This window comes from Roseovarius sp. YIN77 (assembly GCF_057219155.1).
This window is the reverse complement of the sequence record NZ_JBXVVI010000001.1, coordinates 343,515-777,805: the sequence shown is the minus strand read 5'-3', so window position 1 is coordinate 777,805 and position 434,291 is coordinate 343,515. Positions and strand designations below refer to the sequence as shown.

409 protein-coding genes, 7 tRNA genes, 2 pseudogenes and 1 riboswitch (1 of these 419 only partly in view) are annotated in these 434,291 nt (G+C 55.1%); of the genes and pseudogenes, 235 read left to right on the top strand and 183 right to left on the bottom strand.

Annotation, left to right across the window (positions count from 1 at the left end):
* The first annotated feature begins 770 nt into the window (after window positions 1-770).
* Together AC2D8P_RS03735 and AC2D8P_RS03730 are read left to right on the top strand one after the other, a co-directional pair.
* Complete coding sequence (locus AC2D8P_RS03735) at window positions 771-2,006, top strand: glycosyltransferase (protein ID WP_484700559.1); 1,236 nt, start codon at window positions 771-773, stop codon at window positions 2,004-2,006.
* Between the two features lie 424 nt (window positions 2,007-2,430).
* Window positions 2,431-4,170, top strand: a complete 1,740-nt coding sequence (locus AC2D8P_RS03730; protein WP_484700557.1) for a hypothetical protein — start codon at window positions 2,431-2,433, stop codon at window positions 4,168-4,170.
* A 161-nt stretch (window positions 4,171-4,331) separates the two neighbouring features.
* Here AC2D8P_RS03730 and AC2D8P_RS03725 read toward each other — a convergent pair whose 3' ends face one another.
* The 10 genes from AC2D8P_RS03725 to AC2D8P_RS03680 form a co-directional block, all read right to left on the bottom strand.
* Window positions 4,332-5,750 (bottom strand): mannose-1-phosphate guanylyltransferase/mannose-6-phosphate isomerase, encoded by a 1,419-nt coding sequence (locus tag AC2D8P_RS03725; RefSeq protein WP_484700605.1) that lies wholly within the window; start codon window positions 5,748-5,750, stop codon window positions 4,332-4,334.
* Between the two features lie 382 nt (window positions 5,751-6,132).
* On the bottom strand, window positions 6,133-7,128 hold the full coding sequence (locus tag AC2D8P_RS03720) for a type II secretion system F family protein (protein WP_484700555.1): 996 nt from the start codon (window positions 7,126-7,128) through the stop codon (window positions 6,133-6,135).
* A 15-nt stretch (window positions 7,129-7,143) separates the two neighbouring features.
* Complete coding sequence (locus AC2D8P_RS03715; protein WP_484700554.1) at window positions 7,144-8,112, bottom strand: type II secretion system F family protein; 969 nt, start codon at window positions 8,110-8,112, stop codon at window positions 7,144-7,146.
* Window positions 8,109-9,497, bottom strand: coding sequence for a TadA family conjugal transfer-associated ATPase (locus AC2D8P_RS03710; RefSeq protein WP_484700552.1), 1,389 nt, complete (start codon window positions 9,495-9,497; stop codon window positions 8,109-8,111). The genes AC2D8P_RS03715 and AC2D8P_RS03710 overlap by 4 nt, the downstream gene beginning before the upstream one ends.
* Window positions 9,498-9,513: 16 nt before the next feature.
* The gene (locus AC2D8P_RS03705) at window positions 9,514-10,716 is read right to left on the bottom strand and encodes a CpaE/TadZ family protein (RefSeq protein WP_484700551.1); all 1,203 of its coding nucleotides are present in this window, start codon (window positions 10,714-10,716) and stop codon (window positions 9,514-9,516) included.
* 20 nt (window positions 10,717-10,736) lie between these two features.
* Window positions 10,737-11,345 (bottom strand): TadE/TadG family type IV pilus assembly protein, encoded by a 609-nt coding sequence (locus AC2D8P_RS03700; protein ID WP_484700550.1) that lies wholly within the window; start codon window positions 11,343-11,345, stop codon window positions 10,737-10,739.
* Window positions 11,346-11,362: 17 nt separating this feature from the next.
* A complete protein-coding gene (locus tag AC2D8P_RS03695) occupies window positions 11,363-11,908 on the bottom strand; it encodes a TadE/TadG family type IV pilus assembly protein (protein ID WP_484700548.1) in 546 nt (181 codons plus the stop codon).
* Between the two features lie 5 nt (window positions 11,909-11,913).
* Window positions 11,914-13,455: a pilus assembly protein TadG-related protein gene (locus tag AC2D8P_RS03690; RefSeq protein WP_484700547.1), complete on the bottom strand. Its 1,542-nt coding sequence runs from the start codon at window positions 13,453-13,455 to the stop codon at window positions 11,914-11,916.
* A gap of 42 nt (window positions 13,456-13,497) precedes the next feature.
* Window positions 13,498-14,307 (bottom strand): Flp pilus assembly protein CpaB, encoded by an 810-nt coding sequence (cpaB, locus tag AC2D8P_RS03685; protein ID WP_484700545.1) that lies wholly within the window; start codon window positions 14,305-14,307, stop codon window positions 13,498-13,500.
* A gap of 86 nt (window positions 14,308-14,393) precedes the next feature.
* The gene (locus AC2D8P_RS03680; protein WP_484700544.1) at window positions 14,394-14,603 is read right to left on the bottom strand and encodes a Flp family type IVb pilin; all 210 of its coding nucleotides are present in this window, start codon (window positions 14,601-14,603) and stop codon (window positions 14,394-14,396) included.
* A gap of 572 nt (window positions 14,604-15,175) precedes the next feature.
* Here AC2D8P_RS03680 and AC2D8P_RS03675 point away from each other — a divergent pair.
* Entirely contained in the window at window positions 15,176-16,012 is an 837-nt protein-coding gene (locus AC2D8P_RS03675) for a LuxR C-terminal-related transcriptional regulator (RefSeq protein ID WP_484700542.1), read from the top strand.
* 14 nt (window positions 16,013-16,026) lie between these two features.
* Here AC2D8P_RS03675 and AC2D8P_RS03670 read toward each other — a convergent pair whose 3' ends face one another.
* Complete coding sequence (locus tag AC2D8P_RS03670) at window positions 16,027-16,542, bottom strand: DUF2478 domain-containing protein (protein ID WP_484700540.1); 516 nt, start codon at window positions 16,540-16,542, stop codon at window positions 16,027-16,029.
* A gap of 63 nt (window positions 16,543-16,605) precedes the next feature.
* Here AC2D8P_RS03670 and AC2D8P_RS03665 point away from each other — a divergent pair, with 63 nt between their 5' ends.
* The 4 genes from AC2D8P_RS03665 to AC2D8P_RS03650 are packed head-to-tail and all read left to right on the top strand — an operon-like array spanning window position 16,606 to window position 19,861.
* Complete coding sequence (locus tag AC2D8P_RS03665) at window positions 16,606-17,472, top strand: formate dehydrogenase accessory sulfurtransferase FdhD (protein ID WP_484700539.1); 867 nt, start codon at window positions 16,606-16,608, stop codon at window positions 17,470-17,472.
* Complete coding sequence (gene mobA, locus AC2D8P_RS03660) at window positions 17,472-18,083, top strand: molybdenum cofactor guanylyltransferase MobA (RefSeq protein WP_484700537.1); 612 nt, start codon at window positions 17,472-17,474, stop codon at window positions 18,081-18,083. Before AC2D8P_RS03665 ends, mobA begins: the two co-directional genes overlap by 1 nt.
* Window positions 18,080-18,574: a molybdopterin-guanine dinucleotide biosynthesis protein B gene (mobB, locus tag AC2D8P_RS03655; protein ID WP_484700536.1), complete on the top strand. Its 495-nt coding sequence runs from the start codon at window positions 18,080-18,082 to the stop codon at window positions 18,572-18,574. Before mobA ends, mobB begins: the two co-directional genes overlap by 4 nt.
* Before the next feature lie 3 nt (window positions 18,575-18,577).
* Window positions 18,578-19,861 carry a molybdopterin-binding protein gene (locus tag AC2D8P_RS03650; RefSeq protein ID WP_484700534.1) on the top strand — a complete coding sequence of 428 codons (1,284 nt, stop codon included), beginning with the start codon at window positions 18,578-18,580 and terminating at the stop codon, window positions 19,859-19,861.
* On the opposite strand, the gene AC2D8P_RS03645 is transcribed toward AC2D8P_RS03650, so the two are convergent.
* Window positions 19,858-20,091 carry a sulfurtransferase TusA family protein gene (locus AC2D8P_RS03645; RefSeq protein ID WP_484700603.1) on the bottom strand — a complete coding sequence of 78 codons (234 nt, stop codon included), beginning with the start codon at window positions 20,089-20,091 and terminating at the stop codon, window positions 19,858-19,860. The genes AC2D8P_RS03650 and AC2D8P_RS03645 overlap by 4 nt on opposite strands.
* Window positions 20,092-20,274: 183 nt before the next feature.
* On the opposite strand from AC2D8P_RS03645, the gene AC2D8P_RS03640 reads away from it, so the two are divergent.
* From AC2D8P_RS03640 to AC2D8P_RS03630, 3 genes are all read left to right on the top strand, one after another.
* Window positions 20,275-21,960, top strand: coding sequence for an NAD(P)H-dependent oxidoreductase subunit E (locus tag AC2D8P_RS03640; protein ID WP_484700532.1), 1,686 nt, complete (start codon window positions 20,275-20,277; stop codon window positions 21,958-21,960).
* Window positions 21,961-21,964: 4 nt separating this feature from the next.
* The gene (gene fdhF / locus AC2D8P_RS03635; RefSeq protein ID WP_484700530.1) at window positions 21,965-24,742 is read left to right on the top strand and encodes a formate dehydrogenase subunit alpha; all 2,778 of its coding nucleotides are present in this window, start codon (window positions 21,965-21,967) and stop codon (window positions 24,740-24,742) included.
* A gap of 301 nt (window positions 24,743-25,043) precedes the next feature.
* Entirely contained in the window at window positions 25,044-25,946 is a 903-nt protein-coding gene (locus tag AC2D8P_RS03630; RefSeq protein ID WP_484700528.1) for a cation diffusion facilitator family transporter, read from the top strand.
* A 13-nt stretch (window positions 25,947-25,959) separates the two neighbouring features.
* Here AC2D8P_RS03630 and AC2D8P_RS03625 read toward each other — a convergent pair whose 3' ends face one another.
* On the bottom strand, window positions 25,960-26,814 hold the full coding sequence (locus tag AC2D8P_RS03625; protein ID WP_484700526.1) for a LysR family transcriptional regulator: 855 nt from the start codon (window positions 26,812-26,814) through the stop codon (window positions 25,960-25,962).
* A gap of 139 nt (window positions 26,815-26,953) precedes the next feature.
* On the opposite strand from AC2D8P_RS03625, the gene tmpB reads away from it, so the two are divergent.
* The 6 genes from tmpB (at window position 26,954) to AC2D8P_RS03595 (ending at window position 34,728) form a co-directional block, all read left to right on the top strand.
* A complete protein-coding gene (gene tmpB / locus AC2D8P_RS03620) occupies window positions 26,954-27,550 on the top strand; it encodes a (R)-1-hydroxy-2-trimethylaminoethylphosphonate oxygenase (RefSeq protein ID WP_484700524.1) in 597 nt (198 codons plus the stop codon).
* Window positions 27,547-28,215 (top strand): ureidoglycolate lyase, encoded by a 669-nt coding sequence (locus tag AC2D8P_RS03615; protein WP_484700523.1) that lies wholly within the window; start codon window positions 27,547-27,549, stop codon window positions 28,213-28,215. Before tmpB ends, AC2D8P_RS03615 begins: the two co-directional genes overlap by 4 nt.
* A 244-nt stretch (window positions 28,216-28,459) precedes the next feature.
* Window positions 28,460-29,431, top strand: a complete 972-nt coding sequence (locus AC2D8P_RS03610) for a carbon-nitrogen hydrolase family protein (protein ID WP_484700521.1) — start codon at window positions 28,460-28,462, stop codon at window positions 29,429-29,431.
* Between the two features lie 74 nt (window positions 29,432-29,505).
* Window positions 29,506-32,235, top strand: coding sequence for an aminotransferase class I/II-fold pyridoxal phosphate-dependent enzyme (locus AC2D8P_RS03605; protein ID WP_484700519.1), 2,730 nt, complete (start codon window positions 29,506-29,508; stop codon window positions 32,233-32,235).
* Between the two features lie 12 nt (window positions 32,236-32,247).
* Complete coding sequence (locus AC2D8P_RS03600; protein WP_484700517.1) at window positions 32,248-33,708, top strand: biotin carboxylase; 1,461 nt, start codon at window positions 32,248-32,250, stop codon at window positions 33,706-33,708.
* Between the two features lie 30 nt (window positions 33,709-33,738).
* Entirely contained in the window at window positions 33,739-34,728 is a 990-nt protein-coding gene (locus AC2D8P_RS03595) for a C45 family autoproteolytic acyltransferase/hydrolase (protein WP_484700516.1), read from the top strand.
* 36 nt (window positions 34,729-34,764) lie between these two features.
* Here the strand turns inward: AC2D8P_RS03595 and AC2D8P_RS03590 are convergent, their stop codons facing one another.
* Both AC2D8P_RS03590 and AC2D8P_RS03585 read right to left on the bottom strand, forming a co-directional pair.
* Entirely contained in the window at window positions 34,765-36,213 is a 1,449-nt protein-coding gene (locus AC2D8P_RS03590) for an NAD-dependent succinate-semialdehyde dehydrogenase (RefSeq protein WP_484700514.1), read from the bottom strand.
* Window positions 36,213-37,493, bottom strand: a complete 1,281-nt coding sequence (locus AC2D8P_RS03585) for a 4-aminobutyrate--2-oxoglutarate transaminase (RefSeq protein ID WP_484700512.1) — start codon at window positions 37,491-37,493, stop codon at window positions 36,213-36,215. The genes AC2D8P_RS03590 and AC2D8P_RS03585 overlap by 1 nt, the downstream gene beginning before the upstream one ends.
* 156 nt (window positions 37,494-37,649) lie before the next feature.
* Between AC2D8P_RS03585 and AC2D8P_RS03580 the strand changes: the two genes are divergently transcribed.
* Window positions 37,650-38,216, top strand: a complete 567-nt coding sequence (locus AC2D8P_RS03580; protein ID WP_484700510.1) for a cupin domain-containing protein — start codon at window positions 37,650-37,652, stop codon at window positions 38,214-38,216.
* Window positions 38,217-38,272: 56 nt separating this feature from the next.
* Window positions 38,273-38,968 carry a cysteate racemase gene (gene cuyB / locus AC2D8P_RS03575; protein ID WP_484700508.1) on the top strand — a complete coding sequence of 232 codons (696 nt, stop codon included), beginning with the start codon at window positions 38,273-38,275 and terminating at the stop codon, window positions 38,966-38,968.
* A gap of 88 nt (window positions 38,969-39,056) precedes the next feature.
* Here cuyB and AC2D8P_RS03570 read toward each other — a convergent pair whose 3' ends face one another.
* From AC2D8P_RS03570 to AC2D8P_RS03550, 5 genes are all read right to left on the bottom strand, one after another.
* Window positions 39,057-40,193: a LysM peptidoglycan-binding domain-containing protein gene (locus AC2D8P_RS03570; RefSeq protein WP_484700506.1), complete on the bottom strand. Its 1,137-nt coding sequence runs from the start codon at window positions 40,191-40,193 to the stop codon at window positions 39,057-39,059.
* A 108-nt stretch (window positions 40,194-40,301) separates the two neighbouring features.
* On the bottom strand, window positions 40,302-41,366 hold the full coding sequence (locus AC2D8P_RS03565) for a LysM peptidoglycan-binding domain-containing protein (RefSeq protein WP_484700504.1): 1,065 nt from the start codon (window positions 41,364-41,366) through the stop codon (window positions 40,302-40,304).
* 63 nt (window positions 41,367-41,429) lie between these two features.
* Window positions 41,430-42,194 (bottom strand): PP2C family protein-serine/threonine phosphatase, encoded by a 765-nt coding sequence (locus AC2D8P_RS03560; RefSeq protein ID WP_484700502.1) that lies wholly within the window; start codon window positions 42,192-42,194, stop codon window positions 41,430-41,432.
* Window positions 42,195-42,213: 19 nt separating this feature from the next.
* A complete protein-coding gene (locus tag AC2D8P_RS03555) occupies window positions 42,214-43,188 on the bottom strand; it encodes an FHA domain-containing protein (protein ID WP_484700500.1) in 975 nt (324 codons plus the stop codon).
* 83 nt (window positions 43,189-43,271) lie between these two features.
* Window positions 43,272-45,653 (bottom strand): protein kinase domain-containing protein, encoded by a 2,382-nt coding sequence (locus AC2D8P_RS03550; protein WP_484700498.1) that lies wholly within the window; start codon window positions 45,651-45,653, stop codon window positions 43,272-43,274.
* A gap of 751 nt (window positions 45,654-46,404) precedes the next feature.
* On the opposite strand from AC2D8P_RS03550, the gene AC2D8P_RS03545 reads away from it, so the two are divergent.
* From AC2D8P_RS03545 to AC2D8P_RS03520, 6 genes are all read left to right on the top strand, one after another.
* Complete coding sequence (locus AC2D8P_RS03545; protein WP_484700497.1) at window positions 46,405-46,584, top strand: hypothetical protein; 180 nt, start codon at window positions 46,405-46,407, stop codon at window positions 46,582-46,584.
* Entirely contained in the window at window positions 46,584-48,608 is a 2,025-nt protein-coding gene (locus AC2D8P_RS03540) for a GTP-binding protein (protein ID WP_484700496.1), read from the top strand. Before AC2D8P_RS03545 ends, AC2D8P_RS03540 begins: the two co-directional genes overlap by 1 nt.
* 11 nt (window positions 48,609-48,619) lie before the next feature.
* Entirely contained in the window at window positions 48,620-49,957 is a 1,338-nt protein-coding gene (locus AC2D8P_RS03535) for a dynamin family protein (RefSeq protein WP_484700495.1), read from the top strand.
* A gap of 139 nt (window positions 49,958-50,096) precedes the next feature.
* Window positions 50,097-50,477, top strand: a complete 381-nt coding sequence (locus AC2D8P_RS03530; RefSeq protein WP_484700493.1) for a hypothetical protein — start codon at window positions 50,097-50,099, stop codon at window positions 50,475-50,477.
* Between the two features lie 12 nt (window positions 50,478-50,489).
* The gene (locus AC2D8P_RS03525) at window positions 50,490-51,278 is read left to right on the top strand and encodes a hypothetical protein (RefSeq protein WP_484700491.1); all 789 of its coding nucleotides are present in this window, start codon (window positions 50,490-50,492) and stop codon (window positions 51,276-51,278) included.
* A gap of 39 nt (window positions 51,279-51,317) precedes the next feature.
* Complete coding sequence (locus AC2D8P_RS03520) at window positions 51,318-52,628, top strand: hypothetical protein (RefSeq protein WP_484700489.1); 1,311 nt, start codon at window positions 51,318-51,320, stop codon at window positions 52,626-52,628.
* Window positions 52,629-52,692: 64 nt separating this feature from the next.
* On the opposite strand, the gene AC2D8P_RS03515 is transcribed toward AC2D8P_RS03520, so the two are convergent.
* Both AC2D8P_RS03515 and AC2D8P_RS03510 read right to left on the bottom strand, forming a co-directional pair.
* Window positions 52,693-52,941 (bottom strand): hypothetical protein, encoded by a 249-nt coding sequence (locus AC2D8P_RS03515; RefSeq protein ID WP_484700487.1) that lies wholly within the window; start codon window positions 52,939-52,941, stop codon window positions 52,693-52,695.
* Between the two features lie 378 nt (window positions 52,942-53,319).
* On the bottom strand, window positions 53,320-54,228 hold the full coding sequence (locus AC2D8P_RS03510; RefSeq protein WP_484700485.1) for a LysR substrate-binding domain-containing protein: 909 nt from the start codon (window positions 54,226-54,228) through the stop codon (window positions 53,320-53,322).
* 92 nt (window positions 54,229-54,320) lie between these two features.
* Between AC2D8P_RS03510 and AC2D8P_RS03505 the strand changes: the two genes are divergently transcribed.
* Window positions 54,321-55,847 carry a trimethylamine methyltransferase family protein gene (locus AC2D8P_RS03505; protein ID WP_484700483.1) on the top strand — a complete coding sequence of 509 codons (1,527 nt, stop codon included), beginning with the start codon at window positions 54,321-54,323 and terminating at the stop codon, window positions 55,845-55,847.
* A gap of 30 nt (window positions 55,848-55,877) precedes the next feature.
* Window positions 55,878-58,355 carry a GcvT family protein gene (locus AC2D8P_RS03500; RefSeq protein ID WP_484700482.1) on the top strand — a complete coding sequence of 826 codons (2,478 nt, stop codon included), beginning with the start codon at window positions 55,878-55,880 and terminating at the stop codon, window positions 58,353-58,355.
* A gap of 58 nt (window positions 58,356-58,413) precedes the next feature.
* Here the strand turns inward: AC2D8P_RS03500 and AC2D8P_RS03495 are convergent, their stop codons facing one another.
* The 4 genes from AC2D8P_RS03495 to AC2D8P_RS03480 form a co-directional block, all read right to left on the bottom strand.
* Complete coding sequence (locus AC2D8P_RS03495; protein WP_484700480.1) at window positions 58,414-59,154, bottom strand: MFS transporter; 741 nt, start codon at window positions 59,152-59,154, stop codon at window positions 58,414-58,416.
* A gap of 18 nt (window positions 59,155-59,172) precedes the next feature.
* On the bottom strand, window positions 59,173-59,646 hold the full coding sequence (locus AC2D8P_RS03490) for an MFS transporter (protein ID WP_484700478.1): 474 nt from the start codon (window positions 59,644-59,646) through the stop codon (window positions 59,173-59,175).
* A gap of 110 nt (window positions 59,647-59,756) precedes the next feature.
* Complete coding sequence (locus AC2D8P_RS03485) at window positions 59,757-60,533, bottom strand: amino acid ABC transporter permease (RefSeq protein ID WP_484700476.1); 777 nt, start codon at window positions 60,531-60,533, stop codon at window positions 59,757-59,759.
* Window positions 60,534-61,280 (bottom strand): amino acid ABC transporter ATP-binding protein, encoded by a 747-nt coding sequence (locus tag AC2D8P_RS03480; protein WP_484700474.1) that lies wholly within the window; start codon window positions 61,278-61,280, stop codon window positions 60,534-60,536.
* A gap of 115 nt (window positions 61,281-61,395) precedes the next feature.
* Between AC2D8P_RS03480 and AC2D8P_RS03475 the strand changes: the two genes are divergently transcribed.
* From AC2D8P_RS03475 to AC2D8P_RS03455, 5 genes are all read left to right on the top strand, one after another.
* Complete coding sequence (locus tag AC2D8P_RS03475) at window positions 61,396-62,169, top strand: transporter substrate-binding domain-containing protein (protein WP_484700602.1); 774 nt, start codon at window positions 61,396-61,398, stop codon at window positions 62,167-62,169.
* Between the two features lie 57 nt (window positions 62,170-62,226).
* Window positions 62,227-63,345 carry an amidohydrolase gene (locus AC2D8P_RS03470; protein ID WP_484700472.1) on the top strand — a complete coding sequence of 373 codons (1,119 nt, stop codon included), beginning with the start codon at window positions 62,227-62,229 and terminating at the stop codon, window positions 63,343-63,345.
* A gap of 84 nt (window positions 63,346-63,429) precedes the next feature.
* Window positions 63,430-64,365, top strand: a complete 936-nt coding sequence (locus AC2D8P_RS03465) for a pirin family protein (protein ID WP_484700470.1) — start codon at window positions 63,430-63,432, stop codon at window positions 64,363-64,365.
* Window positions 64,366-64,482: 117 nt separating this feature from the next.
* Window positions 64,483-64,559: transfer RNA gene (locus AC2D8P_RS03460), tRNA-Asp, on the top strand.
* Between the two features lie 31 nt (window positions 64,560-64,590).
* A tRNA-Asp gene (locus tag AC2D8P_RS03455) sits at window positions 64,591-64,667 on the top strand.
* A 64-nt stretch (window positions 64,668-64,731) separates the two neighbouring features.
* Here AC2D8P_RS03455 and AC2D8P_RS03450 read toward each other — a convergent pair.
* Window positions 64,732-65,613, bottom strand: coding sequence for a DMT family transporter (locus AC2D8P_RS03450; protein WP_484700468.1), 882 nt, complete (start codon window positions 65,611-65,613; stop codon window positions 64,732-64,734).
* Window positions 65,614-65,793: 180 nt separating this feature from the next.
* Window positions 65,794-67,176: a dipeptidase gene (locus AC2D8P_RS03445; RefSeq protein WP_484700466.1), complete on the bottom strand. Its 1,383-nt coding sequence runs from the start codon at window positions 67,174-67,176 to the stop codon at window positions 65,794-65,796.
* A 231-nt stretch (window positions 67,177-67,407) separates the two neighbouring features.
* On the opposite strand from AC2D8P_RS03445, the gene hemA reads away from it, so the two are divergent.
* The 3 genes from hemA (at window position 67,408) to ispG (ending at window position 71,157) form a co-directional block, all read left to right on the top strand.
* Window positions 67,408-68,631, top strand: coding sequence for a 5-aminolevulinate synthase (gene hemA, locus AC2D8P_RS03440; protein WP_484700464.1), 1,224 nt, complete (start codon window positions 67,408-67,410; stop codon window positions 68,629-68,631).
* Window positions 68,632-68,744: 113 nt separating this feature from the next.
* Entirely contained in the window at window positions 68,745-69,938 is a 1,194-nt protein-coding gene (locus AC2D8P_RS03435) for a helix-turn-helix domain-containing protein (RefSeq protein ID WP_484700462.1), read from the top strand.
* Between the two features lie 97 nt (window positions 69,939-70,035).
* A complete protein-coding gene (ispG, locus tag AC2D8P_RS03430) occupies window positions 70,036-71,157 on the top strand; it encodes a flavodoxin-dependent (E)-4-hydroxy-3-methylbut-2-enyl-diphosphate synthase (RefSeq protein WP_484700460.1) in 1,122 nt (373 codons plus the stop codon).
* Between the two features lie 16 nt (window positions 71,158-71,173).
* Here the strand turns inward: ispG and AC2D8P_RS03425 are convergent, their stop codons facing one another.
* The 5 genes from AC2D8P_RS03425 to AC2D8P_RS03405 all read right to left on the bottom strand — a co-directional run bounded on the left by AC2D8P_RS03425 (window position 71,174) and on the right by AC2D8P_RS03405 (window position 76,258).
* On the bottom strand, window positions 71,174-71,923 hold the full coding sequence (locus AC2D8P_RS03425) for a maleate cis-trans isomerase family protein (RefSeq protein ID WP_484700458.1): 750 nt from the start codon (window positions 71,921-71,923) through the stop codon (window positions 71,174-71,176).
* A 10-nt stretch (window positions 71,924-71,933) separates the two neighbouring features.
* On the bottom strand, window positions 71,934-73,100 hold the full coding sequence (locus tag AC2D8P_RS03420) for a M24 family metallopeptidase (RefSeq protein WP_484700456.1): 1,167 nt from the start codon (window positions 73,098-73,100) through the stop codon (window positions 71,934-71,936).
* Entirely contained in the window at window positions 73,093-74,286 is a 1,194-nt protein-coding gene (locus AC2D8P_RS03415) for a diaminopropionate ammonia-lyase (protein ID WP_484700454.1), read from the bottom strand. Before AC2D8P_RS03415 ends, AC2D8P_RS03420 begins: the two co-directional genes overlap by 8 nt.
* 3 nt (window positions 74,287-74,289) lie before the next feature.
* Complete coding sequence (locus tag AC2D8P_RS03410; protein WP_484700452.1) at window positions 74,290-75,435, bottom strand: amidohydrolase; 1,146 nt, start codon at window positions 75,433-75,435, stop codon at window positions 74,290-74,292.
* A 136-nt stretch (window positions 75,436-75,571) separates the two neighbouring features.
* Window positions 75,572-76,258 (bottom strand): GntR family transcriptional regulator, encoded by a 687-nt coding sequence (locus AC2D8P_RS03405; protein WP_484700450.1) that lies wholly within the window; start codon window positions 76,256-76,258, stop codon window positions 75,572-75,574.
* A 104-nt stretch (window positions 76,259-76,362) separates the two neighbouring features.
* Here AC2D8P_RS03405 and AC2D8P_RS03400 point away from each other — a divergent pair, with 104 nt between their 5' ends.
* The 6 genes from AC2D8P_RS03400 (at window position 76,363) to AC2D8P_RS03375 (ending at window position 82,761) form a co-directional block, all read left to right on the top strand.
* Window positions 76,363-76,965 carry an amino acid synthesis family protein gene (locus AC2D8P_RS03400; RefSeq protein WP_484700448.1) on the top strand — a complete coding sequence of 201 codons (603 nt, stop codon included), beginning with the start codon at window positions 76,363-76,365 and terminating at the stop codon, window positions 76,963-76,965.
* Window positions 76,937-77,755, top strand: coding sequence for an alpha/beta fold hydrolase (locus AC2D8P_RS03395; protein ID WP_484700447.1), 819 nt, complete (start codon window positions 76,937-76,939; stop codon window positions 77,753-77,755). The genes AC2D8P_RS03400 and AC2D8P_RS03395 overlap by 29 nt, the downstream gene beginning before the upstream one ends.
* Window positions 77,748-78,665 (top strand): flavin reductase family protein, encoded by a 918-nt coding sequence (locus tag AC2D8P_RS03390; protein WP_484700445.1) that lies wholly within the window; start codon window positions 77,748-77,750, stop codon window positions 78,663-78,665. The genes AC2D8P_RS03395 and AC2D8P_RS03390 overlap by 8 nt, the downstream gene beginning before the upstream one ends.
* 3 nt (window positions 78,666-78,668) lie before the next feature.
* Window positions 78,669-79,706 (top strand): LLM class flavin-dependent oxidoreductase, encoded by a 1,038-nt coding sequence (locus AC2D8P_RS03385; protein WP_484700443.1) that lies wholly within the window; start codon window positions 78,669-78,671, stop codon window positions 79,704-79,706.
* 17 nt (window positions 79,707-79,723) lie between these two features.
* Window positions 79,724-81,187 (top strand): aldehyde dehydrogenase, encoded by a 1,464-nt coding sequence (locus AC2D8P_RS03380; RefSeq protein ID WP_484700441.1) that lies wholly within the window; start codon window positions 79,724-79,726, stop codon window positions 81,185-81,187.
* A 200-nt stretch (window positions 81,188-81,387) separates the two neighbouring features.
* On the top strand, window positions 81,388-82,761 hold the full coding sequence (locus AC2D8P_RS03375; protein ID WP_484700440.1) for an aminotransferase: 1,374 nt from the start codon (window positions 81,388-81,390) through the stop codon (window positions 82,759-82,761).
* 78 nt (window positions 82,762-82,839) lie between these two features.
* Here the strand turns inward: AC2D8P_RS03375 and AC2D8P_RS03370 are convergent, their stop codons facing one another.
* The 8 genes from AC2D8P_RS03370 to AC2D8P_RS03335 all read right to left on the bottom strand — a co-directional run bounded on the left by AC2D8P_RS03370 (window position 82,840) and on the right by AC2D8P_RS03335 (window position 94,003).
* Window positions 82,840-83,379: a DUF2478 domain-containing protein gene (locus AC2D8P_RS03370; protein WP_484700438.1), complete on the bottom strand. Its 540-nt coding sequence runs from the start codon at window positions 83,377-83,379 to the stop codon at window positions 82,840-82,842.
* Window positions 83,380-83,397: 18 nt separating this feature from the next.
* Entirely contained in the window at window positions 83,398-84,219 is an 822-nt protein-coding gene (locus AC2D8P_RS03365) for a peptidylprolyl isomerase (protein WP_484700437.1), read from the bottom strand.
* Window positions 84,216-84,905, bottom strand: coding sequence for a respiratory nitrate reductase subunit gamma (gene narI / locus AC2D8P_RS03360; protein ID WP_484700435.1), 690 nt, complete (start codon window positions 84,903-84,905; stop codon window positions 84,216-84,218). The genes AC2D8P_RS03365 and narI overlap by 4 nt, the downstream gene beginning before the upstream one ends.
* A gap of 12 nt (window positions 84,906-84,917) precedes the next feature.
* Window positions 84,918-85,616: a nitrate reductase molybdenum cofactor assembly chaperone gene (gene narJ, locus AC2D8P_RS03355; protein ID WP_484700433.1), complete on the bottom strand. Its 699-nt coding sequence runs from the start codon at window positions 85,614-85,616 to the stop codon at window positions 84,918-84,920.
* On the bottom strand, window positions 85,616-87,139 hold the full coding sequence (gene narH / locus AC2D8P_RS03350; RefSeq protein WP_484700431.1) for a nitrate reductase subunit beta: 1,524 nt from the start codon (window positions 87,137-87,139) through the stop codon (window positions 85,616-85,618). The genes narJ and narH overlap by 1 nt, the downstream gene beginning before the upstream one ends.
* Window positions 87,136-90,864: a nitrate reductase subunit alpha gene (locus tag AC2D8P_RS03345; RefSeq protein ID WP_484700429.1), complete on the bottom strand. Its 3,729-nt coding sequence runs from the start codon at window positions 90,862-90,864 to the stop codon at window positions 87,136-87,138. The genes narH and AC2D8P_RS03345 overlap by 4 nt, the downstream gene beginning before the upstream one ends.
* Before the next feature lie 62 nt (window positions 90,865-90,926).
* The gene (locus AC2D8P_RS03340; protein WP_484700427.1) at window positions 90,927-92,534 is read right to left on the bottom strand and encodes an MFS transporter; all 1,608 of its coding nucleotides are present in this window, start codon (window positions 92,532-92,534) and stop codon (window positions 90,927-90,929) included.
* A gap of 56 nt (window positions 92,535-92,590) precedes the next feature.
* Window positions 92,591-94,003 carry an MFS transporter gene (locus AC2D8P_RS03335; RefSeq protein WP_484700425.1) on the bottom strand — a complete coding sequence of 471 codons (1,413 nt, stop codon included), beginning with the start codon at window positions 94,001-94,003 and terminating at the stop codon, window positions 92,591-92,593.
* Window positions 94,004-94,259: 256 nt separating this feature from the next.
* On the opposite strand from AC2D8P_RS03335, the gene AC2D8P_RS03330 reads away from it, so the two are divergent.
* Window positions 94,260-94,952: a helix-turn-helix domain-containing protein gene (locus tag AC2D8P_RS03330; RefSeq protein ID WP_484700423.1), complete on the top strand. Its 693-nt coding sequence runs from the start codon at window positions 94,260-94,262 to the stop codon at window positions 94,950-94,952.
* Here the strand turns inward: AC2D8P_RS03330 and hisD (AC2D8P_RS03325) are convergent.
* Complete coding sequence (gene hisD / locus AC2D8P_RS03325; RefSeq protein WP_484700421.1) at window positions 94,949-96,280, bottom strand: histidinol dehydrogenase; 1,332 nt, start codon at window positions 96,278-96,280, stop codon at window positions 94,949-94,951. The two genes, AC2D8P_RS03330 and hisD (AC2D8P_RS03325), sit on opposite strands and share 4 nt — an antisense overlap.
* Before the next feature lie 194 nt (window positions 96,281-96,474).
* Between hisD (AC2D8P_RS03325) and AC2D8P_RS03320 the strand changes: the two genes are divergently transcribed.
* Genes AC2D8P_RS03320 through AC2D8P_RS03310 form a run of 3 tightly spaced genes read left to right on the top strand, consistent with a single transcriptional unit; the run spans window position 96,475 to window position 98,692 of the window.
* The gene (locus AC2D8P_RS03320) at window positions 96,475-97,179 is read left to right on the top strand and encodes an ABC transporter permease (RefSeq protein WP_484700419.1); all 705 of its coding nucleotides are present in this window, start codon (window positions 96,475-96,477) and stop codon (window positions 97,177-97,179) included.
* 5 nt (window positions 97,180-97,184) lie between these two features.
* A complete protein-coding gene (locus AC2D8P_RS03315) occupies window positions 97,185-97,889 on the top strand; it encodes an ATP-binding cassette domain-containing protein (RefSeq protein ID WP_484700601.1) in 705 nt (234 codons plus the stop codon).
* Window positions 97,886-98,692, top strand: a complete 807-nt coding sequence (locus AC2D8P_RS03310; RefSeq protein WP_484700417.1) for an ABC transporter substrate-binding protein — start codon at window positions 97,886-97,888, stop codon at window positions 98,690-98,692. Before AC2D8P_RS03315 ends, AC2D8P_RS03310 begins: the two co-directional genes overlap by 4 nt.
* A 15-nt stretch (window positions 98,693-98,707) precedes the next feature.
* Here the strand turns inward: AC2D8P_RS03310 and AC2D8P_RS03305 are convergent, their stop codons facing one another.
* Genes AC2D8P_RS03305 through rpmH form a run of 4 tightly spaced genes read right to left on the bottom strand, consistent with a single transcriptional unit; the run spans window position 98,708 to window position 100,308 of the window.
* The gene (locus tag AC2D8P_RS03305; RefSeq protein WP_484700415.1) at window positions 98,708-99,502 is read right to left on the bottom strand and encodes a gamma-glutamyl-gamma-aminobutyrate hydrolase family protein; all 795 of its coding nucleotides are present in this window, start codon (window positions 99,500-99,502) and stop codon (window positions 98,708-98,710) included.
* Window positions 99,499-99,738, bottom strand: a complete 240-nt coding sequence (gene yidD, locus AC2D8P_RS03300; RefSeq protein WP_484700413.1) for a membrane protein insertion efficiency factor YidD — start codon at window positions 99,736-99,738, stop codon at window positions 99,499-99,501. Before yidD ends, AC2D8P_RS03305 begins: the two co-directional genes overlap by 4 nt.
* The gene (gene rnpA / locus AC2D8P_RS03295) at window positions 99,735-100,154 is read right to left on the bottom strand and encodes a ribonuclease P protein component (RefSeq protein ID WP_484700411.1); all 420 of its coding nucleotides are present in this window, start codon (window positions 100,152-100,154) and stop codon (window positions 99,735-99,737) included. The genes yidD and rnpA overlap by 4 nt, the downstream gene beginning before the upstream one ends.
* A gap of 19 nt (window positions 100,155-100,173) precedes the next feature.
* Window positions 100,174-100,308: a 50S ribosomal protein L34 gene (gene rpmH / locus AC2D8P_RS03290; protein ID WP_009574071.1), complete on the bottom strand. Its 135-nt coding sequence runs from the start codon at window positions 100,306-100,308 to the stop codon at window positions 100,174-100,176.
* A 286-nt stretch (window positions 100,309-100,594) separates the two neighbouring features.
* On the opposite strand from rpmH, the gene AC2D8P_RS03285 reads away from it, so the two are divergent.
* The 19 genes from AC2D8P_RS03285 (at window position 100,595) to AC2D8P_RS03195 (ending at window position 117,082) form a co-directional block, all read left to right on the top strand.
* Window positions 100,595-101,326: a TVP38/TMEM64 family protein gene (locus AC2D8P_RS03285; RefSeq protein WP_484700409.1), complete on the top strand. Its 732-nt coding sequence runs from the start codon at window positions 100,595-100,597 to the stop codon at window positions 101,324-101,326.
* A gap of 3 nt (window positions 101,327-101,329) precedes the next feature.
* Window positions 101,330-102,748: a dihydrolipoyl dehydrogenase family protein gene (locus AC2D8P_RS03280; RefSeq protein ID WP_484700600.1), complete on the top strand. Its 1,419-nt coding sequence runs from the start codon at window positions 101,330-101,332 to the stop codon at window positions 102,746-102,748.
* Between the two features lie 15 nt (window positions 102,749-102,763).
* Complete coding sequence (locus AC2D8P_RS03275) at window positions 102,764-104,155, top strand: sensor histidine kinase (RefSeq protein ID WP_484700407.1); 1,392 nt, start codon at window positions 102,764-102,766, stop codon at window positions 104,153-104,155.
* Between the two features lie 56 nt (window positions 104,156-104,211).
* Window positions 104,212-104,288: transfer RNA gene (locus AC2D8P_RS03270), tRNA-Arg, on the top strand.
* A gap of 149 nt (window positions 104,289-104,437) precedes the next feature.
* On the top strand, window positions 104,438-105,622 hold the full coding sequence (locus AC2D8P_RS03265; protein ID WP_484700405.1) for a tyrosine-type recombinase/integrase: 1,185 nt from the start codon (window positions 104,438-104,440) through the stop codon (window positions 105,620-105,622).
* Between the two features lie 3 nt (window positions 105,623-105,625).
* Window positions 105,626-106,615, top strand: coding sequence for a hypothetical protein (locus AC2D8P_RS03260; protein ID WP_484700403.1), 990 nt, complete (start codon window positions 105,626-105,628; stop codon window positions 106,613-106,615).
* 110 nt (window positions 106,616-106,725) lie between these two features.
* Entirely contained in the window at window positions 106,726-106,935 is a 210-nt protein-coding gene (locus AC2D8P_RS03255) for a helix-turn-helix transcriptional regulator (RefSeq protein WP_484700401.1), read from the top strand.
* Window positions 106,935-107,126 (top strand): hypothetical protein, encoded by a 192-nt coding sequence (locus AC2D8P_RS03250; RefSeq protein WP_484700400.1) that lies wholly within the window; start codon window positions 106,935-106,937, stop codon window positions 107,124-107,126. Before AC2D8P_RS03255 ends, AC2D8P_RS03250 begins: the two co-directional genes overlap by 1 nt.
* Entirely contained in the window at window positions 107,119-107,448 is a 330-nt protein-coding gene (locus tag AC2D8P_RS03245; RefSeq protein ID WP_484700398.1) for a hypothetical protein, read from the top strand. The genes AC2D8P_RS03250 and AC2D8P_RS03245 overlap by 8 nt, the downstream gene beginning before the upstream one ends.
* A complete protein-coding gene (locus AC2D8P_RS03240; protein ID WP_484700396.1) occupies window positions 107,448-107,969 on the top strand; it encodes a helix-turn-helix domain-containing protein in 522 nt (173 codons plus the stop codon). The genes AC2D8P_RS03245 and AC2D8P_RS03240 overlap by 1 nt, the downstream gene beginning before the upstream one ends.
* Before the next feature lie 42 nt (window positions 107,970-108,011).
* Complete coding sequence (locus AC2D8P_RS03235) at window positions 108,012-108,581, top strand: hypothetical protein (protein WP_484700395.1); 570 nt, start codon at window positions 108,012-108,014, stop codon at window positions 108,579-108,581.
* An 859-nt stretch (window positions 108,582-109,440) separates the two neighbouring features.
* Complete coding sequence (locus AC2D8P_RS03230) at window positions 109,441-111,174, top strand: ABC transporter substrate-binding protein (protein WP_484700393.1); 1,734 nt, start codon at window positions 109,441-109,443, stop codon at window positions 111,172-111,174.
* A 108-nt stretch (window positions 111,175-111,282) separates the two neighbouring features.
* Window positions 111,283-112,347, top strand: coding sequence for an ABC transporter ATP-binding protein (locus AC2D8P_RS03225; RefSeq protein WP_484700392.1), 1,065 nt, complete (start codon window positions 111,283-111,285; stop codon window positions 112,345-112,347).
* Window positions 112,347-113,420 carry an ABC transporter ATP-binding protein gene (locus tag AC2D8P_RS03220; protein ID WP_484700391.1) on the top strand — a complete coding sequence of 358 codons (1,074 nt, stop codon included), beginning with the start codon at window positions 112,347-112,349 and terminating at the stop codon, window positions 113,418-113,420. The genes AC2D8P_RS03225 and AC2D8P_RS03220 overlap by 1 nt, the downstream gene beginning before the upstream one ends.
* Complete coding sequence (locus AC2D8P_RS03215; RefSeq protein WP_484700389.1) at window positions 113,417-114,280, top strand: carbohydrate ABC transporter permease; 864 nt, start codon at window positions 113,417-113,419, stop codon at window positions 114,278-114,280. The genes AC2D8P_RS03220 and AC2D8P_RS03215 overlap by 4 nt, the downstream gene beginning before the upstream one ends.
* Window positions 114,277-115,074: a carbohydrate ABC transporter permease gene (locus AC2D8P_RS03210; RefSeq protein WP_484700387.1), complete on the top strand. Its 798-nt coding sequence runs from the start codon at window positions 114,277-114,279 to the stop codon at window positions 115,072-115,074. Before AC2D8P_RS03215 ends, AC2D8P_RS03210 begins: the two co-directional genes overlap by 4 nt.
* Entirely contained in the window at window positions 115,074-115,475 is a 402-nt protein-coding gene (locus AC2D8P_RS03205; protein ID WP_484700385.1) for a DUF2160 domain-containing protein, read from the top strand. Before AC2D8P_RS03210 ends, AC2D8P_RS03205 begins: the two co-directional genes overlap by 1 nt.
* Window positions 115,476-115,554: 79 nt before the next feature.
* Window positions 115,555-115,950: a BlaI/MecI/CopY family transcriptional regulator gene (locus AC2D8P_RS03200; protein ID WP_484700383.1), complete on the top strand. Its 396-nt coding sequence runs from the start codon at window positions 115,555-115,557 to the stop codon at window positions 115,948-115,950.
* A complete protein-coding gene (locus tag AC2D8P_RS03195; protein ID WP_484700382.1) occupies window positions 115,937-117,082 on the top strand; it encodes a M56 family metallopeptidase in 1,146 nt (381 codons plus the stop codon). The genes AC2D8P_RS03200 and AC2D8P_RS03195 overlap by 14 nt, the downstream gene beginning before the upstream one ends.
* A gap of 269 nt (window positions 117,083-117,351) precedes the next feature.
* On the opposite strand, the gene AC2D8P_RS03190 is transcribed toward AC2D8P_RS03195, so the two are convergent.
* A complete protein-coding gene (locus AC2D8P_RS03190) occupies window positions 117,352-118,278 on the bottom strand; it encodes a carbohydrate kinase family protein (RefSeq protein WP_484700379.1) in 927 nt (308 codons plus the stop codon).
* A 169-nt stretch (window positions 118,279-118,447) separates the two neighbouring features.
* On the opposite strand from AC2D8P_RS03190, the gene AC2D8P_RS03185 reads away from it, so the two are divergent.
* Entirely contained in the window at window positions 118,448-119,134 is a 687-nt protein-coding gene (locus AC2D8P_RS03185; protein ID WP_484700378.1) for a D-lyxose/D-mannose family sugar isomerase, read from the top strand.
* A gap of 9 nt (window positions 119,135-119,143) precedes the next feature.
* On the opposite strand, the gene AC2D8P_RS03180 is transcribed toward AC2D8P_RS03185, so the two are convergent.
* Window positions 119,144-119,788 carry an HAD family hydrolase gene (locus AC2D8P_RS03180; RefSeq protein ID WP_484700376.1) on the bottom strand — a complete coding sequence of 215 codons (645 nt, stop codon included), beginning with the start codon at window positions 119,786-119,788 and terminating at the stop codon, window positions 119,144-119,146.
* Between the two features lie 250 nt (window positions 119,789-120,038).
* Between AC2D8P_RS03180 and AC2D8P_RS03175 the strand changes: the two genes are divergently transcribed.
* The 3 genes from AC2D8P_RS03175 to AC2D8P_RS03165 are packed head-to-tail and all read left to right on the top strand — an operon-like array spanning window position 120,039 to window position 124,357.
* On the top strand, window positions 120,039-121,064 hold the full coding sequence (locus tag AC2D8P_RS03175) for an ABC transporter substrate-binding protein (RefSeq protein WP_484700374.1): 1,026 nt from the start codon (window positions 120,039-120,041) through the stop codon (window positions 121,062-121,064).
* A gap of 12 nt (window positions 121,065-121,076) precedes the next feature.
* The gene (locus tag AC2D8P_RS03170; RefSeq protein ID WP_484700372.1) at window positions 121,077-123,281 is read left to right on the top strand and encodes an ABC transporter permease; all 2,205 of its coding nucleotides are present in this window, start codon (window positions 121,077-121,079) and stop codon (window positions 123,279-123,281) included.
* 2 nt (window positions 123,282-123,283) lie between these two features.
* Window positions 123,284-124,357: an ABC transporter ATP-binding protein gene (locus tag AC2D8P_RS03165; RefSeq protein ID WP_484700370.1), complete on the top strand. Its 1,074-nt coding sequence runs from the start codon at window positions 123,284-123,286 to the stop codon at window positions 124,355-124,357.
* On the opposite strand, the gene AC2D8P_RS03160 is transcribed toward AC2D8P_RS03165, so the two are convergent.
* Both AC2D8P_RS03160 and cuyA read right to left on the bottom strand, forming a co-directional pair.
* Entirely contained in the window at window positions 124,354-125,133 is a 780-nt protein-coding gene (locus AC2D8P_RS03160; RefSeq protein ID WP_484700369.1) for an inositol monophosphatase family protein, read from the bottom strand. The two genes, AC2D8P_RS03165 and AC2D8P_RS03160, sit on opposite strands and share 4 nt — an antisense overlap.
* A 410-nt stretch (window positions 125,134-125,543) precedes the next feature.
* Complete coding sequence (gene cuyA, locus AC2D8P_RS03155; RefSeq protein ID WP_484700367.1) at window positions 125,544-126,560, bottom strand: D-cysteate sulfo-lyase; 1,017 nt, start codon at window positions 126,558-126,560, stop codon at window positions 125,544-125,546.
* A 117-nt stretch (window positions 126,561-126,677) separates the two neighbouring features.
* On the opposite strand from cuyA, the gene AC2D8P_RS03150 reads away from it, so the two are divergent.
* On the top strand, window positions 126,678-127,565 hold the full coding sequence (locus AC2D8P_RS03150; RefSeq protein WP_484700365.1) for a LysR family transcriptional regulator: 888 nt from the start codon (window positions 126,678-126,680) through the stop codon (window positions 127,563-127,565).
* Between the two features lie 27 nt (window positions 127,566-127,592).
* Here the strand turns inward: AC2D8P_RS03150 and AC2D8P_RS03145 are convergent, their stop codons facing one another.
* Window positions 127,593-128,042 carry an Lrp/AsnC family transcriptional regulator gene (locus tag AC2D8P_RS03145; RefSeq protein WP_484700363.1) on the bottom strand — a complete coding sequence of 150 codons (450 nt, stop codon included), beginning with the start codon at window positions 128,040-128,042 and terminating at the stop codon, window positions 127,593-127,595.
* A 534-nt stretch (window positions 128,043-128,576) separates the two neighbouring features.
* Between AC2D8P_RS03145 and AC2D8P_RS03140 the strand changes: the two genes are divergently transcribed.
* The 8 genes from AC2D8P_RS03140 to nadC all read left to right on the top strand — a co-directional run bounded on the left by AC2D8P_RS03140 (window position 128,577) and on the right by nadC (window position 138,606).
* A complete protein-coding gene (locus tag AC2D8P_RS03140; protein ID WP_484700361.1) occupies window positions 128,577-129,668 on the top strand; it encodes an ABC transporter ATP-binding protein in 1,092 nt (363 codons plus the stop codon).
* Between the two features lie 104 nt (window positions 129,669-129,772).
* Entirely contained in the window at window positions 129,773-130,873 is a 1,101-nt protein-coding gene (locus tag AC2D8P_RS03135) for an extracellular solute-binding protein (protein ID WP_484700359.1), read from the top strand.
* 87 nt (window positions 130,874-130,960) lie between these two features.
* A complete protein-coding gene (locus tag AC2D8P_RS03130) occupies window positions 130,961-132,232 on the top strand; it encodes an ABC transporter permease (protein ID WP_484700356.1) in 1,272 nt (423 codons plus the stop codon).
* A gap of 5 nt (window positions 132,233-132,237) precedes the next feature.
* Window positions 132,238-133,422, top strand: a complete 1,185-nt coding sequence (locus AC2D8P_RS03125; RefSeq protein WP_484700354.1) for an ABC transporter permease — start codon at window positions 132,238-132,240, stop codon at window positions 133,420-133,422.
* A 250-nt stretch (window positions 133,423-133,672) separates the two neighbouring features.
* Window positions 133,673-134,881 (top strand): aminopeptidase P family protein, encoded by a 1,209-nt coding sequence (locus AC2D8P_RS03120; RefSeq protein WP_484700598.1) that lies wholly within the window; start codon window positions 133,673-133,675, stop codon window positions 134,879-134,881.
* A gap of 241 nt (window positions 134,882-135,122) precedes the next feature.
* Window positions 135,123-136,172, top strand: coding sequence for a quinolinate synthase NadA (gene nadA, locus AC2D8P_RS03115; protein WP_484700352.1), 1,050 nt, complete (start codon window positions 135,123-135,125; stop codon window positions 136,170-136,172).
* A 53-nt stretch (window positions 136,173-136,225) separates the two neighbouring features.
* The gene (locus AC2D8P_RS03110; RefSeq protein ID WP_484700596.1) at window positions 136,226-137,749 is read left to right on the top strand and encodes an L-aspartate oxidase; all 1,524 of its coding nucleotides are present in this window, start codon (window positions 136,226-136,228) and stop codon (window positions 137,747-137,749) included.
* Window positions 137,746-138,606 carry a carboxylating nicotinate-nucleotide diphosphorylase gene (nadC, locus tag AC2D8P_RS03105; RefSeq protein ID WP_484700351.1) on the top strand — a complete coding sequence of 287 codons (861 nt, stop codon included), beginning with the start codon at window positions 137,746-137,748 and terminating at the stop codon, window positions 138,604-138,606. Before AC2D8P_RS03110 ends, nadC begins: the two co-directional genes overlap by 4 nt.
* 10 nt (window positions 138,607-138,616) lie before the next feature.
* On the opposite strand, the gene AC2D8P_RS03100 is transcribed toward nadC, so the two are convergent.
* From AC2D8P_RS03100 to AC2D8P_RS03090, 3 genes are all read right to left on the bottom strand, one after another.
* On the bottom strand, window positions 138,617-139,387 hold the full coding sequence (locus tag AC2D8P_RS03100; RefSeq protein WP_484700349.1) for a FadR/GntR family transcriptional regulator: 771 nt from the start codon (window positions 139,385-139,387) through the stop codon (window positions 138,617-138,619).
* 99 nt (window positions 139,388-139,486) lie between these two features.
* Complete coding sequence (locus AC2D8P_RS03095; RefSeq protein ID WP_484700347.1) at window positions 139,487-140,149, bottom strand: YiaD family glycine zipper/OmpA-like lipoprotein; 663 nt, start codon at window positions 140,147-140,149, stop codon at window positions 139,487-139,489.
* A 111-nt stretch (window positions 140,150-140,260) separates the two neighbouring features.
* Window positions 140,261-141,097 carry a methylated-DNA--[protein]-cysteine S-methyltransferase gene (locus AC2D8P_RS03090; protein WP_484700345.1) on the bottom strand — a complete coding sequence of 279 codons (837 nt, stop codon included), beginning with the start codon at window positions 141,095-141,097 and terminating at the stop codon, window positions 140,261-140,263.
* A gap of 190 nt (window positions 141,098-141,287) precedes the next feature.
* Here AC2D8P_RS03090 and nth point away from each other — a divergent pair, with 190 nt between their 5' ends.
* The gene (gene nth, locus AC2D8P_RS03085) at window positions 141,288-141,932 is read left to right on the top strand and encodes an endonuclease III (RefSeq protein WP_484700595.1); all 645 of its coding nucleotides are present in this window, start codon (window positions 141,288-141,290) and stop codon (window positions 141,930-141,932) included.
* A complete protein-coding gene (locus AC2D8P_RS03080) occupies window positions 141,929-142,915 on the top strand; it encodes an adenosine kinase (RefSeq protein ID WP_484700344.1) in 987 nt (328 codons plus the stop codon). The genes nth and AC2D8P_RS03080 overlap by 4 nt, the downstream gene beginning before the upstream one ends.
* Before the next feature lie 31 nt (window positions 142,916-142,946).
* Here the strand turns inward: AC2D8P_RS03080 and AC2D8P_RS03075 are convergent, their stop codons facing one another.
* The 3 genes from AC2D8P_RS03075 to AC2D8P_RS03065 form a co-directional block, all read right to left on the bottom strand.
* Window positions 142,947-143,363 (bottom strand): OsmC family protein, encoded by a 417-nt coding sequence (locus tag AC2D8P_RS03075; protein ID WP_484700343.1) that lies wholly within the window; start codon window positions 143,361-143,363, stop codon window positions 142,947-142,949.
* A gap of 90 nt (window positions 143,364-143,453) precedes the next feature.
* Complete coding sequence (locus AC2D8P_RS03070) at window positions 143,454-144,812, bottom strand: family 4 glycosyl hydrolase (RefSeq protein WP_484700341.1); 1,359 nt, start codon at window positions 144,810-144,812, stop codon at window positions 143,454-143,456.
* Window positions 144,813-144,901: 89 nt separating this feature from the next.
* The gene (locus tag AC2D8P_RS03065; RefSeq protein ID WP_484700339.1) at window positions 144,902-145,720 is read right to left on the bottom strand and encodes a sulfotransferase family protein; all 819 of its coding nucleotides are present in this window, start codon (window positions 145,718-145,720) and stop codon (window positions 144,902-144,904) included.
* Between the two features lie 151 nt (window positions 145,721-145,871).
* Here AC2D8P_RS03065 and AC2D8P_RS03060 point away from each other — a divergent pair, with 151 nt between their 5' ends.
* Together AC2D8P_RS03060 and AC2D8P_RS03055 are read left to right on the top strand one after the other, a co-directional pair.
* Entirely contained in the window at window positions 145,872-147,449 is a 1,578-nt protein-coding gene (locus tag AC2D8P_RS03060; protein ID WP_484700336.1) for a DUF5928 domain-containing protein, read from the top strand.
* Between the two features lie 8 nt (window positions 147,450-147,457).
* Window positions 147,458-147,835, top strand: coding sequence for an HIT domain-containing protein (locus tag AC2D8P_RS03055; RefSeq protein ID WP_484700334.1), 378 nt, complete (start codon window positions 147,458-147,460; stop codon window positions 147,833-147,835).
* A 429-nt stretch (window positions 147,836-148,264) separates the two neighbouring features.
* Here the strand turns inward: AC2D8P_RS03055 and AC2D8P_RS03050 are convergent.
* Window positions 148,265-148,798: pseudogene (locus AC2D8P_RS03050) on the bottom strand (ABC transporter ATP-binding protein); the annotation flags it as partial.
* Window positions 148,799-148,895: 97 nt separating this feature from the next.
* On the opposite strand from AC2D8P_RS03050, the gene AC2D8P_RS03045 reads away from it, so the two are divergent.
* From AC2D8P_RS03045 to AC2D8P_RS03035, 3 genes are all read left to right on the top strand, one after another.
* The gene (locus AC2D8P_RS03045; protein ID WP_484700332.1) at window positions 148,896-149,072 is read left to right on the top strand and encodes a zinc-finger domain-containing protein; all 177 of its coding nucleotides are present in this window, start codon (window positions 148,896-148,898) and stop codon (window positions 149,070-149,072) included.
* Between the two features lie 1,001 nt (window positions 149,073-150,073).
* The gene (polA, locus tag AC2D8P_RS03040) at window positions 150,074-152,869 is read left to right on the top strand and encodes a DNA polymerase I (RefSeq protein WP_484700330.1); all 2,796 of its coding nucleotides are present in this window, start codon (window positions 150,074-150,076) and stop codon (window positions 152,867-152,869) included.
* A 166-nt stretch (window positions 152,870-153,035) separates the two neighbouring features.
* Window positions 153,036-153,368 (top strand): GYD domain-containing protein, encoded by a 333-nt coding sequence (locus tag AC2D8P_RS03035; protein WP_484700328.1) that lies wholly within the window; start codon window positions 153,036-153,038, stop codon window positions 153,366-153,368.
* 134 nt (window positions 153,369-153,502) lie between these two features.
* Here the strand turns inward: AC2D8P_RS03035 and AC2D8P_RS03030 are convergent, their stop codons facing one another.
* Window positions 153,503-154,090 (bottom strand): DUF1285 domain-containing protein, encoded by a 588-nt coding sequence (locus AC2D8P_RS03030; protein WP_484700326.1) that lies wholly within the window; start codon window positions 154,088-154,090, stop codon window positions 153,503-153,505.
* 72 nt (window positions 154,091-154,162) lie between these two features.
* Here AC2D8P_RS03030 and AC2D8P_RS03025 point away from each other — a divergent pair, with 72 nt between their 5' ends.
* Genes AC2D8P_RS03025 through AC2D8P_RS03010 form a run of 4 tightly spaced genes read left to right on the top strand, consistent with a single transcriptional unit; the run spans window position 154,163 to window position 160,914 of the window.
* Window positions 154,163-155,182 (top strand): AAA family ATPase, encoded by a 1,020-nt coding sequence (locus tag AC2D8P_RS03025; protein WP_484700324.1) that lies wholly within the window; start codon window positions 154,163-154,165, stop codon window positions 155,180-155,182.
* Complete coding sequence (locus tag AC2D8P_RS03020; RefSeq protein ID WP_484700322.1) at window positions 155,179-156,057, top strand: DUF58 domain-containing protein; 879 nt, start codon at window positions 155,179-155,181, stop codon at window positions 156,055-156,057. Before AC2D8P_RS03025 ends, AC2D8P_RS03020 begins: the two co-directional genes overlap by 4 nt.
* Complete coding sequence (locus AC2D8P_RS03015) at window positions 156,054-158,840, top strand: DUF4159 domain-containing protein (RefSeq protein WP_484700320.1); 2,787 nt, start codon at window positions 156,054-156,056, stop codon at window positions 158,838-158,840. The genes AC2D8P_RS03020 and AC2D8P_RS03015 overlap by 4 nt, the downstream gene beginning before the upstream one ends.
* 1 nt (window position 158,841) lies before the next feature.
* Entirely contained in the window at window positions 158,842-160,914 is a 2,073-nt protein-coding gene (locus AC2D8P_RS03010) for a hypothetical protein (protein WP_484700318.1), read from the top strand.
* 7 nt (window positions 160,915-160,921) lie between these two features.
* Here AC2D8P_RS03010 and AC2D8P_RS03005 read toward each other — a convergent pair whose 3' ends face one another.
* Window positions 160,922-161,278 carry a hypothetical protein gene (locus AC2D8P_RS03005; RefSeq protein ID WP_484700317.1) on the bottom strand — a complete coding sequence of 119 codons (357 nt, stop codon included), beginning with the start codon at window positions 161,276-161,278 and terminating at the stop codon, window positions 160,922-160,924.
* A gap of 122 nt (window positions 161,279-161,400) precedes the next feature.
* Here AC2D8P_RS03005 and AC2D8P_RS03000 point away from each other — a divergent pair, with 122 nt between their 5' ends.
* From AC2D8P_RS03000 to AC2D8P_RS02970, 7 genes are all read left to right on the top strand, one after another.
* Window positions 161,401-162,840 carry an FAD-linked oxidase C-terminal domain-containing protein gene (locus AC2D8P_RS03000; RefSeq protein ID WP_484700315.1) on the top strand — a complete coding sequence of 480 codons (1,440 nt, stop codon included), beginning with the start codon at window positions 161,401-161,403 and terminating at the stop codon, window positions 162,838-162,840.
* 8 nt (window positions 162,841-162,848) lie between these two features.
* Complete coding sequence (locus tag AC2D8P_RS02995) at window positions 162,849-163,946, top strand: FAD-binding protein (protein ID WP_484700313.1); 1,098 nt, start codon at window positions 162,849-162,851, stop codon at window positions 163,944-163,946.
* A gap of 3 nt (window positions 163,947-163,949) precedes the next feature.
* Entirely contained in the window at window positions 163,950-165,239 is a 1,290-nt protein-coding gene (gene glcF / locus AC2D8P_RS02990; protein WP_484700310.1) for a glycolate oxidase subunit GlcF, read from the top strand.
* Window positions 165,240-165,337: 98 nt separating this feature from the next.
* Window positions 165,338-166,153, top strand: a complete 816-nt coding sequence (locus tag AC2D8P_RS02985) for a trypsin-like serine peptidase (RefSeq protein ID WP_484700307.1) — start codon at window positions 165,338-165,340, stop codon at window positions 166,151-166,153.
* 83 nt (window positions 166,154-166,236) lie between these two features.
* Window positions 166,237-166,986, top strand: coding sequence for a trypsin-like serine peptidase (locus AC2D8P_RS02980; protein ID WP_484700305.1), 750 nt, complete (start codon window positions 166,237-166,239; stop codon window positions 166,984-166,986).
* A 127-nt stretch (window positions 166,987-167,113) separates the two neighbouring features.
* Window positions 167,114-167,575, top strand: a complete 462-nt coding sequence (locus AC2D8P_RS02975) for an Hsp20 family protein (protein ID WP_484700303.1) — start codon at window positions 167,114-167,116, stop codon at window positions 167,573-167,575.
* A 131-nt stretch (window positions 167,576-167,706) separates the two neighbouring features.
* On the top strand, window positions 167,707-168,447 hold the full coding sequence (locus AC2D8P_RS02970) for a glutamine amidotransferase (RefSeq protein WP_484700302.1): 741 nt from the start codon (window positions 167,707-167,709) through the stop codon (window positions 168,445-168,447).
* Here the strand turns inward: AC2D8P_RS02970 and AC2D8P_RS02965 are convergent.
* The 4 genes from AC2D8P_RS02965 to AC2D8P_RS02950 all read right to left on the bottom strand — a co-directional run bounded on the left by AC2D8P_RS02965 (window position 168,444) and on the right by AC2D8P_RS02950 (window position 172,882).
* Window positions 168,444-169,106: an SOS response-associated peptidase gene (locus AC2D8P_RS02965; RefSeq protein WP_484700300.1), complete on the bottom strand. Its 663-nt coding sequence runs from the start codon at window positions 169,104-169,106 to the stop codon at window positions 168,444-168,446. The two genes, AC2D8P_RS02970 and AC2D8P_RS02965, sit on opposite strands and share 4 nt — an antisense overlap.
* Before the next feature lie 189 nt (window positions 169,107-169,295).
* A complete protein-coding gene (locus AC2D8P_RS02960) occupies window positions 169,296-171,296 on the bottom strand; it encodes a vWA domain-containing protein (RefSeq protein ID WP_484700298.1) in 2,001 nt (666 codons plus the stop codon).
* Complete coding sequence (locus tag AC2D8P_RS02955) at window positions 171,293-171,832, bottom strand: RNA polymerase sigma factor (RefSeq protein WP_484700297.1); 540 nt, start codon at window positions 171,830-171,832, stop codon at window positions 171,293-171,295. Before AC2D8P_RS02955 ends, AC2D8P_RS02960 begins: the two co-directional genes overlap by 4 nt.
* Before the next feature lie 63 nt (window positions 171,833-171,895).
* Window positions 171,896-172,882: a P1 family peptidase gene (locus AC2D8P_RS02950; RefSeq protein ID WP_484700593.1), complete on the bottom strand. Its 987-nt coding sequence runs from the start codon at window positions 172,880-172,882 to the stop codon at window positions 171,896-171,898.
* Window positions 172,883-172,954: 72 nt separating this feature from the next.
* Between AC2D8P_RS02950 and AC2D8P_RS02945 the strand changes: the two genes are divergently transcribed.
* Both AC2D8P_RS02945 and AC2D8P_RS02940 read left to right on the top strand, forming a co-directional pair.
* Window positions 172,955-173,230 carry a hypothetical protein gene (locus AC2D8P_RS02945; protein ID WP_484700295.1) on the top strand — a complete coding sequence of 92 codons (276 nt, stop codon included), beginning with the start codon at window positions 172,955-172,957 and terminating at the stop codon, window positions 173,228-173,230.
* A 7-nt stretch (window positions 173,231-173,237) separates the two neighbouring features.
* Window positions 173,238-173,912 (top strand): DUF1523 family protein, encoded by a 675-nt coding sequence (locus tag AC2D8P_RS02940; protein WP_484700293.1) that lies wholly within the window; start codon window positions 173,238-173,240, stop codon window positions 173,910-173,912.
* A gap of 83 nt (window positions 173,913-173,995) precedes the next feature.
* On the opposite strand, the gene AC2D8P_RS02935 is transcribed toward AC2D8P_RS02940, so the two are convergent.
* Both AC2D8P_RS02935 and deoC read right to left on the bottom strand, forming a co-directional pair.
* Complete coding sequence (locus tag AC2D8P_RS02935; RefSeq protein ID WP_484700292.1) at window positions 173,996-176,347, bottom strand: aldehyde dehydrogenase family protein; 2,352 nt, start codon at window positions 176,345-176,347, stop codon at window positions 173,996-173,998.
* Window positions 176,348-176,350: 3 nt separating this feature from the next.
* Window positions 176,351-177,355 carry a deoxyribose-phosphate aldolase gene (gene deoC, locus AC2D8P_RS02930; RefSeq protein WP_484700290.1) on the bottom strand — a complete coding sequence of 335 codons (1,005 nt, stop codon included), beginning with the start codon at window positions 177,353-177,355 and terminating at the stop codon, window positions 176,351-176,353.
* Between the two features lie 151 nt (window positions 177,356-177,506).
* Between deoC and rpe the strand changes: the two genes are divergently transcribed.
* Entirely contained in the window at window positions 177,507-178,187 is a 681-nt protein-coding gene (rpe, locus tag AC2D8P_RS02925; RefSeq protein WP_484700289.1) for a ribulose-phosphate 3-epimerase, read from the top strand.
* A gap of 65 nt (window positions 178,188-178,252) precedes the next feature.
* Complete coding sequence (gene tal, locus AC2D8P_RS02920) at window positions 178,253-179,227, top strand: transaldolase (RefSeq protein ID WP_484700287.1); 975 nt, start codon at window positions 178,253-178,255, stop codon at window positions 179,225-179,227.
* 67 nt (window positions 179,228-179,294) lie between these two features.
* Here tal and AC2D8P_RS02915 read toward each other — a convergent pair whose 3' ends face one another.
* Together AC2D8P_RS02915 and AC2D8P_RS02910 are read right to left on the bottom strand one after the other, a co-directional pair.
* Window positions 179,295-181,214 carry an elongation factor G gene (locus AC2D8P_RS02915; protein WP_484700285.1) on the bottom strand — a complete coding sequence of 640 codons (1,920 nt, stop codon included), beginning with the start codon at window positions 181,212-181,214 and terminating at the stop codon, window positions 179,295-179,297.
* A gap of 209 nt (window positions 181,215-181,423) precedes the next feature.
* On the bottom strand, window positions 181,424-182,752 hold the full coding sequence (locus AC2D8P_RS02910; protein WP_484700284.1) for a UDP-glucose dehydrogenase family protein: 1,329 nt from the start codon (window positions 182,750-182,752) through the stop codon (window positions 181,424-181,426).
* 177 nt (window positions 182,753-182,929) lie between these two features.
* Between AC2D8P_RS02910 and AC2D8P_RS02905 the strand changes: the two genes are divergently transcribed.
* Window positions 182,930-183,754 carry a bifunctional allantoicase/(S)-ureidoglycine aminohydrolase gene (locus tag AC2D8P_RS02905; protein WP_484700282.1) on the top strand — a complete coding sequence of 275 codons (825 nt, stop codon included), beginning with the start codon at window positions 182,930-182,932 and terminating at the stop codon, window positions 183,752-183,754.
* Window positions 183,755-183,826: 72 nt separating this feature from the next.
* Here AC2D8P_RS02905 and AC2D8P_RS02900 read toward each other — a convergent pair whose 3' ends face one another.
* From AC2D8P_RS02900 to puuE, 5 genes are all read right to left on the bottom strand, one after another.
* Entirely contained in the window at window positions 183,827-184,336 is a 510-nt protein-coding gene (locus tag AC2D8P_RS02900) for a GNAT family N-acetyltransferase (protein ID WP_484700280.1), read from the bottom strand.
* A gap of 222 nt (window positions 184,337-184,558) precedes the next feature.
* Window positions 184,559-185,419, bottom strand: a complete 861-nt coding sequence (locus AC2D8P_RS02895) for a mechanosensitive ion channel family protein (RefSeq protein ID WP_484700278.1) — start codon at window positions 185,417-185,419, stop codon at window positions 184,559-184,561.
* A 286-nt stretch (window positions 185,420-185,705) separates the two neighbouring features.
* A complete protein-coding gene (locus AC2D8P_RS02890; RefSeq protein WP_484700276.1) occupies window positions 185,706-187,031 on the bottom strand; it encodes a uracil-xanthine permease family protein in 1,326 nt (441 codons plus the stop codon).
* A gap of 54 nt (window positions 187,032-187,085) precedes the next feature.
* Entirely contained in the window at window positions 187,086-187,574 is a 489-nt protein-coding gene (locus AC2D8P_RS02885) for an ureidoglycolate lyase (RefSeq protein ID WP_484700274.1), read from the bottom strand.
* Window position 187,575: 1 nt separating this feature from the next.
* Window positions 187,576-189,000: an allantoinase PuuE gene (gene puuE, locus AC2D8P_RS02880; protein WP_484700272.1), complete on the bottom strand. Its 1,425-nt coding sequence runs from the start codon at window positions 188,998-189,000 to the stop codon at window positions 187,576-187,578.
* Between the two features lie 141 nt (window positions 189,001-189,141).
* Between puuE and uraH the strand changes: the two genes are divergently transcribed.
* Window positions 189,142-189,495, top strand: a complete 354-nt coding sequence (gene uraH, locus AC2D8P_RS02875) for a hydroxyisourate hydrolase (protein WP_484700271.1) — start codon at window positions 189,142-189,144, stop codon at window positions 189,493-189,495.
* Window positions 189,496-189,524: 29 nt separating this feature from the next.
* Here the strand turns inward: uraH and AC2D8P_RS02870 are convergent, their stop codons facing one another.
* On the bottom strand, window positions 189,525-190,439 hold the full coding sequence (locus tag AC2D8P_RS02870) for a LysR family transcriptional regulator (RefSeq protein ID WP_484700270.1): 915 nt from the start codon (window positions 190,437-190,439) through the stop codon (window positions 189,525-189,527).
* 113 nt (window positions 190,440-190,552) lie between these two features.
* Between AC2D8P_RS02870 and AC2D8P_RS02865 the strand changes: the two genes are divergently transcribed.
* From AC2D8P_RS02865 to gcvP, 5 genes are all read left to right on the top strand, one after another.
* Complete coding sequence (locus AC2D8P_RS02865; RefSeq protein WP_484700268.1) at window positions 190,553-191,815, top strand: urate hydroxylase PuuD; 1,263 nt, start codon at window positions 190,553-190,555, stop codon at window positions 191,813-191,815.
* A gap of 81 nt (window positions 191,816-191,896) precedes the next feature.
* Window positions 191,897-192,946, top strand: coding sequence for an AbrB family transcriptional regulator (locus AC2D8P_RS02860; protein WP_484700267.1), 1,050 nt, complete (start codon window positions 191,897-191,899; stop codon window positions 192,944-192,946).
* Window positions 192,947-193,048: 102 nt separating this feature from the next.
* The gene (gene gcvT / locus AC2D8P_RS02855; RefSeq protein WP_484700265.1) at window positions 193,049-194,155 is read left to right on the top strand and encodes a glycine cleavage system aminomethyltransferase GcvT; all 1,107 of its coding nucleotides are present in this window, start codon (window positions 193,049-193,051) and stop codon (window positions 194,153-194,155) included.
* 17 nt (window positions 194,156-194,172) lie between these two features.
* Entirely contained in the window at window positions 194,173-194,538 is a 366-nt protein-coding gene (gcvH, locus tag AC2D8P_RS02850; protein ID WP_484700263.1) for a glycine cleavage system protein GcvH, read from the top strand.
* A 71-nt stretch (window positions 194,539-194,609) separates the two neighbouring features.
* The gene (gene gcvP / locus AC2D8P_RS02845) at window positions 194,610-197,462 is read left to right on the top strand and encodes an aminomethyl-transferring glycine dehydrogenase (RefSeq protein WP_484700261.1); all 2,853 of its coding nucleotides are present in this window, start codon (window positions 194,610-194,612) and stop codon (window positions 197,460-197,462) included.
* A 438-nt stretch (window positions 197,463-197,900) separates the two neighbouring features.
* Here the strand turns inward: gcvP and AC2D8P_RS02840 are convergent, their stop codons facing one another.
* Both AC2D8P_RS02840 and dtd read right to left on the bottom strand, forming a co-directional pair.
* Window positions 197,901-198,140 (bottom strand): hypothetical protein, encoded by a 240-nt coding sequence (locus AC2D8P_RS02840; RefSeq protein WP_484700259.1) that lies wholly within the window; start codon window positions 198,138-198,140, stop codon window positions 197,901-197,903.
* A gap of 95 nt (window positions 198,141-198,235) precedes the next feature.
* Entirely contained in the window at window positions 198,236-198,673 is a 438-nt protein-coding gene (gene dtd / locus AC2D8P_RS02835; protein ID WP_484700592.1) for a D-aminoacyl-tRNA deacylase, read from the bottom strand.
* A gap of 132 nt (window positions 198,674-198,805) precedes the next feature.
* Here dtd and AC2D8P_RS02830 point away from each other — a divergent pair, with 132 nt between their 5' ends.
* The 4 genes from AC2D8P_RS02830 to hemP all read left to right on the top strand — a co-directional run bounded on the left by AC2D8P_RS02830 (window position 198,806) and on the right by hemP (window position 204,703).
* Window positions 198,806-199,222, top strand: coding sequence for an Hsp20/alpha crystallin family protein (locus AC2D8P_RS02830; RefSeq protein WP_484700258.1), 417 nt, complete (start codon window positions 198,806-198,808; stop codon window positions 199,220-199,222).
* A gap of 131 nt (window positions 199,223-199,353) precedes the next feature.
* Window positions 199,354-201,150, top strand: coding sequence for an autotransporter assembly complex protein TamA (locus tag AC2D8P_RS02825; protein WP_484700256.1), 1,797 nt, complete (start codon window positions 199,354-199,356; stop codon window positions 201,148-201,150).
* Window positions 201,150-204,407 carry a translocation/assembly module TamB domain-containing protein gene (locus tag AC2D8P_RS02820; protein ID WP_484700255.1) on the top strand — a complete coding sequence of 1,086 codons (3,258 nt, stop codon included), beginning with the start codon at window positions 201,150-201,152 and terminating at the stop codon, window positions 204,405-204,407. The genes AC2D8P_RS02825 and AC2D8P_RS02820 overlap by 1 nt, the downstream gene beginning before the upstream one ends.
* A gap of 164 nt (window positions 204,408-204,571) precedes the next feature.
* Complete coding sequence (gene hemP / locus AC2D8P_RS02815) at window positions 204,572-204,703, top strand: hemin uptake protein HemP (RefSeq protein ID WP_484700590.1); 132 nt, start codon at window positions 204,572-204,574, stop codon at window positions 204,701-204,703.
* Between the two features lie 7 nt (window positions 204,704-204,710).
* On the opposite strand, the gene AC2D8P_RS02810 is transcribed toward hemP, so the two are convergent.
* The 6 genes from AC2D8P_RS02810 to AC2D8P_RS02785 form a co-directional block, all read right to left on the bottom strand.
* The gene (locus AC2D8P_RS02810) at window positions 204,711-205,958 is read right to left on the bottom strand and encodes an NAD(P)/FAD-dependent oxidoreductase (RefSeq protein WP_484700253.1); all 1,248 of its coding nucleotides are present in this window, start codon (window positions 205,956-205,958) and stop codon (window positions 204,711-204,713) included.
* 169 nt (window positions 205,959-206,127) lie between these two features.
* Window positions 206,128-207,873: a methionine--tRNA ligase gene (metG, locus tag AC2D8P_RS02805; RefSeq protein ID WP_484700251.1), complete on the bottom strand. Its 1,746-nt coding sequence runs from the start codon at window positions 207,871-207,873 to the stop codon at window positions 206,128-206,130.
* Window positions 207,874-207,957: 84 nt separating this feature from the next.
* Window positions 207,958-209,181, bottom strand: a complete 1,224-nt coding sequence (locus AC2D8P_RS02800; RefSeq protein WP_484700249.1) for an MFS transporter — start codon at window positions 209,179-209,181, stop codon at window positions 207,958-207,960.
* A gap of 99 nt (window positions 209,182-209,280) precedes the next feature.
* Window positions 209,281-209,826, bottom strand: a complete 546-nt coding sequence (locus tag AC2D8P_RS02795) for a cytochrome b (protein WP_484700247.1) — start codon at window positions 209,824-209,826, stop codon at window positions 209,281-209,283.
* Window positions 209,826-210,416 carry a YceI family protein gene (locus tag AC2D8P_RS02790; RefSeq protein WP_484700245.1) on the bottom strand — a complete coding sequence of 197 codons (591 nt, stop codon included), beginning with the start codon at window positions 210,414-210,416 and terminating at the stop codon, window positions 209,826-209,828. Before AC2D8P_RS02790 ends, AC2D8P_RS02795 begins: the two co-directional genes overlap by 1 nt.
* Before the next feature lie 35 nt (window positions 210,417-210,451).
* A complete protein-coding gene (locus AC2D8P_RS02785) occupies window positions 210,452-211,072 on the bottom strand; it encodes an ImuA family protein (protein ID WP_484700243.1) in 621 nt (206 codons plus the stop codon).
* A 98-nt stretch (window positions 211,073-211,170) separates the two neighbouring features.
* On the opposite strand from AC2D8P_RS02785, the gene AC2D8P_RS02780 reads away from it, so the two are divergent.
* On the top strand, window positions 211,171-212,214 hold the full coding sequence (locus AC2D8P_RS02780) for an aldo/keto reductase (protein WP_484700242.1): 1,044 nt from the start codon (window positions 211,171-211,173) through the stop codon (window positions 212,212-212,214).
* Between the two features lie 108 nt (window positions 212,215-212,322).
* Entirely contained in the window at window positions 212,323-213,084 is a 762-nt protein-coding gene (locus tag AC2D8P_RS02775; RefSeq protein WP_484700240.1) for an SDR family oxidoreductase, read from the top strand.
* Here AC2D8P_RS02775 and AC2D8P_RS02770 read toward each other — a convergent pair.
* Entirely contained in the window at window positions 213,081-213,944 is an 864-nt protein-coding gene (locus tag AC2D8P_RS02770; RefSeq protein ID WP_484700239.1) for a helix-turn-helix domain-containing protein, read from the bottom strand. The two genes, AC2D8P_RS02775 and AC2D8P_RS02770, sit on opposite strands and share 4 nt — an antisense overlap.
* Before the next feature lie 103 nt (window positions 213,945-214,047).
* On the opposite strand from AC2D8P_RS02770, the gene AC2D8P_RS02765 reads away from it, so the two are divergent.
* From AC2D8P_RS02765 to AC2D8P_RS02755, 3 genes are read left to right on the top strand one after another with little or no spacing between them, the layout of a single operon-like run.
* Window positions 214,048-214,275 (top strand): DUF2061 domain-containing protein, encoded by a 228-nt coding sequence (locus AC2D8P_RS02765; protein WP_484700237.1) that lies wholly within the window; start codon window positions 214,048-214,050, stop codon window positions 214,273-214,275.
* Window positions 214,268-215,176 carry a fatty acid desaturase gene (locus AC2D8P_RS02760; protein WP_484700235.1) on the top strand — a complete coding sequence of 303 codons (909 nt, stop codon included), beginning with the start codon at window positions 214,268-214,270 and terminating at the stop codon, window positions 215,174-215,176. Before AC2D8P_RS02765 ends, AC2D8P_RS02760 begins: the two co-directional genes overlap by 8 nt.
* A gap of 54 nt (window positions 215,177-215,230) precedes the next feature.
* A complete protein-coding gene (locus AC2D8P_RS02755) occupies window positions 215,231-216,139 on the top strand; it encodes a DMT family transporter (RefSeq protein WP_484700233.1) in 909 nt (302 codons plus the stop codon).
* Between the two features lie 3 nt (window positions 216,140-216,142).
* Here AC2D8P_RS02755 and AC2D8P_RS02750 read toward each other — a convergent pair whose 3' ends face one another.
* The gene (locus tag AC2D8P_RS02750) at window positions 216,143-216,853 is read right to left on the bottom strand and encodes an NUDIX hydrolase (protein ID WP_484700230.1); all 711 of its coding nucleotides are present in this window, start codon (window positions 216,851-216,853) and stop codon (window positions 216,143-216,145) included.
* A complete protein-coding gene (locus AC2D8P_RS02745) occupies window positions 216,846-217,193 on the bottom strand; it encodes a DUF983 domain-containing protein (RefSeq protein ID WP_484700589.1) in 348 nt (115 codons plus the stop codon). Before AC2D8P_RS02745 ends, AC2D8P_RS02750 begins: the two co-directional genes overlap by 8 nt.
* 250 nt (window positions 217,194-217,443) lie before the next feature.
* Here AC2D8P_RS02745 and AC2D8P_RS02740 point away from each other — a divergent pair, with 250 nt between their 5' ends.
* From AC2D8P_RS02740 to AC2D8P_RS02725, 4 genes are all read left to right on the top strand, one after another.
* A complete protein-coding gene (locus AC2D8P_RS02740; RefSeq protein ID WP_484700228.1) occupies window positions 217,444-217,905 on the top strand; it encodes an EF-hand domain-containing protein in 462 nt (153 codons plus the stop codon).
* 82 nt (window positions 217,906-217,987) lie between these two features.
* Window positions 217,988-218,581 (top strand): RNA polymerase sigma factor, encoded by a 594-nt coding sequence (locus AC2D8P_RS02735; protein WP_484700587.1) that lies wholly within the window; start codon window positions 217,988-217,990, stop codon window positions 218,579-218,581.
* On the top strand, window positions 218,574-218,951 hold the full coding sequence (locus AC2D8P_RS02730) for a hypothetical protein (RefSeq protein ID WP_484700226.1): 378 nt from the start codon (window positions 218,574-218,576) through the stop codon (window positions 218,949-218,951). The genes AC2D8P_RS02735 and AC2D8P_RS02730 overlap by 8 nt, the downstream gene beginning before the upstream one ends.
* A 1-nt stretch (window position 218,952) precedes the next feature.
* Entirely contained in the window at window positions 218,953-219,429 is a 477-nt protein-coding gene (locus AC2D8P_RS02725; RefSeq protein ID WP_484700223.1) for a periplasmic heavy metal sensor, read from the top strand.
* Here the strand turns inward: AC2D8P_RS02725 and AC2D8P_RS02720 are convergent.
* Window positions 219,350-220,807 carry a diguanylate cyclase gene (locus tag AC2D8P_RS02720; protein WP_484700221.1) on the bottom strand — a complete coding sequence of 486 codons (1,458 nt, stop codon included), beginning with the start codon at window positions 220,805-220,807 and terminating at the stop codon, window positions 219,350-219,352. The genes AC2D8P_RS02725 and AC2D8P_RS02720 overlap by 80 nt on opposite strands.
* 89 nt (window positions 220,808-220,896) lie before the next feature.
* Here AC2D8P_RS02720 and AC2D8P_RS02715 point away from each other — a divergent pair, with 89 nt between their 5' ends.
* Window positions 220,897-221,181 (top strand): DUF3572 domain-containing protein, encoded by a 285-nt coding sequence (locus AC2D8P_RS02715; RefSeq protein WP_484700219.1) that lies wholly within the window; start codon window positions 220,897-220,899, stop codon window positions 221,179-221,181.
* Here AC2D8P_RS02715 and AC2D8P_RS02710 read toward each other — a convergent pair whose 3' ends face one another.
* Complete coding sequence (locus AC2D8P_RS02710; protein WP_484700217.1) at window positions 221,182-221,637, bottom strand: MarR family winged helix-turn-helix transcriptional regulator; 456 nt, start codon at window positions 221,635-221,637, stop codon at window positions 221,182-221,184.
* A gap of 129 nt (window positions 221,638-221,766) precedes the next feature.
* Between AC2D8P_RS02710 and AC2D8P_RS02705 the strand changes: the two genes are divergently transcribed.
* From AC2D8P_RS02705 to AC2D8P_RS02660, 10 genes are all read left to right on the top strand, one after another.
* Window positions 221,767-222,465, top strand: coding sequence for an HAD family hydrolase (locus tag AC2D8P_RS02705; protein ID WP_484700215.1), 699 nt, complete (start codon window positions 221,767-221,769; stop codon window positions 222,463-222,465).
* A 122-nt stretch (window positions 222,466-222,587) separates the two neighbouring features.
* Window positions 222,588-224,144, top strand: coding sequence for a trimethylamine methyltransferase family protein (locus AC2D8P_RS02700; protein ID WP_484700213.1), 1,557 nt, complete (start codon window positions 222,588-222,590; stop codon window positions 224,142-224,144).
* Between the two features lie 70 nt (window positions 224,145-224,214).
* The gene (locus tag AC2D8P_RS02695; RefSeq protein ID WP_484700211.1) at window positions 224,215-226,005 is read left to right on the top strand and encodes a DUF4153 domain-containing protein; all 1,791 of its coding nucleotides are present in this window, start codon (window positions 224,215-224,217) and stop codon (window positions 226,003-226,005) included.
* Between the two features lie 57 nt (window positions 226,006-226,062).
* Window positions 226,063-226,650, top strand: a complete 588-nt coding sequence (locus tag AC2D8P_RS02690) for a heme NO-binding domain-containing protein (RefSeq protein ID WP_484700210.1) — start codon at window positions 226,063-226,065, stop codon at window positions 226,648-226,650.
* Window positions 226,647-227,651: a diguanylate cyclase domain-containing protein gene (locus AC2D8P_RS02685; RefSeq protein WP_484700208.1), complete on the top strand. Its 1,005-nt coding sequence runs from the start codon at window positions 226,647-226,649 to the stop codon at window positions 227,649-227,651. Before AC2D8P_RS02690 ends, AC2D8P_RS02685 begins: the two co-directional genes overlap by 4 nt.
* A 181-nt stretch (window positions 227,652-227,832) precedes the next feature.
* Window positions 227,833-228,456, top strand: a complete 624-nt coding sequence (locus AC2D8P_RS02680; RefSeq protein ID WP_484700207.1) for an ATP-dependent Clp protease proteolytic subunit — start codon at window positions 227,833-227,835, stop codon at window positions 228,454-228,456.
* 137 nt (window positions 228,457-228,593) lie between these two features.
* Entirely contained in the window at window positions 228,594-229,862 is a 1,269-nt protein-coding gene (gene clpX, locus AC2D8P_RS02675) for an ATP-dependent Clp protease ATP-binding subunit ClpX (RefSeq protein WP_484700205.1), read from the top strand.
* 158 nt (window positions 229,863-230,020) lie between these two features.
* Window positions 230,021-230,398, top strand: a complete 378-nt coding sequence (locus AC2D8P_RS02670; protein ID WP_484700203.1) for an NADH:ubiquinone oxidoreductase subunit NDUFA12 — start codon at window positions 230,021-230,023, stop codon at window positions 230,396-230,398.
* Window positions 230,399-230,402: 4 nt separating this feature from the next.
* Window positions 230,403-230,855: an outer membrane lipid asymmetry maintenance protein MlaD gene (mlaD, locus tag AC2D8P_RS02665; RefSeq protein ID WP_484700202.1), complete on the top strand. Its 453-nt coding sequence runs from the start codon at window positions 230,403-230,405 to the stop codon at window positions 230,853-230,855.
* Window positions 230,855-231,211, top strand: coding sequence for a DUF2155 domain-containing protein (locus AC2D8P_RS02660; protein ID WP_484700200.1), 357 nt, complete (start codon window positions 230,855-230,857; stop codon window positions 231,209-231,211). Before mlaD ends, AC2D8P_RS02660 begins: the two co-directional genes overlap by 1 nt.
* Here the strand turns inward: AC2D8P_RS02660 and aat are convergent.
* The 3 genes from aat to accB are packed head-to-tail and all read right to left on the bottom strand — an operon-like array spanning window position 231,175 to window position 233,728.
* Window positions 231,175-231,825, bottom strand: a complete 651-nt coding sequence (aat, locus tag AC2D8P_RS02655) for a leucyl/phenylalanyl-tRNA--protein transferase (RefSeq protein WP_484700199.1) — start codon at window positions 231,823-231,825, stop codon at window positions 231,175-231,177. The two genes, AC2D8P_RS02660 and aat, sit on opposite strands and share 37 nt — an antisense overlap.
* A 51-nt stretch (window positions 231,826-231,876) precedes the next feature.
* On the bottom strand, window positions 231,877-233,226 hold the full coding sequence (accC, locus tag AC2D8P_RS02650; protein WP_484700197.1) for an acetyl-CoA carboxylase biotin carboxylase subunit: 1,350 nt from the start codon (window positions 233,224-233,226) through the stop codon (window positions 231,877-231,879).
* Between the two features lie 13 nt (window positions 233,227-233,239).
* Window positions 233,240-233,728, bottom strand: a complete 489-nt coding sequence (accB, locus tag AC2D8P_RS02645) for an acetyl-CoA carboxylase biotin carboxyl carrier protein (RefSeq protein WP_484700196.1) — start codon at window positions 233,726-233,728, stop codon at window positions 233,240-233,242.
* 210 nt (window positions 233,729-233,938) lie between these two features.
* Here accB and AC2D8P_RS02640 point away from each other — a divergent pair, with 210 nt between their 5' ends.
* The 3 genes from AC2D8P_RS02640 (at window position 233,939) to AC2D8P_RS02630 (ending at window position 238,430) form a co-directional block, all read left to right on the top strand.
* The gene (locus AC2D8P_RS02640; protein WP_484700195.1) at window positions 233,939-235,273 is read left to right on the top strand and encodes an NAD(P)-dependent oxidoreductase; all 1,335 of its coding nucleotides are present in this window, start codon (window positions 233,939-233,941) and stop codon (window positions 235,271-235,273) included.
* Between the two features lie 11 nt (window positions 235,274-235,284).
* Window positions 235,285-236,589 (top strand): NAD-dependent dihydropyrimidine dehydrogenase subunit PreA, encoded by a 1,305-nt coding sequence (preA, locus tag AC2D8P_RS02635; RefSeq protein WP_484700194.1) that lies wholly within the window; start codon window positions 235,285-235,287, stop codon window positions 236,587-236,589.
* A gap of 197 nt (window positions 236,590-236,786) precedes the next feature.
* Window positions 236,787-238,430, top strand: a complete 1,644-nt coding sequence (locus tag AC2D8P_RS02630) for a tetratricopeptide repeat protein (RefSeq protein ID WP_484700192.1) — start codon at window positions 236,787-236,789, stop codon at window positions 238,428-238,430.
* A 2-nt stretch (window positions 238,431-238,432) separates the two neighbouring features.
* Here AC2D8P_RS02630 and AC2D8P_RS02625 read toward each other — a convergent pair whose 3' ends face one another.
* Window positions 238,433-239,104: a helix-turn-helix transcriptional regulator gene (locus tag AC2D8P_RS02625; protein WP_484700191.1), complete on the bottom strand. Its 672-nt coding sequence runs from the start codon at window positions 239,102-239,104 to the stop codon at window positions 238,433-238,435.
* Window positions 239,105-239,204: 100 nt separating this feature from the next.
* Between AC2D8P_RS02625 and AC2D8P_RS02620 the strand changes: the two genes are divergently transcribed.
* Window positions 239,205-240,047 (top strand): DMT family transporter, encoded by an 843-nt coding sequence (locus AC2D8P_RS02620; protein ID WP_484700189.1) that lies wholly within the window; start codon window positions 239,205-239,207, stop codon window positions 240,045-240,047.
* 6 nt (window positions 240,048-240,053) lie between these two features.
* Here the strand turns inward: AC2D8P_RS02620 and AC2D8P_RS02615 are convergent, their stop codons facing one another.
* A complete protein-coding gene (locus AC2D8P_RS02615; RefSeq protein ID WP_484700188.1) occupies window positions 240,054-240,668 on the bottom strand; it encodes a TetR family transcriptional regulator C-terminal domain-containing protein in 615 nt (204 codons plus the stop codon).
* Window positions 240,669-240,839: 171 nt separating this feature from the next.
* Between AC2D8P_RS02615 and AC2D8P_RS02610 the strand changes: the two genes are divergently transcribed.
* From AC2D8P_RS02610 to AC2D8P_RS02580, 7 genes are all read left to right on the top strand, one after another.
* Entirely contained in the window at window positions 240,840-242,090 is a 1,251-nt protein-coding gene (locus AC2D8P_RS02610) for a Zn-dependent hydrolase (protein WP_484700186.1), read from the top strand.
* Between the two features lie 100 nt (window positions 242,091-242,190).
* A complete protein-coding gene (gene hydA / locus AC2D8P_RS02605) occupies window positions 242,191-243,654 on the top strand; it encodes a dihydropyrimidinase (protein ID WP_484700184.1) in 1,464 nt (487 codons plus the stop codon).
* A 16-nt stretch (window positions 243,655-243,670) separates the two neighbouring features.
* Window positions 243,671-244,456, top strand: coding sequence for an ABC transporter ATP-binding protein (locus AC2D8P_RS02600; protein WP_484700183.1), 786 nt, complete (start codon window positions 243,671-243,673; stop codon window positions 244,454-244,456).
* Between the two features lie 77 nt (window positions 244,457-244,533).
* Entirely contained in the window at window positions 244,534-245,400 is an 867-nt protein-coding gene (locus tag AC2D8P_RS02595) for an ABC transporter permease (RefSeq protein ID WP_484700181.1), read from the top strand.
* The gene (locus AC2D8P_RS02590) at window positions 245,397-246,242 is read left to right on the top strand and encodes an ABC transporter permease (RefSeq protein WP_484700180.1); all 846 of its coding nucleotides are present in this window, start codon (window positions 245,397-245,399) and stop codon (window positions 246,240-246,242) included. The genes AC2D8P_RS02595 and AC2D8P_RS02590 overlap by 4 nt, the downstream gene beginning before the upstream one ends.
* A 28-nt stretch (window positions 246,243-246,270) precedes the next feature.
* Window positions 246,271-247,254 (top strand): ABC transporter substrate-binding protein, encoded by a 984-nt coding sequence (locus tag AC2D8P_RS02585; RefSeq protein ID WP_484700178.1) that lies wholly within the window; start codon window positions 246,271-246,273, stop codon window positions 247,252-247,254.
* Window positions 247,255-247,413: 159 nt separating this feature from the next.
* Entirely contained in the window at window positions 247,414-248,052 is a 639-nt protein-coding gene (locus tag AC2D8P_RS02580) for a hypothetical protein (RefSeq protein ID WP_484700176.1), read from the top strand.
* Window positions 248,053-248,125: 73 nt separating this feature from the next.
* Here the strand turns inward: AC2D8P_RS02580 and AC2D8P_RS02575 are convergent, their stop codons facing one another.
* Complete coding sequence (locus AC2D8P_RS02575) at window positions 248,126-248,905, bottom strand: Bax inhibitor-1/YccA family protein (protein ID WP_484700174.1); 780 nt, start codon at window positions 248,903-248,905, stop codon at window positions 248,126-248,128.
* A gap of 131 nt (window positions 248,906-249,036) precedes the next feature.
* On the bottom strand, window positions 249,037-249,258 hold the full coding sequence (locus AC2D8P_RS02570) for a DUF1127 domain-containing protein (protein WP_484700173.1): 222 nt from the start codon (window positions 249,256-249,258) through the stop codon (window positions 249,037-249,039).
* 116 nt (window positions 249,259-249,374) lie between these two features.
* On the opposite strand from AC2D8P_RS02570, the gene AC2D8P_RS02565 reads away from it, so the two are divergent.
* The gene (locus tag AC2D8P_RS02565) at window positions 249,375-250,250 is read left to right on the top strand and encodes a LysR family transcriptional regulator (protein ID WP_484700171.1); all 876 of its coding nucleotides are present in this window, start codon (window positions 249,375-249,377) and stop codon (window positions 250,248-250,250) included.
* A 2-nt stretch (window positions 250,251-250,252) separates the two neighbouring features.
* On the opposite strand, the gene AC2D8P_RS02560 is transcribed toward AC2D8P_RS02565, so the two are convergent.
* A complete protein-coding gene (locus AC2D8P_RS02560) occupies window positions 250,253-251,209 on the bottom strand; it encodes an NADPH:quinone oxidoreductase family protein (protein ID WP_484700169.1) in 957 nt (318 codons plus the stop codon).
* A gap of 316 nt (window positions 251,210-251,525) precedes the next feature.
* On the opposite strand from AC2D8P_RS02560, the gene AC2D8P_RS02555 reads away from it, so the two are divergent.
* The 5 genes from AC2D8P_RS02555 to metZ all read left to right on the top strand — a co-directional run bounded on the left by AC2D8P_RS02555 (window position 251,526) and on the right by metZ (window position 256,181).
* Complete coding sequence (locus AC2D8P_RS02555; protein ID WP_484700167.1) at window positions 251,526-251,897, top strand: helix-turn-helix domain-containing protein; 372 nt, start codon at window positions 251,526-251,528, stop codon at window positions 251,895-251,897.
* 76 nt (window positions 251,898-251,973) lie between these two features.
* Window positions 251,974-252,774 (top strand): histidinol-phosphatase, encoded by an 801-nt coding sequence (gene hisN, locus AC2D8P_RS02550; RefSeq protein WP_484700165.1) that lies wholly within the window; start codon window positions 251,974-251,976, stop codon window positions 252,772-252,774.
* A gap of 114 nt (window positions 252,775-252,888) precedes the next feature.
* The gene (locus tag AC2D8P_RS02545; RefSeq protein ID WP_484700163.1) at window positions 252,889-254,223 is read left to right on the top strand and encodes an 8-oxoguanine deaminase; all 1,335 of its coding nucleotides are present in this window, start codon (window positions 252,889-252,891) and stop codon (window positions 254,221-254,223) included.
* Window positions 254,224-254,310: 87 nt separating this feature from the next.
* Complete coding sequence (locus AC2D8P_RS02540; RefSeq protein ID WP_484700161.1) at window positions 254,311-254,808, top strand: CAP domain-containing protein; 498 nt, start codon at window positions 254,311-254,313, stop codon at window positions 254,806-254,808.
* A 47-nt stretch (window positions 254,809-254,855) separates the two neighbouring features.
* Window positions 254,856-254,934: riboswitch (SAM riboswitch) on the top strand.
* Window positions 254,935-254,999: 65 nt separating this feature from the next.
* Window positions 255,000-256,181, top strand: a complete 1,182-nt coding sequence (gene metZ, locus AC2D8P_RS02535; protein ID WP_484700158.1) for an O-succinylhomoserine sulfhydrylase — start codon at window positions 255,000-255,002, stop codon at window positions 256,179-256,181.
* 5 nt (window positions 256,182-256,186) lie between these two features.
* Here metZ and AC2D8P_RS02530 read toward each other — a convergent pair whose 3' ends face one another.
* Window positions 256,187-257,044: a LysR family transcriptional regulator gene (locus AC2D8P_RS02530; RefSeq protein WP_484700156.1), complete on the bottom strand. Its 858-nt coding sequence runs from the start codon at window positions 257,042-257,044 to the stop codon at window positions 256,187-256,189.
* A 93-nt stretch (window positions 257,045-257,137) separates the two neighbouring features.
* Here AC2D8P_RS02530 and AC2D8P_RS02525 point away from each other — a divergent pair, with 93 nt between their 5' ends.
* Entirely contained in the window at window positions 257,138-257,605 is a 468-nt protein-coding gene (locus tag AC2D8P_RS02525; protein WP_484700154.1) for a c-type cytochrome, read from the top strand.
* 11 nt (window positions 257,606-257,616) lie between these two features.
* Window positions 257,617-258,507, top strand: a complete 891-nt coding sequence (locus AC2D8P_RS02520) for a c-type cytochrome (protein ID WP_484700152.1) — start codon at window positions 257,617-257,619, stop codon at window positions 258,505-258,507.
* A gap of 6 nt (window positions 258,508-258,513) precedes the next feature.
* Here AC2D8P_RS02520 and AC2D8P_RS02515 read toward each other — a convergent pair whose 3' ends face one another.
* Complete coding sequence (locus AC2D8P_RS02515) at window positions 258,514-259,140, bottom strand: DnaJ domain-containing protein (RefSeq protein ID WP_484700150.1); 627 nt, start codon at window positions 259,138-259,140, stop codon at window positions 258,514-258,516.
* Between the two features lie 85 nt (window positions 259,141-259,225).
* Here AC2D8P_RS02515 and AC2D8P_RS02510 point away from each other — a divergent pair, with 85 nt between their 5' ends.
* The gene (locus AC2D8P_RS02510) at window positions 259,226-259,483 is read left to right on the top strand and encodes a BolA family protein (protein ID WP_484700148.1); all 258 of its coding nucleotides are present in this window, start codon (window positions 259,226-259,228) and stop codon (window positions 259,481-259,483) included.
* Window positions 259,484-259,485: 2 nt separating this feature from the next.
* On the opposite strand, the gene AC2D8P_RS02505 is transcribed toward AC2D8P_RS02510, so the two are convergent.
* A complete protein-coding gene (locus tag AC2D8P_RS02505; protein ID WP_484700146.1) occupies window positions 259,486-259,854 on the bottom strand; it encodes a DUF4177 domain-containing protein in 369 nt (122 codons plus the stop codon).
* Between the two features lie 101 nt (window positions 259,855-259,955).
* Window positions 259,956-260,249 carry a DUF1330 domain-containing protein gene (locus tag AC2D8P_RS02500; RefSeq protein WP_484700144.1) on the bottom strand — a complete coding sequence of 98 codons (294 nt, stop codon included), beginning with the start codon at window positions 260,247-260,249 and terminating at the stop codon, window positions 259,956-259,958.
* Between the two features lie 86 nt (window positions 260,250-260,335).
* On the opposite strand from AC2D8P_RS02500, the gene AC2D8P_RS02495 reads away from it, so the two are divergent.
* Window positions 260,336-261,217, top strand: a complete 882-nt coding sequence (locus AC2D8P_RS02495) for a LysR family transcriptional regulator (RefSeq protein ID WP_484700142.1) — start codon at window positions 260,336-260,338, stop codon at window positions 261,215-261,217.
* Window positions 261,218-261,240: 23 nt separating this feature from the next.
* Here the strand turns inward: AC2D8P_RS02495 and AC2D8P_RS02490 are convergent, their stop codons facing one another.
* Window positions 261,241-261,636, bottom strand: a complete 396-nt coding sequence (locus AC2D8P_RS02490; protein ID WP_484700140.1) for a hypothetical protein — start codon at window positions 261,634-261,636, stop codon at window positions 261,241-261,243.
* Window positions 261,637-261,674: 38 nt separating this feature from the next.
* The gene (gatB, locus tag AC2D8P_RS02485; RefSeq protein WP_484700138.1) at window positions 261,675-263,192 is read right to left on the bottom strand and encodes an Asp-tRNA(Asn)/Glu-tRNA(Gln) amidotransferase subunit GatB; all 1,518 of its coding nucleotides are present in this window, start codon (window positions 263,190-263,192) and stop codon (window positions 261,675-261,677) included.
* 184 nt (window positions 263,193-263,376) lie between these two features.
* On the opposite strand from gatB, the gene AC2D8P_RS02480 reads away from it, so the two are divergent.
* The gene (locus tag AC2D8P_RS02480; RefSeq protein ID WP_484700136.1) at window positions 263,377-263,994 is read left to right on the top strand and encodes a lytic transglycosylase domain-containing protein; all 618 of its coding nucleotides are present in this window, start codon (window positions 263,377-263,379) and stop codon (window positions 263,992-263,994) included.
* On the opposite strand, the gene AC2D8P_RS02475 is transcribed toward AC2D8P_RS02480, so the two are convergent.
* The 3 genes from AC2D8P_RS02475 to pepN form a co-directional block, all read right to left on the bottom strand.
* Window positions 263,986-264,546, bottom strand: a complete 561-nt coding sequence (locus tag AC2D8P_RS02475) for an invasion associated locus B family protein (RefSeq protein WP_484700135.1) — start codon at window positions 264,544-264,546, stop codon at window positions 263,986-263,988. The genes AC2D8P_RS02480 and AC2D8P_RS02475 overlap by 9 nt on opposite strands.
* A gap of 23 nt (window positions 264,547-264,569) precedes the next feature.
* A complete protein-coding gene (locus AC2D8P_RS02470) occupies window positions 264,570-265,151 on the bottom strand; it encodes a hypothetical protein (RefSeq protein WP_484700133.1) in 582 nt (193 codons plus the stop codon).
* A 111-nt stretch (window positions 265,152-265,262) separates the two neighbouring features.
* Window positions 265,263-267,806, bottom strand: coding sequence for an aminopeptidase N (gene pepN, locus AC2D8P_RS02465; RefSeq protein ID WP_484700131.1), 2,544 nt, complete (start codon window positions 267,804-267,806; stop codon window positions 265,263-265,265).
* A gap of 198 nt (window positions 267,807-268,004) precedes the next feature.
* On the opposite strand from pepN, the gene folE2 reads away from it, so the two are divergent.
* Window positions 268,005-269,108: a GTP cyclohydrolase FolE2 gene (folE2, locus tag AC2D8P_RS02460; RefSeq protein ID WP_484700128.1), complete on the top strand. Its 1,104-nt coding sequence runs from the start codon at window positions 268,005-268,007 to the stop codon at window positions 269,106-269,108.
* Window positions 269,109-269,171: 63 nt separating this feature from the next.
* Window positions 269,172-270,620, top strand: coding sequence for a TrkH family potassium uptake protein (locus tag AC2D8P_RS02455; RefSeq protein ID WP_484700586.1), 1,449 nt, complete (start codon window positions 269,172-269,174; stop codon window positions 270,618-270,620).
* Window positions 270,621-270,623: 3 nt separating this feature from the next.
* Here AC2D8P_RS02455 and AC2D8P_RS02450 read toward each other — a convergent pair whose 3' ends face one another.
* Window positions 270,624-272,366 (bottom strand): serine protease, encoded by a 1,743-nt coding sequence (locus AC2D8P_RS02450; protein ID WP_484700125.1) that lies wholly within the window; start codon window positions 272,364-272,366, stop codon window positions 270,624-270,626.
* Between the two features lie 142 nt (window positions 272,367-272,508).
* On the opposite strand from AC2D8P_RS02450, the gene AC2D8P_RS02445 reads away from it, so the two are divergent.
* The 8 genes from AC2D8P_RS02445 (at window position 272,509) to glmM (ending at window position 283,269) form a co-directional block, all read left to right on the top strand.
* Window positions 272,509-273,438, top strand: coding sequence for a glycine--tRNA ligase subunit alpha (locus AC2D8P_RS02445; protein ID WP_484700122.1), 930 nt, complete (start codon window positions 272,509-272,511; stop codon window positions 273,436-273,438).
* 11 nt (window positions 273,439-273,449) lie between these two features.
* Window positions 273,450-273,959, top strand: coding sequence for a DUF6446 family protein (locus tag AC2D8P_RS02440; RefSeq protein WP_484700120.1), 510 nt, complete (start codon window positions 273,450-273,452; stop codon window positions 273,957-273,959).
* 2 nt (window positions 273,960-273,961) lie between these two features.
* The gene (gene glyS / locus AC2D8P_RS02435) at window positions 273,962-276,253 is read left to right on the top strand and encodes a glycine--tRNA ligase subunit beta (RefSeq protein ID WP_484700118.1); all 2,292 of its coding nucleotides are present in this window, start codon (window positions 273,962-273,964) and stop codon (window positions 276,251-276,253) included.
* Between the two features lie 152 nt (window positions 276,254-276,405).
* Window positions 276,406-278,958, top strand: coding sequence for a putative PEP-binding protein (locus tag AC2D8P_RS02430; protein WP_484700116.1), 2,553 nt, complete (start codon window positions 276,406-276,408; stop codon window positions 278,956-278,958).
* A gap of 173 nt (window positions 278,959-279,131) precedes the next feature.
* A complete protein-coding gene (locus tag AC2D8P_RS02425; protein ID WP_484700114.1) occupies window positions 279,132-279,824 on the top strand; it encodes a cell wall hydrolase in 693 nt (230 codons plus the stop codon).
* 104 nt (window positions 279,825-279,928) lie between these two features.
* On the top strand, window positions 279,929-280,864 hold the full coding sequence (locus tag AC2D8P_RS02420; RefSeq protein WP_484700112.1) for a dihydroneopterin aldolase: 936 nt from the start codon (window positions 279,929-279,931) through the stop codon (window positions 280,862-280,864).
* A 38-nt stretch (window positions 280,865-280,902) separates the two neighbouring features.
* Window positions 280,903-281,916 (top strand): dihydropteroate synthase, encoded by a 1,014-nt coding sequence (folP, locus tag AC2D8P_RS02415; RefSeq protein WP_484700110.1) that lies wholly within the window; start codon window positions 280,903-280,905, stop codon window positions 281,914-281,916.
* Window positions 281,917-281,919: 3 nt separating this feature from the next.
* A complete protein-coding gene (glmM, locus tag AC2D8P_RS02410) occupies window positions 281,920-283,269 on the top strand; it encodes a phosphoglucosamine mutase (protein ID WP_484700108.1) in 1,350 nt (449 codons plus the stop codon).
* 20 nt (window positions 283,270-283,289) lie between these two features.
* Here glmM and hisD (AC2D8P_RS02405) read toward each other — a convergent pair whose 3' ends face one another.
* Both hisD (AC2D8P_RS02405) and AC2D8P_RS02400 read right to left on the bottom strand, forming a co-directional pair.
* Complete coding sequence (hisD, locus tag AC2D8P_RS02405; RefSeq protein WP_484700106.1) at window positions 283,290-284,555, bottom strand: histidinol dehydrogenase; 1,266 nt, start codon at window positions 284,553-284,555, stop codon at window positions 283,290-283,292.
* 15 nt (window positions 284,556-284,570) lie between these two features.
* The gene (locus AC2D8P_RS02400; protein WP_484700104.1) at window positions 284,571-287,003 is read right to left on the bottom strand and encodes an FAD-dependent oxidoreductase; all 2,433 of its coding nucleotides are present in this window, start codon (window positions 287,001-287,003) and stop codon (window positions 284,571-284,573) included.
* A gap of 187 nt (window positions 287,004-287,190) precedes the next feature.
* On the opposite strand from AC2D8P_RS02400, the gene AC2D8P_RS02395 reads away from it, so the two are divergent.
* The gene (locus AC2D8P_RS02395; RefSeq protein ID WP_484700103.1) at window positions 287,191-288,711 is read left to right on the top strand and encodes a trimethylamine methyltransferase family protein; all 1,521 of its coding nucleotides are present in this window, start codon (window positions 287,191-287,193) and stop codon (window positions 288,709-288,711) included.
* Here AC2D8P_RS02395 and AC2D8P_RS02390 read toward each other — a convergent pair.
* Window positions 288,708-289,700, bottom strand: coding sequence for a LysR family transcriptional regulator (locus AC2D8P_RS02390; protein WP_484700101.1), 993 nt, complete (start codon window positions 289,698-289,700; stop codon window positions 288,708-288,710). The genes AC2D8P_RS02395 and AC2D8P_RS02390 overlap by 4 nt on opposite strands.
* A 464-nt stretch (window positions 289,701-290,164) precedes the next feature.
* Here AC2D8P_RS02390 and AC2D8P_RS02385 point away from each other — a divergent pair, with 464 nt between their 5' ends.
* The 4 genes from AC2D8P_RS02385 (at window position 290,165) to AC2D8P_RS02370 (ending at window position 295,775) form a co-directional block, all read left to right on the top strand.
* The gene (locus AC2D8P_RS02385; protein WP_484700100.1) at window positions 290,165-291,772 is read left to right on the top strand and encodes an ABC transporter substrate-binding protein; all 1,608 of its coding nucleotides are present in this window, start codon (window positions 290,165-290,167) and stop codon (window positions 291,770-291,772) included.
* Window positions 291,773-291,932: 160 nt separating this feature from the next.
* Window positions 291,933-292,889: an ABC transporter permease gene (locus AC2D8P_RS02380; RefSeq protein ID WP_484700099.1), complete on the top strand. Its 957-nt coding sequence runs from the start codon at window positions 291,933-291,935 to the stop codon at window positions 292,887-292,889.
* 11 nt (window positions 292,890-292,900) lie between these two features.
* Entirely contained in the window at window positions 292,901-294,121 is a 1,221-nt protein-coding gene (locus AC2D8P_RS02375) for an ABC transporter permease (protein ID WP_484700097.1), read from the top strand.
* Window position 294,122: 1 nt separating this feature from the next.
* Entirely contained in the window at window positions 294,123-295,775 is a 1,653-nt protein-coding gene (locus AC2D8P_RS02370; RefSeq protein ID WP_484700095.1) for an ABC transporter ATP-binding protein, read from the top strand.
* A gap of 488 nt (window positions 295,776-296,263) precedes the next feature.
* Here the strand turns inward: AC2D8P_RS02370 and glpK are convergent, their stop codons facing one another.
* Window positions 296,264-297,763: a glycerol kinase GlpK gene (gene glpK / locus AC2D8P_RS02365; protein ID WP_484700094.1), complete on the bottom strand. Its 1,500-nt coding sequence runs from the start codon at window positions 297,761-297,763 to the stop codon at window positions 296,264-296,266.
* A 240-nt stretch (window positions 297,764-298,003) separates the two neighbouring features.
* Here glpK and AC2D8P_RS02360 point away from each other — a divergent pair, with 240 nt between their 5' ends.
* Complete coding sequence (locus AC2D8P_RS02360) at window positions 298,004-298,786, top strand: DeoR/GlpR family DNA-binding transcription regulator (protein ID WP_484700092.1); 783 nt, start codon at window positions 298,004-298,006, stop codon at window positions 298,784-298,786.
* Window positions 298,779-300,359: a glycerol-3-phosphate dehydrogenase gene (gene glpD, locus AC2D8P_RS02355; protein WP_484700091.1), complete on the top strand. Its 1,581-nt coding sequence runs from the start codon at window positions 298,779-298,781 to the stop codon at window positions 300,357-300,359. The genes AC2D8P_RS02360 and glpD overlap by 8 nt, the downstream gene beginning before the upstream one ends.
* Before the next feature lie 4 nt (window positions 300,360-300,363).
* Here the strand turns inward: glpD and AC2D8P_RS02350 are convergent, their stop codons facing one another.
* On the bottom strand, window positions 300,364-301,014 hold the full coding sequence (locus AC2D8P_RS02350; RefSeq protein ID WP_484700089.1) for a hypothetical protein: 651 nt from the start codon (window positions 301,012-301,014) through the stop codon (window positions 300,364-300,366).
* A gap of 72 nt (window positions 301,015-301,086) precedes the next feature.
* Entirely contained in the window at window positions 301,087-301,455 is a 369-nt protein-coding gene (locus AC2D8P_RS02345; protein ID WP_484700088.1) for a hypothetical protein, read from the bottom strand.
* Between the two features lie 143 nt (window positions 301,456-301,598).
* Here AC2D8P_RS02345 and AC2D8P_RS02340 point away from each other — a divergent pair, with 143 nt between their 5' ends.
* Window positions 301,599-302,003 carry a universal stress protein gene (locus AC2D8P_RS02340; RefSeq protein WP_484700086.1) on the top strand — a complete coding sequence of 135 codons (405 nt, stop codon included), beginning with the start codon at window positions 301,599-301,601 and terminating at the stop codon, window positions 302,001-302,003.
* Between the two features lie 198 nt (window positions 302,004-302,201).
* Here the strand turns inward: AC2D8P_RS02340 and AC2D8P_RS02335 are convergent, their stop codons facing one another.
* Both AC2D8P_RS02335 and AC2D8P_RS02330 read right to left on the bottom strand, forming a co-directional pair.
* On the bottom strand, window positions 302,202-303,824 hold the full coding sequence (locus tag AC2D8P_RS02335) for an amidohydrolase (RefSeq protein ID WP_484700084.1): 1,623 nt from the start codon (window positions 303,822-303,824) through the stop codon (window positions 302,202-302,204).
* A 77-nt stretch (window positions 303,825-303,901) separates the two neighbouring features.
* Complete coding sequence (locus tag AC2D8P_RS02330) at window positions 303,902-305,497, bottom strand: ABC transporter substrate-binding protein (protein ID WP_484700083.1); 1,596 nt, start codon at window positions 305,495-305,497, stop codon at window positions 303,902-303,904.
* A 363-nt stretch (window positions 305,498-305,860) separates the two neighbouring features.
* On the opposite strand from AC2D8P_RS02330, the gene AC2D8P_RS02325 reads away from it, so the two are divergent.
* Window positions 305,861-306,427, top strand: a complete 567-nt coding sequence (locus AC2D8P_RS02325) for a hypothetical protein (protein WP_484700081.1) — start codon at window positions 305,861-305,863, stop codon at window positions 306,425-306,427.
* A 154-nt stretch (window positions 306,428-306,581) separates the two neighbouring features.
* Here AC2D8P_RS02325 and AC2D8P_RS02320 read toward each other — a convergent pair whose 3' ends face one another.
* Window positions 306,582-307,535, bottom strand: coding sequence for an AraC family transcriptional regulator (locus AC2D8P_RS02320; protein WP_484700080.1), 954 nt, complete (start codon window positions 307,533-307,535; stop codon window positions 306,582-306,584).
* A gap of 139 nt (window positions 307,536-307,674) precedes the next feature.
* Here AC2D8P_RS02320 and AC2D8P_RS02315 point away from each other — a divergent pair, with 139 nt between their 5' ends.
* Both AC2D8P_RS02315 and AC2D8P_RS02310 read left to right on the top strand, forming a co-directional pair.
* Window positions 307,675-308,199, top strand: coding sequence for a DUF4142 domain-containing protein (locus AC2D8P_RS02315; protein WP_484700079.1), 525 nt, complete (start codon window positions 307,675-307,677; stop codon window positions 308,197-308,199).
* Complete coding sequence (locus AC2D8P_RS02310) at window positions 308,199-308,546, top strand: cupredoxin domain-containing protein (RefSeq protein WP_484700077.1); 348 nt, start codon at window positions 308,199-308,201, stop codon at window positions 308,544-308,546. The genes AC2D8P_RS02315 and AC2D8P_RS02310 overlap by 1 nt, the downstream gene beginning before the upstream one ends.
* Before the next feature lie 164 nt (window positions 308,547-308,710).
* Here AC2D8P_RS02310 and AC2D8P_RS02305 read toward each other — a convergent pair.
* The 3 genes from AC2D8P_RS02305 to AC2D8P_RS02295 form a co-directional block, all read right to left on the bottom strand.
* Window positions 308,711-308,787, bottom strand: a tRNA-Arg gene (locus AC2D8P_RS02305).
* Window positions 308,788-308,828: 41 nt separating this feature from the next.
* Window positions 308,829-309,290 carry a GNAT family N-acetyltransferase gene (locus tag AC2D8P_RS02300; RefSeq protein ID WP_484700076.1) on the bottom strand — a complete coding sequence of 154 codons (462 nt, stop codon included), beginning with the start codon at window positions 309,288-309,290 and terminating at the stop codon, window positions 308,829-308,831.
* 2 nt (window positions 309,291-309,292) lie between these two features.
* Window positions 309,293-309,604: an ETC complex I subunit gene (locus AC2D8P_RS02295; RefSeq protein WP_484700074.1), complete on the bottom strand. Its 312-nt coding sequence runs from the start codon at window positions 309,602-309,604 to the stop codon at window positions 309,293-309,295.
* Window positions 309,605-309,751: 147 nt separating this feature from the next.
* Between AC2D8P_RS02295 and uvrB the strand changes: the two genes are divergently transcribed.
* Window positions 309,752-311,914, top strand: coding sequence for an excinuclease ABC subunit UvrB (gene uvrB / locus AC2D8P_RS02290; RefSeq protein WP_484700073.1), 2,163 nt, complete (start codon window positions 309,752-309,754; stop codon window positions 311,912-311,914).
* 260 nt (window positions 311,915-312,174) lie between these two features.
* Window positions 312,175-312,771, top strand: coding sequence for an NAD(P)H-dependent oxidoreductase (locus AC2D8P_RS02285; RefSeq protein ID WP_484700071.1), 597 nt, complete (start codon window positions 312,175-312,177; stop codon window positions 312,769-312,771).
* 50 nt (window positions 312,772-312,821) lie between these two features.
* Here the strand turns inward: AC2D8P_RS02285 and AC2D8P_RS02280 are convergent, their stop codons facing one another.
* Genes AC2D8P_RS02280 through nthA form a run of 3 tightly spaced genes read right to left on the bottom strand, consistent with a single transcriptional unit; the run spans window position 312,822 to window position 314,437 of the window.
* Window positions 312,822-313,154: a nitrile hydratase accessory protein gene (locus tag AC2D8P_RS02280; RefSeq protein ID WP_484700070.1), complete on the bottom strand. Its 333-nt coding sequence runs from the start codon at window positions 313,152-313,154 to the stop codon at window positions 312,822-312,824.
* On the bottom strand, window positions 313,147-313,794 hold the full coding sequence (nthB, locus tag AC2D8P_RS02275) for a nitrile hydratase subunit beta (RefSeq protein ID WP_484700068.1): 648 nt from the start codon (window positions 313,792-313,794) through the stop codon (window positions 313,147-313,149). The genes AC2D8P_RS02280 and nthB overlap by 8 nt, the downstream gene beginning before the upstream one ends.
* 4 nt (window positions 313,795-313,798) lie before the next feature.
* The gene (gene nthA, locus AC2D8P_RS02270; RefSeq protein ID WP_484700067.1) at window positions 313,799-314,437 is read right to left on the bottom strand and encodes a nitrile hydratase subunit alpha; all 639 of its coding nucleotides are present in this window, start codon (window positions 314,435-314,437) and stop codon (window positions 313,799-313,801) included.
* Window positions 314,438-314,566: 129 nt separating this feature from the next.
* On the opposite strand from nthA, the gene AC2D8P_RS02265 reads away from it, so the two are divergent.
* Window positions 314,567-315,169, top strand: a complete 603-nt coding sequence (locus AC2D8P_RS02265; RefSeq protein WP_484700585.1) for a nicotinate-nucleotide adenylyltransferase — start codon at window positions 314,567-314,569, stop codon at window positions 315,167-315,169.
* 37 nt (window positions 315,170-315,206) lie between these two features.
* Window positions 315,207-316,679 carry a D-alanyl-D-alanine carboxypeptidase/D-alanyl-D-alanine endopeptidase gene (gene dacB, locus AC2D8P_RS02260; protein ID WP_484700066.1) on the top strand — a complete coding sequence of 491 codons (1,473 nt, stop codon included), beginning with the start codon at window positions 315,207-315,209 and terminating at the stop codon, window positions 316,677-316,679.
* A 2-nt stretch (window positions 316,680-316,681) separates the two neighbouring features.
* Here the strand turns inward: dacB and AC2D8P_RS02255 are convergent, their stop codons facing one another.
* Window positions 316,682-317,005 carry a hypothetical protein gene (locus AC2D8P_RS02255; RefSeq protein WP_484700065.1) on the bottom strand — a complete coding sequence of 108 codons (324 nt, stop codon included), beginning with the start codon at window positions 317,003-317,005 and terminating at the stop codon, window positions 316,682-316,684.
* A 168-nt stretch (window positions 317,006-317,173) separates the two neighbouring features.
* Between AC2D8P_RS02255 and AC2D8P_RS02250 the strand changes: the two genes are divergently transcribed.
* Both AC2D8P_RS02250 and AC2D8P_RS02245 read left to right on the top strand, forming a co-directional pair.
* On the top strand, window positions 317,174-317,722 hold the full coding sequence (locus AC2D8P_RS02250; protein ID WP_484700063.1) for a dihydrofolate reductase family protein: 549 nt from the start codon (window positions 317,174-317,176) through the stop codon (window positions 317,720-317,722).
* Window positions 317,722-318,273: a TetR/AcrR family transcriptional regulator gene (locus AC2D8P_RS02245; protein WP_484700062.1), complete on the top strand. Its 552-nt coding sequence runs from the start codon at window positions 317,722-317,724 to the stop codon at window positions 318,271-318,273. Before AC2D8P_RS02250 ends, AC2D8P_RS02245 begins: the two co-directional genes overlap by 1 nt.
* Here AC2D8P_RS02245 and mmsB read toward each other — a convergent pair.
* The 5 genes from mmsB to AC2D8P_RS02220 all read right to left on the bottom strand — a co-directional run bounded on the left by mmsB (window position 318,270) and on the right by AC2D8P_RS02220 (window position 322,791).
* On the bottom strand, window positions 318,270-319,142 hold the full coding sequence (mmsB, locus tag AC2D8P_RS02240) for a 3-hydroxyisobutyrate dehydrogenase (RefSeq protein WP_484700060.1): 873 nt from the start codon (window positions 319,140-319,142) through the stop codon (window positions 318,270-318,272). The two genes, AC2D8P_RS02245 and mmsB, sit on opposite strands and share 4 nt — an antisense overlap.
* Complete coding sequence (locus tag AC2D8P_RS02235) at window positions 319,139-320,185, bottom strand: enoyl-CoA hydratase/isomerase family protein (RefSeq protein ID WP_484700058.1); 1,047 nt, start codon at window positions 320,183-320,185, stop codon at window positions 319,139-319,141. The genes mmsB and AC2D8P_RS02235 overlap by 4 nt, the downstream gene beginning before the upstream one ends.
* Complete coding sequence (locus AC2D8P_RS02230; RefSeq protein ID WP_484700057.1) at window positions 320,182-321,327, bottom strand: acyl-CoA dehydrogenase family protein; 1,146 nt, start codon at window positions 321,325-321,327, stop codon at window positions 320,182-320,184. The genes AC2D8P_RS02235 and AC2D8P_RS02230 overlap by 4 nt, the downstream gene beginning before the upstream one ends.
* A 77-nt stretch (window positions 321,328-321,404) precedes the next feature.
* Window positions 321,405-322,538: a carboxylate-amine ligase gene (locus tag AC2D8P_RS02225; protein WP_484700055.1), complete on the bottom strand. Its 1,134-nt coding sequence runs from the start codon at window positions 322,536-322,538 to the stop codon at window positions 321,405-321,407.
* A gap of 67 nt (window positions 322,539-322,605) precedes the next feature.
* Window positions 322,606-322,791 (bottom strand): DUF6324 family protein, encoded by a 186-nt coding sequence (locus AC2D8P_RS02220; protein WP_484700054.1) that lies wholly within the window; start codon window positions 322,789-322,791, stop codon window positions 322,606-322,608.
* A gap of 77 nt (window positions 322,792-322,868) precedes the next feature.
* Here AC2D8P_RS02220 and AC2D8P_RS02215 point away from each other — a divergent pair, with 77 nt between their 5' ends.
* The 3 genes from AC2D8P_RS02215 (at window position 322,869) to AC2D8P_RS02205 (ending at window position 324,423) form a co-directional block, all read left to right on the top strand.
* Entirely contained in the window at window positions 322,869-323,351 is a 483-nt protein-coding gene (locus tag AC2D8P_RS02215) for a GNAT family N-acetyltransferase (RefSeq protein ID WP_484700053.1), read from the top strand.
* 43 nt (window positions 323,352-323,394) lie between these two features.
* Window positions 323,395-323,471, top strand: a tRNA-His gene (locus tag AC2D8P_RS02210).
* A 115-nt stretch (window positions 323,472-323,586) separates the two neighbouring features.
* Window positions 323,587-324,423 (top strand): alkaline phosphatase family protein, encoded by an 837-nt coding sequence (locus AC2D8P_RS02205; RefSeq protein WP_484700052.1) that lies wholly within the window; start codon window positions 323,587-323,589, stop codon window positions 324,421-324,423.
* 8 nt (window positions 324,424-324,431) lie between these two features.
* Here AC2D8P_RS02205 and AC2D8P_RS02200 read toward each other — a convergent pair whose 3' ends face one another.
* The 5 genes from AC2D8P_RS02200 to AC2D8P_RS02180 all read right to left on the bottom strand — a co-directional run bounded on the left by AC2D8P_RS02200 (window position 324,432) and on the right by AC2D8P_RS02180 (window position 328,562).
* Window positions 324,432-325,049: a TetR/AcrR family transcriptional regulator gene (locus tag AC2D8P_RS02200; RefSeq protein WP_484700050.1), complete on the bottom strand. Its 618-nt coding sequence runs from the start codon at window positions 325,047-325,049 to the stop codon at window positions 324,432-324,434.
* Window positions 325,042-325,911, bottom strand: a complete 870-nt coding sequence (gene ppk2 / locus AC2D8P_RS02195; protein ID WP_484700049.1) for a polyphosphate kinase 2 — start codon at window positions 325,909-325,911, stop codon at window positions 325,042-325,044. Before ppk2 ends, AC2D8P_RS02200 begins: the two co-directional genes overlap by 8 nt.
* Window positions 325,912-325,991: 80 nt before the next feature.
* Entirely contained in the window at window positions 325,992-326,909 is a 918-nt protein-coding gene (gene metA, locus AC2D8P_RS02190) for a homoserine O-acetyltransferase MetA (protein ID WP_484700047.1), read from the bottom strand.
* 40 nt (window positions 326,910-326,949) lie between these two features.
* Window positions 326,950-327,810: an ATPase gene (locus AC2D8P_RS02185; protein ID WP_484700046.1), complete on the bottom strand. Its 861-nt coding sequence runs from the start codon at window positions 327,808-327,810 to the stop codon at window positions 326,950-326,952.
* A 110-nt stretch (window positions 327,811-327,920) separates the two neighbouring features.
* A complete protein-coding gene (locus AC2D8P_RS02180; protein WP_484700044.1) occupies window positions 327,921-328,562 on the bottom strand; it encodes a TetR family transcriptional regulator C-terminal domain-containing protein in 642 nt (213 codons plus the stop codon).
* Window positions 328,563-328,706: 144 nt separating this feature from the next.
* On the opposite strand from AC2D8P_RS02180, the gene AC2D8P_RS02175 reads away from it, so the two are divergent.
* The 12 genes from AC2D8P_RS02175 to AC2D8P_RS02120 all read left to right on the top strand — a co-directional run bounded on the left by AC2D8P_RS02175 (window position 328,707) and on the right by AC2D8P_RS02120 (window position 343,037).
* On the top strand, window positions 328,707-329,567 hold the full coding sequence (locus AC2D8P_RS02175) for an ABC transporter permease (RefSeq protein WP_484700043.1): 861 nt from the start codon (window positions 328,707-328,709) through the stop codon (window positions 329,565-329,567).
* On the top strand, window positions 329,564-330,346 hold the full coding sequence (locus AC2D8P_RS02170; protein ID WP_484700042.1) for an ABC transporter permease: 783 nt from the start codon (window positions 329,564-329,566) through the stop codon (window positions 330,344-330,346). The genes AC2D8P_RS02175 and AC2D8P_RS02170 overlap by 4 nt, the downstream gene beginning before the upstream one ends.
* A gap of 4 nt (window positions 330,347-330,350) precedes the next feature.
* Window positions 330,351-331,448: an ABC transporter ATP-binding protein gene (locus AC2D8P_RS02165; protein WP_484700040.1), complete on the top strand. Its 1,098-nt coding sequence runs from the start codon at window positions 330,351-330,353 to the stop codon at window positions 331,446-331,448.
* Window positions 331,449-331,467: 19 nt separating this feature from the next.
* On the top strand, window positions 331,468-332,529 hold the full coding sequence (locus tag AC2D8P_RS02160) for an ABC transporter substrate-binding protein (RefSeq protein WP_484700038.1): 1,062 nt from the start codon (window positions 331,468-331,470) through the stop codon (window positions 332,527-332,529).
* Window positions 332,530-332,592: 63 nt separating this feature from the next.
* Window positions 332,593-334,662: an oxidoreductase gene (locus AC2D8P_RS02155; RefSeq protein ID WP_484700036.1), complete on the top strand. Its 2,070-nt coding sequence runs from the start codon at window positions 332,593-332,595 to the stop codon at window positions 334,660-334,662.
* The gene (locus AC2D8P_RS02150) at window positions 334,659-335,891 is read left to right on the top strand and encodes an aromatic ring-hydroxylating oxygenase subunit alpha (RefSeq protein WP_484700034.1); all 1,233 of its coding nucleotides are present in this window, start codon (window positions 334,659-334,661) and stop codon (window positions 335,889-335,891) included. Before AC2D8P_RS02155 ends, AC2D8P_RS02150 begins: the two co-directional genes overlap by 4 nt.
* A complete protein-coding gene (locus AC2D8P_RS02145) occupies window positions 335,884-337,455 on the top strand; it encodes a trimethylamine methyltransferase family protein (protein WP_484700032.1) in 1,572 nt (523 codons plus the stop codon). The genes AC2D8P_RS02150 and AC2D8P_RS02145 overlap by 8 nt, the downstream gene beginning before the upstream one ends.
* Window positions 337,448-338,800: an aminotransferase gene (locus AC2D8P_RS02140; RefSeq protein ID WP_484700030.1), complete on the top strand. Its 1,353-nt coding sequence runs from the start codon at window positions 337,448-337,450 to the stop codon at window positions 338,798-338,800. Before AC2D8P_RS02145 ends, AC2D8P_RS02140 begins: the two co-directional genes overlap by 8 nt.
* Before the next feature lie 158 nt (window positions 338,801-338,958).
* Window positions 338,959-339,948 carry a hydroxyectoine utilization dehydratase EutB gene (gene eutB, locus AC2D8P_RS02135; protein ID WP_484700028.1) on the top strand — a complete coding sequence of 330 codons (990 nt, stop codon included), beginning with the start codon at window positions 338,959-338,961 and terminating at the stop codon, window positions 339,946-339,948.
* Window positions 339,949-340,941 carry a cyclodeaminase gene (locus tag AC2D8P_RS02130; RefSeq protein ID WP_484700026.1) on the top strand — a complete coding sequence of 331 codons (993 nt, stop codon included), beginning with the start codon at window positions 339,949-339,951 and terminating at the stop codon, window positions 340,939-340,941.
* A gap of 11 nt (window positions 340,942-340,952) precedes the next feature.
* Window positions 340,953-342,140, top strand: coding sequence for an ectoine hydrolase DoeA (doeA, locus tag AC2D8P_RS02125; protein ID WP_484700024.1), 1,188 nt, complete (start codon window positions 340,953-340,955; stop codon window positions 342,138-342,140).
* A gap of 396 nt (window positions 342,141-342,536) precedes the next feature.
* A complete protein-coding gene (locus AC2D8P_RS02120) occupies window positions 342,537-343,037 on the top strand; it encodes a TRAP transporter large permease subunit (protein WP_484700022.1) in 501 nt (166 codons plus the stop codon).
* 217 nt (window positions 343,038-343,254) lie between these two features.
* On the opposite strand, the pseudogene AC2D8P_RS02115 reads toward AC2D8P_RS02120, so the two are convergent.
* The 3 genes and pseudogenes from AC2D8P_RS02115 to AC2D8P_RS02105 all read right to left on the bottom strand — a co-directional run.
* Window positions 343,255-343,398, bottom strand: a pseudogene (locus tag AC2D8P_RS02115) (IS3 family transposase); the annotation flags it as partial.
* A gap of 426 nt (window positions 343,399-343,824) precedes the next feature.
* Window positions 343,825-343,899 (bottom strand) — tRNA-Asn (locus AC2D8P_RS02110).
* A gap of 70 nt (window positions 343,900-343,969) precedes the next feature.
* Window positions 343,970-344,881, bottom strand: coding sequence for an MBL fold metallo-hydrolase (locus AC2D8P_RS02105; RefSeq protein WP_484700020.1), 912 nt, complete (start codon window positions 344,879-344,881; stop codon window positions 343,970-343,972).
* A gap of 70 nt (window positions 344,882-344,951) precedes the next feature.
* Between AC2D8P_RS02105 and AC2D8P_RS02100 the strand changes: the two genes are divergently transcribed.
* Both AC2D8P_RS02100 and AC2D8P_RS02095 read left to right on the top strand, forming a co-directional pair.
* A complete protein-coding gene (locus AC2D8P_RS02100; RefSeq protein WP_484700018.1) occupies window positions 344,952-346,247 on the top strand; it encodes an ATP-binding protein in 1,296 nt (431 codons plus the stop codon).
* A 117-nt stretch (window positions 346,248-346,364) separates the two neighbouring features.
* Window positions 346,365-347,267, top strand: coding sequence for a pirin family protein (locus tag AC2D8P_RS02095; RefSeq protein WP_484700016.1), 903 nt, complete (start codon window positions 346,365-346,367; stop codon window positions 347,265-347,267).
* A gap of 15 nt (window positions 347,268-347,282) precedes the next feature.
* On the opposite strand, the gene AC2D8P_RS02090 is transcribed toward AC2D8P_RS02095, so the two are convergent.
* The 13 genes from AC2D8P_RS02090 to AC2D8P_RS02030 all read right to left on the bottom strand — a co-directional run bounded on the left by AC2D8P_RS02090 (window position 347,283) and on the right by AC2D8P_RS02030 (window position 360,721).
* On the bottom strand, window positions 347,283-347,654 hold the full coding sequence (locus tag AC2D8P_RS02090) for a Na+/H+ antiporter subunit G (RefSeq protein WP_484700014.1): 372 nt from the start codon (window positions 347,652-347,654) through the stop codon (window positions 347,283-347,285).
* A gap of 9 nt (window positions 347,655-347,663) precedes the next feature.
* Window positions 347,664-347,933: a K+/H+ antiporter subunit F gene (locus AC2D8P_RS02085; RefSeq protein WP_484700013.1), complete on the bottom strand. Its 270-nt coding sequence runs from the start codon at window positions 347,931-347,933 to the stop codon at window positions 347,664-347,666.
* Window positions 347,930-348,421 carry a Na+/H+ antiporter subunit E gene (locus AC2D8P_RS02080; protein ID WP_484700584.1) on the bottom strand — a complete coding sequence of 164 codons (492 nt, stop codon included), beginning with the start codon at window positions 348,419-348,421 and terminating at the stop codon, window positions 347,930-347,932. Before AC2D8P_RS02080 ends, AC2D8P_RS02085 begins: the two co-directional genes overlap by 4 nt.
* A gap of 5 nt (window positions 348,422-348,426) precedes the next feature.
* Window positions 348,427-349,965, bottom strand: coding sequence for a monovalent cation/H+ antiporter subunit D (locus AC2D8P_RS02075; protein ID WP_484700012.1), 1,539 nt, complete (start codon window positions 349,963-349,965; stop codon window positions 348,427-348,429).
* Window positions 349,962-350,330, bottom strand: coding sequence for a Na+/H+ antiporter subunit C (locus AC2D8P_RS02070; protein WP_484700011.1), 369 nt, complete (start codon window positions 350,328-350,330; stop codon window positions 349,962-349,964). Before AC2D8P_RS02070 ends, AC2D8P_RS02075 begins: the two co-directional genes overlap by 4 nt.
* Before the next feature lie 3 nt (window positions 350,331-350,333).
* On the bottom strand, window positions 350,334-353,183 hold the full coding sequence (locus tag AC2D8P_RS02065) for a monovalent cation/H+ antiporter subunit A (RefSeq protein WP_484700009.1): 2,850 nt from the start codon (window positions 353,181-353,183) through the stop codon (window positions 350,334-350,336).
* A 110-nt stretch (window positions 353,184-353,293) separates the two neighbouring features.
* Entirely contained in the window at window positions 353,294-354,019 is a 726-nt protein-coding gene (locus tag AC2D8P_RS02060; protein ID WP_484700008.1) for a type 1 glutamine amidotransferase, read from the bottom strand.
* 1 nt (window position 354,020) lies between these two features.
* The gene (locus AC2D8P_RS02055; protein ID WP_484700006.1) at window positions 354,021-355,364 is read right to left on the bottom strand and encodes an NAD(P)/FAD-dependent oxidoreductase; all 1,344 of its coding nucleotides are present in this window, start codon (window positions 355,362-355,364) and stop codon (window positions 354,021-354,023) included.
* Window positions 355,365-355,367: 3 nt separating this feature from the next.
* A complete protein-coding gene (locus AC2D8P_RS02050; protein ID WP_484700004.1) occupies window positions 355,368-356,714 on the bottom strand; it encodes a glutamine synthetase family protein in 1,347 nt (448 codons plus the stop codon).
* Window positions 356,711-357,526 carry an ABC transporter permease gene (locus AC2D8P_RS02045; protein WP_484700002.1) on the bottom strand — a complete coding sequence of 272 codons (816 nt, stop codon included), beginning with the start codon at window positions 357,524-357,526 and terminating at the stop codon, window positions 356,711-356,713. Before AC2D8P_RS02045 ends, AC2D8P_RS02050 begins: the two co-directional genes overlap by 4 nt.
* Window positions 357,523-358,419: an ABC transporter permease subunit gene (locus AC2D8P_RS02040; protein ID WP_484700001.1), complete on the bottom strand. Its 897-nt coding sequence runs from the start codon at window positions 358,417-358,419 to the stop codon at window positions 357,523-357,525. The genes AC2D8P_RS02045 and AC2D8P_RS02040 overlap by 4 nt, the downstream gene beginning before the upstream one ends.
* 10 nt (window positions 358,420-358,429) lie before the next feature.
* On the bottom strand, window positions 358,430-359,569 hold the full coding sequence (locus tag AC2D8P_RS02035) for an ABC transporter ATP-binding protein (protein ID WP_484699999.1): 1,140 nt from the start codon (window positions 359,567-359,569) through the stop codon (window positions 358,430-358,432).
* A 66-nt stretch (window positions 359,570-359,635) separates the two neighbouring features.
* The gene (locus tag AC2D8P_RS02030; protein WP_484699997.1) at window positions 359,636-360,721 is read right to left on the bottom strand and encodes a polyamine ABC transporter substrate-binding protein; all 1,086 of its coding nucleotides are present in this window, start codon (window positions 360,719-360,721) and stop codon (window positions 359,636-359,638) included.
* Window positions 360,722-360,867: 146 nt separating this feature from the next.
* Here AC2D8P_RS02030 and AC2D8P_RS02025 point away from each other — a divergent pair, with 146 nt between their 5' ends.
* From AC2D8P_RS02025 to AC2D8P_RS02010, 4 genes are all read left to right on the top strand, one after another.
* The gene (locus AC2D8P_RS02025; protein ID WP_484699996.1) at window positions 360,868-361,518 is read left to right on the top strand and encodes a GntR family transcriptional regulator; all 651 of its coding nucleotides are present in this window, start codon (window positions 360,868-360,870) and stop codon (window positions 361,516-361,518) included.
* A gap of 105 nt (window positions 361,519-361,623) precedes the next feature.
* Window positions 361,624-363,012: a glutamine synthetase family protein gene (locus AC2D8P_RS02020; RefSeq protein WP_484699994.1), complete on the top strand. Its 1,389-nt coding sequence runs from the start codon at window positions 361,624-361,626 to the stop codon at window positions 363,010-363,012.
* 25 nt (window positions 363,013-363,037) lie between these two features.
* Window positions 363,038-364,435 (top strand): aspartate aminotransferase family protein, encoded by a 1,398-nt coding sequence (locus AC2D8P_RS02015; RefSeq protein ID WP_484699993.1) that lies wholly within the window; start codon window positions 363,038-363,040, stop codon window positions 364,433-364,435.
* Window positions 364,436-364,437: 2 nt separating this feature from the next.
* Window positions 364,438-365,739 (top strand): NAD(P)/FAD-dependent oxidoreductase, encoded by a 1,302-nt coding sequence (locus tag AC2D8P_RS02010; RefSeq protein ID WP_484699992.1) that lies wholly within the window; start codon window positions 364,438-364,440, stop codon window positions 365,737-365,739.
* A 1-nt stretch (window position 365,740) separates the two neighbouring features.
* On the opposite strand, the gene AC2D8P_RS02005 is transcribed toward AC2D8P_RS02010, so the two are convergent.
* The 4 genes from AC2D8P_RS02005 to AC2D8P_RS01990 form a co-directional block, all read right to left on the bottom strand.
* Window positions 365,741-367,174: a protein adenylyltransferase SelO gene (locus AC2D8P_RS02005; RefSeq protein ID WP_484699990.1), complete on the bottom strand. Its 1,434-nt coding sequence runs from the start codon at window positions 367,172-367,174 to the stop codon at window positions 365,741-365,743.
* Between the two features lie 29 nt (window positions 367,175-367,203).
* Window positions 367,204-367,650 carry a GNAT family N-acetyltransferase gene (locus tag AC2D8P_RS02000; protein WP_484699989.1) on the bottom strand — a complete coding sequence of 149 codons (447 nt, stop codon included), beginning with the start codon at window positions 367,648-367,650 and terminating at the stop codon, window positions 367,204-367,206.
* Window positions 367,647-368,591, bottom strand: a complete 945-nt coding sequence (locus tag AC2D8P_RS01995; RefSeq protein ID WP_484699988.1) for a nucleoside hydrolase — start codon at window positions 368,589-368,591, stop codon at window positions 367,647-367,649. The genes AC2D8P_RS02000 and AC2D8P_RS01995 overlap by 4 nt, the downstream gene beginning before the upstream one ends.
* A gap of 247 nt (window positions 368,592-368,838) precedes the next feature.
* On the bottom strand, window positions 368,839-369,294 hold the full coding sequence (locus tag AC2D8P_RS01990) for a MarR family winged helix-turn-helix transcriptional regulator (protein ID WP_484699987.1): 456 nt from the start codon (window positions 369,292-369,294) through the stop codon (window positions 368,839-368,841).
* 109 nt (window positions 369,295-369,403) lie between these two features.
* Between AC2D8P_RS01990 and AC2D8P_RS01985 the strand changes: the two genes are divergently transcribed.
* Together AC2D8P_RS01985 and AC2D8P_RS01980 are read left to right on the top strand one after the other, a co-directional pair.
* Window positions 369,404-369,628 carry a hexameric tyrosine-coordinated heme protein gene (locus tag AC2D8P_RS01985; protein WP_484699985.1) on the top strand — a complete coding sequence of 75 codons (225 nt, stop codon included), beginning with the start codon at window positions 369,404-369,406 and terminating at the stop codon, window positions 369,626-369,628.
* Window positions 369,629-369,914: 286 nt separating this feature from the next.
* On the top strand, window positions 369,915-371,162 hold the full coding sequence (locus AC2D8P_RS01980) for an MFS transporter (protein ID WP_484699984.1): 1,248 nt from the start codon (window positions 369,915-369,917) through the stop codon (window positions 371,160-371,162).
* Window positions 371,163-371,184: 22 nt separating this feature from the next.
* Here AC2D8P_RS01980 and AC2D8P_RS01975 read toward each other — a convergent pair whose 3' ends face one another.
* On the bottom strand, window positions 371,185-371,775 hold the full coding sequence (locus tag AC2D8P_RS01975; protein WP_484699982.1) for an HD domain-containing protein: 591 nt from the start codon (window positions 371,773-371,775) through the stop codon (window positions 371,185-371,187).
* Window positions 371,776-371,870: 95 nt separating this feature from the next.
* Between AC2D8P_RS01975 and AC2D8P_RS01970 the strand changes: the two genes are divergently transcribed.
* On the top strand, window positions 371,871-372,716 hold the full coding sequence (locus AC2D8P_RS01970; protein WP_484699980.1) for a LysR family transcriptional regulator: 846 nt from the start codon (window positions 371,871-371,873) through the stop codon (window positions 372,714-372,716).
* A 4-nt stretch (window positions 372,717-372,720) separates the two neighbouring features.
* Here the strand turns inward: AC2D8P_RS01970 and soxR are convergent, their stop codons facing one another.
* Complete coding sequence (gene soxR, locus AC2D8P_RS01965) at window positions 372,721-373,176, bottom strand: redox-sensitive transcriptional activator SoxR (protein ID WP_484699979.1); 456 nt, start codon at window positions 373,174-373,176, stop codon at window positions 372,721-372,723.
* A gap of 91 nt (window positions 373,177-373,267) precedes the next feature.
* Between soxR and AC2D8P_RS01960 the strand changes: the two genes are divergently transcribed.
* Together AC2D8P_RS01960 and AC2D8P_RS01955 are read left to right on the top strand one after the other, a co-directional pair.
* Complete coding sequence (locus AC2D8P_RS01960) at window positions 373,268-373,651, top strand: VOC family protein (protein WP_484699977.1); 384 nt, start codon at window positions 373,268-373,270, stop codon at window positions 373,649-373,651.
* A 47-nt stretch (window positions 373,652-373,698) separates the two neighbouring features.
* The gene (locus AC2D8P_RS01955) at window positions 373,699-374,124 is read left to right on the top strand and encodes a DUF1801 domain-containing protein (protein WP_484699976.1); all 426 of its coding nucleotides are present in this window, start codon (window positions 373,699-373,701) and stop codon (window positions 374,122-374,124) included.
* Window positions 374,125-374,129: 5 nt separating this feature from the next.
* On the opposite strand, the gene AC2D8P_RS01950 is transcribed toward AC2D8P_RS01955, so the two are convergent.
* From AC2D8P_RS01950 to hpt, 3 genes are all read right to left on the bottom strand, one after another.
* Window positions 374,130-375,071, bottom strand: a complete 942-nt coding sequence (locus tag AC2D8P_RS01950; protein ID WP_484699974.1) for a hypothetical protein — start codon at window positions 375,069-375,071, stop codon at window positions 374,130-374,132.
* A gap of 187 nt (window positions 375,072-375,258) precedes the next feature.
* Complete coding sequence (locus tag AC2D8P_RS01945) at window positions 375,259-376,200, bottom strand: hypothetical protein (protein WP_484699972.1); 942 nt, start codon at window positions 376,198-376,200, stop codon at window positions 375,259-375,261.
* Window positions 376,201-376,379: 179 nt separating this feature from the next.
* A complete protein-coding gene (hpt, locus tag AC2D8P_RS01940) occupies window positions 376,380-376,916 on the bottom strand; it encodes a hypoxanthine phosphoribosyltransferase (protein WP_484699971.1) in 537 nt (178 codons plus the stop codon).
* 152 nt (window positions 376,917-377,068) lie between these two features.
* On the opposite strand from hpt, the gene AC2D8P_RS01935 reads away from it, so the two are divergent.
* On the top strand, window positions 377,069-377,515 hold the full coding sequence (locus tag AC2D8P_RS01935; RefSeq protein WP_484699969.1) for a type II toxin-antitoxin system RatA family toxin: 447 nt from the start codon (window positions 377,069-377,071) through the stop codon (window positions 377,513-377,515).
* 45 nt (window positions 377,516-377,560) lie between these two features.
* Window positions 377,561-378,109: a histidine phosphatase family protein gene (locus AC2D8P_RS01930; protein WP_484699967.1), complete on the top strand. Its 549-nt coding sequence runs from the start codon at window positions 377,561-377,563 to the stop codon at window positions 378,107-378,109.
* A gap of 44 nt (window positions 378,110-378,153) precedes the next feature.
* On the opposite strand, the gene AC2D8P_RS01925 is transcribed toward AC2D8P_RS01930, so the two are convergent.
* The 4 genes from AC2D8P_RS01925 to AC2D8P_RS01910 form a co-directional block, all read right to left on the bottom strand.
* On the bottom strand, window positions 378,154-379,335 hold the full coding sequence (locus AC2D8P_RS01925) for an ammonium transporter (RefSeq protein ID WP_484699965.1): 1,182 nt from the start codon (window positions 379,333-379,335) through the stop codon (window positions 378,154-378,156).
* A 152-nt stretch (window positions 379,336-379,487) separates the two neighbouring features.
* Complete coding sequence (locus tag AC2D8P_RS01920; RefSeq protein ID WP_484699964.1) at window positions 379,488-379,958, bottom strand: CinA family protein; 471 nt, start codon at window positions 379,956-379,958, stop codon at window positions 379,488-379,490.
* Entirely contained in the window at window positions 379,955-380,449 is a 495-nt protein-coding gene (locus AC2D8P_RS01915; protein WP_484699963.1) for a phosphatidylglycerophosphatase A family protein, read from the bottom strand. The genes AC2D8P_RS01920 and AC2D8P_RS01915 overlap by 4 nt, the downstream gene beginning before the upstream one ends.
* A complete protein-coding gene (locus AC2D8P_RS01910) occupies window positions 380,446-381,567 on the bottom strand; it encodes a bifunctional 2-C-methyl-D-erythritol 4-phosphate cytidylyltransferase/2-C-methyl-D-erythritol 2,4-cyclodiphosphate synthase (RefSeq protein WP_484699961.1) in 1,122 nt (373 codons plus the stop codon). The genes AC2D8P_RS01915 and AC2D8P_RS01910 overlap by 4 nt, the downstream gene beginning before the upstream one ends.
* Before the next feature lie 182 nt (window positions 381,568-381,749).
* Here AC2D8P_RS01910 and dusB point away from each other — a divergent pair, with 182 nt between their 5' ends.
* From dusB to hflX, 9 genes are all read left to right on the top strand, one after another.
* Complete coding sequence (gene dusB / locus AC2D8P_RS01905) at window positions 381,750-382,736, top strand: tRNA dihydrouridine synthase DusB (protein WP_484699960.1); 987 nt, start codon at window positions 381,750-381,752, stop codon at window positions 382,734-382,736.
* Window positions 382,736-383,824, top strand: coding sequence for a two-component system sensor histidine kinase NtrB (locus tag AC2D8P_RS01900; protein ID WP_484699958.1), 1,089 nt, complete (start codon window positions 382,736-382,738; stop codon window positions 383,822-383,824). The genes dusB and AC2D8P_RS01900 overlap by 1 nt, the downstream gene beginning before the upstream one ends.
* Window positions 383,824-385,188 (top strand): response regulator, encoded by a 1,365-nt coding sequence (locus tag AC2D8P_RS01895; RefSeq protein WP_484699956.1) that lies wholly within the window; start codon window positions 383,824-383,826, stop codon window positions 385,186-385,188. The genes AC2D8P_RS01900 and AC2D8P_RS01895 overlap by 1 nt, the downstream gene beginning before the upstream one ends.
* Before the next feature lie 98 nt (window positions 385,189-385,286).
* Window positions 385,287-387,560 carry a sensor histidine kinase NtrY-like gene (locus AC2D8P_RS01890; RefSeq protein ID WP_484699954.1) on the top strand — a complete coding sequence of 758 codons (2,274 nt, stop codon included), beginning with the start codon at window positions 385,287-385,289 and terminating at the stop codon, window positions 387,558-387,560.
* Complete coding sequence (gene ntrX / locus AC2D8P_RS01885) at window positions 387,553-388,971, top strand: nitrogen assimilation response regulator NtrX (RefSeq protein WP_484699952.1); 1,419 nt, start codon at window positions 387,553-387,555, stop codon at window positions 388,969-388,971. Before AC2D8P_RS01890 ends, ntrX begins: the two co-directional genes overlap by 8 nt.
* Before the next feature lie 75 nt (window positions 388,972-389,046).
* On the top strand, window positions 389,047-390,423 hold the full coding sequence (gene trkA / locus AC2D8P_RS01880) for a Trk system potassium transporter TrkA (RefSeq protein WP_484699950.1): 1,377 nt from the start codon (window positions 389,047-389,049) through the stop codon (window positions 390,421-390,423).
* A 3-nt stretch (window positions 390,424-390,426) separates the two neighbouring features.
* Window positions 390,427-391,950, top strand: coding sequence for a TrkH family potassium uptake protein (locus tag AC2D8P_RS01875; protein ID WP_484699948.1), 1,524 nt, complete (start codon window positions 390,427-390,429; stop codon window positions 391,948-391,950).
* Window positions 391,951-392,076: 126 nt separating this feature from the next.
* Window positions 392,077-392,316, top strand: a complete 240-nt coding sequence (gene hfq, locus AC2D8P_RS01870; RefSeq protein ID WP_484699946.1) for an RNA chaperone Hfq — start codon at window positions 392,077-392,079, stop codon at window positions 392,314-392,316.
* 2 nt (window positions 392,317-392,318) lie between these two features.
* Window positions 392,319-393,590 (top strand): GTPase HflX, encoded by a 1,272-nt coding sequence (gene hflX / locus AC2D8P_RS01865; protein WP_484700582.1) that lies wholly within the window; start codon window positions 392,319-392,321, stop codon window positions 393,588-393,590.
* A gap of 21 nt (window positions 393,591-393,611) precedes the next feature.
* Here the strand turns inward: hflX and AC2D8P_RS01860 are convergent, their stop codons facing one another.
* From AC2D8P_RS01860 to AC2D8P_RS01835, 6 genes are all read right to left on the bottom strand, one after another.
* Window positions 393,612-394,904: a branched-chain amino acid ABC transporter permease gene (locus tag AC2D8P_RS01860; RefSeq protein ID WP_484700581.1), complete on the bottom strand. Its 1,293-nt coding sequence runs from the start codon at window positions 394,902-394,904 to the stop codon at window positions 393,612-393,614.
* A 2-nt stretch (window positions 394,905-394,906) separates the two neighbouring features.
* A complete protein-coding gene (locus AC2D8P_RS01855; RefSeq protein WP_484699944.1) occupies window positions 394,907-395,917 on the bottom strand; it encodes a branched-chain amino acid ABC transporter permease in 1,011 nt (336 codons plus the stop codon).
* Window positions 395,917-396,408, bottom strand: coding sequence for a hypothetical protein (locus AC2D8P_RS01850; protein ID WP_484699942.1), 492 nt, complete (start codon window positions 396,406-396,408; stop codon window positions 395,917-395,919). The genes AC2D8P_RS01855 and AC2D8P_RS01850 overlap by 1 nt, the downstream gene beginning before the upstream one ends.
* Window positions 396,409-396,413: 5 nt before the next feature.
* Window positions 396,414-397,127, bottom strand: coding sequence for an ABC transporter ATP-binding protein (locus AC2D8P_RS01845; protein ID WP_484699940.1), 714 nt, complete (start codon window positions 397,125-397,127; stop codon window positions 396,414-396,416).
* Window positions 397,120-397,911 (bottom strand): ABC transporter ATP-binding protein, encoded by a 792-nt coding sequence (locus tag AC2D8P_RS01840; RefSeq protein WP_484699938.1) that lies wholly within the window; start codon window positions 397,909-397,911, stop codon window positions 397,120-397,122. Before AC2D8P_RS01840 ends, AC2D8P_RS01845 begins: the two co-directional genes overlap by 8 nt.
* 100 nt (window positions 397,912-398,011) lie before the next feature.
* Entirely contained in the window at window positions 398,012-399,193 is a 1,182-nt protein-coding gene (locus AC2D8P_RS01835; protein ID WP_484699936.1) for an ABC transporter substrate-binding protein, read from the bottom strand.
* 106 nt (window positions 399,194-399,299) lie between these two features.
* Here AC2D8P_RS01835 and AC2D8P_RS01830 point away from each other — a divergent pair, with 106 nt between their 5' ends.
* Window positions 399,300-400,385, top strand: coding sequence for a PQQ-dependent sugar dehydrogenase (locus AC2D8P_RS01830; protein WP_484699934.1), 1,086 nt, complete (start codon window positions 399,300-399,302; stop codon window positions 400,383-400,385).
* On the opposite strand, the gene AC2D8P_RS01825 is transcribed toward AC2D8P_RS01830, so the two are convergent.
* Window positions 400,377-401,381, bottom strand: a complete 1,005-nt coding sequence (locus AC2D8P_RS01825) for a GlxA family transcriptional regulator (RefSeq protein WP_484699932.1) — start codon at window positions 401,379-401,381, stop codon at window positions 400,377-400,379. The two genes, AC2D8P_RS01830 and AC2D8P_RS01825, sit on opposite strands and share 9 nt — an antisense overlap.
* Window positions 401,382-401,558: 177 nt before the next feature.
* On the opposite strand from AC2D8P_RS01825, the gene AC2D8P_RS01820 reads away from it, so the two are divergent.
* Entirely contained in the window at window positions 401,559-402,929 is a 1,371-nt protein-coding gene (locus AC2D8P_RS01820) for a class II 3-deoxy-7-phosphoheptulonate synthase (RefSeq protein ID WP_484699930.1), read from the top strand.
* Window positions 402,930-402,976: 47 nt separating this feature from the next.
* On the opposite strand, the gene AC2D8P_RS01815 is transcribed toward AC2D8P_RS01820, so the two are convergent.
* Window positions 402,977-403,561 carry a PAS domain-containing protein gene (locus AC2D8P_RS01815; protein ID WP_484699928.1) on the bottom strand — a complete coding sequence of 195 codons (585 nt, stop codon included), beginning with the start codon at window positions 403,559-403,561 and terminating at the stop codon, window positions 402,977-402,979.
* Window positions 403,562-403,754: 193 nt separating this feature from the next.
* Here AC2D8P_RS01815 and AC2D8P_RS01810 point away from each other — a divergent pair, with 193 nt between their 5' ends.
* From AC2D8P_RS01810 to AC2D8P_RS01800, 3 genes are read left to right on the top strand one after another with little or no spacing between them, the layout of a single operon-like run.
* Window positions 403,755-404,645 (top strand): YicC/YloC family endoribonuclease, encoded by an 891-nt coding sequence (locus AC2D8P_RS01810; protein ID WP_484699927.1) that lies wholly within the window; start codon window positions 403,755-403,757, stop codon window positions 404,643-404,645.
* 2 nt (window positions 404,646-404,647) lie between these two features.
* Entirely contained in the window at window positions 404,648-405,292 is a 645-nt protein-coding gene (gmk, locus tag AC2D8P_RS01805) for a guanylate kinase (protein WP_484699925.1), read from the top strand.
* Window positions 405,289-405,813, top strand: a complete 525-nt coding sequence (locus tag AC2D8P_RS01800; RefSeq protein ID WP_484699923.1) for a gamma carbonic anhydrase family protein — start codon at window positions 405,289-405,291, stop codon at window positions 405,811-405,813. The genes gmk and AC2D8P_RS01800 overlap by 4 nt, the downstream gene beginning before the upstream one ends.
* Before the next feature lie 3 nt (window positions 405,814-405,816).
* Here the strand turns inward: AC2D8P_RS01800 and AC2D8P_RS01795 are convergent, their stop codons facing one another.
* Entirely contained in the window at window positions 405,817-406,866 is a 1,050-nt protein-coding gene (locus AC2D8P_RS01795) for an ATP-binding protein (RefSeq protein WP_484699921.1), read from the bottom strand.
* A 231-nt stretch (window positions 406,867-407,097) separates the two neighbouring features.
* Here AC2D8P_RS01795 and AC2D8P_RS01790 point away from each other — a divergent pair, with 231 nt between their 5' ends.
* Window positions 407,098-407,466, top strand: coding sequence for a hypothetical protein (locus AC2D8P_RS01790; RefSeq protein WP_484699919.1), 369 nt, complete (start codon window positions 407,098-407,100; stop codon window positions 407,464-407,466).
* A 20-nt stretch (window positions 407,467-407,486) separates the two neighbouring features.
* Here the strand turns inward: AC2D8P_RS01790 and AC2D8P_RS01785 are convergent, their stop codons facing one another.
* Both AC2D8P_RS01785 and AC2D8P_RS01780 read right to left on the bottom strand, forming a co-directional pair.
* Window positions 407,487-408,665 (bottom strand): trans-sulfuration enzyme family protein, encoded by a 1,179-nt coding sequence (locus tag AC2D8P_RS01785; protein WP_484699917.1) that lies wholly within the window; start codon window positions 408,663-408,665, stop codon window positions 407,487-407,489.
* Entirely contained in the window at window positions 408,662-411,676 is a 3,015-nt protein-coding gene (locus tag AC2D8P_RS01780) for an aminotransferase class III-fold pyridoxal phosphate-dependent enzyme (protein ID WP_484699915.1), read from the bottom strand. The genes AC2D8P_RS01785 and AC2D8P_RS01780 overlap by 4 nt, the downstream gene beginning before the upstream one ends.
* Window positions 411,677-411,825: 149 nt before the next feature.
* Between AC2D8P_RS01780 and AC2D8P_RS01775 the strand changes: the two genes are divergently transcribed.
* From AC2D8P_RS01775 to AC2D8P_RS01765, 3 genes are read left to right on the top strand one after another with little or no spacing between them, the layout of a single operon-like run.
* The gene (locus AC2D8P_RS01775; RefSeq protein ID WP_484699913.1) at window positions 411,826-412,947 is read left to right on the top strand and encodes a Ppx/GppA phosphatase family protein; all 1,122 of its coding nucleotides are present in this window, start codon (window positions 411,826-411,828) and stop codon (window positions 412,945-412,947) included.
* 18 nt (window positions 412,948-412,965) lie between these two features.
* On the top strand, window positions 412,966-413,670 hold the full coding sequence (locus AC2D8P_RS01770) for an RlmE family RNA methyltransferase (protein WP_484699912.1): 705 nt from the start codon (window positions 412,966-412,968) through the stop codon (window positions 413,668-413,670).
* Complete coding sequence (locus AC2D8P_RS01765) at window positions 413,667-414,425, top strand: sulfotransferase-like domain-containing protein (protein WP_484699910.1); 759 nt, start codon at window positions 413,667-413,669, stop codon at window positions 414,423-414,425. Before AC2D8P_RS01770 ends, AC2D8P_RS01765 begins: the two co-directional genes overlap by 4 nt.
* On the opposite strand, the gene AC2D8P_RS01760 is transcribed toward AC2D8P_RS01765, so the two are convergent.
* From AC2D8P_RS01760 to AC2D8P_RS01745, 4 genes are read right to left on the bottom strand one after another with little or no spacing between them, the layout of a single operon-like run.
* A complete protein-coding gene (locus AC2D8P_RS01760; RefSeq protein WP_484699908.1) occupies window positions 414,422-415,606 on the bottom strand; it encodes a vWA domain-containing protein in 1,185 nt (394 codons plus the stop codon). The genes AC2D8P_RS01765 and AC2D8P_RS01760 overlap by 4 nt on opposite strands.
* Complete coding sequence (locus AC2D8P_RS01755) at window positions 415,606-415,770, bottom strand: hypothetical protein (protein ID WP_484699906.1); 165 nt, start codon at window positions 415,768-415,770, stop codon at window positions 415,606-415,608. The genes AC2D8P_RS01760 and AC2D8P_RS01755 overlap by 1 nt, the downstream gene beginning before the upstream one ends.
* A gap of 3 nt (window positions 415,771-415,773) precedes the next feature.
* The gene (locus tag AC2D8P_RS01750) at window positions 415,774-417,171 is read right to left on the bottom strand and encodes a DUF2927 domain-containing protein (protein ID WP_484699904.1); all 1,398 of its coding nucleotides are present in this window, start codon (window positions 417,169-417,171) and stop codon (window positions 415,774-415,776) included.
* Between the two features lie 3 nt (window positions 417,172-417,174).
* The gene (locus AC2D8P_RS01745) at window positions 417,175-418,014 is read right to left on the bottom strand and encodes an AAA family ATPase (protein WP_484699902.1); all 840 of its coding nucleotides are present in this window, start codon (window positions 418,012-418,014) and stop codon (window positions 417,175-417,177) included.
* A 187-nt stretch (window positions 418,015-418,201) separates the two neighbouring features.
* Between AC2D8P_RS01745 and dksA the strand changes: the two genes are divergently transcribed.
* Both dksA and AC2D8P_RS01735 read left to right on the top strand, forming a co-directional pair.
* Window positions 418,202-418,624 (top strand): RNA polymerase-binding protein DksA, encoded by a 423-nt coding sequence (dksA, locus tag AC2D8P_RS01740; RefSeq protein WP_484699900.1) that lies wholly within the window; start codon window positions 418,202-418,204, stop codon window positions 418,622-418,624.
* A 73-nt stretch (window positions 418,625-418,697) separates the two neighbouring features.
* Complete coding sequence (locus tag AC2D8P_RS01735) at window positions 418,698-419,897, top strand: FAD-dependent monooxygenase (protein ID WP_484699899.1); 1,200 nt, start codon at window positions 418,698-418,700, stop codon at window positions 419,895-419,897.
* Here AC2D8P_RS01735 and xth read toward each other — a convergent pair.
* Window positions 419,881-420,660 carry an exodeoxyribonuclease III gene (gene xth / locus AC2D8P_RS01730; protein WP_484699897.1) on the bottom strand — a complete coding sequence of 260 codons (780 nt, stop codon included), beginning with the start codon at window positions 420,658-420,660 and terminating at the stop codon, window positions 419,881-419,883. The two genes, AC2D8P_RS01735 and xth, sit on opposite strands and share 17 nt — an antisense overlap.
* 156 nt (window positions 420,661-420,816) lie before the next feature.
* Here xth and AC2D8P_RS01725 point away from each other — a divergent pair, with 156 nt between their 5' ends.
* On the top strand, window positions 420,817-421,722 hold the full coding sequence (locus tag AC2D8P_RS01725) for a Hint domain-containing protein (protein WP_484699896.1): 906 nt from the start codon (window positions 420,817-420,819) through the stop codon (window positions 421,720-421,722).
* Between the two features lie 9 nt (window positions 421,723-421,731).
* On the opposite strand, the gene AC2D8P_RS01720 is transcribed toward AC2D8P_RS01725, so the two are convergent.
* Window positions 421,732-422,058 carry a HesB/IscA family protein gene (locus tag AC2D8P_RS01720; protein ID WP_484700580.1) on the bottom strand — a complete coding sequence of 109 codons (327 nt, stop codon included), beginning with the start codon at window positions 422,056-422,058 and terminating at the stop codon, window positions 421,732-421,734.
* Between the two features lie 85 nt (window positions 422,059-422,143).
* Between AC2D8P_RS01720 and AC2D8P_RS01715 the strand changes: the two genes are divergently transcribed.
* The 8 genes from AC2D8P_RS01715 (at window position 422,144) to AC2D8P_RS01680 (ending at window position 430,019) form a co-directional block, all read left to right on the top strand.
* Entirely contained in the window at window positions 422,144-423,364 is a 1,221-nt protein-coding gene (locus AC2D8P_RS01715) for a deoxyguanosinetriphosphate triphosphohydrolase (protein WP_484699895.1), read from the top strand.
* A 1-nt stretch (window position 423,365) separates the two neighbouring features.
* Window positions 423,366-425,111, top strand: coding sequence for an arginine--tRNA ligase (gene argS, locus AC2D8P_RS01710; RefSeq protein ID WP_484699893.1), 1,746 nt, complete (start codon window positions 423,366-423,368; stop codon window positions 425,109-425,111).
* Between the two features lie 76 nt (window positions 425,112-425,187).
* The gene (locus AC2D8P_RS01705) at window positions 425,188-426,117 is read left to right on the top strand and encodes an SPOR domain-containing protein (RefSeq protein ID WP_484699891.1); all 930 of its coding nucleotides are present in this window, start codon (window positions 425,188-425,190) and stop codon (window positions 426,115-426,117) included.
* Window positions 426,117-427,127: a glycoside hydrolase family 3 N-terminal domain-containing protein gene (locus AC2D8P_RS01700; RefSeq protein ID WP_484699889.1), complete on the top strand. Its 1,011-nt coding sequence runs from the start codon at window positions 426,117-426,119 to the stop codon at window positions 427,125-427,127. The genes AC2D8P_RS01705 and AC2D8P_RS01700 overlap by 1 nt, the downstream gene beginning before the upstream one ends.
* Window positions 427,120-427,932 carry a segregation and condensation protein A gene (locus AC2D8P_RS01695; protein ID WP_484699888.1) on the top strand — a complete coding sequence of 271 codons (813 nt, stop codon included), beginning with the start codon at window positions 427,120-427,122 and terminating at the stop codon, window positions 427,930-427,932. Before AC2D8P_RS01700 ends, AC2D8P_RS01695 begins: the two co-directional genes overlap by 8 nt.
* The gene (gene scpB / locus AC2D8P_RS01690) at window positions 427,922-428,581 is read left to right on the top strand and encodes an SMC-Scp complex subunit ScpB (RefSeq protein ID WP_484699887.1); all 660 of its coding nucleotides are present in this window, start codon (window positions 427,922-427,924) and stop codon (window positions 428,579-428,581) included. Before AC2D8P_RS01695 ends, scpB begins: the two co-directional genes overlap by 11 nt.
* A gap of 9 nt (window positions 428,582-428,590) precedes the next feature.
* Window positions 428,591-428,725: a hypothetical protein gene (locus AC2D8P_RS01685; protein WP_484699885.1), complete on the top strand. Its 135-nt coding sequence runs from the start codon at window positions 428,591-428,593 to the stop codon at window positions 428,723-428,725.
* Window positions 428,726-428,825: 100 nt separating this feature from the next.
* A complete protein-coding gene (locus tag AC2D8P_RS01680; RefSeq protein WP_484699884.1) occupies window positions 428,826-430,019 on the top strand; it encodes an MFS transporter in 1,194 nt (397 codons plus the stop codon).
* On the opposite strand, the gene AC2D8P_RS01675 is transcribed toward AC2D8P_RS01680, so the two are convergent.
* The 6 genes from AC2D8P_RS01675 to plsX all read right to left on the bottom strand — a co-directional run.
* Window positions 430,016-431,110 carry a 2'-deoxycytidine 5'-triphosphate deaminase gene (locus tag AC2D8P_RS01675; protein WP_484699883.1) on the bottom strand — a complete coding sequence of 365 codons (1,095 nt, stop codon included), beginning with the start codon at window positions 431,108-431,110 and terminating at the stop codon, window positions 430,016-430,018. The two genes, AC2D8P_RS01680 and AC2D8P_RS01675, sit on opposite strands and share 4 nt — an antisense overlap.
* A gap of 60 nt (window positions 431,111-431,170) precedes the next feature.
* Window positions 431,171-431,247 (bottom strand) — tRNA-Pro (locus tag AC2D8P_RS01670).
* 62 nt (window positions 431,248-431,309) lie between these two features.
* The gene (locus AC2D8P_RS01665; RefSeq protein ID WP_484699881.1) at window positions 431,310-431,933 is read right to left on the bottom strand and encodes a MerR family transcriptional regulator; all 624 of its coding nucleotides are present in this window, start codon (window positions 431,931-431,933) and stop codon (window positions 431,310-431,312) included.
* A gap of 15 nt (window positions 431,934-431,948) precedes the next feature.
* On the bottom strand, window positions 431,949-432,251 hold the full coding sequence (gene ihfA, locus AC2D8P_RS01660) for an integration host factor subunit alpha (protein WP_484699880.1): 303 nt from the start codon (window positions 432,249-432,251) through the stop codon (window positions 431,949-431,951).
* Between the two features lie 91 nt (window positions 432,252-432,342).
* A complete protein-coding gene (locus AC2D8P_RS01655; RefSeq protein WP_484699879.1) occupies window positions 432,343-433,314 on the bottom strand; it encodes a beta-ketoacyl-ACP synthase III in 972 nt (323 codons plus the stop codon).
* On the bottom strand, window positions 433,311-434,291 hold the 3' portion of the coding sequence (gene plsX, locus AC2D8P_RS01650; protein WP_484699877.1) for a phosphate acyltransferase PlsX. 141 nt of this gene lie beyond the right edge of the window; the window shows 981 of its 1,122 coding nt (coding positions 142-1,122); the start codon falls outside the window, past its right edge; the stop codon is at window positions 433,311-433,313. Before plsX ends, AC2D8P_RS01655 begins: the two co-directional genes overlap by 4 nt.

Here is a 434,291-nt window from a genome sequence, read left to right as displayed (position 1 = left end):
CCGTATCGCCTGCTTCGAGTTCATCGAAGGCTGGTACAACCCCTCTCGCCGACACTCGGCATTGGGGTATAAGTCACCCATCAACTACGAAAGGACCGCCGCTGAAGGGCTGGAATCTCTAAGCCCATAACCGTCCTTCAAACCGGGGGGACTCCAACTCCAACTCCAAAGATGCACTTCGATCATCTCCTCAGAGCAGCATGGAGAGCTTGTGCGCCGCTTTGGACCTGCGCCCTGGTGCAATGGAATTCTTACGCTACTTCCATTCGAATCAGGATCAGTCATTGCCAGTGCAATATAATCCAATACTGTATGATGAGGCTGAGGATTTGTATCGCAAGTTCAGTGATATTGTGGGCTAATTGAGGCACTGTCAGAAGAATTTTAGTTGAAGAGGTCAGAGTGCAGATCTTGCATCCAGCCATAACGAAAATATTGCCGTTTATGTGTCTAGCCCTCAGTTTCGATACCATTGATTTGCGGTTTCTCTAATAAGGTTTCTGGGACTGGCAGGCGCATATTGAGTTCTTCAACAGTTCTCGCGTCTCATTCGGCGATGATATCTTGCCTAATTCCCCAGCTGCATCAGTCCAAACGATGTGAATGGATTGTTTCACGCTTTCAACGGATGAAGTTTGCTTCCTCTGTGATAACTATGATAGTGAATCTCGTAGGCTAGGAGAGTTAGTGAGCCTCGGTATGCGATCGATTGAAACGTATTTTCTTTCGGGTTAAGACAAGAATTCAGAGCGACGAACGGCAGTTAAATCATGCGGATAGACGAAGCCGTCAGCACAGAACGCAGCGTTGATCTGGGTGTTACCGTCGATTTTCTATTTGATGGCGGTGCTGAAGCTGTAGTGAATTTACTTGCTTCAGGTTTTTTCAACACTACAATCTATACGACTATCTATGATCCCAAAAATCTGCCTCGTTATCCGGCTTTAGACAAGGCCAATAAAGAGGGGCGACTTAGATCCAGCTTAGCCCAAGTCCTGCCTTCAGTCCCATCACTGACTAAAATACTAACCCTATACCATTTCTACTGGCTGTATTTCTTTGTGGCCTTTTTTCAACGCACCAAAAAACACGATGCGGTGATCGTATCTAGTTGTGCTCAATCCAAACTTATCCATGTGCCAAAAGGCGTACCTGTAGTAGTGTATGTGCATACTCCAACCCGATGGCTATACCCAGGTCTAGTCACCAAAGAAGATTTGGCCGCTATTCCATGGATACTGCGCGGTGGGATGAAACTGCTCAACGTGTTTCTTAGGCCGCTTGATCAACTAGGCGTTCGAAGATTGAAGCGTCACAATCCGATCTGGCTTTGTAACAGTAGTTATGTGCAAGAAAAGCTGCGTAAATTTTACAATGTTGAGGCACGGGTAGTGTTTCCACCAGTGGATGTGGAGCGGTTTACCACTGTAGATCGAAATCCACGAGAATATTTTCTCTATCACGGGCGCTTGACGTTTCAGAAGCGGGTCGATGTGGCAATTCGGGCCTGTCTTCTGGCACGTAAGCCATTGGTGATTTCAGGTTCAGCTACGGATCCGAAACTACAGCGGAATCTAGAAGAGATAGTTCAAATTGCCGTTGCTAGAGATCCAGATCTTGAAGGGTTGATCACTTTCCTTGGTCGAACAACGGATGATCAACTATGTACCCTGTTTGCAGAGTGTGCCGCTATGCTCTTTCCGCCAAGGGAAGACTTCGGCATTGCTCCGATCGAAGCCATCGCAAGCGGTGTGCCCGTGATTGCTTATCGCGCGGGGGGCGCGTTGGATTATATCCTGCCAGGCATCAACGGTTGTTTTTTTGACACCCAGACCGGTGAGGCGCTTGCCGATGTTTTGAAGACGTTTGACGCGACCAGTTTTGCCCCCCAGACTGTCGCGGACTCGGTCCCAAATATATCAAGCAACCGTTTCTTGCAGGAAATGAAAGAAGCGATTGCTGAAGCGAAGCTTTTCACGTCAGAAATTCGAGAAACGCTAGACTAATTATAGGCGCTATGATGGAGTTATTAGGCAACCGAGAAAATTTTCTAGCATAGGTACATATTTGTCCTTTCGTGTCACAGATAAATTCTGTTCTGGATTTTATGTGTATCGTCGATGAAAGCTCTAGAGCTGAAGAAACAACGATCGGTTGGCAAGGATGCGGCACATTTAGCGTATTGGACTCATACTTGATTTTTTCAATCTGAACTCATTTTACACATGATGAATAACTGCCAATTGCCAAACAAGATAATGCCAATCACCAGCTATTTAAATAAGTAGATTACCAGAAGGTGTTCGTAGGCTGATAGTTCCGACACACACTAAAAAAATATAAGGCAAATTGCGATTAACCTCTGTCTTACCAAGAATAGAAATCGCTAAGTTGTGAATAACCCTGCAACTCGAGGCGATAGATTATATAATGTCAAAGCTATCGAGCCCAGATGCGGAAGCGGCCCGGTCAAACAACTTTCGAAAAATCATTCTGAACCTTTGTTTGTTGGGGGTAATGTTCGGGTTTGGCGTGGTTCTGATCGCTCTGTTCAATGGGTCATCTAACATTTCTCGATATCTGTATGTCTGGGTAGACTTGCCGGGCTTTGCGGCTGTGTTTATTTGTGCCTGGTTGCTTGCAATTTTGGTGTTAATGCCTCCGGTCAGCCGTCAATTGATAAGCTTGTCTCTTACGAAATTGCATCCATTTAAGTTGGCCGGGTGCAGTTTCATATTGTCCATAATAGGCGTGCATTTGATTTATCACGGTTATGCGCTGTCGACGGATGAGTGGATGACGCGACTGCAGGCGGAAATTTTTCTATCGGGTCGGTTAGGGGCGGAGGTTTCTGAAGAGTGGCGCCCTTATGGGCGTGCAATGTATCAGAGTTTTGCCAGCTATGATGCAATGACGGGGCGACTGGCGAGCAACTACCGTCCAGGCATGTCGCTTATTTACAGTCTTTTCGAAATTGTGGGATTAGGCATCTACACTTCGGCATTTTTTAATGCGGGGGCAGTACTTTTGGTCGCCCGGGTGGCAAAGCAAGTCTTTCCAAATCAGGCAGAAGCACCGGTCGTAGCCGCCCTGTTATTGGCGACGTCCCAACAAGCTTTGGCAGCGGCTATGACGAGCTATGCCATGTCGGCACATCTATTTTTTAATCTTCTGTGGCTGACCTTGTTTTTGAATGGTCGCTTCACCAGTCATGTTTTGGCGGCTCTCGTCGGGGTGATCACCGCGTCGCTGCATCAGATTCATTTTCATCTGTTTTTTGCGTTGCCTTTTTTACTCACTCTGCTGCGTCCCTTTCAGTTTCGGGCAATGATAACTTACGGAATGATTTATCTGATCGGACATCTATCTATTCTCGCTTGGGATTGGGTGTCGTTCAACAGCGTGGTCGCTATAGTGAAGAGTGCGGTGCCTGGAGCTGCCCGTCAAGTTCCCGGAATACTCGAGCGGGCCATAGCCATGGCGAAGATTCCTAATGCAGCAGATCTTGCAAATGTTGCCGCTGACTTGGTTCGGATGCTGGCATGGCAAAGTCTGGCGCTGTTGCCGCTGCTATTACTTGGATGGAGGCGGCAGAGGCAAAATCGAATACTTATGCTGCTGATTTGGAGCTTCGTGATCAGTTTAATGCCCTACCCAATACTAATGCCAGATCAAGGCTATGGATGGGGTTATCGGTATTTGCATGGCCTTCTGGGGCATCTGGCATTGTTGGCAATTCCTGGCTGGATCGCATTACGCGAGGATCGGACTGACAAAATCTATCTAAGTTGGGTTACAGCCTGTCTCATCGTTGCTCCGCTGTTGCTAATACCATTTCGGGCAGTGCAAATTGAAAGAGTGGTTACACCCTATGCGCAAGCTACAGCGATGTTGTCGGAAATAAATGGGGATGTAGTGCTTATAAATAGCGATCGTGTTTGGGGCGGTGAGGACATCCCGCGTAATTCACCTATCGCCACAAGCCGACCAATCCTGATGGACGGTCGGGCGCTATCGGCTGAACAAATCAGTACTCTATGTGAAACGTACAATGTTGTTGTTCCAGAGCCGGAAGAATATGCCGCCCTAGGCATCCGATTGATCGAAAGGCACCCAAATTTGAAGTCGGACAGCATAATGGAAAAACAAAAAGCTTTTGAATCATGTTGATAGGTGTGGCAATCGAGCAATCATTCCGGTCTGTAATCCTTTGGCCGGCCCTGCGGTAACCGAATGTCTGAAGCTACATCGACTCAGAAAAGATTATTCAGGGAGCACTAAATTGGCATTTATATCCGCAAGGATTCGTGATGTAGGCGCATTGTGCAAGCTTATTTCTGTCGAGCATAGATATCCTCATATCGGGTAATGTCGTCTTCGCCCAAGTATGTGCCAGTCTGAACTTCGATCAGAATCATCGGAACTTTACCTGGGTTTTCCATACGATGGACTGCGCCGAGTGGAACGTAGACGGATTGGTTTTCGCTGACCAGTTTTACTTCGTCGTCGATTGTAACCTTGACGGTGCCTTTAACCACAATCCAGTGCTCAGCCCGATGGTGGTGGCTTTGCAAGGACAATGCAGCGCCGGGATTGACAACGATTCGTTTCACCTGAAAACGATCGCCAATGGCAAGACTTTCAAACCAGCCCCATGGTCGGTGATCTTTCGGAAACTCGGTCGCTTGTAGGGCGGATTTTGCCTTCAAGGTGGTCACGGCCTGTTTCACGTCTTGTGCTCTGGAGGCATCCGCAACCAGAACTGCATCGGGCATCGCAACAGCGATAATATTTTTGAGGCCAAGGCCGACGACCTCAAGGCTTTCGTCCTCAGAGCGTAGCAGAGTATTATTGCAATCGATGGATGTGACCATCCCCGAGGTAACCACACCGTGGGCGTCCTGCTTTGATTCACGCCACACCGCGTCCCAGTCGCCCAGATCTGACCAACCTGCTGAATAAGGTACGACCGCGAGGTTGTCGGCCCGCTCCATCACGGCATAATCGATCGATATATTTTCGACACCAGCCCATGCCGTTGGGTCCAGTCGTAAAAAACCCAGGTCGGGTTTGCCGTGTTCAACCGCGGCTTTCACCGGGACAATCAGGTCAGATGCAAAGGTGCGGAGTGCCTCCAGAATGGTTTCTACCGAAAATAGGTAAATACCGGCATTCCAAAGGAACTGACCATCGGCCAACATGGCCTCGGCTTGCGCTGCGTCAGGCTTTTCGACAAAGCGCTTGAGCGCCACGGGCGATGTTCCGTTTATCTCTGCAGCCAGTTCGAGGTAGCCATAACCGGTTTCCGCGTGGGTCGGGGATATGCCGAAAGTTACCAGTTGACTAGAAAGGGCGGCTTCGGTTCCAGCTTCGAAGGCAGATCGGAACGCGTGGGGGTCAGGGACAACGTGATCTGAAGGTGCAACCAATATAAGCGCGTCCGGATCGCTCTGTTCTAGCCAGAATGCAGCTGCCAAAATGGCCGGTGCAGTGTTGCGTCCTTCGGGTTCAATCAAGATGGCACCGGGGTCGATGCCAATCTCGGCCAGTTGCTCGGTGACAATGAATCGGAATTGAGAATTAGTCACTATTATGGGGCTAGCAAAACCTTCCCCAGAGAGTCGCTGTGCAGAGGCTTGAAACAGAGATGTGTCGCCAGTAAGCGAAGAAAACTGTTTGGGATAACTCTGGCGACTAAGAGGCCAAAGCCTTGTGCCTGAACCACCGCAAAGAAGGACGGGTGTAATCAATGAGTTTTTCCTCGAGTTGATTTCTAGAAGCTGATTGTTTGTTTTACCTTGGTGGTTCACATAATCTTTGGCCTATTCAAGAAAATAATGTGACATGTTAAAGGGATGGGAAACGGAGTTTACGGTTAACTGATCTTTCATGTTGCTGGCTAAACTTTTGTTTGCCTTGTCCAATTCAACCATTGCTTATGCGATCGCTGATACTAATGATTTTTCTACTCGTTTAATGGAAGTTAGGATGCAAGAAACTTCTGACGCTAATGCGCCAAGTGAATGAAATCCCTATCATCACTATATGATTGTACGCAGCTACCAGGAGAGAAATCTTGGGAACTTCTCCAAAATGCACATTGTTTATTGGAGCAAATACCATCCATTGCATTCAATACTCGGCAAACATCCTGACCCAGCGGATCATTACTGGGCCCAGAGTGATCATCAACATCACCGGCATCGTCATACCTGCAAGAACAGCTGACATCTTCACTGGAAGTTTATTAGCTTTCTCTTGAGCCTTGAGTTCGCGGGTAATGCGCATTTCCCTTGCGTAATTTGTTAACGCATCGGAAACGCTCGTCCCGAATTGCATCGATTGCACAATTACGTTTGCGAACGCTGAAACTTCACTCACGTCGCAACGATTTGCCATATCCAGAAAAGCCTTTTGCCGATCCTTACCTGCTTGTAGTTCAAGTTGTAAAATAGTGAACTCATCGGAGATTTGCGGGGCAACAATTCGCAATTCATGAGCAACGCGTGTCATTGCGGCGTCAAATCCGAGGCCAGCTTCGACCGCAACCGTCAACAGATCCAAAGCATTGGGTAGCGATTGTTCTATAGCCAGCTTTCGTTCATCCAGCTTAGCTTTAAGCCAAAGGGCAGGTGAGAAAAACCCGACCAATGTCAAAAACGTCATGACATAAAATGTCTGAACCCATGACAGGTTGTCGAAATACGATCGCATGACTGCGGGGATGGCGATTTCTTGCGGAAGGAAAACGAGGCCTACAAATATCCCTGGGAGTAGCACCCCCATGACCGTCCTCGCCAAGTAGTAAGTCTGAACAGCGTTTGTCCGACGTATACCAGCTCGGCGCAATCTTTTGGCTATTTCACTGCGCTCCTTGGAAGTTCGTGGGACGAGTGCTCTTAACAGACCATCCGGATCGTTGTCATCGAGCCGAAGAACACTGTAGCCATCTCCGGTGCCGCCTTGGCTGCCTGCTGCACGCATGCGTCTTTGCTCAGTGGTCGGACCCGATAGCATAGAGGAGATACCCAAAACCAGCACCAATACGCCTAAACCCACGCCAGCCAATGCGATGATTTCTATACCAATTCCAGTTTTGTCGATGAATTCTTGAATAAGCTCCGGCATAACTTTGCCCTTTCATCAAAACTTGAAACTGACCATTCGAAACAGGATCAAAGCCTGCAACAGGATCAGCACGAGACTGCCAACGGCCAAGTATATGAACGCTGGATCACCCATGACATCGCCATAAAAGGATGGTGTCAGAAGGTTGACGATCATAATCATGATAAACGGAACGATGGACAAGATAGAGGCGCTGATCCTGCCCTCTGCACTAATCGCCTTGATTTTTTTGCGCATCATCATCCGGTCGCGAATAACCTTAGCCAGCACTCGAAGAACATGCCCCAGGTTGCCACCTGTTCCGTGTTGAATGCCGACACTCACTGCAGTGTAGCGGACATCTTCGACATCTACACGATCAGCAAAATCAGCGAAAGCATCCTTGATGTCATCACCAAAACTAACCTGATCTTGAATCATCCCGAACTCAGAGCCGATTGGATCCGGCATGTCGGTTGCCACACTGCCTACGGTGACGCTTAACGGGTGCCCGACTTCCAATCCTCGGGCCATGAGGTCCAACGCATCAGGCAACTGGGCCGTCAACTTGGCCATCCGTCTTGAACGGATCGAGACAACAATCAAGAATGGCACAAATAATCCGATCATGATCGACATTATCAACGACGTCGAAGGGGGCAGAACCTGAGCCCCGAGAACGAAGAGGAGGAAGGAGAACGCAACGGTTCCGATTAGGAACCTGTAAAACCCAATTCTAAATCCGGCTTGATTTAGTATACGCGAAAAGCGGGCTGAAAACCGTTGATCGCCAAGGGACCGATTAGCCCCCAAAATTGCCGCTTCTATATCTTCTGGTTTTGCACCGCGATTGATCATGCGCATTCGGCGGTTTACAGCCTGATCTTTGCTTTCCTCACGAGACAGAAATTGTCTCAGGCCTTCAAAGACCAACAAACAGCCGACGAAGACCGCAATGTAGAAGAAAAAACTTACTTCCGCACTTTCAAGAAATTCCAGGCTCATGAGTTTATCCGATCACTCTTCAAGATGCCTAAATCGAAGTCGACGCCCGCTGCGAGAAGTTGGTCTGCACATCTTGGACGGATACCTGTCGAGACAAATTCGCCAAGAACCTCGCCGGATTCGCCGCGGCCCTGACGTTTGAAGACGAACAAATCTTGCATCGTGATCACGTCGTTTTCCATCCCGGACAACTCTGAAACGGACATCACGCGGCGGCGGCCGTCGCTCAGACGAGAGAGCTGCACCACGACCTGGATTGCAGATGCGACTTGTGAACGGATGGTTCTGAGCGGCAAGTCCGCGCCCATCATGGTGACCATTTGTTCCACCCGGCCCAGCGCGTCACGGGCGGAGTTGGCGTGCACCGTCGTCATCGAGCCATCATGGCCGGTGTTCATGGCCTGGAGCATATCGAAACACTCGGCGCCGCGCACCTCGCCCACAATGATCCGGTCAGGACGCATACGCAATGCGTTGCGTACCAAGTCACGCTGGGTGACGGCGGCCTTACCCTCGATATTTGGCGGACGAGTTTCCAGGCGAACCACGTGTTCTTGTTGGAGCTGAAGTTCGGCCGCATCTTCGATCGTGACGATCCGGTGATCTGGATCGATATGTGCTGATACCGCGTTCAACATGGTGGTTTTACCCGAGCCTGTACCGCCGGAAATCAGGATGTTCAGGCGGGCCTGAACCAGTGCTTTAAGGAATTTGGATGCGTTTTCTGTCAGGCTGCCCTGTTCGATCAGACGTTCCAAGGTCAGCGGGTTTCGAGAGAACTTCCGAATGGAAAGCGATGGTCCGTCCACCGCACACGGGCGGATGATGGCGTTCACACGGCTTCCGTCCTCTAGGCGGGCGTCGACCCAAGGTTGGCTTTCGTCAATACGGCGGCCAATCCGCGAAACGATCTTGTCGATAATCCGCAGCAGGTGGCGTTCATCATGAAAACGAGCCGTGCTTTTTTCCAGAAGGCCAAAACGTTCGACAAAGACATTTTCATGAGTATTCACCAGAATATCGTTGATGGTCGGGTCGGCCAGAAGGGGTTCGAGTGGCCCCAGACCCATCACTTCGTTGATCAATTCGTCGATCAGTTCTGCAAACGCTTCGGAACGAAGCGGCGTTCCTTCATCGTTCAGGTATTGCGAAACAAACCCGGCAATCTGGCGGCGCAGTTCGGAGCGTTCGACCTTGTCTATGACAGACAGGTTCAAGCGATCGAGCAATTCACCATGCAATCGGCTTTTGAGTTCCAGTCGGGCCAGCATGGCTGCGTCCAGATCCTGCTTTGCATAGGCTTTCACATCCGGTTTTTTAGCGGCGGCGATGGGAACGACTTTGCTGTCTTTGCTCGACTCGCGTTTTTTGAAATCTTTAAACATGTTACCGTTCCTTCACTTAGTGTTTCGCTGTGTCGCGCTGAGCATCGGCGCTTGCCGTGGCTTGGGCAAGTTTGGTCAAAGCGCGTCCGAGAGGAGAGCGAGGCGCGCTCTCTACAACAGGTTGGCCAAGATCGACTGCCTTGCGTGATGATTTGGGATCATCCGGCAGCCAATGGTTAAATTCCTGCTCTAGAACGCTTTCGGCCTCTTTCTGCTGGACCGATTTCATCAGGCGCTTCGTTTCGCGATTTACAATTAAATCAACGGGTAGGCCGATCTGAGCTTCGCGGTAAAAATTCATCAGACGTCTTGTGTGACGAATGCTGGGGATGGATGTGTCGGTGACAATTTGCAAGACACTGGTGCGCTCGATGACAGGTTCTAACCAATCCACCAATGCGCGGGGCAGATCAACGACGATATAGTCGTATTCTTTTTGCAGCTCATCAAAAATGGCCGCAATCATCAATGGACGAACAGACGACAAGGGCACGATGGATGAGGGGGCATTCAACACATCCAACCCGCTCGGATGGGCTTGCATGATATTTTTTAAATATTGGATGTCCGGATCGATATCTTCGCTGACCAACCGTTCAAAACCGCGGTTGTCTTCTAAATCCAGGTGCACACTGGCATTGCCGAATTGCAGATCAAGATCCAAAAGAGCGACCTTAAGTTGCGGCTTGGATTTGAATGTGCCTTTGGTCCCTAAAAGCTTCAGCGCAATATTGACCGCGACCGTTGTGGAACCAATGCCACCACGTGCCTGCGCGACTGAAATCACTCTGCATTCTCTTGAAAAAGCGGGGGAGGTTGGAACAACTTTGCGTTGCTTCGCCAGCAAATCATCGATGACTTCTTTCAGTTCGGTGCTGGTTATAGATAAAGGCAACACATCATCCACGCCGATCTGGCGTAGTTTGCGTGCGTCGCGGATGGACATTTCGCCATCGGATAGCCCTAGGAAAACTGTATCACCCTCATTTTGACCCAGCAGATTTTCTAGAGCGGCCATTTCTTTTTCATCTTCAGGAGCGGCTTCGAACAATACGACATCGTTTCGAAAAGCCAGCTCAATGGCCTTGCCATTTATTTCCTGAAAGCGTGACAGCTCACTATGGATTGCCTCACCAGAGCCGCTGAAGAAATCAGAGACGGCGTCCGTAAACGTTTTGTTTTCTGATACGATCAGTATGGAGTTGTTTTTGTTGTTCATGTCATTCTCCAATTCACTGCTCAGCCACCCGTTCCAAGATTCAGGTCTTCGCCGGGGAGTGTGGTTGTGAAAAGTGGGTAGTCGAAGCTGTTATAGAGCCCCGGATTTATCGCGCCTGCAATCCGCGCAAGCCCGCCTAAGGGTGAGATAAACTGAAAGTTGGGCGCATCTATGTCGACCGTAACGAGGGGGGTGTAAGGACCACCCGAAAAGCCAAGCTCTTTTTTATATTGATATGAAAATGTAACGTTGGCAGGTGTTGTTCCAGGTGGTACCAGACCCCGAATACGGTTCCAGATTTCATTTGCTGTCGCGTTGTTGACGTCCAAAGTGCAAGTTTGGAGGCCGCCGTTAACGCAGGCACCATCAACCGAACATGAAGTGCCAAATCGGAATGGCGGGACGGATGTGCCATCTTTGTCGTGTATATTAGGAACATTAGGACAAGCTGGCGGCCGGACGACTGCGGTGCGCGCGGCCAGCTCTACTGCGTTTTCCGCCATGATTTGTGACAATGCAATGCGGCCAAAATCGAAAATCGCGAAAAGTAGAAAAAACATGAGCGCAACGACAATTGCAAACTCAATTGCCGCCGCGCCATCCTCATCTTTTGCAAAACGATTGACCATCCATGAAACTCTTACACTCATTGACCAAATACCCTTGCCTGATCAATTACAATCGCCGAGCCAATTGAAGGTACGCCGCCGAAGTACTCCCACAGGGGAGCGAGCGGAAAGCGCACAGTCAGGATAGCTGTGACGGTCACAACTGGTGGAATTCCGTTGCGATAGTAATTCGGCAGTGCGCTGCAATCGAGAGTCGGTGTCACAGAATTGACCGTGATGCTGGTGGGGAACACATTCCCGACCGTTGCCTGAGCCCAACGATAATCACGTGACACTATTTCAGTTACTGTGGTTAAATGGGGCTCCCCCAAAGCAACAGGGGTGATAACCTGATTAGGACAGCTGTTAAGAGGCAAAACGCGAGACATGTAGCGGGTTGCATCGCGCACACCTGAAATTGCCATTTGATAGCTCCAGAAGATACGGCCGGATTCAACGATGATCGCAAAAAACAGTATCATTAGCGGGAGCGTGATAATAAACTCCACCAAAACCGCCCCACGCTCGTCGCGCATGAAGCGATACAATGGTTCTAGCTTACCTATGTAACCGTTCATTTGCATTCTTTTTACCTATAGAGTTGGACAAGGTCCCGGAATATTGCCGATGCTCCGCCGCCTCCGGCAGGTCCAGGAAATCCTATAACTTCACCGTAAATATCGAATTTTGGTCCATTTTGACCTTCTTTGTCTTGGGATTCTCCGTTTTCCGCAACCGGTTCAGTCAGAAAAATTTCGACATATTGTTCGACGGGAACATTAGTTGTCGTACCGTTGACTGGGTTAGTTGTGCAGTCAATTCCTGCCGCAACAACAACACGCCGCTTAGGATCAGTTGACATATTGGCAGCAGGTGCACATTCCGGCCGACCATGATCGCCCGCATATGCTGTTTCATCAAGAATAGTATAGCTGTTGACATCTGGATCATTGAGGTTTGTGTTGCCAAGGGCAATCTCTTTCAAATACACGCCATAACGCATCCCAACATATTCGGCTGGTATTGAGTTTGTGAAACCATCCAAAGCTGAAGCATCGCCATGATTAGCCGCAACATATGCTGATTCAGTCCAAATACCATTTCCGAACCGATTGTCGCCCCCGGGACAATCACCGTTTATCATGCATGTGTCCCGAGGTAGAGCCATTGTATCAGAAACGGCTTCGTTACCCTGGATACATGATCCACCATTGCCAGACTTGATCCCTCTGATTGTGTTTGGTGCTGGCGCAAATGCAGGGTGGTTACTTTGACCATTCAGAGTGGACTGATATATGTCAAACCGCACGTTAAATGCGGCGGCCGTAATCCCTTTCTTAACCCCAGGTTCAGTTGTAATACCATTTTGCAGTACACATTCTGTGATATTGTCCTGTGCTGCGATCAAGCAGGCCAGTGTCGGGAGGCCACTTTCGGAGCAAATACCGCTGGCATCTTTGAAATCATTGAGGTCGATGAAGCCAAAATTTCCAGAACCCCACGGGTCCGAACCTTTTTGACCGCTGCTCAACAAAATCATGTCACCCGGATCAGGTCTAGGAGATGGGAGACAGAACATAAGTGGAGTGATGTCACAGGCAGCTTGGGCAAAACCAGCAACGGCTGTCGCCGAAAGTTGTGGGTCACTGTTTCCAGATTCACCAATCAACGCCCAAAGCCCCCTGATCAGGGTAGCACTTACGGTATGAGGCCGAGCGGTCACTTGTACAAGCGATGCGTCTGCGTCGGTCGTCGCGGTATAAGAACCAGGGATTGCTACGGTGTCTTCGGGGGGCAATCCGTTGAGGAATCTTAGGATAAAATCATCCTGATCGAGAGTCGTATCCAAATCGGTCCCGATCCCGTAAGAATTGTAATCAGAAATTAGATTGTTCGCGGCGAATGTCGCGCGTGCTCGAGCGTCAGTACGGCCATCAAGCTCGCCCGCAGCGGCAAGCGCAACTGAATCAACAAATGTCTGTAACTCCGCGTGGGTTCGGCCCATTTTACCAATCATAAAACCGGCCCCGGCAAGACCCAGGACCGCGACCAAGGAGATGACCCAGAGAACTGCTGCTGTTCCTTCTTCGTCTTGGACAAAACGGTTGAAATGACGGGCAGCGGGTTTCATGGGATATCTCTCTCTGTTTAATATGTTGGTTTAGAACGATCTTTACTGGCTTACATTCACTTCCGTCGCATTGACGCCGCGGCGGACCGTGATGGTTTTATTGCGGTTTTTGGTCTCATTGGTTGGCTCTCTGGTGCCAAACAGGTCTTGTAGATCAACCAGATCCAAAACTTCCTGATCAACGGCGTCCACTGTGCGCAGAGTCAGGCTGAGCGTGCCGGCCCGTTGGGCAAGCGCGAGTTTATTACCGTCCTCTGGCGTCACCTCAACGGTAATCGTTCTGGCAACAATAGGTTGCCCCGAGTTCTCTTCGGATTGCTGGTCGACACCAATAATTTTTACATTTTGCAAGAAGGTACCAGCTTTCATACTGCCGCCGATGTTCTGTGTCAGAACAATATCGACGCGGTCGCCGGGGGACACAAAGCCCGCGACCGCTGTCACAGCGTTCACGCTGATTGACATGGCGCGCATGCCTTCAGTTATTTTTTGCACTAGCGAAACACGGCCACCTGGGGCAGAGACTTTTGACGCCAAAATAACTTCGCCTTCGAAAATCTTGTCTTGAACACGACGCTCTTCAGATGCGTTGCCTGTAATCAGCTGGCTTATGTCAGTGAACGCGCCACTCGGAACAGCATCGCGAGGCCAGGGTTGCAGTCGTAGAACTTGAGCGCCAATGGGTTGGCCAAAATCAATGTCGCGCCGTGCGACGACGACGTTAACGGTGGCAGGTTGAATGGAAGCTTCTGCAGCGCCACGCTGTTGGGTCAGGAAGTCTTTGGCAATCAAGACGGACCCCCCCGCCAGAGCGACACCAAGAATGGTGATGAGGAAAGATTTGATGCGCATTGGTGTCTCCTGAAATTTTAAATGTCGGACACTAAAATAGTTTTAGCGGCCGCGTTAACCGTAATGGAAGACGCGGCCGAAACTTATTAATTGCAGGTTACCGCTGAAAGTCCCGCATTAACCACGCCTTGACTCAAATCGGAACAAGTCTTTGTGGTGATCGCATTTGCGTTGTTCCCGATCGCAGTCATAACGGTGATGCCGATTGCGACAACGACCAGCAAAGCCACAACGTATTCGACCATAGCAGCGCCGTCTTCATCTTTTGCAAAGCGAGTAAATAGTTTGGTAATCATTGGGTATTCCCCTCGAGGTTGTTTTACAAATCCGCCAGGTGAAACACTTAGCTGGCAGGACTTCGGCAGGTGATGCCCGAAATCAAAATCAGTTTACGCTGGGTCGTCGGGGAGTGCTTCAAGCAGGTGATGGAGAAATACATCTCATGGTTGTAAATTTACGAGACTGCAACCGTAAATGGGTCAAAACCTGAGGGGAATCGCGATCATTTTCCCGATTCTGGGTGATTCTGGACAAGCATTTGCCGCGAATCGGGGATTCGGATGAAAATCCCGACGATATGCCGAAAACAATGTGGCGGAATTAAGGTAAATGTCGGTAGTCTTGAAACGATACTTACTGACGGGTAGGAATGTTGATGATCCAAGGGCATCGTAGTTAATTGAAAACAAACAATAAAACAAAAAATTGTAGAAAACTTTGCCGTGTTATCGCAGAATCGCATGTGTCTTTTGCGGGAAAAAGGACACAATAGAAGGGTGAGGTGCTTGGCGGATAATTGCCGGGGTTTCACAATAGAGTATTATGGTCAGGTCGAATTTAGCGGCCTAGTGATTAAAAGGTTATCGTGATGCGTTTTGAATCAGGTTTTGAAATTGACTATTCTTCGGGCTTCGGGGCAGTGGCAAATTGGGCCGAAGCACTGCATGGGCATGGCCAACTAACCACAGTGCTGGATCGTTTGCGGGCTGTCAGCAACAACGATGTATCGGTTTTGCTGCGCTTTACGCCTGGAAATCCAGTGGCCAAAAAGATCGCGATTGCGGATCCTTCTGCCAATAGTCTGATATCGCGCAGCCGCGTGACATTCGCCCATGACGTGTTTGGCGATTATCTGGATGTGATGAAAGACGGCGCGTTCATCCTGTATTCTGAATTGGTGCGCGAGGGTGCGATCACCATGTCTGAACAGATTCACACCAACCGGATTTTGTCGCAGAACGCGATCAGCGATATCGGCGTGATCCGGTTGAGCAGTGAAGACAAGCATTCAGACTATCTGGAGTTTTATTCGTCCTCTGAAATTCGTCAGAAGGATGCTGCGTTGCTGACGGCGCTGGGCACCACTTTGGCGTCATCCTGGATGGCGCGCCTGCCGGGAACAGCGCACGAGGCCTATTTGCAGACCCGGGCGAAACCGACCCGTATCTTGCAGCGGGAGAAAGTTGTTGCCGCGTTGGATGCATCAAACCCGCTGGGGTTGACGCGTTGCGAATTTCGGGTTTGTACATTGATCCGCGAAGGTCTGATGGCCAAATCCATTGCCGAGGCGCTGGGCGTAAAGGTTTCGACCGTGCGTTCGCATATGCATTCAATATACCTTAAGGCCGGGGTCGGCGGGCATGTGGAATTGCTGCATATGTTGAAATCCGATCCCGTGGCGGAGCCAGCACGCAAAGCCGGCTAACCAAACGGCAGGCTTTAAGTTGCCTGCGCAGCCTGAACAGCATCAAGGCACCATCGTAAGATGGTGCTTTTTTCTGGGGCAAGCGTTGCGGCGATTTCAGATGAAAAGCTGTGAAAGGCCTCCAGATAGTTCGCATTCACGACCACCAGCACCGGAATATCAGCTGCGAGCGCCGTCCCGATGGCCGGGCGAAAGCCGCGACCGCTGACCTCTTGTTTGCCGAATTTGTTGACGATCAATAAATCCGGCCTGTGTTCCAGCGATGCCTCGACGAGGCCGACAGTGCGTTCCAGCCCCTCTGGGTCAAGCCTGCACCCGGTGGAGCCTGAACCCAACCTTTGACTGATGCCGATCTCTTCCCCACTGTCCAAGAGGCGCAATAGCATATCGCATCTGGTCAGGCCTTCCTGATCGATATTGCATTGGACGGCCCCAGCCAGCCGGATGTTCACGGCCTGAAGCTCTGCCGCCACATCCAGCAGCAATTGATCTGCGACCCCTTGTCCCGGGGCGGTGAAAACTCCCAGCATGTCTGCCCCTTGCGGCTCATTTCGTTTGGCTACATTATTCAGCGGCTGAGGAAACGACAAGCGATGACCCGGATCAAAACCCTGTTCCCCAATCCCGATGATCCTGCCCTGACCCGCCCGGTAACCGGTGTGGACCAGACCGGTGCGCGCGTAGAGCAGCGCGTGGTGGAGGAACGACCCCTGACGATATTCCTGAACAGTCAGGAGATCGTGACAGCAATGACCATCGGTGATCATCCGAATTACTTGGCGCTGGGGTTTTTACGCAATCAGGGCATGTTGTTGGCTGAAGATGTGGTGACCGGTATCGACTATGACGACGATCTGGAGGTGATCGTTGTCAGGACCGAACGTGAAACCAGCTATGAAGAGAAGGTGAAAAAGAAGACCCGCACCTCTGGCTGTGCGGTTGGCACGGTTTTTGGTGACATGATGGAGGGGTTGGACGGTATCACGCTGCCCCCGGCAGAGCTGCGGACAAGTTGGCTGTATTCCTTGAGCAAGCAGATCAACATGATGCCGTCTCTGTATCTGACGGCGGGCGCCATTCACGGCACGGTTTTATGCCGGCAGGAAGAACCGCTGATTTATATGGAGGATGTCGGCCGCCACAATGCTGTGGATAAGGTCGCGGGCTGGATGTTCAGCCATCAGGAAAGCGCCGAGGATAAGATTTTGTACACGACCGGGCGGTTGACGTCAGAAATGGTGATCAAGACCACACAGATGGGCATCCCGATCCTTGTATCGCGGTCGGGCTTCACCGCCTGGGGGGTGGAAATTGCCCGGCAGGTTGGGCTGACCTTGATCGGCCGCCTACGCGGGCAACGGTTTTTGTGCCTGTCGGGGGAGGATCGCCTGATCTGGGATGCGGATCTGTCTGGTGTGGGCGATGAGGATCGCAAGCATCGGCGGAAGGGGGCGGAATAATGGTTCCCGGAGTGATCCTCGCAGGTGGTCGTGCGACCCGTATGGGCGGTGGCGACAAGGGCTTGCGCCAGGTGGCGGGGTGGCGGCTGATTGATCTGGTGATTGAACGGCTGGGGGCCCAGTGCGATGGGCTTGCGCTGAATGCCAATGGTGATCCGGCGCGGTTTGATGATCTGGGCCTGCCGGTTCTGGCCGACAGTTTGCCGGATCATCCGGGGCCTTTGGCCGGGGTGTTGGCCGGTTTGGATTGGGCACATGCCCAAGGGGCTGATCATATTGTGACCGCAGCAGCGGATACGCCGTTTTTTCCGCGTGATCTGGTGGATCGGCTATGGGCGGTTCGGGGCCCATCGGGATTGGCGCTGGCGGCCAGCCTGGATGCGGATGGCAAGCTATGGCGACAGCCGACCTTTGGCCTGTGGCCGGTGGCGTTGCGTGATGACCTGCGGGCGGCCTTGCAATCGGGCCTGCGCAAGATCGTCATGTGGACCGATCAGCATCAGGCCGGATTGGTAGAATTTTCATCAGAGCCCTTTGATCCCTTTTTCAACATCAATACGCCCGCGGATATTGAGGCCGCCGAAGAACTGATCGGGCAGGGGGTGACATGAAAGTTTATGGCGTCACTGGTTGGAAAAACACCGGAAAGACAGGGTTAATGGAACGCCTGGTGACGGAGATCACGGGCCGCGGTTTTCGCGTCTCGACCATCAAACATGCCCATCACGAGGCTGACATTGATCAGCCCGGTCGCGACAGTTATCGTCATCGCGATGCCGGGGCAGAGGAGGTTTTGCTCTCGACCCCGCATCGCTGGGCGTTGATGCACGAGCTGCGCGGGCAGGCTGAGCCGACTTTGCCAGAACTGATTGCGCGGCTCAGCCCGGTTGATCTGGTTTTGATTGAAGGGTTTAAACATGAACCGCATTCCAAGATCGAATGTCATCGGGCAGAGGCAGGGCATGGCCTGATGGCGGGTGAAAATCCAACGATCCGGGCCGTGGCCTCTGACAGTGTGCATCCGAATATGACCTTGCCAGTGTTTGACCTGAATCATACTGCCGCGATTGCCGATTTCATACTGTCAGAGTTGGAAATGTGAACCATGCCAACGGAGCCTGACCCTATGCTGACCCCACCCAGATTGCGCAATGACTGTTTTGCCATGCCGCAAGGGGTGGAATGGATACCGGTCGATACGGCATTGGCGCGGCTGAAGGGCAGCCTCCACCCCGTGACGGGGCAGGAAGAACTACCGGTTCATCAGGCATTGCGCCGGGTTCTGGCCGAGGGATGTATCGCGCGGCGGTCTAACCCACCAGCGGCCAATTCAGCTGTCGATGGCTACGGCTTTGCCCATGCGGCGACGGGCGAGGGCGTACAACGCTTGCGCCTGGTGGATGGACGTGCGGCGGCCGGGCAACCCTTTGCAGGTGAGGTGCCGCATGGTTCTGCTATTCGCATTCTGACCGGGGCGATTGTACCCGCTGGGGTGGATACTGTTGTGCTGGAGGAAGACTGTGCAACCGATGGCGCGACAGTCGCCTTTGACGGGCCGGTCAAACGCGGGGCCAATACGCGTGAAGCGGGGGAGGATGTTGCGGCGGGTCAGCCTGCGCTGCCAACCGGTCATCTAATCCGCCCACCCGATATTGCACTGATGACGGCGTTGGGGATTTCGCATGTTCAGGTCTTTCGGCAATTGCGGGTTGGGGTTTTGTCCACTGGGGACGAGTTGCTGTCCGATCCAGCGGCAGAGGCCGGGCTGCATAACATTTATGATGCCAATCGTCCCATGTTGCTAAGCCTAGTCGAACGTTGGGGGTATCAGCCGGTTGATCTGGGCCATGTGGCTGACGATCCGGCGTTGATTTCTGCCGCGTTGGACAGAGGTGCGGATCAGGCGGATGTGATCCTGACCTCTGGTGGGGCGTCTGCCGGGGATGAGGATCATGTGTCCCGCATCCTGCGGGAGGGTGGTGATTTGTCCAGCTGGCGCATCGCATTAAAACCGGGGCGACCCCTCGCGCTGGCGATGTGGAACGGCGTGCCGGTTGTGGGCTTGCCGGGCAATCCCGTGGCGGCCTTTGTCTGTGCGCTGATCTTTGCCCGACCAGCCATGTCGGTGTTGGCCGGGGCCGGATGGGTGAAACCCGTGGCGTTTGAGGTGCCTGCGGCCTTTTCCAAGAACAAAAAGCCCGGGCGGCGCGAATATCTGCGCGCGCGGCTAGATGATCAGGGCCGGGCGGAGGTATTTGCGTCGGAAGGATCAGGCCGGATCAGCGGCTTGTCCTGGGCGACGGGGCTAGTGGAACTGCCGGATGAGGCGATGGTGGTTGAGCCCAGCACGATGGTGCGATTTCTGCCCTATGAGGGATTTGGGGTTTAGGCAGGTTTTTTGCGAATCAGATAGGCAGTCGCCTGACCCGCGGGTTCCGATCCAATCAACTCATGCCCTGATTCATTGCAGAAATGCGGCACATCAATGCGTGCTGCGGGGTCTGTGGTGATCAAGCGCAATACGTCACCTGCGGCCATGGATTTTAACCGCTTGCGTGCCTTCAGCACGGGCAGAGGGCACAATAGCCCGATTGCGTCTATCTCTTCATCCCAAATCATTTCGAACACGTAGTTCGGCCCGCAGAAGTTGTCCAGCTATGACGATACAGATCACGGTTGCTTCGATAGGAATTCCCTATCGCTTGACGGAATGTTGATATTGACGCGAGATCGTAAAAAGGGGCATCAAGGTTGATATCCTTCGGTGCGGTCGCATTGAATCACCCAGCAAAGGCAAGGCATATGGCATTGGACAATCAATCCGGGGTCTGGAAATCCGGCAAAGGTAAGGGGCGCAGAACGCCCAAGGGTCGTCAGCTTGATGATCAGGCATGGTCAGAAGTGCGCGAATTGCTGGGCGATCGGCCACGTCGTCGTGATCTACTGATCGAATTTCTGCACCTGATCCAAGACAAATACGGCCATCTGTCTGCCCCGCATCTGCGTGCCCTGGCCGAAGAGCTGCGCACTGGTATGGCCGAGATTTGGGAAGTTGCAACTTTTTATGCCCATTTCGATCCGATCCGCGAAGAGGAAACTCCGCCGCCTGATCTGACCATCCGGGTGTGTGACTCCCTGTCTTGCGAACTGGCCGGATCGGAACAGTTGAAGGCCGCACTGGAAGACGGCATGGACCCCGCCAAGATCCGGGTGTTGCGCGCGCCGTGCATGGGCCGTTGTGATACCGCACCGGTGTTGGAAATCGGTCATCGCCATATCGACAATGCCACGCCTGAATTGGTGCAAGAGGTGATTGCCAGCGGTGATTTCCATGCCGAAATTCCCAACTACAAGGATTTTGCCGCTTATGTGGCCGATGGTGGTTATGAGACCCTGAAAGACATTCGCGAAAACGGGAATTTCGAAGAGATTCAGGACAAGCTGTTGTCATCCGGTCTGCGTGGTTTGGGCGGTGCCGGCTTCCCATCAGGTCGCAAATGGGGCTTTGTCAGGGCTGAGGCTGGCCCACGTTATCTGGCCGTCAATGGCGATGAGGGCGAGCCAGGCACGTTCAAGGATCGCTACTACCTAGAGCGGGAGCCACATACATTTTTGGAAGGGATGCTGATTGGCGCCTGGGCGGTAGAGGCAGAAACTTGCTTTATCTACATGCGCGATGAATATCCCGCCGTGCTGCATATTCTGGCCAAAGAGATCGCTGAGTTGGAAAATGCGGGCATCGTGGAACCCGGCTATATTGATCTGCGTCGTGGCGCCGGGGCCTATATCTGTGGCGAAGAAAGCGCGATGATTGAATCGATCGAGGGCAAACGCGGGTTGCCGCGTCACCGTCCGCCTTTTGTGGCGCAGGTAGGGATTTTCAACCGCCCGACCTTGGTGAACAACGTGGAAACGCTCTATTGGGTGACCAAGGTTTGCCGCGAAGGGCCGGAAATCCTGTCATCGGTCGAACATAACGGGCGCAAGGGGCTGCGGTCTTATTCCGTGTCTGGCCGGGTGAAGAACCCCGGTGTGCATCTGTTGCCTGCCGGATCGACCATCACCGATATTATCAAGGCTTGTGGCGGTATGCTGGATGGTCATGCGTTTAAGGCGTATCAGCCCGGCGGCCCGTCCTCTGGCCTGTTGCCTGCGTCGATGTCTGACATCCCGCTGGATTTTGACACGCTGCAACCGCATGGCACCTTTATCGGCTCTGCCGCGGTGGTGGTTCTGTCTGATCATGACAGTGCCAAACAGGCCGCGCTGAACATGCTGCGGTTCTTTGAGGATGAAAGCTGTGGCCAATGTACCCCGTGCCGTGTGGGCTGCGAGAAAGCTGTAAAGCTGATGCAGGCCGACAAATGGGATCAGGGGCTGCTGGAAGAGCTGTGCAGTGCGATGGGCGATGCGTCTATCTGTGGTCTGGGCCAAGCGGCACCAAATCCGATCCGCCTGACAATGAAACACTTCCCGGAAGAGGTGTAAGACTATGAGCGATAAGATTAAATTTATACTCGACGGCAAAGAAGTCGAAGCAAACGCTAATGAAACCATCTGGGAAGTTGCCAATGGTCGGGGTTTGGTGATCCCGCATCTGTGCCACAAACCGGCACCGGGCTATCGCCCTGACGGCAACTGCCGCGCCTGTATGGTGGAGATTGAGGGCGAGCGTACGCTGGCCGCGTCCTGCATCCGCACCCCGTCTGAGGGTATGGTTGTCACCACCGACAGCGCACGGGCCAAGACCGCGCGTAAGCTGGTCGTCGAAATGCTGGTCGCCGACCAGCCCGAACGCGATGTAGCGCATGACAAGTCCTCTCACCTGTGGGACATGGCAGAGGCCAGTGGTGTCTCGGAAAGCCGGTTCCCGAAACTGGAAGAGGGGCGTATTCCGCTGCTGGATGACAGCCACGTTGCGATGAGCGTCAACCTGGATGCCTGTATCCAGTGTGGCCTGTGTGTGCGTGCCTGTCGCGAAGTTCAGGTGAACGACGTGATCGGTATGGCCGGTCGTGGGCATGATGCCTATCCTGTCTTTGACATGGCTGATCCAATGGGCGCGTCTACCTGTGTGGCCTGTGGTGAATGCGTTCAGGCCTGCCCGACCGGGGCCTTGATGCCGTCGACCGTGGTGGATGAGGCGCAAGTTGGTGATAGCGCGGACTACGACTCTGAGGTCGACAGTGTCTGCCCGTTCTGCGGGGTTGGTTGTCAGGTCAGCCTGAAGGTCAAGGACGGCAAGGTCAAATATGTAGAGGGCATCAATGGCCCCGCGAATGAGGGGCGGTTGTGCGTCAAGGGCCGCTTTGGCTTTGACTATATCCACCACCCGCATCGCCTGACCAAACCACTGATCCGGCGCGATGATGCCCCCACCAAGGGGTTGAACGTAGACCCGGGCAATCTGATGACCCATTTCCGCGAAGCGACCTGGGAAGAGGCGTTGGAAAAGGCTGCTGGTGGTATGGCCAATCTGGCCCAGGCCCATGGCGGACGCGCGGTTGCAGGCTTTGGATCGGCCAAATGCACCAACGAAGAAGCCTATTTGTTTCAAAAGCTTATCCGTCAAGCTTTCCGCCACAACAACGTCGATCACTGCACCCGTTTGTGCCATGCGTCCTCTGTTTCGGCACTGATTGAAAACGTGGGATCGGGGGCCGTGACGGCAACGTTCAACGAGATCAAGAACGCCGATGTGGCGATTGTGATCGGGTCAAACCCGATTGAAAACCATCCCGTCGCGGCGACTTACTTCAAGCAGTTCACCAAACGCGGTGGCAAGCTGATTGTGTGTGATCCGCGCGGCGTTGGCCTGCGTCGGTTTGCAACGCATATGCTGCAATTCCGCCCGGGGGCTGATGTGTCGATGCTGAACGCGATCATGCATACGATCGTGGAAGAGGGCCTTTATGATCAGCAATATATCGACGCCTACACGGAAAACTGGGAAGCAGAAAAAGAGCACCTGAAGGACTTCAGTCCCGAAAAGATGAGTGAAATCTGCGGGATAGAGCCTGAGCAACTGCGTCAGGTCGCGCGTGATTTTGCCACGGCCAGGGCAGGGATGATTTTCTGGGGGATGGGTGTGTCGCAGCATATTCATGGCACCGACAATTCGCGCTGCCTGATCAGTCTGGCGCTGATGTGTGGCCATGTGGGGCGTCCGGGAACTGGTTTGCATCCTTTGCGTGGTCAGAACAACGTGCAGGGCGCGTCAGATGCTGGCTTGATCCCGATGTTCCTGCCGGATTATCAGTCAGTGACTGACGACGCCATCCGCGGAAAGTTCAATGATGTTTGGGGGTCTGAGGACTGGTCCAATGAGAAGGGACTGACCGTGACCGAGATCGTCGATGCGATATATGCGGGCGACATCAAGGGGATGTATATTCAGGGTGAAAACCCGGCCATGTCTGATCCTGATGCAGATCACGCGCGGGAAGCTTTTGCCAAGCTTGATCTGATGGTGGTGCAGGATATCTTCCTGACCGAAACCGCGAACTTTGCCGATGTGATTTTGCCGGCCTCGACGCTCTATGAAAAATCCGGCACCGTGTCGAATACCAACCGTCAGGTGCAGATGGTGCGTCCTGCTGTTGCGCCCCCGGGTGAGGCGCGGGAGGATTGGGCGATCACCACTGATATCGCGCAACGTCTGGGTCTTGGTTGGAACTATACGCATCCGTCGCAGATCTTTGGCGAGATGAAGAAGACCATGAAATCGCTGGACAATATCACTTGGGAGCGGTTGGAAAACGAGGCTGTGACCTATCCATCTCTCAGCCCTGAAGACCCGGGTCAGGCGGTTGTGTTTGGCGACGGTTTCCCGCGGCCAGAAGGGCGCGCACGGTTCACACCTGCGGCCGTGATCGCCCCGGATGAGGCCCCGGATGCAGAGTATCCGATGGTCATGACCACCGGTCGTCAGTTGGAACATTGGCACACCGGATCGATGACCCGTCGGTCTATGGTTCTGGATGCGGTGGAGCCGGAGGCGAACTGTTCGTTGAACCCGAAAACCCTGCGCGCCATGGGCGTTGAGCCGGGAGATATGATCCGTCTGACCACGCGTCGTGGATCGATTGAGATCATGGCGCGGGCCGATCGGGCGATTGCCGAGGACATGGTTTTCGTGCCCTTCGCCTATGTAGAAGCGGCGGCAAATATCCTTACAAATCCGGCGATTGACCCTTATGGCAAGATCCCGGAGTTCAAATTTGCGGCTGTGCGGGTTGAACCATTGACGGATGCCGTTGCCGCCGAGTGATCGGCGCGATGGACAGGAATATGACGGGCCGGTGCAGGGGATGCACCGGCCCGTTTTCTATCTGAACCATGCCTGAGATATCCGTTTCTGCAACACGGCTGCATAACGTCGGTATTGCGTCGGTATCGAAATTCTGCCCATTTGTGGTTATCGTTGGCTTCACTTTGGCTACGATACGCCCGCCAGAAGTACCTGAGGACGCATCCGATCGGGCAAGGTTGAGATTAACCCGCGCGCTGTAAGCGCTCCTTAAGATAACAGTGCCACTATACACTGACCGATCGATTGATATTCTGCCCCAATGTCACATGTGCACTTGTCCAATGGCCATACACGGCTCAACCTGTCAGCGGCTTTTGCGGCCGTTTTGGTGGCGTTGGTTCTGGTTGCCCTGAAAGCCTGGGCACTGGCGGCAACCCAGTCTCTGTCAGTGGCTGCAGCGCTGGCCGATAGTGCGCTGGATCTGATGGTATCTGCCGGGGGGCTTGCCGCCATCGCCTATGCGGCGCGGCCCGCGGATGAGGATCACCGGTTTGGGCACAGTTCGGCAGAGGATCTGGCGGCGTTGGGACAGGCGCTGTTTCTGACCGGTGCGGCGCTGGTTCTGGCAGTGGTGTCTGTACAACGTCTGATGGCCAGCGAACCGGCGCAGCTAAAGGATGAGCAAACGGGGATCGTTGTGCTGGCGATATCCATCGTTTTGACGCTGTGTCTGATCCTGTGGCAGCGTCACGTCGCGCGCCGGACCGGCAATCGCGTCGTGGCGGCAGATGCGTTGCATTATGTGGGCGATATGGTGCCCAATCTGGGGGCAATTTTGGCGCTGTGGGTGTCGGCACGCTTTGGCATTTCGGGGATTGATAGCCTGTTTGCATTGATTGCCTCAGTGATGCTGCTCTATGGGGCCTATCGGATTGGTGGCGGCGCGTGGAACGCGCTGATGGACCGCAGCGCTGATGAGGCGCTGATTGCCGAGATTGAACAGATGATTGCAGATTATCCCGGGGTGCTGGGGTTTCATGATCTGCGCACGCGGACCTCTGGCAGTGTTTTGTTCATTGATTTTCATATCGAGGTTGACGGAAGTCAGAGCCTGAACCAGGCCCATGACATCAGTGCCGGGTTAAAACACAGTCTGCGCCAGCGCTATGAACATGCGGATGTATTGATCCACAAGGACCCGTTTCGCGGGGTGGGCCAATAGCGCAAAGCCCCGATCATTTGCTGAACAAATCTGTCAGATCTTTCCACTGTCGCCTGCTGATTGCGTCTTCCTGTGCAAGCATCCATTGCCCCTGACCGGGGATCAATGTGTCCTTAGACACCCGAACCAATTGACCGGATTGTATCTCGGCCCTGCACAAGGGGAGTGATGCCAGCAATACGCCCAACCCGGAACGTGCCGCAGCCAGGGCGCAGGCGAAAGTATCAAATCGCAAACTGGGAACAGGGGTGGTGTGATCACCACTGAAACGTGACCAATCCTGCCAGCCCGGCCGGGGGCCCAGCACGCTGATCCGGGGTAAAACGCGCCAATTGTCGGACTGCGCCAGTAAGTCGGGTGCGGCCAATGGGCTGAGCTCTTCATCAAAGAGACAGAATTTATAGTGGTCTGCGGTGTCGCCGGAACCAAAGCGTACGCGGATATTCGGGCTTTGCAGGGAAGCCTCTGAATTCAGGATCATGGTCTGGAACGTGATGCCGGGCAGGTTTTCAGAACTGTGTTTCAGGCGCTGCGCCAACCACAGTTCAATCATCGAAGCACCTGCGGAGATGGTAATCTTATTCCTGTCGACGCTGAACATGTCATCGGCGCTGTGGCGGATTGTGTCGAGAGCACCTGTTACAAAAGGCAGCCAGGCCTCCCCGTCGATGGTCAGGATAACGCCGCGCGCCTGCCTGAAAAACAGTTCCGAACCCAACCTGCGTTCCAGATTGCCGATCCGTTGGCTGATTGCGGCTTGGGTTAATCCCAATTCATCTGCGGCGGCGGTGAAACTGCCGGTGCGGCCAGCAGATTCATATGCGCGCACCCATTCTAGTGGAAGGTTGAATCGATCCGGCTTAGCCATAAGGAAAATCGCCCCTTAGTATTAAAAAAGCTAAGTTGAAATTATGTCGATTGTTTTAGAGAGTGCAAGTCGTGTGGCAAGCCACAAAACCCGAGAATGATCACGTGCTATACGGCACATAACTTGAAAGTTGCTATCAATGTCCAAGCCTGACTTCACCACACTTCATCGCGACAATATCGTGGCGTTTATCGGGGATATCTTTGATCGCTGCGGGGATGAGGAATATCTGGGTGAACCAGTGACCATGGCCGAGCATATGTTGCAGGGGGCAACTATTGCCGAGCAAAACAAACAACCGGTGGAAATCATCGTTGGGGCACTTTTGCATGATATCGGCCATTTCACCTCTGAATTTGGCACATTCACGATGCTGGATACCGAAGATCGCTATCACGAAGAGGCCGGTGCAGAGGTGTTGTCAGAGTTCTTTCCCAGCGTGATCACCGATTGTGTGCGTTATCACGTGGCGGCAAAGCGGTATCTGTGTGCGACCAAGCCAGAATATTTCAATCGTTTGTCAGAGGCGTCCATCCATTCGCTGAATTTGCAGGGTGGTCCGATGTCAGCAGATGAAGTGGCAGCGTTCGAGAAAAATCCAAACCTGAAACAGATCATTCAGGTGCGATATCTGGATGAGGCGGGAAAGCGCGACGATATGGAGACGCCGGATTACTGGCATTTCGCGCCACTGGTGCAGCAAATGGTTGATCAGCATTTGGGCGCCCAGGCATGAGCGCGCCAGAGTATATTTTCAAAGCCAGCAGCAAGCCGTCCTTGCCCTGGCATGAGGTGCCATTGATCCGGGCGACGGATGAGAACCTGAAAGGCTATGGCTGTCTGGTCGATGATCCTGATGGATTTGAGATCGAGATCACCCGCTGGCCACAGCAGGGTTGGCGCCCGATTGATGAGGGCACCGGTGACGAGGGCGGTTGGGTTGAAGGCACGTTCAAATGTGATTGGCGCGGCGATGTCTTGTACGGGGAAAACGAGGCTGTCAAAGGCCACTATGTTCTGGGCTGGTCGGCTGACCCGCAGCAGGCGCAGACCGAACATCAGACCGCGCCGCGTGATCAGGTGTTGTTGTGGCATATGAATTACCACCCGGATGGCGGGCAGCTGTTTTTTCCGTTAGATCGCAAACCTTTCATCGTACCAGCCGCCTTGCCGGGGGATGACCTGTCGCCGGAAAAGGTCGTGGCCTTTTGGGGGGATGGCAGCAAGGGGATCTATATCCATGCCGGGATCTGGCACGAAGGCGTGTTTCCGGTGGAAGACAACCAACGGTTTTTGGACCGACAAGGTGCCGTCCATGCCCGGGTCAGCGCCGATATTGGGCAAGAGTTTGGGGTTTATCTGTCCTGCCCGCTGCGACCGACCTTGATCCGGGATCTATAGTCGGATTTGACCTCAATTGTGCCGGGGCGTTCCGGCGCAAACATCCACAGATTGTGACGTCGGTTTCAGATCGTGGTAGGGTGGCGTATCGTCGTTACAAAATGGTGACGTTTTAGGGCGGTGTTGGGTTTTGCTCTGGTAGCTCCGCCCGATTTCGCTATGGTGCCGCGACGAAAGACACGCGGACAGCGACGACATCGAATGACCCTTTGCGTCGCACCAGGATAAAACGGAGATCAGACAGATGACACCCTTCGCTATTGCGGGCGTTCAGATGTACGTTAATGCGCTGGAATCTAATGTTGACGGGATGATCAATCGGCTGGAAGTGCTGATGGCGCGCTTTCCGTGGACGCAGATGGTGTTGTTCAGTGAACTGGCGCCCTTTGGCCCGCTGATCAAGCACGCACAGCCGTTGCACAACGAGGCGATTGATCGTTTTCGTGAGGCGGCGGTCAAGCATAATGTCTGGCTGCTTCCCGGGTCGATGTTTGAAAAGACAGAGGATGGTCGTGTTTACAACACCTCGACCGTGATCAACCCGCAGGGTGAAATTGTTTCGCACTATCGCAAGATGTTCCCGTTCCGCCCGTATGAACAGAATGTTGAGGCGGGGACAGAGTTTTGTGTATTCGATGTGCCAGAGGTCGGACGGTTTGGCTTGTCGATCTGTTATGACATTTGGTTCCCTGAAACCACGCGGCAACTGACCGCGATGGGGGCAGAGGTGTTGTTGCATCCGGTTCTGACCGGGACCACCGATCGCGATGCCGAATTGGCGATTGCGCGTGCCACGGCTGCTCAGTTCCAATGTTATGTGGTTGACGTGAACGGTCTGGGATCTGGCGGGGTTGGCAAATCCTGCGTGATCGATCCGTCATCCACGATCCTGCATCAGTCTGCCGGGCAGGAAGACATGTTCCCGATCGAAGTTGACATGGATTCGGTGCGCCGCCAGCGTGAGACCGGCATGAAAGGTCTGGGGCAGGTTCTGAAGAGCTTCCGTGATCGGGATGCCGATTTTCCGATCTATCATCGCGATCCCACATCTGAAGCCTATCTCAACAAGCTTGGCCCATTGGAAATGCCAAGCCAGGGCACGCGAGCCGGGCTGAGGGTTGATCTGGCCGGTGAAGAGGAGATCGGTCAGAACCAACGGCCCGCCATGTATAGCAGCGGTCTGACCAGCAGAATTATTGGTTCCTTAAAGTCGTAACTTTCGCTTAGGCGCTTGCATTCTGGTTGAAAACCCGTTGTCATGAAGGAAAACACAACAACGGGGACAGCTAAATGCAAGACATGAGCGATTTTTATTCGGCGATTCAGCTTCGGTCGGATCGTTGGAACGCATTACGCGAATCCACTCAACGTCTCGCAAGTAACGAAAAGGGCACTGACGACCAAAAAACCAGAGCCAAGATCGAAGAGCTGTTTGATGCACTGTCACTGATCGAGGCTTACTGGGCGTTTCCCGGTGTTCAGGCCTTTGACTATATCAGACGTCAGTATGAACACGGTAATTACGAAGATGCGGCCTTTACCGTAGAGCGCGTGACCCGGGCGTTGATGACGGGGGCCTATCGTCGGCGCCATATCCCGTTAGAGCGCGATATCACAGACACGGATGAGCACGAAGACGAGGCGATGCAATCGCTGGAAGCGCGGGCGATGACAAAGCCCTATTTCGAAGTGCTGATCGTCGATGATGTCAACGAAGCCCATGAACGTTGGTTGAAGAGCAATTTTCACAGGCTGCAAAGTTCCGATGCACAGTTTCATTATGAAACGGTCGTGGTGCCAAGCCTAGAGGACGCCCTGATCGGCATCCTGTTCAACCACAATATTCAAGCGATCGTTGTGCGGCCCGGCCTGAAGCTGAAATCCAAAGCGAAAATGTCGATCCTGACCCGGTATTTGAATTCGGTCGGGGGTGCGGAATATCTGGAGAAGCTGGAGCGTGAAAACTATGGACCCGAACTGTGCCGTTTGATTGCCAAAGTGCGCCCGGAGCTGGATGCCTATCTGGTGACGGATCGTTCAGTTGAACAGATCGCCGGGTTGGATCTGGGGATCTGTCGGCGGGTGTTTTACAATCAAGAGGATTTTCAGGAATTGCACCTGAATATTCTGCGTGGTGTTCAATCGCGCTACAAAACGCCTTTCTTCACGGCCCTGAAGGAATATTCCACCCAGCCGACCGGCGTGTTTCATGCCATGCCAATCAGCCGAGGCAAGTCCATTTCCCGAAGCCACTGGATACAGGATATGGGGGCGTTTTACGGGCCCAACATCTTTTTGGCGGAAACCTCGGCCACGTCAGGTGGGCTGGACAGTCTGCTGGAACCGCACGGCCCAATCAAAGAGGCGCAAGAACTGGCGAGCCGTGCCTTTGGGTCCAAGCAAACCTATTTTGCGACCAACGGCACCTCGACCTGTAACAAGATTGTCGTGCAAGCATTGGTCCGGCCGAATGACATCGTTCTGGTCGATCGGGATTGTCACAAATCTCATCACTACGGAATGGTGCTTGCCGGCGCGAATGTCGTCTATCTGGACAGCTATCCATTGAATGAATATTCGATGTATGGCGCGGTGCCATTGCGCGAGATCAAGCATCAGTTGTTGACGTTGAAGGCGGCTGGCAAGCTGGACAAGGTGCGTATGCTGCTGCTGACCAACTGCACGTTTGACGGCATCGTCTATAATGTCGAACGGGTGATGGAAGAGTGTCTGGCTATCAAGCCTGATCTGGTTTTCCTGTGGGATGAGGCATGGTTTGCTTTCGCCCGGTTTGGTCCGACATACCGGCAAAGAACCGGGATGAATGCCGCCAATAATCTGCGCGTGCGATTTCGCAGTGAAAAACATGCCGCTGCCTATGCCGCGCAGCAGGAAGATTTGGCAAATGCCGATGATGAGACCTTGCTGAATACACGATTAATCCCGCCCCCCAATGCGCGAGTCCGTGTTTATGCCACGCAATCCACGCACAAGACACTGACAGCGCTACGGCAAGGGTCGATGATTCATGTGAATGATCAGGACTTTAAAGGTGAAGTCGAGGAAGCGTTCCATGAGGCGTATATGACGCACACATCAACGTCGCCCAACTATCAGATCATCGCATCGCTGGATGTCGGGCGACGACAGGTGGAACTGGAAGGGTTTGAATTTGTGCAGCGCCAGGTCGAGGCCGCGATGTCGATGCGCAAAGCCATCCACACCCATCCATTGTTGCAAAAGTATTTTAAGGTTCTGACCGCCGGAGACATGATCCCGGAAATACACCGCGAAAGCGGCGTTGAGAGTTACTATCATCAGGATCAAGGCTGGACCGATATCTGGGATTGCTGGGAAAAGGACGAGTTTGTTCTGGACGCCACCCGGGTGACTTTGTCGGTTGGCGGAACTGGGTGGGATGGGGATACCTTCAAGACCCAAATCCTGATGGATAAATACGGAATTCAGATCAACAAAACTTCGCGCAATACAGTGCTGTTCATGACCAATATCGGTACAACACGGTCATCAGTTGCCTATCTGATCGAGGTTCTGGTCGAAATTGCCAAGGATCTGGATGACCTGCTGGATGATGCGTCGATGATGGAACGGCGTGGATTTGAAAAGCGGGTGGCCAACCTGATGGAAGATCTGCCGCCATTGCCAGATTTCAGCCGGTTTCACGACGCGTTCAGGGCCAAGGGTGACACGCAGGAAGGTGACATTCGCGCGGCCTTCTTTTTGGCCTATGACGAAAAGAACTGCGACTATCTGGAACTGGACGGATCAGTGAAAGAGGCGATGGATAGCGGGCGGGAAATCGTTTCAGCCTCTTTCATCATTCCATATCCGCCGGGCTTCCCTATCTTGGTGCCGGGGCAGGTGGTCAGCAAGGAAATTCTGGCCTTTATGCGGGCGCTGGATGTCAATGAAATCCACGGATACCGGCCCGATCTGGGCCTGCGGGTATTCACCAACGAAGCATTGCAGAAACACCATAAGAACAAGAGAAAACACTGAGGGAGAACCATAATGCCTAAGGCTGTACTGAGAAATATTTCCGAGATCCGGCGGTTTTTTCATCGCAACGAAGATCCGGTTTATTTTATCTCGGCGACCAATTTCAACCTGTTGGGTTTGGACGAGTGGTGTAAGAATTTCAAATACATATGCTATATTGATTGCTTTGACGGCAAGCATCCGAATGTGTTCTGCCCGTCGGAGCAACCCCATGCGGAGTTCCAGTCGATCGAGGATATCAACAACTATCTGTTGCAGCACAAAGAGGTGGTTGACCTGGTCAAGCGCCGGGGCGGCAAGCCCAAGTTTGTGTTCCTAATGTTTGATGAGGAAACCGAGCGTCTGTCCAAGGAACTGGGGGCAGAAGTGTGGTTCCCGAAAGCCAAGCTGCGCACCAAAATGGATGACAAGATCAACACAGTGCGGATCGGGGATAAGGCCGGTGTTCCATCGGTGCCGAACACCCTTTCCAAGGTCAATGACTACAAACATCTGCAAAAGATTTGCGACAAGGCTGGCCTGGGCCATGATCTGGTGTTGCAGTCGGCCTTTGGCGATAGTGGTCACACGACGTTTTTTATCAAGTCAGAGGCAGACTTCCGTCGCCATGAGCACGAGATCGTCGGAGAGGGCGAGATCAAGATCATGAAGCGGATCGATTGCCGGGGTTCGGCGATCGAGGCGTGTGCAACCAAAGAGGGCACCATCGTTGGCCCGCTGATGACCGAATTGGTGGGATTCAAAGAACTGACACCGTATCGCGGTGGTTGGTGCGGAAACGAGATTTTCTCGACCGCGTTCCCGCCGAAAGTGCGGGAAAAAGCGCGTGAACTGACCTTTAAATTCGGGGAACAGCTGCGCAAGGAAGGTTATCGCGGATATTTTGAGCTCGATTTCCTGATCGACAAGAAAACCAACGATATCTGGCTGGGCGAGTTGAACCCGCGTATCACCGGGGCATCATCGATGACCAACCACGCGGCCTTTGCCCATGCGGATGCACCTTTGTTCCTGTTCCACCTGCTGGAATTTTCCAAAAAGAAATTCAGCCTGGATGTCGAGGAGTTAAACGCGCGCTGGGCGGACCCGTCGATGATCGACAGCTGGTCGCAGATGGTGATCAAACACACCGATGACAGCATTGATATCGTTACAGAAATGCCGGAAACCGGCATCTATAAGATGCTTGAGGATGGCAGTGTTGTCTTTGACCGGTTCGACTATCACCGCCGTGCGGTGGAGAGCGAGAACGAGGCGTTTTTCCTGCGTATTCTGAAGCCGGGTGATTATCGGTATGAGGGTGCGGATATCGGTATTCTGGTCACACGTGGCCGGTCGATGACGCCGGGGTTCAAGCTGAACGAACGCGGTAAACGCTGGATTCACGGGATTAAATCAGCGGTCAAGGCCCGGGATATTCCGACCGCTGCGGCGGGCCCTGAATTTTCGGACCCTGCGTTTAAAATCCTCTGATCACGTTGGCGCGCCGAAGGGGCATGATCCATGCAAAATCAATGGCGCGCCATTAGCGAAGCCTCGCCCGGTCCGAAATGGGCCGGGCTGTTTCAGGAATATTGGCCCGCCTATAAGCGCTGGTGGATGCGCGAAGGGATCGAGGCGCGCCCGTCCTATCTGGAAGGCGTAAAGGCGCTGAAGACCCACATGCCGGAAATCGTGCCCCTGTATGAGGAGTTGTGCGAGGTAGCGGGTGGATCCGATCTGGCAGCACGGTTTTTAAGTTTTCACTGCCCGCCGCCCTACCTTTCGGGCTGTTCGCAGGCAATCTGGCCGGGCAAAGAGCCGGTTCTGGTCCGAAACTATGATTACAGCCCGTCTGCCTTTGACAATCTGGTGTTGCGGACCCAATGGCAGGGCCGGGCCGTGATGGGGACCAGTGATGGGCTTTTTGGCCTTGTCGACGGGGTGAATGATGCCGGGCTTGCAGTATCGCTGACCTTTGGCGGGCGGCGTGTTGTTGGCAAGGGCTTTGGGGTGCCGCTGATCCTGCGCTATGTGCTGCAAACCTGCGAGACGGCGAAAGAGGCGGGCGAGGTTCTGGCCCGCATCCCCACGCATATGAGTTACAACGTGACGGTTCTGGACGCCGAACGCAATTACCTGACCGCCTTAATGGCCCCGGATCGCGAAACCCAGATCACCCATGCGGCGGTGGCCACCAACCATCAGGAACGGGTGGAATGGGAAAGCCACGCGCGCTTTACCGCGACAGTAGAGCGGGAGCGGTATCTGTTGCAGCGTCTGACGTTGCATGTGGAACCTGTGGAAAAATTCGTGCGCGCGTTTTTACGCCCGCCCTTATATTCCTCGGCCTATAGCGTGGGGTTTGGGACGCTTTATACCGCAGTCTATTGGCCGAAGAAGCAGAAACTGGATTTGCGCTGGCCCACGGGGGACTGGTCATTCAGCCTGAAGCGGTTCAAGGAAGGGTCCAAGCTGATTTATACGCCTGACGGGATGCCAGCAGGCGAATGATCCGGCGACATTGGGCCGCCGGATCGTTGTGTTGGATCAGGAAATACCGCCCATGCAGACGTATTTGATCTCCAGAAAATCATCCATGCCGTATTTGGATCCTTCACGGCCCAGACCGGATTGCTTGATGCCACCAAAGGGGGCGACTTCTGTCGAGATCAGGCCGGTGTTAACGCCAACCATCCCGGTTTCCATCGCCTCTGCCACACGCCAGACACGTGACAGGTCATTGGCATAGAAGTATCCAGCCAGCCCGAATTCGGTGTCATTGGCGAGCGCAATGACCTCTTCCTCTGTCTCGAACTTGATCAGCGGCGCGACAGGGCCAAAGGTTTCATCCTTGGAGACCATGGCGTTAACCGGAACATCGGCCAGCAGGGTGGGTTCAAAGAACGTGCCGCCGATCCGCTTGCCTCCTGCCAGAATGCGTGCGCCTTTGGCGGTTGCATCGGCCAGGTGTTCCTCGACCTTGGCCACAGCGGCCTCGTTGATCAGCGGGCCGGTTGTGACGCCCTCTTTCATCCCGTCACCGGGGACCAGTTTGGCAATGGCTGTGGCCAGCTTTTCGGCAAACGCCTCATACACGCCCGCCTGCACATAGATGCGGTTGGCACAGACGCAGGTCTGGCCGTTATTGCGGAATTTGGCGATCATCGCGCCATCGACCGCCGCATCCAGATCAGCGTCATCAAAGACGATGAAGGGCGCGTTGCCGCCCAGTTCCAGCGACATTTTCTTGATCGTACCAGCGGCCTGACGCATCAGGATCTGACCAACGCGGGTGGAGCCGGTGAAGGTGATCTTGGCGATCTTGGGATTTGTGCAAAGCTCTTCGCCCACGCCGGCGCTGTTGCTGCCAGGAATAACATTGAAGACGCCTGCCGGAATGCCAGCGCGTTCCGCCAGAACGGCCATTGCGGTGGCCGACAGCGGGGTCAACGTGGCCGGGCGAGCGACAAAAGAACAGCCAGCAGCCAGTGCCGGGCCGACCTTGCGGGTGATCATCGCGTTCGGGAAGTTCCACGGTGTGATGGAACCGACAACACCCACCGGCTGTTTCAAAACGACGATGCGTTTGTCGGGTTGGTGGCCGGGGATGATATCGCCATAGACGCGCTTGGCCTCTTCGGCGAACCATTCGATGAAGCTGGCACCATAGGCAATCTCGCCCTTGGCTTCGGCCAGTGGCTTGCCCATTTCCGCGCACAGGATGGTGCCCAGATCATCGGCATTTTCCAGCATCAGGTCGTGCCAGCGGCGCAGAATGGTCGCGCGTTCCTTGCCGGTTTTAGCCGCCCATGCCTTTTGCGCGATGTAAGCCTGATCAATCACGGCTTTGGTTTCATCGACGGAGATGTCTGTGACATTGGCGATCACCTCACCCGTTGACGGATTTGTCACGGGGAAGGTGGTGCCATTTTCGACAAACGCGCCGTTGATATAGGCGCGGGGTTCCAAGAGGGAGGGATCTTTCAGGTTCAACATTATGCGGCTTCCTTTGCGGCCATGACCGAGGCTTCCAAAATATCCAGAGCCTCAGTAAAGATTTCGTCCTGAATAGTGATTGGCGCGAGGAAACGCACGACATTTCCGTGCACACCGCAGGTCAGAAGGATCAAATTGCGCTTTTGCGCCTCTGCCCGGACGCGATTGGTGAAATCCGCATTGGGGGCGGCACCGTCGGTGGTGTTGAATTCAACAGCAACCATGAAGCCGGGGCCGCGGATATCGACGATTTCCGGCACGCGGTCGCGCAGTGATTCCAGACGCTGACGCAGGCGAGAGCCCAGCTCATTGGCGCGGTTGCAGAGGTCTTCCTCTTCGATCACGTCCAGCACGGCATGGGCGGCAGCGATGCCCAGCGGGTTGCCTGCATAGGTGCCACCCAGACCACCGGGATTGGCAGCATCCATCAGGTCGGCGCGGCCAGTGACGGCAGCCAGCGGCAGACCACCGGCCAGACCTTTGGCCATCGTGGTCAGGTCGGCGGCGACATTATAGTGTTCCATCGCCAGCAGTTTGCCGGTGCGGGCAAAGCCTGTCTGAACCTCATCGGCGATCATGACGATGCCATGTTCGTCACAGATTTCGCGCACTGCGCGCATCAGATCGGCCGGGGCCTGATAAAAGCCGCCTTCGCCCTGCACGGGTTCCAGAATGATCGCGGCAACGCGACCGGGATCGAGGTCTGCCTTGAAGAGCTGAGTGATTGCAGCTTTGGCGTCATCAACCGAGGTGCCGTGCAAATCAATGGGGAAGGGCACGTGATAGACATCGGGCATCATGGTGCCGAAACCTGCCTTGTAGGGCTGAACCTTGCCCGTCAGGGCCATGCCCATGAAGGTGCGGCCATGGAACCCACCGCCAAAGGCGATGACGGCCTGACGGCCAGTGGCCGCACGGGAAACCTTGATCGCGTTTTCCACGGCTTCGGCGCCGGTGGTCACAAACAAGGTGCGCTTTTCAAAATCACCCGGAACAGCAGCGTTCAGGCGCTCGCCCAAGGCGATGTAATTCTCGTAAGGCATGACCTGATGGCAGGTATGGGTGAAACGGCCTAGCTGCTTTTCCACGGCGGCCATCACCTTGGGGTGGCGGTGTCCAGTATTTACAACGGCAATACCGGCAGCAAAATCGATATAGCGGTTGCCCTCTACATCCCAGACCTCGGCGTTTTCGGCCCGGTCCACATAGATCTGGGTCATCATGCCAACACCGCGAGCGATGGCTGTATTTCTACGTTCTGCAATCTCTGCGTTCAACATCTCGCATCCTTTCGCAAGAAAAAGGGCTTCCTCCGTGCCCAAACAATTCGACTCGCGGATCATAGGCTGATCAGGATTGAGCGAAAGTCTGTTTCTTCCCTCTGCCAAGTGACTGTGATTAAAGGGTGGAGAGCTTATGTGTTGAGGATATTGAACATGGTCAATGAGAAAGACGACGATCTGGGTCTCGGAAATCGTTTGCGAGTGCTCAGAGAACGTGCCGGATTGTCGCAACGTGCGCTCGCGAAAAGGGCTGAGGTGACGAATTCCACGATCTCTTTGATTGAATCGGGCAAGGTTAACCCATCGGTCAGCGCCCTGAAGCGTGTGTTGGATGGAATTCCGATCGGGATATCGGAATTTTTCGCCTTTGAGCCGGAACCAGAGCGGACAGTATTCTTTGCCGCCGAGGAACTGACAGAGATCGGAAAAGGGGCGATTTCGCTACGACAGGTGGGGCGCAACCTGTATGGGCATTCGTTGCAAATTCTGTACGAAACATATGAGATGAACGCCGATACAGGACGCAAAGCTTATGAACACGAGGGCGAAGAAGGCGGGATTGTTGTATCCGGCCGGATCGAGGTGACCGTGGGGGAAGAGCGCAAGATATTGGGCCCCGGGGATGCGTATCTGTTCAACAGTCGGGTTCCGCATCGGTTCCGTGCGGTCGGGCCAGACAAATGCGTGGTGATCAGTGCCCTGACGCCACCCACGTTTTGATCCTTGTGGGGAGCGGCGATCTGGTTAATCTGCGCGCAAAGGTAGAGAGGTAGGCAATGGCACAGTTCAAAACCGTGGGCATTCTGGGCGGCATGGGGCCAGAGGCGACCGTGTTGTTGCAGCAGCGCCTGATCGCGGCGGTGCCAGCCACCGATGATGCGGATCATGTTCCGCTCTTGGTGGATATGAACCCTCAGGTTCCGTCACGGCTGAGCTGGATTTTGAACGGGCAGGGGAAAGACCCGGGTGCGGCAATGGCCGCGATGGCCAGACGGTTAGAGGCCGCAGGGGCCGACGCGTTAGCAATGCCCTGCAACACGGCCCATCATTTCGCCCCTCAGATTCAAGGCGCTGTTTCGATCCCATTTTTGCACATGGTGAATGAAACCTGCGCACGGGTGGCAGGGATCGTCGGGCCGGGTGGTTCTGTTGGCATTCTGGCCTCTCCGGCGACGGAACAGATTGACCTGTTTGCAAACGCGTTTGCCCCATTGAACGTGACGCCTGTTGTGCCAGAGGATCGCGCGGCAATGCTGGCGGCCATCCGGCGGATCAAATCGGTTGGCCCGACCGATGCAGATCGGGATTTGCTGCGCGCTGCGGCAGAAGAATGCCGCGACGCCGGGGCCGGGTGTTTGTTGGTGGGATGTTCGGAATTTTCGTTGATTGCGGATGCTGCACAAATCGGTCTGCTAATACTGGATTCGCTGGATGTGCAGGTGGAACAGATCGTGGCATTCGCCAAAAGCTAGGGCACCGGACTATTGGTTTACATACGTAAAAAGGCGCCCGGTTGAGCGCCTTTTCGTGAGCGAACGGTTCTGATTTCAGACCGCTCAATCAGTTGGTGGCTTGTTGACGATCATTGAATTCCTTCAGACTGGACGCAACGATGTCATACCATTCGCCGGTTTGGCGCATTTCGTTCAGACCGCGGTTGATCAGGGTCATGTAAACGCGACCACGTGGATTGGTTTTGTGAGTCACAAAGCGCAGGGTTGTCAGCTTGGACAGATAGGGGTTGGAGATAACGTCTTGTTCAACGCCCATATCCTGGATGATCCCGGCGGCAGTTTCCACCTCGACCACGGCCATATCGGCAGCACCTGTCAGTAGCGCCTCAACACAATCAGCCAGGCTGTTGGGCTGCACCATTTCGATCTGTGGCGGTCTCAGGCCCTCTTCTTCCAGTTCAAAGGTTGACCATCCTTCAGGGCGGCAGACTTTTGCACCTGCGTAATCCTCGAATTTGGTGGCTGAGGCGTATTTGCTGTCACTGGAGGTATACATGCCCATGACGCTTTCATAGACAGGTGCGGAAAAGTCCCAATCGGTGCAACGCTTTTTCATGCCCTCAGACAAGAGGTCGGCCTTGGCACAATCAGGGATCAGCCACGCGATTGAAATGTCCATGGCGCCCATCGGGAGCAATGTATCTGTGTGAGAGCTCCAATCATTGACGAAGCTGACATTGTACTCGCGGTTGTTGCCACCACGGTGCAGGGAAGTTGTGGCCAGTCGGACAAGGAAACCACCGCCGGTCATGTCTTCGCCCACGAAAGGTTCCCAACCGTTGCCAGAGACGAACCGGATCGGCGGTTCATAAACGTTTGAGACAGAGGCAGTTGCCTGGAATTTTTCTTCCTGCTCTGTGGTCACAGCGGAGAGTTCTGCATCTGCGCTCAGCCGACCGTCGGCACAAGGCAGTTGTAAAACGGTGCCTTCTGTCAGGTTGTTCGGGCTGCCACCAATGGCTTCGCGGTTGGCGTTAAAGATCATCTGATAGTCAAAGCTGCCATAGGCGGACAGGGCGATGGAGCCCAGGCTGTCGCCGGCTTTGACGGTGTAGGGGGAACATGCCTCTTGTGCGGCAGCGCCCATAGGCGACAATGCAACCGCAGTGAGGGCAGCGAAAAGGTACTTTGACTTACTCGTTACAGAAAACTTGTGCATAGACTTGTGAGACACTCCGAACATTTGTTTCTCCTCTGATATTTTGTGACTGGGCCAATCGGCCTGTGTGTGTGGTTTTCTGTTTCTTAAAAATAGCGGGAAACACCGCCTGTGGTTTGCCCCCGAATTGTGTCAGTTCATAAAAATCTCCATCTGGTGCTGCAGACCATCGGCTACGATTGAATTCCATTCTCCGGTGCTGAGCATTTCGTGCAGCCCCCGGTTCAACAGCTCAATGGCGTGCAGGCCTTCTGGATTGGATTTATGTGCGGCGACCTGAAGAGGCACGATCGACATCAGGTGTTGGTTAACCACGACTTCGTCTTTCAGCCCCAGTGCGGCCAGTGACGCATCACCGGATCGCGTGTCCAGAGAGACGATATCGACTTGGCCAAGGATAAGTGCATCAAAACATTTTTCGGCGGTTTCCAATTGAACAAGTTCGGTCACCGGTGGCATCAGATCCATGGATTGCAGGTGGCTTGTGGGATATCCTTCTGGGCGGCAGATGCTGGCGCCACGCAATTCGATCATGTTGCCGGTTGCGTCATAGCCGCTGCCTTTGATCGCGAAAAACCCATCGACGATTTCATATAGCGGTTGCGAATAAACGTAGTTTTCGCAGCTGTACCGTTCCATCGCTGTCAGCTTGTCGCCTGCACTGCAATCGGGTTTTGACCATGGGAAGCTGGCATCAAATGCCAATGACGGCAGCAGGGCCTCCAGATGTGCGGCCCAATCATTGACAAAGACCACATCGGCCTTTTGATCCTGATCGGCGCGCAGAATTGAGGTTTCGACAAGGCGGGTGATCAGGCCGCGACCGGGGAGGCTTTCGTCGGTATAGGGCAGATAGCCATTTGCGGTGATCAGTGTGATACGGGCATTGTTGTTTCCGACCTCAGTAGCAACCTGAGCTGCCGTTTCGGGCAGCGTGCCGTCCTCGCAAGGTAGTTGCAGAACCTGACCAATGTCGATGATATTTGGGTTTCGCCCGATCTCTGTGATGTTTGCCTCGTAGATCGAAGCGAAAAATTCGTCAGTCCCATATGCCCGACGAGATATCTTGCGCAATGTATCGCCAGCTTTGACGCGGTAGACCTCGCATGCTGATTGGGCATTTGCTGTGTCTGCGGAGAAGCTGACCGCCGCGGCGCCAAGAACGGCCGCAGTTAAGACCACTTTCATAGTTCTCATCCTCAATATCCTGTTTTCAAGGCGAAAATTGCCTGTTGCTGGGTATGAAAAACGCGTTACTCGTCAGAAAACTTTGATGACCGCCAATGAGACATTGTCTTGGTCCGGATCGTCCAGATCACGGATGGCGCGCATCAATGCATTGGCAATGGTTTCGCTGTCGGCGGATTGGTGTTCAGCCAGAATGCTGCCGATCTGATCGTTGCTCAGAAACTGCAACCCGTCGCTGGACACGACAATGATGTCGCCGGGGGAAAGGGAAACCGGGGGTTTGCCGCAGTCGATTTTGGGAATGTCCGATCCCATCAGAACCGACGTCAGGCAGTTGCGGTCGGGATGATGGCGTGCGGTTTCCGGATCCAGCATGCCTGTTTTGACCATCAGATCAATCTGTGGACCTAGCGAATGATCCTCGTTGACCTGATGCAGTTCACCTTTTTGAAAGAGATACAGCGGCGAATCCCCGACGGAAATCCAGTGCATCTGATTGCCCGACAAGATCGGTGCCACGAGGGTCGTGCCCATTCCCGCGACTTCGCTGTTGCGCGAAACGTAAGAGGCAATCGAATTGTTGGCGGAAATCGTCGCAGCGCGCAGCACTTCGGGAATGTCATCCTGCGGCAGGTCATTCACCTCCAGATGTTCCTTGAGCGTATCTGACACTTTCATCACGGCGATGCGGCTGGCGATATCACCTGCCTTGTGCCCGCCCATCCCGTCGGCAAGCACCACAAATCCGGTGCCTTCCTCTTCGGGGAAGTCAATCGCGACGGCGTCTTCCTGATAGTCTCGCCGCCCTTTATCAATCGCGGCTGCAACATCGTACATCATGGTGTCAAATGCTCGCTCAATCTTGTTTCCAGCTAAATTCTGGTCCGCAGAATGCGATGAAACGCAGCGTCGTTTCGCCAACACGGATCATATCGCCATCTTCAAGGGTTTCAGTGGCCAGAACTGGTTTGCCATTCAGGCGCACGATGTTCGATTTGCCACCGTAGCCCAGGTAGAAGGCACGGGTTTCTTCGTCAAAGGCGATCGCGGCGTGATTGCTGCGCGAAATGCTATTGTCGCCGAAGTCCAGTTGTATGGCTTGGTCATCTCCACGGCCGATTTGGGATACGCCGTCATGAATGGCCAGGCTGGTGCCGCGGCCTTCGCCCTCGGTAACCACAAGCCATCCCACGGGGAACATGGCGTTTGTTGTGGCTTTTTCATTTGCAGGGCTGTCAAACAGATCCTCTGCATGCCCATCAGACCGATCAAAACCAAGAAATGTGGTCTTCACCCGGCTGCTGCGACGGGCAGGGGTCGGGGTTGCTGCCGGCGCTTCGAATGCCTCTGGTGCGGATTCTGAAACAGCGGCTGTCATTTCGGGTTCTGGTGCCGGCGGGGGGGTAATCAATGGTGCACGGTCCAATGGGTCCGGTTTTGCAAAGGGCTCATCCGCCATCATGCTGCCCATCTCTGTGGATGGCTGGGAGGGTTCAGCGAACGCGCTCATATCCGGTTTGTATTCGGATGCCTCATTGAGGGTTTCCAGATCAGACATGGTTTCGGGATTTGTGTCCTCTGCCATGGGAGGTGTTTCCTCACCCTGGGGTGTCCGGCGGACGCGTTCAGGCAGGATCGGGGAGTGCAGGGTCAGCGGGGCTGGCTTGCTACTATCCGTTGTCGTGTCCGATGCATCGTTTTGGCTGGCAAGCCGGGCAAAAGGTTCCTGATCAGATTTTGGCTGATCCTGAGATGGTTCCACATCGCTTTTGTTCTCAGCGACAAGACCGATGCGGGTGTCGCGGCCGGTAAGTCGGGCCAGGGGGCTCATCCGTCTAATCAATGGTTCATCTCCTGTAATTGTGTGGATTATCCACGAGTTTAGTATCTGTTTCAGTGCCTTGAGTGGCAATTTTAAAGTGTTTTCAGGTCCAGCTCCGCCACGGCCATGCCGCCATTTCTTTCGACTCTGAAACTGGCTGTTGGTGTATTGGATTCGACCAAAGCGCCGAGTGCCTGATCCAGCGCTTCGGGTGAATCCAGCCGGATGCCAGATTCTCTTTCAGCCAAAAGGATGTCCCCGGCCCGCAGCATGGTTTTGCTGCCCTCTGGGACAGAGATGACATGCGTTTCCCAACCTTCCGCGCCAGCCTGAACATCAAGAATGACGCCATTGGCCAAACCGATCTGACGGACAACAGGAACAGCCAAGAGGCCACGTTCAAACCGCGCTGCGGCGTCTGCCTTGAAGCGCACGGCCACACGGGTAAAGCCATCGGGATCAACAGACAGGTCATTCAGGATCCGCACAGCAAATGACTGACGGTTGTCCAGCGGATCACCATTGATGGAATAGATCAGCGTGCCTTCCTTGATCCAGGTGCCAGAAACATTCAGGTTCGCGTCCGCCTTGATATTGGTGATCATGGCAACGTCGGCGCCGCTGAAACGGCGATTGGACACCGTGAAGGGCAGATGGATATCCCAATGGGCAAACGCGACCTGATTTGAGGTCAGCTCAATGGTTGGAGCGGGTTCATCTGGTGTTGTCAGCAGAGAGGACAGTTCGTCCACTGGGGCGGTGGTCACCTCTGCACTCAGCTCTGGCTGGGTGGTCAGATTTGTTTCGGCGATGGCACGTGCAGCGGTCACGCCAGATATATCCTCGCCAGTATCAAGGGATGTCGTGTCTATGGCCTGCGCAGTTTCTTCTACGATCGTTTCTGCAATTGCCGTGGTGTCCTCGGCAATTGGCTCTGATACGGGGTCAAAAGAAACCGAAACCATGCTGTCGCCTACACTTTCGGAAGGGTCTGCGGATGCGACGTCGGTGATGCCCGCAGTCGCCAGATCGGTAGTGGGGGCGATGCTTGTTTCTGGGGTGGCCTCAGGTTCGGCCGCCAGCACTGTGTCCGCGCCATCAGTGTCCAGTGCACCTGAATCGGTCGGGGCAGGGACGTCGACGGCAGGCGCGACTTCAACCGTGTCATCGCCAGACATAAATCCCATGCCAACCACACCGATAACGGCAATGATGGCAATGACCGATCCGGCAAGCATCAGGCCGGTTTTCCCGCGTGGTTTGGATGCACCCTGAATTTCGTCGACGAAGATTTGATGAATTCGCTCGTCAATGGTTTCTTCATCTTCGTCGAAATCGTCTGCGGCCTCTTGCTCTTCTGCACGTCTTGCAACTTCGGCGGCTTCGGCGGCCTTGCGGGCGATTTCCTCTTCCTCGGCTTTCTTCAGCGCTTCAAGCTTCTGCTGATCCAGCTGGGCTTGAATGGCGGCCTCTTCCTTCAGGATGTTTGAAATCGCGATTTCGGGGTTTCCGTCCACTTTTCCGGTTGCAAATGCGGCACCATCCAACATGGCCAGCCATTCATCCGCGGTTTGCAGACGTTCTTTGGGAAGGGTTTTCAGGGCCTTGTCGATCGCTTCTAGGAAACGGGGCGGGTAGCCTTTGACCCGGCCTGTTAGGGCGTCATAAGGATCAGCGCGATTTTCTGCCAAAGCTGCCAGTCGGGCTTGACCATTCACGGGGGCCACACCTTTGATCACGTGATAAAGCGATGCGGCCAGGGCGTAGAGATCGCTCCACGGGCCTTGTTCGCTGCCTGCAATGTAGAATTCCTGCGGAGAATACCCATCCTTGACCACACGCAGTGCCGACAGGGCACGGTTGGTGTTGGAGGCATGTTCGCGCGCTGCGCCAAAATCGATTAGGATTGGTTCGCGGTCGCGTGTCAGCAGGATGTTATCGGGCGAGATATCACGATGCAAAACCCCATGTTCATGCACGAAGCCAATCGCATCCAGCATCTTTCGTGTGATGCTAACGATTTCTTGTGGTTCCAGCTGAATTGTCGGGTCCTCGACAACATCCAACAGATCTTTGCCGTCGATAAAGTCGATTGCCATGTAGGCTGTATCGTTGTCCTCGAACACCTGATGCACGCCAACGATGTTTGGATGCACCAGCTTGGACAGGCTGCGCGCCTCTTGCACAAACAGGCGAATGATGGATTTCAGCTCGCTTTGATGGGCGCGCGACCGGGCGCTGACAATGGTGTTGGTCCGGCGGCAAAACGCGCCAGGAAAACATTCCTTGATGACGACTTTGCGGTCCAGGCTGTCTTTGGCCAGATAGGTGATGCCAAAGCCACCATTGTTGATAAACCGCGAAATCGTGTATTGCCCATGCAACAACACGGTTCCCGGTTGGAGCTCGTCTATTCCACTCACCCCGAACGTATCTTCATCTTTGTCGGTGCCTGCGAGCTCGCCTTGCGCCATTTCGACATTCCCAAATTAGCCGTTGGTCTACCGGAGCAACTCCGTTGACCTAGTTCCGTCCTGAAGTTCCCGAATTGGAAACAACCATGACGACATTGCTCGTTTGAGAACCCGGCAAAATTGGGGCACTAAAGAGGTTTAATGTGGAAAATCGCACTAATTGCGCAGATTTGGCCAAATTGTTTCTGGGAAATTTGAAAAAGCCATTCGAATAGCCATAAAAGTTGAGGGAAATGGTCCTAAAACATCGATCAAATGATTGGTTGATACTGCGTTTTAGGTCAGTCCAATCGGGGCTTTTTTGAAAGGTTCCACGTGGGTTCGAATTGGCACCGTGAAACCAGAAACACTTATCCTTCCCTGTGGCCAGTTTAGACAGGACCAATGTGCTCGGATCGCGATGTCCGATTTGGAAACATTCCACAATTGAAAGCCAGTGGAGAGAAAACAATTTGTTAACTTTAAAGGGAAAATCCAGTTTTCTCTGCGCAACAATAATGTGAATGCTTCATCAAAACACCTTGGTAACACGTTTTTGCCATAAAGCCCGGATACCGCTGGAATGTGGGAGATTGGGCGACAGCGCCAGACGGGTGCGTTTTCTGGATCTCTCTTGTAGTTATACGAGGCAGGGTCTGAGGAAATGTTTGCGGCCAGTTTCAGTGTGTTAGATCGAAATCTCGGGGGGCATCCGTCGGGGCGAAATCGCGTTAATGCATTGAATCCAAATAAATTAATTCAGAGCGTTAGCATGAACTCAACCGCTGCCTTGGTTGAATTGGAACATATCGACCAATCGACGGGCCAGGCCCTTGGGGTGCAAGGCGATCACGTGTTTACCTCTGCGCTTTCAACATGTTCTGCGATTCGCGGTTGGTGGACTGATCCAGCCGCCCTTCCCAAAGTATTTAACGGTAACCAGGTGATCTGATGCAGAAAGTTTCAAACTCTTATTTGCTGAGCGTAGGCAATGACGCCATACAAGCACAGTGCGAAGCGTTCCAGGATCTCGCGTCGCGTTTGGAGCAATTGGTGTCCGCTGCGGATTCCAGAACGGCTGCGCGTGCTTCGGCGTTGCGATCCCGTCTGGACAGCTTTGCAGCCAAGGTGATCATGGTCGGACAGGTCAAGGCCGGAAAAACCGCGCTGACCAATGTAATGGCCGGGCAACCAGGACTGCTGCCATCCGATGTGAACCCTTGGACCTCTGTCGTGACCAATATCATGATGCGGGGCGAAGCGAGCAAGGCGACCGATGATCCGGTGAAATCCCGTTTCACGTTTTTCAATCGCAACGAATGGGATAATCTGATGGTTGGCGGTGGACGGCTGGGCGAATTGGCCGAGCGTGCCGGTGCATCCGAAGAGGCGCTGGAGGTTCAGCGCCAGATTGAATTGATGCGGAAGAAGACCGAAAGACGATTGGGCCGCCACTTTGAACTGTTGTTGGGCCAGAACCATGATTACGGATATGTCGATACCGAACTGATGGAGCGGTATGTCAGCCTTGGTGATGATGATGACATGGACGATATCAGTTCCAAAACCGGTCGGTTTGCCGATATCACAAAATCGGCCGATCTATTTTTGGACGTTCCGGAATACAAGATGCCGCTGCATCTGTGCGATACGCCGGGCGTGAACGATACATTCATGATGCGCGAACAGATCACCATGCGCAGCCTGCGCGGTGCAGAGCTGTGCGTTGTTGTCCTGTCAGCGCATCAGGCGTTGTCGACGGTTGATCTGGCACTGATGCGGATCATCGCGACGATGGAAAAACGTCAGATTATCCTGTTTATCAACCGTGTCGATGAACTGCGTGACCCGGCCGCCCAAATCCCGGAAATTCGGGAGGGCATTGTTAAGACGCTGAAGGCGAACAAGGTTGAAACCGAAATTCCGATTATCTTTGGCAGTGCGAAATGGGCAGAGGCAGCGTTGCTGGATGACCCGGATTCGCTGCACGGTGATTCAGCCAAGACATTGCAATGCTACCTGCCGACACTGATTGAGGTGGAAGGTGAGGATGAGGCGCAGCAAATCTGGCGTGCCTCTGGTCTGGCCGAACTGCTGACCGCGATCTCTGAACGTGTTCGAGATGGTAGTGCCCAGCATTTCCTGGATAAAATCAGCCGTGGAACGCGAAATCTGGCCAATGAGGCGCGCGCGGTGATAGCCGCAGATCAAAAACGGGGCTCTGACGCGCAGGTGATCGAAGTCGATGCGGCTGATCTGGTGGCATCGATTGGAAAAGTAACCCAGCATTTTGAGGCCGAGATGGAAACCTTATGCGATGCGCTGCACAAGGATTTGCTGGCCCGGCTGGAAAAGGCGCAGGACGGGTTCGTTCGCCGCGCCACGGATTCCCTGATTAACCACTTTGAACGGCACGGGGAACAGGGGCAGTGGCAATACGATCCGGCGGGTCTGCGTGTGCTGCAACGATCCGCCTATCTAGGCTTTTCCCGGTCTGTTGGCCAAAAGGTCGAGGCGCTGTTGCAGGACGCGGCATTTAATGTCGAGGCAGTTTACCGTCAGGCGCTGGGTGATGAGTTGAAAGATTTCCGTCTGGAAGCCCCCCATGCGCCACAGGTGCCACCCCCGGTGGGGCTGGGCAAGACCATCGCGCTGGACCTGCAGGGAAATTGGTGGCGTCGTTGGTGGCAACGCCGGCGCGGGTTCCAATCCTCTGCGACAGAATATGCGCAGCTGATCCGGGCCGAAACACAATCCATTCTGAACGAATTGGATAACAGCCAGGTGCAGCCGGTGTTGGACGAATGTCGATCTGTTTACAAGAACTTTGCCGCGGAACATGTTGGAACTATTAGTAGATTATCCGGCATCGAAGACACTGAAGTGCGGACAGAGCTGGTCACAGCTTCGCAAGGGGCGCAATCGGTCGAAGTGTTTGATGAAATATTGAAAGGTCTGGAAGAACAGGCCGCCTGAGGAGCAGAAGCATGTTGCAGAACAACGTTCAGAATTGCGCCCGCGTTATGAAGGGCACCAAACCTTGCATTGCACTTATGGGGGAGTTTAGCGCCGGTAAAACCACGCTGATCAATTTCCTGCTGGGCGACGAGGTTCTGCCGACACAGGTGACAGCCACACATGTTCCCCCGGTCTGGATCAGTCAGGGAACGGGCGAGACTTTTTACATCGATTCCGAGAACCATCAGCATCCGTTGGATCTGTCTGATATCCAGTCGCTGGATGTTGCCAATGTCCGCTATATCAAAATCTTTTCTGATGCTGCGATCCTGGACAATCTTGATCTGATCGACACGCCCGGCATCTCTGACCCCAATATTCCTGAATTTCACAAGGAAACGGCGATTGAAAATGCCGATGCGATGATCTGGTGTACCCATGCAACGCAAGCTTGGCGTGAAAGTGAGCGCAGTGCTTGGGTATCGCTTCCCGAAGAGCTGCGCGCAGGTAGTATTTTGTTGGCGACGCGGTCTGACAAGCTTGATGAACGGTCGCGCGAACGGGTGCGTCGCCGTTTGGTGCGCGAAGCGGGTGACCTGTTTGAAAGCATCATCATGTTTTCGGCCACCGACGCGCTGTTGGCAGTGCAGGACGAGGATCTGGAAGAATTGCTGGAAAGCAGCGGTGGGCAATTGTTGCGGGAAACATTGCAGAACCTGACGCAGGACATTGCAGATGTGCCCGGTGCGGCCACGGTTTCGGCCATCCGGCCCGTTCGCGTTCAACGCCAGGCCGAGTCGGACACACAGCGCCTGGCAGAGGTGGAGGCCGAAACAGAGCCATCGTCAGTGCAGGAGCTTTACCCGGCGGCGGATGATGCGGAAGCGAATGATTTCACAAACAATTCTTCAACACCGCCTCTGGTGTTAGGCGCGGATGCGGATACGTATTTTGTTTCTGACGATGCACCGGAAACGGTGGAGGATGATGAGTTTGTTGACCAACCGGTTGCGGAGGCTGATTGGTCTGAAGGTGACTATGACGCTGACGTCTATGAGGAACAGGCTGGCTCCTATTCCTTGCCAGATGAAGATGTAGCTGATGAGGCCGCGCAAGAGGGCAATGATGACCTCGAACGGCTGCAGTCAGTACATGAGATGCTGCGCTCGGCAGAACCGGCGCAGGATGAGGTTGGATCAACTGTAGAATTTACAGGTGAGATGCCGGACGCGCCGCAAACCGCGCGCGCCTTGTGGCAGCAAACTTTGGCAGCAAATAACGTGGAAACGGTTGCCGATGTTCTGGCCGCGATAGAGGAATTTGTCGACGCCTTGGACCAACATCAGATGTTTGCCGGGGGACGGTGATCTTTTCGAACAACAGTCTGGCATAGTTTGCAATTTCGGACTGGTACTGACCGGGCGAGTTGGGCAAACTATGGTCAATAAAAGCTGATCAGGTTATAGGCTGATTGGTATCAATAATGTTCGGCGGGTGTAGCGGCAGATGTTTCTGAATAGCGCATTGGATCAGGGGTTGGATCTGGTTCCGACCTGCATGTCCTTGTGTCTGGTCGATACACGGGCCGGGCTGGTTCTGGGTAAGTCCAGTGCCAAACCAGTTCCGCAAGAACGATTTGACGAAATGGCAGATTGTGCCGCGATGCTGTTTTCGCAGGACCTGGGCCTGATTGGTTTGTCCGGGAAAGAAGATCTTGACCAGTTTTCGGTATATTCCCCACAGGGGTTGCAGGTTTACGCCCGCGCACCGAATGAGCCGGATCAGGTGTTGTGCTATCAATGCGGTGTTGGGGGAGATGCAATTGCAATCACCAATGCTGTGCGGTTTCACCGCAACAATGTCGCGGAATTATTGCTGGAAAGTTAGACGGTTATGGAGGTGCGAGACAGTATCTTGGCGATTTTGGATCAGGCAGTTGATCTGTCTAATGCGCGTCATGACGGGTGGCGGCAATTGGGGGCCACGACGCAAGACGCGAAGTTGCAAGGTCTGCTGTCTGAGATTGGCGGGGCCATATTGCCACGCGCGATCCATGCGGAAATCGGGTCTCGGCACTGCACGCTGATTGCAAATAGTGGCCGCCTGATAAAATCCGATCTGGGCGGAAGCCAGATACATCAACAAGACGGTCGCGAGGTCAGATTGGCACGCGCTGCCAAGTTGCTGGCAGAGTTTGCTGGCACAGACGGCGCATTGCGTGTCTGGGCCCAACCGTTGTCAGAGGCACCGGATACGGATGAAATCGGTCTGAGCCAGGGGGAGTTGCAAGATTATCTTGGTAACTCTGGCCTGTTGGGCGATGCCCAATCAGGGGCACCAGATGTTCAGGATGATGAGGGCAGTTTCGAGGATGTCTTGGGGACGGTGTCACAAACGCGGGCTCTGATTGCGCCGGGTGAAAATGGTGTCGCAGTCATTGCGGGCAATCCGGATGATCTGGCCCCGAACGAAAACCTGCGCAAGATTGCCACTCAGCTGATCAACCTGCCGCCCGCGCATCCGTTGGGCCAGGGAAAGTGGATTGTCGGCTATTGTTCTGACAACCCCGATCACATCGTTGGCGTTTTGGTCGAGGAGGCCAATGCAACATTTCATGCAGGCGCCACATCCGATCTGCCCCGGCTGGTGCAAAAATGGACAAAGTCGAATACGGGATCAGGGCAATGATGAAAGCCTACAGAGCTTTGTACCCTGTAGGGGGATATCGTGGCTGCTGAAACCGCTGATAAATATGTATCGCAGCTGCAGGGGTTTTTGGCGGCCACTGACGATCTGCCTCTGCCGTTGGACGCCAATGTCGAGAAGGCGGTGGATTACGCGGAATCTCTGATTGATGAGCTGACGGCACCGGTGCGCGTCGCGGTTGCCGGTGGCCGACGAACAGGCAAATCCACGTTAGTCAATCTACTAGCCGGTGTTGATATCGTGCCATCGGGACCAGATGCGCATTTGTTGCCGCCGGTTATCTTGCGATATTCCAAAACCGAACGGACTTTGGCCGGATGGTGGGATCGGGCGGAGAAAGTCTTTGACGGGCTGGATGTAACATCAGCATTGGCGGAAAGCCCGGATGTTGTGTCGTTTGAAATTGATTGCGATGCGTTGACCGATTTGTGGCTGATCGATGTATCTGGTGTTGATCATCGGTCGCGCGGCAAAGAAGCGCGATTTGCCTTGTCACGGCTTGCCGATGTATTGTTGTGGTGCAGCGATGTGACCACATCTGATTTTCAGGTGGAGCAGCAAAATTGGCAATTGTTGCCGCCACATCTGCGCAAGCACAGCTTGTTGGTACTGTCCCATCTTGATCAGGCGGATGCGTCGCAGTCAGAGACGGTGCAGGCCATGGTTTCGGGGCAAAGCCAGACCATGTTTCGTCAAGTTGTTCCCGTTGTGATTTCCCAGGCATGGCAGGCGTTGATCGATGGGGATGGGCAAGCTGAACAGCAGTGGGAGCAGAGTGGCGCCCCAGAGCTGGTGGCGGCGTTGATGACAGCGGTAGAAGCCTATCAGGCTGATCGGTTGCAGCGCGTCAGACGCGCCATGCAGCGCTATGTGGTGCCGGTGATGTCACAGATTGCCCAAGCCGTACCTTCGGAAAAACTCGCCCAACCAGCAACAGCCCCGCAAGAACCCGCGCCATTGGCCGAGGTGCCAAAGAATGATTCTATGGCGTCGCATGACCCGATGGCTGAACTGTTGGAGCGCTGGCAGGGGCAGCTTCGATCCATGAAGGCGAGAGTTGCGGCAGATGAGGTCAAGGAAAGTTCAGCGATTGTTGAAGAGGCCCATAACCTCGTGAACATATTCCTTGAAGACCTCGTTAACTCTGACGCGATGTCTGAGGAAACCGACTGGTTGATTCCGGAGTTTGAGAAAGCCGACGATTTGCTTGTTCTGCTACAGTTCGAGGAGGCGGAACTGGTGGCCGCTGATGCGATGCGCGTCTTGTGGCAGCTTAGCGATTGTTTGAGCTGGGCCGGGCAGAGAAACGCCAACTATGGTGAAGTTGCCTGATCATTTTGTGAGGCTTGCATTCCGGGCGCACAGTATTCCTGATCTATCTGACCAATTCAGATGATCAGATGCGTGCCTCGATTTGGTTGGCGTGGATCAGGCAAAGCGTTCTTTGCAGAACTTTTTCGATGCGGGGTGAAATGATCCCGGTCATTTCAAAATCATTCAGATCATCCATGACGCCAGAGACCATCGTGTCAGGCAGGTTTTGCACCAACTCATGCAAAGCCTTGATCGCGGGGACATTATCTGTGGCCACTTCCTCTTCAAAAGCGGAGCACATGGCGTTTTGAAATCCCAATGTGTCGAGCATCGCTAACCCTTTACACTTTTTACCTTCGGTCAACATACAAGTTACCATTTCATTCATTGCGACCGCTTGGATATCCATCCTCGATGTCACAATTCGCACCAATTACTTACATCCTTAATTTACCTTCTGGTAACCCTGTTGAACAGTTGTCTTTCGGTACAGGTTTTGAGGTGCGTAAATTTTCGAAATGCAACCAAAACCATGAATAATATAATTAAATCAAATATTTACTGTGAAAATCGAAATGCCACGATGTTGACATATAATGGCCTGAAAGATGCCTTAATCTGAGTCGTCCGGAATATCTTGGTGTATCACTGCGAGGCATTCCCGGTCTGCGCCCCTGTCAGAAATCCGACATTGACGCCAGTCGCCTTTTCATCCGGCGACAGAGGTCGAAATCATCCAGTTCCGAACCTGTTCGGCTTGAGGGATCAGGGGGTTGTCGCGGGACCAGACCAGATAAAATCCGCTGCCTGTTGTCCAGCTCCATTCCGTTTTGGCTGCGAGCAGACCCTTTGCGATCAATCCGCTGGTGACGTGTTTCCAGCCAAATGCGATACCTTCGCCCGCCATGGCGGCCTGCAGAACCAGTGCGTAGTCGTTGAGGCGAAGGCCTGCCTTGGGTTCGCGTTCCCGTACACCGTGATGGGCAAACCATTGCGACCAGGTTGGCCGCTCGCGGACAGGTTCTTCCAGATGGATCAGGCGTTCATGCAAAAGATTGGCGACGGTTTTCAGATTGACGGCGGCGCGCATCACCTGCGGGCTGGCAATAGGGTAGATGACTTCGGGCGCGATCAGGGCTGAATGGACGCCGGGCCAGTTTCCATCACCTCTTCTTATGGCAAGGCTGATTCCCTCTGCATCAATGTCAGGTTCGCGGTCGCTGGTTTGCAGGCGCAAGTCAATGTCTGGGTGACGGGTGTGCAGATCCTCCAACCGGGGCACCATCCAGTAATAAGCAAACGCTGTGCTGACCGATAACGTGACATGATCGTTCTGACCGCGTTGATAGATGCCTCTGGCAGAACTTAGAATGTGATCTAAGCCTATGGAAACATCTGCAAAAAGCCGTTCCCCTGCCTTGGTTAACTCGACCTTCCGGTGGGATCGGTGAAAGAGCATGACACCCAGTGAGGCCTCCATCTGTTTGATGGCGGCGCTGACTGCAGGTTGCTGGACGTTTAATTCCTGGGCGGCGCGGGTGAAAGACCCCAGCCGGGCCGCAGCCTCAAACACGATCAGATGACGGGGGGAGGTCAGGAGTTTCCACAGTTCTTGCATAACTGAAACTTATCCAAACCATCAGAATAATCAAGCGTCACAAAGTATTTCTGAGCCGTTAACCTGTGCCCATCTTATTCAGGAGACGCAATATGGCCCGACGCGCACGCGCCGCCAGAGCTAGGCAGGATCAGGCATGGCAGCCCCCGGCATCACCCTATATCCGCAGGACATTGCCGTATTTTGATGTGCTGGACGAAGAAAAAATCGCAAAGTTGGAAGCGCAGGTGGACTGGCTGATCGAAAACATTGGCATCGCCTTTCGGGATGATCCGATTGCGCTGGATATCTGGCGTTCGGCTGGCGTCGTTCCACAGGGGGAACATGGTGATCTGATCAAGGCCGATGCGAAATGGATAAGGGAATTATGCGCCAAGGCACCTAGGGAATTTACCCAAGTTGCCCGAAATCCAGAGCGTTCGGTCAGGATTGGCGGGAACAATCAGGTTTTTGCCGCGGTCTACGGGGCGCCTTTTGTACGTGATCTGGAAGGTGGGCGTCGTTATGGCGATATGGACAGTTTTCAAAAGCTCATCAAACTCGCCTACATACACCCCAACCTACATCACACCGGGTTGGTAATTTGCGAACCATGCGACGTGCCAGTCAGCAAGCGTCATCTGGACATGGTTCTTGCGCACATGACCCTGTCGGACAAACCGCATCTGGGGGCAATTACGGAAATGTGCCGGGCCCAAGACAGTGTGGACATGGCCGAAATCCTGCATGGAAAGGATGTGATGGATCAGCACTGCGTCATTATGGGCAATCTGAACACCAATTCGCCCCTGTTGGTCGACAAAGTGGTGACAGAAGCAATCCGTACATATTGCAGCCGAGGGCAGGGGGTGATTGTTTCGCCCTTCATCCTGGCCGGGGCGATGGGCCCGGTCAGCACTGCGGCCAGCGTGGTGCAAGCAGTGGCGGAGGCGATGGTCTGCTGCGCATTTGCACAACTGGTGCGACCGGGTGCTCCGTTTGTCATGGGGAACTTCCTGTCCTCTATGAGCCTGAAATCTGGAGCGCCTACTTTCGGTATGCCGGAACCGACGCTCAGCAACTATGTCATCGGGCAACTGGCCCGGCGTCTGGGGCTGCCCCTGCGGTGTGGTGGGTCGCTGACCGCATCAAAGATCGAAGATGCACAAGCGGCGTTTGAAAGTGCGGAATCCATGCAATCTACAATGATTGGGGGCAGCAATTTCACCCTGCAATCTGCGGGTTGGCTGGAAGGCGGCCTATGTGTCGGGTTTGAAAAGCTGATCATGGATGCTGATCGGTTGGGTGGGTATCAGAAACTGGCGCAAGGTTTGGACATTAGTGACGAGGCAATGGCCCGCGATGCATATCTGGAGGTCGAACCCGGCGGCCATTTCCTGGGCTCTGCCCACACGATGCGCAATTACCAAGACGCGTTTTATGAACCGGCGTTGAGCGACAGTGAAAATGTCGAAAGCTGGGAAGAGGCGGGCGAAAAAGACATGCGTCGCCGTGCCTATGAGAAATGGAATGAGATGCTGGCGCAGTATCAACCACCGCCCATCGACATCGCCAAGAAAGAAGAGCTGGAGGCCTATGTCGCCCGCCGCAAAGAAGAGATTCCGGACGCTTGGTACTAAGCGCCGCCCGAATTTTTAAGGAGATACCCCATGTCTGACGACAATCTCGTACAATCGACACTGAACATTCAAACCGACGACAGTGGGCGCGGCAAACCACTGCCCGCGCACGCCAAGGCCGTGATCATCGGCGGTGGTGTGGTTGGCTGTTCGATCCTGTTTCACCTGTCCAAGTTTGGCTGGAAGGATGTGATCTTGCTGGAACGCAATGATCTGACGTCCGGGTCCAGCTGGCATGCGGCAGGGCAGATTCACACGATCAGTTCGGACCCGAATATTTCGCGCCTGCAGAGCTATACGATTGGTCTTTACAAGGAAATTGAGGAGCTATCCGGCCAGTCTGTTGGACTGCATATGACCGGCGGCTTCTATCTGGCCTCCAACAAAACCTGGTATGACTACCTGAAGCGTGAACGGTCGAAGGCTCGGTACATGGGGTTGGAGCAGGAATGGATTGATCTGAAGGAAATCGCAGAGCGTCACCCGCTGATCGACCCCAAACATTACTATGCCGCGCTGTGGGATGATCAGGATGGTGATCTGGACCCGTCGGGCACCACCTATGCCTTTGCCAAGGCCGCGAAAACCTTTGGCGGGCAGTATTTCACCCATACACCGGTGACGCAGACCCGGATGCGCCCGGATGGGCAGTGGGAGGTGACGACAGAGCGCGGCACCGTGATTGCTGAACATGTGGTCAACTGTGGTGGTCTGTGGGCGCGTGAAGTCGGTAAAATGGCGGGTCTGAACATCCCCGTGCAGCCGATGGAGCACCACTATCTGATCACTGACCGGATTGAAGAGATCGCCAATGCGGGTCGTCGTTTGCCCTGCGGGATCGATTACGAGGCCAATATCTATTTCCGGCAGGAACGTGATGGGATGCTGCTGGGTACGTATGAACCCGTCGGCACACCGTGGAAGGTCGAGGGCACGCCGTGGGAGTTTGGCCACGAATTGCTGCCGCCGAAACTGGAAAACATCGCGGATCGGTTGGAGCTGGCCTTTGACCGGGTGCCGGCGTTGGCCGAGGCTGGGATCAAGGATGCAATCAACGGACCCTTTACTTTCGGCCCCGATGGCAACCCGATGATCGGCCCGGTTCCGGGGATGCGCAACTATTGGTGCGCCGTGGGCGTGATGGCCGGGTTCTGTCAGGGCGGGGGCGTTGGCCTGACGCTGGCGGAATGGATGATTGACGGCGAACCATCAATTGACGTCTGGGCCATGGATGTGGCGCGGTTTGGTGATTGGGCAACGCCTGACTGGGGTACTGTGAAATCGACGGAAAACTATGAACGCCGTTTTGTCATGACCTTCCCCAATGAAACCCTGCCCAAGGGTCGTTTGCAAAAGACCACGGCGCTGTATGACCGCCTGATCGCTAAGGGTGCGATTATGAATCAGGGTTTTGGTCTGGAAAACGCCCAATGGTTTGCCGATGGGACAGAGGATGCCCATGAAGAACCGACTTTTGAGCGCAATCGTTCCTTTGACTACGTCAAACGCGAGGTCAAAGCGGTGCAAGAAGCCGTGGGCGGGATCGAGATCGCCAACTTTGCCAAACACGAATTCAAGGGCGCGGGTGCGTGGGCCTATCTGGACCGGGTGTTGGCAGGCTATGTGCCGAAACCGGGCCGTCTGACACTGACGCCGATGTTGACGGAAAAGGGTCGCCTGTACGGCGATCTGACGGTGGCCTGTCTGGCCGACGATCATTTCATGCTGTTTGGTTCTGGTGCCATGCAAGAGGCACACCGCCGCTGGTTCGAACGCGACCTGCCGTCTGACGTGAGCTACGCCAATGTCAGTGATGACTGGCACGGGATTGCGCTGTCGGGGCCAAAATCGCGCGAATTGCTGCAACGGATCGTGCGCGAAGATATCAGCGCCGAGGCCTTCAAATTCCGCGATCTGCGCCAGACCTTTGTCGGCGGGGTGCCGGTGATCCTGAACAGGATCAGCTTCTCTGGCGAACTGGGCTATGAGATTTACTGCCGTCCGCAATACCTGTTGCGACTGGCTGAAGCGATCGAGGAGGCCGGTGCCGATCTGGGCTACCGCTGGTACGGCGCGCGTGCGTTGATGTCGATGCGTCTGGAGAAAGGCTGGGGCGCCTGGACCTTGGAATTCCGCCCCGATTTCAATGCGGTGGAGTCAGGCATGGATGCTTTCATCAACTGGAAGAAGGACTTCATCGGCAAAGAGGCCACGATCGCATTCCGTGACGCGGGCGTGGCACGCAAGTTGGTGACTCTGACTATCGACGTAGACGGTATTGACGTTTCAAACGACGAGGCGATCCTGAAGGACGGCGCCGCCATCGGCTATGTGTCCTCTGGCGGCTACGCGCATCGGGCCGGCAAATCCATGGCCATGGGATACGTCGCGACAGAACATGCAGTTGCCGGGACAGAGGTGCAGGTGGAAATCCTGGGCGAGATGTACAAGGCAGAGGTTCTGGGTGGTCCGATCTATGACGCCAATGGCGCGAATATGCGGGCTTAGGATCTAAACATTGACGACCCGCGCAGAGATTTGCGCGGGTTGATTTTAGCGTGCTGGCTTAATCAGGTTCCACCGGAAACACTGATGGGGAGGTGACAGGAGAGGCCGCAAAATGGGTTTTGTGCAGACGGTGGCCTCTGGTGTCGATCATCAGGCGATAAAGCACGAACAGGCCAAGTGAGAAAAGCACCAGACCGATGAAGACAAACAAACCACCTGCGCGTTCGCCACTCATGAAAAAGGACGCGGCGATTGGGCCAACGGTTGCGCCGACAGAAAAGGCCAAGAGCAGTCCGCCGCTTGTTTCCACCATGCGCGAGTTTGGGACGATGTCATTGGCGTGCGAAATACACAGCGCATAAATCGGAATCATCAGCGCACCATGCATGGCTGCGACGGCAAAAGTCGGTGACCCCGCGGGAACCAGGCCAAAACCGATGGTGACCCCGGTGACAACAGTTCCGAACGATATGGTTGCGATGACGATGCGTCGATCAATCTTGTCAGAAATCCAACCAAGCGGCCATTGAGAGAGGGTCCCGCCAAACACGAACGCGGCCATCAACATGGCAACTTCGGACGTTGATAACCCTCTGCCTTGTGCAAATACAGGGCCAAGCGACCAAAATGCGCCTTCGGCCACCCCGGCAAGAAGGCAACCAATCACACCTGCGGGTGAAACCTTGTACAGATGTCGTAAGTCCAGCTTGGCCGATGGGATCGGTGTGGGCGATATGGTCGGGGTCAGGCTGATTGGCACGATTGACAGGCTGATCAAAATGGCGACCAGAATGAACAATGTGGCCTCTGTGGTGTCTTAGGTGTTGACCATCAGCTGCCCGGTCATCGTGACGATATTAGTTACGATGATATAGGCAGACAGGACTCGGCCGCGATTTATGTTGTTTGAACAATCATTTAGCCAGCTTTCGATCACGATGAAGAGCACAGCCAAGCAAACACCGCTGAGCAGGCGCATGACGCCCCAAAACATCACATCCACATTGATGGGGAAAGAAAGCAGCGAGACCGTCAATACTGCACTTAGCCCGGCAAAGGCGCGAATATGACCCACCCGCATGATCAATTTCGGCCCGATGAAACAGCCGATGGCGAAGCCGCCAAAATAGGCGGTTCCCAACATGCCGATCAATGCGGTGGAGTAACCCTCTTGCCCTGCACGGATCGGAAAGAGCGTTTGAAACAGTCCATTGCCCGCAAAAAGCAGGGCCGCGCAAATCAGAATCGTAATGATCGAGACAAATGATGTTGCCGATGATGCCTTGGACATTGTTTCGCACCCATTGAATACAGATAGTAGGTCGGCATTTGCCGATCTGTCGTCGAAATGTCCACCCATTTTCAGGGAAATCGTAATGCCTTGGGCAAGAGATGTTGTGATTAGTTACGGCGTTCGTCGGCACCCATTTTGCGTTCGAGCCAGCGCACGGCGCTGCTGATCATCAGGACCAACACGAGATATTCAAAGATCAGAAGCGTGTAGATTTCCAGCGGGCGGTATTCGGTGACCACCAGTTCATTGGCCCGCCGTGTCAGTTCCTGCATGCCGATAACAGAGGCAAAGGCGGACATTTTCACGATGTAGATGAATTGGTTTGCCAGGGGCGGCAGGATGCGTCGGATCGCCTGAGGCAAAATCACATAGCGCATCGTTTGCATCGGGCGGAGTCCCACGGTTTGCGCGGCCTCGGACTGGCCGCGCGGAATGGATTGAATGCCGGCGCGGTAGATTTCCGCAGTAAATGCGCTGTCCGAGATGGCCAATGTGATAACCGCCCCCCAAAACGGGTCGATGCTGATGTTCAGGCCCATGGACCGCATGACAACCGGCAGGCCGTAAAAGACCCAAAACAATAGGGGCAGCAATGGGATCGCGCGGATAAATTCCACATAAATGCGGGAGGGCAGGCGCACAAGACGATTGGGAGACATGCCGGGGATGGCGACGACCAGCCCAACTGCCATGGAGAGGATGGCCGCGATCACCGAAAGCGAGATCGTCGCCCAAAAACCGCCCAGTAAAAACTTGATGTTTGATTGCCCCGCTGGCGTACTTGGGTCAATGACATACCACCCCCAAGCGCCGGGAACATCTACGCAGCCTGCAAGCCAGAAGAGTGATACGATAGATAGAATGCGGATTGTGCGGATCGTCATCTAATGTCTCAAAATCTGGTCAAGGAAGCGGCGGCAGCGATTGGATTTTGGGGCGTCAAAAAACTGATCTGTGGGTCCGGTTTCGACAATCTCTCCCTGATCCATGAAAACCATCGTGTCGGCGGCGCGTCTGGCGAAACCCATTTCATGTGTGACAACAACCATGGTCATTCCGTCCTCTGCCAACTCGGTGATGACATCCAAGACCTCGGCAATCATTTCCGGATCCAACGCTGATGTCGGTTCGTCAAAAAGCATGATTTTGGGATCCATGCAAAGGGACCGAGCGATGGCGACCCGCTGCTGCTGACCGCCCGACAATTGGGCGGGATATTTGCGGGCCTGTTCTGAGATTTTGACCCGTTCCAAGTAATGCATGGCACGATTTTCGGCCTCTGACCGGGATAGTCCACGCGATTTGATTGGCCCCAATGTCAGGTTGTCCAGAACCGTAAGGTGCGGAAACAGGTTAAACTGTTGAAACACCATGCCGACCTCTGAGCGGATCGCCTCGACAGAGGATTTGCTATCAGTCAGCTCCATGCCGTCGACGCGGATCGTGCCCTCTTGATGACGTTCCAACCGATTGATGCATCGCACAAGCGTTGACTTTCCAGACCCAGACGGGCCGCAAATGACCACCTTTTCGCGAAACCGGGTGGATAGGTTGATATCCCGCAGAACCTGAAAGTCGCCGAACCATTTGTTAAGGCCGTTGATCTCAATTGCTAAGTTGTTGATTGTCATCGTGGTCCTTGTTGGGTGACCTGTCGAAAAAGTGAGTGTGGGCGGCTGAATCTACTGTGGTGGTTTGTTGCCCATATTACTAGAGTGCCGACAAACAAGCGTATGTGAGGAAATGATGAAAGCCTTAAAATCCATTGGTGCCGCTATTTTGATGACAGGGCTGTTGTCTTTACCCGTCTCTGCGCAATCCGCCCTGAATAATATCCTTTCTGGCGGCGTGTTGAAGGTGGGAACAACCGGCGACTGGAACCCGATGACGGTGCGTGATCCAGCGACCAACAATTACAAAGGCTATGATATCGACATCATGACCGAGTTGGCCAAAGACTTGGAGGTCGAACTGGAATTTGTGCCGACAGATTGGAAAACGCTGGTCAATGGTATTGTTGCGGGCAGCTATCACCTGACCGGCTCTGCCTCTGTCAGTCCGGCACGGATGAAGGCAGCAGGATTTTCCGAAAGCTACATAGCGGTGGAGTTTTTCCCTTTTACGACCAGTGACAAGGCAGACCGCTTTGTCGATTGGGATGATATCAATCAGGCGGATGTGACGGTTGCGACGACATTGGGGACGAGCTTTGAAAAACTGGTGCGCGAATGGTTCCCGGATGCAAATCTGATTGTGGTCGAGGCCCCGGCGCGCGGGTATCAGGAGGTGCTGGCAGGCCGTGCGGATGTGTTCGTCACATCAAATATCGAAGGGTCCACATTAACGGAAAAATTCCCAAATGTCGTGCAGGTCGAAGTATCAGATGGCCGGTCACCCACGCCAATTGCAATGTTGCTGCCGCAGAACGATCAGGTTTGGATCAACTACATCAACAACTGGATCAGGTTGAAGCAAGCCAAAGGGTTCTTTGCCCAGACTGCGGATAAATGGGGGCTGTGAGCTCTGGCTTTACGACGAGACACACTGACAAACAGCGATATCACTGAACTGACGGCCTTGCGCCGGGAACTGCACCAGTGGCCAGAACTGTCAGGCGGCGAACATCAGACCGCACGCAGGATTGCAGAGGCTTTGCAGCCTCTGAACCCGTCGCAGATTTTGACCCGATTGGGTGGAACAGGGGTTGCAGCGATTTTCAATGGGGAAGGCCCGGGCCCCACTGTCATGATCCGTTGTGAGCTTGACGGATTGCCGATAGAGGAGATTTCGGAGCTTCCGCACCGCTCTCAGATATCGGGGCAGGGGCATTTGTGCGGTCATGATGGGCACATGGCGATCGCTATGGGGGTTGCGCGACTGATCGCCCGCTATCCGGTGAAGTATGGCCGCGTGGTGGTCTTGTTTCAGCCAGCAGAGGAAACTGGCGCTGGGGCGCAAGCGGTGATCGATGATCCGGCCTTTGCCCTGATTTCGCCGGACTATGCATTTTCACTGCATAACCTTCCCGGACTGCCAATTGGTCAGATACAAATCCGATCCGGGGTGATGAATTGCGCCTCGCGGGGTATGAAAATCTCATTAGTAGGCAAGACGTCTCATGCGTCATCCCCGCAGGATGGGATATCGCCGATGAGTGCAGTGTCAACGCTGATGCCGTTGCTGGCGGATCTATGTCGGGGGGAGATTCCGGATAGTAATTTTACCCGCGTGACAGTGACCCATGCCAGGATGGGCGCGCCGACATTTGGCGTCGCCCCCGGGGAGGCGGAGTTGTGGTGCACCCTGCGTACCGTGTCAGATGATGCCATGAAGGGGCTGGTCGACTGGGCAGAAAAGCTAGTAGCGGAGACCGTGGCGGCCCGGGGGTTGGAATGTGAAATTAGCTATGCCGATGTTTTCCACGCCTGCACGAATGACGTAAGTGCCGCTGATATCCTGCGACAAGCGGTCGTAAATATCGGGCGGCAATCGTATGATCAGCCGCACCCTATGTATTGGTCCGAAGATTTTGGCCGCTTTGGTATGGCAGGGGCAAAATCTGCGATGTTTGTTTTGGGCAGCGGGACAGATCAGCCGCAATTGCACAACCCGGATTTCGATTTTCCCGATGATTTGATCCCCATCGGGGTGTCGGTGTTCGCGCAAGCCATCCGCACCATTTGCGGGACTGCGTAGCGGCGCACAGCGGCTGCGCGGCTGTGCCTATTTGTCCATGGGCAGCTTCAGGCTAGGTTATGGCGATAGCACAGGAGACTGCAGATGAGTTGGAACCCCGTTTTAGATCCACATGTTCCGCTTGGGGCAGAGATTGATTCGATTGATACTGTGATCGTGCCACGCGCCCGTGATCTGGGTGGATTTGAGGTGCGGCGCGCCTTGCCCAGCCCACGCAGGCAAATGGTCGGACCCTTCATCTTTTTCGATCAGTTTGGTCCGGCGGAGTTTCTGACCGGGCAGGGGATCGATGTGCGTCCACACCCACATATCGGCTTGTCGACGGTTACCTATCTGTTTCAGGGCAAAATGCACCATCGCGACAGCCTGGGAACCGATCAATGGATACAGGCAGGGGATGTGAACCTGATGACGGCGGGACATGGCATTACCCATTCTGAACGCACAGATGAGGGGATGCGGGACGCGCCCTTTACCATGTCGGGGATACAGTCATGGATCGCGCTGCCCGAGGCCCATGAAGACGGGCCCGCCAAGTTTGAAACCGCCGCGGCCGCTGATCTGCCACTTTTGCAGGCAGAGGGAAAAACAGTTCGGTTGATTCTGGGCAATGCTTACGGCGAGATTGCACCGACACCGACACCGTCCCAGATGTTCTATGCCGATGCTTTGCTGGAAGCGGGGGCCATATTGCCCTTACCCGATGAGCACGAAGATCGCGGAATATTCGTCTTAGACGGCTCGATTGAAATTGCCGGAGAGGTATTTGAGGCCGGACGCATGATGGTGTTTCGCCCCGGTGACGCCATTGACGTAACAGCCGGTGAAAAAGGGGCGCGCCTGATGTTATTGGGTGGTGAAACCATGAATGGCTCGCGCTATATCTGGTGGAATTTCGTTGCCTCCAGCCAAGAAAGAATAGATGCCGCCAAAGAAGCCTGGCGCGCCGGAGATTGGCGACACGGGCGGTTTCAGCTGCCTATGGGGGACGATCAGGAGTTCATGCCACTGCCGGATTGAGGATGGTTTTCACGGGGAATGAATGTTTTCTCATTTTTGCGTATTGGGGTGCTTGACGAGGGCAAGTCGCACGCATAGAAGGCATCTCACGCTCGGGGTCACCCAGGCGGATAGCGAGCGGTTGTAGCTCAGTTGGTTAGAGTACCGGCCTGTCACGCCGGGGGTCGCGGGTTCGAGCCCCGTCAACCGCGCCATCGCTATCCCGGATGACCCAAGGCGCCATGCGCGGTTGTAGCTCAGTTGGTTAGAGTACCGGCCTGTCACGCCGGGGGTCGCGGGTTCGAGCCCCGTCAACCGCGCCACTTCTTTCAGGCAAAAGACATCGAAACCCGCAAATCAGCGGTTGATCGAAGTGTTTGCGCAGTTTTAGGGCATTGGTGGTGTCGGCTTTTGCCGTATCCCGGTGACTGCATTCCCTAAAATCGCTGCCAGAAGGATCGCACCGCCGATAACGGTGTTTATTGAGGCGACCTCTCCCAGAAATAGCCAGACCCAGATCGGCCCCAGTACGACCTCTGCCATAGACAGCAAAGTCAATTCAACGGCAGGGACGGTTTTGGACCCGATAGTGAACAACAAAAGGCCCATGCCCACCTGTCCTACGCCCATGATCAGGGCAATGCTAGAGTCAGACGACGACAAGATCAGGGGCAGGCCGGTTGCCAGGCAAACACTCACGGTAATTGCGATCGCAAACAGGCCCGACAGAAACACCGCTGGCAGCATATCTGATGACTTTCCCCAACGCAGGGCAATGGTGAATACAGCAAAGCCCATGGCAGAGAGCAGGGCGGCCAGATTGCCTGAAAACGATCCAGTGCCGCCTTTGTCGCTGACCATGATCACAATTCCCACCGCGCCGATTAGAATGGCAACCCAAGTGACGATACGTACCCGTTCGCCCAGCACAAACCAGCCCATGATTGCGGCGGCAAACGGGGCGCTGGAGAACAACAGCATAGCGTTCGCGACAGAGGTGTTCTGGATCGAATAAATGGCGCCTGAATAAGCAACAACCAATCCCAAGGCACCAATCGCTGCAGGCAGGCCGCGATCCCAGGCAAGCTTAAATGGGTTCTGCCCGGTTCTGACCCGAATGACGATGTAGAGGAATGCGGTCAGGCTAATGGATCGGTAGAGCAGGATTTGCCACACTTCGGCCTGTTCAATCAGCCGGATGCCAAGCCCGACTGTGGACCATAAGACACCTGCCAGAAACACCAACAGCATGCCTGTTTTCTGTGCCACACCGGTGCCCCTTGGTTGTGAATGTATTGATTAGAGGCGACTGTGGAATGATTTTGATGCTGCGGCTGTTCCATCAGCGACACAAATCGGGTGGGAATGGCACGGCGCACGGTTTCTTCGAAGACCGACCCAATCGATCAAATGACGCGCACTGGGCCGGTCTGCAGTTTTCAATTTTTATCAGCCGCTTAGGGCATCTAACACTCGTGCCCAGCTACGGATGCCTTTGTGGAAGCTGGACAGATTGTATTTTTCATTGGGGGAATGAATTGCGTCGTCTTCGTTGGCGAAACCGATCAGCATGGCGTCCATGCCCAGGACCTCTTTGAAAAACCCTGCGATCGGGATCGATCCACCCATACCGGTAAAGACGGCCTCGCGGCCCCATTCATCGGACAACGCCTTGCGCGCGGCCTCAAATTCCGGTCGATTGATGTTCATGACAGCGGCGGGGGACCCTTCGAGGTCATTGTCCCAGGTGACGCGGGCGTCGGGGGAAAGCTGTGCATCGACATGGGCGCGGACCTTTGCGCGCAGGTCTTCTGGATCCATGTCGCCCACCAATCGGCAGGTGAGTTTGCAATGCGCCTCTGCCGGGATCACGGTTTTTGATCCGGCTCCCTGATAGCCGCCCCAAAGCCCGTTGATTTCCAGAGTAGGGCGTGCCCATTGCTGTTCGATCGTGGAATATCCTGCCTCTCCATGAGGTTGGCTATAGCCAACGCTTTCCAGATAGGCGTTTTCGTCAAACCCTGAATTCTTCCATTGGCGCAGCAATTCTTCGGGCACTTCGTGCACGCCGTCATAGAACCCCTCTACTGCGACCCGGCCCTGATCGTCATGAAATGACGCGATGATGCGGGACAGTTCCCTGAGTGGGTTCAAACCCGGGCCGCCATAATGGCCCGAATGCAGATCGATCCGGGGCCCATGGATGGTGAATTCATCCTTCAGCATGCCACGTAGTTGGGAAGCGATCGACGGCACACCCGGCGCCACCATGGATGTGTCACAGATCAGCGCCAGATCGGCGGTCAGTTCCTCGGCGTTTTCCTTCATGAAAGGGATCAAGGAGGGAGAACCGGATTCTTCCTCACCCTCAAAGAAAAAGGTTACCTTGATCGGTAATTCGCCATGCACCGCCTTCCAAGCGCGGCAGGCCTCGACGAATGTCATCAATTGCCCCTTGTCGTCAGAGCTGCCCCTACCGCGAATGACCTTGCCATGATCGGGGGTGTCCTGAATTTCGGGCTCGAATGGGGGCGTGTTCCAAAGATCAAGCGGATCAACAGGTTGCACGTCATAGTGGCCATAGAACAGGAAATGTGGGCCGTCTTGTGCGCCGCCATGGGCCACGACCATTGGATGCCCGGTGGTGGGCCGTTTTTCGGCGGAAAATCCTATGGATTTCAGGTCTTCAACCAAAGCGTCTGCCGTTTTGTCGCAGTCTGCCTTAAAGGCCGGATCGGTGGAGATAGACGGGATTTTCAGCAAATCCATCAGACGGGCCACGGCGTTATCTAGTTCGTTGTCGATGTGATTGAGGACGGGGTCGAGGGCCATTCGGGTCTCCTGAATATTCAATTTGGCGCAGTTTGCAGGCAACGTCAGGGACTGTCCAGATGCCTTCATCAGGGGTGCATTTGGTTGGTATATTTGACGCGACCAATTGTAACAGTCTGTTGAAGGTCTATCTGTAGCTTTTTGACATTGATTTGGGTTAAAGTGGCTGGACGGAATTGCTTTTATCCTTACAAGCAGTGACCAAATCCAGCTGAGTCGGGAGACAGCCAGTTGAACTACGACGCCAAAATCGATCAGGCAATCGAACGCCTGCATGAAGAGGGCCGGTATCGGACCTTCATTGACATCGAACGCAAGCGTGGTGCGTTTCCGCATGCGATCTGGACCCGTCCTGACGGGGCAGAGCAACCGGTGACGGTCTGGTGCGGCAACGATTATCTGGGCATGGGACAACAACCGGTTGTTTTGGAAGCCATGCACGATGCGCTGGATGCGACCGGTGCGGGGTCTGGCGGCACCCGGAATATTTCCGGCACCACCGTCTATCACAAAGAACTGGAAGCAGAGCTGTCTGATCTGCATGGCAAAGAATCAGCATTGCTGTTCACCTCTGCCTATATCGCCAATGATGCGACGCTTTCGACGTTGCCAAAGCTGTTTCCGGGCTTGGTGATCATCTCTGATGAGTTGAACCATGCGTCAATGATTAACGGCATCCGCAATGGGCGCTGTGAAAAGCACATCTTCCGGCACAATGATCTGGCGCATCTGCGCGAGATATTAGAAGAGTTGGATCCGGCTGCACCAAAGGTCGTGGCCTTTGAATCAATCTATTCGATGGACGGCGACTTTGCCCCGATCAAAGAGATCCTGGACCTGTGCGACGAGTTTGGCGCGCTAAGCTATATTGACGAGGTCCATGCCGTCGGCATGTACGGGCCACGCGGGGCTGGTGTAGCGGAACGTGACGGTCTGATGGATCGGATCGACATTATCAACGGCACCTTGGCCAAAGCCTATGGCGTGATGGGTGGCTATATTGCTGCCAGCGCGAAAATGGTTGATGCCATAAGGTCTTATGCGCCGGGCTTCATCTTTACCACATCTCTGCCACCAGCAGTTGCCGCGGGTGCGGCGGCATCGGTTCGTCATCTGAAAACCGATCAGGCCCTGCGGGAACATCAGCAAACGCAGGCCAAAATCCTGAAGATGCGTCTAAAGGGTTTGGGGCTGCCAATCATCGATCACGGCAGCCATATTGTGCCTGTCCATGTTGGCAATCCAGTAAAATGCAAAATGATTTCGGATCGCCTGTTGGAAGATCACGGAATTTACGCGCAGCCGATCAATTTCCCGACTGTGCCGCGCGGAACAGAGCGTCTGCGCTTTACCCCGTCGCCGGTTCACAGCCCTGATGACCTGAATAAACTGGTTAACGCCATGGACGAGCTTTGGTCACATTGTGCGCTAAATCGTGCCGAATTGGCTGGCTAATTCTACCAATGTGCAGAATCAATTGCACTGTGCTATCATTTTCCTAATAAGGTTCCGGCCTAATTGATTTTCGTGAACCGAAACAGTTAGGAACGAGACAGAAGGTAGAGCAGATGATCAGGCGCGCATCGCCTAAGGCAGCGGAAAAATCGCCAGAGCTTAAGGGCTTTGACGATTTCGAAGTGTGTCTTGGTGATATCATGCGCGGTGAGCGTGCGACTCTGGGGAAATCCCTGCTGGATGTGCAGCGTGATCTGAAGATCAAGGCAACTTATATCTCTGCCATTGAAAATAGTGATCCGTCTGCGTTTGAGACGGCTGGTTTTATCGCCGGTTATGTGCGGTCTTACGCGCGATATCTGGGCATGGATCCCGATAAAGTGTATGCGGAATTTTGTCGCGAAAGCGGATTTCAGACCCCGGACGGACTGAGCAATCGCAGCACTGCGGAGAATGGCTCGCGATCCCGCGCGGCGAATAAGCCGAAATACAGCGATCCTCTGGCAGACCCAAACCCAAAGTTTTTGCCCATGGCGGAACCCATGTTCAGTGGAATAGAACCCGCGGCGGTCGGTTCTGTTTTAGTGATGTTGGGCCTGATTGGTGGGATTGGATTTGGTGGCTGGACCGTGCTGCAGGAAATTCAACGCGTGGATGTCGCCGCAGTTGATGAGGCCCCGTTAGAGGCCATCACTTTGGATCCGCTGGCCGTAGCCACCAGAAGCATCATACAAACTGCCGAGGCGGATGCGGATAGAAGCGACGCCTTGAACCGTCTTTATCGACCTCAGGCCCTTGATATTCCGGTTTTGGAGCCGCGTGATGGCCCGATCGCCTCTGTCGATCCGCGGTCTGTGGGATTATTTGTTCCCGCCCCTGTCGTGGAACCCGTGCCAACCCGAAATTTTGTGGCGGCTGAAGAGCCGCAGGAAACTATCATTCAGGTGGTTGAGGATCTGGCGCCGACCGTGGCAATCGTGGCCGTGCGGCCATCCTGGGTCCGTGTCAGTGCTGTTGATGGGTCCATCCTGTTGGAAAAGGTCCTGAATGCGGGCGAACGTTTTGAACTCCCGGCCACTGAAACCCCGCCAGTGTTGCGGGCCGGGGAATCCGGCGCTGTTTATTTTGCCGTGAATGGCCAACATTATGGGCCGGCAGGTCCATTTGGTGTGGTGACCAAGAACATTGCGCTAAGTGCCGAAGCTTTGCGTGAAACCTATGCTTTGGCCGATCTTACGCAGGATCGCGATCTTGCGCGAATGGTGGCAGAGGCTGAAATTCAGGCGCCTGAGTTGGATTCAGAGTAATCCCTGCCCGGGTTTGTGCCTATACCGCCGAACAGGCGTTGTCCCCGAACTTTGCTTCTTTTAAACAGGCCGTAGCAGTTTTTGGCAGAGGTCTTCCATGTCGCTGAACCACGTCCGTCCCTGGCGCAATATTTATCGGCGCAAGTCGCGTCAGATCATGGTGGGTAATGTGCCCGTTGGTGGTGATGCGCCCATTGCCGTGCAGACCATGACCAATACCGACAGTTCTGATGTGAAGGCCACAACCGATCAGGTTCTGGCCTGTGCAGAGGCCGGGGCAGACATCGTACGTGTGTCTGTCCCAGATCAGGCGTCAACTGCTGCGCTGAGGGACGTTGTGAAAAACAGCCCGGTCCCGATCGTGGCTGACATCCATTTTCATTACAAACGTGCGATCGAGGCTGCAGAGGCAGGCGCTGCCTGCCTACGGATCAATCCCGGCAATATTGGGGATGAGGCGCGCATCAAAGAGGTGATCAAGGCGGCCAAGGATCACAATTGTTCCATCCGTATTGGTGTGAATGCGGGGAGCCTGGAAAAACACCTCTTGGAAAAATACGCTGAGCCATGCCCGGACGCGATGGTGGAAAGCGGGTTGGAACATATCAAGATCCTGCAGGACAACGACTTTCACAATTTCAAAATCAGTGTGAAGGCCAGCGATGTCTTTCTGTCTGCTGCGGCCTATCAGGCCTTGGCAGAGGCGACCGATGCCCCGATCCATCTGGGCATTACAGAGGCCGGCGGGCTGGTCAGTGGTTCGATCAAGTCGGCGATCGGGTTGGGGAACCTGTTGTGGATGGGGATTGGCGACACGATCCGCGTATCATTGTCTGCAGATCCGATCGAAGAGGTGAAAATCGGGTTTGAAATCCTGAAATCACTGGGTTTGCGGCATCGGGGGGTGAACATCATTTCGTGCCCGTCCTGTGCGCGGCAGGGTTTTGATGTGATTTCAACCGTGGCAGAGCTGGAACATCGACTGGCTCACATTCATACACCCCTAAGCCTGTCCATCATCGGATGCGTGGTGAACGGCCCGGGGGAAGCCCTGATGACCGATGTCGGATTTACTGGCGGCGGTAAGGATGCGGGCATGGTCTATCTGGCCGGAAAGCAAAGCCACAAGACATCCAATTCTGAGATGATTGATCACATCGTGGAACTGGTCGAAGCGCGCGCCGCAGAGATCGAAGCAGCAGAGCAAGCCGCCGAGTGACCATAACAGCGTGCCGCTACAGGCTGTGATTAAAGAGCGATCCGAACTGTGGCAGTTGATCATCGATCCCCGCAAGCCGCAGCATATGCCAAGCCAGGGCTTGGTTGCTTGAAATCACGGGTTTACCAATCCGTGCTTCCATTTCCGGGATAATGTTCAGGCACCGCAGATTGGTGCAGGAAATGACCACGGCGTCGCAGTCTGATATTGATGCGATGTGATCTGTCGCCTGTGAAATCGAGGCCGGGGAAATTCGGGCGACAATCCGATCATCGCCTTCCTCGAACGATCCGAAACCGGCGATCTCGTACCCTGCCTCTTCCAGCCTGTTGCGCATGCGCTGCGAGACTTCGGCGATGTAGGGTGTGATAAATCCCAGCCGCTTTGCCCCAATCGCTTTGCCCGATGCGATGATTGCAGCAAGTGGATTTGTGACCTTCACATCTGGAAACACGGATTGAATGCGTTGTGCCACCTTATCTGAACCGATCACGGAAGAGGCCGACGTGCACCCATATCCGATCACATCGAAATCAAGCGCCGATGGCAACAAACGGGCAGAAGCGGGCAAGTCGGATTCCATTTGTCCGAGCGTTTCCGAGTTTACCTCTGTCACCATGGGAATACGGTTGTGGTAAAGCGCCACGCCCTCCAGATTGAACATCTGTGCGAATTCGGGTTCTAGGGTTTCATCGGTTTCCAGAACAATGGCCCCGAATGTTGCGCGGGTGCCGATGCCAGAATCTGTATTGAAATCCAGTTTCATTTGTTTGGCCTTAGATAGCGGGTAACTCGGGTGCTGCACGTTTGGTCAGGAGTTCAGCGCCCTTGTCCCGGATTACAATGTTTTCCTCATGCACCATGATATGACCGTCACCGTAACTTAGGGAGGGTTCCAGCGTCAGCACCATGTTTTCTTCGATCACAGTTGTGTCAAAGGCCGCGTGTGATGGCCATTCTGTCAACTGCATGCCCAACCCATGCCCTAAGCGCCCGATATCTCCGCCCTGATCATCCAGCTCTGAAATAACAGTTCGCATTGCCTCATAAAGATCCCGGCAGGTGGCACCTGGGCGCGCGGCTTCAATTCCGGCCTCAGTCGCGCGCCACAATACATCATATGCACGGCGAGAGGCATCATCTGCCTGCCCGATGGCAAAATTTCGGTCAAAATCACAAAAATACCCATCCCATGTGGAACCGGTATCAAACATGGCGATATCGCCCCGTTTTAAAGGCCGGGTCGAAGGTGGGGAAATCACGTCAGAATACCCACCGGGGCCTGCGCCACCGACCAGATAGGGCGTGTCATCAGCGCCTTGTGCCAGCAGTTCGCGCCGAATTTCGCGAAACACCTCGTCAAAGGGCCGCCCCTCTGTCGCGATCTGAGGTATCTGGTCAAACATGCATGACCCAATGGCACAGATATGGGTGAGTTTTTCGATCTCTGCCGCTGATTTCACCATGCGCAATTGCCTGACCAATGGGGTGGCGTCGGCGATCCGAAGGCCGGGCAGGGCCGTCATCAGCCGTTCATAATCCCCCAAAGGCATTCGGAGAGAGGTTTCATGTCCCTTCATCACACCGATGGTTTGGCCGCTTTGGGCAAGGGGGGACAACAGGTCTGTCAACAGGCTGCTGCCGTCATTTTCGGGGGCGGGGGCGCTCCAGGTGCGGATGTCGTCGATCCAACTGCGTCGCATCAGCGCCGCCCCGATCTCGGGGATGATCGCAATGGGTTTACCTGTGTTTGGCACGAACAAGAACCATGGGCGGGTTGGACTTTGCCAAAACAATGTCTGGAAGCCGCTGAAATAACGGACTTCCGGTTCAGTCATCAGCAGAAGGCCCGCGATACCCTGATCGCCCATCAGGCGTTGCACGTTCCTTGTACGTGTTGCGAATTCTTCCTCTGGAAACCCACGCCCAGGTTCATCAGACACTGTCTGCTCCTTCCATAATCGCGGTAAAGATTGCTGGGTCGGTTACGCCCTCTGATCCAATCAAAAGGACACGAGAGGAACTATCCAGACCCAATTTGTCCGACATTTCGGAACTTTGGCGCGCAGCAATCAGCGCGGCCAGCCCGGCCACAGCGCTTTCGCCGGCTTCTACCACGGGGTCGCCGCTTTCTGGCTTGGCCAGTAACCTGACGGTTGGCGCAACGACGCCTTCCGGGATTGCGACAAAATCAGATGCCTCTTCTTGCAGAATTTCCCATGCAAGAATAGACGGTTGGCCGCATGACAGCCCGGCCATAATGGTTTCTTCGACGATGTTCACATTCGTAATCGTACGGTTTTGTGCGCTTGTGAACAGGCAGGCGGCGAGATTGGGTTCCACGACAACCACGCGTGGGGATACTGCGCCGTAGTACTGACGCAGGCCTGCAGCGACCGAGGACGCCAGTCCGCCAACACCACCTTGTAGAAAAACATGAGTCGGCGCGGCATCCAATGCTTCGCATATTTCGCGGGTCATGACACCATACCCCGCCATAACATCACGAGCGGGATCAATATATCCGACCCAAGACGTGTCAGAGACCACGAACCAGCCATTTTCTTCAGCTTCTTGTATGGTCATGCGAAGGGATTCGTCATAATCGCCTTCAATTCGGATTACATTAGCCCCAAACTCCCGCATGGCGTCGGCGCGGCCTTCGCTAACTTCGGAATGGATGTAGATACGGCATTTGGCACCAAATCGCTGACATCCCCAAGCAAGAGAACGCCCATGATTGCCGTCAGTTGCCGCAACAAGTGTTATATTCGAACATGCTTCGCGGTGATGGCCGTTGCGAATATCTTCAAGACTGACATCGGTTTGTAGCGATTTGCTGAGTTCGCGCTGCAAGAGCTTCAATGCGGAAAATGATCCACCCAGCGCCTTGAAGCTGCCCAAACCAAATCTCGGCCCTTCGTGTTTGTAGTCGATCCGACCGACACCAATTTGTTGGGCAAGACCGGAAAGAGCGACCAGCGGTGTCGGGGCGTATCCCTCCCAGGCCATGATCTCTGCACAGGCATCAGCGTAGTTCTGTGGTGTCAATACGCGCGACGCGGCATCACCCGTTGCGCCAATTCCTGATGCATGCTGCATTTCAGAGGTGTTGAATTTTTCAAACATTTCTTAGTCCCTTCTCACAGGCAGGCGGTCCCGGACCAGCTGTACCCAAAGTTCAGCTCCGATAGGAAGCAATTCGTCGTTAAAGTCGTAATCGGCCGCATGAAGTGGCTGGCCGTGTGTTCCGTCCTCGCCATTGCCCAGCAGTATGAAACAGCCCGGAACGGCGTTGGCAAAATGGGCGAAATCCTCGGAAAAACTAATGATCTGCCGTTCCTGAACAACTGCGCGCCCTGCTGCGTCGCCGGCGCGATATACGGCTTGCGTCGGGTCTGGGGCGTTGATGGTTTCGACAAATTCAGACCTAAAATCCCAATCAATTTCAACGGCATGTGCCTTGGCAATTCCCGATGCGATCTGCTGCATGTATTTGATGGCATCTTCGCGGTCATCGGGGCTACGGGCCCTCAGGTCGCCCTTGATGATTGCCTCACCGGGCAACACGTTACGCGCGCCGTCTGTTATGAATTCGGTAGCCGAGATAACCACACCGGCACCGGGGGCAAGTTTACGCGAGACGACGGTTTGTAGGGAAAGAACCAATTCTGATCCCACGGTGATTGCGTCAACCCCGGTCTGGGGCATGGAGGCATGTCCGCCTTGGCCGCGGATCGTGAACTCAAACAATGTTTCACTGCTGCAAATTACGCCGGTTCGGGTGGAAAGCTGTCCCAGTGGTGCGCCGGGCATGTTGTGAATCGCATAGACTTCATCCAGCGGAAATTTCTCCAGCAGGCCATCGTCTATCATTGCCTTTGCGCCCAGGCCCAACTCTTCATTCGGTTGGAATACAAAGACGACGGTCCCGTCGAAGTTTTTGTCTTGGGCGAGTACGGCAGCAGCCCCCAGCAACATCGTCATGTGGCCATCATGGCCACAGGCATGCATCACTCCAGGTGTTTTTGAGACATAGCTATGGACAGATTTTTCCTGAATTGGCAGTGCGTCCATATCGGCACGCAATCCGATAGCACGGTTTCCTGTGCCACTGCGCAAAACGCCCACAACGCCGACACCTTCGTGAACCTCAATGCCGAGTTCGCGTAGCGTTTGCGCCACTTTTGCTTTGGTCCGATCTTCCTGAAAGCCTAGTTCAGGATGCTGGTGAAAATCCTGACGCAGTTCAGGCAAGCGGGTCATGAAAGCGGTCATCGCCAATCTCGTAGTAGAATCTTGCTGAGTATAGGTGCGGATTTAGTTGGAAAATAATCGTTATCCGACATCACGGCGATTATTTTTCACGTTTATTTTTATGATCGGTATGACTTCGGTCGCAAAAGCGATCATATCAGTGTGAATCTGGATCATTGGCCAACAGGCGTTCGGCAATTTCTGCGGTATCATCAAGGTGGCGCGTGACGGCGGCTGCGGCCGCTTCGGGGTCGCCTGAACGAACCGCGTTGCAAATAGCGCGCATATGTTCGACCCCCGGGCGTTCGCGGTCGGTCGTCGATAAGGTCATCATGCGTAGCCTGCTGATGCGTCCGTTCAGGCGCTGGACAATCTCCCAGGCGATGTGATGACCGGCGCCTGCAAATATTTCGGCGTAGAAATCAGATGTCATGCGAAACAGCGCGCCAGATTTTTTGCGTGATGTTTCCCTTTCAAGGGCATTGAAAGCTGTTCGCAGCTTTGCCGCCAGATCAGGCGTAATTTGTGTGGCGCATGTGCGCGCCGCTGCCGTTTCGAGCACCCGCCTGATATCATAGATTTGTCGGGCGTCATCCCAGCTCATCCGGGCAACGATTGGCCCCCGGCCCGATAAAATTTGAACCAGTCCTTCAGCCTCTAGATACCGAATTGTTTCGCGAATGACCGTACGGCTAACGCCCAGCTGTTCGCATAGGGGACGTTCCACAAGACGTTCGCCCGGTTTGAAATGGCCTTCGATAATCGCGGTGCGCATTTGGTCCTGAACCATATCCCGCAAGGTTGCAGGGGGATGTGAAATCTTGGACAGCGCAGGAGTATTCATGTGGAAATCGTTAACATCAGAGATCACGCACGACAAGAATTTATTGACGTACAGTATTATGGTATACCATAAGTGAGTTCGTCGAATCAAATCTAGGTAGTTCAATGCCCGCTGAAATCCGTAAAACCCTGCTGCATGTGGAAAATACACTGATCGAGGGGGGCAAGGTCGCCCCAGTACCACTGACCATGATCGCGGCAATCGCTGTGATCAGAAACCCCTGGGCAGGTCAGGGGTTTGTCGAGGATCTGCGTCCGGCCATTCATGATTGTGCGCCGGGGCTGGGAAAAATGCTGACAGAGATGGTTCTTGAGGCCGCAGGTGGCGGCGACAAGGTCGAGGGTTATGGGAAATCAGCGATTGTTGGTGTGACTGGCGAGGTTGAGCATGGATCAGCCCTGATCCACACGTTGCGATTTGGTAATCACTACCGCAAAGCCGTTGGCGCAAAATCTTATCTTGCCTTCACCAACACTCGTGGCCCGGCCAATGCCCCGCTTCAGATCCCGCTGATGGACAAAAACGATGGCGGTCGTCGCAGCCACTATCTGACCATCCAGTTGCAAGTCGCGGATGCGCCTGCACCGGATGAGGTCGTGATTGCGTTGGGAGCATCGATTGGCGGGCGACCGCACCACCGGATTGGTGACCGCTATCAGGATCTCAAGGAATTGGGCCATGACGCCGACAACCCTGCAGCTGTCTGATCATCACGGAAAAGCAGCCTATAGTGACACCGGTAAAGGTGAACCTGTTGTGCTGATCCATGGGGTTGGCATGCAGTCGGCCGCTTGGGCCCCTCAAATTGATGCGTTGTCAAAATTCTACCGTGTCATTGCCATCGATATGCCTGGTCATGGCGGAAGCGATCCGTTGCCCGTAGAGGCAGAGCTGCAGGATTTTGTGAACTGGTTCGCAGAGGTGCTTGGCACAATGAACTCGGGCCCCGTCAATCTGGTTGGCCATTCCATGGGGGCGTTGATTGCCGGTGGAATGGCAGTTGAGCATCCCACATTGGTGAAACGTGTGGCCTTGTTGAACGGCGTTTACCGTCGTTCTGACCATGCGCGCGCTGCAGTGATCGAACGGGCCAAGGAAATACACGAGGGGAGCTTTGATCTGGAAACGCCTCTGGCACGCTGGTTCGGTGAAAGTGCAGATGAGCAGGCCGCGCGCGCGCTTGTGGCTGGTTGGTTATCTTCAGTAAACCACTCTGGCTATGCCACGGCTTATTCCGCCTTCGCGCGCGGCGACAAAGTCTATGCAGACCGGTATCAAGAGATCCGTTGTCCTTTCCTGGCCCTGACCGGTGAGTGCGACAAAAACTCCAGTGCGGAAATGTCAGTGGCGATGGCCGGCGAGGCACAAAATGGACGATCCTTGATTATCCAAGGGCACCGACACATGGTGAACTTGACGGCCCCGGCGCAGGTTAACGCGGCTTTGATGTCGTGGCTGAAAACACCGCTGAATGGTAAGGGACCAGATAATGGATAGCATTGATCCAAGAGCGTTGCGCAGCGCGTTTGGCACATTCATGACTGGCGTCACAGTCGTCACGACCACTGGTCCTGATGGGGAACCACTGGGATTTACAGCCAATTCATTTACATCCGTATCCATTGACCCGCCCCTGATCCTTGTGTGTGTCGCTAACAGCTCACGTAATTATGGCGCGTTTAATACGGCAGGCGGCTTTGCGGTTAACATCCTGTCAGAGGCACAGATTGATGTGTCAAATACGTTTGCCCGCCCGGTTGAGGATAGGTTTGGTACTGTCGATTGGCATTCCGGTCCGGTTGGATCGCCTGTGTTGGACGGTGTATCCGCCTGGTTTGACTGCACGATGTTCAAAACCGTTGATGCGGGGGATCACCTGATCCTGATCGGTAAGGTCGAAGCCTTTGAAAGCAATGCACATCCGGGCCTTGGCTTTTCACGGGGGGCATATGTGACCCCGGCGATCGAGGCCGAGGCGCTGGGCAACAAACCCAATCTTGTTGTCACCGCCTTGATCGAGCTTGAGGGCCGCGTGCTGTTGGTTGAGGGCGATGATGGCCAGCTGACCGTGCCCGGCACTAAAGTGGGTAAAGAGGGGGCGACGACGGCCCTGAACCGATTGCTTGTCAGCCTGGGGGCGAACGCAGAGCAAGGGTTCATATATTCAGTCTACGAAGATGAAGCGCGCGAAACGCAACATATTTCATTCCTATGTCATGCAGCAGATGAGGCAACATCTGAGGGCGCATTTTCAGTGCTGTCAGAGCCAATCCTCGCAAAGGTCGCAGATTCTGCAATGCGGATCATGCTGGAACGGTTTGCCCGGGAAAGCATGATGGGGAATTTCGGAATTTATTGCGGCAACCAAACCAGCGGCAAAGTCCGCCCGATGACATCACGGAGTTGAAGCATGAAGTTTTCGCTTTTTGCGCATATGGAACGTATTTCCTCTGAAGCGGAGGAAAAGCAGCTTTATGACGAGTTCATTGAGCTGTGTAAAATTGCAGATCAGGGTGGGATGCACGCGATCTGGACCGGCGAACATCATGGGATGAACTTCACCATCTCGCCCAACCCGATGCTGAACCTGATCGACGTCGCCCGTCAGACAAAAAATGTCCGCCTTGGAACGGGTACTGTAATAGCACCCTTTTGGCACCCGATCCGGTTGGCGGGGGAGGCCGCGATGACCGATATCATCACCGGTGGAAGGTTGGATTTGGGGATCGCGCGTGGGGCCTATTCCTATGAGTATGAACGCCTGATGCCCGGGATGGATGCCTGGGAGGCCGGACAGCGGATGCGCGAAGTTGTTCCCGCAATTCAAGCCCTGTGGAAAGGCGATTATGAACATCAGGGAGAGTATTTTCAGTTTCCTAAAACCACATCCTCGCCGAAGCCCCAGCAAAAGGATGGCCCGCCGATCTGGATCGCGGCGCGTGATCCAAACAGCCATGAATTTGCAGTATCAAATAAGTGCAACGTTCAGGTCACACCGCTGTGGAACGGTGACGACGAAATCAGCGATCTAATGCGCAAGTTCAATGATGCCTGCACCAAGTTTTCGGACCAACCCAGGCCGAAAATTATGCTGCTCCAACACGCCTATGTGGCTGACAGTGACGAAGACGCAGAGTTGGGTGCGGTGGAGTTGAACCGGTTTTATTGCTATTTTGGCGCGTGGTTCATGAACAAACGCGACGTGTCCCAAGGGCTGATTGATCCGCTGACAGATGATGAAATCGCCGCCCATCCAATGTATTCGCCAGAGTTGATGATGAAGAACCTTGTCATCGGCACACCAGACAAGGTGATCGAGCGGCTAAAAGGCTATGAGGCGCTGGGCTATGACGAATATTCGTTCTGGGTCGACAGCTCCATGCCATTCGAGCGCAAAAAGGCGTCGTTGAAGCGGTTCATCAATGACGTGATGCCAGCATTCACCTGAGCGAAATAGGGAAGATTATGCAGAGTTTTCAACACTATATCGGCGGTGAGTTTTCCGATGGCAACACGCAGCTAGACAGCATTGATCCCGCGATAGGTGCGCCTTGGGCAAAGATAGCTGAGGCCAGCGTCGCCGATGTGGATGCCGCCGTTCACGCGGCGCGGGCGGCATTTAACAGCCCTGAATGGGCCGATATGTTGCCCACGCAGCGCGGAAAGCTCCTCTATCGTCTGGCGGATTTGGTTGCGGAACACGCGCAGGAACTGGCGGTGATTGAAACGCGCGACACGGGCAAGATCATTCGCGAAACCTCTGCCCAGATTGCCTATGTTGCAGAATATTATCGGTATTATGCGGGCCTTGCCGATAAAGTCGAAGGCGCGCATTTGCCCATCGATAAACCCGAAATGGAGGTTTGGCTGCGCCGTGAACCGATAGGCGTGATCGCCGCCGTGGTGCCGTGGAATTCCCAGCTATTTCTGTCCGCCGTCAAAATTGCACCGGCATTGGCGGTGGGTTGCACCGTGGTGTTGAAGGCGTCAGAGGATGGCCCAGCGCCGATGCTGGAATTTGCCAGGATCTTTGATCAGGCAGGGTTCCCCAAGGGCGTTTTGAATGTGATCACCGGTGGGCCGTATGTGGGCGCAGCACTGACCAGCCATCCAGAGGTGGATCACATCGCCTTTACCGGGGGGCCGGGTACGGCCCGGCACATTATTCGAAACTCTGCCGAAAATCTGGCCTCTATATCCTTGGAATTGGGCGGAAAATCCCCGTTCATTGTCTTTGATGACGCAGATATCGACAGCGCTGTAAATGCTCAGGTTTCGGGCATTTTTGCCGCCACTGGGCAAAGCTGTGTTGCCGGGTCGCGATTGCTGGTTCAGTCAACCATCAAGGACGAGTTTCTTGCTCGTCTGAAGGCCAAGGCAGAGGTCGTGGTGATCGGGGCACCGGATGATATTGCGACAGAGGTCGGGCCGCTCTGCACCTCTCGTCAACGCGATCACGCTGTGGACCTGATAACACGGTCAGTCGCGGCGGGTGCGGTGTTGCTCACGGGCGGTACGGTCCTTGACAGGGAGGGGTATTATTTTGCGCCGACCATATTGGATTGTTCCGACGCCCCGGATGCCCCCAGCCTGTCGAACGAGTTTTTCGGCCCTGTCCTGTCGGTCCTGCCCTTTGAGGATGAGGCCGAGGCGATCCGGTTGGCCAATGACACGAAATTCGGGCTGGCCTCTGGCGTATTTACCCAAAACCTGACCCGTGCCCATCGGATGATCCGGGGTATTCGGTCGGGCATAGTCTGGGTGAATACCTACCGTGTTGTTAGCCCTATTGCGCCCTTTGGCGGGCATGGAATGTCCGGCTATGGGCGCGAGGGTGGAATGCAGGCGATGCTGGATTACACCAAAGTTAAATCTGTTTGGCTGCGCACCAGCGATGATCCGATCCCGGATCCGTTTGTGATGCGATAGCCCCCTCCAAGCCAGCTATTCACAAAAATCTGGAAATTGCGACCGGGCTGCGATAAAACTTAATGGTCCCATGCAATAAAGGCATTGCGCGCTGCTGCCTGGGTGAGCGGAGTAATCCCGCCCGGCCGGTTTTTGGCCCCCGCGCGACTTACTCCCTTTGTTGATAAACGGCGGCGCGCCGCCTCGCAGGGATTATTGCCATGCTAAGAAATGACCAGCTCGATCAATGGGATCGCGAGAATTTTTTCCACCCGTCCACTCATCTTGCCCAACACGCCCGCGGCGACAGCCCCAGCCGGGTGATTAAAACCGCCTCTGGTGTGCATATAGAGGATCGGGATGGAAACCGCCTGTTGGACGCCTTTGCCGGGTTGTATTGCGTAAATGTCGGCTACGGACGTCAGGAAATCGCCGAGGCCATTGCGGATCAGGCCCGCGAGTTGGCCTATTACCATTCCTACGTCGGACATGGGACAGAGGCCTCTATCACCCTGTCGAAAATGATCCTGGACCGCGCGCCTGCCAATATGTCCAAGGTCTATTTCGGCCTTGGCGGGTCTGACGCGAACGAGACCAATGTCAAACTGATCTGGTACTACAACAATATTCTGGGTCACCCAGAGAAGAAAAAGATCATCAGCCGTTGGCGTGGCTATCACGGGTCGGGATTGGTAACCGGGTCGTTGACCGGGTTGGAGCTTTTCCATAAAAAATTCGACCTACCACTGGCGCAGGTGATCCATACAGAGGCCCCGTATTACTTCCGCCGCGATGATCTGGATCAGTCCGAGGAACAGTTTGTCGCGCATTGTGTCGCCGAGCTGGAGGCGCTGATTGAACGCGAAGGGGCCGACACCATCGCGGCCTTCATCGGTGAACCCGTTCTGGGCACTGGTGGCATCGTGCCGCCGCCCGCGGGATACTGGGCGGCTATTCAGGCCGTACTGAGAAAACACGACATCTTGCTGGTCGCTGATGAGGTTGTCACCGGGTTTGGCCGTCTGGGCACCATGTTCGGATCCGATCATTACGGGCTAGAGGCCGATATCATCACCATCGCCAAGGGGTTGACCTCTGCCTATGCGCCGCTGTCAGGATCGATCGTCAGCGACAAGGTCTGGCAAGTGCTGGAGCAGGGCACGGACGAGAACGGCCCTATCGGCCACGGATGGACCTATTCCGCGCACCCGATCGGAGCAGCGGCTGGCGTTGCCAACCTAAAGCTGATTGATGATCTGAACCTTGTGCAAAATGCCGGTGAGATCGGGGCCTATTTGAAATCATCCATGGCCGAGGCACTGGTGGATCATCCGCATGTCGGCGATGTCCGAGGGGAAGGGATGCTATGCGCGGTCGAGTTTGTACAGGACAAGGACAGCCGCACATTCTTTGACGCGGCGGACAAGATTGGCCCACAGGTGTCGGCAAAGCTTCTTGAGCAGGACAAGGTCATCGCCCGCGCGATGCCGCAAGGTGATATTCTGGGCTTTGCGCCGCCGTTTTGCCTGACGCGCGAGGAGGCTGATACAGTTGTCGCGACCACGGCGCGTGCTGTAAAAACCGTTTTGGGGTAACTTGATCCTTATCCATTAACAATAAGCCCCTGAAATGGTTTCATTTCAGGGGCTTAAGTTTATCAATTTTGGCTTGGTTCAAGCGCAGACAGCGTATTTAGATGCCAGATCACCAGTTTTAGCCACTTGTTCAAACCACGCCTGCATCGCATCCAGATCGGCAGGCAGACGCACGGCCTCCCCCGCTGAATAGTCGACAAATGCAGCGTGGTTCAGTGCGTTCACACCGGCCAGAACGGGAATGTCCAAAGACAACGCTTGTGCAATCGGTTGGCGCAGGCCGCGCCCATCAGCCTCGTGCTTGCCGAATTTGTTGACCAGCAACAATTCGGGTGTGTTTTGCAGCTCTTTCTCGATCAGTGTTACCGCTTGTTCCAGCGCGTCGGGGTCCAGACGGCATCCGCTGGCATGGGCACCCAGAGATTGGCTGATGCGAATGGTCGGGCCGTCCGGCAGAACGTGAACATCCATGTCGCAATGATGGCTTGTGCATCGTTCGGTATTGGTCTGAACCAGCCCCGCCAAACGGGTACCTTGCGCCGTCAACCGTGTGGCGAACTGTTCCAACAGGGTATCGGTATATCCCGGCGTATCGGTCATGACATAGGCAAGATGCATGATCGGTTTCCTTTCTGGCTATGCGGCGGCACTTTGTGGGCGCAGCGCTGTCTTGTCTATGCCTTCGATGTTGGCGTTGTCGATCAATCTGCTGGTATATTCACTGGCTGCGCGAACCCAGCTATCCTTTTCAAACGCCTCCCGAATTTTGGCCTCAACAGATTCAAAGGGCAGGGGCTTTCCGGATACCCGGGCATCAAGTCGCAGAATGTGAACACCGAACCGGGTGACCAACAGTTCCGGGCGGATTTTCCCAACCTTTGCACTGCGCATCAGCCGTTCAAATTCCGGCACGGTGTCACCGCTGATCAGCTGCCCCAGAAAACCACCATTGTCGCGGGATGGGCAATCGCTGTGTTCCCTGGCCAGTTCGGCGAAGCTTTTCGGATTGCGCAATAGTTGCTGCAACACCGCCTCTGCCCGATCCATGATGGATGTATCGTCTTGGGCGGTACCCTCCGGCACAGTGAACAGAATATGCGACGCTTCGAATAGATCGGGTGCGCGCATTTTATCGGAATGGGTGGTGAAATAGTCCATGACAGCGTGATCGCTGACAGGTTCTGGTTCGATTTCTGCCTCCAACAGGGTTCGAATGGTTGCTTCTTCTTCCACTTCAAATTTACCTGGCTCGATTTCCACCGGGCCAGAACTTAACCCCTTTGCGGCGGCGGTCTCCAAACACAGTTGGCGCACAATCAGAGCCCGTGCGGCCTTGCGCCAGGCTAGCCCGGGCTTGTCGGCAGGCGCGGTGTGGTGCTGGGCCTCTGCCGCAATATCTGCGGCAGAGATCATCTGTCCATTCACCGTGATGTCGGGAAATAACGGGCGAATGTTCATTTTGCCCTCCCAGCTTTGCGGCTGCGCACAATCTGATAGCCGGGGCGCACAAAATAGCGAACCGGAACCGACAACATATGCACCAGCCTTGTGAACGGGAAGACGAGGAAGATCGTCAGCCCCAGGAACAAGTGCAGTTTAAAGATCGGTGCCGCGTGTTCGATATAGCTGGCAGCCTGCGGATCAAAGGTGAAAATCCCCAGCGCCCAGGACATAAAGGTTGTCATTTCATGCCCGTCCAGATGCTGCAGGGAAACAACGATTGTCCCAAGCCCCAAGATCAACTGGATCAGCAGCAGCGCCAGAATTGCGATATCGGCAAAGCTGGAGGTCTTGCGGATACGCGGATCGGTCCAGCGACGATGAAACAGCATTCCGCCACCGATCAGCGCCATGACGCCCGCGATGCCACCGGCGATCACCGCCAATAGCTGCTTGAAACCGTGGCCGATGCCTAACGCATCAAACACCCAGATCGGAGTTAACAAGCCGATCAAATGGCCAAAAAAGATCACCAGCACCCCCACATGGAAAAGGATAGAGCCGGTGATCAGTTGCTTTCGGCGCAAAAGTTGAGAGGAAGAGGTCTTCCACGTAAATGGGTCACGCTCATAGCGTGCGATGGATCCCAGGATCAGTACCGTCAGCGCGATGTAGGGATAGATGCCAAAAATGAATTGATGCATGGTCCTGTCTCCTTAATTCGCTTGTGCTGGTGGGGTGATCGGTTGATCCATACGCGCCAGCATGTCTCGTACCTGTGGGCATCCGGCACTTGGATCCGGGCCGAATGTGACTTGGGTTTCTTCCCAGACCGCATCCAATGCTTCCAGATCGTTGGGATCGTCGTCAGGCAGTTCCAAAAGTTCTGTTACTGCCTGTTGGTCGGGCTTGGCATCCGCCAATTGCAGAAGGGCGGCGAACACTGCTGCATACTCGCTCTCCCGCCGTGTCAATCGGGTATAAAGCGCCTTAAATATATGCGCAGCATCCGCCAGCACCTCCTGTGCCTCGCCGAAGGGACGCGTGGCGAGGTACTCCAACAAAACTGGCAGGTGATCGGGCAGTTCTGATGTCTCTGGCTCAAACCCGGCGGCACGATAGGTTTCGATCAGATCGACCATCGCGCCACCCCGATCCCGGCCTTCGCCGTGGATATGTTCAAACAGGTTCAGGCTCAGCGTCCGTGACCTGTCAAACAGCATCACGTACCGTTCCTGAAGGTCATAGATGTCATCGACACCCAACCGGGTTAGCAACGGTTGGAGTGCGACAATCTGATCGCATGCCAATAGATGCTCGTGCTCGAATGCAAAAGCGATCTCACCCGTTGCGTTTTGCAGCTCTTCTGACGGATAACTCAGAAGAACGGACAGTGCTTTCAATGTCTTAATCATCAGAAGGCCTCCGAAGGAAGGGTGAGTTTTTTCTTTTTGCCGCCGAACATCGAGCCCTTGGAAATGCCGCCGGAACAGCCATTGCCGTCGGTGAAGCCGCAGCCGCTACGGATATCCATGGCCTCTTCGACCTCTTCGCGGTGGGTTGTTGGGATGACGAACCGATCTTCGTAATTGGCAATGGCCATGATGTGATACATGTCCTCGATCACGTGACCGGCCATACCAACGCGGGCGGCGATGCCTTCGTCGATCACGCCTTCAACGGTTTTCGACCGCATGTAGGACCGCATCGCCAGCATCCGTTCCAGCGCGGAAACCACGGGGGCCTCATCACCAGCGGTCAGCATATTGGCCAGGTAACGGACCGGGATGCGCAGGGATTTGACATCCGGCATATCGCCATTCACGCCAATCGCCCCGGCCTCTGCCGCGTTTTGGATCGGGCTGAGGGGCGGGATGTACCAAACCATCGGCAGTGTCCGGTATTCCGGATGCAGCGGGAAGGCGATTTTCCAGTCCATCGCCATCTTCCAGACCGGGCTTTTGCGCGCGGATTCCAGCCAGTCTTCTGGAATGCCTTCGGCACGCGCAGCGGCGATGACCTCTGGATCGCTGGGATCAAGGAACATATCCAGCTGTGCCTGATACAGATCCTTTTCATCTGGGGCGTTTGCGGCCTCTTCGATCTTATCGGCGTCATAGAGCAACACACCCAGATACCGGATACGACCAACGCAAGTTTCAGAGCAAACCGTTGGATTGCCGCTTTCGATCCGCGGATAGCAGAAGGTGCATTTTTCCGATTTGCCGGTATCCCAGTTGTAATAGATTTTTTTGTACGGGCAGCCCGACACACACATCCGCCAGCCGCGGCATTTTTCCTGATCGATCAGGACGATGCCGTCTTCCTCGCGTTTGTAAATCGCACCAGAGGGGCAGGAGGCCGCGCAAGCCGGGTTCAGGCAGTGTTCACACAGCCGCGGCAGGTACATCATGAAGGTGTTTTCATACTGACCGTAGATGTCTTTCTGAATGCCTTCAAAGTTGTAGTCTTGTGACCGTTTGGCAAATTCACCGCCCAGGATTTCCTCCCAGTTGGGGCCACGCTCGATCTTCTCCATCCGCTCGCCGGTGATCTTTGATCTTGGGCGGGCGGTGGGGAAAGCCGTCATTTCAGGCGCGGATTTCAGGTGGTCATAGTCGAAATCGAACGGCTCATAATAATCGTCGATTTCCGGCAGATCCGGGTTGGCAAAGATATTTGCCAAAATTCGCCATTTCGACCCCTGCTTGGGCTGCAGCTTACCGCCACGTGTCCGTTCCCAGCCGCCATTCCAGCGTTTCTGGTTTTCCCAATCCTTGGGGTAGCCTACGCCGGGTTTGGTTTCGACGTTGTTGAACCAGGCGTATTCAACGCCATCGCGGCTGGTCCAGACGTTCTTGCAGGTGACAGAGCAGGTGTGACACCCGATACATTTATCGAGGTTCAGCACCATACCGATTTGAGCGCGTACTTTCATTCTGCTGCCTCCGAAGCTGTTGCGGGCGTGTCGAGCCAGTCGACCTTACGCATTTTCTTGACCACCACGAATTCATCGCGGTTCGACCCGACCGTGCCGTAGTAGTTGAAGCCATAGCTCTGCTGGGCGTAGGCCCCGATCATATGCGTGGGTTTCAACGTGGCGCGGGTGACGGAATTGTGGATGCCGCCCCTGTTGCCGGTTTTTTCCGATCCGGGCGTATTCACGATTTTTTCCTGCGCGTGATACATGAAGGTCGTGCCGTCCTTCATCCGCTGGGACACGACCGCGCGGGCGGTCAGGGCACCGTTGGAATTGTACAGCTCCACCCAGTCGTTATCCACGATCCCCGCTGATTTGGCGTCATTTTCAGATAGCCAGATCACCGGGCCACCGCGATTGAGCGTTAGCATCAACAGGTTGTCGGAATAGGTGGAGTGGATCCCCCATTTCTGGTGTGGCGTGATGAAGTTCAGGATCAGCGTGTCGCCATCATCCTGAATGTCCGGGTTGATGGTTTTCAGGTCCACCGGAGGACGGTACGACATGAAGCCCTCGCCAAAGGCGCGCATCCACAAATGATCCTGATAAAGCTGCTGTCGCCCGGTCAGGGTGCGCCATGGGATCAACTCATGCACGTTGGTGTAGCCGGCGTTATAGCAGACATGCTCGCTCTCCAGTCCCGACCATGTTGGTGAACTGATGATCTTGCGCGGTTGTGCTGCAACGTCGCGGAAGCGGATTTTTTCCTCTTCCTTGGGTTTTGCCAGATGGGTGTGATCACGCCCGGTTGCGTTGGACAGTTGTTCCCACGCTTTGACGGCGACCTCACCATTGGTTTCAGGCGCTAACATCAACAACATTTCGGCTGCATCAATGGCTGTTTCCAGTTTGGGTTGACCTTTGGAGACACCTTCGTCGAGCACAGTTCCGTTCAGATCACGCAAGAGCTGAACCTCATGTTCCGTATTCCAGTTGATGCCCTTGCCACCGTTGCCCAGCTTTTCCAAAAGCGGCCCGACCGAGGTGAACTTTTTGTAAAGGTTGGGATAATCCCGTTCGACCGCGATATAGTTCGGCGCGGTCTTGCCCGGGATCAGATCGCATTCGCCTTTTTTCCAATCCTTCACCTGATCCTGTGCGATTTCCGCAGGGGTGTCGTGCAGGATGGGCAATTGTACGATATCTGTTTCAACCCCCAGAATTTCTGGCGCGACCTCAGAAAACTTCTTGGCAATTGACTTGAAGATTTCCCAATCCGATTTCGACTCGTAGGCCGGGTCCACCGCTGCTTGCAACGGGTGGATGAACGGGTGCATGTCGGATGTGTTCAGGTCGTCCTTTTCATACCACGATGCGGTGGGCAGAACGATGTCCGAATAGACTGCCGTGGTCGACATGCGGAAGTCGATCGTTACCAGCAGGTCGAGCTTGCCTTGCGGAGCTTCGTCATGCCAGACGGCCTCTTTCGGCTTTTGCTTGCCTTCCTCGCCCAGATCCTTGCCCAGCACACCATGATCGGTGCCCAAAAGGTGTTTCAGGAAGTATTCATGCCCCTTGCCTGATGACCCCAGCAGGTTCGATCGCCAGACAAACAAGTTGCGAGGCCAGTTTTCGGGGGCATCGGGATCCTCGCAGGACATTTTCAGATCACCGGATTTCAGGTTTTCGGCCACATAGGCGGGAATTTCCTTCCCGGCCTCTTTCGCGGCTTTGGCGACCTCCAGAGGATTGGTTTTCAACTGCGGGGCAGAGGGCAGCCAACCCATGCGTTCGGCCCGAATGTTGTAGTCTATCAGGTTGATATTCCAGTCCCCTTCGGGGGCCGTGGGCGACAGAATTTCATTGGCTTCCAGCTGTTCATAGCGCCATTGATCGGTGTGCGCGTACCAGCACGAAGTTGAATTCATATGCCGTGGTGGACGGTTCCAATCCAGCGCAAAGGCCAGCGGAGCCCATCCGGTTTGTGGACGCAGTTTTTCCTGGCCCACATAGTGGCTCCAACCCCCGCCGGATTGACCGACACAACCGCACATCACCAGCATGTTGATGACACCGCGATAGTTCATGTCCATGTGGTACCAGTGGTTCATCGCGGCACCGATGATGATCATCGACTTGCCGTTGGTCTTTTCGGCATTGTCGGCAAATTCGCGGGCGACATGGATGATTTTGTCAGCAGGTACGCCTGTGATCTTTTCAGCCCATGCTGGCGTGCCAGGAATGTCGACGGAATAATCAGATGTAACCCAATCACCACCCAGACCACGATCCAGACCATAGTTGGCGCAGAAAAGGTCAAAGACCGTTGCCACCAAAACCTCGCCGTCCGCAGTTTTCACACGTTTGGCAGGGATGTTTTTGGTCAGAATGTTGGGGTGTTCACATTTCACAAAATGCTCAGTTGCATCGCCGCCGAAATAGGGGAAATCAACACCGACGACCTCATCATGATCCTCTTCTAGGATCAAAGACATCTTCAGGTCTGTTTCCGCATCCCCGGCGCGTTCTTCAAGGTTCCACTCCCCGTCTTCACCCCAGCGATAGCCGACCGATCCGTTTGGCGCGACAAGGCCATCAGCCTTATTGTCCAATGCAACGGTTTTCCATTCGGGGTTATTCACTTCCCCCAGTTTATCATCGAGGTCATCCGCGCGCAGGAAGCGACCAGCGACCAGTTTTCCATCTTGTTCGTCAAGTTTAACAAGCATGGGGAAATCACTGTATTTGCGACAGTAATCTTCAAAATACTCTGCCTGGCGGTCAAGGTGAAACTCGCGCAGGATTACATGGCCAAAGGCCATGGCCAGCGCCGCGTCGGTGCCTTGCTTGGCATTCAGCCAGACATCGCCAAACTTGGCGGCCTCGGAATAGTCGGGACAGATGACCGCAGATTTGGTGCCGCGATAGCGGGCTTCTGTATAGAAATGCGCGTCTGGCGTCCGGGTTTGGGGCACGTTTGATCCCCATAGCATCAGGTATCCGGCGTTGTACCAGTCGGCCGATTCCGGCACGTCGGTTTGTTCGCCCCATGTCATCGGGCTGGCCGGTGGCAGATCGCAATACCAATCGTAAAATGACATGCAGACCCCACCCAGAAGGCTCAGGTAACGCGATCCGGCAGCGTAGGAAACCATCGACATCGCCGGAATGGGCGAGAACCCAAAGACACGGTCAGGCCCGTAGGTTTTAGTCGTGTAGGCGTTGGCGGCGGCGATGATTTCAGTCGCTTCATCCCATGTCGCACGGACAAAACCACCCTTACCACGGGTTTTGACGTAAGCGGCGCGCAGGATTGGATCCTCTTGCAACGCTTTCCAAGCGGCGGTGGCTGACATGCTTTGACGCATTTTGCGCCATGCTTTCATCAACTTGCCTCGAATGAGCGGGTTTTTCACCCGGTTTGCAGAATAGAGATACCAGCTATAGCTCGCCCCACGTGCACAGCCGCGTGGTTCATGATTGGGCAGGTCAGGCCGGGTGCGGGGATAGTCCGTCTGTTGGGTTTCCCAGGTCACAATCCCGGATTTCACGTAGATCTTCCACGAACAGGATCCGGTGCAGTTTACCCCGTGGGTCGAACGCACGATCTTGTCGTGGCGCCAGCGGTTTCTATAAGTGTCTTCCCAACCGCGATCCTCGCGCGTGGTCTGGCCGTGGCCATTTGAAAACCGGTCGAGTTCTTTCGACTGGAAAAAGTTCAGGCGGTCGAGCAGATGGCTCATCTCTATCTCCTTGTCAGGGGACCGCCCCGGCTGATTGCCGGAGCGGTGGGACTCTCAGGCAATCACGGGTTCTTCACATAGGCGCCGGGGCGCAGGTAGAACCACCAGTTGATCAGGATGCAGACCACATAGAAGATGGCGAACCCATAGAGCGCATATTCAGGTGTGGCGGCCTTGATTTGTTCGCCGAACACTTTCGGGATGATGAAGGCACCATAGGCAGCCACGGCTGCGGTCCATCCCAGAACCGGACCAGCCTGTTCTTTGTCAAAGACCACAGCAATGGTGCGGAAGGTGGAACCATTGCCAATGCCGGTGGCGGCGAACAAGATCAGGAAGAGGATCATGAACGGGAAGAAGAAATCTTCTGGCGTGGCCGACACATAGGCCTGTTTCAGAAAGTAGGCGACGCCCAGTGCCGATGCGACCATGACGATCGAAATCCACTGCGTGACGCGTGCGCCCCCCAGTTTGTCAGCAATTGAACCACCGATAGGCCGGATCAACGCACCGATAAACGGTCCCATCCAGGCATACATCAGGGCGGATGGTCCATTCGGGTTGGCCAAATCATGGGTGATGACACCGTCAACTTCGATATGCTGAAAGCCGAAGACCACCTTGATTGCCAAGGCAAATGTCGCGGCATAACCGATGAAGCTGCCAAAGGTCATGGTGTAGATGACCGTCATGGCCCAGGTGTGTTTGTTGCCAAATATCCGGTATTGACGGGTCAGGTTGCGACCCACGGGACCGGGGATCATTTTCAGCAGCAAAACTGTTAGGGCGATGACGATCGGCAGAACAATCCATTTGGAAACTCCAAACCCGGAACCGCCCACCTTTTCAGGCAACATCAGCCACAGGCCAAATGCAGCGGTGACAAACCCGACAATCAGCATGAAAGAGATGATCCCGAACGAGCCCAACGGCGAAGGAATATCGGGGGAGACATGTTCATCGCGGATGTTGTTCATGCCAAACCAACCGGCAACCGCCAAAGGTATCAGCGCCAGCAACCAGACAAACCCCGCGTTTTGAATGTAGGTCTCTGTCCCGGCTGGGATTTTACCAATCAATGTGCCAGATGTGTTTTGCAGGATCATCGGCTCGCCGCCAAAGAGGCCAAAGGTCATGACCAGTGGGATCACGATCTGCATGGTTGTCACACCAAAATTACCCAGACCCGCATTCATGCCAAGTGAATAGCCCTGCATCCGTTTGGGAAAGAAGAAGCTGATATTGGACATCGAAGAGCTAAAGTTGCCGCCACCAATACCGGACAGGAAGGCCAGGATCTGGAACTTCCACAGTGGGGTGTTGGGATCTTGCAAATAGTATCCAGCGCCTATGGCCGGGATCATCAGCAAGGCAGTGGTGAAGAAGATCGTGTTGCGACCACCCGCGATCCGAATGAAGAACGTCGAGGGGATACGCAATGTCGCCCCGGTCAGACCGGCGATCGCAGCCAGAGTAAAGAGTTCAGACTTTTCGAACGGAAATCCCAGATTCAGCATCTGAACCGTGATGATCCCCCAGTACAGCCAGACGGCAAAGCCGCACAGCAGCGAGGGGATGGAAATCCAGAGATTGCGGTTTGCAATCCCTTTCCCGATCGAGGACCAATAGGCCTCATCATCCGGTGTGTAGTTTCTTAGATCTTGTCCCAATTTAGGTCTCCTTGATCAGAGAGTGGGGCAGGCCGCCGGGGCAGCCCGCCAGAATGTCATTCGGCCGGTTGGCTAGGATTTTGCCGCGACTCGATCGCTTCCAAACCCACCCGCAATGCGGCGTTGGCTTTGTCTGCACGGCGGCGCAGGGTTTCGATATTGGCTGCGGCAAAGGCTGCGCGTTCTTCATCTTCTTGACGGGTCGAGAACCGGACAAAGAAGGCGAGGAAAGAGGCGCAGCTGACGACGACGCCCAGGATGAAGAAAGCTTCGCTCCAATCGATCATGTTCTTGAACAGGAAGCCTGCCAGAACCGCACCGGCGTTCCCGCCTGCGCCAACCACACCAGCAACGGCGCCCAGTGCTTTTTTATTGATGAAGGGAACCACCGAATAAGTTGCGCCCTCTGCCATCTGTGTGAAAAGCGAGAAGACGATCAGCGCAGGAAGGGCCAGGAAAAGTACCTGCATCTGGCTGAAGATCATCAGCGCAAACCCTTCGAACAGGATGCAGACGAACAGCCAGAAAGCGCGGCCTTTCAACCCCCAGAGAGATCCGAAGTTATCGCCAAAGATGCCACCAAGCGTCCGGGCAAAGATATTCATGAGACCGAACGATGCTGCAACAAAACCCGCTGCCACAAGGCTAAGGTCGAAGTAGTCAAAGAAGTAGAGCGCCGCGACGTTGTTGACGGTCAGTTCGATCCCAAAGCACGCACCGTAGATCACGAACAAAACCCAGACCCGGGGATCTCTCAGTGCTTGCATGTAATTGCCGGTAACGTCTTTCTTTTCGTGCATCAGCCCCTTGGCGCGCAAATCGTCAAAGTTACCGTCTGGTGCGTCCTGGGTCAGCAGATAATATGCGATCCCGACCATGAAGATGATGACACCCACGACAACCATCGCCAGCCGCCAGCCGATTGCCTCGGAAAACCCGAAGCCAACGACAAAAACCGAAAACAGCAGCGGCATGACAAACTGTGTGACACCACCGCCGAGGTTCCCCCAGCCAGCCGAGGTCGCGTTGGCCTGACCCACCACGTTGGGTGCGAACATGACTGTTGTATGGTACTGCGTAATGACAAAAGCCGCCCCGATCCCGCCGATCAATACGCGGAACAAAAGGAAGGATTCAAAGTTCCAGGAAAGCCCGATCCCCATCACCGGGAAGGCCCCAAGGATCAGAAGCCATGTATAGGCCTTGCGCGGACCGATCCGATCACACAGCCAACCGATGAAAAATCGCGCAAAGACCGTGATCGCGACCGACCCGATGATTGCCCAGCCGATCTGATCTTTGGTCAGTTGCAATTCGTCGCGCACCACTGTCATCAGTGGCGCGATGCCAAACCACGCAAAGAAGCACGAGAAAAACGCGAACCACGTCATGTGGAACGTTCTGATCTGCACCATTTTTACATTTAGGAAGTTCGACCACAGGGCAGTGGCCTTGTTCTGAAGTTCCATGATGTCCCTTTCCATTCCTATGTGGCGAAAGCCACGAAACGTTCGGGATGAAAGGTGACGTAAACAGGCGTGAAGAAACTTGATCTAGATCATAATTAGAAAATATTCATTAATAATAACGGCTTAGTTGATTTAATTCTAACACTCATCCTAACCCGATCAAGCAATGACATGCTGAATTGCAATCACAGTATTGACATATGCGAGCAACTCGATTGATAAATATCAAAACTGGAGGAATGGCGTGTATCTAGGAATGCCTGAGTCGGATTTCCCGGAAGTCCGCAAACTTGATCTTTTTAAAGATATGCAGGATGTGAACTTTCAGGCATTGATGCGCGGGTCATATGTGCAGAATTTTCCGCCTCAGATCGAACTGATCACCGAAGGAGATTCCAGCGACTTTCTGCATATTGTTCTGACTGGGTCTGTAGAACTGTTTGCCAACTGGAATGGGCGCGAGACAATGATGGCGCGGGTCTTGCCAATATCGACCTTTATCCTTGCGGCGACGATCAAGGATGCCCCATATCTGATGTCGGCCCGCACATTGGAAAAAAGCCGTATCGCGTTGCTACCCAGCAAGGATGTGCGGGCCGTTTTTGACGAAGATACCAATTTCGCCCGGTCAATCGTGACAGAACTGGCCCAATGTTATCGGTCCGTTATCAAAAACAGCAAAGACCTGAAGCTACGAACATCGCTTGAACGTCTGGCAAACTATGTCCTGCGGCTTCAGAGGTATCATGACGGCAAATCGTCGTTTGAGCTGACAATTGAAAAGCGCCGACTGGCGTCGCTATTGGGGATGACACCTGAAAACCTTAGCCGTGCGTTCAAGGGGTTGGGGGAACACGGTCTAAAGGTGAATGGCAACCAGATCACCATCACGAACCCGGAACGCTTGTTTGCTTTTGCCAAGCCCACCCCGATGATCGACGGGTATTAGGACCGGTTCTTATCCAATATCTGCAATCGCAGATCCGACACAGCATTGGCGTGGCCGTCAAACCCCTCATACCGGGCAAATCGATAGGCATGCGGTGCGGCCTCTTGATAGCCAGCGCGCGTGACATGGGCGACAGTGTTGCTTTTCATGAAATCATAGACACCCAACGGCGAATGCACTTTGGCATGGCCACCTGTCGGCAGCACGCAGTTCGGGCCGAGCACATAGTTCGCCGTTGATCCCGCCGCCCAGTTGCCCAGCAATATTTCTGCAGCATTGCGGATATGGGTCAGGTGATCAAACGGTTCAGCCGACAGTACCTGACAATGTTCCGGCGCGTAGTCGTTGATGAAATCATAAGCCTCTTGGGCAGACCCTGCCAAAATAACCCCGCCGTTTTTGCCGCAGAGCACCGCTTGTGAATGTTTAACCCAGCGTTCACCCATTTTGGCCCAGTAATCGGGCAGGGCGGCAATTGCCCCTTCGGCCACCTCGCGCGATGTGGTGACAAGGAAGGCAGAACTGTCATCGCCATGTTCAGATTCAATCAGCAAGTCCAACGCCGCCAGACGTGGATCCACCGTGTCATCAGCAAAAACAATCGTGTCTGTCGGGCCAGCAGGCAGGCGAGAGGTGATTTTGCCGGCCAACAGCTGTTTGGCCGCGACCAGCCAAGGGCTGCCGGGGCCTTCGATCTTCAGGCATTTGGGCACGGTTTCGGTGCCAAAGGCCGCTGCCGCAACGGCGACAGCGCCGCCAGCCTTGTAAACCTGCTCAACGCCTGCCAAGCGCGCGGCAACCAATGTGGCCGGATCAATCTTTCCGTCTGGGCCTGCTGGCGTCAGGATGATCGGATCGCGCACGCCCGCCACCACCGCTGGGATCGCCCCCATCAGGGTGACAGAAGGAAACGATCCCTTGCCACGCGGCGAATAAATCGCGGCACTGTCGATCGGCATGTGACGTTCACCGGCAAAAACGCCCGGGCGGACCTCTTGCATCCACATCTCACCCGGCATCTGTTCCTGATGATACCGGCGAATATTGTCAGCGGCATATTCCAGGGTTTCGATGATATCGCGGTCCAATATGTCAAAGGCGGCATCTATGTCTGTCGTGCTGGCCCCAACCTCTGCGGTGGTGAACTGTGCGCCGTCAAACCGCGCGGCATAGTCTACAAGCGCGGCGTCCCCTTTGGTGCGCACATCTTCGATCACCGGGGCGACTTTTTCCAAAAACTCTCCCAAATCATTTTCCGGGCGTAACAAAAGCGCAGCACGCTCGTCTGCGGTTAGTTTGGAAAGCTCGTAAAAGGAGACATCAGCCATTTTCGGGGTCCTTGGTCATTCATCATCACGGGAGGGAATACGTAGTATCCCACGGGTCAGACGCTTTGTGCATCGAATTTGGTCGATATTCCATCCAAAACAGCGCTCACACTGCAAATCGGTCGATTGACAATCGGATCAGATGCAAAGATGCAGGACGCGTCAGATGACGGCGCCGGAAGGGACATGGTGGCATGAGTGATATCTGGGATGGATTGTCCCAAGCCTTTTGGCTGGTGATATCTCTCGATCAGGGATTGATCGAGATCACCTTGCGCTCTTTACAGGTGACACTCAGCGCGCTGGTGATTGCATCAGCGATCTCCCTGCCGCTGGCCGCGCTTTTATCGGTGCGGCGGTTCAGATTTCGCAGAGCGACAATAGCGATCCTGAACGCGCTGATGGGGTTGCCGCCGGTGGTGGTGGGGCTGATCGTCTATATGCTGTTGTCGCGGAGCGGACCGTTCGGGGTCTTTGGCCTGCTGTTCACGCCGTGGGCAATGATTATTGCGCAGATCGTTATCATCGTGCCCCTGATCACATCGGTTGCCCATCAATCGCTGCGGGAACTTTGGTCAGATTATCATGACCTTCTGATTTCGCTGAATACCGATCAAAAACAACGGGTGCGAACGCTTTTGTGGGATGGGCGCCGGGCATTGCTGACGGCCTCTCTCGCCGGTTTTGGCCGCGCGATCGGAGAGGTCGGCGCGATCATGATCGTCGGCGGCAATATCGACCATGTCACGCGGGTTCTGACCACGGCAATCGTCTTGGAAACCGGGAAAGGTGATTTCGCACTGGCACTGGCGCTGGGATTTGTTCTGATCGGCATGGCCATTGTTGTTAATCTGGCGATCCACACGTTGTCGCAGACTGAAACAAGGGGGCGTTGGTGATCCGAATGCTGCCTGCTTCTGTCAAAAACGCCGTGGTCAGGCGCAAGGGTAAGACCCTGATCGGGCCCGTCGATCTGACACTCGCGGAAACTGGAGTGACAATTGTTATCGGACCCAATGGCGCAGGCAAGACAACGTTGCTGCGCATGCTGCACGGTCTGGATCGGATGAAATCGGGTACAATCACCTGGGCCTGCCCCACGTCACAGGCGCGCGCGCGGCAGGCTTTCGTGTTTCAGCATCCGGTTTTGATGCGACGCAACGTACGTGACAATATCGCCTATGCCCTTCAAGTTGCAGGAGTTTCAACGCAAGAGGCCCGAGGGCGCGCTGAAGATTGGGCAGCCAAAGTTGGGCTGTCCGGCATGCTGGAATTGCGGGCGTCGGTGCTGTCTGGCGGCGAACGTCAAAAAATGGCGCTGGCACGGGCGCTGATCCGGGATCCGGATGTGATCTTTCTGGATGAGCCCTGTTCATCACTGGATGGGCGGGCCACGCGTGAGATTGAGGAGATCCTGAAAGGTGCCGCCCAACAGGGCAAGCGCCTGATCATGTCGACCCACGATATGGGACAAGCGCGACGTTTGGCGAGCGAAGTGATTTTCATGCTGAACGGATGCATCCACGAAATTGGCCCGGCGCCTGAGTTTTTTGACAACCCTCAAAGCGCCAAAACAGGTGCATTTCTGAACGGGGATATTGTGGAATGAAAAGACTTGTTTTTGCATTTATATCAGTGTTTTGCCTGACGTCTTTAGTCGCCGCCGCAGAACTGAAACTCGCGGTCACGACCTCCTTTCAAAATTCGGGGCTATCAGATGTTTTACTGCCTGTAATTCAAGAGGATACAGGTATTGAGGTGCATCTATTGGTGGTCGGCACCGGGCAGGCGATCCGGCTGGGAGAGGCGGGCGATGTCGATGCCATTCTTGTGCATTCTCGGGCGGCAGAAGATCATTTTGTCGACGCGGGCTTTGGCACCCATCGACGCGAAATCATGTATAACGACTTTGTCTTTATTGGCCCGTCTGGGGATGAGGCCGGGATTGCGGGGGCCGGGTCTGCGACAGAGGCCTTGCAAAAGCTGGCAGCAGTAGAGGCCTCGTTTGTCAGCCGCGGTGACGACAGCGGCACCCACAAAAAAGAGCTAAGCCTTTGGAAAGAAGCTGGATTATCTGTAGGTGCTTTCACCGGTTGGTACCGCGAAGTGGGCGCTGGGATGGGGGCTGCCCTGAACACTGCATCGGGGATGAATGCCTATATTATGGCCGACAGGGCGAGCTGGCTGAACTTTAAAAACAAGGGCGATCTGGCGCTACTTTATGCGGGCGATCCGGTGCTGTTCAACCAATATGCCTATCTGCCGGTGAACCCGGAAAAACACCCGCATGTCCGGCATGACCTTGCTGCCAGACTCGAAGAATGGCTGGTCTCTGACGCGGCCCGCGATCTGATCAGCAGCTACCAAATCAATGGCGAAACGCTCTTCGTCTTTAATGCTGAAGGCGACTGAAAACCCTACGCTGCATCACGCCGGTATTGCGTCGGTATTACGTCGGTGGTGCAAACGCGTGACAGTGTCGGGAAGATCTGCGCCGTTTTCGAATGCCGCCCAAACCAACGCATCAAAAATGGCCTGCTGGGTGTGATCTGTTGCGGCGGTCAATTCGGGATGCCATTGAACGCCCAGACAGAAAGGGTGATCGACATGTTCCAGCGCCTCGACAATTCCGTCCGGGGCATATGAGGTCGCAATCAAGCCAGGGCCGATTTGATCCACGCCCTGATGATGGCCGGACATGGCGGCAAACCGGTCACGCCCTGTCGCGAGGGATAGCAATGAGTTTGGGAGCGCGCTCTGCTCCTGCATGGTCCAGATCGTCCCTTTGCCCTGATGGATGTTTTCCGGGTGCAGATCGGCAATGTGCTGGATCAACGTGCCGCCCATCGCAACGTTTAGGATCTGGATGCCGCGGCACACCAGCAAAACCGGAATGTCACGTCGGGCGAGCAGCTTCTGCACAAGGGTAATTTCACTTTCGTCCCGCTCTGCATTGGCGGGCAGGACGTTTGAATTGGCAAAATCGTCTGAATAGCGAGCAGGATCAATATCCGTGCCACCCGTGACGATGATGCCATCGACGATATCAAGCCAGCGCTCGATATGCGCCTCGCCGGGGGGTAACAGCACCGGCACGCCGCCGGCCCGGCGAACGGCATCGGTGAAATCCGTCGGCATGACAAAATAGCTGTCGTAATCGTCAGAAAGAACGGCCTTCTCTGCGCGGCCGTAGGTGGTGATGCCAATAATAGGGGCTGTCATGGATTGTCACGTGTGTTGGGTGGAACATTATCTACGCCGCTGCCACCCCAGGGATGACAGCGCGCAATGCGTTTGGCAGTTAGCCAACTGCCCTTGATCGCGCCGTGCTTGGCCAACGCTTCCAACGCATAGGCCGAACAGGTCGGCTGAAAGCGGCAACCATGGCCGACCCATGGCGACAAAAGCAGCCGATAAGCCCGGACGGGCAGGGCAACGATATGGGCAAGCGGGGTCATCTGTCGTCTGCGTGGATTTTGCGCAAGGCGGTTTCAAGATCGCTCAGCAGTTCCGGGAACGGCCGGTTGGCTGTTTCCGTCGGGCGGCCCACCAGCACATAATCCCAGCCGGGTCGCCCTTGGGCGGGCAGGGTCAGGCGGGCGATTTCGCGCAGGCGCCGTTTGGCGCGGTTGCGGGCCACGGCATTGCCAACCTTTTTCGAACAGGTGAAACCGACGCGGATCGTGTCAGCGGTTTCATCGTCGCCGCGTTTTCGCGCCTGCAACAAAAAACCGGGCATGGGTTTGCGTTTGGCGCGGGCGGCGCGCAGAAAATCCGGGCGGTTTTTCAAAACCTCCAGACAAACGGAAACCGCCGGGGGCCGTTCCGCGTACCCGGCAGTCTTGCCTTTCGCGGGGGCCTCCGGCGGTGTCATAGCCTGTTTGTCGTCTCGCTTATGCGCAGAGCGACTTGCGACCGCGCGCACGACGTGCGTTCAGGATCTTGCGGCCAGCTTTGGTTGCCATGCGAGCACGGAAGCCGTGGCGCCGCTTGCGAACCAGATTAGAAGGTTGGTAGGTGCGTTTCATCGCCCGTCTCCGTCAGATTGGTCCCCCAAAACCATTGGATTCGGGGACGTCAGTGTTCGAAGCCGGGATTTAGGGGGTTTGCAGACAGAAGTCAATTCGCATGTGTCAGCTTTTCTGCAACATATTTCGCTGTTTTTGCGGTGAAATGTTACAGGCCCTGACACATAGCGCCAAAAACACCTGAACTGCAATCACCCCGGTTCAAGCAACTGTGAAGAGCCTTTCAGGTGGTGGCCTTGGTGATCATGTTCTGCGCAGAGTACACAAGGGACAGGACTATAACGAGATGACTGATATGACACAGAATGTGCCGAATAATGGTCTGCGACGCGCCCTGCCGCTGATCGTGATTATTGTGGCTGCCGTTATTGGGTTTTTCACGCTTCGCGATCATCTGAGTTTTCAGGCTCTGACCGAAAACCGGGAAATGCTGACCGCCTTTCGCGACAGTCATTTTGTGCTGACGGTTTTAGGCTTCATTTCGATCTACGTGGTGATTGTGGCGTTCTCATTGCCGGGTGCCACGATCGCGACCCTGACTGGGGGTTTTTTATTTGGTGTCTTCCCCGGCGCCTTGTTCAATATTGTCGCCGCAACCATCGGGGCCACAGCCATATTCATGGCGGCGCGCTGGGGGTTGGGTGAAAAACTGGCGGCCAAGATGGAAGCATCTGACGGAGCCGTGAAAAAGATCAAGGATGGCATTGACGAAAACCAATGGTCGATGCTGTTTCTGATCCGACTGGTGCCGGCAGTGCCCTTTTTTGTCGCCAATCTGGTGCCCGCGCTGGTGGGGGTGCCGCTGTCACGCTTTGTGGTTTCGACCTTTTTGGGCATCATACCCGGCGGTATCGTCTACACCTCTGTGGGCGCAGGACTGGGCGAAGTTTTTGCAGCCGGTGAAACCCCCAACCTCAGGGTCATCTTTGAGCCGCATATCCTGCTGCCGATTTTGGGTCTGTGTGCGTTGGCCGCATTGCCGATCGTGCTAAAAGCCTTTGGCAAGAAGGGGGTTTGAGTGGTGGAGCGGATCAAGACTGATATCTGTATCATTGGTGGTGGTTCCGGCGGGTTGTCGATTGCCTCAGGCGCCGTGCAGATGGGGGCGAAAGTCGTCCTGGTCGAGGGTCACAAGATGGGTGGGGACTGCCTGAACTATGGCTGTGTGCCCTCCAAAGCGTTGATCGCGGCGGGTAAGGCCGCCCATGCAATGGAAACCGGCGCGCCCTACGGCGTGCGCCCTGTCGCACCAGAGGTCGAGTTCGCAGCCGCCAAGGATCATGTTTCCAACGTCATCAACACCATTGCCCCGCATGACTCGGTGGAACGGTTTGAGGGGCTGGGCGTCAAGGTCATCACGGAATACGGGCACTTTATCTCAGACCGCGAGGTTCAGGCAGGTGACACCGTGATCACTGCGCGCCGCTTTGTGATTGCCACGGGGTCATCCCCCCTAATCCCCCCGATTCCTGGGCTGGAAAGCATTCCCTATGACACCAACGAAACCATCTTTGAAAACCGCGAACGGCCCGAACATCTGCTGATCATTGGTGGCGGGCCGATCGGTATGGAAATGGCACAGGCGCATCGGCGTCTTGGGTCCAAGGTTACGGTGATCGAGGGGCTGAAAGCCCTGCACAAAGACGACCCCGAACTGGCGGCGATTGCATTGGACAGTTTGCAGGCCGAAGGGATCGAGATTGCAGAAGATGCGATGGCCGCAGAAATCCGCGGACAGGCAGGGGCGATAGAGATTGAGGCCACAGATGGCCGCATCTTCAAAGGATCACATTTGTTGATGGCTGTGGGGCGCAAACCCAACACCGACAAACTGAATCTGAAAGCCGCAGGCGTCGAAACGGACCGTGGGCGGGTGAAGGTGAATGACAGCTTGCGCACCGCAAACCGCCGGGTCTATGCCGTGGGCGATGTGGCGGGGGCGCTGCATTTCACTCATGTGGCGGGGTATCATGCCGGCGTGGTGATCAAATCCATGCTGTTTGGCCTGCCGTCCAAGGCACGGGTCGATCACATCCCCTGGGCCACCTATATTGATCCTGAGATCGCGCAGGTTGGTCTGACCGAAGCCCAAGCAAGAGAGGTGCATGACGATAAGTTGGAGGTCGCAAGGTTCGAGTTTTCCGGTAATGACCGCGCCATAACCGAGGGCAAAACAACCGGCCTGATCAAGGTGATGGTGGTCAAGGGCCGCCCGGTCGGCGCGTCCATTGTGGGGCCACAAGCTGGCGAGCTGATCGGCATTTGGGCACTGGTGATCGCAAACAAGCTCAAAATCGGGGCGGTTGCGAATATGGTTGCGCCGTATCCAACGCTGGGCGAGATTAACAAGCGTGTCGCCGGGGCCTACTATTCACCTCGGCTGTTTGAGAGTGCGAAGGTCAAGGCGGTGGTCCGCTTTGTCCAACGCTGGTTGCCATAACAAAGGGGAGGGGGCATGCGGTTCTTTAGAACACTATCCGGCCGGTTCCTGATCCTGACGATCGTTTTCGTCATGCTGGCCGAAGTTCTGATCTTTGTGCCATCGGTCGCGCGTTTTCGCGAGGATTTCCTGCTGCTCAGGCTGGAACGGGCGCAGATCGCGTCGCTGACGCTCTTGGCCGAAGATATGCTGGAACCAGAGCTGGAATATGAACTGCTGAAAAACGCAGGCGTTTACAACGTGATCCTGCACCGCGATGACACGCGGCAACTGGCGTTGGCGTCTGAGGTGCCCTGGCCCGTGCAGCACCATTATGACCTGCGTGATGCCAGCCCATGGGTTTTGATCCGCGATGCGCTGATCCGTCTGGCGACACCGGAAAACAAAATGGTCCGGGTGATCGGGATGCCGGTGCGCGAGGCCGGGGTCGAGATCGAAGTCACCATGGAAACCGAAGAGCTGCGCCAGGCGATGTTGATCTATGGGCGCAACATCTTCTTTCTGTCCCTGTTCATCTCACTGATTTCGGCAGGGATGTTGTTTTGGGTGGTCAGGTCCTCGATCGTGCGACCCATCCAGCGGGTGGTCGAGGCCATGCAGTCCTATGCGGCAGCCCCTGAAGATGCCCGCAGGATCATTATGCCCGATTCCGGCATCGTCGAGCTTCGCGCCGCAGAGGACGCCCTGAACTCCATGCAGCGTGAGCTGACCCATGCCCTGAAACAAAAGGAACGTCTGGCGCAATTGGGGGGTGCTGTTGCCAAGGTCAGCCATGATCTGCGGAACATCCTGACGGTCGCTCAGTTGATGGTCGACCGGATGGATATGAGTGAGGATCCGGCGGTGCAGAAAACAGCACCAAAACTGGTGAATTCCATTACCCGTGCGGTCAATCTGTGCGAGGGCACATTGGCCTTTGGCAAGGCCGAAGAACCAGCGCCCAAGCTGAACATGATTTCGCTGGATGACCTGGTGCGCGACGTGTTGGATAGCGAAAGGTTGGCTGTCGACAGCGCAGCGATCCAGTTCAATGAAACGATCCCGGACGGCATGATGGTTCGGGCCGATTCTGAACAATTGCACCGGGTTTTGTCCAACCTTGTACGCAACGCGCGTCAGGCGATGGCGGCAACAGGGGCCGAGGGCGCCGTTTCTGTACAGGCGCAAGAGGATACGTCTGATTGGGCCATTATTGTTGCCGATAACGGCCCGGGACTGCCGGCAAAAGCGCGTGAAAACCTGTTCACACCCTTTCAGGGCGGGGTTCGCAAAGGCGGCACCGGGTTGGGGCTGGCCATCGCGCAGGAACTGATCCGGGGCCATGGTGGATCGCTGAAATTGCTGGAAACCGGCGCGACAGGAACACGCTTTATCATCCGCCTTCCGAAAGGTGATCTTGATGCGTAATTTCTGCGAATTATCCCTTGCAAAGCCCGACAGGTGGGTCTAAACCCCGCCCTCACGGACCGATAGCTCAGCTGGATAGAGTACTTGACTACGAATCAAGGGGTCGGGGGTTCGAATCCTCCTCGGTCCGCCACTTCCCCCTCTTATACAATTTTCCTCACCATCATTAAGTTACCAATACACCATATTTATATGGGTATTTCTGCATTCTGTTATTTCATTGGCTTTTACTCAATTACACCCGTATACTTTCCTTGAGTGGTATTTATTGTGGTATGATTGATGGCCGCGCTGGGCGGAAAGCTGACAAAGAAGCTGGTGGAGAATCTGGGGCCGGGGCGTCATGGGGACGGATCGGGCCTGTATCTGGTTGTTGATCCATCGGGCGCACGGCGCTGGATTGTCAGGGTAACCGTCAAAGGGCAGAAGAATCGCAAGGGTGCGCCGCTGCGCACAGACTTCGGTCTAGGCGGCGCAGATGTGGTGACACTGAATCAGGCGCGGGAACGGGCGCTGGAATATCGACGCATGGCCAAGGCGGGTCTGAACCCCCGATTTAATTCCACTCAGGAAGTGCCCAATTTCGAGGAACTAAGCCGTCAGGTTCATATAGATCGTCTTCCCACATGGAAAAACGCCAAGCATGGTCAGCAATGGCTGAACACCTTGCGGGATTATGCCTTCCCCAAGATCGGGCGCATGCCGGTAGACAGTATTGAACAGCCAGAGGTGCTGATGTGCCTGTCGCCGATATGGACAGACAAGCACGAAACGGCCAAGCGGCTGGCGCAGCGGATCAAGACGGTTCTAGATGTGGCGAAGTCGAAGGGGTTCAGATCCGGTGAAAACCCGGTAACCGCTATTCGTGATGCGAAGGTGCTGCCAACGGTCAAAGCCAAGGTGCAGCACCACGATGCGATGGATTGGCGGGATGTGCCGGCCTTCTATGCGGATCTGACAAGCCGTAGTGCGATGGCGGCGAAGGCGCTGAGGTTCACTATACTGACGGCCAGCCGCACGTCTGAGGTATTGGAGATGACATGGCCGGAGGTGGATTTTGACGCCCGGATTTGGACGATCCCAGCCGAGCGTATGAAAACCGGGGCAGTCCATCGGGTTCCTCTGACAGATGAAATGCTATCGATCCTGGAACCGTTGAAGGCCATGGCATCTGACTATGTGTTTGAAGGCCAGCGTCGCCATCAGCCGCTGTCCAACATGTCGATGTTGATGCTGTTGCGCCGGATTGGGATCAAAGATGTTACAGTACACGGGTTCCGCAGTTCCTTCCGCGACTGGGCCGCAGAGGCCACCAATGCCCCGCGAGAGCTGGCGGAGGCCGCTCTCGCCCATCAGGTCGGCTCAGACGTTGAGCGCGCCTATGCGCGGTCGGATTTGTTGGAACGGCGACGGGCGCTGATGGAAGAGTGGGCGGGGTTTGTTGGTATGGGCGAGGTAGGAAAGTAGAATATGATAAATAGCGATTGTGAATTTGAAAGCATTCCTGCTGACAAGAATCTCATATTCGGTGAAATCGACTTTGAGGCCCTTAAATCGGCAATTTTGAAAAATGGGCCATTGCATTTAAGCCAACGTGAAAGCGGCTTAGAAACTTTCTTTTCGATTACTCCCTGTTTGTGCGGTTTTGAAGGGTGCAAAGAAGATGTAATTTGGGCCGCCTTCCGCCATGGTGTTACTTTCATCAAGTCGACAATTGATAAGGAGGATCTCCAACCTTTTTCTTCTGTATTTGAATTTTTAATCGCTTTCTTTCACTTTCCTGATTCCTTCTTCTCTTCGTCCGCAGCAGAACAAACCTTTGAGGCTGAGATCTACCGAGCTTTGGGTATCGACCCTTTCGAGGTCTATGCATCTGAAGACTTTTCCGCCGCGGTAGCGGATGAGATGGACCAAGACAAACTTGATGCTTTGCCATTTTGGGAATCGCACACTCTCGTTACTTTGCTGCGCTGTATTCATTTGAAACGCGAAATGAGGCGGGTGCTTCGAGATTGCTCTGATGAAGAGCTGAAAGATAGTTACGATACAGGTCCAAATGGACGAAAAGAGCTAGACGATCTTTTTGGCGAGGGGTTTGATTTAGGCTTCTTGGCGGGACAATTGCAAAGCGAGTATCGCTCGAAAACCCGGTTCGAGGATTTAGTCGAAAAAGGTGAGCGAAGCGTAGCGACGCAAGCTTTGCGAACACAAGCGAGTGGTGCTGCGTCATCGCAAAAAAAGCTCAAAAATCTCGAGTGCTTCATGTCAGAAATTGAGCGACTGGGAAGTCATTATCCTGACATTCCGGAGCAAATGATCTTGGCTCAGGCTTATAAGAATTCTAAGAAAGTTCGAACTATGCCTCGGAGCAAAAAGGCACAAGAAGACTACGAAGTCACGTTGCGTTCTCTTGAACCATTCAAGTCAAGGTACGAAGCCGTTTTCAGAACGAACGCTTAAGCGATTTCTCCTACTGCGCAAGCGCTTAAGCGGTCGGAAAAAACTGGTGACAGTTCACAGAATCTGCCCATAATTGGGAGCCATCGCAACCAATCCGAAAGGACCAGCTGATGGCAGAAATCTTCGACAGTAATCGTACCTATATGCTTGGCGATCCGGAACTGGATGTTCTGGGCAGCCGGGAAAAACTCGCACAGTGGCGGCACCGTAATGTCGGACCTGCGTTCATCCGCATTGGCCGACGCATCGCCTATCACGGTGCGGACCTGAATGCCTGGCTGAACGCCCGGCGTATCGATCCCAGCAGTGAGGCCGCCTAATGAAAAACCCCAACTCCGCATGCGGTGCCGGGGCTTTTCTGCTGACATTGGATGCCAGACTAGACACCTCATCTGATGCCAGAAAACGCCCCCATCCTGCAACTGAAATCCGCAAACGCTTCTATCTGTGCCCGGGCACCAATTCGGTTGAGCCTCTTCGCATTCGCAAGGGGGCAATCCAGTATGACTGAGTTGAAGCCAAATGAATTACGCCCCGGTGCTCAAGGATCTGATCGGGTCGCCCGTTCCGCCACCAGCCACCGGGAAAGCGCTGATGACTATCATTCGGTCATCATCCGGTCAGACAAATACCGGGTGATCATCTGCAAGGATAACCATCAGTGGATTATCCAGCGCAGGGCCGGTGTACGGCACGGCACGGTTCGGTGGGACAGTCTTGCCTACTGCCGCAGCCGCAAGACCCTTTTGCGGCTTTGGCCGTGCCTTCACGGTGATGGCAGTGGATCTTGGCCGGAACTGGAATGCCTGCCTTCCACGTTTGGAGGCCGCTGATGGCAGGCAAGAGGAAAGGCAAACGCTCTGACGAGGGTCAGTATGTAACGATCCCCTACGCGATGCTGAAAAGCGCCGCGTGGCGGTCCCTGTCCGGCAATGCAGTGCGGCTGTGGTTTGAACTGCACACGCGCTTTCATGGTGGCAACAATGGGCAGCTGTCGCTGTCATTCGCTGAGGCAGGTGAATTGCTCGGGATGGGGAAGGCAACGGTGCAGCGCGCCTATCAGGAGCTGGAGGATCGTGGCTTCCTGGCGCTGGAGGAAGAAGGCAACTGGTATCACCGCCGCGCCCATCGCTGGCGGCTGACCACGAAGCCCACGCAACGGGCAAAAGGCAAGGAAAGCGCGACCAACGATTGGCGCCATTGGCGGCCGAAAAAAACAAAACGCGGTTCTGAAACGGAACCGTCAGGGTCCTCGGTGGTTCCGTTTGAGAACCCAAGACCCGCTCATGGTTCCGTATCAGAACCCGTCAGGGCCATTTTAGACCACTCCTTCGGTTCTGAAACGGAACACTAATAATACCACTCCCCTACAGGGCAGGAGAAAGGCAAGAGGCACATGACGGGTAAAAAGCAGACTGAGGCAGCAGAGATGAAGAACTCCGACAATCAAGGACAGACACTGGGCGTGACCCTAAGTGGCAGCCCGAGTGAGGGTCAGCAAGTCGCCCTTCATGCGGAGGATTCATTGAAAACCATATTTGGCACAGAGTTGTCGGAAATGGCTGAAGCGCTTCTGAGCCAATGCATGAAAGTTTTGAAAAGCAATGAGGCCAGTGATGAGTTTGCTGGCAATGACGAGCGCAGCTTTATGCTGGCAGCGGTTGCAGAGATTCAACCCCGTGACGCGTTCGAGCGAATGCTGGCGGTTCAGATGGCAGCAACCCATGTCGCCATGATCCGATCTGGCCGATGGCTTGCGCATACAGAGAACGTGGAACAGGTGAAGACGCATTACGCAGGCTACACCAAGCTGGCCCGTGCCTATGTCTCTCAGATGGAAGCGCTGCGGAAGCATCGCACTGGTGGCAAACAGACAGTCACGGTTCAGCACGTGAATGTCGGGGATGGCGGCCAGGCAATTGTCGGCAATGTTGAGACCGGGGGGAGGGGCCAGGATGAAACATGACGCCAACCCCATGCAAAAGGCGCATGCGGCGCCCAGATGCACAGCACATTCCAAGCGCTCTGGTCTTCTATGCAAAAATCCCGCCGTTCGCGGCTGGACCGTCTGTCGCATGCATGGCGCAAGAGGTGGGCATGGTGCAGGAAAAGCCAATCCCGCCTACAAGCATGGAATGAGGTCAAATGAGTGGGTGGAGGTGCGGAAAGAGATAAACGAGATCGCGCGGATTCTGGGTGCGAAGTGAGGCGCGGCGGAGATGTAGTCCGCGTTATCTATCGTTCAAATTATTGAAATAAATATGAGGAAATTATCGAGGAACATATAATACCACAAAGTGTACCACTACATATTTCTCAAATCTCCAATTTATTGGGGCTCTAGACATCGATTAGTCTATATAACTGACAGCTTGGAAAGCATTGCGGACAATTATTCATTACGCGGCTAATGACCGGTTTGAGAACCAGTCAGCCCACAATGACGACTACCGAAATTTGAACAAATGTCCGCCATCGATGAAATATGCTTTGGATTGGGCTTTTGCCCACGTCTCTGAATACACTTTCAATGAGCAGGATGTAGTCATTGCTAAAGACACGAATTATTCTCGCTGCATTGCTGTGTGTACAATGTGGCGCCAAGTATATCACGATAGTTCGATTAAAAGTGCAGCAGTTGTTCTAATAATCAAGCTTACTATGGTGTGCGGGCTAAGCAGTCAGGTGTGAAGTTTTGATAACCATTTCAAACTTAACACATATCTATCTACTAAATATTTAGTTTGACATCGGCGGAGCCTTAAGACTACCGTTATTGCAGTTGGTGACCGCCGACTCATATATAAATTTTGGGAGGATACGAGATGCGTAAGTATCTGCTCTCCGCGACGGCTGCGATTGCTGTCATCGCGGGGCATGGGACTGCTTTTGCTGATGCAGCAGCAGCCCAGAAATGGATTGAACAAGAATTCCAGCCATCCACACTGTCAAAAGATGAACAAATGTCTGAGATGGAGTGGTTTATTGAAGCTGCTGGACCATACCAGGGCATGGAGATTAACGTCTTGTCGGAAGGTATTCCGACACATGGCTATGAATCAGAAGTCCTGACCAAAGCGTTTGAAGAAATCACAGGCATTAAGGTCAACCACCAAATCCTCGGTGAAGGTGAAGTTGTGCAGGCGGTTCAGACGCAAATGCAAACCCAACGCAACCTTTATGATGGATACGTGAATGACTCCGATCTGATCGGCACTCATTCTCGCCTACAACTGGCCTATAACCTGACGGAACAGATGGCAGGTGATTGGTCAGCCACAACATCGCCAACGCTTGATCTGGGCGATTTTATGGGAATCCAATTTACGACCGGGCCGGATGGCAACCTTTACCAACTGCCCGATCAGCAATTTGCGAACCTTTACTGGTTCCGCAAAGACTGGTTTGACAATCCGGATTTGCAGGCGCAATTCAAGGCAAAATACGGATACGACTTGGGTGTTCCGGTAAATTGGTCGGCCTACGAGGATATTGCTGAGTTCTTTTCGAACGATGTTCAGGAAATCGACGGTGTTCGTATTTTTGGCCACATGGACTACGGAAAGCGCGCCCCTGACCTTGGTTGGCGGATGACTGATGCCTGGCTTTCGATGGCTGGTACCGGCTCAAAGGGCGAGCCAAACGGCATCCCGATCGATGAATGGGGTATCCGGATGGAAGCGGGATCATGTAACCCCGCCGGTGCATCCGTGTCTCGTGGGGGTGCCGCCAACGGTCCGGCCGCGGTCTATGCGATCCGCAAATGGGACGAATGGCTGAGAAACTATGCCCCTCCAGGTGCTGCCAGCTATGATTTCTACCAATCGTTACCCGCGCTTGCACAAGGTAATGTGGCCCAACAGATATTCTGGTACACAGCCTTTACAGCGGACATGGTCAAACCACAGGCCGAGGGCAACAACACGGTGGATGCAGATGGCAATCCGCTGTGGCGTATGGCCCCATCTCCCCATGGTCCATATTGGGAAGAGGGTCAGAAGGTTGGCTATCAGGATGTGGGGTCTTGGACTTTCCTGAAGTCGACGCCTTCGGATCGCGCGCAAGCGGCATGGCTCTACGCTCAGTTTGTTACATCCAAAACTGTTGATGTGAAGAAATCTCATGTTGGACTAACCTTCACACGCGATAGCACCGTTAACCATGGATCGTTTACCGAACGCGCCCCGAAGCTGGGCGGATTGGTTGAGTTTTACCGCTCACCTGACCGCGTTGCTTGGTCTCCGACAGGTATCAACGTTCCAGATTACCCAAAGTTGGCACAGATTTGGTGGCAACAGATCGGGGATGTGAACTCTGGTGCGTTTACACCTCAGCAAGCTATGGATCGTCTGGCCGAAGAAATGGACATCACCATGGCCCGGATGCAAGCAGCTGACGAAGCCGCGAATGTATACGGTGGCTGTGGGCCGCGACTGAACGAGGAAAAAGATCCTTCGGAATGGCTCGGCAATGGTGGTGCAAAGGCCAAGCTGGACAATGAGAAACCGCAAGGTGAGACGGTCAACTACGATGATCTAGTCGCCCGCTGGAACCAGTAGGAAACTCAACCGATCCAACGTAAACCATTGGGTCGGGAATGGCCGGATCTCTTCCTGAGTCCGGCCATTTACAACCCGCCGAGCACGGGAAAACCAAGGTAATGACCAATGACAGTTGAGCTCATCAAAGCTAGCAAAGTGACGCGCGGCATAACGCATATCAAGCCGACATCGCTTGTTCTTGAGTCTGGGTATTTCAATGTCCTTTTGGGGCAAACTGGGTCCGGCAAGACGTCACTGATCAAGCTTATGGCAGGGCTAGATCCATTGGCATCCGGGCAGATATTCATAAATGGCGAAGATGTCTCAAAACTATCGACACAAAAGCGAAACATCAGCTTGGTTCACCAGTTTTTTGTGAATTATCCGCATATGACTGTATTCGACAATATTGCCTCCCCTTTGAAAGTGGCAGGCATGCCTAAGTCCGAAATCCAAGGCCGCGTTGAAGAAGCCGCCGACATCTTGCAATTGCGCCCAATGTTATCACGCCGTCCACAGGAACTGAGCGGCGGCCAGCAACAACGTTGCGCTCTTGCCCGAGCCATCGCCAAGGAAAGCCGAGCCGTGTTTCTGGACGAGCCTCTCGCTAACCTGGACTATAAGCTGCGGGAAGAATTGCGGGAGCAGCTTCCAGAACTTTTCGCAGGACGGGGTGCCGTTGTTGTTTATGCGACATCAGAACCTGAAGAAGCATTGCTGCTGGGAGGAAAAACCGCTCTCATGGACGACGGATCTGTGACCCAATTTGGGGCGACGTCAGAAATCTACAGAAACCCCGAAAGCCTGTCGGCCGCACGTGTGTTTTCTGATCCGCCGATCAACTCCGCTGAAGTCATTAAAACCGGTAGTACTGTCCGAATGAAGACTGGTGTTTCCTGGTCCCTCGAAGGCGACGCTTCCAAACTGAAAGACGGGCAATATACAGTCGCTATACGCCCACACCACGTGACCCCTTTCAAATCCAAACCTGGTGACATTGCTTTGAGCGGCACCGTGCTTGTGACTGAATTGTCCGGATCTGAATCAAGTGCGCATTTCCAGATGGGAGATGACGGCTGGGTCTCGCTTGCCCACGGAGTCCACGCATATCAAGTCGGTGAATCTCATGAATTTTACATGGATCCCGACCAAGCATTTTATTTCGATGCCGAAGGGGGGTTCGTTGCCTGATGGCCAAAATTAGCCTTTCAAATCTTCGGCACTCTTACCTTCCAAATCCACAGGGACCGCAAGATTATGCACTCAAGGAAATAGACCTAGATTGGCAAGACGGAGGTGCTTACGCGCTTCTTGGACCATCTGGTTGCGGGAAGTCGACGCTGCTCAACATTATTTCTGGCCTTTTGACGCCTTCTGAAGGGCGCATTTTGTTTGATGATCGGGATGTTACCGACATGACACCAGACCAGCGAAACATTGCGCAAGTTTTCCAGTTTCCGGTAATCTACGACACGATGACCGTGCGCGATAACTTGGCGTTCCCATTGCGCAATCGTGGAGTCGATAACTCGCGTATCGCCACACGAGTGGCGGAGATCGCAGCGATGCTTGAAGTCGAGGACATGCTGGATACGCGCGCTGCGCATCTCTCCCCAGATAACAAGCAAAAGATATCCATGGGCCGAGGGCTGGTGCGCGACGATGTGAACGTTGTCATGTTTGATGAACCTCTCACTGTGATTGATCCCCACCTGAAGTGGAAACTCAGATCAAAGCTTAAAGAGCTGCATCAAAGAGTACGCGCCACCATGATTTATGTCACCCATGATCAGACAGAGGCTCTGACATTCGCTGATCAGGTGGTGGTGATGCAGGATGGTGAAATTGTACAGATCGGAACCCCCGTTGAACTGTTTGAGCGGCCTCAGCATGTCTTTGTCGGGCATTTTATCGGATCACCCGGTATGAACATCCTGCCGGCGCAAGAGATCGGCGGCAAAGTCTCGTTCGAAGGCCTTAACATCGCATTGGAAGGTAAAGTCACAGGATATGGTGGGCTAACGCAAATTGGGATCCGTCCAGAGTTTGTGGCGATTGCAGATGATGGATTTGAAGCTCGTGTGCGCAAGGTCTCGGACGTGGGGCGACATTCGGTGATCGAAGCGATGATCGGGAACACATCAGTCAAAGCCATAATCGAAGGTGACGCACCCATTCAGGGAGATGCGGTTCATTTGAAATTCCGACATGATCAAACGCGTCTTTACCGTGATGGGTGGATAACAACAGAGGCTGCAAGATGAGAACAGAGAATCAAAGAGCCTGGTTTTTCGTGTTGCCAGTCATGTTGCTGGTCGCATTCAATGCGCTCGTACCGATCATGACCGTCGTTAACTATTCGGTTCAGGAAACCTTCGGCAACAATGTATTCTTTTGGCAGGGCCTAGATTGGTTTGAACAAATACTGCGTTCCGATCGTTTTCACGCCGCGCTGGGGCGTCAGTTTCTTTTCACGTTCCTCATTTTGGCAATCGAGGTGCCATTGGGAATTGTGATTGCCCTGTCCATGCCCAAAAAAGGCGTCTGGGTACCCGTCTGTCTGGTCACGATGGCGTTGCCGATGCTCATTCCTTGGAATGTTGTGGGGGCTATGTGGAATATCTTTACGCTGCCTGACATCGGTTTGTTGGGATATCTTATGAACCACACTTTAGGCATTCCTTATGATATGACTCAAAATCCGTTCGCGGCCTGGGTCACAATCATAACAATGGATGTCTGGCACTGGACGTCTTTGGTTGTGCTGCTGTCCTATGCGGGCCTCGTCTCAATCCCTGATGCATATTATCAGGCCGCCAAGATTGACGGCGCAAGTCCTTGGAAGGTTTTCCGTTACATCCAGCTTCCCAAGATGAAAACGGTTTTAACAATCGCCGTCCTGCTTCGGTTTATGGACAGTTTCAACATCTACACCGAACCTTTTGTGCTCACAGGCGGGGGGCCCGGAAACTCAACGACATTGTTGTCGATCGACCTTGTGAAAATTGCACTGGGGCAGTTTGATCTAGGTCCGGCCGCAGCTATGTCGCTGATCTATTTTGCAATCACGCTTCTCGTCAGCTGGTTATTTTATACTCTTATGACAAAGGATGATGCGAAATGAGAAAACGCTCCTTGATACCCATCATCTATATTCTGTTTTTGATGTTGCCGATCTACTGGCTGATCGCGATGAGCTTTAAGACAACAGGGGAAATTCTGTCTGGATTCAGCCTGTTTCCACAAACGTTCACACTTCAGAATTATCGCGTCATTTTCACTGACCCAAGCTGGTATTGGGGCTATATCAATTCGATCATCTATGTGTCGCTGAACACGGTCATATCCGTCAGCGTGGCTTTGCCGGCGGCTTATGCATTTTCGCGTTACAGGTTTTTGGGCGACAAACAGTTGTTTTTCTGGTTGCTGACAAACCGCATGGCGCCAGCCGCAGTGTTTGCTCTTCCGTTCTTCCAACTCTATTCATCTGTCGGATTGTTTGACACGCACATAGCTGTGGCGCTGGCCCACTGCCTCTTCAATATCCCGCTTGCGGTGTGGATCTTGGAAGGGTTCATGGGGGGCGTGCCAAAAGAATTGGACGAAACCGCCTATGTTGATGGCTACTCATTCCCACGATTTTTCATAACCATATTCCTGCCGACCATCAAAGCGGGTGTCGGTGTTGCTGCCTTTTTCTGCTTTATGTTTTCATGGGTGGAACTGCTGCTTGCAAAAACGTTGACTGCTGTTGCTGCGAAGCCAATAGCGGCCACGATGACGAAAACGGCATCTTCTGCAGGGTATGAATTGGGTTTGCTGGCTGCAGCGGGCACGCTGACGATTATCCCCGGTGCAATCGTCATCTATTTCGTGCGCAACTATATTGCCAAGGGTTTCGCCTTGGGGAGGGTATGATGTTGAGACGATTTGCGACGCCTATGTTTATCCTTCTGTCCTCTGGCAACGCACTTGCCCAAGGGTGGGGTAATGTCGGCACGGAGGACGACAAGGGGTTTTCCTGGACAGCACCGCTATGGCCGGATTTCTGGATGGCATGGACACCGGCAACATTCGTGCTCTTTTGCGGGATCTTTACCGCGATGGGTGTGATTACATTTCTGGAGATCCATCGCCCAGGTGGGGATGAGAGAAAAGGTGTGCTTGGCCTTGTCACCACGCGCGGCGATCGTTTGTTTATCTCCTTGCTTGGTACGTCTTACATTTTTTTGGCCTGGTTGGGCCTTGTGGGGCAACCGCTTTGGTGGCCATTGGCGATTAGCATCGGTTGGGCCGTGTTCTGTTTTCGGAAGGTATGAGAAATTGCTTCCGATATGCCAATAATAAGTATTTACTAGCTCTGCTTATCAAGCGAGCGAAACCCGCGGATGGGATAACATGAGAGAAAAGAAAAAACATGAGCTTCTCACTGAAGTGGAGTTGGAGTTCATGAATGTGCTGTGGTCAATGGGTGAAGGTACGGTACGTGATGTGCTCGACCAGTTGCCCGACGACCGAAATCTTGCATACACCTCCGCCGCGACCATTTTGCGCATCCTCGAACAGAAGGAATTTGCAACCAGCCGAAAAGAGGGGAAACGACATGTTTTCAAACCCTTGCTGGAAAAAGACGCATACCAAACCCGCTCGTTGAAAGACTTGTCAATGAAGCTGTTTGACGACACGCCGGCCTCTTTGGTTGCGCGCCTCGTTAATGATGAAGAATTGACCGAAGAAGCATTGGGGCAAATCCGGGCACTTGTTGATCGGAGGTTGAAAAATGATACCGGGTGATGCAATTCTCGACGCTTTCATCGATGCCAATATACTGATTGTTCTGGCTTATGCTCTATGGTCATTCGTACGGTTTGCTTTGGACCGTTTGGGGTTAAAGGGGGCTCATGGCACCCATTTGAAACTTCTGAACAGCGTCTTTCTTGCAATTGCCTTGGCCCCATTCATGATCCTCGGGCTCAATCTTTTGCAAGAAATCGGCTTTGGCAAAGCCCTGAGTGTCAATCTGTCTGACATGGTTGTCTCGCACTATCTGAATGGCGGGATCGAGATGAGCGCCGCGGAGTTCGAACGCCTGGTCATGATGCGTGACACACTAACGATCAACATCATGAATACTGCCGGATGGCTGTCTTGGGCCATCATTGCGGCGTTTCTTGCCGGGCTTTGTGTTGGCACCATGCGACTTTTGGTTTCGGTGTTTTGCCTGCATACAATCGTCTCTGACAGCTATGCGTGGCGGCGCTTTGGGCGTGTTCACATCCGACTTTCAGATCGCACGCTTGTGCCTTTCTCTACCCGAGGATTGCGCAATTACTACGTCGTTGTGCCATCACATATGCTGGGTCAGGGTAAAGAGTTGAAAATTTCACTCGCGCATGAATTTCAGCATCTTCGCCAACATGACATCGAGTGGGAGATTCTTCTTGAAATCCTGAAACCCTTGTTCTTCCTGAATCCCGCTTATCATGCGTGGAAGCGGCAGGTCGAAGATCTGAGGGAACTGAATTGCGATAGCGAAGTCTTGATCCGCGGACGCTTTGATGTGCGGGCCTATTGTGAAACTCTGATGTCCGTATGTCAGCAAACATTGCGGCGCGACCGAATGTTTGTGGTTGCGTTACCAAAGGTCACACTGGTGACGGCAGATCGCTCAGCTTTGCGCAATGGGAAGATGAGCTTTCTTGAACAGCGCATCGTTTCCTTGTTGGAGATGCGTAAAATGCCAAATCAGAAGCTGATAAATGTGGCGATCATCATCCCGATTGTGGGTTTTATCATGCTGTGCGCAGTCGCAATCCAAAAACCCGGCGATTGGAGCCATGACAGGTTGATGCTGTCCACGGTGGTAAATCTGGAGCGGCTGGACGAGATAAACAGATTGTCTACATTCGCACGCCCGCGGAATTGAGTATTCAACTTTGTCTGTATAGTGCACGCCAATCGAACTGAACCATGTTCGTGCGGACGTGACGAAAACTCTCGCAGCGGGTTAGGTCACGAAAAAGCGGTCACGTGCACCGTCCATAGCGATGGCGGCTTTGTCCGCTTAGACGACATTGGTTCTGTCAGTTGCCAGTGTCCGCTTGAACTGACCAGCGAATTGTTAGGCGGGGTAACAGGGCTGAGGCTCACTGCATCACAACTGCCTTTTTCATCGGATTGTTGGGTTTTGAGCTGCTACAGCTCTTTCTTCCATGGTGGATTGGAACCCGCGCGTCCGACTGTAATCGCTGAAACGCGTGCGCCACACTCCATCGCGGTCGCGATTTGCGACTCATTCAAGTTTCCAAGCGATGGTTTCTCCAGCACGTTCAACTCGTCCATCTTGGCAAGGAACCCTGCGTTGAAAGTGTCGCCCGCACCGACCGTATCCACCACGTCTGCATTGGCGGCTGCAACATCAATCACTGCGCCGTTCGATGTAAAGCCGGTCGCGCCTCGGCTGCCACTGGTGAGCACCAACAGCCTTGGCCCATGCGCGAGTATTTGTGCGGCTTTATCCTCATCCGATTGCGATGTTGGAATGAGCCAGTTCAGGTCGTCGTTTGACACTTTCACAATATCGGCCAATGAAAACATCTGAGCGATGCGATCCCTGAACCGACCTTCGTTTTTGATAAATGCGGGCCGAATATTCGGATCGACCATGACAGAGCCATCAGATGAATATCTTTGCGCCAGTTCTAAATAAGTGTCGCCACAGGGTTCACTGGCCAGAGAAATTCCACCGAAATAGAGCGCTTTGACCTGCGGCGGCAGATTGGGGATGTTAGCGGGCTGCAGCATTCGACCGGCGCTGTTTTCGTCATAGAACGTGTAAGTAGCATGTCCTTCAGTGAGTTGAACAAATGCCAGTGTGGTGGGTCGCTCTGACAAAACGACATGTGTTGTATCCACATTGCTTGCGTGCAGGGTTTGCATGAGTTGCCGGCCAAACAGGTCGAGCGATAGCCCTGAATAGAACCCGGTCGGCACATCCAGCCGACCAAGGGCAATGGCTGTATTGAATACAGATCCACCGGATGTTGGCGTCAATACTGTCTGCCCAGACGACGTTTCAGAGGGCAGCATGTCGATCAACGCCTCTCCGCAACATAAAATCATTCATTCACCCCGATGCGCATACTATGGTGCAGTGCCTTCGTGATCATCCTAACCGGAATAAATTCAACCGCCATCTGCTATCGCCTTGAATATGCATATTTGTATGAAAGAATGTTATGTGTGGTTGGCGTGACTTAGCATTGGCACCAGATGATGTCGCAGGGGACAAATGAAACGATCTTCCGTTAATACTATTATGGCGCAAGCCCATGATATGATACGTCGACACGGCTTTGTCCTGCCGCCATTCGCGGCGTGGAGCCCGGCTGAATTCAAAGCCAAACGCGATATGGTCTGCCATGTGATCGATGCACGCTGTGGATGGGATATCACCGATTACGGGGCCGGACGATTTGATCAGATGGGGCTCTTTCTGTTTACTCTTCGCAACGGACGTCTGAGTGATCTGAGAAGAGGCGGCGGAATGTGCTATGCTGAAAAGCTCCTGATCTCAAAGAAGGATCAGCTAAGCCCAATGCATACTCATATCATCAAATCGGAAGATATCATTAATCGCGGCGGGGCAACCTTGGTTGTCGAACTCTATGGATCCGATGATGATGGTAACTTTGCCGAGGATCGTGGTGGTTCCGTATTGTGCGACGGTATGAACAGACCATTCGTACCAGGCGAAAAAATAAAACTTAACCCGGGTGAAAGCGTGACTTTGGCACCAGGCGACTGGCATGCGTTTTGGGGAGAGGGTGGCGATGTGCTGATTGGTGAAGTGTCCACCGTCAACGACGACGAGACAGACAATGTATTCCGAGAACCCATCGGGCGATTTTCGGAGATCGAAGAAGATGAAGCGCCGGTTCATCTATTGGTCAGCGACTATCAGAAATGGCTGGGCTAGTTCAGATCCCTAACGATCAAAGCCTATGATTTCGATCACGTTCATTCCGGCGGTTAGTGCCGCCTTTACACCTTGCGCAGAATCCTCGATCACCAAGGTCTGCTCCGGCGCGACGGCCAAGAGGGAAGCCGCCTTTTTGAAAATCTCGGGCGATGGTTTTGGCAAGCAGCCATCGCTTATCGATACGATATGGTCAAAGTGCTGAAGCATTCCAGTTGCAGTCAGTGAAGCGCCGGCAACTGATCGCTCGGCATTTGTGCCAACGGCCAAAGGATACGCACCCGCCAAATCGCGAACCAAATCAGCCGTTTGTTCGATAGGCTGCACGCGAAAACTGGTTTCGATGAATATCGATATGCTTCGTTCGATCGCCCGTTCAATATCGAGGTTCGGATGGTATTTTGATGAGAACTCCCGGATCAGAGAGGACCTGTCGAGACCGGTTCGTGTAAAATACCAATCACGGTCCAGCAGCGCCCCTTGTTCAAGTGTCGCCAATCTGAACGCTTCGAAATGGACGTCTTCGCTTTCGACCAGCGTGCCGTCACAATCGAAAATGAACCCAAGATAGCCGCCATTTACGCAATGTTCATACCAGCGATCTGAGGCAAGATCGGATGCCCCTGTTGGTGTGTGGAGTTTTGCTGCGATCATTTGAATTACCGGCCCATGTTCATTTCAGCGGATTGAAAGTCTTGACAATATTGGCTGCTTTGACTTCATATGCCAGAGTGAATGTTAGCGTAAACAGCCCAATATTCGATTGTACCTAAGTCGTTGGAATGGCACCGCGTTGGCATCGTGCTTTGACACTGAGATACAATTTATCACGCGGTGTCAGATAAAAAGGCAAAATGATCGGAACCTGAAGAATGTTCCATCGCCTGACCAAAGGGAGAAAAACATGAAACGAATTCATCTGCTCGCGTTGACATCTGTTGTCGCCATCACCTCAGGGGTATCTGCGGCAAGTGCGGATAAATTGACGCTGTATTGTTCTGCACAGGAAGACTGGTGCCAGTTGATTGCCCGCAGTTTTGAGGATGCCACGGGAATTGACGTGAACATGACCCGGAAATCATCCGGAGAGACATTTGCGCAAGTCAAGGCAGAGGCCTCGAACCCCAAGGGGGATGTATGGTGGGGTGGCACGGGTGATCCGCATCTGCAGGCCGCAGAGGAAGGCCTGACAGAACCTTATGTTTCGCCCATGCGGGATCAGTTGCATGGCTGGGCAATCAGTCAGGCCGAAAGTGCGGGTGACAAAACCATCGGCATCTATTCTGGCGCGCTGGGCTACGGGTATAACACAGAGCTTTTGGCGGCGAATGACCTGCCTGAACCGTCCTGCTGGGCCGACCTTTTGAAACCCGAATACAAAGGCCACGTTCAGATGGCGAACCCGAACTCATCGGGCACAGCCTATACAACGCTAGCCTCCATGGTTCAGATATTTGGCGAGGATGAAGGCTTTGAATTCATGAAAGGCCTGCATGCCAATATCAACCAATACACCAAATCAGGCTCTGCCCCGATCAAGGCGGCGGGACGTGGTGAAAACACCATCGGTATCGTCTTCATGCATGATGCCGTGAAGCAGGCGGTTTCGGGGTTCCCAATCAATGTTGTCGCCCCGTGTGAGGGCACAGGGTATGAGATTGGGTCCATGTCCATTATTTCCGGCGCGCGGAACATGGACGAAGCTCAGCAGTTTTATGATTGGGCCTTGTCCGCAGATGCGCAAAACCTAGCGTTGCAAGTAAACGCGTTCCAGGTGCCATCGAATGTGAATGCCGAAACGTCACCGTCCGCACCGGACATGTCGACAATCAAACTGATTGACTATGATTTCAGGACATATGGATCGTCTGACGAACGCAAGCGCCTGCTGCAAAAGTGGGACGAAGAAGTCTCTACACTTCCGCAATAAACCTTGCGCGGCATGATCCTTGACAAGACCGCTCATCCGGCACTGATCTTCTGGATCGTCGTCGGGTGGGTCGGGTTCTGTCTTCTGCCCTGGTACGGGATAGAGGATGGATTTTTCACGTTTGAATGGTTGATTGATGGTTATCCGTTTGACGAGGATTACGCCCCGGGGATTTTTCTGATCGGGCAGGGGGAAAAGCTGTGGCTTGCGCCCATTCTGATCCCGATGATCGCGTCATTGTTTGCGTTGAAGAGGGCGAAAAGCGATCCAAACTATGCCCGGATTCTGATCCTGTCTGGTGCTGCCGGGTTTGGCTATCTGATGATGCAGGGCTTTGGGATCGGCATCCGTGGTTTCACCTTTGACTGGTTGAAGGCACTGTTTGGCGATCTGGGGGATCGACAATTCGGAATGGGCTATGGGGCCTTGTTCGTCGCTTCCTCCTTCCTGTTCCTTTTTACCCAAGGCATTGCTGCGCGCGGCGCAATCAATGGCGATGTGTTTGTCGTCAGTGCGATTGGCGGCGTCATCGTAATTGTCACCACCTTTGTATTCTTCCCGATCGCAAAGATGTTGATTGCAGCTTTCATTACAGAGGAAGGCGGGTATTCGGCAGCAGTCTTTACCGCAAAGTTCTTTGACGATCGGCTATGGGGGGTCGGCTGTTTCGCGGGTGGTCGGTGTGGGGCGGCGCTGAATTCTTTAATACTCGCTGTCATCGTCGGGTTTCTGACCACCGCGCTGGGGCTTGTCTTTGCCCTTGTCGTGACTCGGTCTGGATTTCGCTACAAGCGTTTGCTGCGGGCCCTGACGGTATTGCCGATCATTACGCCGCCCTTCGTGATCGGGTTGGCATTGATCTTGCTATTTGGATTGTCCGGATCGGTGACCCAATTTTTCGCGGAGTTGTTCGGGGTTCAACCCACACGATGGCTCTACGGGATGCCCGGCGTTTTGATCGCGCAGACGCTCGCCTTTACCCCGATTGCCTTTCTGGTTCTGATCGGTGTGGTCGAAGGGGTCTCTCCCTCTATGGAAGAGGCCGCACAAACGTTGCGCGCCAGTCGTTGGCAGACTTTCAGAACGGTGTCTTTGCCCCTGATGCGCCCAGGTTTGGCGAATGCGTTCTTGCTCGGTTTTATCGAAAGCATGGCCGATTTTGGCAATCCGCTGGTTTTGGGTGGCAATTTCGATGTTTTGTCGACCGAGATATTCTTTGCGATTGTGGGTGCACAATATGACCAGGGCCGGGCGGCAGTGTTGGCGATGGTTTTGCTCTTCTTTACGTTGTCGGCCTTTTATGCACAGCGGATGTGGCTGGGAAAGAAAAGCTACACTACCGTTTCGGGAAAGGGCGATGCAGGCGTGCATCCGTTGATGCCAAACGGACTAGCAATTCCTGTTTTTATAGCCGCCGCGATCTGGGGGCTGTTCACGTTGGTCGTCTATTGCATGATCCTGTACGGCAGCGTGGTTGAACTTTGGGGCGTCAATAATACGCTGACCTTCAAGCATTACGTCACCGCGTTTTCTTTCCGTATTGAAGAAGCCGGCATTCGCTGGACCGGTGCCGCCTGGGATAGTTTCTGGACTACAATCAAAATCGCGGCAGCCGCCGCACCCCTGACGGCCATCGTCGGGCTAATCACGGCGTATCTGCTGACCCGTCAGACCTTTGCCGGAAAAAATGCGTTCGAATTCGGCACCATGCTCAGCTTTGCCATCCCCGGTACTGTGATTGGGGTCAGCTATATTCTGGCCTTCAATGTACCGCCGATCGAGATCACGGGCACCGGGATCATCCTGATTGTCAGCTTTATCTTCCGAAACATGCCGGTTGGCGTGCGTGCTGGTATCGCCTCGATGAGCCAGTTGGACAAATCACTGGATGAATCCTCCCTGACACTGGGCGCAAACTCATGGCAGACCTTCCGCAAGATCATTCTGCCGTTGCTGCGTCCGGCCATATTGGCAGCGCTGGTGTACAGTTTCGTCCGCGCCATGACGGCCATATCGGCGGTGATCTTTCTGGTTTCGGCAGAATATGACATGGCCACCAGCTATATCATCGGGCGGGTCGAAAATAATGACTATGGGCTCGCGATTGCCTATTCCACAACGCTGATCGTGGTGATGCTGACGGCCGTCGGGATTTTGCAGCTTATCGTCGGACGCACAAAAATTGGCCGCCGGACGCAGTTCGAGGCAGGAGAATAAACATGGTTGAAACTCAAATCACCGGCAAAGCTGCCCCCGTCAGGTTCGAAAACGTAACGAAAAGCTTTGGTCGCGATGTCGTCGCCGTGGACAACATTGATCTAAACGTCAAGGCAGGGAAACTAGTGACATTGCTGGGGCCGTCTGGCTGCGGAAAAACCACGACGTTGCGGATGATTGCGGGGCTGGAAATGGCCACATCAGGTCGCATTCTGATTGGTGACAAGGATGTCACTAAATTACCCGCAACTGATCGCGACGTGTCGATGGTGTTTCAATCATATGCGTTGTTTCCGCATATGAGCGTTCTGGAAAACGTCTCTTATGGGCTGACCTTTTCGGGATTTTCCAAGTCAGAGACACGCGATCGGGCTTTGGCTGGCTTGGACTTAGTTGGCCTGAAAGGTTTTGACAGCCGTTTGCCCAGCGAATTGTCAGGTGGGCAACAGCAGCGCGTCGCGGTGGCCCGGGCCCTGGTCTTGGAACCGCAGGTTTTGCTATTTGATGAACCATTATCGAACCTGGATGCAAAGCTGCGTCGGCAGGTGAGGGAAGACATAAGGGCCATTCAAAAAGATCTCGGCCTGACAGTGGTTTACGTGACCCATGATCAGGAAGAGGCCCTTGCGGTGTCGGATGAGATTGTTGTTATGCGCAATGCAAGCATTGCACAGATTGGAACACCTCGGCAGCTTTATGATGCGCCGGTTGACCGGTTCGTTGCCGATTTCATCGGCGAAGCCAACATTTTGCCCTGCACAATAGAGAGTGTTGAAAACGATCAGGCAAATATCAACATCGAGGGATATCGCCATCAGTTGCCCGCGCGTGGACTGGAAGCGGGAACCGCGACTTTGGCGGTTCGACCTTCCAGACTGGTGATTGGTGCAGAAGGCGGCTTTTCTGCAAAAGTCGTCAAGGCAACCTATGTCGGTGTACGTATGGAATACACATTGGAAGCAGCGTTTGGATCGATGTTTGCCGTTCAGGACGATGTGGATGCGCCGCTAGAGGTCGGGTCGGATGTCACCGTTGGCTTTGCCCACAAAGGCCCGGTTTTGCTGCCCCGAACCTAGCCTTCGACATCGAATGCGGTGATGGATATCCGTAGAAGCTGGTCAAAGACATTTGGCAGACCAACTACAACGCGCCCACCGTTCTGGATCATGTCATCGGCGTTCTGATCCTCAACCCGCCCGCCGGCCTCTGACACGATCAGTTGCCCCGCAAGACAATCCCAGGCGTTCATGTGCTCTTCCGCGTAACCAAGAAGACGCCCTGCCGCGACATAAGCCAACGAGAGAGCGCCAGAGGCATTGCGGTAGAACATGGCCCCTTCTTCAATCAAACTTGTAACCAGCCGAACGATGCCGCGGTCATGGACACGATTTGAATACCCAATACCTACCGTCCCTTCGGACAGTTTCCTGTCATCGTTGATTGTTAAAGGCGTTCCGTTCAGTAACGCCCCTTTGCCCCGAGCTGCAATGAAGGTTTCGTTGTTGCAAGGATCGTGAATGATACCAATCTGGGTCCGGCCTTCACTGACGCCTGCAATCACAACCGTCCATGCTGGGATGCCATTGATAAAGTTCGTTGTACCATCGATGGGATCGATGACCCAGGTAAAGCCGGATGTGCCTGAAGTGGGGGCATATTCCTCCCCAACAATGGTGTCATCGGGGAAGTGATTACGCAGAAGCTTACGCGTCAGTAGTTCCACCTCGCGATCAGCCTGCGACACGAAATCTTGGTGACCCTTACTATCTATAATGAGTTGACTTTGATTATCAAAATAGTGTTTTGCCAGTTCGCCGGACTCGCGGCAAATCTTGGTAAGAGTTTTGATCATGCCATGCATATAGATAACCAGTTTGTTGCTTTGCGGAATTGATCGCATTGTGGAGCAGCGAGTGATTAAGGACGCTTTGTTAGAACTTAAGCTAGATTGCGATTTGTGGGTAGGTTGATCGGATGTGAATCAGAAAAAACGCGACATCATGTGGTATTTATTGTGGTAAGCTAAATATATCGTATGTAATAATAGTTTAATTATAATGTGTTAAGTGATAAGTTATGGTGATCCTCGGTCCGCCACTTCCAAAAAAATGCGAAGCGGCGACTAAGTTCACCTTCTGTTGTGGGCTTTTATTTTCATGTCCTGAGTGATTTGAGCAAGGCATTTTCGCCCGGACAGTTGCAGTTGAATTGCAACATCTTCAGGCCGCCGAGAGCGACCTGAAGAGTAAAGATTACAGCGACTTAGCCAACCCAGCGGCTGGAATTGTCAAAGGCACTGTCATAACCAAACAGGGCCACGGCGCCGCCGGTGTGCAGGAAAACGACGCGTTCACCTTTCTTGAAATGGCCTTTGCGGATCAAGTCGATGAACCCGGCAGCACCCTTGGCTGAATAGACCGGATCCAGCAAGATTGCCTCCAGCTCTGCGAACATGCGGATGGCTTCCAGCCCGCTTTGGGTTGGGATGCCGTAACCTTCGCCAACATAATCCGTGTTAGCGACCACATCTTCGCGGGCGACGACACCGGAACAACCCAGCTTATCAGCCGTGGCACAGGCGAGGTTATAGACGTTTTCCTCTTGTTTGGGTTTTGGGGCGCGTACGCCAACACCCAAGAGCGGGATTTGTGCGTTGGTGGCCTGCAATCCGACGATCAGTCCGGCCTGTGTCCCGGCAGAGCCTGTGGCGTGCACGATGTGATCAACCTTTAGCCCACGTTCGTTGAATTGGCCGAGCATCTCAAACGCGCAATTCACATAACCCAGCGCGCCGGTTGGGTTGGAGCCGCCGCCGGGAATGGTGTAGACTTTTTTCCCCTCGGCCCGGAACTGATCGGCGACCTTTTCCATCTCGGCATTCATGTCCAGTCCGCCCGCGCGTTTTTCGGTCGTGGCGCCATGCAGATGGTCCAGAAAAACATTGCCGTTGTTGTTGTAGTTTGCGTTGTTCGATCCGGTGCGATCTTCCAAAAGAATATGACAGGCCATTCCCATTTTAGCTGCAAAAGCAGCAGTTTGACGGGCATGGTTAGATTGGGTTGCGCCCTGGGTCATGACCATGTCGGCGCCTTCCAGCTCTGCCTCTGCCATCAGGAATTCCAGCTTGCGCGTCTTGTTGCCACCGGTGGATAGCCCGGTGCAATCATCGCGCTTGATCCAGATTTCCGGCCCGCCCAGTTCGGCAGAGAGACGGTCCAACCGCTCTAGCGGTGTGGGCAAGTGAGCAAGGAATTTTCGGGGATAACGGGCGAGATGCATGATAAGCTCCTAATATATGATTTGCGCAATTTATTCCTATCCATAGGGCGTTGCTAATGCGAATTTTGCTTATTAATATGCTAGAAATGCATATTATGGCTGATGAGGTGACACTCGATGCAGTTAGATTGGATCGATGATATCCTTGCGGTGATTGACACCGGATCGCTGGCCCGCGCCGCAGAGCGGCGTTTTCTGACCCAATCGGCCTTTACCAGGCGGGTGCGCAGCATTGAGGATCGTCTGGGCACTGCGTTGTTTGATCGATCGCGAAAACCGGTCACAATAATGCCCGGTGTTCTGGATATGGAACCGGAGTTGCGAGAACTCAGCAGCCGGCTAAGGCGTTTGCAACAGGATTTGAAAGCCTCCGTTGAACGAGGAGGGGGCGGGGTCACTTTTGTCTGTCAGCACGCCATCACCACCACCATATCGCCGTGGATCGTGAAGCAACTGACAAGTTTGCAAGAACTTCCTGTACGAGTCAGAACGGGCAACCGCGACCATTGTTTGATGATGTTGCTGTCGGGTGAGGCAGATTTTGCCGTGACCTATGAACAGCCCGGTGAATTGGGTCTGATCGTGCCTGCGGCCTTTGAGGCTCGACAGATCGGATCGGATACCTTGGTGCCCGTCGCGGCGCCATCGCTTTTGCCCGAAATTGAACTGGGGCAAATTCCTGCCATAACCTATCCTCCGGATGTATTCCTAGGTCGCATTTTCGCCGAAACCATCCTGCCGTATTTGCCCAAAAGCGCAGTTTTCACGCCTAAGGCGGAAACTGCGTTAACCTTGGCCGCCTGTGAATATGCCTTGGGCGGAATTGGGGTCGCTTGGCTGCCTAAATCGTTGGTTGCAGCTCATCTGGACGCCGGACGATTGACTCTCATCCCAAGTTTATCAGAGCAGAAACTCAACATCATGTTGATCCGACTTGCCGATCGCGACAGCGGCAGGGAAGCCGAAATCTGGACACATCTGGTCAATAAGCAAGGCTACTTTTGACGATCGTTGGCAGCCCCGGGGGCGTTCCTACAAAATATCCAGCGATACTTTCACCCGATCCATGACAACTGCGGTTTTGAAGCGGCCAACATTGGATTCGTCAAAGAAATATTGCTGGGTGAATTCTTCGTATTCCTGAATGTTCTGGACCGATAGGATCAGCATGAAATCGGCCTCTCCGGTCGTGTAGTAACATTGCTGCACATAGGGGTTCATTTTCATTTTCCGCTTGAAATCATCCAGATGAACCCGGCTTTCGCGTTCAAGGTTGACCTCAACAATAATCGTCATTTCCCGACCAAGTTTTGCGGGATTCAGAACCGCGATTTCGCGCTCTATAACACCTGAATCGCGCAGCTTTTTCAGGCGTTTTTGAACGGCAGGCGGTGACAGACCGACTTCTTGACTGATCGCGTCTGCAGTCAGGCGGGCATTTCCCTGAACCAGTTTCAGGATATCCAGGTCGATTGGGTCCATGATCCGATAATTCTCTCTCTAGGCGCATTTTGGGATTAATTTCGTATCAGATACGTCCCAGTTTTATGAATCTACTTAGTTTACCTGTCTTACAGTTTGCGGGCAAATCATTGGAGTCACGCGCTGCGTCGTACATGTTTTGTACATTGATCCCCGGATCAATCGATTCCACAACCGGGGAATATTGTCACTTGCAACCAATAGCGGACATCCTATCGTGAGCGATGTTGGGCGAGATCAGGATTGGGCCGTGTATTCCAGAGCTTTTCAACGCCATCTATCGGGATTCAGGCGAGCCACACGGCAAAGTATCAATAGGATATCTAAAAGATTTGGGATTGATTTTAGCTTGATAACTCAATGCGGATTGACCAGTATCATTGCGGGGATGGCGCAAATTGGACCCAATAGGTCGCAAATTGTGTTTGCACTTGATGGGATTGATATCCTTAATGGTGCCGATAGGGAGAAAGGGGCCAACACTCAGGCCTCAACAATAATGATAACCAAAAACAGGGAGGCCATGTGACAGCTATGTCCAATGAAGCCCCATTCGTAGAATTTCAACGTGTTCAGAAAAGCTATGATGGTGAAAATCTTGTCGTGAAAGATTTGAACCTGTCATTGCCCAAGGGCGAATTCCTCACGATGCTTGGGCCGTCAGGCTCTGGCAAAACAACTTGCCTGATGATGTTGGCCGGTTTTGAAACCGCCACTCATGGTGAAATTCTGCTGGATGGAAGGCCGATCAACAATATTCCGCCCCACAAGCGTGGCATCGGGATGGTGTTCCAGAACTACGCCCTGTTCCCGCATATGACGATTGCGGAAAACCTGAGCTTTCCGCTGGAAGTGCGCGGGATGAGCAAATCTGATCGCGAGGCCAAGGTAAAACGCGCGCTGGATATGGTTGAAATGGGGGCCTTTGGCGGTCGTCGCCCGGCACAATTGTCCGGTGGTCAGCAGCAACGTGTGGCTTTGGCCCGTGCTCTGGTCTTTGAACCTGAACTGGTTTTGATGGACGAACCGTTGGGCGCCTTGGACAAACAACTGCGCGAAAAGATGCAGTTCGAAATCACCCATCTGGCCCACAATCTGGGCATCACCACCGTATACGTGACCCATGACCAGACCGAGGCCCTGACCATGTCAGACCGTGTCGCTGTGTTCGAAGATGGCCGCATTCAGCAACTGGCCCCGCCAGACAAGCTGTATGAAGAGCCAGATAACAGCTTTGTCGCCCAGTTTATCGGTGAAAATAACACGCTGTTGGGCACGGTTAAGGAAATCAAAGGTGAACAGGCCTTGGTGGAATTGGACGACGGTGAACTGATTGACTGCAAACCGATCAACGTCAGCGAAGTTGGACAACGCACCCGTGTATCCATCCGCCCAGAACGTGTGGAATATAACAAGGAACGTTTGCAAGCAGGTGTTCATACGCTGAAAGCAGAGGTTCTGGAGTTTATTTACATGGGCGACATCTTCCGCACCCGCCTGCGTGTCGCCGGAAATGACGAATTTATCATTAAAACCAGAAACGCACCCGATCAGGTGCGTCTGCAGCCTGGTCAACAAATCGAAATTGGCTGGCTGCCTCAAGATTGCCGCGCGTTGGATGCTTGATCCAGCGGCAGGGCCTGCTGCGTCACTCCGCAGCGGGTTGAATGTGTCGGCGTTAAACCCGGAACGCTGAACAAAATTAAATCGGGATAACCAGGGAGAAGATTATGAAATCAACTAAACTTATGCTGACAGCCAGTGCTGTGGCCGTCGCTGCCAGCGGTGCGATCGCCGAAGACATGACCATTGTGTCATGGGGTGGGGCATACACGAAGTCCCAGCAAAACGCCTATCATAATCCGTATATGGAACTTAATCCTGACGTGAACATCATCAACGACGACAGTTCATCCGAGGGCGTCGCCAAGCTGCGTGCCATGAATGAAGCCGGCAACGTTACGTGGGACGTGGTAGACCTTGAGGCAGCGGACAACATCCGCGCGTGCGACGAGGGTCTGATCATCGAGATTGATCCCGATGTGCACTTGGCACCGGCCCCTGATGGTACCCCAGCATCAGAGGACTTTGGCGATCAGCTTGTCTCGCCATGTTATATCCCTACCATCGTCTATTCGACGACTTTTGGTTACCGGACGGACTTGGTTCCTGAAGGCGCGGAGCCGCCGACCGGAGCCTGCGATGTCTTCGATCTGGAAACTTATCCGGGCAAGCGCGCGCTGAACAAGCGTCCGATTGCCAACATGGAGTGGGCTCTGATCTGCGACGGTGTTGCGTATGAAGACGTCTATGACATGCTGGAAACCGATGAAGGTCAAGACCGAGCACTGGCCAAGCTCGGCACCATCAAGGATCAGACCGTCTGGTGGTCGGCAGCAGCCGAACCAATCCAGATGTTGGCAGACGGCGAGATTTTCATGGGATCGACTTACAATGGTCGCCTCTTTTCCATGATCGTGGAGCAGAATCAGCCTGTCGGTATGGCTTGGGATTGGCAGATGTTTGATCTGGACGGCTGGGCGATCCCAGCAGGCCTGAGCCCAGAGCGTGAAGCCCGCGCGCTGGACTATATCCGCTTCTCTTCGGACACTCAGCGTTTGGCTGATCAAGCCAAGTACATCTCTTATGGCCCGGCACGTAAATCATCTGCGCCAATGGTCAGCACCCACGCTGAATTGGGTATCGAGATGGCCCCACACATGCCGACCGATCCGAATAACGCCAAAAACACCTTCGTAAACAACTACGAATGGTGGGCTGATTATCGGGACGACATTGATGCCAAGTTCAACGCTTGGTTGGCCCAATAATTACACGATAAAAAAGGGGGCGCAGGCGCTGCGCCCCCGATAAAAGCCAAAAAAGGCTGACAGAATGTACGAAGACAGGGGAAAATCATGAGCGACGCCAAAGCGACCGGACCCGTATTATCCGCAGACGGCACGCCACTCAAACGCAGTCTTTCACGCGCGCTTAGGCGCGAAAAACTGCGAGCATTGATGTTGATTGCGCCGCTTTTGCTTTTCATTCTGATTACTTTCATCATGCCGATCACGGATATGCTGTTCCGGTCGGTGGAAAACTCAATTGTCGAGAATACACTTCCACGGACAGTCGTGATCCTAGACAACTGGGATGAAAACTCTGGGGAAGCTCCTGACGAAGCAGTGTTCAGAGCCTTCGCGGAAGATATGCAGGTCGCGGTAGAGGCAAAAATACACACGCGATTGGGATCGCGACTGAATTATGAAATGACGGGCATTTCTTCTCTGTTTCGAAAATCCGGTCGCAAGGTCAAGAATTGGGATCTGGAAACCGACGGCCCGTTCAAAGAGCAGTTTGCTGATATTGATGAGGATTGGGTTGATCCAGAAGTTTGGAAAGTCATCAAAACATTCTCTTCCAACTATACAAGCGGGTATTTTCTAAATTCGATTGACCGCCAGAAAACTGCCGATGGCATTCAGATGCGGGACGAAGATCAACAAATATACATCTTGTTGTTCAAGAGAACGTTGTTCATGTCGTTGGTGATCATGGGATCCTGCGTTCTGTTGGGGTATCCGATCGCATTCCTGTTGGCGAACCTGCCGTCGAAAACGTCGAACCTGTTGTTAATCTTAGTTCTGCTGCCGTTCTGGACATCGCTTCTGGTGCGGACATCAGCGTGGAAGGTGATGTTGCAGCAACAAGGTGTGATCAATGATACGCTGGTCTGGTTGGGGTTGGTTGATGATGCTTCTCGATTGGTGATGATCAACAACCAGTTCGGTACCATTGTGGCGATGACCCATATCCTGTTGCCCTTTATGATCTTGCCGCTGTATTCGGTGATGCAGACCATTCCGCCCAGCTACGTACGCGCGGCGAAATCGCTGGGGGCAACCAATTGGACGGCGTTTTGGCGGGTTTACTTCCCGCAGTCGGTGCCGGGGATAGGCGCGGGCTGTATCCTCGTCTTTATTCTGGCGATTGGTTACTACATCACGCCGGAACTGGTGGGTGGCACCAAGGGTGTCTTTATCTCGAACCGGATTGCCTATCACATCTCCAGCTCTTTGAACTGGGGTCTGGCTGCGGCTTTGGGAACGATCCTATTGGTCGCCGTTTTGGCGCTCTACTGGGTCTATGACAAGATTGTCGGCATCGATAACGTGAAGCTGGGGTAAGAAACATGGCAAAACTACTTTCCGAAATTCCGACCCCCAGCCTGACCGGCTTTATCCTGCCATTGATGGCAGGGGCAGGGGCCCTTGGTGGCTATCTGGTCGGCACCGCGAACCAAAACCCGTTTATGGGGGTGATCGGCGGTATCATCCTGGCGGCAGCGCTGGGTTATGTTCTGATCACAATGGTGCCAAGCCGGGCCTTGGGAAGGCTGGGATCTGCCGCTGTTCTGGCCATTGCCGGGCTGCTCTTGGGCGGCTTTGCCGGCTTTGTTGTGGGTACAATCTTTGGTCTGATCTACAGCTGGTTTGCCTATTGGCTGCATTCAGGGGATTACCGCCGCAGTGTGCCGATCTATGCCACGTCGGGCGATGTTCTGTGGCACAACACATTCCGTTTGATCTGTGGTGTGATCTTCTTCTTCCTGATCACACCAATCGTCGTCGTGATGCCCCTCAGCTTCAACGCGCAGGATTTCTTTACCTTCACGCCGGAAATGCTGGCCTTTGATCCGGCGGGTTATTCGTTGAAGCACTACCGCGACTTCTTTACCAATTCTGATTGGCAGCACGCGTTGAAGAACTCTTTCACCATCGCGCCAATGGCGACAATTCTGTCGGTCAGCTTTGGAACACTGGCCGCAATTGGCCTGAGCCAGGATCACGTGCCGTTCCGTCGGGCGATCATGGCGATCCTGATCTCGCCAATGATCGTGCCGTTGATCATTTCGGCCGCTGGTATGTTCTTCTTCTACTCTCGTATCGGCCTGCAGGGCGAATATATCGGTGTCGTTCTGGCCCATGCTGCCTTGGGTATTCCCTTTGTGATTATCACAGTGACGGCCACGTTGGTCGGGTTTGACCGCAGCCTGACACGCGCTTCGGCCAATATGGGGGCAGGGCCTGTGCGCACCTTCTTCAAGGTGCAGATGCCGCTGATCCTGCCGGGTGTGATTTCGGGTGGCCTGTTTGCCTTTATCACCTCGTTTGACGAGGTTGTGGTGGTGCTCTTTGTTGGGTCCTCTGGCCAGAAAACGCTGCCATGGCAGATGTTCACAGGCCTGCGCGAACAGATCAGCCCAACTATTCTGGCTGTGGCGACCATTCTGGTGGCGATCTCCATATGTCTGTTGACCACAGTTGAGCTGCTGCGCCGCCGGTCAGAGCGTTTGCGCGGTATTACGCCAAGCTGAGCCAACACACCATCAAAATACCAAAGGGCCCGGACCGATGGTTCGGGCTTTTGCTTGTCTGGCATACAAAAATTATTGACCGAATCCGCTACTGTTCATATTCCTTCGCCTATGACAGATGCTGCGATGGCGTCGCGGCCCGGTCCCCTGTCATGGTCACGCCAGTGACCTGCCGTCCTGAACGCCGGGACGTGTAGCCGGGCACCAAAACTTGTCCGGCAGTGGACAAGGAAATTGACACATGAAAGATATGGTAACTCGGCCTGAATTCTTCACCTGCCACAATGGTGAAAAGGCGCCGCTTCCCTTTAGTCACACAGAATATGATCGTCGTCTGGGCAATCTGCGCGCCATCATGGCGGCCAAGGATATCCCGGCCGTACTGCTGACCAGCATGCACAATGTCGCGTATTATTCGGGTTTTCTGTATTGCGGCTTTGGCAGGCCTTATGGCTGTGTGGTCACACAGGAGGCCTGCACCACCGTTTCTGCCAATATCGATGCGGGCCAACCCTGGCGCCGGTCGGTTGCGGACAACGTGATCTTTACCGACTGGAAGCGCGACAATTACTGGCGTGCCGTTCAATCGCTGATCGGTGGGGCAACCCGGATCGGGATTGAAGCCGACCACCTGACACTGGCCTTGCGCGACACGGCGGTAAAAATGCTGGGCAATCCGCAACTGGTCGACATCGCGCCCGACACCATGACCAGCCGCATGGTTAAATCGGCAGAGGAAATCGCGCTGATCCGCGAGGGCGCCCGGATTGCTGATGTGGGCGGTGCCGCCGTCCGCGACGCGATCCGCGAAGGCACACGAGAGATTGACGTGGCCATGGCCGGTCGCGACGCGATGGAGCTGGAAATATCTCGCGCCCACCCCGATAGCGAACTGCGCGACAGCTGGGTGTGGTTCCAGTCGGGGATCAACACGGACGGGGCGCACAACCCTGTGACAACTCGCAAGCTGGAACGCGGCGACATCCTGTCGATGAACACCTTCCCGATGATTTCCGGCTACTACACGGCGCTTGAGCGCACCCTGTTTGTGGGCGAGGCCAATACAGACAGCCTGCGCATCTGGAAAGCCAATGTCGCCGCACATGAGCTGGGCCTGAGCCTGATCAAACCCGGCGCCACCTGTTCTGGCATCTGCGAAGAACTGAACCGGTTCTTTGCTGACGAGGGGTTACTGCAGTACCGCTCCTTCGGCTATGGTCATTCTTTCGGTGTTCTCAGCCACTATTATGGCCGCGAGGCCGGGCTGGAGCTGCGCGAAGATATCGACACAGTGTTGGAACCGGGCATGGTGGTGTCGATGGAGCCGATGCTGTGGGTGCCCGAGGGCCAACCCGGTGCCGGCGGCTACCGCGAGCACGACATTCTGGTTGTGGGCGAAGATGGGGCCGAGAACATCACCGGCTTCCCCTATGGGCCGGAACACAACATCATCGGTTAGTTCGCAACCTTGTGACGCGACCCTAGGGCGGGCCGATTTTTCGGCCCGCCAACTATATATAAGCCCTTTCACAGCCGCAAAAAATCACCGATCAAGGGGACAATGTTGCGGATTTCCCCGTTTTGCCCTGATAAACAGCCCTCATATGCCGATGGTGACGCTATCAGCGATGTTTTTGCGCTTGGGTTTCTGCACCTGCAAATGCTAAAGAACCCGCGGTTGACCAAGGGAGTGGCCAGAAATGCTCGACATCACGCATATCCGCGAAACTCTGCCTCAGATCTATGATCTGGCGCCGTCCGTGGAAAAGGCCGAGGCGACAGCGGATATTTATAAAACCATGTCGCGGGTCGTGCCCCCAGCAGACTGGGCGATCTATGCGCCCTATGTGATCGCGATCAACAAGCTGAAGCAGGAAAAGAACGCTGTTATTCTGGCCCATAACTATATGACGCCCGAAATTTACCACGGCATTTCCGATTTCGTGGGCGATAGCCTAGCGCTGGCGATCAAGGCGACAGAGGTTGAACAGGACATCATCGTGCAATGCGGTGTGCATTTCATGGCGGAAACGTCGAAAATCCTGAACCCGATCAAAACCGTGCTGATCCCGGATGCGGCAGCGGGCTGTTCGCTGGCCGAATCCATCACTGCCGAAGGTATCGCAGAAATGCGCGCCAATTACCCCGGCGCGCCGGTTGTGTCCTATGTGAACACCACGGCAGAGGTGAAAGCCGCCTCTGACATTTGCTGCACCTCTGCCAATGCCGTGCAGATCGTCGATGCGATGGACAGCGACACTGTGATCATGACCCCGGATCAATTTCTGGCCCAAAACGTTGCCAATCAGTCAAAGAAAAAAGTCGTCTGGTGGGCAGGGTCCTGCATCGTGCACGAACTTTACACCGCAGAGGATCTGCGCGCATACCGTGAATTGCACCCGGAAACCAAGATCATCGCGCATCCAGAATGCACGCCCGATGTGGTGGCAGAGGCCGATTTCACCGGATCGACCGGCGGGATCGTTGACTGGATTCATCAGCACAAACCCAAAGAGGCGATGCTGGTCACCGAATGTTCAATGGCGTCCAACATCGCAGATGAACTGCCGGGTGTAGAGTTCGCCAAGCCCTGCAACATGTGCCCCTATATGAAAAAGATCACGCTGGAAAAAATCCTCTGGTCGCTGCACAGCGGTCAGGAAGAGGTCATCGTCGACCCGGCAGTGGCGGAAAAAGCCCGCGATGCGGTGCAAAAGATGATCGACCTCAGCCGTAAATTGGGGCTCTGACACCGGTGACGGATGCCATCCACACGGATCGTGTCATCATCGTAGGCGCGGGGATGGGGGCGCTTTACGCCGCACTGAAACTTGCGCCGCGCCCGGTTTTGGTGATCTCTCCTGAAAATCTGGGGACGGGGGCAAGCTCTGCCTGGGCGCAGGGCGGTGTGGCTGCCGCCATGGCACACGGTGACAGCCCCGATGCCCATGCGCGTGATACGATCACTGCCGGGGCCGGGACAGTGGACGCCTCTGTCGCTCATTCGGTGACGGAAGAGGCCCGCGCCCATATCCTTGACCTGACATCTCTGGGAACACCTTTTGATCGGGACGCTGACGGAAAATATGTGCTGTCACGAGAGGCCGCGCATTCCTTTGCCCGCGTCGTGCGCGTTCGGGGTGATCAGGCGGGACGAGAGATCATGGATGCCCTGATCGAAGAGGTTCGTGAAACCCCATCTGTTCAGGTGTTGGAGGATGTTCTGGCCTCTGGTTTGGAGATGTCGGACGGGCGGGTCACGGGTGTCTGGCTGGAATCAGCCATTGAAACGGCACCGACACAGCCGGTTCTGGTTTGCGGGGCAGCGCATCTGTTGGCGGGCGGCGGATCCGGCGGGCTTTATGCCGTGACCACCAACCCACCGCGCATTCGCGGGCAGGTGATTGGCATGGCGGCCCGCGCTGGCGCTGAAATCGCCGACCCGGAATTTGTGCAGTTTCACCCGACCGCCTTTGACATAGGCGAGGATCCCGCGCCCCTGGCGACAGAGGCGTTGCGCGGCGAGGGGGCGATCCTGATCAATGCGGCGGGTCAACGTTTCATGCAATCGGTGCATCCCGACGCCGAGCTTGCCCCGCGTGACATCGTGGCCCGTGCGATCTTTGCCGAATGGCAGGCGGGGCGGCGACCGATGCTGGACACGCGCACGGCCATCGGGGCAGAGATTACCAACCATTTCCCGGCAGCGGCAGAGGCCTGCGCCCGTGCGGGTATAGACCCAGTGACCGAAACGATCCCGGTTGCCGCGGCTGCGCACTATCATATGGGCGGCATATCGGCAGATGAGGATGGGCGTACTAGCCTTTCAAACCTCTGGGTGTGTGGGGAGGCAAGCTCCACCGGCTTGCATGGCGCAAACCGTCTGGCCTCTAACGGGTTGTTGGAGGCGCTGGTTTACGCCCGACGTGCCGCGTTGGATATCGCTGCGGGTTTGGATGTGGCGGCAGACAGCCCAGAGATCGCGATCTCCTTCGCGCCTACCTCACCCGTTGTCGATGCAACGGCAATCAAGACATTGCGTGACACGATGACGGCCCATGTGGGTGTGGTGCGCACGGCAAAGGGGCTGAAAACGGCGTTGGCCACGATCGCCCAGCTGGAGGCTGAAACAACATCCGAAAGCTTCCGCAACATGACAGCGACGGCGACCCTGATTACGGCTGCGGCCCTGCAGCGAGAAGAATCCCGTGGCGGCCATTGCCGGCAGGATTTCCCTGACACCAATCCCGATCTTGCACACCGGACCCGAATGACCTTGATTCAGGCCATCGCCATCCGTGACACAGTGACAAAGGAACTGGCATGACAGACAGACCCGCCCCGAACCGCCTGCCTGACCTGATGCTCGAACCGCTCGTGCGTGCGGCGCTGGCCGAGGATCTGGGCAATTACGGCGATATCACCACCCGCACCGTGATCCCGTCGGGCGCTACCTATTCGGCCCGCCTGAACGCGCGCCAGCCCGGCATCGTGTCGGGTGTTCAGATCGCAGAGATCGCCTTTCGTCTGGTTGATCCCAGCCTCAAGATCACCACGCTCTTGCCGGATGGCAGCACGGTTGCACCCGGTGATACGGTAATGACGATCGAGGGCTCCGCCGCCGCGATCCTGTCAGCCGAACGCGTGGCGCTGAACTTTGCCGGTCGGCTGTCGGGCATCGCCACACTGACCGCCGCATTCGTGGCCGAAACGCGCGGCACCCACACCCGCGTCACCTGCACCCGCAAGACCACACCGGGGCTGCGGCTGGTGGAAAAACAGGCCGTCCTGCATGGCGGGGGATTTAACCACCGTGTGGGCCTGTCTGATGCAATCCTGATCAAGGACAACCACATCGCCGCCGCTGGCGGCATCCGTCAGGTGCTGGAGGCGGTGAAGGCATCGGCCTCGCACATGATCCGGGTGGAGATTGAGGTTGACCGTCTGGATCAACTGGATGAAGTTTTGACGGTCGGTGGCGCCGATGTCGTGATGCTGGACAATTTCGACACCCCCTCACTCGCAGAGGCCGTGGCCCGCATGAAAGGGCAGATCGTGACCGAAGCTTCTGGTAACATGTCGCTGCCCCGCATTGCCGAAGTTGCCGCCACGGGTGTGGATTACATCAGCGTTGGTGCGCTCACCCATTCCGCCAAAGTGCTTGATCTGGGTCTGGATTTTTAACCCGACTAACCTATTTCCGCGTCGCCTCATGTTCCAGTCTTTGGCTGGCAATAGCTTCGTTCTGCTCGGCCGTCTTCAGATCGCTTAGGCATTGATATACGTGATCAAGATGGCGTTCTACCGCCGCGCGGGCGGCATCTGGATAGCGGCTTTGCAGGGCGTCATTTATGGCGCTGTGCTGATCCAATAGCTGATCGCGGGTTGCGCGGTGCCCAAACATGGATCTGCGATTATAGAAAACTCCCTTGCGCAGCATATCGAACATGGATCGCATCATATGCAGCATCACAACATTATGGCTGGCCTCCAGAATCGCCATGTGAAACGCGGCATCCAGCTCTGCTTCCTTTTCCGGGTCATTTTTGTCGTGGGCGGCTTCCATCTTGGCAAAGATGGTATCGATCACCTTTAGATCGGTGGCAGAGGCATGGCTGGCCGCGCGCTGTGCCGCAAGTGCCTCCATATCCCGGCGGAAGGTCAGATAATCAAAAACAGCCTCATCATGTTTGGAAAACAGTTCGATCAATGCAGGTGAAAACGCAGATCCCAGCACATCAGCAACAAAGATGCCGGAATTGGCGCGGCTGTCCAAAAGCCCCCGATCCTGCAGCTCTGCAATGGCCGCGCGTAACGAGGGCCGCGACACGCCCATCCGCTCTGCCAGAACCCGTTCTGCAGGCAGTCGTTCGCCGGGGTGCAGGATGCCGCGCAGGATCAGCTTTTCGATCTGATCAACGACACTATCAGAGAGCTTTTGGGAATGAACCGGATGAAAGGGCATGATGATCCTGTATGATTTGGTAAAATCATATGACCAGTTCGGTGGATCGGCAATAAAAAAGGCCGGGAAACCGCGGCCTTTCCAATTGGTTCTATCCGATCAGTTGGTCGGACGTATGACAATCTCGACCCGCCGGTTCTGGGCGCGACCCTCTGCCGACAGGTTAGAGGCAATTGGTTCATTCTCACCCCGACCATAAGACCGGACGCGGTAATTGGACACGCCAGAGTCCAGCAATACCCCCGCCACAGCACCGGCGCGGCGCGACGACAGATCCTGATTATAGGCGGCACTGCCGGTATTGTCAGTGTGGCCGATGACATCCACAGTGGTGTCTGGATAATCCTGCAGATTGGATGCAAGAATACGCAGATCATCACGCAAATCTGAGCGGACATAGGTGCTGTCGATTTCAAACAGGATGTCCTGCGGCATGGTCACAATCAGTTCGGAACCTGTGTTTTCAATCCCAATCCGGTCATCGCCGATGTCGCGACGCAGCTCTTGGGCTTGCTTGTCCAGCTGATTGCCGATCAACGCACCGGCACCGGCACCGATCGCCCCGCCAATAACGGCGTTCTTAAACCGATCGCTACCGCTTTCACGGGTGCCGCCCAGAACAGCACCAATAGCCCCACCAATCAGGGCACCATCGGTTGTGCGGTTGCGCTCGCCGCTGTCATAGGCGCCGGGATCCGCACAGGCGGTCAGCATCATCATGGCAGAGGTGCTCAGCAACAGGGGATATTTTGCTCGAATCATCGTGTACTCACTTTTTGCACATTGTGTCGTTCGATGATCTAGATAGGGCAAAGCGGCGTGTTATCGAATATCAAAGCGTTGTTTTTCGATGTCGCGGCGCAATTATGCCGATTATCCGGCCAATGCGTCCTCTCTTGCACCCTCCCAAGCCAGCAAGGCCCGTTTGACAGGCAAACCCCAGTGATAACCGCCCAGTGCCCCGGATTTACGCAGCGCGCGGTGACACGGGATCAGCCAACTGACCGGATTGCGCCCCACAGCAGTACCGACGGCACGAACGGCACGCGGATTGCCGATGGATTGGGCAATTTCGGAATAAGTGGTGACGTGGCCTGATGGGATTTGCAACAAGGCCTCCCACACTTTGATCTGCAGGGGCGATCCGATCAGTGTCAGCCGGGTTTCGGTGCCCTCAATCGCCCCACTGATCCACGGGCGCAGAATATCAGCATCCTCGATGAATTGCGCGTTTGGCCAGCGCGAGGTCATATCCCCCATCGCGTGATCACGCCCGCATTCAGAGGTAAAGGCCAACCCGCACAGCCCCTTATCTGTGCCCATCGCCAGCATCTCGCCAAAGGGGCCATCAAACCAGCCCCAGCGGATCGTCAACCCTTCGCCCTTGGCAGCGTAGGTGCCGGGGCTCATCGCTTCCCACCGGATGAAAAGATCATGCAACCGACCGCTGCCGGACAATCCGGTTTCGTGGGCGGTTCCCAAAATGGTCATCCGGTCCTGCAACAACTGTTTGGCATGGTTCAGGGTCAGGTATTGCTGATAGCGTTTGGGCGACACGCCCACCCAGCGGCTGAAGACGCGTTGAAAATGTGCGGGGCTCATCTGCATCCGCTGGGCCAAGTCGTTCAGCGACATCTGTGGCCCGCCAGCGTCGATCTCATCCAGCGCCCGGCGGATCAGTTGAAAGTGATAGCTGTTCTCTGTGCTCATCCGTGCCTCCGTTTGATCAAAGGATAAGCAGTTGCCTCATGTGATGCGACCCGAAAGCTGCGGTTTGGTCGGGGCAAATTCACACTGTCGCGCTGCAGTCGGAATACCGACGCAATACCGACACGCCATTTTTGACGTTATTGACAGGGCAGGGGATAGACTCATGCACCGCCCCGGTGCATATCGGGGCATGGCCAAACAACTCGATTATCAGACTATTTTCGAAATTTTCACCCGCTTCCAAGCGGCCGAACCAGAGCCCAAGGGCGAGCTGGACCATACCAACGCCTATACGTTGGTGGTGGCGGTCGCCCTGTCCGCACAAGCCACCGACGTGGGCGTCAACAAAGCCACGAAAGAGCTGTTCAAAATCGCTGATACACCGGAAAAAATGCTGGAATTGGGTGAGGACGTCTTGATCCAACATATTAAAACCATTGGCCTTTTTCGACAGAAGGCCAAAAATGTGATGAAGCTAAGCCGCATTCTGGTGGACGATTACGGCGGGCAGGTCCCGTCCTCCCGCGCGGCCCTGCAATCCCTGCCTGGGGTGGGCCGTAAGACGGCAAATGTGGTTTTGAACATGTGGTGGGGCCAGCCCGCGCAAGCGGTCGATACGCACATCTTTCGCATTGGCAACCGCACCGGCATCGCACCGGGCAAGGATGTGAACGCAGTTGAACGCGCCATCGAAGACAATACTCCCGCGGAATTTCAACACCATGCACATCACTGGCTGATCCTGCACGGCCGCTATATCTGCAAGGCCCGCAAGCCCAGTTGCGGCAATTGTCTGATCCGCGACATCTGCCCTTTTGAGGATAAAAACTTATGAGCAAACGTTTTCAGGTCGTTGGTATAGGGAACGCCGTCGTCGATGTTTTTTCGCAATCTGACGATAGTTTTCTGGAACTGATGGGTATCCAAAAAGGCATCATGCAACTGGTCGAACGGGAACGGGGTGAATTGCTCTATGGTGCAATGACAAACCGCACCCAGGCCCCAGGGGGATCGGTGGCCAACACATTGGCAGGATTGGGAAATTTGGGCCTGCGCACCGGATTTGTGGGCCGGGTCCATGATGATGCACTGGGCCGTTTCTACGCCAACGAAATGGAACATGATGGCACTTCTTTCGTGAATGAGCCAGATCCAGAGGGGGAATTGCCTACCTCTCGCAGCATGATCTTTGTCTCGCCGGATGGGGAGCGGTCGATGAATACCTATCTGGGTATTTCGTCAGAGTTGGGCCCTGAACATGTATCAGACGATGTGATCGGCGCAGCAGAGATTCTGTTTCTTGAAGGCTACCTTTACGACAAACTTGCCGGCAAACAGGCCTTTGAACGCGCGGCCCATCTGTGCCGTCAGGCAGGGGGTAAGGCCGGAATTGCCTTATCAGATCCATTTTGTGTAGATCGCCATCGCGGCGATTTCCGGCGTCTTGTCAAAGAGTTGGACTATGTGATCGGGAATGAGCACGAATGGGAATCGCTTTATCAAACTGATTTGTCATCAGCGTTGGAGCAGGCTGCTGAGGAGTCCGGGCTGATCGTTTGCACGCGCTCCGGCCACGATGTTGTCTTGCTGAAGGGGGAAAAACAGGCCGTGGTACCGGTTGATGAAATCGTCCCTGTGGATGCAACGGGGGCAGGTGACCAATTCGCGGCCGGGTTCCTATATGGTTTCGCGACAGGCCAACGGCTGGAGATCTGCGGGCGCATGGGGTGTGCTGCCGCGTCCGAGGTCATCAGCCATTTTGGTGCCCGCCCACATGCAGATCTCAAGCAACTGTTCAAAGCCCAAGGTCTGATATGATCATGGAATGGCGTCTTAATATCCGAGAAAGTCAGGAAACATCCTGAATTTCAAAGTCGTGTGTCACCTCTGCCATGGCCGCCATCATGGCCGAGGCTGAACAATATTTGTCAACAGACAGGGAAATCGCCCGCTCCACATGCTTGGGATCAACCTTGCGGCCTTTGACAATGAAATGCAGGTGGATGCGAGTAAACACCTTGGGGTCGGTTTCGGCGCGATCTGCATCCAGTTCAACGATCACGTCGTCGATGTCCTGCCGGGTTTTTTCAAGGATCGCAACGACATCAAAGGCAGAGCATCCGCCTGTTCCGATCAGAAGCAATTCCATCGCGCTGGGGCCGGGGGTGACCTCGGCCGATCCTTTGGTGCCAAACACAATCGAATGTCCGGTGCCAGATGTGCCAATAAATCTGCGATCGTCGGCCCAGGATACGGTTGCTTTCATGGGTATATCCTTATCTACGCGTTCCAATCAGGCTTTATCGCAGCTTTGATCAGATCGCCAGCCGCATTCCATCCCGATCGGTTGTGAATGTCAGGTCAGATAATCCAACCACGGGGATTGTTCAGCTATCATGTGATCCACAAGCGTGGGAATGTTTTTTGCCGTGCCGACAACCGGATCAACAAGTAGCGCCTGAACAACCAAGTCCTTTGATCGTTCCAACACCGCCAAGGCAGACAATTCGTGAATGCCGATCTGGTTGGTCAAGAGCCCCTTGATCCCGGGTGGAAGCGTCATTTGTACGCCCGTAATGCCAGTTTTTCCGACCATCGCAGGAACTTCGACAGCAATCCACTCTGGCAAATCTGCGATCAATTGTCCTTTGTTCGGGATGTTAACGGCGGGCTCTTCGTATATTTCCCCCGTCACCATCGCCTCTATCATCGGTACAATCCGTTCGTGGAGTTGATCAGAAATCTTTGGTTCGCGTTCCCCCAGAAGCAATTTGTAAAAGGTGAAAAACCCAAGGATGCCCTGATGATCGGCGACGTCGTGGGCCCATGGGATGTATTCCCCAAAGTGACTGTCTGTGGTGATTGGAAGATATCCAAATTTTTCAAACACCTCTTTGAACAACCAGTGATCCGACCAGGGACGCGATGCTTTCACCGTAGATCGATCCACCTTCATCCAACCTTCTGTATTCATCAGGTGGCCGGACTGACGCCAAGCCTCGAGATGTTCGTAATATCCGGCGCGGGCTTCGTAATATGCAGCGGCTTTGGCGCGCACATCAGGATAGGCGTCTTCGCCGCTGTCTGCGTAATGAACATCCGTCAGAACCGAAAAATGGTTCAAACCAGCGGCACGATATTTGATGTTCTCGCGTGGCTGGCCCAAGATCTTCGGCAATCCGTTTTCCAAAGACGCGATTTCATGGCACATGCCCACAAATTTCAAATCAGGGAAGGCGCGGTGCACTGTTGTGCAAATCCGGCTCATCGGGTTGGAGAAATTGAAAACCGTGGCAGCTGGTGCAACCTCGGAAATCGTTCGGCAGATATCCAGAATTGGTGGAATGATGCGCAGGCTGTGAAACAAACCCCCGGGCCCGCCATTTTCGCCATAAACTTGTGGAATTCCATATTGTTGCGGGATTTTCCAATCCATTTCCCATAGGGCAAATCGATCTCCAACCTCGATGGAAATGACAATGTAATCGGCCCCGGTGACGGCGCGCTTCAAATCGGGTTCAGACGACAGTTTGAAATCCAAATTCTTGTCAGCCACATAATCCAGTCCGACTTTCAGAACCCGATTTGCCGCCCCGATGTTGATGTCGTGAAGAATGATTTCCGCGCCCGACAACGTGCGGGACTGAAAGATATCGCCCAACATGCCGGTGCCAAACTGTAAGCTACCAGCGCCAATTAGTGCTATTCTTGTCATTTTCTACCCACTCAATACACCTGCCTCGCAACGGGTAGCTTGGCGTGGTCCCTTCGCTTTTTCAACACGCTGATGGTGCGCGGATCGATTTAGTCACCGAGTTTTGCGTGAACCTCGTTCAAATCAATCTCTGCAATCGGGTTTTTGTTGGCCGGATCAGCGAAGTCATACTTGAACAGATCGAAATCCTGTTTGTAGATTTCGTACATCAGATGCATCGACAGATCGTCAAAATAGTCCTGTACAGGATGCGCGCGTTTTGGGCCGTGCCCCTCTGATTCATTGAATCTGGGAATATTGTTCAATGAAATTGGTTTTTTGATATTCGTATTGTTCAGAACGCCTTGCATCCCGCTGTTAAAGTTTTCTGTCCAAAAAATCTGATCATATCGCCCACCATTCATGATGAATGTCGATATGTGCCCTGACATCGAGGACCAGTGGATATCCGGGTCCATTGGTTTGCGCCAACGGATGGTATCGCGCGCGAATAGTAGAAATCTGCGAAAGCTTTTGATCTGGTCGAAATCATCGCGCCCGTCGTCACCGCCAACGTCGATCCCGTATTTTTGAATGAGTGTCGGCACCAAATTCCCACGATATCGGCGTCCATTGCGTTGAATGCCGCAAATCTTGTCAAAGAACGAACTCAGTATCCGTGTGTAGGGATTACGCACGCATGTGAAAGTGTAGGATCTGTGGGCCGCTACATTGTCGGTGATTGGCTGTTGACTATGATCCTGCGCCCATTTGTGCAGACCTTGGGTCGCATCATGGATGTCCCCGTCAAAAAACTCTCCATGGTCAGAATAATACATGATCTGGCCAATGGTCGAACACGCGCATTTTGGCACGACCCGATAGACCATGCTTTCACTTTCAGTCATCCAAATGCCGGGAAAACCCATAAAAACAAGACCCCTAAACCCATTAAAACCGCTGTTGCGGTGCTTTCTAAATGCTTGTGGGTGAAAAAGACCAAAGATTGAGTGTTTTTTCAATCGGTCTTTGATAGTTCAGGTCATATAGTTAAACGGGGCAGCAAGCTCAGGCGGGGTAATGGCAAGAATAGCGTTCATATTATTATGCCACAAAAACCCGGATGCTATTGTTGCGCAGGCGCGTCAGTTGACGGCCGCGGGTGATTACATTTCCATTCACTTCGATGCGCGATCGGGGCAGGAAGATTTTCGCCGGATCGAAGTAGCCCTTGCAGACAATCCCAATGTCGTACTGGTCAAGAACCGGGTGCAATGCGGTTGGGGGGAGTGGTCCTTGGTCAAGGCCACGCTGCGCGCGATCCAACTGGCCGCCAAACGTTTCCCTAGAGCCACGCATTTCTACATGCTGTCGGGCGATTGCATGGCGATCAAGCCTGCGAAATATGCGCGTGATTTGCTGGATTCTGACGATGCCGATTACATAGAATGTCATGATTTTCACAACAGTGACTGGATCAAAACCGGGCTGAAGGAAGATCGCCTAATCTATCGACATTTCTTCAACGAACGGACGCAGAAAAAACTGTTCTATCTTTCCTTTAGTTTGCAAAAAAGACTTAGGTTGCAACGGAAAATTCCAAGTGATTTCAGAATGATGATCGGCAGCCAATGGTGTTGCCTGCGTCGGCGAACGGTAGAGGCAATTTTGGAGTTTATTGAAATCCGGCCTGATGTCATCAGGTATTTCAAAACCACTTGGATCCCGGACGAGACATTTTTTCAGACATTGGCAAGGCATCTGGTTCCCGATGTTGAAATCCGCAACCGGACACTGACATTTTTGATGTTTTCCGATTATGGAATGCCAGTCACGTTTTACAATGATCACTATGATTTACTGCTGGGTCAGGATTATCTATTTGCCCGTAAAATCAGCCCCCAGGCGCATGAATTGAAAGACCGTCTTGGGCAGCTATACGCGGATAAAGATGCGTCGATCAATATCTCCGGCGAAGGGCGTGGTCTCTATGCCTTTCTCAGCCAGCGCGGGCGTGTTGGCGAACGCTTTGGCCCGCGTTTCTGGGAGAATTTTGGCAGCCTTGGGCGCGACCGCGAATTGCTGATTGTGGTGTGTAAAAAATGGCACGTGGCAAAACGACTGGTGGAGCGTATTCAGCAGATGACCAATTTGGTGGCGCTGGAATACGTCTTTGATGAAGAGGCAGCACAACTGCCTGATCTTGGCGGGATCGAAAAAACCATCCTGAAACGAAGCCGCCACAGGCGGGCGCTGACATGGATGCTGTTTGATTTTTATCAGACCGATCGAATGATCATCTGCATGGATCCGGCCAATATGGACTTGTTCCGGGACTTTTATTCGGATCGGTCAAAAGCGCGGATGCTGGAAATAGAGTGCAAGTTTTCGGATGACTATCTGGAAGGGCACGCAAAGCGCGTGGGGCTCGCGTCTGAAGAATCCTCGGCTTCGGTTTTGTCGCCCTTGCTGCCGGTCATCCGAAATCAGGTCATGTCAGAGATGGATCAGTTGCGTGATGCAGGCTTTCCTGATCACTTCCGCATGAGAGAGGACGCTGGTTTAGAAGAAAATGCAAATTCGCTTGCCCAGTTCCTGCATATTCCGCAAAACAGGGCGCAAGAGATTGCATCAATCGAACATCTGTTTTCCGACTAGGGGGAAAAATGGCTTACAGCTATGACGATCAGAACATTTTCGCGAAGATTTTGCGTGGGGAAATCCCCAACTCCACCGTTTTGGAAACCGAACATACATTGGCCTTTCGCGATATTGCACCACAGGCCCCGGACCATGTTGTCGTCATCCCCAAGGGCGCATATGTGAACTATGATCACTTTGCTCAACAGGCATCAGATGCAGAGATCGCGGATTTTACACGTAGCATCGGGGCGATTTGCGTGGAACTGGGGCTGGAGCCCGGAAATGATGGCGCTGGGTATCGCCTGATCACCAATTCAGGCGAACATGGGATGCAAGAGGTGCCGCATATGCATATTCATTTGCTGGCGGGCCGGGTTTTGGGGCCGATTTTGACGAAATAGCGGGCTGATTGCATCGCCCGATTAGGGGCTGTTTGCCTTGTCGCGGGTCAGGGCGAGGAAAGCTTCCTCCAGATCTGGCTCCTCTGTGCGAATGTCGCGTATCCCCAGACCCGCCGCACCCACGGCCTGTAGAACGGCACCGGCGGGAACTTCGGACATTCGGTAGGACAGGGCGATGGTGCCGTCCTTGCGCCGATCCTCTGAAACGGTTGGGGGAAGTTCGATCCGGACTTCGGGATTATCTACTGTGATCACAAGGGTTTTCCGGTCGATCCGGCCAATCAGGTCGCCGGTTTTTTCGCAGATCAGCAGTTCGCCCCTGTTCATGATTGCGATCTCGTCGCACATCTCTTCGGCCTCTTCCAGATAGTGCGTGGTCAGGATGACCGTGGTGCCTTTCTGGTTTAATTCCCGAATGTTACGCCACAACATCTGCCGCAGTTCGATATCCACCCCGGCGGTCGGTTCGTCCAGTACAAGGATCGAAGGAGAGTGCACCAAAGCCTTGCCCAGCAACAGCCGCCGCCGCATTCCGCCTGACAAGTTGCGGGCATAGGCCTCTGCCTGATCGGACAGTCCGATCATATGCAGTATTGCGTCGGTATTGCGTCGGTATTGCGGGATACCATAAAGGCCCGCCTGAACCTCTAGTGCGCCACGCGGCGAAAAGAATGGATCAAGGTTCAGTTCCTGCGGCATGACGCCGATGGCGCGACGGGCAGCACGCATTTCCAGATCCTGATCATGACCCTGAATGCGCACCGTACCGCTGGTTTTGTTCACCAACCCGGCCAATATGTTGATCATCGTCGATTTGCCCGCCCCATTGGGGCCGAGCAGGCCGAAAACGGATCCTGCGGGGATTGTCAGGTCAATTCCCTTCAACGCCGGTTTCGGCGGCTGGTTGCCCCTGACAGAGTAGGTTTTGACAAGCCCCTCAATCTCTATCGCATTTGTGGTCATGTGGGGCGCCCTTCGTGCTTGCCCGCCCGCGCGGGCTTGCGTATCATCTGCCCTGACTTACAGCGAATAATCGACCAGAAACAAGAGGCCGAGCCAGATGACAACCCAAGCCCCCGAAACCGTGATTGTTGAGACATCCCGCGTTGCCTGTGATGGTGGGGAGGGCGCGTTGGGCCACCCGCGCGTCTGGCTGCAAATCACGCCCGCGACAGGTTTCGTGGAATGCCCCTATTGCGACAAGAAGATCGTATTGAAGGGGCGTGAAGAGGGGTAGTCGCCCATTGGGTGGTGCGGCCGCTTAGAGCCCGATGCAACCAAATGAACTATTACATGATTTGGTGACACTGAGGCTGCTGTGTATTGCTGTGAGATACCTGAGGATATTTGAGGTCACCATATGGACGTTGTTGCACTTGCCGAGGGTTTACTTCGTTCGTTTCCTGATTTGTCGTATCACAACGATGGGACAACAATCACACTAGACCCTCCAACATCTGAGAGGGTCTCGATTTCGCTTTCTCTGGAAGGGTATTTGGCCGATAGGCGTTGGGACGGTGTGTAAAAACCTCTTGCCCACATGTAGGCCTATTTTCCTTTCTTCTCGCCCAGAGTGATTGGCCTTACCGCACCGGAATTGGCAGTTGCCAGCGTCTTAGGCTTCTCCTGCTTTGGTTTCTTCACTTCCCGGTTTCCGCGTTTTTTGTTGCCTTTTCCCATCAGGACTTCACAGATGCTTTAGACTTGTCTGACGAAGCCGTCTTCGAAGGCGGCATTGCCGTCCGGTTCCAATTGTATCGTGAGGGCCGGGGTTTGCCCGGTTTGTCGAGAAACTCTTTCAAATCCAGCTGCTTCTTGGGGGACGAATAGCCCATAAGTTGTCCTTTCGCGGTTGTAACTGAGAAAATCGATCGTGATGGCCAAGTCACCGACATGAGCGGGTTGGCTAAAGGCACGATTTCCGAAAAAGAGATGAGCGATTGGCCTTCGAGACAGTCGCATCGATCAGGTCCGGCTGTTCCGGAGCTTATTTATATATGGTTAGGGCAGACTGGTATTTCAATGGAACGGCCGGGTCAGGCAAGTCCCTTGTGCAGGTTGCCTGAATGAAAATTTTGTCCAGCAGAACGGTTTAATGCATGTGTTGCATCGATCCGTTGAAATCACCCCGCATAACCGACATTGGTCATTTCCTGTCAGCAGCCCACCCATCGGCTCTGGCACTCCCTCGCGCCTCATGGCATTACTGATCCCAAGTATAAACAGGGAGCGTGGGTTATGAGTTTTGGCAAGGGATGTCATCTGCATCTGGTTGATGGATCGGCCTTTATCTTTCGCGCTTATCACGCCCTGCCACCCCTGACGCGGAAATCGGACGGGCTGCCCATTGGGGCGGTGGCGGGCTTTTGCAATATGCTGTTCAAGTTCGTCGAGGATGCTAAGGGCGACGACGCACCGACCCATGTGGCGGTGATTTTTGATCATTCTGGTAAGACATTCCGCAACGAGATTTACGATAAATACAAGGCCAACCGCCCACCAGCACCGGAGGATCTGGTGCCGCAGTTCCCGCTGACCCGGGATGCGACGCGCGCGTTTAATATTGCCTGTATCGAGGTGGAGAATTTCGAGGCGGACGACATTATCGCAACGCTCGCCCGTCAAGCGCGGGAGGCCGGGGGACGGGTGTCGATCATCTCTTCCGACAAAGACCTGATGCAGCTGGTTGGTGGTGGGGTCGAAATGATCGATCCGATGAAATCCAAACGCATTGATCGCGAGGGCGTCGAAGAAAAGTTCGGCGTGGGCCCAGAACGCGTGGTCGATGTTCAGGCGCTGGCAGGTGACAGTGTGGATAACGTACCGGGTGCGCCCGGGATCGGGATCAAGACCGCCGCGTTATTGATCAATGAATTCGGGGATTTGGAAAGCCTGCTGGCGCGCGCCGAAGAAATCAAGCAACCAAAGCGCCGCCAGACGTTGATGGATAATGCCGACCTGATCCGTATTTCCAAACGGTTGGTGGAGCTGGACCAGAATATGGAGCTGGATTTCAGCCTTGAATCTCTGGAATTGCAGGATCCGGTTGCCGATGACCTGCTGGGATTTCTGGCCTCGATGGAGTTTCGAACACTCACCAAACGCGTGGCGGATCGGTTGGGGCTGGAGGCACCCGCAATCCCCGAACCAGAGGGCGCACCCGCCGCTGCAGATGCGCCGGATGAACCATCGTTTGAAGATGCAAAATATACACAAGTCAGCACCGATGCGCAGTTGCAGGACTGGATCGCGGCGATCTATCGGCGGGGTTATGTGGCCGTGGATACGGAAACCACCGGTTTGAACGAAATGACCGCCGGTCTGGTCGGGATTTCGCTGTGTGTGGAGATGGGGGAGGCGTGTTATATCCCCGTGGCCCATCTGGCAGAGGCGGGGGGTGATCTCTTTGCCTCTGACGCGCTGGCCGAGGGTCAGTTGCCGATGGATGATGTGCTGGCCACGTTGAAATCGGTGCTGGAGGATCCCTCGATCCTGAAAATCGGGCAGAACATGAAGTATGACGCGAAGATCTTCGCGCGTTACGGCATCGCTGTCGCCCCGATCGATGACACGATGCTGATTTCCTATGCCCAAAACGCGGGGTTGCATAATCACGGCATGGACCTGCTGTCGGAACGCTATCTGGATCATACGCCAATCCCGATTAAGCCTTTGTTAGGCAGCGGTAAATCCGCGATCACCTTTGATAAGGTGAAGCTGGAAGAGGCAGTGCCCTACGCGGCTGAGGATGCCGATATCACCCTGCGTTTGTGGAAGAAGCTGAAGCCCAATCTGCATCGTAAACACGTCACGACGGTTTATGAAACGTTGGAACGTCCGCTGGTGCCGGTGCTCGCGCAGATGGAAATGACAGGCATCAAGGTGGATCGCGATACGCTGAGCCGGATGTCCAATGCCTTCGCCCAGAAAATGGCCGGGTTGGAGGCGGAGTTGCATGACATCGCCGGTCAACCTTTTAACGTTCAATCCCCGGCGCAGGTAGGGTCTATTCTGTTTGATCAGATGGGTTTGGAGGGCGGCAAGAAGACAAAAACCGGCCAGTGGTCCACCCCCGCTGATGTGTTGGAGGACTTGGCAACAGAGCATGATTTTGCCGGCCGGGTTCTGGATTATCGGCAATTGCAAAAGCTGAAATCGACCTACACCGATGCGTTGCAGGATCACATTAATCCTGACACGGGGCGGGTGCATACGTCCTATTCCATCGCGGGCGCAAATACCGGGCGGTTGGCCTCGACCGATCCGAACCTGCAGAACATCCCGGTGCGCACCGAAGAGGGGCGGCGGATACGGGAGGCATTTGTGGCGGAACCTGGTAAGATCTTGCTAAGCTTGGACTATAGCCAGATCGAGCTGCGCATTCTGGCCCATGTGGCGGGAATTGACGCGTTGCAGCAGGCCTTTGCCGATGGGTTGGATATTCATGCCATGACGGCCTCTGAAATGTTTGACGTGCCACTGGATGAGATGACGCCGGATGTGCGCCGACAGGCCAAGGCGATCAATTTCGGGGTGATTTACGGGATTTCCGGTTTTGGTCTGGCGCGCAATCTGCGCATCCCCCGGGCAGAGGCGCAGGGCTTTATTGACCGTTATTTTGAACGCTTTCCGGGCATCCGGCGGTATATGGATGAAACGGTGCAATTCGCAAAGGACAACAGCTATGTGAAAACGCTGTTTGGGCGGCGCATTCATACGCCAGAGATCAATGCCAAAGGGCCACATGCGGGATTTGCTAAGCGCGCGGCGATCAATGCGCCAATTCAGGGAACGGCGGCGGATGTGATCCGGCGTGCGATGATCAGGATGCCAGAGGCGATTGCCCATCTGCCTGCAAAGATGTTGTTGCAGGTCCACGATGAACTGTTGTTCGAGGTCGATGAAAACGCAGTTGAGGAGACCATCTCTGTTGCCAGGGATATCATGCAGGGGGCTGCCTTGCCGGCTGTAAAGTTCGATGTGCCGCTGCTGGTTGATGCCGGGCAAGGCGCGAACTGGGCAGAGGCGCATTAAGCTTAAGTTGCCGTAATTTATCAGTGGAGAGGCTGTGTTGATTGGCTTTTCCTGCGGCTATTATTGTAAATAAAGACTTTTCGAAAATCTTGGTGTAGGCTGATCTTATGCGTCGGGACGCGCGATGCGATTTTATCGAAACACAAATTAAAATAGGGGGTTAGTGATGTCGTTCTACATGTATCAAGGGTCTTATACCTCGGCAGCGGCGGCCGCGATGATCAAACGGCCGAACAATCGAGAGGCGGCAGCGCGGCAATTGATCGAAGCGGCTGGCGGCAAATTGCATAGCTTTTTCTTTTGCTTTGGTGACTACGACTTTGTTGTGCTGATCGAGGCGCCAGATGACGTGACGATGGCGGCTTGTGCGCTGGCGGTCGGGGCGTCCGGGGCGACCAGTGCTGGCAAGACCACCAAGCTGGTGACGCCCGCCGATGGCATTACGGCGATGGAAAAAGCGGAAACCGCCTTAGCAGCCTATCATCCGCCAGGGGCCTAAAACCCCCGGAAATGGCACGTCGGTATTGCGTCGGTATTCGCGCGGCATTGCGACGGCGCATATATGGATATTGGGTTAATCAAACAACGCGTGTCGCGAATTGAGGCGCGCGTTGTCAATGTGAACAAGCCCCGTCAGGGCAATTCCGACGACGGAATGATGGGGAAGAAGACGCCACCGGACCAAAGGCCAAACCAGCTTTGACCGTCATGTTCCGCGTGGCAGCCGATCTCTATCAACCGGTAAAAACTTTTGCGGTCAATCAGGGCCTCTAGATTGGCGCGGATCAGAATGTAGGGCGACGGTTCGCCGGTCTCGGGGTCGCGGGTCACGCGGATGGGATGATCGGGTCCGGCGGCGGCAAAATCCCCGACATGGGTTTCAAAAGTCAGTACCTGATCAGGGCCAGGATTTGCGGCCTCAAAATCCACGGCGACAAAGGGCGCATCATCAACCGTAATGCCGACTCTTTCGACCGGCGTGACCAGAAAATAGTCATCGCCATCCTTGCGAATGATCGAGGAAAATAGCTTTACCAGCTCTTTTCGGCCCATGGGCGTGCCTAAATACCACCAGGTTCCGTCACGCGCGATGCGCATATCCAGATCACCGCAAAATGGCGGATTCCACAGATGAACCCGCGGGGGGCCTTTTTTTGTTGCTGCTTTCGCAGCAGTGGCCAATGTATCGGCGGATGGTTTCACGGAGTTTTGTTCTTTCATCACGATTGTCATTTGTCCTTGGACGCAGAACATTCTTTAATGCCAACATAACGACAACACAGGAGAGGCACCATGTCTGTTGAACAGGGGAGCACCGAAAATCTGGTGGCCGATATCGAAAGGCTGAGTGGTAAGCTGTCTGAGGCGAAGGCCAGCATCACCAAACGCTTTATCGGGCAAGAGCAGGTTGTCGATCTGGCGCTGTCGGCGCTGCTATGTGGCGGACATGGTCTATTGATCGGGTTGCCCGGGTTGGGAAAGACCTTGTTGGTGGATACGTTGGCCACGGTGATGGGATTGGACAGCAACCGGGTGCAGTTCACGCCTGACTTGATGCCCGCCGATATTTTGGGCTCAGAGGTGTTGGAAGAAAAGGCCGGAGGCGCGCGCGAGTTTCGGTTTATTCAGGGGCCCGTTTTTTGCCAGTTGCTGATGGCGGATGAAATCAACAGGGCCAGCCCCAGAACGCAGTCCGCTTTGCTGCAGGCAATGCAGGAAAAAGAGGTGACGATTGCCGGGCAGCACAGACCATTGGGCGTGCCGTTCCATGTGCTGGCAACGCAAAACCCGATAGAGCAAGAGGGCACCTATCCCTTGCCAGAGGCCCAACTGGATCGGTTCCTCGTGCAGATCAGCGTTGATTATCCGGGGCGTGACACAGAGCGTGACATCCTGCGCGCCACCACCGGGATAGAGGCGAATGAAGCGCATCAGGTCTTCATCGCAGATGAGCTGATCGAGGCGCAAACCATTTTGCGCCGCATGCCGGTTGGAGAAAGTGTGGTCGAGGCGATCTTGGATCTGGTGCGTGCGTGCAGGCCCGAGGACGAGGCCGCGCCTGAGCCTGTGCGATCCTCTGTCGCGTGGGGGCCGGGGCCACGCGCAGCGCAGGCGCTGATGCTGACGGTACGTGCGCGGGCTTTGCTGGAGGGGCGGTTGGTTCCGTCGGTCAATGATGTTGCCCAAATGGCGTTGCCGGTTCTAAGCCATCGTATGGCGTTGAGCTTTGCCGCACGGGCGCGCGGTGAAAATCTGGATAGTTTGATCAGGACGGTTCTGGACCATATCAAACCCCAAGAAAGCGCGGCATGACACCAGACCGCATATTGCGGCGGCGGGCCGAAGAACTGGCCCGGCCATTGCCACCCTTATTGGCGCAGGCGGAACGTCTGGCGGCTACGATGATGGTAGGCGAGCATGGGCGGCGCAGGGCGGGCACCGGCGACGAGTTCTGGCAGTATCGCGCCGCGGTTCCCGGCGATAGCGCCCGGCAGATCGACTGGCGCAGATCGGCGAAATCCGATGCGCGCTTTGTCCGCCAGAAAGAATGGCAGGCCTTGCAAACTGTTCTGTTCTGGGTCGATCGATCGGCATCGATGGCGTTTTCGTCTGACAAGGACATAGGGCCAAAATCTGATCGTGCCCGGTTGCTGGCGTTGTCACTGGCGATCCTGTTGATCAGAGGTGGCGAACGCGTGGGGCTGGCCGATGGCGAGGCCGCGCCGGGGACGGGGCAGGGGCAGATTTTGCGGCTGGTGGATGACCTGTGCCTAGCCGACCCGGGACAAGACTATGGCGCGCCTCGTTTCGCCGGGTTGAAGCCGCATATTCGTGCGGTGTTGATATCAGATTTCATGGGGGATCTGCAGCCCGTACGAGAGGCGTTGACCAAAGCCGCGGATCGCGGGGTGAAAGGTGCTATCCTGCAGGTTCTTGATCCTGCGGAGGAGGCGTTTCCCTATGACGGGCGCACGATATTTGAAAGCATGTCCGGCAGCCTGCGGCATGAGACGCTGAAAGCGGGGGATCTTCGCGACCGGTATCTTGAACGGTTGCGGCAGCGAAAGGCCGATTTGAACGACTTGGCGCGGGCGACGGGGTGGCTGTATCAATGTCATCACACCAGTGACAGCGCCGCGTCAGCTTTGCTGTGGCTTTATTCGGCCACGGAAAGACGCCGGGTATGATGGCCTTGGGCAACATAGGTTTCATCACGCCCTGGCTGTTATGGGCGCTTGTCCTGCTGCCAGCGCTGTGGATTTTGCTGCGTGCCGTGCCGCCGGCGCCGCGCAAACGGCGATTTCCGGGCGTGGTGTTTTTGTTGGGCCTGCTGGACAAAGACAGCCACAGTGATCGGACGCCATGGTGGCTTTTGGTGTTGCGGATGTTGCTGGTGGCCTGCGTGATCGTTGGGCTGGCGGGGCCGGTGCTTAACCCCCAACCGGTTCGCACTCAGGATGGGCCGCTGCTGATTCTGATGGATGGGACATGGGCGGATGCACCGAGCTGGTCAGCTCGGCAGGATCGTGTGGCGGCATTGTTGGAAGAGGCGCATCAGGCGGCACGCCCCGTACGTGTTATGACACTGACCAAGCCCGATCCCGATCCCCCTGTCTTTCAGGCTGCTAATGATTGGGTGGGCAGGCTTGCAGGGCTGACCCCAAATCCCTGGTCACCGGAGCCGGAGGCCATTGATGCGTGGTCAGACAGGTTAGGGGACACGCGGTTTGAAACCTATTGGATGTCTGATGGGATCGACTATGCGTGGCGATCTGATCTTTTGGATCGGTTGCAAGGCGCAGGTGATGTGACGGTGTTCCAATCCGCTGCCGCGGTGTTGGGATTACGGCCTTTGACCTCTGATCAAGGTTTGATTTCAATCGAAGTCATTCGCAACCGGCACACAGACGATCTGGAACGCGTGATCGAGGTGGTCGGACGCGACCCGGCGGGGTTGGAACGTGTCTTGGATCGCAAGGTGGCAGTTTTGCCTGCAGGGGAGCCCGTTGTCGGGGTGACGTTCGATCTGCCTGCAGAGCTATTGGGGCGGATCAGCCGGTTCACGATTGCGGGCGCACGCTCTGCCGGAGCGGTGGCGTTGACCGATGACAGTTTGCGACGGCGAGAGGTGGCGTTGATTTCCGGCCGTGCGCAGCAAGAGACCCTGCAGCTTTTGTCGCCGCTCCACTACCTGAGCAAAGCGTTGGAGCCGACTGCCGATCTGCTTGAGGGGAATCTGGCCGATATTTTGCCCGCCAACCCAGATGTGATCATCTTTGCCGATGTGGCGACATTGCCGGATGGGCAAAACGTGGAAGTTGCGAAATGGGTCGCAAATGGCGGGACATTGTTGCGGTTTGCGGGGCCAAGGCTGGCCTCCAGCGATTTGAGCCGCAGCAGCGAAGACCCGCTGATGCCCGTGCGCCTGCGCCGTGGGGGGCGCAGTGTGGGTGGAACGCTGAGTTGGGGGGCACCCAAGACGTTGCAACCTTTCCACGAAAGCTCCCCATTCTATGGGCTGGCGATACCACAGGATGTGCTGGTCACCTCACAAGTTGTGGCGCAGCCTGATCCGACGCTGGCGGAACGCACTATTGCGGCCCTGTCAGATGGTACGCCGCTGGTCACGCGCAAACGGTTGGGCGATGGGCAGGTTATTCTGTTTCACGTCACCGCGAATGCCGAATGGTCGAGCCTGCCGCTGTCTGGCCTTTTCGTAGATATGTTGGAGCGTCTTTCGATTTCTGGCCGATCACAGGGGCGAACGGCAGACAGTATGACCGACACGGTGTGGAGCGCCGAAAACATCCTGAATGCGTTTGGCGAGCTGTCTGAAACGGATTCGATTGCTGGCGTGGCGGGTGAAGATCTGGCGGCAGGCCCGCCATCGGCAATGATGCCGCCGGGGCGTTATACCTCTGCCGGGCGGTCAGAGACGTTTGCATTGAATGTTCTGGCATCAGACACCGTGCTGACAGAGTCCACATGGCCCACCGATGTCCCGGTTGAGGGGTTGGGAGTTCAGGCAGAAACGCATCTGATGGGCTGGGCGGTTGCCGGTGCTCTTATCCTGCTGGTGATTGATACGCTGGCATCGATGTGGCTGTCTGGCCGAATAAGGTTGTCGGGGCAGGCACGTGGAAAAGCAACGATCGGCGCAATGGTTCTGGGGATATTGCTGGCATTCCATCCCCGGGAGACCGCCGCACAGGACGCGGATGATTTCAGGGCCTTGCAGTTGGCTAATCAATTGGCCCTTGGTTATGTGATCACGGGAAATGACGATGTTGATCGCACGGCAGAGGCGGGATTGCGTGGATTGTCGCGCATGCTGACGCGCCGGACCTCTGTCGAACCGGCAGAGCCCGTCGCGGTTGATCTGGAACAAGATGACCTGTCGTTGCTGCCCTTTGTTTACTGGCCCATTACCACCGATCAGCCGATCCCGTCGGATCTGGCCTATGCCCGGCTGAACACCTATCTGCAATCAGGTGGAATGATCCTGATGGATACGCGCGATGCGGGTTATGGCGGGGGCAATAGTGCCGAGGCCCGGCATTTGCGCAATCTGGCAGCGGCGCTGGATATCCCGCCGCTGGAACGTGTGCCGGGCGATCATGTTCTGACGCGGACCTTTTACTTGCTTCAGGATTTTCCGGGCCGGTTCAACAGCCAGGACGTCTGGGTGGAGGCCGCCCCTGCAGATGCCGAACAGATCGAGGGGATGCCGTTTCGAAATCTGAATGACGGCGTGACCCCGGTGGTCATTGGCGGAAATGATTGGGCGGCGGCCTGGGCGGTGGATGTGTCTGGGAACGCGCTTTATCCTGTTGGGCGCGGATTTTCCGGGGAGCGCCAGCGCGAAGTTGCGTACCGGTTCGGCGTCAATCTGATCATGCATGTGCTAACTGGGAATTATAAGTCTGATCAGGTGCATGTGCCGGCGCTGTTGGAACGGTTGGGGCAGTGATATGGCGCGGATGATCCTGATTGATCCCCTGATCCCCCTGGTGATGATTGCAGGGCTAGCGGCGATGTTGGCTGTGGTCTTGGCCGTGGCGCTGTGGCGCGGGCAAAGCGGTTGGGCCTTGCGCGGTTTGGCGGCCACTGTGTTGCTGGCTGTGCTGATCAACCCATCGCTTCAGCAAGAAGAGCGTGACCCCCTGAATGATATCGTGCTGCTGGCCATTGATCGGACCGCCAGTCAGAACATTGGCGGACGGGATCAGCAGACCGAAGAGGCCGCCGAACATATCCGCCGCGCCATTGCCAACAGGGGCCGGACGGATTTGCGGGAAATCTCTGTCTATGACAGCGTTGATGATCAGGGAACCTTGGCGATGTCGGCGATTGCCGATGCGTTGGTCACCATCCCAGCCGATCGTCTGGCGGGGGTTCTTCTGATCAGTGATGGTCAAGTGCGCGATCTACACCGTGCCCCCGATATGCCAGCCCCATTCCATCTGATGATGACGGGAAAGCGGTCTGATCGCGATCGACGGCTGTCTATCCTGACGCTGCCGCCCTTTGCCATTTTGGGGGAACCGGTTGGAATAACGGTGCAGGTCGATGATCTGGGCCTTGATGAGGCGTCCATTGGGCTGGTCGATATTGAGATCACGGTCGATGCAGGCGACCCACAGAGATTTCAGGTGCCGGTGGGGCGCTCGGTGGATTTATCCCTAACCCTGCCACATGGGGGGATCAATACGCTGCAAATGTCAACGCCGGTGCTGGAGGGTGAACTGACGGGGCGCAACAACTCTGTTGTTGCCCGGATCAATGGTGTGCGGGATCGGATGCGCGTGTTGTTGGTGTCAGGCGCCCCGCATCCCGGGGAAAGAACCTGGCGTAACCTGCTGAAATCAGACAGTTCCGTTGATCTGGTTCATTTCACCATTCTGCGCCCGCCAGAAAAAAGCGTTGGTGTGCCAGTCAGCGAGCTGTCCTTGATTGCCTTCCCCACGCGCGAACTGTTTTTGGAAAAGATTGATGAGTTCGATCTGATCATCTTTGACCGTTACAAGCGGCGGGGAATTTTGCCGTCAATCTATCTGTCCAACGTTCGCAACTATGTGGAAAATGGCGGGGCGGTCTTGTTCGCCGCAGGCCCGGATTTTGCCGGGGCAGAGAGCCTCTATCATTCTGATCTGGCAAATGTGATGCCGGCCCGGCCAACGGCGCGGTTGCTGGAGCGAGGGTTCTTGCCCGAAGTGTCTGATCTGGGATTGCGGCATCCGGTCACCGCCGATCTGCGCAGTTATGCGCCGGGTCCGTTTGTTGAGGATGGGCCGATTTGGGGGCGTTGGCTGCGCCAGATCGAATTGCAGGCTCACCCTGAGGCGCAGACCGTTATGACAGGTGCCGAGGGCACGCCGCTGTTGGTTCTGGACCGGATCGGCGAGGGCAGGGTCGCCCTGTTGGGGTCTGACCAAAGCTGGCTGTGGTCGCGTGGGTTTGAGGGCGGGGGGCCGCATTTGGAACTGCTGCGCCGTCTGGCCCATTGGATGTTGAAAGAACCGGAACTGGAAGAGGAGGCCCTGTGGGCAGAGGCGACAGGCCAAAGCATGAAGATTATTCGCCGAACCCTGTCGGAGGAGGTGGAAGACCTGACGGTAATCGCGCCGGATGGTCAGGCGCAGACCTTGCCGCTTTCTGAGGTCAGCCCGGGGCGGTTTGAGGCGCAATATGAAGGCGCCGAACTGGGGCTTTATCGTTTGCGATCGGGGGAGATGGAGGCTGTGGCCGCGCTCGGCCCTGCCTCCCCGCGTGAATTTATCGAAACGATTGCCAGCAGCGATGATCTGATGCCTGTTATCGAGGCCGCGAATGGCGGTGTCGCCCGGATCGAAGACGGATTGCCAAGCCTGCGTAACGCACGAGAGGGCCGGGTGGCAGCGGGCCGTGGTTGGTTAGGCCTGGTGCCCCGAGATGCCTATGTCACCCAAAGCGTATCAATCTGGCCGCTCCTGCCGGTTTGGGCCTATCTGATCCTGGCCTCCAGCCTGTTGATCCTGGGATGGCTGCGCGAAGGGCGGCGATAAAGGGGGATCAATCGGTCAAATTCACGCTGAATGTCGTATCGCCCCAGCCTTCGGTCAGGGTTTTGGCGCGAATTTCGACGGTTGTGACCTCTTGTGGGATTTCGACATTGGACAGTGATCTGGTGAAGGGCTGTTCATCCACATGCGGGTGATAGAGCACGCGTTCGCCTAAAACCTTGCCATCGATTTGTTCAACGCGCCAGCCATCGGCGTAATCATCCCAGCCCGTGTCATCATGACGAACCGTGACATGGAATGTCCAAAACCGATCACCTTGATGACTTGCTGTCACATCTTCGATACTTGCCGGATCAGCATGGGCCAATGTTGGGACGAGGATGAAGGCTGCAATGAGAGGTTTCATTCGCACAGTCTAAGCCTAATTGCGTGGGCAATAAAGAGAGGCGCGTATTTCCGGCTCTTGCACCTTAATCATAAATTGGTTAAATAAGTTTACCAATATGTTTATTGCAGGGAGTAAATCGGATGGACCTTCCGCAACCAGATCAATCTGTAATCTTGCGAAAATCCGAAATTGTTCGGGATTTGAGGGCTTTGCTGCCCGCCTTGGCGGTGATTGATGCGGAGGTCGAGGTCAAGGCCTATGAATGTGATGGGCTGACCGCCTATCGTTGCCCGCCGCTGTGTGTGGTTCTGCCGGGGTCGACCGACGAAGTTGTCGCGGTATTAAAGTATTGCCATGCGAACGGTATTCCCGTGGTGCCGCGCGGGTCGGGCACCTCTTTGGCTGGTGGGGCGTTGCCCAACGCTGACAGCGTTGTTCTGGGCATCGCGCGCATGAACCGGGTGTTGGAGGTTGATTTCGACAATCGGTTTATCCGGGTCGAAAGTGGCAAGACAAACCTGTCTGTGACCGGCGCGGTGGAGGGTGAGGGTTTTTTCTATGCGCCGGACCCGTCCAGCCAGTTGGCCTGCGCTATCGCGGGCAATATCGCGATGAATTCCGGCGGTGCGCATTGTCTGAAATACGGGATGACGACGAACAACCTTTTGGCGGTCACGATGGTGACAATGGCAGGCGAGGTTTTGCAGATCGGCGGGGCCCATCTGGATGCGTCTGGTCTGGATCTGCTGGGGGTGATCTGCGGATCAGAAGGGCAGCTGGGCGTGGTGACTGAGGCCACGTTGCGCATTCTGCCCAAGCCCGAAGGCGCGCGTCCGGTGATGATCGGTTTTGACAGCGCCGAGGTGGCCGGGGAATGCGTGGCGGCAATCATAAGGTCCGGCGTGTTGCCGGTGGCGATCGAATATATGGACCGACCCTGCATCGAAGTGGTCGAGAAATTCACCGGTGCAGGATACCCCATGTGTGAGGCGCTTTTGATTATCGAAGTCGAAGGATCAGAGGCCGAAATTGATGATCAGTTGGACCGCATCACTGACATTGCTAGCGGCTTGAACCCTGTTGAACTGCGTGAAAGCCAAAGTGCAGAGGAAAGTGCCCTAATTTGGTTGGGGCGCAAGTCAGCCTTTGGCGCTATGGGGCAGATCAATGACTATATGTGTCTGGATGGAACTGTGCCTGTCTCCAAACTGCCATACACGTTGAAACGGATTGGTGAGCTGTCTGACGAATTTGGTCTGAAGGTCGCCAATGTCTTTCATGCTGGCGACGGCAACATGCATCCGCTGATCCTATTTGACGCCAACACACCCGGGCAGCTGGAAACTTGTGAGGCGCTGGGCGCAGAGATTTTAAAACTATGTGTGGAGGTCGGCGGCTGTCTGACCGGGGAACATGGTGTCGGCATAGAAAAGCGCGACCTGATGGGGGTGCAGTACAGCCTGGCCGACATGGAAGCACAAATGCGGATCAAGGATGTGTTTGATCCGAAATGGCTGCTTAATCCCGGTAAGGTCTTCCCGCTGGACATCACCCGAAACGCGGAGGTGGCCGCAGAATGATCCGACCAATGAACGAGACAGAAGTGTCAGAGGCGATCCGTACGGCAACCGGCGGGGTGCGGATCCGCGGCGGGGGGACGCGGTCGGTTCAGCGGTCAGATGGGGTGGACGTCTTGGATATGTCAGCCCTGACCGGGATCGCATCATATGATCCCGGCGGGCTGACCATGGTGGCGCGCGCCGGAACGCCCCTGGCAGAGATCGAAGCGACCCTGGCGGCAGAGGGACAGATGCTAGCCTTTGAACCGATGGATCATCGTAGGGTGCTGGGAACACAGGGCGCGCCGACCATCGGCGGTGTTGCAGCAGGAAATGTCTCTGGTCCCCGGCGGTTCAAAGTGGGCGCATGCCGGGATTTCGTGCTGGGTGTGCGGTTTGTTGATGGCCGTGGCGATGTGATCCAGAACGGTGGCCAAGTGATGAAAAACGTCACCGGCTATGATCTGGTCAAGCTGCTGACCGGCAGTTGGGGCACCCTGGGGGTGTTGACAGAGCTGTCGTTCAAGGTATTGCCCAAGCCAGAAGCGGTGGCCAGTTTGGTCTGGCAAGGGTTGGGCATGAAACCCTCACTTGATCTGTTCACCAAAGCGCTGGCATCGCCATATGAGGTCAGCGGCGCGGCCAGATATACCGGTGATGATGGTGCCCCTGTCTCGGTGTTGCGGCTGGAAGGGTTTGAAAACTCTGTCAGGTATCGCGCAGATCAGATCGTGCAAATTGCGGGAATGGGTTCGCCCGATCAGGTTGTGTGGGATGCTGCGGATAACCAGAACCTGTGGGCCATGATCCGCGATGTCGACCCCTTGGCGCAGGGGCAGGGCAACCTTTGGAAAAGCCATATCCGCCCGACAGATTTGGTGGCGTTAAATGGGCCGGACGAGGCCGCACAGGTGATTGACTGGGGTGGCGGGCTGGTCTGGTCGCGGGTCGGCACAGATGTGGATATGCGTGCCGTGAATGCCGCCTTGGGCGGGCATCATATGCTGGTGCAGGGTACGGGCCATCCGGTGTTTCAGCCTGAACCGGCGGCATTGGCAAAAATCTCGGCAGGGATTAGGGCACAGTTTGACCCGCTGGGCATTCTGAACCCGGGATTGATGGGGTAGGTTATGCAAACAAATTTCACCCCTGAACAGTTGAAAGACCCCAATATCGCACGAGCGAATGAAATCCTGCGATCTTGTGTACATTGCGGATTTTGCACCGCGACCTGTCCGACCTATCAGGTCTTTGGCGATGAATTGGACAGCCCGCGTGGGCGGATTTATCTGATCAAGGATATGCTGGAAAACGATCGGCCGGCGGATGCGAAAACCGTAAAACATATTGATCGGTGCCTTAGCTGTCTGGCCTGTATGACGACCTGCCCGTCGGGGGTGCATTACATGCATCTGGTGGATCAGGCGCGCGCGCATATCGAACAGACCTATCGCCGGCCTGTCATGGACCGGCTGTTGCGCTGGATGTTGGCAAAGATTTTACCCTATCCCGGGCGGTTCAGATTGGCCCTGATGGGGGCACGGTTGACGCGACCGCTGGCACGATTCATGCCGGACCCGCGCCTGCGGGCGATGCTGGATATGGCGCCCAAACACATACCGCCTGTCAGCCCGAATGACCGGCCACAGGTGTTTTCGGCCACGGGCGAACGGAAAATGCGCGTCGCGCTGATGACAGGCTGCGCACAAAAGGCGCTGAACACCGATATCAACGACGCCACGATCCGCTTGTTGCGCCGATTGGGGTGCGAGGTCGTTGTGGCAAAGGGTGCCGGGTGTTGCGGCGCGCTGGTTCATCATATGGGGCGTGAGGCTGACAGCCACAGCGCGGCGCAGGCAAATATCCGCGCCTGGATGAAAGAGGTTGATGGCGATGGCCTGGATGCGATCGTGATCAACACCTCGGGATGTGGCACGACGGTTAAGGATTACGGCCATATGTTGCGCAATCATCCGGTGGCAGAGGCTGCAGCGCAAATCTCGGGTTTGGCAGTGGATATCTCGGAACTGTTGTCCCGGATCGATCTGCCAGAAGGGCAGGCCAAAGGGATGCGCGTGGCCTATCATGCGGCTTGTTCGCTTCAACATGGCCAACAGGTGAAGGCAGCACCGAAAACATTGTTAAAACGTGTCGGTTTTGAAGTGGTGGAACCCGCTGACAGCCATCTGTGCTGTGGTTCTGCCGGGACATATAACCTGATGCAGCCCGAGATATCCGCGCAGCTGAAAACCTGGAAAGTAGACAATCTGCAAGCCAAAAACCCCGATGTTATCGCGGCGGGCAATATCGGCTGTATGGTTCAGATCGGGTCGGGAACAGATGTTCCGGTGGTTCACACAGTCGAATTGCTGGATTGGGCGACAGGCGGGCCGAGGCCCAGAGCGTTGCAGCAGGGATAACGATCCACCTCGGATACCAGAAAGCTGCCTTAATCCTGCCCAATGGCACCATTAGACACGGGAGTGTAATGCGCACTCGAAATGGTGTATAAGTAGTTATGCGGAGAATTGTCGTTTTATTTCTGATGATTGCAGGGTTGACCTGTAGCGCGAGTGCGGAATCTCCGGCACCGCTCAGACAGCTTTTGACGGGTGACGACAGCCGCGGTTGGGAAGCTGTGGGCAGAATCAATTTTGCAGGAAGCGGCATGTGTACCGGGGCGCTGATTGAACCTGATCTGGTTCTGACAGCGGCGCATTGTTTGTATGACAGCGAAAACCATCGGTTGGTGCCGGCCTCTGAGATCGAATTTCAAGCTGGTTTGCGTCATGGGCGTGCGGCGGCCTATCGATCTGTGCGGTCCGCTGTTCCGCATCCGGGATACAATTACAGTGCGGAGGGCCGCCCGCAGGTGATTAACGATCTGGCGCTTTTGAGGCTGGATCGTCCCATCGATAATGGGCGTGTCATTCCGTTTGAAACCTCTCGAACCCCAAACAAGGGGGACGCTGTGGGTGTTGTCTCTTATGCGCATGACCGGGATGATACGCCCTCATTGCAGGAGCCTTGCCATGTGTTGGCGCGACGCTTTGGATCAATCGTGCTGTCATGTGACGTGGATTTCGGATCCTCCGGGGCGCCGGTTTTTGCGATCCAAGATGGCGTGGCGCGTATCGTATCTGTGGTGTCCGCCAAGGCAGAGATTGGGGAGCGACGCGTGGCCTTGGGATCCTCATTAGGATTGGCATTGGATGAGGTAATGGAGGCGATGCTGACAAGCCCCAGAAATGCCACGACCAGCGTATCCACATCTGAACGGATCGCACCAGATGCGAGCAGATCGCAAACAGGAGCAAAATTTGTTAAACCATGAAAATTAAAATAAATATTATCAGTCTATTATCCGTCATTGTTAGCATATTTTTCACACAGGCAGCATTTGCACAAAGCAGTCACTTGGTCCCCTTGGAGCGCGCAGATCAGCTGGGCGCGTGGAAAGCCGTGGGTCGGGTGGATGTTGGGCGATCTGGTTATTGTACCGGCACGTTGATCGATTACGATCTGGTTTTGACGGCCGCGCATTGCCTGTATGAGGCGCGCAAATCGGACACGCACGCAGATCCGGCGGAGATCACGTTTCGCGCGGGGTTTCGCAATGGGACTTCCATCGTGGAACGACGTGTAAAACGCTTTGTGACCCACCCGGGCTACCGAAACAGCGCAGAGAATGACTATGACAGCGTGCGCGTGGATGTGGCGTTGATGCAGCTGTCAGAGCCGGTACCGTCATCGGTGATTTCGGCCTTTCACGTCGCCAAGGCACGGCAATTAAGGGAGGTCAGCCTGATATCTTATGCCCGCGGACGTGATCAGGTTTTGTCCTGGCAGCGGGGGTGCAATCTGCTGGAAGAACACCGCGCATTGCTGGTGTTCAACTGTTTAAGTGATTTTGGCGCGTCAGGTTCCCCGGTATTTGATACATCCGGCTACAGGCCGGTGATTGTTTCAATCATTTCCGGCAGTGAAATAGGACGCAATGACCGATCCGTGGGGATGAAACTGCCCTCGCGTGTGGCTGAATTGAGAGAGGCCCTGCGCACCGGTCGAGATGTGGTGGAAAACCATGTCGAAGTGAACACCAACCCGACAAGACTGATCAGTGGTCAGCGTAATTCCGGAACCGGGGCGCTTTTTGTCAAACCCTGACCCTTGAAGCGCTGAAATCGTATCATATCTCTGTCTTGTCCGGTCGCCGCGTTGCGGGGCCGGGCGATTCACTAGGCCCGTCCATGGTGGAGGGCCATATCCGTTATCGCTCAATGGAGGATGACCTATGAGAGCTTTTGACCTTTCCCCCCTTTACCGCGCCTCGGTCGGCTTTGACCAAATGGCTGATTTGATGGACCGCGTGTTGACAAATGACGTCAACAAAGTGTCCTACCCCCCTTATAATATCGAAAAAACTGCAGATGACGCTTACCGGATTTCAGTGGCTGTTGCCGGCTTTTCCGAGGATGAGTTGAACGTCGAAGTGCGGGATAACTCCCTGATTGTTGCGGCCCGCAAGGATGATGATGCGCCCGAACGCACCTATCTGCATCGCGGTATTGCGACCCGTGCTTTTGAACGCCGCTTCCATCTGGCCGATCACGTGCGTGTCAACGGTGCCAGCCATGTGAACGGAATGTTGCATATCGATCTGGTGCTCGAAATCCCCGAGGCGTTAAAGCCACGCCGAATTGCCATTTCCAGCGGTGAGTCTGTGACCACGAAAGTGCTGGAAGCCGCAGAATAATCCAGTTGCTTCTTCCCTGTGGCTGGATGGTGCGCCCTTTGTGGCGCACCTTTTTTGTATGGGGGGGCGTGCTGGTTGACGGGATGTATGATTTTATGTGAGTTGGGCCGATCTGAACCGGAGCCTGAGACGTGAATAAACCCTTTCTGATCCTGCAATTGCGACCAGAGGATGAAGCCTCTGATGATGAATTTCGGGCGATCCTTGAAAAGGGTGGATTGCGCGCCGATCAGGCCGTGCGCGTGCGGCTGGATCAGGTGGATTTGCCTGACGATCTGAACCTTGATGACTATTCAGGGGTGATCGTGGGTGGTGGCCCGGGTTGTGTCAGCGACGATCCTGCAAAGAAAAGTGCTGTTGAGGCCCGGATTGAGGCCGCTGTTCTGGGTTTGATGCCGGACATCACGACCCGGGACTTTCCCTATATGGGGTGCTGCTATGGGATCGGTATTCTGGGTCACCATCTGGGTGGTGTGGTCAGCAAAGAGCAGTTTTCAGAGGGCGTCGGCACCGCAAATTGTTCGATTGTCGATGGGGCAGAGGATGATCCGGTGATGGCAGGGATATCCCTGTCTTTTCAAGCCTTTGTCGGTCATAAAGAGGCTGTTCAGGCGCTACCACCGGGCTGTGTGCATCTTGTCAGTTCGCCCACATGCCCCTATCAGATGATCCGGTTTGGCCAGAATGTCTATGCCACGCAGTTTCACCCAGAGGCCGATGCGGCCGGGTTCGAAGTGCGGATAGGTATCTACAAGCACAAAGGTTATTTTGCCCCCGAGGATGCAGAGGCTTTGATCGACATGTGTCGGGCAGCGGATGTGACCATGCCCGAACGAATTTTGCGCAACTTTGTAGCACGATATCAGCGCTAAAGGGAGAAACCGTCGCGTTCGATCAGGTCCTCGCCATCATCGTATAGCCCGAATTTGCGGACGGGGTGATGGGACATGCGGCCCTCCCATGACTGACCGATTTCTGTCCCGACCACACCAGATAGCCAGGGGGTAAGTTCCTCTTGCGCCAGCATGACCGGGCTGCGGGGGTGCAGGTGGCTGATCTGGGGCAGGGCCGCGCGGGTCAGAACTGCGCAAGTTCGGGTGCCATCGGCCAGTGACGATGCAAGCCCTGCAAAGAAAAACAGCGGCTGATTGGTTTGCGGCGCGATATACCAAGGCTGTTTTTGCCCCTTGGCCCCTGTCCATTCATAATAGCCCTGCGCCGGGATCAGGCAGCGGCCATCTCGCCAGGCTGTGCGGAAGGTCGGTTTTTCGGCGGCGGTTTCGATTTTGGCGTTGAAGGTTGTGGCCTTCCAATCCCTCACATCGCCCTTGTGCCAATGGGGCACGAACCACCAGCGTGCGGTGGTGAGCAGCATCTCGCCCTTGCTCGCTGCGATGATCGGAACTTGTTGTGTGGGTTTGATGTTGAAGCCACAGGCGGGTTGCGGGGCATCGGGATCAAGATGCAATGTGTCGAGAAAGCCTTGAAGGATCTCGAACACCTCTGCCCATTTATAGGGGCCGGCTATCATTCTTCCGCACATGGTTAGAGATTGCGGGAAAGAGTTTCGGGCCGCAAGGGGATTGCGGCCCGGTTTGATTTCAAGGGGCGCTGCTCCTTTTCCCGGGGCTCCGCCCGAGCGCGGCTGAATTGATTCACTGGGTCAATTCCGTGACGCCGCTCACCCCAAGGTATTTTTGGCGAAAGGAAGGGCGGTGCCTTAGTTTGACAGGCTCTCAGCCAAGCGCATTAGGGTGACAGCCTCTTGCCGGTAGCCAAAACGGTCTGCGCCGCGGGCGCCCTCGGCCAAGGCAATGGCGTCTGCATAGGACCAGTTGCCGAGGTAATCTGAACCGCGCAACAGTTGGCCGAAGCCTGCAATGGCAGTGGCGAAACGGGCGTCGGCGCTGGCCTCTGCCATACCAAGGGCGATTGGCGTTTCAATCAGGGTCGAGGTTGCTGCACCCGGTTGTTTGTAGCGCAGTTTCAGGTAGCCGAGTTCAGAGGCGTCACCTGCGAGCGCGGTTTCACCGTAGCGCAGCGGATCATTCACGATGGCATCAGAGCCAACGGGCGTGACCTCGTAAATCGCTGTCACTGTGTGGCCTGCGCCAATTTCGCCCGCGTCGATTTTATCGTTGTTGAAATCTTCGCGGCGCAGTGCGCGGGTCTCATACCCGATCAGGCGGTATTCGGCGATGGCTGCCGGGTTGAACTCGACCTGTATCTTGACGTCATTTGCGATGGGGTAGAGCGCGCCGGTCAACTGATCAACCAGCACTTTTTGAGCCTCTCGCAGCGTGTCGATATAGGCGGCCTGCCCATTGCCGTTTTGCGCCAGCGCCTGCATCGTGGCGTCATCCAGATTGCCACGACCAAAGCCCAGCACAGACAGGTAGGTTCCGCTGTCGCGTTTGTCGGCGATGAAGGATTTCAGAGCTTCGGGATCATGAATGCCGATGTTGAAATCACCGTCCGTGGCAAGGATCACGCGGGAAATGTTGCCGTCCTCTGCCATGTCACCCGCGACCTGATAGGCCTGTTGCAGCCCGGCCTGACCGGCGGTCGAGCCGCCCGCCGACAGACGTTCCAACGCGGCCATGATAGTGGTGCGATCAGAGGCCTGGGTGGGGGCCAGAACTTGGCCCGCGCTGCCCGCATAGGTGACGATGGCAATACGGTCGTCCGGGTTCAGCTCACTCAACATCAGGCGGAAGCTTTGGATTAACAGCGGCAGTTTATTGGCGTCCTGCATGGACCCCGAGGTATCAATCAGGAAGACGAGGTTCAGGGGCGGGCGGTCGTCAATGGCGGGCAATTCGCCCTGAATGCCGATCTGCACCAGCTGGGTGCCGGTGTTCCAAGGGGTTTGGGTGACCGACACGGAGGTGGCAAAGGGGTGCTCGCCATCCGGGGCGGGGTAGTCATAGTTGAAGTAATTCACCATCTCCTCCACCCGTACTGCATCGGGGTTGGGCAGGTAGCCGTTCATCAGGGACGAGCGCATGACGGCATAGGAGGCCGTGTCAACATCAATGGAGAAGGTGGAAACCGGTTCCTCTGCCGTAACTTTTACCGGGTTGGGCGCAGCATTGGCGAAGGCCTCGGTGTTTTGCTCGGGCTGGATGGCTGGTGCGTCGAAATGGGCGTTCAGATCGGGTGAGGCAAGAGACTCTAGCGCGGCACGACCACGCGATTCCGCGGGCGCAGCTGCAAAAGCCTCGCTCGCGTCGCCGACGATCAGTGGTTCCACCATGACGGGTTCTTCGGCCATCATAAGGTCTTGTTCACTTGAGCTGTCTGCCAGATTACGCAGGGCGGTTTTGGCCTCTGCTTCCTGGCGTTCTACGGTAATGGGTGCAGATGCGATTTCTGTTTCGTCAACGGAGGTTGGAATGGCCGGTAGGGTTTCTCTCTGCCCGGTCAGAGTATTGAGCCCCCCCTGTGGTAAAATGACGAACGCAACAAGCCCAAGGGCCGCAAGGCTGGTTGTGGCGGTCAGGGCGCCACGGGTTGTCAGGGAATTCAGCATGGTTTTCACTCCTGTCCAGAGCCCCGCCGATTGGGGGCGATCAGAAGTGGGACGGGCGCGGTCACGATTTTCTTGGAAGGTCGCAAAATTTTCCTCTGCCATGGCGATATGGCGCGCCTTGGCGTTTGCGTCTGGCGCGGGCGTGTCCTGCAAGGCGGATTTGAGGGCGTCGAGCGGATCATTTGTCATTGCTCTGCCTCCTTTTCAAACTGGTGGCGCAGGTGTTTTCTGACCTCTGACATGCGCCAGGCGATGGTCCCTTCAGACAGGTCGAGTACTTTGGCGGCTTCTTTCTGGGTCAGTTCCTCGCCCAGGATCAGGGCAACGGTATCGCGCAGGTCAGGGGGCAGGGCGCGCATCGCGGTTTCCAACCAGGTGGCGGCGTCTTGGGCCTCTGCGACGCTGGCGCGGCGGCCAATTTCCCAATCGCCCCAGCCCTCGGATGCTCGCGTGTAAGTGGCGGTGCGGCGGCGGCGATCATGGGCGGCATTGACGGTGACGCGGTAAAGCCAAGTGGTGAAGCGAGACCGACCCTGAAACCCACCGAGTTTGCCGGGTAGGGCCATGCAGATGTCCTGCGTCAAATCCTCTGCCTCTGCCTGCGCGCCGGTCAGACGATAGGCCAAACGGTAAATGCGGTCATAATGGCGTGAGAGCAGGCTTGAGAAAGCCTGCCGATCCCCACCGGCGGCCGCTAAGGCCAGTTCTTCATCTGTCACCGTCATACGCATCACGATTGTTGGACGCGGGGCAAAGGTCAATCCTTGGTAAAGGGGAAAAATATTTATCTAACCTGCGAATTTGTCTGCCCAGCATGGAACCAAGTCGCCCGACGCAGGTGTGGCGGTATAAACGGCGCGGGCGATGGCGCGGGTCAGGCAGGTGGCGGCGGCGTGGCCAATCCAAAGCAGGTCTTCGGCGGTGACAGGGCGCTGCCCGGTGCTGGCCGCAAAGATCAGATCGCCATCCATCGGTGTGTGGGAGGGTTGGATTGCCCGCGCCATGCCATCATGGGCAGCGGTGGCCACACGGGTGCATTGGGCCTGATCTAGCGTCGCATCGGTTGCGACAATGGCGATGGTGGTGTTGCTAGCGGGGGCGGATTTGATCGGGGGCTGTTGCGTGGGATCATGGGACGGTGCCGGGCCGAGGCCGCCGAATTCGCGGTTCAGTTCCCATGGGGCAGCGTGGAAATGTGGACCACTGTTGCCCACGACTGAACCCAATGCGTTGACCACGACTAGCGCGCCAACCATGTGGCCGGATGGCAGGATTATTGAAGCCGTGCCCAATCCGCCCTTCAGGTCAGCAGTCGTGGCCCCGGTGCCCGCGCCGATGCTGCCTATACCAAATTCTGCGGCGCGTTTTTCGTATGCTTGCCGGCCAAGTGCGGGGTAAGGGTTTTCCGTCCACTCCTTATCCCCGCCATTCAGAAGATCGAACAGGATAGCGGTTGGCACGATGGGCACCCGGACTGTCCCAACGGCGAGCCCCCGACCGTCTGCGCGCAAACCCTCCATCACGCCAGAGGTGGCGTCGAGCCCAAAGGCGGAACCGCCCGACAGCACCAGTGCATCGACCTGTTGCACGGTTTTATCCGGGGCCAACAGCGCGACATCGCGGGTTCCGGGCGCGCCGCCCATGATGGATATCCCGGCGGTGAAGGGCTGATCAGAGGTCAGGACCGTGACGCCGGATTTCAGCCCGTCATCTTGCGCGTTTCCCACAAGCAGGCCATCTATATCGGAGATCGAGTTTGTCGGGCCGGGTTTCAGCATGGATTGTCTCTTGCGTTGCTGTCTGACAGGCTAGCGGGCGAAGGGTGAAGGAACAAGGCAGGCAATTTCGTGGGGTTTATCAAGCTACTGATTATTGGGTTTGTGGTTCTGACGGCCATCTACTGGTTGGTTTCGCTCTATTCCCGGTCAGTTCGCCGAGAAAAGTTGGAAAATGAATGGGCGTCAGAAGATAGATCAGGGGCGGTGCCGGACGACCGCGAGGTGTTTTTGCAGTCGGGCATGGAAGAATATGAGCGTGGGTTCAGAAAAAAGCTGATCTGGCTGGTCTATATCGTTCCGATTGCTGTAATCGTAACTATATTCATCATAACGAATTTTAATTGAGGACCAGATGAAACGGATTGGGCTTTATCTGAAGATTGCTGTTTTTGTGCTGCTTGGTGGGTTTATGCATTACGTGCTGCCCCAACATGACATTGTGCGTGTCACCTCGACAGAGATCATTCGTACTGATTTCAGTTGGTATAACGAGGTCTTTTATGCGCAGGCCGATAGTGGGAATGCGCAGCTGCAGACCCGGGATTTGCGGCTGATCAATACCGAGAAAAAGAAAACATTTCTGTTGGGATTCGTATCGCGTGACGCGACAGAGGTGATGGTGTATCGCAACGAGGATACGGGCTGGATTTGGCCGCCCTATTTCAAGTTTGACAGTTCGGACCTGCAGGCCGAAGCCGCCGCCAGCGTGGATCAGAATGACGAACAATGGGTGGTGATCACCCATTATGGCTGGCGCAACCGGATCCTGAGCATCTATCCCAATGCGGTCAGGATCAAGCCGGTCTCTGGCCCCGATGCGACGGTAATTCCGTGGTTTAACATCTTCTTCTTTATCTTTGTGATCGTTGGGGTTTTGTTTTTGCGCGCCGCTTGGCGACAGTTTCGAGAACGCAAGATCGATCCTGCAATGGACGAGGCCATGGCCGATTGGGACGAGGTTGAAGATCGCGCCAGCGGTTGGTGGAACCGGACCAAGGCGCGTCTGGGTCTGTCTCGCCGAGAGTAGTTGAAATCCCCGGATGGGGATTTCAGGCCTGCGGCGCGCGTATTTTTTACCAAAAAAAAGAAAGCTGGAAAAGAAAGCTGGGGTTATTCCCCGTAGGGCACCCAGATGTTTTTGACCTCTGTGGCGTGTTCCAGAAATTCGCGGCCCGCGCCTGCGGGGCCGAACCAGTCGCGCGACTGGCCATTATTCACCCAGGTGCGTTTCAGGTTGCCGGCGGAACGGCGTTCGATGTCGCCTGAAATGTCAGCCGAGGAGAAGTTCCAGACCGCATCCACATCCATGTGATCAGACAGGGTTTTGGCAAGCTCTGCGTGATCGCCGGTTAGAATGTTCACAACACCGGCGGGCACATCTGATGTTTCCAGAACTTGATAGAAATCAGTAGCGGCCAGCGGATAGGGGTTGGAGGCGACGAGGATAGATGTGTTGCCCATTGCCATTGCTGGCCCCATGACGGAGATCAGGCTCAGGAGCGGCGTCTCATCCGCGCAGAGGGTGCCGATTACGCCCACCGGTTCCTTCATCGCCAGTGCGATGCCCCGGATCGGGACGCCATGCGCCTGACCATCAAACTTGTCGGCCCAGGCGGCGTAGGTGAAGAGGCGCTGAATCGAGGTTTCGACTTCTTTGGTGCCCTGTTTCTTGCCGGTCATCGCATCAATGCGGGCGGCAAATTCGCCTGCGCGGGCTGACAGGTTCTCGGCCATGTAATACATGATCTGCGCGCGCAGGTGGCCGGTGGTTTTGGCCCAGCCTTTGGCCTTGTGTGCGGCTTCGACCGCGTTTCGCACGTCTTTACGATTGGCAATCGGGGCATGGCCCAGCAATTTGCCCTTGGGTGACCAAACTGGCGTGGAATAGCCGCCATCGGGGCGGGCCTGTTTACCGCCGATATAGAGCTTGGCGGTCTGGTCGATGCCCTCTGTCATTGGCTTGGCAGGGGCTGCGACCGGGGGGGTCGGGGTCAACTGTTTGATCGCGATTTTGGGTTTGGTGTAGGCCGCAAGGCCTTCCCAGCCGCCCTCGCGCCCGAAGCCGCTTTCGCGTACACCGCCGAAGCCTGCGGCTGCGTCGAAAAGGTTGGTGGCGTTCACCCAGACGACTCCTGCGACCAGTTTCGGCGCGATATCCAGCGCAAGGTTGATGTTTTCCGTCCAGACCGTGGCTGCAAGGCCATAACGGGTGTTATTGGCAATCTCGATCGCTTCTGCCGGGGTGCGGAAGGTGGTGGAGGCCAGAACCGGGCCAAAGATTTCCTCCTGCATTAACCGCGCGCTGGTGTGCAGATCGGTGATCAGGGTGGGCGGATAGAAACAGCCATTGTCAGGCAGGGGGGTGTTGGCGTGATAGACGGTACCTTCCGGGCCGCTCTCAGTCACCATGCGGGTGATGGTTTGGTGCTGCACCGGGTCAACGATCGCGCCGATGTCGATGCATTTGTCCAGCGGATTGCCAATGCGTAGCCCATCCATGCGGGTGCGAAGTTTGGTGTAAAATCGCTCGGCAATGCCCTCTTGCACCAAAAGGCGGGAGCCTGCGCAACAGACTTGGCCCTGATTGAACCAGATCGCGTCAACCAGCCCCTCTATCGCGCTGTCGATATCGGCATCGTCAAAGACGATGTAGGGGGATTTTCCGCCCAGTTCCAGGGTCAACGCCTTGCCGGACCCGGCGGTGGCCTCGCGGATGCGGCGACCGACAGAGGTGGAGCCGGTGAAGGCGATTTTATTGATATCGGGGTGTGTGACGATCATTTCGCCCACGGCGCCGTCGCCGGTGACGATGTTGACGACGCCTTTGGGAACGCCGGCCTCTTGGCAGATTTCCGCGAAAAGAAGCGCGGTCAGCGAGGTGTATTCGGCGGGTTTCAGAACCACGGTGTTGCCTGCGGCCAAGGCGGGAGCGATTTTCCAGGCGAGCATCAACAGTGGGAAGTTCCACGGGATGATCTGGCCGCAAACGCCGACGGGTTCCAAATCGGGGCGTTCTGCCTCCATCAATTGGGCGAGGCCCGCATGATAGTAAAAATGTCGTGCCACCAGTGGGATGTCGATGTCGCGGCTCTCGCGGATGGGTTTGCCGTTGTCCATGGTTTCCAGCACCGCGAACAGACGGGCATGTTTTTGGATCAGGCGGGCAAGGGCGTACAGAACGCGGGCGCGGGCATGGCCGCCGGATTTTGCCCATGGGCTTTGCGCTTTGCGCGCCGCAGCGACGGCGGCATCAATGTCGGCGTGGGTGGCTTGGGAGAGGGATGCGAGCGTTTCGCCTGTGGCTGGGTTGCGCGTTTCAAAGCCTTCTGCCGGAGAGGTCCATGCACCGTTGATAAAATGGCCAAAATTACTGCCACGGTCCGTGATCCATTTTAGAGCCGGTTTGGCGTCTTCGGGGGCAGGGCCGTAATCCATTGTGTCGAAAATTTCTTTGATGGTCATAAGTTACCCAATCGCATGACGGTGAGCGGCGGAGTAGCGGCCGGTCAGGTGGTGTTCGAGTTGGCGTTCGATATCGCCTAAAAGCGACGATGCGCCGAAACGGAAAAGATCAGGTTGCAGCCAGCGGTGGCCCAGTTCGTCCTTCATCAGGGCGAGGTAGTTCAGCGCATCCTTGGCCTTGGATATTCCACCTGCAGGTTTGTAGCCGACATGGTATCCGGTGCGGTCATAATAGTCGCGGATGGCCCGGATCATAACCAGTGTGACCGGCAGGGTGGCGTTGACGCTTTCTTTGCCGGTCGATGTCTTGATGAAATCGGCCCCGGCCATCATGCAGATCAGTGAGGCCCGCGCGACATTGCGCAGCGTGCCCAATTCGCCCGTGGCAAGGATCGCCTTTACATGTGCATCCCCGCAGGCGCGGCGAAACTCGGCCATTTCATCATAGAGCGCTTGCCAGTTCCCGGTCAGAACGTGGCGGCGGGAAATGACGATGTCGATTTCCTTGGCGCTTGCGGCGACGCTTTCCTCGATCTCTGCCACGCGCAGGTGGAAGGGGGACAGACCAGCGGGAAAACCGGTGGAAACGGCGGCCACCGGGATGCCGGTGCCGTCAAGCGCCTGAACGGCGGTTTCGATCATGTCGTGATAGACGCAGACGGCGCCGGTGGTCAGGCCGGTCATGCCCAGTTCGGCCAGCAAATCGGCACGAACGGGTTGGCGGGCCTTGGCGCACAACCGGCGCACACGGCCCACAGTGTCGTCGCCCGACAGCGTGGTCAGGTCGATACAACTGATAGCTTTTAAGAGCCACGCGGCCTGATAGTCTTTCTTTACAGTGCGGCGGCCGGGCAGGGTGGAGGCGCGGCGCTCCACGGCCGAGGTGTTCACCTGAACAGCGGCCACCCAATCCAGATCCAGCGGCATGCCGGGATTCCGGGGGAGGTGAACCTGAGGCAAGCGGGCAACCGAAGTCGTTGCTGCCTGAATCGTTTCTTTGGTTTGCATCCATTCCCCCGATTGCGTGAGGTTAAAGCGTGTCATGGCCCTGCCGTTATTGCAAGTTTGACCATTTGGTCAAGACTTGATGCACATAACCGCCTTTTCAAGCCAAACGATTGGCGATACGAGAGGGCAAGCTGCCCTTGGAGACTGCCACATGTCCTTTGACCGATCCATTAAAATTGCCCCATCCATCCTGTCTGCCGACTTTGCCAATTTCGGTCTGGAGTGCGAAGCGGTGGAGGCGCAGGGCGCCGATTGGGTGCATGTGGATGTCATGGACGGGCATTTCGTGCCAAACATCACCTTTGGCCCGGCGACCTGCAAGGCGATCCGCCCGCATATCAAGGGCGTCATGGATGTGCATCTGATGATCGCCCCGGTGGACCCGTATATCGAGGCCTTTGCCGAGTCTGGTGCCGATGTCATCACCGCCCATGTCGAGTCAGGGCCGCATATTCACCGCACGTTGCAGGCCATTCGCGGGGCAGGGGCCAAGGCTGGCGTCGCGCTGAACCCGGGCACCCCTGCCAGCGCCGTTGAACATCTACTCGACCTGACCGATCTGATCTGTGTGATGACGGTGAATCCCGGCTTTGGCGGGCAGAAATTCATCGACATGTCGGCAAAAATTCGTGAACTTCGCGCCATGATCGGCGATCGACCGATCCACATTGAAATCGATGGCGGGGTAACACCCGAAACCGCGCCAATCGTGACCAATGCAGGTGCTGATGTGCTGGTGGCAGGCTCTGCCGTGTTCAAGGGTGGATCAGTGTCTAATCCGACCCCATATGGTGACAATATCCGTGCGATCCGGGCCGCTGTAGCGGGCTAAGGCGCTTTCCTTCCCTTGGCTGGGGCGATAAACTCTGGCCGATCACAGATTTGAGGACAAGATAAATGGCTGATGCCTCTTCCCCCGCCCATTCCGTTCTGGACCAGTTGCGCGACATGACCGTCGTTGTGGCCGATACCGGCGATATTGCCGCGATCAAGCGTCTGAACCCGATTGACGCCACAACCAACCCATCCCTGATCCTGAAGGCCGCACAGATGCCGGAATATGCCGATCTGGTTCGGGCGGCGATTGGCCGGGTGGATCGCAACGGTCTGTCACAGGCCGAGGTGATTTCCGAAGTGATTGACCAGATCGGCGTGGGGTTTGGCAAAGAGATCGTCAATCTGGTGCCGGGCCGTGTATCGATAGAGGTCGATGCGCGTCTGTCCTTTGATACCAACGGCACGATTGAAAAGGCCCGCAAGATAGTGGCCATGTTTGCTGATCAGGGTGTGGCAGCAGACCGCCTGCTGATCAAGGTTGCGGCGACCTGGGAAGGGATCCGCGCTGCCAAACAGCTGGAAAAAGAAGGCATCAACTGTAACCTGACCCTGATTTTCGGCTTTGCCCAGGCCCGTGCCTGTGCAGAGGCAGGGGTTTTCCTGATCTCGCCTTTCGTCGGGCGAATTTTGGACTGGTACAAAGCTGCGAACCCGGATGTGACCTATACGGCGGAAAATGACCCGGGCGTGGTCTCTGTCACCAACATCTACCGCTATTTCAAGGATCACGGGTTCAAGACGGTGGTCATGGGTGCCAGTTTCCGCAACGCGGGAGAGATCAAGGCACTGGCCGGTTGTGATCGGCTGACCATCAGCCCAGCCTTGTTGGACGAGATGGAAGGCGAAACCGCTGAATTGCCGCGCATGCTGGAAGATGCGGGTGCAACCAAAGCGCAAGACACCCCGTTGAGCGAGGGCGATTTCCGTTGGCAGATGAATGCCGATGCCATGGCGACCGAAAAGCTGGCGCAGGGCATTCGCGGCTTTGCCGCCGATAGCGAGAAGTTGGAAGCTATCCTTGCCGACATGATCTGATAATCACAACAGAAAATGAAGAAGCCCTGGATATGGTCCAGGGCTTTCTTTTTTAGGCGGGCTCCTCTTAGGCCAGCTCAAGTGCTGCCAGATCTTCGCGTCGGGCCTCTTGATAGTGGTCAAATTCGATTTCGAACCAGGCTGTGCCGCGTGTTGCACCACCCAATGCCCCAAATAGTTCATCTTGGGCGGTGATTGGCAAGAGCGCGTTGAACACATCCCAACCGGCAGCCGTTGGATGGTTTTCAAATCCCAACACTTGCCCCTTCATCCCGCTGACGATGGGGACCAGGCCACCCGAATAGATGGATGGGACATGAATTTTGACACTCATGATCGGCTGCAGGACCTTGGCACCAGCCTCATCTATCGCCTCGCGAACCGCGTTTTTGCCGGCGGTGCGGAAGGCATAGTCGGAACTGTCAACGGCGTGGTGCTTGCCGTCCTTCAACAGCACACTGACATCGACCACCGGAAATCCGTTTGGCCCGACAAGCAGGGCGTCGCGCGCGCCGGCCTCTACCGATGGGATGTAGTTCTTTGGAACAGCGCCACCTTTGACGATGTCTGAGAATGAAAAGCCTGATCCGCGTGGTTCGGGTTTGAGTTCGATCAGGACATCGGCAAATTGACCGGCCCCGCCGGATTGTTTGCGGTGGCGATGATGTTTTTCAACCTTTCGGGAAATGGTTTCACGCAAGGCGGGGGGGACTGGCGCATCCTCGACCTGGATGCCGAAGCTATCGGACAGTTTTCCAACCACGCGGCGCAGATGAAGTGGACCTTGCAGTGTCAGGCGTGCATGACCTGTCTGTTCGTCCTGTGCCACGCTGAGGCCCGGTTCGATCTCTGACAGCCGCGACAGTGCATTGGACAGCCGGGTTTCATCGCGTTCATTGGTTGGGGTGATGATACGCTGGTACGCCGCTGAACGAGGCACCGCCCAATTGGGCAGGGTGATATTGGCATCAGCGGAATATCCGTATCCCAGATTCAGGTGATCTGTTTTCACGGTCAGGGCTATTTCACCTGCACGCAGCGACGGGATCGCGGTTTTGCCATCAATGTCGGTCAGGCTGCCAATAGTGTCACCGGCAATAGAACTGCCGCCGCTCAACCCATCTGCAAACCCTCTAATCAGAACAGTTTTTCCCAAATGTTTGGCCATGTCGGCCAGACATCCGACGGCCAGAACATTCCCTAAATCCTGAAGCCGTTCCTTGGTCTGGTCAATTCTTGGGGCCTCGTGCCTTAAAGACTTCATCAGACGCATGATGCCATTGCTATGAAGCGCTGACCCCAGAAGTGCCGGAACCAGATCGTGATGCTGCAAAACGGATGTCGCGACATCATAGACCTCATCGGTGGCGGGGCGTTTATCCTCTATCAGCTGCTCAAGTAAGGTGTCGTTAAAATCAGCCAGGGATTCCAGAAGCTCTGTCCGGGCCTCTTGTTCGCGCTCTTCGGCCTCTTGTGGCAGCTCGATTAGGGCAGATGGTTCGCCCTCCTGATATTTCCAGGCGCGCTCAGAAATCAGATCAATGGCACCTATGACCTGATCGCCGTCGCGCAAAGGAATTTGGCGAAGCACGATACTGTGGCTGCAGAAGGTTTGCAGGGCTGCGACGATCTCGCTCATCCGTTCTGCGGCTGCGTCGATCTTGTTGATGAAGAGGATAGAGGGAATGCCGGATTCTTCGAGCAGTCGCAGGTAAGGGGCACATAATACAGCGGCGTCTGTATCTGCAGGGATACATAGGACCGCGGCGTCACAGGCTGCCAAGGCTGGTCCGACATTGGCAAGGTTATCAGGCCCGCCCGCGAAATCTAGCGCCGCCCAGTCATCCCCCATAAATTGAAATTTGGTGACGTCAGCCACACCCTTAACGGACATTGTCTTGCCCGGCCTGCCTTCCAACCCGACAAGCGCCGAGATCAACGCAGACTTGCCGGATTGTGATGGTCCAATGACGGAAAATACTCTCATGTCAGGCTCTCCTGTATCTGCCTTCGATTTGTTCGACTGCACGGATAAGCGGCGTGACGATGAGCTGTGCACGCATTTGGCCGGATATTGAAACTGCCTCACCCCAAGCGACCTGCGGGGATGATTTGATTGTTTCCCAAGCGGGGCGAAGCGTCAAGCCACTGAATTTTTTCAGCTACCTGTCAGATTGGACCTGTGGAGAAGCAGGGTCAGATATCCAACAGGCCGAATTCTTCGCGCCCGATGGTGCTGTAGGAGATAAAACCGGCCTCTTTGGCCTCTGCGGCGGAATAGATGTTCCTGAAATCCCCCAATGCCGCATGTGACATGATCCCCGCCAGGCGGGATAGATCCAATGCGCGAAATTCGTTCCATTCAGTTAGGATGACGATGGCATCGACCCCCTCGGCCGCGCTGTAGGCATCATCGTGCCAGTGCACACCGGGGAGCAGTTTTTTACCTTCATTCTGTCCTTGGGGATCGACCACCCGAACCTCTGCTCCACCCCCGACGAGTGCGGGTACAACCGTCAGGCTGGGTGCTTCGCGCATGTCGTCCGTGTTTGGTTTGAACGTGACCCCGAAAACCGCGATGGTTTTCCCGTTCACGACCCCGCCACACAGATCCATCACCTTGTCGATCATCCTGCGTTTGGTTTCATCATTCACCTTGATGACTGTTTCCACGATCTGCATTGGGCAGGCGTTTTCCTGACCGGTTCGCGCCAAGGCCTTGGTATCTTTTGGAAAACAGGACCCGCCATAACCCGGTCCTGCGTGTAAAAACTTGTTACCGATCCGGCCATCCAGGCCAATACCCTTGGCCACCTGTTTGATATCGGCGCCGACGCGTTCGCACAGCGCGGCCACCTCGTTGATGAAAGTGATCTTGGTCGCCAGAAAGGCATTGGCGGCGTATTTGATCATTTCGGCGGATTCCAGATCGGTGATCACAACCGGAAATTCGCGCAGAAAGAGCGGGCGATAGACATCATTCATCACCTGTGCAGCACGATCATTTTCGACACCGACGACAACGCGGTCTGGCCTCATGAAATCCTCAATCGCAGCGCCCTCACGCAGAAACTCGGGGTTGGATGCGATATCGAAATCGGCATTGGGATTGGTTTTCTGGATGATGTCAGCCACCTTTCGGTTGGTGCCGACGGGGACAGTCGATTTGACAACGATCACAGTGTGTCCAGAAATCGAATGGGCAATTTCTTCGGCTGCAGAAAAGACATATTGAAGATCCGCGTGCCCATCCCCCCGGCGGGTGGGGGTGCCGACCGCGATGAAGACGGCGTCGGCCTCGGCCACAGCAGTTTTCAGATCACGTGTAAACTGCAGGCGCCCGGCGTCGGTGTTGCGGGCAATCAGTTCCTCAAGTCCGGGCTCATAAATCGGTACCTGACTTTTGCGCAGCGCTTCGATCTTGGTTTCATCCTTGTCGACGCAGGTGACCTGATGCCCGAAATCGGAAAAGCACACGCCAGAGACAAGGCCGACATAACCGGTGCCAATCATTGCAATTTTCATGGTCTGACCTTTCTGCTCTGTAGTCTTTGGTGATGGGTAGGTTCGCGGGTGCTGTCAATCCCAATGCGGATATTCAAAAAAATCAAGCATGTCCTTTCCGCTGAGCCGGTCGGGTTTATGCTTGGGTTTCGGGGTCGGGTTTGATTGACTTGAGGGCAGATAACCAAGTTGGAAAAGATGAGCAAACACACCTATTACAGCCCGCGTGGCGGATTGCCCGAGCAATCCCAGTTGCTGACAGATCGCGCAGTCTTTACAGAGGCTTATGCCGTGATCCCAAAGGGCACGATGCGTGATATTGTGACCAGTTTTCTGCCATTTTGGGACAATACGCGCGTGTGGATCATTGCCCGGCCCATGTCCGGCTTTGCCGAAACATTTTCGCATTACATCGTTGAGGTGCAGCCTGGCGGCGGGAGTGAGAGGCCAGAACTGAATGATCAGGCGCAGGGGGCGTTGTTTGTGACCGCCGGACAGGTAGAGGTGACCCTGGACGGACAAGCCCATGTACTGGAGGAAGGTGGGTTTGCATTTCTACCGGCAGGCAGCGATTGGAGCCTGAAAAACAAGGGTGCCCAGCCTGCAACATTTCATTGGATTCGCAAGGCATTTGAAGAGGTTAGCGGGTTGGAACGCCCTGATCCGATCTTTACCTCTGATCAGGATATCGCCCCTGTGTTTATGCCCGACACTAATGATGCTTGGGGCACCACACGGTTTATGGACCCAAATGATTTACGCTATGATTTTCACGTCACCGTTGTGACGTTCCAGCCCGGCGGCGTGATCCCGTTTTTGGAGACACATGTCATGGAACATGGGCTCTATGTGCTTGAAGGAAAAGCTGCTTATCGGTTGAACCAGGATTGGGTGGAGGTCGAGGCAGGTGACTATATGTGGTTGCGCGCCTTCTGCCCGCAGGCCTGCTATGCCGGGGGACCGGGGCAGTTCCGGTATCTGCTCTACAAAGACGTTAACAGACACCCGAAACTGCCATTTTGAGAGCGTCGGTGCCACGTCGGTATTTTGTCGGTATTGCGACGGTGCGGGAAAGGTTAATGTGGCGCTGAGACGTTATTGTTTTAATGGACGGTGCCGGAAAACTAGATCTGTTGGGTCTGGCCTCTGAGCATTTTTATCGAGCTGTGCACACAACCGTTCCGCCAAACTAATTGAGCGAAGGTTGTTGGGATCAATGTAGCTGACCAATGTCTCCAGCTTGCGCACTTCGAACGCCCATTTGCGCAATGCGCAGGCTGCTTCAAAGGCGTAGTTCTTTCCCTCGGTAAAAGTGTAAACCTGCCATCCAAGTTCTGGTTCCGGAAAAAGCGGCCCGTGATTAATTTCAATCTGACCAAGACACTGACCAGTCTGGCGGTTTTCCATCGTCAAGTTTCCATAGCCCAGTAACTGCCATAGCGCGATACCGTGACAAAATGACCCCCAAGCATCATCGATTGAAAACCGCCCGCCCATGTAAACTGAACGTTGCGATTGCATCAGTTCTAAAAAATGCGGCCAATCCTCCATTGAGGGGAGGCGAAGCACCATTCGGTCAGTTTGCAACTTGGGTATGTTTATCATTCAATTTACCGATCCATGAATGTCGAACCTGTCGTAGTCAAATTTCAAGCGTTGTAAAAGTGTTGGAAACTACAACAAAGCCCGCGTAGCAGGCATTTTTATCCTAAAACAATACTGGGACGATGTGGTCCCGTGTTTATCATCCTTTTTTGTTTGGTCGGTCAGGTCGGTATTTTCCGGCTGGATCAGATTTAGCCCCAGACACTCTTGGGGAAAACAGGGCTAGGCGCGGTTGGGCAGCAGTTCCACGCCAAAGCGATGGGCCTGAATTCCGTCGGATTGAAAGCGCATTGCAATGCCGGTTCGAATATCACTGGCAAGGTTCCATGCTTTCACCGCTGAATCGGTCCAACCAGCGACCCAGCACTGAAAGGCATCTTTTTCCATCTCCATGACCCAGAATTTTGGTGTCTCGTTGGATGAAAAATTCTCGCTACTCTGAACTGCGTCGATGGCGATTTCCCTCACCTGTTCAAGGCTCGTATCGTACGAAATGTAGAAGGCAACATGCACCCAGATGTAGCCATCCCGGTAGGATAAATTGGTCACTTCTTTGGACAGCATTTTGCTGCTGGGGATGATCAGTCGTTTCCAGTTCCACAGCTTCACGATCGTGTGGTTCAGGCTGATGTCTTCAACGGTGCCGTAACAGTCATCGACAATGATGGTGTCGCCGACGCGAATTGCCTTTGAAAAGGACAGCACCATGCCAGCGATGATGTTTTCGATCAGCGGTCGCGCCGCGATACCGATTACCACGCTAGATGCGGCAGCCAGTACGGAAATGAAGGCAGTGGGGATCGAATCCAGAAAGGGAAGAACAAAGGCGAATGCCCATACCGCCGTCAGCAGAAAGACGGCTATTTTTCCAATGATCGTGAACCGGTTCTTGATGTTTTCGACGGCGACATCGATCTCATTTGTGTCGTCTTGGCTGATAGGCGACTTGGTTTCAATGCTGTCCAAACTGTCGAGCATCTCTATTCGTTTTGAGCGGCTGGTTTTTACCTTGAGCAGTGCAGATCTTGCCCACCATATCGCGATTAAGCCGATCAGGCTGATAGTGCAGAGATAAACGATCAAATATGTCGATGTCATCAGGGTTCCCCGGGCAGGTTTAGGCGTGTGAATGGTTGGGTCTTTTCCAAAAAAACAGAAACGACTCATCCATGCAGATATGTTGCCTGTTCCCCTAGCGCCTTGATCAATATCAAGTGGGATTGATTGTGTTGTTGATCATTCAGTTTGGTCATCCGGTGGAGAAGGTCATATTGCGCAGACCACTCATGATGCATTGTATTTGGCGTTGGTTTACAAAAAAAACGGGGCCAAACTGGCCCCGTGGTGTTGTTTTACCTGTCCGGTTTTCTCAGTCGATCTCTTCCGGCAGGATCTGGTTCAGCACGATCGCGATCAGGGCTGCGGGCAAGAGGCCAGAGACCGCCAGCGTTTTCATGACGCCTGGCAGGTATTGCACGGCTGTTGGCACAAGGTTCAGACCCAGACCCACCGCCAGCGATACGGCGATGATGATCATGTTGCGGCGGTTCATGGTGACCTCTGTCAACATGTTCAGGCCAGCCGCTGCAACCATGCCGAACATCACGATCACGCCACCGCCCAGCACCGGCAGAGGCATAGAGGCGATGATGGCACCGATTTTCGGGATCAAACCGCAGACGATCAGGATCAGGCCTGCGATGGTGACCACATGGCGGCTCATCACGCCGGTCATGCCGATGATGCCCACGTTTTGGCTGAACGAGGTGTTGGGCAGCCCACCAAAGATAGCCGCCACGGTGGTGCCCAGACCATCCGCATAGGTGGCGCCCGCGATTTCGGTATCGGTGGCTTCGCGCCCGGCGCCTGCCTTGGTTGTGGCCGATGTATCCCCGACGGTTTCAATGGCCGATACGACAGAGATCAGCGATACCGCTATCACTGCACCCAGCGAGAATTGGAAGCCATAGGGCATAATCTCTGGCACGGCGATCCAGGCGGCCTTGCCCACGGCGCCAAAACTGACCATGCCCATCATCAGGGCGAGGATATAGCCTGCGGTCATGCCGATCAGGATACCGGCGGCCGACACGATGCCCTTGCCCCAGAATTTAAGGCCCAGTGCGACGATCACAACGGTCAGTGCCACCGCCCAATGCATGAGGGAGCCAAAGCTTTCGGCCTCCATCTGGAATTTGGCGGCACCACCAGCGGCGTATTTGATGGCGACCGGGATCAGGTAAAGCCCGATGGTCAGGATCACCAGGCCAGAGACCAGCGGTGGAAACAGAAACCGCAGCCTGCCAATGATAGAGCCAAGGCAGAAGTGGATGACGCCGCCGATCAGGCAGGCAGTGAGCGCAACGCCCAACCCCTGGGTTGCGGCGACGGCGGTCAGGACCGACACAAAGGCAAAGCTGGTGCCTTGCATAATTGGAAGACGCGCGCCGACTGGGCCCATACCGACGGTTTGAAAGAGCGTAGCAAGGCCCGAAAACAGCATTGCCATCTGGATCAGGTAAACCTGTTCAGCACTGCCAAAGGCGAGGCCCGCAGCCCCGGCCACGATAATGGATGGGGTGACGTTTGACGCAAACATCGCCAGAACGTGCTGAACCCCCAGAGGTATGGCGGTACCGAGCGGGGGTGTCACATTGGGATCGCTGTTGGCGATCACATGGGTCGTGTCAGTCATTGGTTTCCTCCCTGTCGACTGTTCCCTATATGGGCCGTTTTGACACGGCTCTTGTTATTCGTTGGCGACCACGGAAATGGGGTCGTCAAACCAGTGTTCTTCCAGATTTGGGCCATCGCCGATGCGGTCAATCACGGCGAAAAGCCCATTGCCGCCCAAGGGCGTCAGTACCCCGTGCCAGACACCGCGGTGGATGTTCACGGCCTGGCCAGGCTGGGTGATGAAAGCGTGAAGCTGTCCCGGCTTGGCGTCTGAACCTTCTGCGGCGACCACCAGAAAGGGCGCGTCCGACATAGGCACAAAGCATTGCGAACCCTCTGGGTGGCGTTCGACCATCTGCACGGCAAAGGGCAGGGTGAAGAGTTCGGATTGAAACAGGCTCACCCCGGTGTGGCCATCGTTGATATCCACCTTGGCGCGGTCGTGAAACCGCCCGCAGAGGCCCTGGTTGATGTATTTGTTGGGCTCGCCGGTGGGCTCAATCACATCGCCAAAGGGGGCGAAAGCATCTGCGGTCAGGGGAAGGGCGGTCAGTTTTGTCATGTCAGGCGCTCGGTAAAATGTCAGTCAGGCGATGATAGGCGATGCGTTCAACCTGGTGGCAGGCCTCTGCAAATTCGGTTTCGCGGTCATTGTTGATGCGGGTTTTAAAGGCCGCCATGATCGACGCCTTGTCGTGGTCGCGCACCGCAATGATGAAGGGGAAGCCGAATTTATCGGTGTATTGGGTGTTGAAGTCGGTGAACATGGTGCGTTCTTCGTCGGTCAGGGCATCCAATCCAGCCCCCGCCTGTTCGGCGGTTGATTCAGCCGTCAGGCGTTTGGCGGCGGCGAGTTTGCCGGCCAGATCGGGGTGGGCGGTCAGGACGCCCAGACGGGCGGCTTCGGGCGCGGCGCGAAACACTCGGCAGAGCGCATTGTGCAGACCGACATCGGTGTCATGGGCGGGGCCCAGTTCCAGACGATGCGCGCCCTCTGCAATCCACGGCGAATGCTCGAAGATACCGCCGTAAGATTCGATAAACGTGTCTTTATCCATCTGGGATGGTCGTGCCCAAGGGGCGGGGGCCGGGTGGTGTTCGTGCCAGTGATGCGCGATGTCGATGCGGCGGGCGAACCAAACGTCAGAATGTGATTTGGCGTATTCGATGAAACGGCGCAGCGCCTGAATGCGGCCTGGGCGGCCCAGAAGGCGGCAGTGGATGCCCACGGACATCATCTTGGCCTGACCGGCCTCGCCCTCGGCATAGAGCGCATCAAAGGTGTCTTTCAGATAGGCATAGAACTGATCGCCGGAATTGAACCCCTGCGGCGTGGCAAAGCGCATATCGTTGCAATCAAGCGTATAAGGCACCACGAGCTGATCACGTTCGCCGTAACGCACCCAATGGGGCAAATCGTCATCATAGGCGTCGGCGACGTAGTCAAAGCCGCCTTCCTCTGCCACCAGCCGCATGGTGTTGACCGAGCAGCGCCCGGTGTACCAGCCGGTTGGGCGTTCACCGGTAACCTCACGATGGAGCGCTATGGCGCGTTCCATGTGGCGGCGTTCATCAGCCTCTGACGCATCCTTGTAGTCAATCCATTTCAGGCCGTGGCTGGCGATCTCCCATTCAGCGTCCTGCATCGCACGTACTTGGGCAGGTGAGCGCGCCAATGCGGTGGCGACGCCATAGACCGTGACGGGGATGTCATGTTCGGTGAACAGGCGGTGCAAGCGCCAGAATCCGGCGCGTGCGCCATATTCATAGATTGATTCCATGTTCCAGTGACGTTGCCCGGGCCAGGCTGCAGCACCGACGATTTCGGACAGGAATGCCTCTGACGACGGATCCCCATGAAGGGTGCAGTTTTCACCACCTTCTTCATAGTTTACAACGAATTGTACGGCGATCTTCGCGCCGCTCGGCCAGGCCGGGTCCGGTGCGTTTGCGCCGTAGCCTTGCATATCTCTTGGGTATCGTGTCACCTGTGAAGTCCCTTAACTTTTCGTGGAGTATAGGGCGAGTGGTGAGAATTCACCTTCAAATAATATCGTAAGCACTTTCGATATTTATAGGGTTTTTCCGTAAAATGAATCACGGCAAAACCGATGAAACAGGAGGATCACATGGCTGGATATCTGACGACTCATGTTCTGGACACCGCACGGGGTTGCCCGGCCGAGGGGATGAAAATCGATCTGTACCGGATCGAAGGCGACAGCCGCACCCATATTCGCAGTCTGGTGACCAATGATGATGGGCGCACCGACAGTCAGATCCTGCCAGAGGCCGAATTTGAAATCGGGACTTATGAACTGATCTTCCACGCCGGGGCCTATCTGGATGCGACGGGGACACCGCCAGAGGATCCCCGGTTTTTGAATGTGATCCCGCTGCGGTTTGGCATGTCAGAGGCGTCGCATTACCATGTGCCGCTGTTGTTGTCGCCGTTCGGCTACTCCACCTATCGCGGGAGCTGAGGGGAATAGGCGGGACAAGGCCCCTTTAATCACTCCAACAATTCCTTCAGCGCGTTGGCAACGCGGCCGGCTGCAAAATCAATGAACAACCGCGCCTTGGGATCCTGATGGCGACGATGGGCATATAGGCAGCCCAGTTGAACCGGCACGGGCGGGGTTTGGGTGGCCACAGGGACCAGAGCGCCACTGTTCAGATATTCCGCCATTTCATAAAGTGGTTTGATAACAATTCCATGACCATCCAGTGCCCAGTTGGTCAACACATCACCATCATCGGTTTCGTAGGGGCCAGAGATGGCAAACCGTTCGGGGCCATCTGGGGTTTGCAGCATCCATTGAAATTCAGGCGCGCCCGGGAAACGCAGGTTCAGGCAATCATGTTTGTCGCGGATCAGATCGCCGCCGGTTTCGGGCATTCCCCGGCGGGCAATATAGCTGGGTGACGCGCACAGCACGCGTTCACAATCGGCGATCTTGCGCATTTTCAGGTTGCTGTCTTCGGGGGTTCCAAGGAAAAACGCGGCATCCAATCCTTCCTGCGTCAGATCGATCTTGCGGTCTGACAGGCGCAAGCGGACCTCTATCAACGGATATTCTTCTTTAAACTTCGGCAGCATCGGGGCCACAAACCGCCGTCCAATGCCCAAGGGGGCGGCGATAAACAGGGTGCCGCGTGGGTTGTGGGTGACGTCAGAGATTGCGGCCTCTGCCTCTGACACTGCGTCAACGATGCGCAGGGCGCCCTCGTAAAAAATCCGCCCTTGTTCCGTGGGTTGCAGGCTGCGGGTGGTGCGCTGGAAAAGCCGCACGCCCAAGTGACCCTCTAGCTGAGAAATGCGCGACGAGGCCACAGCAGGCGAAATCCGTTGATCACGCGCGGCTGCGGACATGCTGCCCAAGTCATAGACCCGGATGAAAGTTCGGACATTGTCGATATAGGACATGTGTGTCCCCCGCTTATTTATCGGATTTACTTGAAACTGCTTGGTTCATTTCGTGAATTCAAGGAAAAAAGCAAATAGGCTAGCCTGATAAAAATTTCCGACTGGAGGGCGTGATGCAGGATATTGCAATAATGTGGGACTGGGTTGGGTTCGCTGTGCGGTGGCTGCATGTCATCACGGCGATCGCCTGGATCGGGTCATCATTCTATTTTATTGCGCTGGATTTGGGGTTGCGCAAGGCGCCCGATCTGCCCGAAGGAGCCCATGGCGAGGAATGGCAGGTCCATGGCGGTGGCTTTTATCACATTCGCAAATATCTGGTGGCCCCGGCAGAAATGCCTGATCACCTGACCTGGTTCAAATGGGAAAGCTATGCGACATGGCTGTCTGGGGCGGCGTTGCTGATGATCGTTTATTGGTCAGGGGCAGAGCTGTTTTTGATTGATCCGAATGTCGCGGATTTGTCTGTCTTTGTTGCAATCCTGATTTCCGCCGGTTCGCTGACCATCGGCTGGCTGGTCTATGACCGTCTGTGCAAAAGCGGGTTGGCGGAACAGCCGACCTTTCTGATGGTGTTGTTGTTCATCCTACTGGTCGTGATGGCCTGGGGATATACCCAAGTGTTCACCGGGCGCGCGGCGCTGCTGCATCTGGGGGCGTTTACCGCGACGATCATGACGGCAAACGTGTTTTTCATCATTATGCCCAATCAGCGGATTGTGGTGGATGACCTGAAAAACGGCCGCACGCCGGATGCAAAATACGGCAAGATCGCCAAGCTGCGATCAACCCATAACAACTATTTGACGCTGCCGGTCGTGTTCCTAATGCTGTCGAACCACTACCCGCTGGCCTTTGCCACGGAATATAACTGGATCATCGCCTCGTTGGTGTTCCTGATGGGCGTCACGATCCGGCATTACTTCAACTCCATGCATGCCCGCAAAGGGGAACCCACATGGACCTGGCTGGTTACAGCAATGATTTTCATCGCGATTATGTGGCTGTCGACCGCACCGCTAAGACAAGACACGACGGAGATGTCAGAGGCGCCCCCCATGAGCGAGATTGAACAAGTCTTTGCCAATGCTGAAGGCTTTGACGAGGTGGCCGGGATGATCCCCGGCCGTTGCTCTATGTGTCACAACCGCGAACCGTTTTGGGACGGTGTGCATCGTGCGCCCAAGGGCATTGTGTTGGAAACGCCTGCTGATATCGCCCGTGCCGCGCGCCAGATTTACTTGCAGTCCGGGGTGACCACCGCGATGCCGCCCGCCAATCTGAGCCTTATGGAAGAAGAAGAGCGAAAAGCGATCATCCGTTGGTATCGCAACGCGGTCGAGGATTTGCCGCTGCGGCTTGCTGCTGGACTGTGATCAAACCTATATTGCGCTTCCGGCAAAATTGGGCTGTATTGCATACAACTGCATACTGTCCGAGTCGGAGGTGTTTGACCCATGTTGCCGGACGCAAGGTTGATCGGTGAAACTGTTTTGACATTGAGCATCGGCATTGCCGGTGCACTGTTGTTTTGGCTGATCGGGTTACCGGCGGCCTTTCTGACCGGGCCCGCGGCCTGTGTAACACTTGCCGCGCTTGTCGGCGCGCCGCTGCGAATTCCGGGGCCGCTCCGCACTTTTTGTTTTGTCACCATTGGCTTGGGGATTGGGTCTGGTGTCAGTCCTGAGGTTATGGCAACGGCGTTAAACTGGCCCGTGAGTTTTGCCTTTCTTGCATTGGTTCAGTGGCTGTCGATCCTGGTGGGCGCGCTGTTGTTGTTGCGCCTGTTTCGGTTTGGCAAGGATGAAGCGGTGATCTGTGCGGTGCCGGGACTTTTGAGCTTTATCGTCAGCCTGACCATGGATCGCGGGGCTGATGTGGCCCGGGTCAGTCTGGTGCAGTCGGTACGGGTTTTGGTTTTGGCATTGGTCGTACCGATTCTATTGAAACTATGGGGTGTGGATACCTATACGACCGGGACGACGGTGCCGGATATGGCGATTTATGGTCTGCTCCCGTTGCTGGGCGTGGTTTGGATATCCGGCAATTTGCTTGGAAAAAGAGGCCTGCCTGCCGCCCATATCATGGTTGGGGTTTTAATTGGTGCTGCGTCGAGCCTGACCGGATTGACCCGGGGCGGAATTCCTGATGAAGTTTCAATCATGGCTTTTGTGATTATCGGCTCTTTGATCGGCACCCGGTTTCGGGGGCGCCGGGTACGTGACATGGGGGCGGATGTCAGGGCTGGTCTGGTTGTGACCTTTTCGGCCGCAGTGATTGCCCTGATCGGGGCCTGGTTGGTTTCCTGGGTGTTGGGTTTGCCGCTGGCCCCATTATTGATCGCCTTTGCCCCAGGTGGGTTAGAGGTGATGATCGCTATGTCGATACAGCTGGGTCTGGACCCGACCTTCGTCGCGGCGCACCATGTGGCGAGATTGTTGATTCTGATGACGTTAGTTCCGATGGCACTGCGTCGGATTGAGGGGGGAAAATCTGGGTTGCAATGAATCAGCCATGACCCTATAGGAGCGTAAGTTCACTATAGGAAACATTTGATCCGATCAGAACACTTGCCTGTAGGGCTTAGAATTAAAACCGGAGGAACACCAATGCCGCAAGATCAAACCGAACTGCTTCGCACGCCACTGTATGACTTACATGTAGAGCTTGGTGGAAAAATGGTTGGATTTGCGGGATGGGAGATGCCGGTCCAGTACCCGATGGGTGTACTGGGAGAGCACAATCTATGCCGCGAAAAAGCGGCGGTTTTTGATGTGTCGCACATGGCGCAGGTAGAGCTGCGCGGCGACGGGGCGGCGGAAAAGCTGGAATCTCTGGTGCCTGCCAGCATCACACCCCTGGCCGAAGGCAAAGCCCGGTACACATTTTTCACCGATGAGAATGGCGGCATTCTGGACGACTTGATCGTTTCAAACGCGGGCGATCATCTGTTCGTGGTGGTCAATGCCTCGATGCGCGATCAGGATATTCCGCATATGCGCGCCCATCTGGATGGGATTGAGGTGATTGAAATCACCGACCGGGCGTTGGTTGCCGTACAGGGGCCCAAGGCCGTGGATGTGGTGGGTGCGCTATGCCCTGCTGCCGTGGACATGAAGTTCATGGAAACCACGGTGTTGGAGATTATGGGGGCCGAATGCCGGGTGTCGCGGCTGGGCTATACCGGTGAAGATGGCTATGAGATTTCCATCCCCCACGACCGGGCAGAAGAGATCACCCGCGCGTTTCTGGCGCATGAGGATTGTGGCCCTGCCGGTCTGGGCGCACGGGACAGTCTGCGGTTGGAGGCCGGTCTGTGCCTCTATGGCAATGACATTGATCGCACCACCAGCCCGATCGAGGCGAATCTGTTGTGGGCGATCCAGAAACGTCGCCGCGAAGAGGGCGGATTTCCAGGCGCGGAACGTATTCAGGGCGAAATTGCCAATGGTCCGGCGCGTAAACTGGTGGGAATTCAGCCAGATGGGCGGGCCCCGGCGCGTGCAGGCGTTGAAATTCAGGATGATGCTGGCAATACTCTGGGTCAGATCACCTCTGGCGGGTTTGGTCCGACAGCGGGTGGTCCGGTCGCATTGGGTTATGTGTCCAGCAGCCACGCCGAGGCCGGTACAAAGGTCAATCTGATCGTGCGTGGCAAAGCGCAACCCGCGACGGTGGCATCCCTGCCATTCGTGCAGCAAAACTACAAACGTTAACTCTGGGAGAAATATAAATGGCAACTTATTATTCAGAAGATCACGAGTGGGTCGTTGTCGAAGGGGATACCGCAACCGTCGGGATCACTGAACATGCTGCTGAGCAATTGGGTGATGTGGTGTTCGTCGAACTGAAGGAAGAGGGCGACGAGTTTGAAAAAGGTGACGACATTGGCGTGATCGAATCCGTCAAGGCGGCCTCTGAAATCTACGCACCGGTTGACGGCGAAGTGATCGAGGCCAACGAGGCACTGGTGGATGCCCCCGGCGATCTGAATGCCAGCCCGGAAGGCGATTCCTGGCTCTACAAAATCAAAATCACCGATGCGAGCCAGCTAGACGATTTGATGGACGCTGACGCCTACAAAGCCTTTATCGGCTAAAACCACTCAACTTTACCCAACATTCACCTTGCCGGATAATCCGGCGGGGTGGGCAATGATAGGGGGCATATATGCCGTTCAAACTTACAGATTACGCCGCTTACGATTTCGCAAACCGCCGCCACATCGGACCGAGCCTTCAGGAAACGGTCGATATGTTGAAGGTGATTGGATACACAACACTGGATCAGTTGATCGATGATACCGTGCCAGACGCGATCCGTCAGTCGGAACCTCTGGACTGGGGCCCGGCGATGACAGAGCGTGATGCGCTGCATCACATGAAGCAGGTGGCGTCGAAGAACAAGGTTCTGACCTCTTTGATCGGGCAGGGCTATTACGGCACCACCACGCCCCCGGTCATCCTGCGCAACATTCTGGAAAACCCGGCCTGGTACACGGCCTACACCCCCTATCAGCCAGAAATTTCGCAAGGGCGACTAGAAGCACTTTTGAACTTCCAGACGCTGATCACTGACCTGACCGGGTTGGATATCGCCAATGCGTCGCTTTTGGATGAATCCACCGCAGCGGCCGAAGCGATGACGATGGCGAAACGGTCAGCAAAGTCGAAGTCGAACAAATTCTTCGTCGATGAAAACTGCCATCCGCAAAACATCGCTGTGATCCAGACCCGGGCAGAACCCCTGGGCATCGAAGTTGAAACCGGTGATCCGCTGAGTTTCGACGCCAGCCAGTATTTCGGCGCGATCTTCCAGTATCCGGGTACCTACGGGATTGCCCGTGATTTTACTGACATCATTGCCAGCCTGCATGAAAACAAGGCCTTGGCGATTATTGCCGCTGACCCGCTGGCGCTGGCGCTGTTGAAAAGCCCGGGCGAAATGGGGGCCGATATTGCCGTCGGATCTACCCAGCGCTTTGGCGTGCCCATGGGCTATGGCGGCCCGCACGCGGCCTATATGGCCTGTAAAGATGCCTATAAGCGCGGTATGCCGGGCCGGATCATTGGTGTGTCGATCGACAGCCGCGGCAACAAGGCCTATCGCCTGTCATTACAAACCCGTGAACAGCATATCCGGCGTGAGAAGGCCAATTCCAACGTCTGTACGGCGCAGGCGCTGTTGGCCGTCATGGCGTCGATGTATGCGGTGTACCATGGCCCCGATGGGATCAAGGCGATTGCCCAATCAGTGCATCGCAAAACGTCACGTCTGGCCAAAGGATTGGAAAGCCTGGGCTTCAAGGTGGAGCCCGAGGTGTTCTTTGACACGATCACCGTGGATGTCGGGGCGCTGCAGGGTGTCGTGCTGAAGGCTGCGGTCAACGAGGGCATCAACCTGCGCAAGATCGGCGATAACCGGATTGGCATTTCGCTGGATGAGCAGACACGCCCGGAAACGATCGAGGCCGTCTGGCGTGCCTTTGGCGGCGATATGACCGATGACAGCCAGGCCAACCGCGAATACCGGTTGCCGGAACATATGCTGCGCGAAAGCGGCTATTTGGATCATCCGATTTTCCACCTGAACCGGTCAGAGGCGGAAATCACCCGCTATATGCGGCGTCTGGCTGACCGTGATCTGGCGCTGGACCGCGCCATGATCCCGCTGGGATCGTGCACGATGAAGCTGAACGCAACGATCGAAATGATCCCGGTCACCTGGCCCGAGTTCGCCAATATGCACCCCTATGTGCCGGATGATCAGGCGCAGGGATATCTGGAAATGATCGATGATCTGAACGACAAGTTGTGTCAGATCACCGGATATGACGAGATTTCCCAACAGCCAAATTCTGGTGCCCAAGGGGAATATGCGGGTCTGATGACCATCCGCGGTTATCACGCCAGCCGGGGGGAAGAGCATCGCAACATCTGTATCATCCCAACGTCAGCGCACGGCACCAACCCGGCCTCTGCCCAGATGGTGGGCTGGAAGGTTGTGCCGGTGAAATCGGACGACAAGGGCAACATCGATGTCGAGGATTTCCGCGAGAAGGCTGAAAAGCATTCGGATAATCTGGCGGCCTGTATGATCACGTATCCGTCGACCCATGGTGTGTTCGAGGAAACCGTGACCGAAGTGTGTGATATCACCCACAAACATGGCGGTCAGGTCTATATCGACGGGGCCAATATGAATGCGATGGTAGGTCTGGCGCGGCCCGGCTCTATCGGTGGGGATGTCAGCCACCTGAACCTGCACAAAACTTTTTGCATTCCGCATGGCGGGGGTGGCCCCGGTATGGGCCCGATTGGGGTCAAGGCACATCTGGCACCCTATCTGCCAGGGCACCCGGAACGTGATGCGGCGATCGGGCCAGTTTCGGCTGCGCCGTTTGGATCGCCCTCGATCCTGCCGGTCAGCTGGGCCTATGTGTTGCTGATGGGCGGCGAGGGCCTGACCCAGGCAACCAAGGTTGCGATCATGAACGCCAACTATATCGCGACACGGCTGAAGGATGCCTATGACATCCTTTACACGTCTGAGAATGGTCGGGTGGCGCATGAATGTATCCTGGATACGCGACCACTGGCCGATAGTGCGGGTGTCAGCGTTGATGATGTTGCCAAGCGCCTGATTGATAACGGTTTCCACGCCCCAACGATGAGCTGGCCCGTGGCGGGCACGCTGATGGTAGAGCCTACAGAATCCGAGCCCAAGGCAGAGATTGACCGGTTCTGTGACGCGATGCTGTCGATCCGGGCAGAGGCGCAGGACATCATCGATGGCAAGATCGACGCGGAAAACAACCCGCTGAAAAATTCACCACATACGGTGGAGGATCTGGTTGGTGATTGGGATCGCCCCTATACACGCGAACAGGCCTGTTATCCTGCTGGTGCATTCCGGGTGGATAAATACTGGGCGCCGGTCAACCGGGTGGACAATGCCTATGGCGATAGAAACCTTGTCTGCACTTGCCCACCGATGGAGGCTTATGCCGACGCGGCGGAATAAGGGCTGAAATCAGAAAAAGAAAAACGGGTCAGAGGTTTCTGGCCCGTTTTTTACTTTGAAATTGTGAATTTCGGGATCTTTCGGGACGATCACATATACATCACAATAGCCATCACAAGCGCGGCAAAGACAATGACTGCAGCGGCAAGTTTTATGGGTTTTGTCTGTTTTTGGGTTTCGGGGTTCGTTTCCATGTGTGTGTTCCTTTCCATCTCTCACAGAACGTGATTTTCCTGACCGCCCCCAAAATCAAGGATTGTGCACGATTCCTGAATACACGCTATGAGTTGAAAACGGCGAAATAAGGGCGAGAGTAGAGCGGTCACATGGGGAGAGATCTCTGGACCAATTCGATGTTGCCTTGACGTTCCTTCCAGACATACTTGAAATATATCAAGCCACTCGTTCTTTGCAGAACGCGGAAATTTTATGTGGCTGCTATGTCTCATCCCGTTTGTGAGACAAACAGAAAAGCGGGATAATCAGGGCGGCCGCGAGGGCATAAATGCCGGCATTGGTCGCGCCAATGTTGTCTACGGCGTCTTTTAACGCCCCAAGAAGTATTTTGGAATCTTTGGAGTTTCCAATTTGATCGGGCAGACCACCGGTCATGATTAGCACACCAAGAAGGCCGAATAAGGCCATGAAAATAAAGGCTGAAGCGTATCTAAGGACCATTAGTATTCTCCGTTAATTGGAGACAACTTAGCTAAAAACTTTGGCAAAATTTTGATCAATTGCGCACGATTGTTTCTTTCTCAATCAGCAGATCGTTAAAATTCCGCCCAGATGGTCATTGGGCCGTCATTAATCAGTGACACCTGCATTTCGGCTCCGAATTGGCCTTGAGCGACCTGGATCCCCTGTGCGCGCAGTTGTTGTGCGAAGTATTCATAAAGCCGTTCCCCGTCTGCCGGGGCGGCGGCCGCCGAAAAACCAGGACGGTTGCCGCGGGACATGTCGGCCGACAGGGTAAATTGGCTGACCACCAGCGCTGCGCCACCGACATCTAGAAGCGATAGGTTGGTTTTGTCCTGATCATCACGAAAGATCCGCATATTTGCGATTTTTGCGGCAAGCTTGTCGGCGTTTGCCTCTGTATCACCCTGCATCGCGCAGACCAGGATCATCAGGCCGGCGTCGATTTCGCCGATGGTTTGGTCATCAACGGAAACAGAGGCCTGGGACACTCTTTGGATCAGCGCGCGCATCGGGGTTCCTTTCATATTTCATGTGGGTCCTAGCGATGGCAGGCCGGTTGCGCAAGCGTGTGACGCAGGTCAAGGCATCGATGTGTGGGATTTGCTAGAATCGTAGTGGAAACGCGGGAAAAGGAGGCGAAAATGGTTGAAAAGTCCCACACCAGCGGTTTCTGGCCCTCGCTCTATGAGCCGCTTCGAACAGCGGGGGCGCGTTTGGCGGAATGGATCGCACCCGCATCAGAGGCGTCATCAGGTGAAGATGCCTATCGGATCGCCGTGGAATTGCCGGGCGTGGCAGAGGCTGACGTTGATCTGCAAGTTCACGATGGAATCGTGACATTGAAGGGCGAGAAAAAGTCCGAGCGCGAGGAAAAAGGCGACAAATGGTATTTCAGCGAACGTCAGTACGGGGCGTTCAGTCGGAGTTTCCGTTTGCCACCGGATGCAGATCAGGAGGCCGTGACCGCGAGTCTGACTGACGGCGTTTTGACGATCTCTGTCCCGCGCAAGGGCGATACTGCCCCAGACGGCGCACGCAAGGTCGCGATCAGCACCTGATCCGCGGGCCATAGGCCGAAAAATGATCAATTCTGCGCGGCGGGCGTGATCTGTGACTGAACATACCCGAGAGTTCGGATAAGTTTGAAACGACTCGGGTGTGTTGCACACCTGATGGTGTGAGGTATGTCATGAGGCTTGGCCGCCATTTCTTGCTGTGTTTGGTACTATGTGCGGCCCCTTGGTTGGTCGCGACAGCACCCGCGCAGGCGTTGGAATCGGTGTCGCTGTCTGCCCCAAACGCATCAGAGGATTTGCAGGATGATTTGCGCGCGGCATCGCTGGTCTTTGCCGCCAAACGCGATGGGGTCAGTAACCCGCAGGATGTGCTGGCAGCAGCGCGGGCGGATTATGCGCGCCTGACCGGTGTTCTTTACGCGCAGGGGCGCTATTCCGGGGTTATTCAGGTCAAGGTTGATGGGCGTGAGGCGGCAGAGATTTCAGCGGTTGATGCGCCCGGACGCATTGATCGGATTGACCTGATTGTCCGACCGGGCCCGGTGTTTCGGTTTGGTGAGGCGCAGGTCGCCCCTTTACCCCCGGTGGCTGACATCCCATCGGGATTTCAAACGGGTGAACCTGCGCGAAGCGATGTAATACAAGAGGCCGCGCGGGCGGGCGTTGCGGCGTGGCGGGATGCCGGGCATGCCAAGGCCGATCTGGGCGCGCAATCGCTGAGGGCAGATCATAGGCGAGCAATTCTGGACGCCCGACTAACGATGCAGCCCGGCCCGCAGTTGCGGTTTGGCACTTTGCATCTGGAGGGGGCAACCCGGGTGCGTGGATCACGGGTGCACAAGATCGCCGGGTTCCCCGAAGGTGAGGTCTTTGACCCCGCAAAGCTGGAGGATGTCGCCCGCAGGCTGCGCCGCACCGGCACATTTCGATCGGTTGCCTTGCGCGAGGCCGAAGAGCCAAATCCGGATGGGACGTTGGATGTGACCGCAAACCTCGTGGACGAAAAACGTCGGCGGATCGGTTTTGGCGGCGAATATTCCACGATCGAGGGGGCGACGGTTAGCGCCTATTGGATTCATCGCAATCTGTTGGGTGGCGCCGAACGGTTGAGGTTGAAAGCCGAAATCGCGGGCGTCACCGGGGAAACTGGCGGCACCGATCTAAGCTTTGGGGCCCGCTATACGCGACCGGCAACGCCTGATCCCGAAAGCGATCTGTTTGTCGATTTCCAGATAGAGCGGTTGGAAGAGCCGGATTTCACCGCCGATCAATATACGCTGGGCGTCGGTTTGGAGCGGCGATTTAGTGAGGAGCTGAGCGGAAGCGTCGCTGTGGAGTGGCAGCATATTCGCGTATCTGATCAGGTTATCAGTGCAAGTCTGGATGTTTTGAGCCTGCCGGTGACAGCCACCTGGGACCGGCGGGATGAGCCGCTGGATGCGAAGCGGGGGACATATCTCTATTCCGAACTGCGCCCGTTTCTGACGTCTGGGGCAAGTTCCAGCGGGCTGCGGCTGTTCGCGGATGGGCGGACCTATCATGCGATATCGGAAAAGCTGGTACTGGCCGGGCGTTTGCAATTTGGATCGGTCACCGGGCCATCTGTTGCCACGGCGCCCCCGGATTATCTGTTTTATTCGGGCGGGGGCGGCACCGTTCGCGGGCAATCCTATCAATCGCTGGATATTGATCTGGGTGACGGGCGCAGTCGAGGCGGACGATCCTTTCTGGGACTGTCGGCAGAGGCGCGCCTGGCAGTCAAGGGTGACTGGGGCGTCGTTGGGTTCGTCGATGCGGGGTATATTGGTGCTGCATCCGTGCCGGATGGCAGCGGCGAATGGCATGGTGGCGCGGGTTTGGGCCTGCGATATGACACCGGGATTGGACCGATCCGGGTGGATCTGGCGATGCCTGTGGGTGGTGATGGGTCCGGCGTGCAGCTTTACGTCGGCATCGGGCAGGCGTTCTGATGCGGGGTCTGGCGATACTCTTTTGCACCGTGATGTTTGCATATGCGGCCTGGGCGCAGGACACGACAGAGGATGACCGGGGGTATCTGACCCGGTTGTTGGAAGAGAACCTGTCGACCGAGGATCAGGAAGTCACCATCACCGGCTTTGCTGGCGCGCTGAGTTCGCAGGCCACGATGGCAAAGCTGACCATCGCCGATGCGGATGGTATTTGGCTGAGCCTCGAAGATGTGGTGCTGGATTGGAGCCGCACCGCGCTGTTGCGTGGACGGGTGGAGGTCAACACGCTGAGCGCGGCAAAGATTGACCTGTCGCGCCTGCCAAAATCAGAACCCAAACCACCAGAGGCAGCGGCGACGGAGTTTACCGGCTTTGCCTTGCCGGAGTTACCAGTTTCCGTGAATATCGGACAGTTGGACATTGAAGAGGTCACTCTGGGGGCAACCATCCTGGGGCAGGCGCTGCGTGTATCTGTTGAGGGGGACATGCAACTGGCCGATGGTGCGGGCAACGGGGCGCTGACCCTGAAGCGTCTGGATGACATTGCCGGGACCTGGGTGGTTGAAGGCAGTTATGCCAATGCTTCACGCGAATTGATGCTGAATATTGATTTGAGCGAGGCCGCAGGTGGTTTGGTGGCCACCCGGTTGAACCTGCCGGGCGCGCCGGCCGCGCGGTTATGGGTGACCGGCGCGGGGCCGATTGACGCCTACTCTGCCAAACTGGGGTTGGAGACTGATGGCACCCAACGCTTGGCTGGCGAGCTGGCACTGGAGGCCCTGATCGATGCCGAATGGGTGCAGACCCGAGAGCGGCGCGCGGTTTTTGACCTGCAAGGCGATATTGCGCCACTTTTTGCGCCAGAGCATCGGGCGTTTTTCGGCGATGACTTGCGATTGGCCAGCACTGTGTATTGGCAACCTGGGCAGGGTGTTCGGGTTGAGGACCTATCCCTGAACGCACAATCGCTGAACCTGCAGGGTGCGGCGGAAATCGGTGCCGGTGGCTGGCCGGAGCGTTTCGCTCTGGAGGCCAAAATCGAAGACCCCAAAGGCAATGCAGTTTTGCTGCCTGGGCGTGGGCTCGGAACGCGACTGCGTCAGGCGGAGCTTTCTTTGAGCTATGACGCTGCCGCGAGCAATCGGTGGACCGGTGCCGTAACGGTAGAGGGCCTCATGCGCCCCGATTTGGCACTGGATCGGGCCCGTGTGGGCGGTTCTGGCCGGATAGAGCGTGGGGATGGCGGGGTTGGTATCGGACAGATCACTGCCGATATGGCCTATGCGCTGGAGGGGATCGGATTCACCAATCCGGCCATGCGTCAGGCGACCGGAGAGCGCATTACAGGGGCGCTATTGGCGCTGTGGAATCGTGGTGAGCCGCTGGAGCTGCAGCAGTTCGCGCTGGCCGGGGATGATTTCAGGCTGCTGGGCCGGTTGATGATCGATGGTCTGTCTGATGCGCTGCGGATGAGCGGCAATGTCCAGGTCAATGCGCGTGACCTGTCGCGCTGGGCGGATTTGGCGGGCCGCGATCTGGGCGGCGCGGCCCAGTTTGATCTGGCGGGTTGGGTGAAACCCCTGGGCGGGGCGTTTGATCTGCAGCTGGATGGTGGGGCGGACAGCCTGCGGATTGGTCGGGCAGAAGCGGATCGGCTATTGGCGGGGCGATCGGATCTTTCAGTGTCGCTGTTGCGTGACACCAACGGTTTGAGCCTGCGCCAGCTAAGTGTGACGTCGCCGCAGGTGCAGATGGACGCCAACGGGCGATTGGGTGCCGAGGATGGTGACCTGTCGGCAGAGGCAATGGTGAAAGATATTGCGGTTCTGGTGGATGGGTTTAGCGGCCCGTTGACCAGTTCGCTAACCGCCACGCGGCGGGGCGGCGATTGGCAAGTGAATGCGCGCGCCCAACAGGGTGGAAATGCAGATTTAACCGTCGCGGGGAGCCTCGCGCCAGATGGCCAGGCTGCAGATTTACGAGGGACAGGCCGGTTTGCGCTGGGGTTGCTGAATGGTCTGATCGCGCCGCGGTCGATGGGGGGGATGGCGGATCTGGATATAGGGCTGCGCGGGCCTTTGACGCTGACCTCTCTCAGTGGTCGACTGTCTGCGTCAGATGCGCGATTTTCCGCGCCAAATTTGCGTACTGCGTTGCGCGGGGTTCAGGTGAGCGTTGATGTCGCAGAGGCACGGGCAGAGCTTGATCTGCGCGGCGCGCTGGCCTCTGGTGGGCGGGTGACGCTGGGCGGGAATGTCGGGCTGACAGCCCCATTTTCCGGGGCGCTGAATCTAAACCTGGACCGGGCGCGTCTGATTGACCCAGAACTTTATGATGCGCGGCTGAATGCGGATATCACCGTCGACGGCCCCTTGGCCGGTGGTGCGCAAATCCGCGGCCGCATTGATATGTTGGAAACGGAAATTCGGGTGCCGTCTAGTTCTGGCCCCGGGATTGGAAGCTTGCCGGATCTGGCCCATGTGAATGAGCCCGCCGCCGTTCGGCAATCCCGTGCGCGGGCGGGATTGATCAAGGATGAGAGCCAAGGCGGTTCTGCTGCGGTGTATCCGCTGGATATTCTGGTTAATGCGCCGGGCAAGATTTTTGTTCGGGGGCGCGGTCTGGACGCTGAACTGGGGGGATCGGTGCGCATCAAAGGCACGACATCAGAGGTTGAGCCCGAAGGCGGCTTGGAACTGATCCGGGGTCGTTTGGACATTCTGGGCCGACGCCTGACGCTGACCGAAGGGCTGGTGCAGATGCTGGGCAGCCTGTCGCCATGGATGCGGATGGTGGCGACGGCGGACGCGCCGGATGCAGAAGTGTTTGTGACGGTTGAGGGGCAGGCGGAAAATCCGGAAATCAGCTTTACCTCTCAACCGGACCTGCCCGAGGATGAAGTGCTGGCACTGTTGTTGTTTGGCCGGTCGATTACAGAAATATCTGCGTTTCAGGCCGCACAGTTGGCAGCGGCAGTTGCGACGCTGGCCGGGCATGGCGGCGAGGGATTGGTCGGAACCTTGCGGCAAAAGTTCGGGTTGGATGATTTTGATGTCACCAGTTCAGACGAGGGTGGCACAGAGGTCAAGGCCGGTAAGTACCTGTCGGACAATCTGTATACCGAAGTGGAGGTGGGGCAGGATGGAAGTTCTGACATCAACCTGATCCTGGATTTAAGCCCTTCTGTCACGGTCAAGGGGGGACTGGGGCAGGACGGCGACACCAGTATCGGTATCTTTTTTGAGCGCGATTACTGACCAGATAAGATTATTCGAAATCCGGAATTGACATATCCGATAAAAATAGTCAGATAATGGATCAAACACAGCCACCCTGCCGGGGAGCCAGTCATTCAGCCATCAGTCCGGGGGTCGCCATGAATGCGATGATAGATTTTAGCAAGCAATCAATCAAACGTGATATGCACGAGATTTTGCCCGCCCATGATGCGCGTGCGTTAACTCGGGGCGGGTCGGTCGCCAATATCGAACTGGATGGGAAAATCTACACACTACGCATCACTCGGGCTGGAAAACTGATCCTGACGAAGTGAGCGCACTTTAGCGTGCAAAGCGCGCCGGGTGATAAGGAGCCATATCGATATTCGGGGTCTGAGCATCAATGATTTGCGCCAATAGGCGACCGGTTTTGGGGCCTGCCGTCAGGCCGATATGCTGATGACCAAAGCCGGTAAAAATGCCGGATTTCCCCACCTCACCGATCACTGGCAGGCTGTCGGGTGTGGAGGGGCGGAAGCCCATCCATTCCTGCGTGCCGCTGTATGTCAGATTGGGGAAGGCTGTTTGCGCGTGTCGTTTGATCAGTTTGATCGGGGCCTTGCTGGGTCCGGCCAGATGATCGCCCAACTCAACGGTGCCAGCACAGCGCAATCCCATATCCATTGGATTGACGGCGAATTTTCCCTTGTAGATCATCATTGGGTTGCGCGGGGTTTCAGATGGGTTTTCAAACAGAACATGATAACCGCGTTCTGTTTCCAGCGGGATTTTCAGCTTTAGCCGTTTTATCAACTCTTTGGACCAGATCCCCGCCGTTACGACGGCCTTATGGCAATCGATTTGCCCGCAATCGGTATCGATATGGGTGACGCGCCCGTCGGGGCCTGTGTGAATGTCCTGAACTTCGGCCTGCAACACGGTGCCGCCCTGCTGGGCAAAATGTTGGGCCAGTTCTGTCACATATTGACCCGGATTGGTGATGTGGCCGTGCCCTTCAAGCTGGGCAAGGCATCCGACTGCGGCCCCCAGGATGGGTTCTTCCTCCTGCACGGCGGGGCCGGTTAGGACAGTGGGGTTAAAGCCTGCCAGTTTTTTCATTTCCCAGCTATAGGCATCGGCGTTAAAGGCGGCCTCTGACGGATAGGCATAGCTGAATTTACTGTCGCGCACCCAGTGTTCCAACGGCGTGCCACGTACCAGCGATTTGTGCTGATCAACCGCATCGGTGAGGATCGGAGCCAGATGGGATACGATGCGTCTGGTGCCGCTGTCGGTGGCGTGAGACATGAAACGCATAATCCACGGCAGCATCTTGGGGACATATCCCCATTTCATGAACAGTGGGCTGTTGGGATCAAGCAGGTATTTCGGCGCATCACGCCACAGGCTGGGCGAAGTTACCGGAACCACCGCCCATTGTGCGATCAATCCAGCATTGCCGAAGGACGCTGCCATGCCAGGCTTGTCCTTGTCGACAAGGATCACGCGGTGACCGCTGCGTTGCAGCCAGATGGCCGTGGACACGCCGCATATGCCCGCACCGATAACAATGATGGGTTTGTCTGACATTGAGCCTCCGATCACGCTGAATAGACCTAAGGTGGCGGGTGCTGACAAGGGATATTTCAGGGGTGATGCGGGTGGTTGGGGTAGAACCGGGGCGCTGCCCCGGACCCCGAGGTATTTTTGGCGAATGGAAGGGGCGGGTGCCCCGGAATTCGTCTTGGATTAGGGGGTGTTATTGTCGTACGCCTGCGAATTTTGTCTGCCAGGCTTCGCGTTCTTCGTCACTGATTTTGGCGAAGAGGACATCGGGAACGGTGAAGGCGTGGCCGGGGGCGAGAGTGGCCAGCGCCTGATCAATGTCACCGGGCCAATCGGCACTGTCGGTGTTCATCGCGGTCAGCATGGCGGCGCTGGCGTCAGGAATGAAGGGGCGCGAGAGAACCGCGTAGAGGCGGATCAGGTTCAGGGCCAGACGTACCACTGCGGCGGCGCGGTCCGGGTCGGTTTTGAAGGCGGCCCAGGGGGCGGCCTCTTGCAGGTATTCGTTGCCCAGAACCCAGATGGCGCGCAGTTCAGATGCGGATTTTCGCACCTCCATCGCGTCCATATGGCCCTCATAGGCGCGGATGCGGGTGGTCAGGGCCTCTATCAGGGCCTCTTCCTGCGGGCCGTAGTCGCCGCCAGCGGGCACCTCTTCGCCGAATTTAGAGCGGCAGAATTTGGTGATGCGGCTGACGAAGTTGCCTAGAACGTCAGCGAGGTCTTTGTTGACGGAGGCCTGGAAGTTTTCCCAAGTGAACTCGCTGTCAGAGTTTTCCGGGGCGTGGCTTAGCAACCACCAGCGCCAGTAATCGGCGGGCAGGATGTCCAGCGCCTGATCCATAAAGACGCCACGCCCTTGAGAGGTCGAAAATTGGCCGCCGTCATAGTTGAGGTAGTTGAAGGACTTGATGTAATCGACCATCTTCCATGCCTCGGAAGATCCGGTGGCCGCGTTGTGGGCATTGGTGCCCAGTATCGTCGCGGGGAAAGACAGGGTGTGGAACGGTACGTTATCTTTGCCCATGAACTGGACATAGCGCACGTCATCGGCGCCCTTGTCGGTGCGCCACCAACGTTGCCAATCGGCGTCTTGCTTGCCGTGTGCTTCGGCCCATTCGGCGGAACAGGCGATATATTCGATGGGCGCGTCGAACCAGACGTAGAAGACCTTGCCCTCCATCCCCGGCCAGTCCTGATCGCCTTTTTTCACCGGCACGCCCCAGTGCAGATCGCGGGTGATGCCGCGGTCTTGCAACCCGTCACCATCGTGCAGCCATTTCTTGGCGATGGAGGTGGTCAGGACGGGCCAGTCGTGTTTGGAAGTGATCCAATCGTTGAGTTGGTCCTTCATCGCGGATTGGCGCAGATGCAGGTGTTTGGTTTCACGAACCTCCAGATCGGTGGCGCCGGAGGTGGCGGAGCGCGGGTCGATCAGGTCTGTCGGGTCAAGCTGTTTGGTACAGTTTTCACACTGGTCGCCACGGGCCTTGTCATAGCCGCAGTTGGGGCAGGTGCCCTCGACATACCGGTCCGGCAGGAAACGGCCATCGGTGGCGGAATAGATTTGTTGCTCGACCACTTCTTCGATCAGGCCAGCATCGGCCAGACGGCCTGCAAAATGCTGGGTCAGGCGATGGTTTTGCGGGCTGGAGGAGCGGCCGAAATGGTCAAAAGACAGGCGGAAACCGTTGGACAGCTCTGTCTGCACAGCATGCATTTCGCGGCAATAGGTATCGACTGGCTGGCCCGCCTTGGCCGCGGCCAATTCTGCCGGGGTGCCGTGTTCGTCCGTGGCGCAGAGAAACATCACCTCATGCCCACGGCCGCGCATGTACCGGGCGTAGAGGTCAGCCGGAAGCTGGCTGCCGACAAGATTGCCCAGATGCTTGATCCCGTTGATATAGGGGATCGCCGAGGTGATGAGGATGCGTGCCATTGATCAGCCTTCTTGAAAGAGTTCCGGCCCCTCATAACGCAAGGGTGCGTGAGGCTCTAGGCCCAATCTGCGCCAAGCCTGAGGTCAGGTTCGATCCCGGAACCGCGACAGCATTCGCCCGATGATGAATGATGTACGCGGCGTATATGTATAAGGTGTGCGTTCCGCCACACTGCTGCGTTTGCGCATGCGGTTCAGGCCAAAGAGTGCAAGTGCGGTATGGCCCAAAGCGATGAAGCCAAACAGCGCCATAGAGCCAAATAGTTCAATGAGAGCAGAGGCGACATAGGGGCTGGCAATGGCGCCCAAGGCGTAGCAAAAAACCAGTGATGCGGCCAGTTCGACCCGTTGTTCATCGGATGCAAAATCATTGGCATGGGCGGCAGAGACCGAAAAAATCGGCATTGTGGCAAAGCCAAAGAAGGCAGCGCCGACCAAAACCCAGGCCGTGCCAACCCCACCGATACTGACAGAGATGATGCACGAAAACACGGACAGGCCGGACAACCAGATCAACACCCAGCGGCGGTCGTATTTATCCGCGAGCCATCCAATCGGGTATTGCGCGAGCGCCCCGCCAAGGGTGAAACTGGCCAGAAAATATGCGATCTGATCCACGCGCAGGCCAATTTCCATCCCGTAAAGCGGACTAACCATGCGAAACGCCGCTGTGGACAGGGCGGCGATCACCACGCCAACCGCCCCAAGCGGAGAAATCCGCCATGCGAGGGAGGGTTTCAGCCGCGTGGTTTGGGGTGTTGAAGGTTGTTTATGGGATGTCAGTGCCAAAGGCAGCAGCGAGGCGCAGCACAGGATCACGAGAATATTGTAGCTGATATAGCTTGCGGGCTCTAGCACGGCGATCAGCAATTGTGCACAGGTCGATGACCCGATATCGACGATCCTGTAGGTGCCAAACATCCGGCCCCGGTGTTCATTTTCAGTTTTGGCATTTAGCCAGGCTTCGATCACAGAATAGCTGCCGGCGACGCAAATCCCGGACGCCACCCGGCACAGTGCCCACAAATAGGGATCATCCGTCAGTGTATGGGATATAAGTCCAATTGCGCCCGCGGCGGCAAAGGCGGCAAAGGCGCGGCTGTGACCAATTGTGCCCATCCAGCGTGGCGCCCACCAGCATCCGATAAAAAAGCCGACAAAATGCGCTGAACCCAACAGACCGATCTGTTGTTTGGTAAATCCAAGAGCAATGCCAGAGACCGCATCCAAAGGACCCACACCGCCCGACGAGAGCTGCATCAGAGCAAGAGACAGAAACAGGGCCGCAAAGGAAATGATCAGGCGCATCGGGTATCGCTCTTTGTTCAGGGGTATCCTGATAGGAAGCTGACGACGGGCCTACCGGTTTTGCGACATTTTTCAAGGCGTATTTCGGCAATTGTTTTGTTATCGCCCGATCATTCGCCTTAAAGTTTGATCACGCTTGATGAAATGGCGCTGCAAGGCGCCTGCGATATGCAGTACGACCAATCCAATGAATGTTTTGGTCAGCACATTGTGGGCAGCAAAAAGCACGCTTTCCCAGCGTTCCGACACCGGTGTGAGTGGTGGGAGAGCAATGCTGCCAAACAAGACGGTGCTGATCCCAGTCGCTGAACTGGCAAGTAGGCCGGTCAGCGGTATGGCCAACATCAGCAGATACATCACAAAATGCACCCGGGACGACAACCACAGCTGCCAATTGGGTACATTTGTGGAGATGGCTGGCGGCGGGGGGCTGAACCGATGCCAGATCAGTCGAAGCACGACAAGGATCAGCAGGCAAAATCCAATGCTTTTGTGAAGGCCGTAAAGCCAGAGATTTGACAGTGAAGGAACCATATTTGCGATGCGCCAGCCAAGGCCGAGCATGAAAATCAGGCCCAGGGCCATCAACCAATGCAGGCCGCGGCTGATGTTGCCATAGGTTTGGGATGTGTTTTGCAATCTCATCAGGATCTCGCATTGATGTAAACATCGATTTCCAGCTGCACCTCATCGGCGACCATATCCGGCCAGCCGGTCGCCCCAAATGCCCTGCGGTTGATGGTGCCCTCTAGATTGATTCTCAGATGGCCCAGATCGGTCGGAGCGCTATCCGCTGGTCGAAACAGGCGAGCCTCTAGCCGAATTGGGCGGGTTACATCACGAATTGTGATCTGTCCGTCGATTGAGGCGCCCGTTGCAGATTTGCGTATGTTGGTACTGTGAAAGCGGATGATCGGGTGGTTGTTCGCATCGAGCATTTTCGGCCCTCGAAGCGCCTGTGTGGCAAAGATGAAACCGGCGCGAGCGTTGGCTGCGTCCAGATCTACCTGAACGCTGGACCGGCGCACATCGGTGACATCAATGGTCAACTCTGCCCGAAGAATGGGCATCTGTCCCCGGATTGCGTCGTTCCCGAGCCTCCAGATAAAGCCGACTTCGGAATTTGCGTCATCCAGACTGTACGACTGTGGCGCCGCGTGAAGTGTGGCGGGGCTATGCGCCAGGCCATAGGCCGCGAGGCCGGTAAGCATCGATCTGCGGGTCGTCATGTTCATGGGGAAAGGATACTACGCCTTAGACCCGTCCAAAGTCATTTTGCCGTGAGCGTTTCGTGTGTATCGGCCAATATTGGCTGGCTGTCCTTTTCCCGAACGGACCAGGATTTGGGCGGGGCGGTACGGGCGCGCAGGCGGGTCAATTTCCAGCCCGCGCCATGCCCGCCACCGTCACAGGCACACATCTGCCAGCGGCTGTCCACGCCTTGCGATCCGCCTTGTCCGGGGCAGAGCAGCAGCCCCACAGGGGCAGATGTGCGGCGGCCCGCGCTGCCGCTTTGGGCGGCCAGATGCAGGCGGCGCACCGGGGTCAGGGGCAGAGGGGTGTGAAGTTCTGCAATCACCAACGGGACCTGACCGCTGCGCAGGGTTTCCTCTGCCGTCCAAAGCGTATCCTCAGGGCTGGAGGTGTGGACCAGATACAGGCGGGACGGATCAATATAGTGCGCCAGCCCGGGTGCAAATAACGGATCACCGCTGCGGGGCGTGTGGACCCAGAAGATCGCCCCCTTGCAAGCCCGCGCGATGATCAGGGCGAGAGGCGTCCGCGCATCGCCGCACAGTTCATGAACCCGACCGCGGGTCAGGGCCAGATCGTTCAGAAACGGCAGCTCTGACAGGTGTGACATGGCGCGATGGGGGATCAGCAGGGTCATCTGGATAGATTATTATGTTCATGCTTTGTTCGCAATGACTTTTCCCTTGAGCCCCCCGAAGGGATCGGGCAGGTTCGCCAAAACGCGCGGGAGGTCATATGCGAACGAAACGGCTGGGCAGGTCTGATCTGGAGGTCAGCGAGCTGTGTCTGGGGTCGATGACCTGGGGCACGCAAAACACGGCGGCAGAGGCACATGCCCAGATCGATATGGCGCTGGGTCATGGTGTGAACTGCATCGACACGGCCGAGATGTATCCGGTAAATCCCTTATCCGCCGAAACCGCCGGGCGGACCGAGGAAATCATCGGGGAATGGTTCGATGCCACCGGGCGGCGGGAAGAGGTCATTCTGGCCACCAAACATGCCGGCGAAGGATACCGAAATATTCGCGATGGCGCGCCGATTACATCCGCCACGATCGCCGATACGGTTGAGGGGTCTTTGCGTCGGTTAAAGACCGAATACATCGATCTCTATCAATTCCATTGGCCCAATCGCGGGTCGTATATGTTTCGGAAAAACTGGAACTATCACCCGGAACATCAGGACCGCGACACAACGATTGACCATATGGAGGATGCGTTGGAGGCCCTGCAAAAGCTGAAAGATCAGGGCAAAATCAGGCATTTCGGCCTGTCCAATGAATCGGCTTGGGGCACAGCGCAGTGGCTACGCATATCCGACGCGCGTGGCTGGCCCCGTGTGCAAAGCATTCAGAACGAATATTCGCTGCTGTGCAGGCTCTATGACACGGATTTGGCAGAGCTGTCGGTGAATGAAGACGTGGGATTGTTGGCGTTTTCCCCGCTCGCGGCGGGATTCTTAACCGGGAAATACGCGCCAGACGTCACCCCGCAAGGATCGCGGCGATCCCTCGTGCCGGAAATGGGCGGGCGGGTTACACCACGGATCTGGGGCACGATTGAGGCTTATCGGGATATTGCTGACCGACATGGGCTGAGCTTGCCGCAAATGGCACTGGCTTGGTGCCGGACGCGGCCCTTTATGGGCACAGCGATATTTGGAGCGACCAATCTGGATCAGTTACAGGTGGCGTTGGGGTCGGTGGATGTTGGGATTTCTGATGCGCTGGTCGAAGAGATAAATGCGGCACATCGGGCCCATCCAATGCCGTATTGAGGCGAGATGGCGGTGAATTGCTGGGCCAATTGTAAGATTAGGGGCTTTGCCCCTCTGCGTCTGTGACGCATTCACCCCAAGGTATTTTAAGCGAAAGGAAGGCCAGTGATGGGCGAGAGAGTTTTGATCACCGCAGGAGGGGCGGGCATCGGGCGGGCCATGGCAGAGGCATTCAGCGCGGCCGGGGCTGAGGTGTGGATCACAGATGTGGTTGAGGATCATATCGCTGGCGTGGATGCTGGGTGGCGCGCCAGCCTTGTGGATGCGTCAGATGAAAAGGCAATGGCCGGATTGTTTCAGGAGATCGCTGACCAGTGGGGCGGGTTGGATGTGTTATGCGCGAATGCCGGGATCGCAGGGCCAACGGCACTGGTCGAAGATGTGGCGCTGGATGATTGGCGCAAATGCGTGTCGATCAATCTGGAAGGGGCGTTTCTGGCGGCGAAATATGCGGCCCCGATGATGAAGGCGGCGGGTGCTGGCGCGATGATCCTGACCTCATCCACCGCTGGTATTTTCGGATATCCCAACCGTTCCCCCTATGCGGCAGCGAAATGGGCGATGATCGGATTGATGAAAACCTTGGCGATGGAACTGGGCCCTTTTGGCATCCGGGCCAATGCAATCTGCCCCGGCTCGGTCGAGGGGCCGCGTATGGAAGGGGTGTTGGAGCGCGAGGCCGCCGCCAAGGGTATGACACGCGATCAGGTTTACGAAGGATATGCCTCTGGCACATCGATGCGTAGTTTTGTTGAGGCGTCAGACATTGCCAATATGGCGGTGTTTTTGGCCAGTTCGCAGGCGCGGTTTGTATCTGGCCAGATCATTGCCGTAGACGGACATACGGAAAACCCCGACCCCAAGGTTTAGTCGGTAATCTCTGCGCGCAACATGTGTAGCGCCTGCGGAAGGTCGCGGGAGGCAATTGTTGCCTCTCGTATCAGGTTGTCAAAATGGGTGCGGATGGCCTCCACCCGTTCCAGATCGCGGAAAACCAGATAGTTTCGACCCAGATAAAGTGCTGCAAGCTGGACGCCGAAAATGGTTAGTGGGGCGGAATAAAGTTTTCGGGCGTCAAACTGATAGATGCGCAGACGCGGATAAAGCTGATCGTGAAGCTCCGCCAACCTGTCGAGCTGTGCGATGCGATGGGTTAGGTCAAGTCCGCGATAATATCCTTCGCCATGGGCAAAAGAGTGTAACTCGTAAAGCGGCATTGCGATTTCATAATCCGAAGGGGCATTGCGCAGATAGTTTAGCGTATCTTCGGTCGCGCCAATGGCCTGATCAATCGTGCGCCCCAGATGCGGTTCGTATTCCCAGCGCAAAATGTCGTTGGTTTTCAGCAAGTCGGGCAGGGTGGCCGGGACGTGGCGGATTTTTTGCCCGGCGGCCTCTTTGTGCCAGATCAGCATTTGTTCGTCGACCATGGCGCGGGGGGCTTGGGTCAGGCTGACGGACGCGGCCAAAAGCTCTGCCACACGTTCAGGGCGTTCAGACAGACCCAAGAGCCAGTCGACTGAGACGCCAAGCGCTGCAGCACAGCCTGCGGCGACCTGCGCATTGGGCAATCGCACATTCACACCGCTGAGCAATTGCGAGATTGTCGAGCGATCCACGCCGACCGACCGGGCGAGGGAGCTTTGATTGTGCTCTGACAGCTCTAACCCGTCTTTCAGGCGTTGAGAAAACAGAAGGGCGCGTTGGCGTTTGTCGATATTTTGGGGCATTAGTTTAATATATTAAACATTGTTTCGTTTTGTTTCGCATTCCCTGAATACACAAAAACGTGATCTGGCGATAGGCCTGTATGTCGAAGGGGATCATAGTTTCATGGATACGAAGTTACGCACGTGGATCAAGGCGTTGTGCTGGCAAGCGATGGGCCTGACCACCATGTTTCTGGTTGGCTTTGTTGTCACCGGATCGATGTCTTCCGGTGGGTTGATCGCAGTGATCAATACGTTGATCGGGTTGTGTATCTATTTCCTGTATGAACGTGTTTGGAACCGGATTTCCTGGGGCAGAGCGGATGACCGGGGGCGCGGTGCGAATGTCTGAGAGCGCAAAAACAGTGCCCGCAATTGAATGGCCAACCTTGTTGCTGGTCATTGTCTGCTATGTGGCGTGGGTCTTGGGCACAACGCTGATCAGTGCGTTATCCTTGCCTGTGGGGTTTGTAGTGACCGTGCTGGCGATCACCCTGCATTCATCGTTGCAACATGAGGTGCTGCATGGCCATCCATTTCGCAATCGACGTCTGAGCGAGGCGCTGGTTTTTCCGGCGCCGGGTCTGATGATCCCGTATATGCGGTTTCGCGATACGCATTTGCAGCACCATCAGGATGAACGCCTGACGGATCCTTATGATGACCCGGAATCCAATTTTGTCACACCTGACGAATGGGCGGGTTATCCCGGTTGGAAACGGGCGGTGTTGAGTTTCAACAACACTTTGATCGGCCGACTGATGATTGGGGCGCTGATTTCGCTATATGCGTTTATGCGATGCGACCTGCAGGCAATCCGGCAGGGCGAGCGATCTGTCATGATGGGATGGCTGATGCATATTCCCGGTGTGGCGCTTGTTTTGTGGTGGGTGGTCAGCGTTGGCCAGATGCCGGTGTGGCTATATATCCTGAGTGCCTATTGCGGAACATCGATCCTGAAAATCAGAACTTTTCTGGAACATAAGGCACATGAACAGGCCGAAGGCCGCACTGTGGTGATTGAAGATCGCGGAGTATTGTCATTATTGTTTTTAAACAACAACTTTCACAGCGTTCATCATGCACATCCTGGGGTGCCCTGGTACGCGTTGCCAACGCTGTTTCGCGCCAATCGTGAGGCGTTTTTGGAACGCAATGGCGGATATTATTTTCGGTCTTATGCATCGGTATTTCGTCGGTTTCTATTCCGGCGAAAAGATCCCGTTGCACACCCCATTTGGCCCGTAAAGTAGCGGGTTTCTGCGAATAGGTCTGGACAGTTTGGCGTGCCCGGGGGAAGAACGGGCATGGCGGCTTGGGTCTATGTCACAATTGCTGCAGCGTTTTCGCAGAACCTGCGGTTCATGTTGCAAAAACAACTGCGTTCGGCGGCCTTGTCTACGGCAGGGGCGACCTTTGCGCGTTTTGCATTTTCGGCGCCACTGGTTTGGGTGCTAATCACGCTTTACGTCAACGCGCGTGGGGAATCCTTCCCGGCCATTCCTCAAGGGTTCTGGGCTTTTGCCTTTTCCGGTGGCTTGGCGCAGATATTGGCGACGATGTGTGTTGTGGCGCTGTTTCAGCATCGCAATTTTGCTGTCGGGATCACTTTTAAAAAAACCGAAGTTCTGCAAACCGCACTAGTCGGGCTGGTCGTGCTGGGGGAGGGGGTGTCCTCGCTGGCGGTGGTGGCGATTGCCATCGGATTTGTTGGCGTTGTGTTGCTGTCTGATCCCCCTGATGCGAAGAGTGGCGTGGGGATTGGGCGATATTTCAATCACGCTGCCGGATTGGGGCTGCTGTCGGGATTTCTGTTCGGGATTTCTGCGATCGGGTATCGCGGAGCCTCGCTATCATTGGGGTCCGAAGACGTGATCCTGCGTGCGGGATTTACGCTGGCGATTGTGACCACCTATCAAACGGCGATTATGTCGGCATGGATGGCATGGCGCGAACGAGGCGAGATCGCGCGCGTTCTGCGGGCATGGCGCGTGGCAGCGTTGGTGGGGATCACCAGCATGATCGGAAGTTTTTGCTGGTTCACTGCCTTTACCCTTCAGAATGCGGCCTATGTAAAGGTTTTGGGGCAGGTGGAGCTGATCTTTAGCTTTCTGGCCGGGATCATGGTGTTTAAGGAAAAAACCAGCCCAAGGGAAATCTGGGCAATGGCATTGATTGTCTTGAGTATTGTCGTGCTGGCCCTGGCGATAACCTGATCGTCAGATCGAATGTAGCGGGCTGCGGCCACCCAAACGCAAAAACAGGCTTTGTTCATCATCGTTTTTATAGAACGGGACCCCGCCTGTTTGCTGACCTGTGCGGGCAATCTCTGCAATTTCGGCCAGAACCACCTGCGTGATGAACGGCAGGTCATAGTTGCGCATGTCGCTTAACGCTACCCATTGCAGCTGTGACAGCTCATCAGAAGCGCGAGAGAAATCATCGGGATCGCCCTGAATGGCGCTGGCATCGGCCAGAAAGAACCTTGCATCGAACCGACGCGGACGTCCGGGTGGTGTAATGGCGCGAAAGACGAAACTGAATTCAGCGGCACTTGGGACGAAGCCGGTTTTGGCATAGCTGGCCCAGTCAACGGGCGGCGGCCTGGACCAATCCCCACGTTGCCCAAGGATCAGGCCGGTTTCTTCCCACATTTCGCGGATCGCGGCGACCTGTAGACCATGCACCAAGGACGGTTCGGCATCTTCGGCTAAAGCTGCGCAAAGATCCACCGACATGGTGTTTGCCAGAGGAATATCATGATCCCCCTGATCCACGGCACCGCCGGGAAAGACAAATTTGGATGGCATGAAGGCAGCTTTGGAACCGCGCTGGCCCATCAAAACCCGAGGGTTCGTTTCACCATCTCGCAAAAGGATAACTGTGGACGCGTGCCGAATGGCAGTTTTGTCGACCACGGGATCAGGCATTGGCAGCCCGGCCAAAACCGTGCATGCGTTTGGCCCATTGGAAACCGACAATGGCGCCTTTCAGGCGCGGTAGCAGGTAAAGTGATAGCGCCACACATCCGATGGACAGGACACTGGCCAAGATCAGTGGATCGGGGCGCAGCTGTGTGTACATAATGTGAATGATCGGGGCCATCAGATGCCCGACGATCAGGATGGTCAAATAGGCCGGGCCGTCATCGGCGCGGTGATGGTGCAATTCCTGTTCACAGGTCGCACAAGTTTCGCGCACTTTCAGATACCCGCTGAGCAAGGGGCCAGAGCCGCAATTGGGGCATTTCCGACGCCAACCACGCAGCATTGCGGGTTTAATCGCACGTTCGTCAGTGAGTGCAAGGGTTGCTTCAGCCACGGGGAGCTCCTGTTCGCATTGATGGGTGCAAGATAACGCTTGTGGTGCGCAGATAAAAGGGATGCTTGCATCGCCGCGTCGGCATGTCGCAAGTCGAAAAAAGTTTCAGCAATTGCGACGGAAATGTCTGGCTGGCCCGTTGAACAAGTATATGCGGGACAAAACCCGCAGTGACCTTGGATGAAAATAGGAGTTTACCATGTACAAGGCAGCTTTGTTGAGCGGATTGATTGTGACAGCGGTTTCGCTGGGTAGTGTAATGGATGCAGGTGCGCATGGGGGGCGAGACTCCATGTTGCCAAGCTTTACTGATCTGGATGCAGACGGGGATGGGCAACTGACCATGGAAGAGATGAAAAACATGCGCCAGAACAGGTTTCAGGCGGCTGATGCAAATTCCGACGGCATTTTGACCCGCGAAGAACTGACCGTCCACGCACAGGGTAAGGTCGAAGAGCATGTCGCCAGGATGCTGGAGCACAAGGACGCCGATGGCGATGGTGCGTTGAGTGTGGAAGAGTTGCAAAGCGGCCGGCACGCACATGGGGAGCGCCTGTTTGAACGGGCGGATGCGAACTCTGACGGGGCGATATCTGAGGAAGAATTCGAAGAGGTGATGATGCGGTTCAAAGAACGGCATGGTCGCAAGCATTCGAATTGAGATGATGAAACAGATGCAACGGGGCTGGATAACAGCCCCGTTTCGCGCATAGTCAGACCATAAACCGCAGACAGCCATGGATATGCGCGTGATCGATTTCGCAGAGCCAAAGTCAGAAGTATCTGATGACGCGTTGCTTGTGTCATTCGGTAATGGTGATTTGGTTGCTGCGCGATTGCTGACGGATCGGTTGGCACCGCGGGTGTTGTCTTATGCCACGCGGATGTTGGGCGGGGACCGTGCAGAGGCCGAGGACGTCACGCAGGACGCCATGTTGCGCTTGTGGCAAATGGCACCGAACTGGCAACAGGGGCAGGCCCGCGTGTCAACGTGGTTGTACCGGGTGGCGGGGAACCTGTGCATAGATCGGTTGCGCAAGTCCAAGCCAGAGCAGATGGATCCGGAGGCAGAGTTTCAGGATGAAACAACCGGGGTCGATGCCGATCTGCAGGATAAGGCACGTCTGGCGGCCCTGAACCGGGCGCTGTGGCAGTTGCCAGAGCGGCAGCGTCAAGCCGTCGTTTTGCGCCACATAGAGGGTCTAAGTAATACCGAGATCGCGCAGGTCTTGGATGTGGGAATCGAAGCCGTGGAAAGTTTGACGGCGCGTGGGAAGAGGGCGCTGAGAGAAAATCTGGCGTCACAGAAAGAGGAGCTGGGGTATCGCGATGACTGAACATGAACCGACATCACAGATGATGGCATCATCAGATCTGGATGAGCTGTTTAAGACAGCGCAGCGGCATCCCCCTGAATTGTCTGACGCGCTGAGCGACAGGATAATGGATGACGCGGCGGCGTGTCTTTCCCCGGTGCCGCGACGGATGGCAGAACAAGCTTCGATGTTCGACAAGCTACGCGCAATGTTTCACCCGATGGGAGGCTTGGGGGTCGCAACGGCGATGGCCTCTGCCGTTGTGGTTGGAATCTGGATTGGGCTTAAGCCGCCGATGACCCTTGAGGGCACTGAAGTATTTTATGGGGAAACGGATTTGTATCTGACAGAGATGTTCGCAGATCTTTCCTATCTGGCAGAGGATATGTGACATGAGTGAGCAAAAGGACGGAATGCCGAAGGCGCGGCGCTGGCCCAAGATATTGTTGGTCATTTCATTGACGTTCAATCTGTTGTTCGTCGGACTGGTTGCAGGTACGTTGTGGCGGGTGGGACCGCATGCAAAACATGATCGAGGAGATCGGTTGATCCCATTGGTCATGGCGTTGCCCAAAGCGGAACGTGACGTGCTGCGGTCAGAGTTTCGGGGATGGGTTGCCTCTCATCACCGTCAGGAAAATGCAGGCCCACAAGACAGGATGAAGCAGCTATTAGGGGTTTTGCGCGATCAACCCTTTGATGCAGAGGCCTTGCGCACACATTTTGAAGACACGGTCAATCTGCACGAACAACAGTTGCAGATTGGGCGGGACGCGCTGGTTGTCAGGATCATCGGGTTGAGCGATGCAGAAAGGGCGGCTTATGCGGATCGGTTGGAACGTCGCGCACGGCGCTGGAAAGGCGATTAAAGTCATCCCCGGGGTTTACATCTGATGCGTGGCACACACGATTTCGACCGGCGTTCTTCGCCCTGTAAAGCGCCCTGTCGGCCTGCAATAGAAGGTCATCTATATCGGTTTCTGTGTCGGTGATGGTCAGGCCTACAGATATGGTGACACTGATTTGCAGATCGCCGCTATTGATGGGCGCACATTCCACTGCGTGACGTAGCCGTTCCGCGACATATTCTGCCTGCTCTGGCGAGGTGTCTATTAGGGAGATCAAAAACTCCTCTCCCCCAATGCGCGCCAACAGATCCTCCGCCCGCAGATGTTGCTTCAGTCGATTTGCAACCTCTTTTATGATCAGATCCCCCGTTGCGTGTCCAAAACGATCATTCACCGATTTGAAGCGATCGATGTCCACCATCATGACCGCGATGCAGCGACCTGCAGCGACAGAACATTTAGTGCTGCGTTTCAGATGGGCGAACGCGTAACGGCGATTATAGAGGCCCGACAACGTGTCGATATTTGCCAATTGGTGTTCGTCATCCCCGAATTTTCTGAGCCGATCTGCGTTTTGCTTGCGCCGTATTTGCGCGGTGACACGCAAAACCAGTTCGCGCGGTGCGAAACCTTCATAAATCAGATCTGCGGCACCCACATCCAGCGCCACAATCGCATCCTGTTGCGCCGCGGGCGAAAAAATCATGATAAACGCGGCATGGCGTGTGGCCGTCGCACTACGAAGTTCGGATAGGATGCGCAGACCTTCCCCGGCGCGTTGCAGGTCGCCGGAAATGACAAAGACATCGGGGACCTGATCCGCAGAGGACAATGATAGAGCCTCTTCTGGTTCAAAGGAGCGCACACGCCCCCCTAATGGGCCGGAAAGCTGGTTTTTCCAGCGTTCCAGTTGAACATCATGTGTCGATATCAGACCCACATTCCCCGGGCGTTCAAACTTGGTCCGCTCTTCTGCAAATCCCAGCGCCCGACTGGTTGCGCAGCGAAGCCGAAGTTCATTCATTTTTGTCGCGGCTTTGCGCAGGCTTCGGACCCGCGCCAGCAAAATCAGTTCATCCACCGGTCGAACCAGATAATCATCAGCACCACATTCCAGCGAATTGATACGCTCCTCCGCGTCGCCCGGGTTTATGATCATGACAACCGGAATGTTTTTGAAGTCGCTATGATCCTTAAGGCGTTTGCAGGCCGTGTAACCGTCAATGTCATTCAATTGCGTGGACAGGATGATGACATCCGGTTTTAGTGCATGGGCCAGAGAGAGCAGTTCGAGACAGTTTCCGGTTTCGTTCACCTGATAGCATGCCATACTGAGTTTGAGTCGCAACAGGGTGCGGGTTTGTGCGTCCTGATCAGCAAGGAGGATGCGTCCTGGCATTGCGTTCTCTCAAACTTTAAATAACTTGTCAGCGTTATGTTAAGTTTTGCGACTCAATCGTTAACAAATCCTTGAAAAGGGACGTTTCCATGGGCAATGAAACCGCGGCTGCAGAGACATTGGCGTTGAAGGCTGTTTCGTGGCTGGTCGCGAATGAAGAGTTGTTACCGGTGTTTTTGGGCGCGACCGGCGCGTCAGAGCAAGACCTGAGATCAAGGATTGCAGAGCCGGAATTTCTGGGCTCTGTCCTTGATTTTCTTATGATGGATGACGCATGGGTGGTTGGTTTTTGCGATCAAGCCGGCACTGGTTACGATGCGCCAATGCGTGCACGCCAGCATCTGCCGGGTGGGGCGCAGACGCACTGGACCTGATCAGAGATGCGACAGGTTGGCCGCTTCGTCTTCGCGCAACCGAGATAGAAGCTGCAACAGCTTTGTGCGTTCTGATTCGGTGAGCTTCTGGCGGAAATGATCGGCGTTTTCCTGAGAATATGGCAGTGTCTCTAACAACAAGGCACGACCCTTCTCCGTCAATTTCACTTGCCGGGTTCGCTTGTCTTCCTTGCCTGACAGACGCTCTATCAACCCATCGACATCCAGATGCCGCAGGGCGCGTGATGTGGCGGTCCGGTCGATACCGACATAGTCTGCGATCTGTGTTGGGCTAGAGATATCAGGCTTGCTAATGGAAAGAAGCACAGACCAACTGGTCCGGTTCAGGCCGAATTTCTGCAGAGACTTTTCAAATTTCCTTTCGATCAGTCGCGCGGTTAGCGAGATCTGATAGCCCAGAGAATTCGTAAGATCGTAGTCAATCAATTTTATCATGGTTAAGTGGTATCGGTTGACGGCGACATTTTCAAATATGTTCTTGGCCCATCATACATTTCTATCTGGCGACGGCGATTGAATCACGCTACGCCTGTCACAATCGTAGGGCAGACGGAGGATGGCCTGTTGACCAGATATCGTGGGATTCTATTCGACAAGGACGGCACGTTGTTTTCCTTTTCTGAAACCTGGTCGGTGTGGGCGCAACGGTTTTTCATGGACATTTCAGACGGGGACCGGGACCGCGCTGTCAACCTGTCCGGCATCGTTGGCTATGATTTCGACAGTGCCAGCTTTGATCGCGACAGTGTCATCATTGCCGGAACACCGGGTGAAATCGCTGATGCCTTGGTTGCCGCAGCGCCCGACCTGTCTCGCGATCAAATTTTAGCGCGGATGAACCAACTGGCGGGCGAGGTTCCTTTGGCACGGGTTGTCGATTTAGAAGCGTTGCTGGCACGACTTGCCCGCCATGGTCTGAAACTTGGTGTTGCCACCAATGATGCAGAGGAACCCGCGCGCGCGAATGTGGAACAGTTGGGCGTGACAGGGCAATTCGATTTCATTGCGGGATTTGACAGTGGTTTCGGCGCAAAACCCGCCCCGGGGATGTTGTTGGCATTTGCCAAGCAATTCGACCTGGATCCTGCCGATTGCATCATGGTTGGTGACAGCACCCATGATTTGCATGCTGGTCGGGCTGCTGGGATGGCGACTGTTGCGGTTCTGACGGGGTTGGCCGATGAGGCTGAGCTGGGGCCTCATGCGGATGTTGTCCTGCCGGACATCGGCCATCTGCCAGATTGGATGAATCTACCAGAGTAAATTTTCACCTTTGACGGCCATGATTTCTGCTGTCTTCAAATGTATGCGACAATTATTGTCGTAAACGGACGCCTATTTGGATGCTTGCCGAGGCTTGATTGAATCAAGCATGGGAGGTGCAGATGGCAGATAAGACAAAACGTCGTCGATCCGGAGGTCGTGCCGGCAATGTTCGGGGCAGCGGGGCTGCTGCAGTCACTCAGATGCCATGGCGGGTGCCGGTCAATCCGGACATACCAATAGAGCCGCTGGATCAGGATGGGGTCGAGGCCATCCATGATGGTGCGATGCGTATTCTCGAAGAGATTGGCATCGAGATTCTCAACTCCGAAGCATTGGCCATATTTGCCGAGATGGATTGCATCATCGAAGGCACCAATGTCCGTATGGGCCGTGATACGGTGATGGAACTGGTCCGAAAGTCACCCTCAAGCTTTACCCTGACGCCGCGCAATCCAGATCGGGAAATCACGATTGGCGGCAAACATATCATCTTTGGTGGTGTGTCCAGCCCACCAAGCTATTGGGATATGGAAATCGGGCGCAAAGTGTCCGGGACCCGTCAATATTGCGCTAACCTTCTGAAATTGGTTCAGTATTTCAACTGCATCCATTTGGCCGGGGGTTATCCGGTCGAACCTGTTGATTTGCATCCATCAATCCGGCATCTGGATGTACTCTATGACAAGCTGACACTGACCGACAAGGTGCCCCATGCCTATAGTCTGGGGAAGGAACGGGTCGAAGACGTTGTCGAGATGGTGCGGATCGCGGCGGGGGTCAGCCACGAGCAGTTCGACAGCAAGCCGTATATGTACACCAACATCAATTCTACGTCGCCTTTGAAGCATGACGAACCAATGCTGGATGGCTGGATGCGGTTAGCGCGGCGCGGGCAGGGGTTGGTGGTGACCCCCTTCACGCTGGCGGGCGCTATGGCGCCGGTCACAATGGCGGGTGCTGTGGCGCAGTCGCTCGCGGAAGCGCTGATCGCGGTCGCCTTGGCGCAACATATTCGCCCCGGTGTGGCCTGCGCAATTGGGACGTTCACCTCTAACGTCGATATGAAATCCGGGGCGCCGGCCTTTGGAACACCCGAATACATGCGTGCAACCCAGATGACCGGGCAAATGGCGCGGTTTTATGGGCTGCCGATGCGGGCCTCTGGGTCTTGTGCCTCTAACGTGCCGGATGGGCAGTCAGTTTGGGAGACATCCAACGCCTTGTGGTCTGCGGTGCAATCGGGGACCAACATGGTTTACCATTCAGCGGGTTGGTTGGAAGGTGGCCTGATCGCAAGCCCGGAGAAATTCGTGATGGATTGCGAGATATTGCAGCAGATTCAGCGGTATTTTGAACCCGCAATCACGGCGACTACTCCGGGTGATATTGCGCTGGACGCGATCCGAGAAGTGGGCAACGACGGGCATTTCTTTGGTGTTCAGCACACGCAGGACCGTTATGAAACGGCATTTTATCAACCCTTCCTGTCTGACTGGCGCAATTATGAGGCCTGGGAACAAGCCGGCGGGATATGGACCGCAGAGCGTGCGCATCTGAAATACAAAGAAATCCTGAACGAATTTGAAGCCCCACCCATGGACGAAGCCATTCGCGAAGAGCTGGCAACATTCGTTGCAAAGCGCAAGGAAGAGGGCGGTGCACCGACGGATTTCTGACCGATTACAAGGCGCTGGCAAGTTTCACTGCAACGTAATACCCTGAGACAAAGTGTAAGGGGTATCCAAAATGCGTTGGGATCAAGAGGACGCGACAGTTAACAATAGGTTAACCTTCACCGCCACGGGTGCGTTGGCCGGGTTATGTTTGTGGCTACTGATCGAATATCTCGACAACTATATCGACAACATTCGTCTGTATACGTTTGTTTTTGCGTCCACATCTGCGTTCTTTACCGCGTTGCTGGCGATGTTGGGTCCCGTCCGGCTGTTCCCGGCAATTAAATCGGCACTTGCCGTCGCGCTGCCATCTGCCGCCTTGTTGGTCTGGGCAAGCTTTCGTTTTGTCGAGCCCGAAGATTTTTTGCAAACGGGTCATCCGATCGTGGCGTTTGCCCTGCTGGTGGGGATGCCGCTGCCGTTTCTTATCGTGATTGAGCGCAATCAAGGGGATTGGCGCAATTACGAGGCCCTGTTTGATCAGGCCTGGTCGATTGTGGTGCGCTATGCGGCGGCTTGGTTGTTTGTGGCTGTGTTCTGGAGCGTCGTGTATCTGAGCGATGCATTGCTGCAGATCGTCGGTCTGGAGTTGATCGAGGATCTGCTGGAAATCGATCCGGTGCCGTTCATGCTGACCGGCGCGGCGCTGGGCGTGGCGCTGGCTGTTGTCGATGAATTATCGGACTATGTGACGCCGTATTTGTTGGTGCGCCTGTTGCGTCTGTTGTTACCGGTTTTTCTGGTCGTTGTTGGAATTTTCATCATCGCACTGCCATTACGAGGGTTGTCTGACCTGTTTGGTGGGTTTTCGACCGCAGCGATTTTGATGGCGATGGCGATCGGCGCGATAACATTGATTTCTACCGCAGTTGACCGCAACGATCTTGAGGCCGTGCAAAGCCGGGTGATGACATTGGGCACACGGGGCATGATCCTGATGAACCCGGTCATTGCATTTCTGGCGGTCTATGCGATCTGGATCAGGGTTGCACAATATGGCTGGACCCCGGATCGTTTCGCGGCGGCAATCGCGGGTGGGGTCGTTCTGATCTATGCGCTGGCCTATCTGATCTTTTCACTTTCCAAAGACGGCTGGTTGGAGCGTATCCGTCAGGTGAATATCTACCTGGCGCTTGGCGTGTTGGGGCTGGCGTTTGTGTTCATGAGCCCGGTTATGAATATCCAGGCCATGTCGGTAAATTCTCAGGTAGCAAGATTTGAGGCGGGTAAAACCGGCGTTGACGATCTGGACCTTTGGTCAATCCGCTATGATTGGGGCAAACGCGGGGAGGCCGGAATTGCCCGCCTGTCGGCCCTGACAGATCATCCGGATGCGGAACGTTTACAGGAACGGTTGGTGACGTTGGAAACGTCGGACAGCGAATATGCATTTGACATAAGCACCGAACAGACCACCGCACAACCCGCGCGATCTGATCTGAGGGCGGAAGTGCCGGTTTTTGCCATTCCGGGTGGCGGAGCGGCTGCGTTGCCTGCCGGTGTTCTGGATGATGTTCCGTCTGTGCAAATCAATCAGATGCAGGCCGGTTGCGCCCGTTCCACGCCCGCGGGCCATAAGGGATGTGCAATCGTTGCCGTTGATCTGGTGCCGACGGCTGCGGGACGAGAGTATTTGTTGATTTTCCTATTGGGCAATGACCGGGTGCAGATTTATGCGCTGAAACAGACCCAAGCAGGAAATTATCAGATCGATTATTCCCCGCGTAATTTCCGCACCCATGGCGGAGGTTTGATGGATGCGTCAGTGATTGACGCCCTGCACGCTGATCAGGCGGAAGTCAAACCGTCAGGGATCAATGTACTTTCAGTGGGAAATGCCGAAATCTTTATCCAACCGTAACCGTTAAGGTCGTTGTTAACATCTGATGCGTAGCCTCCTCTTTCAGAGGAGACGCAAATGCACGGCCTGATTAATCTTTCACTCCAATGCTTTGTTCGCGACACCTATGGTGATCACGTCTGGCGAGTTGTCGCAGAAAAGGCAGAAATACCCGTATCCGGGTTTGAAGCCATGCTGACATATGATGATAGTCAAACGACGGATGTCATCGAGGCGGCCACAGCAGAACTGAGACAGGCGCGCGGCGATTTTCTGGAAAGTTTAGGTACCTATCTGGTTGCCCATGAAAAATGCCAACGGGTCAGGCGGCTTCTGCGATTTGGTGGACGGACTTTCGAGGAATTTTTACTGTCACTGGACGAGTTGCCCGATCGGGCCCGAATGGCTGTGCCGGATCTGGAATTGCCGGATCTATATCTGCGCCAAAACGCACCCGGCATGTTCGAACTGTGCTGCATTTGGGAACGGGCAATTTTTGGTCATGTTGTTATGGGGGTGTTGCGGGGTATGGCGGATGATTTTGGTGCTCTGGTACTTCTTGACTACGAAGCAGTCGACAAAAACGCAGAGATGATTTCGATTATCATAGCCGAATCCAGTTTTGCTGAGGGCCGTCACTTTGAACTGGCGGGCGCAAACGCATGACTGTTTTGAAAGAATTTTCAATCGACGGTGGCTGGTTGGATCAACTGATGCCGATGAATGTGGTTGCGGGACCAGGTGGGCGAATTGTCCACGCAGGCCCGACGATGAAGAAGTTACTACATGATCGCGACATGGTCGGGCTATGCCTATCTGATATTTTTGATGTTTCATTTCCCCAGATCGATGCGACGTTCGAGGCGCTTTCAAATCATGTGGGTCAACGGATAAAGCTCCGTCTGTGCAGTTGCGCGCAGATATCGTTTAAGGCGCAGACCGTGCCTCTGTGCGGGGGGGGGTATATTTTGTTGAATATGTCGTTTGGCATTGCTTTAACCGACGCGGTGGCTGCGTTTGGCTTGACGATGAGCGATTTTGATCCGACCGATTTGACCGTCGAGATGCTGTATCTGATGGAAGCGAAATCAGCGGTTACCCAAGAGCTGAAACATCTAAACACCCGTTTGCATGGCGCCAAGATCGCGGCAGAGGAGCAGGCCTTTACCGATACATTGACCGGGCTGAAAAATCGACGCGCTTTGGATTATGTTTTGGGGCGACATGTGCGCCGGGGCGATCCATTTGGGTTAATGCACATCGATCTGGATTACTTCAAACAGGTCAACGACACGCTGGGACATGCGGCCGGTGATGCCGTATTGCAGCGCGTGGCAGAGGTGATGATATCGCAAACCCGAGTGGAGGATACGGTTTGCAGATTTGGTGGAGATGAGTTTGTGATTCTGTTGCCGCGTCTGACAGATCAGTCAGTATTGTTGAGCATAGCCCGTCGGATTATTCAGGGATTAGAAGTGCCTATCCCCTTTGAAGGGCAAGAGTGTCGGATATCAGGCAGCGTGGGGATCACCACCACCCAAATGTCTTTAAAACCGGATCCAGATAGTCTTTTGCACGATGCCGACATGGCGCTTTATGCCTCTAAAAGCCAAGGGCGGGCGCAAGCGACACTGTTTGATGCAAAGATGCATGGGATCGAGAACTGAGCGTAGTCCAACGACGTGCCTAATGGTGATCGACGGCATACATCTTAGAAATTAGTGTGAAGAGTTGTTGAGAACATCAAAAACGCATTCGGCCTCTTGCGGGCGCCGGGACGCGGAACTAAGACTCTGGTAGGTATCCCGCAGTAGGTAACAGCGGGACAACACAGGCAGGCGGAACGATATGCACGACCCTATTGATCATTACATGAACAACCTTGTCCCGATGGTGGTGGAACAGACCTCTCGTGGGGAGCGGGCCTATGATATTTTCTCTCGTCTGCTGAAAGAGCGAATTATCTTCATTACAGGGCCCATTCATGACGGCATGTCGAGCCTGATTGTTGCGCAGCTTTTGCATCTGGAGGCGGAAAATCCGTCCAAGGAAATTTCCATGTATATCAACAGCCCGGGTGGTGTCGTGACCTCTGGCCTGTCGATCTATGACACGATGCAATACATCAAGCCCAAGGTTTCAACCCTGGTTGTCGGGCAGGCTGCCTCTATGGGGTCTTTGCTGCTGGCCGCGGGTGAAAAGGGGATGCGCTTTTCCTTGCCCAACAGCCGGGTCATGGTGCACCAGCCATCGGGCGGATATCAGGGGCAAGCCACAGATATCATGATCCATGCGCAGGAAACCCAGAAACTGAAAGATCGCCTGAATCAAATCTATGTCAATCACACCGGGCAGAAGATGAAAGCGGTCGTTGATGCGTTGGAGCGGGACAATTTTATGTCCGCAGAGGACGCCAAAGAATGGGGCCTGATCGACGAAATCGTAACAAATCGGGTAAAATCCGAAGACTGATACCGAACTCACTCCTAATTGATGGGGTGGAATTTGACATTGAGCTTGTAAATGCGGTGTCCTAAGCTGAGAGGGATACGGACGCGGATCGGGAAACCGGTAGCAAGGGTAAAAGGCGAGAGCCGAAAAGGATTGAGATGGCAAACAACTCTGGCAGCGACGGCAAAAACACGCTCTATTGCTCTTTCTGCGGTAAAAGCCAGCATGAGGTGCGCAAGCTGATTGCCGGACCAACGGTGTTCATCTGCGACGAATGTGTTGAACTGTGTATGGACATCATCCGCGAGGAAACCAAATCCGCTGGTTTGAAATCCTCTGACGGGGTGCCGACGCCCAAAGATATCTGCGCCGTTCTGGATGATTATGTCATTGGCCAGATGGTGGCCAAGCGGGTGCTTTCAGTGGCCGTGCACAATCACTATAAGCGCCTGAACCATTCGCAAAAATCTGGCAGCGATATAGAGTTGGCGAAATCCAACATCCTACTGATCGGACCGACAGGTTGCGGTAAAACACTTCTGGCCCAGACACTTGCACGGATTTTGGATGTTCCGTTCACAATGGCCGATGCGACCACGCTGACTGAGGCGGGTTATGTTGGTGAGGATGTTGAGAACATTATCCTCAAGCTATTACAGTCCAGCGAATACAATGTGGAACGTGCCCAACGCGGGATCGTTTACATTGACGAGGTCGACAAAATAACCCGCAAGTCTGACAATCCGTCAATCACCCGCGATGTGTCGGGTGAGGGTGTGCAACAGGCGTTGTTGAAGCTGATGGAAGGCACGGTTGCGGCTGTGCCGCCACAAGGTGGCCGCAAGCACCCACAGCAAGAGTTCCTGCAGGTCGATACCACCGATATTCTGTTTATTTGTGGTGGTGCTTTCGCGGGGCTGGACAAGATCATTGCCGCCCGGGGCAAAGGCTCTGCCATGGGGTTCGGTGCGGATGTCAAAGAAAACGACACCCGTGGTGTCGGGGAAATTTTCACCGATCTGGAACCCGAAGATCTGCTGAAATATGGGCTGATTCCGGAATTTGTCGGTCGTTTGCCTGTGATTGCGACACTCGAAGATCTGGACGAGGACGCACTTGTCACGATCCTGACGCAGCCCAAAAACGCTCTGGTTAAGCAATATCAGCGCCTGTTTGAGTTGGAGGATACCAAGCTGTCCTTTACCGATGATGCGTTGGTGGCTATCGCCAAGCGCGCGATAGAGCGCAAAACCGGTGCGCGCGGGCTTCGCTCGATCCTCGAAGATATCTTGTTGAACACCATGTTTGAACTGCCCGGCATGGACAGTGTCGAAGAGGTCGTGGTCAACGAAGAGGCCGTTAACTCGGACGCGGCGCCGCTGTTGGTCCATGCCGATGCGGACCAAGGCTCTGCTTCTGCAGGTTAATCAGCCGCGAAAAAAATCATAAGAATGCGTAGGTGAATTCCTGTGCATTTTTTATGCGGAGCGCGAATTTCACCTGAATTAAATCTGTGATCGGGCTTCGCTCTGGACCTTCGTGCAATGATGGGGCATACACGGATTCAAAGGCTTCGGAGGGGTTCATGCGCTTCATTCTGTCATTGCTGACCTGGTATCACGGCTCCACGCTGGGGACCAAACTGTTCACAATGCGCAAGGGCATTGAGGTTGGACAGGACAATCTGGGCAATCAGTATTATCAAACCCGTGATGGCAAAAAGCGCTGGGTCGTCTATGCGGATAATGAGGCAGAGGCCAGCCGCGTTTCGCCCGATTGGCATGGGTGGCTGCATTTTACCTGGAATGAGCCGCCAACCACTGCGCCGTTGACGCATAAAGAGTGGGAGCAGCCCCATCAGGAAAACCTGACGGGCTCTGCACTGGCTTATGCGCCTGCCGGATCGATCCGTAAACCGAACCCGGCCCCGCGTAGCGATTACGAAGCCTGGCAGCCAGAGTAAGCTGATGGCAGAAAACACCACAGAGGTTATGGTTGGCGGTGCGGTTCTGGCCGTGGCGTTGGGTTTTCTGGTCTATGTGGGTCAGGCGACCGGTCTTTCAGCCGCATCGGATGGCTATCCGCTGACCGCGAGTTTTCGTTCTGCCGAGGGGGTTTCCATAGGCACTGATGTGCGTCTGGCGGGGGTTAAGATCGGGACTGTCACCGGCCTGGATCTGAACGCTGACACCTACCGCGCTGACACCATCATGAACATACGCGACGATATTGGGATCCCGGATGACAGTCTGGTGCAGATCTCGACCGAGGGATTGCTGGGCGGCACGTATATGGAAATCGTACCGGGCGGGTCATTTGAAAATCTTGAGGCCGGCGGAGAGATTGTCGATACGCAAGGTGCGGTTGGATTGGTGGCATTGCTGTCCAAGTTTGTTTCCGGGAACGCCGAAGGCGAATGATGCGGTCGCTTTCTCTTCTGGCATTTCTCGCATTTCCAGCCCTGGCGCAGGATACCGAACTGGCCACCGCTGCTGATGGGGCTATATTGCGTGGCCTGGATCGGATGAACGGGCAGTTGGTGGATTATGACCTGTCGGTGGGCGAGGGTGCAAATTTGGGCCCTTTGAGCATCCAATTGGAAGAATGCAGGTATCCGACGGGCAATCCGTCGGGCGACGCTTATGCCCGGGTCGAAGTCACCGACAATAACGGCGCCGCGCTTTTCAATGGATGGATGTTGGCCTCTTCGCCAGCATTAAACGCGATGGATCATCCGCGCTACGATCTTTGGGTGCTGCGCTGCACCAATTCGTGACCGGTTGGAAAACCTGAAAGACAGTCAATGTTTTTAGGTTGTTGCAGGGCTTGCTTCAGACGCAGATGATAGTCATCGCGCGGAATTTCGATCGCCCCGAGGCTTGCCAGATGTGGGGTCAGAAACTGGGTGTCGAACAGGGTAAATCCGCAGTAGCGCAGCCGGTCCACCAAATAAGACAGCGCGATTTTTGAGGCATCGGTTCGGCGCGAAAACATGCTTTCCCCGAAAAAAGCCGCACCTAAATGAACCCCATAGACACCGCCGATTAATGTATTCTCTTGCCAAACTTCAAGCGAATGGGCGTGGCCAAGATGATGTAGCTGGACATAGAGGCTGCGGATCGTGTCGTTGATCCATGTTTCAGTCCGATCGGCGCAGGCATCGACGACGGCGGCGAAATCCCGGTTGAGGGTGATTGCAAAATTGCCCTGCTTGATCCTTCGTGCCAGGCTGCGAGACATGTGAAACCCATCCAAAGGGATGACGCCGCGGTGGGTTGGATCGAGCCAGAAAATATCAGGATCATCAGCGGCCTCTGCCATCGGAAATACGCCTGAGGCATAGGCATGCAGAAGTAAATCGGGTGAAAGGGACGGAGGATCATCCATCATGATCGGCACCGCGTTGGGGGTAGGTCAGGGCCATAAAGGCCCCGAACAAGATCATTCGGCCAAATTTGTTTCCAGCCACTTTTCCAACCAGTGGATATCGTAGTTGCCGGTTTGCACATCTTCTTGTTCCAGCAAGGCGTGAAACAAGGGGATGGTGGTATCGATCCCATCGATGATCAATTCACCTAAGGCGCGTTTCAAACGCGCGATTGCCTCTGGTCGATCTCTGCCATGGACAATCAACTTGCCGATCAAGCTGTCGTAATAGGGTGGAATCGAATAGCCATCATAAAGCGCAGAATCCATCCTGACGCCCAGACCGCCTGGTGCGTGATACTGGGTGATTTTACCCGGGCAGGGCGCAAAGTTTGGCAGGCGCTCTGCGTTGATGCGCACCTCGATCGCGGCGCCGTTGATCACCAGATCTTCCTGTTCAAATGACAGGTCCATTCCGGCGGCAACACGGATCTGTTCGCGAACCAGATCAACGCCAAAAATTCCCTCGGTCACCGGGTGTTCGACCTGAAGGCGTGTGTTCATCTCGATGAAATAAAACTCGCCATCTTCATACAGAAATTCGATAGTTCCTGCGCCGATATAGTCGATGTTTGCAACGGCCTCGGCGCAGCGTTTGCCAATTTCATCACGCATTTCTGGCGTTATGGCGGGGCCGGGGGCCTCTTCAAACACTTTCTGGTGGCGACGTTGCAGGGAACAATCCCGCTCCCCCAGATGGACGGCCTTGCCCTTACCATCGCCAAAGACCTGCACCTCGATGTGGCGCGGTTTTCCGAGGTATTTTTCGATGTAAACTTCATCATTGCCAAAGGCGGCCTTGCCTTCGGCGCGGGCGGTGCGAAACGCGGTTTCCAGCTCTGCTGCGGTTGTGGCCAGCTTCATGCCGCGCCCACCACCACCAGCTGTCGCCTTGATGATCACCGGGTATCCCATCTCTTCTGAGACTTTTTGTGCCGTTTCGTAATCTGGCACGCCACCATCAGAGCCCGGAACACAAGGCACGCCCAGTTTTTTCATCGTATCCTTGGCGGTGATCTTGTCGCCCATGATACGAATATGTTCTGCGGTCGGGCCGATGAATGTGATTTCGTGATCTTCCAGCGCCTGAACGAAATTGGCGTTTTCCGACAAGAAACCGTAGCCCGGATGAACGGCCTGAGCGCCGGAAATTTCGCAGGCTGCGATGATGGAGGCCACATTCAGATAGCTGGCGCCACTAGGCGGCGGGCCAATGCAGATCGCCTCATCGGCCATACGAACATGCATGGCGTCAGAGTCAGCTGTCGAATGCACGGCGACCGTCTGAATGCCCATCTCGCGGGCGGCACGGATCACACGCAGGGCGATTTCACCCCGGTTGGCGATGAGAATTTTATCGAACATACGCGCGCCTGCCTTATTCGACGATCATCAGCGGGGCGCCGAATTCGACCGGGTCGCCATCGGTGACCAGGATCCGCTTTACCGTGCCAGACTTTGGTGCCGGGATGTGGTTCATGGTTTTCATGGCCTCGACGATCATCAATGTGTCGCCCTCTGACACCTGGCTGCCGACAGATACAAAGGCCGGAGCCCCCGGTTCAGCGGCCATATAGGCAGTGCCAACCATGGGCGACGTCACGGCGCCAGGATGCTGGGCCGGATCATCATTTGACGCTGGGGCTGCGGCGGGTGCAGCAGCAGGCGCTGCGATGGGTGCAGGGGCCGCAGCAGGTGCTGCGACGACGTTTGTGACTACATTGCCCCCCCGGCTGACGCGGACATTCAGGCTGTCTTTTTCGCCATATTCTCGTTTGACCTGAAGCTCGGTCAGATCATTCTTGCGCAGCAATTCGGCCAGTGCCTCTACGAACGCGACATCAGCATCATGTTTGTTTTTTGTCATGTAATCCTCGAACGGTCTTGCGCCCATCTTTTGCGGGCTTGCCTTTGTTTTGTTGTTTATAGGCCAGTGAACCGGCGGTGGGAAGCGAATGTTTAACGTGAATGTTTTCAGACAGCTTTCGTAGGGGTGAAATTTAAAAAATTTACCATTTGATAAAAAAATAAACCTGTGGCAGGCTATGATGAAAATAAGCCAGCAGGGAGGCGGCCAATGCCAAACAGCCAACTTACCCCGGGAATTGTCCCCGGCCGTTTGCGCGACAGCGACTATCAGGATAATTTCTCTGACCTTCATCCACCCTTGGATCCGCATGAGGCGGCGGTTGCTTCAGATCGCTGCTATTTCTGCCATGATGCGCCGTGCATCACGGCCTGCCCAACAGATATCGATATTCCGATGTTTATTCGCCAGATCCAGACCGGAAGGCCGGATCAGGCAGCGCGCACCATTTTATCCCAGAACATCTTGGGCGGCATGTGCGCACGGGTCTGCCCCACCGAGACATTGTGCGAAGAGGCCTGTGTTCGTGAAGCGGCAGAAGGCATGCCTGTGGAAATCGGTAGATTGCAGCGTTATGCCACAGACGTGATGCAGGATGCAAAGGAGCACCCCTTCGAACGTGCTGCGGAGACTGGAAAACGTGTTGCGGTGGTTGGGGCCGGGCCTGCGGGCCTGTCCTGTGCGCACCGGTTGGCGATGCTGGGTCATTCTGTTGATCTGTATGACGCAAAGGTCAAATCAGGTGGTTTGAATGAATTTGGCATTGCCGCCTATAAGTCCGTTGACGGATTTGCGCAGCAAGAGGTCGACTGGCTGCTGGGTATTGGCGGGATTACCGTGCGCAATGGCCAGTCTTTGGGACAGAACCTGACATTGGACGGGTTGAAGGCAGATTATGACGCCGTGTTCTTAGGCATTGGACTGTCAGGCGTGAATGCCTTGCGTGCCGAGGGTGAGGACAAAGACGGTGTCGGCGATGCAGTTGATTTCATCTCCACCCTTCGTCAGGCAGAAGATCTGTCTGCGTTACCGGTGGGGCGCAATGTGGTTGTGATTGGCGGGGGTATGACGGCCATAGATGCAGCGGTTCAATCGAAGCTGCTTGGCTCTGAAAATGTCACGGTCGCTTATCGACGGGGGCGGGATCAGATGGGCGCGTCCGGGTTTGAACAAGACCTGGCCTCTGCCAATGGTGTGCGAATTGTCGCGAATGCCCGACCTGTGCGTATCATTGGCAACGGGGCAGCTAGGGAAGTCGAATTTGAATATACTCGTGACGGCGACGATGGATTGACCGGCACTGGGGAAACCTTCCGTATCGCCGCAGATCAAGTGTTGAAAGCGATCGGCCAGACATTGGGCGAAACGCCAGAGGGCATGCAGATCGACGGCGGCAAGATCGCGGTTACAGGTGCTGGTCGCACCAACATAGCCGGCGTCTGGGCTGGTGGTGACTGTGCCACCGGTGGTGATGACCTGACTGTAACTGCGGTGGCCGAAGGGCGCGATGCTGCAGAAGACATACATTCCAGCCTGATCGGCTGAGGGAGGACATAATGGCAGATCTTTCTACAAATTTCGTTGGTATCAAATCCCCGAACCCGTTCTGGCTGGCCTCGGCCCCCCCGACAGATAAGGAATACAATGTACGCCGTGCCTTTGAGGCCGGATGGGGCGGCGTCGTGTGGAAAACCCTGGGAGAAGAGGGGCCACCGGTGGTTAATGTCAATGGGCCGCGCTACGGCGCGATCTGGGGCGCTGACCGACGCCTGCTGGGGTTGAACAATATCGAGCTGATCACCGATCGGCCGTTGGAAGTGAACCTGCGCGAGATGAAGGCGGTGAAGCGCGATTACCCGGATCGGGCATTGATCGCCTCGATCATGGTGCCTTGTGAAGAGGCTGCCTGGAAAGCGATCCTGCCACTTGTTGAGGATACCGGCGCGGATGCGATTGAGCTGAACTTCGGCTGCCCGCATGGGATGAGCGAACGCGGTATGGGATCGGCCGTGGGGCAGGTGCCGGAATATATCGAAATGGTCGCCCGGTGGTGCAAGGCCAACACGCGCATGCCGGTGATTGTGAAATTGACCCCAAATATTACCGATATTCGTCATCCAGCGCGCGCAGCGAAGGCAGGTGGGGCTGATGCGGTCAGTCTGATCAATACGATTAATTCCATTACTGCGGTTAATCTGGACACGATGTCGCCGGAGCCTTCAATTGATGGCAAGGGCAGCCATGGTGGGTATTGTGGACCGGCGGTGAAACCCATTGCGCTGAACATGGTTGCAGAAATCGCCCGCGACCCCGAGACCGCCGACCTGCCGATTTCGGGTATTGGTGGGATTACGACCTGGCGGGATGCCGCAGAGTTTCTGTCCTTGGGCGCGGGATCGGTGCAGGTCTGCACGGCGGCCATGACCTATGGGTTCAAGATCGTGGAAGAGATGAAAACCGGTCTGTCAGCGTGGATGGATGATCAAGGCTACAGCTCGATCGACGAGGTGGTGGGGCGGGCCGTGCCGAACCTGAGCGCCTGGCAGTATTTGAACCTGAACTATATCACCAAGGCTGTGATTGATCAGGACGCCTGTATCAAATGCGGCCGATGCTATGCAGCATGTGAGGACACAAGCCACCAGGCGATTGCCATGTCCGAGGACCGGGTCTTTACCGTAAAAGATGAAGAATGCGTGGCGTGCAACCTTTGCATCAATGTCTGCCCGGTTGAGGGCTGCATCACGATGAAAGAGATGCAACCGGGTGAGATTGATCCACGCACTGGGCGCAAGGTCGAGGCAGACTATGCCAACTGGACAACGCATCCCAACAATCCCGGGTCTTGTGCGGCAGAATAATCCTGCGGAGCGGCTGCGCCGCAAGGTTTCTGGCACTACGTGCGGAGAGGGGCGCTGCCCCTCTTGGCCATTGGCCAATTCACCCCGAGGTATTTTTGCGAATGGAAATCTGAGTTGGAGAGGGGGGTTGGACCCCCGACGGTAGAGCCCTGCCGCGTTTTCTGGTAAGATATTCAGATTATTCTTGGGGGGATCGCATGACGTATTTTGATCTTGGCACCTATTCACGTCCGATAACCACATCATCCCATGTGGCGCAAACCTGGTTTGATCGGGGGTTGATCTGGACTTATGGCTATAATCATGAGGAGGCCATCGCCTGCTTTGAAAAGGCGCTTTTGGCCGACCGGGACTGCGCGATGGCGCATTGGGGCATCGCCTATGCCATTGGTCCCAACTACAATAAACCTTGGGACGCCTTTGAAGAGGATGAACGACCAGAGGCATTGGCGCTTGCAAGGTCTGAAGTTGCGCTTGCCGCTTCTTTGTCGGGACGTGTTTCGCCGGTAGAGCGAGCTTTGATAGAGGCGTTAGAGAAACGCTATTCCGGCGATGAGGAGATCGAAGATTTCAGCGCGCATAATGACGCCTTCGCCGATGCGATGCGCGAAGTGTACAAGGCAAATCCGGCTGATCTGGATGTCTGTAGTTTCTTTGCCGAGGCGATGATGAACCGCACCCCATGGGCATTATGGGATCTGCCCACCGGCAAACCGGCGGAGGGGGCGGACACCGAAGAGGCCATTCGGGTTCTTGACCGGACATTTGATGAGGTTGAGGGCGCGTGGGAGCATCCTGGCCTGCTGCACATGTATATCCATCTGATGGAGATGTCCCCGCATCCGGAACGCGCCTTGCGCCAGGGAGACAGGTTAAGCACTTTGGTGCCCGACGCCGGGCATTTGCTGCATATGTCGACCCATATCGATGTTTTGTGTGGCGACTATATGAACGTGGTGTCGCGTAATCACACAGCAATTAAAGCGGATCGAAAATTTGTTGAACATGCCGGGGCGGATAATTTTTATACTGTCTACCGATGCCATAACTACCACTTCAAAATCTATGGTGCGATGTTTTTGGGCCAACCGAAAGCCGCGCTGGATACCGCGGATGAGCTGATCAACTCACTGCCTGATCAGGTCGTGCGGCCAATGGCGGACTGGTTTGAATCCTTTGTTCCGATGAAGCAGCACGCGCTAATCCGGTTTGGCATGTGGCAGGAGATCTTGGATCAGAGTTTGCCTGAAGATCAGGAACTGTTTTGTGTAACCACAGCCATGATGCGCTATGCGCGTACGGTGGCACTTTCGAATTTGCATCGGATTGATGAGGCCGAAGCGGAAAAAGAGGTGTTTTTGGCAGCGTATGCAGCGGTGCCCGAAACTCGCATGCTGTTTAACAATTCCTGCCGCGATATTCTGACGGTGGCAGAGCAGATGATGCTGGGCGAATTGGAGTATCACAAAGGCAACCACGACGCGGCCTTTGCACATCTGAGTAAGTCGATCGAGCTGGATGATAACTTGCCCTATGATGAACCTTGGGGGTGGATGCAGCCGACACGGCACGCGTTGGGCGCTTTATTGTTGGATCAAGAGCGGTTTGAAGAGTCCGAAGCTGTCTACCGCGCCGATTTAGGCTTGGATCACACCCTCAGCCGGGCTTGCCAGCACCCGGGTAATGTTTGGAGCCTGCATGGGTTGCATGAATGTTTGGTTCGCCGGGAAAACTGGGATGAGGCGCTGCATGTCCGTTTGCAACTGGACAAGGCTATTGCGCGGGCAGATGTGCCGATCCGGGCCTCTTGTTATTGTCGGCACAAAGCCGTTGCGGCGTGAAGTTACCGTAGCCAGTCAGTATTGGTTTGGGCCCACTCCCGACGCAGGCGGTGGGCCTCAGCAAGGAAATCCGTCTCCTGCACTGTCATGTCGCTGATCCGGTCCGGGCGGAAGTGCCTGAAATCGTCGCGCAGTTCACACCATGCCGCAACAATCACGGACTCGGTGAAATAGACCATGGCAATGGGTCGTATTGTGCGTTCAGTCAGAATGCCATCCTCATCACCGTAGCGGATGAAAACCTTTTTCGCCTGACGGATTGCATTTCGTATCTCTGACAAATCAAGTGTTGCCTCTTCGGGGACGCCGCCCCAGCTAGACGTATAGAGCCCGTCACGCAATGGCGTGGCCGATGCCAGTTTGGCGGCGGCCCGTCTGGCTGCCCGGATTAAGCCCTTGTCACCTGTTCGCCCCAACAAGCTGAGCCCGACAGTGATGGCTTCGGCCTCGTCGATATCAAAATTAATGGGGGGCAGGTCGAACCCCGGACGCATGATATACCCAATGCCCGCCGCGCCATCGATGGGGACGCGCATCGCCTGCAAAGAGGCAACATCACGATAGATGGTGCGTTTTGTGACCTCCAACGTTTCGGCGATGTCAGCAGCCGTTAACGGGTGCGGGGCGCTGCGCAACAGTTGGATGATTTCGAACATACGGGCGGATCGGGACATGGGATCTCCTTTTCCTCTGCATAGCAGAAGCCTGCTGACAGATACATGTCAGCAGAGAGGGCATATGCAAAGCCGAAATGACGTTCAAAGGATTGATGAATTGAAAACGCAATATGCAATTGGTGTCGTGCTGGTTCTGCTATCCACCTTGGTGTTCAGCATGGCAGGGATTTTTACCAAAGGGGTGCAGACAGATGCCTGGGGGGTTATTTTCTGGCGTGGGCTGAGTGCGACGGCGTTTACTTGCGCCTATCTGGTCTTTTCCGGGCGATTGCGGGGTGAGCTTTCAGCGTTTGGTTGGCCTGCGGTTCTGGCCGCAGCCCTGGGAGCGGTTGCCACGGCGGCCTTTCTGAATGCGTTCAAGTTGACCAGCGTGGCCAACGTGGTGCTGATCTGGGCGGTTTCGCCGTTTGTGGCCGCAATTCTGGCATGGATCGCCATTCGCGAACGTCCGGGCGCGCGAACCATGATCGCTGCCGGCTTATCCGCATGCGGCGTGCTGATTGTGATGGTGGGGTCTTTTGGCAGCGGCGGTTTGATTGGGGATGTCCTAGCGGGGGTGATGGTTGTCCTGATGTCGGCCTCTATGGCGGTCTTTCGGGTCTGGCCAAAAACTCCCTCCTCGCTTTCGGCGGCACTGTCATCTGTGTTTTTGTTGCCCTTTGGCTGGATGCTAACAGACCCTGCGAGTTCAGCGCCCGGTGACCTTGTTGTTTTGCTGTGCTTCGGGCTGTTCTTTGCTTTCGCCTCAGTCACATTATTCGAAGGGGTCAGGCGCATCCCCGCGGCCAAAGCCGCCCTGATCGGAACCATTGAAACGCCGCTCGCACCAATTTGGGCGTTTCTGCTTCTGTCTGAAATCCCTCCTGCCGCCACGATTGCAGGCGGCAGCGTGATTTTTGCGGCGGTGTTATGGTCGCAATTTGAACAGGCGGGTGATTGAGCTGGCCTAAGGGGTCAAGGTCCGTGTCAAAACTGTTGTCACAAAACTTTGGGCCTCGACAAACGGATCATCCTCTTTTCCTGAAAGCAGCGTTTTGACCTGAACCTCGAAGTCCGCGTAGTGCTGGGTGAGCGACCAGATCGAAAATATCAGGTGCCACGGGTTGATCTGCGCAATGCGCCCAGTATCGGACCAGCCTTGTATAACAGCGGCCTTTTCATCCACCAGAGATTTCAGGGGCCCCTCGATCGTGCTGATGATGCGTGGGGCGCCTTGGATAATCTCATTGGCGAACAGGCGGCTTTCGCGTGGCATGTTGCGGCTCATTTCCAGCTTACGTTGCGCATAGCCAAGGATTTCTTCTAGCGGATCGCCATCTGCTTGTAATTCACGCAGGGGGTCAAGCCACAGATCCAGCAATCCCGACAGCAATTCATGGTGGATCGCCTCTTTGCCCGGGAAATAGTAAAGTACATTGGGTTTGGACAGATTGGCGGCTGCAGCGATCTGATCCAAGGTTGAGCCGCGATATCCATGTTGAGAGAATATCTCTAATGCGGCCTCCAGAATTCTGTCGACATTCTTCATCTGGATGCGGGTGCGACGTCGTGCTTCTGTCAATTTCTGTCCCCGTTCGCGCTTTTTTAACAGTTTTGGCAATATCGGCACCGTAGTCCTTGACTGCCCTTCTGTCTTTGATAGCGTGTTCCTGACCAAATGGTCAAACATTGTGGAGAAGTCCGAAAACGGACCCCACCGGGCCTATACCCGATTCTGACAGAGGAGACACCTATGCCCGCCCCCGGAGAGAATCTGAAAATCAATGGCGATCGGCTGTGGGACAGCCTGATGGAAATGGCGCAGATCGGACCGGGTGTGGCAGGCGGCAATAATCGGCAAACGGTCACCGATGAGGATGGCGAGGGTCGCGCGCTGTTTCAGCGATGGTGCGAGGCGGCAGGCTGCACCATGGGGCTGGACCAGATGGGCAATATGTTTGCCTGGCGCGAAGGCACCGATCCTGATGCGCTGCCGGTCTATGTTGGCTCGCACCTTGATACTCAACCCACTGGCGGCAAGTATGACGGCGTTCTGGGCGTGTTGGGCGGGTTAGAGATCATCCGCACGCTGAACGATCTGGACATCAAAACCAAACATCCCATCGTGGTAACCAACTGGACAAATGAGGAAGGCACCCGTTTTGCCCCTGCCATGCTGGCATCAGGTGTCTTCGCAGGTATTCACACTCAAGATTGGGCCTACGGTCGAGAAGATTCCGAAGGCTTGAAGTTCGGCGATGAACTGGCCCGGATTGGTTGGCGCGGTGATGAAGAGGTCGGCGCGCGAAAGATGCACGCGTTCTTTGAGCTGCATATCGAACAAGGCCCGATTCTGGAGGCCGAGGGCAAGGATATCGGCGTTGTTACCCATGGGCAGGGGCTAAGCTGGACGCAGGTGACCATTACCGGCAAGGACGCCCATACCGGATCAACCCCAATGCCGATGCGCAAAAACGCGGGTCTGGGTATGGCGCATGTGTTGGAACTGGTGGATCAGATCGCTAAATCCCACGCGCCTGATGCAGTGGGTGCGGCGGGGCATATCGACGTTTTTCCCAATTCGCGCAATGTGATACCAGGCAAAGTTATCTTTACGGTTGATTTCCGCTCGCCCAATCTGGCTGTCATTCAGGACATGGAGGCGCGGCTGAAAACGGGTGCGCAGGCCATTTGCGATGAAATGGGGTTGGGCGTGGAATTTGAAAAGGTCGGAGGGTTTGACCCTGTGACCTTTGATGATGGCTGTGTGACGGCTGTAAGGAGCGCCGCTGAACGGCTGGGATATAGCCACCGCAATATCATCTCTGGTGCGGGGCATGACGCTTGCTGGATCAACCGCGTGGCCCCGACGGCCATGGTCATGTGCCCCTGCGTGGATGGGCTGAGCCATAACGAGGCCGAAGAGATTTCAAAGGAATGGGCTGCTGCGGGGGCAGATGTGCTGATGCATGCGGTCGTGGAAACGGCGGAGATTGTGGAGTGAAACGCTTGACCGGGCCGGGGGCCAGCCCCCGGACCCCCGGAGTATTTTTGGCAAAATGAAGATTGGAGCTTAAGGGCTCCGAGTTCTGGGAGAAATTCAAATGACCACCAAAGTCATCAAAAACGGCACCGTTTGCACCGCGGATCGTACTTGGAAGGCCGATGTTCTGATTGAGGGTGAGGTTATCAAACAGATTGGTGAGGGTCTGGCCGGCGACGAATATATCGACGCTGAGGGCGCCTATGTGATCCCCGGCGGGATTGATCCGCATACGCATCTGGAAATGCCCTTTATGGGCACCACGGCGGCAGAGACATTTGAGACCGGCACTTGGGCCGCGGCGGCGGGTGGGACGACGATGCTGATCGATTTCTGCCTGCCTGGCGAAGATGGATCGATCAAGAACGCCATCAATGAATGGCACCGCAAATCGGCGCCGCAAATTTGTTCCGATATCGGGTACCATATGGCGGTGACGGGATGGAATGAGAGCGTTTTCAACGAGATGGAAGATGCTGTTAACATGGGCGTCAACAGCTTCAAACACTTCATGGCCTATAAGGGCGCGTTGATGATCGAGGATGATGAAATGTATGCCTCATTCAAACGCTGCGCTGAACTGGGTGCGCTGCCGATGGTCCATGCGGAAAACGGTGATCTGGTGGCTGATAAGCAGCAGGAAATGCTGGCCAAGGGGATCACAGGGCCAGAGGGGCATTGCTATTCCCGCCCGCCTGAATTTGAGGGCGAGGCTGCGAACCGGGCGATCACCATTGCAGATGCGGCGGGCGTGCCTTTGTACATCGTGCATGTATCCTGCGAGCAAGCGCATGAGGCGATCCGGCGGGCGCGGCAAAAGGGGATGCGGGTTTATGGGGAGCCATTGATCCAGTTCCTGACGCTGGATGAGGGGGAGTATTTCAAGGGCGACTGGATGCATTCAGCTCGTCGGGTGATGTCCCCGCCATTCCGCAACAAAGAACACCAGCAATCCCTGTGGGCAGGCCTGCAATCCGGGTCGTTGCAGGTGGTGGCGACGGATCATGCGGCGTTTACATCAGAGCAGAAACTGATGGGTAAAGACAATTTCTGTCTGATCCCGAATGGGTCTAATGGGTTGGAAGAGCGCCTGGCCGTACTGTGGACCGAGGGCGTGGAAACCGGGCGCCTGACACCTAATGAGTTTGTGGCGTCTACTTCAACAAATATTGCCAAGATATTGAATATATATCCAAAAAAAGGTGCGATTGTTGAAGGTGCAGATGCCGATATCGTGGTTTGGGATCCGAAAATTTCAAAAACCATCAGCCAGTCAAACCATCATTCGATCCTTGATTACAACGTGTTTGAAGGGTTCGAAGTGAAGGCGCAGAGCCGTTATACAATCTCGCGCGGCGAGGTCATCTGGGCCTGGGGTCAAAACTCCCAACCGCAACCGGGCCGGGGTCGGTTTGTGCCGCGTCCTGCTTTCCCGTCTGCTCATGCTGCCTTGAGTAAATGGAAAGAGTTAACAGCACCAAAACAGATCAACCGCGATCCAATGAATATTCCGGCGGGGATTTAAGTAGAGGATGAATTCCTTGGGGCAAGACACTGTAATAGAGGCGAAAAACCTTGATCTGACCTTCCAGACCAACGATGGGCCTATCCATGCGTTGAAGGATGTTTCACTGGAGATCAACCGAGGTGATTTTGTCAGCTTTATCGGCCCGTCGGGATGTGGCAAGACGACATTTCTGCGCACCATCGCGGCATTGGAAAACCCCACCGGGGGCAGCCTGTCTGTCAACGGGATGACCCCGGATGAGGCGCGGCGAAATCGGGCTTATGGCTATGTGTTTCAGGCGGCGGGATTGTATCCCTGGCGGACGATTGCAGGCAACATCAAACTGCCGCTGGAGATCATGGGGTTTGACAAATCTGAACAGGAAAAGTGTGTTGAAAATGTTCTGGAGCTTGTTGAATTAAAAGGATTTGGTAAGAAATTCCCATGGCAGCTATCTGGCGGCATGCAGCAGCGGGCATCGATTGCGCGGGCCTTGGCCTTTGATGCCGATATCCTGTTGATGGATGAACCCTTTGGCGCCTTGGACGAGATTGTGCGCGACCATCTAAATGAACAGCTTTTGGCCTTGTGGGCACGGACGGAAAAGACGATTGGGTTCGTGACGCATTCCATCCCCGAGGCGGTTTATTTATCTACGAAAATCGTGGTGATGAGCCCGCGGCCGGGGCGGATTACGGATGTGATTGAAAGCCCGCTGCCAAAGGAGCGGCCATTGGATATTCGCGACAGTGCTGAGTTCATCGAGATTGCCCACCGGGTGCGCGAAGGGCTGCGGGCGGGGCATGGCGATGAGGTGTGAGATGCGCAAAAACGCTATGCTGCAACGCGACTGCATAACGTCGGTATTACGTCGGTGTCCAAAAAATGGGATGAAACATGCGTAATCTGCTGCCCATTCTGACCGTTTTGGCCGCACTTGTGGCGATCTGGTACGCCGGATCGGTTTTGATGAATGCCAAATGGACCTATGCACAGGCAGATCGGGCTGGGGTAGAATTGACCATGTCAGAGGTGATCGCAGATACCCAAGCACAAGAACGCCCACGTCTGCCACCACCGCATCAGGTGTTCGCGGAGCTGTGGGAGACCACAGTGGAAAAGAAGGTGACATCGAAACGCAGCCTGATCTATCACGGCTGGGTGACGCTATCGGCGACGTTCTGGGGCTTTGCCTTGGGGATCACGGTGGGTGTGCTGATGGCGGTTGGGATTGTCTATTCCCGTGTGCTGGAGATGAGCCTGATGCCCTGGGCGATCATCAGCCAGACGGTACCAATCGTGGCTATCGCACCGATGATTATCGTTTTGTCAAACTCTGTGGGCATTGATGGGCGGACAGTGCCCAAGGCGATTATTTCGGCTTACTTATGTTTCTTCCCGGTGTTGGTTGGCATGTCCAAGGGGTTGCGGTCGCCGGATGGTATGCAACTGGACCTGCTGAAAACCTATGGCGCGTCGGGGTCGGACACGTTTTGGAAGCTACGCCTGCCCAGTTCGGTGCCCTATCTGTTTACCTCACTTAAAATCGGCATTGCCGCGGCGCTGGTGGGCACCATTGTGGGTGAGTTGCCGACTGGGGCCATTCAGGGGCTGGGCGCGCGCATTTTGATCGGTGATCAGTTCGGACGGCCCATACAGATCTGGGCGGCCCTGTTTGCCGCTGCCATTCTGGCCGGTGCCCTGGTCAGCCTGATCGGGTTCATGCAGCGCGTGACGCTGAAACGGATGGGGATGGCGCAATGATTACTGTTGCACTGGCCCTGATCATCTGGATCGCCGCCTGGGTATTGAACTGGTGGCTGGCAAATTCCGCCTATCGGGACCGCAGAGCCGTTAGAATTTCCATTCCTGTGATCTTTGGGTTGGCGGTGCTGGCTTTGTGGCAGGGGTTGGCTTTGGGGCTGAACATCTCGCCCATCATATTGCCTGCCCCGTCTGCAATTGCGGCGACTTTTGCCGGTTCCACCGAAACATTGTGGTTGGATTTCAGCCAGACCGTGCTGAAGGGGGCGTTGTCGGGGTTCATCATTGGGGCATTGGCCGCGTTTGGCACGGCGCTGTTGGTGGATCGCAGCATGTTCCTGCAACGCGGCCTGTTGCCCATCGGGAATTTTGTGGCCGCTTTGCCAATCGTCGGGATCGCACCCATACTGGTCAACTGGTTCGGGTTTGACTGGCATTCAAAGGCCGCGGTTGTGGTGGTGATGGTCTTCTTCCCAATCCTGGTCAACACGGTCCAAGGGCTGAAAGAGGCCAGCCGCATGCAGCTGGACCTGATGCAGACCTATGCCGCCAGCTATCCGCAGACGCTGATCAAGCTGCGCCTGCCGGCGGCTATGCCCTTTATCTTTAATGGGCTCAAGGTTGCGACGACGCTGGCACTGATCGGGGCGATTGTGGCGGAATATTTCGGATCGCCCACGCGTGGCATGGGGTTTCGCATCTCGACAGAGGTCGGGCGGCTGGGGCTGGACATGGTCTGGGCGGAAATTGCTGTCGCGGCACTGGCAGGGTCGGCGTTTTACGGTATTGTCGCAATGATAGAAAAGGGGGTGACCTTCTGGCATCCTTCGCAAAGAAGTTAATGGATAATCAACAAGGGAGAGACGGAAAATGAAAAAGCTGTTGATGGGCGCTTCGGCGCTGATGATGGGCGCAGGGGCGGCCAATGCGGCCGACGATCTGACGCTGCAACTGAAATGGGTCACGCAAGCACAGTTTGCGGGCTATTATGTTGCGCTGGAAAACGGGTTTTACTCCGATGAGGATTTGAACGTCACCATCAAACCCGGTGGCCCGGATATCGCCCCCACGCAGGTTGTGGCTGGTGGTGGGGCCGATGTGGTGATCGACTGGATGCCTTCGGCGCTGGCGGCGCGGGAAAAAGGCCTGTCATTGGTCAATATCGCCCAACCGTTTAAGTCGTCGGGCATGATGCTGACCTGCCGCAAAGATACCGGCGTGGCCAGCCCGGCAGATTTCCCGGGTCGGACGCTGGGCGTGTGGTTTTTTGGCAATGAATACCCGTTTCTGAGCTGGATGAGCACGCTGGGCTATTCCACAGAGGGAGGCGAGGAGGGCGTCACCGTTCTGAAACAGGGCTTTAACGTTGATCCGATCCTGCAGGGACAGGCCGATTGCGTATCGACCATGACCTATAATGAATATTGGCAGATCATTGATGCGGGCCTCTCAGCCGATGATCTGGTGACGTTCAAGTATGAGGATCAGGGCGTTGCGACGCTGGAAGATGGTCTTTATGTGATCGAAGAACGCCTGAGTGACGAGGATTTCAAAGATCAATTGGTGCGGTTTGTGCGGGCCTCTATGCGCGGTTGGAAATGGGCAGAGGAAAACCCTGATGCCGCCGCTGATATCGTACTGGAATACGATGAAACCGGTGCCCAAACTGAAAAGCATCAACGTCGCATGATGGGCGAGATTGCTAAACTGACGGCCGGATCCAATGGTTCGTTGGATGAGGCGGATTACCAGCGGACAGTCGATACGCTTTTGGGTGGCGGCTCTGATCCGGTGATTTCTGCCGCGCCGGAGGGGGCCTGGACCCATGAAATTACGGATGCTGCACTGAACTGATCACAACCCAGTACAGTTATCTACACTGGCCCGCCTTTTGGCGGGCTTTTGTTTTAGTTCTAGTCGTCCGGTCGATATTTGGCCCGATTTGTGCTATGGTCCATCTGTCGGGCGGTCCCGCGGAGAAGGGTATTCTCTGATCTTCAATAGGGGGCTGACATGAAGAAGATTCACGCAACGGTTATGTTATCAGTGCTCCTCGTATTAGGACTCGCAGCGCCAGCCTTGTCAGGCGGCATGACACAGGAAACCACAGTTCACAGGTTTACCGATGCCTCGGTCATTGACGGGGCGACGGGGATGCTGACCCGTATGGATACTGGCGTTTATATGGTGGTTGATACCAAGGAGCTGACCCCCGGCGATGCGGTGACAATGTGGTGGGTTGTGTTCAATGAGCCTGCCAACTGTTCAGATGGTGAATGTGGTGAGGATGACGTGCTGGTCATGGATGCAGACGGCAATATTGCCGACAGCCCGGACGGCGTGCCACCCCTGAATATGGATGCCTGGAAAGCTGCTGGCATTTCGCTCTTACGCGCCGATGGCATCGTGATCGACAAGGATGGAACTGCGCAGTTCCGTGGCCATCTGCCGGTGGGCGATACCTCTGAGGCGGTGGCCGGGCCGGGCTTGCTCGATGCCTATAAGGCCGAAGTGCATTCGGTTATTCGCAGCCATCAGCAACCGATCGAGGGGCTGCTGAATGCTCAACTAAATTCGATGAATGGCGGGTGCGCGGATAGCTGGCCGAATGAACCATGCGAAGATCTGCAGTTTACTGTGTTCAAACCGTAAAGCGTTGAGCGCGCGAATAGAAAAGGGCCGGTCGCTATGCAACCGGCCCTTTGGTAATTGATATACCGTGTTCTTACTCGCGGTTGCCGAAGAGTTGCAGCAGGAACATGAACATGTTGATGAAGTCCAGATACAGGCTCAACGCGCCCATGATGGCGGCTTTGGCCAGCCATTCCTGATCGCCGTGATGGGCGTGGGCCAGGTATGTGGTTTTAATCTTTTGGGTGTCATAGGCGGTGAGGCCAGCAAAAATCAGAACGCCCAGGATTGAGATCGCAAAGGTCATCGCGGCAGAGGCCAGGAAGATATTCACGATAGATGCCACGATCAGGCCGATCACGCCCATGATCAGGAAGGCACCCCAAGCAGAGATATCTTTCTTTGTGGTGTAGCCATAGAGCGACAGGCCAGCAAAAGCGATCGAGGTGATCAGAAAGACCTGCACGATTGATTGGCCGGTGAAGACCAAGAAGATCGAGCTGATCGAGATCCCCATCAGAACTGCGAATGCATAGAACATCAGCTGAACGCCAGCGGCGGACATACGATTGGCCGCGGCACCAAAGCCCAGGAAGATGAAGGCCAGAGGTGCAAACATCACCACCCATTTCAAGGGCGACATGTACAGCGCCTCACCCAAGCCGGTCAGATACTGACCTTCGCGGATGGCCACAGTTGCGGCAGATGGATCGGTGGTGACAGCCAGACCGGCGATGGCCCAAGCAGCCAGAAATGTGATGAATGTGCCCACGGACATGGTGCCGTAGACTTTGTTCATATGGGCGCGCAGGCCCTCGTCAATCTCGGCAGAGCGGGCACCAACCCGGACGTCTGCTTGATGGAATTCAGCCATTTATATGGTCTCCACTACTCATAATATTCCCGGCGGCCCGGATTCGGGCCACCTTCCTATTGGAATATCGGTAAAGAAGCCCCTTTTTTCAAGGAAATCCGACTAAATAAGAGCGAATTTGCTGTGTGGTGCTATTTTATCCAGTAATTGGGGGCATCCCAGATGGAACGATTGGCTTCTTGATCTACCTGATCCCGGGTCAACCCCATATCGCGAAGCGCCGCATCGGGCAGGTCTGTTAGTAGCAAGCGCTGTTTGCGAACAGCCAGGATATGAAACAGTCTGGCCAATAATCCAACGGATGCCGGAGCCGGTGCATATGTGCAGTTTTCGGTGCTGATGATCTGTGACATAACCTTTCCTTTCGTGATGTGTTTCTGGTAAGCCATCAATTATGTTGATATGTGGCACGTCATGTTGCATAATGGAAATGAATGTTTTTGTTTTAATGCATCACAGGAATTGATGAATGAGAAATATAGATATGACGGCGCTTAGATCGTTCGTGGCGGTGGCTGATGCCGGTGGTGTGACCAAAGCCGCAGGTTTTCTACATTTGACCCAATCAGCCGTTTCCATGCAGTTGAAGCGTCTGGAGGAGATGTTGAGTGTGCAACTATTGGATCGCAGCGCCCGCCAGATTGCCCTGACCAGTGAGGGGGAGTTGTTGTTAAGCTATGCCCGACGCATTTTGGAACTGAACGACGATGTCTATAGCAAGCTGACGGATACCGACTATGAAGGCGAGATCGTTCTGGGGGTCCCGCATGACATCGTCTATCCGGCCATCCCGACTGTGCTGCAGCGATTTAACGCCATGTATCCGCGGATGCGTGTGCAGTTGATGTCATCCTACACGACCAAACTGAAGGAGCTTTTTTCCCAGGGGAAATGCGATCTGATCCTGACGACAGAGGATGGTTGCGATTTGGATGGGGAAACCCTGAGGGAGCTGCCATTGATCTGGTTCGGGGCCGTGAATGGTTGTGCCTGGAAAACACGCCCCTTACGTCTGGCCTATGAGCAACGCTGCGCTTTTCGGCGCACGGTTCAGGAAGCGTTGGACAAAGCCGGAATCGCGTGGGAGATGGCGGTCGAGAGCTCCTCCAGCCGTGCGATCGAGGTTAGTGTTAGTGCCGATTTGGCGGTAAATGCGCAATTGGAGGGCACCCAACCTGGGCATTTGACGCCCATTCAGCATGGCGGGTCCCTGCCGGATTTGGGCACCAAAAAGATCAACCTATATCTTGCGGACCTTAATCGCGGTGGTGATGTCATCAAAGAACTGGCAGATCTGGTGCGGCAATCCTATGGGCCAAAGGCGCCGGTGGCGTTGCGAGCGTGATGTTACGGCGCGACGACGATTTTGCCCGTGGCCTTGCGGTGGCGTAAAAGTGTCAGTGCCTCCGCAGCCTGATCAAGGGTCAGGGTATGGCTGATGTTGGGGGTTAGCCTGCCCTCATCGAACCAACGCATCAGATCAGACAAGCTGGAGCGAAGAAGCTCTGCCTTGAAATCCAGATAGCCGCCCCAGTTCAAGCCAATCAGGGTGATGTTTTTAACCAGCATATGGTTGGGGCGTATGTCGGGCAGTTGACCGCTGGCAAAACCGATCAGCAGATATCGTGCATCCGGGTTGCAGGCGCGGAAGGCGGCGGTGTATTGATCGCCGCCAACAGGATCGTAGACCACATCGGCCCCACCAAGTGATTTGACCGTTTCCCGGATATCTTGCGTGTCCGTGTCGATCAGGTGATCTGCCCCGGCCTGACGGGCGATTTCAAGCCTCTCTAATCCCCGGGCGCAGGCAATGACCGTTGCGCCCATAGCTTTGCCAATCTCGACCGCTGTCAGCCCGACGCCGCCCGCGGCCCCAAGCACCAAAAGGGTTTCATCGGGCCGCAACCTTGCCTTGTAATCCAGCGCCAGATGGGAGGTGCCATAAGCCACCTGAAAGCCAGCGGCCTGTTCAAAGCTCATGTTATCGGGAATTGGCAGGCAGGCGTCTGTTGAAAAACAACCATATTCCGCCAAGCCACCTTGGCCTGAATAGACGGCAACGCGCTGGCCCATCATGGATGTCGGGACATCTGGGCCCACGGCATCAACGGTACCGGCCAGTTCCAGCCCAAGTGTGAAGGGAATAGTGGGTGTTTTCTGATAAGTACCTTTGATCATTAGAAGATCGGCGAAATTTAGCCCACAGGCGGCGATTTTTAGCCGCACTTCACCTGTGCCCGGCGTCGGGTCGGTAATATTATTTAATTTGGCGGTGTTAGGGCTGATGACTTGATAGGCACGCATGGTTTGACCTCCTGCCTGATCGATACGATGCAGAGGCGGGCGGGTAAAGATGCATGTTTTCGAAAACTGAAATCCGGTTAACTTTATCAAAAGGAGAGTGGAGTTAAAAAAAACACCGAAATGGTGTATAATTTGTCATACATAAAGATACAAATGCGGTTTCTGGTCACGGAAGTCTCAATTTGAACGTGTCCAAAAGGCCAAGTTGGTGGGATCGCTTTTTGCGTGTACGACTGGTCCAACGCGGATTGTTCGGACATCCAGGCACCACTCATGGGACGGGCAGCGTTACGAGTAGAACAATAGGAGACAAACAATGAAGCATCCTGTAGATGTTTATGTTGGCAAGAGGATCAGGCAACGTCGTTGGATGGTGGGCATGACCCAACAGCAACTGGCCGAAAAGGTTGGAATCAAGTTTCAACAGATTCAGAAATATGAAACCGGTATGAACCGGGTCAGCGCGTCGCGCTTGTGGGATATTTCCATGGCGATGGATGTGACGATTTCTTATTTCTTCGAAGGTTTGGACGACGGAAAGACCAAATCCGCGAAGGATACGCCGATGCAAGGTGATCTGGTTGCCGACAAAGAGGCACTGGAATTGATCCGGTCGTATTACGCCATGCCTGAAAAGCAGCGCAAACGGCTGTTTGATCTGGCCCGCGTTCTGAGCGACGCCGCCTGAAAGACGTGACCTGTCCTTGACCAACGGCTGCGCCCTGCGCATTACGTAGGGTACAGATACGATGCAAGGGCAGGGAATGACTATTTTGGGGATTGAGGATCGGCAGAGCATCATTGAAACAGCAAGGGTGCTCGCCGATACCGCACGACAGGCAACGCTGACGCATTTTCGTGCAGACGGGCTGACCGCTGACAACAAGCTGAAATCGGGATTTGATCCGGTCACGATCGCGGACCGCGAGGCCGAAGAAGGCATGCGCGCGGCGTTGGCACGACTGCGTCCGCAAGACGGCATTCTGGGTGAAGAATTTGGCGCGCAACCGGGCAGCAGCGGGCTGACCTGGGTTTTGGATCCGGTGGATGGCACGCGGGGATTTCTGTCTGGTACACCGACTTGGGGCGTTTTGATCGCGGTCAGTGATGAAAACGGGCCGATCTATGGTGTGGTTGATCAACCTTATATTGGGGAACGGTTTTGTGGCGGCCTTGGACAGGCGCATTACACAGGGCCCCTTGGCGAAAGGCCGCTTAAGGCCCGGGCTGCGCGCGGATTGGACGAGGCGATCCTGTTTACCACATTTCCCGAAATCGGCACCAAGGAAGAGCGGCACGCGTTTGAGCAGGTGGCCGACCGGGTGAAACTGGTGCGTTATGGTATGGATTGTTACGCCTATGCGCTGCTCGCTGCGGGGCAGATCGATTTGGTGATCGAATGTGGGCTGAATTCTTACGACATTCAGGCCCCGATTGCGGTGATCGAGGCCGCTGGCGGTGTGGTGACCAACTGGCAGGGGGGTCGGGCCCATCAGGGGGGACAGGTGGTTGCGGCCTCCTCTCGCGCTCTGCTGGATGAGGTGCTGCTGCTGCTCGATGGCTGACAAGAATTGACCCAGTGCGGGGTATTGGGGCATAGTGCTGCCGACCCGCCGAGTCCTTTACCCCTTCTGTCGGCGGACCCTCACATCAACCGAAGGGGCGACATGTGAGGGATTATGACTGAACTTCTTATCCGCAATGCCGATTTGATCCTGACAATGGATGATGACCGCCGGGAATTGGCGGGGCATGATTTGCGCCTGAAAGATGGGCAAGTCGTTGAAATAGGGGAAAACTTGGAGCCGCGTGGCGAAGTGATCAATGCCGCGGGTTGTCTGGTGACACCGGGGTTGGTCAACACGCATCACCATTTGTACCAATCGCTGACCCGGGCTGTTCCGGGTGCGCAGGATGCGCTGTTGTTTGGGTGGTTGCAGACGCTTTATCCGATCTGGTCACGGTTTGGGCCAGAAGAGATGCGCGTTTCGGCGCTGGTTGGGTTGGGCGAATTGGCGTTGTCTGGCTGTACGATGACATCCGATCATCTGTACCTCTATCCCAACGGATCGCGTCTGGATGATACGATTGACGCCGCGCAGGAGATCGGATTGCGGTTTCACCCTACGCGCGGGGCCATGTCGATCGGCGAAAGCGACGGGGGGTTGCCGCCCGACGGCCTGGTGGAGCGGGAAGAGGATATTTTGCGCGATTCCATTCGCCTGATTGATCGTTATCATGACGCGTCAGAGGGGGCGATGCTGCGCATTGGTTTGGCGCCGTGTTCGCCGTTTTCCGTTAGCCGCGAATTGATGCGCGATGCGGCAGTGCTGGCCCGGGACAAGGGGGTGATGTTGCACACCCATCTGGCCGAAAATGACGAAGACATCGCCTATAGCCTGGGAAAATTTGGCTGCCGCCCGGGGCAATATGCCGAGGATCTGGGCTGGACCGGCGATGATGTCTGGCATGCTCATTGCGTTAAGTTAGACATGCAAGAAATTGATTTGTTTTCGAAATCCAGAACCGGTGTTGCCCATTGCCCCTGTTCGAACTGTCGCTTGGGATCGGGCATCGCGCCTGTTCGCGAAATGCGAGATCAGGGGGTCAAGGTCGGACTTGGTGTGGATGGGTCAGCCTCTAATGACACCGGCAATCTGGTGGCAGAGGCGCGTCACGCGATGTTGTTGCAGCGGGTTAGCCGCGGTGCAGATGCGATGAGCGCACGTGAGGCGTTGGAAATTGCCACGCGAGGGGGCGCCGATGTGTTGGGGCGTTCGGATTGCGGGCGTCTGGCGGTGGGCAAGCGCGCCGATATCGCCATCTGGGACATGTCAGGGGTAGAGGCCGCAGGCAGTTGGGATTCAGCCGCGCTGTTGCTGGCGGGGCCGACGCGGGTGCGCGATCTGATCGTTAATGGCAAGAAAGTGGTTCAGGATGGTCATATTCTGACCACAGATTTCGGGCAAGCTGTCAGACGACAGCAGGTTCTTGCCCATAATCTGGCCGGATAGGGGTTACGCTGGTGTAACTGCAGCGAATCTGCTTTGTAACGGAGACACCGTATGAAAATGCGGACTGACGAGCAGAGACAGAGAAAAATGAACAAAGCACTTGCCACCGTTTTGTGTGCAGTGATGAGTATTGCGGGTTGTTCCAGTTATCAAAGTACAGTGAGCCGGGCAGAGCCTGTGTCACTGGTTGTTGCCCCGGCGCATACGGCTGCCGGACAAGTGGGGCGCGCCCTGAATGCTGAACGTCGGTCGCGCGGGCTGCATCCTGTGTCTTACAACCCAACCCTAAGCACCGCAGCCATGGATCATGCCCGTGACATGTCGCGTCAGCGCTATTTTTCGCATGACAGCAAGGATGGCACCACGCATTTCCGCCGGGTGACGCGACGCGGCTACAATGCTTGTTTGGCGGCAGAAAATATCGCACGGGGCTATTCCTCTATCGATACGGTGATGCAGGGCTGGATGGACAGTCCGGGCCATCGCCGCAACAACCTGCATCGCGGCGTTTACGAATACGGCGCGGCCTATGTGGAACGCGGTAATTACTGGGTTCTGGTGCTTGCCCGCCATTGCGATAGCTGAGCGCTGCGCCACCCAATTTACCTTGACCAGACTGACCGCCCGGGATAACAGGGCGCTGTGGCGATTTGTACACCGGATTGCGGGCCACGTTAAACATGCTGCTAAAGAGGTCAGGGCAAAACCCTCGACGTCTGTGAACGGTGAGGGTTTTTTTGTGCCCATAAATTGGGCGCCCTTGTTGGAGAGACGAAATGAGCAAGGACTGGAATACACGGACAAAGCTGGTGCATGCGGGCAGTCGGCGCAGCCAGTATAGCGAGCTGTCAGAGGCGATATTTCTGACTCAGGGCTTTGCCTATGCAAGCCCCGAACAGGCTGAGGCGCGGTTTATCGAAACCGGTGAGGATGAGTTCATCTATGCCCGCTATGGCAACCCAACGGTGCGGATGTTCGAAGATCGCATTGCGGCGCTGGAAGGGACAGAAGATGCCTTTGCCACTGCCTCTGGGATGGCGGCGGTTAATGCGGCGCTGACCTCTCTGTTGCGGGCGGGCGATCACGTTGTCTCGGCCAAGGCGCTGTTTGGATCGTGCCTGTATATCCTAGAGGAAATCCTGACCCGCTATGGGGTGGAGGTGACATTTGTTGATGGCACCGATCTGGATGCGTGGCGCGCAGCGATGCGGCCAGACACAAAGGCCGTGTTTTTAGAGGCGCTGTCAAACCCGACGCTGGAAGTCATTGATATCAAAGGTGTGTCTGACATTGCCCATGAGGTCGGTGCGCTGGTGATTGTGGACAATGTATTTGCGACGCCAATTTTTCAGCGCTCCGGCGATCTGGGTGCAGACGTGATTGTCTATTCCGCGACCAAGCATATTGACGGGCAGGGGCGCTGTCTGGGCGGTGTGGTCTGTGGGACCAAGGACTATATCCGCAAGGTGCTGGAACCCTATATGAAGCATACCGGCGGGGCGCTGAGCCCCTTTAATGCCTGGGTGATGCTGAAAGGTATGGAGACGCTGGATCTGCGATGCCGGGCCCAGGGTAAATCGGCGTTGGCGATTGCCGAAGACCTGCAAGGCCATGCGAAGCTGGAACGGGTCATCTTCCCGCATCTGCCGGACCATCCGCAATACGAACTGGCGAAATCGCAGATGGAAATGGGCGGAACGGTTCTGTCGTTGGATATCGTAGGCGGGCAGGAGGCGGCTTTCCGTTTCCTGAATGCGTTGGAGATTTTCAAAATCTCGAACAATCTGGGTGACGCGAAAAGCATTATCACTCATCCGACCACGACAACCCACCAACGTCTGACCGATGAGCAGCGGGCTGAGCTGGGGATTACCCCCGGGTTGGTGCGTATCTCTATCGGGATCGAGGATACGGACGATCTGATCGCGGATATCAAGCAGGCACTGGACGCGGTCTGAGCAAATCAAGCCGCGCTGGAATAGGGGCCAAGCCGGTTTGAAAGTTCTTTGATCAGAACCCGTTGAACCGCACGGAATCGGGCATTGCTGGATAGATCTTCCAGCAATGCGACCCAGACCGGGACTTTGATCGGCGGTATCTCGCTGTTCACGCGGGTCAGCCTGTCATCGTTGTCGGCCAGGATGCGGGGGATGAAAGCCTTGCCCAGTCCTGCCACAGCGAGCTTTTGCAATGTGTAAAAACTATCGGCCCGATGATGGATCTGGTCTGATAGAATATTGGCTTCCATCCATTTTCCGATCACTGAACCGGTCAACGGCCCGTCCAGCCCAAGCCAGCGGTCATCTGAATTTGAGGTGCCGTAAACGCACAGTTCGAGGTGGCCGGCGATTTCTCCGGTCAGGCCGTCGGAGAGGGTTTTGGCGGGTCGAACCGCGATGTCAGAGGCCATTCGTTGAAAATCATGGCGCGTGTTGGAGCTGAGAAGAGAAAGTTCAATTTCCGGGTATTGCGCTGAAATTATTGATATAATACCGGGTAGGATGCTGTTGCATATGCTGTCGGTCGAGGCGATGCGCACAGGACCGCGCAGATCCTGATCGGTGCCGACGATGGCGTGATTGATTGTCAGAACGGCCTCTTCCACATTTCGGGCGGCGCGGAGGATTGGTTCGGCCTCTGGCAGCAGTTTGTAGCCAGATTGAGCGTGTTCAAAGATTGTTTTTCCGTGACGCGCTTCAAACGCCGCGACCCTGCGCAGGACCGTGGCGTGAGTGACGCCCAGTAGCTGTGCAGCAGCATTCAACGAGCCCGTTTCTGCCACAGCGAGGACAAAACGGATATCATCCCAGTTGTTGTTCATAAATTAACATCTAAAGTAAAAAACTTGGCAATTGAAATGGTATTTTCACAAGATAGAGTTTCGATAGTTGTGATGATGAAACGGAGTAATTTCATGAAGAATTTTGGAAAAATGGTTGCGCTGAGCGTTGCAGGCGCTTTGGTTGCCGGGTCGATAATTGCTCAGGAAAGTGACAATCCCGCGGTAAAGGCACGGCAAGACGTGATGAGCCTGCGTGGATTTTATCTGGGGCAGATGTTTGCGATGGCAAAGGGTGATGTGGAATACAACGCAGATTCCGCGCAAGCCGCAGCGGATAGCCTAGCAGCTGTGATTGGATTGGACATGTCGGCAATGTGGCCCGCTGGATCGGATAGTGAGTCCATCTCTGGTACACGTGCCAAGGCAAATATCTGGTCCGATTTCGGTGGTGTCATGGAAATAGCTGGCGAATTGAACGGGGCTGTTGCGAATCTGCAAACCGCTGCGGGCACTGATCTGGATGCATTGAAAGCCGCGCTTGGTCCTGTTGGTGCGGCTTGCACGGCCTGCCATAAGGAATATCGCGCCCCCGCCAATTAATGGTGTGAATGGTGCGCAACTACGTTCGGCTTCTTGTTGCCCTATTTCTGATCGCTTTGGGCGCGGGGTGGTTTCTGACCGCACCGGACAAGCTGCCCCATGGGGCGTTGGAGAGGTTGGAACCTGATCTGGAACGTGGCCGCTGGGTTTTCTACGCCGGCGGCTGCGCGTCCTGCCATTCTGCGCCAAGGGCGGAGGGCGACGACAAACTGATCCTGTCTGGTGGGCGGGCGTTTAAATCGGATTTCGGCACGTTCTTTGCGCCGAATATCTCCAGCGATGTTCAGCAGGGAATTGGGGGTTGGTCCGCGGAGGATCTGGCCAATGCGATGTTGTTTGGAACCGGGCCGGGCGGTCAGCATTATTATCCTGCTTTTCCCTACACCTCTTATGTGCGGGCAGAGCTTGGGGATATCGTAGCGTTGCATGCGTTCTTGCAAATCTTGCCAGCATCTGAAACCTCGAGCCAGCCGCATGACGTAAGTTTTCCTTTCAATATCCGGCGCAGTCTTGGCGGATGGAAGCAACTCTTTGCCCGCACAGGCTGGGTGATTGAAGGGGAGTTGAGTGATCTGGAACGTCGCGGACGCTATCTGGTGGAAGGTCTTGGGCATTGCGGGGAGTGTCACACGCCGCGCAATGCACTGGGTGGGCTGGACTATGATCGCTGGCTTGGCGGTGCCCCTGCGCCGGGAGGAAAGGGCCGGGTGCCCAACTTGACCCCGGCGAAGTTGAACTGGTCTGTGAATGATATCGCGGAATATCTGAGATCAGGGTTCACCCCGGAATTTGACACTGCTGGTGGCGAGATGGCCGCTGTGGTGGAAAACACCAGCCAATTGACCGATGAAGATCGCGCCGCGATTGCGGCCTATCTGAAAATTGTGCCTGCTGTGGAGTAGCCGACGCTATTTGAAACTGCGGCTTTCCTTGATCTGATCCCAGGCCCAGACAACCTCTTGCAGCTGTTCCTCTTGGGAGCGATCGCCGCCGTTCATATCAGGGTGAAGAACCTTGATCAGGGATTTGTATTGTTTGCGGATTTCGGCCTTGGTCCAGTGATCCTTGGCCTCTAGAATCTCTACCGCGCGACGTTCTGTCGGGGGCAGGCGGCGGGTGCCGCTGATGCCTTTGCCGGGATTCTGTGTGGCGTTGCCGCCCAGAACCTCATGCGCGTCATTGATGCCCAGACGATCCCAGGCGCGTTCCTCGGCCGATTTTTTAAACGGTTTGGTGTCGCGGTTCCATACACGATCGGATTGGATCTGCTGATCCATCTCTTCTTCGGTCGCGCCGTTGAAGAAGTTCCATTTCAAATTGTATTCGCGCACGTGATCTTTGCAGAACCAGTAAAACTCATCCAGATGATCCGGGGATCTGGGCGCGCGGTATTTGCCAGCCTCTTCACAGCCGTCATTGTGACATTTCCGCGTCGACGTCTCAAACGCCCCGGACATGCCACGCCGTCCGCGTGGGTTTTTCTTCTTTGCAGAAGAAACTGACATGTCAAATCCAAATGGATCGTTCTTCTTCATCGCCAAGACCTTTGATAGAACTATTCGACTCGGAGCGAAGAGTTTAGTCCATTACGCAGGCGTGTGAAGAGGAAAGATCACAAAAATGACCGTAGCAGAAGAAATTCGCGTAAAGCTGGAGACGGCCTTTCACCCCAGAGAGCTGGAAGTGATCAATGAAAGTTCCCATCATCAGGGCCATGCAGGCGATGATGGCAGTGGTGAAAGCCATTTTCGTGTCGTGATCCGGGCAGATGGTTTTGCGGCTCAAAGCCGTGTGGCACGTCACCGGGCCGTGCACAAGGCGCTGGGGGCGGACATCACAGGCCGCATTCATGCCCTGGCGCTGGATATATCAGGCTAGGGTCAGTCGGCCGGGTCCGTCTTGGGGCTGGCGATCTGTGGTGCTTTGGTCGGGGCGTCTGTGTTGACGCCTGGCAGGCTGGGGGCGTTGTGGGGCTTGGCATTGCTGAGCGGAGTTCCCAGGACCAAGGGTTCCTCTGCCAATACGCGGCGAAAGACCAGAACACTTTGATCTTCAAGCGACTTTTTGCCGAGCCCCGAACGTGTTTCCACCGGCATGGTATCCGTGCGCTGATATTCCCAGCCATCCTTGCCGTGTTGGTTCATCAGATCCATCAGCGTATGCGCAAACCGGTCCTCGGTCGTTTTCAGCCCTTTGACCTTTTCTGCGCGTTTGGGGGCCGGGATAACCATATATTCGTAGCGTGGCATATCGAATGTCCGTCAACTGATTTCCGGTCGGAGTATCAGATACGGATCATGCAGCACAAGTCGTAGGGAAAAACGTGGCGATGTGTTGCCGTTCTGCCGGGTCAATCGATGCCTTCGACAAGAATCATATTAGCCTGTGCAGAGGCATGCCGATGGGCGACAAGTGCCTGATATTCGGGATCATCGTGCCAACGGTGAGCATGGTCGAGATCGGGAAATTTCAAAACCACAACGCTTGGGTAGTCCCACTCACCCTCGATCAGCTTTATGGGTTTAGAGGAGGTGACGATTAATTCCCCGCCATATCGTTCAAAGATCGGCATGAAATCCGCGAGGTATTTTTTATAACGTTCCGGGTCGTGGATTTGCATCTGTGCGATGAAATAGGCACTCATCTGGGGCTCCATCATGTTTATGCGACCAAGATACACGTTGTGGAATTGCATGGGAATAAGGGTAAAAGCATGATATCCATGCGTTCATGCATGATCTGAATTGGGATGATTTGCGACTGCTGTTGGCCGTAGGGCAGGTTGGGTCCCTGTCCGGCGCTGCTGGTCAGTTGGGGATTAATCAATCCACGGTGTCTCGTCGATTGGCGCGGTTAGAGGCGCAGCTCGATTGCCGTTTGGTTGACCGGTCTGTCTTGGGCATCAATCTGACCCAAGCAGGCACAGAGCTCTTTCAAATGGCAGAGCAAATGTCAGAGGATGTCGCCGTGCGCACGTCCCGGCTGATCGGGCGGGACACGACCGTCAGTGGGCGGTTACATGTGACCTGTGTCGATATGATGATCGACAGGTTTCTGGCACCCCATCTGGCGGAGTTTTCTGATCTGTATCCGGAAGTTGAGCTGATTCTGGAGGGTACGATGAACCCGATCAACCTGATGAAAAACGAGGCGGATATTGCGATCAGAGTCAGCGCAAATCCCCATGAGTTGCTTGTGGGGCGCCGGATTTGTGATTTTGGATTGGCGGTTTATACGGCCAAGGGAATTTCGGCTGAGGACAGAGATGATCTGGGCTGGATTAGCTGGAGCACCGATAGTGCGGCTGCAGCGATCATGACGCGACATTTTCCCGACGCTGCGGTCCGGCATCGGACAGACAGCTTTCTGGCGGTAAATGCACTGGTAAAGGCGGGCTTAGGGGTTGCGATGATGCCTTGCTATTGGGGGGATTGTGACCCGGATTTGAAGAGGGTTTTCCCAACCCTCATCCCAGAAGAGCAGGGGCTATGGCTGCTGATGCATCCGGAAAAGCAGCGATTGGCGCGCATTCGGGCGTTTGTTGATTTCATGATCCCGCGATTGAAGGCTAATAAAGACTGGTTCGAAGGGCAGGGCATTCTGGACGCTTAGGGTTTTAAGCGATCCCCAGACGTTTAGCCAAAGGCAATAAGCCCCAGTAGGATTGCCAGCGCAGAGCAGCCATTGGCAAACAGAGAGACCCGCAACCGTGTCGAGGGGGATGCCGCAGCCGGGCCCTTCAGGATGAAATATTGCAGTGCCAGGGCGGCAAGGGTCAGCGCCACAACCACGATCATCTTTAGAATGAAAACGACGCCCGCGCCCTCTGGATAAAGGCTGGAATACAACCATGGGCCAGTGATCCACAGTAGAATCAAGCCGGTAAAGGAAAGGCGCCCCAGGCGTTTGACAATGGGTGCGGCGATTGCCGGTTCTGCCTTTAGCATCAATCCGGTGACGATTGCCGACAGGCCGCAACCCAGGCCGATGCTGAAGCCGAGATAGTGGATAAATTTCAATAAAAGCAGCATTTTAAGTTCCCCCAATCACCGTGGTGATGGGGGATATGTTAGCTGTTTGCGAGCTTTTTCGCCACCAGTTCGTTTACCGCCTTTGGATTGGCCTTGCCGCCGGTGGCTTTCATCACCTGACCTACGAACCATCCAGCGAGCTTTGGATTTTCCTTGGCTTTCTGAACCTGAGCCGGGTTGTCGGCGATGACCTGATCAACGGCGGCTTCAATCGCACCAGTATCGGTGACCTGTTTCATGCCGCGTGCCTCGACAATCTGGGCCGGATCGCCGCCTTCGGTATAGACGATTTCGAACACGTCCTTGGCGATTTTGCCGGAGATGTCGCCCTTGGCGATCAAGTCGATGATACCGCCCAGCTGGTCTGGGTTGACCGGGCTGGCGATGATGTCTTTGTCGTCTTTTTTCAGGCGACCAAAAAGTTCGTTGATAACCCAGTTTGCGGCCATCTTGCCGTCACGGCCTTTGGCGACCGATTCAAAATAGTCGGCGGCCTCGACCTCTGCGGTCAGAACGCCAGCGTCATATTCTGACAGACCCATATCGCTGACAAAGCGGGCCTTTTTCGCATCGGGCAGTTCCGGCAGGTTGGCCGCGATGTCATCAACCCAGGCCTGTTCGATTTCCAATGGCAGCAGATCGGGATCGGGGAAGTAGCGGTAATCATGCGCCTCTTCCTTGGACCGCATCGACCGGGTTTCGCCCTTGTCCGGGTCATACAGGCGCGTTTCCTGATCGACATTGCCACCATCCTCGATAATCGCGATTTGGCGTCGGGCCTCATACTCAATCGCCTGCTGGATAAAGCGCATTGAGTTCATGTTCTTGATCTCGCACCGGGTGCCCAGATGGCTGAAATCTTGTGATTCCTGATATCTTTCATAGTCACCTGGGCGGCAAACCGACACGTTCACGTCAGCACGCATTGATCCGTTTTGCATGTTGCCATCGCAGGTGCCCAGATAGCGCATGATCTGACGCAGCTTGCCGACATAGGCGGCGGCCTCTTCCGGGCCACGGATATCTGGCCGCGACACGATTTCCATCAAACAGACGCCGGTTCGATTCAGATCGACGAAGGACATGTGCGGATCCATGTCGTGAATGGATTTACCCGCGTCCTGTTCCATGTGGATGCGTTCGATGCGTACGCGGCGGGCCACACCCGGGCCCATATCGACGATCACTTCGCCCTCTCCCACAATCGGGTGGTAGAGCTGTGAAATCTGATAGCCCTGAGGCAAGTCAGGATAGAAATAGTTTTTGCGGTCAAAGGCCGATGTCAGATTGATCTGAGCTTTCAGCCCCAAACCGGTACGGACGGCCTGTTCGACGCAATATTCGTTGATGACAGGCAGCATGCCGGGCATGGCGGCGTCCACGAATGATACGTTGGCATTTGGCTCTGCCCCGAATTTTGTCGAAGCACCCGAAAAGAGTTTGGCGTTAGAGCTGACCTGCGCGTGAACTTCGAGCCCGATGACCAATTCCCAATCGGATTTGGCGCCATGGATGACTTTGGGTTCAGGGGTGGTGTAGGTCAGGTGGTCCAGCATTGTATGTTCCTGCATCAGACGGTTCGGCGCGTGTTCTAGGACAGGGGCGGCCAAGGGGCAAGGGAAATGGCCGCATTTGGGTGGCAAAGCACCGCCTGAAACGGGGAAAGATCATGGATTGACTTGTATCATAGCAAAAGATTGAAAACTCTGTGGTTTGGGGGCGCAGGGCAGGATGAAGAAAATGACAAAAGTTGGTTTGGCAGCAGGCGTGATAGCCGGCTGTATTGCTGCGGTTGTGCTAATCGCGTGTGGCCGTAAGGAGCCGGAGACAAAGGCACCTGCGCCAGAACTGGCGCGTGCGTTGCCCGCGATGGCATGGGATCACCGGCCAGAGGCGCAGAAATGGACCAAGGTTAGCTTAAACGCGCTGGCCAATCATGCCGCCGTTCTGACCGAAATTGTCCCAGCTGATATCGATACCTATTGCCCGGCATACCCGCAGGCCAATCTCGAGGATCGTCAGGCGTTTTGGGCCGGTCTGCTGTCGGCACTGGCCAAACACGAAAGCACCTGGAACCCCGACGCGGTGGGCGGGGATGGCAGGTGGTTTGGTTTAGTGCAGATTTCCCCTGGGACGGCGAAAGGTTATGGCTGTCAGGCACAGTCTGGCGAGGCCTTGAAAAACGGTGAAAAGAACCTGTCCTGCGCCTTGCGAATTGCGGCTGTGACGATTCCGCGTGACGGGGTGATTTCGCGCGGGGGGCGGGGCTTTGCCGCTGATTGGGGGCCGTTTCATTCCGAGCGCAAACGAACCGACATCATCAATTGGACGCGGTCGCAAAGCTATTGTTCAAAATAGGCCGCGATCAGACCCGGCAAGTGTAAAGTCTTGAAAGGTCTCGTTAAACCCGATGAGCGGCCAGTCAAGCTCTGTCGAGCGACCATGACGATCCACGAAAGTGAAGAGAAAGCGGTCGCTGCTTTGCATAGCTTGAAGAAGTTCGTCTGCTTCTGGTCCGGTAAAGACACAGGTTAGCCCCGTTAGACATCCGGGTCGCTGGGTCTGCCAAGAGATATCTGTGCCGTCGATCATTCGAAAGCCGTCTGGGGCAAACAACGTTCCGCGTTCCATGCCAAATTCAATTCGAATGCCGGAATCTTCGGGTGTAACAAACACAAATTGCGCGGCAAATTTGGGACGTGGGGAAAACACATCGACCCGTCTAATATAGCAGCGTTGCCGTAATTGGCCGTCTTCTGTCCGTTCATCACAGATTGATTCCCAGATGCCGGACTTGAAGAAATGTTTGACCACCCAATCGCTGGGACGGTCATTTCCGTCGCGGTCTTGTGCGATCACCGGAAAAGCGGCCAACAACAAAAATAGAACATTCAGAATCGCATAACGCATGGGCAAACCCCTTCATGCGCAGATTAGGAGGTCTGAACAGTTTCCGAGGTCACGATTGTGCGAGGATATCTTTTTCTGAACAATGATTGGAGATCATTGACAGCCGAGATGGCATTCGACTGTTTGTCAGAAAGCGATTTTGCATCGTTGGAGACGATTCCGTGGAAAATTTGTTGTACGGAATCAAAAATGGTTTGGTCTGCAAAATGATGCAGGCGTTGCAGGACGAGCTCGATTGCGGATTCCGGGGTCTTGCAGGACCCAACCATCCACTGGCCGAGAGTTAGAAGATCAGCACCGACACTTTCGTTCAGCCCATATGCGGCGCGTAGCTCCGACGTGGCAGAAGTTTGGTGTTTTGCGGTGGCGGAACCGTCCAACGCAATAAATGCGGCAGTTAACGTTGCTGCTGCAAGTTTTTCGTTATTGATTTGGGCGATGGGATGCTGCCGAGGGTCGTAAGTAAACCCCAATTTGCGCGCGGCGAGCCGTGCTTTTGGAGAAATACGGCTTAAACCATCCGCTGCCAGGAGTGTATTGCGCATGCGGATGCAAAGAATTGCGAACCAGATAGCCAACAGAATTATAGCAATTTTAAGAGACATTTAATCCTGTATCGCAATCTTATGCGCCACCACCTATGCGATAGTTACCTGTAGGTTACCTGCCATACAAGTATGGAATTCCGTACCCATGCTTTCTGTGACAAATCGGGATCAATCACCGAGAATTCGGCCGATCATCTCTGCAGTATTGCGGCTGAGGTTCTCTGTTCCGGCGATGCGTTCCAATTGTATGCGGATCAAATCCTGGCGGTCAGCATCATAGCGACGCCAGGTTTCAAAGGCAGTGGACATTCTGGCGGTGGTTTGTGGGTTGTGCGGATCAAGCCGGATCAACCAATCGGCCACCAGATCATAAGCGCTACCATCAGAGGAATGAAAGCCCGCAGGGTTCATGGCCAGCGCCCCAATCACGGCGCGGAAGCGGTTGGGGTTTTTCCAGTTGAAATCCCGATCACCGGTCAGGTTTTTGGTGATTGTGGCTGCTTTGTCCGGGGCGGCGTGGGCGATTTGCAGGGCAAACCATTTGTCCATGACCAGACGATCCTGTGACCATTGAGTTCGGAATGCGGCCAGTTCATGCGCTCCCCGTTCCACAGATAACAGGCATCCCAGGGCGCCCAGTTGCTGTGTCATGTTATCCGCGTCAGCAAATTGTTGCGCCGCTTGTGTACCCCCGTCCAGACGCGACAGAAGACCGAGTGCTGTTGCTTGCAGTGCGCGCATTCCTGCGGCCTTGGCATCCGGGCTAAACGAGCCTGAAACATGCATTCCCGCATAAAGGCGTGGCAAGGTGTCTTGCAGATGCTGCGCCAGCGCCTGTTTCAGGGTCTGGTGAGCATGATATATCCGCGTTGGGTCGGGCGTGATTCCGGCATCAAACAAGGTTTGCGCAATGTCATCCTGACCGGGCAGCGCCAAGGCCAATGCGCGGTAGGCAGGATCGAGACTATCATCGCGTGCAATCGTCGCAAAACCATCCAAAAGACTTGTATCCGGGGTGGCATCCTGAGTGACCATGCGCACCAGAACGTCCTTGGCCAAGGCTCGTCCGGCCTCCCACCGATTGAACGAGTCTGTGTCGTGGGTCATCAGAAAGGCGCGCTCGGTGTTGCTGATCTCTCTGTTCAGGATCACCGGCGCGGAAAAACCGCGAAGAATAGAGGGGATGGGTTTTGTGCCGAGACCGGCAAATTCGAAACTTTGCTCTGCTTTCGTCATTTCTAAAAGTGTGGTGGGCTGAACTTCGTCGCCATTGTCGGATAACAGGCCGATGTTGATCGGAATTACAAATGGCTGTTTGTTTTCCTGACCCGGTGTTGCGGGCGTGTTTTGCTTGAAATGTAGCGTGTATGTTCCGTTGTCGAAGGTGTCACTTACGTTCAAATGCGGGGTTCCGGCCTGAGAATACCAGCGCTTGAACTGCGTCAGATTTCGGCCGGTGACGTCCTCGAACACTTTTAACCAGTCCTCGATCGTGGCGGCGTCGCCATCATGGCGGGTGAAGTACAGGTTGAGCGCCTTGTAGTAGGCTTCGTCACCGACCAGCGTTTTCAGCATACCGATCAGTTCAGCGCCTTTTTCATAGACGGTGGCGGTGTAGAAATTGTTGATCTCAACAAAACTTTCGGGGCGGACGGGATGGGCCAGCGGGCCGTTATCTTCGCGGAACTGGCGGCCACGAAGCGTGACAACGTCATTGATCCGTTTAACCGCGTGGCTGCGCATATCGCCGGTAAATTGCTGGTCGCGGAAAACCGTCAGCCCCTCTTTCAGACACAGTTGGAACCAATCGCGGCAGGTGATGCGGTTGCCTGTCCAGTTGTGGAAATATTCGTGGGCGATGATCGCCTCTATTCGTTCGAAATTAATGTCAGTCGATGTTTCGGGGGAGGCCAAAACGGCAGAGGAATTGAAGATGTTCAACCCCTTGTTTTCCATCGCCCCCATGTTGAAATCATCGACGGCCACGATGTTGAAAATATCCAGATCGTATTCGCGGCCATAAACATCTTCGTCCCATGTCATGGATTTTTTCAGTGCCTCCATCCCGAAGGCACATTTGTTTTCGTCCCCCGGGCGGACCCAGATATTCAGCTCGACCTTGCGGCCGGATTTTGTGGTGAATGTATCCGGGTGGTTGATCAGTTTGCCCGCGACAAGGGCGAATAGATAGGCCGGTTTGGGCCAGGGATCGTGCCACTCTGCCCAATCATCGCCTTTGCCGGTGGGATTGCCGTTGGACAGCATTACCGGTTCTGACCCTTCGATTCTGACGGTGAATGGCGCCATGACATCCGGTCGATCCGGGTAATATGTGATTTTGCGGAAGCCTTCAGCCTCGCATTGGGTGCAGTACATGCCACCGGACATGTAGAGTCCGTCCAGCGACGTGTTAGTTGAGGGATTGATTTCAACCTCTGCCTCCCAGACAAAGGGTTGATTCGGAACGTTGCAGTTGAGCCCGCCCGGAATAAATTCTGGCTGAACAGGAGCACCATCGATCGCGGCAGAGATCAGCGTCAAAGAGTCGCCATGCAAAAAGAAATCTGTGCTCTGTGCCTTTGGATTGGGGGTGAAACGGATACGAGAGAGAACACGCGTGCGTTCTGGATCAAGGTGAAAAGTCAGGTGAACGTCGTCAATCAGCCAGTTGGGAACGGTATAATCTTTTAAAAAAACTTCCAGAGCAGGCATCTTGTCCCTCGTATCAATTTGATGGTTTGCATGTGTAACCCGCGTACAGGCGGCGACAAGTGTGTATTGTAGATTTCACGCATTCTTCAGCTTTTGTGCTGATAACAGGTCGCAAAGTGATCGAATCAATCGTAAATGGCATTTTTACCCAAAGATCGTTAGATTAGGGTGGTGGAAAGCGCGCGAAAGGGCAGGGGTATGAATATCCAATCGCCGAAACAAACAGACGACCTGAGCCGGGAAGAGGCTGAGAAGGCTCTGCGTCTGCTGCAGTCCTGGGCCAAAAAGGCCAGTGCGACAGAAGTGGCAGAGTTGCATCCAGCGGTTTCACGTTTGTTGCCGGGTCAAGAAGTGTCGAACTATCCCGCATTGGCGCGTGCCTATCCCGAAGAGTTCAGCGTCGATGAAAAGTATCGCGCAACTTTGCCCGATCTGCAGAATGGACCGGAAAGCCTGATCAAAGGGGCCAAGCGGCGCATTCAGCATGTGGGGATATCCAATTTTCGTCTGCCGATCCGGTATCACCGTCGTGATGGATCGGATATTTCGCTGGAAACATCTGTCACCGGAACCGTCAGTCTGGAGGCAGAGAAGAAGGGCATCAACATGTCGCGCATTATGCGCACGTTTTACACCCATGCCGACAAGACGTTCAGTATTGATGTGATTCAGGCGGCTTTGAATGACTACATGGCGGATCTGGAAAGTTTTGATGCCCGGATCATGATGCGGTTTTCCTTCCCCAAACGGGTGGCGTCTTTGCGGTCTAATCTGATCGGATATCAGTATTATGACATCGCGCTGGAACTGGTTGAAACGCGGGGTGTTGCCCGGCACATCATGCATCTGGACTATGTCTATTCTTCGACCTGCCCATGTTCGCTGGAACTGTCTGAACATGCGCGTCAGTTCCGGGGGCAATTGGCAACGCCGCATTCGCAGCGCTCTGTCGCACGCATTTCAGTCGAGCTGTTGCCGGATATGCCGTGCTTGTGGTTCGAGGATCTGATCGATTATTGCCGCAGGGCCGTACCAACAGAGACGCAGGTGATGGTGAAACGTGAGGATGAACAGGCCTTTGCAGAGCTGAATGCCGCCAATCCGATCTTTGTCGAGGATGCGGCACGTCTGTTTTCCGAACAATTACAAAACGATCCGCGGATCGGAGATTTTAGAATTGTGGCCAGCCACCAGGAAAGTCTGCACAGCCATGACGCGGTTAGCATCCTGACCGAGGGCGATACATTTTGTTCGCAATCCATTGACCCGCAGCTGTTTTCGACCCTGATACACGCGCGCTGAATCACTCTGTAACCTCGTGATCCAAGCTTGACTTCACGTCTCTCTGTGGCCAACCCTGCCGCCATGTTGGATTTACGCCCAATCGGATATGTTATCGGTTTGCTGGTCGCGACTTTGGGCGCGACCATGCTGGTGCCGATGGGCGTTGATTTTACCCGCGCCAACGGGAATGCAGATGTTTTTTTCGAAGCGGCGCTGATCTCTGTCTTGACTGGAGGATTGGTGGCGTTGGCCTGCGCCAATGGGGTCAAACAAGGGCTGACGATCGAGCAGACCTTTATCATGACCACGGCGGTTTGGGTTGTCCTGCCGGTTTTTGGTGCCCTGCCGTTTTATCTGGGAGAGCCGCAAGCCAGTTGGACTGACGCTTATTTCGAGGCAATGTCGGGCCTGACCACCACCGGATCAACCGTCTTTACCGGGCTGGATGATATGCCGTGGGGTGTATTGTTGTGGCGCAGTATGCTGCAATGGTTCGGGGGTATCGGCATCATTGTTGTCGCTATGGTTTTCCTGCCCGAACTTCGCGTGGGCGGGATGCAAATCTTTAAATCCGAATCCTTTGATACAATGGGGAAAATCCTGCCTCGGGCGGCGCAAATCGCCTCTAGAATTTCTGGGGTCTATGTCGCGCTGACCATCGTTTGTTTTCTGAGTTACCGGGCTGTGGGGATGGATGTTTTTGATGCCATAAACCATTCCATGACCACGTTGGCGACGGGGGGTTTTTCTACTCATGATGCCTCTTTCGGGGCGTACCCGGGTGGGGTCGAATATGTGGCCGTGATCTTTATGATCCTCGCCGCGTTGCCGTTCGTGCGGTATGTGCAGATCATTTCAGGCGAAATGTTTCCCTTTTTTCGCGACAGTCAGACTCGCACTCTAATGATGGTTGTTGCATTGCTGGCTGTGGTGATGACCACGTTCCGGGTGATATTAAATGGCAGCGATACAGAGCCTGCCTTTCGCCAGGCGCTGTTCAATCTGACCTCGATCCTGACAGGGACTGGATATGCGAGTGCTGATTATCAGCTTTGGGGTGGGTTTGCCGTTGTGGTGTTTTTCTTTGTCGGCCTGATCGGCGGCTGCGCGGGGTCAACATCCTGTTCGATCAAGATCTTTCGCTATCAGATATTTTTATCTGCGCTGAAATCGCAGATCCACAGCATCTTTTCCCCGCGCGGAATATTCTCGCCCAAATATGAAGGGCGACCAATTGATCATGATGTCCTAAGCTCGGTCATCTCTTTTTTCATGTTTTTTGTCATCACGTTGGGCATTGTTGCGGTGCTGCTGAGCCTGACGGGGCTGGATTTCATCACCTCGGTTTCCGGCGCGGCGACTGCGCTTGCAAATGTCGGGCCCGGATTGGGTGAGGAGATCGGCCCGGCGGGTAACTTTGCCGATCTTAACCTGGCCGCGAAATGGATTTTGACAACGGCGATGTTGGTCGGCCGTTTGGAAATCATCACCGTATATGTCTTGCTGACAAGAGCATTCTGGCAGCGCTAGAGGTTATTCCCAGCAGCTGACCAATACCGTCATGTCATTGGCGTGCGACATCAGCTCAGCAGCAGATACAGGGGTGCTGGCGATGGTGTCAGGCCCTGGCAGCAACCCCTCTGCCAGCAAGGCCGAACGCACGGCATCGGAACGGGCAGCAAGCGCAACACCTGAGGGCAGTTGCACACTGTTGTTGGCAGCAGGCACCAGAACGCCGATCACCTGACCATCGATGGTCATCACCGGGCCACCCAAATCACCCGGTTGGGTGTTCATGGCCAGACGTTGCCAGTGTTCTTCCCCGCCTAGGCCCCGGATGTCGGCGAGTTGGCCAAAGGAAACCGAGGGTGCCCCCAAAATACCGCCATAGGGAAAACCCGCTGCCGCAATCGCGGCGTTCAGGCGTGTGACACCATCCACGAGAGTGGCAACGCGGGCCGGGGCCAATTGCTCTTGCGGGCGCAGCACAGCAATGCCGAGGGTTTCATCGATATGGGCCGGATCGGCAGGTGTTTCGCCATCAACTGCGATTAGGCCACATTTGTCCACGGCGTCGGCTGAAGTCAGGATCAAGCCTGTCGAAGAGATGAAAAATCCGCTGCGGGTGCGAAGGGGTTTGCGCAATTCCAGACCGGCCAGTAGGTCGATACGTTGTTCCGATCCGTCGGGACCCAGGGTTTCATCGAGTGCATAATCGCCAAAGGGGGCGAGGCTGGCGCTCATTGTTTGGACGAGACGATCCATGCGTTGTTCGTCCCCGGCAGGCCAGATCAGGGTAAAGCCCTTGATCAGGCCATTTTCAAGCCTTGCATCTGTGTGGCTGTGAATTCGGTTGTTCTGCCCGGTCAGGATGAAACTGTCGCGGCGAAGCCGTCGTGGCCCTTCGCGCGGTACAATTTCAAGGGTTTGCATGACATCGTAAAGGCTTTTTAAGCTGCCCCGATCCCCAGGTTGTGAGATCAGCAAAACCCGTGCGCCGTCATTTGTGGTGCTGTCATAGTGAACAAACGGCGGCTCATACCGTGTGAATTCCACCAAAGCGGTTGGAATGGTCAGTTCCAATCCGGCCTCTTCGCTACGGATGGTTTGCAGCTTCAACCCCTCAAATATAGCATTGTAGTCTGCGATCAATCGGGCGCGCTGCAGGGTGGTCAAAACACCGGTTGGGTCAAAACCATTCGCCCACTGGTACGCCTCCATCGAGGCACGGGTCCCACGACCAAAGGCGCCATCAATGGCGGAGTCGTAATATCCCGCCCATTTCAACGCCGTTTGCAGAAGCTTGCGTTCCTCTGCGCTCAGCAATGCCTCGCTTGCTCGGGCGTCGCCAACCGTTTCGTCGGTTGCATCGGGCTGGAAACTTGTGTCGGCGGTGGGTTCGGGTTCAATCACTGGGGTCTGGTTGAGTTCCGTTTGGGTGATCGGTGTCTCAATTCCAGTCGGCCAGAACTGGGCGCGATAATCAGACCCATCAGCGACGAAACTGTCATTGGGGATCAGGCGGCGTTGGCGCAATCCGGCCAGCACTTGTTCTGCCTCAAACTCTGAATAGGGTCCCAATGTGATCGCGTACCAACCGGTGTTGAGTGCGAATCCATTCACATCCTCAAGCACGCGCGCAAATTCCTGAGCGTTTGTTTCCGCCTGATCCAAGGTTGGTCGTGCCTGAATCTGAACCCAACTGTCCTGCGCGGCAGCGGTCTGAGTGAATAGGATAGAGAGCGTACAGGCGATAATCGTAAATAGTCTGTTCATTGACCCAATAACTTTGTTTCCAGTGCGATTCCGAAGGCAAGGTTAACAGAGGCACCGGGATTTGCATCCGAATAGTGTGTGAGTACCGATTGAACTTCTTGTTGTCGTTGCCTATTGAGAACACGAATTTCGAGGGGCCAACATGTCGGGCGAAACAAACAAACCACGCAGCTTTCAGGAAATCATCCTCAGGCTTCAGGCTTATTGGGCGTCCAAGGGATGCGCGATCATGCAGCCTTATGACATGGAAGTGGGGGCAGGGACATTCCATCCGGCCACAACGTTGCGATCTTTGGGCTCCAATCATTGGGCTGCGGCCTATGTGCAACCCTCTCGCCGACCCACGGACGGGCGTTATGGTGAAAACCCGAACCGGCTGCAGCATTATTATCAGTATCAGGTGCTGATCAAACCCAGCCCGCCGGATTTGCAGGATCTGTATCTGGGATCGCTGCGCGCCATCGGGATCGACATGGCCATGCATGATATCCGTTTTGTCGAGGATGACTGGGAAAGCCCGACACTGGGAGCCTGGGGTTTGGGCTGGGAGGTCTGGTGCGATGGGATGGAAGTCAGCCAGTTCACCTATTTCCAGCAGGTCGGTGGGCATGATTGCAAGCCGGTATCTGGGGAATTGACTTATGGACTGGAACGTTTGGCCATGTATGTGCTGGGCGTCGATCACGTGATGGATATGCCGTTCAACGACCCGGATGCGCCGATTGCCCTGTCCTACGGTGATGTATTTCGCCAGACAGAGGAAGAGTATTCACGCTTCAACTTTGACACGGCGAACACAGAAGTTCTGTTGCGCCATTTCGAAGAGGCAGAGGCGGAATGTGAGGCCATACTGGCACAAGAACATGACGATCCCAAAACTGGTAAACGCATTGTCATGGCACATCCGGCCTATGATCAGTGCATCAAGGCCAGCCATCTGTTCAATCTGTTGGATGCGCGCGGAGTGATTTCTGTGACGGAACGGCAGGCCTATATCGGTCGGGTGCGGGCGCTGGCCAAAAAATGCGCTGATGCCTTTGTCATGACAGAGGCCGGGGGATACGCCGCGTGATTGGAAAGCTGATGGCCGGTTTCATTGTCTTGAGCGCGCTGCTTGCAGGCGGTGGATTGTATTATACGCAGGTCTATGGGTTTTATTCGGAAGTGCCGGTCGAGGGCAGCACTGTCGAGTTGACCGGCTATGTCACGAATGCGGCAGAGCCGATCCTGATCGATGGGTATCAGGGGATTGATTCTGATAGCTCGCCACTGCGCTATCGCGCGTGTTTCACCACGCCGCACAGTCAGGCGATGCTAACGGAAACCTACCTGTCTTATGAGGATGCTGTGCCCCTGACTGCGCCGAATTGGTTTAACTGCTTTGATGCGGCAGAGATTGGGCTGGCATTGGAAGAGGGCCGGGCGCTGGCCTTTCTAGGGCAGGCTAATATTGCCTACGGATTTGACCGTGTGGTTGCCGTTATGGATGACGGGCGCGGTTATGTCTGGCATCAGATTAATCATTGCGGCGAGGAGGTTTTCGATGGAAAACCCGCGCCAGAGGGTTGTCCGCCCGCACCGGAAAGAAACTGACCATGCCTGATCTTCTGATTGAACTGTTCTCCGAAGAAATTCCCGCCCGAATGCAGGGCAAGGCTGCTGATGATCTGAAGCGTTTAGTGACGAATAGCTTGGTCGAGGCTGGTCTGACTTATGCCAGCGCTGGTGCGTTTTCGACCCCGCGGCGGCTGACGCTGTCGGTTGAGGGGTTGTTGGCACAAAGTCCCACTGTGCGAGAGGAGCGTAAAGGCCCCCGTGTGGATGCGCCGGAAAAGGCGATCGAAGGGTTCTTGCGCGGCGCTGGCCTGACCCGTGATCAGCTGGAAGAACGGGATGAAAAGAAGGGCCGCGTGTTTTTCGCGGTGATCGAAAAGCCGGGTCGTCCGGCAGCCGATATCGTGGCAGAGGTGCTGGAAGCCACCATTCGCAATTTCCCCTGGGCGAAATCCATGCGTTGGGGGGCTGGTTCCTTGCGTTGGGTGCGGCCGCTGCATTCGATCATTTGCCTGTTGTCGGATGAGGGTGGTGCAGAGGTTGTGCCGCTGGATATCGACGGGATCACGTCGGGCAACACCACCCACGGCCACCGATTCATGGGGCAGGGGATTACGGTTTCTGGTTTTGATAACTATGCCGCGCAGTTGAAGGCCGGCAAAGTTATCCTGAACCCAGAGGAACGCCGCGATCATATTTGGCATGACGCGACCAACATGGCCTTTGCCCAAGGGCTTGAAGTGGTCGAGGATCGCGGATTGCTGGCAGAGGTCGCTGGTCTGGTCGAATGGCCTGTCGTGCTGATGGGGGAGATTGGTGCAGACTTTCTGGACCTGCCGCCAGAGGTTTTGCAGACCTCGATGAAAGAACATCAAAAGTTCTTCTCTGTCAAAAACCCGAAAACCGGGCGGATTGAGAAATTCATTACCGTGGCCAATGTGGAAACCGCAGATAACGGCGCGACCATTCTGGCGGGGAACCAAAAGGTGCTGGCGGCCCGATTGGCGGATGCCAAGTTTTTCTGGGAAAATGATCTGCGCGTGGCGCGGGATGCAAAGATGGAACCGTGGCTGGAGAGCCTGTCCAACGTCACCTTCCACAACAAGCTTGGCTCGCAGAAGGAACGCATCGACCGCATCGCCGCACTGGCGCGTGAAATCGCGCCGGTGGTTGGGGCGGATGCGGATTTGGCGGAGCTGGCCGCGCGGGTGGCCAAGGCCGATCTGTCATCAGAAATGGTGTTCGAATTCCCCGAGCTTCAAGGCCTGATGGGCCGGTATTATGCCGAGGCCGCCGGATTCGCCTCCGAAGTCGCCGTCGCCTGTCAGGACCATTATTCGCCGCTGGGGCCATCGGATGATGTGCCGAAGGCGCCGGTTTCCGTGGCCGTGGCGCTGGCCGATAAGCTGGACACGCTGACCGGGTTCTGGGCGATTGACGAAAAACCCACAGGGTCCAAAGACCCGTTTGCCCTGCGCCGTGCGGCACTGGGGGTTATTCGGTTGGTGTTGGGGAATGGGTTGCGGGTTTGTATCTCCGAAGTAACTAACACTTCATTTGATGGCGTTATCCACTCAATTTGTCGTGCGCTCGCTGTATTCTTCAAAGATGTCATTCCGATCGAAGACGGTTCCTACAATCAATTCCATCTGGCTGGAATGCTTGATGAAAGAGATGATCGTTTGCTAGTCGAAGAGCTTTACACTGAATTCAAAAAACGCGATGAGCCGGAGGGTCATCATGAGGGTAGTTGGGTTGGCCGTGACGAAGCAAATCTCAAAAAATTACCTAACTCGAATGAGCTATTTGGAGACCTCCTCTCCTTCTTCCACGACCGCCTCAAGGTTCACCTGCGCGATGAAGGCATCCGCCATGATGTTATTGATGCTTGCCTTGCCATGCCGGGCAATGATGATCTGACGCTTCTGGTCAAGCGCGCAGGTGCGCTGTCTGACTTCCTGAAAACAGATGACGGGGAAAACCTGCTCCAAGGCTTCAAACGCGCCAACAACATCCTGACCCAGGCCGAAGAAAAGGATGGGGTGGAATATTCTTACGGGGCTGATGTGAAATTTGCCGAAAGCGAAGAAGAAAAGGCGTTGTTTGCGGCGTTGGATCAGGGGGAAAGCGCGATCCAACCAGCCATCGAGGCCGAGGATTTCGCGGCATCCATGCGGGGCATGGCCGCGCTGCGCGCCCCAATTGATGCGTTTTTTGAGGCGGTTCAGATCAACACCGACAATGAGGTGGTGCGCCGCAATCGTCTGAATTTGCTTAGCCGTATTCGCACGGTTTGTTTGTCTGTGGCGGATCTGAACAGGATCGAGGGCTAACGTCCTTGAATTGCCAAACATACGCCCGTCAGAGGTAAATTTGCCCTTGGCGGAGCGGCTGTGTGGACCTGTTGGGTAAACATTCCACTCTCGCGCCCTTGTCAGACCATAATCCTACGCTATGCTGCGCTGAGGCATGAGGATTTGCTGCAGTGCAGAAGAAAACGACCATATCGCCCTATCTGGAGATCACGCCAACGGCAGAGATTGCGGTTGAGCGTCATGGCGGTCGGGCAAAGTGTTTGCAACGACTGATCAGGTTGGATTTGCCTGTTCCGCGCACTGTGGCCCTGTCCTTTGATGCCGTACATCATTTGGCGCAGGGGCATCTGCTGAACACGCAGGATATGCTGGTCGGATTTGGCGATGCGCCGCTGGTATCGGTCAGGCCAAGCTCTGAAGATCCTGATTGGGGCGGACCAGGGGCCATCCTGAATATCGGCATGAATGATGCCCAACACGCTGAATTGTCAGAGACGATCGGGTCAGAGGCGGCAAGTGCGCTTTATGTTCGATTTATACAGGCCTATGCCATCCATGTGGCGCGCCTGGATTCCGATGAGTTCGAAATCGGCGATACGCCCCCGGCAGAGGCTTTGGCTGATTTGCTGGAAACCTATGAATTTGAAACCGAAGAGCCGTTTCCACAGGATCCGGCGCGGCAGTTGTCGGATGTTTTGCAATCCATGGCACGCGCCTGGGAGGGAACCAGCGCGCGGTTGCTGCGCATGGCAAAAGGCGCACCTGCGGATGCTGGCCTCGGCCTTGTTGTGCAGCAGATGGCGTTGGGGCTGGGCAATGGTGAAAGCGGATCGGGCGTTATCCAGTTTATCGATGAAACTACGGGCGAGCCCCTGATCAAAGGGCGTTATCTGAGCCAAAGCCAGGGCCGCGACGCGCTGATCAAAGCGTCTGAGGCGCTTTATCTGACCAAAGACCCCCGTGGGCCATCGATGGAAGAGCGCAGCCCGCAGTGTTTCAACGATCTGGTCGCGCATGGCAAAACCTGCCGGGTGAAACTGCGCGAAGCGATGCAGATCGAGTTTACCATCGAAAATGATGGTTTGCATATTCTGGATGCGGTTCGCGTGCAACGTAATGCTCGTGCCGCGGTTCGCGTGGCAGTGGCCTTGGCCGAAGACAAGATCATTACCAAAGAAGAGGCGTTGATGCGGGTTGAGCCGCGCGCTTTGGCTGAACTGTTGCACAAGCAATTGGACCCAAAGGCGGCTCGTGATCCGATATTGCGCGGTTTGGCGGCCAGCCCGGGTGCGGCGCAGGGCAGAATTGTTTTTTCTGCCACGGCTGCGCTGGCCAGTGACGCCCGGGGTGAGCCATGCGTATTGGTGCGCCGCGAAACGGCACCCGAAGATATCAGAGGCATGCACGCAGCCAGCGCCGTTTTGACCGAGCGCGGCGGAATGTCGAGCCACGCGGCGGTGATCGCGCGTGGGCTTGGATTGCCATGTATCGTTGGTGTGTCTGATATGGAGCTCGACAACCGGGAGAAAACACTGAAATCCCCCGATGGCCGGGTCTTTACCGAAGGCGACATCATCACCATTGACGGATCTTTGGGGGAGGTTCTGGCTGGAGAGGTGAGTTTGCTGGAGCCTGCGCTGGACGGCTGGTTCAAAAAGCTTCTTAGCTGGGCCGATGCAACGCGGGATATCGGTGTGCGGGCCAATGCTGACACGCCTGCAGACGCCAAGATTGCGCGGATGTTCAGATGCGACGGCATCGGGCTGTGTCGAACAGAGCATATGTTTTTCGAAGATGATCGACTGACGGTGATGCGCGAAATGATTTTCGCCGACACCGCCGCTGATCGTGCTGCCGCGTTGGAACGGCTTTTGCCGATGCAACGGGCCGATTTTATCGAGCTGTTTGACATTATGCAGGGGAAACCCGTGTGCATTCGCTTGTTTGACCCGCCGCTGCATGAATTCCTTCCTCATTCCCGTGAAGGAATGTTGGAGATTGCGGCTGCCCTGGATATTCCGATGTCAGATGTCATTCGCAGGACTGAAGCCCTGACAGAGTTCAACCCCATGTTGGGCCTACGGGGCGTGCGGTTGGGCATCACGGTGCCCGAAATCTATGATATGCAGGCCCGTGCGATTTTTGAGGCATCGGTTGCCTCTCTTCGCAAGGGCGCACCGATCGTTCCTGAAATCATGATCCCGCTGGTTTCTGCCAAGCGCGAAGTTGAACTGGTGCGCGCGCGCATCGACGCAGTGGCTGCAACGGTTCAGGCGGTTGAGGGTGTTGAGTTTGACTACAAGCTTGGCGTCATGGTGGAAACCCCTCGGGCGGCGCTGCGGGCAGGCGACATATCTGTCAATTGTGCGTTTCTAAGTTTCGGGACAAACGACCTGACGCAGATGACTTATGGTTTGTCCCGCGATGATGCCGGGCGGTTCATGAATGATTACGTGAATAAGGGCGTATACCCTGAAGATCCGTTTCACACATTGGATGTGGAGGGCGTGGGTGAGTTACTAAAAATCGGGGCAGAACGTGGTCGAAAAATGAATGACGACTTGATTTTGTCGATCTGTGGCGAACATGGGGGTACACCCGAATCAATTCGCTTCTGTCGACAGGTCGGTTTTGACTATGTTTCGTGTTCTCCGTTCCGGGTTCCGATTGCGAGACTGGCCGCGGCGCAGTTGGTTGTCTCTGATCAAGTCTCTGAATATTAAAGATTAAATATCAGTTTGGGCTTTGTTTAGTTATCTGCGACATTTAGTTTCGCACTTAAAGCGTTGCATTTTGGCAACAAAGGGTAGACAGATGCCCCTTTTTCTCCTATCTCGCCCTCAATCGTGGCCAGTGGGGGCACGGTTGTAAGCTGCCCGATTGAAGGTACACTGAAATGCGTTTGAGATTTGCGTTGTCCCTGTTTTTGACAGGGCTCGTGGCGGTTGCCACGGGCGTGAAGGCTGAAGACGTTACTGTTGCGTCTTCTAACCCGCCGGCCGAAGAGCTGCTGACTGTACGTCTGGCGTCGATTTTTGAGCCGGAAAATCAGCTGTTGGGTGCGGACCAATCCAATCGGCTTTCGCAACTGACACAACCCGCCCGCAAAGCGGAGCCGGAGGCTGGAGTTGCGGCATCGGTTGTCTATACGCGTGAATATCTCGACAGTTTGCCAAAGGCCCGTGGTGGCGATGCGCTGAGTTGCTTGGCTGAGGCTTTGTATTTTGAGGCTCGCGGAGAACGCATCCGCGGCCAATTTGCAGTGGCCGAAGTGATCCTGAACCGCGTTGACAGCCCGCGCTATCCGAACAGTGTTTGCGGTGTGGTCAATCAGGGCACTGGCGAACTGAACCGGTGTCAGTTTTCCTATACTTGTGACGGACGTGACGAAGTGATCCACGAACGCGCAGCGTATGAGCGCCTTGCAAAAATTGCCAAGCTGATGATGGACGGTGGCGATCGTGTGCTGACAGCTGGGGCAACCCACTATCACACCAATGCTGTTGATCCGCGTTGGGCGCGTGTTTTTCCGCGTACGGCAACCATCGGGACCCATCACTTTTATCGTCAGCCCGGAAACCGGACTTAAGTCTGATATTTTGTTGCGATTTGAGCCACCGACGTTATGACGGTGCTGCACGGGTGCGCCTGTGCAGCGTTAGTCCAGGATTTGCAGCGAAGTGAACGTTTTCGATGAGTAAAGATATCCATCTGGCATTTGCCCACCCGTCAGAACGTGCCGCTGCTACAGCGCCGGCCAGCCCACGCGACCGGATTTCGTTGCGCGATCATATTGTCGAAGTGGACATAGGTGCGTTTCAGTCTGAACGCGGCGCAATGCAACGGGTGCAGTTCAACGTGGTGGTGGAGATTCAACCACATGTCGGGCCATTGGACGATGATGTGGACCGGATCCTGTCGTATGATGCGATTACCGAAGCGATTGCGACGGAGCTGGCGGCGGAACGGTTGAACCTGCTGGAAACATTGGCAGAACGTGTCGCTGATCGCATCCTTCTGGAGCCTTTGGCCACACGGGTTTTCGTGCGGGTTGAAAAGTTGGATCGCGGCCCCGGGGCTCTTGGTGTGGAAATTGTTCGCTCGCGCACGCAGGTCCCGTTGAGGGCTGCTGCAGCAGAAGATAATACCGTCGTGCCGCATCCTTTGGTGGTCTATTTGTCGAATGACGCCATTGCCTCTGACCATCTGAATGACTGGCTTGACGCGCTTCAGGCCTCTGGCCGCCCGGTGGTTCTGTGCGTGGGGGCCTCTGATCAGCAGTCGCCGCAATCTGACATCCCGGCCGTTCAGCGACGGATCGATTTGCTGGCCATCGAACAAAACGCCTGGATTTTGGCCGGACAGGACAAGCGATGTGTTGTTGTCGGTACCCGGACGGAGCTGGATTGGGGCATGAAAAACGGACAGATCAGCGTTTGGGCGCCGTCCAAAATCGTGCTGGACGCAGTTGACGGCACCAGCGCGAGCGCGCGCGAACCTAAGGCGCTGGTTGCCTGGTTTGCCAGCCAGGTGAGCGCAGAAGAGATGATCTCTCTGGACACCGAGGATGCCGTTCAGGCCGCTGTCCCTGTGCGTCAGATTGATCCGGCCAGCGCGAAAATATTCTGAGCCTTGCAAATCGCGCGGCGATCTTTCAAACCAGAGATATGAAAACTTATTACAACCCAATTGTGGAATGGGGCGGGGACCGACCGACCCATGCTCTCGACGTGGCAGGTGGCCCCGGATGGTGTGTCGCAGCCGAAAAAATATCCCGTGATGGCAGGCGCGCGCGGATCGATGTCGCAGACTTGCCCGATGGCGCGCAGGAACTGATCAGCTGTGTGCGGCCTGCGATTGCCGGTCTGGATTTTTCGCGCCCCTGTTTGATGGGTATTTTGAACGTGACGCCGGACAGCTTTTCAGATGGCGGGAAGTTTAATGCGCCAGAGGCAGCGCTGGCACGGGCGTTGGAGTTGGTAGAGAAGGGCGCAGATATTGTTGATATCGGGGGCGAATCCACCCGCCCCGGTGCCGATTTCGTTCCGGTAAACGAGGAATGCGCCCGAACGGTTCCGGTGATAGAGGCAATCCGGCAAGGAAGCGACGTGCCGATCTCCATCGATACCCGCAAGGCGGCGGTCGGTCGGGCGGCGTTGGCGGCTGGGGCCAATCTGGTCAATGATGTCGCGGCCTTTACCTTTGAGCCGGAGTTGGCGCAGGTCACGGCAGAGGCGGGGGCGCCGGTTTGCCTGATGCATGCGCAGGGTGATCCGACGACAATGCAGGACAATCCAACTTATGATAACGTCTTGATGGATGTGTTTGATTTCCTTGAAGAAAGAATTTCAACGGCAGAGGCAGCGGGCATACCACGACGCCAAATCATCGTGGATCCTGGGATCGGGTTCGGCAAAACACTGCGACACAATTTGGAACTGATGCGGGGCTTGAGCCTGTTTCACGGGCTGGGCTGTCCGATCCTGCTGGGGGCATCGCGTAAGCGGTTTATTGGCAGTATCGCGTCGGTACCATTGGCGGAGGACCGCGCGCCGGGTTCCGTCGCGGCGGCTTTGTTTGCCTTACAACAAGGTGTACAGATAGTTCGAGCACATGACATGGATGCAACGCGCCAAGCGATGCAGATATGGCAAGCGATGCAAGTTGGGTATGAGGAGTAGGGCATGAGCCGCAAACTGTTTGGCACAGACGGGGTGCGCGGGCGCGCCAATTCTTATCCCATGACTGCCGAAATGGCCCTGAAACTGGGGGCTGCCGCAGGCCGCTATTTTCGCCGGGATGGTTTGAACCGGCACCGGGTGGTCATCGGCAAGGATACACGCCTGTCGGGCTATATGCTGGAAAACGCGCTAACGGCGGGCCTGACGTCCACAGGTATGAACGTGCTGCTATTTGGTCCTGTGCCAACGCCTGCAGTTGGCTTTCTGACCCGTTCCATGCGTGCCGATCTGGGCATCATGATCTCTGCGAGTCACAATCCACATCACGACAACGGAATCAAGTTTTTCGGGCCGGATGGTTTCAAGCTATCGGATGCAGCCGAAGCCGAAATTGAGGCGATGCTGGAGGGGGAGATCATCCCCGCCCAACCACAAAATATCGGTCGGGCAAAGCGGATCGACGATGGTCGGGGCCGTTATGTGGAATTTGTCAAAACGACGTTTCCCGGCAAACGCAAGCTGAATGGATTGAAGGTCGTGGTCGATTGCGCCAATGGCGCAGGCTACCGCGCGGCGCCCGATGCCTTGTGGGAGTTGGGGGCAGAGGTGATCCCCGTTGGGGTGGCACCCAATGGGTACAATATCAACGAAGGTTGCGGATCGACGAACACAACGGCGGCGGTAGAAACCATCATCGCCCATGGGGCCGATGTTGGCATTTGTTTGGATGGTGATGCAGATCGGGTCATTGTTCTGGATGAGAAGGGGCAAGAGGCAGACGGCGATCAGATCATGGGGCTTTTGGCCTCTCGCTGGGCGGCGGAGGATCGATTGTCTGGCAAAACGCTCGTCGCGACGGTGATGTCCAATCTGGGGCTGGAACGCTTTTTGGGCGAACAGGGAATAGCCCTGCATCGCACCGGAGTAGGGGACCGTTATGTTGTCGAAGCGATGCGCGAAGGTGGGTTCAATCTGGGTGGTGAACAATCCGGCCATATCGTGATGACCGACTATGCAACGACCGGTGACGGACTGGTGGCGGGTCTGCAATTTCTGTCGGAAATGGTTTCGACCGACAAACCCGCCAGTGCGCTGACTCGCAGCTTTGAAACCGTGCCTCAGCTGTTGAAAAATGTGCGCTTTGACGCGGCGACCACGCCACTGGAGGCTGCAAGCGTTAAGGATACGATTGCTGCGGCTGAAAGCGATCTGAATGGCAAAGGGCGGCTGTTGATCCGAAAATCAGGAACAGAACCTTTGATCCGCGTGATGGGGGAGGCCGAAGATCCCGACCTCTTAACGCGTTCTGTCGACATGATTGTCGAGGCGATCGAGGCCGTGGACCCGGAATAACCCGCCGTTTTATATCCCAGTCAAGCAGCGCGGATGTCGGCGGTGCGGGCGTGCCCTTCCATCCCTTCCAGACGTGAAATACGGGCCGTGGCCTGTGCCACCGGGCGGGCTGCGTCGGATGTGGCACGTTGCCAAGTCACTGTTTTCAGGAACTTGTGCACGGATAGGCCACCGGTATAGCGGGCCGCGCCTGATGTTGGCAGAACATGGTTGGGGCCTGCACATTTGTCGCCAAAGGCCACAGTTGTTTCAGCGCCAAGGAACAGCGAACCGTAACAGGTCAACCGATCCAGCCACCAATCCAGATCAGAGGCTTGAACATGCAGATGTTCGGGGGCGTATTGATCAGCGACCTGGGCCATTTCTTCTACCGTGTCGCACAGGATCACCTCGCCATGGTCTCGCCAGGCGGCAGTGGCGTTTTGCGCGTTAACGGCGGGGAGTTCGTTAATCAAACCTGGAATATGGGCCTGAACCGCATCTGCCAGCGCCTTGTCATTGGTGACCAGCCAAACCGGGGAATTGTAGCCATGTTCGGCTTGACCGACCAAGTCCCAAGCCACAGTGCGGGCATCGGCGGTTTCGTCAGCTATGATCAGTGAATCGGTGGGCCCTGCAAACATATCAATGCCAACGGGGCCAAAGAGTTGCCGTTTGGCCTCTGCCACAAACTGATTGCCAGGACCGACTAGGATATCAGCCGCGGGCTGTTCGAACATCCCGTGCGCCATCGCGGCAATCCCTTGGACGCCGCCCAGGTTCAGGATCGTATCCGCCCCGGCCAGATCCATTGTGTAAACAATGGCAGGTGGGATGCCGACGCCAGGTTTGGGCGGGGATACGGTAGTGATGTGTCCGACCCCGGCAACTTTGGCCGTCGTGATGGTCATGAGGGCAGAGGCCACATGCGCATAGCGCCCGCCCGGCACATAGCACCCGGCAGAACTTACCGGGATCAGTTTTTGACCAGCGATCAGGCCGGGGGCCAGTTCGATCTGGCAATCGCTAACAGAGGCCAACTGAGCCTCTGCAAAACGTCTGATATTGTCGTAGGCGTATTGAATGTCGGATTTGACGTCGTCAGGAACAGATGCGATGGCCCGGGCGCGTTCCTCGTCTGACAGAACGATATCGCCGTCCCATTGATCGAATTGCTGTGACATTCGCTGTATCGCTGCTTCGCCCTCGGTTTCAATTTCGCGCAGCATTCCGGCAACCTGCGCTGACAGTTCGCTGTTGTCTTGCTGATCAGGTGCAGGTGCTTGTTTCAGGTAGGTGATTGCCATTTGATGTTTCCTTGATCAGGCGCGGGCGCGTGACAATTCAGGGTCATAGGGAGATGGGGGAATGACCGTTGCCGGGGTCATATCACCCAGAATATCGATGGAAAGTGCGGTGCCTTCGACCGCCAGGTGGGGAGCGACAAATGCATAGGCGAGGTTCAATCCTGTTCGGTAACCCCAATCGCCTGAAGTGACCGTCCCCACGACTTTGCCATCCAGCATCACTGACGCCCCGCCATGGGCCGCTGCATCGGCGCGATCCACCTGCAGGGTGACGAGTTTGCGAACGGGCCCTGCTGCCTTGCGTTGCAACAAGGCGTCTTTGCCGATGAAGTCTTTTTCTAGCTTCACAAAACGATCGAGACCGGTTTCGAAAGGATCATATTCGGTGATCAGATCCGCCTTCCAATGCAGGAAGCCCTTTTCCAACCGCATGGATTCGACTGCGCGGGCGCCGAAGAGTTTCAACCCATGCTTATCGCCAGCGGTGCGTAGCGCCTTGTAGGCCGCGTAAATGGATGCGTTTGGAACATGGATTTCATAGGCCAGTTCGCCAGAGAAGCTGACCGCCATGACGGTCGCTGGGGCGTAGCCGATGAAACATTCGCGCACTGATAGCCATGGGAAGGCAGATTTGGACCAATCGGAACGGGAAACCTCGGCCATCACGTCGCGGGATTTCGGGCCGGCCAAGACCAATATGGTTTGGTCGTTGGTCAAAGATTTGATCTGCACGTCCTCGTCAACGCGTAAATGCTTGGTCAGCCAGTCCATGTCGTGGAACTCTGACGCGGCGGCGGAACCATACCAGATGCGGGCGGGACCGCGATCAGAGGCGGGAATGTTGGCGACTGTCGCTTCACCCTTGATCATGCCGTGGTGGTTCAACAGATAGCCCAACCCAGCCCGGCCATCGCGTTTGGTCACCGCACCGCAGAACATGCGATCGAGGAAGCTGTGGCGATCCCGGCCGGTGATTTCAAACCTGTTGAAGCCGTTAACCTCTGCCAGACCAACTGTAGTTTGGACGGCTTTGACCTCTTCTCCGACGATATCGTGGGCCTCATCAAACTTGAATGACGGTGTTGTATGAAAGTCCAACGATGGTTTGAAATATTCTGCGCGTTCCCAACCGTTTACGACAGTAAATTCAGCGCCTTCAGCTTCCAAAACGGGGGTCAGGGGCGTGGTTTTGGCGTAACGGCCTGCGGGGCGATGTTCATTGGGGAAGTGAAAGCGAAATTCGTTTTGGTAGTCCTGAATGGCGTATTTTGCGCAAAGTTCCACATTGGTGTGACCGGTAAACCGACGCGGGTCCAACACCCAAGTGTCATAGCAGGCTTCGCCATGCACGATCTGTTGGGCCAAGAGCCACCCATGACCGCCGCCTTCACCAAGCCCAGCTCGTAGGCCGATGATACAGAAGGCGTTGCGTTTGCCTGGGATTGGGCCAACCAGAGGCGCGCCATCGATGGTATAGGTGATCGGGCCATTGACGACAGTGTGAATGCCGACCTCCATTAGCGCGGGCATCCGGGCAAAGGCGCCCTCCAGCACATCTGTAATGCGGTCCAGATCGTCGGGGCAGAGAGCGTTGACAAAATTCGGGTCGATCCCGTCCATGCCCCAGGTTTTGCAATCCTGCTCATAGAAGCCGACCAGAAGGCCGTTTTTTTCCTGACGGCAATAGTAATCTGAAATTGGGCAGCGGATCAGGGGCATGCGATGATCAGCATCACGGATCGCGGGGATTTCTTCGGTCAGGAAATATTGGTGTTCCATCGACATGACCGGATGGTGGACACCCATCATCGCGCCGACCTCATTCACCCGGTATCCGCAGGCATTGACGACGATTTCGCAATCGATGTCGCCATGTTCAGTATGCACGGTCCAACTGTCATCCTTGTGTTGGGTCAAACCGGTGACTGGTGTGTTGCGGTAAACCTCTGCCCCGGCCTTGCGGGCGCGGCGTGCAAGTGCCTGACACAGTTGTGCCGGGTCGATATCGCCATCAAGGGGGTCCCATAGTCCGCCGATCAGATTGTCAGTGGAAATCAACGGGTGGCGTCGGGCGCATTCATCTGCATCGATGACCTCGAAATGTACATCCATACCCCGCACCATAGAGGCAAAGTGGCGGTAACCTTCCATATGCTCTGGGGTGTTGGCCATGCGGATGCCGCCATCGCCGTGATGATAGTTGATTGGGTATTCAGGATCGTCAGCCAGTTCTTTGTAAAGTTTGATCGAATGGGTTTTCAGGCCGACCATGGTCTGGTTCATGCCGAAATTGGTCACTTGCGCCGCAGAATGCCATGTAGTGCCAGATGTCAGTTCGTTGCGTTCGACCAGAACGACGTCAGACCACCCTTCTAGCGTCAAGTGATACAGCGTCGAACATCCGGCGATGCCGCCACCTATGACAACAACGCGTGCGGTACTTTTCATATTCGCAATCCTAGGCAAAAAGAGTTCGTCACAGGAATTGTCGGATGTCGCGCGCCAGTCAATTGCGAACCTTTAGTTTTACAAAATGTAAAAATATTTTTACATTTAACGCGGAGCTTTGAAAACACTTGCTTTATAGCTCATCCCGGATTTGTCTCTTCGAGAATGTCCGGGGATGAGGCGGTTGATGATAAAACGTAGCAGACGTAGCGGCGGACGGCAGGACAGATTGGCAGCCCGCGCTGCCAAGCCTGCGGTTGATCCATGTCCACCGGGCCAGATTGGCGGGCAATACAAGCCACTGTCCAACACCGATCTGCAGCAGATTTACGATACTGCACTGCGTTTATTGTCAGAGTTGGGGATGGGGGAGGTTCCAGACAGGTTGGCCCGTGATCTGATCGGGGCAGGGGCTATGGAAATACCCAATGGTCGCGTCAGTTTTCCTGGGTCATTGGTGGAACGCTGCATCGATTTGGCGACCAAGGAGTTCGTATTCCACGGCCGTGATCCCGAGCGATCCATTCATGTCGGCGGAGATCGCGTTCATTTTGGTACCGGAGGTGCGGCTGTTCAGACGCTGGATAGCGAGACCCGGATTTATCGTCCGTCGACCTTGGAGGATTTGCACGCGTTTACGCGGTTGCAGGATACGCTCGCGAATGTCAGTTGGTTCACGCGCTGCTGTATTGCAACAGATGTGCCCGATCCGTTCGATCTGGATGTCAACACGGCCTATGCATTGATGAAAAACACGACCAAGCCGGTCGCTACGGCCTTTACTCTGGCCGAACACGTCGCGCCGATTGTAAAGATGTTCGATATCGCGGCAGGTGGACCGGGCAAGTTTGCGGAACGACCATTTGTGAAGGCGCATATCTCACCGGTCATTTCCCCGATGCGATACGGCGAAGATGCGGTTGATGTGGTTTATGAATGCATTCAGCACAACATTCCGATGTCCTGCATCACCGCTGCGCAATCCGGGGCGACGGCACCGGCCACTTTGGCGGGGTTTCTGGCGCAGTCCTTGGCGGAAACGCTGGCCAGCCTTGTGATGGTGAACGTCCTGAAGCCCGGCCACCCGATGGTTTTTTCCAACTGGCCGCTGGTGATTGACCTGCGCACCGGCGCCTTCGCAGGGGGCGGGGGCGAGATTGCAGTGATGAACGCGGCCTCTGCCCAATTGTCCAATTGGCTGGGCCTGCCATCCGGGGTCGCGTCATCAATGACTGATGCCAAGGCGATTGACGCGCAATACGGGGCGGAAAAGGGGATGACGGCGTTGGCCGCGGGGTTGGCCGGGGGCAACCTGATCTATGAAAGTTCTGGCATGACCGCGTCATTGTTGGGTGCCAGTTTGGAGGCGTTTGTTCTGGATGATGAAATGCATTCTGCCATCTATCGGTCCTTGCGCGGGATTGAGGTATCAGAGGCAAATTTGGGGTTTGATGCGATCTGCGAGGCGGTTTTAGGGGACGGGCATTTTCTGGGCGGCCAACACACTTTTGCTGCCATGGAGCGGGACTATTTCTATCCGTCGCTTGCAGATCGTGATGAACCAAGAACCTGGCAGGAACAAGGTGGGTTGGATGCATGGGATCGTGCACGGGCAAAGGTGAGTGAGATATTGGACACACACCGCCCGGATTATCTGACCCCTGAGCAAGATCGGGAAATTCGCGCAGGTTTCAAGAATGTCATCTAAACGTCAGATGTTGCACTGTTAATCCAATCCGCACCTGTTGGGCGCATCTGATCGGCAAGCCATGGAAAACGTTCTGTGAGTTGCGGCATGGCTTGCGCGGCAAAAAGCCGTTTTGAAATGTTGGAAATTGCCTGGATCATCTCAACAGGCTGATCTTGGCGCGCAAAGAGCGAAACATAGCGGGCAAAAGCCGGGCCCGGCAATTGGTGCAGGCGTATCGAAGGATGGAAACGACGCGCCCGGAGGTAACCGAGCGCGGTTGTAATCGTCCAACCATGACCGCCGGCCACGAGCGCCAAAGAGGATTGAATACTGTCGATCTCGAACCGATTTTCCAATGAAATCCGATTACGTTTCAGGTGCGCTTCGATCTGATGTCCGATAATGTGTTGGGGATTGTATCGCAAAAACGGCAGGTTAGACTTGCCTAAAAACAAATCTTCGGCCGATGCTGCGCAGTCAACCGCTGTGGCCAAGACGAACGGGTCCCGTGTTAGCGGGTACTCGCGCAGGTCAGGATGCGACTGTTCCGGGCGCATGGCGAAGGCGACATCCAACTGCAAAGCCTGCAGTTTTTTCAGCGCTTCATGGCTGGGATGCGATGTCATCACCAAACGCAACCCTGGCGTCCCCGTTGCCAAGGCCACGGCAAGCTCTGGGGCCAAGTCACTTTCGACATCATCAATGATGCCCAGTTTCAGGCTGCGCGCGTGGATCTTGTCGGCCAAAAGCGTTTCGTTTTCTGCAAGGCGCAATTCCCGCAACGCGACCGAAGTTCTGTTTAAAAACAACAGCCCTGTTGGGGTGAGGGACAGCGGGCGCGTGGTGTGGTCCAACAAATCCACGCCCAACTGGTTTTCCAGTCGTCGTAGATGCTGAGAGATCGTGGAGATCGAACAGCCAAGCTCTCTCGCTGCTTGGGTCACCGACAATGATCGCGCGACGGTTTCGAATATTTCCAAAGATTTCAGGGAGAACCCTGTGCGCATGTTTTCACCCGAGCTGACTGTTTATCGTCATTTCAGACATTTACGGCCTGCGCAATCAATATCGATGCCATATATGACCCGGGCCAGGTAAATCTATATTTTCTTGTCAGTCACTTAGGGCGTTGCGACTGTAAAAAGGATGCAATTCGATAATTTGCCAAGTGTCGCGTATTGCCCCATATATGTCGTTTTTTGATGGAGGTAACAGGCCAATTTTTATCACGATTGGTGCAACTCACAATCAATTTACGAGAATCCCACGAATATGCACTCTTCCACCAATAAAACACTGGATGGAAAAGCGACAACGTGTTTTGATTGTGAGGGGGTTAATCAACGAATGTTGAATTTGTTTGCCAAATTCACAAATCGCGCATGCTGGACTTCGCCAGTGACGCGTCAAGAGAGCGAAAAAATTCGCCAAAACTTCAGCAAATGCTGAAAACCTTCAGGGAGAACTAGATATGAAAGATGAAAAGCAAATGATGCTGGATCGTTTGGCTGATGCAGCGCGTCGCGGATCGATCTCGCGTCGGTCGTTTATGAATTATTCGATGGCCGCTGGTCTGACCGCGACGAGCGCGACAGGATTGTGGACCAATTCCGCGAATGCTGCGCCGACTCGTGGCGGGACGTTCCGGGTCGGACTGCACGACAACAATTCGTCTGATACGCATGATCCGGGTACATACCTATCGATCCAACACATTGTATTGGCGCATACGTTCCGCAGCTATTTGACCCAGATTGAAACTGATCAATCTTTGGGTGGTGATATCGCGAGTGAATGGAGCGGGTCAGCAGATGCAAAAGAGTGGACCTTTAAGCTGCGCGACAATGTCTCTTTCCACAGTGGCAAGAAGATGACTGCAGAAGATGTCATCGCGTCGATGAACCACCACCGTGGCGAAGATACCACCTCCGCAGCCAAGGCGTTGTTGGCAGACGTTGCCGACGTGCAGAAACTAGATGACTACACGGTGAAATTTGTCCTGTCTTCGCCAAATGCTGACTTGCCTTGGTTGATGACCGATTATCACCTTGCAATTTGTCCGGCCAATGACGATGGATCGATGGATTGGCAATCTGCTGATGGCTCTGGGCCGTATAAAATTGTGGAAGGTGAGTTTGGCATCGGCTTCAAACTTGATCGTCACGATGGCTGGCATGGTGAGGGTGCGTATTTCGACGCCGTTGAATATATCGCCCTGAATGACCCGAATGCGCGCCAGACTTCACTGGTTACAGGTGATGTGGATGCTGTCTCTGCGATTGACCTGAAAACCCGGGCATTGCTGAGCCAATCTCCGAACATCAATATCTTTGACGTGCCTAGCGGCTCTGCGATCTCGATGCCGATGCATTGCAACACCGCGCCGTTTGACAATGTTGATGTACGCAATGCGCTGAAATGGGCGATGGATCGTGATGAAATCATCGAAAAAATCGCGTTCGGTTCTGCGACCAAAGGCAATGATTTCCATCACTCACCCTCTATGCCTTATTGGCCCGATGACATTCCGCAATACGACTATGATCCAGATAAAGCCAAATCACTGCTGAAGAAAGCTGGCGCAGAAGGCTTGACGATTGATCTGAGCACAACGGAATCCGTGTTCTCCGGCGCTGTTGATATGTGTGTTCTCTACGCAGAGCAGGCAAAGGCGGCAGGGATCAACATCAATGTGGTTCGGGAGCCAAGCGATGGCTACTACTCTGACGTTTGGTTGAAGAAACCATTCTGTGCCGTTGCTTGGGGTGCACGTCCAACCCCGGATGTGATGTACAGTCTTGCGTATAAAGACGACGCAGCCTGGAATGAAAGCTACTGGCAGAATGATCGTTTCAACGTGTTGTTGCGCCAGGCAAAAGCTGAACTCGACAATGACAAGCGTGCGGAATTGTATCGCGAGATGGCAATGATCGCCCATGATGATGGCGGCACAATTATCCCGTTCTTCCGTAACTTTGTCTACGCCAGCAGCACCAAGGTCAAAACGACCGGGGCTCAGGCGGCCAGCTGGGAAATGGATGGCGCAAGAGCTGCCAGCCGCTGGTGGTTTGAAAGCTGATTTTAAAAACATGGGGTCCGACCAGAACTGGTCGGGCCCTAATTTCCATTGCGGTATCAGCGCAGTGGCGTAAACTGTCCACAACGCAGGGCAAATTGATCCAAATGCGTATCACAAAGCATTCCTCATGAATTGGAATGCATAGAACAAGGAGGGACAGATGGGAGACATTCTTGGGCTTGTGCTCAGGCGTCTTGGTCTGGGGTTGATCACACTACTCGTGATCTCTGTAATTATCTTTTTTATGGTCGAGTTGTTGCCAGGCGATGTTGCCGAGGCCGTACTTGGTCAGGCTGCCACGCCTGAAAACCTGGCGGCTTTGCGTAAGGAAATGGGGTTGGATTCACCGGCACCTGTTCGATATCTGGGTTGGCTGGCCGGTGCCATCACAGGGGATTTCGGCACGTCAATCGTGACGGGATCCAGTGTTTGGGACACGATCTCTGACCGATTTGTGAAAACTCTGTTTCTCGCATCTTATGCTGCTGCAATCGCAGTCCCGATCTCAATTATTCTGGGAATTATCGTTGCCCTGCTGCGGAATTCTATATTTGACCGCGTGGCGAACGTTGCAACGCTGACAACGATCTCATCGCCAGAATTCTTCCTTGGATACATTCTCGTGCTGTTCCTCGCGGTTAAAACCGGTTGGTTCCCGGCCATTTCAAGTGTGAATGATGATATGGGTCTGATGGAGCGTCTAGATCGGACATTCCTTCCGGCGCTGACATTGGTTCTGGTTGTGACCGCACATATGATGCGGATGACACGTGCATCGATCATCAACTTGCTGGCCTCTCCATATATCGAAATGGCACGCCTGAAAGGGACACCACCGTGGAAGGTGATTGTCAGGCACGCCTTACCAAATGCATGGGCACCAATCATTAACGTGGTTGCACTGAACCTGGCATATCTGATCACTGGTGTTGTTCTGGTTGAGGTGGTTTTCGTCTATCCCGGTATCGGCCAAGCTTTGGTTGATGCGGTGACAAAACGTGACTTCCCGATCGTTCAGGCTTGTTGTCTGATCTTCGCGGCAACCTTCATTCTGCTGAATCTGGCAGCTGATGTTGGGGCCATTCTGACAAACCCGCGTTTGCGGCATCCTAAGTAAGGAGGGGAAAAATGACTTTTGTTATTATCTACTTCGCATTCCTCGTCCTCGCTTCGGTGTTGGCGGCGAAATACAACCAACGCAGTGCGTTTCTGTTGCTCTTCTCTTTGACACTGGTGTCTTTCGTACTGGGTATCATCGGAGGCGTTGGCGCACTGAAATTCGTCGCGGTTGCTGCGGCCGTACTGGCGTTTTCCGCCGGTCTGTCCTACGGCTTCCGTGAGTTTCTGATCGTTTTGGCCGAAAGCAATATCGGGGCTTCGTTCACTAGAAATCCGGTGAATATGTATCTCTTCCTAGGCGTTCCCATCTTGTTGCTTGTGTCATCTTGGACCTTGGGTTGGCCGATCGTAGAAGTTCCGCTAACGATAATCTTTGTCGTGGTCATGCTGATGTCATTCACGACGGAGGTGGCCAAGGAGCTGAGGACCGCACCCCTAACCGCGGCCTTCGGATTGTTTGTCATCTTTATCTACGCGGTGGCCGCGATTTTCGCACCGATTATCGCACCGTTTGGCGAGGCGGAAGTTATCGCATCAACCTATGCGCCTGCTGATGAAAACATGCTGTTGGGCGCCGACCAGTTGGGCCGCGATATGTTTAGCCGCATTGTCTATGGTGCACGAAACTCTGTCGGTCTTGCGCTATCCGCGACGACGGCTGCGTTTATCATGGGCGCATTCTTGGGTATGCTGGCAGCAACAAAGGGTGGCTGGTTTGACCAGTTAATGGGACGCATTGTCGACGTTGTCATGTCGATCCCGTCGCTGATTTTCGCTCTGTTGATGCTGTCAATCTTTGGGTCCAGCACAGGTGTGATTATCGTTGCTGTGGCGATTATCTATGCGCCACGGGTGTTCCGCCTGACACGGGCGGTTGCCGGCAACGTTGTGGTCATGGACTACATCGAAGCGGCGAAGTTGCGCGGGGAGAGGACCTGGTATCTGATCCGCAAGGAAATCCTGCCAAACTCAACCGCACCGCTGGTCGCAGAGTATGGTCTGGAATTCTGTTTCGTGTTCCTTCTGGTCGCTGGTCTGTCCTTCCTTGGTCTGGGTCTGCAGCCACCAACAGCTGACTGGGGTTCCATGGTGAAAGAAAACGCCACGCTGATCTCGTTTGGTCAGTTCACACCGCTGATCCCTGCAGCTGCGATTGCGTTGTTGACGGTTGCCGTCAACTTCGTTGTCGACTGGATGTTGTTCCGGGCCTCTGGTCTGAAGGAGAGATAATATGACTGTAAGCAATGAAGTTCTGCTGAAGATCAAAGACCTTCAGATCCAAGGCTACACCGGGGAACAGTGGATCGACATCATTAAAGGTGTCGATCTGACCCTCCACAAAGGGGAGGTGATGGGCCTTATCGGTGAATCCGGTGCCGGTAAATCCACGATCGGGGCGGCTGCCATGGGTTTTGCCCGTGATGGTACCAAAATCTCTGGTGGCTCGATCGAGTTTGATGGGATGGAGCTGACCACCGCGACCTCCTCTGAAAAGCGGGCGTTGCGGGGGGCTCGGATTGCCTATGTTGCACAGTCAGCGGCGGCATCCTTCAACCCGTCACACAAGCTGATTGACCAACATACAGAGGCACCGCTGCATTATCGCATCAAAAAGCGGATGGAGGCACAGGAAGACGCGATCGATCTCTATAACCGGCTGCGGCTGCCCAATCCTGAGGAAATCGGCTTTCGGTATCCTCACCAGGTGTCCGGGGGTCAGCTGCAGCGGGCGATGACGGCGATGGCGATGTCTTGTCGTCCTGATCTGATCATATTCGATGAGCCGACGACCGCCTTGGATGTGACCACCCAGATCGAGGTTCTGGCCGCGATCCGGGACATCGTTGAGCAGTTCAACACGGCTGCGATCTATATCACCCACGATCTGGCTGTTGTGGCACAGATGGCTGATACGATCAAAGTTCTGCTGAAGGGCAACGAGGTCGAAGAAGCACCAACCGAGGAAATGCTGAGCAACCCGAAAGAGGAGTATACTAAATCCCTCTGGGCGGTGCGTAGCTTCCAACGGCCGCAAAAGGATCGTCCAACCGATGGTCAACCGCCGATCATATCAGTCAAGAATGTCGACGCTGCCTATACTGGTGGCCCGCAGATTTTGAACGATGTATCGTTTGATATCTATGCGGGTATGACCGTGGCTGTAGTGGGGGAATCCGGGTCGGGTAAATCCACGACGGCCCGGTGTATTACCGGCCTGCTACCCCCCAGCAATGGTGAGGTGTTGTTCAAAGGCGAACCATTACCGCCCAGCTATCTGAGCAGATCAAAGGATCAGCTGCGCCAGGCGCAGATGATCTATCAGATGGCCGATACAGCCCTTAACCCGAAAGTGAAGATCAGCGATATCATTGGTCGACCGGCACAGTTCTATTCCGGGCTCACGGGCGCTGCACTAAAGGCGCGTGTGGATGAATTGCTGGACCTGATTGAGTTGGAACCATCCAAGTATTATGACCGCTATCCACCAGAGCTGTCGGGTGGTCAGAAGCAACGGATTGGTATCGCGCGCGCACTTGCTGCGGAACCCACCTTTATCATCTGTGACGAGGTGACCAGCGCGCTTGACCAACTGGTGGCCGAAGGCATCCTCCGCCTGTTGGATCGGCTGCAATCGGAGCTGAATCTGGCCTATATGTTCATCACCCACGATCTGGCCACCGTCCGATCGATTGCCGACGAGGTTGTGGTGATGCAATATGGTAAAGTGGTGGAACAGGGCGCGAAGGATTTCATGTTCACGCCACCGCATCACCCCTATACCGACCTGCTGTTGTCTTCGGTTCCGGAAATGGATCCGAACTGGCTGACAACTCTGCTGGAAGAGCGCGGCGTCGACAATATCGGGGAGTCAGCTCAAGTCTGATGCACGATAATAAAAGAGTACCTGACCGGCGGCCAAACTACTGGCTGCCGGTTTTCATTTGTGTGTTCTGTGGGATCGAAGCGTGAATGTGGATGCACGCAGACGCGTTGTTATCCTGCGGAAATACCGGTCAGGACCAACGTGCCCAAGATCATTCCATAGACAAACACCAACCCTGGCCAGGAGCCACGGGAAGCTTTTGCTTCGCGGATCAGATCATCTTTAGTCATGGCGCAGTCTCCTGCAAAAACATGGCAGTCATCGTTCGTATTCCGCACCTAGTCCTGAATGAAATGCATTTCAATGACTTTTTTTAATATTCCGTCATGAAATCAAAAAAAAACATGGGATCCATTTAAATTATTAAATATCAATAACCTAAAGGTATGTTGATTTGGCATAACTGTCATGTGTGCGTGCCATGGCGGTGTCCAAACAGGTATCAACACAACCTTAGCATTCAAAAGTATACTTTCATCCTTGTTGACTTAGAATGCCTGAGTCGCCTTGACGGCCGTCTTCCAGCGGGCATAGCGGGCGTTCCGAAGGTCCTCTGACATCAGAGGCGCAAATCGGCGATCACTGGCCCATTCTTTTGCAAATGCGATTTGATCCGGCAAAACGCCTGCCGCCATGCCGGCCAACCAAGCCGCGCCAAGCGCCGTTGTTTCCAAAACCGCGGGGCGATCAACGGGGCCCCCGGTGATGTCGGCCAGAAACTGCATGGCAAAATCGGACGCCGCCATGCCACCGTCCACGCGCAGAATGTTGCCGGGTGATGCATGTTCCCAATCGTTGGTCATGGCCTCCAACAGATCACGGGTCTGAAAGCCGACACATTCTAGTGCGGCGCGGCACAGTTCTGGCCTGCCAGAGCCACGGGTAAGGCCAAAGATCGCCCCACGACAGTCTGGATCCCAATAGGGAGCACCTAAGCCGGTAAACGCCGGTACAATGATGACATCCTGATCTTTGGTAGATGCCTTAGCCAATTTGGCTGTCTCACTGGCGCTGTCGATGATTTTCAACCCATCGCGCAACCACTGCACCACTGCACCGGCGATAAAGATAGACCCTTCCAATGCATATGTTGGTTTCCCATCCAACTGATAGGCAATTGTGGTCAGTAAGCGATTTTTGGACAACACGGGTTTATTGCCCGTGTTTAAAAGCGCAAAGCATCCTGTTCCATAGGTTGATTTCATCATGCCCGGGGCAAAGCACGCCTGACCGACGGTGGCGGCCTGCTGGTCACCAGCAACGCCCCTGATTGCAATCGAATGCCCCGGGAAGAGCACATCTTGTGTAACACCAAAATCTGCGGCTGAATCCAAGACCTCTGGCAACATGGCGGACGGGATATCCAACAGGCGCAACAAATCCGCGTCCCAGGTGCCATCCATGATGTTGTATAACATCGTACGGGCGGCATTGGTGGCGTCGGTGACGTGCTTTTGCCCGCCGGTGAGGCGCCAGATCAGATAAGTGTCGATGGTTCCAAACAACAACTTGCCCTCAGCAGCGCGTGAGCGGGCGCCCTCGACATTGTCGAGGATCCATTTCAGTTTTGTTCCTGAAAAATAGGGGGCGAGCAACAGGCCGGTTTTTTGTGCAACCATCGGTTCATGGTCCGATGCATTCAATTCGTCGCAAAATTCAGCGGTGCGACGATCCTGCCAAACGATGGCATTGTGAATGGCTTTGCCTGTGTCCTTATCCCACACAACCGTGGTTTCGCGTTGATTGGTAATGCCAATCGCTGCGATCTGCGATGGCTGAATGTGTGCATTGCTCACGGCCTCTCTGCACATCGCGACGGTGGTATCCCATATGTCCTCGGGATTGTGTTCGACCCAACCAGATTGGGGGAAATGTTGAGGAAATTCCTTTTGCGCGGTGTTTTTTATCGAAAGTTTTTCGTCAAACAAGATAGCTCTGCTAGAGGTTGTTCCTTGATCTATCGCAAGAATGAAAGTTGGGTTGGTCACGCTAACCTCTTTTGTTTGACTGAGAAATCGCAGGGGTTTCACCCGAGGGCGATGACGATTTTACCACATCAGTTTGACCGCAAATTTGACCCTCTGCAATCACCGATGAGCCTGTAGCACCTCTGTATTCGAAATGAAATAGCTTTAAAACGAAAGAAAATCGAAAATAAACGAAATTGAATAGATGACATTCCTTGGAATGTCGGGTATCGCACACTTCAGGGTAACAAATGGTGCATCATGGGTGCTGACTCTCGGCAAAATGAAATTCTGGATCTGTTGCGTGTCGCTGAGAATGTGGAGGTCGATACGCTTTCGCAGCAGTTTGGGGTTAGTGTTCAAACAATCCGCAATGACCTGCGCGCCCTGACAGCGCTTGGGCTTGTAGAACGGACCCATGGCGGTGCGCAGCGTGTTGAGTCGGTCTCTAACCAGGACTATGCAGAACGTCGTCGTTTAATGGGCGCCGCCAAACAAGCTATTGGGCGCGTGGCGGCAAATCTACTTCCCGATAAATGTTCGGTAATGATGAATATCGGCACCACGACAGAACAGGTGGCCATGGCATTGCGAGAGCATCGGGACCTGCTGGTTCTGTCTAACAATGTCAATATCATCCATCTTTTGACCGGTTCGGCCTCTAAAGAACTGGTTCTGGTGGGTGGGACAGTGCGCCAAAGCGACGGGGCCGTTGTTGGTGAAGAGGCCGTAGAATTCATATCTAGATACAAGGCCGACTTTGCCATCATCGGGGCGTCGGCCCTTGATGACGATGGGGCTGTGTTGGATTTCGATGCACGAGAGGTCTCTGTCGCGCGCGCAATGCTGCGCAATGCACGGACGCGCATTCTGGTTTGTGATAGTAGCAAATTTGTACGCACCGCTCCGGTCAGGATCTGTGATTTAGGCCTTTTGGATTTTGTAGTGACGGATACGCCCCCCTCTCAAGCGTTTACGAACACTGCAGAGCGTTGCGAGACCCGCATATTGATTGCCGAGCAGACGGGTGCAGAACATGACTGAAACACCTTCTTTGGGCAGTTTTGACGTCTTTGTCATCGGGGGCGGTATCAATGGCTGCGGGATCGCGCGTGATGCGGTTGGGCGCGGGTTATCTGTTGCGCTGGCAGAACGCGATGATCTGGCTTCGGCGACATCTTCGGCCTCGACCAAGCTGTTTCACGGCGGGTTGAGATATCTGGAGTATTTTGAGTTTCGGCTGGTGCGTGAAGCGTTGACAGAGCGGGAGGTTTTGCTTCGGGCGATGCCCCATATCAGTTGGCCGATGCGTTTCGTGCTACCTTATCATCCTGATCAAAGATTTGATGCGCAAACCCCGACCTCACGCCTGCTGTCAACGGTCATGCCCTGGCTGAAAGGGCGCAGACCCGGTTGGTTGATCCGGTTGGGGCTGTTTATGTACGACCACCTTGGTGGGCGAAAAATCCTGCCGGGGTCGCGTGTATTGGACCTGCGGGACGACCCAGCCGGTGAGGCGTTGAAAGGCCAGTATAAAAAGGCCTTTGAATATTCAGATTGCTGGGTTCAGGATTCGCGTCTTGTTGTTTTGAACGCGCGGGATGCCGCCAAACGCAGTGCGAAAATCATGACCCGAACAGAGGTGATCGGGGCGGTTCCCTGTGACGGGGTGTGGCGGATTACGGTCCGGGATCAGATCACCGGACAGACGTCGACTTGTCAGGCAAAAGCGCTTGTGAATGCGGCCGGTCCGTGGGTTGGGAATGTACTGCAGGATGTACTTGGCAAAGCCAATTCTGACAATGTGCGCCTGGTTCGCGGCAGCCATATCGTGACGCGTAAGCTTTACGATCATGATAGGTGCTATTTCTTTCAGGGCAGGGACGGTCGCATTATTTTCGCGATCCCTTATGAGGGCGAGTTTACGCTGATCGGCACGACGGATGCAGAACATGAGAATGCTGAAAACCGACCGGAAGCAACCGAAGAAGAGATCAGTTATCTGATTGAATTCGCCTCAGAATATTTTGAAACCCCGATCACCCGTCAGGATGTGGTGTGGACTTATTCTGGGGTTAGGCCGCTCTTTGATGATGGATCAAAATCTGCAACGGCAGCCACGCGTGATTATGTTTTGAAGCTGGAAAATCTGGACGGTGCTGTGCTGTTAAACGTGTTTGGTGGGAAGATCACCACCTATCGTAGGTTGGCAGAATCTGCGCTGGCCAAGCTTTCCCAGGTGTTTCCCAACGCGGGTACGAACTGGACCGAGGGTGTGGCCTTGCCGGGCGGAGATTTTCCTGTCGATGGGGTTGAGGACTTGATCCAAGAACTGCAGCTTGCTTTTCCGTTTCTGTGCAAATCTACGGTGCAAAGGTTGGTGCGCACTTATGGTACAGAGACGCGTGACATACTGTCTGGCGCTACGTCGACTGAGGACCTTGGGCAGGCGTTTGGCGCAGGACTGACAGCACGAGAGATAAGCTGGGCAATCGATCATGAATGGGTTCGAAGTGGCGATGATTTTCTGTGGCGCAGAACGCGCATGGGGTTGCATCTGACCAATGATCAAATTTCTAAGGTGGCAGAATTTATTGATGAAAGAACAGGGGCTTAGGGTTCTAAAACCTGGACCAAATACCCAGCTTTAATCGACGATCATATCCTCGGACGGCTTCGTGCGCTACGCCCAGTTCCAGGCTTGTCTTGTCGGATAATCTGAACACAAATGCGGGCGACAACCATAAGGTATCTTGGCTTTGTGGAAGGTGTTCTGCCGTGATGCGAAACAGGGCCAGATTGTCCGAAGGAAAACGCCAGCCAAGCGTGGTTTCAACCTTTACCTCTGGCGGCTCGTCCGTGTTTATCAGGTCGGTGCGGGCATCCAGATTGATCCATCCCCGATCTAAACCAATGCCCCATGATCCGCCTAGCCGGATGACCGTGGTGTCGTTGAACTGGTCATAGCCAAGTCCGGCAAACAAGGCATATCGATGAGTGTCGCTATCGGTTCGAAAGGCCCGTTGGAGTGAGGCGACAATCCGCCCATTTGTTCCGATGTCATTTTGAAATGCATCAACAATTACAGTGTAATACGGGGTGAGGCCATATTCGGCATATATTTCTTGCGTATAGCGCAAGTACCCGTATTCATCCGTGTCGACATGGGATGCGAAGGACAGAAAAACCTCCTTTTCCTCCCGTGGCCATGCGCCTGCAAATGCCTGCTGAACTGGCGCCAAGAGTGCAAGCAACAGTAGAAAACTTCGCATTTCTGACCCTCCACCATGGGTCAATTTGTCTGCGGTTGGTTAATGATTGGTAAAGTATTGGTTAATGGGGCGTTAGTCCGGGTATTGGATTTCGCAGCTTTGAGCTGTTTTTTCGGCCGCTTCGGTTAATTCTGGCAGGCGCGCCTGAAGCGCATCTAGTTTTCGCTGTTCCAGTTCGGGATCGATGGCGACCGGGGTTTCGACCCATCGGAAATCAGTTTCCCAACAATTGAATAAATGTCCGTTAACATCACGGCACCAGCCCCAATGGCGATAAGGTTCGCGGGATCGGTGGATGGCATAGCCACGATCCAGGTTGGCTTGCAGCCTTGCGATTTCGGACTGGACGGTTTGCAACTCTCTGGTGCCACGATCAACACATCGTTCCTGCGGCGTAGCGCAAGCGGCAAGAAACAGCATCAGGGGCAGGGCGTATCGCATGGAACGACTTTCACTAGGCTTGGGTTAAATATTGATGATCCAAGCATGGTTATTCAATAGCAGCGGCAGAATTCACCCTGATCCAGATCAACGCAGGCAAGCGCCATATATGCGAAAATAGCAGCAAATATGGAGGAATTGTCATGTATAAAAAAATCTTGATACCTATTGCTGCTGATCATGGGGATATCTCTGATGCTATTGAGATATCGAGGGCAATCTCTGCCGATGGGGCGGTTTTGACCGCCCTGACAGTGATCGAAGCGGTTCCCAGCTATGTGGCAGGATATCTGCCCGAAGGACAGATCGAGAAGACAGCTAAAGAGGTCATGACCGCGTTAAAGGCTGATCTGGAGGGGCAGGGCGACGTGACCCCGCGTGTCGTTTCAGGCCATTCGGCAAACACTATTCTGGATTATGCCAGAGAGTACGGGATCGACTGTATTGTCATTTCGTCCCATCGGCCGGGGTTGCAGGACTATTTTCTTGGCTCCACAGCGGCACGTGTGGTGCGCCATGCCCAATGTGCGGTGCACGTGATCCGTTAGGTTAAGGGCAGAAAATCAACAAATTCGCTGTCGGCGCCACGTCGGTGCAACGTCGGTATTGCGTCGGTGTGTTTTCCCATAGCGCATGGATCAACGATCCGCTCGTTGGGTTTACCTGGGCTGAAGCGTTCGGTGTGATGTTGGTCATCACTGAAGGGCAGAGGAGGCTTTCACATCACCACCGAACATTTTGCAGGCTTAGGCGTTATAAACGGGTTCGCCCCGGCGCACGGTTTGGACAACCGAGATTGTGTTCAACCGATCCGGGTTGTCGATGGGATTGTCGCTCAGGATTGCGAAATCCGCCAGTTTACCCTGCGCGATGGATCCACGCTCTTTTTCCTGAAACACTTGCCAGGCAGCGTCGATCGTTTGTGCCTTCAGGGCCGAAATCACTGGTACTCTTTCCGCTTCGCCCAAGACGCGCCCAGAGGCCGTTTGCCGGTTCACAGCACAATGGGCAAGGTGGAGCGGCCGAGTGGGCGTCACCGACGCGTCGTTATGGATTGTGTAGCGCAGGCCCATCCGTTCTGCGGTTGCGGCGGGTGAAATCTTGCACGCACGTTCCGGCCCAAGAATGGTGTCATAGTGGCGATCACCCCAGAAATGGATGTGGGCAGAGAAAAAGCTGACGGTTACCCCCAGTTCGATCATTCGGTTCATCTGATCCTCGCGCAAAACCTGCCCGTGAATGATGGTATGACGGTGGTCATCGCGCGGAACGCTTTCCAAGGCGGCGGCGACAGCATCCAAGAACAGGTCAGCCCCCGCATCCCCATTGCAGTGGCAGTGGATCTGAAAGCCCATACCGTGCAGTTTTTGCACGTCTTTGGTGAGGGTTGCCTTGTTGGTATAGGACATTCCGTGAGGCGCGTCAGGGGAGGTTGGTTTGTAGTAAGGTTCGGTCAGAAACGCGGTTTGCAGCTGAAATGCGCCGTCTGTGAAGAGCTTTCGAGGCCCCATCCTAAGGTAATCAGCCGGTTGCCAATTCAGCGCATCAGGACCGTTTGTTAGCGCCGGTTCCAGACCTGCGATCGGAAGAAGCAGCACATCAATACCCGGATCCCGATCAGGACCCAAACTGTTGAAATGTTCCAGCATCTCAAGCGTGGACCAGGCGTTTTGGGCAAAGGTCACACCGTGGGCGAGGTATTCATCCCGGCAGGCATTGAAGCCTTTCCAAAACCGGTCGCGATCAATCAGGAAATCGGTGTTTCCCATCTCTCCCATCGCGGCGATGCCCTCGATCAGGCCGGTTAATTCACCGGTTTCAGGATCGCGGCTAAACCGCCCGCCGGCGGGGTCCGGGCTGTTATGATCAAAACCCTGATGCTGGAGTGCGACGGAATTGGCTGTGCCGTTGTGGCCAGAGGCATGAATAACCCAGACTGGGTGATCCATGGACACGCTGTCCAGTTCCGCGCGTGTCGGCATGCGCCCCTCGGCAATTGCGGTATTGTCAAAAAGAACCCCCATGACCCATTCACCGGGTGGGGTTTTCGCAGCGCGTTCGCGCAGCCGTTCAATTGCCATGGCCATGTCGACGCAATCACCGCGCGGAGGGGAGGCCAGATCGACACGGAATAGCGAAATAAAGCCTGAATCAGGGAAATGACCGTGGGGATCAATGAAGGCGGGAAGCATGGTTTTCCCTTGAAGATCAACGACTTTTGCTGTGCCGTTCATCTGTTGGCGAAGCTCTGCCTCTGATCCGATCGCCTGGATCCGTTCATTTTGGGTAAGCACAGCCTCCACCTGTGGGTGCTGCTCATCCATCGTAATTATTGTGCCGTTAAAATAAAGAATCTGGGCGTCAGACATTAGGTCCCTGCATTCGTAAAAAAAGAAGATCTCCCCACATTAATCAAATGCGGGGAGACAAGTCACTCAGGAAAGATTTACACGACCCACCAGCGTTCCAGGATCCGGCGGCCATCAAATCCGCGGCCCCAGGATACGTCGCCATGGCCAATGTTTTCGTTGCGGGCATGCACCTCGTTCGCGAACATCGGGGCGATGTGGCCGCCCTCATCTCGCAGGATGACTTGCATGTCGCGATACATTTCTGCACGCAGCCCTTCGTCCAGTTCGGCACGGGCCGCGACCATCAGCTCATTAAAGCGTGGGTGATCCCATTGGGTGTCGTTCCAGGCGGCGCCAGCGGCAAAGCCGGTAGTGAACATCGCATCCTCGGTCGAGTAGCCACCCCAGTAGCTGGTTGTCCAGGGTTTGGCCATCCAGACGTCAGACCAGTAGCCATCATTGGGTTCACGCACGACGTTGATGTTGATGCCGGCTGCCTTGGCCGAGGCCTGATACAGAACCGCTGCATCCAGCGCGCCGCTATAGGCTGCATCGGCGGAGCTGAGGTTGACCGTGATGTCGCCCAAACCGGATTTTTCAAAGTGGTGACGCGCACGATCCGGATCATAGGCCAACTGTTCGATATCAGCGGCGTGATAGCGGTAGGACGGCCCGATCGGGTGGTCGTTGCCGACAACGCCGTGACCCAGCAGGACCTTTTCAACGATTTCCTCGCGGTTGATCGCGTATTTCATCGCCTTGCGAAGTTCCAGATTGTCAAACGGTGCGACCGTGGTCTGCATCGGGAAGGTATAGTGCAGAGGTCCTGCGCCTTCTTCGATGATGATCTCCGGGCGTTGGCCCAGCAGGGCGACTGTTTTCAGTTCGACCCGGTCGATGCAGTCCACCTCGCCGGTCAAGAGCGCATTGGTACGGGCTGTTGAGTCGGTGATGGATTGCACGGTGATTTCGCTGGCAAACGCAACGTTGTCGTTCCAATGGTTCGGGTTGCGTTCGAAGTGATAAGACTGACCCGGGCGTTCCTGTTTCAGGATATAACCGCCTGTTCCGCCTGCTTTCCAGTCGATTCCGTCGTCCGATGCTGGATAGATCCCAAACGGTGCCTCGTTGAAGTTGAAGGGGAAGTCGGCGTTTCCGGCAGACAAGGTGATGACGATCGCATTTGGACCATCGGCTTTGATTTCGGTGACTGATTCCAGAATAGGCTTGGCGTTTGAGATCGAATCTTCGCCGCGGTGATAGTTGAGCGAGGCGATCACGTCGTCAGCCGTCATGGTCTTGCCATTCTGGAATTCAACACCTTCGCGAAGCTTGAATGTCCAGACCGTCGCGTCGGGGGAAGAGGACCATTCAGTTGCCAGGGATGGGACCAGTTCGCCACTTGGCGACAGTTCGGTCAGTGTGTTGGCGACGCCGTAGGCGACCACCCATTGCAGGCCGTTAACCAATGTCGCCGGATCAAGTGTGTCAGTGGTTGAGCCGTGGCCCATGGCCAGTCGCATATGGCCACCTTTTTGTGCGGCACTGGCCTTAGAAGCGCCAAGCAGCCCTGCGCCGACGCTTGCGGTCAATCCCAGTGCTGTCGTGCGGCCCAGAAAGTCGCGGCGCGACATCCGTCCTTTTTCCATTTGGCCAAGCAACCATTTTGCGTGAAGTTCACGATCATCCATATTTTAATCCTCCCATGAGACCTTTGGTGCGTTGTTTGTCTACCCCGAGTATTTTTCATTCCCGAATCTGAATAAACTTTGCATAATGAAGCATATGTAAGCAAAGTGACGCAATACTGCTTCGAAGAGAGACAGAATTTGGACAATATCAGAATATTTTCTGAAAACCTAAGAAACATCTGTGCGGAGTTTGGGCCCATTGCGCAGGTTTGTCGGGAGATTGGAATCAACCGCCAGCAATTTAACAGATATTTGAGCGGCGCAGGTCTGCCATCCGCGCATAATTTGCGAAAAATTTCGCGCTATTTTCAGCTGTCCGACACGGATTTGTTTACAGAGCCAACGGAGTTTCAGCGGTCCATAATGTTGGGACGCACGCAAAGGCCGGATGGGCCTGCAGAACTGATGACCGGTGTGTTTCGTGACCAATCTCACAGTTTGAGACGATATCTGGGATTTTATCACGCTCATTTCACCACCCCGACCTGGGAGGGGAAAATCCTGCGTAGTCTGGTCTGGCTGTATGAAGAAGACGGCTTTGTCATGTCCCGGACCATCGAACGGGTGCGATCCATGAACGAGGGCATCTTTCAAAACTCCAGATATGCCGGATTGGTCACCCAACGCGGAAGTCGGCTGTATGTCGTGGAACATGAAATGGTGCGCGATGGTAGCATCGTCGAAACGATCCTGACCCCTTCGCATCGCCAGCAGGTAAAATATTTGCGCGGGACGACCATGGGGGTGGCGTGGCGACCGCATATTATGCCCTATGCGTCGCTGTCGATTTGGAAGCGCATCAGTGAACGGGTCACCATCCGTGAGGCCCTGAAGGATTGCGGTGTCTTTTCCCTGGACAGCCGGCGCATTGATCCCACGATAAAGAAAGATTTACGGCAGTCGCCGTCGGGGAGCAATCTTTTGTATTGAGCCAGCGTTTGGCCAATCTTGATCCGGTGTTTGGGGCCATCGACTGTTGCCCCGACTTATGAAGATTTTCAGCAGGGCACCTACATTCTGCTTACCACTTCTTGCCCAAAGCTCTGCTGAGCGGCCATCTAAGGTTAGCGAGCGAAAGTCTGTCTTAATGTGCTGAGGACTGCGTGACCTTTTGACGGAAACCGGCAGGGGAAAGGCCAATCTCTTTCTTGAAAACGCGGGCGAAGGCCGAGTCAGACGCGTATCCTGCGCGTTCTGCGGCTTCTGAAACGGAATTAGACGGATCAGCCAAGCATTGTTTGGCGATCTCCAACCGCCAGGATGTAACATATTGCATGGGCGACATTGCCATCTTTTTCTGAAACTGAACCGCAAAGTTGGTTCGCGACATACCTGCACAGCGTGCCAAAGTTTCTATCGTCCAGGATGCGCTGGGATCTTTGTGAAATGCCTCTAATGCCCGGGCCAAGTGATGATCAGAAAATCCGTTCAAACCCCAGTTCGCCGAGTCATCGCTTTCGACAAATGCGCGTATGGCCTGAGCCAGAATAGCTTCTGACATCTTCAATGCGATGAGATCGCCACCAAGGCGTTGGCCGCCTGCCTCATCGCCGATCATGCGCAACGTCGCCTCCATCCATTTTCCGGCACTCTCCCCATAGTTCCTGAGGTGTATAAATGGCGGCAGGCGGTCCAACAGCACATGCTTTGCTTGCGGGTCAAAAGAAAAATGTCCGCAAATAAGTTGAGTGTCACGGTCGTCTTCGTCACCGCCGTAAACCAGAACCCCGGTGCCAGTGTATCCCGACCGTTCTACAACCGTATCCAGAGGCAAAACCGAGTCTCTTGTCTCTGGCGCGCAGTAAAGCTTGTGTGACGCGCCATGCGGAATGATCAACAAATCACCCTGTTCCAGCGCCACCGCCATTTCATGCCCCTCAACTTCGATCAGGCAATTGCCTCTATGGGCAAAGTGAAATCGCGCGACATTTTCGAACTTCGGAACCTCAATTCCCCAAGGGGTGGTGAGCGAAGTTCGAAAATAAAGCGTTCCACGCACAGACAGTTTCGTAAGGATATCACTGAGGAGATCAAGCATGTCCTCTCATCGCAGGATGTGGCGACATTGTACAGTGGTTTGAACGATCTGCACAAATATTCGGACGTTCTGGCATGTATCGCACTGATCTGTTTGGATTACATCTGTGACAGTCGAAACACTCTATGGAGTTCCAGAAATGAAAAAACTGATATCCGCACTTGTAATGTCATTGTCAATGACGGGCGTTCAAGCCAACGCGCAGGACGTCGCCGAGATGAACGATCTCGAATACGCGCATATTGCCTATACCGCCGATAACATCGACATTCGGTACGCTCATTTGGCGTTGGCGCTGTCGACGAACCCTGACATCCACGAATTCGCGAACACAATGATCCGCGATCACACCGCTGTGAACGAAGCTGCGTTGGGTCTGCTTGATAAACTGGGTGCGTCGGCTCAGGACAATGCCTTCAGCCAGACGTTGAACGCAAACGCAGAAGAGGTCATTGATGGCTTTACAAAGCTTCGCGGTGCAGAGTTTGATGCCGCCTATGCCGCCAACGAATTGGCCTATCACCGGGCGGTGAATGATCTCGTGGAAAATACGATGATCCCCAATATCGACAATGCCGAAGTGAAAGCGCTGTTTGAGCAAGGCCTTGGAATATTCAAAGCCCATGAAAAGCACGCAGAAATGATGGTTGAGGCGCTTCGGTGATGGAAAAGCTCTATTCACGCCGCAATATGATGGTTGGGGCGGTCGCATCAGTGACCGCACTCGCCATCAGTCGGGCCAAGGTCCACGCTGCGGAATCAGTGGTTCATGACGTCAGAATTAAGTCGTTTTCATTCGTGCCAAATCGTCTTCAAGTCTCAGCTGGTGACACAATCCGTTGGACCAATGACGACCTGGCGCCTCATACCGCCACCGCCGATGGGTCTGGGTGGGATACCGGGAAGATTACCACAGATGACAATTCGGAAATCATGGTGACGGAAGGGATGGAAACGGAATATTTCTGCGACTTTCATCCCAACATGAAAGGCACGATTGTGGTTGAATGACGTGGTTCAATGGTTTGATTTGAATGACAGCGGAAACAGGCTCGAAGTGCAGCGTCAGATGCTTCGGGTTTGTGTCCAATCTTTTGCGTCCGCGCAGAGTAGTAGAAAACAAATCTGTTACTGACGCATTGGGCAAATCAAATTGGCGTCTGAAGAGTGATAAATGGCGATCCCGGGAGGACTCGAACCCCCAACCCCCTGATTAGAAGTCAGGTGCTCTATCCAGTTGAGCTACGGGACCGCTGCGGGTGTTTTGACGAATTTCGCCGTGATGGGCAAGCCTCAAAGATCGCAGCGCATAAAAATGCTTAGCGGATCCAGAACATAGTCACCAAAGGGCGGGCATTCGGTGAAACCCGCAGATTGATAGAGTTTGCGAGCGGGCAAAAACACATCGTCGCTGCCGGTTTCCAGCAACACTTCGGTCATGCCATCTTTGCGGATGTTTTGCATCAGATGAGCCAGCAGCAACCGACCAACGCCAGTTCCGCGCAGCTTGTCGTGGCAATGCATGGATTTCAGCTCTGCCTTGTGGCCGCCCAAGGGTTTGTAGGCCCCGACGGCCAAAACTTCCCCGTCACTGGTGCGTCCAGCAAATACACGCGCGCCAGCCGTACGCAGCTCATCAGATGTCATGACATGACAGCTTTCGGCGGGCGATGTCGCGCGCATCAGCTGAAAGTGCCGCGTCAGCAATGCATCTACGGCCGCATCTGTGCCGCGGACTTCGAAAAAGTCCAACATTGTTAGTGTGTCCAGGTCTCGCGCCGGTTGGTGGCAAAGTTTTCGCCATACCCCATGGGGCGGATATTTGGCTTGCGCTTTTTGGGATCCTGAACCACGGCGTCGATCCCGTGGGCCTGCGCATAGTCCATTGCGGCCTCTTTGCTGTCAAAGCGCATCTTGACCTGAGTCTGCGTGTCGTCAGAGCTGGTCCACCCCATCAACGGATCAATTTCGCGGCTGGAGGCCGGGGCAAATTCCAGAACCCAGTTTTTGGTCTTGGCTGCGCCGGATTGCATGGCGTTGCGGGCAGGCTGATAGATACGGGCGCGCATCAGATACTCCGTTTTGATCTGATTAGGTTATCGGGAAATTTGCGTCCGGATTCAACCCCGCAATGTCAGCAGGGTAGATTGATTGTACCTGGCGCCCTTGAAGAAGAACAAAAAGTGATCAAATCTGTGGCCAAAGAGGATTCGCCCATGACCGATGCTGCCACCACCGCCTCCAACCGCCCAAAGCTGGAAGGCGGCAAGCGTTTCATCATGAAGACCGAGTTTCAGCCGGCGGGTGACCAACCCACAGCGATTGCCGAACTTAGCGCCGGGATTGATGCAGGAGAGCGTGAACAGGTGCTGTTGGGGGCGACGGGAACCGGCAAGACCTATACCATGGCCAAGGTGATCGAGGAAACGCAGCGGCCCGCGATCATACTGGCCCCGAACAAGACCCTGGCGGCCCAATTATACGGCGAATTCAAGGGGTTCTTCCCCGAAAATTCCGTGGAATATTTCGTCAGCTACTATGATTATTATCAGCCAGAGGCCTATGTAGCGCGGTCGGACACCTATATCGAGAAAGAAAGCCAAATCAACGAGCAGATCGACCGGATGCGCCATTCGGCCACCCGGGCGCTGTTGGAACGCGATGATGTGATCATCGTGGCGTCGGTGTCGTGTATCTATGGCATCGGTAGCCCCGAAACCTATACCGCCATGACACAGGATCTGGCGGCGGGCGAAGACTATAACCAACGCGATATTATGTCTGGCCTCGTCGCCCAGCAATACCGGCGCAATGACAATGCCTTTGCCCGCGGATCGTTTCGGGTGCGGGGCGACAGCCTGGAAATCTGGCCCAGCCATTTGGAAGATCGCGGATGGAGGTTCAGCTTTTTCGGAGATGAGATTGAATCCATTACCGAATTTGACACCCTGACCGGGGCGAAAACAGATGTGTTGGAAAAGGTTCGGATCTATGCAAATTCCCACTATGTGACGCCGACGCCGACCCTGAAACAGGCGATCAAGGGCATCAAGGAAGAGCTGGTTGTGCGCCTGAAACAGTTGGAGGATGAGGGGAAATTATTGGAGGCGCAACGGCTGGAACAGCGCACCAAGTTTGATCTGGAAATGTTGGAGGCATCGGGGTTTTGCAACGGGATCGAGAATTATTCGCGCTTTCTGACCGGTCGCGCCCCGGGTGAACCACCGCCCACGCTGTTTGAATATATCCCCGACAACGCCATTGTGTTTGCAGACGAATCCCACGTATCCGTGCCCCAGATCGGTGGCATGTATCGGGGCGACTATCGGCGTAAATTCACGCTGGCCGAACATGGGTTCCGGCTGCCATCCTGCATGGACAACCGCCCCCTGAAGTTCGAAGAATGGGACGCGATGCGCCCACAATCGGTGTTTGTGTCGGCCACGCCCGCGAAATGGGAAATTGAGCAAACCGGTGGCATCTTTACCGAACAGGTGATCCGACCGACGGGCCTGTTGGACCCACAGATCGAAATCCGGCCTGTTGAAATGCAGGTTGATGATCTGTTGGATGAGGTCCGGCGCGTTGCACAGGATGGGTATCGCACGCTGGTCACCACGCTGACCAAACGCATGGCTGAGGACCTGACCGAATATATGCATGAACAGGGCATTCGCGTGCGTTACATGCACAGTGATATCGATACCCTTGAAAGAATTGAGATTTTGCGCGATCTGCGTCTGGGGGCGTTTGACGTTCTGATCGGGATCAACCTGCTGCGAGAGGGGCTGGATATCCCCGAATGCGGGCTGGTCGCGATTTTGGATGCGGATAAGGAGGGGTTTTTGCGATCAGAAACCTCCCTCATCCAGACCATCGGCCGTGCCGCGCGCAACGTTGATGGCCGCGTTATCATGTATGCCGATCGTATCACCGGATCGATGGAACGCGCGTTGGCCGAAACCAACCGCCGCCGGGCCAGGCAAGAGGCCTATAATCTGGAACATGGCATCACGCCCGCGACGGTGAAAAGGAATGTCGACGATGTTCTGGCCGGGCTCTACGATGGCGACACCGACATGGCGCGCGTCACTGCCACCATCGACAAACCCATGGTGGGCGCAAATCTGCAGGCTCATCTGGAGGGGCTGCGGGTTGATATGCGCAAAGCCGCAGAGAACCTGGAATTCGAAGAAGCTGCCCGCCTGCGGGATGAGATTAAACGGCTGGAGGCGGTCGATCTGGCCATCGCCGACGATCCGCTGGCAAGGCAAAGCGCCATCGACGCCGCCGCTGACGCCGCGATGAAGAGCAAGGGAAGGTCTACAGCCGGCAAACCGGGGCAACGGGGCGGAAATGTGAAGCGGCGGCGGAGGTAGAGGCTGTCGAAAGATGTTCTTAGAAGGCCAGCTTAACCTCGGAACCGCAACGCCAAGCTAGACTACCTGTTCTTGACGTTCTGGCCGCCCCATAACGGGGATTACTTTATTGCAAATTGCGTCTTGACCTAAAGGTTGCTTGAACTTTTAGGGTGCCATTAAGCGTTCAGAAACTTTTCTTGACGAGTGGAGTGTCGACCAAAACCACGAAGTGCAGAAGGATTGGTTCCTGAAAAACAATTATAAGGTGGAATTTGCAGATGCATGTTTTGACAGTGCTTGATCACCCCAATCCAAACTCGTTCAGTGCTGCTGTCGCAAAGAAGTTTATGGAAGGTGCCGAAGCTGCCGGGCATTCTGTCGAGTTGGCTGATTTACATGCAGAGGGGTTTGATCCGCGTTGGACGATGGCTGACATTGAAGCGGACAACAATTCCACCACTGTGCCGGATGTGAAAGTTGAACAAGATCGGGTTGCACGTGCTGATGCAATTTGTCTTGTTTTCCCACTGTTCTGGTGGGGCATGCCAGCCATGATCAAGGGGTGGGTTGATCGCGTTTGGTCATGGGGGTGGGCATATGATCAGCTGGAAAACGCCGAAAAGTCGCTCCAGCGTGCTCGTTCCGGGGTGTTGTTAATTCCAGCTGGTGCGCGTTCGGATGAAATGGACAAGGATGGGTATCTTGACGCTTTGGATACGTCCTGGGTCAAGGGAACATTTGGTTATTTTGGATTTGCACCGAGAAAACTCGAACTTCTCTGTGGTTCGACAGGGTCAACACAACGACGACAGTCACTATTGGGCAGAAGCTATCAGGTTGGCCTGACCCTGGAGCCGCCCCGATCAAGCAAATGATATATCATCCGGGTCGAGCCGAGCGAAAAGTGCTGACGCGTGGGGTGGTGTTACCCCAACTTTACCGGCATCCCGTGTGGTGTCCTCTGGTAGGCCGCTTCCCAGTCGGTTTTGCGTTTGGTAAGGTCGGCCTCTGACAGCGCTGTTGCACCGGTTGTTAGCCGTTCCAGCGCGTTCAGGGCGGCGGTGTAGTAGGTTTGCAGCGTGTCGGGTTGGCCGGTGGCCTCTGCCTGTTTCAGCTCTGCGCCAAGGGTTTCGGCCCATTGCGTCGCTGTAAAGATTCCCGTGCGCACCATGGCATCAGCGATGGCGAGGGTCTGGGCCTGCCAGGCCTCGTCAAAGATTGGTTTGTCGGGGCTCAGGCTGGTGTCGGGGTTAAACAAAATAGCTCTCCCACAATTCCAGTGTCACGCTGTCGCGGGGGTTGGTGTCTGGTCCCCAAAGCTCTGTCGCGGCGAAGGCCACGGTGTAGAGATGTTGGCCAATCTCATGTCCCTTTGCACCCTCATCGGCGAAAAGGTGTGCACCGTGATGGACGATGATCTGGCCCGTTCTGTCGCGGGCATAAGCGGGCAGGCGGGTATGGCCGGAATGGGCGAAACGTTGGGTGGTGACGGTATCGCCTACGGAAAAACGAGGTGTGTCGTTGGCCGTGACTTCAAAATTACGGCGTCCGGCCCGGTTGGCGTCAAGCAACTCTGGCAAGGTTTTCGTGGGAGGCGGAGGTGCCAGGTTTTGGACGTGACCCGAGAGCAGTTCTTCCATTGTCACCTCGCCATTATCGACCATGATCATCAGGTAGGTGGTCGCCCATTTCTGAAAATACCGATAGGTCAAATAATCTGACGGCACCATATGTTCCAACGTGTGGCGAAACCAATCGATGGTGATGTCACGCTGCACGCCGGCGCGGGCGATGCCCCACATGCGCCGTTCCCAATCGAATTCGAAAGACAGATCGCCGTTGCCGGTATCGATGGGGCCATAACCCTGTTTGCCGCCCAGATCATGTATGGAATCCATCGACTTATCCCCCGACTTTCAAGTCACGATCGGTGCCGATCATCGAATTGCGGGTGACGATGGCGGCAAGCTGATCCTCATCCCACCCCTTTGTCCCAGGTGGGCGCTGGGGAATGACGATATAACGCAGCTCAGCCGTGCTGTCCCAGACGCGCACGGCGATGTCACCCGGCAGATCGACGCCGAATTCGGCCAGTACCTTGCGTGGTTCACGCACGGCGCGGGCGCGGAAGGCCGCGGATTTGTACCAGGCGGGCGACATGCCGAGGATCGAGAATGGATAGCACGAGCACAGGGTACAAACGATCATATTATGGGTGTCAGAGGTGTTCTCAACCGCTTTCAAGTGGCCGGTTGCCTGACCTTCGAACTCCAGTTCCTCGATCGCCTTGGCGGCGTCGTCTAAAAGGCGGGACTTGAAATCGGGGTCGAGCCAGGCACGGGCAACCATGCGCGCGCCCCTTTTGGGGCCGATATGTTCGGAATAGACCTCTATCCAGTTGTCGATGGTGTCCTGTGAGACATAGCCAAGCTCTGTCACAAGGCTTTCAAGCGTCTTGACACGCAGGGCCGGATCGGACGGCAAATGCGAATGCAGATCGCGGTGGATCTGGGCGGCTTTATCCGGGTCAAAACTGGCCATGGGGAACTCCGTTACTGTCAGGGCAGGGTTGAATATTGTCGGGGGCAAGTCAAATCAGGAATGGTGATGGGCCCGGTCAGGGGTGGAAATGCGCTGGACATGAAAAGCCGGGGCGGCGATACAAACCTGATGAGTTTTTCACTACCCAAACCGGCGCGAGGTCAGGTGATTGGCCTGTTGGGGGGATCGTTCGATCCGCCGCATGCCGGACATGTGCATGTTTCGCGAGAGGCGATGAAACGGTTCGGGCTGGATCGGGTCTGGTGGCTGGTCAGCCCCGGTAATCCGTTGAAAATCAAGGGGCCCGCGCCACTGGATCGGCGTATGACGGCCTGCCGCGCGCTGGTCGATCACCCACGGATCGATATCACGGATTACGAGGCAAAGATCGGGACGCACTATACCGCTGAAACACTGGCAGCACTGTTTCAGGACTACCCCCAGCAGCGATTTGTTTGGCTGATGGGGGCGGATAATCTGGCCAACTTTCATCGTTGGGATCGCTGGGAATGGATCATGGCCAATATTCCCATCGGCGTGATTGCGCGGCCCGGGCAACGCATCCCGGCGCGTTTTTCCCCGGCGGCCAAGCGCTTTGCCCGGTTTCGCATTCGTGGACGAGAGTCATTGGCTTTGTCGCGTGCAGAGGCCCCGGCCTGGTGTTTTATCAATGCGCCGATGCTGGATATTTCTTCGACACGGATCAGAGAGACGGGGCAGTGGGCAGGATGATCTTGCCTGCGGAAAAGAGGCTGGGTAAAACCGCGATATGAGCAGGAATTGGACACGGCGCGGCCTTCTATGCGGGATGGGCGCAAGTGCGGCAAGCGCCGCTATGGGGGAGGTGCATCTGCCGGTGATGCGTCCGCCACCGCGCCCGGAACGCCCACCTGCGCCAGCCGCCAGCCGCTATGATGATCTGATCCAGGCCGCCCATCTGCGCGATGCCAAATTGGGATTTGTTGTTGCGGATGCGAAGACCGGCGAAGTTTTGGACGCGCTGAACCCGGATCAGGCATTGCCGCCGGCCAGTGTGGTGAAATCTGTCACCGCGCTTTACGCATTGGAGCATTTGGGGTCGGAATTTCAGTTTACAACACGGGTTTTGGCTCTTGGGCCGGTCGTAAACGGCCAATTGCAGGGTGATCTAGCGTTGGTTGGAGGGGCCGATCCAACCTTGACCACGGATGGGATGGGCGCGCTGGCCGGATTGGTCAAAGAGGCCGGTATCCATGAAGTGACCGGGGCCTTTCGCGTCTATTCCGGGGTGTTGCCCACGGTGAGCGCCATTGATCGGGCGCAGCCGGATCATTTGGGATATAATCCCGCGATTTCAGGGCTGAACCTGAATTTTAACCGGGTGCATTTCGAATGGAAAAAGGCGCAGGGCGATTACGCGATCACAATGCAGGCGCGAGCGCGCAAGTATCGGCCCGATGTCGGTGCCGCCCGGATGGAGGTGGTGGATCGAAACTATCCGGTCTTTACCTACGCCACGGCCCGTGATCACGATAGCTGGACCGTTGCAAAAGGGGCATTGGGCGATGAGGGCGCGCGCTGGTTGCCGGTGCGACACCCCGATATCTATGCGGCAGAGGTGTTTCAGACCCTGATGCGGTCCCATGGGATCGTGTTGCCTGAACCGGAGTTCAGTAAGGAAGACGCGCCAGCAGGTGACATTCTGGCAGAGATATCCAGTGAACCGCTGACCGAGATTTTGCGGGACATGTTGAAGCATTCAACCAACCTGACGGCGGAGGTTATTGGCATGATGGCCTCTGCCAAACGGGGTGGGCAACCTGCCAATCTGGCAGCCTCTGCGGTGCAGATGAACCGGTGGTTAAGGGATAAGTTCGACATAGAACAGGCTGGTTTTGTTGACCATTCCGGATTGGGTGGTGCGGCGCGCGTATCGGCGCGAACACTGGCCCGGCTGATGGTTGCGGCAGGGCCGGATGGTGCCTTGCGTCCGATCCTAAAGACGATCAGCGCCAAGATACTGGCGGGGGAATTACAGGCCAAGACCGGGACGCTCAACTTTGTGTCCGGGCTGGCAGGATATTACCGGACGCCAGAAGGGCGTGATCTGGCCTTTGCCGTTGTCTGCGCCGATGTGGCCCGTCGGATCGGGTTGAGCCGCGCAGAAATGGAACGCCCGCCGGGCGCACGCAGCTGGTCACGGCGCGCACGGCATTTGCAGTATCAATTGATTGAACGTTGGTCCGAAACCTACGGCGCCTGATCTTAGTTCAGGATGTCGTCGACCACGCCGATGACTTCGAGGATTTCGAATGTGTCAGGATCGGCGCGATAAATCAGCTCTCCCACCCGGTAAAAGCTGCCCCGGCGATCAAGACCGTAGTGATCATAATCGCGGATGCGCTCGTAATCATAGCCGCGCAGGCTATGGCCCGGTGGAATGCAGGGCGGATCTTTTTTGGCCAGGCCTGGCGGGCAGCCACCATTGCCAACGCCATTACCACGACCATTCCCGTTTCCGGCCATAGCTTCGGGCGCGGTTGCGGTCAGTACAACGGCCATCGCCAGTGTTGTGATTATGGTTTTCATCGTGCTCTCCATTTCACCTGCTATGTGGTGTCATACGCCCCAATAGTCGACTCGTTTGTCATAACGATGGCGGAATGCTGCGCATTAGGGGGGTGATATTCAATATCAGGGCTTGTGGCGGGCGGTTTTGATTATAACTATACGATGTATAAATAATTGGAGCCCTGAATGACCACTGGACATGTTATGATGGCGATGAGCCTTGACGGGTTTGTTGCGCGCAAAGATCACACGCTGGATTGGCTGATGAAGCAACCGACCGAGGGTGAGGATCATGGGTTTGAAGCGTTTCAAGCCAGTGTCGATGTGATTGTCATGGGGAGCGGATCCTATCGAACGGTACGTGGGTTTGGTGAATGGCCCTATATTAAACCGGTGATCGTATTAAGCCGCTCAATGACAGATGCGGATATTCCCGATGAGTTGCGGGATCGGATAGAGGTTAGTCGACTGGCCCCGCATGACCTTATGGCGGAGCTTGACGGGCGCGGCATGAAGCGCGCCTATGTTGATGGTGGCGCGATCATACGATCCTTTCTGGCTGCGGGATTGATTGCGGATATGCGTGTTGCGATTGTTCCGATCCTGATCGGGCGGGGCATTCGAATGTTTGGCGATCTTCCCGCCGATATCGATCTGGACCTGACGGGTTCGAAATCTTACCCCTCTGGACTGGTGGATCTGGAGTATCGCGTGCGTCAAGCAAAGCAAGACTAATGGCAAGGCCAAGGAAAGACGCAACGACGCTGAGCAAGGGATCGGTGCTGCGGGCGGCCTCTGATCTGATCCGGGTGGGCGGAGAAGGGGCCGTAACCTTTCGTGCGCTTGCAAAGGTTTTGGGCGTCACCCCGATGGCGGTGAGCTATCATGTTGGCAGTCGTGAGCAGCTGTTGCGTGATCTGATTGCACAGGCGTTTCGTGGCCTTGATGCAGATGTCGAGGGCTATTCTGCGGCATGTCGTTTGCGTGCTTTGATGCAAAGATATTTTCGGATGGCGCAGGATCATACTGGACTGATTACTGTGATATTGCGCGACCCCAGTCTAATGAGCGACGAATTGGTCGGTTTCACCAACCGTGTACGGGTGGAAACACGGGCGTTAAATGATGGGGATGCAGAGGATGTATTGTTAAATCTTGTGATTGATTATGCTCATGGGTTCATATTTTCCGTGACCTCCGCCGCCGTTGGATATGATCTGGGCGAGGACGATTTTCTGCGTAGTTTGGATTGGGTGTTGGGTAAGGTTGAAGCCAGAGGGGTTTAATCCCGCCCGCGCTTTTCAAACCGGGGCAACATGGCGCTGAAATCAGTGCCTTTGCCATCCTCTTGTTCAACAAATTGCGCATACAGATCGCGCGCGGCTTGGCCTAGCGGGGTGTCGGCATCGGCGGCCTCTGCCGCCTGTTGGGCAAGGCGCAAGTCCTTGAGCATCAGTTCAGAGGCGAAGCCGGGTTTGTAGCCATTGTCGGCGGGGCTGTGTGGACCAACGCCCGGGGCCGGGCAATAGGCATTCATTGACCAGCTGTAGCCTGAAGAGGTCGACACCACATCAAACATGGCCTGCCGGTCAAGGCCGAGTTTGTCAGCTAGGGCAAAGGCCTCGCACGTGCCGATCATGGTGATGCCGAGGATCATGTTGTTACAGATTTTGGCGGCTTGTCCCATGCCCGCGTCGCCGCACAGCACGGCCTTTTGCCCCATGGTGTCGAACAGGGGTCTGGCGCGGTCAAAAGCATCTTGCGGACCGCCGGCCATGAAAGTGAGCGTGCCTGCATCGGCGCCACCCACGCCGCCAGAGACAGGTGCATCAAGGGCAGAAAGGCCCGCCGATTGTGCGGATGTCGCGACGGCCTGGGCGCTGGCGACATCGACGGTGGAACAATCCAGATGGATAGCACCGGGCTGCATAACCGCGTGAATTTCCGCGGCAACGTTGCGCAGGATCGGGCCAGATGGCAGCATGGTGATGACGATGTCAGCCTGGGCCGCAGCTTCTGCGTTGTTGGTCGCAGCTGTGACATTGTCGGGGCAGGGGGTTACGGGATCAAAACCGGTGATCTGATGACCGGCAGCGGCCAGATTGCGGGCCATGGGGGCGCCCATATTGCCAAGGCCGATAAATCCGATTTTCATGGCGTCTCTCCTGTAAATGTCAGGGTATCTTTGCCCAGTGGCATCAACATCTGTGTCACCTCGACCTCGGTGACCTGATCGGGGCTGGCGTGTTTCCAGTTTGGATTGCGGTCTTTATCGATGATCTGGGCGCGGATACCTTCGACAATATCGCCCTGCTGGGCGGCCCGATGAGTATAGCGATATTCCTGTTCCAGGGCGCGGCGGATGGTTTCTGAACCACGTACCCGGTGGATGATCTGGACAGCGCAAGCCATGGCGAGCGGGGCGTTGCGGCCTAATTTCTTGAGCGCTTCAGTGGTGAAGGCGGAATCGCCGTGGGAAAGCGAACGCAGAATGTCCCCCAGCGTTTCGCCGGCAAAATGCGCATCGATTTCGGGCCGGAGAGCGGCGAGTGGGGCGTGTGGCGCAGGGTGCGAGAAGGCATCAACACGGGTCCAGTCGCCTGTCTCTTTCAATTCTTGGGTCAGGGTGGGCCAGTCGGACTCTGGTATGAAATAGTCAGCAAAACCCGCAAGGATCGCATCGCCCGGCATCATGCGGTTACCGGTTGTGCCCAGATATTCGCCCAGTCGCCCCGGTGCATTGGACAGGATCAGGCTGCCACCCACATCGGGAACCAGACCGATCCGGCATTCGGGCATGGCGATGCGGCTGCTTTCGCCCACCACCCGATGGGAGGCATGGCAGCCAATGCCAACGCCGCCACCCATCGTGAAGCCTTGCATCAAGCTGACCACGGGTTTTGGAAACTCGAATATCCGGGCGTTCAGGCGGTATTCATCGCGCCAGAACCTCTGCCCGGCGGCAAAATCGCCAGCCTTGGCAGATTGATAGAGATCGGAAATGTCACCCCCCGCGCAGAACGCCCGGTCACCGGTCGCGTCGAAGAGGACCATCTTGATGGTGTCATCTGCGCTCCATTCCCCCAGGGCGGTATAGATGCTGTCGCACATGCCAGCGGTCAGGGCATTCAGGGCCTCTGGCCGGTTCATTGTGATATGGCCGATCTGGCCGGAGGCGCGGATGAGGACGTCAGTCATGTATGTTCTACCAATAGCGAACGCGCCACGATCAGGCGCATGATTTCATTGGTGCCTTCGAGGATTTCGTGGACACGCAGGTCGCGAACGGTTTTTTCGATCCCGTAGTCAGCGAGGTAGCCGTAGCCGCCGTGCAGCTGCAGGCACCCGTTTGCGACCTTTGATCCGGTTTCCGTCACAAGCCGTTTGGCCATGGCGCAGAATTTGGTGGCATCTGGTGCTTGATTGTCCAGCTTCCACGCCGCTTGACGCAGGAATGTGCGGGCGGCTTGCAATTCAATCTCCATATCCGCCAGACGAAACTGCAGTGCCTGAAACTGGTCGATGGATTTGCCGAAGGCGTGACGCTCACGCATATAGGCCAGCGTCTTGGTCAGCGCCGATTGCGCGGCCCCGAGCGAACAGGCAGAGATATTCAGCCGCCCACCATCCAGACCGGCCATGGCGTAGGAAAATCCTTTGTTCACTTCACCCAGCAGGTTTTCAGACGGGGTCACGCAATTGTCCATCTGGACCTGTCGGGTTGGTTGCGCTTTCCAGCCCATTTTATCCTCCAGCCCGCCAAAGGACAGGCCGGGTGTGCCAGAATCGACAATCAGGGCGGATATGCCTTTGGGGCCATCCTCGCCAGTGCGGGCCATAACAATGTAGGCGTCAGAATAACCGCCGCCAGAGATAAAGGCCTTGGTCCCGGTCAGGCTGTAGCCCTGATCTGTGGCCGACGCGCGGGTTTTTAGGGCGGCGGCGTCTGATCCTGAACCGGGTTCGGTCAGGCAATAGGACAGGATGCAGTCCATTGTGATGGTTCGGGGCAGATATTTGGCCTTCAGCGCGTCTGATCCGAACCGATCAATCATGAATGCGCACATGTTGTGGATCGACAGGAAGGATGCTGTGGCGGGGCAGGCCATCGACAGCGCCTCGAACACCAAAGTCGCGTCAAGGCGTGATAGGGCGGAGCCGCCGAATTCCTCGGACACGTAAAGCCCGCCAAAGCCAAGTTCAGCGAGATTAGACCATAGGTCACGGGGAAAAGTGCCTGCAGCCTCCCATTCCCGGGCATTGGGGGCGATGTGATCCTGCCCAAAGGCATATGCCATATCGAAAATGGCGGTTTGTTCTTCGGTCAGTGCGAAATCCATGCAGGTCCTATTCGCGGATGAGAAATGAACATGTGTTTAATTAGTGGATGGACGTACCGTTTGACAAGCGTCGGACGTCACAAATCCGCATGGAATTCTTCGATCAAGTGGTCAACGACGGCTTTCAGGCAGGCTTGTTTGTCGTTGCCTGCTGCTTCTGCCTTGGCAAAGGCTGCACGTTGTCGGTCGGACGAAGTGCCGGTTTCCAAAATCGAGCGGGAGTTTTGAACTTCGGCAACGGCGTCCAGTGCTTCTGCATCCTTGGAAATCAAATCCAACATCTCATCTACCAGATCAGCATATGGTACGATCTTCATCTGGCCAAAATCGATCAACCCTTCGGAGACGCCATAGCGTTGTGCACGCCAGCGGTTTTCTGAAATCAGGAAGTTGTCGTAAAGGCGCCAACGCTGGTTTTTGCGTGCCAGCCGCCACAGCATCCGGGTGATGCATTGGGTGAGTGCGGCCAGTGTCAGTGTGGTTTCCAGCCGCGGGGCCACGTCGCAGATGCGCGATTCAATGGTGGGAAAGCGGGAGGATGGGCGCAAATCCCACCAGATTTTAGAACTGTCCTCGATGACACCAAGATTGCAGAGCGCCTGAACAGAGCGTTCAAAGCTGCTCCAACTATCTAGTTGCGGGGGCAGGCCGGTGCGGGGAAGGTTGTCGAAAACCGTCAGGCGGTAGGAATTTAGGCCGGTGTCGTCGCCCTGCCAGTAGGGGGATGAACAAGACAACGCCAGCAGGTGTGGCAGGAAATAGGTGAGCTGATTCATCAGATCGATGCGCATGTCGGGTTGATCGATACCGACATGTACGTGCATCCCGCAGATCAGCATCCGCCGCGCCACGCCTGCCAGATCTTTTTGCAGGGTATTGTATCGGTCGCGATCGGTGTGGGTCTGCGCCTTCCAATCCGCAAAAGGATGGCAGGAGACGGCGATGGGGGCGAGGCCCAGTTTTCCCGCCTCTTCGGCTACCACGGACCGCAGGCGGCGCAAATCTTCACGAGCCTCACCGATAGTTTTGCAAACGCGCGTTCCCACCTCGATCTGACAATTCAGAAATTCAGGGCTGACCTGGCCTTCCAGCCGATCGCTGCAGCATTTCATTAATGTATCGGGGGCGTCGGTCAGGGCGCCGCTCGAGGGATCGACCAGCAGGTATTCTTCTTCGATTCCGATGGTGAATTCTGGCTCTGCAATCGACATGGGCCTGCCTTTCGGACTGTTGCAGGCTCAGAAAATCAAACTCGGCCTATGATGGCAAGCCGTCGATCTATTTGACCGCTTCGGCAATCTTGGCTGCGGCCAGAATCTCTTCGGCAATTTCACGGGCCTCGTCTGGGTCGAAATCCATCGGAATCTCTGCACTACCTTCAGAGACGAAGATCCGAACCATGCCATGGTCGGTCGGGCCAATCTGCAGATTTGCCTCGATTTCACGTTCGGTGTTGATGCCCATGATGCGCCCTCCTGAGTGGATTGCGGGCTAACGGCTTTGGTCTTGAAATGCAAGAGCGCGCAAACATAGGGTGGGGCATGGACCAGGTAACGTTTCGCGATCTGAAAACCACTGATCTGGATTGGCTGATCAGTGAAAACGCGCACTATTACGCACGCAGCGACGGGTTTGATGAAAGCTTTGAACCGTTAGTGCGGGAGGTTTTGGAAACCTTTATGCGTGATTTCGATCCGGTGCGGGAAAAATCCTGGATTGCCCAAAGCGGGGCGCGGCGGCTGGGAAGTCTGCTGTGTACATGTCATGATGATCAGACCGCGTGTTTGAAGTTGTTTTACCTTGTGCCCGAAGCACGCGGTTTGGGTTTGGGGAAGCGAATGCTGCGCACATCGATGTCTTTTGCGCGTGCTTGCGGGTATCGGAAAATGCGGGTTTGGACCCATGAAAGCCACCGGGCGGCGGGCGGTCTGTACCAGTCATTTGGCTGGACGCTTGACGATCATAAATCTGTGCGCAGTTTCGGTTGCGATTTGGTGGAACAAAGCTGGAAATTTGAATTCTAAATACTTGCATTCACCGTGCAACGCGGCTAAATCGCCAATCAGTGCCGCCTTAGCTCAGTTGGTTAGAGCGCCTGATTGTGGATCAGGAGGTCCCCCGTTCGAGCCGGGGAGGTGGTACCATCCTTCCTGAAAACATTGATTGGTCTGGCCGCGTCATTGGGCGTCGTCTTTGGTGTTTGCGCGAATGATTCTCCGTGCTACCGATTGGCAAAAAAAGCCGGATTGGTGCGCGAAAATGAACAAGAAGCTGTTGTTGATTATCCTTGATGGTGTGCCGTGGCGCAATTGGCGGCGGTTGTTTGGGAATATGGAAGGCTGGGTGGATAACGGCGATGCCCGGGTGTGGAAGATGTGCTCTGTCCTGCCGTCCACATCAGCATGTTGTTATGCGTCGATTCACACTGGGGTCGTGCCAGCGGTTCATGGGTGTACCGGCAATTATGATGTTCGGCGCCTGGATATTCCTGATATCTTTAGCCAAGTACGGTCATCGGGCGGCGTGACCGGCGCGGTGACCTATCAGGGTTGGTCCGAGTTTTTCAATCGTGCCCCTTTTGATCCAGTACGCGACATTGAATATGACGAACCCGAAAGCGACAGTATCAATCACGGCCGGTTTCATTCGATGACAGGCTATGATCTGTTGAACTCTGCCACGCCTGCGGATGCGGACCTTTACGCCACCTTGACCATGCTAACGGAACGGTTTGGGCTGAACTACGGGCTGCTGCACACGGTCACGTTGGATTGTATGGGCCATCAATACGGTCATGACACCATCGAATATGAACGGCTGTGCTACAAGGCAGATGAACAACTTGCGCCCTATGTCAGACGATGGCGCAATGCAGGCTATGAGGTGATTGTCACCGCAGATCATGGCCAAAGCGACCCCGGTCATCATGGCGGACGGGGCGAGGAAATGCAGGATGTGGCGCTGTATTACTTTGGCGATGCGGAAGGCCCGGCAGAGGATGTGTTGCTGCGTCAAACGCAGTTGGCGCCGACGGTGTTGAAGCTGCTGGGGGCAGATATCCCTGAAACGATGAAGGATGATCCGTTTCTAGGATGAAATATCAATCAGTTGTCAGGTGGAATTAACCCAAGGCCGCGCAGATAAACACCGATTCCGGTTTCCAGCAGGTTTTCTGGTGGAAACGGGGATTTGGTGCCGGGGGAGCCGCGGGCAAATAGTTCGACCACGCCGTGGCTCATCGCCCAAATATGGGCGCTGAACATCTTGGCTGGCGGGCGTTTGTCGGCGGGAATGTGTTTTGACAGATCTTCTGCGGCACGTTCCAAGACGCCCATGGCGCGTTCGGCCACTTTCGCCAGCTCCGGTGATCGATTGATTGAAATGCCACTTTCAAACATGGCAACGTAGTGGCCCGGATATCGACGGGCGAAGGCCAGATAGGCGCGGCCCGTGGCCTCAAACGATGCAAGTGCAGAGGGTTGGCCTTGATCATAGGCGTAGTTCATCAGGTCGGCGAATATTTCATACCCTTGCCGGGCGGCCTCGGCGATCAGGTCTTCGCGACCCTCGAAATGGCGATAGACGGCGGCGGGGGTGACGCCCGCTCGTTTTGCGGCCTCTGACAGGGTAAAGCCGGTGGGGCCTTTTTCCTCGATCAGTTCCAGCGCGGCCTTGACCAGAGCCTCGCGCAGATTGCCGTGATGATAGCCGCGTTTAGGCATTCCAGATCTCCGGGCCACCGCAAATCAGCGGATCTGGGATGCAGGCCACATCAGCGTTTTTCCCGGCATAGGGCAGGGGTGCAAGTACGGAACGGATCGCTGCTATACGGGCGCGGCGTTTGTCGTCAGACCGGATCACCGTCCAAGGGCAGGTTTTGGAATGGCTTCGATCCAGAGTTTCGCTGATGGCATCGGTATAGGCATCCCAGCGATTGAGTCCCTCGACATCGATCCAGCTGAGCTTCCATTGCTTCAACGGATCACTTTCGCGGTTCAGAAAGCGGCGCAGCTGTTCGGCGCGCCCGACATTCAGCCAGATTTTGACCAGATGGAATCCTTCGTCAATCAGCATGGATTCAAAATCAGGCAGTTGGGTGAAAAAATGCCCCCGCTGTTCGGGCGTGCAAAAGCCGAACACATGTTCCACCACACCGCGATTGTACCATGATCGGTCAAAGAGCGCGATTTCTCCGCCTGCGGGCAAGTGATTGATATAGCGTTGGAAATACCATTGGCTTTGTACGCGTTCTGTGGGTTTTGAGAGTGCGACAACCTTTGTTACGCGTGGGTTCAGGTTCATGCGAAAGCGTGCGATGGCACCGCCCTTGCCAGCCGCATCGCGCCCCTCAAACACCACAGCCAATCGGGCGCCAGTGTCCTTGACCCAGCTTTGCAATTTAACCAGTTCGATCTGCAAGGCGTCGAGAGTATCCTCGTATTTCTTGCGTGGCATGCGGGCATCATGTGGATAGCCGGGGTCGATGATATCCTTGGGGCCGGCGCTCTGGATCGCTTGGCGAATTTCAACGGGGGCCGTGTTTTGAAAGAAATCGCTGATCACACCGTCGAAAGGCAGGGTCATGTTCGATTTCTCCGTATTATGGGCTGGCCCGTGCCAACAGGTTAGGCCAGCCGGTCAGTTGGGTCCAGTAACCAATGCCTTCAGGTTCCAATGGCCCGTATGTCATAGTGCGTGGTTTGATAAATATCGTTGATCCAGTTGCCATAAAGAAGATGCGCGTGACTACGCCATCTGTTTTGCGGGTCGTTGCGCGGGTTATCATCGGGGTAATAATTCATCGGTACATTGATCGGCGTGCCATTTTCAATGTCCCGGTCATATTCTTCCTTCAGCGTTCCACTGTCATATTCGAAGTGGTTGAAGATATAGAGTGCATTGTGCTGCGTGTCCTGCACCAGACAAGGGCCAACCTCATCTGAATAGAGCAAGGTAGACAGGTCGGGTACGGCCTCTATCTCTGCCTGTTTCATTTCTGTCCAGCGGCTGACTGGAATAACGCAATCGTCTGAAAATCCACGCAGATAGGGTGACGCAGGCGCCATGTTGTGATGGCGGAAACAGCCGAAGGCCTTTGCATCCAGCATATGTTTCTTAACGCCATGGAAATAGTTGATCATCGCCATGCCACCCCAGCAAACGCCAAAGGTGGAATGCACATGAGTGCGCGTCCAGTCAAAGACCTGGCAGAGCTCGTTCCAATATGTCACCTCGGTAAAGGGTAGGTGTTCGATCGGTGCCCCGGTGATGATCAGGCCATCAAATTTTTCATCAATCACATCGCTGAAGGGGCGATAGAAGGCCTCCATATGCTCTGCAGCGGTGTTTTTGGTCTCGTGCTCGCTCATGCGGATCAGAGTTAGTTCGATCTGCAAAGGCGTGGCCCCGATCAGACGGGCAAATTGCGTCTCTGTCTGAATTTTCTTGGGCATCAGGTTCAAAAGGCCAATGCGCAAGGGGCGGATATCTTGTCGGGCAGCACGACCTTCGCCCATCACCATCACACCCTCATTCGACAGAACGTCAAAGGCTGGCAAGTCAGAGGGCAGTTTGATCGGCATGGTGGTTCCTTTTGCTCGGCCTATTCAGATAGGGCGGCGGTTAGCGTGCCTCAAGGGCGGTTGCGATCAGATCGGTAAATTCAGCAGTTGTTCGAATGTTGGCGACGTCTTCGGCCTTGACCGAAATGCCCCAGTTTTCCGCCATGGATCGGTACCGTGGTTGTCGATCTGTCAAGGCGCGGGAATAGGCAAACCGGACGAAATCATCTGGATCAATATCATCATCTACCAGATTGTTATTGCTTTTATATTCCGACCAAAGGGACAGAAGCCTGTCCGGCGGGTAATACATCGGCTTTGGTGCTTTGATGAATCGGCGGATCAGTTCCTGGGTGTGATTGTCGGACCCTTCGATCCAGACCATCAACACGTGTTCTGATAGTTGGGACAAAACAGGATCATTGGGATCATCGGGATTGACGACCTCACAGATCGAGCCGCTGCTATCACAGATGAAGTTACTATAGCCGTAAAGCTTCTTTGCCCGGTTGATGAAATGGCCGGTATCCAACATGGCATTGATTTCGGCCTGTTGGTGCAGGGCTTGTCGGCGCATGTATTCCTTGAACGGCAGGCCGCCCTTTTCCGGGTCGCCGGGTTTGCCCAGATAAGTGGACAGCGGGGCCAGGTTGTTGAAGGTAATGTTGGATTGAATATAGACGGAGTCTGTCAATAACAGATCGCGCAGGAGCGGGACGCGCATTGCCTCCAGCTTGAAGTTGTCAGAGATATGTTCACCCATGTAGCGGGTGCCGATGCGGTAGTCGGCAGAATAGTGAAACCAGTCACCGGAATCGCGCAGAATGTTGGAAATATAGGTTTTCCCAAGCCCGGACATGCCAAACAGCATAACGCGTTTCGCCTCTGAGGCGCGCCAATCCTGCGCAGATCCGTAAATCATGACCGCTGTCCCTTACCAAAGTCCCTGACGTGGTAATGGCAGGGGGTAGTGGGGTCAAATGGAATTGCGATTATCGGTTTTAACGGCAAGGTATCCCTGAAGGGATTGATCTAACCCGGTGTCTGGAAATGGCCCGGGAAAAGTCCGGCCAGAAACGTGCGAATCAACTCCACAGCCTCTTCCCGGCCGAAGTTTTCACTGTCTGACAGATAGTGAACCCACATCCCTTCGAGCAGGGCAAAGGTGCCAAACGTGGCCTGTCGGGCAATGATCGGTTCCCGGCGTCCTGAACTTTCTGCGATCTTTGTGAACGAGGCCAGCAACGTTTCGGTCATGCGATCGTCTTGGGTGCTGCTGTATTTCGCGATGCCTGGACGAGACGGGGCCGCGCCCCGGAAGGCGTGCCAGATTTTTGTGGACCGTTCGTTCAGCAATTCAGCGCTGAGGTCTGCGCGAATGACCGCCATGATCACTTCCTCAGGCGTGGTGTCTGCTTGGCTTAGCTGGCGGTCCAGTTCTTGGTAGTACTTGTCACTAAAATATTTGGCGGAGGCCGTCAGCAAGCTCTCTTTGCCGCCGAAATGCAGATGGATCATTCCCCGGGACAGATTGGCCCGTTTGATGATGTGACTGACCGTCGTGTCTGTCAGGCCAATTTCAGCGATTGTATCGAGAGTCGCGTTGATCAGGGCTTGTCGGCTGGCCTCTGGATCGCGCTTGGATGGGCGTCGGATTTCTGTTTCTGTCTGCATAATTCACTTATGAATCAAGGTGATATGATTTTGTTTGTTCGTCGATTTTAAAAATATTGACATAAGATCACCCTTTGCGCAATATTAAATGGACGATCGTCCATTAATAATTTCTGATGACAAATTCCAAACTGGGGAAGCTGCGTGATCGAATTGCGAAGTGAATCTGCGAAAGGCTATGCCCTGAGCGCACCGGCCACGATCTACGTGGGGTTTCTGGTTGCGGCACCGCTGGTCATCCTGATCGCCTATTCGTTTTGGTCGCAGTCCTACGTGACGCTCGACAAGACGATGACGCTGAAAAACTACCGCGAGGCGTTCAGCGATCCGTTGGTCAGGCATCTAATGTTGCGGTCGATCTGGATTGCGGGGGCGGTGACCATTGTCACGGTCGCGCTGGCCTATCCAATTGCTTATTTCATTTCGATGAAGGCCAGAAACAAGACGATCTGGTTGTTGCTGATCACCATTCCGTTCTGGTCGAGCTATCTGCTCAGGGTCTTTGCCTGGAAACTGATCCTTGGTTTCAATGGGGTGATGAATTCGGCTTTGTTGGCGTTGGGTCTGATCAATGAGCCGCTGACATTTCTGTTGTACAATGAATTCGCGGTGGTTTTGACGCTGGCCCATGCTTGGGCGCCTTTTGCAATCCTGCCAATCTATGTCAGCCTGCAGAAAATCGACCCGAGCCTGTTGGAAGCAGCCACCGATCTGGGCAACAGCCAGTTTCAACGCTTTATGCGCGTGACATTGCCGCTGACCATTCCCGGCATCATTGCCGCGAGCCTGATCATCTTTATCCCGACAGTGGGCGACTATGTTACCCCGTCCTTGGTGGGCGGATCAGATGGCAAGATGATTGCGAACCTTATTCAGGTGCAGTTTGGGGCGGCGAATAACTGGCCCTTGGGCGCGACGTTGTCGTTGCTTGCAATGTTGGCGGTAGGCTTTGTCGCCATCGTCTTTGTCATCACTGGCAATGCAGTGGGGAGGCGGATCAGATGAGGCGCCCATCAACCCTAACCATCTATGCGTTCCTGTATCTGGCGTTTTTGTATCTGCCGGTTCTGTTTCTGCCGCTGTTTTCCTTTAACAGCGGAACCATCGTGGCCTTTCCGATCAAGGGATGGACACTGGATTGGTATCGCAAACTGGGCGAACAGGACACGCTGATCCAGGCGCTGTGGAACTCGCTGACGGTCGGTCTGGTGGCTGCGTTTTTGGCGACGGCGATGGGTTTGTTCGCAGCGCGGGCCTTTGTGCGGTACAAGTTCCGCGGGCAGGGCGCAGCAGAGGGTTTGGTCATGCTGCCGCTGGTGATCCCAGGGATCATCGTGGCCTCTTCCATGCTGGTGCTGTTCCTTTTTATGGGGCTGAAGCCATCGTTGATGACGGTGACATTGGGCCATACATTTTTGGCGCTGCCCTTTGCCGTGTCGATCCTGAAATCCGCCTTTGACGATTTTGATGCCTCGCTGGAGGAGGCGTCATATGATCTGGGTGCGGGTGTCATTGAAACCTTCCGCCGGGTGACGTTGCCGGTTGTGGCGCCGGGGATTGTGTCCAGCGTTCTGGTGACATTCACGGTCAGCTTTGATGAATTTGTTCTGGCCTTCTTCCTGTCCGGCAATGAACCAACATTGCCGGTCTATATCTGGAGCCAGATCCGTTTCCCTGCCAAGCTGCCAAATGTTCTGGCGCTGGGGTCGATCCTGTTGATGACATCGGTCCTGCTGTTGGTGCTGGCCGAATATTTCCGCCGCCGTTCTTCGAAATCAGAGTGACCAGATGACAGATAAAAAAATCATAGAGTTAACAGGTGTTGAAAAAAGATATGGCAATTTTCTTGCTGCCTCTGACGTTAACCTGTCATTGAAAGAGGGGGAGTTCTTCTCTCTCCTTGGTCCCTCGGGCTGTGGCAAGACCACGGTTCTGCGGATGATTGCCGGATTTCAAGAGCCGACCCGCGGAACGGTCGTGATCGACGGGCAGGATATGGATGGGGTGCCAGCTAACAAACGCCCCACCAATATGGTGTTTCAAAGCTATGCGATCTTTCCGCATCTGAATGTGGGGAACAACGTGGCCTATGGGCTGCGGGGACGCGTCGCCAAGGCCGAGATTGATGCCCGTGTGGCTGAAGCTCTGGACATGGTCGAACTGGGCGGATTGCAAAAACGTGGGGCGAATGAACTGTCTGGGGGGCAAAGGCAGCGCGTGGCGCTGGCCCGTGCCCTAATCATGCGGCCAAAGGTGTTGTTGCTGGATGAACCACTGTCGGCGCTGGATAAGAAACTGCGCGAACAGATGCAGTTCGAGATGCGCAACTTGCAACAATCGCTGGGGATCACCTTTGTGATGGTTACCCATGACCAATACGAGGCGATGACCATGTCAGATCGCATCGGGGTCATGTTCAATGGGCAACTAAAACAGGTGGATACACCTGCCACGCTTTATGCACGGCCGTGCGACCGTCAGGTTGCCAGTTTCATCGGCGAGATGAACATTCTGAACGCAATGATGCAGGCTGAAAATGGCGACAAGATGATTGTCGAGGCGGCAGGCTTTGGACGGATGGAGATTGATCGAAACCCCAATGTTGCAGGCCGGTCCAATTCGATGATCGTCGGGATAAGGCCGGAGCAACTGGAGATTTCGTCGGACAAGCCGGCAGATTATTCGGCGACGGTTCAGGGCACCGTGGTAAATGCCGCGTTCTATGGCGAAAACGTGCACTATCACGTGCAGGTCGAAGGGATAGATCGCCCTGTGTCTGTGTCGGTGCCGAATTACTTTCATACGGTCGATTTTAACCGCGGGGATGCGGTGTGGCTGGGCGTGCAAGACGTCAGCGTGATCGATCTGGGTCGAGATTCACAATAAGTCCAACAGGAGGAACACAATGAAACTTCAGGGTATTGCAGCATTTGCTGCTGCGACGGCGATCAGTACCGGCAGTGTCTTTGCCGGGGGTGCTGATCTGAACGTCTTTGACTGGTCGGGGTATGAGGACCCCGGATTTTTCGCCAGCTATATGGCGAAATACGGGGATGAGGCGCCGTCTTATTCCTATTTCGGCAGCCAGGAAGAAGCGTTTACCAAGCTGACATCGGGCTTCTCTGCTGACCTTGCACATCCATGTTCGGACGCCGTGCGCAAGTGGGTTGCTGCTGACCTGATTCAGCCGCTGGATGAAAGCAAGCTGACCAACTGGGCGAACCTGTTGCCAGAAATCAAAGAGGTCGACGGCATCGTCATCGACGGAAATATTTACATGCTGCCCTTTGAGTGGGGCAATACCGGGCTGATCTATCGTACCGACACGATTTCTGCCGATGATATTTCTCTGCAACTGTTGGCCGATCCGGCTTATCAGGGCAAAATATCCATCCCGGATGCGGCATCTTCGGCATATGCCCTAGCATCGCTGGCGACCGGCAATGCGGATGATTACACCAACCTGAGCGATGAGCAGTTCCAAGAGGCGTCTGATTTTCTGCGCTCAATCCATTCCAACATCCGCTTTTACTGGTCGGATGCCGGGCAAATGGATCAGGCCATGACAAGTGGCGAAATCGAAATGGGTTGGGCCTGGAACCAGTCAGAGCTGAACCTGATCTGGAATGAAGTTCCGGCAGCGATGATGCGTGATACCGACAAAGGGATCGCCACCTGGGTGTGCGGTTATGTGCATCTGAAATCTTCGACCACACCAGAAGATCAGATTTATGACCTGCTGAATGCCCTGACCGAACCGGGCAGTGGCCAGTATATCATCGACAACTGGGGATATCCGCATTCCAACACCGAAGCGTTTGAAATTGCGGACCAGGCCAGCATTGAGGCTTATGGATTTTCTGATCCGGCTGCGTTTTTCGAAAACAGCCTGTTCTTTGATGCGGTGAACCCGGAGCTGGAAGCGAAAATGCTTGCCGAGTTTGAGCGTATCAAAGCTGGCTTCTGATCCAACGTCATAAATTCCGGGGGTAGCAGTACCCCGGTCCACTCAAAAGGAATGAGCGCGCCAATGTCTGACGCGAATGCATATTCTGTGCTTTTTGAACCGGTCAAGATTGGGCCGGTTACGGCAAAAAACCGGTTCTTTCAGGTGCCGCATTGTACGGGGTTGGGCCATATGCGGCCCCGTGCGGATGCAGGTGTTCGTGGGATGAAGGCGGCTGGTGGTTGGGCTGTTGTGTCCAATCAGGAGACTGAAATTCATCCGAGTTCAGACCTGTCCCCGTTCCCGGAGGGGCGGTTGTGGGATGCGCGCGATGTTCCGGCGCTCAGGATAATGACCCATGCGGTGCATGAACATGGGGCATTGGCGGCCATTCAACTGGTTCACAATGGCAATCATGCACCCAACCATCTGAGCCGGGCGCCGTTGTTGGCACCATCAGAGATGAGCGTGGATTCGGCGCTGCCCAAACATGCGCGGGCCATGGACAAGGCAGATATAAGGGAGCTACGACGCTGGCACCGGGATGCAGTTTTGCGCGCCAAAGAGGCAGGTTGCGACATCGTTTATGTCTATGCGGGACATTCCATGTCGATCGCCCAGCATTTCATGTTGCCCCATATGAACCAGCGCAGCGATGAATATGGCGGGTCGTTGGAGAACCGTGTGCGGTTGACCCGGGAACTTTTGGAAGATGCGAAAGAGGCCGTCGGTGATGACTGTGCTGTTGCGCTGCGCTTTGCCATTGATGAAATGGAAGGGGCGGACGGGATGCAGGCGGCCGAAGAGGGGCGCGCCATTGTCGAGCTGCTGGCCGATCTGCCGGACCTGTGGGACGTGAATGTATCCGATTGGTCTAATGATAGCGCGACAACACGTTTCCAGCTGCAGGATGGGTATCAGAATGACTATCTGGCCTTTGTCAAACAGGTCACGCAGAAACCCGTGGTTGGCGTCGGGCGACTGACTTCGCCGGATATGATGGTGTCGATGGTGCGCAAGGGCATTGTTGATCTGATCGGGGCTGCGCGCCCCTCGATCGCTGACCCGTTCTTGCCGACCAAGATCAGGGAAGGGCGGATCGACGAAATTCGCGAATGTATCGGTTGCAACATTTGCGTGTCCTCCGACAATCTGGGCTTTCCGATCCGCTGCACCCAAAACCCCACAATGGGCGAGGAATGGCGCCGCGGTTGGCATCCAGAGGTGATCGCGCCGAAGACATCGGATGTTGAGACGTTGGTCATCGGTGGTGGACCTGCCGGGCTGGAATGCGCGATGCAACTGGCACGTCGTGGTTATGGTGTGACATTGGCAGAGGCTGGATCCGAGTTTGGCGGTCGTGTTGCGAAAGAAAGCCAACTGCCCGGCCTGTCGGCCTGGTCACGGGTGGCGGATTACCGTCTGAATGATCTGCGCCAGCGCGTTAATGTGCAAATGTTCACCGACAGCGAATTGGATGCGGATCAGGTGGCGGAACTAGGCATCGAACATGTGTTTGTTGCCACCGGGGCCAAGTGGCGTCGTGATGGGGTTGGCCGCAATACAATGCGTCATCGTCCAGTCATTGATGCCCGGGCAATGGTTTTGACCCCGGATGATATATTGGCAGGCCAAATGCCACCGGAAGGGCCGGTTCTGATCTATGACGACGACCATATCTATCTGGCAGGCGTCATCGCGGAAAAACTGTTGGCGGCAGGTTATCCGGTAATTTTTGCGACGCCGGAAAGCATTGTATCAAGCTTTACCACCACAACACTGGAACAGCACCGCATACAGGCGCGCTTGATCGAAATGGGTGCTGATATTCGCTGCAATCGGGTGCTTTCAGCGTTAACGCCGAACGGGGCGGAACTGAGCTGCGGCTACTCTGGTCACAAAACTGAAGTGCCCTGTGCCAGTACCATTCTGGTGACAGACCGACATCGGGAGACGGCGCTTTACAACACACTGAAGCCCCTGGGGCTGAAATCTCTGGAACTGATCGGTGACGCGGCCCAACCGGGATTGATCGTCGATGCGACTTTTGCTGGGCATCGCGCAGCGCGGGATTTTGAACGAAATCCAAAAGAGGCGGACAAGGATTGGTTCCGCCGGGAAATCATAGACTTGAGAGAGGCGGAGCTAAGATGATGGAACGTCCTGTTGAACTGGATGGTTTGATTGCACAACACCAACGTGGCCTTGCGATGCCGCGCGGGTTTTACACCTCTCAAGCTGTATATGACTATGACATCGCGCAGGTGTGGAACAAGAACTGGATCTGGGTTGGGCATGAATGCCAAATCCCGGATGCGGGCGATTATTTCCTGTTCGATTATGGGCAGGAATCCATCATCATCGTTCGTGATCGAGAGGGAAATGTCCGTGCCCATTTGAATGTGTGCCGGCATCGTGGATCAAGGGTTTGCACTGAGGCGTCTGGTAAGGCCCGGGTCTTTGTTTGCCCTTATCACGCCTGGACGTTTGAGTTGACAGGCAAGTTACGCGCCGGGCGCTCTATGGGGCTTGACTTTGACCCGTCTCGCTGGGGGTTGCATTCTGCACGGGTCACTGTGTTTCAAGGTCTGATCTTCGTGTGTTGTGACGCCGATACGCCAGCGCTGGAGCCGACATTGGCACAACTGGCGCCCTTTACCGCGCCATATGGCCTTGAGAATCTAAAGATTGCGCATAAGGCAGTGTATCCCGTGCCTGCCAACTGGAAGCTGGCGGTCGAGAACTACTTGGAATGTTATCACTGCGGCCCTGCGCATCAGGATTATTCACGTTCTCACAGCCTGAAATCCCCCAAGGAGATGGAGGCGCTGGCAGGTCCCTTGGCAGAACGGGCCGCAGCGGCTGGGCTGTCACCGGATGCGCTCGACCTGACCGGGGCTGCAGCTTCATCATCTAGCACCAGTGCGTATTACCGCCGCTATCCGCTTTATCCCGGCTATGATACCGGCAGTCGCGACGGTGCGGCGCTGGCGCCCTTGCTGGGCGATCTCAAAACGTTTGACGGCGGGGCCACTGATCTAGGTGTTGGGCCGCTTAGCTGGTTTTTGATCTATTCCGATCATCTGGTTGGGTATCGGTTCATTCCACGCGGTGTGCAGGAAACGGATATCGAGGTGGTCTGGATGGTGCGCGCGGACGCTGAAGAGGGGCGTGATTATAACATCAACGACCTAAGCTGGCTTTGGCATGTGACCTCTTTGGACGACGAACGAATTATCCGGCACAACCAATCGGGTGTGAATTCAAATTATTTCCAACCGGGGCCTTTGGGCGAAATGGAAACATCCATTCAGGAGTTTTATGACTTCTACCTTGATATGATTGGCCCCAAAACAGAATACAGGAGAGCCGTAAATGGCTGAAACAACAAGCAGAAACAGACGTCGGGGTGGTGGTGGACGTGCAGCGCGTATTGCGGTGCAAGAGGCCACCACGGGAAATGAGGCCGTCAAGGGCGGGTTGAGCGGTGGCAGTTACAAACCGTTGTCACAGCGGGATATGGAAAACATCCACGAAGCCGCTTTGACAGTGCTGGAACAAACCGGGTTGGCGGACCATTTCGATGAGTTGCTGGATTTGGTCCTGCCCAAAGGCGCAGTGATGAATGCGCATGGCCGCTTGTGTTTTCCGCGTGCCTTGATGGAGGATGTTCTGGCCGGTGCGGCAAAGGAATTTTACGTCTATGCCCGTGGCGAACGTGAGGGCAAGGATGACATGCACTGTCACGCCCAAAGCGTGTATTTCGCCAATTCCGGCACGGCAGTGACGACCTTTGACGCGGAAACCAAATCTTACCGCCCCTCTGACCTACGGGATGTGTATGATTTCACCCGGCTGGTCGATCAGTTGGAAAATATCCACATGTTGGGCGATACGGTTCTGGCGACCGATGTCATCGACGATTACGCCCATGACATGAATACGATCTATGCGATGCTTGCGGGCAGCCAAAAACCCGCATGTCTGACTTTCCGTGATCGCAAACATATTCCCCATGCCATCCGCCTGTTTGATCTGGCCTCGGGCGGGGAAGGCAGTTTTCTGAAAAAGCCGTCGGTTATTTTCGGCGGATGCCCAGTGGTTTCGCCTTTGCGGATCGGGCGAGAGAATATGGAAATCCTGATCGACACCGCCAAGTTGGGCCTGACGGTTGATCTGGCTGTCCCTCCGCAAGCAGGGGCGACAGCACCGGCGACACTGGCGGGAACGCTGGTGCAGACCGTGGCCGAAACGCTGGCTTGTGTGGCGATTGTCAACTTGATCACGCCGGGCTGCCCGGTTTGTTTCGCCGCCTGGCCTTTCATCACTGATTTGCGCAGCGGATCCTTTACCGGTGGCAGCGGTGAGCAGGCCCTAATTGGCGCGGCGGCCATTCAAATGGGGAACTTTTACGGCCTGCCAACATCGGTTGGTGCAGGCATGACCGATGCAAAAATTCCAGATGCCCAATACGGGTTGGAAAAGGCGCTGACCTTTAGCCTTGCCGCCCATGCGGGTGCCAATCGTTTGTGCGAGTTTGGCGGCATGATCGGGTCACTGATGGGGTGCAGTTTTGAAAGTATGGTCATCGATGATGAGGCCGGCGGCATGATCCTGCGATCCCTGCGCGGTATTGAAGTGACGGATGAGACCATGGCGGTGGATGTGATCCATCAATGTGCGCTCAATCCAGGGCATTTCTTGGGCAATCCGCACACGCTGACCTATATGAACAGCGAGTTTGTCTATCCGCAATTGATGGACCGTGAACGCACTGACACTTGGGAAAACGAAGGCAAGACTGATTTGTTAGACCGGGCCCGGGAAAAGGCCGACGGCATTCTGGGCAGTCACTTCCCCAACTATTTTGGCGCGGCTGATGCACAGGTGCGCGAAGAGTTTCCGATCATCATGACAGCGGCAGAAATGGCGGTGCGTCGTGGATAATCTAAGCACGCAATCGTGGGATAATGAACATTTCCTGCATCCGTGGGAGGGCATGGGTACGCTGGGACAAAACGGCCGTATGGTGGTTGATCGTGCCAGTGGTATCCATGTGTTTAATGAAAATGGCGAACGGCTGATTGACGGACCGGCCGGCATGTGGTGCGTGCAAGTTGGTTATGGTCGTGATGAGATCGCTGATGCGATGGCCGATCAGGCGCGGCAAATGGCCTATTTTTCGCCGTTCAGCAATACCAATTCGACGGCGGCACAGTTCGCCCGTGAAATTGCAAAACGGACACCCGGGGATCTGAACAATGTATTCTTTACGACTGGTGGATCGACGGCGGTAGATACTGCGATCCGGTTCATTCATTTCAGAAATAACCTGATCGGAAAACCGGAAAAGAAGATTATCATTTCACGGCAAAAGGCCTATCACGGATCGACTTTTCTGGCCGCGAGTGTCAGTGGCAAGGAACGCGATCGGTTGTGGTTGGATAAGGCGGATGGGCTTTCTCATTTTCTGCCCAATGTGAACCCGCTCTATCGGTCTGAGGGACAGGGCCTGTCTGACTTTCTGGAAGAAAAGGTAGCTGATCTGGAGCGCGCGATAACATCGCTTGGTCCGGATCGGGTGGCAGCGTTCATTGCTGAGCCGCTTCTGGCGTCGGGTGGTGTCATCGTGCCGCCGGACGGTTATCACAAACGCTGTCTTGAGATTTGCCGCAAGCATGATGTTCTGTATATCTCGGATGAGGTTGTAACCGCGTTTGGCCGTTTGGGGCACTGGTTTGCGTCTGAAGAGGTCTTTGGCATCCAACCAGACATAATCACCTGTGCGAAGGGCATGACCTCTGGCTATGTGCCGATGGGAGGAGCAATTATCTCTGACCGTTTAATTTCTGATGTGGCTGGGAAAGAGGCCACCTTTTCAAATGGATACACTTATTCAGGCCATCCAGTCTGCGCCGCTGCGGGTTTGAAAAGTATGGAAATCATCGACCGCGAAGGCATTCTAGAGCACGTCAGACACGTTACGCCGCTGTTTCAGGAGCGTTTACACGCGTTGCGCGACATTCCGATTGTTGCAGATACCCGTGGGATGGGATTGGTGGGCTGTGTGCAATGTTCTGTCAACGGTGGCATTGATGGCACGTTGGAAAGCGACGGCGAAATAGGCGCTATGATTGATGCCGAATGTCAAAAACGAGGCCTGATCCTGCGTCCGTTGATCAACATGTGCGTCTTTTCCCCACCTTTGGTGATTACCGAGGATGAAATCAATCAGATGTTTGACATTATGGAAGACGGGATAAGGGTGGTCGCCAGCAAATTGGGCGCCTAATTCGGGCCGAACCTTTCGCATACCCGAAAATTTTTCAGGCGCCAGAAAAGTTTGTCGTGAAAACCGGCCAAGTAATGGTATTGCAGGTAAAGTGCTGTGGGGGGTTGTCATAGACGATCCCCTTGGCATTTGGTGCATGAGTTGGTTGGGACAAATTTATGGGCGCTGAAATCACGCTTCAGGATAGTTTTGCGGCGCGGGAGCGTATCGCGGGTCGAGTTCGGATCACGCCGAGCGTGGCATCCCCAAGCTTGAGCGATGCTTCAGGCGGCGCGATCAATCTGAAGCTGGAGCAGACCCAAATCACCGGCAGTTTCAAACTGCGCGGGGCCACAAATGCGGTTCTGTCGCTGACCGAAGAACAGCGCGCCTTGGGCATTGTCGGGGTGTCCACAGGAAACCATGGCCGGGGTCTGGCCTATGCCGCCAAGCAGGCCAGCATTCGGTGCATCATCTGCATGTCAGAGCTGGTGCCGCAAAACAAGGTGGATGGGATCAAGGCGCTGGGGGCAGAGGTGCGTATCGTGGGCCGATCCCAAGATGACGCTCAGGTAGAGGTCGATAGGCTGGTATCAGAGGGGATGGTGATGATCCCGCCTTTTGATCACCCGGATATTATCGCGGGTCAAAGCACCGTCGCGCTGGAAATGCTGGAACAGACCCCGGAACTGGAGACGGTTCTGGTGCCCTTGTCTGGTGGCGGGTTAATGTCTGGTGCTGCCATGGTGATGAAATCGGTCAATCCCGCCATTCGGGTTGTTGGGGTGTCTATGGGGCGCGGCGCCGCCATGTATGAAAGCCAAATCGCCGGTAAACCGGTTTTCGTCGAAGAGGTGCCAACTCTGGCCGATTCACTTGGTGGCGGCGTCGGAATGGACAACCAATATACGTTTAAAATGGTGCGGGATTTCGTCGATGAGATCATCCTGGTTTCTGAAGCAGAGATCGCCCAGGCCATTCGCCATGCCTATTGGCAGGAGCGACAGATTATCGAAGGGTCAGGAAGCGTGGGAATTGCCGCGCTTTTGGCGGGGAAGGTCAATGATCCGGGGTGTTGTGTGGCGCTGATATCTGGACAAAATATCGATATGGATCTGCATCACCGTATTATTTCCGGCGAAGATGTGGATGTTACGGCGGAGGGATAAATGCCAGATATCAAGATCCTGACGGAATCCGAGCTGCGTCAGTTGGTTCCGCTGGATATCAATGCGATTGATTGCGTGGAGGCCGGTTTTGCGGCCTTATCTGCAGGCACAGTTGAAATGCCGCCGATCCTGTCTTTGGCGGTTCATGAAAACAATGGCGAAGTGGATGTGAAGACCGCCCACATCCGGGGGGCAGAAAGTTTCACGATCAAGATGTCGCCTGGGTTTTACGACAACCCCAAGATCGGTTTGCCGTCGACCAATGGCATCATGGTTGTGTTCTCTGCAATGACTGGTCAGGTCGAGGCCTTGTTGTTGGATAATGGTTACCTGACGGATACGCGCACGGCCGCTGCCGGGGCTGTGGCGGCGCGACACTTGGCACGGCAGGATTCCTCTACGCTTTGCGTGTTTGGATCAGGTGCACAGGCACGGTTGCAAACTGCGGCGATCCATCAGGTGCGACCCTTGTCAGCAGTCACGGTCTGGGCCCGAGATGCAGAGAAGGGCGAAGCAACGGCACGTGAAATTGCCGATGCTTTGGGTGTTCCGACGTCGTTTAGCAGTGATGCAAAAGGCGCGGTTGGCGCCTCAGACATGATTGTAACCACCACACCCGCCAAAGAACCGCTGATACTGGTAGATTGGGTGGGTGCCGGGCAGTTGATCATCGCAATGGGATCGGATCAGGAAGGCAAGTTCGAACTGGATCCAGCCCTGATCGCACAGGCCGATCATTACATCCCTGACCGTTTAGCGCAGACAAAGGTGTTGGGGGAGGCCAGAGCCGCAATCGAGGCTGGCCTTGTTTCACCTGACGCAGAGTTTTTTGAACTTGGCGATGTCGTTGCCGGGAAGTTGCCCGATTATAATGCTGCCAACAGCCTGACGATCTGTGATCTGACCGGCACCGGCGTTCAGGATACTGCCATTGCAACACTTGCCCGCCAACGTGCCCAGACTGCCGGGTTGGGGTCAACATTTACCAGTTAAGGGATCACACAATGCCAACACCAGTATTGCATTTTTCCAAGGATGAATTTTTGGCCCGATTGGACAAGACCCGGGCCGAAATGGCGCGGTGCGGGATTGATACCCTGATCGTGACGGACCCGTCGAATATGAACTGGCTGACCGGCTATGATGGCTGGTCGTTCTATGTGCATCAATGTGTGGTCGTGGGCCCGACGGGGGAGCCGATCTGGTACGGGCGAGGGCAGGATGCCAATGGTGCATTGCGAACATGTTACACTGATCCGTCCAATATCATCGGCTATCCCGATCATTATGTTCAGTCCACCGAACGCCACCCCATGGATTATCTGTCAGCGCAGTTAATCGACCGCGGGTTGGGGGGCGGCACCATTGGTGTGGAGATGGACAATTACTGGTTCACCGCCGCGGCTTATGCATCGCTGAAAAAACATCTGCCCAATGCGCGATTTACAGATGCCAATGGTCTGGTGAATTGGCAACGGGCGGTAAAATCTGAGGCCGAGCTGACCTATATGCGTCAGGCCGGCAAGATCGTTGAAAAGATGCATCAGCGTATCTTTGAAAAGGCAGAACCGGGGCTGCGCAAATGTGATCTGGTGGCAGAGATTTACGATGCCGCGCTGCGTTATGATCCCTCGATCGGGGCGGGCGGGGATTACCCCGCTATTGTACCTTTGCTGCCCTCAGGTTCGGACGCAGCAGCGCCGCATCTGACATGGGATGATGCGCCGATGAAGGCGGGCGAAGGCACGTTTTTCGAAATCGCGGGCGTCGTGCATCGATATCATTGCCCCTTATCTCGCACGGTGTTTTTGGGAAAACCCACCCAGACCTTTCTGGATGCGGAAAAGGCCGTGCTGGAAGGGATGGAAGCCGGACTGGAAAAGGCCCGCGTCGGCAATACCTGCGAAGACATTGCCATCGCCTTTTTCGACGTGTTGAAAAAATACGGGATCGTCAAAGACAACCGCACCGGATATCCAATTGGCGTATCCTACCCTCCGGATTGGGGCGAACGCACAATGTCGTTGCGCCCGGGCGACAAATCCCCGTTGGTGGAAAACATGACCTTCCACTTCATGACCGGTCTGTGGATGGAGGATTGGGGTTTTGAAATTACTGAAAGCATCCGCATCGGTCAGAACGGGCCAGAATGCTTGTCAAATGTTCCGCGCAAGATGGTGGTGAAGTATTAAGGCCCATCGACACGGGATGAGCAATCATTAGAGCGCCTAACGGGGTGTTATTGCGGCGATCATAGCTTCAAGATGGCTGTATACAGGCAGTCAATTTTGCAGCGATTGCGGTGGGGCCTATCAAAATTCCCGGCCTTACCGTGATGGGTTTCAACATCCAAGACTGCAGGTAAATGTGCCTTGGTCTTTTTCATGGCATGCAACGCATCCTCGTCCATTCGTCATGCCCTCGAGATTTGGATATTTTTCTAGCCAGATAAAAGTAGTGCGGCTCTTGCGGGGTTTATCGACATCTTTGACGTCTTTAACCTGTTTGATGAACGTTCTCTGATCTTGTTCTGTGCACTGATCTTTACCGCCATTGCTTGTATTCTTATGGGGGCTGGCATTCCAACAGTGCCCCTCTATATCATCCTTTCGGCGATCATAGCCCCGGCATTGGTTGACTTCGGTGTTCCGCTTCTTGCGACGCATTTCGCGGTCTTCTATTTCGGTCTTCTGTCAGACTTAACGCCACCTTTGGCGCTCGCGGCCTTCGCTGCAGCGGGTCTGGCAGGTGCCGATCCGATGCATACCGGCGGAATTGGGTTCAGACTATCTATCGCTAAGCTTCTGGTGCCCTTCATGTTTGTTTACACGCCGGCATTGCTGTTCATCGACTTCGAACCACTTGCGTTCACCATCGCACTATCAAGCGGAATATTGTCAATTCTTGCAATTTCAAGCGGGTTCACCGGGTATTTCGCGGCAAATCTCAACCCACTTTTGCGCGCGGCACTCCTCTTTATCGGGGTCAGCCTGATATTTGGGTCGGGAATTTTCTTAATCATTGGTGGTGGTGCGATTGTCGCTATTCTCGGTCTGAACGTAAAGCAGGGAAGATCGGCGACAGTTTAGGGGTTTGAGTGGCATCAAAACATAGTGGTGCCACACTGAGCTACTCGATTGGCTTTCTTTTGTCGTGTTCTCTCTACTATCTTGTCCGCTTCTGGAACGTAGTCGTCAATCAATTCATCGATTTTTTGGTCCAGTGTGCGAAGTAATGTTTGATCTGTATAATTTAGATAATGAGGCAATGTGAGGGAACCTGACCTGCCCCCCGAGGCTCCCTCATTCATAACGAGAGTTTGCGGGTTTGGATTTCATATTCCTCGGTTTCAGTTTGGGCAAGCGCGTCGTGCGCGGAGCCCTCAAGTTGCTCAAGCGCTCGGCGCGCTTCGGCAGGTGTTTTGTTTCCTAATGACGAGTGCGGTCTGACGAAGATGCGATCGTCGAAGAGTGGCGCGGCGAAAATGCGTTAGTACCGTATCAATGGCGTTCGATCTGATGGCAAAATGTTGGCTTTTCTCGGGAAAACAATCTTGACCGATAATCTGAAAGAAGCCGTCGCCAAGATATTCCGATGTCTGCTTGCAGAGACTTACAAATGCATTGTGTGCTTGCAGCGGATGTCCACTTCCTAGCTTGCATGCAACGCGTTCAACACTAATCGATATAGTTTCTCGGACTATCTTTTGAAGACTGTTAGTAGAATGGTTGCCTAAGTGTTCGGCAAAGTCCTCTATTGCTTGAATATCACACTTGGAATCGTTGTCGTACTGCTTACGTAGTGCTTCCGTAAATCAAAATGAGAAAAATCGCCAATTATCGAAAATCTGTAAGGAATTGAATTATAATGATGATTTGGCTCCGGCGGTAGGGATCGAACCTACGACCAATTGATTAACAGTCAACTGCTCTACCGCTGAGCTACGCCGGAACACGGGGGCTGATATAACCGGGCTATGCTGCCGCGTCCAGAGGGATTTGGCAGAATTTTTCGGGAAAATTCACCCTTCGGTTATTTTGAATTTACTGGTTGGGGTGGGGGTGTCTGTGCAGGTGACGTGATCCTTGGCCCACAGGTCGATCAGGTGGGCAAAGACATTACGGGCAGCGGCGGGCATCAGGCGTTCTGGCGTGTCGGTGTAGATGCGATCGGCGATGTCTTTGGCGCTGAGCGGGGTCTCTGACAGGGCGTCCAATATCTGCGTGCCGCGCGACCTGCGATGATCCAGAAGCCATTCGGCGCGGTCTTTGCCGTTCTCGATCATGGCGCCGTGACCAGGCAGGTAGAGCGTTTCGGAGCGCGTCAGCAAGCGCTCGCAAGAGGCCATGAAATGGGACAGATCGCCATCTGGGGGGGAGACGAGAGAACTGGCCCACCCCATGACCAGATCGCCGGAAATCAAGGCGTGGTCCAGGGCAAAGCACATGTGATTGCCAAAATGGCCTGGGGTCCAGAGCGCCTCTATCTGACCACACCCGAAGTTCAACTGTGCAGAATCGGCCAGTATCTGATCCGGTGAGAAATCGGTATCGATCCCTTCGCCGCCGCCGATATCGGTGATGCGGGCCAGTTCGGCCATATGCGGGGCACGGCCCGAGGTGCTGTTGCCATAGGCCATGATCGGTGCCCCGCTGAGTTTGGACAGGCGTGGGGCCAGGGGGGAGTGATCCTTGTGGCTGTGGGTGATCAGGATCGCCTCTATCCTGGCGCCTTGGGTGGCTGCCAATATGGCGCTTAGATGCGCATCCATGTCTGGGCCAGGATCCACCACGACCACAGGATCGGTTCCCAGCAGAAATGTATTGGTGCCCCAATAGGTCATCGGGGCTGGGTTAGGTGCCAGAAGGCAACGAATGCCTGCAATAACTTCCTGCGCAATGCCCGCGATGGGTTGTGTCTGTGCCTTGGTCATGTTCCTGCTTTTCGAATGATCATTCCCAAGTTACGTTTCTGACATGAATTTCAACTGGCTCAAGATATTTATGCCCCGGAGCCTATATGGCCGGGCGGCGCTGATCCTGATCATGCCGATTGTCACCATCCAGTTGGTGGTGTCTGTCGTATTCATCCAAAGGCTTTACGAAGACGTAACACAGCAGATGACGCAGAACGTTTTGTTTGAGCTGCGGTTTCTGCTGGATGAGATTGCAGATGCGCCGACCCGGCAGGATGCTGATCAGGTTTTGGAACAGATTGCGGTTCCGATGGCGATTCAGGCCGGGTTTGATCAGCCCGTTCCAGATGATGACACGCGGATGGTTTATGATTTGTCGGGCCGTGTGATCATTGAAACCTTACGTCAGGGGTTGCTGGGCGTGGGTGGCATTGATCTGATGACAGATGACAAGGCAGTTCGTTTTGGTATTGCCACGCAACATGGATCTTTGGCGATCGAGTTTCCGCGCCGCCGTGTTTCGGCCAAGAACCCGCATCAGTTGCTGGTTCTGATGATCGCCACCGGCGTGTTCATGACAGCGATTGCTTATCTGTTTTTGCGCAATCAGCTGCGTCCGATCCGGCGGCTGGCCCGCACGGCAGAAGCCTTTGGCAAGGGGCAGACGCTGCCCTATCACCCGTCCGGGGCAACTGAGGTGCGGGCGGCGGGGCGGTCCTTTCTGGAAATGCGGGCGCGGATAGAGCGGCAGATTGAACAGCGCACCCTGATGTTATCAGGCGTCAGTCATGATCTGCGGACACCGTTGACACGGTTGCGGCTAGGGCTGTCGGTCATGGATGAGGGCGAGGAGATCGATGCCCTTCGCCGCGACATTGATGAGATGGAGGCGCTGTTAAACGGGTTTCTCAACTTTGTGCGCGGTGATGCCATGGACGAGATTGAAGATGTGGCCCCTATCACGCTCGCCCATCATGCGGTGGAAGAGGCGCAGCGGGCGCAAAAGAATGTCGTGATGGGCAATGTGGTGGGGCAGGATGACCCTGTTCAGATGCGGCGTACGGCCGTTATCCGGGCCTTGGACAATCTGATCGGAAATTCGGTGCGTTATGGCGCGCGGGCGGAGTTGAGCGTGGTCGTGACCAGTCGTTCGGTCAGATTCATTGTCGAGGATGATGGCCCAGGCATTCCGGCAGACCAACGCGATGAGGCGTTAAAGCCCTTCGCCCGGCTGGAAGAGGCACGCAATCAGAACAAGGGCTCTGGCGTTGGATTGGGGTTGTCCATTGCCGCCGATATCGCCAGGGGTCACGGCGGAGATTTGATACTGGGTGACAGCGACAAACTGGGCGGGCTGCGGGCGGAGTTGCGTCTGGCGTACTGAGTTTGCGACCTCAGACAGCACACCTGTTGTGCATCCGGGCACAGATACCGTGCTGACACGAATGTGTAACGCGCCTGCCGGTCAGACTATATAATGAGGACAGAAATGGAGATGACCATGTCCTTTAGACCAATCGCTGCCGAAACCCTGGCCCAACCAACGATGGAGGGGGCTTGTGTCAAACTGCACCGCGCCTTTGGCTTTGGCGAGCCAGAACTTTTTGATCCATTCCTGCTGTTTGATGATTTTCGCAATGATCGGCCCGAAGATTTCATGGCCGGTTTCCCATGGCATCCGCATCGCGGGATCGAAACCATCACCTATGTTTTGGATGGCACGGTCGATCATGGCGACAGTCTGGGCAATACCGGCACGTTGGGGGCCGGGGATGTTCAGTGGATGACTGCCGGGTCAGGTATCATGCATCAGGAGATGCCCAATGGGAATGCCAAGGGGCAAATGCATGGGTTTCAACTGTGGGCCAACCTGCCAGCCAGTCTGAAGATGACAGCGCCGCGCTATCAGGACGTGGAAGGTAAAGACATCCCGGAGATCATTGATGATGATGGCACCCGGGTGAAGGTGATTATCGGGGAATTTTGGGGTCAGCGTGGTCCGGTCGATGGCATCGCCGCTGATCCGCAATATCTGGATATCTATGTGCCTGCGGGCGTGCGGAAGACCTTCAAGGTCGACACGTATCGCCATGCCTTTGCCTATGTGTTTGACGGGACCGCTAATTTTCGGGATGCGTCGGCGCCGGTTGGGGTTCTGGTGGAAAAGGAGTTTGCCGGGCAAGAATTGAACCTGCGAGACATGTCAGGCAACCGGACGCTGATCCGATTTGACACAGGCGATGAGGTCACCGTGCAGGCGGGCCCTGACGGTGTGCGGTTTTTGTTGATATCTGGCGCGCCTTTGCGTGAACCGGTGGCGTGGCATGGCCCAATTGTCATGAACACGAAGGCAGAGCTGCATCAGGCGATGCGTGACCTGCAGACTGGTAATTTCATAAAGTAACGGATTGCGGGCCTATCAGGCGTCTTGTTGTTCCGGATCTTCGGGTTCATCGACATGGGCCCAACGGGGGTCCTCACCAGCAGAAGGCAGCTCTGCCGGGTCGACATTCTGATGCAGGTGCGTTTTGGAGATGAACAATGCCGCAATCGGGGCGGTCATAAACAAGAAGATGATGATCAGAACTTCATGCACCGATATGACATCCACAACAAAGAGGTCATACAGGACAGAGGCGACAAGCACGCTGCCGACGCCAAGTGTCGAGGCCTTGGTCGGGGCATGAAGGCGCGCCATTGGGTTGTCTAGTTTCAACAAACCATAAGACCCGGTCAGACCAAAGAGACCACCGACAACGAGGAATACGGATATCAGAATTTCGCCCAGCATCTCTGGTTCCTATTCAATAATATTGCCGCGCAGCATGAAACGCGCATAAGCGACGGTAGAGACAAAGCCCAGCATGGCAATGATAACGACGGATTCAAAGTAAACCTCTGTCCCATGTAGAATGCCAAACAGCAACATCAGTGCGATTGCATTGATCACCATGGTATCAAGCGCCAGAACCCGGTCGCCCATATGCGGGCCCTTGACCACACGCACCAGACAGCACAACAGGCCGATGCCAAAACATCCCATGGCGAAGGTGATAGCCAGTGTCATCATTCGAAAATCTCCATCAGGCGGCGTTCGTATCGAGATTTGATCTCCTCACGCACACCATCAGGATCTTCGGTATGCAGGCAGTGGACCAGCAGGGTATGGCCGCCCGACGACAAGTCAGCAGACACGGTGCCTGGGGTCAGTGTGATCGTACTGGCCAGCGCGGTGATTGCCTCTGGCCGTTTGACATCCAACGGAATGTCGATCCAGTGCGATTGGATTTGGTCATTGGGTTTGAACAGAACGATCATCGCGACCTGCACATTGGCAACCAGAATATCCCAGATCACGATCAGGATGTATTCAACGATCATTTTCGGGTTTCTCAGCCGTGGCCGACTGGGCCAATAGGGCGCGGTTATAAAGGGAATGACCAGACCCAGGATCAAGCCAAAAAGCAGCGAGTTCAGCGAAAACCGGTTGACCAGCGCGAGCCAGGTAACGGTCAGAAGGACAGTCATCACAGGGTGCGGAACAAGCCGTCTGGGCATCTGTTTCATTCATGGCCTCCATCGATCTGGGGCGCTGCGTTGCTTAGGACCGCATTGTTATACAGTTCAGGATGATACAGCTGATCCGAGGTGCCGGACAGGTAATCCGTGATTGGTCCGGCAAAGATGGTCAGAATGACCAGCGGTGTGAGGATGGCAAAGCCGGACACAAGCGACAGGCCAGAGGCCGGGGGTGTGGGGTCAGCCTCTGGATCGGGGTCGCTGACTTTCCAGAACACGATGGTGCCGGCCCGGGCAAATCCCATGATTGCAATCAGGGACGAAATCAGGATGACTGCCCAGATGATGCCCATGGATGCGGCGTCACGGCTGGCATCCAGAACCAGCAATTTGCCCAGGAAACCCGATAGCGGTGGCATTCCGGACATGCCGATCGCAGCGGCAAAGAAGATCGACGCAATCAGCCCGTTTTGCGGTATGGGCGGGGCAGACACGATGTTGTCGTCGGTTTCACCGCGGCCACTGCGGGTGACATCGACAATCACAAACAGCGCCGCCGTGGCAAAGGTAGAATGCAACATGTAATAAAGCGCCGCCGTGGTCGCTTGCGGGGTGAACAGCGATATGGCGATCAAAAGCGTGCCCATAGATCCGATGGCTGCAAAGGCGACCAGTCGCGCCAGACTATTGGCCCCCAATACACCGATCATACCGAAGCCGAGGGTCAGCAAAGCGGCAGGTAACAACCAGACATCGAAACTGCCAGCAATGCTGTCCAGTTCCGGCGGAAACACCAGCGTGTACATGCGGATGATCGAATAGGCGCCGACTTTGGTCATGATCGCAAACAGGGCCGCCACAGGGGCCGAGGCGTTGGCGTAGCTTTCCGGCAACCAGAAATGCAGCGGCAAAAGCGCCGCTTTGACGCAGAACACCAAGAGCAGCATGACAGAGGCCACCCGGATCAGCGCGTTGTGATCGGGGCCCAGTTCCGCAACCTTTATCGACAGGTCGGCCATGTTAAGCGTGCCAGTGACGGAATAGATCGTGCCCAATGCAAACAGGAACAGCGTCGAACCCAAGAGGTTATAGATCACATATTGGGTGCCAGCCCGCATCCGCCGGGCCCCACCCGAATGGATCATCAGCCCGTAGGAGGCGATCAAAAGGACCTCGAAAAACACGAATAGGTTAAAGGCGTCACCGGTCAGAAACGCCCCCAGAACGCCCATCAGTTGAAACTGAAACAGGGCATGGAAATGTTTGCCCCGGCCGTCCCAGCCAGACCCAATGGCGTAAAGCTGTACCAGAAACGCCAGTACCGTGGTCAGGACCAGCATCATCGCCGCCAGCCTGTCCAGGACCAGGACGATCCCAAAGGGCGCGGGCCAGTTGCCCAGCTCGTACACCTCGATCGTGCCGCTGTTGGCGCGCAGCATCAGCCCGACCGAGATCAGGACCAATGCAATGGTCCCTGCAAGGCTGAACACCCGTTGCAGCAGCAGGTGGTGGCGGAACATCAAAACCGTCAGTGCCGCCAGGATCGCCGGAAGGACGACAGGAACAATCAGCCAATGGTTCATGAATTATTCTCCGGCGTCGTATCATCGGCAGTGACCGCCATGTCGACATGATCGGTTCTGGACGACAGATAGGCGCTGATCGACACCATCACGATCACGGCGGTCATGCCAAAGGAAATCACAATCGCCGTCAAAACCAGCGCCTGGGGCAGGGGATCTGTGTAATCGGCCGGGTTGATCTTGTAGTGGTCCTGTAAAATCGGGGGAAGGTTCACGGCCAGCCGACCTGATGCAAACAGGAACACGTTCACCGAATATGACAGCAGTGACAGGCCCAGAATAACCGGGAAGGTCCGTTTGCGCAGGACCAGATACACACCAGCGGCGGTCAAAAGGCCAATTGCGCTTGCGACGAGCAATTCCATGGTTCAGCCCTCCTCTGCCACTTGGTCCTCGCGGGACGGGTTGATATCCATCGGATAGGGGCTTGCCTCATCTCCGCTGCGATAGGCCATCTTGGAAATACTCTCCAACGCCAGCATGACGGCCCCGACCACAGCCAGGAAGACGCCAGCGTCAAAGCCCATCGCGGTGGCCAATTCGAACTCTTCCAAGAGTGGCAGTTTGAAATAGCCAAAGTCGCTGGTCAGGAAGGGCCGATCCGCAAACCAGGCGCCAATCCCGGTAAAGGCCGCCAGCAAAACACCGGTGGCGATGATGCCATGATAGGGGTAGCGCTGACGATCTGCAGCCCATTCAAAGCCCGACGCCATATATTGCATGACCAGCGCGATTGCGGCGACCAGACCAGCAATAAACCCGCCACCTGGATCATTGTGCCCGCGCAGGAAGATATAGACCGCGACGGTCAGGGCGATGGGCATCAGAACCCGGGTGCCAATGACCATCATCATTGGGTGGGCATCGCCCGACAGCAAATGCGCGGGCTTGCGGTTCAGCAGCGTTTTGCGAACCGGGCTGTTTAGCAGGGCCTCGGTCACGGCGTAGATCACAATTGCGGCGATCCCCAGCACGATGATTTCGCCAAAGGTGTCATATCCCCTGAAATCCACCAGGATCACGTTGACGACGTTGTCGCCACCACCGCCTTTGTAAGAGTTGGTCAGGTGAAATGCTGATATGGTGTCCGCCGCGAAATCACGCATCATCAAGATGTAAATCAGACCACCCGTACCGATCCCGGCAATGACAGAAACGATCACGTCACGAACCCGGCTGGAACCACTGCTGTCCACGGGTGAGCTTTCGGGCAGGAAATTCAGGGCGAGAAGCAGCAGGATAATAGTGACCACCTCAACCGACAATTGGGTCAGGGCCAGATCGGGGGCTGACAGATGGTTGAAAGAGATCGACACGATCAGGCCGATCACCCCCATCAGAACAAGCGCCAAAAGGCGATTGCGGTGGAACCACAACAATCCCAATGTCGCCACCGACAGCAATATCCACCCGACATAGGCAATCGGCGCTACCGCGCTGAGGGTGCGGGTGGGTTCGCCCAATGTGCCACTGGAATAAGCGTGCCAGCTAAGCACGGTCACAGTGACGACGAAGATGATCGCGTATCGGGAAATCGCGCCATTGTGCAGATCATCGGTAAAGCGGTTGCACAGGCGGGTGACGATACTGATCACGGCATCGAATATTTGTTTGGCCTCTGGTCGTGGGGCGGCGTCCCACACCGTTGCAAGGCTGCGTTGCATCGAAAGCAATATTGCGCCGCCAAAAACAGCGATGGCAGACATCATCAGGGCAGGTGTGACCCCATGCCAGATTTTCAGATGGGCGTGCGGGTCTTTGCCAATCACGGCGGTGGACACGACATTGACGAAGTTTTCTACAATAACGGGGTAGACGCCGATGATGATCACGATGACCGCTAGAAGTGCCGGACCCGCCCACATGCCAAAACCGGGATCATGCGGTTTTGAAGGATAATCATCGCGCACCGGCCCCAAGAAGACGTGAACGATATAGCGGAACGAATAGGCCACTGACAGCAAAGCGCCCAGCGTCGCCAAGGCTGGAACCAGCCAGTGATTGCCTGCCCAGACGGTGTGGGAGGCCTCTTCCAGCATCATTTCCTTAGACAAGAACCCGTTCAGGAACGGAATGCCCGCCATGGATAATGCGGTAATCGTGGCAATGGTAAAGGTGATGGGCATCAAGGTGCGCAACCCGCCCAACCGGCGCGCATCGCGGGTGTGAACCTCGTGATCGACAATGCCGGCGGTCATAAAGAGCGCGGCCTTGAAGCTCGCATGGTTGATGATGTGAAACACCGCAGCGATGGCTGCGGCCTTTGTCCCAAAACCCAGAAGCATGGTGATCAGGCCCAGATGGCTGACCGTGGAAAAGGCCAAAAGCGCCTTCAGATCATCCTTAAAGAGCGCGATTGAGGCCCCCAGAACCATGGTTATGAGACCTGCGGTTGAGACGATATAGAACCATTCAGGCGTGCCAGACAGAACCGGCCACATGCGCGCCATCAGGAACAGCCCGGCCTTTACCATCGTGGCGGAATGCAGATAGGCCGATACCGGCGTCGGGGCGGCCATGGCATGCGGCAGCCAGAAGTGGAACGGGAACTGCGCGGATTTGGTGAAGCAGCCGCCAAGGATCAACAGCAAGGCCGGGAAATAGAGGGGATCGGCCTGGATCGCCTCTTTCTGCGTCAGGATCACGGTCAGGTCATAACTGCCGGCGATATTGCCCAGGATCAGCATGCCACCGATCATTGCTAGACCGCCCATGCCAGTGACGGTCAATGCCATGCGGGCGCCCTGGCGCCCCTCTGGCAGGTGTTTCCAATATCCGATGAGTAGGAATGAAGAGAGGGAGGTCAGTTCCCAAAACACCAGCAATAGCAGGATATTATCGGATAGAACGATCCCAACCATCGCGCCCTGAAACAGCAGCAGATAGGTATAGAACTGCCCCATGGGATCATCGCGGGTCAGATAAAATCGCGCATAGATGATGATCAGCAGGCCAATGCCCAGGATCAACCCGGCAAAGAGAAGGCCCAGACCATCCAGAAAGAAATTCGCATTCAGCCCGAGCGATGGCACCCATTCAATACGCGCGGTCAAAACCTCGCCGCGCATTACGGCGGGGGCATTGATTAACAACCCCAGCAAGGCCATGGCTGTAAAGGCGGCCGTCATGGTGGCGCAAGCGTTTCGGCCCGCCCGGATCATGAGGCCCGGAATCAGTGCTCCTGCAAATGGCAGGATAACGATTAAAAATAACGACACTCGTTTTCCCTGTTACGCGTATTTTATGTTTAAGGCAGTTTTACAGATATACGCGTGGGCTTCAAACAAAAGGCGACGGTTCACCCGATATAAGCGTCAAGAACCGGGTATCATCCTTTGCGATCGCTTAGAAATACCGTGCGAACCGTGTCTGCCAACCATTCTGGATTGATCGGTCGGGACTGAGTTTCCAGCGCTGCGTCGGCCTGTTCGTCGGTTACCGTACCACCACGGCGCACCCCCATCAGGGCCTGAAAGTAATCGCTTTTAAATTCTGGATGCCCCTGAACCGTGATGGCAAACCCCGGATACCAGAGCGCCGAGATCGGACAGAATTCGGTGGAAGAAATGACCTGCGCGCCGAGCGGGGCGGTTTCGACCTGATCCTGATGATAGGCCTGAATGTCCAAGCTGGGTTCGGCATGACCCAGTTCCTCTGGCCAGTTTTGGGCGGGATAGCTGGTGACGCCAAGCCCCCAGCCTTTGTCTGATTTGCCGACAACACCACCCAGGGCCTGGGCAATCAGCTGGTGGCCAAAACAAATCCCGACCATGGGGCGACCGGACGAATGGCAAGCCCGGACGAAATCCTCTATCGGGGGGATCCACGGATGATCCTCGTACACGCCGAAACGCGATCCGGTGATGACCCAAAGGTCGCATTCGGCGGGGGATGCGGGTAATTCGCCATCCAGCGCTGCGAAAAACTTAAAATCAGCCTCAACGGGTGACAACCAATCGGCAACCATGGTTGGATAGTCGGGGTATTCGTTTGACAGGCTCTCTGGGGGTCTGCCAGTTTCAAGCACGCCGATGAATCTTCTTTGCTCTGACATATTACGAACCAGTTTTGTCTTTCAGGTTATATAGGGCATAAGCTGGGCGCAGAACATGGCGTCTGAACCGCCCAAGTTCAAATTTTCGCGGTGTGGCCCGTATGAAGTCGGGACAAGGGCGACCGTTTTGCCGACCCAATGCCTGTTCAGCCATCATCCGACCGGCATAGGTTCCCATCGCCACGCCATTGCCATGAAACCCAAAGGCGCCCCACGCGTTTTTCAGGTTGCCCAATGGACCCGTAAAAGGCGTGAGCGAGCGGTTGAAACACAGTAAGCCTGACCAGAAATGCGGGGTTTCTACATGGCGCCACGCCGGAAACATCCGGTCGAAATCATGTCGGGCCTGCGCCCGCATGGCGCGCTGCGATTGTTCTGTCGTTTTCAACGCACCGCGTAGTCCAAACAACATGCGCCTATCAGGCATCAGGCGGAAATAATGCAACAGGTTGCGGGTGTCGCAACACATCTGGGCAGAGGTGTAACCCTGATCCGCCAGTTCGCCCTCTGTCAGTGGTCGGGTTAGCAGGATATTGGATTGAACAGGCAGGTAGCGACCTGACATCCAACGCGGCAAATCATCCGAACTGTATCCATTGGTTGCCAGTAGAAAGTTTTTGGCGGTTATGTTGGCATTGGGGGTTTGCAGTTGCCACATCTGGCCGTCGTGCCCGGCGGATTGGACCGGGGATTGCGCGTATATCCTCACCCCCAGCTCGCGGGCGGCCCGTGCCAGGCCCAGAACATATTTGATTGGGTTTAACGCGAAACCGATCGGGATTGTCATGGCGCCGTGAAATTCGAGACCGGCCAGTCCATGATCCGAAAGTGCATCCTTTGGCAACACAGATGCAGAAAGCCCGTAATCATGGGTGAAGGCATCTGCCTCTTCCTGCAATCCGGCAAGGTCTGTTGGGCGATGCGCCAAAGTTGTTTCGCCGTCTGAATGTCGATCCGCATCGATTTGAAATTCTGACAGGTTGTCGGCCACCTGATCGATGGCGGCGCGTTGGGCCTTGCGATAGATTGCGATCTCATCTGGCCCGTGTTGGCGAAGCAGGCCTTGACGGCTGCGCTTGTCACCGCCATGGCAGGCAAAGCCGCCGTTGCGCCCGGAGGCGCCCCAACCGACAGACTTGGCATCGAAAATACAGACGTCCGCGCCGTTCTGCGCCAGCTCTATCGCCGCGTTCAGCCCGGTATACCCCGCGCCAATAACGGCAAAATCGCAAGACAGTGAACCTGTGGCCACGGGATCGTCCGGCAGATCGCCAACGGTTGTCTGCCAGAAGTTTTCGGCATTCGGCTCATCACCATAGGCATAGGGTTCATAAATACGTTTCATGGCTCATAGTCGGGAAAGATAGGCACTGTATTCTATCGGGCTGATAACAGTGGTCAATTCGGAAATCTCATTCCGGCGTACGGCGACGTAGAGATCGCGAAACGACGGCCCAAAAATCTCTTCAGTTATCGCGGCCTTTTCAAAGCGATCGACGGCATAGATCCAGTCATGGCTAAGAGTTTCAGGCGCCTCATAGGCCGGATCATCCAGCGGGGCGGGGGGCATGAGCGCTTTTTTCAACCCGTGATGCATGCCGCCCAGGATGGCGGCGAGTGCCAGATACGGGTTCACGTCAGCGCCGCAGATACGATGTTCCAGACGCGCACCGGGTCCGTGGGTTTCTGGCAATCTGACAGATGCAGAGCGGTTGTCAAAGCCCCAATCCGGGGTGGTCGGCGCAAAGCTCATCGGCTGAAAGCGACGATAGGAATTCAGATGCGGTGCAAAGATCGCCTGCAGGTCATGCATCGTCGTGAGCGTTCCTGCAACGGCGGATTTCAAACGATCTGACACGTCCTCGTCATCCTGCGCGGCAAAGATATTTTTCCCGTTTTCATTCACCAAAGAGGCATGGACATGCATACCGTTGCCGGGGTGTTCGGCATAGGGTTTGGCCATGAATGTGGCCTCATACCCATGGCTGTCGACCACATGGCGAACCAGACGTCGGAACATTAGTGCGGTATCGGCGGCGTCCAGAACATCTGAAGTGTGGTTAAAATTGACCTCGAACTGACCGGGGCCGTATTCAGCGATCAGCGTATCAGTTGCCAGGCCCAGATCATCAGCGGCAGATAGGATGTCTGTCAGAATGTCGCCTTTGCGCGACAGGACTTCCAGATCATAGTTCTGCGCCTCTGGCAGGCGATCAGGTGGCTCTGGCGCGTCGCTGGAATCCTCTCTTTTCTTGATGATGTAGAATTCCAACTCGGTCGCGACGATCGGGTAAAGACCGTCAGCCGCCATCCGATCCACAACCTTTTTCAGCACCTGTCTGGTGGACAGATCGCTGATGACGTCGTCCTCATCGGTCATTTCGACCATGACTTGGGCAATGTTACCCTCTGCCCAGGGTTCTCGCCGCAGGGTGGAGGCGACGGGCACCATATAGCCATCAGGATCACCAACGATGATACCCAGACCGGTTTCTTCGACCTCCCAGCCCAGAATGTTGGGGGCATAGGTGGACATGGGCAGGCGGACATCGCCGGATACCAGTTTGTCGACCTCTTCGCCCGGCAACCATTTGCCGCGCAAAACGGCGTTCAGGTCACACAGCATCAGTTCGATACGCTCTGGCGCGCCATGCGTTTTACAATAATCGGCCCAGGCCGTTTTAAATTTTGTCATGTTTGTTCTGCTCGCCGCTCTTCGCGTTCTCTTTGCACCATCGCCCGTTTGGACAGGAGCGATGCAGAAATGACGCCGGTTGATACGATGGCGATTAATATAGTGGATAGAGCATTGATCTCGGGGCTGACGCCCAGTCGGACCGAGCTCCAGATTTTGATCGGTAGGGTGGTCGAGGACGGGCCTGCCGCAAAGGATGCAATGACCAGATCGTCAAGCGAAAGGGTGAAGGCCAAGAGCCAGCCAGAAATCACCGCGGGGGCAATCACTGGCAGGGTTACGCTTTTGAACGCATCAAAAGGTGTGCAGCCAAGATCCAGCGCGGCCTCTTCCAAGGATTGATCAAAGCTGGAAAGGCGTGACGAGACCACGACCGAAACATAGCACATCGAAAATGTGGTATGCGCAAGAACGATGGTGAATACGCCGCGATCCAGCCCGATGGCGATGAATAGGAGGAGCAAGGATAGGCCTGTGATCACCTCTGGCATCACCAGTGGTGCATAGATCATGCCGGAAAAGAGCGTCCGCCCCGGGAAGCGACCCGCGCGCACCAGAACCTGCGCGGCCATCGTGCCCAGAACTGTGGCAATGGTGGAGGACACCACCGCAACCTTTAGCGTGACCCAAGCGGCGCTGAGAAATGCCTCATTCCTGAAAATTTCGCCATACCATTTGGTCGAAAATCCGGCCCAAACCGTCACCAGCTTTGACTCGTTAAAGCTGTAGACGATCAGGATCAGCATCGGCAGATACAGGAATGCCATGCCAAGTGTCAGGGACGTGGCATTGAACCAGCTGAAACGTTTCATTGCTCTGCCTCCCTTTGTTTTTGTTCGTTGCGTTGGAACAGGACAATCGGGATGACAAGGATCATCAGCAGAACGATCGCAACGGCAGAGGCCACCGGCCAATCGCGGTTGCGGAAAAACTCATCCCACAGAACCTTGCCGATCATCAGCGTGTCTGATCCGCCCAACAGCGCCGGAATGACGAATTCGCCGATCACCGGAATAAATACGAGAAAACACCCGGCGATGATGCCGGCCTTGGATAGCGGCACGGTCACCAGCCAGAAGGCGGAAAAGCGCGAACAGCCCAGATCCTCTGCGGCCTCGATTAAGGAGGCGTCCATTTTTTCCAGCGATGCGTAGATCGGCAGGATCATGAACGGCAGATAGGTGTAAACAATGCCGATATAGACTGCGGTATTTGTGTTCATGATGATCAACGGGTCAGAGATAATACCGGTCCACATCAGGAACTGGTTAAGCACCCCTTCGGTGCTAAGAATCCCCATCCATGCATAAACCCGGATCAGAAAGCTCGTCCAGAAGGGCAGGATCACCAGCATCATCAAGGTTGGGCGCCATTCAGGTGCGGCCCGCGACATGGCGTAGGCAATCGGATAACCCACCAGCAAAGTCAGGACTGTCGAGGTGAACGCTATCCTCAGAGAGGACAAATATGCCTTCCAATACAGATCATCGGTGGTCAGGAAGACGAAATTTTCAAAATCAAGCTCAGAGAAAAACGTCTGAATCGCGGCCCAACCCCCTGAAATATCCAGCGTTGGTGTATAGGGCGGGCGGGCGATGGCCAGATCAGAGAGGCTGATCTTGAAGACGATCCCAAACGGGATCAGAAACAGGGCCAGAAGCCACAGATATGGGGCCAAAATGACGAAGGCGCGGCGTAGGTTCATGACACTATCCTCATGCTGGCAACACGATACCGGCGGTATCGGACCAGGATAGCCAGACGGTGTCATCCCAAGTGAAGCTGCGACGTGAAATGCGCCGTGTATTGGCGGTTTGGGCCTTCACAACATGCCCGGTCGGCAGCTCAACGTGATAGGTGGACATATTGCCCAGATAGGCGATGTCCAGCACCTTGCCCTGCACGATGTTTCGCAGGCCTTCGGGGCGTTCTGCGGCAATCGCGATCTTTTCCGGTCGGATGGCCAAGGCGCAGCCCTGACCCTGTGATATCGGCGTGGTTGAGGGCGCGGTCAGCGGTGGCTGCCCCTCGGCCCAGTCGACCTGTGTTTCGGTATCGGATGTGGCGCTAACGGTGCCCTGTATGATATTCACGTCGCCAATAAAATCAGCCACATAGATAGAATTAGGCGTTTCGTAAATCTTGTCAGCTGTATCCACCTGAACCAGTTGTCCATGATCCATCACGGCGATGCGGCTGGCGACGGTCATCGCCTCTTCCTGATCATGGGTGACGATCACAAAGGTGGTGCCGGTCTTTTCCTGAATGTCCATCAGTTCAAACTGCGTGTCCTGGCGCAGCTTTTTGTCCAGCGCGCCCAATGGTTCATCAAGCAGCAACAATTTCGGTGCTTTCGCCAAGGATCGTGCCAGCGCCACACGCTGCCGTTGGCCACCAGATATCTGATGTGGTTTGCGACGGGCGAATTTTTCCAACCGGGTCAAGCGCAGCATCTCCTCAACCCGTTCGGGGATCTGCTCTTTTGGCATAGCGGACCGTTTCAGGCCGAAGGCGATATTGTCCCAGATCGAAAGATGCGGAAACAGCGCATAGGATTGGAACATCATGTTCACTTCGCGCTTGTTTGGCGGGATCGGGGCGATGTTTTGGCCATCCAGTTCGATCACACCCTCGGTGGGAGTTTCAAACCCAGCGAGCATCCGCATCAATGTGGTTTTGCCGCAACCGGACGGGCCAAGAAGGGCGAAAAACTCTCGCTCATAAATGTTCAGGCTGATCGCATCGATTGCGACAAAGTTGCCGAATTTCTTGGTAACATTATCAAATCGGATCAGTGGTTTGGCCGCGGGATCAGTCCACGGAGTAAAATCACCAGTTTTAGCGTTGTCAGCCATGATGTTTTCCATTTGAAAAAGACCGCCCGGCGACGTGCCGGGCGGGATGTGCTTTGTGTCTGAAAATCAGACGCCGGATTTAACCTTGGTCCACATGCGCGTAAGGGCGCGCTGAACTTTGGCAGGGTATGGATCAACGGTGTACAGATTTTCCATTGTTGCATCGTCCGGATAGATGGCCGGATCACCGATTACGTCTTCTTCCAGGAATTCCTGCGATGCCAGGTTACCATTGGCGAAATATACGTAGTTCGACGCTGCTGCCATGTTTTCGGCATCTAGAATGAAATCCAGGAACGCATGTGCGCCCTCGGGATTGGGGGCGTCGACTGGAATGGCCATCATGTCAAACCACATCAGCGCGCCCTCTTTGGGCGAGTTATAGGCAATTTCGACGCCATTTTCCGCTTCATCAGCGCGGTCGCGGGCCTGCAGAACGTCGCCGGACCAGCCGACAGCCACGCAGATATCCCCATTGGCCAGAGCGTTGATGTACTCAGAGCTGTGGAATTTCTTGATATAGGGGCGAACGGCCAACAAAGGCTCTTCGGCCATTGCGATGACGTCGGGATCATGCGAATTCGGATCTTCGCCAAGATAGGCGAGGGTTGCCGGGATGATCTCTGTCGGAGCGTCCAGGAAATAGACACCGCAATCAGCCAGTTTTTCCATATTGGCGGGGTTCAGAACCAGATCAAGGGAATCGATCGGGGCATCTTCGCCCAGAATTTCCGTAACCTTGCCAACATTCACGCCCAACCCAGTGGTGCCCCACATATAGTTGATGGCATGTGCGTTACCTTCGTCATAGCTGGCGGTGCGATCCTTGATCAGTTCCCAAAGATTGCCAGAGTTTGCCAGTTTGGAATAATCCAAAGGTTGGAATGCGCCGGCCATGATCTGACGCTGCAAAAAGTCTGCGGTCGGAACTACGACATCATAGCCAGAGCTGCCAGCCAGCATTTTTGTTTCCAGAACTTCATTGGAATCGAACACGTCGTAAATCAGATCATAGCCGGTTTCCTGCTCGAACTTTTCCAGCAGGTCCTCGTCAATGTAATCTGACCAGTTATAGACGCGTACTTCTTCCGCCATTGCGACCGATGCCGTGAGCGCGGCAATCAGTGTCAGCGGTGTCACCGTTTTCAACATTTATATTCTCCCTGATTGTCAAGATGAGTGGTCTTGATGCATTATTTGATCAAATTATTTGATTCGGCACAAGCCCATCTGTAATATCCACGCTAACCCTGTGAAATCAGGCTGCCAATTAAACATCAAACGGGACATACACGCGCATGAACCAGACAGAGTTGAACAAGGTTCCGGAACATCAGCGAATCTATCAGCGCATTCATGATGCTATCCTGTTTGGGGAACTGGTTCCGGGGCAGGCGGTCACGATTCAAGGATTGTCAAAAATGGTCGGGGCAGGGGCCACGCCAATTCGCGAAGCGATGCGCCGACTAACGGCAGAAGGGGCGCTGCAAGCCCTGGGAAATCGTCGGATCGTCGTGCCACATGTGTCGAAAAATCAGCTGTCAGAGCTGCGTTTTGCCCGCAATGCGATCGAACCTGAACTGGCGGTGATTGCCCTTAATAATATAGATAAAAGCAAGCTAGAGGGCCTGATCCGAACGGATGAGGAGTTGAATAAGGCGATCGAAGTGGGGTCTGTTGAGCAGTATTTATACTATAATTACAAGTTTCACTTTCAGCTCTATCAATCCGCGAACGCAGAGATTCTGACAGGGCTTGCGCGCGCGCTCTGGTTGCGTGTGGGGCCGTCATTGCGTGTGGTGTGTGGGCGTTATGGTACGGCGAATTTGCCTGATATGCATGATCAGGCCATCCAGGCAATTCGCGACGGAGACCAGGTTGCCCTTAGGTCATCCATCATCGAAGATATCAATCAGGGGATGGATCAGATAGCCAGATCGCTCGGATAGAATGATCTGGAATTGACTGTCTGGCAATCCTCGGTCATAATTTGATCAAATTATTAGAGGTGCGTGATTCTGCGCCGCAATTTGCCAACCAAAGGTAGGTGTCCTGTGTCTGCTCATGTCTCAAACGATTGGGTTTCTAATCTTCCTGAAGCCTTCGCCCGTTATCTGAATGGTCGACGGCTGGAAGAAGTTGAATGCATCATTCCCGATTTTGTCGGCATGTCACGCGGGAAGGCGATGCCATCCTACAAGTTTGACCCTAGCCAGACATTTTTCCTGCCAGTCTCGCTGTTCTATCAGACGATCTCTGGCGAATATGTAGATATGAACATACCCGATCAGTGGTTGGAACAGGATATCGTTCTGCGCCCTGATATGTCGACGGCGACGGCTGTGCCGTGGGCAGAGGATGCCACCGTCCAGATCATCAACGATCTGGAAAGCCGCGATGGTCAGCCGTTGGGTTTGGCACCACGAAATGTTCTGAAACGGGTGCTGCAACTGTACAAGGATCGTGGCTGGACCCCTGTTGTGGCCCCGGAACTGGAATTTTATCTGACCAAGCCAAATATTGATCCTAACGAGGCGATTGAGCCGCCCCTGGGCCGAACCGGACGCAAGGGCGCCAGCCGTCAGGCCTATTCCATGGTTGCAGTGGATGAATTCGGCGAAGTCATCGATGCGATTTATGATTTTGCCGAGGATCAGGGTTTCAAAATCGATACCGTCATTCAAGAAGGCGGGGCCGGGCAGATCGAGATTAACCTGCAACATGGCGATCCGTTGGCTTTGGCCGATCAGGTGTTCTACTTCAAGCGCACCATTCGTGAAGCTGCGTTGAAGAAGGGCGTGTTTGCGACCTTTATGTCCAAGCCAATCCGCGACGAGCCCGGCAGCGCCATGCATATTCACCAAAGTGTGGTGGATCAAAAAACCGGGCAGAACATCTTTTCCAATCCGGATGGATCGGCAACGGATAAGTTTTACCAATTCCTCGGCGGATCGCAGAAATATCTGATGTCGGTCATGCCCTTGCTTGCGCCTTACGTAAACTCTTATCGCCGGTTTGCCGCCGAAGGTATGAGCGCGCCCAGCAATCTGGAGTGGGGGGCCGACAACCGGACGACAGGCCTGCGCGTTCCGATCTCTGGCCCTGATGCGCGACGTGTCGAGAACCGGGTACTGGGAAGCGATACTAACCCCTATCTGTCAATTGCTGCAAGTTTGGCAGCCGGATATCTGGGCATGGTCAATGAGGTAGAGGCGCGCTCGCGCGCTGATCACGTGATTACCAGCGATGTGATCAGTGATAGCGATTGTCTGCCCTTCAGCATGCGAGAAGCATTAGATCTGTTCGATGAAAGTGCAGAGATCAAAGAGGTGCTGGGCGCCTATTTCTGCCAAGTCTATTCCGACATCAAATGGGCGGAACTTGAAGAATACCAGCGAGAAATCTCGCCTTGGGAACGTCAACATCTGTTGCTGAACGCCTGATAATAGGCGGCAGAGGAGAGCGAAAATGAGCATTATCACAAATCACCCACCCAAAGCGCAACTGCAGGCCATGGACGCCGCACATCATCTGCATCCGTTCACGGATGGCGATGAGATAAATGCACAAGGCGCCCGCATCATCACCAGCGCCAAGGGCGTGACATTGCGCGATATCGACGGAAATGAAATCCTCGACGGCATGGCCGGCCTGTGGTGTGTCAACATCGGCTATGGCCGGAACGAGTTGGCCGATGTTGCCCATCGTCAGATGCTGGAATTGCCGTATTACAATACCTTTTTCAAAACCAGCCACGTTCCGGCGATCGGCCTGTCGGCGAAATTGGCAGAACTGGCGCCAGAAGGCATCAACCACACGTTCTTTGCCGGATCTGGGTCAGAGGCGAATGATACAAATATTCGTCTGGTGCGTCACTATTGGGCCGCCAAAGGCAAGCCGGGCAAAAACATCATTATTGGCCGTAAAAACGGATATCACGGATCGACCGTGGGTGGCGCGAGCCTGGGTGGGATGTCCCCCATGCATGAACAAGGCGGTCTGCCGATTGCCGATATCGTCCATATTGGCCAGCCGAACTGGTATGCCGAAGGTGGCGACCAGAGCCCTGAGGAGTTCGGTCTGGAGCGTGCGCGCCAGCTGGAAGCCAAAATTGCTGAGCTGGGCGAGGACCGCGTTGCCGCCTTTATCGCCGAGCCGGTGCAAGGTGCCGGTGGTGTGATCATTCCCCCGGAAACCTATTGGCCCGAGATTCAGCGCATCTGTGACGAACACGAAATTCTGTTGATCGTGGACGAGGTGATCTGCGGATTTGGCCGGACAGGGAACTGGTGGGGTTCGGATACATTCAATATCCGTCCGGACATTATGACCATCGCAAAGGGGCTCAGTTCTGGCTATGCACCAATTGGCGGTTCGATGGTCAGTGATGAGGTGGCCTCTGTTCTGAACGCTGCGGGTGATTTCAACCACGGTTATACCTATAGCGGCCATCCGGTTGCAGCGGCTGTTGCGCTGGAAAATCTGCGCATTCTGGAAGAAGAGAAAATCGTGGACTATGCCCGCGATGTGGCTGCCCCGCATCTGGAAAAACGCTGGGCAGAACTGGCGGATCACCCCCTAGTTGGGGAAGCGCGTGCCATGGGCATGTTTGCCGGGCTTCAGATGACACCGGACAAAGCCGCCCGCGCCGAATTTGCTGGGGAGGCAGGGCAGGTAGGTCTGATCTGTCGCGAGCACTGCTTTAACAGCAACCTGGTGATGCGTCATGTGGGGGACCGTATGATTATTTCTCCGCCGTTGGTGATCACCACCGAAGAGATTGATCTGCTGGTCGAGCGCGCATGGAAAGCGTTAGATCTGACGCATGCATCCATTCGCAAAGATGGGTTGTTGAAAGCGGCCTGATTATGGATTTGTTAACTGCGAATGACCGGCCGGGTGAATATCCGGCCTCCTACTATGCGGCTGTTGCTGATCTGCCTGCCCCGTTGGCGCGGGCAGAGGGGCAGCTTTGCTGTGATGTGTGTATTGTTGGGGGTGGCTTTACCGGTCTGTCAGCAGCCATTCACCTGGCGCGGCGTGGATATGACGTAATCGTGCTGGAGGCGCAGCGCGTCGGGTTTGGGGCCTCTGGTCGAAACGGCGGGCAGGTCGGTACGGGGCAGCGTCTGGACCAGGAGGCGTTAGAGGCTCTCGTGGGTCGTGAAACTGCGGTTGAGCTGTGGCAACTGGGTTTGGAATCTGTCGATCTGGTGCGCGAACTCGCAGCCGATCCCGAGGTGAATGTTCCGTTTCATTCCGGGGTCGTACATGCCGATCATCGGAAGCGTTTCGTGCCCCATAGTCTGGCCTATGCAGAAAAACTGCAAAAGGATTATGGCTATGACAAGATCACCGGGTTGGATGAAAGCGCGGTGCGCAAGTTGGTCTCTTCTGATGCGTATTTCGGCGGCACACTGGACATGGGGTCAGGCCACCTGAATCCGCTGGATTATGCACTGGGTCTGGCGCGGCTGGCACGATCTGTCGGAGTGCGGATTTTTGAGCAATCCCGGGTAACCGATATCGATATGGGCGACACGGTTTATCTGACCACGGATGGGTCCAAAGTTTCGGCAAAACATACCGTGCTTGCCTGCAATGGATACATTGGCGACTTGAACAAGCGTGTTTCCAAAAAAGTAATGCCGATCAACAACTTCATCGCCGCAACTGAAGTGTTAAAAGATGATGTTCGAGAGGCGTTGATTTCAAACAACTATGCGGTCGCGGATTCAAAGTTCGTGATCAATTACTTTCGGTTTTCTGATGACGGTCGATTGCTGTTTGGCGGATCGGAAAGCTATGGCTATCGTTTCCCAAAAGATATTGGGGCAAAGGTGCGCAAGCCGATGCTGGAAATCTTTCCCCAACTTGCAGATGTGAAATTTGAACAGGCCTGGGGGGGGACGTTGGGGATTACCATGAACCGGTTGCCCTATTTCGAACGGTTGCGCGGCAATGTTCTGACGTTAGGTGGATATTCCGGCCACGGTGTGGCAATGGCGACACTGGGTGGAAAACTGGCGGCTGAAGCGATTGTCGGACAGGCAGAGCGTTTTGACTTGATGGCATCGGTTCCCACGCGTGGGTTCCCGGGGGGGACAGCCCTGCGTTCCCCGTTGCTGGTGTTGGCAATGATCTGGTTTTCGTTGCGCGACAGGCTTTGAGTCACGTGCCACAGAATGTCTGACTGACCACCTGATCTGGCTTGGGTGGTGCTCGCAACCAGTCTGTGTCATCCTTGGGGTCAAACGGCGCGGACAGGGCGCTATTTAAGTCAAAGAACGTCTGGTAATCGCCTGAAACTGCGTTGTTAATCGCCTTTTCAATCTGATGGTTTCTGGGGATGTAGGCCGGGTTGGTGCGCAGCATCAATGCCTGCTGATCATCGGAATTTAATTCATCCCGCTGCCTGCGCAATTGCCATGCATCCATCCAATCAGAAAACAGATCTGGCAGCTCTGCCCCTGCGCCTTTTTCTGATATCTCCCTGAACAGATTGGTGAAGTCTGATTTGGCTGTCACCATGCCATTCATCAGGTCGGAAATCAGGGCGGTGTCGGTATCCTCGCTCGATTGCAGCCCCAGCTTGGCGCGGAATTGGGTGAGCCAGGCCTGTCTGTAAATGTCGCCGAATTCATTGACGGCTTCTGTCGCCAATTCGATTGCTTTGTCTTCGTCTGGGTCAATCTGGGGCAATAGACAGGATGCAAACTGGGCCAGATTCCATACCGCAATATCCGGTTGGTTTTGATAGGCATAACGACCTTGCCGGTCAATCGAGCTAAACACCCGTGCGGGGTGGTAATCATCCATAAAGGCGCAAGGCCCGTAATCAATTGTTTCCCCAGCAATCTGGCAATTGTCGGTGTTCATCACGCCATGGATAAACCCCACGCCCAGCCATTGTGCCACCAAATTGGCGTGGCGGGCGATCACGGCACGTAGCAATCCTAATGCATCGTTTACTTCTGAGTAGTGGCGATCGATCACATGATCGGTCAGGGTTTTGATCTCATCCAATTGGTTGCGGACGATGAAAAACTGAAATGTTCCGACGCGAATGTGGCTTTGTGCGACCCGTGTCAGGATCGCCCCGGGCAGGGGTCTTTCGCGGACCACGACCTCCCCGGTTTTGACAGCTGCGAGTGCTCGGGTCGTGGGGATGCCGAGCGCGTGCATCGCCTCTGACACGATGTATTCGCGCAGAACAGGGCCTAGCCAGGCGCGCCCGTCGCCACCACGGCTGAAGGGGGTTCGACCTGAACCTTTTAGTTGAACGTCGTGTCTTAACCCTTTGGAATTTAATACTTCACCTAACAATATCGCGCGACCATCGCCGAGTTGCGGAACGAAGTTTCCGAACTGATGGCCGGCATAGGCCTGGGCCAGGGGTTGCGCGCCGTCGGGGGCCACATTGCCTGACAAGACCTCTGTACCCTCGGGGCTGCGCAGGGCGACGGGGTCAAGACCCAGATCGCGGGCCAACGGATCGTTCACCGTGATCAAATCTGGGGCTGCGACGGGTGTGGGTGACAAGCGGGCGGAATAGGCATTGCCGAGCCGCGCGTAGGAGTTATCAAAGGCAAATGAGAGTGTCATGAATCGAAGGTGGCGTTTTCGACGTCGGGTTACAAGGCCCGTGTCATCAGGTGATAGGTGTCTCTGGGGTGAAAGCCCGCCCTTTGATACAGGTTGCGCGCGCGATTGTTGTCACGCGATACTTCCATATGTACGGCCTTGACGCCGAAATCCCGCAGCATCGGCATCAGGGCGGTAAGTGCCTGACCGCCCATGCCACGACCCCGGACGCTTTCGCGGATGAAGAACTCATCAATATAGGCGTCACGCCCGCCAAGTTCGATGGAAAATCCAAAACTTACAACGATATAGCCCACTGGGGCGCGTCGCGGGCCGATCAGCCAGGCGGCGGCGTGAACCTCGCCCGAAAGCAGCAGGTCCAACGCGGTCTCGCGATCCTGATCTGTGGTCTTCAGATCCGCGAATATGTGAAAGCGGGTGACCAGCGACAAGAGCGTTTCCCGATCTTCTGGGCCGACCAGATGCAGCATGTTCATAACAGGGCAAGCCTTTCAAAAAGCAGGGAAAAAAACCGATCATCATCGGCGTTACCGATAAAGGTGGCGTTGGGGATGCGGCCACTGACCCCCCACCAATCCGCAACTGTCATACCGCGGGTCAGATCTGATTGGGTTTCAATTTCAACATTGATGAAACGACCAGAAAACAAATCAGGATCAAGGAGATATGCGATCACACTGGGATCATGGAGAGGGGCGCCGTCAGAGCCGTATTTAGCCATATCGAACCGTTCGAAAAACCCGGTCCAACCGGCGATGGCCTCTACCACAGGAGTCTTCATCGCCCGAAACGTCGCGACGCGATCGGCTGTGACCAGCAGTTTGTGCGTGACATCCAGTGGAAGCATTGTAATTGGGCACCCGGATTTCATAACGATATCAGCAGCTTCGGGATCGACGTAAATATTAAACTCAGCGGCTGGGGTGATGTTTCCGACCTCAAAATAGGCACCACCCATCAGGATGATTTCCTGAATTCTTGGGGCGATTTCGGGGGCTTTCTGCAGGGCTGTGGCGATGTTTGTCAGCGGGCCCAACGGGCAAAGTGTGACGGTGCCTGCGGGTTCTGACAATAGAGTTTCTATAATGAAATCAATGGTATGAGTGTCCTGTAGGGGCATGGTTGGTTCTGGCAGGTCATATCCGTCCAGCCCGGTTTTTCCATGGACATGTTCGGCAGTGATCAGTTTACGTGACAGCGGGGCGCTGCAGCCTGCGTAAACAGGCACATCAGGCCGCCCTGCCAGTTCACATACCACACGCGCATTGCGGGAAGTCAGGGGCAGGGGCACGTTGCCTGCGACACAGGTAATACCAAGTAAATCAATATCTTGGGGGCTGGCCAACGCCAAAAGAATGGCAATGGCGTCGTCCTGTCCTGGGTCGGTATCGATAATGATTTTGCGTGGGGTCGGCATGAAAGCTCCTGTTGTGGGCACAGTGAAATTTCAGGCCGGGATTGTCTAGGTGAAAGCGGCCGCTTGGCAGAGATTCGCCTGCAAAAGTAAATGGCGGTGGTGGGCCGATATTCACCATGCTGCAACCCGGCTGCATTTTGTCGGTATTGCGTCGGTGTGAATTCAGCAGCAAAGGCGATGAACAATGCGCGCGTGGCCGAAAGGTCCGGTTTGCGAATTGAAAATAGAGTTTCCTGATGTTGTTCGATCAGGGGGTGTTTTCCTCGTCATTTGATAGACCGGAACGAAGTTGTGACAGCAAACCTGTGAGTTGCCCGAGCTCTGGCAGTTTTAGACCGGTGCCTTCGATCATGCAGGCGGTGATCTCTGGCGCATGCGCTTGTTGGGCGCGGCCAGTGGGTGTGAGATGGGCAAAGACCTCTCTGCCGTCCTGAGCACCCTTCTTGCGGATGACATGACCCAAGGCTTCCAGACGTTTGACCAATGGGGTCAGGGTGCTGGTTTCCATATTCAGCTGCGCCGCGAGTTCACTGATTTTTTGCCCGTCCCGTTCCCACAACAAGGTTAGGGTGATGTATTGCGGATAGGTGAGGTTGAGTTTTTTCAAATGCGGCGCATAGGCGCGATTAATCGCATGAGAAGCGGTGTAGACAGCATGGCAGAACATGTCTGCCGCGTGTTTGGGGTGCTCTGGGTTTGTCACGAGAGCCTCATTCAATAAATCGCGCGCGATTTAAAATGTTGACACAGATTGGGCCACTATGCAATATCCAGATGATACATCGCACGCGATCTAATTATTGGAGTATGACATGAGCTGGTTGCCAACATTACAAACTGCCACACCGGAAGAGGGCTATGAGCTCGCCATCAAACTGTCCCGCATGGCGGTGAAGAAAACGCAGCCGGATGATGCCATTCGCAACAAACTGCGCCCGGTCTATGGCAATGATGCCGACAGTCTGATCAATGTGTCCCATGTTGTGGCGACCAATTTTCAGACCGTTGCACAGGCCAATAATTACTGGCGCGACTGATCATATTTGAACGGGCCAAGGCATGACCTTCGCCCGTTTAACATTAATGTGACTTTGACAGGGCGGGCGATCAGTCCGCCCTTGTTTTGTTCCGTTCCCCTTATCTGACAGAGTGGAATTATCCTGGTTTTGCATTGGCTTATTGCCCCTGTGTAACCGGGCGGCCGTGATGGGAAGTTTTGAACCCAAATCCAGAGGAAAAGCCAAAAACGACATCGCGTCGCAAGCGGAAATGCAGCGATCTGAAAACTGCGTTTGCTAAAGGCAAAGCAGAAGAGACGTATTCATGCACGAACGACGAATACCGGAATGGCTGCGCCATGCACCTGCGCCAAGCGTGCGCGGATTTGCCATGTTGGCGGGCGCAGAGGCGATTGCCCGCGGTATCCTTATCTCTGTCTTTCCGTTGGCCATGTATCAGGCGCTGCTGGATGCGCGTCTGGTCTCTGAGGTGTATTTTCTGATCGGATTTGCATCACTGATCATCGGGTTGCTGGTGCCCTTTCTGATCCGGTTCATCCCACGTCGCTGGGTTTATGTATCGGGTGCGACCATGTTCATTGCGGGGGCACTGATCAGCATCAACGCGACCCCACGTGATGTTGTTGTCGGGCTATCGTTGATCACATTTGCCGTAGTCATCACCTTTGTCTGTTTCAATGCCTATGTTCTGGACTATGTCGCCAAGATCGAGCTTGGGAGATATGAAACATCACGGCTATTTTACAGCGCATTGGGGTGGACGGCGGGGCCAGCGCTGGGTGTTTTTCTGTATGGCTGGTGGATGCCTGCACCATTTCTGATCGCGGCGGTGTCGGCCTGTGTCATGCTGGTGATTTTTCTTGTTATGCGCATGGGAAGTGGAAAGTTGATCACCAAGAGCACTTCTGCACCCACCAATCCCTTTGCCTATTTCCGACGCTTCTTTGCCCAACCTCGCCTGATCACCGGTTGGCTGTTTGCCGTGATCCGATCCTGCGGCTGGTGGGTTTATGTTGTGTATCTGCCGATCTATGCGGTGCAAAACGGACTGGAGGAACAGCTGGGCGGGATCATGTTGTCGATCACCAACGCAGCATTGTTTCTGACACCGTTCATGTTGCGTTATATGCAGCGGCGATCGGTTCGGACGGCGGTCAGAACCGGGTTTCTGGTGTCAGGCGTATTGTTCATGCTTGCGGGTGCACCGCATGATTTGCCAATCGTGTCGGTTCTGTGCCTGCTGTTCGGATCATTCTACCTGATTTTGCTGGATGTTTGCGCGGGCTTGCCGTTTTTGCTGGCAGTCAAACCATCAGAGCGGACGGAGATGTCAGCGATCTATTCCAGCTTCCGTGATGTTTCAGGCATTGTCACCCCCGGGGTTGCCTGGGCTGTGCTACTGATTTCCCCGCTGTCGGGGGTATTTGTGGCCGGTGGCATCGGTCTGATATTTGCCTGGGTGCTGGCCAGAAAGCTGCACCCGAGGCTGGGACATGCCCGCGTCACCGTCGAAGGCAATCGGGAGTTCGAGGATTTGGTTCAGGACGCGTGAGGTAGGGCGGCCTGGCCTGTGCTTAATCCGCCGCTGTTTCGTTCAGTTCCATATGCCCACCGGATTTTGAAAAGACCCGGCGCAGCATGGGTTCGAAAAACTCCAGCGGTTTGGACGGGTAATTCGGGTCAAAGGCGTTCTGATCGTAGTTGTGGCAGAAATGGACAGCGTCGTCGTAATGGGGGCTGTCTTTGTATTTCTCGCGCGCGTTGCGATCGCCACCCAGCATGTGATTGTAGTAATAGCCCTGGAACACGCAGTGATGTTCGATGATCCAGCAGGCCTTGTCGCTCATATACGGGCGGACCATGGCAGCGGCGAGTTCGCCGTGGTTATAGGGCGACAGGATATCGCCAATGTCATGGATCAGCGCTGCGACGACGATTTCCTCATCCGCGCCATCGGCATGGGCGCGGGTCGCGGCCTGCAGGCAGTGCTGGTAGCGGTTGATCGGGTAGGGGGTCCAATCCTCGTCCAGAGATTTCAGCATCGCAATAATGCGGTCGACCAGTTCGGCGTTGAACTGTTCTTCGTATTCCATCACGGCGTCCCAGTCGGCTTTTGTCGCTTCTTCAAAGCTGGTCCAGGTGGGTTGGTGGGATTTGTCGAGCATGGTGACCTCCGATAATTGTTGCGGGTAAAATAGCAGGTGCAGGCTGATCGGAAAAACGAATTGTTTTTATCATAGTGATAGAATTAGGTTGTCGCATGGATATGAAACATGTGCAGACCTTTCTGGCCGTGGCAGAGACTGAGAGCTTTCATCAGGCGGCGGCGCGGTTGAACATTACGCAAGCCGCGGTCAGCAGCCGGATACGGGCGTTGGAGGATGTGCTGGAGGCTGAGCTGTTTCTGCGTGGCCCCGGCGGCACGCGGCTGAGCCTGGCGGGGGAATATCTGCGCCCCCAAGCCGAACAGATGCTGGCCACGTGGGATCAGGTGAAAACCGGGATACGCCAGCAATTTACCGACCGGATCGCGCTGCGCCTTGGGTGTGAGTTGTCGATCTGGGACGCGCTTTTGACTGATCTGACGATCTGGGCCGAAGAGCATCTGGGCAAACTGCCCCTGACGCTGAATTTCGATCACGAGCGTGACCCGGTGGAGCTGGTGCGAAGCCGACTGGTGGATCTGTCCATCACCTCTACCCCGCCAACCAACCGGCATCTTGCCTGCGAGACCCTGCCGTCAGAGCGGATGGTATTGGTGGCGGATCGGGTCTGTGCCCTGTCTGATGTGGATTTGCCTTTGTTTTTGAACCTGCAACTGGGGCCGGGGTACGATGCAGAAGTCAAACGGCAGCTTGGCGACCGATCAGGGCATCTGTTTCTGGGCAATGCCGGAATGGGGTTGTCCTATCTATTGCGCCGGGGTGGAATGGCGTTTTTTCCGCTGCGCATGGTACAAAAGGCGATGGCGCAGGGCGCGTTGCATGTGATCGACGGGGCGGAGCCGTTCGACCTGCCGCGCCATGTGATTTACGACCCAGCGGCACCGGTTGCCGAGGTTGTCGCGCAGATTTTGCCGGGATTACGCGCGGTCACGGCCGGATAGCGTTTCAGTCTTCGGGACTGTCCCCCAACAGGTAGCGCGGGCCGGATCCCCGGGCGGCGGCACGATCGTCTGCATTGTAAAGCTTGCATTTTTGCAGGGACAGGCAGCCGCAGCCAATGCAGCCATCCAGTTTGTCGCGCAGATGTTCCATGGTGGTGATCCGGGCATCCAGCACCTTGCGAAACCGGCGGCTGATCTTTTCCCAGTCGCGTTTTGTGGGGGTGCGGTTTTCCGGCAGATGCGCCAGCTGTTCGCGGATTTCAGCGATGGTAAAGCCCAGACCCTGGGCGATGCGCACAAAGGACAGGCGGCGAATGTCGGAACGGCGAAAATGTCTGTGACCGCTGGCGGCGCGGATTGGGTAAACCAGGCATTCTTGCTCATAATACCGGATGGCAGACACGGCCAACCCCGTGCGTTCAGCGACTTGACCAATGGAAAGAAGGGCGGTGTTGGGCATGGGGCCTCTGCAAAATTAAATCTTGATCTAAAGTATGGTTGAGGAATTACGACATGGAAATCAACTGGAATCACATCTGAAAGGAAATGAGATGAGTGAGGCCTATGTCGAGCATGTGAATGTTACGGTTCACGACCCCAAAGCCACGGCGCAGATGTTTTGCGACCTGTTTGACTGGCACATTCGCTGGCAGGGGGAGGCGATAAACGGGGGGACAACCATCCATGTCGGGGGGAAGAAATCCTATGTCGCGGTCTATTCGGCGGGCGGGGGTGAACCGCTGCCCCATGACCGTTATGAAACCCCCGGCGCCCTGAACCATCTGGCCATTGTTGTCGATGATATTGATGGGACAGAGGCGCGTGTGCGCGCCGCGGGTTTCACGCCTGGGGAGCTTTACGACTATGAGCCCGGTCGGCGGTTTTATTTCGACGACATGAACGGGATCGAGATCGAGGTTGTCAGCTATCAGTAGCCCATTGCCCATCTGACACGTATCATGGGCACCAGATCGAGGTGCCCATGACGCAGAACAAAACCCAACCCGCAGAAATGAGCGTGGCGGATTACATTGCCGCGATTGAGCATGACGAGAAGCGGGCCGATGCGATGGTTCTGGATCAAGTGTTTCGACAGATCACCGGCTGCGCCCCCGTGATGTGGGGCCCGTCGATCATCGGGTATGGGCAGTATCACTATACCTATGCCGGTGGGCGTGAGGGTGATTATTTGGCGACAGGCTTTTCCCCGCGCAAGACGAATTTTTCGATCTACATCATGCCGGGATATCAGGATTACAGCCACATCCTGAAGGATCTAGGAAAGCACAAAACTGGCAAATCATGCCTGTATATCAACAAGCTGGCAGATGTTGATGTGACGGTACTGGAACGACTGATCCGTACCGGGTTGACCGATCTAGCAAGGATTTATCCGGTTGAGCTTTGACCCGATTAGAAATCGAAACCCAGAGAGACCTCTAAAACATCATCACTGCCAGAGGTGTCATTTCCGACATAGCTGGCATCCATGAAGACGCCGTTGTCAAAGGCATAGCGAAGGCCGAGGCCATAGAAATTAGAGTCTTCGATTGAGGAGTTCAAAGAGGCAATCGTAGCATCGATTTCCAGCCCATTGCCAAAGCTGTAATTGGCGTGGCCGGTGATCGTGTCGACGTTGAACAACGCTTCTTCGCGGTTCAGGTTCAGACCCAGTGTCCACGGGCCGGTCGTTAGATCTGTGCCCACAACGATATTTGTGTCGGTTCCAGTTGGACTGTCGACAATTTCGACCGCAGCAAAGGCGGACAAGTTATCGAACGTGCCGACAGCATCATAGTTGTGGCGGACGGCCAGTGCCGTGCTGTTCAAGTCTGTGCCAAAGATTTCATAGGCATTGTAGGACGCGCCAATCAGAGTATTGCCATATGTTCCATCCCAGCGCAGCCCGCCCCGAGTCTTGCCATCTGCGATATAGTAAACAGAGCGATAGGTGGAGCCTGTTGCGCCTGACAGTATGAGCTGCGTCAGGGATGACAGTCCAATCTGATGTTCGGAGACATAGCCGCGATCATAGACTGATCGGGGTGATCCGATGGATAGAGTCCCGGGGCCGAGCCCGATGTCGAAGGAGCCATGAAAGGCCTCGATATCCACATCACTGTCAGAGAGATATTCGGTGCCAAAAGTAAAGCCGATTGATCCCAAATCACCCGCATCGGCCGCGCGGTACCCAAAATCGGTGTCGATGGCGAGAAAGCTGTTGGAGTCTGAGCCCTGCCAGACATTGCTGGCCTCGACATAACCTTCGCCAAAGAGACCGTCAAAATCCTGTGCGTAAGTGCCTGTTGTCATCGCGCAGATGACTGCAATCCCTGTCCCGATATTTCTGTACATCGTCGCCCGCCCTGCCTGTAGTTCGCTAGATATTGTGTGGCACAGAGGGGTTTAAAAAGGCAGAAATTTTGTTGGAATGGCTGCGATATGGTGCCCGTGTGTGGCGCGGATGCGCTGATTTTACGCGTTCCAACAATCAAAAGGCGGCCCGTTATGGGCCGCCTTCAATCTTAAATAGACCGGCTGCTTAGAAGGCCCAGCCCAGCGACAGATCCCACACGCCTTCGGAGTCGGAGGCCGTGCTGTCCAGATAGCCAACATCAACATAGGCGCCTTTGTAAAAGTTGTAGCGCGCGCTGATGCCGTAGATGCCGTTAGAATTGTTGGAGATGTCGGTATAGCCCACATCCAGCAGCAGATCCGGCAGAACCTGATAATCCGCATAAAGTTCTGTAAACGTGATGTCGGTGCCGATATCGGCGTCAGAGCGTTTTATGCCAAAGCCGAGTTTCTGATACTGGCCGTCGAATCCAAGGATGAAACTGTCCAGGCTTGTGCCGGATGCATCGAGGTTTTCGTAACTGCCGTAGATCGCCAATTCATCCAGTCCGCCGACTTGGCCGAAGTCATGCCGTGCGGCAATGGCCACCACATCGGCGCTGAGGCCAGAGGCATCAAGGTTATGGTAGGAGAAACCGACCTTGGTGTTTCCGAATTCACCATCCCAACGAAGCCCGCCATTCACATCGACATCGCTTGCGCCCAAGAGATAGAAAGCCCGGAAGACAGATTCAGTGATCTGGCTAAATTCGAGACTGAAGAGATTGGAGTAACCCAGATCGTGATCGCTGACATAGCCTGAATCAACGACAGAGCGCGGGATGCCAACCGACCACGTGCCGTAGCTGGTGTAAATATCGACAGTTGGGTACAGCGCATCTAGGCTCTCGCCGTCAATTTCCAGATACTCAAGGCCCAGGGTAAACCCGATCGGTAGCTGGCTGGTGGCGCTGTCGGGGCGGTAGCCGAAATCAAGGTCTGCGTGGATGTATTCTTCTGACCCGCCGGAGGTATCAAAGTGGCTTAACTCTGCATTTCCTTCGATGAAGAAGCCATCGTTTTCAAATGCGAACGCGGAGTGAGAAAAAAGAATGGCTGTGGAGGCTATCAGCACCGATTTCGTTTTCATTGGGGTAATCCTTGCACAAAGCGATATTGTTACGATCTATGCGCGAAATATTGCGAATATGCAGGAATGTAAAATGCACAAATGCATAATTAAAATGCGGTTTTGAATTGTGCTTTTGTTGCACCGTCCAAAGCATGGACGGTGTCATTGCCAGATACCTTAGTCGTTTTCAAAGAGTGCTACAAAAACCGCACCTTGCCGATATGGGGCAGGTTGCGATTGCGTTGGGCGTAGTCGATGCCGTAGCCCACGACAAATTCATCTGGAATTTCGAAACCGGTGTAATCGGCCTTGATCTCCACCTCGCGTCGCGTTGGTTTATCCAAGAGCGCGATGGTCCGCATTTTGGCCGGTTTACGAGTATGGAGCAGGTTGACCACATGGCTGAGGGTGAAACCGGTATCGACGATATCCTCGACCACCAGCACATCGCGCCCGGCGATTTCCCCGCGAAGGTCTTTTAGAATACGCACTTCGCGGCTGGATTCCATTGCATCGCCGTAGGATGAAACCTCTAGAAAGTCGACTTCGACCGGCAGGTCCAGTTCGCGCACCAGATCAGCGATAAAGACAAAAGATCCGCGCAGGAGCCCCACCACAACAAGCTTGTCCGTCCCGGCAAACTCGCTGCCAATTTCGCGGGCCAGATCCTCGATCCGTGCGGCAATGGTCTTGGCAGAGATCATTTCGTCGATCACGTATTCTGGCTGTGACATGTCGGGTTCCTTCGCGTGTTGGACGGGTGTGTTCCTAGCGAGCTTGGCCCGGTCTTTCCAGTTTTTATTGCAGGAATTGTGAGAAGGCTGCATTGATGGGTTGATTTTTGGGCGCGACTGACAGAAATCAGCGCCACGAAAACGGGGATGACATGCCAACTCATCAGGAAACACGGGTGATGCCATATTCGGCCCAGCAGATGTATGATCTGGTGGCAGATGTCGGGCGTTATCCGGAATTTCTGCCCTGGTGCGCCGCGTCGCGCATCCGGTCGAACGTGCCGGATGGGGACAGGGAGGTGATGTTGGCCGATCTGGTGATCGCGTTCAAAGTCTTTCGCGAACGGTTTGGCAGCCGGGTTGTGCTGGATCCAGAGGCCCTGCATGTGGATACCGAATATCTGGACGGGCCGTTCAAGTATCTTAAATCATGGTGGCAGTTTCGTGAACGCGAAGACGGGCAATGTGATGTCGAGTTTTTCGTTGATTTCGAGTTTAAAAACATTGTGCTGCAAAAACTAATCGGCGTGGTGTTTAACGAGGCGATGCACCGCGTGGTGCGCGCGTTCGAGACTCGGGCGAAGGCGCTGTATGGGTAAACATCCCATTTTAATAAGTTATAATACTTTTTTTTGAGGTGAATCGTGACCTTAAAGTTGATTGTGGTGCGACATGGCGAGAGCGAGACCAATCTTGAAGGGATTATTTCTGATGCAAAGGTTGATCCGAAACTAACTGCGAATGGGCAGGCGCAAGCGCAGGCGTTGGGTGGCGTTCTGAAGGGCGAAGGAATTGATCTTGTTGTCAGTTCGTCCCGGCAACGCGCCTTGGATACCGCGCGGGCAATAAATGCCTTTCACCAGGCGCCGGTGGATGTAACGGATGATTTGATCGAACGTCACTATGGGATATTTTCCGGTGTGAAGAAGACGATTGCCGATCAGATTATGAGAAGCGAAGGCTTTGGTTGGCTGGATATCCCGGGCAGTGAAATGGCGGCGGAGGTTGATCTGCGCGTGGGGCGCGTGATTAAGGCGCTGATGCAGAACCATTCTGGCAAGACGATATTGATAAGCACGCATGAGGATGTTGTGCGATCCTTTCACAGAATTATTCGAGGTGTTTCTGATCAGGAGTCACTGAACATCCGTGTTGGTAATTCTGACCCGCATCATTTTGTGATTGAAAGATAAAGGCCGGGCTGAAGCCCGGCCTAAAATTGACTATAGCTTTTGACTTATGACGCGTGATCGTAGGCGCGTTCGCCGTGCACTTCGAGATCCAGACCGTTGACTTCTGTCTCGTGATCGACGCGCAGAGGGGTGATCAGGGCGACGAGCTTGATCAGCGCGATGGTCACAACGATGGTAAAGCCCCCGACGATCACAAGGCTGCCCATCTGCGCGACCCAGCTGCCGGCACCAAAGACCGCGATCATGATCGTGCCAAAGATACCGCCGACGCCGTGGACGGCAAAGACATCCAGCGTGTCATCGATATGCAGTTTGTTGCGGATCAGGGTGACGGCCTCTTGGCACAAAACCCCGGCAACAGCGCCGATGATCAGCGCCTCTATCGGGCCGACGAAGCCAGAGGCAGGGGTGATGGAGGCAAGGCCTGCGATGGTGCCGGTGACCAGTCCAACCAGTGAGGCCTTGCCGTATTTGATGCGTTCATACAGGGCCCAGGTCAACGAGGCCGTCGCGGCCGAGATATGCGTGACCGTCAGCGCCATGGCGGCCCCGCCATCCGCGGCCAGTTGCGAGCCGCCGTTAAAGCCAAACCAACCCACCCACAGCATCGCGGCGCCAATCATGACAAAACCGGGGTTGTGCGGCGGTGTGGTGCGGTTGCGACGGGGCCCGAGGAAGAAGGCGATCAGCAGCGCCGCGATACCGGCGGTTTCGTGAACAACGATGCCGCCTGCGAAATCCCTGACGCCGGTGTCGCCAAATAGCCCGCCATCGGCCAGCATCCCGCCGCCCCAGACCCAATGCACGACCGGGGCATAGCACAAGAGCATCCACAAACCAGAGAAGGTCAGGACGAAGCCAAATCCAACCCGTTCGACATAGGCGCCGACGATCAATGCGGGGGTAATGATGGCGAAGGTCATCTGGAAGGCAAAAAACAAAACCTCTGGCAAGGTACCTGACAGGCTGTCGGCGGTGACGCCGGACAGGAACATTTTGTCCAGTCCGCCCCAAAGGCCGCTGGTGCCGCTGCCAAAGGCGATAGAGTAACCAAAGGCAAGCCACAGGACGCTCATCAAACACGCGATGGCGTAGCAATGCATGAAAACACTGAGGACATTTCGGGCGCGCACGAGGCCGCCGTAAAAGAGTGCAAGCCCCGGTAGGGTCATAAACAGAACCAGCGCCGTTGCGACGATGATCCATGCGGTGTCTGCTCCGTTCATCTCTAGATCCTTTGCAGAGTGATGCTTTGGAGGGCAGAGAACGCAATTACTGGGCAGAACAAAGCCCAAGAAGAATGCAAGTCGGGAAACTTAGCGGGCGTTGCACAAAAAATGTGCAGAAATTTGTGCGGTTGCGCGCGAAATCAGCAGGATCAGGATAGCGCCTTGAGCAGCAGGGCCAATGCGTGGTCAGTGCTGGCCTGACGGACCTCTGCCCGGCCGAGTGCGCCAAATTCTACCGTTTCGGTATGTGTTGGGGCGCCAGACGCGGCCACGGCAAAACAAACGCGCCCTTCGGGTTTGTGTTCTGATCCGCCGGGGCCAGCGATGCCGGTGACGGATACTGCCAGATCAACAACGGCGCGGTTCAAGACGCCCTCGACCATTTCCTGGGCGACTTCCTCTGACACTGCGCCACATTCGGTCAGCGTGGGTTGGCGGACGCCTAGCATGGCGATCTTGGCGCTGTTGGAATAGGTGACATAGCCCCGGTCGAATATATCGGATGATCCCGACGTTTCGGTCAGGGCCGCAGCCACCATGCCGCCGGTGCAGCTTTCGGCGGTGGCGATGCGCCAGCCGCGTTCGCGGGCCAGATCAAGGATTTGGGAGGAGACGCTCAATGAATTGCAACCATGTTGTGAACCATTGCCGCCAATCCTATCACAATGATGGCGGCGAAAATACCGGCAATCACATCGTCCAGCATCACGCCCAGCGCATCACCGCGCCGGTCGGCCCAACCAATGGGGCCGGGTTTGAGGATATCAAACAGGCGAAACCCCAGAAAGGCGACGATCCAGCCGGGCCAGAGCTGATGTATCTCTGCCCCTGCCAGAATGGCCCCGAAGGAAACCGGCCAAAGCGCGATCCACTGGCCTGCGACCTCATCAATCACGATCTCTGACGGGTCGTGATCATCTTTGCCCGCAGTTTCCTGTGCTGTGGCCCACCAGCCCAAGAAAAAGACCGCGATGGTGGCGATGACCAGCAGAGGAAAGCCACCGATCTGATGGATGATCCAAGCCACGGGCAGGGCGGCCAGCGATCCCCATGTGCCGGGGGCAGGGCGCAGGTGGCCAGCGTAAAAGAAGGTCGCGATCAGATGGGTCATGATGTCACCAATGTGGCTGTTGCAATAGCGGCGATGCCTTCTTCGCGGCCAGTGAAGCCCAACCGTTCAGATGTGGTGGCCTTGACGCTGATGCGGGAGGCATCCAGCCCCATGATCCGGGCCAGTTCGGATTGCATGGCGGCGGCATGGGGGCCGATCTTGGGCTGTTCGCAGACCAGCGTGCAATCAATATTGGAAATAGCAAAGCCCCTGTCGGTGGCCAGATCAACAGCGTGGCGCAGGAAAATTTCAGATGCGGCACCCTTCCATTGCGGATCAGACGGCGGGAAGTGGCGACCAATGTCACCTTCGGCCAGCGCACCATAGATGGCGTCGGTGATGGCATGCATGCCGACATCGGCGTCGGAATGGCCCTGAAGCCCGCGACCATGGGGAATGTTCACGCCGCATAGGATCAAATGATCCCCGGGCCCAAAACGATGCACGTCGTAACCATTGCCCAGCCGGATATCCATCTGCCCCCTCAGGATGCGTTCGGCCCGGTCGAAATCGCCGGGCGTGGTAATTTTCAGATTGTCATCAATGCCCGGCACGAGGGCAACGTCAAGCCCTGCGGCGCGCGCGACCTCTACATCATCTGCCGCACCGCCGGGGTGGGCGCGATGGGCATCAAGAATGGCGTCAAAGCGAAACCCCTGTGGTGTCTGCGCTCGATAAATGCCGCGACGATCCTGAGTGCCGGTGATCATGTCGCCACCCGCCTGCCAAAGCGCGTCGGAAACGGTAAGGCCGGGGGCGGCCCCAATGTGATTATCCAGCGCATCACACACGGCCTGTATGGTCTGGGCGCTGACGCAGGCGCGGGCGACGTCGTGGATCAGGACTTTGGTGGTCGTGTCGGGCAGGGCCTCCAACCCGTTTTTCACTGACTCAGATCGGGTCTCTCCGCCATGCACAGCACGGATGTCTTGTGGCACTTGATCTGCGTCATCGGGGTGAATGACGAGGACCAGATCGTCAATCGCCGGGTGATCTGCGAAGGCTGCGATCGTCCAGTCGGCAACACGCTTCCCGGCGAGGCTCTGCCATTGTTTGGGCAGGGGGCCGCCCGCGCGGGTGCCCCGACCGGCGGCGACGATTAGTGCGACTGTGCTCATGACCCATCCTTGTTGTCTTGCTGGTTTAATCTGATCCAGGAAGAGGGGCAATGGTGGGCAATTCTGGACTTGAGTGCCTAAAAATTAGGCAAATGTCTGGCGCGATGTGAATTTCGCCGTTAAAAACTTGCCAATACCCAATGGGGAACATAGCCCCAACGCAGTGCACAAGGTTTAGGCAATTGACCATTCTGATCGGATCAAAGCGTATCAGCCCCCCGGTATTTCTGGCCCCGTTGGCCGGAATCACCGATCTGCCGTTTCGTAATCTGGTCTCTGGTTTTGGTGCTGGCTTGGTGGTTAGCGAAATGGTTGCCAGCCAGGAAATGGTGCAGGCTAAGCCCGGCGTCCGTGAACGGGCAGAGCTGGGTTTTCATGTGGGCAATACCTCTGTCCAGATTGCCGGGCGAGAGGCGTATTGGATGGCTGAGGCCGCGCGATATGTCGAAGCTTCTGGCGCGCAAATCATCGACATCAATATGGGCTGCCCTGCAAAAAAGGTCGTGAACGGCTATTCCGGGTCCGCGCTGATGCGGGATCTGGATCATGCGCTGACATTGATTGAGGCGGTTGTCGCCGCTGTCAAAGCCCCCGTGACGTTAAAGACCCGGCTGGGTTGGGATGATGCCTGTCTGAACGCGCCCGAACTGGCGCGCCGGGCAGAGGAAGCCGGGATCAGCATGCTGACCATTCATGGACGCACCCGCTGTCAGTTTTACAAGGGTCGCGCTGATTGGGCCGCGATCCGGCGGGTCAAGGATGCCGTGTCGATCCCGGTGATTGCCAATGGTGATATCTGCTCGGCGCAGGACGCGCGCCAGGCCTTGGCGCTGTCGGGGGCGGATGGCGTAATGATCGGTCGCGGTGCGCAGGGGGCGCCCTGGCGATTGGCCGAAATCGCGGCAGAGCTGTACGATCTGCCCGCGCCGATAATACCGACAGGGAGAGATTTCGTAGACATGGTACAGGGCCATTATCAGGCGATGCTGGCCTTTTACGGGGATGTTTTGGGCAACCGCGTCGCGCGCAAGCATCTGGGGTGGTACATGGATCAATGCGCGACACCGCCGGGGATGCGCAAAAAGGTATTGACCGAAAAAGATCCGGCAACCGTTTTGCGGTTGCTGCCAGACGCCCTGAGTTCAGATTCACAACAAAGGGCGGCGTGATGTTGACGGTGTCACCTTCCCTCTGGATCAGCTTGCCATTGCCGGCATTGATTGTGGACGGTGAGGACAGGATAACCGCGATCAACCCTGCGGCTGAACTGTTCTTGAACCGATCCGAGACACAGATGCGGGGTTTGGGGGTCGATACATTGGTCGCCGCAGAGGCAGAATTGACCCGGAAATTGATGCGCGCGCGTGGTGGGCGATCTGCCTTGTCGATCCGCGAGCTGCCGATCCAGGTCGCAGGAAAGGGGATGGTGCCGTGCCGATTGGATATCTCGGCGTTTCAGGGGCAGCCTGACAGCGAACAGGGCGATCTGCTTGTAATTTTGCAGCCTGATATTCCGGCGTTGGATGGGGGGTATAGCCCCGCGAAATCCGCCGCAAAATCCGCCATTGGAATGGCCGAGATGCTGGCCCATGAAATCAAAAACCCGCTGGCCGGGATCAGCGGGGCGGCGCAACTGTTGTCGATGACCATTTCGCCAGAGGATCAGGAGCTGACCGAGATGATCGTGTCAGAAACCAAACGCATCACCAAGCTGCTGGATCAGGTGGAGGAGTTCGGAAATCTGCTGCCCCCCAGCCTGCGGGCGATCAATCTGCATGACGTTTTGGATCGCAGCCGAAAATCGGCGCTGTTGGGCTTTGCCTCTGCCGTGCCGATCGTCGAAGAATATGATCCATCCCTGCCTGATGCGAAATGCGACCCGGATCAGTTGCAGCAGGTCTTTTTGAACCTGTTGAAGAACGCGGCAGAGGCGTTGTCGGCCACACAAGACCCGCAGATCCGCATACGAACCCGATATGAAAGCGGGCTGAGGGTGCGAAATGCGCTAGGGGACCTGAACCCGGCGCCCTTGCAGGTGGATATTTGCGATAACGGGCCGGGATTGCCCGCCGCGATTGCGGATGCGGTCTTTGACCCCTTTGTATCAGGGCGCGACAACGGTACCGGGCTGGGGCTGGCGCTGGTCAGCAAGATCGTGGCCGATCACAGCGGCAGGGTGAGTGTAAAATCCCACCCGGGCCGAACCGTTTTTACCGTGTCTTTGCCCGCAGCCGCACATAAATCAGAGGTGACGTGATGGATGGAACTGTATTAATCGCCGACGACGATAAAACAATCCGCACCGTGCTGACACAGGCCCTGACTCGCGCGGGCTGTAAAGTGCACGCAACATCGTCACTGACAACGCTGCTGCGTTGGGTCGCAGAGGGGTTGGGGGATCTGGTGATCACTGATGTGGTTATGCCGGATGGAAACGGGTTGGAAATGTTGCCCCGGATCGCCCAGGACCGCCCCGAATTGCCGGTGATCGTCATCTCTGCCCAAAACACAATCATGACCGCCATTCAGGCGGCAGAGGCTGAGGCATTTGATTATCTGCCGAAACCCTTTGACCTGCCCGATCTGATGAAACGATCGGCGCGTGCCCTGAACCGCGTGACCCAGAAATCCAGCGTGGATATGGTGGTGCGTGGGGCAGAGGATGATGGCGATCTGCCCCTGATCGGGCGATCCCAACCGATGCAGATGATCTATCGCACCATTGCCCGGGTCATGAACACCGATCTGCCGATTTTGATTGTCGGGGAAAGTGGCACCGGAAAGTCGCTGATCGCCCGCGCGATCCATGATTTGTCAGATCGGCGTCAGCAACCATTTGTCGCCCTGACCGCAGGGGATTGCGATGATGAAGCAGGATTGAAAGCCTGCGCAGAGCGGGCGCGGGGCGGAACACTGATCATCGACAACCTGCCCGACATAAATCTGGATCAACAGGCCCGTTTGGTGCGGTTACTGGATGCGCCCGCTATGTCCAGTACCCGGGTCATCTCCACTTCGGTGGAAGATATGTCAGGCGCTGTGGTAGATCATTCGTTTCGCGATGATCTGTATTATCGGCTGAATGGTCTGACTCTGTCCGTGCCATCGCTGCGCGAGCGGGTAGAGGACATCCCATTGCTGATCGAACATTTTCTTGCACAAGGGGAAGATTTCGGTGGTGCCCGGCAGTTCAGCCCCGGCGCCGTGGAAGTCGCGCGACATCAGATGTGGCCGGGAAATGTACGGCAGTTGGAATATGCGGTGCGCAACCTGTCACTGGCCAGTTTGGATGCTGAAGTCAGCACTGCAGAGATCGAACAGGCGGCTGGCGGAAAAGCGCCGATCAAATCCCCCTTGCCCGAGAGCGGGGGGAAGCTGTCTGACACGATCGAGATGCATTTGGCCCGATACTTTGATTTGCTTGGCGAAGAACTACCGCCGCCGGGGTTATATCAACGAATGTTGCATGAAATGGAGCTGCCCCTGCTGACCATTAGCCTGAACGCAACAGGCGGAAATCAGGCCAGATGTGCAGAAATTCTGGGGATCAACAGAAATACTTTGCGAAAGAAGCTGACAGAGCTTGATATTCGCGTGACACGCCGTCGCCAATTGATGTAAAAGAGCAACACAAGAGTCACCCGAACGCATCATGCGATTTGAGGCGACCATATTTGGCGGTGTGTCAGGGAATTGGCACCATATTGTGGGGTCGGTCGGTGAATAGCCCGACAAAACGAGCAACACTGGAACGTCTGCTGCGGTTACGCAGGCAGCGACGTGTGCAGAATTTTGCCACACTGGGATTGGTGGTTCTAGGGCCTGTTCTGGCTTTTTGGACCTTTATGGTGCTGGGCCCGCTGAACCCGGGGACAGGGGCGTTGAGCCTGCGCCTGATGCTGCTGGCCGATATGGTCTATATTCTGGTGTTGGCAGCGCTTGTTTTGCTGCGCATCGCGCAGATGATCTCGGCGCGTCGGGCCAAATCTGCCGGATCGCGATTGCACTTGCGTTTGACGGGTGTCTTTACTTTCGTGGCGTTGGTTCCGACCGTGTTGGTGGCCATCTTCGCCGCAATTACCGTGAATTTCGGCCTTGAAGGGTGGTTTTCCGAACGTGTGCGTCAGGTCGTCGGAACATCGCTTGCCGCGGCAGAGGCGTATCAGGCCGAACATCGTCGCGATCTGGAAGATGACGCGCAGCTTTTGGCCAATCATCTGAACGTGGTGCGCCGGGAAAACTTCCTGCTACCTGACAGCGACTTGCGTCAGATCCTGAGCCAGGGACAAGTGCGCATTCAGCGCGGGCTAAAAGAGGCTTTTGTTGTTGATGGCGGTGGGGATATTCGCGCACGTGGCGAGAAATCTTATCTTTTTGACTACGAACGCCCCACGGGTGATGAGCTGGAACAGGCGGTGGCCGGTCAGATCGTCATCATACAAGATTGGGATAACAACGAATTTCGGGCGCTTGTGTCCCTGGATGCCTTCGCTGACCGTTTGCTTTATGTCAGCCGGCAGGTCGACGGTGATATTCTGAGCCTGCTGGATGACACACAAGAAACCGCCAATTTGTATCAGCAGTTGGAAAGCGATCGTGGGCGATTGCTGTTTGAATTCGGGGTGTTGTATCTGGCCTTTGCCATGATCCTGATTTTGGCTGCGGTGTGGTTGGGGCTGTGGTTTGCTGAACGTTTGGCACGCCCGGTTGGACGGCTGGCAGGGGCCGCGCAAGAGGTCGGTGCTGGCAATCTGGATGTGCAGGTTGTCGAAGAGGATGGCGATGACGAGATCGCCATGTTGGGCCGGTTGTTCAATCGGATGACACGACAGTTGAAATTGCAACGGGAGACCCTGCTGGAAAACAATCGCGCGATTGAACGGCGTCGTCGGTTGTTTGATTCCGTCTTGGGCTCTGTCACGGCCGGGGTGATCGGGCTGGATCCCGACGGCGAAATTACCTTTATCAACCGGTCTGCAGAACGGTTGTTGCGGTTGCCAGAAGGGCATGGCGAGAAAGATATCCGTGTAACTGTTCCGGAATTCACCCATTTGTTTGAAGAGCTTAGGTCGGAAGTATCAGAGGTGGTGCAGCGTGAAATCAGGTTAACCCGTAAGGGAAAACAGGAAAATCTGCTGGTCCGTATGTCCAATCGCCATACCGCCGCAGGCATGCTGGAAGGCTATGTTGTGGCCTTTGATGATGTCACCGATCTGGTATCAGCGCAGCGTATGGCCGCCTGGGGTGATGTGGCCCGCAGAATCGCGCATGAGATCAAGAACCCGCTGACACCGATCCAATTGTCTGCAGAGCGTCTGAAACGCAAGCTGGCACCGGTTGTCGGAGATGAGATTGAGGCGTTGGAACAGTACACCGGCGTGATCATTCGCCAGACTGGTGATCTGCGCCGGATCGTGGATGAGTTTTCACAGTTTGCCCGGATGCCTCAACCTGAAACGCGCAAGATCGATTTGGTTCCGATCTTGCGTGACGCCGTTTTGCTGCAAGAGGCGGGGTTTGATCATATCGACTTGAAGCTGGAAGTTCCTGACGCCTCGGTCATTGTCGAAGCGGATCAGACCATGCTGTCCCAGGCCTTGACAAACCTGATTAAGAATGGCGGAGAAGCCATTGAATCATATGTTGAAAAACATGGAGTTGATGACTTTAAAGGCGAGATCAGGGTACAGCTGTCGCATGAGGACAGTAAATGCGTTCTGCGGATTTCCGACAACGGTATCGGTCTTCCCGAGGATCGCGCCAAACTGTTTGAACCTTATGTGACCACACGCGACAAGGGCACCGGATTGGGCCTGCCCATTGTCAAAAAAATCATCGAAGAGCACGGCGGAACGCTGCGGCTGGAAGATGCGGAAATTTTCGACGGCAACAGTCATTCAGGTGCCTGTGCCACCATTATATTAACCTGTGAAGAACGCCAGACAGAGAAACAGAAGCGTTCGAATGAAGAAAGTGAGGCTTCAGATGAATGATATTCTAATCGTGGACGATGAACGCGACATTCGCGAACTTGTCGCCGATATCCTGAAAGATGAGGGATATGAAACGCGTACTGCGGGCACATCTGATGAGTGCATGAAAGAAGTCACCGGCAAAACGCCGTCATTGATGATTCTGGATATCTGGCTGAAAGACAGCAACATGGACGGGATCGACATCCTGAAAGTGGTGAAAAAGGATTACCCAGAGGTGCCCGTGGTGATTATTTCTGGCCACGGCAACATCGAGATTGCGGTCGCTGCCATTAAGCAGGGCGCGTATGATTTCATTGAAAAGCCTTTCAATATTGACCAGCTCTTGGTGGTAATTGGCCGGGCGATGGAAACCTCGCGTCTGCGGCGGGAGAACACGGAACTAAAACGCAAAGATGACGGACCGGTCGAAATGATTGGCAGTGGGGCTGCGTTCAAGGCTCTGAAGCACAATCTGGAGAAAGTCACAAAATCTAACAGCCGGGTCATGCTGACCGGGCCTGCCGGGGCGGGCAAGGAAATTGCCGCGCGGTTTATCCATGCCCAATCGGATCGCAACGAACATCCGTTTATCACGGTCAATTCGGCCTCTGTCGAACCGGAACGGATGGAGGAGGTGTTGTTTGGGCGCCAGACCTCTGACGGGTCAACCGAACCCGGGCTTCTGGAACAGGCAAATGGCGGTTTCCTGTATTTTGACGAGATTGCAGACATGCCCTTGGGCACCCAGTCAAAAATCCTGCGGGTGTTGGTGGATCAGCAATTCCAACCTGTCGGTTCCAGCGAAAGCCGCCATGTTGACGTTCGCGTAATATCAAGCACGAACAAGGATTTAAGCTATGAAATTGAGGTGGGAAATTTCCGCCAGGAACTGTTTCATCGTCTGAATGTTGTGCCGATCACTGTGCCCTCTTTGGAAGAACGGCGCGAGGATATACCGGAACTGGCACAGTTTTTCATAACGCAGCTCAACATATCGCAAGGGCTGCCCTTGCGAGATTTGTCCATGGAGGCCGAGGCGTTTTTGCAGACGATGGAGTGGCCCGGCAATGTGCGGCAGTTGAAAAACGTGCTTGAACGTGTGCTGATCCTGGGTGTGGAAACCGGGCCGATCGAGGCGCGTGAATTGCCCCAGAAACTGGACCGCAAGGAACTGGATGAGGAACGGGTTATTCTTTCAGGTGCCGTCACAACCTTGCCCTTGCGCGAGGCGCGCGAATTGTTTGAACGCGAATATCTGATGACACAAATCAATCGGTTTGGCGGCAATATCAGCCGCACCGCCAGCTTTGTCGGCATGGAACGGTCTGCGCTGCACAGGAAACTGAAATCTTTGGGTGTTGTGACAGCTGTTCGTGCAGGCGCGCGCGTCGCCCAGGTAGAAGAAGAGCATGAAACCAGCGATATTTGATCGCCCAAACACGGAATTGACCCGTGTCCTGTGGTCTGCCATGCATGGGGCCTGACGCATTAAAGGGATCACAGAATGAAGGTCATCATATGCGGTGCTGGACAGGTTGGGTGGCAAATCGCCCGGCATTTGGCAGGCGAAAAGAATGACGTGACGGTTGTTGACAATAACGCAGCCCTTGTGCGTCGGGCGACGGATTCATTGGATGTGCAGGGGATCAGCGGGTTTGCCTCTTATCCCGATATATTGGAACGAGCCGGGGCACGCGACGCGGACATGATCATTGCCGCCACCCATTCTGACGAGGTCAATATGGTGACCTGTCAGATTGCGCACTCGGTCTTTAACATTCCGCGAAAAATTGCACGTTTGCGGGCGCAGGCCTATCTGGATGCGATCAGTTCTGGCCTGTATCGCCGCGATCACATGCCCATTGATGTGGTGATCAGCCCTGAAAAAGAGGTGGCACAAGCAGCATTGCAACGGCTGTCGGCGCCTTCGGCCTTTGATACCGTTGGTTTCATGGGGCGGCAGGTTCAGATGCTGGGCATCCGGCTGGAAGAGGATTGCCCGGTTCTGCATACGCCTTTGCGCCAGTTGACTGATCTGTTTTCGACCCTGACCAGCATTGTTTGCGGGGTCAGGCGGGCAGGCACCTTGTTTGCACCAAGCCCCGGGGATCAGTTGTTCGCGGGAGATGAGATTTATGTGATCACTCGGCGCGAGGATATTGCGCGCACGATGGAAGTGTTTGGCAAGGCCTCTAAATCACGCGACAGGGTGGTGATTATTGGCGGCGGCAATGTCGGGCGGACCGTTGCCGAAGAACTGGAAGCGCAGCCGCGTCGGGTTCGGGCAAAGGTGATTGAGCGCAACAGAGAGATTGCAGAGGCCGCAGCCGATACGTTGGAACGAACCATCGTTCTGCACGGCGACGGGATGGAGGCCGAACTGCTGCGCGAGGCCAATATTGAGCGATCAGACGCGGTTCTGGCGGTCACGGATGATGACAAAACAAACATGCTGGCCGCTGTGCGCGCGAAATCTGCCGGCTGCCCGATGGCAATCTGTCTGATCAATGATCCGACGCTTGTGCCGTTGATGGCGCCTTTAGGAATTGATGCGCATATCAATCCGCGCGCCACGACAGTCAGCTCAATCCTGCGCCATATCCGGCATGGTCGGGTTAAGGACGTGTATTCGATTGGCGATGCAGAGGCCGAGGTGATCGAGGCCGAAGTTTTGTCAACCTCGCCCATATCCGGGCAGGCCATACGGGATGTGGCATTTCCCGAAGGGGTGACATTAGGGGCCATTCGCAAGGGCGGCGAATTGGTGCGGCCAACCGGCAGTACACGGATCGAGGATGGCGATACGATTGTCGTATTCTCGCTGGCGGCTGACGTTGTCGAAGTCGAGAAGCTGTTACAAGTTTCGATTGATTTCTTCTAAGTGATGCTGGCGAAGCTACAAAAACTGTCATTGCTGGTGATCCTGATCGGGATCAGTGGTCTGGCGATGCTGCCGCCTGCGATCTATGCCTCTTTGACGGATGACTCGCACAGTGCGCGGGTGTTTTTCTACGGCGCAATTCTTGTGATCGCATTGGCGGCGCTGATCGGGATCAGCACGATCAACAATCCGCAGCGTTCGGTTGTGCGCAGCCATTTGTTGGCGTTGATCGCCACATATCTGTTGATGCCGATCATCCTGGCGTTGCCGTTTTACGAGGCGGTGCAGAACACCCGATTTTCCAACGCCTATTTCGAAATGTTATCCAGCCTGACCACGACCGGCGCGACGTTGTTCGACGATCCTGAGCGTTTGCCGAAAGCGGCCCATCTGTGGCGGGCCATCGTCGGGTGGCTGGGGGGGCTATTCGTGTGGATCACGGCGATTGCGGTTCTGGCGCCCATGAACCTTGGCGGGTTTGAGGTAACAGCGCGCGGCAATATCGGATCGACCGAGGGGTCACTGCCCATTGCCGCCGCAAAGGCAGACCCGGCCAAACGCCTGACCAAGCACGCGATTGGACTGGTTCCGATTTATGTGATGCTGACCGGGGCCTTGTGGCTGTTTCTAAGCATCGTTGGGGAGGACCCGTTCATCGCCGCATGCCACGCCATGTCGACTCTATCGACCAGCGGGATTTCCCCAATTGGATCGCTAACTGGCAGTAGTTCAGGGTTGTCTGGAGAGATATTGCTGTTCATTTTCATGTTTTTCGGGATTTCACGCGTCACATTCGCGCCGGAAACGCAGTCTGATAGTTTGCGGCGTCTCTATTGGGACCCGGAGTTCCGCCTTGGCCTGTTTTGCCTGAGCGTGATTACCATATTGCTGTTTTCTCGCCATTGGGCCGGGGCGTATGAGGTTGGCGCGCAGAAGGATTTCGGGGCTGCTATCAGCGCCGTTTGGGGCAGCTTGTTTACAGTCATGTCTTTTCTAACCACGACCGGTTTTGAATCTTCGCATTGGGAAGCGACCCGGTTCTGGTCAGGATTGGAAGCGCCTGGACTGATACTTGCCGGTCTTGCCCTGATGGGGGGTGGGGTTGCGACGACGGCGGGAGGGCTGAAGCTGTTGCGGCTTTATGCGCTTTACAAACACGGCACCAGAGAGTTGGGCCGGCTTGTTTATCCGTCCTCGGTCGCAGGTCGCGGATCCGAGGCCCGGCATCTGCGTAATCAAGGGGCTTACAAGGCCTGGATATTTGTCATGATCTTTGCAATTTCGCTGGCTGTTGTGATGGCGGCGTTGGCGATGACGGGTCTAAATTTTGAAAATGCCGCGATCATGTCTATCGCCGCCCTTGCCACCACTGGCCCGCTACTAGAGGTCGCGACCGATGGCGGTATGTCCTATTCTGATTTGACAGATGCCGGAAAGGCGATCGTGGGGATCGCCATGGTGCTGGGCCGATTGGAAACCCTAGCAATCATTGCCTTTTTCAGTCTGGATTATTGGCGCGAGACGTAATCACGTTTAATCAATTCGAAATTTCTAAGAAATTGGGGGTGGAAAGATTTTTTTAAACTCCCCATACTCGCCTGATAATCAGAGCCTGCCACCTGAGGGGCAAAAGAATAAAGAGAAGGCTAAAAAATGGCTGCCGATAAACAAAACCTGCAGGACGCGTTTCTGAATGCGGTGCGCAAGTCCAAAGTTCCAGTAACCGTATTTTTGATCAACGGTGTAAAGCTGCAAGGCGTGATCACATGGTTTGATAATTTCTGTGTTCTTCTGCGTCGCGATGGCCAATCGCAACTGGTGTACAAGCACGCGATTTCGACAATTATGCCGTCGCAGCCTGTCAGCCTGTATGAAGGTGAAGATCAAGCTTGAGCATCGACAGATCTGAAAAGCTGACCCGCGCATGGGTCCTGCATCCCGATCTGCATTCCGATAGAAACCGGCGCGATGCCACGCTCGCGCTGGAAGAGGCTGTTTCGCTAACCAATGCGATGCCCGGGATGGAGATTGTAGGAGCCGAAATCGTGCCCTTGCCCAAGGTGCGCGCCGGATATCTGTTTGGCTCGGGCAAGATCAAAGAGCTGGGCGAACGGTTCCACGATGCAGAGGTAGAGCTGGTCCTGATAGATGGCCCGCTAACACCGGTTCAGCAACGCAATCTGGAACGTGATTGGAAGGTCAAGATCCTTGATCGTACTGGTTTGATCCTAGAGATTTTCTCTGATCGGGCGGCAACGCGCGAAGGTGTGTTGCAGGTCGAAATGGCGGCGCTGTCCTATCAACGCACGCGGCTGGTTCGGGCCTGGACCCACCTGGAACGGCAACGCGGTGGTTTGGGGTTTGTTGGTGGACCGGGGGAGACGCAGATCGAGGCCGACCGCCGGGCTATTGATGATCAATTGAACCGGTTGAAGAAACAACTGTCAAAGGTCGTTAAAACGCGTGAACTGCACAGGTCGGCCCGGGCCAAGGTGCCCTTTCCGATTGTGGCACTGGTGGGTTATACCAATGCCGGAAAATCCACGCTGTTCAATAAACTGACCGGTGCTGATGTGATGGCAAAAGATATGCTTTTCGCCACGCTGGACCCGACGATGCGGTCAATTGAACTGCCATCTGGGCAGGAAATTATCCTGTCAGACACGGTGGGTTTCATATCAGAACTACCGACGCAACTGGTCGCGGCCTTCCGCGCGACGTTGGAGGAGGTTCTGGCCGCAGACCTGATTGTACATGTACGTGATATTTCCCATCCAGAGGCGGATCATCAGGGCGAGGATGTGGAAAACATCATGACGGAACTGGGCGTGTCCGAGGATATTCCCAAGCTGGAAGTCTGGAACAAAATTGACCGGCTAGAGGCAGAGGAACGCAAAGCCGTGGTCAATCTGGCCGAACGTCGCGATGAAATTTTCGCTGTGTCCGCGCTGACCGGGCAGGGGTTTGAGGCGCTGCTGGAGGCAATATCAGGGTCGTTGAGTGACCCAAAACGCACAGAAGATTTGATCGTTCCCTATGCCGACGGCCGCAAACGCGCGTGGCTGTTCCAAGAAGGCGTGGTTGAGGCCGAAGAACAGGCGGAAGACGGGTTTCACCTGATGGTGTTGTGGACGGACCGGCAGGCGCAAAGCTTCGCGAAGTTGTAAACTCGTCACATCACGCGGCTCTTACTTCTCCGGTATCAACCCGCGTGGGCTGAACCGCAGAACCAGCAGCAAGATAATCCCCATGGTCATTAGGCGCATATGGGCGACGGAATCCAGTAGGTGGTCCTTCAGCCATGACCCATCGGCCAGTGGCGCGGTAATCAGCCCCATCAGCGCGGTGCCAATCGGTTCGACCTGCACCCACAGGAACCAGATCAGGAAGCCGCCCAGGATTGAGCCCCAATTGTTGCCAGACCCCCCAACAATCACCATCACCCAAATCAGGAAGGTAAAGCGCAGCGGATTGTAGGATGTCGGCGTTAGTTGACTATCAAGTGTGGTCATCATCGCCCCAGCGATCCCGCAAACGGCAGAACCCAGAATGAAGATCTGTAAATGGCGGGCGGTGACATCCTTGCCCATAGCGCGGGCGGCGACCTCGTTGTCGCGAATGGCGCGCATCATCCGGCCCCAGGGGGATTTCAGTGCATTTTGTGAAAACCACATCAGGACGGCCAGAACGACGAGGAATAGCGCGGTGTAGCACAGTTTAACAAACACGGTGGAAGCGGTTACCGGATCGACGCCCAATGCCGCTGCCTGTTCGATGAAGGCCGTACTATTTTGCAGGTCGACCTCATATGGCACGGGGCGGGGTAGGGCGATGACGTTCTTAACGCCGCGGGCCAGCCAGTCCTCATTCTTCATCACCGCGATGACGATCTCAGAGATGCCAAGCGTGGCAATGGCCAGATAGTCGGACCGAAGCCCCAGCGCTGTCTTGCCGATGATCCAGGCGGCACCGGCGGCCAACAGCCCCCCGACAGGCCAGGCAAACAGGATCGGCAGGCCCAGCCCGCCCAGATAGCCGGTGACGGATGGATTGACGTCCTCGACCGCTGATGTTGCCGGGTCCAGCAAACCACGGAACAGAAAGAATCCGGCGATCAGGAACGCAACCATGGCCAAGGCCCGCATCCGGCCAGCAGGCAGACGTTGATAAAGCTTGATGGCGCCGAAAATGATTGCCGCCCCAACCAGCAATGCCCCGATTAGGCGCAGACCGCCTGCGGACCATGCCTCTGGCACAGGGGACATCGACACAAGAACCGTGGCCAGACCGCCCAGCGCGACAAAGCCCATGACACCAACATTCAAAAGTCCTGCAAGGCCCCATTGCAGGTTTACACCCAGCGACATGATCGCGGATATCAGTCCCATATTGATGATCAGCAGCGCTGTGTTCCAACCCTGAATAAAGCCCGTGGCGATGATCAGGACCGCGACCAGGCCAAACAGCATGATGTTTCGCATATTCATAGCGATTTCCCCGCAAACAGGCCCGTCGGTCGGAACAGAAGCACAATCACCAGAATGACGAAGCTGACCGCGAATTTGTAATCTGTCGACATCAGTTGGACGAGGCCCGAAGGTTCCAATCCTGTGGGGGCCAGATAGGTCAGAACCTTTTTCCAGGCATAGGTGATTGTGACCTCTGACATGGCAATTACGAAACCGCCCGCGATGGCGCCCAAAGGATTACCCAGCCCGCCAACGATGGCGGCGGCAAAGATCGGCAGCAGCAGCTGGAAATAGGTGAAGGGTTTGAAGGTTTTATCCAGACCGTAAAGCGTGCCTGCAATGGTCGCCAGTGCGGCCACAATCACCCAAGTCACACGCACGACGTGATCCGGGTTAATGCCAGACAGCAGCGCCAGATCCTCGTTGTCCGAAAATGCCCGCATGGATTTACCGGTGCGGGTTTTGTTGAGGAACCAGAAGAGTGCAGCGACCACGATTATGGCGACAACGACTGTTATACACTGGGTGGTTTTAAGTGCGAGGCCTTCACTGAGGCCGGTCATTTCCTTGAAATCGCGGGCCTTGATGATGAAACGTTCGCCATCGGCAAACCGCTGATCATCCGGGCCAATGATGAAGCGCACGATACCGTTCATGACGAACATGACGCCAAGAGAGACGATCAGGAAGATCACCGGTACGGCCTTTTGTCGGCGATAAAATTGATAGACAAGCTTATCCGTGCCCAGCAACAATAATGCCGTCACAGCAATACCAAAGGGCAGGGCGAGCAATGCCGTGGGCAGGGGGCCAAAACTGACGCCCCAGCTTTGCAAGAGCCACGTGATCAGGATCGTCACCATCGCACCGAAGGCCATCGTGTCGCCATGGGCAAAGTTGGAAAAGCGCAGGATGCCGTAAATCATCGTCACCCCCAGCGCGCCCAGCGCCAGCTGGCTGCCATAGGTGATGCCGGGGATCAGAACGAAATTGGCGAGGGCCACAAGGGCGTTGAGGATGTCCATTAGTTCGTCTCCTCCGGGGCTCGAAATTTACAAACCCCTTGACGAGAAATTACGCCAAATTCACCAAGCACATTTATATGGCTTGAAAATATGGCCAGCCCGTCAGTGTATATCGTGATTAGCATACCGCCTAAACCGAGTTGAGTTCTGCCGGAGCTACCGCTAACGACAACAAATGCATGATCATCGCTGTCCACAGCCAGATCGATCCAGACGTCTGCGGTGGCAAAATCTTTGTTAACCGGATTTTCGAAAGTGACGGTAGCTGGATCGGATTGCTCCGGACCTGCATAGTTCACTGATAGGTTTGTTTGAACTTGTCTACATTCGGAGCCGTAGTTGCATTCATCATAGAATTCACACTCGAATGTACCTGCTCCGGCCTTATAGTAAGATGTTTCAGATGCGAATGAATTTGAAGCAGCTAAGGCAATTGCATTTACAAGGAAAAATCTTCCTACAAATCTCATTGGTTTGTAATCTCTGGACAATATTTTCATCCCCCCAAGAAACTCTTACGAACCTCAGGATCGGCCAGTAGGGCTTTGCCGGTGTCGGTGTAACGGTTGGCGCCTTGGACGAGGACATAGCCTTTGTCTGCGATCTCCAGTGCTTGGCGGGCGTTTTGTTCGACCATCAGGATGGAAATGCCGGTTCGGGCGACCTCTATGATCCGGTCGAAAAGTTCATCCATCACGATGGGCGACACGCCCGCGGTGGGCTCATCCAGCATCAGCACGGTGGGTTTGGTCATCAGCGCGCGGCCAACGGCAACCTGTTGGCGTTGGCCGCCTGACAGCTCCCCCGCCGGTTGGTTGCGTTTGTCGCGCAGGATGGGGAAGAGGTCATAAACCTGTTTCATCGTATCCTTGAAATCATCCCCGCGGATGAAGGCACCCATTTCAAGGTTCTCCTCGACAGTCATGGAGGTAAAGATGTTGTGGGTTTGCGGCACAAAACCCATGCCCTTTGCCACGCGGTCCTGCGGGGACAGGTGGGTGATATCCTCGCCATTCAGGCGCACGGCACCTTGGCGGACGTTCAGCATGCCAAAGACGGCCTTCATCGCTGTGGATTTGCCTGCGCCATTGGGGCCGACGATCACGGCAATTTCACCCTTGTCCACGGCAAGGGTGCAATCGTGCAGGATATCCGGCCCCTTGCCATAGCCGCCGGTCATGGTGTCGCCGATCAGGAAAGGTTCAGACATCGGTGGCCTCTTCTTTGACTTTGTTTTTCAGGCCGGTGCCCAGATAAGCCTCGATCACTTGTTCGTTGGCCTTGATCTGATCCAGTGTGCCTTCGGCCAGGACTTTGCCTTCGGCCATACAGATCACCGGGTCACAGATGCGGCCGATGAAATCCATATCATGTTCGATCACGACAAAGGTGTAATTGCGTTCCTTGTTCAGGCGCACGATGGCATCGCCGATAGTGTTCAAAAGCGTGCGGTTCACGCCTGCGCCGACCTCATCCAAAAAGACGATCTTGGCGTCGACCATCATGGTGCGACCGAGTTCCAGCAGCTTTTTCTGGCCGCCGGAAACTTGCCCTGCCTTATGATCAGCCAGATGTTCAATGGTCAGAAATTCCAGCACTTCGTCGGCCTTAGCGCGCAGCGCGCGTTCCTCATCTGCAATGCGTTTGCGGCCAAACCACGTGTTCCACAGCGTTTCACCCGATTGTGCGCCGGGTACCATCATCAGGTTTTCGCGGCACGACATGGAGCCAAATTCATGGGCGATCTGGAAGGTGCGCAAGAGCCCCTTGTGAAACAGCACATGCGGGGGCAGACCGGTGATATCCTCGCCCATCATCGTGACCTTGCCAGCGGTCGGGGAATGAACGCCCGCGATCACGTTGAAAAGAGTGGTTTTTCCGGCGCCATTCGGGCCGATCAATCCGGTGATTGTGCCCTCATGAATGGTCATGTTGGCCCCATCCACGGCGTGAAATCCACCGAACTGTTTGCGCAGTCCTTCGACGGTAATCATGCGCTATCCCTTTGTCTACGCCTTATTTCGCGGCGCTTTCTATGCAAACAGCCCGGACCAAACAAGGGGCCGGGCTGTTGAATTTTAGATGCAGGTCAGATCAACGATACTGCACTGTGGTGATCATGCCGTCCTTGACTTCGATCTGACGATAACCGCCAGAGGCATCACCACCAGCCAGCATTTCAACCGCGGTTGCGCCGACATAATCGATCTCACCACCATCGGCCAAAATCTGAAGACCTTTTGCCAGTTCTCCCGGATAGATCAGTTCGCCCGGTGCGTTGGCGACTGCTTCGATATGGTCTTTGTAGTCACCCGGTTCTGCCGATCCTGCAGACTGCATGGCCAGCATGATCAGGGCAGCGGCGTCATAGCTTTCGCCGGTATAAGGCGAAGTGACGTCAAACGCATCGCCAGCCATGTCGGCAAAGACTGTGGCGCCTTCGCTTTCTGTCCCGGCCAGCTGACCCAAAGAGCCGTCAAGTTCTGAACCGAAGTCTTCTTCCAGTTTTGATCCGATCATGCCATCGGGCAGGTGGAACGTATCAAAGGCACCGGAATCAATTGCGGCGCGAATGATTCCGTTGCCGCCCTGGTCAACATAACCTGCTACAACCAGACGTTCGCCACCGGCAGATGCCAGCGCGCCAACCTCCGCAGAATAGTCGGCCTTGCCGTCCTCATGCGCAGCAGAGATGGTCACAGACCCACCGGCGGCCTCAAACGCAGATTGAAACGCATCAGCCAGACCTTTGCCATAGTCATTGTTGGTGTAAGTCAGTGCAACGCTGGTAACACCTTCTTCTTGCAGGATGTCGGACATGACGACGCCCTGACGTGCATCAGACGGAGCCGTGCGGAAGAACAAACCGTTATCTTCGGCTGCGGACAAGGCTGGCGAGGTGGCGGATGGTGAAATCATGACCATGCCGTTGGCTGTTGCCACATTGGCCAGGATCGCGCCGGTCACGCCGGAACAGTCTGCACCCATGATCCCTTTGACCCCGTCAGAGGTGATCAGGCGTTCGGCAGCGGCGGTTGCGGCACCCGCATCAACACAGGTGGAATCTGCACGAACGGCAGATACGGTGGAACCGCCCAGCAATGCGCCGCTTTCGGACACTTCGGCCATGGCCATTTCGGCGCCTGCGGCCATATGCGGTGTCAGGGATTCAATCGGGCCAGTAAAGCCCAAAATGATGCCCAGTTTGATGTCATCTGCAGCAGCCGCACCTGCACCCAATGCCAGGGCGGTGGTCGCCATAAGCAGTTTCTTCATGTCTGTCTCCCAAGTTGGTTCTTTTTGAACTGGCGACAAGTTAAGCTGCGGTTATGGAAATGAAAAGCCTAACTTAAAGCATGACGGTACGTCAGGAGAGTGTCTGATGAGATTTTTGTTTGTTGTTTTGACCTTTTGGATTTGTGCCGCCAGTACGTCGATCGCGCAGGATCAACGTTTTCAAATTGAACGGATGGCCGGTGGGTTTGACGAACCTTGGGCCATTGGATTTCTGCCGGACGGGGGCATTTTGGTGACAGAGCGTGACGGGCGGTTGTGGTATTTGAATGACGACCGGCGCGTAGACGTTGGCGGGGTGCCGCGGGTTCATGCAAGAGGGCAGGGCGGGTTGCTGGATGTCATGATCCCGCGCGATTTTGCGGACAGCCGTCAAGTGTATCTAAGCTATGCGATACCTCAACGGGGCGGAGCAGGCACGGCACTGGGTGTTGGGCGATTGACTGACGATGGGACTGCTTTGTTGAATTTTACCGAGATTTTCGAAATGTCGTTGGGATCCAGCGGTGGACGGCATTTCGGATCGCGCATTGTAGAGGCCCGGGATGGGACCTTGTTTGTGACCATCGGCGAACGCGGAGATCGGCCTTCGGCGCAGGATTTAAGTGTTCATAACGGGTCGGTCATTCGCATTCATCGGGATGGATCGATCCCGGCGGATAATCCCTTTATCGGACAGGCGGGCGCGCTGCCTGAAATCTGGTCTTTCGGACATCGCAACCCGCAGGGCGCATCGCTTGATTTAAACGGGCAGCTTTGGGTGAACGAACACGGCGCACGCGGAGGTGATGAAGTGAACCGGATCAAAAAGGCAGCTAACTATGGCTGGCCGGTCATTGCCTACGGGCGGCATTATACCGGGTTTCGGATCGGGGAAGGGAGCCATAAGGACGGGATGGAACAACCCTCCCATTACTGGGACCCGTCCATCGCGCCGTCGGGTATGATGATTTATTCAGGCAAACTGTGGCCTGAATGGCGCGGGCATTTCTTTGTCGGCAGTTTGAAATTTGACTATATCGCACGCCTGGACCCTGAAAACGGATTTGCAGAACAGGAAATCCGGGCGCCAGAAACCGGGCGGGTCAGGGATGTGCGCGAAGCCCCGGACGGGTCCATCTGGTTTTTGTCGGTGAATGAAGGAGCCGCCTACCGGATCACACCGTCAAACTGATAGTTTTGAAGAATGGCTTCCGCGTTCGCGATAAGGTGTGGTGTTGTAGTGCGCCCGGTAGCATTTGGAAAAATGCGAAGGCGAGGCAAAGCCACAGGCCAGTGCCACGTTGATCACGCTCATATCGGTCTGCATCAGCAGGTTGCGCGCCTTTTGCAGGCGCAATTCCATATAGTACCGCTTTGGTGATCGGTTCAGATAGCGGCGGAACAAGCGTTCGAGCTGGCGTGTGGACATGCCCACATCCTTGGCCAGAATCGCCGGGCTGATCGGTTCTTCGATGTTTTGTTCCATCATGCGAATGACGGCGGACAGTTTCGGGTGACGTACACCGATGCGCGACGGAACCGATAGGCGCTGTGTATCCTGATCAGTTCGGATCGAGGCATAGATCAACTGATCGGCCACCACGTTGGCCAGATCTTCGCCGTGATCTTCGGCAACAATCTTAAGCATCAGGTCAATAGAAGAGGTGCCGCCAGCCGTGGTGTAGCGTTTGCCGTCAACGACAAAGACTGATTTGGTCAGATCGACCTCTGGGAATTCTTCGGCAAAGCTGTCCTGATTTTCCCAGTGGATCGTCGCGCGCTTATTATCCAGCAACCCAGCCTTGGCCACTGTATGGGCTGCGGTACACAACCCGCCCACGACAATGCCGAACCGGGCCTGTTTGCGCAGCCAGCTGAGAACGGGTTTTGTGGTGGCCGCCTGAATGTCATTGCCGCCGCAAATCAGGACCACATCATCACGGTTGACGTCGGTCAGCCCCATGTGGACTGAAAATGTTGATCCGTTGGAACATGTAACGGAAACGCCATCTTCGCCAGCCAATACCCAGCTATAGAGTGTCTTTCCGCTGGCTTGATTGGCCAGACGCAAGGGTTCGACCGCCCCTGCAAAGGACAGCATCGTAAATCTGTCCAGCAACAGAAACACAAAGCGACGAGGTTTTGTCGTTTCTGTTTCAACGTCTACAAAGGTACGATCCTGAGGCATTCCGCTGATCCTTTGGCCGGACACCGCATTTAGTTGGGCCCATCCCGGCATTTAACCGTTGTAACCCGATTCTGCAAAACGGGAACAGACACCTGATACCGATTTCTGATATTGGCAATATCGTTTGGGATGCGTATTAGGAAGGTCTTGAAATAAAACCTTTTGGGAGCAAAGACAATGACACGGGTCTGGAATAAATCTGACTGGCGAAACAAGCCCAGAGTTCAGATGCCCGATTATATGGATCAGGCAAAGCTGAACGCGGTAGAAGCACAGCTTGCGAAATATCCGCCGCTGGTCTTTGCCGGAGAGGCGCGAAAGCTGAAAAAGGCACTGGCCAATGTGTCTCGTGGCGATGCATTCCTGTTGCAAGGTGGCGATTGCGCAGAAAGTTTCACCGAGTTTTCAGCAGATAATATCCGCGATACGTTCAAGGTAATGCTGCAGATGGCGATGGTCCTGACCTATGGTGCCAAAGTGCCAGTGGTGAAAATCGGACGTATGGCCGGGCAGTTTGCCAAGCCGCGTTCGGCCCCGACCGAAGTCAAAGATGGGGTGGAACTGCCCAGCTACCGCGGTGATATCATCAACGAGTTAGATTTCACCGAGGCCGCGCGCATTCCGAACCCGGATAAGATGTTGCAGGCTTATACCCAGTCGGCAGCGACATTGAACCTGCTGCGTGCCTTTTCCACCGGCGGGTATGCGGATGTGCATCAGGTTCATGCCTGGACGCTGGGCTTTACTGATCGGGATGATGCGGCGCGTTACCGGGATATGGCGGATCGGATTTCCGATACGTTGGATTTCATGACCGCAGCTGGCGTTGACAGTGATCGGGCGCATACGCTGCAGACCGTCGATTTCTACACCAGCCATGAGGCGTTGTTGCTGGAATATGAGGAGGCGCTTTGCCGGATCGATTCCACCACGGGCAAACCTGTGGCAGGTTCCGGGCATATGATCTGGATCGGGGATCGTACCCGCCAGCCAGGCGGTGCCCATGTGGAATTTGCCAGCGGCGTTCAGAACCCGATTGGCCTGAAATGTGGCCCGACCACGACGGCCGAAGATCTGAAGGTTCTGATGGAAAAACTGAACCCGGAAAACGAGGCTGGGCGTCTGACGCTGATCGCGCGTTTTGGGGCCGGGTCTGTTGGGGATCATCTGCCGCGCCTGATCAAAACCGTTCAGGACGAAGGGGCGAATGTGGTTTGGTCCTGTGATCCGATGCATGGCAACACGATCAAGTCGACCTCTGGCTACAAAACGCGCCCGTTTGAATCGGTCCTGCGCGAGGTTCAGGAATTTTTCGCCATTCACAAGGCAGAGGGCACCATTCCGGGTGGCGTGCATTTCGAGATGACCGGTCAAGACGTCACCGAATGTACCGGTGGCGTTCGTGCGGTAACCGATGAGGACCTGTCAGATCGGTACCACACGGCATGTGACCCGCGCCTGAATGCCAGCCAGGCCCTGGAATTGGCCTTCCTTATCGCGGAAGAACTGTCTGAAAATCGGATGTCTGGTCAGGCTAAAGTCAGCTGAACAACATTTTGATGTAAAGATAAAGAGCCGGCATTTGCCGGCTCTTTTCATATTGAGTGGACCAGTCGCAAATGGCCTGGGCGGTGCTGGGGCCGTGCCGGCGGCGGGACGTGGTGGCAATCTTTCGCAGGTTCTGAAACTCGTCTATTGTCCACGTCTGCGGTGCGAAGCTCTATATCACGCAGGTGAAACCGTTGGGTGCTAAGTCTTTTGGTGCCAAAGCTGACCAGACAGCCGAACGCGCGGGACACGTCACCCAGATCGCTGCACAGGGGCAATAGCGACATCAGCGCTGATCCGGGTGGATGGCCGGGCATGGGCGTCAGCGACAAGGACAGTTCTAACGTCGCGGGCATCTGCAACATGGTTTCGATTGCAATAGCGGTTTCCGCATGACTAGCCGGATCCAAAAGGTCAGTCACCATCACACCCCGCAGGTCGGTGCCGAAGGTTTCATCAAGGCCAGTGCCCGCCTGACGAATGCGCAACTTCCCTGTATCAACACGTTCCGCGATGAAGATGTGATCAAGTGCGTGTTCCAGCTTTGACGGGTCCAGATCGCTGCGGCGCGGTATCTGTAGGCCTTGTAAAAGACCCATCCAATAGGCGAATACCTGATTGTAGGCTGTCATTCCGAGCGCGCTTGGATCCGCGTTGTTTGGTGATCTGATGGATCGAGTGCACCAAACATGATCCATGGTGTTGATCCTTCGCTACGATTTCGGGAAGAATGCTGTGCCCGAACTACTCATTGATTACTGATGGGTTAACATCGCATAGTTTGTTTCAAATTGTTCAGAAATCTAAACATATGGTTAATTACGCATGACATCTTCGATGACAGGATATGCCAGCCACAATGGGCAGGGCGGCGGGTACAGTTGGACTTGGGATCTGCGCAGCGTCAATGGCAAAGGGTTAGATATTCGCCTGCGGGTGCCCGACTGGATCGATGGGCTGGAACCGGCGATCCGGGAACAACTGGGTAAGCAACTGAAGCGCGGCAGTGTTTCGCTGTCGCTGCGGGTGGCGCAAGAGGCCTCCGCCCAATCCATGCGGGTCGATCAGGATGTCTTGGCCCAGACCTTGCTGGCGCTGTCCACGGCCGAACAGATGGCAGAGCGGCAGGGGGTGGTTCTGCGGTCAAGCTCTGCCGCCGAACTGTTGGGGCAAAAGGGTGTGATGGTGCAGAATGCAGGGGATCAGGACACGAGCGAGGTGCGAAAGCTGCTGATTGCCGATCTGGGTGGATTGATCAAAGCCTTTCAGAAGATGCGTGCCTCTGAAGGGGCGGCGTTGCACGAAATATTGTCTTTGCAATTGTCAGAGGTGTCAGAGCTTGTCGGGCGGGCTAAAGAGTTGGAGGGCGACAGGCGCGATAAGGCACGTCAAAAACTGCAAGATGCGCTGACCCGTGTGATCGAGAACACTGATCATCTGGACGAGGGCCGCGTGGCACAGGAACTGGCGTTGATCGCAGTCAAAGCCGACATAACCGAAGAGCTGGACAGACTGTCCGCCCATGTCGATGCAGCACGGGAGTTGCTGGCACAATCCGGGCCGATCGGGCGCAAACTGGATTTTCTGATGCAGGAATTTAACCGAGAGGCCAACACCCTGTGTTCCAAATCCCAATTCACAGAGCTGACCCGTATCGGGCTTGACCTTAAAGCCACCATCGATCAGATGCGTGAGCAAGTTCAAAACGTGGAGTAGTCATGGCCAATCGTCGGGGTCTTTTAATCATTTTATCCTCGCCCTCCGGGGCTGGAAAATCCACGTTGGCACGCAGGTTGCGTGAGTGGGATCCGACACTGTCATTTTCCGTATCTGCGACCACACGCAAACCACGCGCGGGGGAAAAGGACGGAAAAGATTATTTCTTTCTGGATGAAAAAGAGTTTCGGGATCTGGTGAACAAGGGCGAAATGCTGGAACATGCCCATGTTTTTGGAAACTTTTACGGTAGCCCCTCTGGACCGGTGAAAGCTGCCATCGATAGCGGGTGCGATGTGCTGTTTGATGTGGACTGGCAGGGCGAAGTGCAAATCCGCAATTCAGATCTCGGAAAACATGCATTGTCGATTTTCATTTTACCGCCCTCGATCGCTGAATTACGTCGTCGGTTGGAGCTGCGTGGACAAGACAGTGAAGAGGTCATCAGCAAGCGTATGCAAAAAAGCTGGGATGAAATCAGTCACTGGAGCGACTATGACTACGTGTTGATTAATGATGATCTAGATGTCACCGAGCAGCGGTTGAAGACGATTGTCGAAGCAGAGCGCCTGCGGCGTGAACAACAGCCTTCATTGATGGATCATGTTCGCGGGCTGCAAGCGGAATTTGAGGACAAGCGATCATGACACTTTATAGGTTGGACGGGGTATCGCCAGAATTGCACGATGACGCTTGGGTGGCCCCAGATGCCACGTTGATCGGAAAGGTCACGGTAGAACGTGCGGGATCGGTTTGGTTCGGCGCGGTTCTGCGGGGCGATAATGAGCGTCTGACGGTGGGCGAAGGCAGCAATGTTCAGGACGGATGTGTCTTGCATACCGATATGGGGTTTCCGCTGACCATTGGTACGAATTGTACGATTGGTCACAAAGTGATCCTGCATGGTTGCACCATTGGGGATGGCAGCCTGGTCGGGATGGGGGCAATTATTCTGAACGGTGCGCGGATTGGCAAAAACTGCCTGATCGGGGCAGGGGCCCTGATCACAGAGGGCAAGGAGATTCCAGACGGATCGCTGGTTGTCGGCAGCCCGGGCAAAGTGGTGCGGCAGTTAAGCGAAGAGGCGATCCAAGGGCTTTACGGCTCTGCCAAGCGCTATCAGCAGAATGCACAGCGCTATCGTGCGGGGATGACGGCCATTTCCTGACGTTTACGCCGTTTCGGCGGGTAACCAGATGGTGAAGGTGCTGCCGACGCCATTGGTACTGTGAATGCGGATGTGGCCGCGATGGCGATTGACGATATGTTTGACGATCGCAAGCCCAAGCCCCGTGCCCCCCATTTCACGTGATCTGTGATCATCCACCCGGTAAAACCGTTCCATCAGGCGCGCGACGTGCTGTTCGGCAATACCGTCGCCCTGATCGGCCACTTCAACTTTGTACCCTAGGCCACGCAGGCGAGGATCATGTTCGGGCGGGTGAATGGTAATGGTGATGACGCTGTCGTCGTGTCCGTATTTTATCGCGTTTTCAACAAGGTTTGTGAACATCTGTTGCAGCTGGTCAGAATCGCCGCGTATGGGAATCTCCGGTGAAAAGGCCGTTAGCTTTAATGAAACGTTTTGGGCTTCGGCCACCGTGGTGAGCATGTCAAAAGAGGCCTGAATTGATTTGCTTAGATCCACCAACTGCTTTGGACGTTGACGTTCCTGCGCTTCGATCTGCGACAAGGACAGCAAGTCACGGATCAAACGATTCATTCGGCTTGCTTCACGCTCCATGATCGACAAAAAACGCTCGCGTGCCTGTGCATCGTTTTTGGCGGGGCCGCGCAAGGTTTCGATAAATCCCAGCAATGCTGTCAACGGCGTGCGCAGTTCATGGCTGACATTCGCAACAAAATCCCGGCGCATCTGGCCTGCGTAATACTGATCAGAAATATCCCGAATGCTGACAATCATGCGTGATTGGTTGGCGTGGTTTAGGGATGGCGTGCAGGTGATCTGATATCGGGTGGCTTTCCCAGACTCTCCCATTTCGAACGTGCCATCGGTCGCCTGTGACGTGGCGATGCATTTTTCTATCACACCGGCCGCACCCGGCTGACGCAACACAGATACGTAGTGCCGGCCAACCTGGGCAGAGCCAAAAAGGGAACAGGCCTGAGAGTTCATTGCGACGATCCGTTCATCCCGATCAATCAAAACCACACTTAGTGGCAGAGAATCGATAAGTTTGGTGGTTTCGAAGAGGTCCAAGGCTGAACTCCGCTTTGTCGCTGCGTTTGGTGATAATAGGTCCCTGTTCGATCTATTGTATTTCTGCCTGAAATCAAATCAGGAAGTTACCCAACATTATTAGACATGGCTAACACACCTTTATAGGAATGACCGCGTGTCGTAATTGGTGATTTTCTAGTAAATTAAAACCTAATACACCTGTGAAGATTTAATGAAAAACAAACACAATCAACCGCTTGGCTCCGTTTTATGAACATTTCTCGGATTGCCTCTTCGCACGATATTATCCTGGTTATTGGAAACATCGACAAATGGCAGGACGAGCTATGGAACATCCCGACTGAACCAGCGTTGCGTTATGCTTCGTTTGACAGGCTGGATCTGGATCTTTTGGCCTGGGTAGATCCAAGTCTGATTGTTGTCCCGTTGATTTCTGATCGATATGACGCCTTGGATGTGTTGGAACGCCTGTGCGAGCTGAACTACCAGGGAAATTTCTTGGCCGTCAGTAAACCACTGCCCAGTGTGGCGATGGTGCAGGAGGAATTCATTCGCCGCGCCCCAGAGATTGACGCAGGTGTCGTGATCGTGCCCGACCCCGGCGGCCCACGCGGCTGAGCCTCATTGTATTATCACTGTCAAACGAAGGTTTGAGCCAGGGCCGCTTTGAACTCTTCACATAACAATGTGATGTCTTCCACGCCGACAGATACGCGGAAGAACCCCTCTGACAGACCAATTGCGCGCTGATCTTCCGGTGACATCCCACGATGCGAGGAGGACAAAGGGTGGCTGATCGTGGTGGCGATATCGCCCAGCGTGGGTGCGAAGTTGATGTTCTGTGCGGCCTCGACAAACCGATTGGCCTTGTCCCGGTCACCATCGATTTCAAAGCTGACCATGTTGCCGCCCTGAACCCCCAGAAGATCACCTGCGCGATTGTGATCTGGATGATCGGGTCGCAGTGGATACAGAACCCGTCGAACGCCGGGCAATCCCGACAATCGTTCTGCCAGGATTTCAGCATTGGCCTGCGCCCGGTCAAAACGCAGATCGAAGGAGTACAAGCCACGCTCTGCCAACCAGCAATCAAACGGGCTTGGCGTCAGCCCCCATGTCACTGCCAATGTATAGATGGCCTCATTGATTGCGGGGTCTTTGGCCACAACATAGCCCAGCATCGCATCCGCATGACCGGCAAGAAGCTTTGTCACAGAATGAACGACGATATCCGCGCCCATTTCGAAGGGACGAAATGCCCGGGGTGTGGTGAAAGTGTTGTCGACAATCAGTAAAACTCCGCGATCTTTGGCCAGTTTGGCAATGCCGCGCATATCGGCCACGCGCAGGGTGGGGTTTGCGACGACTTCTGCCAATATGGCTTTGGTCTCTGGTCTGATGGCCTTTTCAACGGCCTTGACATCGGTCGCGTCTACTAAGGACGCGCTGATCCCAAAACGCGGCAAATCTTCGGTCATCAGTCTCAGGGAACGGCCGTAAATTTGGTCTGCCGCAACGATGTGATCGCCGCTTTGCAACACGGCCATGACAGATGCCAGAATTGCCGCCATTCCTGATCCGGTGATGATGCCGCCACTGGTGCCCTCCATTCCATCGATCTTTGTCGCCAATACATGCGCGTTTGGGTGACCCTCTCTCGAATAGGCATAGCCGCTTACCTCGCCATCATATTGCCGGTCCAGCGCATCGGGGTTTTCTACGGCATAGACGACCGATGTTTGTAAAGGCGTGGCAACCGGACGGCTGTTGGTTTCGGGCCAAGGAGTGCGGCGGACAAGCGAGGGCGGTTTTGTCATCTGATTTGCCTGACTGGAGTTTCTGACAATATGTCGTCTAGCACCTCCAGCAACATGTCAACATCATCGGCCTCTATGGTCAGGGGCGGGCGGATTTTCAGGATGTTGTCAAAGGGCCCTTCGGTCCCGACCAGAATGCGTCGTTCTCGCAGTCGGTTTTTCACGTAGTAGGCGATTTGTGTGGCCGGGGTTTTGGTGACGCGATCGGCGACCAGATCAACCCCTAAAAACAACCCCATGCCGCGGATGTCACCAATGACGGGGTGTTTATCTTGTAGTTTGGTCAAGCCGGCGATCAGCCGATCACCCATGACGCGGGCATTTTCCATCAACCCCTCATCATCGACGATCTGTAGAACCTCTGCCCCGATGCGCGCAGACAGGGTTGATCCGCCAAAGGTCGAAAAGAATTCCGGCCCTTCGGCAAATTTCGCCGCGATGTCGTCGGTTGTGATCACAACCCCGATCGGGTGGCCATTGCCAATGGGTTTGCCCAAAACGACGATGTCGGGCCGGGCCTGTTGATGTTCAAAACCGAAATAATACTGCCCCAAACGGCCCAGACCGGTCTGAACCTCATCTGCAATACAAATCCCCCCGGCATTGCGGATATGTTCATAGACTTTCTGCAGATACCCAGAGGGCGGGATGATCTGTCCGCCGACAGAGGGAAAAGTTTCTGCAATGAAACCCGACAATCCGATATCTCGCGCCTTTAGGCTATTGATGGCATCTGGCACTAGGGATGCAAATTTTTCCGCCCGTTCAGGGTCTTGTCGGACAAAGCTGCCGCGATAATCATCAGCGACCTCGACCAGTTCGACCCAATCAGGCTTACCCTGTCCGCCCCGGGCGTTGAACTTATAGGCAGAGATGTCCATCGCGCCAGTGGTGTTGCCGTGATAGCCGTGATCGGGGGTGACAATGCCCATTTCGCCCGTTGCCGCTCTTGCCAGTCTCAGGGCGAGTTCGTTGGCCTCGCTGCCGGAATTGACAAAGAAACATTTGCTTAATTGCGGCGGCAATTTTTCCAGCAACTTATCTGCAAACCTGATGAGAGCTGGGTGAAGGTAGCGGGTGTTTGAATTCATTCGCCCCAACTGATCGGTTGCAACCCTGCGAATTCGGGGATGGGCATGACCGACATGGGGAACGTTGTTGTAAGCATCCAGATACCGGCGACCCCATTCATCAATCAGATGGTGACGCCAGCCACGGACCGGCATAACGGGATCGGTGTAACTGAGCGACAGATTTCCTGAAAACAATTCCTTACGATGTGAATGTAAATTCGATTTATCAGTAACTTCTGCTTTGACCTTAACGTCATCTAGGTTCAAAAACGGCGCTGGATTTGGAAATTGGGCCGCCCAAAACTCCAGATCGTCAGGATTGGCGACACCTGGCCAGACCTCATCTATTCCGTCGATACACGGCGCCCATTGGAAATGCAGGTGCGGTTGCCAGCCACCGTTTTCATCAGGGCTGCCCAATTTGCAAAATGCTTGTCCCTTTGGGACATGATCACCGATCCTAAGCCGATCGCAGACCTCCGGGTTTAGATGGCCGTAGAGCGTATAGAATGGGTCACCTGCATCAGTTTCATGCCGAAGGACGATGACCCCGCCATAGTCCAATCGTTCTGATCGGTTTTGTATCACGTGAACAGTGCCGCCCAAGGGTGCATAAACATCAGAATTAACACTATCGAAGATGTCCACCCCCAGATGAACCGTACGTCGGTCGCTGGCTGTATAGGGCCCGTTTTTGAAGTCATCTGAGCAATAGATCAGGCGTGGTTCTTTCCAATACCCCAACCAACAGGCGTTAGATTCGTCTGGGTAAAGGTTGGTGGCCTCTTCAACGGTGATACGAAGCGGGTTTTCCGGGCATGTTGAATGTTCTGGCGACAAGGGGAGAGCCGGAATATCGCCTAGATCTTTACCGAGTACCGGGTGAAACTGCCCGCGATGCTTGTTCACCCAATTGATCACATGATCCGCGTTTCGGGTGATCGGATAGCCGCAGGCCAATCGTAGCCGCTTATGGATGATTCCTGCAGACTGATTGTACCCTTCCAAAAACCGCCAAGCCGGAGCTTGAGAAATGGTGACATAGGGATCATCAGGGTTTTCTTTCGCTTCCAGCGTTGAATTCACAACGCTGACCGCCAGACGCATGCGAAGCAGGGGCCAGATCAGGGCGAGCTCTGTTTCTGACAGCGGATTTGTGCGGTGATACCCTGACACCAATGTGCAGAGCGCACGTTCGGGATAGGGGTGATCCAGAACAATATACGCGCCAGCAATCGCAACCTCACATACACGCGGGGCGTGGCACATATCGCCAAGATCAATCAGACCAGAAATGTATGGGTGAATGTCATTGTTTACATGAACAAGTATGTTGTAGTTATTGATATCATTATGAATTGACTGATTTTTTAAAACGATTAACTTGGATTTGATGGCGGCGAATTCATCGCAGATGTCCTGCAAAATTGCTTTGCGTGCCGGTGATGTGAAATGCACCAGTTGATCCGCAATCCAATCGGCCGTGACCAAGTTCCATTTAAAATCACGACCCAGCGCGGGATGATCAAAATCTGCAAGCGCGTTATCAAGCGCACCGATATGCGCCCCAAGTTCGGTGATGAGATGTGTAGATTTCGGGGAAAAATCGGCGTAGTTCACACCGTCGATCCCTTCGATCAACCAGCAAAGCCGATCAGTTCCAGTTTCATCCAGGATAGTTGCAAGTAACTGACCGGATTTGGTCGGTATGACAGAGGGGAGGGGTATCTTTGCGTTTTTAGCTGTCACATGTTGGGTCGCCGCGATCTGTAGTGCAACCAATTCGGTGGAACAGCCTTCCCGCATCACCTTCAGCAGGGCCTTTTCACCATTATTGCAGGTTGCCAGAAAGTTCAGATCATATTCGCCACCCAGCTGCCTGATCTCTGCCGATCTACCCCAATGCGTACTAAGTATCTGTTGCCAATGCTGTGTCATGTGATCCCCCGAACACTTCAACAGATGTTTTTCCGATCTTTCACCGATTGTCGAGCGACGATAACTTTTCCACCCATTCGCAAATGTCATCTTGATTGGTTGCTGGGGCCGGTCTACTCTCAATCCAACTCGAAATGGAGGGCGACGCAATGGCGCCCAAGCGTCCCAAAGGTGCGGGCGCGTTCCCCAAGGTGGTTGCAACCCCTGCACCAAAACGCCCGGATTCGGCCGCGCTGTATGCGGCGTTGGATCTGGGTACAAATTCGTGTCGGATGCTGGTTGCACAGCCAAAGGGCAACCAGTTTCATGTCGTGGATAGCTATTCCCGTTCTGTTCAGCTGGGTCATGGGTTGGAGGCAACCGGTCGGTTGTCCAGCCAATCCATCCATCGCACGGTTCAGGCGATGAGGATATGCCAGAAAAAGCTGCAATATCATCAGGTAAAGCGGATGAAGCTGGTCGCGACGGAGGCCTGCCGCCGAGCGAAAAACGCTAAGGAACTTATCGATCGGGTGCGGCGTGAAACCGGATTACGCCTGGAAATCATCAAGCCGGAGGAAGAGGCGCGCCTAGCCGTGATCAGCTGTTCATCGCTGGTGTCTACCCGAACCGAACAGTTGTTGGTTGTGGATATTGGGGGCGGTTCGACAGAGCTGGTCTGGATTGATCTGACCAAAGTTCCCAATGTGGAACGGCCGCGTGCCATCATGCGGTTGCATTCTGGGTTTGATCCAAAGGAAGATAGTCCTTTTCCGGCCGCGCGTGTGGTGGATTGGATTTCTGTACCACTTGGCGTCGCGACGCTGCGTGAACAGTTCAACGATGTCAGCGATGACGCGGCGCGATTTGCGTTGATGAGCTGGCATTTTGAGGAAAACCTACGGGAATTTGCGCCCTATGATTACGAGGGCGAGCATTCTCGTGAAGGGTTCCAGATCGTTGGTACATCCGGCACCGTAACAACGGTTGCCGCCACGCATCTGGGGTTGAAGCGATACGACCGGAACAAGGTCGACGGGTTGCGGATGACCACGGACCAGATTGACAAGGTCATTCGGAGTTATTTGGATCTTGGGCCGGACGGGCGCCGGCGTGATCCACGCATTGGACGGGATCGCGCAACGTTGATCATGTCAGGATCCGCAATACTGCAGGCCTTGATGCGGGTCTGGCCGACAAATCAGTTGTCAGTTGCGGATCGCGGTCTGCGCGAAGGTCTGCTATACGCGCTGATGAGTGATGATGGCGTCCTTGAGGACGGGCATTTCTGAGATTTCAGGACGACGAATATGGTCAAGAAAACAAGCGGACGCGGCCAACGAGAGCTGTTTGTCAAAGTAAAGACTGCGCGGGGGCGCAAAAGTAGCTCTACCCGGTGGTTGCAGCGGCAATTGAACGATCCCTACGTGCAACGCGCCCAGGCTGAGGGGTTTAGGGGGCGTGCAGCGTTCAAGATTATGGAGCTGGACGACAAGTACCGGTTTCTAGTGCCCGGCGCACGTGTCGTCGATCTGGGTTGCGCACCGGGCGGCTGGTGCCAGGTGGCCGTACCACGCGTAAATGCGTTGGGGGAGAAGAGCGGAAAGGCCATCGGAACTATTCTGGGGGTCGATCTGCAAGAGGTTGAACCTCTTCCGGGGGCAGAGTTTCATCAACTGGATTTCATGGAAGATGATGCCGATCTAAAGGTGAAAGAGTGGCTGGGTGGCAAGGCCGATGTGGTGATGTCTGACATGGCGGCATCGTCATCGGGGCATAAGCAAACCGATCACCTGCGGATCATTTCACTATGCGAGGCTGCGGCCTATTTTGCCTTTGACGTGCTGGAGGAGGGTGGCACCTTTGTCGCCAAGGTTCTGGCCGGTGGGGCAGAGGGGGATCTGCAAAAACTCTTGAAGCAGAAGTTTAACAAGGTCGCGAATGTCAAACCGCCCTCCAGCCGATCAGACAGTTCAGAGAAATTCGTCGTCGCTATGGGGTATCGGGCGACGTGAAGCAGCACCCGATCATCGCGTTGTGGTCGCATCCCCGATCGATGTCGACGGCTATGGAACGGGTTATGCGCGAACGGGGTGATTTACGCTGTGCGCATGAACCGTTCATGTATGACTATTATGTGCATCGCAAAGTCCGAACCATGCCGCATTTTGATGTGCGCCCGGATCATCCGTTGCGCTATTCAGAGATCCGCGATCAATTGTCGGGATGGGCCTCAACCGGGCCGGTATTTTTCAAGGATATGAGCTATTATGTGATGCCGCATATCCTGGAGGATCGGGCCTTTTGCAGTCGCGTCACACATTGTTTTTTAGTGCGCGATCCGGTCGCGTCGATTCTGTCATATTTCAAGCTCGATCCGCAGGTGACATCAGAAGAAGTTGGGTTAGAGGCGCAGTGGAACCATTACGCGGGCCTAATGAGCCAAGGGATCGCACCGATCGTTTTGTGCGCGGAAGATATACGCAATGATGTCAAAAGGGTCATTGGCGGGCTGTGGCGAAAAATTAGTTTACCTCATGTCGATCAAGCATTTGACTGGCAAACTCCGAAACCAAAGGACTGGCAACAGGTTAGCGGCTGGCATGAGGATGTCAGCAGTTCGCAGGGCATTCGCCCGATGAATGAGGTGGAGAACATCAAAAAACGGAGTGAGTTTGAGGAGATGGCGCAAGATCATCCGAACATGCATCGCTACTTGGACCACCACATGCCGTACTATGAAAGACTGATTGCGGCGCAGGCAGATTAGCGGCCCAAATCCTTCATTCCGCGTTCGATCCCCTCTAACGTCATTGGGACCATCCGGTCAGCAAAGATTTCGCGGATCATGGCGATGGACTGGGTGTATTGCCAGTGATGTTCGGGCGTCGGGTTGATCCACAGGTGGTCTGGCCATTGATCGATCGCGCGTCGCAGCCAGACTTCGCCCGCCTCGTCATTCCAATGCTCATTCGCCCCGCCGCGAAAGGCGATTTCGTAGGGCGACATGGAGGCATCGCCCACAAAGATGCATTTATAATCCGGGCCGTAGGTGTGCAGGACGTCCCATGTTGGCGTGACCTCGTTCCAGCGGCGACGGTTATCGCGCCAGACGCCTTCGTACAGGCAATTGTGGAAATAGTAATATTCCAGATGTTTGAATTCAGCCCGGGCGGCACTGAACAGTTCTTCGACTACCTTGATGTGCGGATCCATAGAACCGCCAACATCCAGAAACAGAACGACCTTGACCGCATTGTGACGTTCGGGTCGGGTTTTTACATCCAGATAGCCCTGTTCGGCGGTGGCGCGGATCGTATTGTCAAGATCCAGTTCCTCATTCGCGCCGTCGCGGGCCCAGTTGCGCAGGCGTTTCAGGGCGACCTTGATGTTGCGGGTGCCCAGTTCAACGCTGTCATCCAGATTTCGAAACTCGCGTTTGTCCCAGACCTTGACCGCACGCTGATGGCGGCTTTCGTTTTGACCGATGCGCACGCCTTCGGGATTGTAGCCATAAGCCCCAAAGGGGGAGGTGCCCGCGGTTCCGATCCATTTGTTGCCGCCTTGGTGGCGTCCTTTTTGTTCCTGCAGGCGCTCCTTCAACGTTTCCATCAGCTTGTCAAAGCCGCCCAAAGCCTGAATTTCTGCCTTTTCTTCAGGCGTCAGGTGCTTTTCTGCCATTTTTTCCAGCCAGTCGCGCGGCAGATCAATGGCATTCAGAACGTCATCGACAGAGATACTCTCTATCCCGCGAAAGGCCTGGGAAAACGCCCGATCGAACTTGTCTAGGTTGCGTTCGTCCTTGACCATGGTGGCGCGGGCGAGAAAGTAGAACGCCTCGACATCATAAATCACTAACCCGCTTTTCAGACCTTCAAGAAAACTTAGAAATTCTCTGAGGCTGACGGGAACGCGTTCTGCGCGTAACGTATCGAAGAACGACAGGAACATCAGAGATTGCGTTCAACAATAATCGTCACAAAAAGCCCGACAAGGGCAAAAATCAGGGCGTGCACAGCCGCATATTGCAGCATATCCAGACGGTTACCTTTGCGCTTTCGCGCCCGCCAAGACCCAAAGGCAGCCCCGATAGCGGCACAGATCAGAACGATCATTTGTTATCCTCCTGCCGGGCATGGTTGCGTGGTGCATGTCGCGCGGCGTGCAATATTTGCAATCTCTTTTTCGTGGTCACGTACGTCCCGGTCAGAACCAATCCCGTAGCGCGCCCATCCCAGCGCCTCTTGGCGAACTGTGTTCGCGCGGTCAAGCTGTCCAATTGCCCTTAGCGCCTCTGCCTTGGCGAAAAGCACGGTGGATAACAGCGCCGCGTTTTCTGAATCCTGGATCAGATCTAGATGGGCGTCGATCAGGATCAGCGCCTGTTCCGGGGAGCCGGCGGCAAGGGCAAATATCGCCAAATTGGTCGCGACATGGGCGGCTTGCAGGCGGGTTTCGGGACGTGAGCCAAACAACTGATAAGCGGCGAGGAAGTTTTCAAACGACTCCTGCGGTTCATCTGCGGCCAGCAGGCGACCCTTGATCAAAAGGGCAAATCCCAGACGTCCGTCGTTCCAACCCTGTGCTTGCCGGATGGCCCGATCAATAGCACGCCGCCGGGTCGCGCCCGGAGTTTTGGGTGACAGGGCCTGCGCCATGGTTGATCGCCAAACTTGCGACGATTCTGATGTGCCTCTGTAGGGAATACGCTCCCCACGAGGATTGATCTGCGCCAGAATTATCGGGATCACAGAGGCGACCTGCGCCTTGGTCATGCCGCTGCGCAGCCGGGGCGAATAATACGCCCGCAACATCAACATATCTGCGCCTGTCAGAACCGTATGAAAGTTGTCATCGTTAAAGATGCTGTCGGGCAGGCGGAACAGATCGTTCAAGGGGCCAAGGCTTTGCGCGATCTCCTCATGAAGGCAATCGCGGATATCTTGCGGTGATACATCCCCGGGCATGAATATCGCAACGCGTTCGCGTCGCTGTAATGCTCGCCAGTCGGTTTTGCGGCTGCGTCTGTTTGAAAGGTATTCCTGCCAGTCGGACATGTTTGGAACGACGAAACAGGCGACATTGGGCACTGCGCGGCTAAGCTGCGCCCGCGTGATCAGGTGAACGGTAATGGATGCGGGTTGATCGGTTGGAACTTGGGTGACGTTGATGCCGGCCTCTGCGCGCAACCGGTATAGCAAATCATCAAGATCGCGCTGGAGTGTTGGGGGATTTAACCCCTTTACCCGCAGGGTGATGGGCCCTTCGAACCGTGTGAGATAGGGCAGCGAGGTGCCATTTTCCATCGTGAAGCTCAGATCTATGAAATCACGCACCAGGTCGCGGTTCGATCTGATGGGCTGTTGCGGGGCGTGGGATGCAAACACCCGCATTGGCGGAAGGTCGGGAAGATCGGCCATATCAGGAACGGCTCGATCGACCCGTGCGTCGTTCGAACAGGCGGCCAGAACCACAACCGAAACTATTCGGCATATATCTCTGAAAACGCCTGTCATTCGTTATCTTTGCCCTCTGGCCATAAAGGCCAATCGTTCAAACAGATGAACGTCTTGTTCGTTCTTCAGCAATGCGCCATGCAGACGGGGCAAGGCGTTGGTGGCATCGCCCTTCAAGTCCTCGGCGCTGAGCTCTTCTGCCAGCAACAGTTTTAGCCAATCCAGCACTTCAGAGGTTGAGGGCTTTTTCTTTAACCCAGCTTGATTGCGGATATCGTAGAACTTGGTCAACGCGGCAGTCAGCAAATCCTGTTTGATCCCGGGGTGGTGGACCTCGACAACTTGCTTGAGCGTGTCAATGTCGGGAAACCTAATATAGTGGAAAAAGCAACGCCGCAGAAAGGCGTCTGGCAGTTCCTTTTCATTATTTGACGTGATGATTACCACGGGGCGCCGGCGTGCCCGGATGGTTTCACCGGTTTCGTAAACGTGAAATTCCATCCGGTCGAGTTCCTGTAGCAGGTCGTTCGGAAACTCGATATCGGCCTTGTCGACTTCATCGATCAACAGAACGCTGCGTTCACCTGCCTCAAAGGCCTGCCACAGCTTACCCTTGCGAATGTAGTTTTTGACATCATGAACACGTTCATCCCCCAGCTGACTGTCGCGCAGGCGACTGACGGCGTCATATTCATATAATCCTTGCTGTGCGCGGGTTGTGGATTTGATGTGCCATTCAATCAACGGCATGTTCAGGCTTTCGGCCACCTGAATCGCCAGTTCGGTTTTGCCTGTGCCGGGCTCCCCTTTAACCAGCAGGGGACGTTCAAGTGTAATGGCTGCGTTGACTGCAACGGATAAATCATCTGTTGCAATATAACGACCTGTTCCGGAAAAATTCATGTACTGCCCGTAAGTTATGCGTGAAATCGACTCGCGGACATTATAGCGCCATAATTTTCACATCAATAGTTAGAGATCGCTAGTGACAATCCTTTGGGATTCGATTAGAGCAGCCGCAGAATGTTAAGGGTATCGGATGTCTCGATCAGATCAAATTGCGTCATCCGAGGATTTGAAGGGAGATGGTATGAAAGCTGAAGTTTTCTTACCGGAGGATTATCGCCCGGCGGAAGATGAACCGTTCATGAATGAACGCCAAACAGAGTATTTCCGTCGGAAACTGTTAAACTGGAGAAACGAATTGTTGGCGGGAACCCGCGATACAATCGAAGGGCTCCAAGACAATACCAGAAATATTCCAGACGTGGCTGACCGTGCCTCTGAGGAAACCGACCGCGCGATTGAGCTGCGCACCCGGGATCGTCAACGCAAATTGGTTGCCAAGATTGATTCCGCATTGCGCAGAATCGAAGAGGGCGAATATGGGTTTTGCCAGGAAACCGGTGAACCAATTTCGTTGAAACGGCTGGACGCTCGACCGATTGCCACACTGAGCTTGGAAGCTCAGGAACGGCATGAGCGTCGGGAAAAAGTACACCGCAACGATTGATGCGGATGTAACGGATTAAAATTCGGGGCGCTCCTGCTTTTGGGGCGCCTTTTTTGTTTCTGTTGGGGGGCAAATGAACCTGCAGGATAAGCAGATTGTCGTGATTGGGGCTGGCATTGGCGGGCTGGCTGCAGCGCTTGCCTTTGCGCGCCACGGGGCGCGGGTGACCGTGTTAGAGCAGGCAGAGGCAATAACAGAGGTTGGCGCCGGTATTCAGATCAGCCCGAATGGCGGGGTCGTGTTGTCGGCATTGGGATCAGCAAGGGGACTGGATGCTATATCGACCCTAGCGCAGGCAGCCGAACTTTGTGATTTTCATGCGGGCAAATCTGTTTTGCGTCTGCCTTTGGGGCAAGATCAGACGCTCCAACCCTATCGGTTTGTGCACCGGGCGGACCTGATCAATGTGTTGGCGGCGGCGGTGAAGGACGCGGGCGTCACTGTTAAGACATCATGCTGTATCTCTGACATCTCGTTATCTGACGAAGGCAGTGCATCGATTTCTATCCCAGGGGAAGGGGATGTTCGCCCCGATTTTTTGGTCGGTGCGGACGGAATACATTCGAATTTGCGAAAAAGTCTGAACGGTGAAGAAACGCCATTTTTCACACAACATGCCGCGTGGCGATGTCTTGTACCGCTGAACCGGGAGGTGCCAAAAACGGCAACTGTCTATATGGGGCCGGGACGACATGTGGTGACTTACCCACTAAGGCAGGGTCGCATCATGAATGTGGTGGCTGTCGAAGAACGTCAGGAGTGGGTTCAGGAAAGCTGGCAACAACAGGGTGACCCCGCAAAGCTAAGAGCGGCATTTGCAGATTTCTGCCCTGATGTTCAGAACCTTCTGCGCAAGGTTGAAGAGGTGCATCTATGGGGCTTGTTTCGCCACCGCGTGGCGCCGATTTGGACCCGGGGCGCCTGTGCGATCCTTGGGGATGCGGCGCATCCGACGCTGCCTTTTATGGCGCAAGGCGCGACAATGGCGTTAGAGGATGCTTGGGCTTTATCATCATGTCTTTGCAATTTTGACAGTATGGCAGAGGCGTTGAAGACGTATCAGGCCATTCGCAAAGCCCGCACGGAATTGGTCGTGGAAGCGGCCAACAAAAACGCACGAAACTATCATTTGAAATCCGCGCCTGTGCGTCTGGTGGCCCATAGTGCGTTGCGAGGGATAGGATCAATCGCGCCATCCATGATGCTGCGAAAATTTGATTGGATATACCGCTATGACGTGACGCGCGATCCGGCGTTCATGCCGCAAGATTGACCCATAAGGGCACGTGATCAGAGGGTTTTTCACGACCGCGGATTTCGGCGTCAATCCCGCAATCGGTCATCAGGTCAGCACATTGCGGCGTCATCAACACGTGATCGATGCGGATACCATCATTGCGGTTCCAGGCACCGGCCTGATAATCCCAGAATGTAAATTGCTCTGGTGCATGATTGCGGGCGCGGAAAGCCTCTGTAAAACCCAGGTTCAGAATTTCCCGCCATGCTGTGCGAGAGTCCATCCGGTAGAGCGCATCCTCTTCCCATGCTTCGGGGCGTTTGGCGTCCTCTGGTTGTGGGATAATATTGTAATCACCAGCCATTAGCACCGGTTCTTCAAGTCTCAATAGCTCTTCTGCCCGTGATTTCAGGCGCTTCATCCACGACAGTTTGTAATCGTATTTAGGCCCCGGGGTCGGGTTTCCGTTTGGCAGGTAAAGCCCGCACACACGCACCGATACATCGCCCATGACGGTCGCCTCGATCCAACGGGCCTGTTCGTCGCTGTTATCACCGGGCAGGCCTCTGGTGACGTCTTCCAGGGGAAATTTAGACAGGATGGCGACGCCGTTGAAACTTTTCTGGCCATGGGTTTCGACGTTGTAACCGCGATCCTCGAACAGCTCGCGCGGAAAGTTTTCGTCTATTGATTTGATTTCCTGCAACAGGGCCACATCCGGCTGTGCCTCGTCCAACCAATCGCACAAGGCGTTTACGCGGGCTTTGATTCCATTGATGTTGAATGTCGCGATTTTCATGTGTGTCTCCTGTTAAAATAACAAGTGGCACGGCAGGGGCGTTATCGCAAGGTCGTGAATCTGTTGGAGGAACCGTCGAGGAAAGTATTTTTGATCTTTCCCTCAATTATTGGTAGAGTGCCGCAAAAGAGCAGTTAAACAATCTGAGTACAGGCAATGCCCACGACCTATACGGATCAGGCAGTCACTAATGTTTATGATGACACGGTGTTTCCAAAGACACTGATCGTTGAGCAAATCGTGTTCAACGACATAAATGATGACGGCTCCTTGTCTGCACAGGACGGCGACACGATAAACGACAGTCCTATCGTTTCTGTCCACAATGGGCAAAGATTGGTCATTGACGGTGTTGTTATTCGGGGCACGGTCTTCATAACCGAGGACGGAAGCGTATATTTCACCCCAAATGATGGCAGCACCTTGTCTAATGGTGATGTGGCAACGGCGGGTCATATCCACACGAAAAGCCAAAGTAAGGCCAACTTTGATGTCAACAAGCTGGGACCGCCCTGTTTTTGTGCGGGTACGCGTATTCGTACCGCCAAGGGCGAGGTCGTGGTCGAAGAGATCGAGGTGGGCGATCTGGTCTATACAGCGGATAACGGTCTGCAACCTGTTCGTTGGGCCGGGAAATCCACCATCGGGGGGCTTGGAAAGTTTGCACCCATTCGGATCAGCGCTGGCACCTTGGGAAATGAGCGTGATCTTTGGGTGTCGCCGCAGCACCGGATATTGTTGAATGGGTGGCAGGTGCAGTTGTCATTGGGGGAAGAGCAGGCCCTGTGCCCGGCAAAATCCTTGTTAAACGACACAACTATCACCCGCGTCCCGGTTGAAACCGTCGATTATTACCACATCATGTTTGATGATCATCAGATCATCTTTTCCGAAGGGATCGGAACGGAAAGCTTCTTTATGGGGGATTATTTCTGTTGCGATGGCAGCCGGGTAAAGAGTGAGCTGCAAAGATTATACCCCAATCTGGAGGTTGAACCCTTTAAACACACGCTGGCGCGCGGTGCTTTGAAGTCTTTTGAGGCGAAAGCCATGGATGTGTAGCAATCAGTGCTACATTGAAAAGCTGGTCCCGCAGCCACAGGAACTGGTGGCGTTTGGATTTTCGATCGTGAAACGCGCGCCGATCAATTCTTCGGAAAAATCAATCACAGCGTTGGATAGGAAGGGCAGGGATATGCTGTCGACGACAACTTTCTGGCCCAATTTTTCCAATATCAAATCATCCTCTGCCGGATCATCCAGGCGAATTTCGTATTGAAACCCTGAACACCCGCCGCCCTCAACCGCGACGCGCAAAGCTTTGGCGGTATCGGCACCGTCATTAATTTCTGCAAGCCGTTCATAGGCCCGATCCGTGACTTTTGGTGGAAGCGACAATTCCATTTCGAAACCCTTCGCGCGTTTCAATTCCATAGCAGCCGATATATAGGGGTCTTGGGACAAGACAACAACAGGCAGATCAATGCAGCAAACTTATGCCGCAGACCCCGGAAACAGCCGGGGGCGGCTGTATGAAGAACCCGACAGCACGTTCAGATCTTGTTTTCAACGGGATCGGGATCGGATCATTCATGCCTCTGCCTTTCGCCGGTTAAAGCATAAAACCCAGGTTTTTATTGAACATGAGGGGGATTATTTCCGCACCCGTCTGACCCATTCCATCGAGGTGGCGCAGGTCGCGCGGACTTTGGCGGGGGAGTTGGGGTTGACTGCCGAACTGACAGAAGCCGTCGCGCTGGCCCATGATCTGGGGCACACGCCCTTTGGCCATACAGGCGAGGAAGCACTTGATAGGTTGATGGCGCCTTTCGGTGGGTTTGATCACAACGCGCAGGCCTTGCGGATTGTGACGTCGCTGGAACGGCATTACGCCGAATGGGACGGATTGAACTTAACCTGGGAAACCCTTGAAGGTATTGCTAAACATAATGGCCCTGTCACAGGTGTGCAGCCATATGCGTTGGCAGATTACAACGCGTTACATGATCTGGAACTGGACACATATGCCAGTGCAGAGGCGCAAATTGCCGCGATTTCAGACGACATTGCCTATAACAATCATGATTTGCATGACGGGCTGAGGGCCGAACTGTTTTCGACGGATGAGCTGGCAGAACTGCCGCTGCTGGACGTCTGTTTTGCGTCGGTAGACCGTCGGTATCCGGATTTGAATTACTATCGCCGTCGGCATGAAGCCCTGCGCCGGTTTTTCGGGCTGTTGGTCGAAGATGTGATTGCTGTCAGCAAAAGAAACTTCGCCGATTTGGCACCTGACACCGCGATGGATATCAGAAATGCAGGGCGGCCGATAGTTCAGTTTTCGGACGAGGTGTTCGAAAAGCTCAAAGTGGTCCGGGAATTTCTGTTTCGCCGGATGTACCGCGCCCCGAAAGTGATAGAAATGCGCAAATGGGTCACGCAGGTCGTGGATGACCTGTTCCCGCTATACTTGTCGCAACCTGAACTGCTGCCCAAACAGTGGCGCAAGGATGTGGCAGAAGTTGCCGATGAAACGGCGTTGGCCCGGATCGTGGCGGATTACATCGCCGGGATGACAGATCGCTTTGCCATTCAACAACACTCGCGCCTGTTTATGGGGCGCGAAGAAGCGCCCGATGGTATGACAGACGTTGACCTCGCCCCCACCCGTGCTAAACCGCGCGCAATCAAAGATGAGCACTGAAATGAACCTGTTTACCGATATTCGCGATTTGGTGATTGATTGTCTGTCTGCCATGGTGGCCGATGGACAACTGCCGGATGGTCTGAGCTTTGACAATGTGGCGGTTGAACCACCGCGCGATGCCGCCCATGGCGACATGGCAACAAATGCGGCCATGGTATTGGCCAAGTCTGCCGGAAAAAAGCCGCGTGATATTGCAGAACAGTTGGTGGAACGTCTGGTCGCCGATGCGCGTGTTCAGGTGGCAGAGGTCGCCGGACCTGGTTTCATCAATCTGCGTTTGAGCGACGGGGAATGGCAGCAGATCATCGGCGCCGTCTTGGCGGCAGGCCCGAATTTTGGCCGGGCAAGCGTCGGTGCAGGGCGTCGGGTGAATGTGGAATATGTATCGGCCAACCCGACCGGCCCACTGCATGTTGGTCATACGCGCGGTGCGGTGTTTGGCGATGCGTTGGCGAGCCTTCTGGATTTTGCCGGTTATGACGTCACCCGTGAGTATTACATCAATGATGGTGGGGCGCAGGTCGATGTTTTGGCGCGCTCTGTCTATCTGCGGTATCTGGAGGCCCACGGTCAGGATGTGGCGTTTGAGGATGGCACCTATCCCGGTGAGTATCTGATCGACGTCGGTCAGGCGCTAAAGGACGAAGTTGGCGATGAATACATCGATCAGCCAGAATCCGTGTGGCTGGAAAAGGTCAGAAACTATGCCACCGATGCGATGATGGAACTGATCCGTGCGGATCTGAAAGCCTTGGGTGTGGAGATGAATTCATTCTTCTCAGAAAAGGCGCTTTATGGCACTGGCCGGATAGAGGCGGCGCTGGAGTCGCTAGACAGCAAGGGCCTGATCTATGAGGGCGTTCTGGAGCCGCCGAAAGGAAAGGTGCCGGAAGATTGGGAACCGCGGGAACAGACGCTTTTCAAATCGACCGAACATGGCGATGATGTCGACCGTCCGGTCAAGAAATCCGATGGCGGCTGGACCTATTTTGCCCCGGATATCGCCTATCATTTTGACAAGGTTGAACGCGGCTTTGACGAACTGATCGACGTGTTTGGCGCCGATCACGGTGGCTATGTCAAACGGATGAAAGCGGCGGTATCTGCCCTGTCTGATAGTAAGGTTCCACTGGATATCAAGCTGACGCAATTGGTGAAGCTTTATAAAAACGGCCAGCCGTTCAAAATGTCGAAACGGGCAGGGACATTTGTCACCCTGCGCGATGTTGTGGATCAGGTCGGGCCTGATGTGGCCCGGTTCGTGATGCTGACCCGCAAAAACGATGCACCGCTGGATTTCGATTTTGACAAGGTGCTGGAACAGTCCAAAGACAACCCGGTGTTTTACGTTCAATACGCCCATGCCCGGGTGTGTTCGGTACTGCGCAAGGCGGTTGAGGCGGGTGTTGATGTCTCTGACACCACGTTGCAGGCGGCGGATCTGTCCTTGCTGGATCATGACGCGGAACTGTCCCTGATCCGCAAGCTCGCCGAATGGCCGCGATTGCTGGAAATCGCCGCACGCACGCATGAACCGCATCGCGTTGCGTTTTATCTGTATGATCTGGCATCGGATTTCCACGGTCTTTACCATCTTGGCCGCAGTGATGATCGCCTGCGCGCCCTGCAAGATGGCGATGCGGCCACGTCACAAGCAAAAATTGCCCTAATCCGTGCCGTTGCCGTTGTTATTTCTGCTGGTCTTGGTATCCTTGGTGTGACGCCGGTCGAAGAGATGCGCTGATTAAGGCGCGCCAACCGGTCGAAATGAGGCAGGCAAGACAACCGATCCGATAAACCGGACGGGCAGTGAGGCAGGTATGGCGGATATCGAATTTGATGAATTTCATGGCGCATCCCCTGATCGGGGCGGCAGCGTTCCGGTATTGAATTGGGCCGGGGCGGCCTTGTCGGTCGGATTGATCGCGGGGCTGGCCATCTGGGGCTACAAACTGACGGTGCGCGATGTGGCCGGGGTGCCGGTGGTGCGCGCGATCGAAGGACCAATGCGTATTCAACCCGATGATCCCGGTGGTCAGTTGGCCCTGCATCAGGGGTTGGCGGTGAATCAGGTGCAGGCCGCAGGTGCCGCAGAACCCGCCGCCGAACGCCTGATCCTGGCGCCAGAACCGATTGCGCTGTTTGACACTGATGAACCGGTTGCGGATGTGGTGGCAACGCCGCAACCCGCACCGCAAATAGTGGAAGAGGCCGCGCCAGCAGTTTCACCAAACTCCGCGTTGGCTGCGGTGACAGAGAGTGAAAGCGATATTGACGCCCTTGTCCAACAAGTTGTGCTGAACGTTTCGCAATCAACAACGGTGGAGGCCACAGATCGCAGGGCTGACCCGCAAATCGTACCAGCCTCTGTTCCGGGTGTGGCAGTGTCCTTGCGCCCAACCCCGCGTCCAGCCGCGGAATTGCTGCAGCAGGCAAACAGACAGGTCGCATCGCTGGACCCGCAACATATCGCAGAGATTGATGCCGCCAACATTGCCGTGGGCACGCGGCTCGTTCAATTGGGCGCATTTGATTCAGCAGAGATTGCACGGTCGGAATGGGAACGTCTGCAAACAAGTTTTTCTGAATACTTCGCGGATAAAACCCGTGTTGTTCAGCGTGCCGAAAGCGGTGGCCGGGTGTTTTATCGCTTGCGCGCCGTTGGATTTACCGACCTGTCGGATGCACGCCGCTTCTGTTCGGTCCTGTTGGCGAAAGAGGCCGCCTGTATTCCTGTCGTCGTGCGTTGATGACCGGGACGGGGCGGACGATATTCGGGTGTTCCGGTCTTGAACTGACAACAGACGAATCCGTTTTTTTCCAGAATGCCCGCCCGTGGGGATTTATCCTGTTCGCCCGCAATATCGACACGCCGGAACAGGTGGTGCGGCTGACCTCTGATCTGCGGGACGCTGTGGGCTATGACGCGCCCCTCCTGATTGATCAGGAGGGGGGGCGTGTGGCACGCATGCGGGCGCCCCATTGGCGGGAATGGCTGCCGCCATTGGATCAGGTGGCGCGCATGGGCGATAAGGCTGGGCGGAGCATGTATTTGCGCTATCGCATTATCGCGGATGAGTTGCGCAAGGTTGGCATCGATTGCAACTGTGCCCCATGCGCCGATTTGGCCACCGCAGAAACACATCCAATTCTTCGCAACCGCTGCTACGCCGAAGACCCGCAAACTGTTGTCAGCATTGCGCGCGAGGTTGCGCAGGGGCTGTTGGATGGGGGTGTTTTGCCGGTTGTGAAACATATGCCCGGCCATGGTCGCGCAACATTGGACAGCCATCAGGAACTGCCCCGGGTGGATGTGGCGGAAAATACCCTGTGGGACACAGATTTTGCCTGTTTTTCAGGGGTCAAAGATCTGCCATTGGGGATGTCCGCACATATCGTGTTTGAGGGGCTGGGGGAAACCGGACCTGCAACGACCTCCGCCCGTATGGTCGACCTGATCCGTGATGAGATCGGATTTGGTGGGGTGTTGATGACAGATGACCTGTCCATGCAAGCCCTGTCAGGGACTGTGCGGGACCGAACGCGTAATGCGCTGGACGCTGGGATTGACATCATTCTTCACTGCAATGGAGAGCTGTCCCAGATGGAAGACGTCGCCGATGAGGCGGGGCATCTGGATGGTGCTGCGTTGCACAGAGCAGATAAGGCGCTGACCCATCGCAAATCACCCGATACCGTTGACATCGACGCGCTGGAAGCGGAGTTTCAGGCATTGATGCGGGATAGTGTGAATGGCTAAAGTCGAAGACCTGTTCAAAGAAGACGATGAAACGGCCAAAGCCCGGGTCGCTGCCCGGGTTGCGTCTGAATCGCTAATCGTTGACGTGGACGGGTTTGAGGGCCCACTAGACCTGCTGCTGATGCTGTCACGCACGCAAAAGGTCGACCTGCGTAAAATCTCTATTCTGGAACTGGCCCGGCAATATCTTTCCTTTGTTGAAAAGGCCAAGGCGCTGCGGATTGAACTCGCCGCGGATTATCTGGTTATGGCCGCTTGGCTTGCTTTTTTGAAATCTCGGCTTCTGCTACCGCCCGATCCGAGTGAAGAGGGACCCTCTGGAGAAGAACTGGCTGCCCATCTGGCGTTTCAATTGGAACGCCTGCAAGCGATGCGCGATTCTGCAGCAAAGCTGATGGCCCGCGATCAGTTGGGGCGTGATTTCTTTGCCCGTGGCGTTCCCGAAAATGTCACCTTGCGGCGCAAAATTACATATAAGGCAACGTTGCTGGATCTGATGCAGGGCTACGCCCGTATCCGCACCAGAGACGAGTTTCGCCCATTCTCCATGGATCGAGACTCGGTTTACACCATGGAACAGGCGCTGGAACGGATGCGTGGCTTAATCGGTTATGCAGGTCAGTGGACGGAACTGACCAGCTATATGCCCGAAGGGTGGGAAGTGGACCCGCAACGACGGCGCTCTGCCACCGCGTCGAATTTCGCGGCCTCATTGCAACTCGTCAAAGAGGGTCACATCGAAATCCGGCAGTCAGAGATTTTTGCGCCGATTCAGTTGAAACAGAAAGCATCTGATGATGGATGAAGACACAGTCGTAAAAGAAAGCCTGTTTGAGGCGCCGCCCATGGCCGAACAAGAGCGTATGGTCGAGGCGATCCTGTTTGCCAGTTCAGAACCTGTGACAATCAGGGAGTTGGAAAGCAGGCTGCCACATGGCTGTGACGCATCGGAGGCATTGGTTCATCTGCGCAAACGGTATGAGGGGCGCGGCGTCACGCTGATGAAGGTGGGTGATGCCTGGGCGATGCGTACGGCCCCCGATCTGGGGTTTCTGATGCAAAAGGAAACCGTGGAAACCCGCAAACTGTCGCGTGCCGCGATCGAAACCTTGGCCATCATCGCCTATCACCAGCCGGTGACTCGGGCCGAGATCGAGGAAATCAGGGGGGTCAGTGTCAGCCGTGGTACGATCGATCAGTTGCTGGAAATGGAATGGATCAGATTTGGTCGTCGCCGGATGACACCGGGCCGCCCGGTGACATTTGTTGTGACACAGGAGTTTCTGGATCACTTCGGATTGGAAAGCGCGCGTGACTTGCCGGGCCTTAAGGAATTGCGTTCCGCTGGCTTGCTGGACAGCCGCCCGCCACCCGGATTGATGCCTGGACCAGAGGACGAGGATGCAGAGGGCGAACCAGACCCATTAGGGCAAAGCGAAATGTTTGAGGAATAGGACGCAGTGATGAATATGAATCAAATTATCAACATGATCATCCGCCAGATCACGCGCCAATTGGTGCGCAAAGGCGTCAGCAAAGGCTTTGACCTGGCCAATCGCAAGACGACGAAGCGATCAAAGGATGAAAGCAACGGGTAACGGTTCACCTGCGGCTGAAATCAGAAGTGATTGGACCCATGTAACGCTTCGCCATAGCGTCAGGCCTGTATTTCAAACGAAGATTTCAGGTCGGTAATTTATGCGTAGCAATCTGGGCACCTTGTACGTGATGGAGGTTTTTGCCGGGTTTGCCCGTGGCTCTTACCTTGCTTGCATCGGTTGGACGACTCTGCTGATCAGCAACGATGTGGGTCGTGTTGGCCAGATGGTTATCGTTGCCATGCTGACCAACATCTTTGTCGGTCCGGTGATCGGGGTGTTGGTCGACCGCCAGAACCGAAAACATGTAATCATTGCCGCCCATATAGCCATCGCCCTGATCCTGTTTGCGATGGGTGGGGTTTGGCTGCAGACGCCTGATCCGGCCCTGTTTTGGCTGTTTTTAACCGCATTTGGGGTAACCTCGTTGCGATTACTGCATCACGTGGCCCATGATGGATTGATCAAAACAAACGTGGCCGAGGATGCCCTTGTCAACTCGCTCGCCCGATTTCGGATGGTCCACTTGCTGTTCACAGCGGCGGGTATGGCCGGGGCAGGAGCCGTTATCGAGTGGGTGTCACCAAGCGCGGGGTTTGTGACCTCTGGCGTGGCGTCCGTGTTGCTGATCCTGCCGATGATCCTTGTGAAAGGTGTGGTCCAGAAGGAAAACACACCAGGCATATCCGGGTTTATACGTGACTTTGCAGAAGGATTTGAGATTTTCAGGACTGACCCGGCTGTGCGGATGGTCACGTTGTTGGCGGCTGTCAGCCTACCGGTTGGGCAGTTGATCAACACTTTGCTGGCATCGTTCATTCGCGACGATCTGAATCTGGGCAGTAGTGCCTTTGGGGTCGTGGATTCGGCCTGGGCAATCGGCGGAATGGCGGCAGCGGCGATGTTAAGCCTTAGCTTGCGGGCGCTGTCTGCGAATAACATGGAGTATCTGTTTTCGACCTTGGCGGGGGTTATGACCATCTGTTTTGCGCTGTTTACCTCGGTGCCAATGCTCGCGCTTTTGCACGGGGCGATGGGCTGGACCGTCTGGATGTGCAGAATCATGATCGATAGCCGAATCCTGCAGGCCAGCGGCCCGGAACGGGTAGGGCGAACAAAAGTTTATGTCGAAGTGGTATTCAGCCTGTCAGCCATGGTGATGTGTTTTTCACCAACGCTGATCTCTCTACCCAGAACGGCAAATTACTTCACCCTTTGGGGCGGTGTGATGATCGTGGGGTCGTTGGTTTTATGGGCGGCAAAGCATTACTCTGCCAAACGCTTTGCGAGCTAGGGCCGTGGCATCTTGAAATGCTTACTCAGCTTCAGCCCCTGACCCTGATAGTTTGAAGCGATATCAACGCCGTAGAGCTGTTTCGGCACCTCTGCCATGCGTTCATAAACCAGACGCCCGACAATTTGACCATGTTCCAACACAAATGGGGCTTCGTGGCAGCGCACCTCTAACACGCCACGCGCACCTGCACCGCCAGCGGGGGCATGGCCAAAGCCCGGATCAAAGAAGCCGGCATAATGAACACGAAATTCCCCAACCATGGCCAGATAGGGGGCCATTTCGGCGGCACAATCCGGGGGGATGTGCACGGCTTCGCGGCTAACGAGGATGTAAAACGCACCGGGATCCAGGATCAACCTGCCATCGTCTGAATGCAGTTCTTCCCAATATTCGGCAGGGTCGTAGTGACCGATGTTATCCAGATCGATCACGCCAGTATGCGGTTTGGCGCGATACCCGACCAATGTGCCGTTGGCAGGTTTCAGATCAACGGAAAATCCAAGGCCTCGATCGATCACCGCTTCACCATCCACCAGCGTATCGGTGGCATGCCGGTCGATGAGTTCCTGATCTGACAGCACCGCCTGACCCGCACGGAACCGAATTTGGTTCAGACGCATGCCCGGGCGGACCAGAGCGGAGAAGGAACGAGGACAAATTTCTGCGTAAAGCGGGCCGGAGTAGCCGGCCGGGATGCGATCAAACTCTGTGCCGCTATCGGTGATGACGCGGGTCAAAAGATCCAGACGGCCTGTGGAGCTCTTTGCATTCGCAATGGCCTGTATATCATTGGGAAGGTTTAAAGATTCCATCAAGGGAACCACATAAACACAACCTTTTTCCAGCACCGCCCCGTTTGATATGTCGATGCGATGCATTTCAAATTCGTCGAGCCGATCAGTGACCTTGCGACCTTCTCCGGCAAGAAAGGATGCGCGAACCCGATAGGCCGTTGTCCCAAGGCGCAAATCCAAAGAGGCGGGCTGAATCTGTGCGTCCAGGATATCCGGTTCAGCCGTCAATGCCCCGTCGGCGATCATCTGTGTCAATGTCTGGCTGGGCAAAACGCCAATTCCGGCAGGGCTCATTCGGCTACTCCTGATACAACAAACCGCCCAACGTCCCATCGACGCGAGCGGTTTTGTTTCTGGTCGGGCTAGCAGGACTCGAACCTGCGACCTTCCGTCCCCCAGACGGACGCGCTACCAGGCTGCGCCATAGCCCGACACGGGTTTCTACATAGAGATTTTCATCGCCGAGGCAAGCGGGAAAGCGCATCTTTATCCGTTACAGAAGTCGGTTTTGGTCCTGGCGGTTACGCAAGGCGATAAGTCGATCCACAATACCGGCAATCTTGGCGCGGTTGTCACCATGATCTAGGTTTAGCCGACCGGCAAGGATGGCGGACGTTATGGGCTGGGGCAGCGAGTCAAACGCCTTATCTGCCGGATCGGCGGGGATGTCTGCCTCTGCCACTGTGGGTTCTGGCGTGTCAGATGGCGCCAGATCAACGATTTCCGCATCTTCAACCTGCGTCAAATCAGGGGCGGCGGCAGGACGGCTTTCCGTTCGGGTGGAAATAAAACTGACATCGGGCGCTGCGGCGGACTGACCTTGATCGTCATCGTGATGGTCTGACAGTGGCTGTGACAAGGCAGAGACGGCTTTGATACCGTCTGTTCCCAGCATCCGCTGTACCCGTTTGATCGTGTGACCATCTTCGTGCAGCAGACGTTTGATTCCCCCCAGCAACAACATGTCGTTGGGACGATAGTAGCGACGACCGCCTGCGCGTTTTACTGGGCGGATCTGGCTGAACTTACTTTCCCAGAATCGCAACACATGGGCAGGTGTTTCCAGCCACTCTGATACTTCACGTATGGTTCTGAAGGCGTCGGGCGATTTTGCCATGCCCAGACCTACCCCTTACTTGCGATTGCCTGCAGCAACGCGTTCCTTCATCAGATGTGATGGTCGGAACGTCATAACGCGACGAGGGTGAATTGGAACCTCTTCGCCGGTTTTCGGGTTGCGGCCAACACGCGCGTTTTTGTCCCGGATACTGAATGTTCCGAAAGACGAAATTTTGACGGAGTCTCCACCGGCGAGCGCATCTGACATATGATTCAGAACACTTTCCACAAGCTGCGAGGAATCGTTTCGGGACAGACCAACCTCGCGGAAGACAGCTTCACTCAAATCCATTCGCGTCAGCGTTTTTGATGACATATCGTGTCCCCTGTTGATTATTCACAAAGAATAGTGCGCGGGCAATTTCTGAGTCAACAACAGTGGCTTACAACGCGGCATTTATTCCGCATTACCAGCGGATTACCACCGAACCCCACGCCAATCCGCCGCCAATTGCCTCTGCAACCACCAAATCACCCTGCTTGATCTGGCCATTTTGCTTACCCACAGACATGGCAAGGGGAATCGATGCGGCAGAAGTATTGCCATGGTCCTGAACGGTTACGACGACCCGATCCATAGACACGCCCATTTTCTTGGCCGTGCCCTGAATGATCCGTATATTGGCCTGATGTGGCACAATCCAGTCGACATCATCGCCACTGAGTCCAACTTTTTCCAAAGCGGTTTCCGCGGTCGAGGCGAGCTTTTCGACAGCTTGCCGGAAGAGCGCATTGCCCTGCATAACGATGTGACCTGTGGAATTGTTCGACACACCGCCATTGACGTAAAGCATATCCTTGTAGCGGCCATCGGAATTCAGGTCGCTTGCCAGAATGCCGCGATCGGCAGTGGTTCCATCGCCTTCTTGCGCCTCAAGGATCAGCGCGCCAGCCCCGTCGCCAAAGAGAACGCAGGTGCTGCGATCCTCAAAGTTTAAAATCCGGCTAAAAGTTTCGGCGCCAATCACCAGAATGCGTTTGGCTTGTCCTGACAGGATCATGCCATTTGCGGTGCTGAGTGCGAAAACAAAACCGGCGCAAACGGCCTGTACATCGTAGGCGAAACCTTGTTCGATCCCCATCTTGGCCTGGATCATTGTCGCCGCCGACGGGAAAGTCAGATCCGGTGTTGATGTCGCGACAATAACGGCATCAATGTCCGAGGGTTCCAGACCCGCATCGGTGAGTGCTGCAAGCCCAGCCTTGGTTCCCATGTCAGAGGTGGTCTCGTCCTCTGCTGCAAAATGGCGACGTTCTATCCCTGAACGGGAACGAATCCACTCATCAGACGTATCCAGAGTTTTTTCAAACTCGCTGTTTGGGACCACTCGTTCAGGCAGATAGTGCCCGATACCTCTGACCACCGCGCGAAGTGTCATTCGGTTTCACCGTTGTTGTTATCATTATCGTCACTGCTGATGCCATCTTGTCTGGGTGTGACTGCAGATGCAACCCGGGCGGCAAGTCTTTCGGTAAATCCTGATTCTGCGAGTTTAAACGCCAGTTTGATCGCGGCGGACACCCCGGTCGCATCGGCGGAACCATGAGATTTCACAACTGTTCCGTTCAATCCAAGGAAAACGCCGCCATTGACCTGGCGTGGATCAATACGCGCACGCAGGCGCTGCAAAGATGAATAGGCAAACAAAGCACCCATGCGCGACAGGATTGAATAAGAAAAGGCGCCCCGGAAAAATTCCCGGATCAGTCTGGCGGTACCTTCGCCGGTTTTCAGGGCCACATTGCCCGTAAACCCATCGGTGACGATAACATCGACGCCGGCAGAGGGGATATCGCCGCCCTCGACAAATCCAACGTAGTCAAAATTGGCACCATCTGCGGCGTCTTGGATCAGCTCATTGGCTTCTTTCAGCTCTGACCGGCCTTTGTGTTCCTCTGTCCCGACATTCAACAGACCAATGCGCGGGCGTGACAGTTCCAAACCGTTTCGCGCATAAGACGCGCCCATCAGGGAATATTGCAACAGATCGTTGGCATCGGCTTTGATATCGGCGCCCACATCCAGCATGATGTTGAACCCGCCAGGATTTCGTGACGGCCACAAACATGCGATGGCAGGGCGGTTGACGCCGGGCAGTTTGCGCAGACGGATCATGGACACCGCCATCAGGGCACCTGTGTTGCCGCAAGAAACCGCCACAGTAGCCTCACCACTGCGCACGGCATCGATGGCGGACCACATTGAGGTTTCTTTGCCCTTGCGCATCACATGGCTGGGCTTGGCGTCCATTGTCACGACATCATCCGCGTGACGAATGTCACAGACTTCGGCAAGCCCGGGGTGTTTGTTGACCAGCGGATTTAACACCGCAGAGTCGCCATGCAAAATGAACCC

Excerpts from the sequence above, each read along its gene's own strand:
- AC2D8P_RS03735 (WP_484700559.1), top strand. The coding sequence starts at position 771 with ATGCGGATAGACGAAGCCGTCAGCACAGAACGCAGCGTTGATCTGGGT.
- AC2D8P_RS03730 (WP_484700557.1), top strand. The coding sequence starts at position 2,431 with ATGTCAAAGCTATCGAGCCCAGATGCGGAAGCGGCCCGGTCAAACAAC.
- AC2D8P_RS03720 (WP_484700555.1), bottom strand. The coding sequence starts at position 7,128 with ATGCCGGAGCTTATTCAAGAATTCATCGACAAAACTGGAATTGGTATA.
- AC2D8P_RS03715 (WP_484700554.1), bottom strand. The coding sequence starts at position 8,112 with ATGAGCCTGGAATTTCTTGAAAGTGCGGAAGTAAGTTTTTTCTTCTAC.
- AC2D8P_RS03710 (WP_484700552.1), bottom strand. The coding sequence starts at position 9,497 with ATGTTTAAAGATTTCAAAAAACGCGAGTCGAGCAAAGACAGCAAAGTC.
- AC2D8P_RS03705 (WP_484700551.1), bottom strand. The coding sequence starts at position 10,716 with ATGAACAACAAAAACAACTCCATACTGATCGTATCAGAAAACAAAACG.
- AC2D8P_RS03700 (WP_484700550.1), bottom strand. The coding sequence starts at position 11,345 with ATGGTCAATCGTTTTGCAAAAGATGAGGATGGCGCGGCGGCAATTGAG.
- AC2D8P_RS03695 (WP_484700548.1), bottom strand. The coding sequence starts at position 11,908 with ATGCAAATGAACGGTTACATAGGTAAGCTAGAACCATTGTATCGCTTC.
- AC2D8P_RS03690 (WP_484700547.1), bottom strand. The coding sequence starts at position 13,455 with ATGAAACCCGCTGCCCGTCATTTCAACCGTTTTGTCCAAGACGAAGAA.
- cpaB (WP_484700545.1), bottom strand. The coding sequence starts at position 14,307 with ATGCGCATCAAATCTTTCCTCATCACCATTCTTGGTGTCGCTCTGGCG.
- AC2D8P_RS03680 (WP_484700544.1), bottom strand. The coding sequence starts at position 14,603 with ATGATTACCAAACTATTTACTCGCTTTGCAAAAGATGAAGACGGCGCT.
- AC2D8P_RS03675 (WP_484700542.1), top strand. The coding sequence starts at position 15,176 with ATGCGTTTTGAATCAGGTTTTGAAATTGACTATTCTTCGGGCTTCGGG.
- AC2D8P_RS03670 (WP_484700540.1), bottom strand. The coding sequence starts at position 16,542 with ATGCTGGGAGTTTTCACCGCCCCGGGACAAGGGGTCGCAGATCAATTG.
- AC2D8P_RS03665 (WP_484700539.1), top strand. The coding sequence starts at position 16,606 with ATGACCCGGATCAAAACCCTGTTCCCCAATCCCGATGATCCTGCCCTG.
- mobA (WP_484700537.1), top strand. The coding sequence starts at position 17,472 with ATGGTTCCCGGAGTGATCCTCGCAGGTGGTCGTGCGACCCGTATGGGC.
- mobB (WP_484700536.1), top strand. The coding sequence starts at position 18,080 with ATGAAAGTTTATGGCGTCACTGGTTGGAAAAACACCGGAAAGACAGGG.
- AC2D8P_RS03650 (WP_484700534.1), top strand. The coding sequence starts at position 18,578 with ATGCCAACGGAGCCTGACCCTATGCTGACCCCACCCAGATTGCGCAAT.
- AC2D8P_RS03645 (WP_484700603.1), bottom strand. The coding sequence starts at position 20,091 with ATGATTTGGGATGAAGAGATAGACGCAATCGGGCTATTGTGCCCTCTG.
- AC2D8P_RS03640 (WP_484700532.1), top strand. The coding sequence starts at position 20,275 with ATGGCATTGGACAATCAATCCGGGGTCTGGAAATCCGGCAAAGGTAAG.
- fdhF (WP_484700530.1), top strand. The coding sequence starts at position 21,965 with ATGAGCGATAAGATTAAATTTATACTCGACGGCAAAGAAGTCGAAGCA.
- AC2D8P_RS03630 (WP_484700528.1), top strand. The coding sequence starts at position 25,044 with ATGTCACATGTGCACTTGTCCAATGGCCATACACGGCTCAACCTGTCA.
- AC2D8P_RS03625 (WP_484700526.1), bottom strand. The coding sequence starts at position 26,814 with ATGGCTAAGCCGGATCGATTCAACCTTCCACTAGAATGGGTGCGCGCA.
- tmpB (WP_484700524.1), top strand. The coding sequence starts at position 26,954 with ATGTCCAAGCCTGACTTCACCACACTTCATCGCGACAATATCGTGGCG.
- AC2D8P_RS03615 (WP_484700523.1), top strand. The coding sequence starts at position 27,547 with ATGAGCGCGCCAGAGTATATTTTCAAAGCCAGCAGCAAGCCGTCCTTG.
- AC2D8P_RS03610 (WP_484700521.1), top strand. The coding sequence starts at position 28,460 with ATGACACCCTTCGCTATTGCGGGCGTTCAGATGTACGTTAATGCGCTG.
- AC2D8P_RS03605 (WP_484700519.1), top strand. The coding sequence starts at position 29,506 with ATGCAAGACATGAGCGATTTTTATTCGGCGATTCAGCTTCGGTCGGAT.
- AC2D8P_RS03600 (WP_484700517.1), top strand. The coding sequence starts at position 32,248 with ATGCCTAAGGCTGTACTGAGAAATATTTCCGAGATCCGGCGGTTTTTT.
- AC2D8P_RS03595 (WP_484700516.1), top strand. The coding sequence starts at position 33,739 with ATGCAAAATCAATGGCGCGCCATTAGCGAAGCCTCGCCCGGTCCGAAA.
- AC2D8P_RS03590 (WP_484700514.1), bottom strand. The coding sequence starts at position 36,213 with ATGTTGAACCTGAAAGATCCCTCCCTCTTGGAACCCCGCGCCTATATC.
- AC2D8P_RS03585 (WP_484700512.1), bottom strand. The coding sequence starts at position 37,493 with ATGTTGAACGCAGAGATTGCAGAACGTAGAAATACAGCCATCGCTCGC.
- AC2D8P_RS03580 (WP_484700510.1), top strand. The coding sequence starts at position 37,650 with ATGGTCAATGAGAAAGACGACGATCTGGGTCTCGGAAATCGTTTGCGA.
- cuyB (WP_484700508.1), top strand. The coding sequence starts at position 38,273 with ATGGCACAGTTCAAAACCGTGGGCATTCTGGGCGGCATGGGGCCAGAG.
- AC2D8P_RS03570 (WP_484700506.1), bottom strand. The coding sequence starts at position 40,193 with ATGTTCGGAGTGTCTCACAAGTCTATGCACAAGTTTTCTGTAACGAGT.
- AC2D8P_RS03565 (WP_484700504.1), bottom strand. The coding sequence starts at position 41,366 with ATGAGAACTATGAAAGTGGTCTTAACTGCGGCCGTTCTTGGCGCCGCG.
- AC2D8P_RS03560 (WP_484700502.1), bottom strand. The coding sequence starts at position 42,194 with ATGTACGATGTTGCAGCCGCGATTGATAAAGGGCGGCGAGACTATCAG.
- AC2D8P_RS03555 (WP_484700500.1), bottom strand. The coding sequence starts at position 43,188 with ATGAGCCCCCTGGCCCGACTTACCGGCCGCGACACCCGCATCGGTCTT.
- AC2D8P_RS03550 (WP_484700498.1), bottom strand. The coding sequence starts at position 45,653 with ATGGCGCAAGGCGAGCTCGCAGGCACCGACAAAGATGAAGATACGTTC.
- AC2D8P_RS03545 (WP_484700497.1), top strand. The coding sequence starts at position 46,405 with ATGAACTCAACCGCTGCCTTGGTTGAATTGGAACATATCGACCAATCG.
- AC2D8P_RS03540 (WP_484700496.1), top strand. The coding sequence starts at position 46,584 with ATGCAGAAAGTTTCAAACTCTTATTTGCTGAGCGTAGGCAATGACGCC.
- AC2D8P_RS03535 (WP_484700495.1), top strand. The coding sequence starts at position 48,620 with ATGTTGCAGAACAACGTTCAGAATTGCGCCCGCGTTATGAAGGGCACC.
- AC2D8P_RS03530 (WP_484700493.1), top strand. The coding sequence starts at position 50,097 with ATGTTTCTGAATAGCGCATTGGATCAGGGGTTGGATCTGGTTCCGACC.
- AC2D8P_RS03515 (WP_484700487.1), bottom strand. The coding sequence starts at position 52,941 with ATGCTCGACACATTGGGATTTCAAAACGCCATGTGCTCCGCTTTTGAA.
- AC2D8P_RS03510 (WP_484700485.1), bottom strand. The coding sequence starts at position 54,228 with ATGCAAGAACTGTGGAAACTCCTGACCTCCCCCCGTCATCTGATCGTG.
- AC2D8P_RS03505 (WP_484700483.1), top strand. The coding sequence starts at position 54,321 with ATGGCCCGACGCGCACGCGCCGCCAGAGCTAGGCAGGATCAGGCATGG.
- AC2D8P_RS03500 (WP_484700482.1), top strand. The coding sequence starts at position 55,878 with ATGTCTGACGACAATCTCGTACAATCGACACTGAACATTCAAACCGAC.
- AC2D8P_RS03490 (WP_484700478.1), bottom strand. The coding sequence starts at position 59,646 with ATGTCCAAGGCATCATCGGCAACATCATTTGTCTCGATCATTACGATT.
- AC2D8P_RS03485 (WP_484700476.1), bottom strand. The coding sequence starts at position 60,533 with ATGACGATCCGCACAATCCGCATTCTATCTATCGTATCACTCTTCTGG.
- AC2D8P_RS03480 (WP_484700474.1), bottom strand. The coding sequence starts at position 61,280 with ATGACAATCAACAACTTAGCAATTGAGATCAACGGCCTTAACAAATGG.
- AC2D8P_RS03475 (WP_484700602.1), top strand. The coding sequence starts at position 61,396 with ATGAAAGCCTTAAAATCCATTGGTGCCGCTATTTTGATGACAGGGCTG.
- AC2D8P_RS03465 (WP_484700470.1), top strand. The coding sequence starts at position 63,430 with ATGAGTTGGAACCCCGTTTTAGATCCACATGTTCCGCTTGGGGCAGAG.
- AC2D8P_RS03445 (WP_484700466.1), bottom strand. The coding sequence starts at position 67,176 with ATGGCCCTCGACCCCGTCCTCAATCACATCGACAACGAACTAGATAAC.
- AC2D8P_RS03435 (WP_484700462.1), top strand. The coding sequence starts at position 68,745 with ATGATCAGGCGCGCATCGCCTAAGGCAGCGGAAAAATCGCCAGAGCTT.
- ispG (WP_484700460.1), top strand. The coding sequence starts at position 70,036 with ATGTCGCTGAACCACGTCCGTCCCTGGCGCAATATTTATCGGCGCAAG.
- AC2D8P_RS03425 (WP_484700458.1), bottom strand. The coding sequence starts at position 71,923 with ATGAAACTGGATTTCAATACAGATTCTGGCATCGGCACCCGCGCAACA.
- AC2D8P_RS03415 (WP_484700454.1), bottom strand. The coding sequence starts at position 74,286 with ATGTTTGAAAAATTCAACACCTCTGAAATGCAGCATGCATCAGGAATT.
- AC2D8P_RS03410 (WP_484700452.1), bottom strand. The coding sequence starts at position 75,435 with ATGACCGCTTTCATGACCCGCTTGCCTGAACTGCGTCAGGATTTTCAC.
- AC2D8P_RS03405 (WP_484700450.1), bottom strand. The coding sequence starts at position 76,258 with ATGAATACTCCTGCGCTGTCCAAGATTTCACATCCCCCTGCAACCTTG.
- AC2D8P_RS03400 (WP_484700448.1), top strand. The coding sequence starts at position 76,363 with ATGCCCGCTGAAATCCGTAAAACCCTGCTGCATGTGGAAAATACACTG.
- AC2D8P_RS03395 (WP_484700447.1), top strand. The coding sequence starts at position 76,937 with ATGACGCCGACAACCCTGCAGCTGTCTGATCATCACGGAAAAGCAGCC.
- AC2D8P_RS03390 (WP_484700445.1), top strand. The coding sequence starts at position 77,748 with ATGGATAGCATTGATCCAAGAGCGTTGCGCAGCGCGTTTGGCACATTC.
- AC2D8P_RS03385 (WP_484700443.1), top strand. The coding sequence starts at position 78,669 with ATGAAGTTTTCGCTTTTTGCGCATATGGAACGTATTTCCTCTGAAGCG.
- AC2D8P_RS03380 (WP_484700441.1), top strand. The coding sequence starts at position 79,724 with ATGCAGAGTTTTCAACACTATATCGGCGGTGAGTTTTCCGATGGCAAC.
- AC2D8P_RS03375 (WP_484700440.1), top strand. The coding sequence starts at position 81,388 with ATGCTAAGAAATGACCAGCTCGATCAATGGGATCGCGAGAATTTTTTC.
- AC2D8P_RS03370 (WP_484700438.1), bottom strand. The coding sequence starts at position 83,379 with ATGCATCTTGCCTATGTCATGACCGATACGCCGGGATATACCGATACC.
- AC2D8P_RS03365 (WP_484700437.1), bottom strand. The coding sequence starts at position 84,219 with ATGAACATTCGCCCGTTATTTCCCGACATCACGGTGAATGGACAGATG.
- narI (WP_484700435.1), bottom strand. The coding sequence starts at position 84,905 with ATGCATCAATTCATTTTTGGCATCTATCCCTACATCGCGCTGACGGTA.
- narJ (WP_484700433.1), bottom strand. The coding sequence starts at position 85,616 with ATGATTAAGACATTGAAAGCACTGTCCGTTCTTCTGAGTTATCCGTCA.
- narH (WP_484700431.1), bottom strand. The coding sequence starts at position 87,139 with ATGAAAGTACGCGCTCAAATCGGTATGGTGCTGAACCTCGATAAATGT.
- AC2D8P_RS03345 (WP_484700429.1), bottom strand. The coding sequence starts at position 90,864 with ATGAGCCATCTGCTCGACCGCCTGAACTTTTTCCAGTCGAAAGAACTC.
- AC2D8P_RS03335 (WP_484700425.1), bottom strand. The coding sequence starts at position 94,003 with ATGGAACTTCAGAACAAGGCCACTGCCCTGTGGTCGAACTTCCTAAAT.
- AC2D8P_RS03330 (WP_484700423.1), top strand. The coding sequence starts at position 94,260 with ATGCCTGAGTCGGATTTCCCGGAAGTCCGCAAACTTGATCTTTTTAAA.
- hisD (WP_484700421.1), bottom strand. The coding sequence starts at position 96,280 with ATGGCTGATGTCTCCTTTTACGAGCTTTCCAAACTAACCGCAGACGAG.
- AC2D8P_RS03320 (WP_484700419.1), top strand. The coding sequence starts at position 96,475 with ATGAGTGATATCTGGGATGGATTGTCCCAAGCCTTTTGGCTGGTGATA.
- AC2D8P_RS03315 (WP_484700601.1), top strand. The coding sequence starts at position 97,185 with ATGCTGCCTGCTTCTGTCAAAAACGCCGTGGTCAGGCGCAAGGGTAAG.
- AC2D8P_RS03310 (WP_484700417.1), top strand. The coding sequence starts at position 97,886 with ATGAAAAGACTTGTTTTTGCATTTATATCAGTGTTTTGCCTGACGTCT.
- AC2D8P_RS03305 (WP_484700415.1), bottom strand. The coding sequence starts at position 99,502 with ATGACAGCCCCTATTATTGGCATCACCACCTACGGCCGCGCAGAGAAG.
- yidD (WP_484700413.1), bottom strand. The coding sequence starts at position 99,738 with ATGACCCCGCTTGCCCATATCGTTGCCCTGCCCGTCCGGGCTTATCGG.
- rnpA (WP_484700411.1), bottom strand. The coding sequence starts at position 100,154 with ATGACACCGCCGGAGGCCCCCGCGAAAGGCAAGACTGCCGGGTACGCG.
- rpmH (WP_009574071.1), bottom strand. The coding sequence starts at position 100,308 with ATGAAACGCACCTACCAACCTTCTAATCTGGTTCGCAAGCGGCGCCAC.
- AC2D8P_RS03285 (WP_484700409.1), top strand. The coding sequence starts at position 100,595 with ATGACTGATATGACACAGAATGTGCCGAATAATGGTCTGCGACGCGCC.
- AC2D8P_RS03275 (WP_484700407.1), top strand. The coding sequence starts at position 102,764 with ATGCGGTTCTTTAGAACACTATCCGGCCGGTTCCTGATCCTGACGATC.
- AC2D8P_RS03265 (WP_484700405.1), top strand. The coding sequence starts at position 104,438 with ATGGCCGCGCTGGGCGGAAAGCTGACAAAGAAGCTGGTGGAGAATCTG.
- AC2D8P_RS03260 (WP_484700403.1), top strand. The coding sequence starts at position 105,626 with ATGATAAATAGCGATTGTGAATTTGAAAGCATTCCTGCTGACAAGAAT.
- AC2D8P_RS03255 (WP_484700401.1), top strand. The coding sequence starts at position 106,726 with ATGGCAGAAATCTTCGACAGTAATCGTACCTATATGCTTGGCGATCCG.
- AC2D8P_RS03250 (WP_484700400.1), top strand. The coding sequence starts at position 106,935 with ATGAAAAACCCCAACTCCGCATGCGGTGCCGGGGCTTTTCTGCTGACA.
- AC2D8P_RS03245 (WP_484700398.1), top strand. The coding sequence starts at position 107,119 with ATGACTGAGTTGAAGCCAAATGAATTACGCCCCGGTGCTCAAGGATCT.
- AC2D8P_RS03240 (WP_484700396.1), top strand. The coding sequence starts at position 107,448 with ATGGCAGGCAAGAGGAAAGGCAAACGCTCTGACGAGGGTCAGTATGTA.
- AC2D8P_RS03235 (WP_484700395.1), top strand. The coding sequence starts at position 108,012 with ATGACGGGTAAAAAGCAGACTGAGGCAGCAGAGATGAAGAACTCCGAC.
- AC2D8P_RS03230 (WP_484700393.1), top strand. The coding sequence starts at position 109,441 with ATGCGTAAGTATCTGCTCTCCGCGACGGCTGCGATTGCTGTCATCGCG.
- AC2D8P_RS03225 (WP_484700392.1), top strand. The coding sequence starts at position 111,283 with ATGACAGTTGAGCTCATCAAAGCTAGCAAAGTGACGCGCGGCATAACG.
- AC2D8P_RS03220 (WP_484700391.1), top strand. The coding sequence starts at position 112,347 with ATGGCCAAAATTAGCCTTTCAAATCTTCGGCACTCTTACCTTCCAAAT.
- AC2D8P_RS03215 (WP_484700389.1), top strand. The coding sequence starts at position 113,417 with ATGAGAACAGAGAATCAAAGAGCCTGGTTTTTCGTGTTGCCAGTCATG.
- AC2D8P_RS03210 (WP_484700387.1), top strand. The coding sequence starts at position 114,277 with ATGAGAAAACGCTCCTTGATACCCATCATCTATATTCTGTTTTTGATG.
- AC2D8P_RS03205 (WP_484700385.1), top strand. The coding sequence starts at position 115,074 with ATGTTGAGACGATTTGCGACGCCTATGTTTATCCTTCTGTCCTCTGGC.
- AC2D8P_RS03200 (WP_484700383.1), top strand. The coding sequence starts at position 115,555 with ATGAGAGAAAAGAAAAAACATGAGCTTCTCACTGAAGTGGAGTTGGAG.
- AC2D8P_RS03195 (WP_484700382.1), top strand. The coding sequence starts at position 115,937 with ATGATACCGGGTGATGCAATTCTCGACGCTTTCATCGATGCCAATATA.
- AC2D8P_RS03190 (WP_484700379.1), bottom strand. The coding sequence starts at position 118,278 with ATGATTTTATGTTGCGGAGAGGCGTTGATCGACATGCTGCCCTCTGAA.
- AC2D8P_RS03185 (WP_484700378.1), top strand. The coding sequence starts at position 118,448 with ATGAAACGATCTTCCGTTAATACTATTATGGCGCAAGCCCATGATATG.
- AC2D8P_RS03180 (WP_484700376.1), bottom strand. The coding sequence starts at position 119,788 with ATGATCGCAGCAAAACTCCACACACCAACAGGGGCATCCGATCTTGCC.
- AC2D8P_RS03175 (WP_484700374.1), top strand. The coding sequence starts at position 120,039 with ATGAAACGAATTCATCTGCTCGCGTTGACATCTGTTGTCGCCATCACC.
- AC2D8P_RS03170 (WP_484700372.1), top strand. The coding sequence starts at position 121,077 with ATGATCCTTGACAAGACCGCTCATCCGGCACTGATCTTCTGGATCGTC.
- AC2D8P_RS03165 (WP_484700370.1), top strand. The coding sequence starts at position 123,284 with ATGGTTGAAACTCAAATCACCGGCAAAGCTGCCCCCGTCAGGTTCGAA.
- AC2D8P_RS03160 (WP_484700369.1), bottom strand. The coding sequence starts at position 125,133 with ATGATCAAAACTCTTACCAAGATTTGCCGCGAGTCCGGCGAACTGGCA.
- cuyA (WP_484700367.1), bottom strand. The coding sequence starts at position 126,560 with ATGCATCTCGCCCGTTATCCCCGAAAATTCCTTGCTCACTTGCCCACA.
- AC2D8P_RS03150 (WP_484700365.1), top strand. The coding sequence starts at position 126,678 with ATGCAGTTAGATTGGATCGATGATATCCTTGCGGTGATTGACACCGGA.
- AC2D8P_RS03145 (WP_484700363.1), bottom strand. The coding sequence starts at position 128,042 with ATGGACCCAATCGACCTGGATATCCTGAAACTGGTTCAGGGAAATGCC.
- AC2D8P_RS03140 (WP_484700361.1), top strand. The coding sequence starts at position 128,577 with ATGTCCAATGAAGCCCCATTCGTAGAATTTCAACGTGTTCAGAAAAGC.
- AC2D8P_RS03135 (WP_484700359.1), top strand. The coding sequence starts at position 129,773 with ATGAAATCAACTAAACTTATGCTGACAGCCAGTGCTGTGGCCGTCGCT.
- AC2D8P_RS03130 (WP_484700356.1), top strand. The coding sequence starts at position 130,961 with ATGAGCGACGCCAAAGCGACCGGACCCGTATTATCCGCAGACGGCACG.
- AC2D8P_RS03125 (WP_484700354.1), top strand. The coding sequence starts at position 132,238 with ATGGCAAAACTACTTTCCGAAATTCCGACCCCCAGCCTGACCGGCTTT.
- AC2D8P_RS03120 (WP_484700598.1), top strand. The coding sequence starts at position 133,673 with ATGGTAACTCGGCCTGAATTCTTCACCTGCCACAATGGTGAAAAGGCG.
- nadA (WP_484700352.1), top strand. The coding sequence starts at position 135,123 with ATGCTCGACATCACGCATATCCGCGAAACTCTGCCTCAGATCTATGAT.
- AC2D8P_RS03110 (WP_484700596.1), top strand. The coding sequence starts at position 136,226 with ATGGGGGCGCTTTACGCCGCACTGAAACTTGCGCCGCGCCCGGTTTTG.
- nadC (WP_484700351.1), top strand. The coding sequence starts at position 137,746 with ATGACAGACAGACCCGCCCCGAACCGCCTGCCTGACCTGATGCTCGAA.
- AC2D8P_RS03100 (WP_484700349.1), bottom strand. The coding sequence starts at position 139,387 with ATGCCCTTTCATCCGGTTCATTCCCAAAAGCTCTCTGATAGTGTCGTT.
- AC2D8P_RS03095 (WP_484700347.1), bottom strand. The coding sequence starts at position 140,149 with ATGATTCGAGCAAAATATCCCCTGTTGCTGAGCACCTCTGCCATGATG.
- AC2D8P_RS03090 (WP_484700345.1), bottom strand. The coding sequence starts at position 141,097 with ATGAGCACAGAGAACAGCTATCACTTTCAACTGATCCGCCGGGCGCTG.
- nth (WP_484700595.1), top strand. The coding sequence starts at position 141,288 with ATGGCCAAACAACTCGATTATCAGACTATTTTCGAAATTTTCACCCGC.
- AC2D8P_RS03080 (WP_484700344.1), top strand. The coding sequence starts at position 141,929 with ATGAGCAAACGTTTTCAGGTCGTTGGTATAGGGAACGCCGTCGTCGAT.
- AC2D8P_RS03075 (WP_484700343.1), bottom strand. The coding sequence starts at position 143,363 with ATGAAAGCAACCGTATCCTGGGCCGACGATCGCAGATTTATTGGCACA.
- AC2D8P_RS03070 (WP_484700341.1), bottom strand. The coding sequence starts at position 144,812 with ATGACAAGAATAGCACTAATTGGCGCTGGTAGCTTACAGTTTGGCACC.
- AC2D8P_RS03065 (WP_484700339.1), bottom strand. The coding sequence starts at position 145,720 with ATGGGTTTTCCCGGCATTTGGATGACTGAAAGTGAAAGCATGGTCTAT.
- AC2D8P_RS03060 (WP_484700336.1), top strand. The coding sequence starts at position 145,872 with ATGGCAAGAATAGCGTTCATATTATTATGCCACAAAAACCCGGATGCT.
- AC2D8P_RS03055 (WP_484700334.1), top strand. The coding sequence starts at position 147,458 with ATGGCTTACAGCTATGACGATCAGAACATTTTCGCGAAGATTTTGCGT.
- AC2D8P_RS03045 (WP_484700332.1), top strand. The coding sequence starts at position 148,896 with ATGACAACCCAAGCCCCCGAAACCGTGATTGTTGAGACATCCCGCGTT.
- polA (WP_484700330.1), top strand. The coding sequence starts at position 150,074 with ATGAGTTTTGGCAAGGGATGTCATCTGCATCTGGTTGATGGATCGGCC.
- AC2D8P_RS03035 (WP_484700328.1), top strand. The coding sequence starts at position 153,036 with ATGTCGTTCTACATGTATCAAGGGTCTTATACCTCGGCAGCGGCGGCC.
- AC2D8P_RS03030 (WP_484700326.1), bottom strand. The coding sequence starts at position 154,090 with ATGAAAGAACAAAACTCCGTGAAACCATCCGCCGATACATTGGCCACT.
- AC2D8P_RS03025 (WP_484700324.1), top strand. The coding sequence starts at position 154,163 with ATGTCTGTTGAACAGGGGAGCACCGAAAATCTGGTGGCCGATATCGAA.
- AC2D8P_RS03020 (WP_484700322.1), top strand. The coding sequence starts at position 155,179 with ATGACACCAGACCGCATATTGCGGCGGCGGGCCGAAGAACTGGCCCGG.
- AC2D8P_RS03015 (WP_484700320.1), top strand. The coding sequence starts at position 156,054 with ATGATGGCCTTGGGCAACATAGGTTTCATCACGCCCTGGCTGTTATGG.
- AC2D8P_RS03010 (WP_484700318.1), top strand. The coding sequence starts at position 158,842 with ATGGCGCGGATGATCCTGATTGATCCCCTGATCCCCCTGGTGATGATT.
- AC2D8P_RS03005 (WP_484700317.1), bottom strand. The coding sequence starts at position 161,278 with ATGAAACCTCTCATTGCAGCCTTCATCCTCGTCCCAACATTGGCCCAT.
- AC2D8P_RS03000 (WP_484700315.1), top strand. The coding sequence starts at position 161,401 with ATGGACCTTCCGCAACCAGATCAATCTGTAATCTTGCGAAAATCCGAA.
- AC2D8P_RS02995 (WP_484700313.1), top strand. The coding sequence starts at position 162,849 with ATGAACGAGACAGAAGTGTCAGAGGCGATCCGTACGGCAACCGGCGGG.
- glcF (WP_484700310.1), top strand. The coding sequence starts at position 163,950 with ATGCAAACAAATTTCACCCCTGAACAGTTGAAAGACCCCAATATCGCA.
- AC2D8P_RS02985 (WP_484700307.1), top strand. The coding sequence starts at position 165,338 with ATGCGGAGAATTGTCGTTTTATTTCTGATGATTGCAGGGTTGACCTGT.
- AC2D8P_RS02975 (WP_484700303.1), top strand. The coding sequence starts at position 167,114 with ATGAGAGCTTTTGACCTTTCCCCCCTTTACCGCGCCTCGGTCGGCTTT.
- AC2D8P_RS02965 (WP_484700300.1), bottom strand. The coding sequence starts at position 169,106 with ATGATAGCCGGCCCCTATAAATGGGCAGAGGTGTTCGAGATCCTTCAA.
- AC2D8P_RS02960 (WP_484700298.1), bottom strand. The coding sequence starts at position 171,296 with ATGACAAATGATCCGCTCGACGCCCTCAAATCCGCCTTGCAGGACACG.
- AC2D8P_RS02955 (WP_484700297.1), bottom strand. The coding sequence starts at position 171,832 with ATGACGGTGACAGATGAAGAACTGGCCTTAGCGGCCGCCGGTGGGGAT.
- AC2D8P_RS02940 (WP_484700293.1), top strand. The coding sequence starts at position 173,238 with ATGAAACGGATTGGGCTTTATCTGAAGATTGCTGTTTTTGTGCTGCTT.
- AC2D8P_RS02935 (WP_484700292.1), bottom strand. The coding sequence starts at position 176,347 with ATGACCATCAAAGAAATTTTCGACACAATGGATTACGGCCCTGCCCCC.
- deoC (WP_484700290.1), bottom strand. The coding sequence starts at position 177,355 with ATGCAAACCAAAGAAACGATTCAGGCAGCAACGACTTCGGTTGCCCGC.
- rpe (WP_484700289.1), top strand. The coding sequence starts at position 177,507 with ATGTCCTTTGACCGATCCATTAAAATTGCCCCATCCATCCTGTCTGCC.
- tal (WP_484700287.1), top strand. The coding sequence starts at position 178,253 with ATGGCTGATGCCTCTTCCCCCGCCCATTCCGTTCTGGACCAGTTGCGC.
- AC2D8P_RS02915 (WP_484700285.1), bottom strand. The coding sequence starts at position 181,214 with ATGAGAGTATTTTCCGTCATTGGACCATCACAATCCGGCAAGTCTGCG.
- AC2D8P_RS02910 (WP_484700284.1), bottom strand. The coding sequence starts at position 182,752 with ATGAAAATTGCAATGATTGGCACCGGTTATGTCGGCCTTGTCTCTGGC.
- AC2D8P_RS02905 (WP_484700282.1), top strand. The coding sequence starts at position 182,930 with ATGAGCAAACACACCTATTACAGCCCGCGTGGCGGATTGCCCGAGCAA.
- AC2D8P_RS02900 (WP_484700280.1), bottom strand. The coding sequence starts at position 184,336 with ATGATAAACATACCCAAGTTGCAAACTGACCGAATGGTGCTTCGCCTC.
- AC2D8P_RS02890 (WP_484700276.1), bottom strand. The coding sequence starts at position 187,031 with ATGACTGACACGACCCATGTGATCGCCAACAGCGATCCCAATGTGACA.
- AC2D8P_RS02885 (WP_484700274.1), bottom strand. The coding sequence starts at position 187,574 with ATGACAAAACTGACCGCCCTTCCCCTGACCGCAGATGCTTTCGCCCCC.
- uraH (WP_484700271.1), top strand. The coding sequence starts at position 189,142 with ATGGCTGGATATCTGACGACTCATGTTCTGGACACCGCACGGGGTTGC.
- AC2D8P_RS02870 (WP_484700270.1), bottom strand. The coding sequence starts at position 190,439 with ATGTCCTATATCGACAATGTCCGAACTTTCATCCGGGTCTATGACTTG.
- AC2D8P_RS02865 (WP_484700268.1), top strand. The coding sequence starts at position 190,553 with ATGCAGGATATTGCAATAATGTGGGACTGGGTTGGGTTCGCTGTGCGG.
- AC2D8P_RS02860 (WP_484700267.1), top strand. The coding sequence starts at position 191,897 with ATGTTGCCGGACGCAAGGTTGATCGGTGAAACTGTTTTGACATTGAGC.
- gcvT (WP_484700265.1), top strand. The coding sequence starts at position 193,049 with ATGCCGCAAGATCAAACCGAACTGCTTCGCACGCCACTGTATGACTTA.
- gcvH (WP_484700263.1), top strand. The coding sequence starts at position 194,173 with ATGGCAACTTATTATTCAGAAGATCACGAGTGGGTCGTTGTCGAAGGG.
- gcvP (WP_484700261.1), top strand. The coding sequence starts at position 194,610 with ATGCCGTTCAAACTTACAGATTACGCCGCTTACGATTTCGCAAACCGC.
- AC2D8P_RS02840 (WP_484700259.1), bottom strand. The coding sequence starts at position 198,140 with ATGGTCCTTAGATACGCTTCAGCCTTTATTTTCATGGCCTTATTCGGC.
- dtd (WP_484700592.1), bottom strand. The coding sequence starts at position 198,673 with ATGCGCGCGCTGATCCAAAGAGTGTCCCAGGCCTCTGTTTCCGTTGAT.
- AC2D8P_RS02830 (WP_484700258.1), top strand. The coding sequence starts at position 198,806 with ATGGTTGAAAAGTCCCACACCAGCGGTTTCTGGCCCTCGCTCTATGAG.
- AC2D8P_RS02825 (WP_484700256.1), top strand. The coding sequence starts at position 199,354 with ATGAGGCTTGGCCGCCATTTCTTGCTGTGTTTGGTACTATGTGCGGCC.
- AC2D8P_RS02820 (WP_484700255.1), top strand. The coding sequence starts at position 201,150 with ATGCGGGGTCTGGCGATACTCTTTTGCACCGTGATGTTTGCATATGCG.
- hemP (WP_484700590.1), top strand. The coding sequence starts at position 204,572 with ATGCACGAGATTTTGCCCGCCCATGATGCGCGTGCGTTAACTCGGGGC.
- AC2D8P_RS02810 (WP_484700253.1), bottom strand. The coding sequence starts at position 205,958 with ATGTCAGACAAACCCATCATTGTTATCGGTGCGGGCATATGCGGCGTG.
- metG (WP_484700251.1), bottom strand. The coding sequence starts at position 207,873 with ATGGCACGCATCCTCATCACCTCGGCGATCCCCTATATCAACGGGATC.
- AC2D8P_RS02800 (WP_484700249.1), bottom strand. The coding sequence starts at position 209,181 with ATGCGCCTGATCATTTCCTTTGCGGCCCTGTTTCTGTCTCTTGCTCTG.
- AC2D8P_RS02795 (WP_484700247.1), bottom strand. The coding sequence starts at position 209,826 with ATGAGATTGCAAAACACATCCCAAACCTATGGCAACATCAGCCGCGGC.
- AC2D8P_RS02790 (WP_484700245.1), bottom strand. The coding sequence starts at position 210,416 with ATGAACATGACGACCCGCAGATCGATGCTTACCGGCCTCGCGGCCTAT.
- AC2D8P_RS02785 (WP_484700243.1), bottom strand. The coding sequence starts at position 211,072 with ATGACCCTGCTGATCCCCCATCGCGCCATGTCACACCTGTCAGAGCTG.
- AC2D8P_RS02780 (WP_484700242.1), top strand. The coding sequence starts at position 211,171 with ATGCGAACGAAACGGCTGGGCAGGTCTGATCTGGAGGTCAGCGAGCTG.
- AC2D8P_RS02775 (WP_484700240.1), top strand. The coding sequence starts at position 212,323 with ATGGGCGAGAGAGTTTTGATCACCGCAGGAGGGGCGGGCATCGGGCGG.
- AC2D8P_RS02770 (WP_484700239.1), bottom strand. The coding sequence starts at position 213,944 with ATGCCCCAAAATATCGACAAACGCCAACGCGCCCTTCTGTTTTCTCAA.
- AC2D8P_RS02765 (WP_484700237.1), top strand. The coding sequence starts at position 214,048 with ATGGATACGAAGTTACGCACGTGGATCAAGGCGTTGTGCTGGCAAGCG.
- AC2D8P_RS02760 (WP_484700235.1), top strand. The coding sequence starts at position 214,268 with ATGTCTGAGAGCGCAAAAACAGTGCCCGCAATTGAATGGCCAACCTTG.
- AC2D8P_RS02755 (WP_484700233.1), top strand. The coding sequence starts at position 215,231 with ATGGCGGCTTGGGTCTATGTCACAATTGCTGCAGCGTTTTCGCAGAAC.
- AC2D8P_RS02750 (WP_484700230.1), bottom strand. The coding sequence starts at position 216,853 with ATGCCTGATCCCGTGGTCGACAAAACTGCCATTCGGCACGCGTCCACA.
- AC2D8P_RS02745 (WP_484700589.1), bottom strand. The coding sequence starts at position 217,193 with ATGCTGCGTGGTTGGCGTCGGAAATGCCCCAATTGCGGCTCTGGCCCC.
- AC2D8P_RS02740 (WP_484700228.1), top strand. The coding sequence starts at position 217,444 with ATGTACAAGGCAGCTTTGTTGAGCGGATTGATTGTGACAGCGGTTTCG.
- AC2D8P_RS02735 (WP_484700587.1), top strand. The coding sequence starts at position 217,988 with ATGCGCGTGATCGATTTCGCAGAGCCAAAGTCAGAAGTATCTGATGAC.
- AC2D8P_RS02730 (WP_484700226.1), top strand. The coding sequence starts at position 218,574 with ATGACTGAACATGAACCGACATCACAGATGATGGCATCATCAGATCTG.
- AC2D8P_RS02725 (WP_484700223.1), top strand. The coding sequence starts at position 218,953 with ATGAGTGAGCAAAAGGACGGAATGCCGAAGGCGCGGCGCTGGCCCAAG.
- AC2D8P_RS02720 (WP_484700221.1), bottom strand. The coding sequence starts at position 220,807 with ATGCCAGGACGCATCCTCCTTGCTGATCAGGACGCACAAACCCGCACC.
- AC2D8P_RS02715 (WP_484700219.1), top strand. The coding sequence starts at position 220,897 with ATGGGCAATGAAACCGCGGCTGCAGAGACATTGGCGTTGAAGGCTGTT.
- AC2D8P_RS02710 (WP_484700217.1), bottom strand. The coding sequence starts at position 221,637 with ATGATAAAATTGATTGACTACGATCTTACGAATTCTCTGGGCTATCAG.
- AC2D8P_RS02700 (WP_484700213.1), top strand. The coding sequence starts at position 222,588 with ATGGCAGATAAGACAAAACGTCGTCGATCCGGAGGTCGTGCCGGCAAT.
- AC2D8P_RS02695 (WP_484700211.1), top strand. The coding sequence starts at position 224,215 with ATGCGTTGGGATCAAGAGGACGCGACAGTTAACAATAGGTTAACCTTC.
- AC2D8P_RS02690 (WP_484700210.1), top strand. The coding sequence starts at position 226,063 with ATGCACGGCCTGATTAATCTTTCACTCCAATGCTTTGTTCGCGACACC.
- AC2D8P_RS02685 (WP_484700208.1), top strand. The coding sequence starts at position 226,647 with ATGACTGTTTTGAAAGAATTTTCAATCGACGGTGGCTGGTTGGATCAA.
- AC2D8P_RS02680 (WP_484700207.1), top strand. The coding sequence starts at position 227,833 with ATGCACGACCCTATTGATCATTACATGAACAACCTTGTCCCGATGGTG.
- clpX (WP_484700205.1), top strand. The coding sequence starts at position 228,594 with ATGGCAAACAACTCTGGCAGCGACGGCAAAAACACGCTCTATTGCTCT.
- AC2D8P_RS02670 (WP_484700203.1), top strand. The coding sequence starts at position 230,021 with ATGCGCTTCATTCTGTCATTGCTGACCTGGTATCACGGCTCCACGCTG.
- mlaD (WP_484700202.1), top strand. The coding sequence starts at position 230,403 with ATGGCAGAAAACACCACAGAGGTTATGGTTGGCGGTGCGGTTCTGGCC.
- AC2D8P_RS02660 (WP_484700200.1), top strand. The coding sequence starts at position 230,855 with ATGCGGTCGCTTTCTCTTCTGGCATTTCTCGCATTTCCAGCCCTGGCG.
- aat (WP_484700199.1), bottom strand. The coding sequence starts at position 231,825 with ATGATGGATGATCCTCCGTCCCTTTCACCCGATTTACTTCTGCATGCC.
- accC (WP_484700197.1), bottom strand. The coding sequence starts at position 233,226 with ATGTTCGATAAAATTCTCATCGCCAACCGGGGTGAAATCGCCCTGCGT.
- accB (WP_484700196.1), bottom strand. The coding sequence starts at position 233,728 with ATGACAAAAAACAAACATGATGCTGATGTCGCGTTCGTAGAGGCACTG.
- AC2D8P_RS02640 (WP_484700195.1), top strand. The coding sequence starts at position 233,939 with ATGCCAAACAGCCAACTTACCCCGGGAATTGTCCCCGGCCGTTTGCGC.
- preA (WP_484700194.1), top strand. The coding sequence starts at position 235,285 with ATGGCAGATCTTTCTACAAATTTCGTTGGTATCAAATCCCCGAACCCG.
- AC2D8P_RS02630 (WP_484700192.1), top strand. The coding sequence starts at position 236,787 with ATGACGTATTTTGATCTTGGCACCTATTCACGTCCGATAACCACATCA.
- AC2D8P_RS02625 (WP_484700191.1), bottom strand. The coding sequence starts at position 239,104 with ATGTCCCGATCCGCCCGTATGTTCGAAATCATCCAACTGTTGCGCAGC.
- AC2D8P_RS02610 (WP_484700186.1), top strand. The coding sequence starts at position 240,840 with ATGCCCGCCCCCGGAGAGAATCTGAAAATCAATGGCGATCGGCTGTGG.
- hydA (WP_484700184.1), top strand. The coding sequence starts at position 242,191 with ATGACCACCAAAGTCATCAAAAACGGCACCGTTTGCACCGCGGATCGT.
- AC2D8P_RS02595 (WP_484700181.1), top strand. The coding sequence starts at position 244,534 with ATGCGTAATCTGCTGCCCATTCTGACCGTTTTGGCCGCACTTGTGGCG.
- AC2D8P_RS02590 (WP_484700180.1), top strand. The coding sequence starts at position 245,397 with ATGATTACTGTTGCACTGGCCCTGATCATCTGGATCGCCGCCTGGGTA.
- AC2D8P_RS02585 (WP_484700178.1), top strand. The coding sequence starts at position 246,271 with ATGAAAAAGCTGTTGATGGGCGCTTCGGCGCTGATGATGGGCGCAGGG.
- AC2D8P_RS02580 (WP_484700176.1), top strand. The coding sequence starts at position 247,414 with ATGAAGAAGATTCACGCAACGGTTATGTTATCAGTGCTCCTCGTATTA.
- AC2D8P_RS02575 (WP_484700174.1), bottom strand. The coding sequence starts at position 248,905 with ATGGCTGAATTCCATCAAGCAGACGTCCGGGTTGGTGCCCGCTCTGCC.
- AC2D8P_RS02570 (WP_484700173.1), bottom strand. The coding sequence starts at position 249,258 with ATGTCACAGATCATCAGCACCGAAAACTGCACATATGCACCGGCTCCG.
- AC2D8P_RS02565 (WP_484700171.1), top strand. The coding sequence starts at position 249,375 with ATGAGAAATATAGATATGACGGCGCTTAGATCGTTCGTGGCGGTGGCT.
- AC2D8P_RS02560 (WP_484700169.1), bottom strand. The coding sequence starts at position 251,209 with ATGCGTGCCTATCAAGTCATCAGCCCTAACACCGCCAAATTAAATAAT.
- AC2D8P_RS02555 (WP_484700167.1), top strand. The coding sequence starts at position 251,526 with ATGAAGCATCCTGTAGATGTTTATGTTGGCAAGAGGATCAGGCAACGT.
- hisN (WP_484700165.1), top strand. The coding sequence starts at position 251,974 with ATGACTATTTTGGGGATTGAGGATCGGCAGAGCATCATTGAAACAGCA.
- AC2D8P_RS02545 (WP_484700163.1), top strand. The coding sequence starts at position 252,889 with ATGACTGAACTTCTTATCCGCAATGCCGATTTGATCCTGACAATGGAT.
- AC2D8P_RS02540 (WP_484700161.1), top strand. The coding sequence starts at position 254,311 with ATGAACAAAGCACTTGCCACCGTTTTGTGTGCAGTGATGAGTATTGCG.
- metZ (WP_484700158.1), top strand. The coding sequence starts at position 255,000 with ATGAGCAAGGACTGGAATACACGGACAAAGCTGGTGCATGCGGGCAGT.
- AC2D8P_RS02530 (WP_484700156.1), bottom strand. The coding sequence starts at position 257,044 with ATGAACAACAACTGGGATGATATCCGTTTTGTCCTCGCTGTGGCAGAA.
- AC2D8P_RS02525 (WP_484700154.1), top strand. The coding sequence starts at position 257,138 with ATGAAGAATTTTGGAAAAATGGTTGCGCTGAGCGTTGCAGGCGCTTTG.
- AC2D8P_RS02515 (WP_484700150.1), bottom strand. The coding sequence starts at position 259,140 with ATGAAGAAGAACGATCCATTTGGATTTGACATGTCAGTTTCTTCTGCA.
- AC2D8P_RS02510 (WP_484700148.1), top strand. The coding sequence starts at position 259,226 with ATGACCGTAGCAGAAGAAATTCGCGTAAAGCTGGAGACGGCCTTTCAC.
- AC2D8P_RS02505 (WP_484700146.1), bottom strand. The coding sequence starts at position 259,854 with ATGCCACGCTACGAATATATGGTTATCCCGGCCCCCAAACGCGCAGAA.
- AC2D8P_RS02500 (WP_484700144.1), bottom strand. The coding sequence starts at position 260,249 with ATGAGTGCCTATTTCATCGCACAGATGCAAATCCACGACCCGGAACGT.
- AC2D8P_RS02495 (WP_484700142.1), top strand. The coding sequence starts at position 260,336 with ATGCATGATCTGAATTGGGATGATTTGCGACTGCTGTTGGCCGTAGGG.
- AC2D8P_RS02490 (WP_484700140.1), bottom strand. The coding sequence starts at position 261,636 with ATGCTGCTTTTATTGAAATTTATCCACTATCTCGGCTTCAGCATCGGC.
- gatB (WP_484700138.1), bottom strand. The coding sequence starts at position 263,192 with ATGCTGGACCACCTGACCTACACCACCCCTGAACCCAAAGTCATCCAT.
- AC2D8P_RS02480 (WP_484700136.1), top strand. The coding sequence starts at position 263,377 with ATGACAAAAGTTGGTTTGGCAGCAGGCGTGATAGCCGGCTGTATTGCT.
- AC2D8P_RS02475 (WP_484700135.1), bottom strand. The coding sequence starts at position 264,546 with ATGCGTTATGCGATTCTGAATGTTCTATTTTTGTTGTTGGCCGCTTTT.
- AC2D8P_RS02470 (WP_484700133.1), bottom strand. The coding sequence starts at position 265,151 with ATGTCTCTTAAAATTGCTATAATTCTGTTGGCTATCTGGTTCGCAATT.
- pepN (WP_484700131.1), bottom strand. The coding sequence starts at position 267,806 with ATGCCTGCTCTGGAAGTTTTTTTAAAAGATTATACCGTTCCCAACTGG.
- folE2 (WP_484700128.1), top strand. The coding sequence starts at position 268,005 with ATGAATATCCAATCGCCGAAACAAACAGACGACCTGAGCCGGGAAGAG.
- AC2D8P_RS02455 (WP_484700586.1), top strand. The coding sequence starts at position 269,172 with ATGTTGGATTTACGCCCAATCGGATATGTTATCGGTTTGCTGGTCGCG.
- AC2D8P_RS02450 (WP_484700125.1), bottom strand. The coding sequence starts at position 272,366 with ATGAACAGACTATTTACGATTATCGCCTGTACGCTCTCTATCCTATTC.
- AC2D8P_RS02445 (WP_484700122.1), top strand. The coding sequence starts at position 272,509 with ATGTCGGGCGAAACAAACAAACCACGCAGCTTTCAGGAAATCATCCTC.
- AC2D8P_RS02440 (WP_484700120.1), top strand. The coding sequence starts at position 273,450 with ATGGCCGGTTTCATTGTCTTGAGCGCGCTGCTTGCAGGCGGTGGATTG.
- glyS (WP_484700118.1), top strand. The coding sequence starts at position 273,962 with ATGCCTGATCTTCTGATTGAACTGTTCTCCGAAGAAATTCCCGCCCGA.
- AC2D8P_RS02425 (WP_484700114.1), top strand. The coding sequence starts at position 279,132 with ATGCGTTTGAGATTTGCGTTGTCCCTGTTTTTGACAGGGCTCGTGGCG.
- AC2D8P_RS02420 (WP_484700112.1), top strand. The coding sequence starts at position 279,929 with ATGAGTAAAGATATCCATCTGGCATTTGCCCACCCGTCAGAACGTGCC.
- folP (WP_484700110.1), top strand. The coding sequence starts at position 280,903 with ATGAAAACTTATTACAACCCAATTGTGGAATGGGGCGGGGACCGACCG.
- glmM (WP_484700108.1), top strand. The coding sequence starts at position 281,920 with ATGAGCCGCAAACTGTTTGGCACAGACGGGGTGCGCGGGCGCGCCAAT.
- hisD (WP_484700106.1), bottom strand. The coding sequence starts at position 284,555 with ATGGCAATCACCTACCTGAAACAAGCACCTGCACCTGATCAGCAAGAC.
- AC2D8P_RS02400 (WP_484700104.1), bottom strand. The coding sequence starts at position 287,003 with ATGAAAAGTACCGCACGCGTTGTTGTCATAGGTGGCGGCATCGCCGGA.
- AC2D8P_RS02395 (WP_484700103.1), top strand. The coding sequence starts at position 287,191 with ATGATAAAACGTAGCAGACGTAGCGGCGGACGGCAGGACAGATTGGCA.
- AC2D8P_RS02390 (WP_484700101.1), bottom strand. The coding sequence starts at position 289,700 with ATGCGCACAGGGTTCTCCCTGAAATCTTTGGAAATATTCGAAACCGTC.
- AC2D8P_RS02385 (WP_484700100.1), top strand. The coding sequence starts at position 290,165 with ATGAAAGATGAAAAGCAAATGATGCTGGATCGTTTGGCTGATGCAGCG.
- AC2D8P_RS02380 (WP_484700099.1), top strand. The coding sequence starts at position 291,933 with ATGGGAGACATTCTTGGGCTTGTGCTCAGGCGTCTTGGTCTGGGGTTG.
- AC2D8P_RS02375 (WP_484700097.1), top strand. The coding sequence starts at position 292,901 with ATGACTTTTGTTATTATCTACTTCGCATTCCTCGTCCTCGCTTCGGTG.
- AC2D8P_RS02370 (WP_484700095.1), top strand. The coding sequence starts at position 294,123 with ATGACTGTAAGCAATGAAGTTCTGCTGAAGATCAAAGACCTTCAGATC.
- AC2D8P_RS02360 (WP_484700092.1), top strand. The coding sequence starts at position 298,004 with ATGGGTGCTGACTCTCGGCAAAATGAAATTCTGGATCTGTTGCGTGTC.
- glpD (WP_484700091.1), top strand. The coding sequence starts at position 298,779 with ATGACTGAAACACCTTCTTTGGGCAGTTTTGACGTCTTTGTCATCGGG.
- AC2D8P_RS02350 (WP_484700089.1), bottom strand. The coding sequence starts at position 301,014 with ATGCGAAGTTTTCTACTGTTGCTTGCACTCTTGGCGCCAGTTCAGCAG.
- AC2D8P_RS02345 (WP_484700088.1), bottom strand. The coding sequence starts at position 301,455 with ATGCGATACGCCCTGCCCCTGATGCTGTTTCTTGCCGCTTGCGCTACG.
- AC2D8P_RS02340 (WP_484700086.1), top strand. The coding sequence starts at position 301,599 with ATGTATAAAAAAATCTTGATACCTATTGCTGCTGATCATGGGGATATC.
- AC2D8P_RS02335 (WP_484700084.1), bottom strand. The coding sequence starts at position 303,824 with ATGTCTGACGCCCAGATTCTTTATTTTAACGGCACAATAATTACGATG.
- AC2D8P_RS02330 (WP_484700083.1), bottom strand. The coding sequence starts at position 305,497 with ATGGATGATCGTGAACTTCACGCAAAATGGTTGCTTGGCCAAATGGAA.
- AC2D8P_RS02325 (WP_484700081.1), top strand. The coding sequence starts at position 305,861 with ATGTTGGGACGCACGCAAAGGCCGGATGGGCCTGCAGAACTGATGACC.
- AC2D8P_RS02320 (WP_484700080.1), bottom strand. The coding sequence starts at position 307,535 with ATGCTTGATCTCCTCAGTGATATCCTTACGAAACTGTCTGTGCGTGGA.
- AC2D8P_RS02315 (WP_484700079.1), top strand. The coding sequence starts at position 307,675 with ATGAAAAAACTGATATCCGCACTTGTAATGTCATTGTCAATGACGGGC.
- AC2D8P_RS02310 (WP_484700077.1), top strand. The coding sequence starts at position 308,199 with ATGGAAAAGCTCTATTCACGCCGCAATATGATGGTTGGGGCGGTCGCA.
- AC2D8P_RS02300 (WP_484700076.1), bottom strand. The coding sequence starts at position 309,290 with ATGTTGGACTTTTTCGAAGTCCGCGGCACAGATGCGGCCGTAGATGCA.
- AC2D8P_RS02295 (WP_484700074.1), bottom strand. The coding sequence starts at position 309,604 with ATGCGCGCCCGTATCTATCAGCCTGCCCGCAACGCCATGCAATCCGGC.
- uvrB (WP_484700073.1), top strand. The coding sequence starts at position 309,752 with ATGACCGATGCTGCCACCACCGCCTCCAACCGCCCAAAGCTGGAAGGC.
- AC2D8P_RS02285 (WP_484700071.1), top strand. The coding sequence starts at position 312,175 with ATGCATGTTTTGACAGTGCTTGATCACCCCAATCCAAACTCGTTCAGT.
- nthB (WP_484700068.1), bottom strand. The coding sequence starts at position 313,794 with ATGGATTCCATACATGATCTGGGCGGCAAACAGGGTTATGGCCCCATC.
- nthA (WP_484700067.1), bottom strand. The coding sequence starts at position 314,437 with ATGGCCAGTTTTGACCCGGATAAAGCCGCCCAGATCCACCGCGATCTG.
- AC2D8P_RS02265 (WP_484700585.1), top strand. The coding sequence starts at position 314,567 with ATGAGTTTTTCACTACCCAAACCGGCGCGAGGTCAGGTGATTGGCCTG.
- dacB (WP_484700066.1), top strand. The coding sequence starts at position 315,207 with ATGAGCAGGAATTGGACACGGCGCGGCCTTCTATGCGGGATGGGCGCA.
- AC2D8P_RS02255 (WP_484700065.1), bottom strand. The coding sequence starts at position 317,005 with ATGAAAACCATAATCACAACACTGGCGATGGCCGTTGTACTGACCGCA.
- AC2D8P_RS02250 (WP_484700063.1), top strand. The coding sequence starts at position 317,174 with ATGACCACTGGACATGTTATGATGGCGATGAGCCTTGACGGGTTTGTT.
- AC2D8P_RS02245 (WP_484700062.1), top strand. The coding sequence starts at position 317,722 with ATGGCAAGGCCAAGGAAAGACGCAACGACGCTGAGCAAGGGATCGGTG.
- mmsB (WP_484700060.1), bottom strand. The coding sequence starts at position 319,142 with ATGAAAATCGGATTTATCGGCCTTGGCAATATGGGCGCCCCCATGGCC.
- AC2D8P_RS02235 (WP_484700058.1), bottom strand. The coding sequence starts at position 320,185 with ATGACTGACGTCCTCATCCGCGCCTCCGGCCAGATCGGCCATATCACA.
- AC2D8P_RS02230 (WP_484700057.1), bottom strand. The coding sequence starts at position 321,327 with ATGGATTTCGCACTGACCGAAGAACAAACCGCCATTTTCGATATGGCA.
- AC2D8P_RS02225 (WP_484700055.1), bottom strand. The coding sequence starts at position 322,538 with ATGTCGATTGCAGAGCCAGAATTCACCATCGGAATCGAAGAAGAATAC.
- AC2D8P_RS02220 (WP_484700054.1), bottom strand. The coding sequence starts at position 322,791 with ATGGGCATCAACACCGAACGTGAAATCGAGGCAAATCTGCAGATTGGC.
- AC2D8P_RS02215 (WP_484700053.1), top strand. The coding sequence starts at position 322,869 with ATGGACCAGGTAACGTTTCGCGATCTGAAAACCACTGATCTGGATTGG.
- AC2D8P_RS02205 (WP_484700052.1), top strand. The coding sequence starts at position 323,587 with ATGAACAAGAAGCTGTTGTTGATTATCCTTGATGGTGTGCCGTGGCGC.
- AC2D8P_RS02200 (WP_484700050.1), bottom strand. The coding sequence starts at position 325,049 with ATGCCTAAACGCGGCTATCATCACGGCAATCTGCGCGAGGCTCTGGTC.
- ppk2 (WP_484700049.1), bottom strand. The coding sequence starts at position 325,911 with ATGACCCTGCCTTTCGACGGTGTGATCAGCGATTTCTTTCAAAACACG.
- metA (WP_484700047.1), bottom strand. The coding sequence starts at position 326,909 with ATGCCGATCAAACTGCCCTCTGACTTGCCAGCCTTTGACGTTCTGTCG.
- AC2D8P_RS02185 (WP_484700046.1), bottom strand. The coding sequence starts at position 327,810 with ATGATTTACGGATCTGCGCAGGATTGGCGCGCCTCAGAGGCGAAACGC.
- AC2D8P_RS02180 (WP_484700044.1), bottom strand. The coding sequence starts at position 328,562 with ATGCAGACAGAAACAGAAATCCGACGCCCATCCAAGCGCGATCCAGAG.
- AC2D8P_RS02170 (WP_484700042.1), top strand. The coding sequence starts at position 329,564 with ATGAGGCGCCCATCAACCCTAACCATCTATGCGTTCCTGTATCTGGCG.
- AC2D8P_RS02165 (WP_484700040.1), top strand. The coding sequence starts at position 330,351 with ATGACAGATAAAAAAATCATAGAGTTAACAGGTGTTGAAAAAAGATAT.
- AC2D8P_RS02160 (WP_484700038.1), top strand. The coding sequence starts at position 331,468 with ATGAAACTTCAGGGTATTGCAGCATTTGCTGCTGCGACGGCGATCAGT.
- AC2D8P_RS02155 (WP_484700036.1), top strand. The coding sequence starts at position 332,593 with ATGTCTGACGCGAATGCATATTCTGTGCTTTTTGAACCGGTCAAGATT.
- AC2D8P_RS02150 (WP_484700034.1), top strand. The coding sequence starts at position 334,659 with ATGATGGAACGTCCTGTTGAACTGGATGGTTTGATTGCACAACACCAA.
- AC2D8P_RS02145 (WP_484700032.1), top strand. The coding sequence starts at position 335,884 with ATGGCTGAAACAACAAGCAGAAACAGACGTCGGGGTGGTGGTGGACGT.
- eutB (WP_484700028.1), top strand. The coding sequence starts at position 338,959 with ATGGGCGCTGAAATCACGCTTCAGGATAGTTTTGCGGCGCGGGAGCGT.
- AC2D8P_RS02130 (WP_484700026.1), top strand. The coding sequence starts at position 339,949 with ATGCCAGATATCAAGATCCTGACGGAATCCGAGCTGCGTCAGTTGGTT.
- doeA (WP_484700024.1), top strand. The coding sequence starts at position 340,953 with ATGCCAACACCAGTATTGCATTTTTCCAAGGATGAATTTTTGGCCCGA.
- AC2D8P_RS02105 (WP_484700020.1), bottom strand. The coding sequence starts at position 344,881 with ATGACCAAGGCACAGACACAACCCATCGCGGGCATTGCGCAGGAAGTT.
- AC2D8P_RS02100 (WP_484700018.1), top strand. The coding sequence starts at position 344,952 with ATGCCCCGGAGCCTATATGGCCGGGCGGCGCTGATCCTGATCATGCCG.
- AC2D8P_RS02095 (WP_484700016.1), top strand. The coding sequence starts at position 346,365 with ATGTCCTTTAGACCAATCGCTGCCGAAACCCTGGCCCAACCAACGATG.
- AC2D8P_RS02090 (WP_484700014.1), bottom strand. The coding sequence starts at position 347,654 with ATGCTGGGCGAAATTCTGATATCCGTATTCCTCGTTGTCGGTGGTCTC.
- AC2D8P_RS02085 (WP_484700013.1), bottom strand. The coding sequence starts at position 347,933 with ATGATGACACTGGCTATCACCTTCGCCATGGGATGTTTTGGCATCGGC.
- AC2D8P_RS02080 (WP_484700584.1), bottom strand. The coding sequence starts at position 348,421 with ATGCCCAGACGGCTTGTTCCGCACCCTGTGATGACTGTCCTTCTGACC.
- AC2D8P_RS02075 (WP_484700012.1), bottom strand. The coding sequence starts at position 349,965 with ATGAACCATTGGCTGATTGTTCCTGTCGTCCTTCCGGCGATCCTGGCG.
- AC2D8P_RS02070 (WP_484700011.1), bottom strand. The coding sequence starts at position 350,330 with ATGGAATTGCTCGTCGCAAGCGCAATTGGCCTTTTGACCGCCGCTGGT.
- AC2D8P_RS02060 (WP_484700008.1), bottom strand. The coding sequence starts at position 354,019 with ATGTCAGAGCAAAGAAGATTCATCGGCGTGCTTGAAACTGGCAGACCC.
- AC2D8P_RS02055 (WP_484700006.1), bottom strand. The coding sequence starts at position 355,364 with ATGAAACGTATTTATGAACCCTATGCCTATGGTGATGAGCCGAATGCC.
- AC2D8P_RS02050 (WP_484700004.1), bottom strand. The coding sequence starts at position 356,714 with ATGACAAAATTTAAAACGGCCTGGGCCGATTATTGTAAAACGCATGGC.
- AC2D8P_RS02045 (WP_484700002.1), bottom strand. The coding sequence starts at position 357,526 with ATGAAACGTTTCAGCTGGTTCAATGCCACGTCCCTGACACTTGGCATG.
- AC2D8P_RS02040 (WP_484700001.1), bottom strand. The coding sequence starts at position 358,419 with ATGAACCTACGCCGCGCCTTCGTCATTTTGGCCCCATATCTGTGGCTT.
- AC2D8P_RS02035 (WP_484699999.1), bottom strand. The coding sequence starts at position 359,569 with ATGGCTGACAACGCTAAAACTGGTGATTTTACTCCGTGGACTGATCCC.
- AC2D8P_RS02030 (WP_484699997.1), bottom strand. The coding sequence starts at position 360,721 with ATGTTGAAAACGGTGACACCGCTGACACTGATTGCCGCGCTCACGGCA.
- AC2D8P_RS02025 (WP_484699996.1), top strand. The coding sequence starts at position 360,868 with ATGAACCAGACAGAGTTGAACAAGGTTCCGGAACATCAGCGAATCTAT.
- AC2D8P_RS02015 (WP_484699993.1), top strand. The coding sequence starts at position 363,038 with ATGAGCATTATCACAAATCACCCACCCAAAGCGCAACTGCAGGCCATG.
- AC2D8P_RS02010 (WP_484699992.1), top strand. The coding sequence starts at position 364,438 with ATGGATTTGTTAACTGCGAATGACCGGCCGGGTGAATATCCGGCCTCC.
- AC2D8P_RS02005 (WP_484699990.1), bottom strand. The coding sequence starts at position 367,174 with ATGACACTCTCATTTGCCTTTGATAACTCCTACGCGCGGCTCGGCAAT.
- AC2D8P_RS02000 (WP_484699989.1), bottom strand. The coding sequence starts at position 367,650 with ATGAACATGCTGCATCTGGTCGGCCCAGAAGATCGGGAAACGCTCTTG.
- AC2D8P_RS01995 (WP_484699988.1), bottom strand. The coding sequence starts at position 368,591 with ATGCCGACCCCACGCAAAATCATTATCGATACCGACCCAGGACAGGAC.
- AC2D8P_RS01985 (WP_484699985.1), top strand. The coding sequence starts at position 369,404 with ATGAGCTGGTTGCCAACATTACAAACTGCCACACCGGAAGAGGGCTAT.
- AC2D8P_RS01980 (WP_484699984.1), top strand. The coding sequence starts at position 369,915 with ATGCACGAACGACGAATACCGGAATGGCTGCGCCATGCACCTGCGCCA.
- AC2D8P_RS01975 (WP_484699982.1), bottom strand. The coding sequence starts at position 371,775 with ATGCTCGACAAATCCCACCAACCCACCTGGACCAGCTTTGAAGAAGCG.
- AC2D8P_RS01970 (WP_484699980.1), top strand. The coding sequence starts at position 371,871 with ATGGATATGAAACATGTGCAGACCTTTCTGGCCGTGGCAGAGACTGAG.
- soxR (WP_484699979.1), bottom strand. The coding sequence starts at position 373,176 with ATGCCCAACACCGCCCTTCTTTCCATTGGTCAAGTCGCTGAACGCACG.
- AC2D8P_RS01960 (WP_484699977.1), top strand. The coding sequence starts at position 373,268 with ATGAGTGAGGCCTATGTCGAGCATGTGAATGTTACGGTTCACGACCCC.
- AC2D8P_RS01955 (WP_484699976.1), top strand. The coding sequence starts at position 373,699 with ATGACGCAGAACAAAACCCAACCCGCAGAAATGAGCGTGGCGGATTAC.
- AC2D8P_RS01950 (WP_484699974.1), bottom strand. The coding sequence starts at position 375,071 with ATGTACAGAAATATCGGGACAGGGATTGCAGTCATCTGCGCGATGACA.
- AC2D8P_RS01945 (WP_484699972.1), bottom strand. The coding sequence starts at position 376,200 with ATGAAAACGAAATCGGTGCTGATAGCCTCCACAGCCATTCTTTTTTCT.
- hpt (WP_484699971.1), bottom strand. The coding sequence starts at position 376,916 with ATGTCACAGCCAGAATACGTGATCGACGAAATGATCTCTGCCAAGACC.
- AC2D8P_RS01935 (WP_484699969.1), top strand. The coding sequence starts at position 377,069 with ATGCCAACTCATCAGGAAACACGGGTGATGCCATATTCGGCCCAGCAG.
- AC2D8P_RS01925 (WP_484699965.1), bottom strand. The coding sequence starts at position 379,335 with ATGAACGGAGCAGACACCGCATGGATCATCGTCGCAACGGCGCTGGTT.
- AC2D8P_RS01915 (WP_484699963.1), bottom strand. The coding sequence starts at position 380,449 with ATGACCCATCTGATCGCGACCTTCTTTTACGCTGGCCACCTGCGCCCT.
- AC2D8P_RS01910 (WP_484699961.1), bottom strand. The coding sequence starts at position 381,567 with ATGAGCACAGTCGCACTAATCGTCGCCGCCGGTCGGGGCACCCGCGCG.
- AC2D8P_RS01900 (WP_484699958.1), top strand. The coding sequence starts at position 382,736 with ATGTTGACGGTGTCACCTTCCCTCTGGATCAGCTTGCCATTGCCGGCA.
- AC2D8P_RS01895 (WP_484699956.1), top strand. The coding sequence starts at position 383,824 with ATGGATGGAACTGTATTAATCGCCGACGACGATAAAACAATCCGCACC.
- ntrX (WP_484699952.1), top strand. The coding sequence starts at position 387,553 with ATGAATGATATTCTAATCGTGGACGATGAACGCGACATTCGCGAACTT.
- trkA (WP_484699950.1), top strand. The coding sequence starts at position 389,047 with ATGAAGGTCATCATATGCGGTGCTGGACAGGTTGGGTGGCAAATCGCC.
- AC2D8P_RS01875 (WP_484699948.1), top strand. The coding sequence starts at position 390,427 with ATGCTGGCGAAGCTACAAAAACTGTCATTGCTGGTGATCCTGATCGGG.
- hfq (WP_484699946.1), top strand. The coding sequence starts at position 392,077 with ATGGCTGCCGATAAACAAAACCTGCAGGACGCGTTTCTGAATGCGGTG.
- AC2D8P_RS01860 (WP_484700581.1), bottom strand. The coding sequence starts at position 394,904 with ATGCGAAACATCATGCTGTTTGGCCTGGTCGCGGTCCTGATCATCGCC.
- AC2D8P_RS01855 (WP_484699944.1), bottom strand. The coding sequence starts at position 395,917 with ATGGACATCCTCAACGCCCTTGTGGCCCTCGCCAATTTCGTTCTGATC.
- AC2D8P_RS01845 (WP_484699940.1), bottom strand. The coding sequence starts at position 397,127 with ATGTCTGAACCTTTCCTGATCGGCGACACCATGACCGGCGGCTATGGC.
- AC2D8P_RS01840 (WP_484699938.1), bottom strand. The coding sequence starts at position 397,911 with ATGATTACCGTCGAAGGACTGCGCAAACAGTTCGGTGGATTTCACGCC.
- AC2D8P_RS01835 (WP_484699936.1), bottom strand. The coding sequence starts at position 399,193 with ATGAAGAAACTGCTTATGGCGACCACCGCCCTGGCATTGGGTGCAGGT.
- AC2D8P_RS01830 (WP_484699934.1), top strand. The coding sequence starts at position 399,300 with ATGAGATTTTTGTTTGTTGTTTTGACCTTTTGGATTTGTGCCGCCAGT.
- AC2D8P_RS01825 (WP_484699932.1), bottom strand. The coding sequence starts at position 401,381 with ATGCCTCAGGATCGTACCTTTGTAGACGTTGAAACAGAAACGACAAAA.
- AC2D8P_RS01820 (WP_484699930.1), top strand. The coding sequence starts at position 401,559 with ATGACACGGGTCTGGAATAAATCTGACTGGCGAAACAAGCCCAGAGTT.
- AC2D8P_RS01815 (WP_484699928.1), bottom strand. The coding sequence starts at position 403,561 with ATGACAGCCTACAATCAGGTATTCGCCTATTGGATGGGTCTTTTACAA.
- AC2D8P_RS01810 (WP_484699927.1), top strand. The coding sequence starts at position 403,755 with ATGACATCTTCGATGACAGGATATGCCAGCCACAATGGGCAGGGCGGC.
- gmk (WP_484699925.1), top strand. The coding sequence starts at position 404,648 with ATGGCCAATCGTCGGGGTCTTTTAATCATTTTATCCTCGCCCTCCGGG.
- AC2D8P_RS01800 (WP_484699923.1), top strand. The coding sequence starts at position 405,289 with ATGACACTTTATAGGTTGGACGGGGTATCGCCAGAATTGCACGATGAC.
- AC2D8P_RS01790 (WP_484699919.1), top strand. The coding sequence starts at position 407,098 with ATGAACATTTCTCGGATTGCCTCTTCGCACGATATTATCCTGGTTATT.
- AC2D8P_RS01785 (WP_484699917.1), bottom strand. The coding sequence starts at position 408,665 with ATGACAAAACCGCCCTCGCTTGTCCGCCGCACTCCTTGGCCCGAAACC.
- AC2D8P_RS01780 (WP_484699915.1), bottom strand. The coding sequence starts at position 411,676 with ATGACACAGCATTGGCAACAGATACTTAGTACGCATTGGGGTAGATCG.
- AC2D8P_RS01775 (WP_484699913.1), top strand. The coding sequence starts at position 411,826 with ATGGCGCCCAAGCGTCCCAAAGGTGCGGGCGCGTTCCCCAAGGTGGTT.
- AC2D8P_RS01770 (WP_484699912.1), top strand. The coding sequence starts at position 412,966 with ATGGTCAAGAAAACAAGCGGACGCGGCCAACGAGAGCTGTTTGTCAAA.
- AC2D8P_RS01760 (WP_484699908.1), bottom strand. The coding sequence starts at position 415,606 with ATGTTCCTGTCGTTCTTCGATACGTTACGCGCAGAACGCGTTCCCGTC.
- AC2D8P_RS01755 (WP_484699906.1), bottom strand. The coding sequence starts at position 415,770 with ATGATCGTTCTGATCTGTGCCGCTATCGGGGCTGCCTTTGGGTCTTGG.
- AC2D8P_RS01750 (WP_484699904.1), bottom strand. The coding sequence starts at position 417,171 with ATGACAGGCGTTTTCAGAGATATATGCCGAATAGTTTCGGTTGTGGTT.
- AC2D8P_RS01745 (WP_484699902.1), bottom strand. The coding sequence starts at position 418,014 with ATGAATTTTTCCGGAACAGGTCGTTATATTGCAACAGATGATTTATCC.
- dksA (WP_484699900.1), top strand. The coding sequence starts at position 418,202 with ATGAAAGCTGAAGTTTTCTTACCGGAGGATTATCGCCCGGCGGAAGAT.
- AC2D8P_RS01735 (WP_484699899.1), top strand. The coding sequence starts at position 418,698 with ATGAACCTGCAGGATAAGCAGATTGTCGTGATTGGGGCTGGCATTGGC.
- xth (WP_484699897.1), bottom strand. The coding sequence starts at position 420,660 with ATGAAAATCGCGACATTCAACATCAATGGAATCAAAGCCCGCGTAAAC.
- AC2D8P_RS01725 (WP_484699896.1), top strand. The coding sequence starts at position 420,817 with ATGCCCACGACCTATACGGATCAGGCAGTCACTAATGTTTATGATGAC.
- AC2D8P_RS01715 (WP_484699895.1), top strand. The coding sequence starts at position 422,144 with ATGCAGCAAACTTATGCCGCAGACCCCGGAAACAGCCGGGGGCGGCTG.
- argS (WP_484699893.1), top strand. The coding sequence starts at position 423,366 with ATGAACCTGTTTACCGATATTCGCGATTTGGTGATTGATTGTCTGTCT.
- AC2D8P_RS01705 (WP_484699891.1), top strand. The coding sequence starts at position 425,188 with ATGGCGGATATCGAATTTGATGAATTTCATGGCGCATCCCCTGATCGG.
- AC2D8P_RS01700 (WP_484699889.1), top strand. The coding sequence starts at position 426,117 with ATGACCGGGACGGGGCGGACGATATTCGGGTGTTCCGGTCTTGAACTG.
- AC2D8P_RS01695 (WP_484699888.1), top strand. The coding sequence starts at position 427,120 with ATGGCTAAAGTCGAAGACCTGTTCAAAGAAGACGATGAAACGGCCAAA.
- scpB (WP_484699887.1), top strand. The coding sequence starts at position 427,922 with ATGATGGATGAAGACACAGTCGTAAAAGAAAGCCTGTTTGAGGCGCCG.
- AC2D8P_RS01685 (WP_484699885.1), top strand. The coding sequence starts at position 428,591 with ATGAATATGAATCAAATTATCAACATGATCATCCGCCAGATCACGCGC.
- AC2D8P_RS01680 (WP_484699884.1), top strand. The coding sequence starts at position 428,826 with ATGCGTAGCAATCTGGGCACCTTGTACGTGATGGAGGTTTTTGCCGGG.
- AC2D8P_RS01675 (WP_484699883.1), bottom strand. The coding sequence starts at position 431,110 with ATGAGCCCTGCCGGAATTGGCGTTTTGCCCAGCCAGACATTGACACAG.
- AC2D8P_RS01665 (WP_484699881.1), bottom strand. The coding sequence starts at position 431,933 with ATGGCAAAATCGCCCGACGCCTTCAGAACCATACGTGAAGTATCAGAG.
- ihfA (WP_484699880.1), bottom strand. The coding sequence starts at position 432,251 with ATGTCATCAAAAACGCTGACGCGAATGGATTTGAGTGAAGCTGTCTTC.
- AC2D8P_RS01655 (WP_484699879.1), bottom strand. The coding sequence starts at position 433,314 with ATGACACTTCGCGCGGTGGTCAGAGGTATCGGGCACTATCTGCCTGAA.